Source organism: Lysobacter defluvii IMMIB APB-9 = DSM 18482, assembly GCF_000423325.1.
In the GTDB taxonomy this organism is placed as follows: Bacteria; Pseudomonadota; Gammaproteobacteria; order Xanthomonadales; family Xanthomonadaceae; genus Novilysobacter; species Novilysobacter defluvii.
In genome coordinates this window covers 57,672-462,283 of the sequence record NZ_AUHT01000004.1, presented here as the reverse complement: position 1 = coordinate 462,283, position 404,612 = coordinate 57,672, and the positions used below count along the sequence as shown (strand labels likewise).

The following is a 404,612-nucleotide window of genomic DNA, read 5'->3' as shown; positions in this document are numbered from 1 at the left end:
TCAGGTGTTAGGTACCACAGGGGGTTTCATGCAGGTGAAGTTGTTTTGGGTAGAAGCGCCGATGCGAGACAAGGGATTTCTTCCTCGCGACAACGGTGGCAATGCGAGCGCTTTCGAGAGTCGCATCAATGAGTGGCTTTCTGATAACCCCGGCGTGGAGATCCATCACATCAAGCAATCAGCATCTGGCGGCAGCTTTGGTCCCGCACTTTGGCTAGTGTCGGTTTGGTACCGCAGTGTTAGTACACAGACTCGCATTGCCTAACGATGCGTTCAAGCCGAAGCCGCTTCGTTCCACCAACCGCATGGCAGGTAAAGCTTGCCATGTGGTTGGCTCCACTACGCGGCTCGGCTTAACTTAGATGTTAGGCGCCAAATGGAGATCACACGGATATTGATTTCTCAATCGGAAGCATCCCTGCAAAGCTGACCCGAGGCTGGTTCTGGGGCGGCATGAAGATCGAGACGCCTGATGAGTCTCGTTGGGTGCAGCATCCGTTACATCCACTGACGCACTTCAGCTTCCGGCTCAAGGACAAGTGGACCGGGACGGTGGCGGGGCAGACTGTGACTGTGGAGAAGCGGCGGGCCTTGTGGGTCGCGGGGGCTAGACCACAGAGCATCAAGGTCTTCGTCGGGGAAGCGCTGGCCGCGGAGAAGCATGGCTACTAGCTTGGCGCCTAACAATGCGTTTAAGCCGAAGCCGCTTCGTTACGCGGCCCAGGCGGCAGGTAAAGCTTGCCACCTGGCCCGCTCCACTGCGCGGGTCGGCTTAACTTAGGTGTTAGAACTCAGGGGGAGTTTTCGCAATGCTGACCTTCAAAACGCAGTTTCCAATCGCATCATCTACAACAATGGAGGAGCTTCTGGAGTGCTGTCGCACTTGGATCAAGAAGAGCCCCCACACAAAGCTTTCGAACTCCATTCCTGAAGATGCTACTAACGGAAAGTTTGGAGACGATGAGGAGTCTGCAAACTTCGCAAGCTACATTTCCGAGTCGAACTCCACCGGCGGCGTTCGATATGAAAAAACAGATAACGAGGACGTTCGTTGGGTAACGGACGTAGTTGGACATAAGACTGAAGACGCTTTCTGGGTGAGCATTCAGCTGAACGTGGACTCTGAGCTGCCAGTAGAGCGCCTTGAGCAAGGGAAGCGACCGTATATCGTGAAGCTCCTCATGGAGCGCTTCTCAGGAGGGCATGACGGCAGCCTTCCTGTAACCGATCAGCCAACTTATCTTGCGGAGACCGACACAGATCTTGCTGAGCAGATCATCTGTGCCAGCACCGGAAGCGTAATGCCGGTGGTCTATGCAAGCAGAGACTCCGAAGAAGAGTTGCTGATTGACCCATCTCGGCTGTCAAAGTGGATATCTGGCATGGCTCACGTGATTGTAGAGCCTAGCCGGAGGTTTTCATCGCAGATCATGCGGCACGTGTACGGTGAGAATGTCTACGGAGGTGCTGTTGCCATCTATTGGCCGGACGGGATCGGAAAGTGGACTTACCTTCCAGGAAAGTGGAGCAGCTCTGAGGCATTGCACGCCGCAATTTCTAGGAAAGTAAGAATGTCTCTTCTTTACCAACGTGCTCGACGCGAATGCACGTGGTCGTACCTGCAAGAAATGGTGTCTCGGCAGAAGCTTGACGAGCTAAGAGCGTCTGGCTCCGGAAATATCGATGAGTACATCGAACATTTCGATAGAGAGATTGCTGCGAAGGACGAAGAGATCCTGAGGTTGGAGGCAGAGATTATTAGAGTTCGCTATAGCAAGAGAGGAGAGCGATCCTCCTCTGGCAGCGGGGAAAGCTCAATAATTCTTCAAACGAATGAGACTGACCTTTACCAAGGCGAGCAACTTGGGTTGATTACAGATGCGCTTCAAGCAGCAGCGGAATCATCAGAGCAACACTCACGCAGGCGTCAGGTCTTCGATTCGTTGATCGATAACAACGAGAACCCCGGAGATCGAGAGGACATATTGGAACGGCTTAAAGAGGCGCTGCGGAACTACACATCGTTAACCTCTTCGGTGCGTTCTGAGTTAGAGGATATCGGCTTCGTGATCTATGAAGAAGGCAAGCACTACAAGCTTCTATTTCAAGACGACTCGCGCTATCCCTTCACACTACCTAAAACGGGAAGCGACTGGCGAGGCGGCCTAAACGCCTTCTCAGACTTAAAGAGGAAGGTCTTCTAGGCCTGATTTCTAACAATTCATTCAAGCCGATGCCGCTTCGCGGCACGGCTTAATTCTGGCGTTAGGCTTCACGAGGAAGGATTACGGTGTTGCAAGAAGATCGCGTTCTGGCTTACTTGAGAGTCAATGATGACGGCCGACTACACCACCGCGAAGGCCAAGAGCTGGAGTTCAAGGAGCAATTCAACCTTGCGGCATTGGCGGACTACTTCAAGGACTTCGCGGCTTTCGCCAATAACCGGGGCGGCTATCTAATATTTGGTGTAAAGGACAAGCCGCGGATTCTCACTGGCATGTCAGATAAATCGATAGATCAATTCGATAGGATTGATCCGCAGATAATCTCTGGCCACTTGCTCCAGTTGTTCTCCTGCAACATCTGTTGGCACCAAGCATGCCTGGAGATAGAGGGCAAGAAGTTTGGTGTGTTCTACATTGAGCCAGCCGTCGAGAAACCGGTTATCGCAACCAAGGATGAGGGAAAGGACAATCTAATCAAGAGCGGTGAAATTTACTATCGCTATGGCGGGCGGACTCAGAAGATTCAGGGTGCCGAACTGCGGGCAATTATCAATCACCGCCTTGAGCGGAACAACGAGCAATGGTTGGATCTACTCGGCAAGATAGGTCGGGCCGGCCCCCAGAACGCAGCGATATTAGACACCGAGAGCGGCGTAATTGCTAAGGACAAGGCTCAGATTCTGGTCCTTGATCAGTCGCTTGCGTCAAAGCTCAAGTTCGTAAAAGAAGGCCAGTTTGTTGAAAAGGGCGGGGCGCCTGCGCTGAAGCTGATTGGTGACGTGAGTCCCGTGGATCAGGTAGAAGTCATACAGCACATCAAGGAGAACCTGACAAAGACATACCCGCTCTCCGCCACGCAGCTAGCAGACTTGGTCAAGGCAAAGGTCCCTGGCATCGGGCGCAATGAAGTCTGGAAGTGCCTGACGGAAAACGGCGTTAAGGGTAATCTCGATTACGCTGCATACAACTTCCGCAACAAGCAGCAAGAAGACCAGTACAAAGACACGGGAAAGGTTCCCGTAGCTACACCGATTATCTACAAGCGATCTACCGTTGACTATTTGGCTAACATCCTCAAGAACAAACGGAAGAAGGGCGAAGCCTAACAATGGGTTCAAGCCGACACCGCTTCGTTCCACAAACCACGTGGCAGATGCAGCTTGCCATGTGGTTTTCTCCACTACGCGGCGCGGCTTAACTTGGGTGTTAGGGCGCACAGCAGGAGTGCCAAGCTTGACCGAAATCTCTCTTACTCTCGCCCTTCAGCATCTCAGTTCGGATGTCGCCAACCTGCTCAACGTCACACCTGTTCCACTCGGGATAGCTGATCCGCCTAACAGCACCGGCGTTTACATGCTTTTGGTGGATGATGTGGTCGTCTACATAGGAGAGGCGAAAGGTTCAAAAGGTCTCAGGGGCAGGCTGCTCAGCAAGCACCTATCCGGTGACGACAACCATGCAATCCAGCGCGCATTCAAGGAGCAGTTCCCCGATCGCTTCCTCAGGCGCGAGCACATGAAAGTTCATGTCTGCGCTAGATGGCTAGTGGTTCCAGACCCTGCTCGCACCTCCGCCTTGGAACGCTTGCTGATCTGGCTGTACAAGCCCGAGTGGAACAGGACATAGTCTGCACCGTTCCTGCATGTCCATGTACAATCCAGAAACGTCACGCATTCAGGGGGCTATGTGGCTGCAGTACAAGAACGTCGATCACTCATGCTTGATGCCGTCGAGTACGAGGCAATCACTGCACTGGCTAAAAAAGCCGGGGTTGTAAGGCCATATATCGTTCAGGCCCTTCTCGCTGTGGCGGATGAGGCCGAAGTCGTTGTTAAGGCTCGGCAAATCAAAGCTGAGAAGCGGGCTGACAGCGAGGAAGCCAGAAAGAAGCGCGACGCTCTAGCAAAACTCGCATCCAACCTAGACATCGCGGATCTAGAAGCACTCATCAAGCAAGTGCAAGGTAGCGCGCCGCCTGAGAGAGCGCCCTAACGATTCGTTCAAGCCGAACTTGCTTCGCTACACCAACAACATGGCAGATAAAGCTTGCCATGTTGTTGGCTCCGCTACGCGAGTCGGCTTAACTCTGGTGTTAGGCCCCTCAGGAGAGATTCGATGATGGAAGCAGTGTTATTTCTCGCACTAGCGTTGTCTGGCCCAGTTGACGTGGCCGACCCAGTCGTTTGCATCAAAACAACCATTGATGCATCCGGCCGCACGTCCAACAACAAGGTCATTTCTAGCTCAGGTGACAGATCAAATGACCGAGGCGCACTCCAATTTCTTCGAGCGCTTGATTTCTCACGCGTCGCTATTGGCGTGGAGTTAGGCCAGACGGGACACATCCTGGTTCGGGCTACAGGCTCTGATACATACACCGTTGACGTGACGGAGGCTCGACTACTCGACTCCTGCCCAACTGCGGGACCGGATGGTGCCTAACCATGCGTTCAAGCCGAAGCCGCTTAGCGGCTCGGCTCAACTCTGGTGTTAGGTGCCTATGGAACCCTGCGTCGTCACTAAGCTAAAGAAGCAGCGGAGACGACTGCTACACAGCTGCGTGATCCACGTGGCTTGGTTCACGGCCATGATCGTCACTGCTTCTACGCAGGCATCCAAGACCGCAATCGCCTTCGCAATCTTGCTGGCGCTGGTCACCGTGCCACCGGTGATCGCTTACGCAACAGTCGTTCACCGTACTTGCCGATCCATCGATCCCCGCGCCAAGACCATAGGGCTGGTACCGATGCTCATCATGACCGTGCTGTTTACGCCCTTCGAGTCCGGCTTGGTGGTTCCGGCCAAGAACCTTTGGGTTTCAGGCAAACTGCTTCGGGAGGCGCGGCTCGCGGGCCAGGCGCCTAACAGTTCGTTCAAGCCGAGACCGCTTCGCGGTTCGGCTTAACTCAAGGTGTTAGGCCCCACATGAAAGTCTGCGGCGGTTTTTTGCTTGCATTGTTGGCTTGCTCGTCCGTAGTCGGCTGTGCTTCGGTACCAAGCCGAAGCTGCTCCGCCTTCGCCCAGGCCGACGGCTGGCACGCCATCCCCGCCCCACCCAATGCATCTGAGCTGCTCCCTTCTTCCGGTTCGGTCGTAGACAATGCTACGTGGTACAAAGATTCGGCTGGGGCGCTGCGAGCATGCACTTATGACGGTTGCGGAGGCGCAGTCTATGAGTTCGTGCAGCAAGACCAGCAGTGGTCAGGAGGGCCCATAAAGCTGATGCATTGCCATCCCCGCAGTGGGCCCTAACAATTCGTTCAAGCCGAACTTGCTTCGCTACACCAACAACGTGGCAGGTAAAGCTTGCCACGTTGTCGGCTACGCTACTCAGGCGTTAGACCTAGAAGGGGGTTTTATGGCGATCTTTAAGATCAAAAGCGGCGATGTAAAGGATTATCTTGACTGGATAAAGGTCCTGGTGACCATCAGCTCTGCAGCGGTCGCCGCTCTCCTATACAAGTATGACACCACGTCCGGTGGAGCAGTGAAGGCGGCAGCCACCTGCTTCTGCATATCGCTCTTGTTCTTCGTCATTACTTTTGCAGGTCTCATAGAACACAAAGGTTCCACGTCAGACGATGTCGCGGGCTACGCGGCATGGCCCCTGGTCCTCGGTTACGTCTTCTTCTTGGCCGGCTTCGGCGCACTTGTTATTCGCATGTTTTAGGTCTAACAATTCATTCAAGCCGAACCTGCTTCGCGGGTCGGCTTAATTCTGGTGTTAGGCCTCACAGGGCAGCTTTCGGCGATTTGGGAGTTGGCAATGTTCTCATTCACTGACGATGAGCGAGCATATCTGGCGGAGATGCGAGCTATAACGACCGACGCTCAAGGGTGCGAAATCCTTGTGGGGCTTACGCTCGAGGAAACAGAGTTCTACGTGACGCACTCACGCGATCTTCTCGAGGGACGGCGGAATCACGCTGAAAGCGAACGCTATCTAGCGCTTCATGACAAGCATGAGGCTGCTCGTCTGGGTGTGCTGGCTGCGGAAAATCAGCGGCGCGTCGACAACCCGCCGCTTCACTAAGCACGGCCAAGTGAGGCCTAACAAGTCCGTAAGGAGCTTCCCGTCGACCCCGAGTGCCTTATTCTCGCGCCTTTAGTTTCAGGCGTTTTGCGGTAGTCCCTGTTTCGCCAGCATACTGCGGTACCACTCGCCAGAGTGACTCGGTGATCAAAGCGTTGCCAGACTGCATTTCCGTAACCGGTCTTGTTGGATCAACGTTGCTGATCCGGACCATAGTAAAAACCGCACCCGAAGGCCTCTCTCATTCACCGGATTCGCCCATGCGCGGGGATCAGCCGTGTCATGTGCTGGCGCCACCTTGTTAGTCAGGCTCTCTCCGGGGCGGTCTGACCGCTTGCTACCTGGTCGCTCTGGCGTTGAACGTCGTATGCCGGGCCGCCGGATCAAGCGGCCACGGCCAATCGGTTCTTGTTCGCCGGCCGCTGCACCATCGGGTGCCGCAGCCAGGCCTCGGGGTCATAGTCTTCGCCGCGGGCCAGCATCGCCCATAGCTGCCGCGCATGTTTGTTGGCGATCGCCACCAGTACCTTGCCGAAGGGCAGGCGCTGCGCCAGGTCGCGGATCCAGACTTGCTCGGCCGAGGCTTTCTCTGGTGCTATCGCCTTCGCCCGCTGCAAACTGCTTCTAGCACCCTGGATCAGCAAAGTGCGCAGGTAGCCGTCGCCACGGCTGTAATGACCCAGGCGCTGCTTGCCGCCGCTGGAGTGTTGGGTCGGGGTGAGCCCCAGCCACGCGGACATCTGCCGGCCGTGCTTGAAGTCCCGGCCATCCCCGACCGTGGCCACCAGCGCGTCGGCGGTCAGCGGTCCGACGCCAAGAATCTGTTGGGCACGCTGGCTCCGAACGTCGGCTTTCGCGTGCGCGGCGATACCAGCGTCGCATGCGGCGATGCGCTCTCGGACCTCTTGCCAATGCTGCTGGAGATCATCGAGCAGCCTGTGCAGCATGGCCGGCAGCTGCTGGCGTACCGCTTCATCGCCGAGTGCACGCCGCAGCGCATGGTCGCTGCGTGCCACTAACAAGCCGAACTCGGCGAGCAGACCACGCAGCCGGTTGCTGATAGCCAGGCCTTCGGCCTTGTAGCCTTCGCGTACCCGGTGCCAGGCCAAACGCGCCTGCTGGTCCATCGCCTTCACCGCCACGAAGCGCATGTTGCCCTGCCGCGCGGCCGTGGCGATCGCCTCGGCATCGTTGCGATCGTTCTTGTTGCCTTGGGATTGGCGAAACGGCTTGACGAACTGCGCTGCCATCAGCCGCGGCACCAGGCCATGCTCGAGGCAGCGACGCGCCCAATGGTGGGCGCCGCTGCACGCTTCCATCGCCACCACGGTGCCGGGCGGCAACTGCACCAGCCAAGCAGCAAAGGCGTCGCGCTTCAGGTCCCGACGCTGGCGAACCCGCCCGCCACCGTCGAGCTCGCTGACCGAGAACATCTGCTTTGCCAGGTCCACACCCATGGTTATAGTGCCCATTGGAGACTTCCCCTTCGTTTGATTGTTCGTCGAAACACAATCATGGCACTCGATGCCGAGCGGCTTGCCGCTGAAGTGGGAAGTCTCCTTTTTACTCGTCCAAGCCGACGCCGCTTCGCGGCGCGACTCAATTCTGGTGCTAGGGGCCTACCGTGACATGGCTTGAGGTGATCGATTCCGCAGTGAAGATCGGGCTCGGTGCGTTGATCGCCGGGTTATCCGCACTAGCTCTAGCGAAGGCGCAGCACCGAAACTTGCTAGACAAAGTGCGCTCGGAGCGAGAGTTCCAGCTGCTTGCAGAGGTCGCTGAGAAGGTAGAACGCTTCACACATTCCGCCCTCAAGTACTGGGCGTTAGCTGCAGACTGGCACCGGGCCTTACGGAAGGATCCAAAGGCGGCCAAACCTGAGGCACTGCGTGTGGCGCAGGAAGAGTTGTTCGACCGCTTCAACGACGTCACGGCTGCGGAAGCTACCCTTCTGCTTATAGGCCAAGAGAATGCTCAGGCGCAGCTGAGGACATACGGTGAGTACGTTGCTGGCTACAGGAAGAATGCCGCAAATCTTGCGGACCCTATGGCAGAAGAGACCATCAGTGACTACCGTACATATTTTCTACGTGCCCGCGCATCGCTCTTCAGAGAGCTGCATGCCATCTATCGCGGCCTTGGCCCCTGACAGCTCATTCAAGCCGAAGCGACCTCGTGGCTCGGCCTAATTCCGGTGTTAGGACGCTTTAGCGGTCTTTCCGCAACCGAGACTTTTTTGACAATATGGGAGGGTGTCCGAAGCCGTGACGTCGTTCCTTCGCACATTGATGCTGCTGTCGGTGCTTCTGGTGTCGGCATGCGCGCAGCAGACCCGCACCACGCTGGAGGTGGACGGCGACCGCCTCTTCCTCCTCGGCACGTTTGACCATGGGACGTACAAGGCCGTACTGGACACGCTCGACGCGCATCCGGAGGTCGACACGCTCGTGTTCACAGCCAACGGCGGGTCCGTTGATGACGAGTGCACGCTCGACCTCGGCCGTGAAGTCCGGCGTCGGGGGATCAATACCCACTTGATCGAGGGCGGCGTACTTGCCTCTGGTGGTGTCAGCCTCTTCCTGGCGGGAGCTGAACGCACGGTGGAGGCAACACCCCTGTTCGGCGTTCATTCCTGGCAACACTGCTCGCAGTCCGGCGAACAACCTGCGACCTGTAGAGATGCAACTGACTACCCTGCAGGCGATGAGCAGCATCTTCTCCACAAGAGCTATATTTCCGAGATGCTTGGCAGCGACGCGTTCTACTGGCATTCCATTCGTGCTGCCCCGTCGGGCTCAATTCACTGGCTGACTGACGCAGATCTTGAGGAGTTCGGCCTATCTCGCCCATCTGATCATGCCGTCGCCTTGCCAACGAGCCTGCGCGCCCCCTTCCTGAAAGAGCTCAAGGCTGTCTGTGGTGAGTGTGAGCGCGACGGCACCGGATCGACGTCAAAGGCGCGAGGGGGGAAGGATGCGTCAGGGAGTGCTGGTCATCTTGGTTGCGCTTCTATGCGGGTGCGCGACCGGTCCTTCCGTAAGCTTCCCCGTCAAGCAGACACTTCAAAAGTAGAGTTTCCGGCGAATCGCTGTCGGTACTCCGCGGGCGTCAGTTCGTCCAAGGAGTCGTGGGAGCGCTCTTCGTTGTACTCGAGCATCCACCAGTAGGCCGCCTCGCGGACATCGTCGAGGCGGGCGAACAGGTGCTGGTCCAGGACCTCGTCGCGGAAGGTCCGGTTGAAGCGTTCGATGTCGGCGTTCTGGTTGGGCTTGCCGGGCTGGATGTACTGGATCGCCATGCCGTTGGCCTTGGCCCATTGGATGAAGGTCTCGCCCAGGAACTCGGGACCGTTGTCGGTGCGCAGCACCTGCGGCAGGCCATGGTCGCGTTTGAGCTGCTCGAAAATGCGCACCAGGCGGGCCGAGTTGATCGACGCATCGACCTCGATATGCAGCACCTCGCGGTTGAAGTCGTCGACCACGTTGAAGGTCCGGAACCGTCGCCCGCACGCCAGCGCGTCGGACATGAAATCCGCCGACCAGACGGTATCGGGAAGCCGCGGCACATAATAGAGCGACACCCGTTCGCGCTTGGGCAGCCGGCGCCGGGCAGCGCGGCGAAGGTTGAGCTTCATCGCCTTGTACACCCGGTAGATCCGCTTGTGGTTCCACTCCGGCCGCGTCCGTCGCAGCAGCTTGCGGCACTTCCAGAAGCCCCGGGCCGGCCGGTCCTCGACCAGCTTGGCCAGTGCCGCAATCACCTCAGCGTCGCGCACCGTCCAGTCCAGCGGCGGCCGGTACCACGCTGCCCGTGACAAACCTACGCACTCACAGGACCGGCGCAGCGGCCGCGCGTGCACCTCGACAAGGTACCGCACCGCCTCGCGCTTCTGCTCCGGCCCTAGAGTTTTTTTGCGATCAGATCCTTCATGGCCGCGTTGTCCAGCGCCAGCTCGGCGTACATGCGCTTGAGCCGGCTGTTCTCGGCCTCCAGATCCTTGACCCGTCGCAGCTCGGACGCCTCCAGGCCACCGTACTTGGACTTCCACTTGTAGTAGGTCGGCGTGCTGATACCGGCCTGCCGGCAGATGTCCTTGACCGGAACGCCGGCGTCGGCCTGCTTGAGGATGGAGACGATCTGGGTCTCGGTGAAACGGGACTTTTTCATGGAACCTCCTGGCTACGGGGAACATGCCAGAAAGCTCTACTTATGGGGTGTCTACCGACCGGGGAAGCTTACGAGCGCATCAGACGCCGGATCTACGCCACCCGCGACGAGGCCGAGGCCGACGTCTTCCACTACATCGAGATGTTCTACGACACCCGCAGGCAGCACGGGCACAACGATGGCCTGCCTCCGGTAGAGTTCGAAAAGCGGCAATCAACTTGAGGCTTCGGGGTGTCTACGAAACACGGGGCGATTCAACCTGAAGACGGGCGAGACCGTGTACCGGCGCGTCAATGGCACGGTGCGCGACACGGCGCCGGTCCCGTTGCCGTTCAAGACGGGCGTGCCCCGGATCGGCGGCCCGATCGTGACCGCCGGCGGCGTGGCTTTCCTTTCGGCCACGGTCGACTACTAGGTGCGCGGGTACGACCTGCGCAACGGGAAGGAGCTGTGGCGGGCGCGCGTTCCCGCGGGCGGCCAGTCCACGCCGGGCAGTCGCCGGGGGCGAGGGGCGCATGAACCGCCTCGTCCTGGTGTGGGAGAAGCTGCGCTCCAGCCTGTGGTTCACCCCCGCGCTCATGGTCGCCGCGGCGGTGGCGTTGGCCGTCGGGCTCATCCAGGTCGAGAGTCCCGAAGGGGCAGGGCGGCTGGCGGCGCGCTGGCCGCGGGTGTTCGGGGCGGGCGCGGAAGGTTCCCGCGGGCTGCTGTCGGCCATCGCCTCGTCGATGATCACCGTGGCTGGCGTGGTGTTCTCGATCACCGTGGTGGCGCTGACCCTGGCGTCGAACCAGTACACGCCGCGGATCCTGCGCAACTTCATGCGCGACCGGCCCAACCAGCTGGTGATCGGTGTCCTCATGGGCGTGTTCGCCTATTGCCTGGTGGTGCTGCGCACGATCCGGGGCGGCGAGGACGGGGTGTTCGTGCCGGGGCTGGCGGTGCTGGGGGCCGTGCTGCTGGCTTTCGTGGCCATCGGGTTCTTGGTGTTCTTCATCCACCACGTCGCCGAGTCGCTGCAGGCTACCCGGATTGTCGAGTCGGTCGCCGACGAGACCCTGGAAGCGGTGGACCGACTGTTTCCCGACCCGGCGGGAGACGAGCCGGAGCAGGCGCTGAGCGGCGACGGTAGGGACCTGTCCGGAGCCGCCGCGTGGGTCAGCCTGCCGGCGCACCGGAGCGGTTACCTGCAGGCGTTCGACACCGCGGCGCTGCTGGAACTGGCCCGCGAGGAGGGCGTGGTGGTGCGGATGGAGAAGCAGATCGGCGAGTTCGTCATCCAGGGCTGCCCGCTTGCGTCGATCTCCAATCGACCGCTGCACGAGCGGCTGGTCCAACGGCTCAATGCCGTCTGTTCGCTGGGGCGCTACCGCACCGTGGAGCAGGACGCCGGCTACGGCATCCGGCAGATCGTGGACATCGCGCTGAAGGCCCTCTCGCCGGGGATCAACGACACCACCACGGCCATCAACTGCGTGGACTACCTCGCCACCATCCTGGCGCGGCTCGTGGACCGCTCGATCGCTGCGCCGCTGCACCGGGAGGACGGACACCTGCTGCTCATCACCCGCGATCCGACGTTCGCCGGCCTTGTGGCCGTCGCCTTCGACCAGATCCGCCAGAACGCCGCGGGGAATACCGCGGTGCTGGGGCGGCAGCTGGAGGTGTTGGCGACCCTGCGGGCGCTGGCGCCCAATGGCGAACGCGTCGAGGTGCTGCGAGGACACGAGCGCCTGATCGTGGAAACCGTCGACCGGACCGTTCCCTCGGCACACGATCGCGCCCGGCTGCGCGAACGCGCAGGCGTGTCCGGTCTTTCCGGCACGGCGGGGTAAGGCAGCTCGCCGCCGGGACCTACGGATCGTTCGCACCTGAAGTGTTTCTCTACGCCTTCATGTCGGTATTTCGGGAGCAACCAATGCGCCAATACGGCAATTTCGTTCTGATGATCGCGGTGGCGTCGGTGTTGATGTTCGGCTTGATGTACCTCAACACCTATCGGCTCGAGCATGTCTGGTTCAGCCAGACGCGGTTGTTCATGACGTTCCTGATGGCCGGCTCCATGACGCTGGTCATGCTGTTCTTCATGCGCGGCATGTATCGCAACCGCACGGCCAACATTGCCCTGTGTCTGGTTGCAGCCGCGCTCGTTGCTGGTGGCACTTGGCTTGTGCGCAGCCAGGCGACCGTGCGCGACGTGGCGTGGATGAAAGCGATGATCCCGCACCATTCCATCGCCATCCTCACCAGCGAGCGGGCGGACATCTCCGAGCCGCGGGTGCGGGACCTGGCCGACCGCATCATTGACACGCAGCGGCGCGAGATCGCCGAGATGGAGGCGCTCATCGCCGAGCTGGAGCGCCGGCCTGGGACGGATGCGGAATGACTGAGCGGGGCCGAGGACAGGTCCCGTGATGCGCTGGCGAGGGACTGACGCGCCCGTCCATCCCGCCGCACTATTCTGTGCCGCCCGCCTGCAAGCGCGCCGACATGCACACGAGCGACGCCGGCTTCGACCCGGACGACAACTTCGCTGATCCCGACCACGGTCCCGTCATCGACGAGGACGCCGACACCGAGACGCTGGTCTGGCAATTGCTGCTGCTGATCAACCCGGACGACGAGGAAACCGCGTTGCAGCAGTTCGACGCCTGGCGCGAGGCCACGGCCGACGCCGGGGAGGACGAGTTCGAGCCGGCCTGGGTGCTCAAGGACATCATCGACTGGAAGTCGGGCTTCCAGCTCCACGATCAGGACGCCGGGGCGTTCATCGAGAGCATTACGGAACTCGTGGCGCGCTGGAACCTCGATCTGGACTGGGGTGTCGAGGACCCCACGGACGACGAGTTCCTGGACGCGGCCGACGTCGGCGAGCTGCTGCAGGTGGCCTACGACGCACTGCGGACGTATGGGTACACCCTGTGGCTGTGGGAGACCGGCACCGACACGATCGCTGGGTGGATCACCCTGAACCGGGACAACGAGGGCATGCGTGCGATCGCGCCGGCGCTCGGCATCGAGGTACGGCCCGCCGGTCGGGCGTGAGCGTGGCCCGCAACAGCGTCTTCGCCTGGATCGCGCTGGGCACGGGCCTACTTCTGCTGATTCCGCTGGTCGCGATGCAGTTCACGCCGGAAGTGGTGTGGACCGCGTCGGACTTCCTGGTCATGGGCGTGCTGATCTTCGGCATGGCCAGCGTCTTCGTGCTGCTGGCAAGGAAGGTCAGCCGCCGGCACCGGGTGCTGATCTTCGGCATGGCCAGCGTCTTCGTGCTGCTGGCAAGGAAGGTCAGCCGCCGGCACCGGGTGCTGGTCGCGCTGGCCTGCGCCGCGGTATTCCTGTGGATCTGGGCCGAGCTGGCGGTCGGGATCTTCACCGACTGGGGGAGCTGATCCCGAAAAGATGCGACCGCGCCACCCGGCTCCAGGTCAGGGCGACGCGGTCGCATCCTTTTACTCCTGCGCGTTGTCAGCTGGCTTTCCCGAACCCGGCAGGTCGGGCTGGCGCCACTCGCCCGCTCACCCGTTGAGGAACTCGACGGCCATCATGGACAGCGCCCGGGCTCCGGTCTCCAGCGCCGCCTCGTCAACGAAGAAGTTCGGGTTGTGGTTTGGCGCTGCGGTGGCGGGGTCCTGGCCTTCGGGGGTCACGCCCAGGAATACATACAGCCCCGGGGCCTGCTGGGAGAAGTAGGAGAAGTCCTCCGCCGCGCCGGGCAACTCCGCCTTGGCAACCTTCCCGTCGGCGGCCCGCTCCAGGACGGGCGCCATCTGTGTCGCGAGTTCGGCGTTGTTGAAGATCGAGCTGTACATCGGTTCGATCGACACGTCCGCGGTGGCGCCGGCGCTCTCGGCGATCTTCTGCGCGCTGCGCTTGAGATCCTCGGCGACCTGGGCGCGCACGCCGTCGTCGTACGTGCGTATGGTCCCGGACATCGTGACCGTCTCGGGCACGATGTTGGGGCCGCTGCCGCCCTCGATGGTGCCGATGGTGACCACGGCGGGCGAGCGGGCGAGGTTCGCCTTGCGGCTGACCACCGTCTGCACGCCCCCGATCACCTGCGCGGAGGCAACCACCGGATCCACCGTGTTCCAGGGCATGCCCCCGTGGCCCTGGCTGCCATCGACGCTGATGTGGAGCATGTCGCTCGCCGCGGTGGTCGCACCGCTACGCCAGCTCAGCTGGCCGGAGGGACCGGGCATCACGTGGAGTGCGAAGACCGCATCCGGCTTGAGCCTGTCGAACAGGCCGTCCTCGAGCATGGCCTTCGCACCCCAGCTTTCGCCATCGCCGGGCTGGACCAGGCTGGAACCTTCCTCAGCCGGCTGGAAGACGAACATCACCGTGCCTTCCAGCTGGTCGCGGATGCCCGTCAGCACTTCGGCCGCGACCATCAACATGGCGGTATGGGCGTCGTGGCCACAGGCGTGCATCACGTCGACCTCGGTGCCGTGGTAAATGCCGCGTGCCTGCGAGGCAAAGGGGAGGCCCGCGGGCTCCTTGACGGGCAGGGCATCCATGTCGGCGCGCAAGGCCACCACCCGACCGGGCTTGCCGCCCTCGAGAATGCCGACCACGCCGGTCTTTCCGATGCCGGTGGCGACCTTGAGTCCAAGGTCTTCGAGATGGCGTGCCACCAGGGCAGCGGTGCGGGTCTCCTGCTCGCCCAGCTCCGGATGCTGGTGGATGTCCCGCCGCCATTCGACGAGCCGGTCCTGGATCGCGGCGGTCTCCTGCCGGATCTGCTGCTCGAGCTTCGAGCCGGGAGCCTGGGCGGCCGCATCCAGGCTGAGCAGAAGGGCGGCGGAGAGCAGCGCGGGCTGCAGGGTCTTGCGCAAGGACAACATCAGCGGTTCCTGTCGTGTGGGGGACCAGATTCGACACGACGGGGCCATGAGAGTTCGGGAGCCGGGGCCGCAGGGGCTCGAACAAACTGTTCCACTCGGGTGGGGAACCGGCTTGGTTGGGCGCCGGGTAAAAAGAATCGACCGCGCCGACCGGCTTCAAGCCGGTAGCGACGCGGCCGCGTCCTTCCTACTGCTGCACTTCGTCAGGTGACTTTCTTGAACACCGTTACGCCAAGCAGGAACAGCACCACGGCAATAATGACCGCGGCCCAGAACAGGAACTTGGCGATGCCGAAGGCGCCGCCTGCGATGCCGCTGAAGCCGAGGATGCCGGCAATTACGCCGATCACGGCAAAGATGATGGCCCACTTGATCATTTTGTTTTTCCTCCCTGTGGTTATTGGCTCCGGACGCTAGCGGGGCGTGGATCGCGGTCGCGTGAGCGCCGCGCGCGTGGTAGGTAATGCGGAGGACTGGATCAGGGGAGTACGCCATTGGGCACGGAGTGCATCTTCTGCCGCATTGCCGCGGGAACCGCGCCGGCGAGCGTCGTACGGGACGAACCCTTGGCCATGGCATTCGTGGATCTTCGCCAGTTCCATGCCGGGCACGTGCTCGTGATCCCGAAGCTCCATGTTCCCGATGTTCGCTCGATGGACCGGGAGACCGGCGCCGCAGTGATGGAGATGGTCTCTGATGTAGCGCGGGCGGTCAGCGATGAATTCCCCGGCGAGGGGCAGAGCATCTGGCACTCCGTCGGTGAGGCTGGCGGCCAGGAGGTTCCGCACCTGCACTTCCACGTGCATCCACGCTTCGCCGGTGACGGGATGTTCCGCGTGTATCCGGACGCGCCGCGGCTTCCGGATCGTGCGACCCTGGACCATTACGCGGCGCGGCTGCGGGAACGCGGCCGCGCCGACGGCGGCTCAGTGGAGCCGGTCCAGTGAACCTCAACCAGGTGACGCTTCCGGCGGTGGACGTCGAGGCATCCGTCGCGTTCTACCAAGGCATGGGCTTGAAGCTGATCGTGAGCTCGCCCCATTACGCCCGGTTCGAGTGTCCGGATGGCGACTCGACCTTCTCCGTCCACCATGTGGAAGGGCCGATCGCGGCCACGGCCGCCGTGGTGTATTTCGAGTGCCCCGACCTGGACGGCAAGGTTGCATCACTGCGGGCCCGGGCGTATTCCTTCAGCCAGATGCCCACCGACCAGCCATGGCTCTGGCGGGAGGCGCGGCTGAAGGATCCCGTCGGCAACGAGATTTGCCTCTACTGGGCGGGGGAGAACCGGAAGAACCCGCCTTGGCGGGTTCGGGACAGCGAAGGTGCGCCCGCCGCGCGGCCGGATCCGGAGGGCTGAAGCCCGTAGCACCGACCACCGGGAGGTGATCCATGGCATTCAAACCGGAAGGCTACAACTCAGCCTCGCCCTACCTGCTGGTCGAGGGCGCGCAGGCAACAGTCGATTTCCTCAAGGCCGTCTTCGACGCGCAGCCGTTGCGGATGGTGCCCGGGGAACACGGGCGACTTCGGCACGCCGAGGTCCGCATCGACGACACGGTGGTCATGCTCGCGGACGCGATCGATGGCTGGCCGGCGGTGGACGCGCATGTACACGTCTACGTCGCCGACGTGGATGCCGCCTGGTCGCGCGCGATGCAGGCCGGCGGCACGGTGGTGCAGGCGCCCGCGCAGAAGGATGACGGCGACAAGCGTGGCGGCGTGCGTGACCCGGGTGGCACGACCTGGTGGATCAGCCAGCAGGTGGGCGGCGACTGAGAGGAGGCGGCCATGGCCAAGGCGACGAAAAAGCCGGTGCTGCTGTCAGGCGGTAACCCGCAGATCCCCAAGGGCGACGGTGACGAGCCGGTGCAGGCCTACATCGAGGCGATGCCCGAATGGAAGCGGGAGGTCGGCCGCAAGCTCGACGCGCTGATCGAGCGCACGGTGCCCGGCGTGTGCAAGGCGGTGCGCTGGAACTCGCCCTTCTATGGGGTGGAAGGGCAGGGCTGGTTTCTCAGCTACCACTGCTTTACCCGGTACGTGAAAGTCACCTTCCTCCGCGGGGCGTCGCTGGACCCGCCACCGCCGGAGAAGTCCAAGCACGAGGATGTGCGCTACTTCCACATCCACGAGGACGATGAAGTGAACGAGGAGCTGCTGTCCGACTGGATCCGGCAGGCGTCGGAACAGCCGGGCGAGAAACTGTTCTAGCCCGCTTGGGATATCGTTGCCTCCATGAACGACGCCATCGACTTCCTCGCCCGCCCGCTCCTGGCCGCCGCACGGGGGGTCATGTGGGTCATCTCCGAGTTCTTCTTCCATATCGTCCTGTGGTGCATCGGCTGGCCGCTGTGGCGCCTGCTCAGCCTCGGCCGCTATCCGGAAACCGGGTTCGCGGACGGCGAGGAGGCGGGGACGATCGAGACGATCCTGGTGTCCGGCCTGGGCCTGGCGGTGCTTGCGGGACTCGGCTGGCTGCTGCTCGGCTAGGGCGGTGGAGGACGCCATCACCCTGCTGGAGGCCTGCACGCGGCCGGTGGTCTTCACCGGCGCCGGCATGTCGGCCGAAAGCGGCATCGCGACTTTCCGTGGTTCCAGTGACAGCCTCTGGTCGCGCTTTCGACCGGAAGAGCTGGCCACCCCGGCCGCTTTCCACCGGGATCCGGCGCTGGTCTGGGGCTGGTACGTGTACCGCATGGCGCAGCTGCAATCCGTGCAGCCGCACGACGGTCACCTGGCGCTTGCCCGGGCCGAGGAGCGCTGGCCGGGGCTGGCCGTCGTAACCCAGAACGTCGACGACCTGCACGAGAAGGCGGGCTCCTCGCGGGTGCTGCACCTGCACGGCGAGTTGATGGAACTGCGGTGCTCCAGGTGCGAGCGCCCGTTCGGTGGCTTCGAGTTGCCGGACATCGCGGACATGGACGCGGGGCAGCGCCTGGATCCGCCGCATTGCGATCATTGCGGTGGCCTGATCCGGCCCGAGGTGGTCTGGTTCGGCGAGTCCCTGCCGACGGACGTCTGGGCACAGGCGCAGGAAGCAATCGCCGGGTGCGACCTGCTGCTGGTGGTAGGGACATCAGGGCAGGTGGAGCCGGCCGCGTCGCTGGTCTCACTGGCGCGAGCGGGCGGGGCACGCGTGGTGCTCATCGATCCAGGGACTACCGGACACGCTGCGGTCGCGGACGTCCACTTGCGCGGTGCCGCGGGCAAGGAATTGCCACGGCTGCTGGCAAACGAGGGAGAGAAGAATGGGTAACTTCGGCCTGACCAATCCGTACCTGAAGTTCGGGGTCGTCTTGCTACTGCTCGGAGCCGCGGTTCTTGCCGTACCGTTCGTGTTCGAGACACGTGAGTCGCTGACGGTTTACTCGGGCCTCGGGTTGACCCTGTTCCTGGCAGGTGCCGTTATCTACACAGGCGGCCGGATCGCCAAGGCCGTACGGGGACTCTCCGGGAGAGTGCCGGGCGACAGCAAGGGCTAGAATGCAGCGCCCGATCCGCCGAGTACCCGAATGTCCGCGTTGCCCGATTGCCCCTCCTGCGGTTCCTCGTACACCTACGAGGACCGGTCGCTTTTCGTCTGCCCCGAGTGCGGCAACGAGTGGTCCGGTAGCGAGCCCGCGGGCGCCGCGGAGGACGCCGTCGTCCATCGCGACGCAGGCGGCAACGTGCTGGCCGACGGTGACTCCGTCACGGTCATCAAGGACCTGAAGGTCAAGGGCGCCAGTTCGGCGCTGAAGGCGGGCACCAAGGTGCGTCAGATCCGCCTGGTCGACGAGGACCACAACATCGACTGCAAGATCGATGGTTTTGGCCCGATGAAGCTCAAGTCCGAGTTCGTCAAGAAGGCCTGAGGCCAGCCGCACTGCTGGCGCCGGACGCCGCGGCGGTGCCGGGCTCCGGCGCCAGCAGGGCCCTATCCGATCTCTGCTTCCTCCCGCAGTGCTGCAGCCAGCCACTGGCGCACGGTAGCGTCATGCCGCTTCTCGGCCGCCAGGGCGTTGGTGAAGCGCTCGGCCAACTCGTCCTGGCCGAACTGCCGGGCCAGGTCGATCAGCAGCTCCCATGAGGCGTTGTCGATCACCTCGGCCGCAAGTAGCGTGGACAGCGCCTGGGCGATGGTCAGGCGGGGCTCGCCCATGGCCTGCACCAGCCCGAGGCCCTGCACTCCGGTGACATCCGCGCAGGGCGTCATTGCGGTCGGGTCGGCGCCGAGCTCCTCGATGGTGCTGGCCAGCAGCTGGAAGTGCCCGTGCTCCTCGTCGCGGATCTGCCGGACGCCTTCGATGGTCATGCCCGAGGGCAGGCTCGGCGCCGCGGCGACCTTCTGCAGCATCATGTCGTACAGGCGGGTGCCGGTGCGTTCGAAGGCGGCGCGCTCGGCGAGCTTGTCCAGCAGGACGTGCATCTTGCGGCCGGTGAGCGCCTGCATGGCGGTGCCGGCCATCCCGCGCAGCGTGGGCGGCGGGGGCATGGAACCGACCGGTTCGGCCTCGGCCAGGTAGGACGTGCGCAGTGCGACGTGGTCGATCTCCGGGTCGGGCACGGTCTTCTGCAGTTCCCGTACCTCCAGCAGCTCGCGCGAGTGCACCGGCGAGGTCTTCATGCCGGTGCGGTTGGTGCCGGTGCTGATCTCGTTCTCCATGACGTTCTCCAGTTCGTGCGCTTACTTCTGCTGTTCGGCGGGCATGGCGAGCTCGGTGCCGGGATTCCACACGTACCCGGCCGGCGCGGCCTCGGTGGGCGAGCCCTCGGAGTTGAGGTGCTGGCGGTACTTCTGCGAGCGTTCCGGGTCCTGCTCCAGCGGCACGAAGTCCGCGCCGCTGGCGCGCAGGTCGACCTCCTGCAGCAGTACCTTGCGGACGAACTCGCGCTGGCTGGCGAAGGGGATCGGTTCGGGCAGCGTGTCAGGGATGAGCTCGCGCGGGTCGCGGCGCTCGACCTCCTTGAACAGCTCCATGACGTACTGCAGGTGGCCCAGCTCGTAATCCAGGAAGCGCTCCCAGATCGCCTTGATGCGCGGATTCGGCTCCTGCTGCACGGCGCTGTAGTAGTTGTAGACCTCGTTGAGCTCGTGCATCAGCCACTGCTCCATCCAGGTCTGGTCCGGGTCGATGATCGACTCGTACTGGGTACGTCGGTCCCTACAGCATGGGCGGCGAGATCGACGAGGTACGCGAGGTGTACCACCGCCTGTCGCCCATCGAGTTCTGCCAGGAGGTGGAAACCCCCACGCTCCTGCTGCAGCGGTGCCGTGCCGGGAACGCCCGGCACCCCCTACGGAGATCGCACCATGCCCACCAAGAGCAACCAGAGTCAGCAGAACAAGAACAAGCAGGGCCAGGAGAGCCAGGGCAGCCAGGGACAGAAGCAGGCCAAGTCCGCTTCGGGCAAGGACGACAAGGGCAGCAGCGGCAGCAGCAAGAAGGGACGTTGATCCCCCGCCAGGACGCAGAAAGGGGCGCCCCCGGAAGGGGGCGCTTTTTCGTTGGGGGCGGGTGCCTCAGACCCAGCCGAACGCGTAGAACAGCCCGATAATCACGAACACCGCCAGCGTCTTGATGATCGTGATGGCGAAGATGTCCTTGTAGGCCTGCCGGTGGGTCAGGCCGGTCACCGCCAGCAGGGTGATGACCGCGCCGTTGTGGGGCAGGGTGTCCATGCCGCCCGACGCCATAGAGGCCACCCGGTGCAGCACTTCCATCGGGATGCCGGTGGCGTTGGCGGCGGCGATGAAGGTGTCGCTCATTGCCGCCAGGGCGATCGACATGCCGCCCGAAGCCGAGCCGGTGATGCCGGCCAGTGCCGTGACGGTCACCGCCTCGTTGACCAGCGGGTTGGGAATCGAGCCCAGCGCGTTGGCGACCACGAGGAAGCCGGGCAGGGCGGCGATCACCGCACCGAAGCCGTACTCCGAGGCGGTGTTCATGCCGGCCAGCAGCGCGCCGCCGACGGCGGCCCTGGAGCCTTCGGCGAAGGTGCCGATCACCGTCTTCCAGGCGGTGGCGACGACGGCCAGGATCCCGACCAGCAGCGCGCCCAGCACCGCCCAGATCGCGGCGATCCGCGGCACTTCCTGCACGATCGGATCGGGGTCGCCAATCACAGCCGGGACGAAGCTGTGGGTAGCCCCGTACCACTGCGGGATCAACCAGGTCAGCACCAGGTTGGACACGCCGACCAGCACCAGCGGCAGGATCGCGACGGCCGGGTGCGCCAGCCTGCCACCGGTAAACGGAGCCGGCTCGTTGACCAGTTCCTCCGGCCTTCCATAACCCTCGCCCCGGCGCTCGGCGACGCGCCGGCGCCATTCCAGGTAGCTGAGCCCGACGATCAGGATGAAGACGCCGCCCACCGTGCCCAGCACCGGCGCGGCCCAGGAGTCGGTGCCGAAGAACGCCGTCGGGATGATGTTCTGAATCTGCGGTGTTCCCGGCAGTGCGTCCATGGTGAAGGTGAACGCCCCCAGCGCGATGGTGCCCGGGATCAGCCGCTTGGGGATGTCGCTCTGGCGGAACAGCTCGGCGGCGAACGGGTAGACCGCGAACACCACGACGAACAGTGAGACCCCACCATAAGTGAGCAGCGCGCAGACGATCACGATCGACAGGATCGCCCGCTTGGCGCCGACCACGCGGATCGTCGCCGCGACGATGGACTTGGAGTAGCCGGAGATCTCGATCAGCTTGCCGAATACCGCGCCAAGCAGGAACACCGGGAAGTACAGCTTGAGGAAACCGACCATGCGGTCCATGAACAGGCCGGTGAACATGGGCGCGACCAGCGACGGGTCGGTCAGCAGCACCGCGCCCAGCGCGGCTACCGGCGCGAACAGGATCACGCTGTAGCCGCGGTAGGCCACGAACATCAGGAAGCTCAGTGCGGCAAGCACGATCAGGAACGACATCGGATCCCCCGGTCAGGAACGGTCGCGCAGCGCACGACGCCGGGGGACAGTGTCGGTACCAGCCGTGGGGCGGGCACATTGTCCGAAGGTACGATGCCGTCCCGCGGAAGCGCCCCCTAGTCTGCGATCACGGCGGCAGGTGCCGCACCGACCAGACGTTCTCCAGGGGATCTGCATGAAGCGCGCGAACACCCGTTACACGACCCTCAGCCTCGCCATCGTCCTCGCCCTGGGCGCGCCCGCGGTTGCCGCGCAGCAGTCCGGAACGCCGGATACCGCTTCCCCGCAGGCCCGTTCGGCCACGGACCTGGACGCGGTCACCGTGACCGCCCGCCGCCGCACCGAGTCCATCCAGGACGTGCCGGTCGCGGTCAGCGCCTTCAGCGAGGACGACCTGGACACGCTGCAGGCCGCCGACGTGACCGGCCTGCAGGGCGCGGTGCCGAACCTCAACATCGTGCAGGGCCGCGGCTCGGCCAACAGCACCAACGTCTTCATCCGCGGCATCGGCCAGCCGGACGCGCTGCAGACCTTCGATCCCGGCGTGGGCATGTACGTGGACGACGTGTACTACTCGCGCATCAACGGCTCGATGTTCTCGCTGTTCGACGTCGCCCAGGTCGAGGTGCTGCGTGGTCCCCAGGGCACGCTGTACGGCAAGAACTCCACTGGCGGCGCGATCAAGGTGACCACCAAGGATCCGTTCAACTACCAGGGCGGCGCGGTGGAGGCCACCGTGGGCAGCGACGGCCGGCGCGAGGGGCGCTTCTACGCCAGCACCCAGCTCAGCGACACCGTGGCCGGCAGCATCGCCGGCGCGATCATCAACTACGACGGCCACGTCAGCGACCTGGACGGCAACCACGATTTCAACGACGACGAGACCCGCGCGGTCCGCGCCAAGCTGTCGTTCCGGCCCAGCGACACCTTCCGCGCCACCTTCTCCGTGGACCACACCGAGCAGGACGCGAGCCTGACCATGGGCCGTCCGATGGCCCCGCTGATCCAGACCGACCTGGCGCTCGGCCCTGTGGTGCTGCGCCCGGCGGACACCGGCGAGTGGGACTTCACCGCCCGCAGCTCCTTCGGGCCCGGCCAGGGCCAGGAGCTGGAGCACACCGGCGCCTCGCTGGCGATGGAGTGGGACCTGTCGCCGCAGTGGATGTTCAAGTCCATCACCGCGCACCGCCAGCTGGAGACGCACTCCTTCATCGACATCGACGCCTCCGAGTACGAGCTTGGCGACGTGCTGGTGGCGATCGACCAGGACCAGACCAGCCAGGAATTCCAGCTGCTGTATGACAACGGGTCCAACCTGCAGGCGACCTTCGGCGCGTACTACATGCAGGAGAACGTGCCGTCCTACCAGGAGGCCTACGCGGACGACCTGTTCGCGCTGGCCGGCGCGCCGATCGACTTCCTGCGCACGATCGAGGACGACCTGCAGACGACCTCGGTCGCGGCCTTCGCCCACGTCAACTGGGAGTTCGTGCCGACCTGGGTGCTCGCCGCCGGCGTGCGCTGGACCAGGGACGAGAAGGAGTACGACCGCAGCACCAGCACGTTCTGGGGCGCGCCCTTCGAGGCGCTCAACGAGACGGTCGCGTTCTCCGACAAGGCCGACTGGACCGCGGTCACCCCGTCGGTCAGCCTGCAGAAGCACTTCAGCGACAACGTAATGGGCTACGTGTCGGCGAACCGCGGCTTCAAGTCGGGCGGCTTCAACGGGCGTGCCAACACGGTCTACGACACCCAGAACGCCGAGTTCGACCCGGAGTACGTGTGGACCTACGAGCTGGGCCTGAAGGCCAGCTCGGCCGACAACCGCCTGCGCGGCAGCGTCGCCGCGTTCAAGAGCGACTACGAGGACTTCCAGGCGCGCGTCTCGCAGGACGTGGGCACCTTCCCGGTGCTCAACGCCGCCGAGCTGGACATCGTGGGCGTCGAGTTCGAGGGCATCGCCATGCTGGGCGAGGCGACCACGCTCAGTGGGCAGCTGGGCCTGATGGACGCCGAGTACGACCGCTTCGACGACTTCCGCCTGGATCCGTCCTACCCCGGCTACGACCCCAACGTGAACCACGACCACGTGCCGTTCTCGCCCGAGGTCACCGCGCGGATCGCGCTGCAGCACCAGTTCGACCTGGCCTCCGGCGGGCTGCTGACCCTGGGCGGCGACGTGTCCCACCGCAGCGAGACCTGGCTGTCGGTCGACAACCGCGACGTGCTGCGCCAGGACGACTACACCGTGGCCGGCCTGTTCGGCATCTGGGACTCGCCGCAGTACAGCTGGCAGGTGCGCGCCGGCGTGCGCAACGTCACCGACGAGGTCTACATGACCGAAGGCCAGGAGTTCGCGAGCGTCGGCAACATCCAGACCGCGTACTACGGCCTGCCGCGCAACTGGTACGTGTCGGTGCGCTACAACTTCTGATCGCCACACCGGTCATTCCCGCGTACGCGGGAATCCATGGGTCCGGCGACGTCCCCGGGTTCCCGCGTGCGCGGGAACGACGGGGCGCCGAAATGATGCTACAGGGCGCTATCCTCCCGGCATGGGGAGGGGATCATTGACGCCGGAGCGACGCCGATGCTGGGCACCGGCGTCGTAGTCGCGGCCGCGGTGGCGTGGCTCGCGGTGCTGTTCGGCACCGCGATCTATGCCGAGCGCCACCCGGGCGTGCTGGCCCGGCACTGGCGGCACGTGTACTCGCTGTCGCTGGCGGTGCACTGCACCTCCTGGACCTTCTACGGGACGGTGACCCAGGCCGCGCGCTACGGCTGGCCGCTGCCGCCCACCTTCCTCGGGGCGATCGTGTTCTACGTGCTGGCCTTCGCCTTCATGGCGAAGCTGGTGCGCCTGGCGCGGCAGGGCAACGCCACCTCCATCGCCGACCTGATCGCCACCCGGCTGGGGAAGGACCCGTGGCTGGCGGCGGTGGTGACGCTGGTGGCGGTGCTTGGGCTGGTCCCGTACATCGCCCTGCAGCTGAAGGCTGTGACGATGAGCTTCGGCACCATCACCGGCGGACCGATCGCCGGCGGGGTACCGGCGCTGCAGGACGGGGCGCTGTACGTGGCCCTGGCGATGGCGGCGTTCGCGGTCGCCTTCGGCACCCGGCGTGCCAGCGCCGCCGAGCACAACCGCGGACTGGTGCTGGCGATGGCCTTCGAGTCGGTCTTCAAGCTGGTGGCCATGCTGGCCCTGGGCGTGTTCGTGTGGCTGGGCCTGCAGGCGGTGCCGGCGCAGGCGCCGGTCGCACCCGAGCCGGTCGGCGGCTTCGTTCCGCTGGTGCTGCTGGGCGCGCTGGCGATGTTCATCCTGCCGCACCAGTTCCACGTCGGCGTGGTCGAGTGCCGGGACGAGGCGGACATCCGCACCGCGCGTTGGCAGTTCCCGCTGTATTTGGTGCTGATCGCGCTACCGACGCTGCCGCTGGCGCATGCGGGCGTGGCGCTGCTGGGCGATACCGTGCCTTCGGACATGTACGCGCTGGCGCTGCCGGCGGCGATGGGGCACGACGGGCTGGCGCTGTTCGCGTTCCTGGGCGGGCTGAGTGCCGCCACCGGGATGGTGGTGGTCAGCACGCTGGCGCTGAGCCTGATGATCGGCAACCACTGGTTCGCGCCCGGGCTGCTGCGCGGGGCGTGGGCGCTGCGCCCCGGCGAGGACGACCACCGGGGGGCGCTGCTGACGCTGCGCCGGACCGGCATCGTGGCGATCATGCTGCTGGCGTGGGCGTACAGCCGCCTCGCCGGCGGCAGCGAGGCACTGGCGGACATGGGGGCGCTGTCGTTCTCGGCACTGGCGACGCTCGCACCGGCGCTGGCGTTCGCGGTGTGGCGCCCGTCGACGCCGCCCGCCGCGGCCGCCGTGGGGGTGCTCGCGGGCTTCGCGGCGTGGGCCTGGGTGATGCTGCCGCCGTTGGCCCACGGTGGCACTGAGGTGCCGGCGTGGGTCGTGGCCGGCCCGTTCGGTCTGCAGTGGCTGGCCCCCGACGCGCTGTTCGGGCTGACCGGATGGAGCCGCCTGGGCCGGGCGGTCGGGGTCAGCCTGACCGCCGGGTTGGTAGTGACGCTGGTGCTGGCCGCGTGGTGGCCGGACCGCGCGCGTACCACGACGCGCGGCTCGGACCGGCGCACGCTGCGCAATGCCGGACGACGCTTCCTGCCGGCGCGGGTGGTGGACGGCGTGCTGCGCGGGGCCCCGGCCGATGGCCCGGTGCCGATGGAGATCGAGGCGCGCCTCGAGCACGAGTTGGCGGCGGTGCTGGGCAGTTCCTCCGCGCGCCTGCTGCTCGACGCCGCCCGCCGTCAGGCCGGGCCGGACCTGGACACCGTCGTCGCGATCATCGACGAGGCGTCGCAGGACCTGCGTTTCAACCAGCGCCTGCTGGAGGCCGCGCTGGAGAACATGAGCCAGGGCATCAGCGTGGTCGATCGCGAGCTGCGGCTGGTCGCCTGGAACAGCCGCTACCGCGAGCTGTTCGGCTATCCGGACGGCCTGCTGCGCGTCGGGGTGCCCGTTGCCGACCTGGTGCGCCACAACCTGGGCACCGGCTTGGCCGGGCAGGTGGACGTGGAGTTCGAGGTCGACAAGCGCCTGCACCACATGCGCGCCGGCACGCCGTACGTGAGCGAGCGGCGCTTCCCCGACGGCAGCATCATCGAGATCCGCGGCAACCCGATGCCGGGCGGCGGCTTCGTGGCGTCCTTCACCGATGTCACCGCCTTCCGCCGCGCCGAGGCCGAGCTCACCCGTGCCAACGAGACCCTGGAGCAGCGGGTGCGCGAGCGCACGGCCTCGGCCGAGCAGGCCCGCCGCGAGGCCGAGCGCGCCAACGAGGCGAAGAGCCGGTTCCTGACCGCGGTCGGCCACGACCTGCTTCAGCCGCTGCACGCCGCCCAACTGTTCACCGAATCCCTGGCCGCGCAGCTGGAGCCGCGTAAGCGCCACTCGCTCGACCCGATCCGCGGCGCGCTGGATTCCACCACCGACCTGCTGACGGGGCTGTTCGACATGGCGCGGCTGGAGGCCGGCGGACTGGTACCGCAGCCGCGGCCCTTCCCGCTGGCCGATGTGCTGGAGCCGCTGGCGTCCGAGTTCCGGGCGCTGGCCCGGGCGCGCGGGCTGGAGTTCGACTTCGTCCCGGTGCGTGCCTGGACGCATAGCGATCCCCAGCTGTTGCGGCGGGTGCTGCAGAACTTCCTGGCCAACGCCGTGCGGTATGCGGGCGAGGGACGGATCCTGCTGGGCGTGCGGCGCTCGGGCGTGCAGCTGCGCATCGAGGTGCACGACACCGGGCCCGGCATCGAGCCGGCGCAGCAGGCGCTGATCTTCGAGGAGTTCCGCCGCGGCGAGGGCGTGGCCGGGCAGGGGCTGGGCCTGGGGCTGTCGATCGCCGAGCGCATCGCCGGCCTGCTCGGCAGCCGCGTGGGGCTGCGCAGCCGGATGGGGCGGGGCACCGCGTTCTGGGTCACCGTGCCCTGCGCCGAGGCGCCGGCGGTGCCGGAGCCACCCCGGCGCACCGCGCTGGCCGGCCTGGACGTGCTGGTGGTCGACAATGATCCGGCGGCCCTGCAGGCGCTGGCGGGGGTGCTTCGTGGCTGGGGCTGCAGCGTCCAGACCGCGCCCGGGGGAGAGGCGGCGTTGCGTGCGCATGCATCCCGTCCCGCGGCGCTGTGGCTGCTGGACTACCACCTGGACGACGGGGAGACCGGTATCGCGGTGTACCGCCGCCTGGCGGAGCGCTTCGGCAGCGTGCCGGCGCTGGTGCTCAGTGGGGATGCCACCGACGCGGTGCGGCGCGAGGTGGCCGAGGAGGGACTCGGGCTGCTGCCCAAGCCGGTACGTCCACTGGCCCTGAAGTCGATGCTGAGCCGCCTGCTGGCGGTGCGCGGGGCGTAGGGCGCGCTCAGGCCTCGAGCTGGGTCGAGGGGTCGCTGAGTTCCAGTGAGCGCAGGATCACCCCGGCCTGGGTGCGGTTGCGCGCGCCGAGCTTCTCGAAGATCGCGGTCAGGTGCGCCTTGACCGTGCGCTCCTGGACCTCCAGCCGGTCGGCGATCTGCTTGTTGAGCAGGCCGTCGGCGACCAGGGTGAGTACGCGGAACTGCTGTGGCGTCAGGCTCGCCAGGCGGGCAGCCAGGTCGGCGTCCCCGGGCTCCGAACGCGCCCGGGCCACCGCCTGCCGCAGGGCCGGCGGCAGCCATTCCTCGCAGTCGAGGACGCTGCGGATCGCATCGCGCATGTCCTCCAGGCCGGAGCTCTTGGGGATGTAGCCCGCGGCACCGTGGTCGAGTGCGCGGCGCACCACCTGCGGGTCCTCGTTGGCCGACACCAGCACCACCGCCACCGCCGGGAACTGCGCGCGGATGGCCGCCAGCCCGGCCAGCCCGTGGTTGCCGGGCATGTGCAGGTCCAGCAGTACCAGGTCGACCTCGGCGTTGGACTCGAGCACCGCGAGGGCCTGGTCGAGCGTGCCTGCCTCCAGGGTATGGATGTCGCTGGCGGCGTCCTGCGCCGCGCCACGCAGTGCGGCGCGGAACAGCGGGTGGTCGTCGGCGATGAGCAGGGTGGGCATGGTCGAAGGATGCCCGCTGGCGGCGGGCGGGGCCATCCGGTGGGTGGTTACTGCGCGGTCCAGCCGCCGTCGACCGGCAGGCTGGCACCGGTGAGGTTGTGGGCCTCGCGGCGGCACAGCCAGGTGGCGAGCGCGCCGATCTCCTCGGGCAGGGTCATTCGAAGGCTCGGCTGCTTCTCCGACAGCAGCGCGCGCACCCCGTCGTCGCGGCTTCCGCCGTCGCGGCGCGCCTCGATCTGCGGCTCGATCAGCGGGGTTTCCACCCAGCCCGGGCAGATGCAGTTGACGGTCACGCCACCGCTCTCGCGGCTGCCGGCGCTGGCGTACTCCAGCGCGGCGACCTTGCTCAGCCCGACCAGGCCGAACTTGCTGGCCACGTACGGCGCCTTGTCGACCGAGGCCACCAGCCCATGCACGGAGGCCACGTTGATGACCCGACCGAAGCCCCGCTCCGCCATGCCGGGCAGCACCAGGCGCATGGTGTGGAAGGCGGCGCTCAGGTTGAGGGCGAGGATGTCGTCCCACTTGCCCGGGGGCATCCGCTCCAGCGGGGCGGCGTGCTGCATGCCGGCGTTGTTGACCAGCACGTCGATCGAGCCCCAGGCCCGCACGACCCCCACCAGCGCGGTGATCGCCGCCGGGTCACGGAGGTCGGCGGGGAAATACCGCGCCTCGGGGGCGCCGGCGTCGCGGACCGCCGAGACCGCGGCCTCGATCTCGCCGGAGTCGCCCAGGCCGGTTACCGCGACCCGGGCACCGGCGGCCGCCAGGGATCGGGCGATGCCCAATCCGATGCCGGAGGTGCTGCCGGTGACGAGGGCGGTGCGGCCGCGCAGGAAGGTGTCGGTCATGGAGGTGTCGCGTGCGGAGGGATGGGAGGACCGTAGCAAAGGCCCGCGTCCCTGCCTCGCGTACGAAAGTACGATGCCGGCCGCACCCGCCGCTGCTAGCTTGGGCCACCGACCACAAGGGGAGCCGCGCCCGTGCGAATGCCATCCAGGACCTCCGTTTCCACGACACGCCTGCCGGCGCTCGCCACGCTCGCCGTGGCGATCGCCCTGGCGGGCTGCGCGAGCGCACCCGTTGGCCCGGCGGCCCAGGGTACGGCGGCGCCCGCGGTCGCTTCCAGCCACGCCCACGAGCGCGTGTCGGTGCACCGCGATGGCGACGACCTGCTCACTGCTGGCCTCGGGCTGGCGGGCCTGCAGTCGATGCAGGCACCGGCGTTCGCCGACCCGGAGGCGCCGACCGCCTCCGAGCTGCGCCGCCGTGCCATCTGGGCGGCCTGGCGGGGCATCGCCGACCTGTCCCCGGTCGGCGGATACGGTACGTCCTACGGGAGTGTCGAGGCGGTTCCGGGACGGGAGTTCTCGGCGTACGCAGCCGTCCCCGGCGCCACGCACCCGCATCGGGTCCTGGTGCAGGTGCCCGACGCGTTCGATGCGGAGCGCCGCTGCCTGGTGGTCGCGCCGGCCTCCGGCTCGCGCGGGATCCACGGCGCGATCGCGGTCGCCGCGCCCTGGGCGCTGCCGCGCGGGTGTGCGGTGGCCTACACCGACAAGGGCGCCGGGAGCGACTACTTCGACCTCGATGCCGGGGTGGGCTTCCGCGTCGACGGCACCGCCGCGGCAGCGGACGCCGCCGACGACCTCGCCTTCGTGCCGGAAGCGCCGGCGGGGGCAACCGGCATCGCCTTCAAGCATGCGCACTCCGGTGACAACCCGGAGGCGGACTGGGGCCGGCACGTGCGCCAGGCGGCGGAGTACGGCCTCGACGTGCTGGCCCGGGCCTTCCCGGACCAGGCGCCGTTCCACTGGGACGACACCCGGGTGATCGCGGTCGGCATCTCCAACGGCGGTGGCGCGGTGCTGCAGGCGGCCGGCCTGGAGGGTGGCTGGCTGGACGCGGTGGTCGCCGGCGAACCGAACGTGCTGGTCGATGGCCATGGCAGCCGGGCGCTGTACGACTACACGACCGAAGCCGCGCTGGTGATGCCGTGCGCGCTGCTGGACATGGAAGGCCTGCCGCAGCCGCCTGCCCTGGACCAGGTCCGCCCGTCCTGGGAACAGCGCTGCGCCTCCCTGGCCGAGGCCGGCGTGGTGGAGGGCGATGACACCGCCAGCCGTGCCCGTTCGGCCCGCGAGCTGCTGTCGTCCGCGGGCTGGACGGAAGAGGCGCTGCGCGCCGGGGCCCTGTCGACGGGCTTCGATCTCTGGCGTGCCGTCGCGGCGACCTATGCCTCCGCCTACACCGGCGCAGGCGTGGGCGAACACCCCTGCGGCATGTCCTGGGCGGTGGTGGGCGAGGGCGGGCCGCGGCCGGCGACCGCCGCCGAGCGCGCGGCGTGGTGGTCCGATGCGAGCGGCATCCCTCCGGGCAACGGGATCATGCTGCTCGATGCCAGCGTCATGGCCCTGGATCCGGGCCTGGGCGGGTTGCAATGCCTGCGCGCGCTATGGACGGGCGACGATGCCCGGGGCGAAGCGCTTCGCGCCGGAGTGGCGGAGACGAAGGCGGCCATGCCGGACGCCGGCCTGCCGGTGCTCGTGGTCCACGGCACCGACGATGGCCTCATCCCGATGGCGTTCAGCAGCAAGCCGTACGTGGACGCGGCACGTGCCGCGGGCGGCACCGTGTCGTACTGGCAGGTCGGGGACGTCCAGCACTTCGACGGCTTCCTCGTGCTGCCGGACTATGCCGCCCGCTACAAGCCGCTGTTGCCGCACCTATACGAGGCACTGGAGCAGGTCGACCGGCACCTCGACGGCGCCGCGTTCCCGGGCGACGCCCGGCTCTGATCCGGGCCGGGCCGGTTCGGCAGTGCGCGCCCGCTCAGTAGGGCGCGCACTGGAGGAAGCGGACGCGGCCCTCGCCTTCGGGTGGCTGCAGCTGGATGCGCTGGTCGCGCACGTCGGGGTGGGGCAGCAGGATGTCGCACACCGACTCGACGAGCGCGTCGTCTGCGGCGCGCTCCAGGCGCACCACCAGGGTGGAGCGGGTGGCCCAGCCAGCGTGCTGCACGTCCGGGAGTTCCGCCAGCTCGTCCAGGACCCGGCCGCGCTGCTCCTCCTCGCTCAGCTCGACCGGGCGCAGCAGGTCCGGCGCCATGGGCGGTGGGGCCGTGCCCGGGGCTTCGGTATCGCGGCGGGTATCCGGTGTCGCGCCGGTCGGCGGCGCGACGGACGGGGCCGGGTCGGAAGCCAGGTGCGGTGTCAGCAGCCACGCCAGGCCCATTCCGAGCAGCACGGCGACCAGCCAGGCCAGCACCCCGCGGCTGCGGATCTCCTTCCGGGCGGTGGCGCGCACGTCCTCGAGCAGGCTGGCCGGGAGCACCGGCTGGACCAGCTTCCACACCGCGGGCCCGTCCAGCAGCTCGATACCGGGATCGACCTTGCGCGCCGCCGGGGCAAAGCACCCGAGCGTGGCGATGACGCCGCCGCGGGCCTCGGACATGTGGATCGCCCTGGACATGCGCTCGACCAGCTCGGGGCCGGTCTGCGAGTCGAGCCCCTGCCGGCAGGCAAGCAGCCAGGTGTGCCCGCCGCGAAGGAGCAGCAGGTGCGCGTCCTGGCCGCGGGACAGGTCCGGCTGTTCGCGGCTGCGGCGGAAGCCTCTTTCTTCCAGGCCCTCGACGATGAAGCGCGAGTACTCGCGCCAGCGCATGGCCGCCAGCCCGGCCAGTCCCGCCTGGCACTCGAACTTGCGCCGCTGGTGCCGCCGGATCAGGAAACTGCTGATGCCACCGACGACGACCGTGACCAGCAGGGTGATGGCGATGAAGCTCAGCGTCGGCATGGATTGCGTGGACCTGCGGCGGGGGCGTCAGGGTATCGCGCGCGTGCGTGCACTACGTGAGCGCCCTGTTCAGCCGAAGCGCTCGCCCAGTACCCGCCGGACTTCCTGCTCGATCGGGCCCCGCATGGGCGCAAGCAGGAATCCCAGCTGGGCGCTGAAGTGCAGTTCGGCCGGCAGCAGCGCCAGGTGCCCCTCCACCCCCGGGCCGGTGAATCGCAGGATGTCGCCGTCCCACGTGCTGTGGATGGCATAGCGCTCGGCGAGGATGGTGGCGACGTCGTGCACGCAGTCGCGCGCGTGCGCCGGCGGCAGGGAGTGGGGGTGGCGGATGTCGATGCTGGCCATTCGCGATACCGTGGTCTGGCAGCACATTGTGCCGGGGGTGGTGCGACGTTCAAGCATGCACGGACGGCGTGTCGCGCCGCGGGGGGCGTGCTAGATTGCGGCCGCGTGGAAACCCTCCGATTCCGATTCGCCGACCGCAGCAACGAGGACATCGTGCTCGGTCCCGGCGTGCATGCCGTGGGCAAGGGCCCGCACGGCCCCCGCCTGGTCGACCGCGGCGAGGACGCGCGCCTGCAGGTCAGCATCGATGGCCGCGGTGCGTGGCTGCAGCTGCGCGAGGGTGCCAGCCGGGTCCACGTCAACGGCCGGCCGGTGCGCCGGATGGCGCTGCTGCGCCCCGGGGATTCGATCCACATCGACGGCGTCGAGCTGGGCCTGGCCGGTGCGCCGCCGCGGCCGGTGCCGACGGCCGCGGAAGGCGCGGCCAATCCGTCGCGCCAGGTGCTTCGCGGCCTCGGCGGTCCGCATCATGGCCGCTGCTTCACGCTGGACCAGCCGCGGACCCTGGGCAGCGGATCCGACTGCGACATCCGCCTCGAGGAGCCCGGCATCCACGACCGGCACCTGATGCTGTGGCCGCAGGGCGCGGGCGTCGCCCTGCAGGTGGCCGAAGACGGGGCCGGCTGCATGGTCAATGGCCACCCGGTGCGCGAGGCCCTGCTGGGGCCGGGCGACCAGGTCGTGGTGGGCCGCGGCCAGCGGTTCGTGGTGGAATCGCCGCTGGTGCGGGTACCGGCGCGACCGGTTGCCCGCGAGTATCCGGTCGAGCCGGCACCGGGCGACTCCGATGCACCCGCCGGCGGATCGTGGCGGCACCTGCCCTGGGTGCTGCTGGCCGCGGCGATGATCGCCGGGATCCTGGCGCTGCTGCTGACCTGGGGAGGATGAGCGATGACCCGTGCATTCAATTTCAGCGCCGGCCCGGCGGCCCTGCCGGAGCCGGTATTGCGGCAGGCGCAGGAAGAACTGCTGGAGTGGCGTGGCACCGGCGCCTCGGTGATGGAACTCAGCCACCGGGGCGGGGAGTTCATGGAGGTCGCCGCGCGTGCCGAGGCGGACCTGCGCAGCCTGCTCACGGTCCCGGATGAGTACCGGGTCCTGTTCCTGGCCGGCGGCGCGACCACCCAGCAGGCGCTGATCCCCCTCAACTTCGCCGCGCCCGGGCAGGCCGCCGACTACGTGGTGACCGGGCACTGGGGCCGCCTCGCGGTCCAGCAGGCCGAGGCTACGGTCGCGGTGAACCTCGCCGCGGATACCGGTCCGGAGCGCTACGTCGACGTTCCCCCGGTCGCGCAGTGGCGGCTGTCGGAGGACGCGGCGTACCTGCACTACACCGACAACGAGACGATCCACGGGGTCGAGTTCGAGGGGGTGCCGGACGCCGGCGACGTGCCGCTGGTGGCGGACTTCAGCTCCAGCATCGCCTCCCGTCCGCTGGATTTCAGCCGCCTCGCCATGGTGTACGCGGGCGCCCAGAAGAACCTGGGGCCGTCCGGGATCGCCGTCGCGGTGATCCGGCCCGACCTGCTGGAGCGGACCGGACAGCCACGGGCGCCGATCCTGGACTACCGCGAGCATGCGCGCGCGGGCTCGATGCTCAACACGCCGGCCACCTTCAACTGGTACCTGGCCGGCCTGGTGTTCCGGTGGATGCTGGACGAGGGCGGGGTCGAGGAGTTCGCCCGCCGCAACGCGGAGAAGGCGGCGCTGCTGTACGCGGCGATCGACGGCTCCGGCGGGTTCTACCGCAACGACGTCGCGCCGCGGGTGCGCTCGCGCATGAACGTGCCGTTCCACCTGCACGATCGGGGGCTGGACCCGCTGTTCCTGCGCGAGGCCACCGAAGCCGGACTGATCGGCCTGAAGGGGCACCGGGCGCTTGGCGGCATGCGGGCCTCGATCTACAACGCCATGCCGGTCGAGGGCGTGCGTGCGCTGGCCGGCTTCATGGACGACTTCCGGAAGCGGCACGGCTGATGGACCGGCAGGACTGGGTGGCCCGGCCCGGGCGGCCGCTGCGCGGGCGGGTGCGGGTGCCCGGGGACAAGTCGGTCTCGCACCGGGCGCTGATGCTGGGCGCGCTGGCCGAAGGCGAGACCCGCATCCACGGCTTCCTGGAAGGCGCCGACACGGTCGCGACCGCACGCATCCTGGAGCAGATGGGGGTCCGCATCGAGGCACCCACGCCGGGCGTGCGGCACGTGCACGGCGTCGGGCTGCACGGGTTGCGCGCCCCGGAAGGCCCGCTGGACTGCGGCAACTCCGGCACCGGGATGCGGCTGCTGGCGGGACTGCTCGCCGGCCAGGCGTTCGACAGCGAACTGGTGGGCGACCGCTCGCTGTCCACGCGGCCGATGCGGCGCGTGGTGGATCCCCTTGGCGCGATGGGGGCGCGGATCGGCACGGCCGATGGCGGCGTGCCACCGCTGCGCATCCAGGGCGGCCAGCCGCTCCTGGGCACGGACCACGTGCTGGCGGTCGCAAGCGCGCAGGTGAAATCCGCACTCCTGCTCGCCGGCCTGTATGCCGACGGCCGCACCAGCGTCGTCGAGCCGCGTCCGACCCGCGACTACACCGAGCGCATGCTCGCCGCCTTCGGCTGGCCGGTGGAATGGAGCCCCGGGCGTGCCGCCCTCGGCGGGGGGCACCGGCTGGTTGCCACGGACGTGGAGGTGCCGGGCGACTTCTCCTCGGCGGCGTTCTTCCTGGTTGCCGCCACGGTCGTGCCCGGTTCGGACCTGCTGCTCACCGGTGTCGGGCTCGACCCGCGCCGCACCGGCCTGCTCGAGGCGCTGCGCAGGATGGGGGCGGACATCGAGGTCCTGGCCGCGCGGAGCCGGGCCGGGACCGAGACCGCCGACCTGCGGGTCCGGCACGCGCCCCTGTCGGGGATCGAGGTGCCCGAAGCGCTGGTGCCCGACATGATCGACGAGTTCCCCGCGCTGTTCGTCGCCGCCGCCTGTGCCCGCGGCGAGACGGTAGTGCGCGGCGCGGCCGAGCTGCGGGTGAAGGAGTCGGACCGGATCGCCGCGATGGCCGTGGGCCTGCGCGAGCTGGGCGCGACGGTCGACGAGGCGCCCGATGGCGCGGTCATCCGGGGGCCGCTGTCGCGCGGCGGCACGGTCGAAGCACTGGGTGACCACCGGATCGCGATGGCCCTGGCGGTCGCCGCGCAGTGCACGCCTGCCCCGGTGCGGGTGCGCGACGTGGCCAACGTGGCGACCTCGTTCCCGGGTTTTGCGTCGCTCGCGGCGGGCGCCGGGATGGGGCTCGCGGAGGAACCCGCGCCGGAGTGACTCAGCGGGCGGGAGTGAACTCGATCGGCACCCGCACCGTGCCGCCCGCGGGTTGCCCGTCCAGCAGCGCCGGTTCGAACCGCCAGCCGCGGACGGCCTCGATCGCCGCCCGGTCCAGGGCCCGCGACCGGCTGCTTTCGGCCACGGTGACGGCGGTGGGCACCCCGTCCGGACCGACCTCGACGCGCAGCATCACCGTGCCGCCCCGGCCCCTGCGCAACTCGGCAGGCGGGTACCGCGGGCTCGGCGTCATGCCGGCGATGGGGCGGGGCGGCCGGCTCTCGCCGGTGGCCCGCGGCGCGGGCGGGGGCGGGGCGGCCTCCGCCGGCTGCGGCGCTGCCTCGGCCTGCTCCGCGGCCACGCTCTCCTCCTCTTCGGCTTCGGAGCGTTCCGGCAGTGCCAGGTCCTGGCCACGCTCGGAAGCGGGCGCCGGCAGTGGCTGGTAGATCGGTTGGGAAGCGGTCGGCGGGGCGCCTTCGCTGCGGTAGAAGTCGTGGTCGTCCCGGTCGCTGTACCACAGCAGTGCAAAGGCGCCGATCCCCAGCGCGACCGCGAGCGCGATCAACAACAGCGCACCCGGTGCGGGTAGCAGGGGATTGCGGCGGCGGGGTGTCGCGTCCTGGTCGGGCATGGGCGATCGCGAAGTGGTCTCGGCCCCATTTTGCATATTCGCGGCGTTGCTGCCCGGACCGGGGGTAGGGCGGGCCGGGTGCGTCTCGGGCGATAATCCCCGCAACCGCTTCCACAAGGTGCCTTCCATGCTCGACCCCGCCCTGCTGCGCCAGCAGCCCGACGACCTTGCCCGACGCCTGCGCGAGACCCGCGGCCACGAGCTGGATGCTGCCTCGCTGTCCGCGCTGGAGGCCGAGCGCAAGCAGATCCAGGCGCGCACACAGGAGCTGCAGGCCCTGCGCAACTCCAGGTCGAAGGAGATCGGCGGACTGATGGGGCGGCTCAGGAAGGCGCAGGGCAGCGACGAGGCGGCGTCGCTCGAAGAGCAGGTCGAGCGGATCAAGGCCGAGGTCGCCGGGTTCGGCGACGAGCTGAAGGAGAGCGAGGAGCGCCTCGACGCGATCCGCGGCGAGCTGGAGGCGATCGCCCTCGGGATCCCGAACCTGCCGGACGACTCGGTGCCAGTCGGCGAGGACGAGGCCGGCAACGTCGAGCAGCACCGCTGGGGCGAGCCGCGCCACTTCGGGTTCGAGGTGAAGGACCATGTCGCCCTGGGCGCACCGCACGGCTGGCTCGATGGCGAGTCCGCGGCGAAGCTGAGCGGGGCGCGTTTCACCGTGCTGCGCGGACCGGTCGCGCGCCTGCACCGGGCGCTGGCGCAGTTCATGCTCGACCTGCACACCGGCGAGCACGGCTACGAGGAGACCAACGTCCCGGTGCTGGTCAACCCCGATGCGATGCAGGGCACGGGCCAGCTGCCGAAGTTCGAGGACGACCTGTTCGCCACCGAGATCGGGGAAGCCGGCGAGCCCAACAGCCGCCGCTACCTGGTTCCGACCGCCGAGGTGCCGTTGACCAACCTGGTCCGCGACGCGATCACCGACGCCGCCGTGCTGCCGCTGCGCATGACCGCGCACTCGATGTGCTTCCGCGCCGAGGCCGGCAGCCACGGCCGCGACACCCGCGGGATGATCCGCCAGCACCAGTTCGAGAAGGTGGAGCTGGTCAGCATCACCCGCCCGGAGCAGAGCGCGGACGAGCACGAGCGCATGACCCGCAACGCCGAGGCCGTACTCGAGCGGCTGGGCCTGCCGTACCGGCGGATGCTGCTGTGCAGCGGCGACATGGGCTTCTCGGCCACCAAGACCTACGACCTGGAGGTCTGGCTGCCGAGCCAGCAGACCTACCGCGAGATCTCCTCGGTGTCCAACTGCGGCGCCTTCCAGGCCCGGCGCATGCAGGCGCGCTGGCGCAACCCGGAAACCGGCAAGCCCGAGCTGGTGCATACCCTCAACGGTTCCGGCGTCGCGGTCGGCCGTGCGCTGATCGCGGTGATGGAGAACGGACAGCAGGAGGACGGGTCGATCACCGTCCCCGAGGTGCTGCGCCCGTACATGGGCGGGGTGGAGTCGATCCGGCCCTGAACTGCTGACGGATTGCCGGCAAAGCTGCTCAAATAGCCCCATTCGTTCCACCGAGGGAACACCGGATGCACGACCTGAACGACCTGTACTACTTCGCCGTGGTGGTGGAGCACGCCGGGTTCGCCGCCGCCGAGCGGGCACTGGGGATCCCCAAGTCCCGCCTCAGCCGGCGGATCAGCCAGCTGGAGGCCGAGCTGGGCGTGCGCCTGCTGCAGCGCTCCACGCGCCGTTTCGCGGTGACCGACGTGGGCCAAGCCGTGTACCGCCATGCCCAGACCATGCTCAGCGAGGCCCAGGCGGCGCGCGAGGTGGTCGATCGCCTGAGCGCCGAGCCGCGCGGCGTGGTCCGGGTCAGCGTGCCGGTCAGCATGGCGCAGCAGAACATGCCGCGGCTGCTGCCCGAGTTCCTGGCGCGCTACCCGGAGGTGCGCGTGCACCTGACGGTCAGCAACCGGCGCGTGGACATCATCAACGAGGGCATCGACGTCGCGCTGCGCGTGCGCACGCGGCTGGACGACGACGGCAGCCTGGTCATGCGCAGCTTCGGCATGATCCAGGAGCTGCTGGTCGCCAGCCCGGACTACCTGCGGCGCATGGGGGAGCCGGCCAGCCCCGACGAGCTGGCCGAGCACGTCACCCTGGCGATGAGCGACGACGACGCCCCGCAGCGCTGGGAACTCCACGGGCCCGGGGGCGAGGTCAAGCGCGTCGACCTCAAGCCGCGGGTCAGCGGCTTCGATTTCCCCATGCTGATGGCGCTGGCCGAGCGCGGCGTCGGCATCACCCTGCTGCCGGAAACCATCTGCTCCGACGCCGTGCGCAACGGCACCCTCAAGGTGGTGCTGCCGCAGTGGCGCCTGCCGCAGGGGATCTCGCACGCGGTGTTCGCCTCGCGCCGCGGCATGCTCCCGGCGGTGCGGGTGTTCATCGACTTCCTGGCCGAGAAGCTGCCGCCGATGATCGAAACCGCGCGGCTGGGCTGCGGCGAGATCAACGGCAAGCCCTGCTCCGCGGAAGAGGAAGCCGCGTTCCGCCGCCAGGCGGGCGTCCCGTGACAGAATAGCCCCGCCGCAGGACGCGGCAGGGAACCAGGGGGACCCAGTGGAAGCGTGGCCGAGTGGTTGAAGGCACCGGTCTTGAAAACCGGCAACGGGCAACCGTTCGTGGGTTCGAATCCCACCGCTTCCGCCACTCACCCATCAAGGAGGAAGAAGGGTATGGCGATCAGGATCTTCATCGTTGACGACCACGCGCTGGTGCGCAGCGGCATCCGCTTGATCGTGTCCGGGCAGCCTGACATGGAGGTGGTCGGCGAGGCATCGACCGGCGAGGCGGCGTTGCCGCAGGTACGCGCGCTCAAGCCCGACGTGGTGCTGTGCGACCTGCACCTGCCGGGGATGAGCGGACTCGAGGTCACCGAGCGCATCGTGCGCGGGCAGCCCGACACGCGGGTGGTGATGGTGTCCGTGCTCGAGGACGGACCGATGCCGCGCCGGCTGCTGGAGGCCGGTGCCTCGGGCTACGTGGGCAAGGGCGGCGATGCGGAAGAACTGCTGGACGCGATCCGCGAGGTGTCGCGGGGCCGGCGCTTCCTGGCCGGCAACGTGGCCCGGCACATGGCGCTGTCGGGCATCGATGGCGCGGGCAACCCCTTCGACGCGTTGAGCGACCGGGAGCTGGAGGTTGCGCTGATGCTCGCCCAGGGCCTGCGGCAGGGCCAGATCGCCGAACGGCTCAGCCTGAGTCCCAAGACGGTCAACACCCACAAGAGCCGGCTGTTCGACAAGCTCGGGATCGGAGACACCGTGGCGCTGGCCCGGCTGATGGGGCAGTACGGGCTGGTCGAGGAAACCTCGGTCCCCGGCTGAAAAAGAAAACGGGCCGCATCAGCGGCCCGTTTCCGTGTTCCCGGCTGGCGCGTCAGCTTGCGTCGCGCTTGCTGTCGTCTTCCGTTGCCGGCTGCCCTTCGACGCCCGCCTGTTCCGCACCCTCGGTCGCCGCGTCGGCAGGGGCCGGCGCGGGAGCGGGGGAGGGGGCCGGCGCCTCGTTGGTGTCGAACAGGTTGCCGGTCCGGGGCTCCACCGCGGTCTCGGCGCCGCCGCCGCCCAGTGCGTCCGGCGCGGGTTCGGCCGCGTCTTCGTCCCCGGCGCCGAGCGCATCGGGTGCGGTCTCGGCAGCATTCCCGCCGCCGCCGCCCAGGGCGTCGGGTGCGGGCGGCGCAGCCGGGGCTTCATCGGCGACCGGATCCTGCGCCTGCGCGACGAGCGCCGGCGTGGCCGGCTCCGGTTCGCTGACCGGGGCAGGTGCGGGGACGACCTCCGGCACGCTGTCCGCGCGGGTCTCCTCGACCACGGCGGCAGGCGCAGGCGCCGGTGCCTCGGCCTCGGAGGCGACCGTGGTCCCCGGGTCACCGTCTGCTACGCCCCCGGTGGCGCCGGGGGCAGCGTCCGGGCTGGCGGCCGCGGCTGCGGCGCGCTTGGCAGCGGACTTGCGTGGACGGCGGCTGCGGCTGGCCGGCCTGGGCTGAGCCTCGGCTCCGGCCGCGGCATCGGCATCGGCATCGGAACTGGCGCCGGCGTTGGCCGTTTCCCCGTGGCTGGCCACCGGATCGGCACTCTTCGCCGGCTCCTCGTCCGCGACCCTGTCGGCCGCTTCACTGGCCGGATCGGCATTCGCCTGTACCGGCTCGGAAGCGGCCTCCCGGGCGGGAGCGGGCGCCGGGGCGGGAGCCGGTGCAGCGGCGGGGGCCGTTGCGGGAGCTTCCGCTACAGCGGGAGGCGCCGACGGCGCGGGAGCCGGGGACGGAGCGGAACCCGGAGCTGCGTTCTTCTTCGCGGCGCCGTCCTTGCCCTCGTCGGTGCCCGGCAGGTTGCTGGCGGCCTCCTCGGCGAAGTCGAACTCGGGGTGGGAGCCGCCGCTGGGTACCGGCGGCACGTCATCGACGCTCTCCGCGTCGGACGCGGCGTCGATGTCGGCGGTGTCCGGACGGTCGGCGCCGGCGTTTTCGCCACTGCGGCGACGGCGGCGGCCACCGCGACGGCCACGACGGCGACGGCTGCTGCCTTCCCCTTCGGTGGCTTCGGCATCCGGGTCGGTGCCCTTGATGTAGCCAGAGTCCTTCACCGGCTGCAGGTTGCGCTCGTCCGGCGCCTCGGCGCTGGCGACCCCCGGTGCCGCTGCGGCGACACGGCGCTCTTCCACAGCCTCGGGTGCCTCGCTGGTGCGGCCCTTGCGGGTCCCGGGTGCGTCCTGCGCAGCCTGGGCCGCGGCGCGGGGCTGCTCGTCCCGGTCCTGGCGCTCGCGCTTGCCATTTCCGCTGGCGGAGGCGTTGCCGTTGGCGCCGGAACGGGCCTTGTCCTGGCGGTCGGCGCGCTCGCCCCGGCCCTTGCCGCGCTGGCGGCGCTCCTGGCTGCGCTCCTCGCCCGCGGCCTCGCGGCCGGGCTGCTTGCCGTTGCCGTTGGCGTTGCCGTTGGCGCGTGCCTCGTCGCGGCGGGTACCGTTGTCGCGGCCGCCCTTGCCGCGCCGGCGGCCGTTGCCGCGGTCTGCGTCACGGCCGGACTCGCGCGAGGCGTCCGCGGCGGACTTCGCGGCGTCGGCGACCGGGGCGCCGCGGAAGAAGCGCATGATCCGCTCCACCATGCCGATGGAGTGGGTCGGGGCCACCACCGGGGCCGGGGCCGGCGCGGGTGCCGGTGCTTCCGGCTCGCGGAGCTCGCGCACCGGGGCGGGGCGCTCGTGGCGGACGTTGGTGACCGCCGGCTTCGGGATGTTGAGGTTGGCCTTGCTCAGTGCGTGCACCGGCAGCTTGCGCTGCGTGCCACGGTGGTAGCTCGGCTTGCTGCTCTCCTCGCCCAGCTCGTTCTCGCGCAGGCGGGTGACCTCGTAGTGCGGGGTGTGCAGGTGCTCGTCGGCGACGATCACGACCGGCGCATCGTGGCGCGTCTCGATCTCGCTCAGGGCGCGGCGCTTCTCGTTGAGCAGGTAGTTGGCGATCTCCACCGGGGCCTGTACCAGCACCTGTCCGGTGTTGTCCTTCATCGCGTGCTCCTCGGCCACCCGCAGGATGGCCAGCGACAGCGACTCGACCGAGCGCATCCGGCCCTGGCCCTCGCAGCGCGGGCAAACGATCTGGCTCGACTCGCCCAGCGACGGGCGCAGGCGCTGGCGGCTCATCTCCAGCAGGCCGAAGCGTGAGATCCGGCCCACCTGCACCCGGGCGCGATCCTGGCGCAGCGACTGCTGCAGCCGGTTCTCGACCTCGCGCTGGTGCCTGGACGAGGACATGTCGATGAAGTCGATCACCACCAGGCCGCCCAGGTCGCGCAGGCGCATCTGGCGGGCGACCTCCTCGGCCGCCTCCAGGTTGGTATTGAGCGCGGTCTCCTCGATGTCGCCGCCCTTGGTGGCGCGCGCGGAGTTGACGTCCACCGCGGTCAGCGCCTCGGTCTGGTCGATGACCAGCGCGCCGCCGGACGGCAGGCGCACCTCGCGCTCGTAGGCGCTCTCGATCTGGGACTCGATCTGGTAGCGGTTGAACAGCGGGACGTCGTCGGTGTAGTGCTTGAGCTTGCGCAGGTTGTGCGGCATCACCTGCTCGATGAACTCGCGCGCCTCGGCGTACATCTCCTCGGTGTCGACCAGGATCTCGCCGATGTCCGGCCGCATGTAGTCACGCAGCGCGCGGATGATCAGCCGGCTTTCCTGGTAGATCAGGAACGGGGCGGGCTTGGCCAGGGCCGCGTCGCAGACCGACTTCCAGACCTGGAGCAGGTAGTCGAGGTCCCACTGCAGCTCCTCGGCGTCGCGGCCGACGCCGGCGGTGCGGATGATCACGCCCATCTCGTCGGGGATGGTCATCGCCTCCATCGCCCGCTTGAGCTCGGCGCGGTCCTCGCCCTCGATCCGGCGCGAGACGCCGCCGGCGGTGGGCGAGTTGGGCATCAGCACCATGTAGCGGCCGGCCAGCGAGATGAAGGTGGTCAGGGCGGCGCCCTTGTTCCCGCGCTCCTCCTTGTCGACCTGGACCACGACTTCCTGGCCCTCGCGCAGCAATTCCTTGAGGCCGGCCTTGTTCGGGTCGACGCCGGACTGGAAGTAGTCGCGGGAGATTTCCTTCAGCGGCAGGAAGCCGTGGCGGTTGCCGCCGTACTCGACGAAGGCCGCCTCGAGCGACGGCTCCAGCCGCGTGATGCGGCCCTTGTAGATGTTGGACTTCTTCTGTTCCTGGGACGGCTGCTCGATGTCGATGTCGTACAGGTTCTGGCCGTCCACGATCGCGACGCGCAGTTCTTCTGCCTGCGTCGCATTGATCAGCATGCGTTTCATTGTCGCGTTCCTCGCGCGCAACTCCGCGCCGAACGCCTTGGCGTAGCCCCTGGAACCTCCGCTACGCCTGCACGGCCCGCTGCTACCGGTACCCGGGCGCCGGTGCGCGTGCTGGCGTTGCCTTCCGATTTCCAGCGCTGCAACACCACGGCGGGCCGCGGGAGCGCTTGTCTGCTGCGTTGTTCTTTTCCGGGCCGGCGGCGCCAGGGCAGGGCCCCCTCGCCGCCGGGTCGTGTTCATTCCGATATCACCGGAGGTGTGACCCACCGGACGAGCCAAGGTTCCCGGCGCAGGCCGTTGCTAACATGGCGCTGGCGCACTCTGGACCCGGCATGCCGCGGTCCGGACCGGGTGCTTTCCCGGCACGGCCAGCCCGCAGCCATCGCGGCAGGGCAACCCCTGCCAAATCAAAACCTTATCTCGCGTCGCGAGTGTAGCAGAACAATCCGGCCCAATGACCCCCCCAGAAAACCCCGAAAACCGCGGCGGCGCCCGCCTGGTGACCGTCCCGGAGGACCGCGCCGGACAGCGCCTGGACAACTTCCTCCTGGGCCAGCTGAAGGGCACGCCGCGCTCGCTCGTCTACAAGATCGTGCGCTCCGGCCAGGTGCGGGTGAACGGCGGCCGGGTGAAGGTCGACCGGCGGCTGGAGGGCGGGGACGAGGTCCGCATTCCCCCGGTTCGCACCGGGGAGCCCGGCGCCACCGCCACGCCGCCGCGCGCCTACATGGACGCGCTGCAGGCCGCGGTGGTGTTCGAGGACGACCGCTTGCTGGCGCTGGACAAGCCCTCGGGGGTCGCCAGCCATGGCGGCAGCGGGATCAGCTTCGGCGCCATCGAGACCCTACGGGCCGCACGCCCGGGGCAGACCCTGGAGCTGGTGCACCGGCTGGACCGGGACACTTCCGGCCTGCTGATCGTCGCCAAGAAGCGCTCGGCCCTGGTCGAATTGCAGGCCCTGCTGCGCGAGGAGCACGGGATCGCGAAGCGCTACCTGGCGTTGCTGACCGGGCGGATGCCGGACGGGACCATGACGGTCGATGCGCCGCTGCACGTCGGGCTGCGCCAGGGCGGCGAGCGGCACGTGCAGGTGAATGCCGCCGGCAAGCCCTCGGTCAGCCACTTCCGGGTGATCGAGCGCATGGGGGGGCATTCCTATGGCGAGGTGAGGATCGAGACCGGCCGCACCCACCAGATCCGGGCCCACGCCCGGCACATCGGCCACCCGGTTGCCGGCGACGACAAGTACGGCGACCCGGAGGTCAACAAGCGCCTTCGCGAGAAGGCCGGCCTGCGCCGGCTGTTCCTCCACTCCTCGACCCTGGAGTTCGAGCTGGACGGCGGCAGGACGCCCTACCTGCTGAACGCGCCCCTGCCGGCGGAGCTCACCGCGGTGCTGGACCGCCTCGCCGGCGGCCGCTGAGCCGGGGCGCGGCTCAGCGCTGCTCGTCGACCAGGTTGCACATCTGCGGCCGCTCGGTGGGCGGCCGGAAGGTGACCGGGACCCGCAGGTCGGAGGCCACCGGCTGGCCGCCGCGCGTGCCGGGGGTGAACTCCCACTCGCGCACGGCCGCCAGCGCGGCCTCGTCCAGGGCCGGCTGGCCGCTGCTGCGCTCCACCCGCACCTGCTGGGGCTTTCCGTCCAGGCCGACCTCCATGATCAGCTCGACCGTGCCGCCGACGTCGTAGCAGGCCAGTTCCACCGGGTACTCGGGCGGCGGCGTGTGGCGCGCCATGGGCTGGGTAGGCGCGACCACTGCCTCGGAGTCGACGGGGCGATCGCAACCGGCAAGGGCCACGGCGGCAACGAGGCCGGCAAGTGGCAGCAGGAGCGGGGCACGGGCCGTATCGGTGCGGGACTGGGACATGGCCTTACTCCGTGAGGGCGTCGGCTTTGGCCGCGCAGATGAAGTCGTTCTCGCTCAGCCCGCCCACGTCGTGCGTGGAGTAGCGGACCACCACGCGGTCGTAATGGACCTGGAGGTCCGGATGGTGGTCCTCGCGGTGGGCGACGAAGGCCAGCGCGTTCACGAACGCCATGGTCCGGTAGTAGTCGTCGAAGCGGAAGGTCCTGGTGATCGCCTCGCCGTCCTCGACCACCTCCCAGCCCGGGACCTGGGGCAGGAGTTCGCGCAGGCGTGCGTCGCCGAGCCGGTGCGACGCGCCGCGGCGGGGCATGCAGTGGGCTTGGGCGAGCGGAATCAGGTCGTTCATCGGGGTCTCCGGTGGTGCGCAGGGCAACGCTGATCGTACGGCAACCGGCCGCTGGGCTGCGGGACAGCCGGGGGAGGCTAGAATGCCCGCATGATCCAGATCTCCGATACCGCCCAGCAGCACTTCCGCAAGCTGATCGAGCGCGAGGCCCTGCCGGGGCTTGGCGTGCGCCTGAGTGCCGTCGAGCCGGGCACCCCCCGCGCCGACGTCCGCCTGGAGTTCGCCGAGCCCGCCGACCTCAAGGGCGACGAGTGGGCGGTCGACTGCGACGGCTTCACCCTCTGGCTGGACGCCTCCAGCACCCGCTACCTCGACGGCGCGCAGATCGACTACGAGCAGCGCGGGACCGCGGGCCAGCTGCAGATCCGCGCCCCCGGCATCAAGGGCGCGCCGCCGCCCGAGTCCGCATCGCTGGTGGAGCGGGTCCGCTACGTCATCGACAACGAGATCAACCCGCAGCTCGCCTCCCACCGCGGCAGCGTCAGCCTGGAGGAAGTGACCGCCGAGGGCGTCGTCATCCTGCGCTTCGGCGGGGGCTGCCACGGCTGCGGCATGGCCGACGTCACCCTCAAGCAGGGGATCGAGAAGACCCTGCTGCAGAAGGTGCCGGGGGTGACCGCGGTCCGCGACGCGACCGACCACGACACCGGCGCGGCGCCGTACTTCGCCCGCGACCAGCGCGCCTGATCCTCCGGCGCGTCGTTGATGCCCACGGCCGACGCATACATCGAGGCACTCCAGCGGCGCATGCGCCTGCATGCGTACCGCACCCGTGGCAGCGACGGCATCCCGCGCGGTTGGGACGACTGGTTCGTCCCCGGCCCGCCCCCGGTGGACGCACGCGAGCATGTCGAGGCGATCGTGGCCGAACTCGCGGCGCGGCCGCCGCGCGCCCCTGAGCCGCCGGGCCCCGACCCGGGTCCCTGGCGGGCCTTCCTCGCGACATGGCGCCAGGGATGGGAGCCGCCCGACCCCGGAGACCGCCCGCTGCGCATTTTTGCCGGCGGGCTTTCCATTGCGTGGCACGTCGCGCTGTTCTTCGCGATGCTGTGGCTGCTGCTGACCGGGTTCGACCGGTCGGCGGCGTTGCCGCTGGGCGAAGAGGACGTAGTGCAGGTCGAGTTCATCGGCGATGGCGCGCCCGACGAGGCCGGGGGCGGCCCGGTCGACGTTCCGGAGGCATCGCCTGGTGCCGCGGACGCGACCGCCCCGGCAGCCGCGGCGGCGGCTCCCCAACGCGTGGTCGCCGGTGCCGCATCGCCCGAGCCGCCTGCGGCGCCCGAGCCGGCCGCCGCCGAGCCGCCGCTGCCTGCGCCCGCCTTCGAGGTGGCGCGCCCGACACCGGCCCCGGAACTGGCCGCCACGCCCAGCCCCCCGGTCGAGCGGGAGATCCCGATGCCCGCGCCGCGCGAGCAGCCACTGCAGGTCAGCGAGCCGGCCCCGGACACCACTACCGACTTCCTGTTGCCGCCGCCCACGCCGGCGCTCGAACCGTCGCTGGTGACGCCGGAACTGCAGGCCGTCGAACCCCGGCCGGTGGAGCGGGAGATCCCGGCGCCCCCGCGCCGGCTCGAGCCCGCCCCGGTGGCGGCGCCTGCCATCGCCGGCGCCGAACTGGAGCTGCCCGCCGGCGCCGTCGCCGAACGCGAGATCCCCATGCCCACCCCGGCCGCGCCGCTGCCACCGGCGCCGCAGCTGCGCGTCCGCCAGGCGCCAACACCGGAAGCCGGTCTCGAGCCCGGCCAGCAGCTCGTGCAGGAGCGCGGCATCCCCATGCCCGTGCGGACACCGGTGGCTCCCGACGCCAGTGCCGGGGAAGGGGACGCGGCCGACGCCGTGGCCGCCGCGGAGGAGGGCGCTGGGCCGGAAGCCACGGCCCCCGGCCAGCAAGCGGCAGCCGCGGACGGTCCGGCGGGTGCCGCGCAGGAAGCGAGCGGCGCCGCGGCGGTCGCAGGCGCCGGCCCGCGCCCGGTTCCCGCGCCGGGAGGCTGGACGGACCCCGTCCGCGGGGATGACTGGGGCGCGGCCGACCGCCAGCGCGACGGGGCGCAGGCAGGCGACCTCTCGGGCCTGTACGACAGCGCGGGCCGGGTACGCCTGGCCGAAACGCCGGGCAGCAGTGCCAGCGGGGATCCGCCTGGCACCATCACCGAAGAGATCGCCAACCTCGACCGCGCCGGCACCTGGCTGCGGCGCCCGCCGATCGGCTACGAGCCGACGTCGTTCGACCGGTTCTGGCGGCCCAACGAGACACTGCTGGAGGAGTGGGTCCGGCGCAGCGTGACCACCGTGCGCATCCCGATCCCCGGCACCAGCAAGACGCTGGTCTGCCAGACGGTGATGCTCGCCATGGGCGGCGGCTGCGGCATCGAGGACCCGAACATGGTGGAGCAGCCCGCGAGCGCGCGGCCTCCGCCGGACATCCCGTTCAAGCCCGAACTGCAGGAAGGCGGCGGGACCGGGCCCGCCGCCGGCTGAACGTCAGTGCTTGCCCTGGAGCGTGGTGATCTGCGCCGGGCGGGTGGCGAAGTACATGCTCAGGTCCGCGATCTGCTGGTCGGACAGCCCCTGCGCCTGCATCGCCATCAGCGCATGGTCGCGGTCGCCGTCGCGGTAGGCGCGCAGGGCGTAGGCGAGGTAGTCGCCGAACTGGCCGCCCAGCTTGGGGTAGGTCGGGTCGATCGGCGCGTTGCCGTCGGCGCCATGGCAGTCGATGCACGACTGGCCGGTGGCCGCGCCCTTGGCGTTGGCCAGCTGCTCGCCGGCGGCCGGGTCGCCCTTGGGCATCCCCGGCATCGCCGCGCCGGCGGAGGCGGGGGCCTCGGCGGTGCAGGCGGAAAGCGAGACCGCGGCGGCCAGGGCGAGCGGGGCAAGGAAGAAGCGGATATTGGTCATGTGCTGGCTACCTGTGCGCTCACTGCAGGCCGGAAAGGAAGGCGGCGATGTCGGCGATGTCCTGCTCGCTGAAGCCCTGCGCCTGCGCGTTCATGGTCGGGTGGTTGCGGGTACCGCGCTGGTACTCGGTGAGTGCGTTGACCAGGTACGTTTCCGACTGCCCGCCGATCTTGGGCACGTGGTAGTTGGGGTAGGCGTTCTTGTAGCCGGCGATGCCGTGGCAGCCCACGCAGGTGTAGCTGAGCTGGTGGCCGCGGGCGGGATCGCCGGCGCCGGCAGCCCCGTCCTGGGCCAGTGCGGGCGTGGCAACGAGGGAAAGCGCCAGGGCGGCGGCGGTGATCAGCGGTCGCATCATATTATCCGCGTTCTCTTTCTGCAGGCGGGTGGCATGGCCGGGAGGAACGCAACCCCCTCCCTTGGCCGCATTCGGCCGAGTATAGCTTTCGTTCACGTTCGTACGCATCCACCAATGCAAGCTGCGCGCGCCCCCCACCGTGACCTTTGGCGGATTGGGGCGTTTCCGGACTGGTGATATACCTATCTACAACACCGGCACAAGCCGGGTTCCGACCTTCCCGATTCCTTTTCTGACGGACCGTCCAATGCGCCAGCCCGCCCTCCGCAGCCCGAACCGCCGCGCCTTCCATGTTGCCGCCCTGGGGGCGAGCCTGATCCTCCTGGTCGCCTGCGGAGGCCCCGGCCAGGCCCCGGCGCAGGGCGCGGCGGCGGAAGCCGATGCCGCCCCGGTGCCGGTGGAGGTCGCCGCCGCCGAGCACCGCCCGATGGCCGCGAGCTATACCGGCACCGCGGCGCTGGAAGCGCCGGGCGAGGCGCAGGTGGTCGCCAAGACCTCGGGCGTGGCCCTGGAGGTGCTCGTCGCCGAGGGCGACCAGGTGCGGGCGGGCCAGGTGCTGGTGCGGCTCGACGCCGACCGCGCCCGCCTGCAGGAGGCGCAGAGCGCGGCGCAGATGCGCAAGCTGGAGGCCGAGTTCGAGCGTTCGAAGGCGCTGGTCGACCAGCAGCTGTTGTCGGCCGCGGACTTCGACCGGATCCGCTACGACCTGGAGAATGCCCGCGCCGTGAACCGGCTGGCGCGGCTGGAGCTGTCCTACGCCAACGTGACCTCGCCGATCTGCGGCGTCGTCGCGCAGGTCACTCCCAAGCCCGGCAACTTCGTGCAGATCAACACGCCGATCGTGCGCGTGGTGGACGCCTCGGTGCTGGAGGCGACCTTGAACGTGCCCGAGCGCGAGCTCGCCACGCTGCGCGCCGGCCAGCCGGTGTCGCTGCAGGTCGACGCACTGCCGGGCCAGCGTTTCACCGGCCGCATCGACCGCGTCGCCCCGGTGGTGGAGGCCGGCAGCGGCACCTTCCGCGTGATTGCCGCGTTCGAGTCCGGGGGCGTGCTCAAGCCCGGCATGTTCGGCCGCCTGCGGATCGACTACGACGAGCGTGCCAATGCGCTCGTGGTCCCGCGCTCGGCGCTGCTGGACGCGCAGGGCGAGAACGCCGAGGTGCTGGTGGTCGAGGACGGCGTCGCGGTGCGCAGGCCGGTGGAGCTGGGCTATGTGGACGGCGGCTGGATCGAGGTGCGCGACGGGCTGGCCCCGGGCGCGCAGGTGGTGGTCGCCGGCAAGGCCGCCGTGCGTGACGGCGGCAAGGTCACCGTGATCGACCCGGACGCGCCGGCGGTCGCCGACGGCGGCGAGCCGGACGGCGCCGCGGCGGTGGCCGGGGAACCCGCCGGCCAGGCCGGCGAGGGCGGCACCGCCAATTCCGCCCAGGACTGACCGGGAGCGCCGACGATGACCGACATGCGCCAGGACCCCACCCCGGCCGTACCGCCGCGCGCGGAAGGCGGCTTCGACCTGGTCGAGTTCTCGACCCGCCGCCGGGTGACGGTGGCGATGCTGATGATCACCCTGGTGCTGTTCGGGCTGATCGCGCTGGGCAACCTCAAGGTCAACCTGCTGCCGGACCTGAGCTACCCGACGCTCACCGTGCGCACCGAGTACACCGGCGCCGCGCCGGCCGAGATCGAAACCCTGGTCACCGAGCCCGTCGAGGAGGCCGTCGGCGTGGTCAAGGGGCTGCGCCGGCTGAAGTCGGTGTCCCGGACCGGGCAGAGCGACGTGGTGCTGGAGTTCGCCTGGGGCACCGACATGGACCAGGCCAGCCTGGAGGTGCGCGACAAGATGGAGGCGCTGCAGCTGCCCATGGATGTGGATCCGCCGGTGCTGCTGCGCTTCAACCCGTCCACCGAGCCGGTCCTCCGCCTCGCCCTGGCCGGTAGCGCGGGCGGGAGCGAGGGCGCGCTCACCGGGCTGCGGCGCTATGCCGACGAAGACCTCAAGAAGAAGCTGGAGCCGGTCGCGGGCGTGGCCGCGGTCAAGGTCGCCGGTGGCTACGAGGACGAGGTGCAGGTGCTGATCGACCAGCAGAAGCTGGCCCAGCTCAACCTGCCGCTGTCGACGGTGGTCCAGCGGCTTGCGCAGGAGAACATCAACCTGTCCGGCGGCAGCCTGGAAGAGGGGTCGCAGCGCTACCTGGTGCGGACCGTCAACCAGTTCGCCAGCGTCGAGGAGATCGGCGAGATGCTGGTGACCGTGCGCGCGGCCGGTGACAGCGCCGCCGAGGCCGCGGCGGCGGAGATGGCCCGCGTGGCCGCCGCGACCGGCTCCTCGGCCGCGATGGCGGCCGCCGCCTCCGTGCAGAGTGCCTCCGGGGGCTCCGGCGCGGTTGCGGGCGGCGTCCCGGTCCGTCTCAAGGACGTGGCCGAGGTCCGCCAGGGGCACAAGGAGCGCGACGCGATCATCCGCCTCGACGGCAGCGAGGCGGTCGAACTGGCCATCTACAAGGAAGGCGACGCCAACACCGTCTCCACCGCCGACGCCGTGCATGCGCGGCTGGAGCAGATCCGCGAGCAGGTGCCCGAAGGCATCCAGCTGACCGTGATCGAGGATCAGTCCACCTTCATCCGCCAGGCCATCGACGACCTGAAGAAGGACGCGGTGCTGGGCGGCGCGCTGGCGATCCTGGTGATCTTCCTGTTCCTGCGCGACGGCTGGAGCACCTTCGTGGTCAGCCTGTCGCTGCCGGTCTCGATCATTACCACCTTCTTCCTGATGGACCAGCTGGACCTCAGCCTTAACGTCATGAGCCTGGGCGGTCTGGCACTGGCCACCGGCCTGGTGGTGGACGACTCGATCGTGGTGCTGGAATCGATCGCCAAGGCACGCGAGCGGGGCCTCGGGATCCTTGAGGCTGCGGTCGCGGGAACGCGTGAGGTCAGCATGGCGGTGATCGCCTCGACGCTCACCACCATCGCGGTGTTCCTGCCGCTGGTGTTCGTGGAAGGCATCGCCGGGCAGCTGTTCAAGGACCAGGCGCTCACCGTCGCGATCGCGATCGCGATCTCGCTGCTGGTCTCGCTGACGCTGATCCCGATGCTGAGCGCGCTCAAGGGGCGCGCCCCGCTGGCCTTCCCGGAGGAGCCGCCGCGCGATCCGTGGCAACCGCGCTCGCGACTTGGTAAGCCGGCCGCGCTGGCGCGCCGCGGGGTCTTCGGGTTCGTGCGACGGGTGGTGTTCGGCATCGCGTGGGTGTTCGTGCGGGCCTGGCGCCTCGCCGTGCGGCTGGTATCGCCGGTGATGGGCAAGGCCAGCGACCTGGCCATGGCCCCGTACTCGCGCGCCGAACGCGGCTACCTGCGCCTGCTGCCGGTCGCGCTTGCACGCCCGGCGCTGGTGGTGGGCATCGCCACCGCCGTGTTCGCCGCCGCGATGGCCATCGTGCCGCTGCTGGGAACCGACCTGATCCCGCAGCTGGCCCAGGACCGCTTCACCATGACCGCCAAGCTGCCACCGGGCACGCCGCTGCAGGAGACCGATGCACTGGTCGCCCGCGTCCAGTCCCGCCACACCGGCGAGGAGGGCGTGCACGCGCTGTACGGCGTCAGCGGCAGCGGTACCCGGCTCGACGCCAGCCCGACGGAGAGCGGCGAGAACATCGGCAAGCTGACCGTGGTGATGGCCGGCGGCGGCAGCGCGGACGTGGAGGCGCGGGTTACCGAGCGCCTGCGCGAGACCATGCGGGACTTCCCCGAGGCGCAGGTCGACTTCGCGCGGCCCGAGCTGCTGAGCCTGTCCACCCCGCTGGAGATCGAACTGACCGGCCACGACCTGGACGAGCTGCAGGCCGCGGGGCGCAAGCTCGCCGCGATGCTGCGCGCCAGCGACCACTACGCCGACGTGAGCTCGACGGTGGAGCAGGGCTACCCGGAGATCCAGATCATCTTCGACCAGGAGCGGGCGGCGGCGTACGGCCTGACCACGCGTGACATCGCCGACGTGGTGGTGACCAAGGTCCGCGGCGAGGTCGCCACGCGCTACAGCTTCCAGGACCGCAAGATCGACGTGCTGGTCCGGGCGCGCGAGGATGACCGCGCCACCATCGCCTCCATCGGCGACCTGCTGGTGCCCGCCCCGGGCGGCGGGGCGGTGCGCCTGTCCAGCGTGGCCGACGTGGTGCCGACGATCGGCCCCAGCGAGATCCACCGCGCCGACCAGGTGCGGGTGGCGGTGGTCTCGGCCAACCTGCGCGGCATCGACCTGGGCACCGCGATCGAGGAAGTGCGCGCCATGGTCGCCGCCGATCCGCTGGGCGGGGTCGGCATGCACATCGGCGGCCAGGGCCAGGAACTGGGCGAGTCGGTGCGCTCGCTGCTGTTCGCCTTCGCGCTGGCGGTGTTCCTGGTCTACCTGGTCATGGCCTCGCAGTTCGAGTCGCTGCTGCACCCGTTCGTGATCCTGTTCACCATCCCGCTGGCGCTGGTCGGCGCGGTGCTGGCGCTGATGCTCACGGGCAACACCATCTCGGTGGTGGTGTTCATCGGGCTGATCCTGCTGGTCGGGCTGGTGACCAAGAACGCGATCATCCTGGTCGACAAGGTCAACCAGCTGCGCGAGGCCGGGGTGGCCAAGCGCGAGGCGCTGGTCGAGGGCGCGCGCTCGCGCCTGCGCCCGATCATCATGACCACCCTGAGCACGCTGTTCGGCTTCCTGCCGCTGGCCCTGGCCAGTGGCGCCGGGGCCGAGGTGCGCGCGCCGATGGCGATCGCGGTCATCGGCGGCCTGCTGGTGTCGACGCTGCTGACCCTGGTGGTGATCCCGGTGGTCTACGACCTGCTGGACCGCCGCTCCGACGCGCACTACCGCGAGCGCGCACGGCGGATCCGCATCACGCGCGGCCTGGAGGATGGCACCGGCACCGACGGCGTGGAGCAGCCCGCATGAGCATCGCCCAGCTGAGCCTGCGCCGTCCGGTCACCACCATCATGCTGTTCGTCTCGATGGTGGTGATCGGGCTGATCGCGGCCACCCGGCTGCCGCTGGAGGCGCTGCCGGACGTGTCGGCGCCGTTCCTGTACGTGCAGCTGCCGTACGAGGGTTCCACGCCGGAGGAGGTCGAGCGCACGGTGCTGCGCCCGGCCGAGGAGGCGCTGGCGACGATGACCGGCGTCAAGCGCATGCAGGGCAACGCCACCGCCAGCGGCGCCGGCGTGTTCATGGAGTTCTCCGACTGGGACCGCGACGTCGCGATCGCCGCCTCGGAGGCCCGCGAGCGCATCGATGCGATCCGGCAGGAACTGCCGGACGACTTCCGCCGCTACTTCGTGCACAAGTGGTCGACCAGCGACCAGCCGGTGCTGCAGGTGCGGCTGGCCGGCGACCAGGACCTGCGCTGGCAGTACGACCTGATCGACCGCGAGTTCCGCAGCCGGCTCGAGCGCGTGCCCGGGGTGGCACGGGTGGAGATCGGCGGCGCGGCCGCGAACGAGGTCGAGGTCGCGATCGACCCCAGCCGGCTGCTCGCCCATGGCATCAACCTCGACCAGCTGACCACCCGGCTGCAGCAGGCGAACTTCTCGGTGTCGGCGGGCGAGATCGAGGACGCCGGCCGCCGCCTGCGGGTGCAGCCCCGGGGCGAGCTGGAGGACATCGAGCAGCTGCGTTCGATGGTGCTGGACGAGCGGGGCACCCGCCTGTCCGACATCGCCGAGGTCAACTACCAGCCATCGCGCCTCAACATGGGCCGGCGCCTGGAGGGACGGCCCGCGGTCGGCCTGGACATCTACAAGGAGCGTGGCGCCAACCTGGTCGAGGTCTCGGGCCGGGTCAAGGAGGAGGTCGAGCGGATCCGCGACCGCCCCGGGATGGGCGGGATCGAGGTCAAGGTCATCAACGACATGGGCAAGGAGGTCACCGACTCGCTCATCGAGCTGGCCGAGGCCGGCCTGGTCGGCCTGCTGCTCTCGATCGTGGTGCTGTTCTTCTTCCTGCGCCACTGGCCGTCGACGCTGATGGTGACCCTGGCGATCCCGATCTGCTTCGTGATGACGCTGGGCTTCATGCACTTCGCCGGCGTCACGCTCAACGTGCTCAGCCTGATGGGCCTGCTGCTGGCGGTGGGCATGCTGGTCGACAACGCCGTGGTGGTGGTCGAGAGCATCTACCAGGAGCGCGAGCGCATGCCCGACCAGCCGATGCGCGCCTCGATCATCGGCACCCGGCACGTGGCCATCGCGCTGTCGGCCGGCACGCTGTCGCACGTGATCGTGTTCGTGCCCAACCTGCTCAGCGACACCAACCAGATCACCATCTTCATGGCGCAGATCGCGATCACCATCTCGGTGTCGCTGCTGGCCTCGTGGCTGGTGGCCGTCAGCCTGATCCCGATGCTTTCGGCTCGGATGAAGACCCCGCCCGCGGTGCACAACCCCGACGGGCTGATCGCCCGGCTGCAGCGCCGCTATGCCCGGCTGCTGCGCTGGACCCTGGAGCACCGCGGCTGGAGCGTGGCCGGCATCGCCTTGATCCTGCTGGTCAGCATCGTCCCGATGACCCAGACCAAGTTCAACATGTTCAGCGATGGCAGCACCGACCAGGTCGTGATCGGCTATCGCTGGCACGGCAACTATCCGCTGGAGGAGATCTCCGCCGAGGTGCTGCGGATCGAGGACTACCTCAACGCCCACCGCGAGGAACTCCGGATCCGGCAGGTGTACTCGTGGTTCTCCGAGGGCGGCGGCGCCGGGACCCAGGTCGACTTCGACGAGGGCACCGGGCAGGTGACCGAGTTGATCGACCGGATCCGCGAGGGCCTGCCCAAGTCGGCCCGCGCCGAGCTGCGGGTCGGCGAGCAGGGCGGGCAGGGCGGCGGCCCCGGCGGTGGCGGCCTGCGGGTGGAACTGGTCGGCGACTCGACCTCGGTACTGCACGGGATCGCCACCGACATCCTGCCGATCCTGCAGGCGGAGGAGTCGCTGCGTGACGTGCGCATCGACCAGGGCGACACGGGCAACGAGCTGCGCATCCGCGTGGACCGCGAGCGGGCGGCGGCATTCGGCTTCAGTGCCGAGCAGGTCTCCCGCTTCGTCGGGCTGGCGCTGCGCGGCGCCCAGCTGCGCGAGTTCCGCCGCGGCCAGGAAGAGGTCCCGGTCTGGGTGCGCTTCCAGGGTGCCCAGGACTACGGGATGGAGGACCTGGCGACCTTCACCGTCACTGCCCCGGATGGGCGCAGCGTGCCGCTGATGGCCATGGTCGAGGTGAGCTCCAGTCCGGTCGCGTCGCAGATCCAGCGCAGCAACCGCCAGACCTCGCTCCGGGTGGTCGCCAGCCTCGCGCCCGGGGCCACCATGCAGCAGGCGCGGCAGGCGATCGAGGCCGCGCTCGACCGGGTCGCGTTCCCGGCCGGCTACGGCTATAGCTTCGGCGGCAGTGGCTTCGAGGAAGAGGCCCAGGCCATGAACCAGATGCTGTTCAACACCCTGTTGGCGCTGGTGATGATCTACGTCGTGATGGCCGCGGTCTTCGAGTCGCTGCTGTTCCCCTCGGCGATCATGAGCTGCGTGGTGTTCTCGATCCTGGGCGTGTTCTGGCTGTTCTGGATCACCGGCACCACGTTCTCGGTGATGGCGTTCATCGGGATCCTGGTGCTGATGGGCGTGGTGGTGAACAACGGCATCGTGATGGTCGAGCACATCAACAACCGGCGCCGCGGCGGGATGAACCGCATGGACGCACTGGTGGAGGGCAGCCGCGAGCGCTTGCGCCCGATCCTGATGACCATGGGCACGGCGATCCTGGCGATGATCCCCATCTCGCTCAGCGACACGGTGGTGCTCGGCGGGCTGACCTACTCGCCGATGGCCCGCGCGGTGGCGGGGGGCCTGGCGTTCTCGACCGTCGTGAGCCTGCTGTTCCTGCCGACCATCTACGCGATCCTGGACGACCTGAGCATCGCCACCCGGCGGGTGCTGCGCAGCGCACGAGGGCTTCCGTCCGCCGCCACCGAGGCCCCGGCCACCAACGCGTAGGAGCGGCTTCAGCCGCGATCCGGCAACCACCGGATCGCGGCTGGGCTTGCCTCACCCGAACAGCCGGCCCAGCATCCGCAACCCGCCCGTCCACACCCCGATGGCGGTGCCCAGGCTGGTCAGGAAGAAGTTCAGCAGCACCCGGGCCACGCGGTTGCGCCACCAGCCCCGGACCGTCTGCACGTCGTCGCGCAGGGCCAGGAAGTCGGCGTAGGTCGGCTTACGGATCCAGGCCTCGGTCAGGGCGCTGAGTGTCCCCGAAGCCAGCGCCGGGTGCAGCGGTGTGATGGGTGATGCGAGGAAGGCCACCAGGATGCTCAGCGGATGGCCGCCGGCGATGGCGCAGCCGATCGCGCCCAGGATCCCGGTGGCCAGCACCCACTGCAGCAGCAGGTCCGTGCCCACGTCCAGGCCGCCCTGCCAGAAGCCCCAGGCGAAGCCGCCCAGCACGAACGCGGCCAGGCCGATCGTGAACCACGGGATGGAGCTCTTCTGCGGCACCGACTCCAGTTCGGCCCGGATGTCCGCGGCCGGGGCGGTGTCGGTCCGCAGGTGCGCGGCCAGGCCGCGCAGGTGCCCGGCGCCGACCACGGCAAGCACCCGGACCTGGCCGTCCAGGTTCGTGTCCTCGCGCAGCTGGCGCAGGCGGGCTGCCATGTAGTGGTCGCGCTCGGCGATCACCGTCTCGTAGATGTCCGGGCTGTCGCTGGCGAACTCCTCGAAGCTGGCCTCGAGCATGTCGCCCTGCTTGAGCTTCTCGATCTGCTCGTCGCTGACCTCCTCGCTGACGAACAGCGAGGTCAACAGGCCGCCGCCCAGCTTGGCGCGGCCCCACCAGCCCAGGCGGGCGGAGGCCCGGCGGAAGGTCAGCCCGACGTCGCGGTCGATGAGGTGCACCGGCAGCTCGCGCGCGCGTGCCTCCAGCACGGCGCGCTTGAGCTCCGCCCCGGGCTCGATGCCCAGCTGCTCGGCCAGGCGCCGCTGGTAGCCGGCCAGCGCCAGGTTGGCGGCGAACATCGCGGTCCTGCCGGAGCGGATGACCTCGACCAGGTCCAGCCTGGCCAGCGATTCGGTGTCCGTCAGCGCCTGCAGCCGCTGTTCGTCCAGCTCGACCGCGACCGCGTCGAAGCCGCCGCTGCCGATCGCGTCGCGCACCGCCTCCACGCTCTCGCGCGAGACGTGCGCGGTGCCGAGCAGCAGGTACTCGACGCCGTCACGCTCGACCCACTCGTGTGGCTGCCCGTGCAGCCAGGCGGGCGCCTCAGTCACGGTACCGCCGCAGCAGGTCCTGGTAGGCGTCGATGCGGCGGTCGCGCAGGAACGGCCAGATCCGGCGCACGTCCTCGCTGCGGCGCAGGTCGACCTCGGCCATCAGCACCTGCTCGGTGGTGTCCGCCAGGGCCAGGAACTCGCCCTGCGGACCCAGCACGTGGCTGTGGCCCCAGAAGTCCACGCCCGAGGCGCCCAGCGGGGAGGGCTCGTGCCCGACCCGGTTGCACGACAGCACCGGCAGCCCGTTGGCCACGGCGTGGCCGCGGTGGCTGAGGATCCAGGCGTCGCGCTGGCGGTCCTTTTCGGCCTGGTCGTCGACCGGGTCCCAGCCGATCGCGGTCGGGTAGAGCAGGATCTCGGCGCCGGCCAGCGCCATCAGGCGCGCGCCCTCCGGGTACCACTGGTCCCAGCACACCAGCACGCCGAGGCGGCCGACCGAGGTGTCGATCGGCTCGAAGCCCAGGTCCCCCGGCGTGAAGTAGAACTTCTCGTAGAAGCCCGGGTCATCGGGGATGTGCATCTTGCGGTACTTGCCGGCCAGCGAGCCGTCGGTTTCCAGCACCACCGCGGTGTTGTGGTACAGGCCGGCGGCGCGGCGCTCGAACAGCGAGGCGACGATCACCACCCCGTGCTGCGCCGCCAGGCGCCCGAGGCGCTCGGTGCTCGGACCGGGGATCGGCTCGGCCAGGTCGAACTCCGTGACGCACTCGTGCTGGCAGAAATAGGCGCCGTTGTGCAGCTCCTGCAGCAGCACCAGGCGGGCACCCTTGGCGGCGGCTTCCGCCACCCGCTGCTCGATGACCGCGAGGTTGGCCTCGGCATCGCCGTGGTTGCGCTCCTGGATGAGGGCGACCGGGAGGATGTCGTGCTTCATGGGGGAACTCCGTGGAATCAGGCGAGGACGCCGGCGGGCAGCTGCATGGTGATGCAGTGCAGGCTGCCGTTCTGCCAGATGAGGGGGCGGCAGGGCACCTGGAGGATCTCGCGGCCGGGGAAGGCGCTTGCCAGCACCGCGGCCGCCTGCGCGTCGGCAGGGTCATCGTAGGCCGGCATCAGTACCGCGCCGTTGATGACCAGGAAATTGGCATAGCTGGCGGCCAGCCGGCGGTCCTCGTCGAGCACCGGCCGTGGCCAGGGCAGCTCGAACAGCCGGTATGGCTCGCCTTCGGCGGTGCGCAGGGCGGCCAGCTCGGCCGACATCGCGCGCAGCTCGTCGTAGTGGCTGTCCGCGGGATCGTCGCAGCCCTGGTACACGATCGCATCCGGCGCGGCGAAGCGGGCGAGGGTGTCGACGTGGGCGTCGGTGTCGTCACCCTCCAGGTAGCCGTGCTCCAGCCACAGCACGCGGTCCTGGGCGAGGCTGCCGGCCAGCACCGCGTCCACCTCCGCGCGGTCCCGGTCGGGATGCCGCTCGGCCAGGCAGCGCCAGGTGCTCAGCAGGGTGCCGGCGCCGTCGGTCTCGATGGCGCCGCCCTCGAGCGCGAAATCGACCTCTTCGCGCCGGGCCGACCGGAACAGCCCCCGTGCGGCCAGGCCCTCGACCAAGCGGTCGTCGCGCTCGGCGCCGAACTTCCCGCCCCAGCCGGTGAAGCGGAAGTCCATCAGCCGGAAGCCCTCGCCGTCGCGCAGCGTCACCGGCCCGGTGTCGCGCAGCCAGGTGTCGTCGTACTCGATCTCCACGAAACGCACGCGCTCCATGTCCACCCGTGCCGAGGACAGGCGCGCGCGGGCGTAGGCTTCCACGTCCTCGTCGGCCACGCAGACGATCACCGGCTGGAAACGGGTGATCGCCGCGACCAGCGCGATGTAGGTCTCCTCGACCTCGCCGAGGCGGTCGGCCCAGTCGGTGCCGGCGTGCGGCCAGGCAAGCAGGATCGCGGACTGGGGTTCCCACTCGGCGGGGAAGCGTACGGCTTGGGTCATGGATGCTCCGTCGGGGCTACAGCACCGGCGGCTTGGGGCCGATCTCGCCGGGGTGCGCGCGGTTGACGACCACGTCGATGACGCGGTCCTTCTCGAAGTAGATGGTGAACTGCGGATAGACCCAGCGATGGATCACGGGCCATTGGGATTTCTGGCCGCCGCGCGGGTCCAGCCGCTCGGCCGGTTCGCCGTAGCGGGCCTGCACCTCGGCCATGGTCTGGCCGCGCACCGGCACCACGGCCGCTTCCTTGCTGTTGGCGCGGTCCACGAGCAGCGTGTCGGCCCGCGCGTCGCCCTGGGCGAGTGCGCCTGTCGCGAGCACGGCGGCAAGCAGCGTCGTTCGGATCATGGTCCTGGTCATCCTCGTTCCCCATGTTGGTCTGGTGCACGTGCCGCCGGCGGCGGCATCCCCCGGGCGTGTCCCGCCGGCCGGCGGAATTCCCCGGCCGGGATTGTACGCAGGGGCGTGCGGCGGGGCGCCGCCGGGGTTCGCAGAACGAAGAAAGCCGCCCGGGGGCGGCTTTCCGTTACAGGCCGTGGCCCGCGGGTTCCGGAGTGCGGTGCACTCAGCGCTGGCGCGCCTTGAAACGCGGGTTCGACTTGCAGATCACGAAGACCTTGCCGCGACGACGAACGACCTTGCAGTCGCGGTGACGGGTCTTCGCCGACTTCAGGGAGGACAGGACCTTCATGACAGACCTCGAAAACGGTGGTGGATCGGCAAGCCGGCAATTCTAGCCGGGCGTGCCCGCGCCATGCAAGGGCCGGGGTGATGGCCGCGGACGGGGAAGCGCCGGATAATGCCGCCATGGACAACGAAAACGGAAACCACGCACCGCCGGGCCCCGGCCAGACGGCCCCGGTCATCACCATCGACGGCCCCTCCGGGTCGGGCAAGGGCACCATCAGCCGGCTGGTCGCCGAGCGGATGGGCTGGCACTACCTGGACTCCGGCGCGCTGTACCGCGCGGTCGGCGTCGCCGCCGGCTGGGGCGACATCGACCTGGCCGACCCCGCGGCGCTGGTGCGCTGCACCTTCGATACCGTGGTGGAGTTCCGCGACGACGGCGGCGAACTGAGGGTGCTGGTGAACGGCACCGATGCCACCGGAGAGCTGCGGACCGAGACCGCCGGCGCGGCCGCCTCGGCCATCGCCGCCATCCCGGAGGTGCGCGAGGCGCTGAAGGAACGCCAGCGCGCATTCAGGCAGGCGCCCGGGCTGGTCGCCGACGGGCGCGACATGGGCACCGTGATCTTCCCGGACGCCCGGGCGAAGGTGTTCCTCACCGCCAGTGCCGAGGAGCGGGCCGGCCGCCGCTATAAGCAGTTGAGCGACAAGGGGGTTTCCGTTAACCTGAGCGGTCTGCTACGGGAGATCCTCGCCCGTGATGCGCGCGATGCCAATCGCGCGGTGGCGCCGCTGCGGCCGGCCGCTGACGCGGTCACCGTGGATACCACCGGGCTTGGCATCGACGAGGTCGTCGGGCGCGTGCTCGCGGTCGTGGCGCAGGCGGGGCTCGTCCCGGAGCAGCAGTAGAAGTACGCAGCACCAGCAAGACGCAAGACGCAACACCAGCAAAGCCCCGCCGCACGACGCGGCGGATCCACCAACCAGACCGGTGTGGCTCGTCCGCACCATATCAAACGGGTGGGCCCGGCAGGGCCGCCGCACGGCACGTCCAGTGCCAGCGGGTTCCACGGCAGCCGAGGCCCGTTTGTCCAACCGGATTATTTTCCAATGACCGAATCATTTGCCGAACTGTTCGAACAGAGCGAGGCCCGCCTCGCCAAGCTGAAGCCGGGTGCCATCGTCACCGGCACCGTCGTGGAGATCCGCGGCGATGTCGTGGTGATCAACGCCGGCCTGAAGTCTGAAGGCATCGTGCCGATCGAGCAGTTCCGGAACGAGGAAGGCGAGATCGAGGTGGAGAAGGGCGACGAGGTCAAGGTCGCACTGGACGCCATCGAGAACGGCTTCGGCGAGACCATCCTCTCGCGCGAGAAGGCCAAGCGCGCCATGGTGTGGGACGAGCTCGAGGAAGCCCTCGAGAACAACGAGACCATCACCGGCCGCATCAGCGGCAAGGTCAAGGGCGGCTTCACCGTCGACATCAAGGACGTGCGCGGCTTCCTGCCGGGCTCCCTGGTCGACGTGCGCCCCGTGCGCGACTCGACCTACCTCGAGGGCAAGGAGCTGGAGTTCAAGCTCATCAAGCTCGACCGCAAGCGCAACAACATCGTCGTCTCCCGCCGTGCCGTCGTCGAGAGCGAGCACTCCGAGGAGCGCGAGGCGCTGCTGGAGAAGCTGGTCGAGGGTGCCGTGCTCCCGGGCGTGGTCAAGAACCTCACCGACTACGGTGCGTTCGTCGACCTGGGCGGCATCGACGGCCTGCTGCACATCACCGACATGGCCTGGAAGCGCGTCCGCCATCCGTCCGAGGTGGTGGAAGTCGGCCAGGAGCTGGACGTCCGCGTGCTCAAGTACGACCGCGAGCGCAACCGCGTCAGCCTGGGCCTGAAGCAGCTGGGCGAGGATCCGTGGGACAACATCTCCCGCCGCTACCCGTCGCAGACCCGCGTGTTCGGCAAGGTCTCCAACGTCACCGACTACGGTGCGTTCGTCGAGATCGAGCCGGGCGTCGAGGGCCTGGTGCACGTGTCCGAGATGGACTGGACCAACAAGAACGTGAACCCGTCGAAGATCGTGCAGGTCGGCGACGAGGTGCAGGTCATGGTCCTGGACGTCGACGAGGAGCGCCGCCGCATCTCGCTGGGCATGAAGCAGGTCACCTCCAACCCGTGGGAGACCTTCGCCGTCCTGCACAAGAAGGGCGACAAGGTCGAGGGCCAGGTCAAGTCGATCACCGACTTCGGCATCTTCATCGGCCTGGAAGGCGGTATCGACGGCCTGGTGCACCTGTCCGACATCAGCTGGAACACCACCGGCGAAGACGTCATCCGCGAGTTCAAGAAGGGTGACACCGTCGAGGCCGTGGTGCTGGCGGTGGACCCGGAGCGCGAGCGCATCAGCCTGGGCATCAAGCAGATGGAGCAGGATCCGTTCGGCCAGTACATGGCGTCGAACTCCCGCGGTTCCATCGTCACCGGCACCATCAAGGAAGTGGACGCCAAGGGTGCGCTGGTCGAGCTGGCCGACGGCATCGAGGGCTACATCGCCGCGCGCGACATCTCGCGCGAGCGCGTCGACGACGCCTCCAAGGTGCTGAAGGTGGGCGAGGAGGTCGAGGCACGCTTCATCGGCATGGACCGCAAGGGCCGTCAGATGCAGCTGTCGATCAAGGCGAAGGACGAGGCGGAGATGCAGGAGGCCGTGGCCGACTACAACCGCTCCAGCGCCGACGCCGCCAGCGGCACCACCAAGCTGGGCGCGCTGCTGCGCGAACAGCTGGGCAACAAGTCCGAGTAATCTGCGGACGGCGGCGGCACCCGCATCGCGTGGGTGCCGCCTTCCGATGGCGGCCCGGCCCCGGCCGGGCCGTCGTCGTGTCAGGGCTTCCTGAAACCGAGCATGACCAAATCCGAACTCATCGAGATTCTTTCCCGCCGCCAGCCGCACCTGAAGGCCGAGGACGTGGACCTGGCAGTCAAGACGCTGCTGGAGACCATGGCCGCGACCCTGGCCGATGGCGAGCGGATCGAGATCCGCGGGTTCGGCAGTTTCTCGCTGCATTACCGCCCGCCGCGCATGGGCCGCAACCCGAAGACGGGTGAGCCGGTCGCGCTGGCAGGCAAGCACGTCCCGCACTTCAAGCCCGGCAAGGAGCTGCGCGAGCGCGTAAGCGACGTAATGCCGGTCGACGAGGACGACTGATCCCCCTTCCTGTGGCTGCAGATGGGCCCGGGCGGCTAAGCTTGTCGCCCGTACGCCGCTGTCCTGGAGCCGCCATGCGACTTGTCCGACTGCTGATCGCGGTTGCCTGCATCCTGCTGGGCGCGCTGGTCGGCGCCCTCAACGTGCAGCCCGTGGTCGTGAACCTCGGCTTCGCCGGGATCCCCGCCAACCTCGGCATCGCGCTGATCGTCGCGCTGCTGCTCGGCGCCCTGCTGGGTGGCCTGGCGGTCGCCGCAGGCCGCCCGCGCACGGCTGCCGGCCACGGCGCCGCCACCACGGGGAGCCGCTGAGCGGATGGCCTTCATCAACGAGTGGTTCTGGTTCTTCCTGTTGCTGCCGATCGCCGCGGTCAGCGGCTGGGTGATCGGCCGGCGCGGCGGCGAGCGCCACAGCGACACCCAGGTCAGCCGCCTTTCGACGACCTACTTCCGCGGCCTGAACTACCTGCTCAACGAGCAGCCGGACAAGGCGATCGAGCTGTTCCTGCACATCGCCGAGCTCGACAAGGACACCTTCGAGACGCAGGTCGCGCTGGGCCACCTGTTCCGCCGCCGCGGCGAGGTCGACCGCGCCATCCGCCTGCACCAGGCGCTGGTGCAGCGCCCGGGGCTGAGCGATGCGCAGAAGGTCCAGGCGCTGCTGGCGCTGGGCGAGGACTACATGCGCGCCGGCCTGCTGGACCGGGCCGAGACGGTGTTCAGCGACCTGGTGGCGCTCGACATGCGCGCGCCGCTGGCGCTGCGGCACCTCATCAACATCTACCAGGCCGAGCGCGATTGGCCGAAGGCGATCGAGAACGCGCGTCGCTACGAGGACGCCACCGGCGAGCCGATGGGCAAGCTGATCGCGCAGTTCGAGTGCGAGCTGGCCGACCGCCACCGGGCCAACGGCGACGAGGCGGCGGCACGCGAGGCGGTTGCGCGCGCCTACCAGGCCGACGCCAACTCCGTGCGCGCAGGCATGCTGGAGGGCCGGATCGAGGTCGGGGCCGGCAACGAACTGGCGGCGATCCGCGCCTTCGAGCGGGTCGCGCGACATGACCCCGATTACCTCCCCGAGGTGATGCCGCAACTGCTGGCCTGCTACGAGCGGGTGGGGGACCCGACCGGCGCCCGTGCTTTCCTGGCCGAGATGAGCGAGCACTACCGTGGCATCGCCCCGGTGCTGGCCCTGACCCGGATGGTGGAGGCGCAGGAAGGCGTCCCGGCCGCGCGGGCGTTCCTGGCCAAGGAGCTCAAGGACCGGCCCTCGGTGCGGGGCGAGGCGGCGCTGATCGAGCTGAGCCTGGCCGAAGGCGCCGACCCGGTCGCCACCCTCAAGGACCTGGGCAACATCACCGACCAGCTGCTGGTGCGCAACCCGAGCTACCGCTGCAACCGGTGCGGCTTCGGGGCGCGCAGCCACCACTGGCAGTGCCCCAGCTGCAAGGAGTGGGGTTCGATCAAGCCGCTGCTGAACTACGCCGTGGTCTGAGTCCGTGGCCATGGCATGGATGCTGCCCGCCCTGGTGGGCCTGTCGGCGCTGGGCACCTGGCTTGCCCGGGCCTACGCGCTGCGCCGGCAGCTGGTGGACCAGCCCGGCGAGCGCCGCAGTCATTCCGTTGCCACGCCGCGCGGGGGCGGCATCGCGATCGTGGTGGTGGTGCTGCTTGCCGCCGGCGGCGTCGCGGCCTCCGGTGGCAGCGATCCGGCCAGCGTGGGCCTGTTGGCGGCGTTCGCGGGCGGACTGGCGATGGTCGCGCTGGCCGGGCTCGTGGACGATCACCGTCCGCTGTCTCCGTGGCTGCGCCTGGGCGTGCATGCGCTCGCCGCCGGCTGGTTCGCCATCGTGCTGTGGCTGGAGGGGGCGGCCCCTGCGGCCGCGGTCACCACCTTCCTGGCCATCGTCGTCCTGGTGAACGTGTGGAACTTCATGGACGGCATCGACGGCATCGCCGCGACCCAGGCGGTGCTGGTCGGGGCCGGGCTGGCCGTAGGGCTCGACGGGGCGTGGTCCCTGCTGGCGGCGGCGCTGACGGCGGCGGCGCTTGGCTTCCTGCCGTACAATCTGCCCCGCGCCCGGATTTTCATGGGCGATGTTGGAAGCGGTGCCATCGGGTTTGCGCTGGCGGCGCTGGGTGGTGTCTTCACCGCCGGGGCCGGCCCCAGGGGGGGATTGCTGCTGCTGGTGCCGCTTTCCGCGTTCCTCGTGGATGCCGGGCTCACCCTGCTGCGGCGGGTGGTCCGGGGGGAGCGCTGGTGGACGCCGCACGTCCAGCATGCCTACCAGGGGTGGGCGCGCCGCGTCGGCCACGTGCGGGTCACGGCCGCGTATGCGGGCTGGACCGCGGCGGGGCTGCTGCTGGCTTTCGCCTGCCGGGATGTTGACCTCGTCTTCATCCTGCTCGGCGGCCTGGGGTGGTATACCAGCGCCGCCGTCGCCTGGTGGTGGTTGCAGCGCCGCGACCGGTCGCGTGGAGAACCGAAGACCGAATGAGAAAGGACATCACATGACGGCTTGGCGCGACCGCTGGGCAGGGACGCTACCGAGGCTGGCCGTGGTGCTCCACGACCTGGCGATGGTCTGGCTGGTGTGGCAGGGCCTGCACTGGCTGCGCTTCGGCGTGATGGAGAACCCGCCGCCGATGCCCTGGTGGTCGACCGAGGTGCTGCTGGTGCTGGCGGCGCAGGGCCTGGTGTTCTGGCGTGTCGGCCTGTACCGCGGGTTGTGGCGCTTCGCCAGCGTCCCCGACCTGTGGAACATCTTCAAGGCGTGTGCGCTGGGCCTGGTCGCGATCGTCCTGGCCCTGTTCCTCTACAACCGCATGGACCTGGTGTCGCGCACGGTCATCGTGCTGTACCCGCTGGTCCTGATGGGCATGCTGGGCGCGCCACGGCTGCTGTACCGGGCCTGGAAGGACAGCGGCATGGAGCGGGGCGGGGAGGGCGCGACGCGCATCCTGATCCTCGGCGCCGGCCATTCCGGAGAGGCGCTGGTCCGCGACCTGCGCCGCCTGGGCCACTACCATCCGGTCGGGTTCCTGGATGATGCGAGCCGGCTTCGCGGCACCAAGGTGCAGGGCGTGCCGGTGCTGGGCAAGGTCGAGGACGTGGCGGAGATCGCCCGCGAGACCGCGGCCCGGCTCCTGGTGATCGCCATGCCCGGCGCCGACGCCGCCGCGATGCGCCGGGTGGTGGGGGCCTGCGAGCACTCCGGGCTGCCATTCCGCATGGTCCCGCGCCTGCGCGACGTGCTCGACGGCCGTTCGCAGCCCGGCGAGTTGAAGGAGGTCGCGATCGAGGACCTGCTCGGCCGCCAGCCGGTGCTGCCCGACTGGAAGTCGATCCGCTCCTGGCTGGGCGCACGCTCGGTCCTGGTCACCGGCGCCGGCGGTTCGATCGGCTCGGAACTGTGCCGCCAGTGCGCCCGCCACGGCGCCAGGCGGATCACCCTGGTCGAGGTCAACGAACTGGCGCTGATCCGGGCCGAGGCCGCGCTGCGCCGCGACTTCCCGGACCTGGAATTCGCCAGCGTGCTGGGCGACTGCGGGGACCCGGCCGTGGTTGCCCACGCGCTCGCGCTGGCCGAGCCGGAGGCGGTCTTCCACGCCGCCGCCTACAAACAGGTGCCGCTGCTGGAGGGCCAGCTGCGCGAGGCCGTGCGCAACAACGTGCTGGCGACCGAGACCCTGGCCCGCGCCTGCCGCGAGGCCCGCGTCGGCACCTTCGTGCTGATCTCCACCGACAAGGCGGTGGACCCGGGCAACATCCTCGGCGCCACCAAGCGCATGGCCGAGATGGTCTGCCAGGCCCTGGCCGACCAGCGCCATACCCGCTTCGTCACCGTCCGGTTCGGCAACGTGCTCGACTCGGCCGGGAGCGTGGTGCCGCTGTTCCGCGAGCAGATCCGCCGCGGCGGCCCGGTCACGGTCACCGACCCGGAGGTCACCCGTTACTTCATGACCATCCCGGAGGCCTGCCAGCTGATCCTGCAGGCCGCCGCGATCGGCAGCCACGAAGCCATCTACACGCTGGACATGGGCGAGCCGGTGCCGATCCGGCTCCTGGCCGAGCAGATGATCCGGCTCGCCGGCAAGCAGTTGGGACGCGACGTCTCGATCGTCTACACCGGCCTGCGCCCGGGCGAGAAGCTGCACGAGACGCTGTTCCACGCCGACGAGCACTACCGCGCCACCAGCCATCCCAAGATCCTCCAGGCCGAGCCGCGTGGCGTGGCCTCGGCCGAGATCCACCAGGCCGTTGCGCAGATGCGCGAGGCGGTGGGTTGCTACGACGTGGAACGCCTGCGCCTGCAACTCGCCGGCGCGGTGCCCGAGTTCGCGCCCGTCGGCCAGCCCGCCCGTACCGCGCCGCCGGCGCCGCCGCCCACCGTGGTCGCCTTTCCCTCACGTACTGCCAGGAACGTATAGATGTCCCAACGCATCAGAACCGCCGTGTTCCCGGTCGCCGGACTGGGGACGCGATTCCTCCCCGCGACCAAGACCGTGCCCAAGGAGATGCTGCCGATCATCGACCGGCCGCTCATCCAGTACGCCGTGGACGAGGCCGTCGAGGCCGGGTGCGAGACCCTGGTGTTCGTCACCAACCGCTACAAGCACGCGGTCGCCGATTACTTCGACAAGGCCTACGAGCTGGAGCAGAAGCTCGAGCGCGCGGGCAAGTCCGAGCAGCTGGAGCTCATCCGCAGCACCATCCCCGAGGGCGTGCGCGCGGTGTTCGTGACCCAGGCCGAGGCGCTCGGGCTGGGCCATGCGGTGCTGTGCGCGAAGCCCGTCGTCGGCGACGAACCGTTCGCGGTGCTGCTGCCCGACGACCTGATCTGGAACCGCGGTCCGGGCGCCCTGAGCCAGATGGCGGATGCCGCCCAGGCCAGCGGCGGCAGCGTGGTCGCGGTGCAGGACGTTCCGCGGGAGAAGACCGCCAGCTACGGCATCGTGGCCACGGAGGACTTCCACGAGCGCCAGGGGCGCATCACCGGGATCGTCGAGAAGCCGCAGCCCGACGATGCGCCCAGCACGCTGGCCGTGGTCGGCCGCTACGTGCTCACGCCGCGCATCTTCGAGCTGCTGGAGTCGACCGGGGCGGGCGCCGGCGGCGAGATCCAGCTGACCGATGCGATTGCCCGGCTGCTGCAGGAACAGCAGGTGGATGCCTACCGCTTCCGCGGCACGCGCTTCGACTGCGGCACCCACATCGGCCTGGTGGAGGCGACGATCCGCTACGCCCTGGACCACGAGAAGCTGAGCGAAGCGGCCAAGCAGCTGATGCAGGATGCGCTGAAGGAACTCGGCGTCAGGGAGCTCGAGTAGCGCCCGGCACGAACGGGCGGGGCGCCGGGGACGCCGCTGCGCAGCCGCCTCTCCCCCCGCGCGGGAGGAGAGGACGGCCCTGGCGCGCTACAGGGCCTCGAAGATCCCCGCCGCGCCCATCCCGGTGCCGATGCACATCGTCACCATGCCGTACTTCTGCTGGCGGCGGCGCAGGCCGTGGACGAGGGTCGCGGTACGTACGGCGCCGGTGGCGCCGAGCGGGTGGCCCAGGGCGATCGCGCCGCCCAGCGGGTTGACCTTGTCCGGGTCCAGGCCGACGTCGCGGATCACCGCGAGCGCCTGGGCGGCGAAGGCCTCGTTGAGCTCGATCCAGTCCAGCTGGTCCTGGCGCAATCCGGCCTGCTCGAGCGCCTTCGGGATCGCCGCGACCGGGCCGATGCCCATCACTTCCGGCCGGACGCCGGCCACCGAGAAGCTGACGAAGCGCGCCAGCGGCGTGAGGCCGTACTCCTTCACCGCCTTCTCCGATGCCAGCAGCACCGCGCCGGCGCCGTCGGACATCTGCGAGCTGTTGCCCGCGGTTACGGTGCCACCGAACTGGCCGTTGCGGAACACCGGACGCAGCTTCGCCAGGCCCTCCGCGCTCGTGTCCGGGCGCGGACCCTCGTCGGTGTCCACGACGGTCTTCTTCTCGCGGACGCTGCCGGCGCCCAGGTCGGGCATCCGGGACACGACCTCGTACGGGCTGATCTCGTCGCGGAACTCGCCGGCCTCGATCGCCTTCAGCGCCTTCTGGTGCGAGGCGAGGGCGAAGGCGTCCTGGTCCTCGCGCGAGACCTTCCACTCCTCCGAGACCTTCTCGGCGGTGATGCCCATGCCGTAGGCGATGGCGACGTTCTCGTCCTTCGCGAACACCTGCGGGCTCATCGCGATCTTGTGGCCCATCATCGGGACCATGCTCATGCTCTCGGTGCCGCCGGCGAGCATCAGGTCGGCGTGTCCCAGGCGGACCTGGTCGGCGGCGAGCGCCACTGCCTGCAGGCCGGAGGAGCAGAAGCGGTTGATGGTCTGGGCCGCGACGGTGTCCGGCAGCCCGGCCAGCAGCGCGCCGATGCGCGCCACGTTCATGCCCTGCTCGGCCTCGGGCATCGCGCAGCCGATGATCACGTCACCAATGCGCGCCGGGTCCACGCCGGGGGCCTGGGCCATCACCGAGCGCAGCACGTGGGCGAGCATCTCGTCGGGGCGGGTGTTGCGGAATACGCCGCGCGGCGCCTTGCCGACCGGGGTCCGGGTGGCGGCGACGATGTAGGCGTCCTGGATCTGGGTCATTGGAGAACCTCTAAAGGCGGGAACGGGGAACAGGGAACAGGGAACGGGAGATCGCGGGAGTGGGAAGGGCGCGGGGAACTTTCGTTCCCGGTTCCCCGTTCCCGGTTCCCGCTCTTGCCTTCAGTTCCGCAACGGCTTCCCCGTCTTCAGCATGTGGGCGATCCGCTCCTGGGTCTTAGGCATCTGCGCCAGGGCGACGAAGTGCTCGCGCTCCAGGCGCAGCAGCCATTCCTCGTCGACCACGGCGCCGCGATCGACTTCGCCGCCGCACAGGACGGTGGCGATGCGGGTGGCGATCTCGTGGTCGTGTTCCGAGATGAAACGGCCCTCGAGCATGTTCACCAGCATCATCCTGAAGGTGGCGATGCCGACGTCGCCGGCCACGCGGATGGCGCGGGCGGGCAGGGGCGGGCGGTAGCCCGACTCGGCCAGTGCGCGGGCCTGTGCCTTCGCCACGTGCAGCAGTTCGAAGGCGTTGAACACGACCACGTCTTCCGGTCGGGCCAGGCCCAGCGACTTCGCCTCCAGTGCCGAGGTCGAGACCTTGGCCATGGCGACGGTTTCGAACACGTTCTTGAGTTCGGCGAAGACATCCCCGCCGGTGCCCGCGCGCTCGGAGGCACGCACGGCGAGCTCCTTCAGCCCGCCGCCCGCGGGGAGCAGGCCGACGCCGGCCTCGACCAGGCCGATGTAGCTCTCCAGGCCCAGCACGGTGCGCGCGGCGTGCATCTGGAACTCGCAGCCACCGCCCAGCGCCAAGCCGCGCACCGCCACGACCACCGGCACCTGCGAGTACTTGATCGCCATGCTGGTGCGCTGGAAGTTGGCGACCATCGCGTCGAAGCCCTCGACGTCGCCCGCCTGCAGCAGGCCCAGCGCGCCGGCCAGGTCGGCCCCGGCCGAGAAGGGCTCCTTCGGTTGCCAGACCACGAGCCCGCGGAAGTCGCGTTCGGCGATGCGGATCGCTTCCTGCAGCCCGTCGAGCACGTGGTCGTTGACGGTGTGCATCTTGGTCTTGAAGCCCACCACGGCGATGTCGTCGCCCTCGTCGGCCCACATGCGCACGCCGTCGTTCTCGAACACCGTCCGGCCCTGGGAGGCCTTCTCGCCGAGCAACGCATCGGGGAAACGCTGGCGCGCGTACACCGGGTTGGACGAGCGCGGCACCATCGCGTCGCGCGCCGGGCTGTAGCTGCCGGCACCGGAGTGCACGCCTTCGCGGCCGTCGAACACCCAGTCGGGCAGCTCGGCATTGCTCATTGCCTCGCCGGCGACGATGTCCTCGGCGATCCAGTCGGCGACCTGCTTCCAGCCGGCGGCCTGCCAGGTCTCGAACGGGCCGACCGACCAGCCGTAGCCCCAGCGCATGGCCAGGTCGACGTCGCGCGCGGTCTCGGCGATGTCCTTCAGGTGGTAGGCGCTGTAGTGGAAGGTGTCGCGGAAGCACGCCCACAGGAACTTCGCCTGCGGATGGCCACTGGCGCGCAGGGCGGCGAACTTCTTCGCCGGTTCACGCTCCTTGAGCAGCGCCGCGACCTCCGGGTCCAGGCTCTGGTCGGACGCGCGGTAGTCCTGCGCCTCCAGGTCCAGCACCAGGATGTCCTTGCCCTTCTTGGTGTAGAACCCGGCCCCGGACTTGGAACCCAGCGCGCCCTTCTCCACCAGGCCCGAAAGCCACTTCGGCGCCTTGAAGTACTTGTGCCACGGGTCCTCGGGCAGCGTGTCGGCCATGGTCTTGATGACGTGCGCCATGGTGTCCAGCCCGACCACGTCGGCCGTGCGGTAGGTCGCCGACTTCGGCCGGCCGATCGCCGGGCCGGTCAGCGCATCGACGGTGTCGAAGCCCAGGCCGAACTGCGTGGTGTGGTGCATCGCCGCCAGCATCGAGAACACGCCGATGCGGTTGCCGATGAAGTTGGGGGTGTCGCGGGCATAGACCACGCCCTTGCCCAGGGTGGTGGTCAGGAAGGCCTCCAGTCCCTGCATCACCGCGTCGTCGGTGCTGCGCGCCGGGATCAGCTCGGCCAGGTGCATGTAGCGCGGCGGGTTGAAGAAGTGCACGCCGCAGAAGCGCGGGCGCATTTCCCCGGGCAGCACCTCGGCCAGCTTGTTGATGCCCAGGCCGGAGGTGTTGCTGGCCAGGACCGCGTGCGCCGGCACGTGCGGGGCGATCTTCCGGTACAGGTCCTGCTTCCAGTCCATGCGCTCGGCGATGGCCTCGATCACCAGGTCGCAGCCTTCCAGCAGTTCCAGGCCGGTTTCGTAGTTGGCCGGGGTGATGCGCGCGGCCAGCGACTTCTCGGCCAGTGGCGCCGGCTTGAGCTTGCCGAGCCGTGCGATCGCCTGCTCGACGACGCCGTTCGGCTTGCCTTCCTTTGCCGGGAGGTCGAACAGCACGGTATCGACGCCTGCGTTGACCAGGTGCGCGGCGATCTGCGCCCCCATGACGCCGGCGCCCAGGACCGCGGCACGGCGTACAAGCAGTTTCTCGGACATCTTGTTGCTCCTTGTAGGAGGGATCTCAAAGGCTTGCGTGATTCAGCTCTGGAAGCCGGCGGCCGCGAAGCGGATCAGCTCGCGCGCGGCGCGCTGGCGGTGTTCGTGCTCGCCGACCCCTTGGGGACGCTTGATCAGGCCGAAGTCGGCCATGGCGTAGGTAAGCGCTCCGGCGAGGAAGTCCAGCCGCCAGTACAGCTGCTCCTTGCCCAGGTGCGGCAGGCAGGGGGCCATGGCGCGGGCGAACTCGCGCAGCACGTGGCCGTACTTCTCGGACAGGAAGCGGCGCAGGTTGTCGTTCTGCTCGGCGTAGGCGCGGGCGACCACGCGCACGAAGGCACCGCCGCCGCGCCGGTCGGCGGCGACCGCAAGGGCAGGCTCGACGAACGCGGCCAGGATCGGCTCCAGCTCGCCCGGGTGTTCCGCCAGCGCCGCCCGCAGCATCTCCAGGCGGTGCGAGCTCATCTCGTCCATGCGCCGGCGGAATACCTCGTTGACGAGGTTCTCCTTGCTCCCGAAGTGGTAGTTGACCGCGGCGATGTTGACCTCGGCGCGGCTGGTCACCTGGCGCAGCGAGGTGCCGCTGAAGCCGTGCTGGGCGAACAGCTCCTCGGCGGCGCCGAGGATCCGGTCCTTGGTGGAGAACGGGGCCGTGTGCATGCGGAACGAGGGTCCGGGCGTTCGAATCAAACGATTGTTTGATGCTAGACCGGCCCTGAAGATGCGTCAAACCGGGAAAACCCGTGCAGCCAAGCCCCGGGCGATTCCGTTAGAATTCCGGCAGTTGCCGAACCGGACCCGCGTCGATCCGCGGGTTTTTTCTGTATCTTCGGGCCCCTGGACATCCCCGGCGGGCCCAACCACCCCGGAGAACCCGCATGGCGCTGGAGCGCACCCTGTCCATCATCAAGCCCGATGCCGTCGCCAAGAACGTCATCGGCGAGATCTACACCCGCTTCGAGAAGGCCGGCCTGAAGGTCGTCGCCGCGAAGATGAAGCACCTGTCGAAGGCCGAGGCCGAAGGCTTCTACGCCGTGCACCGCGAGCGCCCGTTCTTCGGCGCGCTGGTCGAGTTCATGGTGTCCGGCCCGGTGATGGTGCAGGTGCTGGAGGGCGAGGGCGCGGTGGCGAAGAACCGCGAGCTGATGGGTGCGACCAACCCGAAGGAAGCCGAGGCCGGGACCATCCGCGCCGACTTCGCCGACAGCATCGACGCCAACGCCGTGCACGGTTCCGACAGCCTGGAGAACGCCGCGATCGAGATCGCCTACTTCTTCCCGGCCACCGAGGTGTACGCCCGCTGAGGCCCGGCATGACCGCTTCCCGCGACAACGCCATCGAGATCGCGCTGCTGGACGCCGAACGCGCCCGGCCCGCGGCCGTGGGCGCGGGAGCGGTCCCCGCCGGTGGTGCGGCCGATGGCCGCACCAACATCTTCGACCTGGACCGCACCGGGCTCGAGGATTTCTTCGAGAACAGGCTGGGCGAGAAGCGCTACCGCGCCCACCAGGTGATGAAGTGGATCCACCACCGCTACGTCACCGACTTCGACCAGATGACCGACCTGGGCAAGGCCCTGCGCGCCAAGCTGCACGAGCACGCGGTGGTGCGCGCGCCCGAGGTCCTGCTGGAGAAGCCCTCCGCCGACGGCACGATCAAGTGGCTGATCGGCATGGACCCGAAGAACGCCATCGAGGCGGTCTACATCCCCGACAAGGGCCGCGGCACGCTGTGCGTGTCCAGCCAGGTAGGCTGCGCGCTCAACTGCAGCTTCTGCTCCACCGCCACCCAGGGCTTCAACCGCAACCTGACCACCTCCGAGGTGATCGGGCAGGTGTGGGTCGCCGCACGGCAGCTGGGCAACCTGCCGCACCAGCGCCGCAAGCTGACCAACGTGGTGATGATGGGCATGGGCGAGCCGCTCATGAACTTCGATGCCGTGGTCCGGGCGATGAACATCATGCGCGACGACCTGGGCTACGGCCTGGCGAACAAGCGCGTGACCCTGTCGACCTCCGGGCTGGTCCCGCAGATCGACCGCCTGGGCGAGGCCTGCGACGTCTCGCTGGCGGTGTCGCTGCACGCTCCCAACGACGCGCTGCGCACCGAGCTGGTGCCGCTCAACAGGAAATATCCGATCGCGCAGCTGATGGACGCCTGCGTCCGCTACGCGCTGCGCAAGAAGGGCACCTCGGTGACCTTCGAATACACCCTGATGAAGGGGGTCAACGACCAGCCGCAGCACGCGCGCGAACTGGCGCGCCTGATGCGCGGCTTCGACAACGCGGTGCAGATGAAGGACGCGGCGAAGGTCAACCTGATCCCGTTCAACCCGTTCCCGGGTACGCGCTACGAGCGCTCGGAGGAGGCCGACATCCGCGCCTTCCAGAAGCTGCTGCAGGAAGCCCGGGTGCTGACCACCGTGCGCCGCACCCGCGGCGACGACATCGACGCTGCCTGCGGGCAGCTCAAGGGCCAGGTGATGGACCGCACCCGGCGCCAGGCCGAGTTCCGCAAGCGGCTTGCCGCGGGGGGAACCGCCTGAGATGCGGACCGGTGCGGGCATGTCGCGGGGATTGCTGGTGGTGCTCGCCCTGTGCGTGCTCGCCGGTTGCAGCAAACTGAGCTTCGTCCGCCAGGACACCTCGCGCGGGGAATTCACGCGCACCTCGCCCGAGGTGGAGCTGCGCGGCAGCGACCGGGAGGGCGCGCTCGCGCTGCAGCTGGCATTGCGCGAGGGCCAGGACGCGCTGCGGGCGGGCGACCTGGACGCGGCGGCGAAGGCCGCTCGCGAGGCGCTGCGCCACGGCGAGCGCTCGCCGGGTGCGCACACCCTGGCGGCCCTGGTCGCCGACCGCCGTGGCGATTCCCGCACCGCGGGCAGCCACTACCGCCGGGCGGTCGAGCTGGCGCCCACCCAGGGCGGCATGCACAACAACTTCGGCACCTGGCTGTGCACCAACGGCCGCGAGGCGGAGTCGCTGCAGTGGTTCGAGTCCGCCGCCTCGATCCCGGGCTACGGCAACGCCGCCGGTGCATTGGCCAATGCCGGCGAGTGCGCGCAGCGCGCCGGGATGGACGAGGAGGCGGTCCGCTACCTGGAGGCGGCGCTGGAGCGCGATCCGGCCACGCCCGGGGCGCTGGCCGCCCTCGCCGAGCGCGAGTACCGGGCGGGGAACCACATGCGGGCGCGGGCCTTCGTGCAGCGCAGGCTTGACGCGGCCCCCGCCGATGCCTCTACGCTGTTGCTTGCGTCACAGATCGAGACATCGCTGGGCGACAGCCGCGCCGCGGCGGGGTACGTTCGGCGAATGCGGGAGGAGTTCCCGGGCGCAGTCCCGGACTCCATCAAGGGGAACGAAGACCAACCATGAACCAACCCACGAGGGAGGATGTCGGGGCCGTGGGTGAGAGCTTTGGCGCCCGGTTACGCGAGGCACGCGAAGGCGCCGGACTGGCCCTGGAAGAAGCGGCGGCCCGGTTGCACATGCCGGTGGCGTCCCTGCGGGCGCTGGAGGAGGACGACTGGGACCGCGCGGGCGCGCCGATCTTCGTGCGCGGCCAGTTGCGCCGCTACGCCGGCTTCCTCGGGGTGGAGCTGGACATGGAACAGGTCGAGCGGCAGCTCGACGCGCTTGCGCCGCCCCCGCTGGTCAGCCATTCCCACGTGCCGCGCTACCAGCGCCTGTTCGAGCAGGCCACCCGGCGCGCGATGTACATCGCGATCACCGCCTTCATCGTGGTCCCGGTCTGGCTGACCACGCAGCCGCATCTTTCCAACGACGTCGAGGTGCGCAGCCTCGAGGTCGAACCGGCGGCCGGCGAGTCCCTCGCTGGCGAACAGCCCGCTGGCCGCACGACGCCCGCGGTGCCCGGGCGCACTCCCGTCCTGGCTTCCATCGGCGGCCTCCGCACGACGCCCGAGTCCCGGCCGGCGATCCCGCCGCCGGTGGTGGAGGGCGGCCTGGAGCTTACGTTTTCGGGCGAAAGCTGGATGGAAGTGAGTGCGCCGGACGGCTCCGTGGTGGAACAGGCGCTGCTCGGCGAGGGCGATACCCGGCGTTACGCGCCGGGCGAGGTGGGCGAGGTCGTGCTGGGCAATGTCGCGGCGGTGGAGGTCCGCAGCGAGGGCGAGCCCGTCGACCTCGCGGCGTTTGCGCGCGCGAACGTGGCCCGCTTTGCGCTATCCTCTGACGGCTCGCTCCAGGCGCGCGCCGACTGAGCCGGCTGCGCCCGCCGGGAGTCCCGAAGGCCCGCCCGCGGGCCCCTGAAACCCAAGGCTCCCGGCCACCCTGCGAAGCGGCGGCCGCGAGCGACAGCATGGCGTGCGCGCATGGCGATTGACGACCTCCTCGATGAACATGAACAGGGCGAACGCGTCCGTGCCTGGCTGCGCCAGAACGGCGCGGCACTGGTAGGCGGCATCGCCATAGGACTGGCCGCGATCGGCGGATGGAAATGGTGGGGCGCCCAGCAGGAGCAACAGGCGCTGGCCGCCGCCGACCAGTACCACGCCACGGTCGCCGCCATCGAGGCGGGCGCGGAGGATGCGCCGGCGCGCATCGATGCCCTGGCCGAGGGTCCGTACCGGCAGCTCGCGCGGCTCGAACTGGCCGCCTCCCAGGTCGAAGCCGGTGACGCCGAGGGCGCCATCGCCACGCTGCGCGCCATCGAATCCGGCGACCCGCTGCTGGACGAGGTCATCGCGCAGCGCCTGGCGCGGCTGCTGATCGAAACCGGGAAGGCCGACGAAGCCCTGCAGCTGGTTCCGGCCACGGCCGGTGCCGGCGCCGCGGAGATCCGTGGCGATGCCCATTTCGCGCTGGAACAGGTCGACCAGGCACGCGACGCATACCAGGCCGCGCTGCAGGAGCTGGACGCGGCCTCTCCGCGTCGCGGCATCCTCGAACTCAAGCTCACCCAGGTCGGCGGCGTGCCGGCCCCCACGGAACCGGAGGCCAGCTCCTGATGAATGCCGCTCCCGCACCCGCCCCCCGCGGCCCCGTCCGTCCCGGGTACCGCCTCGTGCGTGCCGCACTCGTCGCCTGCTGCGTGCTCGCGGTCGCCGGGTGCAGCACCGTGCGCGGCTGGTTCTCCGACGACGAGGACGATGCCACCGCCCCGGCCGCGCTGGTCGACTTCGCCCCGACCGCCGAGGTCCAGCGGCTGTGGACGGCCAATGCCGGCAAGGGCGAGGGACGCCTGGGCGTCGGACAGGCGCCGGCGGTGGCGGACGGGCGGGTGTTCACCGCCGCCGTGCACGGCGGCGTGCGCGCCTTCGACCTGCGCAGTGGCGAACAGGCCTGGCACTACCCGAGCGAGCTGCGCCTGAGTGGCGGCCCGGGCGTGGGCGAGGGGCTGGTCGTCGCAGGTGACCTGGACGGGAACGTGGTGGCCCTCGATGCCGCGACCGGCGAAGAGCGCTGGACCGCCAAGGTCGGCAACGAGGTGATCGCGGCACCGGTGGTCGGCTTCGGGATCGTCTTCGTCCGCTCCAACGACGGCCGCCTGACGGCGTTCGATGCACGCAACGGCGAGCGCCGCTGGTTCTGGGTGCACGATGTCCCCTCGCTGTCGGTGCGCGGCAACGGCAGCCCGGTGCTCGGCCCGGGCTACGTGTTCGTCGGCAACGACGACGGCACGCTGGTCGCGCTGTCCGCCGCGGACGGGCGTCCGCTGTGGGAGATCCCGGTGGGCCAGCAGGAGGGCCGCACCGAGCTCGACCGCATGGCCGACGTCGATGGCCAGCCGGTGCTGGACGGGACCACGATCTATGCCAGCAGCTTCAAGGGCACCACCGTCGCCATCGACGCGCCCTCCGGGCAGCCGATGTGGGGAAGCCCGAACGGCGGCGCCGGTGGCGTCGCGGCCGGCTACAGCGTGCTCGCGGTCACCGGCACCGACGGCACGGTCTTCGGCCTGGACAAGAACACCGGCGGCGCCCTGTGGCAGCAGCCGGGCCTGCTGCGGCGCGGCGTGAGCCCGCCGTCGGTGCAGGGCGACCACGCGGTGGTCGGGGACCAGGAGGGCTACCTGCACTGGCTGCAGCTGTACAACGGCGAGTTCGCGGCCCGCACGAAGCACGGCGGCGATCCGATCCGCGGCAAGCCGGTCGTGGCCGACGGCATCCTGGTGGTGCAGGACACCAACGGCCGCGTCGCCGCCTACCAGCTCGGCCAGTAGCCCGGACCATGATGCCCGTCGTTGCCCTGGTCGGCCGGCCGAATGTCGGCAAGTCGACCCTGTTCAATGCCCTGACGCGCAGCCGCGACGCCCTGGTCCACGACCAGCCCGGCGTCACCCGCGACCGTCACTACGGCATCTGCCGGCCGGAAGGCGGGCGGGCGTTCTCGGTGGTCGACACGGGCGGCATCGCGGGCGACGAGGAGGGCCTGTCGGGCGCGACGTCCCGGCAGGCGCGCCAGGCCGCTGCCGAGGCCGACCTGGTCCTGTTCATCACCGATGCCCGCGAGGGCGCCTCGGCGCTGGACGCGGAGATCCTCGCCTGGCTGCGCCGCAGCGCGCGCCCGGTACTCCTGGTGGTCAACAAGTCCGAGGGGCTCAACGTCCAGACGGTGCTGGCGGAGTTCGCCCATTTCGGCCTCGCCGACGCGGTCGCCGTGTCCTCCGCGCACCGGCAGGGCATCGACGACCTGATCGACGAGGTGCTCGAGCGGCTCCCCGAAGAGCTGCCCGGGCCGGAGGTCGAGGATGATCCGGGACGCCTGCGCATCGCCTTCATCGGCCGCCCCAACGTGGGCAAGTCGACCCTGGTGAACCGGCTGCTGGGCGAGGAGCGGATGATCGCCTCCGACGTGCCCGGCACCACCCGCGACTCGGTCGCCATCGACATGGAGCGTGACGGGCGCAGCTACCGGCTCATCGACACCGCCGGCCTGCGGCGCCGGGCGCGGGTCGAGGAAGCGGTCGAGAAGTTCTCCGTGGTCAAGACCCTGCAGGCGATCGAGCGCTGCCAGGTGGCGGTGGTGATGGTCGATGCCAGCGAGGGCGTCACCGACCAGGACGTCAGCGTGCTCGGCTATGCGCTCGACGCCGGCCGGGCGCTGGTGGTGGCGGTCAACAAGTGGGACGGCCTGGACGACTACCAGCGCAGCCAGGCCCAGGCCATGCTCGAGCGCAAGCTGGCCTTCGTGGAATGGGCGGAGAAGGTGCGCATCAGCGCGCTGCACGGCTCCGGCCTGCGCGAGCTGTTTGCCGCCATCCACCGCGCGCACGCGTCGGCGACGCGCGAGTTCGGCACCGCCGAGGTCACGCGCGCTATGGAGGTCGCGGTGCAATCCACGGCGCCGCCTTCGGTGGGCGGCCACGCCTCCAAGCTGCGTTTCGCCCACCCGGCGGGCACCAATCCGCCGACCTTCGTGATCCATGGCAACCGCCTGCGGGTGCTGCCCGACAGCTACCGGCGCTACCTGGAGAACTTCTTCCGCAAGCGCTTCAAGCTGGTCGGCACGCCTGTCCGCTTCATCTTCAAGGAAGGCGACAACCCCTACGAGGGCAAGCGCAACCCGCTCACCGAGCGCCAGGTCGCGCGCAAGCGGCGCCTGCTGCGCCACGTCAAGCGCCGGCGTTGAGCCTTGCCGTCGCCGGTGGCGGATAATCCGGCCATGGCAGTGGAACCCATCAGTCCCGAGGAGGCCCGCCGCAGGCAGCAACGCGGCGCGGTCCTGGTCGACGTGCGCGAGCCGCACGAGCGCGCCGCCGGCATGGCCGAGGGCGCGCTCGGCGTGTCCCTCGCCGAGCTGGTCCAGTCGCCCGCGCAGCATCTGCCGGAGCCCGGCGCCGAGGTGCTCCTGATCTGCGAAGGCGGCGCACGGTCGCACCGATGCGGCGAGCAGTTGCTGCAGGCGGGCTACCGCCGCGTCGCCTCGGTGGAGGGCGGAACCCGGGCCTGGGCCGCCGGTGCGCTGCCACTGGTGCATCCGGCGGACGATCCCGACTTTTACGACCGATACTCGCGCCACCTGCGCCTGCCCGAGGTCGGCGAGGCCGGCCAGCGGCGCCTGCTGCAGTCCCGGGTGGCGGTGGTCGGGGCAGGGGGGCTGGGTTCCCCGCTGGCGTACTACCTCGCGGCGGCCGGGGTCGGCACGCTGGCGATCGCCGACGACGACGTGGTCGAGCGCAGCAACCTGCAGCGGCAGATCCTGCACGCCGAGGGCCGCATCGGCATGCCGAAGGTCGAGTCGGCGCGCCAGGCGCTGCTGGCGCTCAATCCCGGGCTGCGGGTCGAGGCGGTGCAGGAACGCATCACGTCGGCGAACGTCGAGCGCTTCCTGCACGGCGCGGACGTGGTGGTGGACGGAGGCGACAACCTGCCGATGCGCTACCTGCTCAACGACGCCTGCGTGAAGCTGCGCAAGCCGCTGGTGTACGGCGCCATCGACCGCTTCAACGGCCAGGCCTCGGTGTTCGATGCCGGGCGGCACCGCGGCGAACTTCCCTGCTACCGCTGCCTGTTCCCGGAACCGCCGCCGCCGGAGTTCGCGCCAAGCTGCAGCGACAACGGGGTGCTGGGCGTGCTGCCGGGTGTCATCGGCGTGTTGCAGGCGACCGAGGTGGTCAAGCTGCTGCTGGACCTTGGCGAGCCGCTGTCGGGGCGCCTGCTGCGCTTCGACGCACTGGCGATGCGGTTCCGCGAAACCCGCGTTCCCGCGGACCCCGACTGCGTGGTCTGCGCGCCCGGGCGGGAGTTCCCGGGCTATATCGACTACGCGCGCTTCTGCGCCGGCTGACCGTGCCGGGGGCGTTGCGCGGCGGGGATGCGATAATCCGCCGCCCATCCGCACCCGGTTCCAGCATGAGCGACCACAAGGCCCGCATCCTCGATGGCAAGCACATCGCCGAACAGCTGCTGGAGCAGTTGCGCGGCCGGGTGGAGGAGCGCGTGGCGCGCGGGCTGCCGCGGCCCGGTCTGGCGGTGGTGCTGGTGGGCGAGGATCCGGCCTCGGCGGTTTACGTGCGCAACAAGCGCCGGGCCGCGGAGAAGGTTGGCATCCGGGCGCTGGACTACAACCTTCCGGCCGACACCGGCGACGCCGAGCTGCTGGCACTGGTGGACTCGCTCAATGCCGATCCGGCGGTGCACGGGATCCTGGTCCAACTTCCGCTGCCCGATCGCCGCGATGCCAGCGCATTGATCCACCGCATCGACCCGCGCAAGGACGTCGACGGCTTCCACCCGCAGAACGTCGGCCACCTGGCGCTGCGCCAGTTCGGCCTGCGCCCCTGCACCCCACGGGGGATCACCACGCTGCTGGCCTGGACCGACCGGCCGGTGCGGGGCGCGAGGGCGACCATCGTCGGCGTGTCCAACCATGTCGGGCGCCCGATGGCGCTGGAACTGCTCATCGCCGGCTGCACCGTGACCTGCTGCCACCGGTTCACCCGCCGGGAGGACCTCGAGGCGGCGGTGCGCAATGCCGAGATCCTGGTCGTCGCCGCCGGCGTGCCGGGGCTGGTGCCGGGCGAGTGGATCCGCGAGGGCGCGGTGGTGATCGACGTGGGCATCAACCGGATCGACGATGGCCGGCTGGTGGGGGATGTGGACTTCGACGAGGCGGCGCGCCGGGCCAGCTGGATCACCCCGGTGCCCGGCGGGGTGGGGCCGATGACGGTGGCCACCCTCATGCAGAACACGCTCGAGGCGGCCGAGGCCGCGGAGGCGGCGGCGGACTGAATCGCCGCGCGTGCGCTGTCCGGAAGATGCCGCCGGGTGCCCGCTGACGCGATACAATGAGCGGCTTCCTCCCCCGGGCACGCCACCATGCTGCGCATCCAGGCCGAAGCGCTCACCTTCGACGACGTTTCCCTAATCCCGGCGCATTCCACCGTCCTGCCCAAGGACGTCTCGCTGGAAACCCGCGTCACCCGTGACCTGAAGGTCCGCCTGCCGTTCCTGTCGGCGGCGATGGATACCGTGAGCGAGGCGCGCCTGGCCATCGCCATGGCGCAGCTGGGCGGCCTGAGCGTCATCCACAAGAGCATGTCGGTGGAGGCGCAGGCGGCGCAGGTGGCGCAGGTCAAGGGGTTCGAGGCCGGCGTAATCAAGTCGCCCTTCACGGTGGGTCCGGGCGCGACCATCGGCGAGGTGCTCAAGCTCACCCGCGAGCGCAACATCTCCGGCGTGCCGGTGGTCGAGGGGGACCAGCTGGTCGGCATCGTGACCAGCCGCGACATGCGCTTCGAGAAGAAGCTCGACGACCCCGTCCGCAACGTGATGACCCGCAAGGACCGACTCGTCACGGTGAAGGAGGGCGCCTCCGACGACGAGGTGATGGCGCTGCTGCACAGGCACCGCATCGAGAAGGTGCTGGTGGTCAACGACGATTTCCAGCTCAAGGGCCTGATCACCGTCAAGGACATCCAGAAGAAGACCGACAATCCCAACGCCGCCTACGACAGCAGCGAACGGCTGCTGGTGGGCGCCGCGGTGGGCGTGGGCGGCGACACCGAGGCCCGGGTCGAGGCGCTGGTCGCCGCCGGGGTCGACGTGGTGGTGGTCGACACCGCCCACGGCCATTCGCAGGGCGTGATCGACCGCGTGGCCTGGGTCAAGAAGAACTTCCCGCAGGTGCAGGTGGTCGGCGGCAACATCGTCACCGGCGAGGCCGCGCTGGCGCTGATGGACGCCGGCGCCGACGCGGTCAAGGTCGGCATCGGCCCGGGCTCGATCTGCACCACCCGCATCGTGGCCGGCGTGGGCGTGCCGCAGATCACCGCCGTCGACATGGTCGCCGAGGCCCTGCAGGACCGCATCCCGCTGATTGCCGACGGCGGCATCCGCTACTCGGGCGACATCGGCAAGGCGCTGGCCGCGGGCGCGTCCACGGTGATGATCGGTGGCCTGTTCGCCGGCACCGAGGAATCGCCGGGCGAGAGCGAGCTGTTCCAGGGCCGCCACTACAAGAGCTACCGCGGCATGGGCAGCCTGGCGGCAATGGAAAAGGGTTCCAAGGACCGGTACTTCCAGGATTCGGCAGACGCCGACAAGCTGGTGCCGGAAGGCATCGAGGGCCGGGTCCCGTATCGCGGTCCGCTGCGCAACATCGTCCACCAGCTCGCGGGCGGCCTGCGCTCGACCATGGGCTACGTCGGCTGCGCGACCATCGAGGAGATGCGCCGCAAGCCGGTCATGGTCCGCGTCACCAGCGCCGGCTCGCGCGAGAGCCACGTGCACGACGTGCAGATCACCCGCGAGCCGCCGAACTACCAGGTCCGCTGACCCATGCCAGACTCCAAGCGCGATGCCGTCCGTGACATCCACGGCGACCGGATCCTCATCCTCGACTTCGGGGCCCAGTACACCCAGCTGATCGCCCGCCGCATCCGCGAGCTGGGCGTGTTCTGCGAGGTCTGGGCCTGGGACCACGACCCCGACGAGATCGCCGCCTACGGCGCGAAGGGCATCATCCTGTCCGGCGGCCCGGAATCGACCACGGTCGAAGGCTGCCCGGCGGCACCGCAGGTGGTGTTCGACTCGGGCCTGCCGCTGCTGGGCATCTGCTACGGCATGCAGACCATGGCCAAGCAGCTGGGCGGCACGACCGAATCCGCCGACCAGCGCGAGTACGGGCACGCCCAGGTCTCGCTGGTGGCCGAGGACCGCCTGTTCGAGGGGCTCAAGGACCACCCGGGCTCGCCGCCGCGCCTGGACGTGTGGATGAGCCACGGCGACCACGTCGCCACCGCGCCCCCGGGCTTCGTCGTCACCGCGCGCACCGACCGGGTCCCGGTGGCCGCGTTCGCCAACGACGAGAAGCGCTGGTACGGCGTGCAGTTCCACCCCGAGGTGACCCACACCAAGCAGGGCAATGCGCTGCTGGAGCGCTTCGTGACCGGGATCTGCGGCTGCCGCCAGCTGTGGACGCCGGCCAACATCATCGAGGACCAGGTCGCCCGCGTGCGCTCGGCGGTCGGCGACGACCACGTGGTGCTGGCGCTGTCCGGCGGCGTGGACTCGTCGGTGGTCGCCGCGCTGCTGCACAAGGCGATCGGCGACCAGCTGACCTGCGTTTTCGTCGATACCGGCCTGATGCGCTGGCAGGAGGGCGACCAGGTGATGGCGACCTTCGCCGAGCACCTGGGCGTGAACGTGATCCGGGTGAACGCCGCGGACCGCTACTTCGAGGCCCTGGAAGGCATCAGCGATCCGGAAGCCAAGCGCAAGGTCATCGGCAACCTGTTCATCGAGATCTTCGACGAGGAGGCCGGCCGGCTGACCAATGCCCGCTGGCTGGCGCAGGGCACCATCTATCCGGACGTCATCGAGTCGGCGGGCGCCGGCACCGGCAAGTCGCACGTCATCAAGAGCCACCACAACGTGGGCGGCCTGCCGGAGAAGATGAACCTCAAGCTGGTCGAACCGCTGCGCGAGCTGTTCAAGGACGAGGTCCGGCGCCTGGGCGTCGAGCTCGGCCTGCCGCCGGCCATGGTCTACCGCCACCCGTTCCCCGGACCGGGGCTGGGCGTGCGAATCGTCGGCGAGGTGAAGCGCGAGTACGCCGAGCTGCTGGCGCGCGCGGACCACATCTTCATCGAGGAACTGCGCAAGGCCGACCTGTACGACAAGACCAGCCAGGCCTTCGCGGTGTTCCTGCCGGTGAAGTCGGTCGGGGTGGTGGGCGACGCGCGCGCCTACGAGTGGGTCATCGCCCTGCGCGCCGTGGAGACCGTCGACTTCATGACCGCGCACTGGGCGCACCTGCCGTACGACTTCCTGGGCCGCGTCTCGAACAGGATTATCAACGAGTTGCGCGGGGTTTCTCGCGTGGTGTATGACATCAGTGGGAAGCCGCCGGCGACGATCGAGTGGGAGTAAGGGGGTAAAGCGGGAACAGGGAACCGGGAACAGGGAACGAGTTGTCGGGCCCTGTGAGCTTCCGGTCCCTTCCAGATGGCTTCTCAGGCGGACGAAGCAGTTCTCGTGGGGTCGGTACGATGCCCTCCCGCTTTCCGTTCCCCGCTTCCGACAACGCGGTCCCGACGACCGTTCGTTCCCTGTTCCCGGTTCCCCGTTCCCGCTTCTGCCCGCGCCACTCCCGCTACCCGGGCCAGTAGTGGCTATCCGGCGTTGCGCGCGGCCCGAAGATCGCCTGTCCCACCCGGACCGTCGTCGCGCCTTCCGTGATCGCCAGCTCGAAGTCCCCCGACATGCCCATCGACAGCTCGTCCATGGCGACGCCGTCGGGCGCGTCCTGGCGCAGGCGGTCGCGTAGCTCGCGCAGGCGGACGAAGCAGGGGCGCACCCGGTCCGGATCGGCGGAGAACGCCGCCAGCGTCATCAGGCCACGCACCCGCAGCGAGCTGAAGGCCGGCAGCTGGCGCACGAAGGCTTCCACCTCCTCCGGGGGCAGGCCGAACTTGCTGGCCTCGCCGGAGGTGTTCACCTGCACCAGCACGTCCAGGCCGCGGCCCTCGGCCTGCAGCCGGCGATCGAGCACCTCGGCGACGCGCAGGCGGTCGAGGGCCTGGAACTCGTCGGCGAAGCGCGCCACGACCTTCGCCTTGTTGGTCTGCAGGTGGCCGATGACGGACCAGCGCAGGCCCGGCAGGTCGGCCAGGGCCTCGGCCTTGTGGGCCGCCTCCTGGACCTTGTTCTCGCCAAGCTGGCGGCAGCCGGCCTCGTAGGCCAGGCGCAGCCGCGCCTCGTCGACGGTCTTGCTGACCGGGAGCAGGCGGACGCTGGACGGGTCACGTCCCACGCTCTTGCAGGCGGCGGCGATGCGTTCCTGCACGGAGGCGAGGTTGTGGCGGAAATCTTCGACGGTCGCGGCGCGCTCGGCCGCGGTGCCGGCGCCGTGCAGGGTGGGGGAGTCCTGGGTATCCATGCAGGAATGGTAAGGGATGCCGGGTGGCGCGGTATCCTGCGCGGATGGCTGTGGAAGACGATGAGCGGTGGATGCGGCACGCGTTGGCGCTGGCGGCGCGCGGCGCGCGCGAGGACGACGAGATCCCCGTCGGGGCTGTGCTGGTGTCGTCCGCCGGGCAGGTGCTCGGCGAGGGCTGGAACCGCAACATCACCGAGCACGACCCGACGGCCCACGCCGAGATCGTCGCCATGCGGCAGGCCGGTTTCCGGCTCGGCAATCATCGGCTCACCGGCTGCGTGCTGTACGTGACGCTCGAGCCCTGCGTGATGTGCGCGATGGCGATGGTGCACGCGCGGATCGCACGGGTGGTGTTCGGGGCGCATGACCCCAAGACCGGGGCGGCGGGGAGCGTGTTCGACCTGCTCGCCGACCCGCGCCACAACCACCGCGTCGAGGTCGCCGGGGGCGTGCTCGGGACCGAGGCGGGCGAGCGTCTGCGCAGCTGGTTCCGCGCCCGCCGCGCGCGTCCCGCCGCGGGCTGACGGTGCCGTCCACGGGTTGGCACCGCCGCCCGCGTATCATGCGTCCACCCTCCACGGACACAGACGCATGACCGACCCCGCGAACCGCGCAAGCCCCGACCACCTGATCTGGATCGACCTGGAGATGACCGGGCTCGACACCACGGCCGACGAGATCATCGAGATCGCCACGGTCGTGACCGACAGGGACCTGCGGGTACTTGCCGAGGGGCCGGAACTGGCGATCTCCCAGCCGCTCGCCCGGCTGGAGGCGATGGACGAGTGGAACCGCAACCAGCACCGGATGTCCGGGCTGTGGATGCGGGTGCTCGAGTCCACCGTGACGCTGGAGGAGGCGCAGGAGCGCACGCTGGAGTTCCTGCGCCAGTGGGTGCCCGCCGGCGTGTCGCCCATGTGCGGCAACTCGATCTGCCAGGACCGCCGTTTCCTGCACCGCCTGATGCCCGAGCTGGAGCGGTATTTCCACTACCGCAACCTGGACGTGAGCACGATCAAGGAGCTGGCCCGCCGCTGGGCGCCGGACATCCTTGCCGGGGTGGGCAAGAAGGCGGCGCACACCGCCCTGAGTGACGTCCACGACTCGATCGACGAGTTGCGCCACTACCGCTTCTTCATGGGCCGCCTGGGCGGGATCGACGAGACCGCCCGGTAGTCCGCCTCAGGGCCGCTGGCGCTCCAGGGCGAGCTCGTTCTCCAGCTCGCGGTGCAGGGTCCGGACGCCCAGCCGGGCCTCGTGGCCAAGGCATAGCGAGGCCGCGAACACCAGCAGCACGCCGATCACCGTCAGCGCGGTGGGCAGCCAGATCATGCGGTTGTCCAGGACGGCCGCGTCGACCGCAATCGCGATGCTGGTCCCCACGAACGCGCTCAGCGAGCCGTACAGCAACCGCAGCGCCCCCAGCACCAGGTAGGAACGCCGCCGGTGGATCAGGATCCGCGCCTTCAGCTCGGGCCGGGCGTCGCCGTGCGTCTCGTGCAGCCGCTGGATCTCGATCCGCATCCGGTCGACCACCCGGGCAAGCCGGTTGTTTGAGGAGATCAGCAGCGAGCCGACCGCCGCCAGGAAGAACGCGGGCGTGATCATCGCCGCGATGACGGCGTAGGAGGCGGGGATGGTGGAGGTGTCCATGGGGCCACTTTACTGCCCCCTCTCCCGCTTGCGGGAGAGGGTTGGGGTGAGGGCCGCCTCTTGGGAGTTACCCTCATCCGCCCCTTCGGGGCACCTTCTCCCGCAAGCGGGAGAAGGGGGAAAGCCGCTTACGACGCGGACTTCGCCTTCGCCAGCCGCAGCCAGGTATCGACCACCGTGTCGGGGTTCAGCGACACCGACTCGATGCCCTGTTCCATCAGCCACTGCGCCAGGTCGGGGTGGTCGCTGGGGCCCTGGCCGCAGATGCCGACGTACTTGCCCTTCTCGCGGGCGGTGCGGATGGCCATCGACAGCAGCTTCTTGACCGCCGGGTCGCGCTCGTCGAACAGCTGGGCGACGATGCCCGAATCGCGGTCCAGGCCCAGGGTGAGCTGGGTCAGGTCGTTGGAGCCGATCGAGAAGCCATCGAAGATCTCCAGGAACTCCTCGGCCAGCAGGGCGTTGGAGGGGACCTCGCACATCATGATGATCTTCAGGCCGTCCTTGCCCTGCTCGAGGCCGTTGGCGCGCAGCACCTCGACGACCTTGCGGCCCTCATCGAGCGTACGCACGAACGGGATCATCACCCAGACGTTGTCCAGGCCCATCTCGCCGCGCACGCGGCGCACCGCCTGGCACTCCAACGCGAAGGCCTCGGCGAAGCTCGGGTCGACGTAGCGGCTGGCGCCGCGGAACCCGATCATCGGGTTCTCCTCGTGCGGCTCGTAGCGGCTGCCGCCGATGAGGTTGGCGTACTCGTTGGACTTGAAGTCCGACATGCGCACGATCACCGGGTTCGGGTTCACCGAGGCGGCGATGGTGGCAATGCCCTCGGCCAGGCGGCCGACGTAGAACTCCACCGGGTCGGCGTAGCCGGCGATCTTGCGCTTGATCTGGAGCTGGACTTCCGGATCCTGCCGGTCGTACTCCAGCAGCGCCTTGGGGTGCACGCCGATGTGGCTGGCGATGATCATCTCCAGCCGCGCCAGGCCGACGCCGGCGTTGGGCAGCATGGCGAAGTCGAAGGCGCGCTCCGGGTTGGCGACGTTCATCATCACCTTCAGCGGCGCCGGCGGCATGTGCTCCAGGTCGGCGGTGGTGCGCTCGAAGGGCAGGGCGCCCTCGTAGATAAAGCCGGTGTCGCCTTCGGAGCAGCTGACGGTGACCGTCTGGCCGTCCTGGATGGCGTCCAGGGCGTTGCCGGTGCCGACCACCGCCGGCACGCCCAGCTCGCGGGCGATGATCGCCGCGTGGCAGGTGCGCCCGCCGCGGTTGGTGACGATGGCGGCGGCGCGCTTCATCACCGGCTCCCAGTCCGGGTCGGTCATGTCGGCGACCAGCACGTCGCCCGGCTGCACGCGCTCCATGTCGGCCAGCGAGCGGACCACGCGGGCCACGCCGCTGCCGATCTTCTGGCCGATCGCGCGGCCCTCGCAGACCACCGGGCCGCGCTCGCCCAGGTGGAAGCGCTCGATCTGGGTCGCCTTGGCGCGGGACTTCACCGTCTCGGGGCGCGCCTGGACGATGAACAGCTTGCCGCTGACCCCGTCCTTGGCCCACTCGATGTCCATCGGTCGGCCGTAGTGCTCCTCGATGACCAGCGCCTGCTTCGCCAGCTCCTGCACGTCCTCGTCGGAGATCGAGAACCGCGAGCGCAACTCGGCCGGGGTGTCCTCGGTCCGCACGCGCTCGCCGGGCTGGTCGGAATAGACCATCCGCAGCTGCTTGGCGCCGATCGAACGACGCAGGATCGCCTTCTTCCCATCGCGCAGGGTGGGCTTGTAGACGTAGAACTCGTCCGGATTGACCGCGCCCTGGACCACCATCTCGCCCAGGCCGTAGCTGGAGGTGATGAACACCACGTCGCGGAAGCCGGACTCGGTGTCCAGGGTGAACAGCACGCCCGAGGCGCCCACGTCCGAGCGCACCATCAGCTGCACGCCGGCGGACAGGAACACGTCCTCGTGCTTGAAGCCGTGGTGCACGCGGTAGGCGATCGCGCGGTCGTTGTAGAGGCTGGCGAAGACCTCCTTGACCTTCAGGACCACGTCGTCCTCGCCGGTGACGTTGAGGAAGGTCTCCTGCTGCCCGGCGAAGGAGGCATCCGGCAGGTCTTCGGCGGTCGCGGAGGAACGCACGGCCACCGCGATGTCGCCGCCGCCGTTCTGCGCGGCCAGCTTGCGGTAGGCCTCGCGGATTTCGCGGTCCAACTCCGGCTGCAGCGGGGCGTCGATCACCCAGCCACGGATCTCGCCGCCGGCCTGCGTCAGCGCGTTGACATCCTCGACGTCGAGGCTGGCCAGGCGATCGAAGATGCGCTGGTGCAGGTCGTTGTGGGCGATGAAGTCCTGGAACGCCTCGGCGGTGGTCGCGAAGCCGCCCGGCACCGAAACCCCGAGTCCCGCCAGGTTGCCGATCATCTCGCCGAGCGAGGAATTCTTGCCGCCGACGCGGGCAAGGTCGTTCAGGCGCAGCTCGTGCAGCCAGAGGATGTTCTGCTTCAAGACGGTGTCTCCGGGGAGTGCCAGGTGCCGGGCAGGTCGGCGAAACCGCTATGATCGCCGCTGCGCCGGGGGCACACAAGCTTGATCCGGCAGGGGTTTTCCTTTTCCAACGCAAGCACGGGGTGCCCGGGGATGAGCCAGACGCGGCCGGTTTTCTATGTGTCCGACGGTACCGGCATCACGGCCGAGACCATCGGGCACAGCCTGCTGACCCAGTTCAGCGACACCACCTTCATCGGCGAGCGGATCGCGTTCGTCGACGACGTGGAGCGCGCGGCCGCCGCCGCAAAGCGGATCCGGGACGCCGGCGAGCTGCACGGCACGCGCCCGCTGGTGATCAATTCCTGCATGGACAGCCGGATCACCGATGCGCTGGCCGAGAGCGGCGCCCTGGTACTGGACGTGTTCGCGCCCTTCATCGAGCCGCTCGAGCGCGAGCTGGGGGAGGCCCGGCAGCGCCATGTCGGGCGCGCCCATGCGATCGTCGATTTCGACACCTACCACCGCCGCATCAACGCGATGAACTACGCGCTGACCCACGACGACGGCATGGCGGTGGACTACACGGACGCCGACGTGGTCCTGGTCGCGGTCTCGCGCGCCGGCAAGACGCCCACCTGCGTGTTCATGGCGCTGCATTATGGCGTGCGCGCCGCCAACTACCCGCTGACCGAGGAGGACCTGGAGCACGACCGGCTCCCGGCCCACCTGCGCCCGCACCGGCACAAGCTGTTCGGCCTGACCATCGACCCGGTCCGGCTGGCGGAGATCCGCGAGGAGCGGCGCCCGGGTTCGCGCTATGCCGAACTGGAGACCTGCAAGCGCGAGGTCGCTGCCGCCGAGGCCCTGTTCCGCGCCGAACGCATCCCCACGCTGAGCACGACCCATACCTCGATCGAGGAGATTTCCAGCAAGGTGATGTCGACGCTGGGAATCCGTCGGGAGATGTTCTAGCCGTGTAGCATCACGGCAATGACAGTTCCTGCAGTTCATCCGAATCCCCGGCCGCCGCGCCCCCGCCGCCTCCCGGCCCTGAGCCGCTTCGGCTGGCTGATGGCGCTCTATGCCGAGAACCACGGCCGCATGGCGCGGCTGTTCGCGCCGGCCGGCCTGGGGCCCGGAAGCTATGTCTCCAGCGTCGGCGACGGCCTGGACGTGTGCCTGGAGGTCATCGAGCAGCACCGCTACACCACCGAGCTGCGCCTGACCTACGCCATGACCGACCCGGTCACCGGGGAACCCGATCCGTCGGCCTGGCTGCGGCAGTACCACGATGCCCGGCAGCTGGAGGCGACCCACTGCTACGTGGGGCGCCGCTGGCAGGACGTGCTTGGCATGTACCCGCCCCCGGCCGAGGTGGTCGGGCACCGCATGAAGATGAACACTTTTCTCGGGAAGTGGCTACAATACCTGGCCGAACGCGGGCACGGCGTCGCCACCCTCAGGCGCGACTCCGGGCCGGATCGGGAAGCTTCAAAAAAGTTGCAAAAGACGGCTTGACGGACCGCAAACTCGTCCTTAAGCTTGTCGACTTTCCAGCACGTGGGGCCATAGCTCAGCTGGGAGAGCGCTACAATGGCATTGTAGAGGTCGGCGGTTCGATCCCGCCTGGCTCCACCACTTCAAGGACCTTCGATTCGCGGCTGAGTGAAAGCAGCCGGGCAACGAGCGGAAGTCCACTGCGTCCCCATCGTCTAGAGGCCTAGGACACAACCCTTTCACGGTTGCGACCGGGGTTCGAATCCCCGTGGGGACGCCACTCCATACACGCAAGAGGCCGCCGGAAGGCGGCCTCTTGCGTTGCTGCCGCGCGGGCGGCTACACCGTCCACTCGTTGCTACGGACGCGCGTCACCGGGCAACGCGTACGCAATCACGTAGTCCCCGGTTTTCGTGCCGGTGGAGCCGTGTCCGCCGGCAATCACCAGCAGGTACTGGCGCCCGTCCGCGCCTTGATAGGTCATTGGCGTGGCTTGGCCTCCGGCCGGCAGCCGGTCCTGCCACAGTTCCTCGCCGGTGGCCACGTCGTAGCCGCGGATGTAGTAGTCCATCGCGCCGGAATAGAACGCGACTCCCCCGGCCGTCATCATCGGGCCGCCGATGCCCGGCACACCCATGCGGAAGGGCAGGGGAATCGGCGCGAGGTCGCGCACGGTTCCGTTGCGGTGCTGCCAGACCACCTCGCCGGTGGTGAGGTCGGCGACGGCGACATAGCCCCACGGTGGCTCGTGGCAGGGCAGGGCGAGCGGCGAGAGGAAGGGGCCCATCTGCACCGCGAACGGCGCGCCGAAGTTCTCGTTGAGGTCGGGCAGGGGACTGTGCGGCGGGGCATCGCCGGTCTGCACGTACAGGGTTTCGTCGTCCTCGCGCGGGATCAGCTTCGAGGTGAACGCCAGGTAGGCCGGGGTGGCGAAGGCCACCTGCCGCACCGGGTCCACGGCCACGCCTCCCCAGTTGAACACGCCGAAATTGCCGGGGTGGATGAGTGAACCCTGTTCGGAGGGCGGGGTGTAGCGTCCCTCGTAGCGCAGTTTGTGCAGCTGGATCCGGCAGAACATCTGGTCGATCAGGGTGGCGCCCCACATGTCTGCGCCAGTCAGGTCGGGCGGTCCGAACGACAGCGCCGAAACCGGCTGGGTCGGTGCCGTGTGGTCACCCGCAGCGGCGCCCTGCGGCACCGGGACCTCCTCGACGGGGAGCACCGGCTCCCCGGTGCGGCGGTCCAGCACGAAGATCTCGCCTTGCTTGGTCGGCTGCACGAGGGCCGGCACCGTCTCGCCGCCGATATCCAGGTCGATCAGCGACGGCTGTGCAGGCACGTCGTAGTCCCACAGGTCATGGTGGACGGTCTGGAATACCCAGCGCAGTTGCCCGGTCGCGATGTCCAGCGCCACCACGCTACTGGAGTAGCGCGCGCCCTCCGGATCGCGGTTGCCGCCCCACTGGTCCGGTGGCTGGTTGCCCATGGGGATGTACACCAGCCCGAGCGCCTCGTCGACGCTGGAGATCGACCAGCTGTTCGGCGTGCTGATGGAGTAGGTCTCGCCGGGCGCGATCGGGAGGGTGTCCTCCGGATCGCCGGGATCCCAGTTCCAGACCAGTTCGCCGGTCCGGGCGTCGAAGGCACGGATCACGCCGGAGGGCTCGGTGGTGCTGACGTTGTCGAGCACGGTGCCGCCAATGATCACCAGCCCGCCGGCCACCACCGGCGGGGAGGTCGAGTAGTACGAGCCTGGGTTGACCTCGGGCATGTTGCGCCACAGGTCGACCTGGCCGGTCCCGTTGCCGAAATCCTCGCAGACCCGCCCGTCGTTGGGGTTGATGGCGATCAGGCGCCCGTCCGCGGTGGGCATGAACAAGCGCGCGGTGCAACTCCCGGTGGGCAGCCCGGCGGCGGCGACCGGCGCCCCGGAAGGGGTGCGTGCGTCCAACGCGGGGGTCGTGGCATCCGCGCGTGCCGTCCCGGCAGCCGGAGCCGGGGCATCGGGCCCGGGACCCGCCGTGGTGGCGTCCGCTGACTCGCTGGCCCTCGTGTCCGTGTTGGCCGCAACGGCCTCGCTCGTGTCCCTCTCCTCGCGCGCGGGAGTCCCCGGATACCAGGACAGGCCGCGGCAGGTCAGGTGCTGCAGCGCCAGGTCTTCCTGGATCCGCGGGTCCAGCCGCCAGACCTCCTCGCCCGTCGTCGCATCCACGGCAATCACCGACTGGTGCGGCGTGCACAGGAACAGCCGGTTATCGATCTTCAGCGGAGTGACCTCGAAGGTGGTTTCCTCCGGATCTCCCGGCCGGCCACGCACATCGCCGGTGCGGTAGGTCCAGGCAACCTCGAGCTGGTCGAGGTTGGCGGGCGTGATCTGCCGCAGTGGCGAGTAGCGCTGCCCGTAGCCGGTGCGGCCGTAGGCGTGCCATTCGCCGGGCGGCACATCGCCGGCTGCGGGCGGTGGCGCCGCGGCGGTGGGGGCGGGCAGCCGGCCGTCGATCCGGTGCGCATCACGGGTCCAGGAAACGACCGAGGCCAGTAGCACCAGCGCCGTCACCGCTGCCAACGGAATCCAGCCCTTCCTCGCACGTGGGGGGCTGGCGGCCGCCTTGGTCCCTTCGCTGTGTCGGGCGACGAGTCCACGGCGTACCCACGGCAGCAGCAGCCAGATCGCGAGCAGGAACAACAGCCCAAGCCGTGTTGCCAGGGGCCACCAGTCCAGTCCGGCCTCCCACAACGACCAGGCAAGCGTGGCGAGCAACAGTGCGGCGTATACCAGCAGGGCAGCCGGCCGGCGCATCCACAGCAGCGCTGCGGTGGTGATGAACCCCAGCCCCGCAAGCAGGTAGAACCAGGACCCGCCAAGCGACGCGAGCCATAGGCCGCCGCCGGCAAGCACCAGCCCAATGAGCAAGAACACGAGGCCGGTGATCACCGGCGCACGCGAAGCGGCGCGGTTGTCCATGAGGTGCTCCCGGGAAGGCGAATTTCATGGCGACCATCGAACAGCGCCCGTGGTCATTACGTGCACACGATTCGTTCAGAAGGCGATGCTGCTCTTCAGCACCTGCCTGCTCCCGCGGCGCCGCGACCGTACGACGGCAGTGCCCGGCCTACTCGCCGTGGCGGGCGAACACCGAGGTTGAACCGTCGTCGGCGACCAGCTCCACGGCGTAAGGCTGCACCCGCCCATCGGGCATTTCCATCCCCGGCGAGCCGGCCGGCATCCCGGGGACGGTCAGGCCCCTTGCCTGCGGCTTCTCCGCCAACAGGCGCTTGACGTCCGCGGCCGGGACATGCCCTTCGACGAAGTAGCCGCCTACCTGGGCCGTGTGGCACGACCCCTTGCCGTAGGGGACTCCGGCGCCCTGCTTCACCGGCAGCATGTCGTCGGTGTCGTGCACTTCCACCGGGAAGCCGGCTTCGCGCATGTGCTCGATCCACTTCACGCAGCAGCCGCAGCTGGGGCTCTTGTGTACGGTCAGCAGGGGCAGGGCGGTGGCGGTGCCCGGCGCGTCGGGCGTGGAGCGGTCCTGGCCGGACCAGACCAGCCCCCCCGCCAGCAGTCCGGCGGCGGCGACGAGCGCGGCAATGGCGGTCCGGGTCGTGGTGGCTTTCATGGGATGTCCTCGGGGGCGTGGCAGGCCCGCCCATATTGCCCGCATGGCGGCGGCCATGTCTTGAGCTGCGTCAGCTCCGCGCGGCGCGGAGGCGACTGGTTTTGCGGGCCGCTGACACGCCCGCACCTATGTTGCGGGCATGGATCCCGCCCACGACCTGGTCGTCCAGCGCCGCGAAGGCCTCTACTGTCCCCAGGGCGACTTCTTCATCGACCCCTGGCGGCCCGTCGAACGGGCGGTGATCACCCACGGGCACGGGGACCATGCACGCCCTGGCATGGGCGAGTACCACGTCGCCGCGCCGGGGTTGCCGATCCTGGAATGGCGCCTGGGCGAGCAGCGCTACCACGCCCATGACTACGGAGAGCCGTTCGAACTCGGGGCCGCGCGGGTCAGCCTGCACCCGGCCGGCCACGTGCTCGGGTCGGCGCAGGTGAGGATCGAGGTCGACGGCCGGGTGTGGGTGGCGTCGGGCGACTACAAGCGCCAGCACGACCCGACCTGCGCGCCGTTCGAGGTCGTGCCCTGCGACGTATTCATCACCGAGGCGACGTTCGGTCTGCCGATCTACCGCTGGCCCGACACCTCTGCGGTGGCGCGCGAGATCGTCGCCTGGCGGGACCAATGCGCGTCACGAGGGGAGGCCGCGGTGCTGCTGTGCTACGCGCTGGGCAAGGCGCAGCGGCTGTTGGCGGAGCTGGCACGGCACACCGACCGGCCGGCACTGTTGCATGGCGCGATCGCGGCGGGGGTCGAGGTGTACCGGCAGGCGGGCATCGACATGCTGCCGACCGTGCCGCTGCGGGAGGCGGACACCGGGGACGGGTTCGCCGGCGAGCTGGTGCTCGCTCCGCCTTCCGCGGCCGGAAGTCCGTGGATGAGGCGGTTCCGCAAGGCGCAGACCGGCTTCGCCTCGGGCTGGATGCGGGTGCGCGGCAACCGCCGGCGGCGGAACCATGACCGCGGGTTCGTCGTGTCCGACCACGCCGACTGGCCGGACCTGATGCGTACCGTCCGCGAGACCGGCGCGCGCCGCGTCATCGCGACCCACGGGAACACCGACGCCATCATCCGCGCCCTCAACGAGTCCGGCATCCACGCCGAGGCATTCCGCACCGAGTACGGCGCGGACGCGGACGAGGAGGGCTGATGCAGCGCTTCGCCCGGCTGTTCTGCGAACTCGACCGCAGTACCGCGACGCTCGACAAGCGGGCCGCGCTGGTCGACTACTTCCGCGAGGCCCCGGCCGGGGATGCGGTCTGGGCACTGTGGCTGCTGTCAGGCGGCAAGCTGGGCCGCATCGCCAGCACCCGCGAGCTGCGCGAGTGGATCTCCGAAGAGAGCGGCCTGCCGGACTGGCTGGTGGAGGACAGCTACGACCAGGTAGGTGACCTGGGCGAGACGCTGGCCCTGCTGCTGGACGATCCACCCGATACCGCGCCGGACGTCCCGCTGCATGCCTGGATCGAGCAGCGCCTGCTGCCGGTCGCCGGGCGCGAGCCGCACCTGCGCCGCGCCGTGGTGGTCGACGCGTGGCGCACGCTGCCCTTCGACCAGCGCCTGCTGTTCAACAAGATGCTGACCGGCGCGCTGCGCGTGGGTGTTTCGCAGCGCACCGTGCAACAGGCCCTGGCGGCAATGTCCGGCGTGGACATCGCGCGCATCGCGCAGCGCATGCTCGGGGCCTGGACTCCCACCGCCGGCTTCCTGCGCGACCTGCTGTCGCACGAGGAACTGCCCAGCGACCGCCGGCAGCCATACCCGTTCTTCCTGGCCTCGCCGCTGGAGACCGCGCCGGAGGTACTCGGCCCGCCAGGGGACTGGCTGCTGGAATGGAAATGGGACGGCATCCGCCTGCAGCTGATCCGGCGCGGCGGCGAGGTGGCGTTGTGGTCGCGGGGCGAGGAGCGGCTGGACGGCCGCTTCCCGGAGATCGAAGCCGCGGCGGCGAGCCTGCCGCGCGACTGCGTCATCGACGGCGAGTTGCTGGGTTGGCGCGAGGGCGAGGAACAGCCCCTGCCGTTCACCGCCCTGCAGACGCGGATCCAGCGCCGCAAGCCGGGGCCGAAGACCCTCGCCGCGACGCCCGCGCGGGTGCTCGCGTACGACCTGCTTGAGCTCGACGGCGCGGACCTGCGGGAACGCCCCCAGCACGAGCGGCGCCAGGCCCTGGACGAACTGCTGCAGGCCCACGGCGATCCCCGCGTGCAGCTCTCTCCCGCGGTGCAGGTCGCGGACTGGGGGGCGGCGTCGCGGCTGCGCGACGAGGCGCGGGAACGGGGCGTGGAGGGACTGATGCTCAAACGGCTGGGCGCTCCGTACCAGAGCGGCCGGCGGCGAGGGGACTGGTGGAAGTGGAAGGTCGATCCGCTCACCATCGATGCGGTGCTGATCTACGCCCAGTCCGGGCACGGGCGCCGCAGCACGCTGTTCACCGACTACACCTTCGCGCTGTGGGAAGGCGAGGTCCTGTTGCCGGTCGCCAAGGCGTACTCCGGCCTGGACGACAAGGAGATCCTGGCGCTGGACCGCTGGATACGCGCCCACACGGTCGACCGCTTCGGCCCGGTGCGCGCCGTGGAGCCGGTGCAGGTGTTCGAGCTGGCGTTCGAGGCGGTAAACCTGTCCGCGCGCCACAAGTCGGGCGTCGCGGTCCGGTTTCCGCGGATCCTGCGCTGGCGCCACGACAAGCCGGCAGCGGAGGCCGACCGCCTGGATACGCTCCGGAGCCTGGCGCGGTGACCGGCGGCGCACGGGCGCGCAGGCGCGAGGCCATGCAGCGGCTCGATGAATGGTTCGCCGGGCGCGGGTGGCGCCCGCTGCGCTTCCAGAAGGCACTCTGGCGCCGCTACCTGGCAGGCGAGTCCGGTCTCCTGAACACCCCGACCGGTAGTGGCAAGACGCTCGCCGCGTTCGGAGGACCGTTGCTGGAAGTGCTTGGGGCGGCGGCGGCGTCCGCAGAGCCTGGTAGCCGCGCAAAGCCCCGCCGCACCCCCAGCCGGCCACTCGCCGTGCTGTGGGTCACGCCACTTCGGGCGCTGGCAAACGACACGGTGAGGGCGCTGCGCGAGCCAATCGGGGAACTCGGGCTGGACCTTGCCGTGGGGATGCGCACCGGCGACGCCTCGGCCCGCGACCGGCGGCTCGCCCGCGCCGGCAAGCTCGATGTCCTGGTCACTACCCCCGAGTCGCTCTCGCTGCTGTTGTCCTACCCGGACAGCGCGGGTCATTTTTCCGGGCTGCGCTGCGTGGTCGTCGACGAGTGGCACGAACTGCTGGGCAACAAGCGCGGCGTACTGCTGCAACTCACCCTGGCGCGCCTGCGGCGGTTGTCGCCGGACCTGCGGCTTTGGGGCCTGTCGGCGACCCTCGGGAACCTCGACGAGGCGCGCGACGTATTGCTTCCCCATCGGCCGGACGCGCCAATCGTGACCGCGGCACGCGCGCGCAGGGTCACGGTGACGACGCTGCTGCCCGAAGAGGGCGAGCGCTTCCCGTGGGCTGGCCACCTGGGCCTGTCGCAGCTCGCGCGGGTCGTGGCGGCGGTGCAGGGCGCGCGAACCAGCCTGGTGTTCACCAATACCCGTTCCCAGGCGGAGTTGTGGCACCAGGCGCTCTCGGCGGTGTGGCCGGGGCGGCCCGGGGACATCGCGCTGCACCACGGTTCGCTGGACCCGAAGCTGCGGGCCGCGACCGAGGCGGGGCTGCGCGACGGCTCGCTGCGATGCGTGGTCGCCACCTCCAGCCTGGACCTCGGGGTCGACTTTCCCGAGGTCGATCGCGTGTTCCAGGTCGGGAGCCCGAAGGGCGTTGCGCGGTTGCTGCAGCGGGCAGGCCGCTCGCGCCATCGCCCGGGAGAGGCGGGCCAGGTCACCTGCGTGCCAACCCATGCACTCGAGCTCGCCGAGTACGCGGCGGCCCGGGTCGCGCTCGCGGAGGGCAGGATCGAGGCACGAAGACCGCCGGTACTGAGCGTGGACGTGCTCGCGCAGCATTGCGTGACGCTGGCGCTGGGCGGCGGCTTCGACGCTGCCGGTCTTTACCGCGAGGTGCGCGGCACGCACGCCTTCGCCGCTCTCGAGCCGGCTGCGTGGCAGGCGGTGCTGGACTTCATCGTGCAGGGCGGCAGGGCACTGGAGAACTACCCGGATTACCGCCGCGTGGTGCGCGGCGAGGACGGGATCTACAAGGTGGAGGATCGCCGCATCGCATTCCGCCACCGGCTGTCCATCGGCACGATCACCAGCGATGGCGCGGTCTCGGTGAAGTTCCTGCGCGGCGGCGGACTTGGCTCGGTGGAGGAGGGCTTCATTGCCCGGCTGCGTCCCGGGGATCATTTCCAGTTCGCCGGGCGGACGCTGGTGCTGGTGCGGCTGGAGTCGATGACCGCCTACGTGCGGCTGGCCCGCAATGCATCCGGGCAGGTGCCGAAGTGGCAGGGCGGGCGGATGCCGCTCTCCTCGGAGCTCGCCCACGAGGTCGAGCGCCAGCTGGCCTCGCCCGGGGACGTTCCCGAGATGCGGGCGATGGCGCCTTTGCTGCGGCTGCAGGAGCGCCTGTCCGGGCTGCCTGGCCCCGGCAAGCTGCTGGTGGAGTCGGTGAAGCGCCGCGACGGGCGCCACATGTTCGTCTATCCGTTTGCCGGCCGCCAGACGCACGAAGGACTGGCGGCGCTGCTGGCGCTGCGCTGGGGCCGCCGGACGCCCAACACCTTCCGCTACGCGGCGAATGATTACGGCCTGGTGCTCACGCCGGCGCAGGACCTGGAACCCGACGCGGATCTCCTGCGCGAGCTCATGTCGCCGGAGGGGCTACGGCAGGACCTGGAGGAAAGCCTCAACCTGGCCGAGCTGGCGCGCCGCCAGTTCCGCGAGGTTGCGCGGATCGCCGGACTGCTGCCGCCCTCGCTGCCGGGAAGGGCCGTGCGTTCGATGCGGCAACTGCAGGCCTCGAGCAGCCTCCTGTTCGACGTGCTGCAACGCTACGACCCCGACCACCTGCTGCTCCGCCTGGCCACAGAGGAGGTCTGGTCCACCCAGCTCGATGTGCAGCGCCTGCAGGAGGCGCTGGCGGACTGCGCGCGCCGCAGGATCGAGCTGCACGCGCCACGCAGCCTGACCCCGCTCGCCTTTCCGCTGTGGGCGGAGAACCTCCGCAGCGGCGAACTCAGCACCGAATCCTGGAAGGCCCGCGTGCAGCGCGCCGCCGCCGAGCTGGAAAGACGCCATGGCGGCTAGCGTCCACGCCCGGTTGGCAGGGGAGGAGGTCGAACTGTTCGCCGACCGCGGCCTGTACTGGCCGGCCCGCCGACGAATGCTGGTGGCCGACCTGCACCTGGGCAAGGCCGATGTGTTCCGGCGCGCCGGGATCGGGGTGCCGCGCGGAGGCACGAGCCACGACCTGGCGCGCCTGTCCAGGCTGCTGGACGCCAGCGGCGCCAGCGAGCTGTGGGTGCTGGGGGACGTGGTGCATGGAGCGGTGAACGACACCAGCTGGCAGGAGTCGTGGCGGCAGTGGAGGGCGCGCCATCCGCAGGTGTCGATTGGGGCGATCGTGGGCAACCATGACCGTGCGCTGGCGAACGCCGGCCTGGGGTTCGAACTGCTCGGCGAGGAGGTGGACGACGGCCCGTTCGCCCTGCGCCACCACCCTGGCGCCCACGCTTCGCGCCACGTGCTCGCGGGCCACCTGCACCCCGCGGTCCGGCTGCCCGGAATGCAGGGGCGCCGCTGGCCGGTGTTCTGGCTGCGCGGGAGCCACACGGTGCTGCCGGCGTTCTCGGAATTCACCGGCAGCTTCGTGGTGGAGCCGGCGGGCTCGGAGCGGGTCGCCATCTGCGTGGAGGGTGAGGTGGTGTGGCTGGCTGCAGCCGGAAAACCGGCGGGGCAAGCGGGGCTGCGGTAGGATCAGCGGCTGCCGCGGGGGCGGCGGGGGAGGGGAGAACCACATGGAGTCGCGGCTCAGGGCGTTCGCGCACCGCCACCGGCTGCCGGCCAAGCGGCTGGTGACCGGGCTTGTGCGGGTGTTGCCCGGTTCGGCGGGCAGGAGGCTGAGGGCCCTGGCGGAACAGGTCGCCTTCCGCGTGAGGCCGGAGTACCAGGGCGACACGCTGCCGCCGATCTTCCACTTCTGGTCGGGCCGCTTCCTGCACCCGGTCCTGCAAGACCACGGGATCGGGTCCCCGGAGTCGTTCTACCTGCAGAAGATCCTTGGGACGCAAGCCGCCGGGCCGATCCTCCGCGTGGTGAGTTACGGCGCGGGCTCGTGTGCGCTCGAGCTCGACATCGCCGAGGCATTACGGGACCGGGGCGTCGCATTCGAGATGACCTGCGTCGACTTCAACGAGGCCCAGCTGCAGCGGGCCTCGGCCGGCGCGGCCTCGCGAGGACTGCTTCCGGCCGTCCGGTTCCTCGCGGCCGACTGCAATGCCATCGCCGACCCGCCGGCGGCCGACGTCATCCTCGTCAACCAGTTCTTCCATCACGTGGAAGACCTGGAGTCGTTCACTGCCGCGCTGCGCGGCTCGCTGGCGACGGAGGGCCGGATCCTGTCCTGCGACGTGGTCGGCCGGAACGGCCACGTGCCATGGCCCTCCGTCGCCCGCGAGGTGGATCGCGCGTGGAGCCGGCTGCCACCCGCCAAGCGGTTCGACCGGTACCACGGCAGGGCCACCGACCGCTACATCCCGGTCGACCACTCGTCATATTCGAACGAGGGGGTCAGGGCGCAGGACGTGGTGGAGCGCTTGCTGGAGCACTTCGACTTCGAGGTGTTCCTCACCTTCGGCGCAGCGGTGATGCCCTTCATCGAGCGACGGATCGGGTTCAATTTCGATCCGGAGTGCGATGAGGACCGGGACTTCATCCGGGAGGTCCAGCAGGCGGACGCGGAGGCTCTGGCGTCGCACCGGTACCCGGCATCGAACATGATCGCGTCGATCCGCCACAAGGGCATGGCGCCGGAGCCGGTGTTCTTCCCCGTATCCCCGGAAGCGCACTCGGCACTCACGAAGAGGGAGGCGGGGATGCTGGGGCATGGCAGGCGAGGGGACAGGAGGATCCGGGCGGCCTGACCGGGGATCCGGGGGGGGGCGTCGCTTCACGGCACTTCTACGTCCTCCAACGTCCACTGAAGGCGAGTGACGGCGGCGACGCAAAGGCCGCTATATTCCGGACACCCCCCAGAGAAGGAGATCGCCATGAACCTGACCAAGCAACATCGCGGTATGGCCCGCGCGCTCGCCGTGGCGGTCGTCGCCTCGGTGGGCCTCGCCGGCTGCGCGACCTACGCAGACGAGTTTGCAGGGGTCAACTCGCGGCTTGATCGGCTCGACACCCAGGTGCAGAACGCGGCGCAGAATGCCGAGTCGGCCAACCAGTCCGCGCAGCAGGCGAACCGGCGGCTCGACCAGATCGAAGGCCGCGTCCAGCAGCTCGAGTCGTCCCGCGGCCGCGTGCCGCGCGGGTAAGCGTTTCCGCGCAATCCGCGACTCCATGCACTGAAGCCGGACCCGGCGGCCCATGCGAGCCGCCGGTCCGGCGATTTCGTACTCCCGGCATTTCGAAGGAAGTTTTCCCATCCGTACTACCGCAACCCGCACTGTTCTTTGCGCGCTCGCGTTGGCGCTGGCAACGGCGAATCCCGGCTTCGCCAGCGCCGAAGAGTCCCCCGCAGACGCGGCCTCCACACGGCCGGCTTCCAGCTTTGACCAGCTCCCGGCGGACCAGGATGTGTCCGATACGGTCATCGAGCTCGCCGGCTGGGTCGTCGCATCCAACGACAGCGAGGGCTATCCGTTCGCCATCATGGACAAGGCCGCCGCACAGGTCTTCGTGTTCGATGGCGACGGCCGGCTCCGCGGCGCGGCGCCCGGGCTGTTCGGCTCGGCGGTGGGAGACCACACGGCTCCCGGAATCGCCGGACTGGCCCTGGCCGAGATTCCTGGCCGCGACCGCACGACACCCGCCGGTCGCTTCGTCGGTGGTTATGGCCCGTCACTTGACGCCGGTCGCGTGCTATGGGTGGACTACGACTCCGCAGTCTCCATCCATCCGACCGCCACCGGTGTCCCCGCGGAACGGCGTCCGGAGCGCCTGGCTTCACCCACGCCGGAAGACAACCGCGTGACCCACGGCTGCATCAACGTGGCACCGTCGTTCTACGAGCAGGTCGTCGGCCCGGCTTTCGAGCGGGGCGGGGTGTTCTACATCCTGCCGGACGAGTCGTCGATCGAGGATGTCTTTCCGGAGTTCGCGCAGAGTCGTGGTTCCGCCGGCGGTAATGGGTGAGCGGCCGGAACTGATGAGCAGCTGGCAAGCCATCCCGTAGTGCTCATAACATAATATGCATTATGCGAAGTAGCGCAGGGGTGTCGCTGTAGGTCGCTCCTGAGCTTGCTCCGCTACTTGCACGCCTTCCGCACCCGTTCCCCCCACCTCTGCTGTCTGCCTCCGAGCAATCGCCCCTGACACAGCCAACAAACCCCCTCTCACGCTCCGACACACGCCCCGAAGTCATCGCGTGACCGACAAGTTGCCGCGAACCCGGCGAAACAGCCAACAAACCGCCTCCATTTCCTGGCGACCTCCGGCGAGCGATCCTGTGGACGGATGCTGGTCACTCCCTCGCGCACGACCCGGAGATCCCAAAATGACAACAAGACGGCCCAAGCTCGACTGTCTGCCGCGGACATTTTTGGGCCGCATCCGCGGATCGTTTTAGCCGCTACCGCGGACAAACTTAGGCCAAGGCGGGTATCCGCAGACAAGTCGCTACCAAACCCGCCACATCAGCGCAAAAGTTTGAGCAGCCCCCGCCACGTAGGACGTGCCGTCGGACTTCCTTCCGAAGGCAATGTTTGCTGCTGTAAGACCGATGTCCCGATCCCCAGGGCTGGCCTCTGTGGTCCGCACAGACGGGACCGTTCTGGCCCGAGCGCTTTACCGCCACTCGGGCGGCGTGAGATCTTGCGCGGCCAAGTACAGCGGAAGCTTCCGATTGTGGAAGAGTCGCGCCAGCCGGCTCCGATCCTGCCCCATGAACAGCCAGACGTGTCGCTCGTCGAACTGGAACTCCGATCTGAATGGATAGATCGGCGCATCCCTGTCGTGCCCCTCAAGCAAATCGAAGCCCAGGAGCACCAATAGGGTGCGCTGCGTCACCGGCTCCGCCCGTCGTCGGTTCGACGCGGTGATGCGGGCGGTGACTTCATCTAACGCCTCTGCGGGCGCAGGTCGAAGGTCTACGACCTCGACCTCGACTCCCCGCTGGCTCACCGCCCTATCGAGCGACGTCAGGAAGGCGCCCCAGCATTCCGACGGACATCCCAGGAACCCGGGCTCAACAAAACTCGGGAAGAGTCGATGGACGAACTTGCCAATGACTTGCTCAATTAGCTTCTCAGCGTTCGGGTCAGCCACACGCCACTCCTCCTGGCAACGCACGAGTAGGCACGTTCGCACTCCTCTCCCGCGGTAAACCGTTGGCGCGAGGGCGGACGCAAAGTGGCAGGGGACATCCTGCGACCCGAGCCATGAGCATTAGCCGTCCCACCCGGTGGCGATCGCATCCAAGTAGCGCAAGGCCTTCTCCGCGTCGCCGGCCAAGACAGCTTCTTCCAAGGTTCGGTTGTCGAGCTCAGGGACGCGCGTGTCTTTCATCCTACGGGCGATCTGATGGTCATCAGGATTCAGCTCGCGCAGCGCGTCCAGTACCCGGCGGTACGCGGCGCTAGGCGGAGACGCCGTCGAGGAGGTACTGAGCGCGTCCGCCATGTCATCGTTCTTCAGGCGCACGGACCCTTCAACGCGCCACTTGGGCGCTGCAGCCGTGCGGGACACTGTTGCGCGCCCCCGTGCCGCCCGACGTGAGAATTGCACAACCCCAATGCGCTTCAGCCCCGCTGGATAGGTGCTCAGCGCACTGAAGTGGGTACTGACTCTGCACATTTCGGGTACAAAACGACCACTCAAGTGGGTACAGCGATGGCGTTCCTGCAGTCAGGTGGGTACAGCCAAGTCGCTTCTGCACTCATGACGGTACAGGGATGAGGGATCTGCCTTTGAGGCTGCCGGCGATAGACCCTTACTGACTGCATACAGGCCGTCCACCGTGCCCCTCCCGCGGTAGCTGCGCCCGTCATCGCCACTCTTGTGGCGTGAGGTCTTGCGCTGCCCTATACAGCGGCAGCTTCCGATTGTGGAACAGCCGGCCGAGTCGGCGGCGATCACGGCCCACGAAGAGCCAGAGGTGCTGCTTGTCGAACTGGAACTCCGAGCGGAACGGATACGTCGGCTCCTCGTGGTCGTGGCCTTCCAACAAATCGAACCCCACAAGCACCAACAGGCGCGGCGGCGATGTGGGGTCGAGCGGCTGCCGGTTGGACACGTAAATCCGCTCGGTAACCTCATCCAAGCGTTCCGCGGGTGCGGGGCGCAGGTCGATGACCTCCGTGACAACGCCACGCGCCATGGCAGCGCGGGTCATCGCGGCCGCGAATGCAGGGAAATGCTCGTCCGGGCAGGCCACGAACCCAGGTTCAACAAAGCTGGGGAACAAGCGATGGACGAACTTGTCGACGATCTGCTCTATGAAGGCGTCGGTCTCGGGGACTTCCATGGGCAGCTCCTCAAGGGCGATGACTCGCTGCTGCATGTCTGCCACAGTGAATCCGACGCCGCAAACGTGAAACACTGGCCAGAGCCGCCGCAGGCTCGGACAATTCTGATCCGCGGCCACGGACGAAGAGAAAACTGGTCCGCCCTCGTCCACGTCCGGCCAGGACGTTATATGGGCCGCATGCGCGGATCGTCTTAGCCACACTGTCGCGGACCCAGGGCAAGCCCGTGATCCGCGGGCAAGTTGCTACCAAGCCCGTCAGATCAGCGGAAATGTTCAAGCAGCGTCCGCTGCGCTGGCTGACGTGAACTGGGTCGCTTGGCTCCCGGATCAGCGATACCGAATGATGAGGGATCTTTAGGCGGCGAGCTCTGGACGGATTCGTAGATATCTCGACGCAACGGCTCCTGAGCCAGCATGCGTGTCCGCCTGGCGAGGCCCCTGGAGTCAGCCGAGGCCTTCACCGCCACCAGCAACGATCGCTCGATCGGCAATTACAGCTGCTTTGGCAGGTTCTTGTAAATTACAGGAAGCTCACAATCTCCGTCGCTTGTACGTCGCATGTCATTGAATACATGGCGATGCGTCCACTCGCCGCTCTACGACACGGTCAAACGAGCGTCATAGAGGCGCTCGTCTCCGAGGGGACGACACCTTCGACCTCCTCCGTAACGGAGCCCTCAGGCGCGGCCTGGCCCAGGCTGCAGTCCGCGTTCGCTTCGCCTCTGCGTCTGACGGCTTCTCGGTCAAGGCTGCGCGCAGTGCGTTCTGCAGTTCGGCACTCTGCCGTTCGATCGCCTCGCACCGAACCTGCTCCACCGCAAGCGCTTTCGCCGCACCGGCGAGCTCACGCTGCAGCCTAGAGACCTCCGACTCGAGGGCGGCCTCGCGCCGTCGATGCTGCTCGCGCCCCGTTCTCAGCTCCGCTCGCACGGACTTCAGCTCCTGACGGGCGCGGTCGACTTCGGCATACGCACGGTTTTCCACCGTGCGCAGGTGGGCGGCGTGCGCTTCGCGCTCTTGGCGCATGGCGTCTTCGGCCTGCGTCACCCGGCTACGCAGGCTGGCGGCATCTGCCTCCGCGTCCGATGCGCGACGGCCAGCGGCGTCCCGCTGCTCCTTGCAGTCCACAAGTTGTGCCTGCAGCTGGTCAACCAGCTGTTGAACGCCCTGGAGCTGGGCCTCCGCGCGGCGCTGCAGCGTCTGGGCTTCCGCCGTGGCGCGGGCCGCCGTGGCCACCTGCTGGCGAAGTTCCGCACCGTGCTGGTCCAGCGCCGTGCGCTCCGCCGCCAGCTCCTGCCGGACATCCTCCAACGCCTGTTCCGCCTCGGCTCGCCCGGCACGCAAGGCCTGCTCCCACAACTTCGACGCCAGCGCGGCGACGGCTGCGGGCGCCTCCGGGAGTGCGAGCTTGTGCTCTCGTGCCTGCAGCCGCTCGCTCAAGCCTTTCCACCATACATCCAGCAACCGCGTGACGGTGTTCGGAGAGCCGGTCCCCAAGGCCTGTCGAACCCGCTCGATGGTCGGTCGCTCGCCACCCTGGAGCAGCGCATCGGCAGCCGCGTCGACCTGCGCCTGTGTGATCCCGCGTGCCATGTTGCGCCTCCTCTTCGGCCGCCCTACCCTGCAGTTCCCGTACCCGCGATAAGTGATGATTATCGTGGGTACCTGCCTCGTGCTGTAAGAAATGGTACATCATATGAAGCGCTCTTTATCCACTTCGACATTGGCGCAAGCCGGCTCCGCGCTCGCGCTACCGGCGCAGTTGGCGCAGCAAGCCGCCGACGCGGTACGCGAGCTGCTGGCCGAGGCCGCGGCCGAGAACACCACCCGCAGCTATGCGACGGCCCTGCGCTACTGGGCCGGTTGGTTCGCCGCGCGCTATGGCCGTGAGCTGACGCTGCCTGTGCCGGAAGCGGCCGTGCTGCAGTTCGTGGTGGACCACCTGGAACGCCGTTCGGCGGACGGGACGTTGACCTGGGAGCTGCCGCCGGACGTCGACCGGGCACTGGTGGCCGCGGGGCTCAAGGCCAAGCCCGGGCCTTGGGCTTTGTCGACGGTCAAGCACCGGGTGGCGGTCCTCTCGACCGCCCATCGGCTGCGCCAGGCGGTGAACCCCTGCGAGCAGCCGGCGGTCCGCACCGTGTTGAGCCGGGCTGCCCGTGCCGCGGTCAAACGCGGTGTCCGGCCCCGCAAGAAGACCGCCATTACGCTTACCGAACTGGAAGCCATGCTGGCGACGTGCGACGACAGCCTGGAAGGGCTGCGTGACCGCGCCCTGCTCTGCTTCGCGTTCGCCAGTGGCGGGCGCCGCCGCAGCGAAGTCGCCGCGGCCGACCTGCGCGACCTGCGCCGGATCGGCGCCGAGGGCTACATCTACCGTTTGGAACACAGCAAGACGCAGCAGGCGGGCGTGACCGCCGCCTCGACGCCGGACAAGCCGGTGCTGGATCGCGCGGCGCTGGCACTGGAAGACTGGCTGGAGGCTGCCGGCATCACCGAAGGCGCGATTTTCCGGCGGCTGTGGAAGACACGCGTCGGCCCTGCCCTCTCCCCAGCTGCCGTCGGCGAGATCGTGCAACGGCGGGCGCGCTTGGCCGGGCTGGACGGGGATTTTGGCGGACACAGCCTGCGCTCGGGGTTCGTGACTGAGGCGAGTCGCCAAGGGGTGTCGTTGCCAGCGATCATGCAGCTCACCGAGCACCGGTCGGTGTCCAGCGTGATTGGGTATTTCCAGACGGGCGGCGCCACAGTGAATCCTGCCGCTCGGTTGCTGGAAGACTGAGTGCGGTGATCAGCCGTGAGATCGGGTGCATCTGCGCTCCCATAGACGTTCCCCGCTAATCCCCCTTCTTTCAGCGTTAGCCAGAAGTCGAGCCAAGCGTTCTCGCCGGTTTTATTGCCGGTGCCTTGCACCCCATATCGACCTCACGCGCCGACTTCCGAGCGAACGCGGGCAGTACCCACGACGCCTTGACCTGAACCGGTGGCTTGTCGTGCAGCACGGGATGATTACTGAGCGGCGAGGTCCTTCTTCCAGGCCTTTTCGAACTCGCAAGGAACATCCAGCGTGGCGTCCTCGTTGAACGTCACGGACGGCGGCAGCTCGCGCCAGAATGACTCGATGGCCGTGGAGAACTCTTCGACGCGGTCATCTGTTACTTCCATGTCCGTATCGTCGTAAACGTTTGATCGGTGCGCGCTTTCACGCAGGAACTCAGGAAAGCGCTCGCGAAGGTCGTCTAGGGACTTCCCCTCACCGTGCTTGAACACGTTGACGGCCAGTCGCATGGCTTCAATGTGTGGATAACAGGCCAAACTGGACAGGTCCAGTCCAACTGCGGCAAGCAGCTTTTCTAGCTTGGCGCTGTCTAGCTTCCAGAGCGCACGCCGGGTGTGGTCGCCGATCACCAGCCTAGGCCAGCGAAATTCGCGGATTAGGAAGCGACGGAAGGTCTTGTCCCAATGGTGATACATGCCCGCCACCACGCTCAGACGCGTCCGGTCATGCATGTCGCTCAGCAGCTGGTAGAATTCCACGCCGTAGTCGCGAGCGGCCTCCGCAAGGTCGCCTGGATCATGCCAGTCCGGATCGAACGACTGCCCGCTTCGCTCCCAGTGCTCAGCTTCAGCTTGGTCTGCCTCCGTCTCAATGTTGGCGAATTGGGACAGGAGCCTATTCTTGGCCTGCTCCACGTAGAACCGATGCTCCGAGATCCGCAGCTCGCGCTCGGAGTCCATAAGCTGATATGCACTGCACTTTCGGCCACTCACGCCAACTGAGCCACAGCAGGAGCAGCGCCCATCCATTCGACCAGGGAACGAATACCTTCGGCATCCGCGCAAAGATCTTCCAGTGACTCGCTCTCCAGGCGGATCTGGAAGGACAGCCAGGCATGCTCTGACTTTTCCGATAGGCCGAGGTGGGGCTCGATAGCCCCTGCGCTCCAAAGCCAAAGGTTCTGATCCCGCAATTTTCGCACCAGTTCCGCGATGTGTGGCTTTGCCTCGTCATCGGCCGCAAGCAGCTCGAACGCCTTCGAAGCCGGACCCTGGATACCCCTGCAAGGCAGCGCACCTGCCAGCGACACGAGTCCCGCGCCAGCCAGCCTGGCGAGAATGGCCTTGCACGCGATGATGTCGGGATCATCCGCTTGCAGGAAGCCATGCTTAGTGGCTTGGCGGAAAGCAAAATCCAGATCCACGATGGCACACGCAGGCAAGCCAAGGGCAGACAAGACGTCCATGGATCTGCGGGTATCCGAGACCCCACTCATCGCAACGAGCGCCAACGATGATTGCCCGATGGTCTTGCCCGCGACCGCCTGGAAGATGGACGGCAACAGGCGAAGTTCCGACTTGCCTTCCGTGAGCACAACCTTGTCGGCAAACAATAGCTGGGAGGAGTTTGTGAGGCTGAAGAGTTGGTGCAGCTGATGGGTTGGATTGTCCACCAACTGCTCCACTACCGATTGCATGCGAGGACGCGCCCTGGTGCCCTCCGTGTGGTGTTTCGTCATAAGAAGAGCGTTCTTGGCGTCCTTGGCGAGAATCATCTGCGCAGAGTGGGTTGAGAACACGACTTGATACCCTGCCTCCGACAGTGAACGAAGCGCTTCACGCACCTGCTCCACAGCGAAGGGGTGCATGAACAATTCCGGCTCATCAACCAAGAGCAAGCTGGCGCCGCCTGCCGCCGTGTCTCCCCGCTTCAGGTCGGCCAGGTGCCGCACCATGGCCATCTGGATGGCGCGCTGCGCGCCATGCCCGTATGACCCGAAGGGACGCCCTCGCCCTTCCCCTTCGTAAACCTTGACCGTGCCGGCCTTAATCAGGTCGTTGAACACAGGCACTGGGAAGTCCAGTTTGATGCGAATGCCGGGAAACAGGTCCAAAATCTTGCTGTTGATTGATTCATCTATGCGACCCAACTCTTCGAAACGCTCGCCACCTTCTGCGGAAATCATCCCGAGGATGGCCGCCAAGTGAGGGGCCAAAGCCTGTTCATGCTGCTCCTGAATGGCCGCAAGCATTGAGGCCAACAGCTTACCGATCGTGGTAGTCGTCTTGGCCTTGCTGGCGTCCTCTTCCGCGTTCTCCATGGCCCCAATTCGGATCGGGTCTGGGAAAAGCGCTGAAATGGCGTTGTCGATCCCGGTGGGGTTAGGCTCCCAGTCGCCGGTGTCGGGGTTCATCACGGTCAATTCAGTATCGCCGCCCGGTAGCTGCTGTTCGCGGCGAACCACGAGCACCCCGTCACGTACATGCCCTTCGATCTTCTTGCGGTGCTTCTGCTCCAAGACATCCAGATCCGCTTCCGTGATACCGCGCAAGGTCCCCATTACCTCCACGGGCTGATCTGCGTTGTGAAAGTCTTCCACGCCCAGCTTCGCCTTGCGAACCAGCCACTGGAGAGCGGTGAGGCAATTGCTCTTCCCGCAGTTGTTCAAACCAACCATTGGGGTAAAAAGTGTCAGCTGCAGGCTCGCGGCCACGCACGACCGGAAGTTCCTAATGTCCAAGTCAGAGATGTAGACAGCCACTACTTTGCCTCCTTTCGGGGCCCATAGACTATTTGGCAATCGCCGCCATCAACTGCTCGTGACCCCCAGTATCGTTCAGCCAAGGGATGCACGGCCAGCTACGCAAGACCTGAGACGACTCAACCCTTTGTTTTCCAGCAGTTGGCCGATCACCGACAGGTCACGCCTGCTTGTGGTCGGGTACTTCCCTTCCCCAGCCCCGATAAATCTTCCTACTCCACTTCCGATCTATAGGCTACTGCGGCCTATTACTCTTCGGGCCAGGGCTGAACTTAGAATTCAGCCCCTGGCGTACACCAGCCACGTCAGGACTAATTTCTACCATCTTGTCGGTGGCCGCTTCCAGTATCCCTGTACATATCAGCATCGCGGTTGTCAGGTAGCTTCGATCTGTATCGTTATCCAGCCCCGAACCACGGCCATTGGCTTCCATTCGGTAGAACGACATAGGGTGGATGTGGGAGTGCTGCGACCACAGGTCCCAGAGTATGTCGAATTGCGCCTTCTCCATCCCCACCATCTCCACCAACTGGGCCCGGTCCAAGAACCAAGCCTTCTTGCCAGACAGACATTGTGCCTGCACGGGCTGCGCCAATTGTTGAAAGAACGGAATTGCTTTCAAGCGTGCAACTAGCTCATCTCGCTGCCCCTCAAATCCCTGTCGCTGCTCCTGATTGTCCGTGAACATCTTCAAGCGAGTACAGCAGTCGTTAAGCTGAAGCAGTGTGATTCTAGCTCTGCCCTCCTCTAGATCCTCGTCTGTCGGAGATACGAGGTAGTGGAAGTACAGATTGCCTTCCAATAGCGCCCGTGCATGGCATGCCAGTACATGGAACCCCCATTCCTCATAGTCGTTTTCAGCCCATCGGGACAGGGGTACGGCACGAATGGCAGCCGTAGCGTGGCCACACATGCGGGCGAAGACGTACGTTGCGTATCCCACACAAGGACTCGCCATCCGCCCAGCTTGGGCTTGTCCGACGGCTATGGCTTCGCATACGGCCTCGTCCAGACAACCCAGAGCTGCCTGGTAGTCCTCCCGCGTGGGCTGTCCCCGTTCAGCCAATCTCTTAGCAAGCGCTTCAGCGGTACACATTCAGGGCCTCTCGCCGGAAGGCTTGGTCAGATTAGTAGGCTTCATATTATTCGTGGACTTCATCGTCTATCCCCGGGTCCCAAGAAATCGCGCTGGCGTGTTGGGCGAAAGTGTGGGGCCCGCCGGGCTTCAACCACGGGCGGAGGTCATTAAACGAGAGATCGGCGCCAAAGGCGCCGGCCGCATGTCCGAACAACTCACCTTGCGGGTACAGAAAAGTGACCCCTATAGGGGTAATGATGAAGTTCCTGAAGATCGTCCCATCGCTGGGTAACGCTTCACGTACTCTAATTAGATCGTCGGAACTAAGCTCCCCATCGAATCGACCCGCATACTCCTTCGCCACTCGCTCTCGAACCAACGCAGTTATCGAGGTGTAAGCCGAATGGGGTTCGGAGAGAAAGTCATCGAAACTGATCTTGATTAGCTGATCATCAATGATCATGAAGTTATGTGTTTCGACCCACATGAATCCATGAGCCGCGCCCGCAAACATGCCATCCTCATGAACGCTAAAGCTCAAGATGAATTGGTTCGCCAAGTTGGGTGAGATGAAAACATGGAATGAATTCGCCGGCTTCCAGTCCGGGTCGCCGGCCCAGCTTGAGAAGTGTTCCTCCTCCTGATTGATCCTGGCCTTTCTGGCATTGAGCAAGGAATTCAGCCGCAGGGACGCGAAGAATTCGTTGAGCTCGACGGCGGTGTTGGGCACTCGCGATGACTCGACATGCGGATATCTCATCGACACTTCGTAGCCAGGAAGGCCTTCCCACCGATGCTTCTCTTCGCGAAGGAACATCCGAAAGGGGTCCATCTCCACGCCGGTGTGGATGGCGATACTCCGTTGCTGTGCGGCCAGTTCCAGCGACTCAACCAACTCTTGCCACCCCTCAGGCAAACGGATGTACTGGTGCGATCTTAAAATTTTTACCGGTACTTCGCAGTCCTCGAGCAGGATTGGGATCAGCCCGATGTCTCCGGGCAAGTTGTATCGCTGCTTGTCCAATGCGTCACTGATTTCTCTTTGGACATAGCCGCGCTTGCTGACGCTACGCGGGGTCATGAAGATCAGATAGACGTCGGCAGCATTGAAGGCGTGCTGGATCACTTCATCCCAGTCCTGTCCGGGAAGAATCCTCTTGTCGATCCATGGCTCAAAACCGAGCGCCTTAAGCTTGTTGAAGTACGGCGTGACTAGCGCCTTGTCTTCCGCACAATGGTTCAGAAAAACCTTAAGCACCAAGATCCGCCCCTTATCTATCTACGGACACCAGAAGCAACCCCGTTCCAAGCAACTAGCTGCCCTGCCCCACCCCCGATAAACATCCCAAATCGGCGTGGAGTACCTACGGGCTGAGCGTTCAACGATGTGCCCGCAGTCCCTCCCCCTGTGCGCGAAGCGCTTCGTAAAGCTGCGCCGGGCCCAGAAGAATGTCCTTCAGCCCCTCCCGGACACGCTCGGACCCCAACGCTTGGCTGCTCATTATCGAGTTCGCTTCCAGCGAATCCATGATCGCGTGGATCAACGCCTCCTTCAGATCCGGCGAGTTGGCGAACTGCTGTTTGCTGTTGTTCGCTGCCTGCTGGATGAGCGTTTGGTTCTCCAGCAGCTTGCCCTTGATCACGCCATTCACGTAGACGAGTTGGTCGCCGTCCGTGAGCTGGCCTTCGAACAGTCCGTTGACCTTCTCGATGATCTCATCCAAGTACGCCTGCTGCTTGTCCTGCACCTGCCCGCTGCCGACTGCTTCCATCGGCGGCAGCTTGTAGGTGCCGTCGGCATTGAGGCTGAGCGCCTGCTTGCCGCCGCTGCGCAGCGTGTGATGCGTCAGCACCACCTTGGAGAGGTCGACGGTGTCGCGCTCGCGGCCGAACTCCAGCAGTGGCAACAGGCGCTTGTAGAATAGGAAGCGCTTCTCGATGTCGGTGTTGCCGTAGTCGAACATCTGCGACAGGAAGGCATACAGCCGGTTGAACGACGCCATGTCGCCCTTGAACAGGGTCAGTGCGTCCAGTTCGTCCTTGGCCGACTTCTCCGCTTCGCTATCATCCGCCTCGACCGCCGCCGTACGCGCCTGCTGTAATGCCTTGTAGCGCTTCAACAGCCGGTCGGCGATCGGGTGGATGGCAGCCACCAGCTGTGCCTGCGTGGCGCGCGGATCCATCTCGACCTTCGCCAGCCGCTCCACCTCGAAGTCGTCGTAGTGTCCGGCGGCATCCAGCTTGGCGCGCAGGTCGAAGATCAGGTCGGGGTCGGTCGTCGCCTCCAGCTCGGCGGTCTCGTAGTACGTCTTGAACGCCTTGAGCACCTCGCCGGCCTCGTTGACGAAGTCCAGCACGTACGTGGTGTCCTTGCCGGGGTATGCGCGATTGAGGCGGGACAGCGTCTGGACCGCCTGGATGCCGCCGAGCTTCTTGTCCACGTACATGCCGCACAGTAACGGCTGGTCGAAGCCTGTCTGGAACTTGTTGGCGACCAGCAGCAGATGGAACTCCGGCTGCGCGAACGCTTCGCGGATGTCCCGATTCTTCAAGCCGGGGTTGAGCAGCTTGCTGGTCTCGGTGACCGGGTCCGGGTAGCTCTCCGGATCGTTGACTTCGCCCGAGAACGCCACCAGCACGTCCAGCGGGTAATCGCGGCTTTCGATGTAGGCGCGGATGGCCTTCTGCCAGCGCACTGCTTCCTGGCGGGACGACACCACCACCATCGCCTTGGCCTTGCCATCCAGCAGCGGCTGCACGTTTTCGCGGTAGTGCTCCACCACGATCTGCACCTTGGCGGCGATGTTGTACGGGTGCAGGCGGACCCACTGCATGATCCCCTTCATTGCCGTGCTGCGCTCGACCTGGGTGTGGTCGATCTCCTTGCCGTCGTGGGCCAGGCGGAACGCCAGGTCGTAGGGTGTGTAGTTGCGCAGCACATCGAGGATGAAACCCTCCTCGATCGCCTGCCGCATCGAGTACACGTGGAACGGCTGCGGCAGCCCGTCCGGCCCCGGCTGCCCGAACAGCTCCAGCGTCTTGCCCTTTGGCGTGGCAGTGAAGGCGATATACGTCAGGCCGGACTCGGCGCTGCGTGCTCCCATCTGCGCGGCCAACAGCGCCTCGGTGTCGATCTCGCCGCCGTCTTGCAGCTCGGCCCATTCCTGAGGGCTCAGCAACTGCTTGAGCTTGGCCGCGGCCTGACCGGTCTGCGAGCTGTGCGCCTCGTCGGCAATCACCGCAAAGCGCTTGCCCTCGGTCGCGGCCAGCTCCTGCACTGCCTGCAACGCGAACGGGAAGGTCTGGATGGTGCAGACGATGATCTTCTTGCCGTCCTTCAGCGCCTGCCCGAGCTGCGCACTCTTGCTGCCGCTCTCGCTGGTGATGGTGGCCACCACGCCGGTGGTGCGCTCGAAGTCGAAGATCGCCTCCTGCAACTGGCTGTCCAGCACGTTGCGGTCGGACACCACCAGCACGCTGTCGAACACCTTCTTGTCGTCGCGGTGCAGGTCGGCGAGGAAGTGCGCAGTCCAGGCGATCGAGTTGGTTTTGCCCGACCCTGCCGAGTGCTGGATCAGGTAACGCTGGCCGGCACCGTGCTCGTGCACGTCGGCGACCAGCTTCCGCGTGGCGTCCAGCTGGTGGTAGCGCGGGAAGATCACGGCCTGCAGTTGCTTCTTGTCATCGCGCTTGCCGATCAGGTAGCGGCCCAGGATATCCAGCCAGCTGTCGCGCGCCCACACGTCCTCCCACAGGTAACGGGTGGCGAACCCGTCGGGATCGGGGGCGTTGCCGGCACCTCCCGCATTGCCGCGGTTGAACGGCAGGAAGCGGGTCTGCTCCCCTGCCAGCCGCGTGGTCATCATCACCTCGGCCTGGCTGACAGCGAAGTGCACCAGCGCGCCGCCGGGGAACGCCAGCAGCGGCTCGCGCAGACCGCCCTTGGGATGCGGGTGCCGGTCCAGGCGGTACTGATCCACGGCATCGCCTACGCTCTGGGTGAAGTCCGACTTCAGCTCCGCCGTCGCTACCGCGATGCCGTTGACGAACAGCACCAGGTCCAGGCAGTCGTTGGGCCGGTTGGGCGAGTGCTTGACCTGCCGCACCACCCGCAGCCGGTTGGCCGCGTAGTGCTGCTGGGTCACCGGGTTCATTGCCAGCGCCGGCTTGAACTGCACCAGCGACAGCGGCTGCTTGAGCCCCAGCATCTCCACGCCGCGGCGCAGCACGTCCAGGGTGCCGCGCTCGCCCAGGTTCTTGCGGATGCGCCCGGCAAGGCGCTCGCCCAGCTGCGGGCCGTGGGTCTTCAGCAGCCGCTGCCAGCTGTCGGGCTGAGTGGCTTCGATCCACGCCAGCAGGTCCGGCAGGAACAACCCGTGCTGGCGGTCGTATTGGCTGGCGTCACCTTCGGCGTAGAGCCAGCCGTTGGCCGCCAGGTGCGCGCAGATCTCGCGCTCGAAGTGGTGTTCCTGGTGCAGGTTCATCCTTCCCCCGACTGCTGCTTTTCCGCGGCAGCAAAGTGAATGCTAGGCGTAATGCTCGCGCCGGTGGCAGTTTGGGCACAGCGCGATTGCATTGGCGACGGTGTCTTCGCCCCCGTCCGCCAGTCTCACCTTGTGGTGAACCTCTAGATAGGGGCTGTGATCCTTCCTGCGGACGAAGGGAGCAGGTGCTAGACAGCTCTCGCATCTTCCAGCGGCACGGAGCAGGACTTCTGCAATCACATCTGCATTTCGGACGAAAGCAGAGGTAGTGACGGTCACCACGCGGGGTAGTTTCGGTGCAAGCGCAAGGCGCTGCCTGCGCTGCTCGGGCGTATCAGCCAAAGCAGCCTGCAGTCGCTCATTGAGCTGCTGCTGGAGAGTGCCGGAATCCTTCGGATCAGCCCGCGGAGCAACCGCAATCTCCAGGAAGAAGGAGCCATCGGATCGTTGGACGGCAGTCCTGCTCCGACCCTCCCATCCGTGCACTGGCAGGTCGACGTAGGCGGTGTGCATTGGCTGCATTGAGAAGCGCTTTGCCGGTCGCGGGGGCTTTCCTCGCACCTTGTCAAACCGCTGATGCGCCTCAGACGTAAGGGAATACGTCGTGCCTTCGCGTTCGACGCCCAGAACCTTGAAAACCCCGTAGACATGATCCCGGACGATCACCACCACAAGCTCGACGGGGGTCTTGTGCGGATGGAGGTAGTCGTACGCGGATTCCGTCGGCTGTGTGTACGTGTAGTCCTCCACGGTGCCACCCGCCGCCAACAGCTTCTTGATGCTCTCAGCGGAGTGTCGGAGCAGCATGATGTTGTCCAGCGGGACGCCGAACTCTTCAGCCACTAGTTGCGCCAGCGGCATGAGGCGGGTCCGCTTCATGCCTCTGACACCCCCGCATTGCTCTCACCCAGCGCGCACCGGAACGAACCACCGGCGTAGAGCCCAGCGCCGGCCGAAGGGTACGTGCAGTTCTCGTGCTTGACGTGGTGATCCAGATGCCGATTCATGAGTCCCCCTCTTCAACCGTGACCCTTTCCAGCTCCTGCAGCGTCCGGCCATCGGGCCGTTTCCACTCCAGCCACCCGTTGGTGTTGCCGCCGGTCAGGCAGTCGCTGGCACCGCTGGGCGTCTTGAACAGGTGGTCGCGCTCGAACCGAACCCGGTCGCCATCCAGCACCAGCACGCCCTGCTTGAGCAGGCGCTCGCGAGCCCGCGACATGAAAGAGGGCGTCACGTCCGCGCGCCCGCTGGAACCCTTCAGCACCACGAAACCTTCCTCCGTGTACTGGCCCCGCCCTTCCGCGTTGCGTGCCCGGCAGTAGTACAGCTCGCCATCGTCACTCTGCCCGCCGGTGGCGACAGGCTTGCTGAGCGGATCGAACACCGGGTGGCCGAGCGTGGCCAGCAACATCCGCATGGTGGCGTGAATCTCGCTGCAGTCCGCCTGCATCGGCGCCGGCGTGTGCGGGCGCGCACCCGCATTGCCGTTGTCCATCACATAGCGCCCGGCGGACTGCGCCTGCTGGATGGACAGCCACTCAAGGTAGCTCGCGTGGGTGTTGGTCAGGCTGTGGGTCAGCGACACCGCGATGAGGGCGCGGTTCCAGAAGTCCTTGGCCGCGTTGTGCTGCGACAGGCGGGTCTTGAGGGAGCCGGTCTGGCCGATGTAGCAGCGCGGAGCACCGCCGTCCTCGTCCTCGCCGAACAGGAAGTACACGCCGACCTGCTCTGCCTCTGGCATCTTGAGGAAGTCGCCTAGCAGGCTGCGCGGCACCTCGATGACGCGCACGATGCGGGTGGTGATCTCGGCGATGCGGATGCCCTGCGGGTCGCCGGTTGGGAGGAAGATCTGGATGGTCTGCGGATGGGGCATGGGCGTTCCCTGCAGTCAGTCGAGCACGTCGTGGCCGCGCATGTGGATGGCGTGCCTGCCGGTGAACCAGCGGCCGGTGCCGCGGCTTCGGCGGTATTCGCCTAGATAACCGGTGCGGCGATCAAACACCTCGACGCGCCATGAGCGGTCGCCGAGGGGTGGCAGCCGGGTTTCGAGCGCCTGCAGGTCGGCCAACCAGTGATCCAGCCCCTCCGTGACCAGTACGACGCGGCGCTGCTCCGGGATCAGATGAACCAGCGGGTGTTCCGACGGCTCGGTCGTGGGCGGACCGTGATGGATGGACAGGTGCAGCGGGTCGCTTCCGCCGTAGAACGGATCGTGGTGGTGGACCTGCCCGCGACGGACGAAGCTCCGCCACCAGTCCTCGTCCGGCCAGCGCGAATGCCGCGCGAGCCACATGGGCGACGGGCCGCCGTCGATCACGACGGACTGTGGCAACTCGTAGCCGACACCCGGCGGCAACCACGACCACGCGGCGTAGTAGTCGATGTGGTCATCGGCGCCCCACACCCGCCGCACCAACGCCAGCACGGGTGACTCGTCCACCGGCTGGCCGGCGGCGTACCACCACGCCAGGCCACGGCCGACATCGACCCAGCCCAGCAGGCTGGACAGCGTGTAGTGCAGCGCGCCCCAGTGGGCGCAGGCCTGTTCGAATGGTCCGGTTACCGGCCGCGGGATCGCGCTTTCCAGCCGGAAGTCGGCCAGTGCGCGAAATACCGCGGGGACATCGCGGAGCCAGGGGTCGGTCAAGCAGCCTCCATCTCCACTGCGCCGCGCACGTCTATCTGGCCGGTGACGGCGGCCGCTATCAGTGCGCTGCGGCGTTCTTGAAGCAGACCTACTGCTTGCCTACCAGCAGCCCGCAATGCGTCAATCCTCGCGGACTCGTCTTGGATGAAATCAAGGATCTCGACCTGCTCTACATGCGGAGGAAGAAGAACTGGAAGCTCCATGACATTGGTGGAAGAGATAGACGCCAGATTTGTACTTTGCTTGGAGCGACCCATGAAAAAGAACTGCGCGTAGCTTGACCCGGTGATTTGGTTCAGCCACTGCGGACTGATGCCACGGGGTCTCACCGCAAAGACATGGTTCTGGTGAATGCAATTTTCGATCTCGCCATTCCACAAGGCACCGCGACCGAGCTTGTCGAAGTCACCACCCTCGTTCATCAGCACATCGCCTGGCCGAAGACGGTAGCGATCCAGCTGCTCGGGCTCTATTTCGATGGTCGCGATGTGATCCAAAGCAAGATGTCCATCCTGCACATTGGCGACTCGTAGATAAGGAACGGTGATGGTGTCCTTGCCACTGGTGTCCTTGCCTTTGGCAATTCCCGTCTGCACCATGGCGACGAACTTCAAGCGCGCGATTTCCCAGTGCACCGGCACGGGGCCCAGCCACGGGATGCCGGAGTCCTTCATCGGGGCGTTGGGGTCTAGGCCGCGGGTGACGGCGTGGGAGATGGTGGCCTGGCGCTTTTCGGCCAGCAGTGCCAGCAGCTTCTCCTGCTCGGCGATCAGCGCGTCGATCTTGCCGGTTTCGCGGTCGAGAAACCGAGAGATTTGCTCAAGCTCAGCGTCATCGGGGAGAGCAAGTCGGATGCTCTTAACCTGAAAGGACGATAGATGCTTGACCGTCGTCGAGTATGTAACGTCGTTGATCGACTTGAGCGGAGCAGGAAGCGCGTGGCGTAGAAAAGTTGCCAAGGCGGGCCGGGAGGGGCGCACGCAGCACATCCTCTGATTCAAAAGAGCCTGCTCGCTTCCTAGCCATCGTCCTACATTGAACTCACCATCCATCCCGATAAGAACATCACCAGTTTCCACGGCGGCAGCTGGAACGAAGTCACCGGCGTAGCGAGTAGCGGTCTCTTCCGCGTCGAGGTCGCGGATACGAATAAGCGGATGGCCTCCCTCCTCACAGAAGAGCTTCGAGTCAAAAGGGTAACCATTGATGACCTGCGCGATGTCTTGGAGGCGACAAACACTCCAATGGCAAGGAATCTCCCCTAGCCACTCAACCCCACTGTCCTTGTACTCCGGATACCTCGGCAGCCTCATTCCGCCAGCTCCCCCAGCATCCGCATGATGTTCCCCGCCACCTCCTTCAGCTCGGCGTCGATCTCCTGCAGCGGGCGCGGCGGCTCGAACACGTAGAAGTGGCGGTTGAACGGGATCTCGTAACCGACCTTGGTCTTGCCCTCATCGATCCACGCATCCGGTGCGTGCGGCAGCACCTCGCGCTCGAAGTACGCCTGGATGTCCTCGCCAAGCGGCACGTTCTCGGTATCGCGAAGGCTGCTGTCCGGCTGGGGCTGGCCCTTCTGCCTGCCCTTCTCGAACTTGACGACGTTGCCGGCCTCGTCGCGCAGCGGTCGCTCGACCGTGATGGTGGTGTACCCGAAGGCCTCGTTGTCGAAGATGCGGGAGATCGGCACGCGCTTGAGCTTTCCGCCCTCCGGGACCACCGGTGGGTTGTCGGTGCCGGTGACGATGCGCTGCTCAACCTCGCGGCCCTCGGCATCCAGCACGGTGACGCGCTCGGCCTCGGTGAAGTCGCCGAACAGGCGGGTGACGGTGGCGATGTCGTCCTCGCCCATCTCCTTGCGCTTGCTGCCCAGGCTCTTTCGCATCTTGCGCCAGAACCCGCTGGCGTCGATCAGCTGCACCTGCCCGCGGCGGTCTTCGGGCTTCTTGTTGCTGACGATCCACACATACGTGGCGATGCCGGTGTTGTAGAACATGTCGGTCGGCAGGCCGATGATGGCCTCGACCAGGTCGTTCTCCAGCAGGTAGCGGCGGATCTCGCTCTCGCCGCTCCCGGCACCACCGGTGAACAGCGGCGAGCCGTTGAGCACGATGCCGAAGCGGCTGCCACCCTCGCCGTTGACCACCGGCGACATCTTCGACACCAGATGCAGCAGGAACAGCATCGAACCGTCTGACACGCGCGGCAGGCCGGGGCCGAAGCGGCCCTCGAAGCCCTTCTGCTCGTGCTCGTCGCGCACGGCCTTCTGCACCTTCTTCCACTCCACGCCGAACGGCGGGTTCGACAGCATGTAGTCGAACTTGCGGTGGGTGAAGCCGTCCTCGCTGAGCGTGTTGCCCGGCACGATGTTGTCCACGTCCTGCCCGCGGATCAGCATGTCGGCCTTGCAGATGGCGTAGGACTCGTCGTTGAGCTCCTGCCCGTACAGGGTGAGGCGCGCGGCCGGGTTGTGCTCCATCAGGTGCTCGGCGGCGACCGACAGCATGCCGCCGGTGCCAGCCGTCGGGTCGTAGATGGTCCGCACCACCGGGTTGCCGGGCGTCAGCACGTCGTCATCCTCGATGAAGATCAGGTTGACCATCAGCCGGATGACTTCACGCGGGGTGAAGTGCTCGCCGGCGGTCTCGTTGGACAGCTCGGCGAACTTGCGGATCAGCTCCTCGAACACGTGCCCCATCTGTGCGTTGTCCACGCGGTCCGGGTGCAGGTCGATGTTGGCAAACTTCTCGGTGACCAGGTACAGCAGCTTGTCCTTGGCCAGCCGCTCGACCTGGGTGTAGAAGTCGAACCGCTCGAAGATGTCGCGCGCTTCCGGCGAGAAGCCCTGCACGTAGGCGTAGAGGTTCTGGCGGATGTGGTCCTGGTCGCCGAGCAGCTTGGGCAGATCCATCGGCGAGGTGTTGTAGAAGCGCGCCTCCCCGACGAGGCGGCGCAGGAACGGGTCGGGGTTGATCCCGGCGTCGGTCTTCTTCCTGTGCTCGGCGAGCACCTTGTCCTTGGTCGGCGCCAGCACGCAGTCGAGGCGGCGCAGCACGGTGAAGGGCAGGATGAAGCGCCCGTACTCGTGCGGCTTGTAGTTGCCGCGCAGCAGGTCGGCGACCGACCAAATGAAGGACGACAAGGCAGATTGATTCATGCGACGACGGGTCCCCAGCCCAGTGCGACCTCGAATTGTAGTCGAGGCGGTCGCTCAGCCTGAGACTCTGAGGCTTGCCCGACGGCGCCCTGCCACGTGCCCAGGCCAACCGCGCTGCCGTCGCCATGGACGTGGCGTCGAACCAGGCAACTCCAGCCTTAAACTCGGCGGTAAGGAGGGAGATCCGATGGCGGGAGAAGCCAAGCGCGTTGCCAGCGCGGCCGGACTGAGAGTGCCCTTCGGGGAGCGCGACGGTGTCCTGTACTCGCCCGCAGCGGTCGACGGCGGACTGGCCTGTGGCTGTCGCTGCCCCGGCTGCGGTCGAGCGTTGTTGGCAAAGAAAGGCTCAAGCCAGCGCTGGCATTTCGCCCACTTCCAAGGCGGTGGCGACGACCACTGCTACGAGACCGCTGTGCACCAAATGGCCAAGCAGGTCCTGCTCGCCGCTCGTCAGCTTGAGCTGCCCACCTGGGCGCGCATCGCCAACTTGTCCGATCTGGATCACCAGCTGCACCAGGAAGCACTGGAGCGCCCGGCTCGCCGTTGGCACTACACCCAAGCGAGGGAAGAGGAGTGGATGCTCGACATGCGCCCGGACGTGGTGCTCGAAGATGAGCATCCCACCACCGTTCCGCTGCTCGTGGAGGTCAAGGTTTCCCACGCTGTCGGCCGCGAGAAGGCCGGCTTGGTACGCCAGCGCGGCTGGGCAATGATCGAGATCGACCTGTCCAAGCTAGACGCAGACGCGGTGCTGGACGACACGTTTGAGCGAGTCGTCCTTTGCGAAGCTCCTCGGTTCTGGATCCACTCGCCGACGGCGGAGCGGATGTTTGCGCAGGTCCAGGCGAAAGTTGAGCGCCAAGTCGCTGAGCGCAACGCCGAGATTCTCGCCGAGCGCGCCCAGCGCGACGCGGAGCGGCGCAGCGCGGAAGCCAAGCGGGACGCTGATCGAGAGCGCAAGGAACGGTTCCGCCAGAAGCTGCGCGGGCCACACTTGTGTGACCTGGAGGCACTCACCGAGCTGTCTTCGCCGGTGGCCGCGCGTGAGCAGCTGGCCCGGCTGGCCGAACGCGATGCTCCGGCGATCGATCTGGCCCGTCGACGCTACCTGGACGGAGCCCCCCTGCCCCCGTTCCTCACGCACGTCCCAACCGGATGGCAGCTCATTGATGCCCACCCTCACCTCTGGCAGCTGATGCTATGGGGCCAGTTCGTACGTGGCCAGCCCGTGGGCACCCGATTGAAGCCCGCGAAGTGGGTGCCCCACCTTGGGCGGATGGTGGGCTTCAACGCGTCTTTGAAGCGGCTGTTCGACGCGCAGCAGCAAGATTGGCAGCAGGCTCGCGCGAGGGGGTTTCGGCGGCCGTATCCGTATTCGGCATGGTTCTTCGAGGACTGGGAGAACGAGCTGATTCCCTCCCCCTTCGACTTGATTGGCGAGCTCGCGGAAAATCTATGGGCGGCTTCGTTGATGGAGTTGCAGGATAGGGGCGTCTACGAGGTGGTCGGCACCGAGCCAAACCTGGCAGCCTTCGAAACCGAACGCCGCGTCCAAACCACACCGCCCCCGCTGCCCATGCCGCCCGAGCCTACCAGCCAGCGCCACGAGCGCTTGCTCGGCGAGGAGCGCGTCAGACTTGAGGCACGAGGCGAGCCCTACCACGTGTGCGTGATCTGCGAGATGCCGTTCCCTGCCGGCAACCGGTGTGGGTGCGGGACTAGCCTGCAGCCGCAAATCGTCCGGCCGCCGTCCTACCCCCGCTAACCTCCGCATCCCAATCTAGGGCCCGCGTACTGCTGCGAGCACCGGCAAATTTCCCGCGCAGACTGTTTTACCAGTCGCCGGGATAATTCGTGGTAATGCGAGCTAACTGACTGATTTGACTTGCTCGGGCAAGACCCTAGCCTCCAAACTTGCCTGCCTCACCTGACCGGCGCTGGCGAACCGGCCACCCGCCCTTCCTACCCCCGATAACCAGCCCTAACCGCCCGCCAATCCGTTCGTTGGAGCGTTCGCTGTGCCGTCGAATGCAAGCGCACCGGCGGCTTCACAAGCGAGACAATGACCAGTCGCTCACCGGCCGAACGATCGAATGCTCTTCGGACTCCACATCGAGGTCGCGCATACGCTTGTAGGCAGGTCGCCTGCGGAGTTCTTCGAGCATTCCACCGGCATCAGCCGCATGACGTATCAGCGCGGCCGCGCCTATGCAGTGTGGATGCAGCGCAGGGAGCGAGAACAGGCGCACGCGGATTCGTTGCTGTTGCGGATGATGGAGAGGCGCAGCACCACCGAAGCGGCCAGGCACGTCCTTCGTGAAGCGATGCCCAAGGGGATCTCCGCACTGATGGTCTACGCGATGGGGCTGCTCGATGGCGCTGCACCGGCCACACGTGATCTGGTGCGGATGCTCGATGCGTCCGATCGCAAGCTCAGCCAGCTTGCAGACGACGACGATGGAGAGAGCTTTGCTGCGGAAATCGGCCCAGAGTCGGAACTGGGTCCTAAACTACTGTGTGCCCCTGTACGTGTCCGGGTTGACACGGTTCGATCTGGAAATGGATGACCAGTCCAGGTTCTTCCTGATCAAGGTACTCACGCGTCGTGCCCACATGGCGTTGTCGTTCCTGGCTGCGGTCGACCACGAGATCTCCCGGTGGGACAGTCGCTCCGTATGTATCGATGCCTTCAACGGCCTGCCTCGCTTTGCAGCGTTGCTGCTCGACCCAGAGATGAGCCGCCAACGCACGCGCTTTCGGCCGGATGATCCGATTGCGAGGCTTGTCGATTTCGTCGGCGCGATGGGTCACCGTTCACGCACTGGCAGCTGGCCGGTGAAGCCCCTCTCGATTGAAGCCATGGGTGCACAGGCGGAGCTGTCGGGTGTAGTTGCCGGTAGCGGTGCGCGGTTCGTTCGAGGCCTCCGCGGCGGCAAGCACCCGATGACACGCGCTGCGTTCCATCTCTTGGTGAGATCGCAGTTGACCACGGGTCGCATCGACATGGTGGCGCTCCAGGCGATGGAGGATTCTCTGGAACCCTATGTCGTTGCCGCGCACCTTCTGGAACTGCTCATGGCGCCGCATAAGCGCGCTCGCGGGCACTTGGATCGCTTCGGCTGGCGCGCTGCCTATCTCAATTGGTGGGAGCGTGCTGCTGTCGACTACCCGCCCACGCAGCAACTCGACGGCGATCCGCCGCCGAGTTGGCTTTGCTGACATCTTTAAGGAAGGTCTGATCAAAGCGCCCTGAAGCTTGGATTTCAGCGTCGAGCGCTCGATCGACCTCGATTTGATCAAAATTGCGCCATTTCTGGCGGCTTTCGACGGGTTTCCCCGTCCACCAGACGGATTTACCCCGACGGCTGCAGCAAACGTCGCCGCGCCATCCACAGGTTCGACAGCGCGAACAACGTCAGCACCTGCGCCGTGTTCTTCGCCAGGCCGCGGTAACGCACCTTGGTGTAGCCGAACTGACGCTTCACCACCCAGAACGGGTGCTCCACCTTCGCCCGAATGCTGGCCTTGAAGTGCTCCCAGCGTTCGGCGTACTTGCGCTCGCGCGTGTTCTTCATCGAACGGAGCTTCGACGGCTTCTCGGCAATCCAGAACGCAGCCTCCACGCCTTGCAACTCCTCGCGCTTGTCCGCACCGGTGTAGCCGCTGTCGCCTGTAATCGTGTCTTCCTTGCCGTGCAGCAGCTTGTGCACCTGCGTCACGTCGTTCACGTTCGCCGCCGTGCATTCCACGTGGTGCACCAGGCCCGACTCTTCGTCCACGCCAATGTGCGCCTTCATCCCGAAGTGCCACTGGTTGCCCTTCTTCGTCTGGTGCATCTCCGGGTCACGCTCGCCGTCCTTGTTCTTCGTCGAGCTGGGCGCCGCGATGATCGTGGCATCCACGATCGTCCCTGCTTTCAGGCTCTGGCCCTTGCGTGCCAGGTGCCCGTTCACCCGCTCCAGGATCTGCGGCGCCAGATCATGCGTTTCCAGCAGCCGTCGGAAATTGAGGATCGTGGTCTCGTCGGGAATGTTGTCCAGTCCACCCAGGCGGGCGAAGCGGCGCATCACCGGCATCTCGTACAGCGCCTCTTCCATGCCCGGGTCGCTCAGCGCGTACCACTGCTGCAGGAAGTGAATGCGCAGCATCGTCGCCAGCGGATACGGCTGTCGGCCACGCTGGCCCATCTTCGGGTAGTGCGGAACGATCAACGCCAACAGCGCGTTCCAGGGCACCACCTGCTCCATCTCCGCCAGGAAGACCTCGCGCCGCGTCTTCTTGCGCTTGCCCGTGTGTTCCGCGTCCCCGAAGCTCAGCTGCATCGTCGTCATCCGTCGAACCTTGCGCTATTGTCGCCGAAGGATTTGTTCAGAGCATCCTTAAGGGCTACCGGAAAGCGCGCGGGCGACCGGTAGCCCAACCTGCAGGTCCTCCGCACCTACGGCTTGCGCGGTGGAGCGACACTGCGGTTTTTGCCTGAGGCGGCGCCGGGGATTCCCGAGGGCCATCCACCGGCGTTACCCTGCCCGCGGCCACTTCCTTTGCTGTAGTTGCCGGTCCGTGCAGATACGCCGTTGCTGTTGTTGCCGCGGAACCCGGCGTTACCACTTGCCTTCGTCATCGTCTTGCCTCGTTGTCGCCCTGATTGGGCAAGGCCAATGTCGATCATCGAAGACGGGGCATAAGCCCCAATTTCGCACAGCGCTAGCTGCGGAGTGCTCTGCCTGATGTCCGGAGCTGCGTCGAGAACACGCGCTGTACGCCGTTGGCACGGTCTTACGACTGCGTTAGATCAACCCGGGCAGCTCCTTCGCCTCCCTACTCCCGATAGCTGCTTAGGCGGGTTCTCACTGGGTGAGGCATGGCTCGCTAGGCCTCTCCACCATGTCCGACGTATCGCGTGGAGCATGCCCGGGATCCCAAGTACCTGGAATTATCCTACGCGGGCATAAAGTACCAACTACTGGAATAATTCCGGATAATTCTTCGTAAGTCATTGAATTCTTGGGTCGTGAGGAATGGTTCGATGTCCCACGCCTGCTCACCTTCCGCAATCGATCGATTGATCGGAAGGCAACCAGTCGGGAAGGCCTCTCGCCTGCTGTAGAGGTAGGCGGCGGTGACGCCGATCCCGATCAGGGTCCACATGTTGGGACTGCGGTTGCGGATCGACTGCACGCACCGCACCAGGAACGGCCAGCCCGCCCACAGCACGACCGGCGTGGTCAGCACCAGCTCCGCCCAGGTCCGCGCGTCCACCGACAGCCAGGCCTGGAAGTACTGACCGAACATGGCCAGCACCACCACCACGAGGGTCAGCGGCAACGTCCACCAGAACCGGCGGGAGAAATCCACGAGTTCCGGGTTCTCCTCGTCATCGAGGCCCGGCATCTCCGGTTCCAGGGCCATGCCGCAGATGGGGCAATTGCCCGGGTGGTCCTGGCGTACCTCCGGATGCATCGGGCAGATATAGATGGCACCCGCCGGCGCGGGCGCTGACTCCGCTGCCGGAGCGGGCGACAAGTGCCTTTCGGGGCCTGCAATGAACTTCTCGCGGCAACGCGCCGAGCAGAAGTGGTAGGTGGTCCCCTGATGGTCCGCGTGATGCGGCGTCTGCTCGGGGTCGACGTTCATTCCACAGACCGGATCCGTCGCCTGCTTGCCCACTTCGGTACTCCTTTCGTGTCCGGCACGGAGCCGGAGCCCTGACGTATCCTCGGCGCGCACGAAGGAAACCGCAATGCAACCATCGCCGTTTCCGTCTCCCCGCTGGCGTCGCAGCATCAGCGCATGCCGCCGAAGATGAACAAGCGGCCGGCCCCTGATCCAGATCAGTGCCTGCAAATGATCCCCTGCCTATCGTGGACATGTTCCCGAGAAACAGGAGTACGCATCATGAGCACGGCTACCCGTACCACCCTGCGCGCCGAGGGTTTTTCCTGCCCCTCCTGCGTGGAAAAGATCGAGAAGCAGGTCGGACGCATCGACGGCGTCGACAAGGTGAAGGTGCACTTCGCCTCGGCGCGGATCGAGGTCGACCACGACACCTCGAAGGTATCGGTCGACGACCTCGTCGCCGCGGTCGACAAGGCCGGTTACAAAGCGGCTCCCTCGGCTTTTTGATGACGTGAGCCGCCGCCAGTGGGTCACCGGAAAGTGGGCTGTCCCCGCACTTTCCGGGATCCTGATCGTTGCCTCGTTCCTGCTGGAGCGGGCCATCGGGGGCACCGCGAATCCCACCCTCGCGCCGCAGTGGTGGTTTGACGCCGGGGTCCATGCGACCCACACCGCAGGATCGTTCCTGCTCTCCGACCTGCTGATGCTGGCCGCTGCCGTCGTGGCCGGCCATGGCATCCTGGCCAAGGCGCTGCGCGCCCTGGGTGCCAGGGTCGTCGGCATCGACCTTCTGGTGTCCATCGCCGCCATTGGTGCGGTGCTGATCGGCAACTTCTGGGAAGCCGCGGCGGTCACCTTCCTGTTCTCGGTTGGTCACGCGCTGGAAGCGGCCACCCTCAACAAGACGCGCTCGGCGCTCGCCGAACTGGTCGCGGTCGCGCCGGACACCGCGATCGTCATGCGCGATGGCGAGCAGCAGGAGATCCCCGCCGGCCAGGTGCGTATGGGCGAGATCGTGCTGGTCAAGAACGGCGCCAAGGTGCCGGTCGACGGCCCGGTCGTGTCCGGGACCGGCGCCATCGACGAGGCCTCCATCACCGGCGAGTCGATCCCGGTGGAGAAATCGAAGTCCGACCAGGTCTTCGCCGGAACCGTCTCGCGCGGCGGATTCCTGCAGGTACTGGCCACGGGCATCGGCGCCGATACCACGCTGGCGCGCATCATCCACCGGGTCGAGGAGGCGCAGGACGCAAAGGCGGCCACGCAGTCGTTCATCGACCGGTTCTCGCGCTGGTACACGCCCGCGGTGATGATCCTGGCACTGGTTGCGGGGCTGGTCACGGGCGACGTGGTGCTGGCGCTGACCCTGCTGGTGATCGCCTGTCCGGGCGCACTGGTGATCTCGATCCCGGTGGCGATCGTGGCCGGCATCGGCCGCGCGGCGCGAAACGGCATCCTGATCAAGGGCGGCGAGTTCCTGGAGACCTCGGCGAAGATCTCGGCCGTCGCCGTGGACAAGACCGGCACCCTGACCGAGGGTCGCCCGCAGCTCACCGACGTGGTGGTGCTCGATGCGACCATGGACCGCGCCGACGTGCTGCGCTGGGCTGCAGCCGCCGAAGCCGGCTCCGAACATCCGCTGGCGCGCCCGATCCTGGAGACCGCACGCGAGGAAGGCGTCGGCCCGGACGGCGTTCCCGGTGACGTCACCCCGGTGCCGGGCAAGGGCATCGTGTCCGATATCGAAGGGCGGCGGGTGCTGATCGGCAACGGTCCACTACTGGAGCAGTACGGCGTCCTCGACGATGTCGGCGCCGCAGATACGGCGCGCGCATTGGCCGCAGCCGGGCGGACCCCGATGATCGTGGCCGTCGATCAGCAAGTGATCGGCGTGATCGCGGTGGCCGACCGGATGCGCGAGGACGCGAGCGAGATGGTGGCCCGCCTGCACGCGGCCGGTGTCAGGAAGGTTGTCATGCTGACCGGCGACACCCGGCTGGTTGCCGAGGCAGTCGGCAAGGCCACCGGCATCGACGAAATCCACGCCTCACTGCTGCCGGAAGACAAACTGGACGCAGTGGCCAAGCTGCAGCGCGAAGGCCACGTCGTCGCCATGGTCGGCGACGGCGTCAACGATGCCCCGGCGCTGGCGACGGCCAACATCGGCGTGGCCATGGGCGCTGCCGGTTCGGCCGTGGCGGTGGAAACCGCGGACATCGCACTGATGGGCGACAACCTGCTCAAGCTGCCGCAGGCGATCGGCCTGGCCAAGCGCACGGTGTCGGTGATGCGGCAGAACATATTGCTCGCCTTGGCCACCGTGGTCGTCCTGCTTGCCGGCGTGTTTGCCGGCGGCGTGACGATGTCCCTCGGCATGCTGGTCCATGAAGCCTCGGTGCTGGTGGTCATCCTCAATGCGATGCGGCTGTTGCGCTGACTCACGGCCAACGACTCAACCGGTCAATCAAGTTACCCAAGGAGAATTTCCATGCAGAAACAGACTAGAGCCCCCCGAATCAGGACCCTCGTGCTCGCAGGTGCGCTCGCCTTTGCTCTGGCTGGCCCCGCCATGGCCCACTGCGACAGCCTGGATGGCCCGGTAATCGCGGATGCGCGGACGGCGCTTGCGCAGCGTGATGTGACCCCGGTGCTGAAGTGGATCCCGGCGGCCGACGAGGCCGAAGTGCGCAGCGCGTTCGACATGGCGCTGGCGGTCCGTGGCGAGAGCACGAACGCAAAGACCGTGGCCGACAACTATTTCTACGAGACCCTGGTCCGGGTGCACCGCGCCAGCGAGGGCGCCGGGTTCACCGGCATCAAGCCGCTGGGCAGCACCGATCCTTCGATTGCGGCGGCGGACCGCGCACTCGACTCGGGCGACGTGGACACTCTGGCCGACCAGCTTGCCGCGGGGATCCGCGACCAGCTCAGTGGGCGCTTCGCGACCGCCTACGAACGGCGGCAGGTTGCCGACCAGTCGGTCGAACAGGGCCGCGCGTACGTGGACTCGTACGTGCAGTTCACGCATTTCGTTGAAGCGGTGGACAAGCTGCTTGCCGACGGGATCAGCCACACGCATGGCGAAAGCGCCGAGGGACACTGAGACCAGCTTCAGAACTTCGCTTCAGAACTTCCAGGTCGCCCGAACGTACAGATCGTCATCACGTCGGGCGCCTGCGGCGGCGGCGGGCAGATCGATCTCCTCGCGCCGTCGCACGCGGGCGTCGAACTGCCAGTCCGGCGAGGCCTGCCAGACCCACCGCGCTTCGAGTGCGGTGTCGTTCGGACGGAAGTCACTCGACACCAGCCAGCCGTCGGCAACGCGACCGTAGACGATGCCGAAGTCGTGGTCGGGCAGGACATCCATGAAGTTGAACGAGGTCTGCCACGACAGCGCGTCGGAATTGCCGGTGCCGGAATTCATCGCTTCCCGGCGCGGCGTGTTGGCGGCGTAGCCGATCTCTCCGCCCAGCCGGAACTTTGTCCCGCCCGTGCCGAGCGGCCATTCGGCGGTGGCCTTCGCGGTAGCGGACAGGTAGTCCTCCACCGCCGGATCCGCCAGGCCGTTGGGCCGCAGCGCGGATGGCAGCCAGGTCAAGGTGACCATGCGCTGCACCAACGGGCCGACGTTGGTCCTCGACTCGGCCGCCAGGAACAGGCCGGCGCGCGAGCCGCTGTCGGCGAAATCCAGTGGCCTGCGCAACGTGCCAGTGGGGCCCTTGCGGTCGTTGTGGCGCACGATCGCGTGCGTGGTCCATTCGTCGCCGCGCCATTGCCACCAGGCACCATCAACCCAGGTGATGTCGAAGTTGGTGCTGTCATTCTGGTCCAGCGACTTCTTCATGATGTCGGCCAGGCCGAATACGGCCTGGAAGCGGCCCAGGCGCAGGCTCCAAGGGGACTCCGCGGCGCGGTACTCGAGGTAGGCCTCATCAATGGTGGCCTGCCCGACCTCAAGGCCAGCCGGGCTGGGTGCATAGTCACGCAGCCAGAACTGCTCGTCGGACTGGTCGGTGTCCAGCCGCGCGGCCACGCGGCCGCTGGCATGCCAGCCGCCGCCCAGCTCGCCGCTTGCGCGCAGGCGCGCGCGGGCGCGGAAGCTGTCGGCGTCCGAGGTCGCACCGGTGCGGGCCCGGGTTTCGGAACTGACGTAGCCAAAACGGAGGTCGCCGCTGGTTTTCCAGCCATCGCCGGCTTGAGCGCCGCCCGTCGCAAGGAGCAGCGCGAGGACCAGCATGGTGCGTGCGTGCATTTGGATCTCCAGGCAGCGTTGGTGCCGGGAACCGTCGTGGCCCCGGGTGCTTGGGAACGCGCCAGCATTGTGCGTCGCGGTCCGGACCCGGAACCTGATCTGAATCAAGTGGCTGTATCGGCGGGGCGCCAGGCGCCCGAAGTACCGCGAGCCAAGGCGCGAACCATCAGGCACATCTAGTGGGCTCTTCCCCGGCGAGTTGCTTGAGCCAAGGTAAAGGACTTGAAGGGGCCGCGTGGAATGTTCGCGCCGCAGCGCCAGAAACTATTGTCGCAGCGTCTGAACTGTCATCGTTCCTGCCACAGTCATCACGAACGATCCCAGCGTATTCGCGGCAACCGTCGCCAAGGCCCACGTGAACTGCTGCCGGCCCAACAGCTGGACGACCTCGGCCGAGAACGTGGAGAAGGTCGTCAGCCCGCCGAGCAGCCCGGTAATCACGAACAGTCGCCATTCCGTCGAAACACCCGGATGCATGGCGAACCACCCGATTGCCAGGCCGACGCCATAGCCGCCGATCAGATTGGAGCCCAGCGTGCCAAGTGGCAGCTGTGTGTCGAGCGGACTGAGCCAGGCGGTCAGGCCCCAGCGGATCCACGCGCCGAGTGCAGCGCCCAGCCCGACGGCAATGAAGGACGGCAGCAAAAGTATCTCCCGCACGAACAATGCGAACACGATACATCGCAAGCCCGGCGGCAAGTGTCCGGTAGGACTACTCCGGAACGCGGTTCTCAACCCTGCGACGATGCCGGATATCCAGCTGCAGGCTGTAGGCGGCGGTGAAGGCCGGGAACAGGTTCTGTATGACGCCGACCGAATCCTGATTGTGCGAGAAAATGAAGTACGACAGCGTCATCCCACTGCCCAGCAGGCTCATGTACCAGAACACCCGCGGAATCACCGGCCGGCCGGCGCGCCGGGACGCCATGAACTGGACCAGCCAACGCCCCCCGAACATGAGGGCGCCGGTCCAGCCGATGAGCTTCCAGATGGACAGGTGCAGCCCGGTCCAGGCCAGGAAGGGAAGCGGAGTATCCATGAAGTTCATTGCGCACCCTTTTGAGTGGCCGGGCGTGTGCCCGGGGCGCCGGTCGCCGGCTCTGTCCTGAAGATGATGCGCTCCTCGAAGGGGGCGCCCAGCGGAATGGCGATGTAGCCATGTGCCCTGATCCGCTCGCTGATCTCGGGCCACCTTGCCTGCTTGCAGACCCAGATTGCCCCGGGTTCCTCGGCCGCTTCAGCCAGCTCGGTTTCCAGGTCCTCGTCGCTGTCCGGATTGAAACGCGCCTGCAGGTGTAGCGGGATCGGGTCCAGGCTGATCTTCTCGATCTCGGCGTCCAGGTGGAGCCGAAGCCCGTAGCGCGTCATGTCCTCGACGAAGATCACCTCATGCACCGGCAGGATCGCGCGCTCATTGATCGCGCTTGCCCACTGCGAGGCGTCCTTGTGGGTGGGCCACAGCGTGGTCCCGAACTTCAGCCCCAACAAGACCGCGACCCAGACCACCAACCAGCGCGCCCGCGGCAATGCCAGGTGTTCCTTGCGGCGCTGGATGGCGACGAGGATCGCGAGCGGCGTGAACAGCGGAAGCACGTACAGGGGCAGCCTTGAGCGCGACAGACAGAAGACGAGCAGCGGCAGGAGGACCCACACGGCCAGGAACAGCAGGGACTTTTCCGCACGCCGGGTCTCCGGATCGCTCCAGCGCCTGATGTCGCCGGGAAGGCCACGTGCCCAGCGCCAGAGCGCCCCTGTCCAGGGCAGGGTCCCGAGTGCCAGCGTGGGGATATAGACCTGCGCCCAGCCGTACCACTCACCATGGCGCCCGAACTTGTCGGTCGTGACCCGGTTGATGACCTCATCGCCGACGAAGTACTCGAACAGTCCCGGGTTGTTGACGATGACCGCCACGTACCAGGGAAGCGCCAGCGCCGCGAAGAGCACGACGCCCGACAGCTGGAACCCAAGATGCTGCCGCCATATCTGCCGGTCGAACACCAACAGGACCGGCAGCGGCAACAACCCCGGAGGGCCCTTGGTCAGGAACGCCAGCGCGAACCCGACCCACATCAATATCAGCCACGCGCGGGGGTGCCGCGCGCCGAGCCTGGCCTCGACGAAGGCCCACACCGCCAGGGTCTCGAACGCCGCCAGCAGGTAGTCGGTAGTGACCAGTTGCGAGGCGCCGAATGGCAACAGCATCGTCGCGTAGACCAGCGCGGCAGTCCGTTCCGTCCCTGGTGCCAGTCGCCTGGCGAGTCGCCAGGTCAGCCAGATGCACAACAGGTAGGACAGCGCGACGGGAACCCGCGCGGCGGCAGGATTCTTCCCGAACACGCCGATGCTGGAGGCGATCGCCCAGTACGTCAGCGGTGGCTTGGTCCAGTGACCCACATCGCCGCTGCGCCGCGGATTGAGCCAGTCGCCGCTGTCGAGCATGTTGACCGCAACGTTGACGTACCGGCCTTCGTCGGGGTCCCACAGGCCACGGCTGCCCAGGAAAGCGAAGGCCAACAGCAGGCAGGTGAGCGCAAGCCACAAGCCTCCCCGGGCCCGTTCTGGAGCCAGGTTCATGGACTGGCTCCGTCCGTCATCGGAACGACGCAGCCTGGCACGTAGGCAGTACCGGGGACGAGGACCCAGTCACGGCGGCTGGAGCGGTCCAGCGCGATCAGTTGCGCTGGATCCACGCAGTCGACTGCAACCTCTTCCAGGGCAAACAACCAACGCCGGTCCGGTGCGCCCGCCATCCAGGCCACGCCGTCGCGCCATTGCGCCTGGAAGTCCCGCTCAAAGCCGAACTCGCGCACCGGGCCTTCCGCCTGCAACAGGTGCTGCTCCCGCCAGGCGACCAGTCCCAATTCCGCCTCGCTCCCGATCCGACCGCGGACATCGTGCATGAGTTGCCGCGCGGAGCTGCTGGCATCCAGCGCCGGTGCAAGCGCGGCGCCGTACACGGTCCAGACCAGCAGGTTTGCGCAGACCGCAGCGGCGGCGGCCTTCGAGGGCCGCGTCCAAACGGCCAGCACCAGGAGCGCGGTACCCAGAGCCAGCAACCAGGCCAGGAGCGTCTGCATCGTCGCTGCATCAAGGCTGCGATCGAGCGCAATGCGCGCGCTCCACTGCGCGTCCAGCGCTCCACTCACCCCAATCCCCGTCAACACGACACCCAGCACCGCCACGTAGCCCAGCAGCACGCGCCGGACGCCTGCGCGTCGCAGGAGGCCCGATAGCAGGGGCGCGGCGGCAATGCACACCGCCGGCAGCGCCGGGAATAGGTAGACCTCGCGCTTGCCAGGACTTGCGCTGAAAAACACCAGCACCACCAGCGCCCAACCGACCAGGCTGAGGATCTTGGTGTCGCCACGCCTGATCCGGCGCCACCAGGCCGGCACGAGCCACGGCAGAAGCAGCGCACCGGGCAGCCAGAGGGTCGCGATCACCTGCAGGTAGTACCAGGCCGGACGCACGTGATGCCAAGCGTCAACGTAACGCGTCCCGGTCTGCTTGAAGAGGATCTCCGAGGCGTAGCGGTGCAACGCCGGATCGTCACTGCCGAGCACAGCGACCAGCATCGGCAACAGCCAGACCGCGACACCCGCCAGGAACGCGGCGGGCAGCCAGACCCATGTGCGCCGAGTCGAGGCGGACGCGTCACTTGTGATACCAGCCCCGCCCGCCCGCTGGCTGTACCACCATGGCAGCAGGATCAGTAACGGCAGAAAACCCACACCTTTGGTCACGGTCCCGATACCGGCAGCGAACGCGCCGACCAGCAACGCCCTTCTGTCCCTGTCGGACAGCAGGTAGCGCCCGATGCCCCACAGCGACAGGGTGGTCCAGAACACCAGAACCATGTCGATCTGCCCGCGCTTGGCTTGCAAACCGAACTGCAGGGTCGCCAGCAGCGCGAAGCCGGCGTAGCCGGCAACGCGCTGGCTCCACAGTCGGCGGGCCAGATCCCACGTCAACCAGAGCGTCCCGAGCGCGGCGAGCAGCGATGGCAGCAGGAAGGCGACGCGCCAGTTCCCGACCAGGCTGTACGCAGCCGCCTGCAGCCACATGAACATTGGTGGTTTGTGCGCGTAGAGCTCACTTCCCCGTTGCGGCAGCAGCCACTGCCCGCTTTCCACCATCTGCTTGGCCGCCAGCGCAAAGCGCGGCTCGTCCGGCGGGGACGGATCCCTCAATCCCAACCCGGCGCCCAGCGCTATCGTGGCAAGGATGAGGAGGCCCCACGGAACGGGGGCACGGCGGAAACGGGTGAAGTCCATGTATCGGCGCCGCATCGGGGAGCCGGCATCATGAACAGGCAGGTATCGGAAATTTGTCGCAATTGTTCCGACGGTGTTCCGACGAACCGGGTTGGAGGCTGTTGCGCACCAGAAATCGGATGGAAGACGTAATGCGCGTGCTTGTGATCGAAGACAACCAGGACCTGGTGGCGAACCTGTTCGATTACCTGGAGCCGCGCGGGCATACCGTCGATGCAGCGCCCGATGGCCGCACCGGCCTGCACCTTGCCACCACGCAGTCGTATGACGTGATCGTCCTCGACTGGATGCTGCCGCGGCTGGAGGGTCCGGAGGTGCTGGCGGCGTTGCGCGACGAGTTCGACTGCGACGTCCCGGTGATCATGCTGACGGCGCGTGACGAGCTGCCGGACAAGATCGCCGGGTTCCGGGCCGGCGCGGACGATTACCTGACCAAGCCGTTCGCCCTGCCCGAGTTGGAAGTGCGCATGGAGGCATTGCTGACACGGGCGAAAGGCAAGGGCCGCAGCAAGGTGCTGGAAATCGCGGACCTGCGGTATGACCAATCCACCTTGGAGGTGAGCCGAGCGGGTCGCCCGCTACACCTGTATCCCGCGTGTCGCCGGCTGCTGCAGGAGCTGATGCAGGCCAGCCCGGGTGCGGTGACCCGCGAGCGCCTGGAGTACGCACTGTGGGGCGACAATCCGCCCGATGGTGACATGCTGCGCTCCCATATCTACGAGCTTCGGCGCAGCATCGACGCCGGGTTCCCGGTGAAGCTGATCCATACACTGCCGCGGATCGGCTATCGGCTGGCGGCGCCAGAGGCGGAGGAATCCAGGGATGCAGGACAGGAAATCTAGGCCCGGGCTGCAGCGTGCCCTTACCACTGGCTTGCTGGCCTACGTGGTGCTGCTGAGCGCCGCCGTCGTGACCCAGGGCTGGCTGGTAAACGAACGTGCCGAAGAGCTGGTGTGGGAAGCGTTGCTGTCTACCGAAATGGACTACTTCCTGGATCATGCCGATGAGCCAGGCTGGACACCACGCGAGCCCGCGGCCCTGAGGGTCTTCGCCGAAGGCACCGGCGCGCCGCCGCCGGCTGCCCTGGCCAACCTGGAGGCGGGGCTGCATGACGAGTTGGCGGTGAACGGGCGGGTGGTGGTCGCAATGGTGCGTGTCGTTGATGGCCGCCGCGTGCTGCTGGCGCTCGACATCACCGAGTTCGAGCAGACCGAACGCGAGCAGCTGCTGGTCCTGGTGTTGTCGAGCCTGGCCGTGGTGGTGGTGCTGGGGCTGGCCGGCGCCTGGGGGGTGTCGCGGATGATGGCGCCGCTGCGCGAGCTCGCGCAGCGGATCAGCCAGTTGCGCCCCGACATTCCCGGCCAGAGCGTGGCGGTGGGCGATCGCGCCAGCGCGGAACTGGCGGTGATCGCGAACGCACTGAACCTGTACCTGGACCGCCACGATCAGTTCGTCGAACGCGAACGCGCCTTTATCCACAGCGCCAGCCATGAGCTGCGCACCCCGATGGCCGTTATCGCCGGCGCGAGCGAACTGGCCCTCGGCGCCGACATGTCACCTGCGGCGCGCACGCAGGTGCAGCGCATCCAGCGAACCGCACTGAACATCGAGGAGCTGATCTCCACCCTGCTCGTGCTCGCCAAGGATCCCGAGAACCTGGCGCGCAGCAGTGACCGGATCGCACTGGAGGAACTGCTTCCTGAAATCGTCGACGCCCACCGGCACCTGTGCGAGGACAAGCAACTGAGACTGAAGGTGGACTTGCAGGGCAAGTGCGACGTCATCGCACCCATCACCATCGTCCAGGTCGCGGTGGGGAACCTGCTGCGCAATGCCATCGAGAACAGCGACAGCGGCATCATCACGCTGGAACTGCGCCCCGGCGCGATCGTGGCGATCGAGGATCCAGGCCACGGGATGTCGCCCGAGCAGATCGCCGCGGTGTTCGGCCGCGGCGCACGTGCAAGGGGGCGCAGTGGGGGCGGCATCGGGCTCGACCTGGTGGCGAGGCTTTGTGACCACCTGGGCTGGAGGCTGGAGATCGGCCCGCGGCCGGAGGGCCGCGGGACACGCGCGATCCTGGACCTGGGCGCCTCCATGGGCAGCACCGGCTGAGGCGGCGGAGCCGGTAAGCGGGGGCTGGAGCGAAGATCCTCCAACGGTTCTCCGACACCCCCGAACCGAGCATGGCGACAGTCCTCCAGGGTCTGTCCCATGCACGCCTCCCCAGCCATCCACCCGGCCACCCAACGCGCGGCCACGTGGCACAACGCACCCCCGGATCTATCGGTCGTCATTCCGGTCCACAACGAGTGCGACAACATCGCACCGTTGCTCGAAGAGGTGGTGGACAGCCTGCAGGGCCTGACCCGCTTCGAGCTGATCTGCGTTGACGACGCCAGCAGTGACGCAAGCCTGGCGGTACTGACCTCGCTGGCAACCCGGTTTCCGCAACTGCGGGTGCTGGCGCACCTGCAGCAGGCCGGGCAAAGCACGGCGGTACGTAACGGGGTCAAGGCTGCCCGGGGCGCGTGGATTGCAACCCTGGACGGCGATGGTCAGAACGATCCGGCCGACCTGCCGCGCATGCTCGAGGCCCGCGACGCGGCTGCCGCCAACGTCAAGTTGGTGGGTGGCTGGCGGGTGGATCGCCGCGACACCCGCAGCAAGCGCCTGGCATCAGTAGTCGCCAACGCGCTTCGCCGGCGGCTGTTGCGTGACGGCACGCCCGACACGGGCTGCGGCATCAAGCTGTTCGAGCGCGAGGCCTTCCTCGAACTGCCGTATTTCGACCATATGCATCGCTACCTGCCCGCGCTCATGCAGCGTTCGGGCTGGAAGACGCTGAGCGTGCCGGTGGGGCACCGGGAGCGTCGCAGCGGCTTGTCCAAGTACAACAATCTCGGGCGCGCGTGGGTCGGCCTGTCTGACCTGTGCGGCGTTGCGTGGCTGATGCGGCGCAGCCGTGCGGTGGAGGTGCGGAGCATGCAGGCGCCCATCTCCGCGGGTGCGGATGCCCGGGCGATCAGGCCATGAAGGTCCTGGTGACCGGCGCGGCAGGGTTCATCGGCCACCACGTCGCGGCCGCCTTGCTGGAGCGCGGGCACGAGGTCGTCGGGGTGGACAACCACAACGACTACTACGACACGCAGCTCAAGGAAGCCCGCGTCGCCCGTGTCGCCACCCACCCCGGCTACTGTCACGAGCGGGTGGATATCGCCGACCGCGACGTCATCGAACAGGTGTTCCAGCGCCACCGGCCGCGACGCGTGGTGCACCTGGCCGCCCAGGCCGGGGTCCGCTACGGGTCGGTGAACCCGCATGCCTACGCAAGCAGCAACCTGGTTGGATTCCTGCACGTGCTCGAAGGCTGTCGTAGCCACGGTGTCGAGCACCTGGTCTTTGCCTCGTCCAGCTCGGTCTACGGTGCCAACCGGCAACTTCCGTTCTCCGAGCACCAGGGCACGGACCACCCGTTGAGCCTGTATGCGGCCACCAAGAAGGCCAATGAGCAGATGGCGCATGCCTATGCGCACCTGTACGGGCTGCCGGCAACCGGGCTGCGGTTCTTCACCGTCTACGGCCCCTGGGGGCGGCCCGACATGTCGCCCATGCTGTTCGCCCGGGCGATCATGGCTGGCGAACCGATCAACGTGTTCAACCACGGCAAGCACACCCGCAGCTTCACCTACATCGATGACATCGTCGAAGGCGTGCTGCGCGTGCTCGACACGCTTCCGTTTCCTGAGCCGCAGCGGGCCGGCCGCCTACCCGACCCCGCCAGCAGCCCGACCGCGCCGTATCGGCTGTACAACATCGGCAACGGGCGATCGGTCGAGCTGCTGAGGTTCATCCAGTTGCTGGAATCGCGGCTCGGCAAGGAAGCCACTATGCGGTTCCTGCCCATGCAGCCGGGCGACATGCCCGATACGGAGTCGGATGAGTCGCGGCTGGCCAACGTGGTGGGCTATTCCCCGGCGGTCAGCATCGAGGAGGGGGTCGCGCGCTTTGCGCAGTGGTACCTCGACTACGAGGGCTACAGCGAGAAATCACTGCACCAGCCAGCAGAGCACTCCGCGCATCGTGAAGCCATGCTGGCCTGAGCACGTTCCGCTCGACAGCTGCCTCCATGCGCCCCCGAACGGTCTCGGAAGGCGCGCCAGCCGCCCTGCCCCACCCCCGATAACGGCCCCAAATCGCTTCGGGCGACAGCGGACGAGGCCATCACGTATGGACGAGCGCTCCCAGGGCGCTTGACGTTCTACACGCTGAGGGTGAGCGTCGAGTGCCCGAGGTGGCACCAAAACCCATGAAGCAGTCATTGCGCCATGCCGTTGATCACGTTGCTAGAAGACGCACAGGATCAGGGGTTCACAGCAATGGTGGTGAACATATCGGCCGCATAGAACCGGTAACCCCCTGTGGGAGACCGGGTCGCGCAAGCTACACCTCTACCGATTGCGCGTGACCGCCAGTGTTCGGCATGTCCGATTCGCTGATCAAAGGGTGCCTGTCCTGAATCCCGGCAACGACATGTATACCCAATTATCCTACACCGGTATACAGTATCCCTTCGTCGGATAATTTCAGATAATTGCTGGCAACCCATTGAGAAAGAACGATTTTCGTTCGTAACAACCGGCTGATGCTCTCGGTCACGGGGGCGGCGGCCAGCGACTGATACCGTGTTCTGGGGGGAGGCTTTACGGCGCAGGAGTCCTCTTGTTGCATCCGGCAAGATGGCACTCTCCTGTTGCCCCAGCGCCAGCGGCAATTCTGCTGTCGCTCGTTGGGTGGGAAGCACCGTGCCTTGAGTATGATGGCCACCCAGGAAGGGGCGAAGATGCTGTCTTGTTCGAAGGCGATGTGAACCGGTCGACGACCGGATCGAACTCATCCGCAGCGCGTCCATGCCGTCGTCGCCCGCCGCGCTGTCGGACAGAAACACGGATTCGTCTTCGCCTTCGAGCCAGCCGCGGCGCGACAGGTGCCGGCACACGCGATGCGCGATGGTGTTGGCGAGCTGCGTCAGTTGCGCAGAGGTGGGGGCACGGGCGCGGCGCAGGCGCGGCTTGCGCCGCGGGGGCTCGACGTTCGCGTCGTACACGCCGTCGAGCCACAGCATGTGGAAGTGAACATTCAGGTTCAGCGCGCTGCCGAAGCGCTGGATCAGGGTCACCGCACCGCATTGCGCCGTATCCCGCGGCACGCCGGCCTGATCGGCAAGCCAACCGGCGATCACACGATGCACGATCACCAGCACCGGGCCGATGGCCTCCGGCTTGCTGGCGAACAGGAAGCGCAGCGGGTACGGAAAACTCAGCACCCATTGCCGCACCGGCCGCGGGCCAAACACCTCCTCCACCAGGTGCCGCGCGCTCTCGGCCATGCGCCGCGCCCCGCAGCTGGGGCAGAAGCCGCGCTTCTTGCAGGAGAAGGCCACCAGCCTCTCGGCCCGGCACTGCTCGCACACCACGCGCAGGAAACCGTGCTCGAGCACGCCGCAGCGCAGGTAGGTCTCGAACTCCTCGCGCACATACTCGGGCAGCGGGCGGTCTTCTACCTCACGGCGCGCGAGAAAGTCCGGCCAATGCGCCTGCACCGCGAAACGATCGTCTAGCGAAACTCGAAATATTCGTGACGCAGGTTCGACTCCGGGATGCCATTTTCACGCATTTGCCCTTGCACCTTGCCAAGCAAGCCCTTGGGCCCGCAAAAACTGACTTCGACTTCTTCCGGCCGGGCCTCGCTCACAATCTCGGCGAGCCGTTGACGGAAAACCGGACTTTCCGGACCATCCGGGACCGGCACCAACTCAGCACCCCTTTGCTCAGCCATTTCACGCATCAGCTCCACCGCCGGAAAATCACGCCCCGGTGTGTAGAAGTAGAACAGGGTCACCCGATCGAAATGATTCGCTTCATCCTTGAGCCAGGCAACGAATGGCGATATCCCCACCCCGCCACCGATCCAGACTTCGCGCTTTGCCGCCCGTGAGCGATTGAAACGTCCATACGGCGCATAAATGTCGGCGTGCATGCCGATTTGAGTGTTGGCGATCAACCTCCCGGTATAGTCGCCGAGGCTACGGATGAGGAAATCCACCCGCCCATCGGCACTTTTTGCGCTGGCAATCGTGAACGGATGCGGTTCGCGCAGTCCGTCTACCTTCATGCGCAGGAAACCGAACTGACCCGGTTCGAAATCCACGACCTTGCCGACCGGCGTGAACTGCATGTGTGCCGCACCGGCACCCGGTTCGATGCCGGTCAGCTCATATTCCGCATGGCTTGAAATGAATCGGTAGAGCAACAGCTTGTAGGCCGCTGCCATTACGCCAAGAATCGAAACAAAAGCAAGCCAGAGCCCTGCCGGACTGCTGAGGGCGATCGGTGTTTTAAAACTCAGCCAATGCACGATGACAATCAGAAATAGCGGGCCAGACAGCTTGTGCCACCAACGCCAGACGTTATAGGGAATGTTGCGATTGAGCGCCAGCATGACAATGAACATCAAAGCGACATAACTCAGCTGCCGTGCCAAACGGGTGATGTCCGGCGCCAGCGTGATGATGGACACCACCTCCCATTCCTTGATTCCGGCCTTGAACAGAAAATGCACGGTGGCGAAGACCAGCGCCCAGATACCCAACCACTTGTGCGCCTGATAAACACGGTCGAGGCCGCCGAAGCATGTTTCAACAAAGCCCCAGCGCGCTCCCAGCAACGCCGATGCAGCCATCAGGCTCAATGCCGCAACCCCTGCAGACAGGCTGATCGCAGCCGTCGTGAAACGGTCGGTAGCGGGAACTTCCGCAAGTGCCAGCATGAAGCTGATCGCTACGGCTGCGAGAACTAGCTGCCATGACTTGAGTTGCATGATTCGGCTCCTTTTTCTGACCTCAAGCCCGGTTGAATCTGACAGGTTCCGGACGAGTCTGGCGAATGACAACGGTACCCGCGAGTTTGTCATGCCAGCCCTGCTTTCTCTTGTCGAAGGCGACCCACAGAATGCCGAGACCGAGCGGGATGCCGGCAAGAAAATAGCCAAGATATCGCCCGACCAACTGCCCTGTGCTTGCTGCCTCGCCGGTTTCCGCGTCCACGAGCCGAGGCGGGCGAGCAGCAACGAACGGGGATCCTGCGGCGCGTTCATCCGAACCTGATCGAATCAGACCGCGACGTTGAACAGCCTGCCCACCAGCGCCGCCGCGGCCATCGCCACCGCGCCCCAGAAGCCGACCCGCCATGCGCCGCGCAGGATCGAGGCACCGCCGATCCGCGCGGCGATGCCGCCGGAAATCAGCAAGCCGACCAGGGTGACCGCGGTGGTCACCGCGGCAACCCGGTCCGCCGGCGCGAACACCGACGCCGCGATTGGCAGCGCCGCGCCGACGGTGAAGGCGGCGGCCGAAGCCAACGCCGCCTGCAAGGGACGCGCACGCAGTTCCTCGGTGAGACCGAGTTCGTCGCGCGCGTGCGCGGCGAGGGCATCATGGGCGGTGAGCTGTTCGGCGACCTGGCGCGCCAGGGCGGGCTCGAGTCCGCGCTGCACGTAGATCTGGGTGAGTTCGGCGAGCTCCAGGCCCGGCTCGGCGCGCAGTTCGCGTTTCTCGATCGCCAGATCGGCCGCTTCGGTATCGGCTTGTGACTGGACCGATACATATTCGCCCGCGGCCATCGACATCGCACCGGCGACCACGCCGGCCACTCCGGTCATCAGGATGGTTTCGGAACTCGCGCCGCTGGCGGCCACGCCGACGACGATGCCGGCCACCGAGACGATGCCGTCGTTGGCGCCCAGCACCGCCGCGCGCAGCCAGCCGACCCGGTTGGTGCGGTGGAGTTCGGGATGGCGGCTGGTGGGAAGCGGGCGATGGCGCGGCATGGTGGCAGGGTAGCGTCCGCGCCACGCGGGGTCGAGTCGGGAACGGCCAGTACAGGCGCGGAACACTGCGATGTGGGCGGTGGCGATGATGCCTGGAGGGTATAGGAAGTTCAACCGCCTTTTTGGCGAGTCTGGCGGGTAGGAAGCGGCCGCGCAAGCGCCGCTTTGGGCACAGATCGGGCACAGATCGGGGGTTCATGCGTGGGTTTTCGACATCGCGGGGCCACGCAGCGGCTCAGTGCGTAGCCATTTCTCACCGAATCCCGGCACAGGGCCGAGCGCAGCCCTGCGGGGTCGTGGCCGCATCGGATCGGACTCTGGCTTGGCTGCCGGCTGTGTGGCCGGCGCCTCATCACGCGGCGGGCGGCGGGGCGCGCGCTGCGGGCCGGTAGTGCGCTTGCTCCAGCGCGCGGTGTTTCTCGAAGTGGGCGAGGATGGCGCGAATGGCCTTGGGGTCTTCGATGCTGGCGACGATCCGCACCGCGCCGCCGCAGTGGGCGCAGGTGGTGACGTCGATGGAAAAGACCCGCTTGAGCCGTTGCGCCCAGCTCATCGCACGGCGCTTCTGCTCGGGGCTGCGCGGCTCGTCGTGGGCGCTGACGTCCACTGGCACCGCATCGCCCGCAGGCCGCTTGCCGCGCCCCGAGGGCGTCAGCTGCGCGCGCAGATTCGCGTTCGGGGCGAATACGCCGTGGAAGCGGGTGAGATGCGCGCGTGGCGGCGGGACCAGTGCCGCCAGCTTGGCGATGAAGTCCACCGCATCCCATTCGACATGCGTGGTGCCATTGCGCCACGGCGTCTTGAGCTGGTAACGCACCCTGCCCTGTGGCGAGATCGATAGCCGCTGCTCGCTGATCGCCGGGCGCGTGATGTAGCGGCACAGCTTTTCGAGCTTGTGGCTCTCGTGTGCTTCCGCGGCCACGCCGGCATGCAGCGAGAAGCCGCCGACCTTGCCGGCGTCGCCGTCCAGAGAACCCGCATCACCGGGTAGCGTTTTCAGGGTGACGACCTTGCGGCCAGCGTCGCGACCGGTGGCGATGCGGTAGGTGATCGAACTCATCCGCAGCGCGTCCATGCCGTCGTCGCCCGCCGCGCTGTCGGACAGAAACACGGATTCGTCCTCGCCTTCCAGCCAGCCTTTGCGCGTCAGGTGCCGGCACACGCGATGCGCGATGGTGTTGGCCAGTTCCGTCAGTTGCGCCGATGTGGGCGCACGGGTGCGGTGCAGGCGCGGCTTGCGCTGCGGACGCTCGGTGGTGTCCTCGTACACGCCGTCGAGCCACAGCATGTGGAAGTGGATGTTGAGATTCAGCGCGCTGCCGAAGCGCTGGATCAGGGTCACCACGCCGCATTGCGCCGTATCCCGCGGCACGCCGGCCTGATCGGCAAGCCAACCGGCGATCACACGATGCACGATGCCCAGCACCGGGCCGATCGCCTCAGGCTTGCTGGCGAACAGGAAGCGCAACGGGTACGGGAAACTCAGCACCCATTGCCGCACCGGCCGCGGGCCGAACACCTCGTCCACCAGATGCCGCGCCGACTCGGCCATGCGCCGTGCGCCGCAGCTCGGGCACAGCCCGCGCTTCTTGCAGGAATACGCCACCAGCCTCTCGGCACGACAGTGCTCGCAGACCACGCGCAGGAAGCCGTGCTCGAGCACGCCGCAGCGCAGGTAGGTCTCGAACTCCTCGCGCACATACTCGGGCAGCGGGCGGTCTTCGGCCTCAAGACGCGCGATGAAGTCCGGGTAGTGCGCCTGCACTAGGGCCTGTTAACACTATCGCAACGATTCGACGATCAGTGCGAAGTGGATGAAGGCCGCGAACATGACGTCGAGCTTGTCGAAGCGGCTGAAGATGCGGCGGAACCCTTTCAGACGGCGGAACAGGCGCTCGATTTCGTTGCGGCGCTTGTAGATCTCGGTGTTGTACGCCCATGGCTGGGCCCGCAGCGGATGCGGGGGCACGACCGGATCCAGGCCCAGATCCAGCGCGAGCTGCCGGGTTTCATTGCCCTCGTAGGCGCGATCCATGACCAGATGGCAGCGCGCGGGCAGGGGTGGCAGGGCATGCAGCAGGGCGCGACCGGCTGGGGCATCGCCCGCCTGGCCCGGCGAAAGCGAGAAGGCTAACGCGCAGCGGGAATCCGCGGCAGCCATTTGAATTTTGGTGGTCCAGCCTCCGCGGGAGCGGCCGATGGCCTGCGGGCCGTTTTTTTTCGTGCGCCGGTGCCGTCCGGGTGGACCTTGACGATCGTACTGTCCAGGCTGACCGCCTCCAGCCGCACCCGGACCAGCTGTTCGGCCTGCATGCGCTCGAAGACCCGATCCAGGACCCCGGCCTTGGCCCACCGGTTCATCCGCGTGTAGATCGTGTGCCAGTTGCCGAACCGCTTGGGCAGGGCCCGCCACTTGCAGCCATTTTCGGCCACGAACAGGATCGCGTTGAGCACTTGAAGGTTGTCCAGCGACACATTGCCCCGCTGCCGCGGCAGGCAATCCTCGATACGCGCGAATTGCGCAGGCGTAAGTTCCATGCGCAGTATGTTAGCACGTAGTGTTAACAGGCCCTAGGAAGGTCGAGGAGCGGCCAGGAGCGGACCCAATGCCTCACTCTGAGGAGGCTTGCGTTTTACTGCGAGGGCTCCATTTCTTATCCACTCGGCCGTGGTATGCGCGGCGGATGCTGGAGGAGCGGATGGCCAAGGTAGGTCGCAATGCCCCCTGCCCGTGCGGCAACGGGAAGAAGTTCAAGAAATGCCACGGCGCGCCGAAGGAGGCCTCGGTGAAACGTCCGCCCGGGCCGCCCCAAGAAGTGTTCGAGGCCTTGATGCGCCGAGCCCAGGCAAAGCAGGCGCAGACCGTTCGCCAGCAGGGTCACGGCCGCCCCATCGTCTCCAACGAGTTCAAGGGCACCCGGTTCGTTGTCGTAGGCAAGGAAGTCGCCTACGGACCCTGGAAGATTTTCCCTGACTTCCTCCTCCACTACGTGCGAGCGCGCCTGGGGTTTGAGTGGGGCGAAGCCGAGAAGGGTAAGCCCGAGCTGGAGCGCCACCCGTTCGTCCGCTGGTGGGAAGTGTTCGGTGCCCAACGCGAGCGCCACACCACGTCGGCCGATGGCATCAACACTATGCCAATGTATGGCGCGGCCAGCGCCGTGCTCGGGCTCGCTTACGACCTCTACACCATCGAACACAATGCCGAAGACGAGCAGGCCACCGCCTCGTTTCAGCGGATGCTGGCCCGGCTGCGCATCGCCGACCAGTTCATGGGCGCCAGGCACGAAGCCCGGGCTGCTGGGATGCTGCTGCGCGCCGGGTTCAAGTTGGCCTGGGAAGACGAGCACGTGCGCCAGGATGGTGGGCATGGGGAGTTCGTGGCTACGTTCCCCGAGACGGGCCGCTCGTTCTGGGTCGAGTGCAAGATGCGCCAGCCCGAACGGGAAGACGCCCGCTTCCGCTACACGCACCTAGTCAGCGAAGCCCTACAGAAAGCCACCGACCTGGAACGTTTGGTCTTCGTAGAGCTGGCCTACAACGGCGCCCCGTTGAACGAGGAAACGGGCGGCTGGGCAGGCATCGCCGTGAACCAATTGCGCACGCTCGAGCAACAGCCTACGTCTCTTCCCGCAGCCTTGGTGGTGCTCACCAACTTCCCTGAGCACTGGCAGCTTGATCAGCCCATGGCGGGCACAGGCGTGGTGATGGAAGGATTCGGGACGGATCGGTACCGCATGGGTCAGGAAGAAGAATTGCTGGCCGCCATCGAAGTCAAGGAGCGCAACCGAGAAATCGAGTTCCTGTGGACCTCGCTGCAGAAGCACTTACGCACTCCCATCACTTTCGACGGCTCGTTGCCCGGCGTCGATCCCGATAGACAACTGGTGCTTGGGCGTTCCTACCCTCTGCCGGACGGCCAGCTGGGCGTTCTGGAAGAAGCCACGGTGGTCGAGCAGTGGAAGCAAGCCGCCTGCTTCATGCGCCGCGCCGACGGCACGCGCATCATGGTCAACATCGATTTGAGCGAGGACGAACTGGACGCCTGGAAGCGCCATCCCGATACGTTCTTCGGCGAGCTTCGACCCCACCACCCGCCGGCCAAGAACGCGATGGATCTCTACGAGTTCTTCCACTCCAGCTATGTGAATACCCCGAAGGAAAGGCTGCTGGAGTTTATGGCGCACCACCACAACCTCGCTGAGCTGCGTGGACTTCCCCAGCCCGAGTTGGCCAAGCGCTACGCCTACGCACTGACCGCTGCCGTCGTTAAGGACGCGCCCGCGCCGGCTCCGCCCATCTGGCAGAAGCGGCTGCGGAAACCTCTCACAAGGGAGTAGACCAGCCGGTCCAGACACGTTGCCATCCACAATCCGCGCTCGGTGCGCGCCCTAGCCTTGCAAATTAGGGTCGCCGGATGTCCGCTTTGGGTCGCAAGCTGCCCTTCTTTCCTACCCCCGATAACGCTCCCTAATCCTCTAAACTGCCCGACCAGGTCTTGTTCGGCGCGCTAGCCCGCTCCTAGAAACATTCCACCCCTCGTGAATTCTTCTGGAAACCGAAGGGGACTGAGCCGGCGTTACACATGGGAACGCTAGAACGCAGCGCCAGCCGCTGCGCCGATTAGCTGCTTGATTGCTTCCTGCATTGCAGTGGCGCTTCCCGATCGAACCGCGCCCAAAATGAGATCCCGCATTGGCCTTTGTTCTTGTAGTACGCCCGGCACTGCATTCAAAATCGCGAGCGCGCGTCCGGTTAGCGAGACGTCACCGGCGCTGATGAGCCCGTAACTGATGCTATCTTCGACGTGGCCAACGTAGATGTAACCTTCTCGCTCCAGCCATCTAAACGTGCTTCTGGCCACCTCTGTAGCTCTATCCTGGAGTTCGCCATCTTCATTTCTCGGCGTGGCTTCATATGCGAGCGCGTGGAACTCAAAATCAACTCCTATCGGGTGCGCCTCAAGGCATTTTGCAAACATCCGCGCTGCGATTATTTCGAAGAGCTCATTGTTCGTCATGAGTCAGTCCCGAAGGTGAAAGCAAGTTGGCGCTCGGCCCTCGGCGTGGAAGCGGGCCACGCAGGGCCGCATCACCGCCCTCCTTGGAAGTCAACGAGGCGGGCAACGCGGGCAACGCCGACCAGCCCCTCGCTGAGCATTACATCCAAGGGCGTTCGGCCATCTAAGCTTTGGTTGCGCATCTTTACCCACCCGAAGCGGATGGCCTCATCCTCCGGGAACAGCAAGCGAAGGCCGGCGTGGATCCCGAGTAGGTAGCCCACGCGATCCAGCGTCTCGGGCTCGTCCGGCAGTGCTTGCTGCCCAGCCCGGTACTCAGCACACGCCTCGGGGCCATTGCCAGGCATGCCAAGCAGCTGCGCTTGCTGCTCCCCCTCCAACCCCCACTTGTCAAACAGGGAGGTCACTGTGCGCGCGAGATCCTTCCGGGTTTGCTCGGCGTGGAGAGAGGCTTCCATCAGATCGCCCGGCTACTCGTCAGGTTCACCGCAGTTGTACGGGACCGCCTCCGCTCCGGCAAGGCCGGCCGGTCCTGCGCTCGCCGCGCAACGCCGCGCGGTTCGCCTCGGGATCCTGTACCGCTGCAACGTACACGCATCTGCGGTCCACCCCGGCCGCCCTTTCGTCGAAGGACTTACGAGCGCCTTTGCACCGTCCTCGCGGTTCGATGGTGAGGTCCTTGGCTGAAAATTACAGAAGTGGTGCAAAGGGGCTGTAACTCGCGCTTTCGCCCGGATGGCTGCTGCACCCTAGAGCTCTTCGCCATGCCGCTGGACACGCTCGGAGCGGGGATGGCGCTTTGATGTTGAGAGTCCCGCCGCTGTCCTGAGGACGGCGTTGCTTCCCGGTAGGCACGACAGAGATGTAAGGCCTAGTGCTCCGGTCCGCGCTGCACGGCGGGAGTCCAGCATGGACGAGCAGTCCTCCCCTGACAGTCAGCCAAAGCCTTGCCGGCTGGTAGGGCTACCACCCGCGAACGATCGGCTGTGCCACCTCTTTCCTGAGTCGCACTTCCAATTTCCTCGCCCAGGCTGCGCAGTAGCGCTGTGCACTCTCGAGGTTGTCGAAGAATTCGCTCCTTCGGCGCAAGACGAAGTCCACCCGGTAGCCAGTAGGGAGTGCACTGGCAATCGCGAGCTGCCGGCCTGCCAGATACAGTGCGGGTCCGGTTACAAACGGCCGCCATTCGAAGCCTTCGGGAAGCATGGCGCTACAGTACGCAAGGGCGTCACAGGGCGTGAGGTGGCTTGCGCTATCTTCGACTCCCCCACCCGCTCGTCACCGTCATGTGCTACTCCGCCCGCGTCCAAGCCGAGTTCAGCAAGTTTCGTCGGGAAACCGGGGCGGACATGGACATCGAGAGCTACGTCCAAGCGTACTGGTGGCCGGAGGGAAAGGCGACTAAGCGCCCAAAAGCGCCCCGAGCCTTGGAGCGCGACATCCTCGAACGTGGCCCCACCGAAGTCGCGGAACTCATCCGTGTGTGGGACGCTTGGGAACAAGACACACTAACGCGGGAGCTGTTCGCCCAGCGGCGGCGTGTGATTGAAGCGCAGCGCGCTCTGCAGGCGCGCGACACGAAGAAGGCACGCGAAGACGTGCGTATCGGCACCAACAAGGTCGCTATAGCCCAGCGTCGCTTGGATGTGCTGAAAGGCTTGCCAAGCGACCAGGACCACCGCATCTACCCCGGCGTGTATTGCCCAGTGCTCGTATCAGAATGCGGCCGCCCGGTCGTGAAGCTGATGCGGTACCAGTGCAGACCTGCTGGCAAGCCCACCTTCTATGATCGAAAGTTCCCTGGGACATACAACGCCCGGAGGGACAATCTCGAGGGGTTCTGGGGCGAGCTGTTCGGCCGCAATCACGCGGTCATGATCGCCCACCGCTTCTACGAGCACGTCGAGATGGACGGCCAGAGCAAGATCCTTGAGTTCATTCCTCGCACCGGCGAGCCGATGCTCGTGGCCTGCCTGTGGTCAAGGTGGACGGACCCCAAGGGTGTCGAACCTGATCTTCTGTCATTCGCCGCGGTGACGGATGATCCGGAGCCCGAGGTCGCAGCGGCAGGGCACGACCGCACGATCATCAACCTCAAGCCGGAACACGTTGACCGATGGCTCGATCCGGAGCCGGTAGGGCGAGCGGGGCTACAAGCGATCCTTGATGACAAGCAGCATCCCTATTACGAGCATCGCGAAGCCGCGTAGCCCCGCGCGCCGCCCCGATGTCGGCGCGCGGGGCCATGGCGGCGCGACGATGCTCACCGTGACCGTGGACCGATCCCGCGCAATTATGGTGAAGGGCCCGAATTTTCATAATTATGAAAGCCTGGCCGGGAGGCCATAACCGGTTGCGCTGAACCTACGCGGCTCCACAGCGGTAATGCAGCCGAGACCTTCCGCGTTAAGGAGCTGGCGGTGCTGGCGAGCGAGCAGCGAACCCCATTCGAGGGGTCTGCGAAGATGTGTGGTCGACTTGTGCACGTGGTTAGCTACCCGTACCGGGCAGTTCGGTGGTCGGTCGGCTACCTTCTAGTCGCGCAGCACACTCCGGTCGCTCACGGCGGCGGCCGTGTGTCGCCTGCCCTAACAACCTGATCGGCAGCGGCAATCAAGACTGCGCGTTGCTCCGGCGTCATCGCCTGCCAGTTCAGGATCAACGTTGCCAAGCCTTCGTCTTCTGCCATCAGGTACGAAACGGGGACGCCTAGTACAGATGCCAACCGGCTTAACACCTCTGCACGGGGAAGATGCTGGCCTGACTCGTACTGGGTCATCCTGGGGCTCGCAACTGAAGGATCCAATCCCGCTTGGCGCCCGAGCTCGGCCTGGGTGAGACCACGGCGCAACCTTGCCTCTCTCAAGCGCAGACCAACGACCCTTCTCAGGTCTCGACGAGACATCCCCAGCCCTCTGATAACGGAAGGCTATAGGGTGCGTCAGTGTTGGCAGCTTGGATACTAAGTTAAACTTAGTGTCCCCGCAACGTGACCTAGGCGATGCAGACAGGGCCAGACACAATCGACGATCTTGGGATCCCAGGGAGCCTGCAGTTGGCGGCGCTGCTTACGACCAGGGAGCAGCGGGTGCCGCTTGCACCAACCTCAGCCGCATCTTGGCAAGTGATCGAACGCCTAAGCAACCTGGGACTCATCGATTCGCCGGGTCCAGATCCACACGCGGGACCTGCGTACCACTACACACCGATAGAGGCGTATCCGTGGCGCTTCACCTGGAGCGCATACATGGAAGGAGCGGTTCTGCCTGCACTACTAGAATTTTTACGGCAGCTGGACCGGGACGAGCCAACACTAGATCTACGCGTCTCAGTCTGGCGAGAGCTTGCGCTCTGGGAGGCGCAGAGCTTTCTCGAAGTCCAACTCCAGCGCCACCACTTCGACCCGCTATGGGCGCGTGATCTAGGGTTCATCTACCACAGCTCGCAGCCTGAGCTCTCAATCGGCCAGTGGCGCTATGTCGCCTGGGCAGCCGTTCGGCACGGCGCATCGGTAGCACAACGGCTGGGAACGAGCGCCTCGGAGCGGATCCGAGAAGGCATCTTCGCGCAACTCCAATCCCGCACATCCTATGCGCGAGGTAGCGCTTGGGCTGCGGCTTTTGGAGGGCCGCCGGGCCTTCCCAGAAGCAGCATTTCTCGCGTTTTCGTCCGCGACCTGTGCTCGCTAGACCAGCACTTCTGGTCCGCACCACCGGGACCAGAGCACCTCTTTTTAGGCGCGTCGCAGCACACCATCTAGTCGCCCCATCTCACCGACTATGCCGTACGGGATAAGCTTCGTGGCGATGCCCAGCAACCCGGCGACGTCCGGTAGCCGAACGGAGGGCTCTTCCTCGATCAGCTTCTTGATTGGTTCGGCCAATTCCGGCCGCACCTGCGGTGGCGCCTTGGTCGGCGGGTAATACACCGTCCGACGCGGCACCCAGAACCAGGGGCACAGCTTGGCAACCGACACGTAAAACCCGTCGTCCTTCAGCCCCTGCTGGATCTAGCTGATCAACTCTCGTCCTCGCCCAGCAGGGACTGCAATTCTTTGCGCGCGCGCAGCTCCAGCATGGCCTCGCCATAGGCCTCTTGCAGGTCCTTGAGCTGGCGCTCGTACTGCTCACGCACGTCCTCGGGCTTTGGCCCGCAGCGCGTTCTCCATTCCCACCTTGGCGTGGTCCCTCCACTCCTCGATCTCGGACGGCGCCAGGTCGAACTGCCGGCTCGCCTCCGAGATCGTGGTCTTACCCTGGATGATCCCCAGCACCAGCGCCGACTTCCGTCGGGCGGTCCAACGCTTGATTTCCTCTTCCATCATCACGCTCATGGGTTGCTCCTTCGCAACGTACCACCTGAGCAGGAAATCACTGGGTCATCACATAGTCGCGCCGCGGCTGCCCGTGCACGGTCGCCGTCCGGCCGGGCCGCAGGAGCTGTCCAGCAACTGCCACAGCCGCTGCCGGTAGATCAGCACCGCCGCCAGGATCGCGCCGGCCAGGATGGCGATGTTGAACAGCGCGCTGCGCGGCCCTAGCCAGTGCTCGCAGCTGAGATATGCGCTCGACTTAGCGGCGCGATATGGGGCTGGACGTTCCGCCGGAGGACCTACGGCGATGCTCGGCAACGGGGATGCTCCTGTCTACGCATACGGCCGCGATCGGTTCGGTGCGACCGTAACCACCTCGGCTCAGCAGCTTCCGCGGAAGCTGAGTGACCTTCTAGGTCTACTGATCATCCACTAGTCGTCGATGATCTCTATCCTGATCAGGTCATAGGGGCTTTGGTCGCCGAATAGTTCCCAGCCTCGCTCACCATAATCCGGACGCCGCCGGCGGCGTGCGAGGTTGCGCGGCATGCGGAGAGGAGGACGGCTCGGTCCCTCGTCGTCGACTCCGATCGCCAACATGTGAGCCAGCGAGACATGTTCCTCGATCTCGTGGCAGTTGCGTACCAGCCACCCAAACATCGAGCATCTGTCGCGATACGGAAATAGCTGTCCGCGACGCTCCTGGTCGCGGCGACGCACGGCACGAATCCACGCGCAATGCACGTCCAGTGACCCCATCGATCGCTCAGTATCCATGGGCATAGCCCTATCGCAGCGTAGCTCGTCGGCCGCGTTCTTGATCTCCTGCAGTGACACGCGGTCTGGCCATTGCGGGCCTTGGAGACTCTTCTCGACCAGGAAGAGCCATTCCTCACGATCACCCGTGCTCAGCTGGTAGTCGGCGCTCAGATCATTCGCCACGCACGACATCACTTTGTCGACATGAGCAGCCTGCGAGGTCATCCCCAGTCGATGCGCGCAGCGCGACAGCACCGCAAGCAGCATCAACCCATCCAGAGACTTCAGCGTCGATGGGTCCAGTTCGAGCTGGATATCTTCCCAGTACGCATCTTCTGCCGACAGCAAGCCGAGTTCATCGCCGTTCCGCACATCGCGGGGGGTTATCTCTATGAGGCCGAAGGTGGACAGGTGCTGCCGCGTCCATTTCTGGACGTCTTCGTCCGAAACCCTCTTGCCAATGAGCCGCCAGATCAGGTGCTCCCACACATCGACAGTGTGCCCATACCCACGGCGACCCCTGATGTGCAGATAGAGCGACTCCGCTCCATTGACCATGAGGCGCGCTGGATCCGAGCCAGCAACGGCACGTGCCAGAACATCCTTCCTACCGACGCCGCGTAGCAGCACATGATCTTTCGGGAGCTTGGCAAGCGCCGCCACATCATCCAGACCGGCGGCTTGGGTCACGGCGCCCAGCCAGAAACGACCTCGCACGCGTGCGCACGAGGTAACCCTTGAGTATGCACCAGAAGGACGCCCGCGGGGCATGGGTGAAATTCGATTCTGCTCTTCTTGCCGGCTGTCCATCCTGTGCTGAAATCGGTGCCTCCGTCCAGCAGCAAAAACGACCGAAAATGGACGTCCTGGATCCTTCCCGTCCAAAGCTGGCCGACCCAGAGGTCGGCAGCGAGAGGCTTCACATGCTGCTGGCGCGGCATGGCGAGCTGATGGCCGGTGGCGATTTGATTCAGCTATTCAAGTTCGGCAGCGATCGTGCCTTCCGCAGAGCTGCTGCGGCCGGGCGCCTGCCTGTAGCGGTGGTCCGTGTTCCGGGCCGACCGGGCTGGTTCGCTCGTACGCGTGATGTTGCGACCTGGCTTGACTCCCTCGGCACGTCCTGAATTCAGAACGTGCGCCCGTTCCGGGCGGCACCCCGTCCGGCCCGGCTTCCCTTACACCCAATCCAGGAGGCTATAACCCAGCTTGAAACGACCAATAAAAAACCCCCCGCAGCAACGGGGGGGGTGCGGTTTCGCCAGTGGGCCTCGCAATCCGAAGGCTACCGCTCTTGGTCGCGCTATGCAACTCCCCTAGTGGGACCTCACTAACAGACCGAGAGACACCTATGACGACTTTTCCGCACGAGCCGGTCGACGCCGGCTCGAGGCACCTGCTTTCTTCCAATTTCTGCCCGAAACACACTTGTGACGACGAGCCTTGCGAGCGACCGATGAGGTTCGAGGGGCTTGATGTCGACCACGTGCGGATCGTGCTTGAGCACGCCCCAATCGGTCACCGGCAATTCATGCTCGAGTGGCGAATCGACCGCCACAGCCGCGCGATCCTGAGCTTCTCCATTCGCCCGATCGACATCGCCAGCTGACAAGCAGCCGGCGAAACGCGCGTCCTAGCTGCGCACGTTGCGGGCCAAGGATGCTGGTCTTCCCAGTGCTGGTGCGCCGGTGCGACCGGCTATGCCATGACGTCAGGAGCCTGAAATGAGGATCTCAAACGATGTCTGGGGCCGCAGCGCCCCGGCAGTACGACCGGCTGTGCTCACATGTCCATGCCGTACGGAGGTGTCGTGATGAGCGCCGGCACTGCCGCTACTTTCGCCCACCCGGCGATCACTTCCCATTATGTCGACAAGTCCCTCCCCTACCAGCCGCGGCGGCTTTCGCGGTCCGAACGCACCCGTCGCGAGGTGCTGATCTACCACTCGCCGCGCAACGGCCGGATCGTGACCCTGGCCGATGCCGTCAGTATCGCGTTGGGTCTTCGGCTGGAGTTCGATCCGACGGTCGCGCGCTTCGTCGAACGGCCTCGCCGCATTGCGCTCACTGTCAAACAGCAGATCGACGTGACCTTCTGGGCCCGCGGGCACGATGGGCACGAACGCTACTATCTGGCGATCCCGGCTAGCGGCACCACTGGGAGCACCAGCGGCACCGTGTCGATACGCAATCGGGATCTGCTCGATGCAGCGGCTCATCGCCACGGAATTGAGTTGCAGTATGTCACTGAACGCGAACTGCTCTGTTCCTCCGCCGAACGCGGTGCCTATTGGCAGCTGCTTCCCCACGTCCAGCATCACTGCCGCTTGATCAACCGTGTGCTGGTGCGTGCCGGCATTGATGCGGCTTTGGCACTGACTCCCCGCTCGACCCTCCGAGCTCTGACGCAGCAATTCACCGAACGCTTCACCGCTGACCAGGTCGCTGCGGTCGTGGCTGCAATGATCCACCAAGGCGCACTTCGAATTATCGAGCCGGCTGGGTTCTGCGAAGACTCACTGCTGGAGGTGAATCATGCCACGTAATTCTCTGCAGGTTTTTGATCCGGACGAACTCGAAGATTGGTTTCGACCCTCGGTGAATCATTTGAAAGATGAGCTGAGGGTGCGCTATCAAAATGCAGTAGCGGCGCTGACTGCGGTTCTCACCGGCACGTCGACACTGACCGGGGCTGCCGACGCCAACCATTTGTGCCGAAAGCGTCTCAAGGCCATGGCGATTCGGGCCCCCAAGATCGCGCCGGACGGGCGGCCATTCGGGTATCGCGTTTGTGTGCCCTGGGGCACGTATTGCGCCGCCGAGCCGCAGCACACCCCGACTATGCCCCGTCGAGCAGGGCCACATGCGATGTCCGTGATGCTGCGGTGTCAACCGAAAATCGCGGAGTGGGTGGAGGCGTATCGGCATCCCCTGCCACCAGGACCGCCACCAAAGAGTTTCGGGCGCCTGCACGACAAGGTCGTAGCTGAGCTCAAGCGTTTGGATCTGTCGCAGTACTATCCTCTCAACACCGATGACCAAGGGCGACGCGCCCTCCTGCGCTACCTCCGTCGGCAACGGATTGAAGTCGAAGGGTATGACGTAACCGATGTGTTGAGTGATGAGCCGACTGCACCCTCATCGCTTTGGGACGCATTTCGCGGACACATTTTTGACCGCACCGAGTTCGACGAGCACCGCATCGACGTCGAAGCGGTCATGGGCGTGGCGCTGCCCAATGGCGGCATTGCTAAGAAAAAGATAACGATGCTGTGGCTCTTGGCCGAGGCCGAGGTTGAGTCGCGAGCGATTGTGTCGTGGCTCTTACGGGTAGGCCGTGCCTCCAACAATCATGACGTTGCCGACTGCCTCGCGCGCGGTCTCCAACCGTGGCAGCGGCGTGAGTTGACGATTCCAGGACTCGAGTACGCGCCAGGCGCAGGCATGCCTGCGGGATTGCCGGGGATCGCCGGCGCATTGCGCTCACGCTGTGTGGCCATGGACAACGCCAAATCGCACCATGCCCTCGATTTGGAACAGGCATTCTGCCGCGCCCATGACGGTGTGTTGCTGCTGGGCCGACCACATCAGCCGCGTTCGCGTCCCGTCGTCGAGCAGTTGTTCTCGAGACTTGAACAGGGCGCCTTGCGCATGATCGCCGGCGGATTCGAGCCGGCTACGAGACTGGGAGATGACAAAGTCAGCATCAGTGGCTTCTCCCCGGAGGACCACCCGGTTCAGTTGCACCTTCTGGAGGAACTCGTTGACGTGATTGTGGCGAACTACAACGCCACGCCTCATCCCGCACTGGGGTCCTTGAGCCCGCTGCAATACTTGCAGATGCGCAGCCAGAAGCTTGGGTGGTCTTACACGCCAGCGGATCGCGAACTCGGGGCCCGCGAGATGGGCAGTGTCTTGATACCCGTGACCATCAAGGGCAACTACAAAGACAAAGTGATGCCTCACGTCAATTACCTATACGTGAAGTATCGCAGTGCAGAACTCGACAACCGTTGGGAGCTGGTCGGAAAGCCCCTTTACGCCCGCATCTACCGCAACGACCTGCGCACGATGGTGCTCTACCAGACTGCCACGAAGCCCGTCGGTGTGCTCCGGGCGGCGGCGCCATGGGCGCACACCCGCCACGACGAAACCACACGCAAGCTTGTGCATCAGTGGTCGAAGCAGCCAGGTGGCTTGAAGCTCGTCGGGGTGGAATGTGCCATTCAGGCGTACATGGCATTCCTCCGCGCTAACGCGACGAGCTCTCAGCAGGCAGTGGATCAGCTCGCACGTCTCCAGCAGCAGCATCCAACGCTGCAGGTGCCACCCCAGAAACCAATGGCGTTGATGGACACCGAGATCCGAGCGCCTCGCCGGGGCTGGGTCTCATTGGACCGTAAGCGCTTCCGATAATAGATCATTACGAGTTCTAGGCGCCTGCCGTCGCGGATATCGACTGACGCGACTGGTACGCGTACGCGCGCTCTCAATCGAGGACACCCTTTTGAACAGCGACAGACATCTGATTTTCACGCCCAATGGCTATCAATTCTCGACCAAGCCCATAGAAACGGCCGCCAACTTCATATTGCAAGGTGTTGAGAATGATCTTCACGGCTGCTCCCTCTATGGTGGCGGCGGGCTCGGCAAGAGCAGTGCCGTGCTGTACCTCACCGATCATTGTGCGCAATGGTTGGTCGACGAAGATGAGGAACCGATTGGCGTGGCATCCCGGTTCATCATGCCCAGCGGCGTTCGCCGCAGCGATGGCGCCTTCTTCACCGCCGTATGCAATGGATTGAAGATCAGCAACACCGATCGGCTGTCACCGAAGCGAGGCAAAGAGCGCTTCGTCAACTTCGTGAAGACGCGATGTGGACAAGCGCGGCAGTCGCTGATGGTCATGTTCATCGACTGCGCCCAACGAATCACCCGCGCAGAGTACGAGTTCCTTGCGGACGTCGACGAACAGCTTACCGATGCACAGCTGCGCTTGTTTCTGGTGTTTGTTCGTCAGAGCGACGCGACCGGCATCGAAGTGAGTGACGATTGGTCCGACTATCCGTCACACATGGTACGGCGGTGGTTCATGGCTACGCATGCCTTCCAGCCACTGATGGGCACGGCAGAGGTCATGCATGCGTTATCGCGGTACGACACCGAGGCATGCTGGCCGACATCGGACATGCCGTTCTCGCGTTACTTTGCCCGTAATGCGTTCGATGGTGGTTGGACCCTTGCGCAGCAAGCGCAGCTGCTCATGGATGGCGTGAACGCTTTGCGATTGGAGGCTGGGATGAATGCCACCGAAGGGTGGCCCATGCAGACCTTCACGCATACGGTGCGCTACCTGTTGACGAACATCGCAGGCCGCGACCCTAATTTTGAGCAATTTACCAAAGAGCATGTGCGCGAAGCGTTGGTCGCCACTGGTTACCTTCGTCTGGAGTACGTTCGAGCCAATCTGATTCTTCCGAGGGAGGTTGCCTGATGTCCTGGCAAACCATTCTCGGAAACCGGTCATGCGAGTGCGACTTGCCGGGCGCAGAGCTCGAACCGTTCCCTTATCTGTCGGGGTACGGGCTCGTGCTTCGCGTTACCCGACTGACGTCCATCGAACCCCGGCAGATCTTCTCGACGCTGGGCATCCGAATGCACCAGACATTGGACGTGCTGACCGTAACGCGGCGCGAGACCGCAAGTCGCGCCCGATTGGAAACAGCGCTGGATCTTCAAGGGACGCCATTGCTGCACTTCTGGAGCGAAGAAGCCTGGAGCCCCCTGCGTACGCAGAGGGTGTTCACACGCCAGGAATATCCCGTGCGGAACTGTCCGCTCTGTGCCCGATTTGGCTATCACTGCATGTTGTTCCAGCTGCCATCGATTGATCACTGCCCATGGCATGGGTGTTCGTTGAGCGCCAAATGCACAAAGTGCCGTCAGCCGACGTATGGCCGGTTTGACGCAGGTGGCTATCTGGGACGATGCGAGTGTGGGCACGATTCCATGGATGACAGGGCTTCGGTTCGGATGTGGGATTTCCCGACGGATACGGCCAATGCTTGGCTAACCAGCTATTTGACTTGGGCCAACACGGAGCGCGAATCACGCCATCTGGTTGTGCCGATGGGAGTGCCGTGCGGCGAGTGGGATGCCGGTTTTGCCGCGTTGGCACAGCCGCCCCGTCAGATGATGAACCGACGGTCCAAGATAGATATCGAGGTCCAGGTGTTTGAGGATGACGATGCGGAGCCTCCTGAACGCGCTTTTTGGGGATGGTGTTTGTTGGGGACCGGCTCCCGCCCGGTCACCTACACTTCTTTGCCAAGGACCGTTCTGAAGCCGCTGACGGACACCACGCGTGTAACCGTCGCCTCCCTCCTGCCGCAAGATGCCTCCGACGCGGTGTCCGGTGCTGCCATTCCCGGCCTGGCGAGCGACCGCACGGACTTCTTCCTGGAGCCCTACTGTGAGGGCATGGAGGGTTCGATCTGGCTCAACCTGGCAGCGGTCGACTCTCGAATCTTGCAGATTTGCGGCTCCCTCGTTGACGTCGTAGCAAGCCACATCGCTGACATCAGCTCTTCGGAATCAGATCGGTCGTGGCAAGCCAAACAGTCAGCTGCAATCGATACGATCTCGGGACGTACTCGACTAGGTGCTGCCCTGGAAGCGCTGCTTATTCGAGGGTACGCCCAAGGCTTAGAAGCGGTGCTCCGCCGGCTATTGAGCCAGCCTTGGCCGGCCAATCACAAATGGTCGCGGCCGGTGATCGAGGTAAGCGGCGGTGCAGGTCAACTTCGTGCGATTCGCGTAGCTTGGCAGTCGAGTGATCCTCCACGGGTCCGTCCACTTCCGACAGCCCCTGAGCCGCAGACGCCGCCATCGCCACGAAGAGAGCGGCGATTGCGTCGCAACACTAAACCGCCGAGAAAAGCCCGGTAGTCGGTGGTCAGAGGACTCGGCGGCATCTTGTCGGCGGATTCGCCGAAAACAGGGCAAAGTGTTGGAAGTATGTCGACTTGGGGGCGCTTTGTTGGCGCGTACATCGGCCTACATATCACCCCGGTGACCAGCTATTTCCCTGCAATATCAATGACATATGATCGCGGCGGTTCCTTGTCGTCAGACATCTGCCGCTCGCGGTACCCCATCTTGAAGTCCGTCCGGTACGCCTTGTCCCGCGCGGCGCGCTCGCGCTTGCACTTGGCGCTGCTGCCGATCACCGCGGCAACCGCGCGTGACCTGGGCCTGCTGGTCCTGCTGCCGCGTCCCGCGCCTCGCGGCACCGACGCTGGCGAACTGCGCGACTCCCGGTCCGCATGCGGCTTGGCCGAGACTTCGTCCGGCGTCGCATCGTAGGTGGCTTCCTGCACCTGGCCGCGGCCGCACGGCTGCGACTGGAAGCTGAGATGGCCGCTCGCGGCGTCCTTGCATCGGTAGACGAGCCTCTCTCCGGCTGCCGTGGTGCCGGCCAGGCCCAGCATGGCGATGATGGCGAGCGTCCTTGCGCGCATTCGCGATCCCTCCTTGTCGGAATCGCTACACGCTACGGCCGCCGGAGGACCAAGCCTGTAGGAAATTGCCGCCTCGACGGAGGCTTCCTGGATCCGCTGCTACAAGAAGTGGCATGGACCTTCCTGCCGCGGTCCCGCTGCCGCGGGATTTCTACCAGGCGCCGGCCGACCTGCTCGCGCCCTTGCTGCTCAACAAATTGCTGGCCGGTCCGGACGGACGTGCCGGGCGGATCGTGGAGGTCGAGGCATACGCGGGCGACGATCCGGCCTCCCACGCGTTCCGTGGCAGGACGGCCCGCAACGCGACAATGTTCGGGCCTGCCGGACACCTCTATGTGTACTTCACCTACGGCATGCACTGGTGCGCGAACGCAGTGTGCGGGGAAAGCGGGGACGGGACGGCCGTGCTGCTGCGCGCGCTCGAGCCGGTCGCCGGACTGGAACGCATGCGCCTGGCGCGTCCAGCGGCTCGTAGTGACCGGGACCTGTGCCGCGGTCCGGCGCGGCTGGCCCAGGCGCTGGGCATCGACGGCGCGGCCGACGGTACCGACCTCGTCGCCGGGCCGTTCCGCATCCTCGATGACGGGACCCCGCCCCCTGCCCGCCCCGTGGCCACGACCCGGATCGGGATCAGCCGCGCGGTGGAAGTTCCGTGGCGCTGGTACGTGGCCGACAGCCCGTACGTGTCCAGGCGCTAGCCAGGACCGGGGCGCCCCGGCAACGCCGCCCCGGGAGCTGCTTTGTTGCTTGCGGATCCGGTCCTGACTGTCGTCATGTGTTGGCAGCAACGGTGTAATCCGCCCGTAGCACACCCATGCGTATGCCCCGGTTGTTATAACCGCAGTGGCCCCTGGCGCATCCGCGTGGGGCTGGCTGTACGACTGCAATTGCTTGTGGCGCCCGGTACACCGGCGCCTGTTTTCTCCCCCAAGAACAGGATCCACATGTCCCCCAACAACACCCGCCGGCTGCAGCGCAGCCGTCTGAGTGCCGCGTTGCTGTCGGTGCTCATCACCCCCGTCGCCGGCCTCGCCTTCGCGCAGGACGCCGCCGCCCCCGCCGACCAGGCGGATGCGAAGAACCTGGACACCGTGACGGTCACCGGCTCGCTGATCCCGGTCACCGAGGTCGAGACCTTCACCCCGGTCACCGTGGTGTCGGCCGAAGACATCCAGATGCGTGGCTTCCAGAGCGTCGCCGACGTCCTGCAGCAGTCCACCTTCTCCACCGGTGGCGTGCAGGGCGGCCAGACCTCGGCCTCGTTCACGCAGGGCGCCGAGGCGTCGAACATGTTCGGCCTCGACCCGGGCTACACCAAGTACCTGATCAACGGCCGCCCGATGGCGAACTACCCCGCGCTGTACAACGGCTCGGACGTGTTCAACAACATCAGCGGCATCCCGGTCGCGCTGGTCGACCGCATCGAGATCCTGCCGGGCGGCCAGTCCTCCCTGTACGGTTCGGACGCGATCGCCGGCGTGGTGAACGTGATCCTCAAGAAGAACCTCGACCAGGCCGAGCTGTCGATCCGCGGCGGCTGGTTCAGCGAGGGCGGCGGTGACAGCGTCCGCTTCACCTTCGCCGACAGCATCTCCAGCGCCGACGGGCGCCTGAACACCCTGTTCGGCATCCAGTACGACGAGCGCGACCCGATCTGGGGGCACCAGCGCGACCTCACCGATTCGTACAACAACGACGGCTACAGCGCGGCGCACCCGAGCCGTGACTTCGTCGTCATCGACGCGCTCGACAGCTCGTACTACTTCACCGATCCGGCCAACTGCTCCAACGTGACCGGCAACTTCGGCGGCACCACCCAGCGCTGGAACCGCCCGGGCTACGGCGAGTACTGCGGCTCGTTCGAGTCGCCGGGCTACCGCACCCTGCGCAACGGCAAGTCGAGCACCCAGCTGTACTCGTACACGACCTTCGACCTCAACGACAGCGTGCAGCTGTACGCCGAGTTGATGGGCAACTACGAGGACGTGGAGTACGCCACCGGCTCCAACTACACCTGGTGGGGCACCAGCTCCAACTACGGTGCCTACTACGATCCGGACCTCGGCGCCCTGGTGAACCTGCAGCGCTCCTTCGCTCCCGAGGACATCGGCGGGCTGGGCTACCAGGACATCATGAACACCGACCGCAACAAGTCCTACACGGTCACCTTCGGTGCCAACGGCTACCTGGGCGACTGGGACTACAACGTGTTCGCCTCGCGCAACGAGTACAAGCTGAACGAGCGCGGCTGGCAGCGCTGGGCCGATCCGATCGAGCAGTACTTCAGCGAGAACGTGCTCGGTCCGGAGCTGGGCCTGGATCCGATCTACAACGCCTACCCGGTCTTCCGCCCGGACTACGCGGCCTTCTACCAGCCGATCTCGCCGGCGGACTTCGCCGCCTTCACCGGCTACACCACGTCCGAGGCGCGGACCTGGGACAACCTGCTGCGCGCGCAGTTCACCAACGGGGCGCTGTTCTCGCTGCCGGGCGGTGATGCGGGCTTCGCGGTGGTGGCCGAAGTCGGCAACGAGGGCTGGGAGTACAACCCGGACCAGCGCCTGCTCGACGGCGGCGTCTGGGGCACCACCTCGGTCAACGGCGACGGACACCGCAGCCGCTACGCGGTGACCAGCGAGCTGCGCATGCCGCTGCTGGAGCAGCTGACCGTGACGGCCTCGGCGCGCTACGACGCGTTCGACCTGGACGGCAACACCACTGACAGCCCGACCTACAGCCTGGGCGTCGAGTACCGCCCGACCGACACCCTGCTGCTGCGGGGCAAGTACGGCACCGCCTTCCGCGCGCCGACGCTGGCCGACACCAACCAGGGCGTGAGCGGCTACTACTCGCGCAACACCGACTACTACCGCTGCTCGCTGGAAGGCTTCGATCCGGCCGACACCGAGGGCTGCACCTGGGACAGCGCGCAGTACCAGGGTTCGCAGGCCGGCAACCCGGACCTGGAGCCGATCGACGCGGACGTGTGGAGCGCCGGCTTCGTCTGGGCCCCGACCCAGAACTTCTCGCTGACCGCCGACTACTTCAACTGGAAGATCGAGAACGAAGTCGACCAGATCAGTGCCGACCAGCTGCTGCTGACCGAGTACTTCTGCCGCACGGGTGCCTCGGGCTCGCCGATCACCAGCTGCGACAACGCCCTGGACTGGATCCAGCGTGACGCGAACGGTGGCCTGGTGTCGATCTTCACCCCCAAGGTGAACGTCGCCAAGCAGGACCTGGAAGTGGTGACCGTCGGCGCGAACTACCTGCTCGACATCGGCCGTTTCGGCAGCCTGGCGTTCGCGGCCAACTACACCAACAACCTCGAGCACACCGTCACCCCGACCCCGGGCGACGAGGCGATCGACCTGCTGCGTGATCCGTACTACATGTGGATCTACGACGCCTACGCCAAGACCCGCACCGACGTGTCGGTGTCCTGGGCGAAGGACGCGTGGACCACCACCGTGTACGCCAACCGCATCGGCGAGACGCCGAACTACCTGGCCTACGCCGGCGGCGGCTACGACTACGTGCACGAGTCCGGTGCCAGTGCCGGGAAGTGGGATGCCTACACGACCTACAACCTGAGCCTGAACTACCGCGCCACCGACGACCTACAGCTGTCGATGATGGTCAACAACGTCCTCAACGAGATGCCGGACGACCAGGCCTCGAACTACCCGGGCACCTCGAGCACCCCGTACAACAACTACCTGTACGACGTGTTCGGCCGGGCGATGTACCTGGAGGCGAAGTACACCTTCTGATCCAGCGGTACCCGCGACACGGAAAAGCCCCGCCACCAGGCGGGGCTTTTTCTTTGTTCTTCGCCGGAGTCCCGGGCCTTTCCGGGGCGGCTGCCGCTCAGTCCCGTTGGCCGCCCCGGCGCGCGCGGGCGCGCGCTTCGCGCAGGGCGTCGAGCTTCTGCTTGAGCTTGATCTCCATGCCCCGCTCCACCGGCTCGTAGTAGACCCGTTCGCCCATCGCGTCGGGGAAGCCGGTCTGGTCCAGGGCCACCCCGCCCTCGCGGTCGTGGTCGTACTGGTAGCCCTTCGAGTAGCCGAGCTGCTTCATGAGCTTCGTCGGGGCGTTCCGCAGGTGCATCGGGACTTCCTGGGTACCGTGCTCGCGCACGTCGCGGCGGGCGGCATTCCAGGCGGCGTAGGCGGCGTTCGACTTGGCCGTGCTCGCCAGGTAGAGCACCAGCTGCGCCAGCGCCAGCTCGCCCTCCGGGCTCCCCAGCCGCTCGAACGTGTCCCAGGCCTCGAGTGCCATCGTCTGCGCCCGCGGATCGGCCAGGCCGATGTCCTCGGTCGCCATGCGGGTCAGGCGGCGCGCCAGGTAGGACGGGTCGCAGCCGCCGTCCATCATCCGGGCGAACCAGTACAGGGCGGCATCGGGGTTGGAGCTGCGCACGCTCTTGTGCAGGGCCGAGATCTGGTCGTAGAACTGTTCGCCGCCCTTGTCGAAGCGCCGGGTACGGTCGGCGAGCACCTGCACCAGGGTGTCGGCGGTGACCACCCCGCCCTCCTCCGCGGCCAGCTCGGCAGCGATCTCGAGCAGGGTCAGGGCGCGGCGTACGTCGCCGTCGGCCGCGCCGGCGATCTCCCGCAGCAGGCCCTCCTCCACCTGCAATCCCATCCCGCCCAGGCCGCGCTCGGGGTCGTCCAGTGCCCGGCGCAGCGCGGTAGCGATGTCGTCGGTGGATACCGCCTCCATCACGTGTACACGGCAGCGCGAGAGCAGCGCGGAGTTGAGTTCGAAGGACGGGTTCTCCGTGGTGGCGCCGACGAACACGATCGTCCCACGCTCGATGTGCGGCAGGAACGCATCCTGCTGCACCTTGTTGAAGCGGTGGACCTCGTCGACGAACAGGACCGTGCGCCGGCCTGCCGCAAAGCGCTGGGCCGCCTCGTCCAGCACGGCACGGACCTGCGGCAGTCCCGACAGCACCGCGGAGATCGCCTGGAACTCCGCGTCTGCGTAGCCGGCGAGAAGCAGGGCGAGGGTCGTCTTCCCGCAACCTGGCGGGCCCCAGAGGATCATCGAGTGGATGCGGCCGGACTCCACTGCCCGGCGCAGCGCCGAGTCGGGTGCCAGCAGGCGCTGTTGCCCGACCATCGCGTCCAGGGTGCGCGGGCGCATCCGTTCGGCGAGCGGCTTGAGCGCCTCGTCCTCGCGATCAAGCAGGCCGGGGGTCCCGGGGGGCGTACGGTTGCGGCTCAAGTCAGGTGGACCACGGTGCGGCGGGGGCCCGCCACGATACCAAGGCCGCGCCCGGCGTTCAGCGCGTCGCCACCGCCTCCGGCACCGGGGTCTCCTCCACCAGATTGGCGGAGGCGCCGAGTTCGTACTCGAGGCTGATCCACTCCCCCGTAGCGCGATCGTAGAGTGCGTCGACGCGGGCGTCCGTCAGGCCTTCGGCGTCGAAATCCGCGGTCCCGCGCGCCTGCACGCGCACCAGCGAGTCACCGAGCGGTGCCACGCGGACGTGGTCGGTATTCCACTTCACCGGCTGGGCGGGGAACTCCGCGCCGAGCGCCTGCCCGACCCGCGTGTCGAGCGCACGGGCGACGTCGGAATCATCGGCCACCGCCTCGAAGTCGGTCCGGTCGGGGCCCAGCTCCAGCAGCGGGGAAAGCACCTGGGTGGTCTGTGTGTCGTACAGGGCGTGGAAACGGAACGGGATCCACTCCTTCCGGTCGCCGATGCGGACCCTGCCCTGCCCGGTGACGGTGCGGTCACGGATGCTGGCCGGCTCCAGTGCGATCCGGTCCAGCTTCACGCCGACGTCCTGCTCGCCGAAGTGCGCGGCGATGGCGCCGATCAGCGAAGCCGCCACCGCGCCATCCACGGCCTGCGCCGCCTCGGCACGCGCTTCCGGACCGGCGGTCGCGGCTGCCGCGACCTCGGCCTTCACGGGGGCCGTGGCGTGTGCGGGCTCGTCGGCGTTGCTGCCGGCCGCCCATCCACCGGCCATCGCGAGCGCGGCGAGGAGCGGAATGGCCTGGAGTCGCTGGTGCATCGGATCACCCCTGTTGGTGGCCGTGGGGGCCGCCGGGTGATCAGTCTGGCCGTGGGGGCGTGGAAGCCCCGTGAGCCCAAGTCACTGAAACTGAACGGTTTTGCTGCCGCGGCGTGTTCAGGGTTCGCCCAGCACGTCGACGCCGGCTGGCGGGGTGTAGGTAAAGGTGCCGGCGGCGAAGCCGGGATTCCGGGTCCAGTCCGTGAACGTGATCACCGTCCGCTGCCCGATGGAGTCCACCAGCTCCATGCGCGCCAGTTGCGCGCCGCGGAAGCCCAGGCGGGCGCTGCTGAAACTGCCATCCTCCACCTTCGGGGTCAGCCGCAGCCATTCCAGCCCTTCGCCTTCGCCCTGCTCGACCACTTCGTAGCGGCGGTCGAGCTGCTGGGGGTCGACCAGCGCGGCCAGGGGGCTGTTGGCCTCCTCGGCGCCCTGGGGACGGACGGTGACCTGCTCCAGGTCGGGCTCGTAGATCCACACGTTCTTGCCGTCGGCGACGATCAGCTGCGGGTACGGCTCGGTGTACTCCCAGCGGAACAGGCTCGGGACCGACAGCTGCACGCTGCCCGAGGAGGTCTCGCGCAGCTGGCCCCTTGCGTCGTAGACCTGCTGGCTGAAGTCCCCGTCCAGGCCCTTGAGGCCGGAGGTGAAGCTTTCCAGGCTGTCGCGCGCTCCGGCAAAGGCGGAGCCGGCAACGGCGGTGGCCAGCAGCAGGCCGGTGCCCCAGCGCAGGGCATTGGACTTGGTGGATGTCATGCGATCGGGTCTCCGGTAGGTCTGCCCGGGGCGCGCCGGGCGATGTGCCGAGTCTGTCGTGGTCGCCCTGAACAGGCGCACATACCCTGCCCGCGGGCATGTCAACCGATTGCGAGCGTTCAATCCCGCGGCGGCGGCGGTGCCAGCACGGTGCGGTCCCCGTTGTGCTCCGGCGCGGATACCACGCCCGCCGCCTCCATCGCCTCGACCAGCCGGGCGGCGCGGTTGTAGCCGATCTTGAGCCTGCGCTGCACGCCGGAGATCGAGGCCCTGCGGGTCTCGGTGACCACCCTCACCGCCTCGTCGTACAGCGGGTCGGATTCGTCGCCGTCGCTGCTGCTCTCGGGCAGGCCGTTGGCGCCGACCACCACGCCGTCGCCCATGCTCTGCACTTCCTCCAGCACGCCCTCGATGTAGTCGGGCTTGCCGCTGACTTCCTTGAGGTGCTCGACCACCCGGTGCACTTCCTCGTCGGACACGAAGGCGCCATGCACGCGCTCGGGCATGGCGGTGCCGGGCGGCAGGTACAGCATGTCGCCGTGGCCCAGCAGCGTCTCGGCCCCCGACTGGTCGAGGATGGTGCGCGAGTCGATCTTGCTGGAGACCTGGAACGCGATCCGGGTGGGGATGTTGGCCTTGATCAGGCCGGTGATCACGTCCACCGACGGGCGCTGGGTGGCCAGGATCAGGTGGATGCCGGCGGCGCGGGCCTTCTGCGCAAGGCGGGCGATCAGCTCCTCCACCTTCTTGCCGACGATCATCATCATGTCGGCGAACTCGTCGATGATCACGACGATGTGCGGCAGCGGCTCCAGCGTCGGCGGGGCCTCCTCCACCTCGGGGTTGGGCTTGAACAGCGGGTCGGTGAGCGGCTGGCCGCCGTCGATCGCCTCCTTCACCTTCTTGTTGAAGCCCGACAGGTTGCGGACCCCGACCGCGCTCATCAGCTTGTAGCGGCGCTCCATCTCCGCCACGCACCAGCGCAGGCCGTTGGCCGCCTCCTTCATGTCGGTGACCACCGGAGCCAGCAGGTGCGGGATGCCCTCGTAGACGCTCAGCTCGAGCATCTTCGGGTCGATCATCAGCATCCGCACGTCCTTGGCGGACGCCTTGTACAGCAGGCTCAGGACCATGGCGTTGACCGCCACCGACTTGCCCGAGCCGGTGGTGCCGGCCACCAGCAGGTGCGGCATCCGTGCCAGGTCGGCCACGGTCGGGCGCCCGCCGATGTCCTTGCCCAGCGCCAGCGTGAGCGGGCTGGCGGCCTTGTCGTACTCGCGCGAGCGCAGCAGCTCGGACAGGTAGATCATCTCGCGCTGGGTATTGGGGATCTCCAGGCCGATCACCGACTTGCCCGGGATCACGTCGACCACGCGCACCGATTTCACGCTCAGGCCGCGGGCGATGTCCTTGTCCAGCGAGCTGATCTGGCTGACCTTCACGCCGGGCGCGGGTTCGATCTCGAACCGGGTGATCACCGGGCCCGGGTAGGCGCCGACGACGTTCGCCTCGATGCGGAAGTCGCGCAGCTTGAACTCGATCTGCCGCGACAGCGTCTCCAGCGTTTCCTGGCTGTAGCCCTGGGGCTGCGCCTTGGGCTCGTCCAGCATGGCCAGCGGTGGAATGCCGCTGCCGTCGCCGACGTTGAACAGGGGGATCTGCTGCTCGCGCTTCGCCCGGTCGCTCTTCTCGACCGTGGGCGCGGCCGGCGGCTCGATGCGGACCGGCGCGCGCGTGGCGCGCAGCTCGCTGTCGACCTTGCGCACTTCCTCGCGCTGCTCGCGCATGGCGCGGGTCTGCTTCCACTGGCTCGCCTCGCGGCTGCCACGCCGCAGTAGCTTCTCCAGCACCGGGCCAAGCGAGAGCACCCACTGGCCGATCCGGTCCATCACCGTGAACCAGGAGATGCCTGTGGCCAGGGTGACCGAGGCGAGCAGCAGGGCGAGAAGGAAGAGGTTGCCGCCCACGGGGCCGAAAGCTCCGTGCAGTGCGTTCCCCACCTGGTACCCGAGAACGCCGCCGCCGCCGCCGCGCAGGCCTTCTACCGCTCCAATCCGCAGCTGCAGCAAGCCCGTCGACGAAACCACAAAGCCGACAAGCCCCACCAGGCGCAGCGCAGGACCGAATTGTCCTTCCTCTCCCCCGCGCTCCGGATCCATGCGGAACAGCGCAATCCAGGCAATTGCCCCCAGCACCAGTGGCAACACGAACGCGACGAAGCCGAAAAGATGCAGCAACACGTCCGCCAGCCAGGCGCCGACCGGACCTCCCCGGTTCTGCAGCGGCGTGGCCACGCTCCCCGATTGCGACCAGCCCGGATCCGCCGGCGAATAGGTCGCCAGGCTCACCAGCAGGTAGAGCAGGAAGGGGGCGATCAGGATCAGCGCGATGTCGCGCAGCAGCCGCTGCCGACGGGGCGTGGTGCCCCCGCCGGTGCCTGCGGTCTTCTTCCTGCGGGAGGCGGTCGGGGCTTGCGCCACTTGATGTACTGCCTTAGCCGATGAGCGTTAGCTGTTGAATATACGGAGAATCCCGCGCCTGCGCACGCGCAGCGCCCGCATCCGGCAAACGCGCGCGTGGGGTGCAACGGAACTCAGCGTCCGCCGCCCCGTCCTTGTGCCTGTCCGGTACGGACCCCAAGCTATGGCGCATCCGAAGGTCGCCGCGGCGACCCCTGCCGCCGGTGGCGGCGCTCCACGAGTCCGAATCATAGCAATGACCCCGAACAAGCACTCCCGCGTGATCATCCTCGGTTCCGGCCCCGCCGGCTGGACCTCGGCCGTCTACGCCGCCCGCGCCAACCTCAAGCCACTGGTCATCACCGGCCTGCAGATGGGCGGCCAGCTGATGACCACCACCGAGGTCGACAACTGGCCCGGCGACGCCCACGGCCTGATGGGCCCGGACCTGATGGCGCGGATGCAGGCGCACGCGGAGCGCTTCGACACCGAGGTGGTCTTCGACCACATCCACACCGCCGACCTGTCCAAGCGCCCGTTCCGCCTCACCGGTGACAGCGGCGAGTACACCTGCGACGCGCTGATCATCGCCACCGGCGCCAGCGCCAAGTACCTGGGGCTGGAGTCGGAGCAGAAGTTCATGGGCAAGGGCGTGTCCGCCTGCGCCACCTGCGACGGCTTCTTCTACAAGGACCAGGAGGTCGCGGTGATCGGCGGCGGCAATACCGCCGTCGAGGAGGCGCTCTACCTCTCCAACCTCGCCCGCAAGGTCTACCTGGTCCACCGCCGCGACACCCTGCGCGCGGAGAAGATCCTGCAGGACAAGCTGTTCGCCAAGGTCGAGGCCGGGACGATCGAGCCGGTCTGGAACCACGTGGTCGACGAGGTGCTGGGCGACGACGACGGCGTAAACGGCATGCGCCTGCGCTCCACGCAGGACGGCAGCAGCCGCGACATCGCGGTCAACGGCTTCTTCGTGGCCATCGGCCACACGCCCAACACCTCGCTGTTCGAGGGCCAGCTGGAGATGAACGGCGGGTACATCCAGATCCGCTCCGGGCTGGAGGGCGGTGCGACCCAGACCTCGGTGCCGGGCGTGTTCGCGGCCGGCGACGTGGCCGACCAGGTCTACCGCCAGGCGATCACTTCGGCCGGCTTCGGCTGCATGGCGGCGCTGGATGCGGAGAAGTTCCTCGACCTCGAGAGCTGAGCCGCGGATCGTCCACGACCTGCGGACGATCGATCCGGCGGACTGGGACCGGCTGCACGACGGGGGCAACCCCTTCGTCGGCCATGCCTTCCTGTCCGGCCTGGAGGCAAGCGGCAGCCTCCGCCCCGAATGGGGCTGGCGTCCGTGGCACGTGACCCTGTGGGAAGGCGCGCGGCTCGTCGCGGCGGCGCCCGGCTACCTCAAGCACAACTCGCACGGCGAGTTCGTGTTCGACCACGCCTGGGCGCACGCCTACGCCCGCGCGGGCGTGGAGTACTTCCCGAAGTGGCTCGGTGCGGTGCCCTACTCTCCCGTCACCGGACCGCGGCTGCTCGCGGCGGATCCCCAGGCGCGTGTTGCCCTCGTACGGGCGATCGAGGACCTGTGCGAAACCGGAGGCCTGTCCTCGGGCCACGTGAACTTCCACGGGGACGATGAGTCCGGCGCGTTCGGCGAGGGCTGGCACCACCGCCTGGACCTGCAGTACCACTGGCGCAACGCCGATGGATGGACGAGCTTCGAGGAGTTCCTCGGCGCGCTGGGCAACCGGGCGCGCAAGAACATCCGCCAGGAGCGCGCGAAGGTCGAGCGGGCCGGCATCCGGTTCCGGGTGGTGCACGGCGACGAGGCCAGCCGGGAGGACCTCTCCGCCATGCACGGCTTCTACCTGCAGACCTTCGCCGAGTACGGCAACCATCCGGCGCTGACGCTGGCGTTCCTCCGGCACCTCGCCAGCGAGGCCCCGCGCTCGCTGGTGCTGATCCTGGCCGAGCACGGGGGCGAGCCGGTCGCCGGAGCCCTGTGCCTGCGCGGCAGCGATGCCCTGTACGGGCGCTACTGGGGCAGCGCCGTCGACCTGCCCGGGTTGCACTTCGAGACCTGCTACTACCAGGGCATCGAGTATTGCCTGCGGCACGGGCTGGCGCGGTTCGAGCCCGGGGCGCAGGGCGAGCACAAGATCGCCCGCGGCTTCCTGCCCGAGCGCGTGCACAGCCACCACTGGATCGCGGCACCGCCCTTCGACGGCGCGATCGGCCAGTGGTGCAGGCGCGAGGCCGCCGGGGTGGAGGAACTGGAGCGGGTCCTGCTCGCGCGATCCCCCTACCGGCACGGCAGCCTGGCGCGCCACGGGGACGACGCATGAACTTCCGGCTGCCGCGCCTCGGGGCCGATCCGTCCGCCCCGTTCCCGGACCCGGGCCTCGCGCTCCGGGAGCCCGATGGGCTGCTCGCCTTCGGCGGCTGCCTGGAGCCGGCACGGCTGCTCAATGCGTACGCGAACGGCATCTTTCCCTGGTACTCGGAGGGCCAGCCGCTGCTGTGGTGGGCGCCGGACCCGAGGACCGTGTTCCGGACCGGCGCGGTCCGGCTGTCTTCGCGTTTCCGCCGGCGATTGCGGCGCTCCGGCTGGACCGCAACGGCGGACACCGCCTTCGACGAGGTGATCGAGGCCTGCGCCACCGCGCCGCGCCCCGGGCAGGACGGCACCTGGATCACGGAAGAGATGCTGGCCGCCTACCGCCGCCTGCACCGGCTCGGCCACGCGCACTCGGTCGAGGTCCGCGACCCGTCGGGCGCGCTGGTGGGCGGCATCTACGGTGTCGCCCTGGGCCGGATGTTCTTCGGCGAGAGCATGGTGAGCCTGGCGTCGGGTGGCTCCAAGGCCGCGCTGGGCGCGCTGGCACTGCAACTCCAGCGCTGGGGCTGGCCACTGATTGACGCCCAGGTCCCCAACGCGCACCTGGACAGCCTCGGCGCCGTTTCGATGCCCCGGGATCGGTTCCTGTCGATGGTGCGGGAACTGGTGGCGGTGCCGGAAGAGCGCGGCCGCTGGACCGAGCGCTTCGGGCAGGTCCCGGCGCAGGCACTGGCCTCCGCGACCGGCTGAACGGCCCGGGGGCGCGGGCTTTGCCTGTTACCGCCGGACGTGGCACACTTGGCCGCTTTCCCGGCGGCGTTTCCCGTCGCCACAGAGAACCAGGGTACACATGGCAAAAGACGACGTGATCGAATTCGAGGGCACGGTTTCGGAAACCCTTCCGAACACCATGTTCCGCGTGCGCCTCGAGAACGGGCACGAGATCATCGCCCATATTTCCGGGCGCATGCGCAAGCACTACATCCGCATCCTCACCGGGGACCGGGTCAAGGTAGAGATGACTCCCTACGACCTGACCAAGGGGCGGATCACCTACCGGATGAAGTGATTCCGGCAAGTAGTTGAAAAGAAAGGCAGCCATTGGCTGCCTTTCTTCGTTTCCGGGCCTGCTGCGCGGGCTACCCGACGGTCGCGGTCTCCGGTTCGCGGGTCGTGCCCTCGGTCTCGATGACCAGCTCGTCGTCGCGCACGTCCACGGTGACCCGGCCGCCGTCCATCAGCTTGCCGAACAGCACTTCGTCCGCCAGCGGGCGCTTGATCTTCTCCTGGATCACGCGGGCCATCGGGCGGGCGCCCATCTGCGGGTCGAAGCCGTTGCGCGCCAGCCATTCGCGCGCCTCGGCGGTCGCCGACAGCACCACCTCCTTGTCCTGCAGCTGCGTTTCCAGCTCGATCAGGAACTTGTCGACGACGCGCAGGATGTGGTCGAAGCCCAGCGGCTGGAACTGCACCACCGCGTCCAGGCGGTTGCGGAACTCCGGGGTGAAGCCCTTGCGGATCGCCTCCATGGCGTCCGTGCTGTGGTCCTGCTTCGTGAACCCGATCGACCGGCGCGAGGCGAGCGTCGCCCCGGCGTTGGTGGTCATCACCAGGATCACGTTGCGGAAGTTCGCTTCCCGGCCGTTGGTGTCGGTCAGCGTGCCGCGGTCCATCACCTGCAGCAGGATGTTGAAGATGTCCGGGTGCGCCTTCTCGACCTCGTCCAGCAGCAGCACGCAGTGCGGGGTCTTGACGATCTTCTCGGTCAGCAGGCCGCCCTGGTCGAAGCCGACGTAGCCCGGGGGCGCACCGATCAGGCGCGACACCGAGTGCGGCTCCATGTACTCGGACATGTCGAAGCGCACCAGCTCGATGCCCAGCTGCAGCGCGAGCTGGCGGGTGACCTCGGTCTTGCCGACGCCGGTGGGGCCGGCGAACAGGAAGTTGCCGATCGGCTTGTCCGGGTTTCCCAGGCCCGAGCGCGAGAGCTTGATGGCCGAAGCCAGCTGCTCGATCGCCGGGTCCTGCCCGAAGATGACCATCTTGAGGTTGCGCTCCAGGTTGCGCAGCACGTCCTTGTCGCTGGCCGAGACCTGCTTGGCCGGGATCCGCGCCATGCGGGCGACGACCTGCTCGATTTCCTCCACGTCGATCCGCTCCTTGCGCTGCCCCTCCGGCAGCAGGCGCTGGCGGGCGCCGGCCTCGTCGATCACGTCGATGGCCTTGTCCGGCAGCAGCCGCTCGGCGATGTGCTTGACCGACAGGTCCACGGCGGCCCGCAGGGCCTCGTCGTCGTACTGGACGTTGTGGTGGGACTCGTACTTGCCCTTCAGTCCGCGCAGGATGTCCACCGCCTCGGAGACGGTCGGCTCGACGATGTCGATCTTCTGGAAGCGGCGCGCCAGCGCGCGGTCCTTCTCGAAGATGCCGCGGTATTCCTGGAACGTGGTCGAGCCGATGCAGCGCAGCTCGCCGGAGGACAGCGCCGGCTTGAGCAGGTTGGAGGCGTCCATGGTGCCGCCCGACGCCGAGCCCGCACCGATGATGGTGTGGATCTCGTCGATGAACAGCACCGCGCCCTCGACCTTCTTGAGCTGGGCGAGCACGCCCTTCAGGCGCTTCTCGAAGTCGCCGCGGTACTTGGTCCCGGCCACCAGCGCGCCCAGGTCGAGCGCATAGATGGTGGTGTCCGCCAAGACCTCGGGCACCTCGCCGTCGACGATACGCTTGGCCAGGCCCTCGGCGATCGCGGTCTTGCCCACGCCGGCGTCGCCGACGTAGAGCGGGTTGTTCTTGCGCCGGCGGCAGAGCACCTGGATGGTGCGCTCGACCTCGTCGCCGCGCCCGACCAGGGGGTCGATCTTCCCCTCCTTCGCACGCTCGTTGAGGTTGACCGAGAACTCGGTCAGCGGGTCGGACTTGCCCTCCGCCCCGCCCTCGCTGGCCTGGGCCTCGCCTTCCGCAGGCGGGTCGCCCGACTCGCCGTGGCGGGCGATGCCGTGCGACAGGTAGTTGACGACGTCCAGCCGGGCGATGTCCTGCTGGTTGAGGAAGTACACCGCGTGCGAGTCCTTCTCGCCGAAGATCGCCACCAGCACGTTGGCGCCGGTGACCTCCTTCTTGCCGGAGGACTGCACGTGGTAGACGGCGCGCTGGAGCACGCGCTGGAAGCCCAGGGTGGGCTGGGTGTCGCGGTCGACCTCGTCGGGCAGGACCGAGACCGAGGTGGCCACTGCCTGCTCCAGGTCGCCACGCAGGCGCGGGAAGTCGGCGCCGCATGCCTTGAGTACCCCCTCGGCGGAGGGGTTCTCCAGCAGCGCCAGCAACAGGTGCTCGACCGTCATGTACTCATGGCGCGCCTCGCGGGCCCGCTTGTAGCACTGGCCGATGCTGAATTCGAGATCCTTGCTGAACATGGAGTTGGATGCCTCCGAAAAACTACTTTCCCCGATGTGGGGGTGCCGGGTGCGCTTCTCCATCCCTGGCATCCCGGACCCCGGGCCCGTTGGGGTCCGGTTCAAGGTCCTGACACAGGGGGCGGCTTCCGGTCCGGGGTCAGGCCCTCTCCATGGTGCACAGCAATGGATGCTGGTTGATGCGGGAAAACTCGTTCACCTGCGCTACCTTCGATTCGGCCACTTCACGCGTGAATACCCCGCAAACGGCGCGGCCGCGGGTATGCACGTGGAGCATGATCTGGGTCGCCTTCTCCGCGGTCATGGGGAAGAAGCGCATCAGCACCTCGACCACGAAGTCCATCGGGGTGTAGTCGTCGTTGAGCAGGATCACCGAGTACATCGGCGGAGGCTGCAGCTTCGGCCGGGTGACCTCGACCGCGACGCCATGGCCGTGGTCGTGGTCGTGCTGGGGATCGTGCGGCTGGTTCGGCATGGGTCCGATTATAGGCGCCGCGCCCCGGGGGCGCCGCCCCGCGGATGGACGGCGGAGCCCCCGGGGCGGCAAAATGCCCGTTTGCCGATCGTGCCGGCGAGGAATCCCAGACGTGAGCTACCGCCAGGGCCGGTTCTGGCAGCCGGACGTGACCGTGGCCACCGTGGTGGAGCGCGACGGCCGCCTGCTGATGGTCGAAGAGAAGGCGCACGGAAGGCTGGTGCTCAACCAGCCGGCCGGCCACCTCGAGCCCGATGAAAGCCTGTTCCAGGCCGCCGTTCGCGAGGCGCTGGAAGAGTCCGGCTGGGACATCCGCCTGACCGCGTTCCTCGGCGCCTACCAGTGGACCTCGGAGGCGACCGCCGCACGCCCTGCCCGCCACTACCTGCGCTTCGCCTTCGCCGGCGAGCCGGTCGCCCACCACCCCGGCCGCCCGCTTGACGAAGGCATCGTGCGGGCGCTGTGGCTCGCCCCGGAGGAACTGCAGGCGCGCGCGTCGCAGCACCGCAGCCCGCTGGTGTGGGAAACGGTCGCCGATTACCTCGCCGGACGCAGGCAGCCGCTGGACCTGCTGCGGCAGGTGCCGTGAGCACGCCGGCGCCCTCCATCGTCGTCGGGGTCTCCGGCGGCGTGGACTCTTCCGTGGCCGCCCTGCTGCTCAAGCAGGCCGGCGAGCCGGTCGACGGGCTGTTCATGCAGAACTGGGCCGACGACGGCAGCGGCGACTGCCGCGCCGAGGACGACCGGCGCGACGCCGTCGCGGTCTGCGGCATGCTCGGCCTGCGCCTGCACTTCCGCGATTTCTCGCGCGAGTACTGGGACGGCGTGTTCGAGCATTTCCTGGCGGAGTACGCATCGGGCCGCACGCCCAACCCCGACGTGCTCTGCAACCGCGAGATCAAGTTCCGCCACTTCCTGCATGCGGCGCGGGCGCTGGGCGCCGGCGCAATCGCAACCGGGCATTACGCGCGGGTGGAGCACGCAGGCGGGCGCCACCGCCTGCTGCGCGCCGTGGACCGGTCCAAGGACCAGAGCTACTTCCTGCACCAGCTCGGGCAGGAGCAACTGTCGGTGACCCGGTTCCCGCTCGGCGGGCTGCGCAAGGACGAGGTGCGCGCCATTGCCCGCGAGGCCGGGTTGCCCACGGCGGCCAAGAAGGATTCCACCGGGATCTGCTTCATCGGCGAGCGTGACTTCCGCGACTTCCTCGGCCGCTACCTGCCCGCCCGTCCCGGCGAAATCCGTACCCCCGGCGGCGCAGCCCTGGGCGAGCACCCCGGCGTGTTCCACTTCACCCTCGGCCAGCGCGGCGGACTCGACATCGGTGGCCGCCGCGGCTTCGGGCCGGAACCCTGGTACGTGGTTGGCAAGGACGTGCGCGACAACGTGCTCTACGTGGACCAGGGCCACGACTCGCCATGGCTCCAGTCGACCACCCTGGCCTCGGAGCCGGCGCACTGGGTGGCCGGAGCGCCGCCCGCGCGCGAGTTCCGCTGCACCGCGCAGACCCGCTATCGGCAGCCGGACCAGGCATGTTCGGTCCGGATCGACGATGATGGCGGGCTGCGGGTACGGTTCGATGCACCGCAGCGCGCCGTCACCCCAGGACAGTCGGTGGTGCTCTACGACGGCGAGGAATGCCTTGGCGGCGCGGTGATCGCCACCACCGACGCCCCGCTCGAACGACGCCTGGACACGAGTACCGAATGAGCCCTGCAGAAACCCCCTCCGACGATCCCATCACCGCGCGCGCCCTGGCCCTGGCCGGGCTGGTGCAGGCGCTGGCGCAGGTCCGCCGGGTCGCCGATACCGGCCAGGCCGAGGAGTCCGTGCTGGCGACGGCGATGGACTCGGTGTTCCGGATCGATGCCGAGTCCGCCGCTGCGGTGTACGGCGGAGTGCAGGCGCTCCGCCCGGGGCTCCGCCTGCTGCGCGACTACTTCGGCGGCGGCAATGCACGCGACGAGCAGCTGCCGAAGCTGGCCCTGTCGGTGATGCAGCTGGAGCGGCGCTTCAGCGGCGAGCCGCAGGTCGTCGCCAGGGTCCAGGCCGGCATCCGCGGCTGTGCCGCGGCGGCCGAGCGCGATGGCAGCTCGCACCCCGACGTGCTCGCGGCGATGGGCGCGCTGTACTCCGACACCCTCAGCAGCCTGCGCCCGCGCATCCTGGTCCAGGGCAACCCGCACTACCTGGCGCAGCCGGCGGTGGTCGCGGAGGTGCGCGCCGTGCTGCTGGCGGCGGTCCGCTCGGCGACCCTGTGGCGCCAGATGGGCGGCACCATGCTGGACTTCTTCCTTCGCAGGAAGCAGATGGCCGCGGCGATCGAGGCCCTGCTCTAGGCCGGGGCCCCGCTTGCGTCCTCTGCGCCGGCGATGAACCCGCCGGACTGGTGCCGCCACAGGCGCGCATAGATCCCGCCGGCGGCGACCAGTTCCGCGTGCGTGCCCTGCTCCACGATCCGCCCCTGGTCCATGACCACCAGCCGGTCCATCGCCGCGATCGTGGAGAGGCGATGGGCGATCGCGATCACCGTCTTGCCCTCCATCAGGCGGGCGAGGTTCTCCTGGATGACGGCCTCGACCTCCGAGTCCAGCGCCGACGTGGCCTCGTCCAGCACCAGGATCGGGGCGTCCTTGAGCAGCACCCGGGCGATGGCGATGCGCTGGCGCTGCCCGCCGGAGAGCTTGACCCCGCGTTCGCCGACGTGGGTGTCGTAGCCGTGCCGGCCATGTGCGTCGTCCAGGCCGGCGATGAAGCCGTCCGCCCTCGCCTGCGCCGCGGCCTCCAGCATCTGCGCCTCGTCCGCATCGGGGCGGCCGTACAGCAGGTTCTCGCGCACCGAGCGGTGCAGCAGCGAGGTGTCCTGTGTGACCATGCCGATCTGTGCCCGCAGTGAATCCTGCTGCACGCTGGCGATGTCGATGCCGTCGATGGTGATCCGGCCGTTCTCCACGTCGTGGAAGCGCAGCAGCAGGTTCACCAGCGTCGACTTGCCGGCGCCGGACGGTCCCACCAGGCCGATCTTCTCGCCCGGCCGGATGTGCAGGTCGAGGCCGTCGATGACTCCGCTGCCGCGGCCGTAATGGAAGCTCACGCCCTCGAACCGGATCTCCCCGCGCACCCGCGGCAGTTCCGGCGCGCCGGGCGCATCGTCGACGGTGGGCGGCAGCGAGATCGAGTTGATGCCGTCCTGCACCGTGCCGACGTTCTCGAACAGGGTGGCCAGCTCCCACATGATCCATTGCGACATGCCCAGCAGGCGCAGCGCGAAGGCGAGCGCCACGGCGACCGCGCCGGTGCTGGCCAGGCCGTCCAACCACAGCCACAGGCCGAGCGCCGCCAGCCCGGCCAGCAGCAGCATGTTGAGCGCGTAGTTGAGGACATTGACCCAGGTCACCAGCCGCATCTGCCGGTGCACCGTGCCGAGGAACCCCTCCATCGCTTCGCGGGCGTAGGCCTGCTCGCGGCTGGAGTGGGAGAACAGCTTGACCGTGGCGATGTTGGTGTAGCTGTCGACGATCCGCCCGGTCATGGTCGAGCGCGCGTCGGCCTGTTCCTGGGCGACGCGCTGCAGGCGCGGGATGAAGTGCCACATCAGCAGCGAGTAGCCCGCCAGCCACCCCAGGAACGGCAACATCAGCCGCCAGTCGGCGGACGCGGCGACCACCACCACCGCGCCGAAGAAGTACACCAGCACGTAGTTGCCGACGTCGAGCAGCTTGATGACGGTCTCGCGCACCGCCAACGAGGTCTGCATCAGCTTGGTCGCGATGCGGCCGGCGAACTCGTCCTGGAAGTAGCCCATCGACTGCCGCAGCAGGTAGCGGTGGACGTTCCAGCGGATCCGCATCGGGTAGTTGCCGAGCAGGGTCTGGTGCATCAGCAGCGAGTTGAACAGCACCAGGGCGGGCAGCACCAGCAGGACCAGCACCGCCATCCAGGCCAGCTGCGTGCCCTCGGCGGCGAGGAAGGACGCCGGGTGCGCCTCGCCCAGGCGATCGACCAGCGCGCCCACGTAGGCGTACAGGGAAACCTCGGCCACCGCGATCGCCGTGGTGAGCAGCGCCATCCAGCCCAGCCACTTCCAGCTGCCGCGGGTGTAGTGGCGGCAGAACGCCCACAACCCGCGCGGAGGCTGCCGGGGCGGCTCCGGCGGAAAGGGGTCGAGGCGGCGTTCGAACCAGCGAAACATGGGTCCGGGTATCCAGGCGGGAGCGGCCGGCCATTGTGCCAGCGCCGTCCGCGGTCCAGTGGGCCGAAAAAAGGCGAAGCCCCGGACGGTGCCGGGGCTTCGCGCTGCTTCGGCGAGGGTGGATCAGACCGCCTCGGCGGCCTCCTCGACCCGGTACTCCTCGATCCGGTCGAAGTTCATGTAGCGGTAGATCTGCTGCCCGTCGGCATCGACCACCCCCATGTCGGCCAGGTACTCCTCGCGGGTCGGGATGCGGCCCAGGCGCGAGCAGATCGCCGCCAGTTCCGCCGAGCCCAGGTACACGTTGGAGTTGCGGCCCAGGCGGTTCGGGAAGTTGCGGGTGGAGGTGGACATGACCGTCGCGCCCTCGCGCACCTGGGCCTGGTTGCCCATGCACAGCGAGCAGCCCGGCATCTCCAGCCGCGCCCCGGCGGTCCCGAAGGTGCCGTAATGGCCCTCCTTGGTCAGCTCGGCGGCATCCATCCTGGTCGGTGGCGCGACCCACAGGCGCGTGGGGATGTCGCGCTTGCCTTCCAGCAGCCTGGCGGCGGCGCGGAAGTGGCCGATGTTGGTCATGCACGAGCCGATGAACACCTCGTCGATGGTGTCGCCGGCCACGTCGGACAGGGTCTTCGCGTCGTCCGGGTCGTTGGGGCAGCACACGATCGGCTCGACGATCTCGTCCAGGTCGATCTCGATCACAGCCGCGTACTCGGCATCGGCGTCGGGCTCCAGCAGCTGCGGGTCGGCCAGCCACTGCTCCATCTTGTCGATGCGGCGCTGCAGGGTGCGGGCATCGGAGTAGCCCTGCGCGATCATCCACTTCAGCAGCGTGATGTTGCTGGTGAGGTATTCGATGATCGGCTCCTTGTCCAGGCGCACCGTGCAGGCGGCGGCGGAGCGCTCGGCCGAGGCGTCGGCCAGCTCGAAGGCCTGCTCGATCTTCAGGTCCGGCAGCCCCTCGATCTCCAGGATCCGGCCGGAGAAGATGTTCTTCTTGCCCTTCTTGGCCACGGTCAGCAGGCCCTGGCGGATCGCGTACAGCGGGATCGCGTGGACCAGGTCGCGCAGGGTCACGCCGGGCTGCAGCTTCCCCTTGAAGCGCACCAGCACCGACTCGGGCATGTCCAGCGGCATGACGCCGGTGGCGGCGGCGAAGGCCACCAGGCCGGAGCCGGCCGGGAACGAGATGCCGATCGGGAAGCGGGTGTGGCTGTCGCCGCCGGTGCCGACGGTGTCGGGCAGCAGCATGCGGTTGAGCCAGCTGTGGATGATGCCGTCGCCCGGGCGCAGCGAGACGCCGCCGCGGGTGGAGATGAACTCCGGCAGCGTGTGGTGGGTCTTCACGTCCACCGGCTTCGGGTAGGCGGCGGTGTGGCAGAACGACTGCATCACCAGGTCCGCGCTGAAGCCCAGGCAGGCCAGGTCCTTGAGCTCGTCGCGGGTCATCGGGCCGGTGGTGTCCTGCGAGCCCACGGTGGTCATCTTCGGCTCGCAGTAGGTGCCCGGGCGCACGCCCTGCCCTTCCGGCAGGCCGCAGGCGCGGCCGACCATCTTCTGCGCCAGCGTGAAGCCCTTGCCGGTGTCCGCCGGCGTGGCCGCCTGGCGGAACAGGCGGGTGGCGGGAAGGCCCAGCGCCTCGCGCGCACGCGCGGTCAGGCCGCGGCCGATAATCAGCGGGATGCGGCCGCCGGCGCGCACCTCGTCGAACAGCACGTCGCTCTTGAGCGCGAACTCGGCGATCACCTGGCCGTCCTTGAGCGCCTTGCCCTCGTAGGGGCGCAGCTCGACCACGTCGCCGTGCTCCATGTTCGACACGTCCAGCTCGATCGGCAGCGCGCCCGCGTCTTCCATGGTGTTGTAGAAGATCGGCGCGATCTTGCCGCCCAGGCACACGCCGCCGGCGCGCTTGTTGGGCACGTGCGGGATGTCGTCGCCGGTCCACCACAGCACGCTGTTGGTGGCCGACTTGCGGCTGGAGCCGGTGCCGACCACGTCGCCGACGTAGGCGACCAGGTGGCCCTTCTCCTTGAGCCGGAGGATCTCGCCGATCGGGCCGCGCTTGCCGTCCTCCTCGGGCACGAACGGGGCGTCCGGCCGCTGGTTCTTCAGCATGGCCAGCGCGTGCATGGGGATGTCCGGGCGGGTGGTGGCATCCGGCGCCGGGGACAGGTCGTCGGTGTTGGTCTCGCCGGGCACCTTGAACACGGTGATGGTCATCGACTCCGGCACTTCCGGCCTGGAGGTGAACCACTCGGCCTCGGCCCAGCTGCGCAGCACCGCGGCGGCGTTGGCGCTGCCGGCGTCAGCGCGTGCCTTGACGTCGTGGAAGGCGTCGAAGACAAGCAGGGTGTGCTTGAGCGCGTCGGCGGCGATGGCGCCGACCTCCGCGTCGTCCAGCAGCTCCACCAGCGGCTGCACGTTGTAGCCGCCGAGCATGGTGCCCAGCAGCTCGGTGGCGCGGGCGCGGCTGACCAGCGCGTTGGCCTCGTCGCCGCGGGCCACCGCGGCAAGCCAGGACGCCTTGACCCGGGCCGCGTCGTCCACGCCGGCAGGCACTCGCTCGGCGAGCAGTTCCAGCAGGAAGGCCTCCTCCCCCGCGGGGGGCGACTTCAGCAGTTCGACCAGCGAGGCGGTCTGCTCGGGGGAAAGGGGCAGCGGCGGGATGCCCAGCGCGGCGCGCTCGGCAACGTGTTGGCGGTAGCTGGAAAGCATTGGAGGTCCCGTGATGAGTGTGGCGGCGCCACGAGGGCGGGCCGCGGGCGGCGTCGCGCCGGGCGGCTTGCCGGATGGCGGGGGGATGAACCGGCCCGGCGCCACCGGCGCAGGCGTGATCCACGGCCCGCAATTTTGCCCTGAACAGGCAGTGCGGGCAATGTTGCGCTTGCGCCAAATGCTCGCCACCGAAGGGAAATTGGCGGAACGCAGCGTCCGGACTTCCTGCTTGATTCCACGCGCCGTGAACCCCAACTGTCCATAATCGACCCATTCCGGCGTCCGCGCGGCCGCCCCGCCCTGCCGCCCGACATCCCAGCTACAGGAGCCCCACATGACCGACTCCTTCTCCACGCGCCGCCAGCTCGACGTCAACGGCCGCCAGTACACATACTTCAGCCTGCCCGCGCTGGGCGAGCGCTTCGACATTTCGAAGCTGCCCTACTCGATGAAGATCCTGCTCGAGAACCTGCTGCGGCACGAGGACGGCGGGATGAGCGTCGACCGGTCGCACATCGAGGCGGTCGCCAAGTGGGATTCCAAGGCGCAGCCCTCCACCGAGATCGCCTTCATGCCGGCCCGCGTGGTCCTGCAGGACTTCACCGGCGTGCCCTGCGTGGTGGACCTCGCGGCGATGCGCGACGCGGTCACCCGGCTGGGCGGCAAGCCCGGGCAGATCAACCCGCAGATCCCGTCCGAGCTGGTGATCGACCACTCGGTGCAGGTCGACGTGTTCGGCCGGCCCGACGCGCTGGACCTCAACGGCAAAATCGAGTTCGAGCGCAACGCCGAGCGCTACAGCTTCCTGCGCTGGGGCCAGAGCGCGCTGCAGAACTTCAAGGTGGTCCCGCCCAACACCGGCATCGTCCACCAGGTGAACCTGGAGAACCTGGCCCGGGTGGTCATGGAGCAGGAAGTCGACGGCCAACTGATGGCCTACCCCGACACCGTGTTCGGGACCGACAGCCACACCACCATGATCAACGGCATCGGCGTGCTGGGCTGGGGCGTGGGCGGCATCGAGGCCGAGGCCGCGATGCTCGGCGAGCCCTCGTCGATGCTGATCCCGCAGGTGGTCGGCTTCAAGCTGACCGGCAAGCTCCCGGAGGGCGCAACCGCCACCGACCTGGTGCTGACGGTCACCCAGATGCTGCGCGAGCACGGGGTGGTCGGCAAGTTCGTGGAGTTCTTCGGCGACGGCCTGCAGCACCTGCCGCTGGCCGACCGCGCCACCATCGGCAACATGTCGCCCGAGTACGGTGCGACCTGCGGCATCTTCCCGATCGACTCCGAGGCGCTGCGCTACCTGCGCCTGTCCGGCCGCAGCGAGGAGCAGATCGCGCTGGTCGAGGCCTACGCCAAGGCCCAGGGACTGTGGCACGAACCCGGGCAGCCGGAAGCCGAGTACTCGGCCACCCTGCACCTGGACATGGCGACGGTGAAGCCCTCGCTCGCTGGCCCCAAGCGTCCGCAGGACCGCGTGCTGCTGGAGGACGTCCAGGAGAACTTCCGCACCAACGTCGAGCCGCTGGTTGCCCACCGCCGCACGCCCGAGGCGGAGCGCGCCCTGCAGCGCTTCGAGAAGGAAGGTGGCGGGCAGCCGCAGGCGGACCGTCTGGCCGCCAAGCCGGCGGTCTGCTCGCGCATCCACATCAACGACCAGGACGTGGAGATCCGGGACGGTTCGGTGGTCATCGCCGCGATCACCTCCTGCACCAACACCTCCAACCCGGCGGTGATGCTCGGCGCCGGCCTGCTGGCGCGCAACGCGGCGGCGCGCGGCCTGAAGCCGGCTCCGTGGGTGAAGACCTCCCTCGGCCCGGGCTCGCGCGTCGTCACCGACTACCTGCAGAAGGCGGGCGTCATGGACGACCTGGAGAAGCTGGGCTTCTTCGTGGTCGGCTACGGCTGCACCACCTGCATCGGCAATTCCGGCCCGCTGCCCGAGGCGGTGTCCAAGGGCATCGCCGAGAACGACCTGGCGGTCGCCTCGGTGCTGTCGGGCAACCGCAACTTCGAGGGCCGCATCCACGCCGAGGTCAAGATGAACTACCTGGCCTCCCCGCCGCTGGTGGTGGCCTACGCGATCGCCGGCACCGTGGACATCGACCTGACCCGCGAGCCCCTCGGCAAGGACCGCGACGGGAACGACGTCTACCTGCGCGACATCTGGCCGACCAACAAGGAGATCGGCGACACCATCGCCGCCACCGTCGGCCCCGAGCTGTTCGCGCAGAACTACGCCGACGTGTTCAAGGGCGACACCCGCTGGAACAGCATCGATTCGCCCTCCGGCGAGTCCTTCGCCTGGGACGAGGCCTCGACCTACATCAAGAACCCGCCCTACTTCGACGGCATGACCATGGAGGTGGGCACGATCGACGACGTCGTCGGTGCCCGCGTGCTGGCGCTGCTCGGCGACTCGATCACCACCGACCACATCTCCCCTGCCGGCGCGATCAAGAAGGACTCCCCGGCTGGCCGGTACCTGCAGGAGCGCGGCGTGCAGCCGGCGGACTTCAACAGCTACGGCAGCCGGCGCGGCAACGACGACGTGATGGTCCGTGGCACGTTCGCCAACATCCGCATCCGTAACCGGATGCTGGACGGGGTCGAGGGCGGCTACACCAAGTACTTCGGCCGCGACGGTGGCGAAGGCGAGCAGATGGCGATCTACGACGCCGCGATGAAGTACAAGGCCGACGGCATCCCTCTGGTGGTGGTCGCCGGCCAGGAGTACGGCACCGGCTCCTCGCGCGACTGGGCGGCCAAGGGCACCAACCTGCTGGGCGTCAAGGCGGTGATCGCGGAGAGCTTCGAGCGCATCCACCGTTCCAACCTGGTCGGCATGGGCGTGCTGCCGCTGCAGTTCATGGACGGCGAGAGCGCCGACAGCCACGGCCTGGACGGCACCGAGACCTTCGACATCACCGGGCTGGACGACGGCAGCTCCAAGACCGCGCGCGTGGTGGCGCGCCGTCCGGACGGAAGCGAGAAGAGCTTCCAGGTCCACGTGATGCTGCTGACGCCCAAGGAAGTCGAGTACTTCCGCAACGGCGGCATCCTGCACTACGTGCTGCGGAAGCTGGCGCGCAAGGCGGCCTGAGCGCCGCGGCCCGGGCGGCCAGGGTGCTGATGGGGGAGCGGCTTCGGCCGCTCCCCTTGTTTGTGACGCCTGTTTGTCACGCCGCGGGGGTGCGTCGTCCTTCGACGCCCCGCGCAGTCAGTCCAGGAAGCGCCCGGCGATCCGCAACGCCAGCGGGTATGGCTGCGGGTGGTTGCGGTTGGTCAGCACCACGACGGTCAGCTGCCGCTCCGGCCAGCGCACCAGCACGTTGCGGAACCCCATGGTCTCGCCGGAATGCCACAGCCGGTCGCCGGTGATGCGCCAGCCGAAGCCGTACTGCACGTCCGGGTCGTCGGTCGGCGTGGCCGGAGTGACGGCCAGGGTCCGCAGCCGATCCGGCAGCAACCGGTCGTCGTACAGCGCGGCGTCCCAGCGGGCCAGGTCGTCGATGGAGGAGTACACCCCGCCATCGCCCAGCACCGCGCTGGTGGAGCTCTGGTCGGTACGCACCCAGCCCCCGTCCACGAGGGTGTGGCCGTACGCCCGCTCCCGCACGGCCGGGCCCTCGCGGGTGTAGGCCAGCGTGCCCTCCATCCCCAGCGGCTCGAAGATCCGCGCCTGCAGGAAATCCGGGTAGTCCATCCCGGAGGCGCGCTCGACCAGCAGGGCCAGCAGCGCGTAGCCGCTGTTGCTGTAGCGGTAGTCGCTGCCCGGCGGGAAGTAGGCACGGTCCACGCCAGCGAGGATCGCCAGCACGTCGGCGTCGCGGAGCTGCTCCGGCGGGTCGGGCTCCATCACCTCCTCGTAGTCCACCAGCCCGGAGGTGTGGGTGAGCAGGTGTCGCACCGTGACCCCGTCGGCGATCGGGGGAAGCTCGGGCAGCCACTGCCGCACCGGGCCGTCCAGGTCCACCACGCCGTCGTCGACCAGCAGCAGGACCGCGGCGGCGGTGAACTGCTTGCTGACCGAGGCCAGCCGGTAGTTGGTGGCCGGGGTGGCGGCGATGCCGGCATCCACGTCGGCCAGGCCGTAGCTGCGGCGCACCACCGGCTCGCCCTCGTGCAACACCAGCACCGAGGCGCCGGGGACCTCGCCGGTGTAGTCGGCCATCAGGGCGTCGATTGCGTCCAGGTCGGGGCCCGCGGCCTCCGTCGCCTCCACGGCCGGCGCCGTGGGCAGCGAGGCGCAGCCCGCCAGCAGGATCGAAAGCACCATCGTTGCAGCGCGCATCAACGCCCCCCGACCGGGCACTCCCCGGTCCGCGTGAACTCCAGGTCCTCGTAGTCATAGCTGAAGTCGGCGTCCGGATCGACCTTCGCCATACGCAGCACCGGGCCCTCGCTGCCCTGCTCCAGCCGCAGCCAGGCCTCGGCGTCCACGCTGTCGGCGTGCCAGTCGACCAGGCGCCCCAGGCGGGTGTCCATCACCACCCCGGACAGGCGCGGGGAGCGTGCCGACGCGAACTCGACGCGGCCCCCGGCCTCGCAGACGGTCACTTCGCCGAACCAGGGATCCCGCCAGGTGCCCAGCCACCCGGCCATGTCCGCCGCGGTGGCCGGCTCGCGCACGGACACGTCGGGCGCACGGCCGCTGGCGGTGCGATCGGCCGCGGATGCGGCCAGGGCATCGGCGTAGTGCATCGCGTCGCGGTCGCCCCCCTCGCCCAGCAGGTACTCGACCAGCACCTGGTCCAGGACGGTGCGCGCTGCATCGCCGCTGCCGTTGATCATCACCATGAAGCCGGAGTCGCGGTCGGGCAGCAGGTGCAGCACCGAGTACATGCCGCCCACGGTGCCGGTGTGGGACACGCTCCACTGGCCATGGACGTCGGCCAGGCGCCAGCCGTAGCCGTACGCACGCAGGCGGGTGCGGCTCCAGTCGTGCTGGCGGGCGGGGACCGGCAGCGGGGTGTGCGCGGTCCACATCGCCTTCCGCTGCTGCGCGGAGAGCCAGTCCGGCGCCCGATCCGGGTCCAGCCAGGCCCGTGCCCACGCGAGCATGTCCTCCAGGCCGCAGCGGATGCCGCCCGCGGCCGCGGAGGTGATCTCCGGCACCCTTGGCGGGTCCAGCGCGTACGCCACGTGGACGCCGTCCAGGCGCATGTGCGGCTGGGCGATGTCGCCGACCGCGTCGCGGTCGAAGGCGCCCACCTGGCAGCGCTCCAGCCCCAGCGGCTCGAACACCTCGCGGCGGACCAGTTCCTCGTAGCTGGCGCCCCCCGCGGCCGCGGCCACCTCGCCGGCGACCACGTAGAGCAGGTTGTCGTAGGCGTACCCGGAACGGAAGCTGCGCTCGGGCTTCAGGTGCGCCAGCCCGTTGATGATGTCCTCGCGGGTGAAGTCGTTCGGCCCCGGCCACAGCATCAGGTCGCCGGCGCCCTGCGGCAGGCCGCTGTTGTGGATCAGCAGGTCGCGCACCTGCATGTTCTCCGTCACCCACGGGTCATGCATGCGGAACTGCGGAAGGTGCCGGATGACGGGATCGTCCCAGGCGAGCCTGCCGGCATCCACCAGCCGCGCCAGCACGGCGGCGGTCATCGCCTTGCTGTTGGAAGCGATCTTGAACAGGCTGCGCGGGGTGACCGGATCGCCGGAGCCGAGTACCAGCTCGCCGGAGGTGTGCACCAGGGTGGCCTCGCCGTCCTCGACCAGGCCGACCGCGATCCCGGGCAGGTCGTAGCGTTCGACGACCGCGTCGACCTGCTCGCGCACCCAGGCGTGGTCGCGCCCGGGTGCGGACGCGACCGCCGGCTCCGCCGCGCTGGCGGCGGGTGCCTGCCCGATGGCGGCGGCGAGCGCGAGGCCGAACACCGCACCGGGCGCAAGGCCGCTGCGCCGGGGCCTCATCGGGTGACCCCGCCCGCGCGGGCGAGGACCTCGTCCCACACGCGCAGGAAGTTGCCGCTCCAGAGCTTCTCGATCTGCGCGTCGGTGAAACCGCGCTCGCGCAGCGCTGCGGTCACGTTCGGCGTCTGCGAGGCGTCCTCCCAGCCGATGATCCCGCCACCCCCGTCGAAGTCGGAAGCCAGGCCGACGTGGTCGATCCCGGCCACGCGGACGACGTGCTCGACATGGTCCATGTAGTCGTCCATGTCCGCGGGCGGATGCTCCACCTCGATCCGGGCAAGGCCCTCCTGGAAGGCGGGATGGTCCTCGTGCAACCGGTAGTCGAACTCCGGGTCCCCGGCCAGCCGGGCGACCTCCTGCTTCAGCGCCTCCTCGGCGGCCTCGCGGCCCGGGTTGGCGCGCAGGAAGTGCGTGTAGGCCACCACCTGCACCACCCCGCCGGTGGCGGCGACCGCGCGCAGCAGCTCGTCGTTGAGGTTGCGCGGGTGCGGCACCAGGGCGTGCGCGGAGGAATGGCTGGCGATCACCGGCGCCCGCGACCACTCGACCACGTCGCGGACGCACTGGTCGGAGGCGTGCGAGATGTCGACCATCATCCCGAGCTGGTTGGCCCGCAGGACCACCGAGCGCCCGAATCCGGTCAGTCCGGCGCCCGGGGGCGCCTCACCGGTCGCCTCGTGCGGCGAGGAGCTCGTGCACAGCGCGTTGTGCCCCACGTGGGTCAGCCCCAGATAGCGCACGCCGCGCTCCCAGGCGCGGTCCACCGCGTCCAGGCTGCGGCCCAGTGAATAGCCGTTCTCGATGCCGATCATCGCCGACAGCACGCCGTCGGCGTGGTTGCGCCGGACCTCCGCCGGGGAGCCGGCGAAGCGGATCCGCTCCGGGTACCGCGCCAGCAGCGCCTCGATTCCCGCGTAGCGGCCCTCCGCGGTGGCGATCGCCTCCGCGTAGCCTTCTGGCGTGAGCGGCCCCTGTTCGACGTAGATGATGAAGAACGCGGCATCCAGCCCGCCCCGCTCCATCTTGCCCAGGTCCACCCTGAGTTCGGTGTCGGTGCCGGCGTCGTAGCGCGCCTCCTGCATGTAGGTGCGCGGGATGTCGACGTGCGAGTCGAGCGTGAGCGGCTCGGCCGCCCAGCCGGCCACCGGCAGTGCGAGCGCAAGCGCGATGGCGAGTGTCCTGGTCATTGTGTTCCCCGATTCATGGCCCCGGGCCATTGAAGCAGAACCCGCGACCCGGCAGTAGGCGGCAACGCACCGACGGGCCGGACAGGCCACAATGGGCATGCACCGCCCCTGGAGACCCGATGATGCGTTCGACCCTGCTCGCCCTTTTCCTGGCAGCCGCCCTGCTGCCCGGCGCCCGCGGCCTGGCCGCCGATGCACCGCAACCGGCGATGGTGGTGCTGCCCGAGCTGGGCGTCACCCGGGCGCAGCTGGATCCCGGCTACTGGACCGCGCAGCTGCCGGAGGGCGCGGGCGAACTCGCGGCGCGCGAGGACATCGAGGCACAGAACGCGCGCCTGTTCGAGCTGGACCGCTCCATGTACCGCCTCGACCAGCTGGGAGACTCCGTGGAGGGGGACCAGGTGCGTGGCTGGGTCGAGCGGCTGGCCTCCTTCCCGCCCGCGGTCGAGCGCTGGGACGTGCACGGCGATCCGGTCCCGCAGGCGACCTTCGATGCGCTGCGGACGGAGCTGGCGCTCGATGCCATCGCGGACACGGTCCCGGTGCGGTTCGGCCTGGTGGTCGAGCGCGCCGACCTGCGCGCCATGCCCACGGCGGAGCGGATGTTCAGCCGGCCCGGCGACACGGACATCGACCGCCTGCAGGAGAGCGCACTGTTCCCGGGCACGCCCGTCGCGGTCGTGCACGCCAGTGCCAGCGGCGACTGGCTGTTCGTGGTGAGCCCACGCTACGCGGCGTGGATCGGGGCCGACGCCGTGGCGACCGGTCCGCGCGGGGAGGTCCTCGGCTACGCCGATGCACGCCCGTACCGGATCATCACCGGCGGCGTGGAGCACACCGTGTTCACCCGCGAGGAGCCGCGCGTGTCGGGGCTGCAGCTGGACATGGGCATCCGCCTGCCGCTGGCCGGCGACCTGCCCGCGGGGCCGGTCAACGGGCAGGCGGCCTACACCGCCCACGTGCTCCGCATGCCCGTGCGCGAGGAGGACGGCAGCCTGGCCTTCTCCCCGGCCCTGCTGCCGCTGCGCGCCGACAGCAGCCCGGACTACCTGCCCCTGACCGCCGCCAACATCATCGGCCAGTCCTTCAAGTTCCTCGGCGAGCGCTACGGCTGGGGTCACGCCTACGGCACCCGCGACTGCAGCGGCTTCGTATCCGAGGTCTACCGCAGCATGGGGCTGCAGCTGCCGCGCAACACCAGCGCCCAGGCGGTCAGCCCGGCGCTCTCGCACTGGCGCTTCGGGAAGGAGCACGGCCGTGCCGAGCGGATGGCCGCGGTCGAGCGGCTGCAGGTGGGCGACCTGGTGTACATCCCGGGCCACGTGCTGATGGTGATCGGCGAGGTGGACGGCGAGCCGTGGGTGATCCACGACATCCACGGCGGCGGCTACGTGGACGACGCCGGCGAACACCACTCGCTGATGCTCAACGGCGTGTCGGTCACCCCGCTGGCCCTGATGTCGGATGCGGAGACGGACTACATCGACCGGATGACCAGCATCGTCCGGCCGGGCGGGAGCCTGGGCGAGCGGCCGTGAACTTATTGCCAGCCCCCGGGCCCTGTGCTCCAATCGATTGAATCACCGTGTGGATGCGTACGGTCCTACGCCGGCACCGCAAGGCCATGATCCAGAAGGGGAAAAGAACATGAGCATTGACCGTCCCTGGCTTGCCCAGTACCCGGCCGGCGTGCCGGAGCAGATCGACGTCGACGAGTTTTCCTCGGTGGTGGCGGTGCTCGAGACCGCCATCTCGCAGTACCGCGACCGCCCGGCGTTCTCCAGCTTCGGCAAGGTCCTGACCTACGGCGACATCGACGAGCTCAGCCGGCAGTTCGCCGCCTACCTGCTGTGCGAGCTCAAGCTCAAGCGTGGTGATCGCGTCGCGATCATGATGCCGAACTGCCTGCAGAACCCGGTGGCGATCTTCGGCACGCTGCGCGCCGGCCTGACGGTGGTCAACACCAACCCGATGTACACCGCGCGCGAGCTGCGCCACCAGCTGGTCGACTCGGGCGCGAAGGTGCTGGTGGTGGTCGACAACTTCGGCCACACCGCCGAGAAGGTCCTGGCCGACACCCAGGTCGAGAAGGTCATCACCACCGGGCTGGGCGACATGCTCCCGCCGGTCAAGGGCGCGATCATCAACTTCGTGCTGCGGCACGTGAAGAAGATGGTGCCGGACTACCGCATCGGTGGCTCGATCCGCTTCCGCGACGCACTCAAGGCCGGTGCAGCGCACGAGATGCCGCAGGTCGGCATCAGCCACGAGGACATCGCCTTCCTGCAATACACCGGCGGCACCACCGGCGTGGCCAAGGGCGCCATGCTCAGCCACCGCAACATGGTCGCCAACATGCAGCAGGCCTCGGCCTGGGTGTCGGCCAACCTGCAGCCGGGCAAGGAGGTGATCATCACCGCCCTGCCGCTGTACCACATCTTCGCGCTGACGGCGAACTGCCTGGTCTTCATGAAGTTCGGCGGCCTCAACCACCTGATCACCAACCCGCGCGACATGCCGGGCTTCGTCAAGGAGCTCAACGGCGTGCGCTTCACCGCTATCACCGGGGTGAACACCCTGTTCAACGGGCTGCTCAACACCCCCGGCTTCGAGGACCTGGACTTCTCCGGCCTGCGGCTGACCCTCGGCGGCGGCATGGCGGTGCAGCGCTCCGTGGCCGAACGCTGGAAGAAGGTCACCGGCTGCACGCTGGTGGAGGCCTACGGCCTGACGGAGACCGCGCCTGCCGCCTGCATCAACCCCATCGACCTGGCCGAGTACAACGGCTCGATCGGCCTGCCGATCCCCTCGACCGATGCCGCGATCCGCGACGAGGCCGGCACCTTCGTCGCCCCGGGCGAGGTCGGCGAGCTGTGCATCCGCGGCCCGCAGGTGATGGAGGGCTACTGGCAGCGCCCGCAGGAGACCGCCGAGGTGCTGGACGCCGGCGGCTGGCTGCGCACCGGCGACATGGCGAAGATGGACGAGAAGGGCTTCTTCTACATCGTCGACCGCAAGAAGGACATGATCCTGGTGTCCGGCTTCAACGTGTACCCGAACGAGGTCGAGGACGTGATCGCCTCGATGCCGGGCGTGCTCGAGGTCGCCGCGATCGGCGCTCCCGACGAGGCCTCCGGCGAGGTGGTCAAGCTGGTGGTGGTGCGGAAGGACGCCGACCTGACCGCCGAGCAGATCAAGGCCTACGCCCGGGAGAACCTGACCGGCTACAAGCGGCCCAAGATCATCGAGTTCCGCGACGAGCTGCCCAAGACCAACGTGGGCAAGATCCTGCGCCGCGAACTGCGGGACGAGCCTGCGAAAGCCTGAGTGCGGACAGTAAGTCCCAGACCGGCGTGCGCGACGCGGAGCATCGCGCACGGGTAGCGATGGGCCGGCCGCGTGTGCGACCGGCCCGTACGCTGTCAGGGCGCGTCCAATCCGCCGTCGCCCTCCCGTCCCGGGCCCTCCGAAAGCGAGGCCGACAGGGTGAACACGCCACCATTGCGTCCGTAGGATCCGGCGTGCAGCGTGTACTCGCCCGGCGCAAGCACGGTGCTGATCCGCGCGTTGAGTGCATTGCCCGAGTCGTCGTCCTCGAGCCGTACCCCCTCGCCCTCCAGCACCAGCACGGAGTCGATTTCCCCGCTGTCCATGGTGATCACGGCACTTGCCGGGGAGGGAACCAGTAGCCGGTACTCCACCGGAACGCCCTGGTGGAGGGCAGTGACCGGGGTGCCCGGCACCAGCGTCCCCGCCGTGGCCACCTCAACGCCACGGGGGAGTTCACGGCTGGAGACCCGCAACCGGTATTCACCGCCCATCCGGCCCATGAACCCGTCGGTCGTGAGTTTGTACGTCCCCGGGACCAATGCCGCCGTGATCATCGAATCGGTGCCGCCCGCGGAGTCATCGCTGGACAGCGAGACCCCGCCACCTTCGAGGCTCAGCGTGGTATCGAAGGCCTCCGAGTCCATCCGGATGGCGTACACGCCTTCGCGTTCGATGTGCAGCGGGATGGATCGCGAAGAGTCGGCCCAGTCGACGAGCGACTCGCCTGCGCGGATTTCGCCACCGTCGTACACCTGCTGCGCGCCGGCCTCCAGGGTGAAGGGCCCGAAAGAGGAGGCTTCCCGGCCGCTGACCGAGATCACGTACTGCCCGTCGCGTGGCGCACGGACCACGAGGTCCGCACTCCCTCGTGCGGTGGGGCCGGCCAGCAACTCGCCCTCAAGGAAGAAGGAGAGTGACGCGCTGAGCGGGCCCGTGGTGGCGAACCGCACTGCCTGCCCCTCGGCCAGGGTAATCGAGTAACGCTCACTGCGGGTGCCGTCACTCCAATTGAGGTGGTCGGAGCTGGTGATCTCCCCGCGTATCGGCTGTCCCAGGGACAGCGTCTTGAACTCCCCTGCGTCCTGCGCGCACGCGTTGCCGCCCACCACCATGCCCACGCCAAGCGCGAGCGCCACTCCCTTCCTACGCATGGTTTCCCCCTGTTGGCCGACCACCATGGCCGGGCACCGGGAGATTATCCCGCGGTCGGTCGCATGTAGGGAAACAGCAGCACGTCCCGGATCGACGACGAGCCGGTCAGCATCATCACCAGCCGGTCGATGCCCACGCCCAGTCCGCCGGTGGGCGGAAGCCCGACCTCGAGCGCGCGGATGTAGTCGGCGTCGAAGTGCATGGCCTCGTCGTCGCCGCCCTCCTTGGCCTCGACCTGTGCCCGGAATCGGGCGGCCTGCTCCTCGGGGTCGTTGAGTTCGGAGAAGCCGTTGGCCATCTCCTTGCCGCCGATGAACAGCTCGAAGCGGTCGGTGATCTCCGGATCGGCGTCGCTGGAGCGCGACAGCGGGCTGACTTCGGCGGGATGCCCGGTGATGAAGGTGGGCTGCACCAGCGTGTGCTCGACGGTCTTTTCGAACACCTCCAGCAGCAGCGCACCCCAGCCCAGGCCTTCCCGGACCGGGATGCCCAGCCTGCGGCAATGCGCGCGCATCCGCTCCAGGTCGCGCAGGTCGGAGGCATCGATCTCCGGGTTGTGCTCCAGCACGGCGTCGGTCATGGACCAGCGGCGGAACGCCGGCGCCAGGTCGATGCGCTCGCCGTCCCACTCCACCTCCGTCGTGCCCAGCACCTGCATCGCCACGTCGCGGATCATGGACTCGGTGAGGTCCATGATCTCGTCGTAGGACACGTAGGCCTCGTAGAGCTCGAGCATGGTGAACTCGGGGTTGTGCCGGGTGGACACGCCCTCGTTGCGGAAGTTGCGGTTGATCTCGTAGACCCGCTCCAGCCCGCCGACCACCAGCCGCTTGAGGTAGAGCTCCGGGGCGACGCGCAGGTACAGCTCCAGGTCGAGCGCGTTGTGGTGGGTCTCGAAGGGCTTGGCCGTGGCGCCGCCGGGGATGTAATGCATCATCGGCGTCTCGACCTCGAGGAAGTCGCGACTGTCCAGCCAGGCCCGCATCGCGCGCACGATGCGGCTGCGCTTGACGAACACCTCGCGCGCCTCCGGGTTGACGATCAGGTCGACGTAGCGCTGCCGGTAGCGCTGCTCCACGTCGGCCAGCCCGTGGAACTTGTCCGGCAGCGGGCGCAGGGACTTGGTCAGCAGGCGCAGCTCGCCCACCCGCACCGACAGCTCGCCGGTGCGGGTGCGGGTCAGCACGCCGCGCGCGCCGACGATGTCGCCCACATCCCAGCCCTTGAAGGCGGTGTAGATCTCGCCCAGCGCGCCGGCCTGCAGGAACAGCTGGATGCGCCCGGACTGGTCCTGGACCTGCACGAAGCTGGCCTTGCCCATCACCCGCTTGAGCATGATCCGCCCGGCGATGCTGACCTCGCGCGGCTCCGCCTCCAACGCCTCGGCGGTCCACTGCGCCGCGTCCGCGTACTGGTCCTGCAGGGCGCCCGCCAGGTCGACGCGGCGGAAGTCGTTCGGGAACGCGATGCCCTGCCCGCGCAGCTCGCCCAGTTTCGCCCGCCGCTCGGCGATGAGCCGGCTCTCGTCGGGCTTCTTCTCGTCCTGGGGCGTCGGGGTCTGGTCGGTCATGTCGGGATCGCCATGGGGCGGCGCGGGGCCGCGGTTAATCGGGATGGGTGCAGGGTTCCCGCGGGCGGCCGGCATGGCGGCCCGCGGGAATGGGTCAGCTTGCGTCCGCGCGCTTGGCGCCGACCTGCAGGCCGGCCTTGAGGCTGGCGGACACGAACTCGTCGAGATCGCCATCGAGCACGTTCTGCGTGTCGGAACGCTCGATGCCGGTGCGCAGGTCCTTGATCCGGCTCTGGTCGAGCACGTAGTTGCGGATCTGGTTGCCCCAGCCGATGTCGGACTTGCCGGCCTCGACCGCGCTCTTCTCGGCGTTGCGCTTCTGCAGCTCCAGCTCGTAGAGCTTGGCGGCGAGCATCTTCATCGCACGGTCGCGGTTGGCGTGCTGGCTGCGCTCGGTCTGGCACGCGGCGACGATCCCGGTGGGCACGTGGGTGATGCGCACCGCGGACTCGGTCTTGTTGACGTGCTGGCCGCCGGCGCCGGAGGAGCGGTACACGTCGGTCTTCAGGTCCGCCGGGTTGATCTGGATGTCGATGTCGTCGTCGACCTCCGGGCTGACGAACACCGAGGTGAAGCTGGTATGGCGCCGGTTGTCGGAGTCGAACGGCGACTTGCGCACCAGCCGGTGCACGCCGGTCTCGGTCTTCAGCCAGCCGTAGGCGAAATCGCCCTCGACCCGGAACGTCGCGGACTTCACGCCGGCCACCTCGCCGCCGGAGACCTCCATCAGCTCGGCCTTCCACCCGCGCGACTCGGCCCAGCGCAGGTACATGCGCAGCAGCATCTCCGCCCAGTCCTGGGCCTCGGTCCCACCGGCACCGGCCTGGATGTCGACGAAGGCCGCCGCGTCGTCCATCTCGCCGGAGAACATGCGCTGGAACTCAAGCTCCTCGACCTGCCGTTCGCAGCCGGCGACGTCCTCGGCCACCGCGCGGGCGGTGTCCTCGTCGTCCTCCATCTCGGCCAGCTCGAGCAACTCGCCGGCGCCTCCGAGGCTGTCGGTCAGCGCACGGATGCCATTGACCACCTTGTCCAGCGAGGACCGCTCGCGTCCGAGGGCCTGGGCGCGCTCGGGGTTGTCCCACACGTCGGGGCTTTCCAGCTCCCGCTCTACTTCCTCCAGGCGTTCGCGCTTGGAGTCGTAGTCAAAGATACCCCCTCAGCGCTTCCAGCCGGCCCTGCAGGTCGGCGATGCGCTGGCGGACGGGATTGAGTTCGATCATGTCCGTGGTTCGTGGCTGGAAAAATGACCGGCCATTCTAGCAGCGTGGCCCGGCGCGGCGGGTGGCCCGCGGGGTCTGCTCAGGCGGGCTCGCGGTGCACGACCACCAGCTGGATCGCCTCGCCGCCGCGGTAGTCGTCGGGCTCAAGCCGGTAGGCGATGCGAACCCGCGGCGGCGGCTCGCGCCCGTCCCATCCTCCGAAGTGGATCGCCGGCACGCGTGCCCTGCCCGCGGCGAGCTCCAGGCGCACGTGCCGCTCGCCGACCTGGCGCCACCCCAGCACCTCGAACTCCCCGTCGAACTGCGGCTCCGGGAAGCCCTGCCCCCACGGCCCACCGTCGCGCAGCGCCAGCGCGCTGGCGTGGCAGAGCTCGTCGGACGACAGCTCGCCGTCGCTCATCAGCTCGGCCTGCAGGATCGCCGGGTCGACCAGTTCCTCGACGCAGGCTCGGAACGCGTCGCGGAAGGCCTCCAGATGCGTGCCGGGCAGCGACAGCCCCGCCGCCATCGCATGGCCGCCGAAGCGCCCGAGCAGCCCCGGATTGCGTGCGTCCACGGTGGCCAGCACGTCGCGGATGTGGAGGCCGGGGATCGAGCGTGCCGACCCGCGCAGTTCGTTGCCGCCCGGCGCGGCCGGGGCGAAGGCGACGACGGGCCGGTGCAGGCGGTCCTTCATCTTCGAGGCGACCAGCCCGACCACGCCGGCGTGCCAGGACGCATCGAAGAAGCAGGCCGCGACCGGCGGTGGCCCCTCCAGCCGCAGGGTGGACAATGCCGCCTCGGCCTGGTCGGTCATGACCTGCTGCATCGCGCGGCGCTCGCGGTTGATGCGGTCCAGCCCCGAGGCCAGCTCCCGCGCATGCCGGAGGTCGTCGCTCAGCAGGCACTCGATGCCCAGCGCCATGTCCTCCAGCCGCCCCGCCGCGTTGAGGCGCGGGGCGATCGCGAACCCGATGTCGGCCGCGGTGAGCCGGTGCAGCTCGCGCCCGGCGGCCTCCGCCAGCGCCACCAGGCCGGGGTTGCCCGAGCCGCTGCGCAGCCGGCGCAGCCCGGCGGCGACCAGCGCCCGGTTGTTCACATCCAGCGGCACCAGGTCGGCGACGGTGCCCACCGCCACCAGGTCCAGGAGTTGGCCCAGGTCTGGTTCGGGCTCGGACAGGCGCCCCGCCTCGCGCAGGTGCCGGCGCAGCGCGAGCAGCACGTAGAACATCACACCGACCCCCGCCAGGGACTTGCCGGGGAAACTGCAGCCGGGCTGGTTCGGGTTCACGATGACGTCCGCCGCGGGCAGCGTCGGCCCGGGCAGGTGGTGGTCGGTCACCAGCACCTGCCAGCCCCGTTCCCGTGCCGCGGCGACACCGGCATGGCAGGCGATCCCGTGGTCGACGGTGACCAGCAGGTCCGGCTCCAGCCCGGCGAGCTCGTCCACCAGCGTGGGGGAAAGGCCGTAGCCGTGGACCTGGCGGTTCGGCACCGCGTGGGAGACGCGGCGCGCACCGAGCATGCGCAGCCCGCGCACGGCGGCGGCGCAGGCCGTGGCGCCGTCACAGTCGAAGTCGCCAACCACGAGGACGTGGCGATCCTGCCCGATGGCGTCCGCCAGCAGCCGCGCCGCGGCATCGAGGCCGAGCAGCGTCGGCGGGAGCATCTGGGCCAGCCGCGGCCGCGCCTCGGACAGGCTGGCCGCCCCCCGCGCCCGGTAGATCCGGCGCAGCAGCGCGGGCATGGCCTCGGGCCAGTCGCCGCCGGTGTCCGCCGGACGGCGCCGCAACTTCACGCTGGCGTTCATTCCGTGCCTTCGGGATCGCCCGGCAGACCGGCGATGAAGGAATGCATCGGCCTGCGCCACAGCCGCAGTGCATGGCGCCGCCGCAGGTCCAGCTCCAGCCCGTCGGCAAAGGCTACCCGGACCCGGCCCACGTGCCCATGTTCCAGCGCGGACAGGACAGGCGCGAACCAGTCGCGTTCGAGCGGGGCGAGGTCGCGCGCGTGGCGGAGGTCGGCCAGCGCGCTCCCGCTGCCCGGCCAGGCCTCTGGCAGCGGTTCGGCGGCGACACCGGCGAGCGAGGCCATCGCCCGCAGCCCGTCGTCGTCGCTCAGCACCCGCGCGGCGTCGAGGGAGGCGCGTTCCGGCAGCGAGCCACCGCCCCAGAACCAAAGCGAGTTGACCGGTGCCAACCCGGCCGCCGCACGGGCGGTGTTGTGGGGATGGTTGTGCAGGACCACCTGCGCCTCCGTCAGCAGGGCGCGCCAGCGCCGGCCCTCGGGGCCCGCCGGAAGGTTGTCGAACAGGTCCTCGCCCAGGGCGTCCTCGACCGGCGCCATCGGCGGCAGCGGCGTGCCCGCCGGCAGGCGCACGTACCACCGGGTGGGCACGGGGGCGTCGATTTCCATGCCGCCGTCGGAGAACAGCGGGCGCAGGGCGTCGAGGAACTCACCCGCCTCCGCCGGTTCGAGCAGCAGCGCGTCGCCGTGGGACAGCAGGCGTACGCCATTGATGTCCGGGCGGACATGGACCGGGTCGGCGCGCAGCCACACGTGCGATCCGGCATCGCCGGCATCGCGCTGCCGGGTGGCGGCGGCCACCGGCCAGGCGCCGCCCTCGACCTCGAACAGCCGCCGGGGCAGCGCCCCTTCCGGCTGCCGGCGGTCACCCCGCGCGAACCAGCGCGAGGAACTCGCCCCGAGCCGCTGCCCTCCAAAGCGCGAGCGCGCCGGCAGCAGCAGCGTGATGGTGCCGCCCGCCATCGGTCAGCCGATATAGCGGACCGAGGCGATCTCGTACTCGCGGGTGCCGCCGGGTGCGTCGATGCTCACCTCGTCCCCGGCGTGCTTGCCGATCAGTGCGCGTGCCACGGGCGAGGAAATCGCGATCAGCCCCAGCTTGATGTCGGCTTCCAGGTCGCCGACGATCTGCCAGGTCTTCTCCTCGTCGGTGTCCAGGTCAACCAGGTCCACGGTAGCCCCGAAGACCACCTTGTCGCCGACGTCGAGCTTGGTCACGTCGATGACCTGGGCGTTGGACAGCTCGGACTCGAGCTGCTTGATGCGCCCTTCGATGAACCCCTGCTGCTCTCGGGCGGCGTGGTACTCGGCGTTTTCCTTCAGGTCGCCGTGCTCGCGCGCCTCAGCGATCGCGGCGATGACTTCCGGCCGCTTGACCGACTTGAGCTCTTCCAGCTCCGCGCGCAGGCGCTGGGCGCCCTTGTTGGTGATCGGTGACTGCATCTGATCGGTCCTGTCTCGACTAGGAAAAACGGGGCCCCGCCTGGGGCCCCGCCTGGTTTCCTTGCTGCAACGACGATTGTGCCCGCCGTGGCGGGAATCGCAAGCGCTCCCCCGTTCAGGAGAGCCGGGCGTGCAGTTCCTGCAGCGACCAGACCGGTCCCGCGTCGCGGTAGTCCAGCGACTGCACCAGCGCCCGTGCACCGGCCACGGTCGTCGAATAGGTCACCCGCTGCTGCAGCGCCTCGCGGCGGATCGAGAACGAGTCGCTGATCGCCTGGCGCCCTTCGGTGGTGTTGATGATGTAGGCGACCTCGCCGTTCTTGATCAGGTCGACGATGTGCGGCCGGCCCTCGGCCACCTTGTTCACGCTCGCGCAGTCCAGCCCGTTCTCGCGCAGATAGGCTGCGGTCCCGCCCGTGGCGACCAGCCCGTAGCCGCGCCGCACCAGCTCGGCGGCGACGTCCAGCACGCGCGCCTTGTCCGGATCTCGCACCGAGACGAACACCCTGCCCCGCGCCGGCACGGCCTTGATGCCGCCGGCCTCGTGCGCGCGCGCCATCGCCGCGCCGAAGCTGGTGCCCACGCCCATCACCTCGCCGGTGGAGCGCATCTCCGGCCCGAGGATCGGGTCCACGCCCTGGAACTTGGCGAACGGGAAGATCGCCTCCTTGACCGAGTAGTAGTCCGGGATGACCTCCTTCGTGGCGCCCTGGTCGGCCAGGGTCCGGCCGGCCATGCAGCGCGCCGCGATCTTGGCCAGCGGCATCCCGGTCGCCTTGGACACGAAGGGCACCGTGCGCGAGGCGCGCGGGTTCACCTCCAGCAGGAAGATGTCGTCGTCCCCGCCCTCGGCGTTGACCACCACCGCGAACTGGGTGTTCATCAGCCCGACCACGTCGAGCGCGCGCGCCAGCGCAGTGACCTGCTCGCGCAGCCGCGCCTGCGTGGCGGGCTTGAGCGAGTACGGCGGCAGCGAGCAGGAGGAATCACCGGAATGCACGCCGGCCTCCTCGATGTGCTCCATCACCCCGCCGATGAGTACGTCGCCCTCGACGTCGGCGATGATGTCGACGTCCACCTCGACCGCGTTGTCGAGGAAGCGGTCCAGCAGCACCGGCGACTTCTCGGACACCTTCACCGCGTCGCGGATGTAGCGCTCCAGGTCGGCGTCGGAGTGCACCACCTCCATGGCCCGCCCGCCCAGCACGTAGCTCGGGCGCACCACCAGCGGGTAGCCGATCTGGCGCGCCAGCGTGACCGCCTCGTCGGCGTGGCGGGCGATGCGGTTCGGCGGCTGCAGCAGGCCCAAGCGGTCGACCAGCTGCTGGAAGCGCTCGCGGTCCTCGGCCAGGTCGATGCTGTCCGGGCTGGTGCCGATGATCGGCACCCCGGCGGCCTCCAGGTCGCGTGCCAGCTTCAGCGGGGTCTGCCCGCCGAACTGCACGATCACGCCCTTCGGCTTCTCCAGCTCGACGATCTCCAGCACGTCCTCAAGCGTGAGCGGCTCGAAGTACAGGCGGTCGGAGGTGTCGTAGTCGGTGGAGACGGTCTCCGGGTTGCAGTTGACCATGATGGTCTCGTACCCGTCCTCGCGCAGGGCCAGCGATGCGTGCACGCAGCAGTAGTCGAACTCGATGCCCTGCCCGATCCGGTTCGGCCCGCCGCCGAGCACGATGATCTTCTCGCGATCGGTGGGCTCGGCCTCGCACTCGTCCTCGTAGGTCGAGTACATGTAGGCGGTGGTGGTCGGGAACTCGCCGGCGCAGGAGTCCACCCGCTTGTACACCGGGCGCACGCCGAAGGCGTGGCGCAGGGCGCGCACGGCCGCCTCGTCGGTGCCGGTCACCCGGGCCAGCGTGGCATCGGAGAAGCCCATGCGCTTGAGCCGGCGCATCCGGGCCGGGTCCAGCGCGGCCAGGCCGTCGGCCCCGAGCTGGCGTTCGGCTTCGATGACCTCGGCGATCCGGTCCAGGAACCACGGGTCGACGAAGGACAGCGCGTGCACCTCCTCCACGGTCATCCCGGCGCGGAAGGCGTCGCCGATGTGGAACATGCGCTCCGGGCCGGGCTCCCTGAGCTCGCGGCGCAGCGTGGCCAGGTCGGCGGGGTCGGACAGGTCCAGCCCGGTCGGGTCCAGGCCGGCCTTGCCGGTCTCCAGCCCGCGCAGGGCCTTCTGCAGCGACTCGGCGAAGGTGCGGCCCATCGCCATCACCTCCCCCACCGACTTCATCTGGGTGGTCAGCCGCGCGTCGGCCTGCGGGAACTTCTCGAAGGCGAAGCGCGGGATCTTGGTCACCACGTAGTCGATCGCCGGCTCGAACGAGGCCGGGGTGGCGCCGCCGGTGATCTCATTGCGCAGCTCGTCGAGCGTGTAGCCGACGGCCAGCTTGGCCGCGACCTTGGCGATCGGGAAGCCGGTGGCCTTGGAGGCCAGCGCCGAGGAGCGCGAGACGCGCGGGTTCATCTCGATCACCACCACGCGCCCGTTCTCGGCGTTGATGCCGAACTGCACGTTGGAACCGCCGGTGTCCACGCCGATCTTGCGCAGCACCGCGAGCGAGGCGTCGCGCAGGCGCTGGTACTCCCGGTCGGTCAGGGTCTGGGCGGGGGCGACGGTGATCGAGTCACCGGTGTGCACGCCCATGGCATCGAAGTTCTCGATCGAGCACACGATGATGCAGTTGTCCGCGCGGTCGCGGACCACCTCCATCTCGAACTCCTTCCAGCCCAGCACGGACTCCTCGATCAGCACCTCGCTGGTCGGCGAGAGCTCGAGCCCGCGCTTCACGATCTCCTCGAACTCCTCGACGTTGTAGGCGATGCCGCCGCCGCTGCCGCCGAGGGTGAAGCTGGGCCGGATGATGGTCGGGAAGCCGACCGTGGCCTGGATCTCCACCGCCTGCTCGTAGCTCTTGGCCACCGCGGCCTTCGGGCACTCCAGGCCGATCTCCTCCATCGCCACCCGGAACAGCTCGCGGTCCTCGGCCATCCGGATGGCCTCGCGCGAGGCGCCGATCAGCTCGACGCCGTGCTTCTCCAGCACCCCGTGGTCGGCCAGGTCCAGCGCGCAGTTCAGCGCGGTCTGCCCCCCCATCGTCGGCAGCAGCGCGTCGGGCTTTTCCTTGGCGATGATCTTCTCGACCGTCTGCCAGGTGATCGGCTCGATGTAGACCGCGTCGGCCATCTCCGGGTCGGTCATGATCGTGGCCGGATTGGAGTTGACCAGCACGACCCGGTAGCCCTCCTCGCGCAGGGCCTTGCAGGCCTGGGCGCCGGAGTAGTCGAACTCGCAGGCCTGGCCGATGACGATCGGGCCAGCGCCGATGATCAGGACGGTCTTGATGTCGGTGCGCCTGGGCATGTCAACGCGCCTCCATCAGCGCAACGAAACGTCGGAACAGTGGTGCGACATCCTGCGGGCCCGGACCGGCTTCGGGGTGTCCCTGGAAGCCGAACGCCGGGGCATCGGTGAACTCGATGCCCTGGTTGCTGCCGTCGAACAGCGAGCGATGGGTCGGGCGGACGTTGCCGGGCAGGCTGCCCTCATCGACCGCGAAGCCGTGGTTCTGGCTGGTGATCATCACCTTGCCGGTGGCCAGTTCCTGGACCGGGTGGTTCGCGCCGTGGTGCCCGGTCTTCATCTTGACCGTACGCCCACCCGCGGCGAGTCCGAGGATCTGGTGGCCCAGGCAGATGCCGAAGGTGGGCACCCTGCGCGCCAGCAACTCGCGCGCGGCCGCGATCGCGTAGTCGCAGGCGGCCGGGTCGCCCGGGCCATTGGCGAGCATCACGCCGTCGGGGCGATGCGCCAGCGCCTCCTCGACGCTGGTGCGCGGGGGCACCACGGTGACGCGGCAGCCGGCCTGCACCAGCAGGCGCAGGATGTTGCGCTTGACCCCGAAGTCCCACAGCACGACGTGGTGGCGGCCCTCGCCGGTGGCTACGCCGCCCCCGTCCAGGTCCGGCAGCCCTTCGTTCCACTCGTATGCCTGTGTGGTGCCCACCTCTCGCGCCAGGTCCATGCCCTGCAGGCCCGGGAACTTGCGGGCGGTCTCGACCGCCCTGGCAGGGTCCACCTCACCGGCCATCAACGCGCCGTTCTGCGCGCCATTGCGCACGAGCAGGCGGGTCAGGCGGCGGGTGTCGATGCCGGCGATGGCCACGGTCCCGCTGTCGGCCAGCCAGTCCGGGAGGTCCCGGGTGCTGCGCCAGCTGCTCGGGCGCGAAGGCACGTCGCGGGCGATCAGTCCGGCCGCCTGGATGCGATCGGACTCATGGTCGGCCGGGTTGATGCCGGTGTTGCCGACGTGCGGGGAAGTCAGCGTGACCAGCTGCCGGGCGTAGGAAGGATCGGTGAGGATCTCCTGGTAACCGGTCATGGCGGTGTTGAACACCACCTCGCCCACGGAAAGGCCGGGCGCGCCTACGGAAATGCCCTCGAAGATGGAGCCGTCTTCGAGGGCGAGGATTGCGGGCTGGGTCACGGGATTCGCCTTGGATGCGGGAAAAGCCGGCCCCGGTCCGGCAGCGCCGCCCTGCCGGGGGCTGCAGCAAGCCGCGGACGCGGTGGACCGGTCCGGGAAACAGGGGCTCAGGCGAGCGGGAATTCTAGCGGCGAGCTGCCGCGGAAGCCAGCGCCGGCCGCCACCGCACGGCCGCGATTCAGCCCAGCAGGTCGGCCAGGCGAAGCCTTCCCGGTGGCCTGCCGGCGATGCGCCGGGCCGCATGCAGGGCCCCGCGGGCGAAGACGTCGCGGTCGGTCGCGCGGTGGACCAGCTCGAGCCGCTCGCCCAGGCCGGTGAACTGGACGGTGTGCTCGCCGACCACATCCCCCGCGCGCAGGGAGGCATAGCGCGCCTGCGCCCCGCCGCGTGCCGCGCTCTCGCCCAGCACGAGTGCGGTGCCCGACGGCGCATCCTTCTTGTGCACGTGGTGGGTCTCGACGATGTCGCAGTCCCACCCGTGCAGCGCCCGCGCCGCCCGCTCGACCAGCTGCGACAGCACCGCGGTGCCGAGGCTGAAATTGGCGGCGACGAGCACCGGTACCTTCCCCGCTGCCTCGTCGATGGCCTGCTGCTGGCCTTCCGAAAGTCCGGTCGTGCCGGAGACCAGCGCCGCTCCACGTGCCACGCACAGGCCCAGCACGCGATCGAAGCCCTCGGGGAGGCTGAAGTCGATGGCGACGTCGAAGGCCGGCACCCCGCCGATCTCGCTGGCGCTGAACTGCGGCACCCCGTCGACCACCCGCTGCGGCGGGCGGCTGCCCGACACCGCCCCCACCACCGACAGTCCGGGCGTGTCGGCGGCCAGGCGCAGGACCGCGCGGCCCATGCGGCCGGTGGCACCGTGGACGAGCAGGCGTGCGTGGTCGGGCGTGTTCATGCCCGCAAGGTAAGCGCCCGCCCCGGTCCCGACAAGCAGCGACGGGGCGCGGTGCCGGTCAGTAGCCCGAAGGCGGCGGCGTATCGACTCCGCGCAGCGGCAGGACCGGGTACTCCATCCGCGGCTGGTCGCCGGTCAGGGTGCCGAGGAAGGCGACGATGTCATCCACCTCCCCTGCGGTCAGCTCGGTCCCGAGCTGTGCGGTTCCCATCACCTCCACGGCCTCGTGCAGGCTCCACACCTGCCCGGTGTGGAAGTACGGCGCGGTCAGGGCGACGTTGCGCAGCGGCGCGGCGCGGAACACGTATTCGTCGGTGGCGGTGCGGGTCACCTCGAAACGGCCCTTGTCGCCCTCGGGCAGCAGGTCGGCGCCGGGGCGCGAAACCAGCCCGAACGGGAAGTAGGCGGTCCCGCCCAGGTTCACCCCGCTGTGGCAGGCGATGCAGCCGCGATCCATGAAGGCGGCCAGGCCGCGGCGCTCCTTCTCGTCCAGCGCCTCGCCGTCGCCGCGCAGGTAGTCGTCGAACGGGGCGTTGGGAGTGACCAGGGTGACCTCGAAGGCCTCGATCGCGCGGGCGATGTTGTCGTAGGACAGCGGCTCGGCCTCGCCGGGGAAGGCGCGCTCGAACTGCTCGACGTAGCCGGGCATGCTGGAGAGCGTCGCCACCACCTCCTCGGGGCGGGCATTCATTTCCACCGCGGCCTCGATCGGGCCCTTGGCCTGTTCCATCAGGTCGGCGGCACGGCCGTCCCAGAACTGGGCGACGTTGAACACCGAGTTGAACACGGTCGGCGCGTTCCGCGGCCCCTTCTGGAAGCCGTGCCCGATCGAGGTGGGCACGCCATCGACGCCGCCCATGCCGATGTTGTGGCAGCTGTTGCAGCTGATCACGCCGCTGGAGGACAGCCGGCCGTCGAACCACAGCTGTCGCCCGAGATCGACCTTGGCCGGGGTGACCGGATTGCCCTCCGGGTCGGGGGCACGGTCGGGAATCGGCTTGAAGATCGCCTGGGCCCGCGCCATCAGGTCGTCGACCGGCGGACCAAGCGGCTGCTCGGGGACATCGGTCACTGCCCGCCCCGCGGCAGGCTCGACCCCGTCCGCCGCCTGGCTCGTCGCGCCGGCGCCGATCGCGGCGCGCGCGGAGTCTCCGCCTTCCACGCCCGCGGACGGCGGGGCCGACGGCGCTGCGTGCGCGGTTTCGCCCGGCTCACCCACGGACGCCGCTTCATCGCCGCGATCGGCACCGCAGGCGGCGAGCCCGAGGCAGAGCGCGGTGGCAAGCAGCGCGGTCCTGGTGGATCGCGCCGGGCCGGGTGCGGGTTGCGCGCGTCGGGACATCGCAGGTACTCCTTCGTCCAATGCCGGGATGGGTCCAGAAAAACACACTGGCCCGGATTGAAACCTGCGGGATGTCAAATTCGCGCGGTCAGGACGTCATCCGGTCCCAGAAACCCTTGACCCCGTCCACGAAGGTGGAGGAACGCGGCGAGTGCCGGCGCCCGCCCTCGCCGACGAAGGTCTCCTCGAACTTCTCCAGCAGCTCGCGCTGCTCGGCCGTCAGGTTGACCGGCGTCTCCACGACCACGCGGCAGTAGAGGTCGCCCTCGCTGCGGCTGCGCACGGAGCGCACGCCCTTGCCGCGCAGGCGGAACAACTTGCCCGACTGGGTCTCGGCGGGAATGCGAAGCTCGGCCTCGCCCCCCAGGGTCGGCACCCGGATGGTGTCGCCGAGCGCGGCCTGGGAGATCCGCACCGGGACCTCGCAATGCAGATCGTCCCCATCGCGCTGGAAGATCGGGTGCTCGCGCACGCGGACGTCGACGTAGAGGTCACCGGCAGGCGCGCCGGCCGGACCGCTCTCGCCCTCCCCCGCCAGGCGGATGCGGTCGCCGTTGTCGACGCCGGCCGGCACCTTCACCTCCAGCCGCTTGGTGCGCTCCACGCGCCCCTGGCCGTGGCAGTCGGCGCACGGGCTGCTGACCACCTGGCCGCGCCCGCCGCAGTGGGGGCAGCCCTGCTGCATGGAGAAGATGCCGCGCTGGAACCGGACCTGGCCGCGGCCGCCACAGGTGCCGCAGGTCTCGAGCTTGCCGTCCGCGGAGCCGCTGCCGTCGCAGGTGTCGCACTCGTCCAGGGTCGGGATCTCGATCTCGCGGGTGACGCCGCCCACCGCCTCCTCGAGGTTGAGCTCCAGCACGTAGCCGATGTCGGCGCCGCGCCGGGGGCCGCGCGGCCCGGCGCCGCCGCCGAAGATGTTCCCGAAGATGTCGCCGAAGATGTCGTTCATGTCGGCGAAGCCGGGCCCGCCGGCACCGCCGCCCATGCCGTGCTCGAAGGCGGCGTGGCCGTGCTGGTCGTACATCCGGCGCCGTTCGGGATCGGAGAGGACCTCGTACGCTTCCTTGCACTCCTTGAACGCGGCTTCCGCGGCGGCGTTGCCCGGGTTGCGGTCCGGGTGGTGCTTCATCGCGCAGCGGCGATAGGCCTTCTTGAGTTCATCGGCCCCGGCGCTGCGTGAAACGCCCAGCACCTCGTAGTAGTCGCGCTTGTCCATCGAATGCCTTGCCTGTCTGGTGTGGTGCCGGCCCGGATGCCGCCCCCGGACACGAAGGAACCGGGGACTCCTCGCCCCCGGTTCCCGGGCATCCGCAGCGGGGTCGGGCTACCGGGCCCTACTGCTTGTCCTGGCCGTCCTTGACCTCGGTGAACTCGGCGTCCACCACGTCGTCGGCCGCCTGCCCGGTGCCGCCGTCGCCACCCGGGGCGGCGCCCGGCTGCTGCGGCTGGGCCGCGGCCGCGAGGGCCTGCAGCGCCTGCTCCAGCGCCGTGCTCTTGGCCTCGATCTGGGCCTTGTCGTCGCCCTTCATGGCCGTTTCCAGCTCGGAGATGGCCGCCTCGGCGTTGCCGATGGCGTCGGCCGGAAGCTTCTCGCCCTGCTCCTTGATGGTGCTGCGCGCGGCGTGGATCAGGCCGTCGGCCTGGTTGCGGGCCTGCACCAGCTGCTGGAACTTCTGGTCCTCCTCGCGGTTGGCCTCGGCGTCGGCGACCATCTTCTGGATCTCCTCCTCCGACAGGCCCGAGCCGGCCTTGATCTCGACCTTCTGCTCCTTGCCGGTCTTCTTGTCCTTGGCGGTCACGTGGACGATGCCGTTGGCGTCGATGTCGAAGGAGACCTCGATCTGCGGCATGCCGCGCGGCGCCGGCTCGATGCCGGTCAGGTCGAAGCGCGCCAGCGACTTGTTGAAGCGGGCCTGCTCGCGCTCGCCCTGCAGCACGTGCACGGTGACCGCGGACTGGTTGTCGTCGGCGGTCGAGAACACCTGCGAGGCCTTGGTCGGCACCGTGGTGTTCTTCTCGATGATCTTGGTGAACACGCCGCCCAGGGTCTCGATGCCCAGGCTCAGCGGGGTCACGTCGAGCAGCAGCACGTCCTTGACGTCGCCCGCCAGCACGCCGCCCTGGATCGCGGCGCCGATGGCGACCGCCTCGTCCGGGTTGACGTCCTTGCGCGGCTCCTTGCCGAAGAACTCGCTGACCGCCTGCTGCACCTTGGGCATGCGGGTCTGGCCACCGACCAGGATCACCTCGTCGATGTCGGAGGCACGCAGGCCGGCGTCGTCCAGCGCGGTGCGGCACGGGTCGATCGAGCGGCGCACCAGGTCCTCCACCAGCGACTCCAGCTTGGCGCGGGTCAGCTTGATGTTGAGGTGCTTCGGGCCGCTGGCGTCGGCGGTCACGTACGGCAGGTTGACCTCGGTCTGCTGCGCGCTGGACAGCTCGATCTTGGCGCGCTCGGCGGCGTCCTTCAGGCGCTGCAGGGCGAGCGGGTCCTTGCGCAGGTCGATGCCCTGGTCCTTCTGGAACTCCTCGACCAGGTAGCCGATGACGCGGTTGTCGAAGTCCTCGCCGCCCAGGAAGGTGTCGCCGTTGGTGGCCAGCACCTCGACCTGCATCTCGCCGTCGACCGACGCGATCTCGATGATCGACACGTCGAAGGTACCGCCACCCAGGTCGTACACGGCCACCTTGCGGTCGCCGCCCTTCTTGTCCATGCCGTAGGCCAGCGCGGCCGCGGTCGGCTCGTTGATGATGCGCTTGACGTCCAGGCCGGCGATCTTGCCGGCGTCCTTGGTGGCCTGTCGCTGGCTGTCGTTGAAGTAGGCCGGGACGGTGATGACCGCCTCGGTGACGGTCTCGCCCAGGTAGGCCTCGGCGGTCTTCTTCATCTTGGCCAGCACCTCGGCCGAGATCTGCTGCGGCGCCATCTTGCGGCCGTCGGCGGTCTGCACCCAGGCATCGCCGTTGTCGTGCTCGATGATCGAGTAGCCGACGTGGTCGATGTCCTTCTGGACCTCGGCGTCGGAGAACTTGCGCCCGATCAGGCGCTTGACCGCGTAGAAGGTGTTCTTCGGGTTGGTGACGGCCTGGCGCTTGGCCGGCGCGCCGACCAGGATCTCGCCGTCCTTCGTGTAGGCCACGACCGACGGGGTGGTGCGGTCGCCCTCGGCGTTCTCGATGACACGGGCGTTGCCACCCTCCATCACCGCCACGCACGAGTTGGTCGTGCCCAGGTCGATACCGATGATCTTGCCCATGTTCGTTTCCTCTCGGGAGCTTTCTGATGCTTGGGGCGGCCGCCCGGGCCGCCGATGTCCGCTATCTGGGGACGTGGCCGGTCACTTCAAGCGCCGGCCCGTCACTCGTGCTTGTTGACCACCACCAGCGCCGGGCGCAGCAGGCGCCCGTTCAGTACCCAGCCCTTCTGGTAGACCTGCACCACCTGGTCGGCGGGCTTGCCGGCATCGACGGAGGTGCTCATGGCCTGGTGGAGCTCCGGGTCGAACGGCGCGTCGACCGGGTTCACCTCGCTCAGGCCGTGGTCGCCGGCGACCTTGAGCAGCATGCGCAGCGTCAGCTCGACGCCCTCGCGCACGCCGGCGGACTCGCCCTGCCCCGACTGCAGCGCCGCCTCCAGGCTGTCGATCACCGGCAGCAGCTCGCCCAGCAGGCGCTCGTTGGCGAAGCGCCGCGCGGTCTCCAGCTCGCGGGCCATGCGCTTGCGCTGGTTCTCCAGGTCCGCGCGTTCGCGCAGGAACTCCTCGCGCAGGCGGGCGCCTTCCTCGCGGGCGGTTTCGAGCTCCTGCTCCAGTGCCGCGACGGCATCGTCCTGCCGGGTACCGGGCTCGGCGTTTTCGGCGGCGGCCTGCTCGGCCGCGTCCTTCATCGGTTCGGTGGTCATGTGGCTACCTGTGATCGAATTCCGGGCCGCTCGGGCCGCGTCCGGCAACGCAATGGGGGCCGCCGGCGCGGTTTCAACCCGTCATGTCCAACCGATTGGCGCGCGAGGGGCCGGAATCCGCCGCGGCGGCGGGCCGGAAAAGGCACCCCCGGCCATCCGGGCGCTGACACCCGGGCCGGCCGCCCTCTACACTTGCGCGCCGATGCTCACCCACCTCTCCATCCAGCAGTTCGCCGTGGTCAGCGGGGCCGAGCTGGCGTTCGGGCCCGGGATGACCGTGGTCTCCGGCGAGACCGGCGCCGGCAAGTCCCTGCTGGTCGACGCGCTCTCACTGCTCTCCGGGCAGCGCGCCGACAGCAGCGTGGTCCGGCACGGGGCCGCGCGCGCGGAACTGCACGGGGAATTCGACCTGCACGACGCACCCGCTGCCGCGGAATGGCTGTCGGCGCAGGAGCTGGACAATCCCGATGCCCCCGGCACCTGCCTGCTGCGGCGGGTGATCCACGCCGACGGCGGGTCGCGGGCCTGGATCAACGGGCGCCCCGCCACGCTCGCGCAGTTGTCCAGCCTGGCGGCGCTGCTGGTCGAGATCCATGGCCAGCATGACCAGCAGGCGCTGCTGTCGCGGCCCAGCCAGCTGGCGCTGGTGGACGCGTTCGGCCGCACCGGCCCGGAGCTGGCGGAGGTCGGCCAGGCCGCGCGGCGCTGGAGCGCGCTGCTGGACGAGCGGCAGGCGCTGCTCGAACGCGGCGATGTCAGTGAGCGGATCGAGTGGCTGCAACACCAGTACGATGAACTGGAAGCCGAGGACCTCGCCGCGGACTCGATCGCGCGACTGCTGGCCGACCACACCCGGCAGGCGCACGCCGGCGACCTCGCCGCGGCCTGCCAGGCGGCGCTGGCGGAGCTGACCGACCGCGACGGGGCGGCGCTCAGCGACGGCATCCACCAGGTCCGGTCCATGCTGCATAAGGTCAGCGACCACGAACCGCGCCTCGGTGAAGTGGCCTCGATGCTGGACGCCGCGGCAATCCAGCTCGACGAGGCCGCCGGGCTGCTGGAGCGCATCGGCAGCGACCTCGAGCTGGATCCCGAGCGGCTGCGGGAGCTGGAGGAGCGCCTGTCCCGGGTTCACGAGCTGGCCCGCAAGCACCGGGTATCGCCCGACGCCCTGCACGAACAGCAGGCGTCACTCGCCGCCGAGCTTGAGGCCCTGCGGGGCGCCGACGAGCGCCTCCGCGTGCTGGACCAGGAGATCGAGTCCGCGCGCACTGTCTGGCGCGAGGCCGCGGAGGTCCTGGGGCGCAAGCGCCGCAAGGCCGCGTCCGAGCTGTCGCGGGCGGCCAGTGCACTGATCGGCGAACTGGGCATGGAGGGTGGCCGGTTCGAGGTCCAGGTGGAGGAACAGGAAGGGGACCGCCCCGACCCGCAGGGCACCGAACGGGTCGAGTTCCTGGTCGCCGCCAATCCGGGGCAGCCCGCGCGCCCGTTGCGCAAGGTCGCCTCCGGCGGCGAGCTGTCCCGGGTCTCGCTGGCGATCGAGGTCGCCGCGCAGGGGCTGGATTCGGTGCCGACGATGGTGTTCGACGAGGTCGACTCGGGCATCGGCGGCGCGGTGGCCGACATCGTCGGGCGCCGCCTGCGCGCGCTCGCCGGCAACCGCCAGGTGCTGTGCGTCACGCACCTGGCGCAGGTCGCCGCGCAGGGGCACGGCCATTACCGGGTGAGCAAGGCCGCCCGTGACGGGATCACCCGCAGCCAGGTACAGCAGCTGGACGACGCGCAGCGCGCCGAGGAGCTGGCGCGGATGGTGGGAGGCGCGGAACTTACCGAGGAGGCGCTGGCCGCGGCGAAGCGCCTGCTGGCGGACGTGGACGCCTGAGGGGCCCGCGGGCGGTCCGCCCTACCCCTGGTCCTTCTTCTTGCGGACGTAGAGGACCAGTGAGTGGTCCTGGATTTCGTAGCCGTGTTCGGCCGCGATGACGTGCTGGAGGCGCTCGATCTCCTCGCTCTCGAACTCGATGATCTTGCCCGTGTCCACGTCCACCATGTGGTCGTGGTGGGCGCCGCGGTCGAGTTCGTAGACGGACTGGCCGGCCTCGAAGTTGTGCTTGAGCACCAGGCCCGCGGCCTCGAACTGGGTCAGCACCCGGTAGACCGTTGCCAGGCCGATGTCCTCGCCCTGCTCCAGCAACAGGCGGTAGATGTCCTCGGCGGTGACGTGCCTTGGCTTGGCGTGTTCGAGCAGCTGAAGGATGCGCAGGCGCGGCTGGGTGACCTTCAGGCCGGCATTGCGGAGTTCCTCGGTGGGCATCGTCGCTCCTGTGGCTGGCTGGCGGGCGGCGGTCCGGGTGCCGTGAGTGTATCATTGGCCGGGTTTCCCGCCTGCCCGAAACCGGTCTTCCCGAATGCCCAAGCACCCCGTGCGCACCCTGCTGATCGCCGCCTCCGCCGTCGTTTTCCTGGCCGGCTGCGGCATCGTCTACCGCCAGCCCATCTACCAGGGCAACCTGCTCGAGGAAAGCAACATCCAGCAACTGCAGGAAGGCATGCACAAGCAGCAGGTGCTGGTGCTGCTGGGCACCCCGTCCATCCAGGACCCCTTCAACGCCGATCGCTGGGACTACACCTCCACGCAGCGCCTCGACCGGCTCGGGCGGACCGAGATCCGCAACCTGACCCTGTGGTTCGAGGGCGACGAGCTCGCCCGCTGGGAGGGGGACTGGTTCCCGGAGCAGGACGCGGAGATCGCCGAGAAGGCGCGCAAGCAGTTCGGCCCGAACCTCGCCCGCGACCGCAAGTAACCCGCGCGCCGGAACCCTCCGGCGCGCCACCTCAGCGCATGCGCCCGCTGGCCCGGCGCCGCCGGGCCTCCTTGGGGTCGACCAGCAGCGGCCGCAGCAGCTCCACGCGGTCCCCGTCCTGCAACGCGGTGTCCGGCGTGGCCGCGACCCCGAATACCGCGGCCCCGACGCTTTCCGCGTCGTCCTGGAATCCCGCGGCGCGCACCGCGTCGGCCACCGTCGCGCCCGCGGCAAGCTCCACGACGCGCAGCTCGTGCCGCCGTGGCCATGCGCGCACCACCTCGACGCGCATCACTCGCCCCTGTCGGCAACCCGCACGAAGTCGTCCACCATCCGGTCCGCCAGGCCCTGGAAGCCGACCGCGAGCGCAGGCGCGAGCATCCGGACCGTCGGCTCGAAGTCCAGCGTCAGCGTGACCCGGCAGGCCGACTCGTCCAGGGGATGGAACTCCCAGAGCCCGGACAGGCGCCGGAAGGGCCCGTCCACCAGGCGCATGTCGATGCTGCGCGGCGGGGTGAGGACGTTCTCCGTGGTGAACCAGGTCCGCAGGCCGCCCAGGCCGAGGTCCAGCCGGGCGACCATCCGGTCGGGGCCCTCCTCCAGCACCCGCGCCCCCTCGCACCAGCGGAACCGCCGCGGATAGGCGGGGATGTCGTTCACGAGCGCGAACATGCGCTCGACGGAGTGGTCGACCAGGGCGGAACGGCTGATTCTTGGCACAATAGGCGGATGGCGAAGAACAAGACCGGCAAGGATAAGGGAAAGGCCGCGGGCGGGACCATCGCGCTCAACAAGCGTGCCCGCCACGACTACCACCTCGAGGAGCGGATCGAGGCGGGCATGTCCCTGCAGGGCTGGGAGTTGAAGTCCATCCGCGCCGGCCGGGCGAACATCGCCGAGAGCTACGCGGTGGTGCGCGACGGCGAGATCTTCCTGTTCGGCGCCCGCATCAGCCCTCTCACCCAGGCCTCCACCCACGTGGTCGCCGACGAGGGCCGCACCCGCAAGCTGCTGTTGCACCGGCGCGAGATCGACAACCTGATCGGGCGCATCCAGCGCGAGGGCTACACCGTCGTGCCGACCGCGATGTACTGGAAGGGCAACAAGGTCAAGCTCGAGATCGCGGTCGCCAAGGGCAAGCAGTCGCACGACAAGCGCGCCGCCTCGCGCGACCGCGACTGGGCGCGTGAGAAGGCCCGTGTAATGCGCCGCCACAACCGCGACGCGTAGCCGCGCGGGCCCTACCCGGCGGCGGTCTCCTGGGGCGGGACGTCCGGCTCGTCCCCCGGCAGGGTGAACCGGAACATCGCGCCGCCGTCGACCTTGCCCTCGGCGCTGATGGTGCCGCCGTGGCGCTGCACGACGCGCTTGACCGAGGCAAGGCCGATACCGTGCCCGCTGAAGCTCTTCTGGTCATGCAGGCGCTGGAACGGGCGGAACAGCTTGCCGACGTACTCCTGGTCGAAGCCGGCACCGTTGTCGCGGATGTAGAAGGCGCCGTCCTCCTGCTGCCCGAACTCGACCCGCGGCGACTCGCGCCCGTGGGTGAACTTCCAGGCGTTGCCGAGCAGGTTCTGCAGCAGGTTGCGCAGCAGGGTGGCGTCGCCCTGCGCCTCCATGCCGGGCTGGATGTGCAGGTCGACCGGGTGGCCGGGGTCGGCGGCATGCAGTTCCTCGGCCACGTCCGCCGCCATCCGGCTCAGGTCGATGCGCTCGCGCTGGAGCGGGCTGCGTCCGACCCGCGACATCAGCAGCATCGCGTCGATCAGCTCGCCCATCCGGTGCGCCGCGCCGCGGACCCGCTGCAGGTACCCGCGGCCGGCCTCGTCGAGGCTGTCGGCGTAGCGCTCCATCAGCACCTTGCTGAAGCCGTCGATCGCCCGCAGCGGCGCGCGCAGGTCGTGCGAGACGCTGTAGGCGAAGGCCTCCAGCTCCTGGTTGGCCTCGCTCAGCTCGCGGGTACGCAGGGCCACGCGATGCTCCAGCGTCCGGTTGAGCTTCTGCACCCGCTCCTGCGCGCGCAGCCGCTCGGTCACGTCCTCGGCCTGCACGAGGCCGGCGATGTCCTCGCCGACACTGCCGGGCACCGGCGCGTAGGTGAGCTGCACGTGCCGCGTGTAGCCGCCCTTGCGGTGCAGCATCCGGGTCTGCCGCCGCACCTGCCCGCCGCCCCCGTCGGTCAGCGGCGCCGACGAGCCATGCCGGTCCTCGAACAGGTCCTCGAAGTGCACCCCGACCAGGGACTGCTGCGGCAGTCCCACCAGCCGGGCGAAGGCCGGGTTCGCCTCCACCACGTCGCCCTGGCTGTCCAGCAGGACCTTGCCGATCGCCGAGTACTGCATCGCGGCGCGGAAGCGCTGCTCGCTGCGTCGGTAGTCCTCGGTCATCCGCATGGCCAGCGCATGGGCGCGGGACTGGGTGCGGGCCAGGGTCCAGGCAACCAGGTACATCAGCAGCGAGGCGAACAGCCCCAGCGCGAGCGTCTGCTGGAGGTGGTGCAGCCGCGGCATGGCCGCGGCCAGCGGCGGCGAGCGGAAGTCGATCCGCCACGTGCGGCCGGCCAGCTCCAGCAGCGTGGAATGGGTGAAGGCGGGTTCGCCGGCCCAGTCCGCGGACCCGTACACAGGCACCGGCTCGGCCCCGGTGATGTCGTGGATCACGAAATCGGTCGCGCCGGAGTGTCCCGCCAGCGCGTGTTCCACCATCACGTCGACGCTGATCGGCACGAAGACCCAGCCGAGCATGACGTCGCGCCGGGCGGCCGGGGTGAGCGGGCGGCCTTCCCGGAACACGGGGACGAACAGCACCAGGCCGCGCGAATCCTGACCCGGCTCGAGCAGCAGCTGTACAGGGCCGCTGAGCGAGGGCTCGCCGGTGTCCAGGGCGCGCTGCATGGCCTCCCGGCGGACCGGCTCGGAGTACAGGTCGAAGCCGATCGCCCTGAGGTTCTGCGGGGTGTGCGGCTCCAGGTACATCACCGGGCCGTACGTGGGCCGCTGGCCGGCGGGCCGCAGGTCGAGCGTGCCGTAGCCCGCTTCCTCCCATTCCCGGGCAAGTTCCTCCAGCGGGCGCCGCAGGTAGCCGGCGAAACCGAGGCCGCGCACGCTGGGAACCCGCTCGGGCAGGTTCATCCCCTCGACGTAGCCGTACCATTGTTGCGGCGTGGGCCGGCTCACCGACGAGAACAGCGACAGCCCGCCCCCGGCGAGCAGTTCGTAGTGTCCCAGGCGCTGCTCGATGCGGTTGGCCACGTCCGCCGTCTGCGCCACGAAGCGGGATTCGGCGGTGCGGACCTCGCGGACATAGGTCGAGCGCCAGAGCGCCAGCACGGTGACCACCGACGCCAGCAGCACCAGCAGTGCCAGCAGGTGCGCGCGCCGGGGGTTGGCCATGGTGGCCGCGACCGGCCGGGTGCGTCCCTGGCGTCCGTCGCGGCGTGTCGTTTCGCGTCCTTCCATCGCACGGGAGCATACCCGGCCCGGGCCACCGGCGCCCGGTGCTTAACGGGCGCTGCGCGCGGCTTCCGCGCCCCCTTGCGGTGGCCCCCGCGGCCCCTATACTGGATCCGTCAGCGAAACAACGACTTCCCGGGGGTGCACTGGCTTCGACGGGGGTTGCAAAATCGCCTGGCGCATGCCGAGGGGGTAGCTTTCCTCGTAAATCCAGCTGCAAATCATTAGTTGCCAACGACGACAACTACGCTCTGGCCGCTTAAGGCCTAAGCCCCGAAATCGCTTGTGTCCGTGCTCGCGACGTAGGGTCATCATCACGGAATCGCCGGGAGTGGCCGCCTGCCAGCACCCGGTTAACACACAGCAGGCTGGTCTCCTGATGCGCTTTGCGCGCCGTGCTGTCAGGAGGCGAGACCCAACGGAGCGCTAAGCATGTAGTGCCGGGGATGGAGTGCCTTCGGACGCGGGTTCAATTCCCGCCACCTCCACCAGATCTGGAACCCGACCGCGAGGTCGGGTTTTTCTTCGCCTGCCGTCCGGCTCACGGATGCGTTACGCCGGCGCTGGTATCCAGCACCGATGGCAAGCACCGCAGGCATCCGCAACGGCGACCACCAGCGCACCGCGCTGCTGGTCGTGGACATGATCAACCCGCTGGACTTCGAGGGCGGCGAAGCGCTCATGCCGCACGCGGAGGCCGCCGCCCGGGCGATCGCCGCCCTCGCCCGCCGCGCGCGCGGGCGCGGCGAGCCGGTGGTCTACGTCAACGACAACTTCATGCGCTGGCAGGCGGACTTCCGCGAGATCGTCGCCACCGTACGCGACGGCACCCGCGGCAGTGGGCTTGCCGGGGAGCTGGCTCCCGTGGAGGGCGACTATTTCGTTCTCAAGCCCAAGCACTCCGGCTTCCTGGCGACGCCACTGGAGATCCTGCTCGAGAAGCTGGACGTCGGCCGGCTGGTGGTCACCGGCGTCGCGACCGACGGGTGCATCCTTGCCACCGCCACCGACGCGCACATGCGCGAGTACGCCGTGCAGGTGCCACCGGACTGCGTGGCGGCGCAGTCCGAAGCGCGCAGCCGGCGCGCGGTCGAGCTGATGCGCGACTCCATGGGAATCGACGTGCGGCCTTCCCGCGAGGCGTTCGCGGAGGGCTGAGCCCGATCGCTCACGCCGCGTTGGCGGGGGACGGGTAACGTGGATTGCAGGCGCCGGATCAACGGCGGGACTCCCAGGAGCCATCCATGAATACAGGTACGCAAGACACCCAGGCCGACCGCCGGACCAGCGGCGGCGACAAACCGCAACGCGACGACGAGGGCCGCAGGCACGTCGACGAGGCGCAGGACGAGGCACTGGAGGAAACCTTCCCCGCCAGCGACCCCGTGTCCCCGTTCGTACCCGCGCAGCCGCCGCAGGAAAAGGGCGCCTAGTCCGCCCGCCCGAGGGGAAGCACGACCGCGAACCCCGCGTTCCCGCTCCCCGGCTTGCCCGTGTCCACGCTTCCGCCGTGGGCGCGGGCAATCTCCCTGGAGATCAGCAGGCCCATCCCCAGCCCGCCGTCGTGCGGCGACGGGTGCGGCCCCGAGAACACGAGCTCCCGCTCCCCCTGCTCCCACGGTCCGCCCGCCTCCAGGTCGAGTGCCAGCGCCTCCCCGCCCGCCTTCGCGCTCCAGCGCACGAGGCCGCCGCGGGCGTCGAGGAAACCGGCCAGTGTCGACAGCATCTGTACCAGGCGCTGCACGTCCCCACACAGGGTGGCGTCCTGTAGCCCGGGCCCCTGCTCCCAATCCGGCGCCCCATCGGTCGTTGCCGTGACCAGGTCCAGGAACAAGGGGACCGGAACGGTTTCGCGCCGGGTGAGCAGGCGCCCGTCACGGGCGCGTACCCAGTCCGAGATCTCCTGCACCATGCCGCTGAGGCGGTCGGACTGGCGGTCCAGGATATCCAGCAGTTCGCCGTGCCTGTCAGGTGACAGGCCGCCCTTTCGCAACAGCCAGGTCGCCGTCTGCATGGGGGAGAGCGGACCGCGCAGGTCGTGCGCGAGCCGCTCGAGCAAGGCGCTGGAAGGGTCCGTGCGCTGCCGGTCAACCATCGGCGGACCCCCTGCCCTGCGTCCCGGCGGTGCCGTTCCCGCCTCGTGCTGCATCCCCCAGCATGCCCAGGGCACCGTGCATCGTCGTGGCCACGCCTTGTCGGCTCCCCCCGGGCTGAAAGACTGTCTGCATGAAGTGCGGCACCCTACCGCGGCCGGCCCGGGGCCGCGTTCACGCGCCGTCCACTGACCGGCCATTCACCAGCGACCACGACAATCCCGGGATGGACTGGACACATCAACTGGACACCATCGTCGCGACCGGCATCGCGATGCTCCTCAGCGGGGTCATCGGTTTCGAGCGCGAGTTGCGCGACCGTCCCGCTGGCTTCCGGACCCACATGCTGGTGGGTGGCGCCGCCGCGCTGCTGGTGGGCGTGGGGGTGCTGGCCCTGGGCGAGCACCAGGCGCTCGTGGCGGGCGACGGCGACAGGCTGCGCACCGATCCGTTGCGCCTCGTCGAGGCGGTCATCGCCGGCGTCGCGTTCATCGGTGCCGGCAGCATCTTCGCCCGCCGCGGAAGTGGCGTGGCGGGCATCACCACCGCGGCGTCGCTGCTCATGGTGGCGGTGATCGGGATCGCCTGCGGTCTCGGCTATTACCTGCTCGCCTCGCTGGCGACGATCCTGACCCTGGTCGTGCTGGTCCTGCTCGGCTTCGTCGAGCGCATCCTGGCGCGCCGCCGGAAGAAGGACGGCGCCTAGCCGTCGAAAAAGAAGCGGGCCCCGACCGGGGCCCGCTGTCATGCGTACTACGTGCCCGCCTGTCAGGCGCGGACGGGGACCAGCGTGATCTCCACGCGGCGGTTCTGCGCGCGGCCGGCCTCGGTGTCGTTGCTCGCGACGGGGCGGCTTTCGCCGGCACCGGTGATGATGAAGCGCTCGCGCATCACGCCGCGGCCCATCAGGTAGTTGCCGACGGACTCGGCGCGGCGCACCGACAGCTGCTGGTTGTAGGAATCGCTGCCGACCGAGTCGGTGTGGCCGGCCACCTCGATGATGGTCTGGTCGTATTCGCGCAGGGTCGCGACCAGGTTGTCCAGGACCGGGTAGAACTGCGATTTCAGCGTCGAGCTGTCGAAGTCGAAGGTGATGCTGTCGGGCATGTTCAGGGTGATGTTGTCGCCCTGGCGCACCACGTCCACGCCGGTGCCGGCCATCTGCTCGCGCAGGGCGCGCTCCTGCCGGTCCTGGTAGTTGCCGATGGCGCCACCGGCCAGGCCGCCGACGCCGGCGCCGACCAAGGCGCGCTGGCGGCGCTCGGTCGCGTCGCTGCCGCTGAGCAGGCCGGCCACCGTACCGACGGCCGCGCCGATCAGGGCGCCACGGGTGGTCTGCGACATGCCCTGCTGCTGGCCCTGCGGGTACTGCTGCTGTTGCGGGTACTGCTGGCCGTAATAGCTGCCGGAGGTGGCGCAGCCGGCCAGCATGGCCGAAGCCAAGGCGCCTGTGAGTGCGAGTCGGAGCTGGGTCTTCATGGGCGGGATCCTCGTTGGCTGAACAGGGCGGAAGCTAACCACGGACCCGTATGAAACGGGTGACGGGGGAAGCGGGTCGTTCAGCTTCCGGCGCGCTACCGCCGCGGAGCCGCAGGCTACTCGAAGCTGCCGATCGCGTCGTGTGAGAGGTTGTCGAAGCGGGTGTACTCGCCGAAGAAGCGCAGCTTGATCGAGCCGGTCGGGCCGTTTCGCTGCTTGCCGATGATCACCTCGGCCAGTCCCTTGTCGGGCGAGTTTTCCTTGTTGTAGTAGTCGTCGCGGTAGATGAAGACGATCACGTCCGCGTCCTGCTCGATCGCGCCGGACTCCCGCAGGTCGGCCATCACCGGCCGCTTGTCGGCGCGGGTCTCCAGCGAGCGGTTGAGCTGGGACAGCGCGATCACCGGCACGTTGAGCTCCTTGGCCAGGTGCTTGAGCGAGCGGGAGATCTCGGAGATCTCGGTGGCCCGGTTCTCGCTGTTCCCGGGCACCGACATCAGCTGCAGGTAGTCGACCACCACCAGGCCCAGGTCGTGCTCGCGCTTGAGCCGCCTGGCCTTGGAGCGCAGCTGGTCGGGCGACAGGCCCGGCGTGTCGTCGATGAAGATCTTCGCTTCCTTCAGCATCCGGATCGCGCTGGTGACCCGGCTCCAGTCCTCGTCCTCGAGCTGGCCGCTGCGCAGGCGCTGGGCGTTGACCCGGCCGTTGGAGGAAATCAGGCGCAGCGCGAGCTGGCTCGCCGACATTTCCATCGAGAACACCGCCACCGCCTTCTTGGTGCGGATGGCGGCGTGCTCGGCCATGTTGAGCGCCAGCGTGGTCTTCCCCATCGCCGGGCGCGCGGCCAGGATCAGCAGGTCGGTGGGCTGCAGCCCGGCGGTCATCTCGTCGAACTCGGTGTAGCCGGTCGGCAGGCCGGTGACCGAGCCACCCGCCTCGTACCGCTTCTGCAGCACGTCGAAGGCTTCCGACAGCGCGGTGTTCATCGCGGTGAAGTCGGTGCGACCCTGCGAGCCGGCCTCGGCGATCGCGAACACCTCCTGCTCGGCCTTGGCGAGGATCTCGCTGCTGTCGCGGCCATCGGGCTGGAAGCCGTCGTTGACGATCTCCGTGCCCACCTCGATCAGCTGCCGCAGGATCGACTTGTCGCGCACGATCTCGGCATAGGCCTTGATGTTGGCCGCCGAGGGCGTGGTGCTGGCCAGCTCGATCAGGTAGCTGCCGCCGGCCACCAGCTCGGCGTGGCCGTTGGACTCGAACCACTCGCCCAGGGTCACCGCGTCGAAGGGCCGGCTCTTCTCGGCCAGCTCGCGGATGGCGCGGAAGATGAGCTGGTGGTCGCGGCGGTAGAAGTCGCGCTCGTTCAGGCCGTCGGCGACGGTGTCATAGGCCTCCGGCGCGAGCATCAGCCCGCCCAGTACGGCCTGCTCGGCCTCCACCGACTGCGGCGGTACCCGCAGCTGGTCCACGCGCTGCTCGGCGCGGGTTTCGAAACGTGGTGCGGTGTCCCGGAAGCCTGGGCGTGCGCTCATCGAAGTCCTGTCCTGGAGGCCCGCGCGGATGCCGCGGGCAGGCGGTGATGCTAGGCGGCCGGCGCCGCGGGCGGTACGGAAAAGTCTGTGGACAAGTGGTGGAGAAGCTGGGCATGCCAGTCCTGCCACGCCCGTGTCGCAAGGGCTGCGACGCTGCCGGCGCCAGACGCCCGAAGGGCGCCCTGGGGCGCCCTTCGGGGGTACTGCCGGTGGGCGTGGATCAGGCCAGTTCGCCTTCCACGATCACCTTAACGGTGGTCTCGATGTCGCCGTGCAGCTGCACGAGGATCTCGTACTCGCCGGCCTGGCGGATCGGGCCCTCGCCCATTACGACCTCGGACTTGCTGACCTGGTGGCCGGCCCGGGTGAGGGCCTCGGCCACGTCACGGGTGGTGATCGAGCCGTACAGCTTGCCCTCGGTGGAGGCGTTGGCGCGGATGGTCACCTCGACGCCCTCCAGGGCGGCGCGGCGCGACTCGGCCTCGTCGTTGAGCGCCTTGGCGCGGGCTTCGTACTCGGCGCGCTTGGCCTCGAACTCGGCCAGGTTGGCCTCGGTGGCCGGCACGGCCTTGCCCTGGGGAACCAGGAAGTTGCGGCCGTAGCCCGGCTTGACGGTGACCTTGTCACCGAGCTGGCCGAGGTTCTGCACGTTCTGCAGGAGGATGAGTTGCATGGTGGTGCTCCTAGGTCGTTAGCAGGGGGTGGCCCTGCAGCGAGGGGGTCGCTGTCCGAATGGGGGTGTGCCTGGGGAGGGCGGTGGGACGTGGGGGCTGCCCTCGTCCTGGGGTTTGGCGGGCCCTCTCCAATGCCCTCTCCCGCAAGCGGGAGAGGGGGAAACGGTGTCGCCCGTTGGGCGACGCGTTCCTCAGGCGTTGTGGTTGTCGGTGTACGGGATCAGGGCCAGGAAACGCGCGCGCTTGACGGCGGTGGCGAGCTGGCGCTGGTACTTCGACTTGGTGCCGGTCACGCGCGACGGGACGATCTTGCCGGTCTCGGTGATGTACTGGCGCAGGGTGTTGAGATCCTTGTAGTCGATCTCCTTGACGCCCTCGGCGGTGAACTTGCAGAACTTGCGGCGGCGGAAGAACTTGGACATGTGGCTGCTCCTGGAGGTCGTGATCAGGCGGCGTCGTCGTCGGAGGACTTCTCGTCCTTGCCGTCGTCATCGCCATCGGACTTGGCGTCGGAACGGCCTTCGCCGTCGTCGTCGCGGCGGCGGCGCTCGCCGCGCTCGGGCTTGTCGCCCTTCTCGTCCTTGAACTTCATGATCAGCGACTGCTCGGTCTCCGGACCGTCGCGCTTGATCACCAGGTGGCGCAGGATCGCGTCGTTGAAGCGGAAGGTATCGACCAGCTCGTTGAGCACTTCCTGGCTGGCTTCGATGTTGAGCAGCACGTAATGGGCCTTGACCAGGTTCTGGATCGGGTAGGCCAGCTGGCGGCGGCCCCAGTCCTCGAGGCGGTGGACCTTGCCCTCGCCGGCCTCGATCGTGCCCTTGTAGCGCTCGATCATGCCCGGAACCTGCTCGCTCTGGTCCGGATGGACCAGGAAGACGATCTCGTAGTGACGCATCGTGTTTTTCCTTGTGGATGACGGCCGTGCGGCCGGTTCAGCCCCCCGACGCCGGGGCGCGGTGGGGCAAGGTTCCCGCGCGCGGGGCGCGGGAAGCCGACAATTATGGCGGAACGGCGCGGCCGGCGCCAGTGGCTGCCCGGGGCAGCCGGGCAGCCGGGCAGCCGGCGCGAAGCGCGCCGCGCGGCTGGCTCAGGCCAGGTCGGCGTCGGTGGTGAAGCTCTCGCCGCAGCCGCACTCGGCACTGGCGTTGGGATTGCGGAACAGGAACTGGTCGCCCAGCTTTCGCTGCTCGACGTCGATGACGGTGCCATCGACCTGCGGCAGGCTGAGCATGTCGACATAGATCCGCACCCCGCGGTCTTCGAACACGGTGTCGCCCGGCTGCTCGCCGTGCGCCAGGTCCGCCACGTACTGCCAGCCGGAGCAGCCGGTGCGCTTCACCCCGAAGCGCAGGCCCAGCGCCCCGGGTTCCTTCTCCAGGAAGCGGTTGACGCGGTCGGCGGCGGCGGGGGTGAGGGTGACGGACATGGACTGCTCTCCTGCGGTGTAGCGATTGTACCGGGGGCGTGCGGCGGCTGCCCCGCCCTCGGGTAAACTCCGGCCTTTCCCATATCGGGCCCGGAAGGGCGAGGTTCAAGGCATGACGGTGGTCAGCGTGCAGCACGCGCTTGCCGGCAGGTTGCCGGTCGGCGGCGAGGTGACGGTCAGGGGCTGGGTCCGCACCCGGCGGGATTCCAAGGCCGGCCTGAGCTTCGTCAATGTCAGCGACGGTTCCTGCTTCGCCCCGATCCAGGTCGTCGCGCCCGCCAGCCTTTCCAACTACGAGTCCGAGGTGAAGCACCTCACCGCCGGCTGCGCGGTGGTCGCCACCGGCGAGCTGGTCGAGTCGCAGGGCAAGGGCCAGGGTTTCGAGATCCAGGCCAGCCGCATCGAGGTAGTCGGCTGGGTCGAGGACCCCGAGACCTACCCGATCCAGCCCAAGGCGCACTCGCTGGAGTTCCTGCGCGAGGTCGCGCACCTGCGCCCGCGCACCAACCTGTTCGGCGCCGTGACCCGCATCCGCCACACCCTGGCGATGGCGGTGCACCGCTACTTCCACCGCAACGGCTACTACTGGATCAGCACGCCGATCGTCACCACGTCCGACGCCGAGGGCGCAGGGCAGATGTTCCGGGTCTCCACGCTGGACCTGGCCAACCTTCCGCGCCGCGACGACGGCGGCATCGACTTCCGCCAGGACTTCTTCGGCCGCGAGGCGTTCCTGACCGTCTCCGGCCAGCTCAACGTCGAGGGATACGCACTGGCGCTGAGCAGGGTCTACACCTTCGGCCCGACCTTCCGCGCGGAGCACTCGCACACCACGCGGCACCTGGCCGAGTTCTGGATGGTCGAGCCGGAGATCGCCTTCGCCGACCTGCTGCAGACCGCCGAGGTGGCCGAGGACTTCCTCAAGTACCTGTTCCGCGCGGTGCTGGAGGAGCGCGCCGATGACATGGCGTTCATCGCCGAGCGGGTGCAGAAGGACGCCGTCACCCGGCTGGAGAAGTTCATCAACGCCCCGTTCGAGCGCATCGACTACACCGACGCGGTGAAGCTGCTGCAGGACTCGGGGCACAAATTCGAGTTCCCGGTGGAATGGGGGCTGGACCTGCAGACCGAGCACGAGCGCTGGCTGACCGAGCAGCACGTCGGCCGCCCGGTGGTGGTGACCAACTACCCCGAGCACATCAAGGCCTTCTACATGCGCCTCAACGACGACGGCAAGACGGTCGCGGCGATGGACGTGCTGGCGCCCGGCATCGGCGAGATCATCGGCGGTTCCCAGCGCGAGGAGCGCCTGGACGTGCTCGACGCGCGCATGGCGCAGTTCGGCCTGGATCCGGAAGAGTACGAGTGGTACCGGGACTTCCGCCGCTACGGCTCGGTGCCGCACTCGGGCTTCGGGCTCGGCTTCGAGCGGCTGGTCGTCTATGTTTGCGGCCTGGCCAACATCCGCGATGCGATCGCCTACCCGCGCGCGCCCGGCAGCGCCGAATTCTGAGGTCCCCGCCCCGCCGTGATCCTGTTCCTCGCCCTGCTCGCCCTCGCCCTGGCCATCGCCGGGTTCACCGCCTTCGTGATCTTCTGGCCGCTGATGCTGGTCCACGTGCGCGATCGCCACCCCGGCCTGCTGGACCGGTACGGCACCAGCGCGTTCGCCAACCCGGCCGCCTGGGGCTGGCTGCTCCGCGGGGACTACCGCAGCGCGGGCGACCGCAACCTGGACGGACTGGCCACCCCGGCCCGCATCGCGCTCTCGACCATCCTGGCCGGGCTGCTGATGTCGGGCGTGCTGTACGCGATCTCGCTGGTGGCGGCATGAGCGACGCGCAGTGGTGGCTGGCGACGCTGGGGCGCACGGTGGTGTGGGCGCGGCTGCGGGTGCTGGAGGCGGGCACTGCCGAGGTCTTCGACAGCGACGGCAACACCTTGCCCTACGACAGCGAGGACACCGCGCGCGCGGCGCTGATGGACGCCGAGTTCGTGGCCCTCGACGGCATGGACGAGGACGACGCGGCCGCACGAGGCTTCTCCCTGGCCGAGCTGGAGCCGCCCCGCGGCGAAGGCGACGAGGCATTGCGGCCGCAGATGGTGCGGAAGCTGCCGCGCCCCCACTGACGACCCGGAGGCACCATGGATCTTCGCCTGGACAACCGCCACGCCCTGGTCTGCGGCGCCAGCCAGGGGATCGGCCTGGCCACCGCGCGCGAGCTCGCCGGCCTGGGCGCCCGCGTGACCGTACTGGCCCGCCGCGCCGACCGGCTCGCCGAGGTGGCGGCCGGACTGCCGGGCGAGGGCCACGGCTGGATCGCCGCCGACACCTCCGATACCGCTGCGCTGGCCGCGGCCGCTGCCGAGGTCGCGGCGCGACGGCCGGTTGACATCCTGGTCAACAATAGCGGCGGTCCGCCCCCCGGCCCGCTGCACGAGGCGGACCCGCCCGCGCTGGAGGCCGCCATGCGCCAGCACGTCGTCGCCTGCCAGGTGCTGGTGCAGGCGCTGCTGCCCGGCATGCGCGAAGGTGGCCACGGCCGCATCGTCAACATCATCTCCACCTCGGTGAAGGAGCCCATCGCCGGGCTTGGCGTCTCCAACACGGCGCGCTGGGCCGTCGCCGCCTGGGCCAAGACCCTCGCCGGCGAGCTTGGGCCGCACGGCATCACGGTCAACAACGTGCTCCCCGGCTTCACGGACACTCCCCGCATCGAGCAGATCATCCGCAGCGGCGCCGAACGGAGCGGCCGAAGCGAGCAGGCGGTGTTCGAGGAGATGGTCGCCAACGTCCCGCTGCGGCGCTTCGCGCGGCCGGAGGAGACCGCCGCCGCGGTCGCCTTCCTGTGCTCGCCGGCGGCCGCCTACATCACCGGCGTCAACCTGCCCGTCGACGGCGGGCGGACCCGCTCGCTCTGACCCGCGCCCGGCGCGGGCGCTGCCCAGGAACCCCAGCCCGATGCCCACCCTCTCCGAGCTGCTCGACAACAACCGCAAGTGGTCCGACCGCGTCAGCGCCGAGGACCCGGGCTTCTTCGAGCGGCTCTCGCGCCTGCAGGCGCCCGAATACCTGTGGATCGGCTGCTCCGACTCGCGCGTCCCGGCCAACCAGATCATCGACGTCGCGCCGGGCGAGGTCTTCGTCCACCGCAACATCGCCAACGTGGTGGTGCACACCGACCTGAACTGCCTGTCGGTGATCCAGTTCGCCGTCGACGTGCTGAAGGTCAAGCACATCCTGGTGGTCGGCCACTACGGCTGCGGCGGCGTGCATGCGGCGCTGCACGGAACCCGCCTGGGCCTGTCCGACAACTGGGTCCGGCACGTCGCCGACGTCGCCGAGATGCACGAGCAGGCGCTGTGCGAGTACGGTGACGACGAGATCCGCCATGACCGGCTGTGCGAGCTGAACGTGCTGGAGCAGGTGGTCAACGTATGCCACGCGACCGTCGTGCGGGATGCCTGGGCCCGCGGCCAGGAACTCGTCGTCCACGGCTGGGTCTATACCCTCAAGGACGGGCGCGTGCATGACCTGGGCATCGACGTGGAATCCGCCGACCGCCTGCAGGAAAAATACGACGAGGCCCTGGCGCGGATCAGGGTGGACCGGGAGGACCGCTGATGGCATTGCCCGAACCGATCAACCTGCAGGCCTGGATCGACGAGCACCGGCACCTGCTCAGGCCACCGGTGGGCAACAAGTGCATGACCGACGGCGACTTCATCGTGATGATCGTCGGCGGTCCGAACACGCGCACCGACTACCACTGGGAGGAAGGCCCGGAGTTCTTCCACCAGCTGGAGGGCGAGATGGTGCTGCGCATCCAGGAGGACGGGAAGCCGCGCGACATCCGGATCCGCGCAGGCGAGACCTTCTACCTGCCGCCGCGGGTCCCGCACAGCCCGCAGCGCATGCCCGGCTCGGTCGGGCTGGTGATCGAGCGCAGGCGGCTGGCGCACGAGGACGACGCGCTGATGTGGTTCTGCATCGACTGCAACCACAAGCTGTACGAGGAGCACTTCCACCTGGTCGACATCGAGCAGGACTTCTTCCGCGTGTTCGAGAAGTTCTACCGCGACGACCGGCTGCGCACCTGCAGCCAGTGCGGCACCCTCAATCCGCGGCCGGACCGGTATGACATGGCGGCCGACTCGCAGGCGGACATCACCTGACCGGCGACGCGCCGGGCTAGGCGGTCATCCCGGCGGCATTCATGAACCGCCGGATCAGCCAGGCGACCACGCCCAGCGTGGCGACGCTGCCCGCCCACAGCAGTACCAGCCAGCCCACCCGCCGCAGCCAGTGGCGGCCCGCGCTGCCCCGCATCAGTGGTAGCCCTCGCCCGCCCTGACCTTGCCGCGGAACACCCAGTAGCTGAAGGCCGTGTAGGCCAGGATGACCGGGATGATGAAGAGCGTCCCCACCAGGGTGAAGCCCAGGCTCTGCGGCGGCGCGGCGGCCTCGTGGATGCTGGTGTCGGGCGGGATCACGTTCGGCCAGATGCTGATCCCCAGCCCGCTGTAGCCCAGGAACACCAGCGCCAGCGTCAGCAGGAACGGGGCCACGTGGTGCCCACGCTGCAGCGACCGCAGCAGCAGGCCGGCGACCAGCACGACCAGCAGCGGCACCGGCAGGAAGAAGTACAGGTTGGGGACGCTGAACCAACGCTCGGCGATTTGCGGCTGCGCCAGCGCGGTCCACAGGCTGATGCCGGCGATCACCGCCAACAGCGCCCACAGCCAGGTGCGGGTCCGCCGCCGCATCTCCTCGTGCAGCGGCCCCTCGGTCTTGATCAGCAGCCAGGTGCTGCCCAGCAGCATGTACGCGACCACCAGGCCGACCCCGGTGAACAGCGGGAACGGCGCCAGCCAGTCCAGCGGTCCGCCGGCGAAGCGGCCGTCCGCCATCTCGAGGCCATCGATGAAGCTGCCCAGCACCACGCCCTGGAAGAACGCCGCCGCGTAGGAGCCGGCCATGAAGGTGAAGTCCCAGGTCTTCCGCCTGCCGGGCGCCGCCACCACCCGGTACTCGAACGACACCCCCCGCAGGATCAGTCCCAGCAGCATCAGCACCAGCGGCAGGTACAGCGCGCTGAGCACGACCGCATAGGCCAGCGGGAATGCTGCCAGCAGCCCCGCCCCGCCCAGCACCAGCCAGGTCTCGTTGCCGTCCCAGATCGGCGCGATGGTGTTCATCATCACGTCGCGGTCCTCGCGTCCCGGGAAGAACGGGAACAGCATCCCGATGCCCAGGTCGAAGCCGTCCATCACCACGTACATCCCGATGGCGAACAGGATCACCACCGCCCAGATCACCGGCAGGTCGACACCCATCAGCCGCTCCTCCGCATGGCGTCTTCGTCGGCGGTGCGCGATTCGTCGGCCGCGGCGGACATCGGGCGCATCGGCGTGCGGGCCTGTCCCGGCCCGCCGTCGGGGTCGTCCCCGGGGCCGTCCGCCGCCGTCGTGGCCGGCCGTCCCATGAGGCGCAGCATGTAGACCGACCCGGCCCCGAAGATCACCACGTAGCAGGCCACGAAGGCGGCCAGGGCGAACCCGACCTCGGACGCGGAGTGCGCCGACACGCCCTCCGCGGTCCGCATCACCCCGTAGATGATCCACGGCTGCCGCCCGACCTCGGTGGTGAACCACCCGGCGAGGATCGCCACCAGTCCCGCCGGCCCCATCAGTACCGCGAACTGATGCAGCGCGGGGGAATCGAGGAAGCGGCCGCGCGAGCGCGCCAGCGCTCCCCAGGCCCCCAGCGCGATCATCAGCAGCCCCAGCCCGACCATGATCCGGAAGGTCCAGAACACCACCGGGACCGGCGCGCGCTCGTCGGCCGGGAAGTCCTTCAGCACCGGGGTCATCCCGTCCCAGCTGTGGGTCAGGATCAGGCTCGACAGGTGCGGGACCTCCAGCGCCATGCGGGTGGTCTCCGCCTCCATGTCGGGCAGCCCGAAGAGGATCAGCGGCATGCCCTCGGACGGGTCCTCGGGGCGCTCCCAGTGGCCCTCGATCGCGGCGAGCTTGGCCGGCTGGTGCTCCAGGGTGTTCAGCCCGTGGAAGTCGCCGATTACCGCCTGCACCGGCGCGGTGAACAGCACCATCCACATCGCCATCGACCACATGGTGCGGACCGCGGGATCGCGGCGCCCGCGCAGCAGGTGCCAGGCCGCGGTGCCGGCGACCAGCAGGCCGGTAGCGAGGAAGGCGGCGGTCACCATGTGGGCGAGCCGGTACGGGAAGGACGGGTTGAAGATCACCGCCAGCCAGTCCACCGGCACCACCACCCCGTCGACGATCTCGTGTCCCTGGGGGGTCTGCATCCAGCTGTTCGACGCCAGGATCCACGTAGCCGAGATCAGCGTCCCGACCGAGACCGCGATGGTCGAGAAGAAGTGCAGCCCCGGGCCGACCCGCTTCATGCCGAACAGCATGACGCCGAGGAAACCGGCCTCCAGGAAGAACGCGGTCAGCACCTCGTAGGTCAGCAGCGGGCCGGTGATCGACCCCGCGAAGCGCGAGAACTCGCTCCAGTTGGTGCCGAACTGGTAGGCCATCACGATGCCCGACACCACCCCCATGCCGAAGGCCACCGCGAAGGGCTTGAGCCAGAACCGGTAGAGGTCCAGGTAGACCTGCCGCTTGCGTGCGAGCCAGAGGCCCTCCAGCACGGCCAGGTACGCGGCCAGGCCGATCGTGATCGCCGGGAAGATGATGTGGAACGAGATGGTGAAGGCGAACTGGATTCGCGCCAGCATCAGGGCGTCGAGACCGAACATGGCGGGCTCCGGGGGACCGCCCGCAGCGTAGCGCCGCCTCGGGTCAGCGTGGTCAAGGACGCATGAAGGCCGCTGGCCGGGGCTGCCGTGGAAGGCGTGCTCGGTTATCGTGGTGCGCGGCCCGGCCGGGCCACCGGGGGGAAGAAGGAACGACCGTGCTGAAGATCGACATCCACGCCCACTACCTGCCGCGTGACTGGCCCGACCTGGCGCGCAAGTACGGCGAACCGCGCTTCCCCGTCATCCACCACACCGAGGACGGCCGCCACCGCATCTACAAGGATGGCCGCTTCTTCCGCGAGGTCTGGTCCAACACCTGGGATCCGGAGCAGCGCATCGAGGACTACGCGCGCCACGGCGTGCAGGTACAGGTGCTGAGCACGGTGCCGGTGATGTTCTCCTACTGGGCACGGCCCCACCACGCGCTGGAGCTGCACCAGGCGCTCAACGACCACATGGCCGGGACGGTTCGGGACTACCCGCGCCACTACGCCGGCATCGGCACCGTGCCGCTGCAGTCGCCGCGCCTGGCCGTGCAGGAGCTGGAGCGCTGCATGGAGCAGCTGCACCTGCAGGGCGTGCAGATCGGCAGCCACGTCACCCGCGAGGACGGCCGGCACTGGAACCTCGACGCCCCCGAGCTGTTCGAGTTCTTCCAGGCCAGCGCCGAGCTGGGCGCGGCGATCCTGGTGCACCCGTGGGACATGATGGGCACCGACACCATGCCCAAGTACTGGCTGCCATGGCTGGTGGGCATGCCCGCCGAGCAGTCGCGGGCGGCGTGCTCGCTGGTGTTCGGCGGCGTGCTGGAGCGGCTGCCGGCGCTCAAGGTCTGCCTTGCCCATGGCGGCGGCAGCTTCCCCTACACGATCGGGCGCATCGAGCACGGCTTCAACATGCGCCCCGACCTGGTCGCGACCGACAACCCGCGCAACCCGCGCGAGTACCTCAGGCGCCTGTACTTCGACTCCTGGGTCGCCGACGACGCCGCCCTGCGCTACCTGCTCGACACCTGCGGCGTGGACCGGGTGATGCTCGGCACGGACTACCCGTTCCCCCTGGGCGAACAGGAGCCGGGTGCCGGCATCGCCGCGCTCGGCCTCGACGAGGCCGCCCAGGCACGCCTTTACCACGGCACCGCGCTGGAGTGGCTTGGCCTTCCGCGATCCCGTTTCGAGTGAGCCCCATGCACGACGCCTTCGACGAATCCCACGCCCGGGCGCTGGACGAGCGCGACCCGCTTCCCACCCTGCGCGACGAGTTCCACGTGCCCCGCTTCGGCGATGGCGAGCAGGCCTACTTCGTCGGCAACTCGCTGGGCCTGCAGCCGCGCAACGTCCGCGGCCATGTGCTGGAAGTGCTCGACACCTGGGCCGAGGTCGCCGTCGAGGGGCACTTCCGCGGCCACGCCGCCTGGATGCCCTACCACGAGCTGGTCCGCGATGGCCTGGCGCGGGTGGTGGGCGCCCGGCCCGGCGAGGTGGTGGCGATGAACTCGCTGACCACCAACCTGCACCTGATGATGGTCAGCTTCTACCGTCCCACCGCCGAGCGGCCGGCGATCCTGGTCGAGGCGGGGGCATTCCCCACCGACCGCTACGCGGTGGAGTCGCAGATCCGCTTCCACGGCTTCGACCCGTCCACCGACCTGGTCGAGGTGCAGCCGGACGAGCCGGGCGGCACCGTCTCCATGGAAGCGATCGAGCGCGCAATCACCGAGCACGGTCCGCGCCTGGCGCTGGTGCTGTGGCCCGGCGTGCAGTACCGCACGGGGCAGGCCTTCGACCTGGCGGAGATCGCCCGCCTGGCGCATGCGCAGGGTGCGTGCTGCGGTTTCGACCTGGCGCACTCCGCCGGCAACATCGACCTGGCCCTTCACGACAGCGGCGCCGACTTCGCCGTGTGGTGCCACTACAAGTACATGAACAGCGGGCCCGGGGCGGTGGCGGGCTGCTTCGTGCACGAGCGCCACGCCCGGACCGACCGCCCGCGCTTCGCGGGCTGGTGGGGCCACCAGGCCGAGTCGCGTTTCCGCATGGGGCCGGAGTTCATCCCGACACCCGGCGCCGAGGGCTGGCAGCAGAGCAATCCGCCGATCCTGGCGATGGCGCCGCTGCGTGCCTCGCTGGAGTTGTTCGACAGGGCCGGAATGGCCGCCCTGCGCGCCAAGTCCCTGCGCCTGACCGGCTACCTGCGGGAGCTGGTCGAACAGCGCCTCGGGGAGGTGCTGGAGATCCTCACCCCCGCCGCGACGGAGGGCCACGGGAGCCAGCTGTCGCTGCGGGTCGCCGGCGGGCGCGAGCGCGGCCGCGCCCTGTTCGAGTACCTGGAGGCGAATGGAGTGCTGGGCGACTGGCGCGAGCCGGACGTGATCCGCATCTCCCCCGCCCCGCTCTACAACACCCACCACGACGTGCTGCGCTTCGCACGCACCGTGGATGCCTGGCGCCAGGGCGCCGGCTGATGCCCGGAGGCCACGTGCACGACCACCAGGACCCTACGCGCGATCCCGCCCGGCACCTGACCGTGGTCGGCGCAGGACTGGCCGGCGCCGTGCTGGCCGCCCTGCTCGCCCGGCGCGGATGGCGGGTCGACGTCCACGAGATGCGCGGCGACCCGCGCCGCAAGGGATACGAGCGGGGCCGCTCGATCAACCTGGCCCTCGCCGAGCGCGGTCGCGCGGCATTGCGCGCGGCCGGCGCGGACGAGGCGGTGATGGCGCAGGCAATCATGATGCGCGGGCGCATGGTGCACTTCGCCGACGGCCGGGTCGACCTGCAACGCTACGGCATGGACGACAGCGAGGTGATCTGGTCGGTGCACCGCGGCCGCCTCAACCAGGCGCTGCTGGACGTCGCCGAGCAGGCCGGCGCGCGGCTGCACTTCGACGAGGCGCTGGAGTCGGTGGACTTCGGCGGGCGCATCGCGCGCTTCCGCACCCCCGGCGGCATCCGCGAGGTCGCCTTCACCAGCCTCGTCGGCACCGATGGCGCCGGCTCGGCCGTGCGCAAGGCGATGGAGGCGGTCGAGGACCTGGGCGCACGCACCGAGATGCTCGGGCATTCCTACAAGGAACTGGAGATCCCGCCGGCCGCGGGCGGGGGTTTCCGGATCGAGCAGAACGCGCTGCACATCTGGCCCCGCGGGCGCTTCATGTGCATCGCCCTGCCCAATACCGAGGGCACCTTCACCGTCACCCTGTTCATGCCCAACGAAGGGGACCCGGATGGCGCGGTTCCCGGCTTCGACCAGGTGCGCACGGGCGCGGAGGCCAGGGCCCTGTTCGAGCGCTTCTTCCCGGACGCCTCGCCGCTGATCCCGCGGCTGGAGCACCTCTTCGAGAACAACCCGACCAGCAGCCTCGGCACCCTGTACCTGGACCGCTGGCACCTGGATGGACGCGCGGTGCTGGTCGGCGATGCCGCCCACGCCATGGTCCCGTTCCACGGGCAGGGCATGAACTGCGCCTTTGAGGACTGCGCCGCGCTGGCGCGCCACCTGTCAGCGCCGGGCGTGGAGCTGCCGGCGGCCTTCGCGGCCTACCAGGCCGAGCGGCTGCCCAACGCCCGCGCGATCCAGCACATGGCGCTGGAGAACTACCTGGAGATGCGCGACCGGGTCGACGACGACGACTACCTGCTCCAGCGTGCCCTCGAGGTCCGCCTCGCGCACCGCCACCCGGAGCGCTTCGTGCCGCGCTACTCGATGGTCACCTTCCGCCACATGCCCTACGCCCGCGCCCTGATGCGCGGCAACCTGCAGCGCGAACTGCTGGTCGAGCTCACCCGCGGCCGCGACAGCCTGGAACAACTCGACTGGGCACACGCCGACCGGCTGGTACGCGAGCGCCTGGCGCCGCTGCCGCCCGACCACGAACCGCACCCCGGGACCGGCGGGGATCCCGCCGCCTGATGGCCGCCAGCTTCCTCTTCTACGACCTGGAGACCTTCGGCACCGACCCGCGCCGCAACCGGATCGCCCAGTTCGCGGCGATACGCACCGACAGCGAGCTGCGCCAGGTCGAGGAGCCCGTCAGCCTGTTCGTCCGCCCCGCCGACGACCTGCTGCCTTCGCCGGGCGCCACCCTGGTCACCGGGATCACGCCGCAGCGCGCCCTGGCCGAGGGCATGCCGGAAGCGGAGGCGTTCGCCGTGATCTGCGAGGAGATGGCACGGCCGGAGACCTGCACGCTCGGCTACAACTCGCTGCGCTTCGACGACGAGTTCATCCGGCACGGGCTGTTCCGCAACTTCCACGATGCCTACGAGCGCGAGTGGCGCGGCGGCAACTCGCGCTGGGACCTGCTGGACGTGTTCCGGCTCGCGCATGCGCTGCGCCCTGACGGCATCACCTGGCCAAGGCGCGAGGACGGGCACGCCTCCTTCCGGCTCGAGCACCTCGCCCAGGCCAATGGCGTGCGCGAGGGCGACGCCCACGAGGCCCTGTCCGACGTGCGGGCGCTGATCTCGATGGCGCGGCTGCTCCGCCGGGCGCAGCCCAGGCTGTGGGACTACGCGCTGCGGATGCGGGACAAGCGGCACGTCGCCGGGTTGCTGGACCCGGTGCAGGGCGGGCCGGTGCTGCACGTGTCCCAGCGCTTCCCCGCCAGCCGCCTATGCGCCGCCCCGGTGCTGCCGCTGGCGGCGCACCCCTCGATCTCCAACCGGGTGCTGGTGTTCGACCTCGGCCAGGACCCGTCGCCGCTGCTGGAGCTGGACGCCCAGGCGATCGCGGCGCGCCTGTACGTGCGCAGCGCGGACCTGCCGGAAGGCGTAGAGCGCGTCGCGCTCAAGGAAGTGCACCTCAACCGGAGCCCGGCCCTGGTGCCCTGGCGCCACCTGCGCGGGGAGGAGCTGGACCGGCTCGGGATCGATGCCGGCGAAGTGGAGAGCCGCGCCGCAACGCTGCGCACCGCCGGCCCCGCGCTGGCCGAAAAGGTCCGGCAGGTGTTCGCCCTGCGCGCCGATCCCACGCCGGGCGACGTCGACGGCGGGCTCTACGACGGGTTCCTGGGCGACGCCGACCGCCGGCTGTGCGCGGAAGTGCGCGCGACCACGCCGGCGGCACTGGGCGAGCGCCAGTTCGGATTCCGGGACCCGCGGCTGCACGAGCTGCTGTTCCGCTACCGCGCCCGCAACTGGCCGGGGACCCTGGATGCCGATGAACGCGCACGCTGGGACCGGTACCGGCACGAGCGCCTGCGCGGTGGCGGTGGACTGGCCGAGCACGACTTCGCCCGCTTCGACGAGGAGCTGGCGCAGCTGCGTGCTGTCCACGCAGGAGATCCGGCCCGACTGGCCCTGCTCGACGCCCTGGCCGACTGGCGGCACCGGCTGGACGCCGGGCTGCCGTTCCCCGCGGAGGCGCCCCCTGGCACCGGCCCCCTGCCCGCCGGGGCTTAGCCTTCCTACAGCGTCGCGGCCGTAGGATCCCGCTCCATGCCCGCCTACTTCAGCGATGCGACCTGGCGCTTCTTCCGTGCGCTGGCCCGCAACAACAACCGCACCTGGTTCCACGCCCACAAGGCCGACTACGAGCGCCACGTGCGCGAGCCCTACCAGCGCCTGCTGCACGACCTGCAGCCGGCCGTGGCCGCGATCAGCGAACACTTCCACGCCAATCCGGCGCGCGCGGGCGGCTCGCTGTTCCGGATCAACCGCGACACCCGCTTCGCCAACGACAAGAGCCCGTACAAGACCTGGCAGGGCGCGAAGATCTACCACACGCGCCACCGCCAGGTGGAAGCGCCCTCCTTCCACCTCCAGCTGCGCCCCGGCCAGAGCTTCCTGGGTGCCGGATTCTGGCGGCCGCACAACGACACCGTGCGCACGCTGCGCCAGTTCATCCTCGACAACCCGGCCAGCTGGAAGGCCGCCGCGCACGACCCCGGGGTCCGCGAACGCTTCGGTCTGGCTTCGCACAACCGGCTGGTGCGCATGCCGCACGGCTTCCCCGCGGATTTCGAGTTCGCCGACGACCTGCGGCTGAAGAGCTTCATACTGAGCCGGCCGCTGGCGGACGAGGTGGTCACCGGGCCGGACCTGCTGCAGGTGCTGGAGCGCGACCTGGCGGCGCTTGCACCCTTCAACGATTACCTGTGCGCGGCCGTCGACCTGGAGTTCTGATGATGCGCAAAGCCGCCGTTCTCGCGATCGTCGCACTGCTGTTGCTGGCGGCCTGGACCGCCGCCGGGCCGTGGCTGGCGATCGACGGCATCCGGCGGGCGGTGGCGGACAACAACGCCGCGGCACTGGAGCGCCACGTCGACTTCCCGGCGTTGCGGGCGAACCTCAAGGCCCGCGCGGACGACGCCCTCGCCCGGCGCGCCGGACCGGGCTTTGCTTCGACCGCACTCGGCGGACTCGTGCTGCGTGGCGCCAGCGGCCTCGCCTCGGGCGCGATCGACACAATGGCCACGCCCGCGGGCGTCGCCGCCCTGCTGGAGGGCCGCAGCTTCTGGCACCGGGCCAGTGGTGGCGGCATCCGGGCCGACGACGCCCTCGCCCACGAGCCGCCCGCCGACCCGCTGGCCGAGCCGGAATGGCGCTACGAGTCGCCGTCGCGCTTCACCGCCATCGTCGAACCGGCCACGGGCACGCCGGTGACCCTGGTATTCACGCGCCAGGGCCTGCGCTGGCGCCTGACCGACATCGCCCCGGCCGGCGAAGGCCGGCGCGGGGCGGGATAGCCGCGGGCGCTCCGTAGCCCGCGGCGGCCCTCAGGCCGACTTGCGTGCCGGCTCGGGCTCGGCCAGGAAGGCTTCCATGGAGTCGTCCAGCGCCTCCATCCACGGCGTGTGGTGCGGCGGCGCCAGGGTGCCGGTCATGGTCGAGCGGTAACTGCGGTCGCGGTAGCCGAGGATGCTCTCCTTCTTGTGCTGCTTCCACTGCTTGAACAGCGCGGCCATGCCCTCGATGTCGAACTCGGGGTAGTCCGTCGGCCCGACCAGGTCGCGGGTGTAGGCGGCCTGGAAGTCGATCTCCTCGTCGGCGGTGGCGCAGGCCTCTTCGCGCGCGACCCAGGCCTCGCTGTCGGCGCGCATCTCCTCCGTCGACGGCAGCGCCAGCCGGCCCAGGATCACGTCGCGCGCGTACCAGGCCTGCGCGTCGAACATGTTGAAGGTGTAGTACTGGTCCTGCATCCCGAGGTAGACCAGCTTCGGGTTGTCGATCCAGAACACGCCCTTGTACAGGTCGGGCGGGTACAGCCGGTTGCGGGTGCGCAGGGTCAGCTCGTCGGGCAGGAACGGGAAGTGGTGCTGGTAGCCGGTGCACAGGATGATCGCGTCCACCTCGCGCGAGGTGCCGTCCTTGAAGTGCGCGGTGTTGCCCTCCACCCGCAACAGCAGCGGGCGCTCCTCGAAGCTCTCCGGCCAGTCGTAGCCCATCGGCGCGCTGCGGTAGCTGAAGGTCACCGACTTCGCGCCGTACTTGTGGCACTGGGTGCCGATGTCCTCGGCCGAATAGCTGGACCCCACCAGCAGCAGGTCCTTGCCGGCGAACTCGCAGGCGTCGCGGAAGTCATGGGCGTGCAGGACGCGTCCGGGGAAGTGCTCGAGCCCCTCGAAGTACGGCGTGTTCGGGGTCGAGAAGTGGCCGGTCGCGACCACCACGTGGTCGAACTCCTCGGTCGACAGCACGTCCTTCTTCACGTCGCGCACGGTCACGCTGAACCGGCCGGTCTCCTCCGAGTACTCGACCCACTGCACCGCGGTGTTGAAGCGGATCTGCTCGCGCAGGCGCCACTTCTCGATGCGGCCCATGATGTAGTCGCGCAGGACCTCGCGCGGCGGGTAGGACGGGATGGGGCGGCCGAAGTGTTCCTCGAAGCTGTAGTCGGCGAACTCCAGGCATTCCTTCGGGCCGTTCGACCACAGGTAGCGGTACATGCTCCCGTGCACCGGCTCGCCGTAGGCGTCCAGGCCCGTGCGCCAGGTGTAGTTCCACATCCCGCCCAGGTCGGACTGCTTCTCGTAGCAGACGATCTCGGGCACGGTGGCGCCCGCGCGGCGGGCGGACTCGAAGGCCCGCAGCTGGGCCAGCCCGCTGGGACCGGCACCAAGGATGGCGATGCGTTGCGTCATCGGCGTTGTTGCTCCTGTTCTGTCGCCGCGCCCGGGGGCAGCGGCCTCGCGCAAGGCGCGGAAGGTGCCCGCGGGGGACCAGGGGTGGTCGAACCCCGGCGGGCGCACGAAGCCCGGCAGCCGCCCAGGGGCGGCGCGGCAAGGATCGGGCGGGAGGGCCGCCGGCCAGGACACCCCGGTCCTGCCCCCTGCATGCCGGGCACGCGTCGGGGATGACCAGTCGCAAAAACGCGACGATCGGATCACATGCCAGTGCAATCCCCGACGATGCGCGGAATTCTAGCACGCCTGCCCCTTGCGGAGTCCGGCGTGAGCCATGCGGAACCGCTAGCGCGTTGCGGGCAGGTCGTTGGCCACGCCGTGGGGCACGTGCCCCGCGGTCACCAGCCCGCGCGCGGACTCGATGTTGTGCTCGGAGTCGTCGAAGAAGATGTCCGCCCCGAATGCCTCCAGGAACGGCCCCTTCGGCCTGCCGCCCAGGAACAGCGCCTCGTCGATGCGGATCCCCCATCCGCGCAGGGTGCGGATCACCCGCTCGTGCGCCGGCACCGACCGTGCCGTGACCAGCGCGGTGCGGATCGGCGCGTCCTGCCCGGTCGGGAACGCCGCCTGGAGCCGGTGCAACGCGTCCAGGAAGCCGCGGAACGGCCCTCCGCTGAGCGCTTCCGCCGCCCGGCTGCGCTCGTGCTCGGCGAAGGCCTCCAGGCCGCCTGCGCGGCTGATGCGCTCGCCCTCGTCGTCGAAGATCACCGCGTCGCCATCGAAGGCGATCCGCAGCTGGTCGGAGCGCTGCTGCGGGGCGCCGCTGGGCAGCAGCGTGGCCGCCGCGACACCGGCAGCGAGCGCGTTGCGCACGTCCTCGGCATTGGTGGACAGGAACAGGTCGGCACCGAACGGGCGGATATAGGGATACGGCGGCGCGCCATTGCTGAAGGCGGCGCGGCGGATCGCCAGGCCGTGGTGGGCGATGGAGTTGAAGATCCGCAGGCCGGTGTCGGCGGAATTGCGCGAGATCAGGATCACCTCCACCCGCGGCGCCTCCGGCGGCGAGCCCTCGTTGAGGGCCAGCAGCTTGCGCACCAGCGGGAAGGCCACGCCCGGCTCCAGCAGCCGGTCCTCGTGGCTGCGCTGGTACTCGGCGTAGGCATCCAGGCCTTCGCGCTCGAACAGCACGTGGCCCTCCTCCAGGTCGAACAGCGTCCGCGAGGAGATGGCGACGATCAGCGGGTCGACGGCTTCACTCATGGCGGCATTGTGCCCGTGCCGCGTCGCACCGGGCGAGAACACTCAGCCGGTGGTGAACTGCTCGGCGAGCATGCGCTCCTCGAGCCGGTGGTCGGGATCGAACATGAGGGTGACGCTGCGGTCGCGCGACTCGCGCACGGTCACCTCCACCACGTCGCGGACCTCGTGCGAGTCCGCGGTCGCGCTCACCGGGCGCTTGTACGGGTCGAGCACCCGGAACTTCACCTCGGTGTCCGCCAGCAGCACCGCCCCGCGCCAGCGCCGCGGGCGGAAGGCGGCGATCGGCGTCAGCGCGACCACGCCCGCGCCCAGCGGCAGGATCGGCCCCTGGGCGGAGAAGTTGTAGGCGGTGGAACCGGCGGCCGTGGCCACCAGCACCCCGTCGCAGATCAGCTCCTCCAGCCGGACCTGGCCGTTGAGCTCGATGGACACGTGGGCGGCCTGGCGGGTCTGCCGCAGCAGCGAGACCTCGTTGTAGGCCAGAGAGCCCACGCTGGCGCCCGACTCGGACTCGGCCAACATCTCCAGCGGGTGCAACACCGCCGGTTCGGCCGCGTGCAGCCGCTCGACCAGGCCTTCCGGGTCGTGGTGGTTCATCAGGAACCCGACCGTGCCCAGCTTCATCCCGTAGAACGGCTTGCCCAGGCTCGCGTAGCGGTGGAGCGTCTGGAGCATGAAGCCGTCACCGCCCAGCGGCACCAGGACGTCGGCGTCCTCCGGACTGTGGTCGCCGTGGGCGCGCACCAGGGCCGCGCAGGCCGCGCGCGCGTCGGGGGACGGGCTGGACAGGAAGCAGATCCGCGGATCCTGGGCGGTCAGGGGGGTCGGACTGGGCATGCGCCGAGGATAGCGCGGACCGATGAAGGCGATGGCGAGCCGGCAAACGAAACGGGCGGGGATCAGCTGATCCCCGCCCGTCCGGTACCGCGCGAAGGTGGCGCCGCGGCCACCCGGCGCCGGCTCAGCTGCCCGCCGCGACCACCTGCGCCAGGCGGCGAACCGCCACCGAGGCGGTCGGGTAGTCGAGCTCCTTCTGGGTCGACAGGTCCTCCAGCATCGCCAGTGCGAACCGCAGGGTCGGGTCGTCGCGCTGCAGCCAGCTGGCGACCTTGTCCTGCACCGGCTTGCGCCCGCCACCGGCCAGCACCTGGCCGACCACCGCCCGCTGCTGCGCGGCCAGCTCGTCGCGGAGCGAGCCACGGGCCAGGGCATGCCAGCGTCCGTCCACCGGCAACCGGCTGATCTGGTCGTACACCCACGGCAGCTGCAGCGCGGCGCCGACGGCGAAGAACGCCTGCGATACGTCGGCCGGCGGGACCTTGCGCTCCAGCGCGATCTCGATGATGTCCGGAGCGAACTCCAGCATCGGCATCGAGGCCAGCTGGGCGGCAAGCGACGAAGGCACGCCCTTCTGCTTCCACTCGGCCAGCGCCGCCTCGTACTGCGCCTGGCGGACCGGCGACATGGTGCGCGGCAGCGCCTCGCGGACCGCCTTCAGGCCATCGCCGAAGCGCGCCATGGAGGTGGTGATCTCCGGCATCTCGCCCGGGCGCAGCAGCAGCCAGCGCGAGAACGAGCGCAGCACGTTCCAGATCACCAGCAGCGCGTCGATCTGCACCGACTCCAGCACCTTGCCGTCGAGCGCGTCGATCTGCGTCCACAGCGCCCGCGCGTCCAGCGCCTCGCGGGCAATGGTGTAGGCCTCGGCGATCTCGCCGGGGCTGCGGCCGGTGTCCTCGGCCATGCGCAGGGCGAAGGTCGCGCCCATGCGGTTGACCATGGAGTTGGTGACCGCGGTGGCGATGATCTCGCGCTTGAGGCGGTGCCCGTCCATGAACTTCGCGTACTTCTTCTGCAGCGGCTCCGGGAAGTAGCGCACCAGTTCCTTCGAAAGGTACGGATCCTCCGGCACGTCCGAGTCGACCAGCTGCTGGAACAGCACCAGCTTGGCGTACGACAGCAGCACCGCCAGCTCCGGCCGGGTCAGGCCCTGCCCACGCGCCCTGCGCTCCGACAGCTCCGCGTCGGACGGCAGGAACTCGATCTGCCGGTCCAGCAGGCCCTGCGCCTCCAGCACCTGGATGAAATGCTGCTTGGCGCCCAGGCGCGGCACGCTCATCCGCTCCATCAGGCTGATCGCCTGGTTCTGGCGGTAGTTGTCGTTGAGCACCAGCCCGGCGACCTCGTCGGTCATGTCGGCCAGCAGCGTGTTGCGCGCCTTCTGGCCGAGCTTGCCCGACTTGACCACGTCGTTGAGCAGGATCTTGATGTTGACCTCGCGGTCGGAGGTACCCACGCCGGCGGAGTTGTCGATGAAGTCGGTGTTGAGGATCACGCCGGCCTCGGCGGCCTCGATGCGGCCCAGCTGGGTCATGCCCAGGTTGCCACCCTCGCCGATGATCTTCGCCCGCACCTCCCCGCCGTTGATGCGGACCGGGTTGTTGGCGCGGTCACCGACGTCGGCATGGCTCTCGCTCGCCGCCTTGATGTAGGTGCCGATGCCGCCGTTCCACAGCAGGTCGACCGGCGCGCGCAGGATCGCGCTGACCAGCTCGTTGGGGCTGAGCGAGTCGACGGAGGCGTCGATGCCCAGCGCCTGCTTCGCCTCGGCGCTGAGCTTCACCGACTTGGCGCTGCGCGGGTACACCCCGCCACCGGCGCTGATCAGCTCGGCCTTGTAGTCCTCCCAGCTCGAGCCGGCCAGCTTGAACAGGCGCTGGCGCTCCTTGTACGAGCGCGCGGCGTCCGGGTTGGGGTCGACGAAGATGTGCCGGTGGTCGAAGGCCGCGACCAGGCGGATGTGCTTGCTGAGCAGCATGCCGTTGCCGAACACGTCGCCGGACATGTCGCCGATGCCGACCGCGGTGAAGTCCTCCTTCTGGCTGTCCACGCCCAGCGAACGGAAGTGGCGCTTGACCGACTCCCACGCGCCGCGCGCGGTGATGCCCATGCCCTTGTGGTCGTAGCCCACCGACCCGCCGGAGGCGAACGCATCGCCCATCCAGAAGCCGTGGTCGGCCGAGATCTGGTTGGCGATGTCGGAGAAGCGCGCCGTGCCCTTGTCGGCCGCCACCACCATGTACGGGTCGTCGCCGTCATGGCGCACCACGTCCTGCGGATGCACGATCTCCCCGTCCACCAGGTTGTCGGTGATGTCGAGCAGGCCGTTGATGAACATCCGGTAGCAGGCGACGCCCTCGGCCTGCAGCTCCTCGCGGCCGGCCGGCGGGCGCTTGACGATGAAGCCGCCCTTGGCGCCGACCGGCACGATGATGGTGTTCTTGACCATCTGCGCCTTGACCAGCCCCAGTACCTCGGTGCGGAAGTCCTCGCGGCGGTCCGACCAGCGCAGGCCGCCGCGGGCCACCGGCCCGAAGCGCAGGTGGATGCCCTCCACGCGCGGGCCGTACACGAAGATCTCGCGGTACGGGACCGGCTTGGGCGCATCCGGCACCAGCGCGGTGTCGAACTTGTAGGCCACGTAGCCGCGCTGCGCGCCGCCCACGCCGGCCTGGTAGTAGCTGGTGCGCAGGGTCGCGCCGATCACGCCGATGAAGCTGCGCAGGATGCGGTCCTCGTCCAGGCTCGAGACCCGGTCCAGCAGTGCCGTCATCGCCTCGTGCGCGGCCTCCATGCGCGCCTTTCGCTTGCCCTTGCGGGCGGCGAGCAGCGGCTCCAGCACGGCGAGCACGGACTCGTCGCCGCCGGCCAGCCCTTGCACCTGCGCCGCGAACTGCGCCAGTTCGTCCTTGCGCTCGCGGGCGCCGGCGTCCGCGGCGGGGTCGAAGCGCGCCTCGAACATCTCCACCAGCAGGCGCGCCAGCAGCGGGTAGCGGGTGAAGGTCTGCTCGACGTAGGCCTGCGAGAACGGCACGCCGACCTGCAGCAGGTACTTGCAGTAGGCGCGCAGCATCGAGACCTGGCGCCAGGTCAGGCCCGCCGCCAGGACCAGCCGGTTCAGGCCGTCGTTCTCGGCATCGCCACGCCAGACACGGGCGAACGCGTCCTCGAAGCGGGCATGCAGCCCGTCGACGTCGGCGCCTTCCTCCAGCGCCTCGACCTCGAAGTCCTGGATGTAGTACAGGCTCTCGCCGGCGTACAGGCGGTAGGGGTGCTCGGTGATCACCCGCAGCCCCATGTTCTCCATCAGCGGCAGCGCGTCCGACAGCGGGATGTCCCCGTCCTGGCGGTAGAACTTGAAGCGCAGCCCGCCGCGGCCCGGCCGCAGGCGGCACAGGCTCAGCCGCAGGTCCTCCGGACCCTCCAGCGCGGCCAGGTTCTCGACGTCGTCGGCGGCCACGGCGACCGTGACCTCCTCGATGTAGCCGGCCGGCAGCGCCTTGCCGAACTTCGCGCCCATCGCCAGCCCGGCCTGCTCGCCGTGGCGTTCGACCAGCACGTCGCGCAGCTCGTCGCGCCAGTCGCGGACGATCTCGACCAGCTCGGCCTCGATCGCCGCCGCGTCGACCTGCACGGTCTCACCGCTGCGCGGCCGCACCAGCAGGTGCACCTGCGCCAGCGGGGATTCGCCGAACGACACCGAGCTGTCCACGTGCTCGCCATTGAGCGCACGCCGGAACATGGCCTCAATGCGCAGCCGCACGTCGGTGTTGAAGCGCTCGCGCGGGATGTAGACCAGCGCGGAGAAGAACCGGCCGTAGCGGTCGCGGCGCAGGAACATGCGCGGGCGCACCCGCTCCTGCAGCGCCAGGATGCCGGTCGTGGTGCGCAGCAGCTCCTCGCCGGTGGACTGGAACAGCTCGTCGCGCGGCAGGGTCTCCAGGATGTGGCGCAGCGCCTTGCCGCTGTGGCTGTCGGGGCGCAGGCCGGAGTTCTCCATCACGTAGGCATGGCGCTGGCGCACCAGCGGAATCTCCCACGGGCGGCGGTTGTAGGCCGAGGAGGTGTACAGGCCCAGGAAGCGCTCTTCCTTGACCGGCTTGCCGTCCTCGCCGTAGGTCAGCACGCCGACGTAATCCATGTAGCCGGGGCGGTGCAGCGTGGTGCGGGCGTTGGTCTTGGTCAGGATCAGCGCGTCGATCGCGCCCGAGTGCGGCATGTAGGTGGCCGCCAGCGAGCTGATCAGCCGCGGCGCGCTGCGCTCGCCGCCGCGCATCAGGCCCAGGCCGCTGCCCTTGACCGCGCGCAGTACCGAATCGCCCCCCTCCTCCACCACTTCGTACTCGCGGAAGCCGAAGAAGATGAAGTGGTCGTCCGCGGCCCAGCGCAGGAACTCCTGCGCCTCCTTGCGGCCCTCCTCGTCCACCGGCAGCCAGCGGCCATCGAGCTCGTCGGCCACCTTGCGCATGCGCTCGCGCATCGGCTCCCAGTCGCGCACGATCGCGCGCACGTCGGCCAGCACCGCGCGTACCGCCTCCTCGATGCGCGGCATGGCCTCCGGCGCCTGGCGGTCGATCTCCAGGTGCATCAGCGACTCCGCCTCGCCGCTGCCGATCCCCTGCAGCCTGCCGCCCTTGTCACGCGAAACACGCAGGACCGGATGCCCGAGCACGTGCACGCCGATGCCGAGTTCGGACAGCGCCATGGTGACCGAGTCGACCAGGAACGGCATGTCGTCGTTGGCCACCTGCAAGACGGTGTGCGGCGATTCCCAGCCGTGCGTCTTGCGGGTTGGATTGAACAGCCGCACCAGGCCGGTGCCGGGCTCGCGGCTGCCGATGAAGTCCAGGAAGTCCGCGGCCAGCGCGGCCCAGCCTTCGGGGGTGTGCTCGGGGAGCTCGTCCTCGCCCATGCGCTCGTAGAACGCATTGAGGAACGCCTCGGCCTGGGCGTGGCGGGCCTTGGGCAGCTCGGCACGCATCGCCTTCAGGATCGGCTGGAGCGAGACCGGCTTCTCCTGGCCCGGCGGGCGCGCCTGGCCGGCGGAAGCGGCCGGCGCCTTCTTCTTGCTGGACTTGGGAGACGTGCCCGCGGTCTGGGCGGGGGACTTGCGCTGCTTGTTCATGGAAACCGGATGTCCAATTACGTTGAAGCCCGCGCTCGCGCACGGGCCGGGGCTCGTTGAGTCAACGGTGGGGGCAACGCCGGCCCGGGCCGGCGGCGATCGGGATGTCGCGGCGATCGCGTCCGCGTATCACATGCAAGGCGGGGTACCCGGCGCGGCAGGCCTGCACGTCAGCGCAGCCCGGTCTCGTTGCGGGCGATCACCAGGCGCTGGATCTCGCTGGTGCCCTCGTAGATCTCGGTGATCTTGGCGTCGCGGAAGTAGCGCTCGATCGGCATTTCCTTGGAGTAGCCCATGCCACCGTGGATCTGCAGCGCCTGGTGGGTGATCCACATGGCGGCCTCCGAGGCGGTGAGCTTGGCGATGGCGGCCTCGTTGGAGAAGCGGGCCCCGCCCTGGTCGAAGCGTCCCTTCTGCCAGGCCGCGCGCAGGGTCAGCAGCAGCGCCGCGTCCAGCCTGCACTTCATGTCGGCGATCTTGGCCTGGGTCATCTGGAAGGCGCCGATCGGCTGGCCGAAGGCCTTGCGCTCCTTGACGTACTCCACGGTCGCCTCGTAGGCGGCGCGCGCGATGCCGATCGCCTGGCTGGCGATGCCGATGCGCCCGGCGTCGAGCACGGTCATGGCGATCTTGAAGCCCTCGCCCTCCGCGCCCAGCACCTCGTCGGCCCGGACGACATAGTCGTTGAACTCGATCTCGCAGGTGGCCGAGGCGCGGATGCCCAGCTTGGGCTCGGTCTTGCCGCGGCCGAAACCCTCGCGGTCGGTGTCGATCAGGAAGGCGGTGATGCCGCGCGCGCCCTTGTCCTGGTCGGTCATGGCGAACAGCACGATGTACTTCGCCACGGGGCCCGAGGTGATCCAGCTCTTCTTGCCGTTGACCACGTAGCTGCCGTCGGCCTGCCTGACCGCCTTGCAACGCATCGCGGTGGCGTCGGAACCGGACTGCGGCTCGGTCAGCGCGAAGGCGCCGATCTCCCGGCCCTCGGCGATCGCCCGCACGTACTTCTGCTTCTGCTCCTCGGTGCCGTACTTGAGGATGCCGTTGCAGAACAGCGAGTTGTTGACCGACATGATCGTGGAGTGGGCGGCGTCGGCCGCGGCGACCTCGATCATCGCCAGCACGTAGCTGACCGGGTCCATGCCGGCGCCGCCGTACTCGGCGGGCACCTCGATGCCCATCAGGCCGTTCTCGCCGAGGGTCCGGATGTTCTCAAGCGGGAATTCACCGGTCTGGTCGTGGTGCTCGGCGCTTGGCGCGATCTTCTCCTGCGCGATGCGGCGGGCCACGTCCTGGATCATCAGTTGCTCTTCGGTGAAGCTGAAATCCACTTTCGACACCTCGGTTCGATGGAATCCGCCGATTGTAGCGCCCGGGCGGGGGTTACCGAAGGGGCACCCGGCGGCGCGGCTTGACCGCAATCGGCGGCACGCGCAGACTTCATCGCTGTATCGCGATACATGCATGAAGGTGCATCGATGGATCTGGAAGCCTGGTCGGCACGACTGAAGGTGTTCGCCGACGCCACCCGCGTCCGGCTGCTGGCCCTGCTGGAGGACGAGGAACTGACCGTGGCGGAACTGTCCGCCATCACCCGCCTGGCGCAGCCGCGCGTGTCCACCCACCTGGCCCGGCTGCGCGAGGCCGGCCTGGTGCGCGACCGCAGGGCCGGGGTCTCGGCCTACTACCGCTTCGACGAGGACGGGCTCGACGAGGCGCAGCGGCAATTGTGGGCCACCCTGCGCTCGGGCAGCGACGACCCGCTGCTGAAGCAGGATGCCTCGCGCGTCCCCGAGGTGCTCGCCGCGCGCGCCGCCGGGCAGAACTGGGCCGATGCGGTCGCCGGCGACATGGAGCGCCATTACTCGCCCGGCCGGACCTGGGAGGCGATGGCGCGCTCGGCCCTGCCCCTGCTGGAGCCCGGCGACGTGCTCGACGTGGCCTCCGGCGACGGGGTGCTGGCCGAGCTGCTGGCGCCGCACTCGCACCGCTACGTGTGCCTGGATTCCAGCACCAAGGTCGTGCTGGCCGCCTCCGAACGCCTGCGCCGGCTGGAGAACGTGGAGGTCACCGAGGGCGACATGCACGCGCTGCCCTTCGAGGCAGGCAGCTTCGACCTGGTGGTGCTGATGCACGCGCTGACCTGGTCCGAGCAGCCCGCCAGGGCGGTGGCGGAGGCGGTCCGCGTGCTCCGGCCCGGGGGGCGCCTGCTGCTGACCAGCCTGGCCCGGCACGGCCACCAGGCCGCCGCGGAGTCCTACGGCCACGTCAACCTGGGCTTCACCGCCAGGGAGCTGGAGCGCTTCACCACCCGCGCCGGGCTGCAGGTCACCAGTTGCGGCATCGCCACGCGCGAGCGGCGCCCGCCGCACTTCGAGGTGATCGCGCTGATCGGACGCAAGCCGGCGGGCGGCCGCGGCAAGGCGGAACGGGCGCAATGAACACGCTGCCGTGGCTGGAACCGGCCCGCGCCGAAGCGCTCCTCGCCGCGCTGGAGGAGCGGATCCTGGTACTCGACGGCGCGATGGGCACGATGATCCAGCAGCACCGCCTGCAGGAGGCCGACTACCGCGGAACGCGCTTCGCCGACGCGGCCCGCGACCAGCGCGGCAACAACGACCTGCTCAGCCTGACCCGGCCGGACCTCATCGCCGGCATCCACCGTGCCTACCTCGAGGCCGGTGCCGACCTGGTCGAGACCAACACCTTCAACTCCACGTCGATCTCGCTCGCCGACTACGGGCTGGCGGAACTGGCGCGCGAGCTCAACGCCGCCGGCGCCCGGCTGGCGCGCGAGGCCTGCGATACGGCCAGCGCGGCCACGCCGGACCGGCCCCGCTTTGCCATCGGCGTGCTCGGCCCGACGAGCCGCACCGCCTCGCTCAGCCCCGACGTGAACCGCCCCGGTTTCCGCGCGGTCGACTTCGACCAGCTGCGCGAGGCCTACCGCGAAGCGGCCGAGGGCCTGGTCGAGGGCGGCGCCGACGTGCTGATGGTCGAGACCGTGTTCGACACGCTCAACGCCAAGGCCGCGCTGTTCGCGATCGCGGAGGTGTTCGACGACCGCGGCGGCCGGCTGCCGGTGATCGTCTCCGGCACGATCACCGACGCGTCCGGACGCACCCTGTCCGGGCAGACCGCCGAAGCCTTCTGGTACTCGGTCCGGCACGCGGAGCCGCTCGCCATCGGGCTCAACTGCGCGCTTGGGGCCCGGGAGCTGCGGCAGCACGTCGACGTACTGTCCCGGGTGGCCGACACCCGCGTGTGCACCCACCCCAACGCCGGGCTCCCCAACGCCCTGGGCGGCTACGACGAGAGCCCCGGGGACATGGCACGCGACCTGGGCGGCTTCGCCCGCGACGGGCTGCTGAACCTGGTCGGCGGCTGCTGCGGGACCACTCCGGACCACATCCGCGCGATCAGCGCGGCGGTGGCCGGCGTCCCGCCCAGGAAGGTCCCGCGCATCGGGGAGGCGGCGTGAGCCCCCTCGCCCGCCATACCCGGCTCAGCGGCCTGGAACCGCTGGTGATCACGCCGCAATCGAACTTCATCAACATCGGCGAGCGCACCAACGTCACCGGCAGCGCCCGGTTCCGCAAGCTGATCCGCGAAGACCGCCTGGACGAGGCGGTGGCGGTCGCCCGGCAGCAGGTCGAGAACGGCGCCCAGGTACTCGACGTCAACATGGACGAGGGCCTGCTCGACTCGCGCAAGGCCATGGTCACCTTCCTCAACCTGATCGCCGCCGAGCCGGACATCGCCCGCGTGCCGGTGATGATCGACAGCTCGAAGTGGGAGGTGATCGAGGCCGGGCTGAAGTGCCTGCAGGGCAAGGGGATCGTCAACTCGATCTCGCTCAAGGAGGGCGAGGCCGGGTTCCTGCGCCAGGCCCGCCTGGTGCGCCGCTACGGTGCGGCGGTGGTGGTCATGGCCTTCGACGAGGAGGGCCAGGCCGACACCGCCGAGCGCAAGGTCGCGATCTGCAGCCGCGCGCACGCCCTGCTCACCCGGGAGGCGGGCTTCCCTCCCGAGGACATCATCTTCGACCCCAACGTGTTCGCGATCGCGACCGGGATCGGGGAGCACGACGACTACGCGGTGGCGTTCATCGAGGCGACGCGCGAACTGAAGCGGCGCTTCCCGCACGGGCATGTCTCCGGCGGCATCTCCAACGTCAGCTTTTCCTTCCGCGGCAACGAGACCGTCCGCCAGGCGATCCACGCCGTGTTCCTGTACCACGCCATCCACGCCGGGCTGGACATGGGCATCGTCAACGCCGGCGCACTGCCGGTGCTGGACGACATCGACCCGGTGCTGCGCGAAGCGGTCGAGGACGTGGTGCTGAACCGGCGGTCGGATGCGACCGAGCGGCTGCTGGAGATCGCGGAGGGGTACCGGGGGAAGAAGCGGGAAGCGGGAAACGGGAACCGGGAACCGGGGGAGTGGCGCGGCGGGACGGTTGCCGAGCGGCTTTCGTATTCGCTGGTGCACGGGATCGACCGGTACGTGGTCGAGGATACGGAGGAGGCGCGGCTGCAGGCGGCGCGGCCGCTGGACGTCATCGAGGGGCCGCTGATGGACGGCATGAACGTGGTCGGCGACCTGTTCGGTGCCGGGCGGATGTTCCTGCCGCAGGTGGTCAAGTCCGCGCGGGTGATGAAGAAGGCAGTGGCGCACCTGCTGCCGTTCATCGAGGCCGAGAAGGCGCGCACCGGCGACGGTGGCCGCCCGAATGGCCGGATCGTGATGGCGACGGTCAAGGGCGACGTGCACGACATCGGCAAGAACATCGTCGGCGTGGTGCTGGCCTGCAACAACTTCGAGGTCATCGACCTGGGGGTGATGGTGCCGGCGCAGAAGATCCTGGACACCGCGAAGGCAGAGGGCGCCGACATGATCGGCCTGTCCGGCCTGATCACCCCGTCGCTGGAGGAGATGGCCCACGTGGCCGCGGAGATGGACCGCCAGGGTTTCACGATGCCGCTGCTGATCGGGGGCGCGACGACCTCGCGTGCCCACACCGCGCTGCGGATCGACACCCATTACCGGCCCGCCGTGTGGGTGAAGGACGCCTCGCGCGCGGTGGGCGTGGCGCAGTCGCTGGTCAGCCCGGAGCTGCGCGATGCCTTCGTCGCCGCCAACGCCGCCGACTACGCCCGGGTCCGGGAGCGGCACCGCAACCGCGACGGGGGCAAGCGCCTGGTCAGCCTCGGCCACGCGCGCGGACAGCGCTTCGATGGCGGCTGGGACGATGGCTACCGCCCGCCGGCGCCACTGCAGCCGGGCCTGCAGGTGTTCGACGACTACCCGCTGCGGGAGCTGGTCGGGCTCATCGACTGGACTCCGTTCTTCCAGGCCTGGGAGCTGCACGGGCGCCATCCGGCCATCCTCGATGACGAGGTGGTGGGCGCGCAGGCGACGGAGCTGTACCGGGACGCCCGGGCGATGCTCGACCGGATCGTCGGGGAGAAGTGGCTCACCGCCCGCGCGGTGATGGGCCTGTGGCCGGCGAATGCGGCTGGCGACGACGTCGAGGTTTCCCTGCCGGGCGGCGCCAGCGCGACCCTGCACTTCCTGCGCCAGCAGGTCGACAAGCCGGCCGAGCGCCCCGACTTCTGCCTGGCGGACTTCATCGCCCCGAAGGACAGCGGGATCCAGGACTGGATCGGCGCCTTCGCGGTGACCGCGGGCATCGGGATCGATGCCCATGTCGCCCGCTTCGAGGCCGAACACGACGACTACAGCGCGATCCTGCTCAAGTCGCTTGCCGACCGGCTCGCCGAAACCCTGGCCGAGCGCCTGCACCAGCGGGTGCGGACCGAGTTCTGGGGCTACGCGCCGCGGGAGTCACTGGACACGGACGAACTGATCGCCGAGAAGTACCGTGGCATCCGCCCCGCCCCGGGCTATCCCGCCTGTCCCGACCATAGCGAGAAGGCGACGATCTTCCGGCTGCTGGACGCAGGGGCGAACGCGGGCATCACGCTTACGGAGCACTTCGCCATGTCGCCGGCCGCGGCCGTCTCCGGCTACTACTTCAGCCATCCGGGAAGCCAGTACTTCGTCGTCGGGCGCATCTCGCGCGAACAGGTCGCCGACTATGCACGGCGCAAGGGCGTATCGCTGCAGCAGGCGGAGCGCTGGCTGGCGCCGAACCTGGACTACGACCCCGAGTAGCCGCCTGCGCCGCCTTCCGGGGCCCCGGGGCTACCAGACCAGGTCGTCGGGCACCTGGTACTTCGGATCGCTGTACGGGTCGTCGGCGGCCGGCGCATCCGGGTCGACCTTCAACGCCACCGCTTCCGGGAACACCTGCTCCGCCCCGGCCAGCACCCCGGCGTCCACCAGCAGGTAGCGCCCGTTGAGCTGCAGCACCCCGAGCGCGCCGGCATTGAGCTCCCTGAGCTGTGCCTCCGTCACGTAGATGCGCTTGATCTTGCCGCCGTATTCGAAGTGGCGGGCGATCTCCGCGTCCGGGTCGTTGAGCACCTTGCCCTCGACCATGGCGGCGAGCTTCGCGCGCGCCTCGCGGCGGCGGCGTGCCTGCTCCTGCTTCTCCTTTTCGGCGGCGATGCGCTCGTCCTTCTCCTTCTGCGCGCGGATCGCGTAGGCCTTGGCGAGGTCGATCTCGCCACGGCCGGTGCCACCCCGCCGGGCCTGGGCCGGCGGCTTGCCACCCTTTCGCCCGGGGTCGCCCGCGGCCGGCCGCGCACCGCCCCCGCGGGACTGCTTGCCGGGGCGGTCGTCGCGCCCTTTCGCCGGCTTGCCGGCACCCGCGCGCCCGCCCCGCCGCTCGTCGGCCCTGGGCCGCGGTGCTTCCTTGAAGCCCAGCCCAAGCAGTTGTTGGCGCAGCGTATCGCTCATGTCGTGACGTCGTACCGCAGTGGATCAGTAGTGGGGAGGCGGCGGCTCGGCGGCCGGGTCGGCCGACGGCGGGTTGGCCGACAGCGAGAGCCGCAGCTGGCGCAACTCCTCGGTGACCTGCATCAGCTTCAGGTTGTTCCGCGCCTCTTCGTCGCGGGCGGCGGCCAGTGCGTCGCTGAGCTCGCCCAGCGCGCGCTCCTGGAACGAGAGCCGGGTCTCCAGCTCGACCAGCCGCTGCTCGAGGCGGTCGTCGCCGGTGGTCACGCGCCTGCCCCGTCCGGGCGGCGCAGCGAACGCCCGCGCCCGATCGCGTAGTAGGCCAGGCCGGCCTCCTCGACCTGCGCCGGCTCGTACAGGTTGCGCCCGTCGAACACCACGCGGTCGGCCAGCGCCGCATGCATGCGGCGGAAGTCGGGGCTGCGGAACTGCTTCCATTCCGTCACCACCACCAGCGCGTCGGCGCCCTCGAGTGCCTCGTACTCCGAGCCGCACAGCACCAGGTCGTCGCGTTCGCCGTAGATGCGGGCGGCCTCGCGCATCGCCTCCGGGTCGAAGGCCCGGACCCTGGCCCCGGCCTCCCAGAGCTGCTCCATCAGGCGCCGGCTGGAGGCCTCGCGCATGTCGTCGGTGTTGGGCTTGAAAGCCAGGCCCCAGACCGCGAACGTGCGCCCGGCCACGCCGCCGCCGTAGTGGCGGCGGATCAGTTCGAACAGGTGCCCCTTCTGCCGCAGGTTGACCGCCTCGACCGCGTGCAGCAGCCGGGGTTCGTGCCCGGCCTGTTCGGCGGTGCGCACCAGCGCCTGGACGTCCTTGGGGAAGCACGAGCCGCCGTACCCGGTGCCGGGATAGATGAAGTGCCAGCCGATGCGCGAGTCCGAGCCGATCCCCTGCCGGACCATCTCGACGTCCGCCCCCACCTGCTCGGCGATGTTGGCGATCTCGTTCATGAAGCTGATCTTGGTCGCCAGCATCGCGTTGGCGGCGTACTTGGTCAGCTCGGCCGAGCGCAGGTCCATCGCGATGATGCGGTCGCGGTTGCGGATGAAGGGTGCATACAGCCGGCGCAGCGGTTCCAGCGCCGCGGGGTCTTCCGCGCCGAGCACCACGCGGTCGGGACGCATGAAGTCCTGGACCGCCGCCCCCTCCTTCAGGAACTCGGGATTGGAGACGACATGGAAGTCGACCTCGACCCCGCGCGCCTGCAGCTCGCCCGCGACCGCGGCGCGCACCTTCTCCGCGGTGCCCACCGGCACCGTGGACTTGTCGACCACCACGGCCGGCCGTTCCAGGTGCCGGCCGATGGTGCGGGCGACCTCCAGCACGTAGCGCAGGTCGGCGCTGCCGTCCTCGTCCGGCGGCGTGCCCACGGCGATGAAGACCACCTCGCCATGCGCGATCCCCTCGGCCGCGTCGGTGGTGAAATGCAGCCGCCCGGCTTCGTGGTTGCTGCGCACCAGCGGCTCCAGCCCCGGCTCGTAGATCGGGATCTCCCCGCGGTTCAGGGCCTCGACGCGGCCGGCGTCCACGTCGACGCAGACGACCTCGTTGCCGGCCTCCGCCAGGCAGGTGCCGGTGACCAGGCCGACGTAGCCGATTCCAAACACGGTGATGCGCATGAAGACCTTCCTTGTTGCCCGCCGCGGAGGAGCGCGGGTACTACCGGGTTATTCGACGATCGCCTGCAGTTCGACGTCGAACACCAGCGTGGCGTTGGGGCCGATCGGACCACCCGGCGTGCCGTTGCGGCCGTAGCCGAGCTCGCCCGGGATCCAGAAGCGGTACTTCGCGCCCACCGGCATCAGCTGCAGGCCCTCGGTCCAGCCCGGGATGACCTGCTGCAGGCCGAACTCGGCCGGCTGTCCGCGCTCGTAGGAGCTGTCGAAGACGGTGCCGTCCAGCAGCGAGCCTTCGTAATTCACGCGCACCCTCGAACCGGCGGTCGGGCGCTGGCCGGCCCCCTGGCGCAGCACGCGGTACTGCAGCCCGGACCCGGTGGTGAACACGCCCTTCTGCGTGCGGTTCTCCGCCAGGAATGCCTCGCCCTCGGCGCGGTTCTCCTCGGCCACGGCCTGCATCTGCTCGGCGGCGATCGCCTGCATGCGCGCGCCGAAGGCGCTGCGGGTGCTGTCCAGCGCCGCCTCGTCCATCGCCGGCTGCTGCCCGGCGAAGGTCGCGCGCATCGCCCGCATCGCGATGTCGAGGTCCACGTCGCCCGCCAGCGGCTCCAGCGAACGGCCGATGTCGGCGCCGAACAGCAGGCCGGCCTTCTCCGGGTCGATCGCGGGCACTTCCAGGTCCGCCGGCGCCTGTCCGGCCGCCTGCGCCATCTTCATCAGCAGTCCCTGCCCGACCTGCTCGGCGTCCTCCGGCGAGATCAGGGGCTCGCCCCCGGCCACGGCGTGCCGCACGGCACGCTCGAAGGCGTCCAGGTCGATGTCGGACGCGGCGGGACGCAGGCTGCGCCCGATGTCATGGCCAACCATGTAGCTGACCCTGTCGCGCTCGCTGTCCAGCACGACCTCCTGCTGGGCAAGGGCGTGGGGTACGGACACGCCGCCGAACAGCACGACGCTGGCCACGATCGCGGCGGCGCCGCGCACGAAAAGCTTCATCCGGGGGACTCCTGTGTGCCGGTGACCGGCTGTGTCGACCGGCTATTGTCGCGGGCCTTCGGCGCCGGGGCAACGACCGCTGAAGGGCGGCCATCCGCCGGGTGTTGACGGCTCGGAAGTTGGTGTTATAGTTCGCTACAACACCTATCCACGAGGGCACCCCGGATGGACCGCAGGCTGCACAACAACCTCACCGCGCTGGCCATGGCCGGCGCCGTACTGGTGGTGGCGCTGGTGTCGGCGTCGCCCCTCGAGACCCCGGGGCACGCCCAGGCACCGGCGACGGACGCCACCGGCCCCGCGTCCACGCTCCTGGCCGCGCTGGAGCGCGCCGGCGCTCCGGTCGAGGCCGCGATCGATGGCGGCCCCGACGACCCATCCACCGCTGGACGCTCGGGTACCACCGGCGTCCGCCATGTCCATCGAAGGATCGCAATGCCCTACTTCACCTTCCTCCCGCGGGGTTGACCCATGACCGCAGTCCAATGGAGCGATGGCGCTCCCATCTACCGGCAGCTGAAGGAGCGGGTCATCGAAATGATGCTCGACGGCGTGCTCAAGCCCGGCGATGCCCTGCCCTCCGTCCGCCAGGTCGCCGCCGAGTACCAGCTCAATCCCATCACCGTCTCGCGCGCCTACCAGGAACTGGCGGACGAGGCACTCGTCGAAAAACGCAGGGGTCTAGGCATGTATGTCACTGAAGAAGCCTCCCGCAAGCTGCTCGAGAACGAGCGCAACCGCTTCCTGACCGAGGAGTGGCCCGCGGTCCTGGAACGGATCGCCCGCCTCGGCCTGGACGCCGAGAAGCTGCTCGCACCGCTGAAGGGGGACGCGTGATGGACGCCGTAGTCAATGCCAACGGCCTGCGCAAGGCCTACAAGAACACCGTCGCGCTGGACTCGGCCTCGTTCCGGATCCCCGCCGGCCGCATCGTCGGCCTGATCGGCCCCAACGGCGCCGGCAAGACCACCGCGCTCAAGGCGATGCTGGGCCTGATCCCCTTCGACGGCAGCCTCTCGGTACTGGGCAAGGACCCGCGCACCGAACGCGACGAACTGATGCGGGACGTGTGCTTCATCGCCGACGTGGCGGTGCTGCCGCGCTGGATCCGGGTCCGCGAGGCGATCGAGTTCGTCGCCGGGGTCCACCCGCGCTTCGACCGCGCCCGCTGCGAGCGCTTCCTGGCCGGCACCAAGCTCTCCCCGCAGATGCGGGTGCGCGAGCTGTCCAAGGGCATGATCGTCCAGCTCCACCTGGCGCTGGTGATGGCGATCGACGCCCGGCTGCTGGTGCTCGACGAGCCGACCCTGGGCCTGGACATCCTCTACCGCAAGCAGTTCTACCAGCGCCTGCTGGAGGACTACTTCGACGAACAGAAGACCATCCTCATCACCACCCACCAGGTCGAGGAGGTCGAGCACATCCTCACCGACGTGATGTTCATCCGCGACGGCAGGATCGTCCTCGACAGCGGGATGGAGGAAGTCAGCGAGCGCTTCACCGAGGTCCTGGTCGCCGAAGGCCAGGCCACCGCCGCGCGCGAGCTGAAGCCGGTCGACGAGCGCGCCCTGCCCTTCGGCAAGACCGTGATGCTCTTCGACGGCGTGCCGCGCGAGCGGCTCACGCCCCTGGGCGAGGCCCGGACGCCGGGCCTGGCCGACCTTTTCGTCGCCACCATGAAGGGGACCTACGAATGAACGCCGTGGACACCAGCACCGTGCCCGCCCCCGCCGGCGGGACGCATTCCACCCACCCCACCAACCGTTTCCGCCTGCTGCTCCGGCGCGAGTACTGGGAACACAAGGGCGGGTTCCTCTGGGCGCCGCTGATCGCCGGCGGGATCTCCCTGGCGCTGGCCGTGATGGCGGCCATCGTCGGCGTGGTGATGCTCAACCGCGCCGCCGCTGCAGGCGACATCCAGATCAACGGCGTCGACCTGGGCATGCTGACCCGGGAGATGTCCCCCTCCGACGCCGAGCAGCTGGCGCTGGGCCTGGACTGGTCGCTGATCATGAGCTCGGCCTGGCCGTTCATCGTGCTCACCTTCGTGGTGTTCTTCTACTGCCTGGGAGCGCTGTACGACGACCGCAAGGACCGCAGCGTGCTGTTCTGGAAGTCGCTGCCGATCTCCGACGCGCAGACCGTCCTGTCCAAGGTCGCCAGCGCGGTCGTGGTTGCCCCCGTGCTGGCGGTGCTCGCGGCCGTGGTCACCATGTTCGGCTTCCTGGTCCTCATGAGCGTCATGGTGATGATGTTCGGCGGGAACCCGTTCACCCTGCTTTGGGCGCAGTCGCACCCGCTGCGGATCGCCTTCGGCCTGCTGGCCTGGGTGCCGGTCTACGCGGTCTGGGCGCTGCCGACCGTCGGCTGGCTGCTGCTGTGCTCGGCCTGGGCGCGCAGCAAGCCGTTCCTGTGGGCGACGGCGGTGCCGGTGATCACCGGCCTGCTGGTGACCTGGTTCGACATCATGGAGCTGTTCCAGCTCGACGGCAGCTGGTTCTGGCGCAACGTGGTCGGCCGCCTGCTGCTTGGCACCGTACCCGGCAGCGACGTGCTCTACCGCACGGCGGAGTTCGGCGGCAACGACATCGAGCGTGCCGAGCAGCTGCTGTCGCTGCAGTGGATGTACGGCATCTTCCTGCAGCCCGGCACCTGGATCGGTGCCGTTGCCGGCGCCGTGATGATCTACATCGCCATCCGCCTGCGCCGCTGGCGCGACGAAGGCTGACCTGCCGGATTGCCGAGGAGACGCACATGGACATTCGCCACGCCACCCTTGCCCTGTGCCTGCTGCTGCCGCTGGCGGCGCAGGCAGGGGACCCATCCCCCGCCGGCATCAACGCCGAGATCCGCCAGGAGATGCGCGATGCGCGCGAGGAAGTCCGCGCCGAGCTGGCCGAGGCCAGGCGCAAACTGGCCACCGAAAACCTGCGGATCGACAACAGCCTCCGGTTCTCCCGCCACGACGGCGAGGAAGCCGGCGAACTGCCCCGCGCCGAGATCACGCCGCAGGGCGACTTCCTGATCGAAGGCGAGGCGCAGGAGATCGACGCGGAGCAGCGCCGCCAGCTCCTGGCCTACCGCGGGCAGGTACTGGACATCGCGACCCGGGGCATCGATATCGGACAGCGCACCGCCGAGGCGACGCTGGCCGAGATCGGCGATTCCTCGTGGGTCGGCCTGCTGTTCAGCGCCATGACCGGGCGCATGGAACGCCGCATCGAGCGCATGGTGAGGCAGCAGGTCGAGCCGGCCGTGCTGGAGATCTGCAACGAGCTGCCCGCGGTGCGGGTCGCGCAGCAGCAGCTCGCTTCCAGCCTGCCGCAGTTCCAGCCCTACGCGACGCTCGGCCCGGACGGGGTGGACGACTGCGCGCAGGTGGTCCGCCAGGAATTTGCTTCCCTCTGAACGCGAGGACCCGACCATGACCCTTACCCACCGTTTCGCCCTCGTGGCCTGCCTCGTGACTGCACCGTGGATGGTGGCCTGCAGTGGCGACCCGCCCGGCACGGGCTCCCCGTCCACCGGCACCGAAGCCAGCACCGCGCTGGGCCGCACCATCGACAAGGCCCTGGGCGAGGCGCGCGAAAAGATGGCCACCGAGAACATCGGCATCGGTGGTGACACCAACCTTTACATCGGGGGGGCGAAGGTGCGCGGCCGCACGCCGGTCGACGCCGATGGCAACCCCTTGCCGGAAGCCGAAATCAGCCCCGATGGCGACCTGCTGGTCGGGGGCAGTGAGGTCGCGACCACGCCGGAGCAGCGCGAACTCCTGCTCGAGTACCGCGGCCACGTGGTGGCGCTGGTCGAAGCCGGCATGGCGATGGGGGTCAAGGGGGCCGACCTGGGCATCCAGGCCGCCCGTGATGCGCTGGGCAGCGTGTTCCGCGGCGAGACCGAGGAGTTCGGCCGGCGCATCGAGGCCGAGGCCGCCAAGCTGGAAGCCGAGGCCATGCGCCTGTGCGAGCGGCTCCCGGCAATGCTCGACACGCAGCAGCGGCTGGCCGGGAGCCTGCCGGAGTTCCGTCCCTACGCGACCATGACCGCCGAGGACCTCGAGGACTGCGGCAGTGGCTCGGCCGCCGGGGAGGGCCGCGGCGACGACCCCGCCGCGGCGGCGACCGCTCCGTAAGCCGGCGCAGGAACGCTAGCCAACGATCCCGCCACGCGCGAGCACGGCGGGATCCAGCAGCCGGCGCAGCTCCTGCTCCGGCATCCCGGTCGCCTCCACCGCCACCTCCAGCACGGGCCTGCCCTCGCGGTAGGCCTGCTTGGCGATGCCCGCCGCCTTCTCGTAGCCGATCACCGGGTTGAGCGCGGTGACCAGGATCGGATTCCGGTCCAGCGCCCGCGCCACCACGTCCTTCCGCACCTTCATCCCGGCGATGTTGGTATCGGCCAGCAGGCGCATCGTATTCGACAGCAGGCCGATGCCGTCCAGCAGGTTGCTGGCGATGAGCGGCAGCATCACGTTGAGCTGGAAGTTGCCGCTCTGCCCGGCCACGGTGATCGCCGCGTGGTGGCCCATCACCTGGGCGCAGACCATGCAGGCCGCCTCCGGCATCACCGGGTTGACCTTGCCGGGCATGATCGAGCTGCCCGGCTGCAGCGCAGGCAGCTCGACCTCGCCCAAGCCGGCCAGCGGCCCGGAGTTCATCCAGCGCAGGTCGTTGGCGATCTTCATCAGGGCCACGGCCAAGGCATTGAGCTGGCCGGAAAGCTCGACCGCGTCGTCCTGGCTGGCCAGGCCCTCGAACTTGTTCCCCGCCGACTCGAAGCGGGTCCCGGCGAGTTTCGACAGCGCTTTGGCCACCTGTTCGCCGAAACGCGGGTCGGCGTTGATGCCCGTGCCGATGGCAGTGCCGCCCAGCGGGAGCCGGCGCAGGCGCTTGAGGCTGTCCTCGATCCGCGCCTGCGCCGATTCCAGCTGCGCCGACCAGGTCGAGAGCTCCTGCCCGAAGGTCAGCGGCATCGCGTCCATCAGGTGCGTCCTGCCGGTCTTGGTCACCTTCGACAGCGAACGCGCGCGGCGGTCGATGACCTTCCTCAGGTGCCGCAGGGAGGGCACCAGGTCCTCGACCACGGCCAGCTGCGCGGAGACCCGCAGCGCGGTGGGAACCACGTCGTTGGAACTCTGGCCATGGTTGACGTCGTCGTTGGGGTGGATCGGCTTGCCACGCACCGAGCGCGAGGCCAGCGCCGCGATCACCTCGTTGGCATTCATGTTGCTGGAGGTGCCGGAACCGGTCTGGTAGATGTCGACCGGGAACTGGCCGTCGTGGCGGCCGTCCGCGACCTCGAGCGCCGCCTTGCGGATCGCCGCCGCCCGTCCCTTCGGCAGCAGCCCCAGCGCGCCGTTGACCTCCGCCGCCGCGGCCTTGACCAGGCCCAGCCCGCGGATGAATCCGCGCGGCATCGGCCGGCCGGAAATGGGGAAGTTCTGCACCGCGCGCTGGGTCTGGGCGCCCCACAGCGCGTCGGCCGGCACCTCCAGCTCGCCCATGCTGTCGTGTTCGATGCGGTGGTCCTTGCGGGCCATGGCTTCTCTCCTGGGAAGGGGACCGGCCGAGCATACCCGCCGCACGGGCGGCGGCCCGTGGGCGTGCCCGCGGATGCGCACGGTAGAATGCGCGCCCCGCCCGAACCGCAGATGCCATGTCCAGCCCCGACGTCCACAACCGCCTGCTCGCCCTGTCCCCGCTCGATGGCCGGTACGCCGGGAAGGTGGATGCGCTGCGGCCGGTGTTCTCCGAATACGGGCTGATCCGGGCCCGGGTACGGGTCGAGGTCGAGTGGCTGCTGGCGCTGGCCGCCGAACCGGGCATCACCGAACTGGAGCCGTTCTCCGGCGAGGCGGTGGCGCGGCTGCGGGCGCTGGCCGACGGGCTCACCGTCGAGGACGCGGCGCGGGTCAAGGAGATCGAGCGCACCACCAACCACGACGTCAAGGCGGTCGAGTACCTGGTCAAGGAGCGCCTGCGCGACGACGCGGAACTGGCGCCGGCGCTGGAGTTCGTGCACTTCGCCTGCACCAGCGAGGACATCAATAACCTGTCGTACGCGCTGATGCTGCGCCAGGCACGCGACGAGGTGATGCTGCCGGCGCTGGACGCCGTGCTCGCCACCCTGCGCTCGATGGCCCACGAGCTGGCGGAGCTCCCGATGCTCTCGCGCACCCATGGGCAGACCGCCTCGCCGACCACGGTCGGCAAGGAACTGGCCAACGTGGTCGCGCGCCTGCGCCGCCAGCGCGAGGTCCTGGCCTCGGTCCCGATGCCGGGCAAGATCAACGGCGCGGTCGGCAACTACAACGCCCACGTAGCCGCCTACCCCGAGGTGGACTGGCCGGCGTTCTCCGAGCGCTTCGTCACCGGCCTGGGGCTGGACTGGCAGGCCTACACCACCCAGATCGAGCCGCACGACGGCGTGGCCGAGCTGTGCGACGCGCAGGCGCGGATCGACACCATCGCCATCGACCTGTGCCGCGACATCTGGGGCTACATCTCGCTGGGCTACTTCAAGCAGGCGCTGAAGGCGGGCGAGGTCGGCAGCTCGACCATGCCCCACAAGGTCAACCCGATCGACTTCGAGAACGCCGAGGGCAACTTCGGCATCGCCAACGCGCTGCTGGGCCACTTCGCGTCCAAGCTGCCGGTCAGCCGCTGGCAGCGCGACCTCACCGACTCCACCACCCTGCGCGCGCTGGGCACCGCCTTCGGGCACGCCCTGGTCGGCTACGACGCACTTGCCCGCGGGCTGGGCAAGCTTTCCGCCAACCCGGAGCGCCTGGCCGCCGACCTGGACGCGTCCTGGGAAGTCCTGGCCGAAGCGGTGCAGACAGTGATGCGCCGGCACGGCCTGCCCAACCCCTACGAGCAGCTCAAGGAGCTGACCCGCGGCCAGGGCATCACCCCGGAGTCCATGCGGCGCTTCATCGAGGGACTCGAGCTGCCGGCCGACGCCCGGCAGCGCCTGCTAGAGATGACCCCGGGCAGCTACACCGGCCTTGCCGCACGGCTGGCGCGGGAGATCTGAGGTGCCCTCCCGGCCGGCCGCCGACGGCGCGCACCCGATCGAGGTCGACGCGGCCGGGCAGCACCCGCTGGGCATGCCGCCCGCGGTGTTCCTGCGCGACTACTGGCAGAAGCGGCCATTGCTGGTTCGTGGTGCGTTCCCGGACTACCGCTCGCCGATCGAACCGGAGGACCTCGCCGGGCTGGCCTGCGAGGACGGGGTACTTGCCCGGATCGTCCAGCACGACCGCCAGCGTGATGCCTGGACCGTCGAGACCGGGCCGTTCCCCGAATCCCGTTTTCCCGGCCTGCCCGGCCACGACTGGACGCTGCTGGTGCAGGACGTGGACAAGTGGGACCCGGACATCGCGGCCCTGCTGGAGCATTTCCGCTTCCTGCCGCGCTGGCGGCTGGACGACATCATGGTGTCCTTCGCCGCGCCCGGCGGCTCGGTCGGCGCGCACGTCGACCAGTACGACGTCTTCCTGCTCCAGGCGCAGGGCCACCGCCGCTGGCAGGTCGACGCCGGCCCGAATCCGCCGACCGGCTTCCGCGACGACGTGGAGCTCCGGCTGTTGCGCGAATTCAGCCCCACGCACGACTGGGTACTCGCGCCTGGCGACATGCTCTACCTGCCACCCGGGGTGCCCCACCACGGCGTCGCCGAGGACGCCTGCCTGACCTTCTCGGTCGGCATGCGGGCCCCCTCCGCCGCCGAACTGCTGGGCGACTACGCCGACCACCTGCTCGCCACGGCCGACGAGGCGGTCCGCTACTCCGACCCCGACCTGGCGGTGCCGGACGATCCGGCCCGGATCGACGCTTCCGCGCTGGACCGGGTCGGCCGCGCGCTGGAAGCCCTGAGGGCGGAGCCGGACGCGCTGGCCGAGTGGTTCGGCCGCTTCATCACCACGTACCGCAGCGCGGTCGAGGTCGCGCCCGCCCCTGGCCTGCCGCCGCCGGACCAGGTGGAGCAGGCGCTCGCGGCCGGCGTCCCCCTGCAGCGCCATCCCTGGTCGCGGCTGGCCTGGCACGGCGACGGCGAAGACGCGACGCTGTTCGCCAATGGCGAGGCGTGGCCGGTCCCCGCCGCCGACGCACGCCTGCTGGCCAATGCGCACGAATTCGACCTGGATGCGTTCGAGGCGCTTTCCCCGGCCGGGCGCCAGTGCCTGCACCAGCTGGTCCAGGCCGGCCATTTCCTGCTCCCCATCGATGAGGACTGACCCATGGCCGATGCCGGCTTCCGCATCGAGCATGTCGACTACGAGGCCGCGGCGCCCCTCCTGCGGCGGGTGCGCGAGCCGGTGTTCGTGCAGGAACAGAAGGTCCCGCTGGAGCTGGAGTGGGACGACCTCGACCCCGCCAGCCAGCACGTGCTCGCCCTGGACGGGGCCGGGAACCCGATCGGCACCGGACGGCTGACCCCGAAGCACAGCATCGGCCGCATGGCCGTGCTGCCGCAGTGGCGGGGGCGCGGCGTCGGCGAGGCGATCCTGGCTGCGCTGGTGGATCGCGCCCGCGAGTCCGGATGGCCCGACGTCACGCTTGCCGCGCAGGTGCATGCGATCGGGTTCTACGCGCGCGCCGGCTTCCTGCCCGAGGGCGACCACTTCGACGACGCCGGCATCGACCACCTGCTGATGCGGCGCAACCTGCGCGCTCCCGGCACGATCGGCGACCGGCGGGCACTGGTCGCCGCCACCCTGGGGGTGGTCGCCGGCGCGCGCCGGGCGCTCGTCGTCTACAGCCGCGACCTGGACCCGGGCGTGTTCGACCGGCCGGAAGTGGTCGAGGCGGTGCGGCGCCTGGCGATCCGCCGCGGCAGCATCCGCATCCTGCTGCAGGAGCCGCTTGCGGCGCGGCAGGCGCTTTCGCCGCTGATCGAACTCGGGCAGCGCCTGCCGACCGCGATTTCGTTCCGGGCGGTGGAGGAGCAGGTCGACCGCGCGTATCCGTCGGCGTTCGTGGCGAGCGACACCGGGGGCTGGCTGTTCCGGCCGCTGGGCAACCGGCCCGAGGGCGAGACCTCCCCCGACCGGCCCGCCCGTGCCCGCCAGCTCACGGCGGTGTTCGACCCGTTCTGGGAGCGGGCGCGGCCCTGCTCCGAGTTCCGTGCGCTCGGCATCTGACGCGCCGGGCTGAACCTGAACGAACCGGAAGCCCCCATCCGCGGAACAATCCTTCCGTTTCGCCACTTTTTGCCGCCGCCGGCACGGCCACGAGGGCTATAATCGGCGGTCTTGAGTACCTGAACAGGCACCAAGAGTGCCTCGGGTGCCCACCCACCCCACTCGAGTCGCCCCCACATCGTGACCAGCCTCCTGAAGCAGTTCGCCCAGACCTCCCAGCTCGGCGCCAACGCCGCCTATCTCGAAGACCTGTACGAGCAGTACCTCGTCGCCCCCGAAAGCCTCGACGACGGGTGGCGCAGGTACTTCGACGGCCTCAAGGGCCGCGAGGCCGGCGACGTCCCGCACTCCGCGGTCCGCGCTGCGATCCAGGAAGCCGCGCGCGGTGCCGGCCGCGCAGCGGCGACCACCAGCGACGAGCGCGAGCGCCACGTCGGCCGCCTCATCACCGCCTACCGCTCGCGCGGCCACCTGGGCGCCAACCTCGATCCGCTGGGCCTGGCCAAGCGGGTCGAGGCACCGGACCTGGAGCTGGGCTTCCACGGCCTGTCGGGCAGCGACCTGGGCGACGAATTCAGCACCGGCGGCGTCGCGGGCAACGACCGGATGAAGCTGGGCGACCTGTTCAAGCTGCTCCGGTCCACCTACACCGGCTCGATCGGCGCGGAGTTCATGCACATCGCCGAGGCCGACCAGCGCCGCTGGATCTACCGTCGCCTGGAGGCGGCGGGCGGCAACTACGGCCGGACCCCCGAGCAGAAGAAGCGCATCCTCGAGCGCCTGGTCGCGGCCGACGGCCTGGAGCGCTACCTGGGCACCAAGTACGTGGGCCAGAAGCGCTTCTCGCTGGAAGGCGGCGACGCGCTGATCCCGCTGATGGACACCACCATCCGCCGCGCCGGCGAGCAGGGCGGCCAGGAAGTGGTGATCGGCATGGCCCACCGCGGCCGGCTCAACGTACTGGTCAACACCCTGGGCAAGCCGCCGCGCAAGCTGTTCGACGAGTTCGAGGGCAAGTTCGAGCACAACGAGCTGGCCTCGGCGGGCGACGTGAAGTACCACATGGGCTACAGCGCCGACGTCGCGACCCCGGGTGGCCCGGTCCACCTGGCGCTGGCCTTCAATCCCTCGCACCTGGAGATCGTCGACCCGGTGGTCGCCGGCTCGGTGCGCTCGCGCCAGACCCGCCGCGGCGGCGATGCCGCGCGCAAGCAGGTGCTGCCGGTGCTGATCCATGGTGACGCCGCGTTCGCCGGCCAGGGCGTGGTGATGGAGCTGTTCCAGATGTCGCAGGCCCGCGGCTTCCGCGTCGGCGGCACGGTCCACATCGTCATCAACAACCAGGTCGGCTTCACCACCAGCGAGACCGAGGACGCCCGCTCCACGCTGTACTGCACCGACGTGGCCAAGATGGTCGGCGCGCCGATCCTGCACGTGAACGGCGACGACCCGGAGGCGGTGGTCTTCTGCGCCGAGCTGGCGCTGGACTTCCGCAACACCTTCGGCAAGGACGTGGTCATCGACCTGGTCTGCTACCGCCGCAACGGCCACAACGAGGCCGACGAGCCGGCCGCCACCCAGCCGCTGATGTACCAGGTGATCCGCAAGCACCCGGTGCCGCGCGAGCTGTACGCCCGCAAGCTGATCGACGAGGGCGTGATCGACGGCGACGAGGCGAAGGCACTCGTCGACGCCTACCGCGACAAGCTCGACGCCGGCGAGGTCACCACCGACGTGGTCACGGTCAAGCCGGACGAGTTCACCGTGGACTGGAGCCGCTTCATGCGCGGCAAGCTCGCCGACCCGGTCGATACCCGGTTCGACCGCGACCACCTGGGCCAGCTCGCGCAGCGCATCACCACGATCCCCGAGTCGATCAAGCTGCACGCGCGCGTGGACAAGATCTACGCCGACCGCCGCAAGATGGCCGCCGGCGAGCTGCCGGGTGACTGGGGCTTCGCCGAGAACCTCGCCTACGCCACCCTGCTCAGCGAGGGCTACAAGCTGCGCCTGGTAGGCCAGGACAGCGGCCGCGGCACCTTCTTCCACCGCCACGCGATCCTGCACGAGCAGACCACCGACGACTACTACCTGCCCCTGCGCGAGCTGGTCCAGGAGCCGTCGGACGTGACCATCATCGACTCGCTGCTCAGCGAGGAAGCGGTGATGGCGTTCGAGTACGGCTACGCGACCGCCGACCCGAACACCCTGGACATCTGGGAGGCCCAGTTCGGCGACTTCGCCAACGGCGCGCAGGTGGTCATCGACCAGTTCCTGTCCTCCGGCGAGGCCAAGTGGGGCCGCCTGTGCGGGCTGGCGCTGTTCCTGCCCCACGGCTACGAGGGCCAGGGCCCGGAGCACAGCTCGGCGCGCCTGGAGCGCTTCCTGCAGCTGTGCGCGCTGGACAACATGGTGGTCTGCACCCCGACCACCCCGGCCCAGGCCTTCCACATGATCCGCCGCCAGATGCACATGCAGGTGCGCAAGCCGCTGGTGGTGATGACCCCCAAGTCGCTGCTGCGCCACAAGCTGGCGGTCTCGTCGCTGGCCGAGCTGTCCGACGGCGGGTTCCAGAAGCTGATCCCGGACGCCTCCGCCGACCCGAAGAAGGTCAAGCGGGTGGTGGTGTGCGGCGGCAAGGTCTACTACGACCTGCTCGAGGAGGCGCAGAAGCGCGGCGTCGAGGACGTCGCACTGGTCCGCGTCGAACAGCTCTACCCGTTCCCGCGCGAGGAACTGGCCGCCGAGCTGGCGCGGTTCCCGCAGGCCGACGTGGTCTGGTGCCAGGAAGAACCGCAGAACCAGGGCGCGTGGTACCAGATCCGCCACCACCTGACGCACTGCCTGGCCGAGGGCCAGGGCCTGAACTACGCCGGCCGTTCCCGCTCCCCCTCGCCCGCCGTCGGCCACTTCGCCGACCACGTGGTCGAGCAGGAGCGGCTGGTCGCCGATGCCCTGGTCAACCCGCTCCGCGGCGAGAACCCCACCGACTGATCCTGCCGGCCGCGGCACCGCCGCGGCACCCGCCACCCACGCCCCATTCCAAGACTTCAGGATGCAAAGCCCATGAGCACCGAGATCAAAGTTCCGGTACTGCCCGAATCCGTCTCCGACGCCACCATCGCCACCTGGCACAAGAAGCCCGGCGACGCCGTCAGCCGTGACGAGAACCTGGTCGACCTCGAGACCGACAAGGTCGTGCTGGAGGTCCCCTCCCCCGTCGACGGCGTGCTCAAGGAGATCAAGTACGAGTCCGGCGACACCGTGACCAGCGAACAGGTGCTGGCGATCGTCGAGGCAGGCGCGGTCGCCGAGGGCGGCGACAAGGGCGGCAAGGACGAGGCGAAGGCGAAGGACGACAAGCCGGAAGCCGGCGGCAAGGAAGAGAAGAAGGCCGCACCGGCCCCGGCGGCGGCGCCGCAGTCCGGTGGCAAGACCGGCGACCTGCCCCCGGGCGCGCGCTTCACCGCCGTCAGCGAGGGCATCGACCCGGCGAACGTCGAGGGCACCGGCCGCCGTGGCGCGGTGACCAAGGAAGACCTGCTCAACTACGCCCGCAACGCAGGCGCCGGGAAGGCCGGCGGCAACCGCCCGGAAGAGCGCGTGCCGATGACCCGCATGCGCGCCCGCATCGCCGAGCGCCTGATGCACTCCAAGGACTCGATCGCCATGCTGACCTCGTTCAACGAGATCAACATGAAGGCGGTCATGGACATGCGCAAGCAGCATGGCGAGGCCTTCCAGAAGGCCCACGGCATCAAGCTCGGCTTCATGAGCTTCTTCGTCAAGGCCGTGGCCAACGCCCTGCAGCGCTACCCGATCGTCAATGCCTCGGTGGACGAGAACGACATCATCTACCACGGCTACGCCGACATCTCGATCGCCGTGTCGACCGAGAAGGGCCTGGTCACGCCGGTCCTGCGCAACGCCGAGTCGATGGGCTTCGCCGAGATCGAGAAGCAGATCGCCGACTACGCCACCCGCGCCCGCGACGGCAAGCTGACCCTGGACGACCTGCAGGGCGGCACCTTCACCATCACCAACGGCGGCACCTTCGGCTCGCTGTTCTCGACCCCGATCGTCAATCCGCCGCAGAGCGCGATCCTCGGCATGCACGCGATCAAGGAGCAGGCCATCGTCGAGAACGGCCAGGTCACCGCCGCCCCGATGATGTACGTGGCCATCAGCTACGACCACCGCATCATCGACGGCAAGGACGCGGTGCTGTTCCTGGTCGACATCAAGAACCAGCTCGAGAACCCGCAGCGCATGCTGCTGGATCTCTGAACCCGCCGAATTGAAGGAACCGAAGATGTCTGAGAACTACGACGTTGTTGTCATCGGCGGGGGCCCCGCGGGCTACCACGCCGCCATCCGCGCCGCCCAGCTGGGCCTGAAGACCGCGTGCATCGACGCCGGCCAGGGCAAGGACGGCAAGCCGGCGCTGGGCGGCACCTGCCTGCGCGTGGGCTGCATCCCGTCCAAGGCGCTGCTCGACAGCTCGCGCCAGTTTTGGAACCTCGGCCACATCTTCGACCAGCACGGCATCAGCACGAAGGACGCCTCGATCGACGTGCCGACGATGATCGGCCGCAAGGACAAGATCGTCACCCAGTTCACCGGTGGCATCGCGCAGCTGTTCAAGGCCAACAAGGTCACGCCGTACTACGGCTTCGGCACCCTCCACAAGGGCAACGTGGTCAAGGTCCGCCAGCACGACGGCAGCGAGGTGGAGCTCAAGGGCACCAACGTCATCCTGGCCGCCGGATCGGAGTCGATCGAGCTGCCGTTCGCGAAGTTCGATGGCGAGACCATCGTCGACAACGTCGGCGCGCTGGACTTCCAGTCCACCCCGAAGCGCCTGGGCGTGATCGGCGCCGGCGTGATCGGCCTCGAGCTGGGCAGCGTGTGGAACCGCCTGGGTTCCGAGGTCGTCGTGCTCGAGGCCGTCGACAGCTTCCTGGCCGCGGCCGACGCCGAGGTCTCGAAGGTCGCCGCGCGCGAGTTCAAGAAGCAGGGCCTGGACATCCGGGTCGGTGCCAAGGTCAGCAAGGCCGAGGTCCGCGACGGCGCCGAGGGCAAGGAGGTCCATGTCACCTACACCGGCAAGAAGGGCGAGGAGACGCTGGTGTTCGACAAGCTGCTGGTCGCCGTGGGCCGCAAGGCCGCGTCGAAGGGCCTGCTGTCCGACGACTGCGGCGTGAAGCTGGACGACCGCGGCCGGATCGAGGTCGACGAGCACTGCCACACCGGCGTCGACGGCGTCTGGGCGGTCGGTGACTGCGTGCGCGGCCCGATGCTCGCCCACAAGGGCTTCGAGGAAGGCATCGCGGTGGCCGAGCTGATCGCCGGCCTGCCCGGCCACGTCAACCTGGACACCATCCCCTGGGTCATCTACACCGAGCCGGAGCTGGCCTGGGTGGGCAAGACCGAGCAACAGCTCAAGGACGAGGGGATCCCGTACAAGTCCGGCAGCTTCCCGTTCGCGGCCAATGGCCGTGCGGTCGCCATGGCGGAGCCGGCCGGCTTCGTGAAGGTGCTGGCGCACGCGGAGACCGACCGGGTGCTGGGCATGCACCTGGTGGGCGCGAACGTGTCGGAGCTGGTGCACGAGGGCGTGCTGACGATGGAGTTCAAGGGGTCGGCCGACGACCTGGCGCGGATCTGCCATGCGCATCCGAGCCTGGCGGAGGTGATCCACGATGCGGCCATGGCTGTGGACAAGCGGGCGATCCACAAGGCGAACTGACTCGCGGGGAGCGTTGGCACCACAAGCCCCGTCCGCGACACGCTGCGAGTACGTCCATGTAAGCTCTTCGGCCGCGTCCATGCGGCCGAAGGTCGCGGACGGGGCTTGTGGCACCAACGCCCTCTCACTCTCTGCCGGTGATCCCGTGAGGACGCCGGCAGTTTCGTTTTGGAGTCAGCGAATGCGTTCCATCTGTGTGTATTGCGGGTCCAATGCGGGTGCCGATCCACGGTTCGCGGAGGCGGCGGCGCTGGTCGGAAGGCGGCTGGCGGAGGAAGGGCTGGGGCTGGTGTACGGCGGGGGCAACGTGGGGTTGATGGGGATCGTCGCCGATGCGGTGCTCGAGGCGGGTGGCGAGGTCACGGGGGTGATCCCGGAGCAGTTGGTGAACCTGGAGATGGCGCACCGCGGGGCGACGCGGTTGGAGGTGGTCGCCAACATGCACCAGCGCAAGCAGCGGATGTTCGACCTGGCCGACGGGTTCGTGGCGCTGCCGGGCGGGTTCGGGACGCTGGAGGAGATGTTCGAGATGCTCACCTGGCGGCAGCTGGGCATCGGTGACCGGCCCTGCGCGTTCCTGGATGTCGCGGGCTTCTACCAGCCGCTGGCGGCGATGATGGACCGGATGGTGGGCGAGCGCTTCGTCCATCCGGAGCAGCGCCAGGACCTGTGGCTGGGCGACGACGTCGACGCCATGCTGGCGTGGATGCGCGCGTACCGGCCGCTGCCCAGCGCCAAGTGGCTCGAGGGCAAGAAGCGCACTGCCCTGCGCTGAGGGTCCCTTCCCGCGGGCGATGTCGCACAATGGCCTTCCCCCACCCGGAGTGCCTTGCACCGTGAGCATCCCCGCCCGCTTCGACGCCTTCCGCATCCACAACGACGACGCCGGCTACCGCAGCGGCATCGAGCAGGTCTCGCTGGACGACCTCGCGCCGGGCGAGGTGGTGATCGAGGCGGTGCACTCGTCGGTCAACTTCAAGGACGCCCTGGCGGGCACCGGCAAGGGGAAGATCCTGCGCCGCTTCCCGCTCGTGGGCGGCATCGACGTCGCCGGGCACGTGGTGCGTTCCAGTGACCCCGCCTTCCGCGAGGGCGACGCGGTGCTGGTCACGGGATGCGGCCTCAGCGAAACCCGCGACGGCGGCTACAGCCGCTACGTCCGGCTGGAGGCGAAGTGGGCGATCCCGCTGCCGGCGGGGCTGGCGCTGCGCGAGAGCATGATCCTCGGCACCGCGGGCTTCACCGCCGCGCTGGCCCTGTTCCGCATGGTCGAGAACCGCCAGCGCCCGGAGATGGGCCCGCTGGTGGTCACCGGCGCGACCGGCGGCGTCGGCTCGCTGGCGGTGGCGATCTTCCGCAAGGCGGGCTTCGAGGTGCACGCGGTCAGCGGCAAGGCCGACCAGCACGACTACCTGCACGGGCTCGGCGCAAGCGAGGTGCTCGGGCGCGACGCGCTGGCCACCACCCGCCCGATGGAGTCGGCGCGGTTCGGAGGCGGCCTCGACAACGTCGGTGGGCCGATGCTGTCGAGCCTGCTTGCGCAGACCGTGCCCTACGGCAACGTCGCCAGCGCGGGGCTGGCCGCGTCCCACGCACTGGACGCCACCGTGATGCCCTTCATCATCCGCGGGGTGTCCCTGCTGGGCGTCGCCTCCGCGGGCACCGCCCGCGACATCCGCGAAGCGGTCTGGCAGCACCTGGCCAGTGACTGGAAGCCGGACCACCTGGAGCGCATCTGCACCCGCGAGGTCGGGCTGGAGGGGCTGCCCGGGGTGTTCGAAACGATGCTCGCGGGCGGCTCGCTTGGGCGCACACTCGTCACCTTGTGACACGCCTTGCCACGCAACGTCGCGCAGCTACAATCGACGCGTCACGCAACGGAGCAACCATGGCCCGCATCCTCATCGTCGACGACTCCCCATCCCAGCTGATGGGCATCCGTCGCATCGTCGAGAAACTCGGCCATGAGGCGCTGACCGCGGAAGATGGCGCCGAAGGCGTGGAGATCACCCGGCGCGAGCTGCCCGACCTGGTCCTGATGGACGTGGTCATGCCCAACCTCAACGGCTTCCAGGCCACCCGTTCGATCTGCCGGGACGAGGCCACGCGCCATATCCCGGTCGTGCTGGTCACCACCAAGGACCAGGACACCGACCGGGTCTGGGGCATGCGCCAGGGCGCGCGCGCCTACATCACCAAGCCCTTCAACGAGGCCGACCTGGGGGAAGTGATCTCCCAGCTGCTTCCGGGCTGAGGCCTCAGGCGCGGCGCCAGGAGTCCCCGAACGCGTCGCGCATCTGTTCGTAGGCCCGGGTCTGGGCCTCGCCGCGCGGGACCGGCGCCAGTACTTCGAGCTCCACTACCTGGTCGCCGTCGGCCTCGCCGGGCCGCCCCGGCAGTCCCCGGCCGCGCAGGCGCAGCTTGCGCCCGGCTTCCGAGCCCGGCGGTATCCGCAGCTCGACGTCGCCGCCCAGCGTAGGCACGGTGATGGTGGCGCCCAGCGCCGCTTCCCACGGCGCGACGGGCAGCACGTGGATGATGTTGCGCCCGTCCACCTCGAAGCGCGGATGGGCCGCGTACTCGATCTCCAGCAGCAGGTCGCCGCCGCCACTGCCCTGCCCCGCCAGCCGGATCGACTTGCCCTCGTGGATGCCCCTCGGGATCTTCAGGTCGAAGGCCTTCCCGCCGACGTTGATGCGCACCGGGCCGCCCGAATAGACGTTCTCCAGCGGGACCGACAGCTTGGCGCGGGTATCGCGCGCGGCCCGCGCGCCGGGCTGCTGGTAGCCGCCACCGAAACCCGCGCCGCGGCCCCGGCCGAACAGCTCCTCGAAGAAGTCGCTGAAGCCGCCGCCGGCACCGCCGCCGGCGAAGATCTCCTCGAAGTCCATGCCGTCGAAGCCACCGCCCCCGAACCCGCCCGGGGGCGGACGGACCTCGTCGCCGGGCCGGTAGCCGCGCGAGCGCAACTGGTCGTAGGCGGCCCGCTTCTGCGGATCGCGCAGCGCCTCGTAGGCCTCGTTCACCGCCTTGAAGCGCTCCTCGGCATCGGCCTCCTTGCTGACGTCGGGGTGGTACTTGCGCGCGAGCCTGCGGTAAGCGGTCTTGATCTCCGCCTCGCCCGCGCTGGGCTCCACGCCGAGGATCCCGTAGTAGTCCTTGAACTGCATCGATCACTCCGAACTGCAAGGTACCGGCCCAACATGGTCACGCCGGGCACCGGCTTCAAGGTGCCGCGGGCCTAGCGGATACACTGCCGGCTTTCGCAACGGAGAAACCACCATGAGCATCCAGCCCGGCGACGCCCTTCCCGAGGTCCCCCTCCAGCGCATCGCCAACGGGGGCGTTGAAACCGTGGACACCCGGGCCCTGTTCGGCGAGGGCCGGACCGTGCTGTTCGCGGTCCCGGGCGCGTTCACCCCCACCTGCTCGGAGCAGCACCTGCCCGGCTTCGTCCAGAATTTCCAGCAGTTCCGCGACCGCGGTGTCGATGTGGCCTGCCTGTCGGTCAACGATCCCTTCGTGATGCAGGCCTGGGGCGAGAGCCAGGGCGTGCCGGACGGGCTGACGATGCTCGCCGACGGCAATGCCGAGTTCACCCGGGCGCTGGGGCTGGAGCTCGATGCCAGCGGCTACGGGATGGGCACGCGCGCCAAGCGCTTCGCCATGCTGATCGAGGACGGGGTGGTGCGCGAGCTGTTCGTGGAAGCGCCGGGCGAGTACCGCGTCTCCTCCGCGGAGCACATGCTGCAGCAGCTGGGCTGAGCGCCTCCCCGGAATGCGGAAGGGGCCGGCAATGCCGGCCCCTTCACGTCCACCCGGATCCCGGCCGCCGTCAGGCGCCGGCGTCGGGCTGGTCGGTGGCGGTGCCGCCGGGCTGCTCCGGCGTGGCCGCCGGGACGTCGCCCTCTTCCCCGGCGCCGGCCAGCTCGTCCTCGTCGAGGGAGGCATCCAGGCGCTCGATCGCCTGCAGGGTCTCGCCCTCGCCCACCCGCATCAGGGTCACGCCCTGGGTGTTGCGGCTGACCTGGGAGATCTCCGCGGCACGGGTCCGCACCAGGGTCCCGGCGTCGGAGATCAGCAGCACCTCGTGCTCCTCGGTGAGCTGGATCGCGCCGACCAGCCGGCCGTTGCGCTCGGTGGTCCGGATCGCCGTCACGCCCTGGATGCCGCGGCCCTTGCGGGCGTACTCCTCCAGCGGCGTGCGCTTGCCGAAGCCGCGCGCGGTCGCCGTCAGGATGTCGCCGTCGCCGTCGACCACGACCAGGCTCACCACGTGCTCGCCCTCTGGCAGGCGCATGCCGCGTACGCCGGTGGCCGTCCGCCCCATCGGACGGACCTCGGACTCGGCGAAGCGCACCGCCTTGCCCTGGCTGGAGAACAGCATGATGTCGTGGCTGCCATCGGTCAGCTCGACGTTGACCAGCTCGTCGCCCTCGTCGAGGTTGATGGCGATCTTGCCGCGCTGCAGGCGGTAGGCGTACTCGGTCAGCGGGGTCTTCTTGACCGTGCCGTTGCGGGTGGCGAAGAACACGTAGCAGTCCTCGCGGTACTCGCGCACCGGCAGGACCGCCTGCACCAGCTCGCCCTCCTCCAGCGGGATCCAGTTGATGATCGGCCGCCCGCGGGCGTTCGGCCCCGCGTCCGGCAGCTGGTGCACCGGCAGCCAGAACACCCGGCCGGCGCTGGTGAAGGTCAGCAGGGTGTCATGGGTGTTGACCAGCCACAGGCGCTCGATGAAGTCCTCGTCCTTCATCGACGCCGCGTTGCGGCCCCGGCCGCCGCGCTTCTGCGCGCGGTAGCTGGTCACCGGCTGGCGCTTGGCATAGCCGGTGTGCGAGAGCGTAACCACCACGTCCTCGGGGGCGATGAGGTCGAGGATGTCCAGGTCCTCCTCGCTCTCGCGGATCTCGCTGCGGCGCTCGTCGCCGAATTCCTCGCGCAGCTCGCGCAGCTCGGTGCGGATCACCTCCAGCAGGACCTCGGGGTCCTCCAGGATCTCGATCAGCCCGCGGATGGTGTCCAGCAGCTGGCGGTACTCGTCGGTGAGCTTCTCCTGCTCCAGCCCGGTCAGGCGGTGCAGGCGCATCTCCAGGATCTGCTGGGCCTGGGTCTCGGTCAGGCGGTACTGGCCGTCGATCAGGCCCACGCCCCTGGGCAGGTCCTCCGGGCGCGAGGCATCGGCGCCGGCCGACTGCAGCAGGGCGGCGACCAGGCCGGGTTCCCAGGTGCGGGCGAGCATGCGCTCGCGCGCCTCCACCGGCGTCGGCGAGGTCTTGATCAGCTCGATCATCTCGTCGATGTTCGCCAGCGCGACGGTCAGGCCCTCGAGCACGTGGGCACGGGCACGGGCCTTGCGCAGCTCGAAGATGGTGCGGCGGGTGACCACCTCGCGGCGGTGGCGCACGAACGCCTCCAGCACCTCCTTCAGGTTCACCAGCCTGGGCCGGCCGTCCACCAGGGCGACCATGTTGATGCCGAAGACCGACTCCAGCTGGGTCTGCTGGTAGAGGTTGTTGAGCACGACGTCGGCCGATTCGCCGCGCTTGACCTCGATGTAGATGCGCATGCCGTCCTTGTCGGACTCGTCGCGCAGCTCGCTGATGCCTTCCAGGCGCTTCTCCTTGACCAGCTCGGCGATCTTCTCGATCAGCCGGGCCTTGTTCACCTGGTACGGGATCTCGTTGACGATGATCGACTCGCGGCCGTTGTCGGCCACCTCGATCTCCGCACGGGCGCGCATGCGCACCCGGCCGCGGCCGGTGCGGTAGGCGGCAACGATCCCCGAGGTGCCGTTGATGATGCCGGCGGTCGGGAAGTCGGGACCCGGCAGGTGCTCCATCAGCCCGTCGACGTCGATCTCCGGGTTGTCGATCAGCGCGATGGTCGCGTCCACCACCTCGCACAGGTTGTGCGGGGGGATGTTGGTCGCCATGCCCACCGCGATGCCCGCCGAGCCATTGACCAGCAGGTTCGGTACCCGGGTCGGCATGACCGAGGGCTCGAGTTCCTTCTCGTCGTAGTTGGGCTGGAAGTCGACGGTTTCCTTGTCGATGTCCGCCATCAGCTGGTGGCTGAGGCGCGACATCCGCGCCTCGGTGTAACGCATCGCCGCGGCCGAGTCGCCGTCGATCGAACCGAAGTTGCCCTGCCCGTCCACCAGCATGTAGCGCAGCGAGAACGGCTGGGCCATGCGCACCAGCGTGTCGTAGACCGCCGAGTCGCCGTGCGGGTGGTATTTACCGATCACGTCGCCGACGATTCGCGCCGACTTGTAGTACGGCTTGTTGCTGTGGGCGCCGAGCTCGTTCATGGCGTACAGCACCCGGCGATGCACCGGCTTGAGCCCGTCGCGGATGTCCGGGAGCGCGCGCCCCACGATCACGCTCATCGCGTAATCGAGGTAGCTGCGGCGCATCTCGTCCTCGAGGTTTACCGGGATGATTTCCTTGGCGGATTCGACCATCGGGTTTCCGTTTCAGGCCCTTTTCGGGCAGCGTGCAAAAGACGTGAAATGATAGCACAGCGGGGCTTCCGGAGCCCCGCTGTCACGTCGCGAAAACAAGGACTTGCAACGGAGGAGAGCAGGATGTCCGCCCTGAAAACCGCACTTCGCGCCACGCTTCTGCTGCTTGCCGCCTGGGTGGCCTGGACGTTCGCCTTCCGGGTGGGCGGAATGCCTGAACCGGGCCCCTTGCAGCGCCTCCTGACCGGCCTGCTCGTCACCCTCACGACGCTCGCGGTGCTGGCGTTGCTGCTGCGGGTGGACCGCCTGCGCTGGAGCGACCTGCGCATGGCCGCCGGGCGGGCGGCCATGCGGGAATTCGCACTCGGTGCGCTGGTCTGGCTGGTCCCCGCCGCCCTCGCCGTCATGGCACTGGCAGTGGCTGGCCTGGTCCGGATCGAGCCACTTTCCGGCGCCGGCCCGGTCCTGGCCACCCTTGCCTGGCTGCTGCCCGCGGTGCTGCTCGGCGAGGCGATCCCGGAGGAGCTGGCCTTCCGCGGCTACCTGCAGGGCATGCTCGGCCGCCGCCTGGCGCCCTGGCTGGCCGTCCTGCTGCAGGCACTGGCCTTCACCGCGTTCGCCTGGCTGATCGGGGCGCTGTCCTCGCCGCAGGCGTGGATGTTCATTCCCGGCCTCGGCGTGATCCTCGGCGTGGTGAGGGCACTGTCGGGCTCGCCGTGGATGTCGATGGGCATGCACGCCGCCTGGATGACCACCACGCAGTTGCTGGTCGCGCAGGGCCATTTCCAGGTGGTGAACCAGCCCTTGCTGCTGTTCGCTGCCTTCACCCTGGCACCGGCGGTCGTCGCGGGCGTGCTGTTCGACCGGCTGCGCGGCGGCTTCGACTGGCTGCGGCCCGCGCCGCTGCCCCGGGCCGGCTGAGGCGGTCAGCCGAACGCGACGCGCATCGCCTCTTCGTCGGGGCGCTCGATCACCCCGCGCTCGGTCACGATCGCATCGATCAGCCCATGCGGGGTGACGTCGAAGACCGGGTTCCAGGCCCGGATGTCCGCCGCCGCCGTGCGCACGCCGCCCAGCCCGAACAGCTCGCCCGGGTCGCGCTCCTCGATGTCGATCGCGTCGCCCGAGGGCGTCGCCATGTCCACCGTCGACGAAGGCGCGGCCACCATGAACCGCACGCCGTGGTGCCGCGCCGAGATGGCGAGCTGGTAGGTCCCGATCTTGTTGGCGGTATCGCCGTTGGCGCAGATCCGGTCCGCGCCGACGACCACCCACTGCACCCGGCCGGTCCGCATCAGGTGGGCCGCCGCGGCATCGGCCACGAGGGTCGGCGCGATGCCGTCCTGCTGCAGCTCCCAGGCGGTCAGGCGCGCGCCCTGCAGCCACGGCCGGGTCTCGCCCGCATACACCTGCCCGATCCGACCCTGCGCCACGCCTGCACGGATCACCCCCAACGCGGTACCAAAACCGGCCGTGGCGAGCGAGCCGGTGTTGCAGTGGGTCAGCACGTTGCTGCCGGGCTCGATCAGCGCGGCACCCAGTGCGCCCATGCGACGGTTGGCCGCCAGGTCGTCCGCGGCGATCGCATGTGCCTGTGCTTCCAGCGCGGCGCGCCAGTCCTGGCCGGCGGTGAGCAGCGCCGCGCGCATGCGCGCCAGTGCCCAGCCCAGGTTCACCGCGGTCGGGCGGGCGGCATTGAGCTCCTCGATCGCCGGCTGCAGCTTCACCGCTGCCTCCCCGCCATCGAGCGCCTCCACGGCCCGCGACGCCAGCACGACGCCCCAGGCCGCGGCGATGCCGATCGCCGGCGCACCACGCACGGTCAGCGCATGGATCGCCGCGGCGACCTCGGAGCTGGTGAGGCAGCGCACGTAGTCGACCTCGAAGGGCAGCCTGCGCTGGTCCAGCAGTTCCAGCGCCTCCCCGGTCCAGCGGATCGGCCGGATCCGGTCGTAGCGGTCGAAGTCGATGTCATCCATCCCGCAATTCTAGTCAGGAGGCGGCGAAGTCGTAGGCCAGCACGTCCGCGATCCGGCCGGTGCCCAGCATCGCCATCAGCAGCCGGTCGATGCCCATCGCCACGCCACTGCACGCGGGCATGCCCGCCTCCAGGGCGGCCAGCAGTGCCTCGTCGATCGGGGGGAGCACGTCCCCGCGGCCGGCGCGCACCGAGTGGTCGCGCTCGAAGCGCCGGCGCTGTTCGCCCGCATCCAGCAGCTCGTGGTAGCCGTTGGCCAGCTCCAGCGGCCCCAGGTAGAGCTCGAAGCGCTCGGCGACCTCGACGTCGCCACGCCGCACGACCTTCGCCAGTGCGCACTGGCTTGCCGGGTAGTCGTCGACCGCCAGCAGTTGCCCGGGGTCGAAGCCGGGCTGGATCTGGTGGGTCATCAGCAGGTCCAGCCAGTCGTCGCGGCCCAGGCCTTCGGGATCGATGTTGCCGGTGAACGCGGCCTGCAGCTCGGACAGGGAGGCGGTCATCGGGTCCAGGCCGAGCGAGGCGCGGAACAGGTCGCGGTAGCTGGTGCGCACCAGCGTCGCGTCGCGGCCGACCAGGGCCAGCGCCTCGCGCACCAGGGCGGCGGTCTCCGCGACCAGGTCCGGCAGCGGCATCCCGACCCGGTACCACTCGAGCATGGTGAACTCGGGATTGTGGCGTCCGCCGGCCTCGCCGTCGCGGAACACCCGGCCCAGCTCGTAGCAGTCGCCCAGGCCCTCCGCCAGCAGCCGCTTCATCGGGTACTCGGCCGAAGTGCGCAGCCACCGCGTGCGCGGCCCACCCCCAGTGCGCCCGGAGAACTCCACCCGGAACGACGCGATGTTCGGATCGGTATTGCCGGCCCGGGACATCACCGGGGTCTCGACCTCGAGCACGCCCCGGGCCTCGAAGAAGCCCCGCACCAGGCCGTTGAGCCGGGCGCGGAGCCGGATCGCGTCGTGCCTCATGCCTGCTCGTCGAGGAACGCGAGCAGGCGGGGCTCGTCCCAGACCTCGATGCCCAGCTGTTCGGCCTTGGCCAGCTTGGAGCCCGCGGCCTCGCCGGCGACGACGAACGCGGTCTTCTTCGAAACGCTCCCGGTGACCTTCGCACCCAGCGCCTCGAGCTTTTCCTTCGCCTCGTCGCGGGTCATGGACGCCAGCGTGCCGGTCAGCACCACGTTCTGCCCGTCCAGCGGTCCGGCCGCGATGGTGGCGCCCTCCGGCACGCGCTCCAGGATGCACTCCATCGCCTCGGCCGACCTCTTGAGCAAGGCGGCGTTCGCCGGCACCCGCAGCCACGAGGCAAGCGCCGCCGCGGTCTCCGCCGGCAGGCCCGAGGTCACCAGGTTGTGCTCCGCGGCCCCGAGCAACGCGCCGGCGGTCGGGAACGCCTTCGCCAGCTGCGAGGCACGCAGCGGGGTGATCTTCGGGATCTCCAGGTCGACCAGCAGGTTGCCCAGGCCGAGCTCGCCGCGCAGCCGCGGGTCCGGCGGATGGCCATCGGTGATCGTCACGCCGTGTTCGAGCAGCTCGTCGATCACCTTCTGGTTGCCCGGCTGGTCGAGGAAGTGGCCGATCGAACGGGCCACCTCGCCACCGATGTCGGGCACGCGCTTGAACAGGGGCCACGGGAGCCGGCGGACCAGCTCCAGGTCGCCGAACCAGGCCGCCAGCGCCTTGGCCGTGCTCTCGCCCACGTGCTGGATGCCCAGCGCGAACAGGAAGCGCTCCAGGGTGGTCCGGCGGCTGCGGTCGATGGCCTCGATGAGGTTCTCCGCCCAGCGCGTGGCGACCTTGCCCGACTTCACCGTCTCCGGCGTGCTGCCGGCGTCCTCGTCCGCCCGGCGCTTCATCTCCAGCAGGTCTTCCAGGCGGAGCCGGTACAGGTCGGCGATCGATTCGACGTAGCCGTGGTCGGACAGCGCGGCGATGAAGCGTTCCCCCAGCCCCTCGATGTCCATGGCGCGGCGCGAGGCGAAATGGCCCAGGGCCTCCTTGCGCTGCGAGGCGCAGGTCAGCTCCCCGGAGCAGCGCCAGACCACGGCGCCCTCCTCGCGGACGATCTCCGAGCCGCACACCGGGCAGTGCACCGGCATGGTCCACGGCTTGGTGCCCGGCGGCCGGCGCTCCGGAAGCACCCGCACGACCTCGGGGATGACGTCGCCGGCGCGGCGCACGATGACCGTATCGCCGTTGCGCACGTCCAGCCGGGCGACCTGGTCGGCGTTGTGCAGCGTGGCGCGCGTGACGGTGACACCGCCCACGTGCACCGGCTGCATCAGCACCCAGGGCGTCACCGCGCCGGTACGGCCGACGTTGACCTCGATCGACTCGACCACGGTGGCCTGCTCCTGGGCCGGGAACTTGTGCGCGAGCGCCCAGCGGGGGGCGCGCGAGACGTAGCCCAGCTCCTCCTGCTCGGCGTAGTCGTCGACCTTGTAGACCACCCCGTCGATCTCGAACGGGAGCGAACCGCGGCGCTCGCCCACCCGCGCGTAGTAGGCCAGCAGGCCGTCCAGCCCCCGCACCACTTCGGTTTCGCCGCTCACCGGGAAGCCCCACTCACGCAGCTGCGCGAGCGTCTTCGAATGGCATTCCGGAAGCTCGCCGCCACGGACCACGCCGGTGGCGTAGGCGAAGAAGGCCAGTGGCCGCTGGGCGGTGACGCGGGGATCGAGCTGTCGCAGCGAGCCGGCGGCGCCGTTGCGGGGATTGGCCAGGACCTTGCCCCCCTCCTCCACCGCGCGCTGGTTCCAGGCGGCGAAGCCCGCCAGGGGCATGTAGACCTCCCCGCGGACCTCCAGCACCCGCGGCCAGCCCTCGCCGCGGAGCGCCAGCGGGATCGCGCGGATGGTGCGCAGGTTCGCGGTGACGTCCTCGCCGGTCGCACCGTCGCCCCGGGTGGCGCCTCGCACGAACCGGCCGTCCTCGTAGAGCAGGCTGACCGCGAGTCCGTCCAGCTTGGGCTCGGCGGAGAAGACCGGTTCGTCCTCGCCGAGCACCTGCTGCACGCGGCGGACGAAGTCGGCGACCTCGCCGGCTTCGAATGCGTTGCCGAGCGACAGCATCGGCACTTCATGGGTGACCTGGCCGAACGCGCCCGACGGCGCGGCACCCACCCGCATGGTCGGCGAATCGGGCGTGGCGAGCGCCGGGTGCGCCTGCTCCAGCGCCTCCAGCTCGCGCAGCAGCGCGTCGTACTCGGCGTCGGTCAGGTCCGGGTCGTCGAGCACGTAGTAGCGGTAATTGGCGTCCTCCAGCCGGGCACGCAGGTCCGCCGCGCGCTGTTCGTGGCCGCTCACCGGTGCCCCCTACCAGCGCGACGGACGGGTCAGCGGCGGGGCCTCGCGCTGCCGGTCGTAGGCGCGCAGTTCCTCGCGGATGTGGCCGATGCGCTGGCGGCCCAGGGCATTGCGCTGCTCGTCGAGCAGCAGTCCGCCCAGCAGCTCGGCCATGCGCTCGGCGGTTGGCAGCATCGCGTCCCAGGCGTCCATCGCGCTCACCGGCGCCGGGAGGGTGAGGAAGAAGGCGATCGCCGGGGTCTCGACATCCTGGATCGCGGCCATGTCGAAGCTGTTCGGCTTGACGATGTTGGCAACCGAGAACAGCGGCCCGCGCTCGGGCTGGCGCTCGATGAGGCGATGGAACACCCCCATGTAGCCGTACACCAGTCCCACCTTCTCGGCGGCGACCACGATGTCGGGCCCGCGCAGCTTCTCGCCGGCGCGCGCGGCGACGTACAGGGTCACGATCTTGTCGAAGTCCTCCGAGGGACGCTTGCCCAGCTCCTCGATCGCCTGCTCCCCGGCGCCGAAGAGCTCCTCCTGGGCCACTGCGCCCTCTCCCGCCTCCGCGGCGGCAAGCTCGCCCTCCAGCTGCTCGCCCAGGGTCGGCTCGACCCGCTCCGGCACGGCAGCGGCCTCGCCCTCGCGCGGGGCGCGGCGGCGGCCTTGGCCGGGCTTGCGCGGACGGCCGAAGAACAGGATCGCCAGGATCAGGATCACGCCGGCGATCAGGATCCAGATCCGCTCCGGGGTCAGCTCGAACATCTGCAATTCCTCGAATCAGGCGGCACCGGCCAGGCGGGTGGCCTCGGCCAGGTCGACCGAGACCAGCCGGCTCACGCCCGGCTCGCGCATGGTCACGCCCGACAGCTGCTCGGCCACTTCCATGGTCGCCTTGTTGTGGGTGACGAACAGGAACTGTACCTGCTCGCTCATTTCCTTGACCATCGATGCCAGCCGGCCGACGTTGGCCTCGTCCAGCGGCGCGTCGACCTCGTCGAGCAGGCAGAAGGGCGCAGGGTTGAGCTGGAAGATCGCGAACACCAGCGCGACGGCCGTCATCGCCTTCTCGCCGCCCGAAAGCAGCGAGATGTTGGACACGCGCTTGCCCGGTGGGCGGGCCATGATCGCCACCCCGGTGTCGAGCAGGTCGTCGCCGGTGAGCTCCAGGTAGGCGTGGCCGCCGCCGAACAGGCGCGGATACAGCTGCTGCACGCCGGAGTTGACCCGGTCGAAGGTGTCCTTGAAGCGGCCGCGGGTCTCGCGGTCGATCCTGCGGATCGCGTCCTCCAGGGTCTCCAGCGCCGCGGTCAGGTCCTCGTTCTGCGAGTCCAGGTACTCCTTGCGCTGCGCCGCCTCGGCGTGCTCGGCGATCGCGGCCAGGTTCACCGGCTCCAGCCGGCGCAGCTTCGCGTCCAGCTCGGCGACGGTGCGGCCCCACTCCGCCGCGTCCATGTCTTCGGTCAGCGTGTCCGCGACCTCCTGCAGTACGAAGCCCGCCTCGGCCACCGCCTCGGCCAGGCCTTCGGCCTTCAGCACCAGCGCCTGCTGGTCGAGCCGCCGCTGGCCGATCGCCTCGCGCTGGGCCAGCGCCTGCTCGTCGCGCTGGTGGCGGACCTGCTCGTGCCGGCGCAGGTCGTTGTCGATCCCCTCCAGCACGCTGCGTGCCTCGTTGAGCTTCTGCTCGCTCAGCACGCGCTGCTCGAGGGCGACCTGGCGCTGCTCCTCGAGTTCGGCCACCGGGTCGCTGCCGCTGGCCAGCTGCTGGCTCAGCTCGCCGAGGCGGCTGTCGAGCTGGCCGCGCTGTCCCCCCATGCGCTGCAATGCCTGGGTGAGCGAGGCGACCTGGGCGCGCTGGGACTCCAGGGTCAGCGCGAGCGCGTGGACGGAATCGCGCGAGGCGCGGGCCAGGTTGCGGGCCTGGTCGCGTGCCTCGGCGAGCCGGGCGCGTTCGCTCTCCAGCTGGCGGCGGCCGTCCTCCAGCTCCGCCATCCGGGCGACGGCCTCCTCCTGCCGTGCGCGCGCCTCCTTCGCCTGCGCCGCGGCGGCGGAGAGCGCTTCGGCCAGCTGCGCGAGCTCGGACTCGATGCGTTCGATGCGGCCGCGGGCGCTGTCCAGGCGCCCCTGCTGTCCCTGCAGCTGCCCGCCCAGCTCCGAGACGCCCCGGTGCGCGGCGTAGAGGCTGCGCTGGGCCTCCTCGCGCTCCTGCTCGGCGGCGCGGAGCCGGTCGCGCAGCGCGGAAAGCGCGGACTCCAGTTCCTGCTCGCGCTCCTGGAGCTGCGCGATGCCTGCACGCAGTTCCTGGATTTCGCGCTCGCGCAGCAGGGCGCCCTGGCTGGCGTCGCGCTCACGCAGCACCTGGACCCAGCCGGGACCGACGCGCTCGCCGGTGCGGGTCACCACCATCTCGTCCGCGGCGAGGCCAGGCAGCAGCGACGCGGCCTCGTCGAGGTCACCGGCGGTGCGCATGCGGGCAAGCAGCCTGCGGACCGCCACCGGCCCCTCCACGCGGGCCGCCAGCGATCCGGCGGGTGCCTCGAAGTCGCCGGTGGCCTCCTCGACCAGCGCCACGTTCGCATCGGACAGGTCGGCCAGCGCCCGCGCCAGGTTCCCGGGCGCGCCCACCAGCACGCCTTCGATCAGCTGCCCGAGCGCGGCCTCGACTGCGGTTTCCCAGCCGGGCTCGACCTGGAGCGACTCGCCGACGCGGCGCGCGGAGTCCAGCCCGTTGGCCTTCAGCCACCCGAGCGCGGCGCCCTGCTCCTGACCCAGGGCCGCGTGCTGCAGCGCCTCCAGGGACGCCAGGCGCCCGCGCGAGGACTGGGCCTGCTTGCGGACCTCGGCCAGGTCGGACTGCAACGTGCGTTGCTGATCCACCAGCGCCGCGACCGCGTCCTTGCGCGACTCCAGCGCGCCGGTGAGGCCTTCCAGCGCGAGCTTGCGCTCCTCGTGCTGCTCGACCAGCGACTCCAGCGCCGCGGCCAGCGCTTCCATGTCCAGCCCGGACCGCTCCGCCTGCAGCGCCTCGCGGCGCCGCTCGGCATCCAGCGACTGGCGGTCGAGGTGCTCGATCCGGGTGCGCTCGACGTCCGCGGCGCGCGCGGCCTCCGACTGGGCTCGCGCGTGGGCGTCCCAGCGCTGCTGCCAGTCGGCCAGCGCGGCCTCCGCCTCGTGCAGCGCGTCCTGCCGGGCCGCGTCCTGCTCGCGCAGCTCCTCCAGCCGGGGCTCCTCGTGCTCCAGCGACGCGGTCAGCACCTCCAGCCGCGACTGGTCGGAGGCGATGTGCTCGGCGATCTCGGCCAGCTGGGTCTCGGTCTCCTCGCGGGCGCGGTGCAGGCGGCTGGAGAGCTCGTGCTGGTGCTGGATCTGCTGTTCCAGCCGCGCCAGCGTGCCCCCGACCTCGTAGCTTTCGGCCTGCGCACGGGCCAGTGCCTGCGCGGCCTCCTCGCGGCGCGCGCGCCCGGATTCGATCTCGCGCTCGGCCTCGCGCTGCTCGGCGACCAGCTGCTCCAGCCGGGTCTCCTGCTGGGCCAGGCTCTCGCGCTGCGCCTGCAGGCGGCGCTCCAGTGCGCGGTGCTCCAGCGCCTTCCATTCCGCGTCGCGCAGGCGCCGCTCCTCCTGCAGGGCCTGGTACTGCTCCGCCTGCCGCGCCTGCCGCGCCAGGTGCTGCAACTGCTTGCCCACTTCCTCGCGCAGGTCGTTGAGGCGGTCGAGGTTCTCGCGGGTATGGCGGATCCGGTTCTCGGTCTCGCGGCGGCGCTCCTTGTACTTGGAGATGCCCGCGGCCTCCTCCAGGTACACCCGCAGGTCCTCGGGCCGGGCCTCGATGATCTGGCTGATCATGCCCTGCTCGATGATCGAGTAGCTGCGCGGCCCCAGGCCGGTGCCCAGGAACAGGTCGGTGATGTCGCGCCGCCGGCAGCGGGCGCCGTTGAGGTAGTACTGGCTGGCACCGTCACGGCTGACGACGCGCTTGACCGAGACCTCGTTGAAGGAGGCGTACTCGCCGGAGATGGCGTGGTCCGAATTGTCGAACACCAGCTCCACCATCGCCTGCGAGACCGGCTTGCGGGCCGAGGAGCCGGCGAAGATCACGTCGGTCAGCGATTCGCCGCGCAGCCGGCTGGCCGAGCTTTCGCCCATCACCCAGCGCACCGCGTCGATGATATTGGACTTGCCGCAGCCATTGGGCCCGACGACGCCGGTCATGTTGGTGGGCAGGTGCAGCGTGGTCGGGTCCACGAACGACTTGAATCCCGACAGCTTGATGGTGGAAAGACGCATGCGTGGCGGGTGCCCCGGGCGCCATGGGCGGGCGCCGATGGATTTGGAAAGATCGAAGCGAGTATAGCGAGGGCGGGCCGCCGCCCGGACTCAGTTGCTGCCAGCTTCCGCGGGAGTTCTGGCGACGATTGACAGGGCGTGGATGTCGGTTTCCATCAGCGTGCCCACCGCGGCGTACACCGCCCGGTGCCGGGCAAGCGGCCCCAGTCCCTCGAATGCGCTGCTGACCACGGTGACGTTGAAATGGCCCCGGCCGTCACGCGCGCCGGCATGGCCGGCGTGGCGGGCGCTGTCGTCCTCGACCTCCAGCAGCTGCGGCCGAAGCGCCTGCTCCAGCGCGGCGCGGATCGCATCCACCCGCGCCTCGCGTGGCAGCGGGCCGCTCATGGCAGCACCCGGTCGAACGGCCGGACCTCGACATCGGACCACACGCCGCAATGTACGTACGGATCGGCCTCGGCCCACTCGCGCGCCGACTGCAGCGAGTCGAACTCCGCCACGACGAGGCTGCCGCTGTATCCCGCCGGTCCCGGGTCCGCGGCGTCGATCGCGGGGCAGGGACCGGCGAGCAGCAGCCGGCCCTCGTCACGCAGCGTCTCGATGCGCGCCAGGTGCCCCGCGCGTTCGCTGCGGCGGCGTTCCAGCGAACCCGGGGCGTCGCGCCCCTCGATCACGTACCACATGCACCGACCTCCAAGGCAGGACCGGGCATTGTAGTGCTGGACAACGGTCCGGGCAGCCCCGTACCCTAGCCGGAAGTCAAGAGGCCGCCCTGGCGCGCCGCGACGCAACCGCGTCCCGGCACCCGGTTTCCCACGCCCGGCAATCGCCCGGTGGCCCTTCCACGGAACCGTGGCCGGACTCCCGGCACGCGGCCCATCCGGGGCAAACAGCAGGATCCCGCCAGGCCGGCCGGTGCATGGAGCACCGCCGCCACCCGGCACCGCATCGCTTCGGCCCGCCGTCCGGCCGCCATCGACCAATCCGGAAACACGCAGTCCCCACGGCCCGAGGGCCGTCGACGCATGACCAACGACCTCGCGCTCCCCGCGGCCGACAGCCCCGTGCACGCCCCGCAGCAGCAGGAAATGCCGCTGGCGGTCGTGCATGGCCAGCCGGTGCTGCAGATCCCGCAGGACCTGTACATCCCGCCGGATGCGCTGGAGGTGATCCTCGACGCCTTCGAAGGGCCGCTCGACCTGCTCCTGTACCTGATCCGCCGCCAGAACCTGGACATCCTCGACATCCCGGTGGCGGAGATCACGCGCCAGTACGTCGACTACATCCAGGCAATGCAGCAGATGCGCTTCGAGCTGGCCGCCGAGTACCTGGTGATGGCGGCGATCCTGGCCGAGGTGAAGTCGCGGATGCTGCTGCCGCGGCCACCGGCCGACGACGGCGAAGAGGAGGACCCGCGCGCCGAGCTGGTCCGCAGGCTGCAGGAGTACGAGCGCTTCAAGCAGGCCGCCGAGGACATCGACGCCCTGCCCCGGCTGGACCGCGACACCGTCATCGCCACCGCCTTCGTGCCCGACCGAGCGGCGGTGCGGCTTCCGCCCGAGGTGGACCTGCGCGAGATGCTGCTGGCGCTGCACGACGTGTTCAAGCGCGCCGAGCTGTACACCCGGCACGCGATCAAGCGCGATGCGCTCAGCGTCCGCCAGCGCATGGGCGAGCTGCTGCAGCGGCTCGATGACGGCGCCTTCCACCCGTTCGAGGCACTGTTCGATCCCACCGAGGGGCGGCTGGGCGTGGTGGTCACCTTCCTCGGCGTGTTGACCCTGGCCAAGGAGCAGCTGGTCGAGATCGTGCAGGAGGCGCAGGGCACGCGCGATGCCGGCGGTCGGCTGCTGCCGGCTCCGATCTACGTCAAGTCGCTGGCCACCGGCGTGGTGCCGGAGGCGATCGCGCTGCCGGACGAATTCGACGATGAACCCGCCAACGCCCCCGGCACCGGCAACTGAGCCGCCACCGCCAGGAACCGAACGAGCATGGACCAGAACCTGATTACACGGATCGTCGAGGCGGCGCTGCTTGCCTCCAGCCAGCCGATGAAGCCGGCGCAGCTGGCCGCGCTGTTCACCGAGGAGGAGGCCCTGCCGGCGGGCGCCATCTCGCAGGCAATCGAAACGCTGCAGGCGGCCTGCGCCGGCCGCGGCGTGGAACTGGTGGAGGTCGCGTCCGGCTTCCGCTACCAGGTCGCCGCCGACGTCCACCCCTGGGTCGCCCGGATGTGGACCGAGCGCCAGACCCGCTACACCCGCGCGACACTGGAAACCCTGGCGCTGATCGCCTACCGCCAGCCGATCACCCGTGGCGAGATCGAGCAGGTCCGCGGCGTGTCGGTCAGCAGCAACATCATCAAATCGCTGGAAGAGCGCGAGTGGATCCGGGTCATCGGCCACCGCGACGTGCCCGGCAAGCCGGCACTGTTCGGCACGACCAAGGCCTTCCTCGACTACTTCGGCCTCCGCAGCCTGGACGAGCTCCCGCCGCTGTCCGAGCTCAAGGAGATCGGCGAACTCGAACCGCAACTCGCCTTCGACGACGAAGGCGGCCTATCCCCCCTGGGGCCGCGGCCCGCCACCGATGGCGGCGCCCAAGGCACCGACGCAATGGATGACGACGCCGAAACGGCCTCGTCGGAGCAGGAACCACAATGACCGAACAATCCCGCAGCAAACTGACCCTCAAGCGCGGCGAGTCCGCCCCCACCCGCAAGCTGGAGGAGCGCCTGCACAAGGTCCTCGCCCAGGCCGGCCTCGGCTCGCGCCGTGCGCTGGAGCAGCGGATCGCCGACGGCCTGGTCAAGGTCAACGGCGAGGTCGCGCAGGTCGGCATGAGCGTCGGCAGCGGCGACAAGGTCGAGATCGACGGCCGGCAGTTCGTCGCCAGCGCGCTGACCGAACCCTCCCGCGTGCTGATGTACAACAAGCCCGAGGGCGAGGTGACCACCCGCGAGGACCCGGAGGGTCGCCCGACCATCTTCGACTCGCTGCCGGCGCTGAAGGGCTCGCGCTGGATCGCCATCGGACGCCTGGACATCAACACCACCGGCCTGCTGCTGCTGACCACCGACGGCGAGCTGGCCAACGCGCTGATGCATCCCTCCCACGAGGTGGAGCGCGAGTACGTGTGCCGCGTCCGTGCCCCGGAGGGCGAGGAGGACGTGTCCGATGCGCTCATCGAGCGGCTGCGCCGCGGCGTGGAGCTGGAGGACGGCCCGGCGAAGTTCGACGAAGTCGAGCGCGTCGGCGGCAGCGAGTCGCATGACTGGTTCCGGGTCGTGGTGAAGGAGGGCCGCAACCGCGAGGTGCGCCGCCTGTGGGAGTCCCAGGGCTGCCAGGTCAGCCGCCTCAAGCGCGTCCGCTATGGCCGCGTGGGGCTGCCGCGCGAACTGCTGCGCGGCCAGTCGATGGAACTGGCCACGGACCGGGTCGAGGCGCTGCGCCGCGAGCTCGGGCTCGAGGACGGGACCCCTTCGGCGCTGACGCTGCAGCCGGTGATTGGCCAGCGCCGCGCCCGGGCCACCATCGACCTGGGTGGCCGCGGCCGCCCGGCGCCGGGCTACGTGGACGGCCACGTCACCACCGCCGACGAGGGTCGCGAGCTGCGGCGCTTCGACAATCCGCGCGAGGACCGCGGCCGGCGCGGCCGTGGCAGGCCGCAGGGCGGGCTGACCGTGAGCGGCGAGGCCGCCGCGCGCCAGTCGCAGAAGCCGTTCAAGCAGCGCAAGGACAAGCACAACCGCGCCCTGCCCGAGGGCAACCCGGCGGCCTTCCGCACCTGGTACGTGCCGGACGGCGTCGAAACCGGCCCTTCGGGGCACCGCAACGCCGACGGGCGCGGCCCGCGCAAGCCGCGTGGTGCACGGCCTGGCCAGGGAGCCAAGCCGCGGGCCGGCGGCCCCGGGCGTTCCGCCCCGTCCTTCCCCTCCGACCACGGCAGCCCCTACGGCGAGCGCCCGCGCGGCCCCGGCCCCCGCACCGGCAAGCCGGGTGGCGGGCGGCCCGGTGGCGGGAAGCCGGGCGGAAGGCCGGCCGGCGCGCGGCCCTCGAAGCCGCGCCCGCCGGGTCCCCGCGGACCCCGCGGCGGAAACTGACCGGACCCGCGCGGCCCGGCGTCAGCCAGCCGGGTCGCGGTCCGGCGAGCCACCCGGCTCGTCGGGCATGGGGCCAACCTTTTCGCCCACCGCGGTGCCCTGCGGGGTGACCAGGTACCACGTGCCCCAGGCATCCTCGACCATGTGCCCGGTGGTGTCGCCCACCCGCTGGTCGCCCACGTAGTGGTAGAGCGGGTGGCCGTTGTAGGTCATCTGCTCGGTGCCGTCGGGACGGCGGACGATGTCCACCAGGACCGGGGCGAGCTCGCCATCGGTGGTCGGCGTGCCCGTGGGCGGCATCACCGGCGCCCAGTCGCGCAGGCAGGCATCCTGGCAGCCGCGGCCCTCCACGTCCCCCTCCAGCAGGTAGACCGCGCGCCGGTTGCTGTCGACGACGTACGCCGGCGCGGCCTCGCCGGCCGTGTACACGCCCAGTGTCTGGTTGACGTCGGCGGCGTCGGTGACGAGGGTGCCCTCCTCCCCGACCGTGGAAGGCGTGCTCGTGGAGTCGGCCAGCCCCGGTGCCGTCTCGGCCCGGCCGTCCGGCGCGGGTGCCTGGTCCCCGCTGCAGCCGGCCGCCAGCACGGTGGCGGCCAACCCCATCATCAAGTACTTGACCATCTCGGCTCCTCCGGCCGCCCAGGGACGGCGGCCCGCATGCAGGTTTGCACGCGTGGCGTGAGCGCCGCGCCGAGCGCGGCCCTCAGCCGCGGGGATCGATCGACCGCAGGGCCTCGCGCACCGGAGCGGCGGAAGTCGGCCTGACCAGCCGCGCCTGCTCCTCGCCGTCGCGCAGGAAAACCAGCGTGGGCCAAAGCTTCACCCCGAAGCTCCGGCCCAGTGGCCGCCCGCGCCCGTCCTCCACCTTGATGTGCCGCACGTCGGGGTGCGCCCCAAGCACTTCCCGGATCGCCGGCTGCGCCGCCTGGCAGTGCCCGCACCAGTTGGTGCCGAACTCCAGCACCACGGGACCGGGCATGGCGTCCACGCCGGCACGCTCGGGTGCATCGGCGCCGTACTGGCTCTCGTAGGCCATCGCTCAGCTCCCCGTCGTCCTTGGCGGCTCCGCCCGCGGCGCATCGCCCGCACCCGTTCCCCGCGCCTCGTCCGCCAGCGTCACCCCACTCGCCATCTTGCGCGAGAGGGTCTCCAGCAGGTCCATGGGCATCGGGAAGACGATCGTCTGGCTGCGGTCGTTGGCGATCTCGACCAGGGTCTGCATGTAGCGCAGCTGGATGGCGCGGGGGTCGGCACCCATCATCGTCGCCGCCTCCACCAGCTTCTCCGCCGCCTGCAACTCGCCCTCGGCGTGGATCACCTTGGCGCGGCGCTGGCGCTCGGCCTCGGCCTGGCGGGCGATCGCACGCACCATCGACTCGTTGATGTCGACGTGCTTGATCTCGACGTTGGCGACCTTGATGCCCCAGGCGTCGGTCTGCTCGTCCAGGATCACGCGGATCTCGTCGTTGAGCTTGTCGCGCTCGGCGAGGATCTCGTCGAGGTCGTGCTGTCCGAGCACCGAGCGCAGGGTGGTCTGCGCCAGCTGGCTGGTGGCCTCGTAGTAGTGCTCGACGTTGATGATCGCCTTCTGCGGGTCGACCACGCGGAAGTACACCACCGCGTTGACCTGCACCGAGACGTTGTCGCGCGAGATCAGGTCCTGCGAGGGCACGTCCATGACGATCGTGCGCATGTCCACGCGCACCATCTGCTGCAGGACCGGGATCAGCAGGATCAGGCCGGGCCCCTTGACGCTCCAGAAGCGGCCGAGCTGGAACACGACGGCGCGCTCGTACTCGCGCAGCACCTTGATGGCGCTGAACACCACCATCGCCAGAACGATCAGGACCGGGAACAACGCGATCAGGTTCATGCGGGATCTCCTGCGGGTATCGAATTCGGGTTGGCGGGCTCGACGTGCAGCACCAGGCCGTTGATGGCCACCACGCGCAGGTCCTGGCCGCGGGTGACCGGATTGCTGGACTCGGCCTGCCACACCTCCCCGCGCACCCGGACCCGGCCGTGGCGCTCGAAGTCGGCCAGCGCGACCGCGGGTTCGTGCAGCAGTTCCTCCATGCCGCTGACCACCGGCCGCCGGCGCGCGCGCGCCATGCCCCAGATGGCCAGCATGAACACCAGCGCCGAGGCCAGGCCGATGCCGGCCAGCAGCTGGCCGGGCACGCCGAAGCCCGGCACGTCGGTGTCATAGAGCATTAGCGATCCCACCATCAGCGCGACCAGTCCCCCGATCCCGAGCGCGCCGAAGCTGGGCACGGCGAATTCAAGCCCCATCAGGAGTACGCCCAGGGCGATCAGGGCGACGCCCGCGTAATTCACCGGCAGCACCTGCAGCGCATACAACGCCAACAGCAGGCAGATCGCTCCGAACACGCCCGGGACCACCGCGCCCGGGCTGTAGCCTTCCAGCAGCAGCCCGTACATGCCCGCCAGCAGCAGCATGTAGGCGACGCTGGGATCGGTGAGGATCGACAGCAGGCGGGCGCGCCAGTCCGGCTCCACCTCGGTCACCGGCGCCCCGGCCGTGCGCAGCCGCACCTCGCCGTCCGGGAGTTGCACGGCACGCCCATCGGCGGCCTGCAGCAGCGACGGCACGTCCGGAGCGACCAGTTCGATCACCCCGGCCTCGAGTGCCTCGCCCGCGGTCATCGTGGCCGCCTCGCGCACCGCCCGCTCGGCGAAATCGACGTCCCGCCCGCGCAAGGTGGCGAGGCCCCGCAGGTAGGCGACGGAATCATTCACCGCCTTGCGGGTCATGGGGTCCCCCGCGGGTGCCGCGGCCCCTTCCCCGCCGGCCTCCCCCGACGCCCCGTCCTCCCGCGCTTCCCCGCCGGACCCGCCGGGATCCGGTGCAGCCCCGCCGCCCATCGACACCGGCGTGGCCGCGCCGAGCGAGGTGGCCGGGGCCATCGCGGCCAGGTGGGTGGCGTACAGGATGTAGGTGCCGGCACTGGCCGCGCGGGCGCCCTGCGGCCCCACCCAGGCGATCACCGGCACCGGGGAGGCAAGGATGTCGCGGTTGATGTCGCGGGTGGCGGCGTCGAGGCCGCCCGGCGTGTCGATGCGCAGCACGACCGCGGCCGCACCCTCCTCTTGCGCCCGCGCCAGGCCACTGCGCAGGTACTCGCGCGTGGCCGGGCCGATCCCGCCCTCGATCTCCAGCACCAGCACCGGCGCGGGAGAGGGCTCCTGCGAGCCCACGGGCAGGGCCGCGACCAGCCAGCCGGCCATCGCCAGCAGCATGCCCAGCACAACCAGGCGGGGGTTCGCGGCCATCCCTCGTCCTCGCGGCGTCGACTCCCGTCCGAAGGTACCACCGCGGCGGTGCGCCATGGATCAGCGCAACTCGAAACGGTCCGCGTCCAGCATCGCCGGGAACCGCTGCCGGTGCCCGGCCAGCCCGGACGCCAGCAGCGTGCTGGTGGCGACCACCTCCATGTCGCGGTACTCGCTCACCGGATCGCCGACGTAGTCGATGATCGCGCTGTCGCCGCTGTAGTCGATGCCATTGCCGTCGGTACCGACGCGGTTGAGCCCGGCGACGAAGCACAGGTTCTCGATCGCCCGCGCCCGCAATAGGGTCTTCCAGGCATGCGCGCGCGCCGCCGGCCAGTTGGCGACGAACAGCGCCAGGTCGTAGTCGAGCCCGCCCGGACGCTCCACGTCGAAACGGTTGCGGGCGAACACGGGGAAGCGCAGGTCGTAGCAGACCATCGGGCAGATCCGCCAGCCGCGCCACTCGACGGTGAGCCGGTCGCAGCCCGGCGAATAGCGCTCGTGCTCGCGGGCGTAGCGGAACAGGTGCCGCTTGTCGTAGTGCGCCACCGCGCCGTCCGGGGTCACGAACAGCATGCGGTTGAAGACGTCGTCGCCCACCCGGACCTGCACGCTCCCGGTGATCGCAGCGTCGGCCTCGCTGGCCTGCTCCCGCATCCACTCCAGGGTGGGCCCGTCCATTTCCTCGGCATCGTCCCCGGCCTCGTTGGAAAAGCCGCTGGTGAAGGTTTCCGGCAGCACGACCAGGTCGGTCATGCCGCGGACCGAGGCCACCAGTTCGCCGTAGTAGCGGCGGTTGCCGTCGGGGTCGTGCCACAGCGTCGCGCCCTGGACCAGGGAGACCCTCAGGTTGGTGGTGGGACTGGCGGCGTGGTCGGCCACGGTGTCGGTCATAGTTTCTCGAGCCTCTCGATGGCGGCATCCATGGTGGACTGGTTCTTGGCGAAGCAGAGCCGGACCAGGCGCTGCCCCGCGGGCGGATTGCGGTAGAACGGCGACAGCGGGATCGCGGCCACACCATGCTCGACGGCCAGCTCGCGGCAGAACGCCGCGTCGTCCAGGTCGCTGACCGCGGAGTAATCCGCAAGCTGGAAGTACCCGCCGTGCACCGGCAGCGGCCGGAAGCGGGTGCCCTCCAGCTGCGCGCGGAAGCGGTCGCGCATCGGCTGGTAGAACGCGCCAAGGCCGCGGTAATGGCCGGGCTCGTCGCGGATCATCGCGGCGAACGCGAGCTGGGCCGGGGTGAAGGTGCAGAAGGTGTTGTACTGGTGGACCTTGCGCAGCTCGGCGGTCAGCGCGGGGGGTGCCACGCAGTAGCCGACCTTCCAGCCGGTGCAGTGATAGGTCTTGCCGAAGCTGGAGACCACGAACGCGCGCTCGCGCAGCGCCGGGTGGCGCAGCACCGACTCGTGGCGCCGGCCGTCGTAGGTGATGTGCTCGTAGACCTCGTCCGACAGCAGCAGGATCCCGGTGTCCGCCAGCAGCGACTCCAGCTGCCTGATGTCGTCGGCATCGAGCACCGCCCCGGAGGGGTTGTGCGGGCTGTTGATGACGAGCATTCGGGTCCTGGGAGTGACCGCGGCGCGGACCTTTTCCCAGTCCGGGGCGAAGGTTTCCGGATCCAGCGGCACATGGACCGCGGTGCCGCCGGCCATCTCCACGGCGGGCTCGTAGCAGTCATAGCAGGGGTCAAGGAGGATGACCTCCTCGCCCGGGTGCACCACCGCCATCACCGCGTCGAGGATCGCCTCGCTGCCGCCGGAGGTGACGGTGACCTCGGTGTCCGGGTCCGGGCGATGGCCGTAGCAGTCCAGCGTCTTGTCGGCGATCGCCTCGCGCAGCACTGGCAGCCCGTGCGCCGGCGCGTACTGGTTGTGGCCGTCGCGCATGGCCCGGGCAAGCGCGTCCACCAGCGGCCGCGGGGTGTCGAAGTCGGGGAAGCCCTGGCCCATGTTGACCGCGCCGTGCTCGGTGGCCAGCTGGGACATCACGGTGAAGATGTTGGTGCCCACCCGGGGCAACCGGGACTGGAGACCGGGTGGAGGGGTCCGGGGGTCGGATTGTGGTGGCATCTGGCAGCGGTCCGCGGGATGGGGGTGGTCCCCGAGTCTACGAAATCCCCGCGGTTGCGGGCCGCGCGCCTTGCGCGCCGCGCGGCGGCGAAGGAAACTGCCGGCATGCGCGAACTACAGGTCGTCGACGCCATGGAACTGGCCCAGGCCTACGCCGCGGCCGAGTACCGCGTCGTGCACGGGGGGGAGGAGCTGCGCCTGCAGGTCGGCCAACCCGCCGCGCGACTGGAGGCGCTGTCCGCCGCCTCGCACCATGCGTTCGTCACCGCGTGGAACCCGGCCTCGGACCCGCGCCCGGAGGATGCCAACGTCGCCGCGGATGACCGGCTGGTCGCGCGCATCGACTCGATGGGCCTGGAGCGCCACGCTGCCTGGGCGCAAGCCCCGGATGGCCGCTGGCGCGAGCCGGGCTGGGTCCTGTGCGATGCCGGGACCGAGGCGGCGATCGCCCTCGGCCGGGAGCACGGCCAGGCGGGCGTGCTGGCCTGGAAGCGCGGCGAGCCCGTCCAGCTGCACATGCTCACGCCCCGGCCGCAGCGGGCGGCGCCCGCCACCGCGTCCTCCACCTGCTGGGTCGGAGAAGCCGCGAACGCGTAAACTGGCGGTTTGCCAGCCGGTACCCGTCCCGAGCATGGACCCTGTCGATTCCCGGCCCACCCCGCTGCTGGAGGTGCGCGCCCTGGCGTTCTCGCGCAATGAGGAGCCGGTCTTCGGACCGCTGGAGTTCGCCGTGGATGCCGGCGAGGCGCTGCTGGTCCAGGGCGGCAACGGCTCGGGCAAGACCACCCTGCTGCGCGTGCTGGCCGGGCTGCTGCGGGCCGACTCCGGGGAGGTCGCGATCGACGGCAACCCCGCCGACCACCACCTGCGGTCGCGGGCGATCGCCTACCTGGGGCACCTCCCGGGACTGAAGGGCGACCTGACGGCGCTGGAGAACCTGGAGTTCCTGTGCGGCCTGCAGGGCCGCCGCCGGGCCCAGCTCCCGGGCCCCGCCATGGCCATGGTCGGGCTGGGCGGGTACGAGGACGCGCTGGCGCGCCAGCTGTCCGCCGGGCAGAAGAAGCGGCTGTCACTGGCCCGGCTGTGGCTCTCGCCCGCGCCCCTGTGGCTGCTCGACGAGCCCTACGCCAACCTCGACCTGCAGGGCATCGAACTGGTCAACCGCATGGTGCAGGCGCACCTGCGCGGCGGCGGCGCGGCACTGGTGACCACCCACGGTGCCTACGCCGCCCCGCCGGTACGCACGAAACTGCTCGAGATGGAGGCGCGCCGATGACCCCGGGGCTTGCCAGCGCCGCGCGGGCGCTCCTGGTACGCGACTTCCGGCTGTTGTGGCGCCGGCGTGGCGACGCGCTGCAGCCGGCCCTGTTCGCGGTGCTGGTGGTGGTCCTGTTCGCGCTGGCGCTGGGCGGCGATGCGGAGCAGCTGGGTGGCTCGGCAGCCGCGGTGCTGTGGGTCGCAGTGCTGCTGGCCGGCCTGCTGGGCCTGGACACGCTGTTCCGCGGCGACGCCGAGGACGGCTCGCTCGAGCAATGGATGCTCGCTCCCGTGCCGCTGGCATGGCTGGTCGCGGTCCGCACGTTCAGCCACTGGTTGGCGACCGTGGCCCCGCTGGTGCTCGCAACGCCCCTGCTGGGCGAGCTGCTCCACCTGCCAAGGGCCCAGCTGCCGGTGCTCCTGGCCTCGCTGGCGCTGGGCACTCCGCTGCTGAGCCTGCTCGGGGCGGTGGTCGCGGCGCTGACCGTCGGGATGAGGCGCTCGGGTATACTTCTGGGCCTGCTTGCCCTTCCCCTCTACGTCCCGGTGCTGGTGTTCGGGGCGGGCAGCGTCGCGGCCCAGGCCCAGGGACTGGATCCGGCCGGCGCGCTGCTCCTGCTGGCCGCCGGCCTGGTGGTGGCGCTGGTGCTGGCGCCCCTGGCGGCCGCGGCCGCGATCCGCATTGCACTGAGCTGATCCTTGATGAATCCCCTGGTCCTCTGGTTCCACAAGCTCGGCTCCCCGCCCTGGTTCGACCGCTTCGCCGCCCGCTGGGCGCCGTGGGCGCTGCTCGCCGGTGCGCTGGTGATGGCCCCGGGGGTGTGGGGTGCGCTGTTCGACGTGCCACCCGACTACCAGCAGGGCGACAGCTTCCGGATCCTCTACATCCACGTGCCCGCCGCCTGGATGAGCATGCTGGTGTTCGGGATCATGGCCATCCAGGCCACCATCGCCCTGGTCTGGCGGATCAAGCTGTGCGAGGTGCTGGCGATGGCCTGCGCGCCGATCGGCGCCGCCTTCACCCTGATCACCCTGCTGACCGGGTCGATCTGGGGCAAGCCGATGTGGGGCACCTGGTGGGACTGGGACCCACGGATGACCACCGAGCTGATCCTGCTTTTCCTGTACCTGGGCGTGATCGGGCTCTACAACGCGATCGACGACCGCCGCGCCGCCGCGCGCGCCGCCGGACTGCTGGCCATCGTCGGCGTGGTGCTGCTGCCGATCATCCGCTACTCGGTCGAATGGTGGGATTCGCTGCACCAGGGCCAGACGATCAAGGTGTTCGGTGAATCCTCGCTGGACCCGAGCATGGCCTGGCCGTTGTGGTGGATGGTGATCGGCACCAAATTCTGGTTCGCCGGCTCGCTGCTGCTGCGGGCCCGCGCCGACAACCTGCGCCGCGAATCCGGGAAGGCCTGGGTCACGCGCACCGCCACCGGCACCGATGATGCCGGCGGCCGCATGCCTGGCGAGGCAGCCCGATGAGCTACCTGGGCTACGTCGTCGCCGCCTACGCCGTCTTCGTGGTCGTGCTTGCATGGGACGTGCTCGCCGGCTACTTCCAGGTGCGCCGCGAACTCCGCGCCGCGCGCCGCCGGGCGGCCCGCCAGGCCGCCAGCCCGCCTCCGGGAGAACTTCACCGATGAATCCGACCCGCCGCCGCCGCCTGCTCTGGGTGCTGGCGCTCGTCGCCGCCGCCGGCCTCGCCGCCACGCTCGTCGCGATGGCGCTGTCGCGCAACGTCGCCTACCTGTACACGCCCGCCGAGGTCCTGTCCGGCGAGGCGGGCCCGCGGGTCGCCTCGGGCGAGGCCCGCTTCCGGCTCGGCGGCATGGTCGCCGAGGGCACCGTGCACCGGCAGGAAGGTTCGCTGGAGTCGACCTTCGGCGTGAGCGATGGTGATGCACTCATGCAGGTCAGCTACACCGGGATCCTCCCCGACCTGTTCCGGGAGAACCAGGCGGTGGTCGCCACCGGGCGCATGGACGGGGACCGCTTCGTCGCCGAGGAAGTGCTGGCCAAGCACGACGAGACCTACATGCCGAAGGAAGTCGCCGACAAGATGGCGCAGGCACACGCGAAGCACGACGCCGACGCCCCCGGCGCGGGGCAGTAGCCGATGCTGCCCGAACTCGGCCAGGTCGCCCTGGTCCTCGCCCTGCTGGTCGCGGCCCTGCAGGCGGCACTGCCGCTGGTGGGGGCGCACCGTTCGATCGGCTCCTGGATGGCGGTGGCGCGTCCGGCCGCGCACGCCCAGTTCGTCCTGGTCGGCGTGGCCTTCGTGGTCCTGACCGCCGCGTTCGTGACCCAGGACTTCTCGGTCAGCTACGTCGCCCTGAATTCCAACTCCCTGCTGCCGCTGGGCTACCGCTTCACCGCGGTGTGGGGCTCGCACGAGGGCTCCCTGCTGTTGTGGGCCCTGGTACTGGCGCTGTGGACCTCGGCCGTCGCCGCGTTCTCGCGCGGGCTGCCCGCGCCGGTGATGGCGCGGGTGCTCGGCGTCATGGGCCTGGTCTCGGTGGGCTTCCTGGCCTTCCTGATCTTCACCAGCAACCCGTTCGAGCGCCTGCTGCCGGCCGCCGTGGAAGGCAACGACCTCAACCCGTTGCTGCAGGACCCGGGGATGATCATCCACCCGCCGATGCTGTACTTCGGCTACGTGGGCTTCGTGGTGCCGTTCGCCTTCGCGATCGCCGCCATGCTCGACCGGTCCACCGAGGGCGAAGGTCCCTGGCGCCAGTGGCTGCGCTGGACCCGGCCGTGGACCAACATCGCCTGGGCATTCCTGACCCTGGGCATCGCGCTGGGCAGCTGGTGGGCGTACTACGAGCTGGGCTGGGGCGGCTGGTGGTTCTGGGACCCGGTCGAGAACGCGAGCTTCATGCCCTGGCTGTCCGGCGCGGCGCTGATCCACTCCCAGGCGGTGACCGAGAAGCGCGGCGCGTTCCGCGGCTGGACGCTGCTGCTGGCGATCGCGACCTTCTCGTTGTCGCTGCTGGGCACCTTCCTGGTGCGCTCGGGCGTGCTGACCAGCGTGCATGCCTTCGCCGCGGACCCGAGCCGCGGCATGTTCATCCTGGTCTTCCTGGGCATCGTGGTGGGCGGCTCGCTGCTGCTCTACGCGATGCGCGCACCCGGCGGCGAGGACGGCAAGCCGTTCACCGCGGCGTCCCGGGAGACCCTGCTGCTGGTCAACAACCTGTTGCTGTCGACCGCCTGCGCGATGGTCCTGCTCGGCACGCTCTACCCGCTGCTGGCCGACGCGCTGGAGCTGGGCAAGATCTCGGTCGGCCCGCCCTACTTCTCGCTCCTGTTCATCCTGCTGATGGCGCCGTTGGTGGCACTGGTGCCCTTCGGTCCGCTGACGCGCTGGCAGCGCGACCAGCCCTCGCGGGTGGCCGCGATGCTGCTGCCGTGGCTGGTGGCGGGACTGGTCGGCGGGGTCATCGCCTTCTTCCTCGCACCGCAGGGTCCGTGGAAGGTCGCGGCCGGGATCGCCGGCGCGCTGTGGGTGGGCCTGGGGACGCTGCGCTTCGCCTGGTCGCGGCTGCGCCCGGCCAATGGCGGCCGCGGGCGGCTGACCCCCGAGATGTGGGGCATGGTGCTGGCGCACCTGGGAATCGCGGTGTTCCTGGTGGGCGCACTGCTGGTCGAAGGCATGCAGGTCCAGCGGGAGGTCGCGGTCCGCCCCGGGGAACTGGTGGACCTGGGGGCCTACGAGTTCCGGCTGGTCCAGGTGGAGCAACATCCTGGCCCCAACTACGTGGCCGACCGTGGCACGGTGGAGGTGTTCCGCGACGGCACGCCGTACACCACCCTGTACCCGGAGAAGCGGGCCTACGTCGCCGGCGGCCAGGTGATGACCGAAGCGGCGCTGGACCGTGGCGTGACCCGCGACCTGTTCGTCGCCCTGGGCGAACCGCTGGGTGACAACGCCTGGGCGCTGCGGATGCAGATCAAGCCGTTCGTCCGCTGGATCTGGGCCGGGGCGTTGCTGATGGTGCTGGGCGGCTTCGTCACCGCCGCCGACCGGCGCTTCCGCGTCCCGCGCGGCGGCTCCGGTGGCGCGGCCCGCCGGCAGGCATCGCCCCCGTCCGATCCGGAGAGCACGACATGAGCCCGCCTCCCGTCCCTGTACGCCCGTCGCTCGCCCGCTGGCTGCCGCTGGTCGCCTTCGCGCTGCTGGGGGCGCTGCTGTTCGCAGGCGTGTTGCTCAGTGGCAAGGACAACCGCGAGGCCCTGCCCTCGCCGCTGATCGGAAGGCCGGCCCCGGACTTCGAGTTGCCGGTCCTGCACGAGCCCGGCCGCCTCGTGTCCTCGGAGGAGCTGCGCGGGCAACCGTACCTGCTCAACGTCTGGGGCAGCTGGTGCCCGGAGTGCCGGATCGAGCACCCGGTGCTGACGCGCTTCGCCGAGACCCGCCGGATGCGGGTGATCGGCTACAACCTGAAGGATGAGCACGACGACGCGCTGCGCTGGCTGGAGCAGTTCGGCAACCCCTACTGGCTGGTGCTGGTGGACTACAGCGGCGACCGGGCGATCGACTGGGGCATCTACGGGGCCCCGGAAACCTTCCTGGTCGATGGCGAAGGCACCATCCGCTGGAAGCACGTCGGCCCGGTTACCGAGCAGGTGATGGAGCAGGACCTGCTGCCGGCCGTGGCACTCCTGGAGGCGGAACGATGAGGCGCCCGGTCGTGCTGTTACTCGGCATCCTGCTGGCCGCGCTTGCGTTGGTCCCCGCGCCCGCGGCCGCGCAGGTGGTGAACGTCGCGCCGCTCGAGTTCCGCGACGCCGACGAGGCCGAGCGCTTCCAGTCACTGGCGCTGGAGCTGCGCTGCGTGAAGTGCCAGAACCAGTCACTGGCGGACTCGGACGCGGCGATCGCGCACGACCTGCGCAACGAAGTGCTGGGCCTCATGCGCCGTGGCATGAGCGACCAGGAGATCAAGGATCACCTGGTCGCACGGTATGGCGAGTTCGTGCTGTACCGGCCCGCCGTGCGCGCCGACACCTGGCTGCTGTGGTTCGGCCCGGCGGTGCTGCTGCTGGCCGGGGGAGCGTCGGTTGCGTGGATCGTCCGCCGGCGGGCGCGTGCCCTGCCCGACCGCCCGGTGACGGCGGACGAGGACGAGCAGGAGTGGTGATGGCGATCTTCGTGCTGGCCGGCGTGTTGCTGGCGGTCCTGGTGCTGGCCTGGGTGCTCCGCCCGCTGTGGCGGCAGCGCCCGGTCGCGGGTTCGGCCGCGATCTCCCTGCTGGTGGTGGCCAGCGGCCTGCTCTACCTGGCCGTCGGCACGCCCGCGGCGCTGGACCCCGCCTCGCACCAGGTGCCGGAGACCCTTGGCGAGGCGATCGCCCAGCTGGAGTCCGAGCTGGAGCGCGACCCGTCGCAGGTCGAGGGCTGGCGGCTGCTGGGGCGTGCCTACCTGGCCGAAGACCGTGCCGGGGACGCAATGGACGCCTATGCCAAGGCGCTGCAGCTGGCTCCCAACGAGCCGGTGCTGTTGACCGAGGCCGCCGAACTGCGCGCCCGCAGCGCAGGCGACCGGCGATTCGACGCCGAGGCCGTCGTGATGCTGGAGCGGGCCCTGCAGCTGGACCCGTCGCAGCAGCGCGCCCGCTGGTTCCTGGGCATCGCACGCCGCCAGGCAGGCGACGCCGCCGGTGCCGCCGAGACCTGGGAGCCGCTGCTCGCGCAGGTCGATGCGCAGACCGTCCCCAACCTGCGGATCCAGATCGACCAGGCCCGCGCCGAGGCCGGCCTGGACCCGCTGCCGCCGCCGGAGCAGGCGCGCGATGCGCAGGCCGCGGTCCGCGTCAGCATCTCCGTCGATCCGGGGCTGGCCCTGCAGATGCCCCCGGACGCAAGCCTCTTCATCATCGCGCGCCAGCCCGGCGGCCCGCCGATGCCCGTGGCAGTGCAGAAGCGGCCGCTCGAGGTCTTCCCGATCCAGGCGACCCTGACCGACGCCGACAGCCTGATGCCCACCGCCACGCTCTCCTCGCTCGAGCAGGTGGAGCTGGTGGCGCGGATCTCGGCCAGCGGCGATGCGATCCCGCAGCCGGGTGACCTGGAGTCCGAGCCGGTCGTGGTCGCGACTGGCCCCGACGCCGTCGCCGCCCTGCTGGTCGACAAGGTGGTGCGCTGATACGCAAGGAGGCATGCATGGCAGAGTTCATCCCGCCGGGGACCCGCTGGATCGACCTACCGGAGCGCTTCCCCATGCACCGGGGCGGCGTGCTGGAGCACGGCCGGATGGCCTACGAGACCTGGGGGACGCTGGCACCGGACGGGAGCAACGCGGTGCTCGTGCTCACCGGCATGTCGCCGAACGCCCATGCGGCCGCGAACGAGGGCAATCCGGACCGTGGCTGGTGGGAACCGATGCTGGGCCCGGGCGGGCCGATCGACACCGACCGCTGGTTCGTCGTGTCGGTCAACACCCTGGGCAGCTGCAAGGGCTCGACCGGGCCCGCCTCGCCCCACCCCGTGACGGGTGAACCGTACCGGCTGGACTTCCCCGAGCTCTCCATCGAGGACTGCGCCGACGCCGCCGCGCACGTGGTCCGGGCGCTCGGCATCGAGCGGCTCGCCTGCGTGGTCGGGAACTCGATGGGCGGCATGGTGGCCCTGTCGCTGCTGGCGCGGCACCCGGGCATCGCCCGCACCCACCTCAACATCTCCGGCGCGGCGCGTGCCCTGTCGTGGACCATCGCGATCCGCTCGCTGCAGCGCGAGGCGATCCGGCTCGACCCCCACTTCAACAACGGCCACTACGACGACGCCGACTACCCGGAATCCGGGATGCGCATGGCCCGCAAGCTGGGCGTCATCACCTACCGCTCGGCGCTGGAGTGGCACGGGCGCTTCGGGCGCGTGCGCCTGGACGCGGAGCACATGGAAGGCGAGCCGTTCGGGCTGGAGTTCCAGGTCGAGAGCTACCTGGAGGCGCATGCCCGCCGCTTCGTGCGCAGCTTCGATCCCAACTGCTACCTGTACCTGAGCCGGGCCATGGACTGGTTCGACCTGGGCGACCACTGCGCCGAACGGCCCGGTGCCGCCAGCGACGCCCACACGCGCGCCGGGCTGGAATCGATCCGGGTGGAGAAGGCGCTGGCGATCGGCGCGGAGACCGACATCCTGTTCCCGGTCGAGCAGCAGCGGGCGATCGCCGAAGGCCTTGCGGCCGGAGGCGCGCAGTCGGACTTCGTGTCGATGCCCTCGCCGCAGGGGCACGACGCGTTCCTGGTCGACTACGACCGGTTCGGCCCGGCGGTTCGTGGGTTCCTCGACGGGATCTGAGCCGCTCCGTTGCGGCCCCGGCAGGGGGCCCAACGAAAAAGGCCCTCCACCTGGGCGGGCCTTCTCGATGCTGGTGCCGGAGAAGGGACTCGAACCCTTAAGGTGTTGCCACCGGCGGATTTTGAGTCCGCTGCGTCTACCAGTTCCGCCACTCCGGCGCGGGCCGGGATTATAGCTCCGGATCGAACGCGCGCGAGTACGAGATCGACGTGGGCGCCGGCTGCGCGGCCCCATCGGGCGCTGCCACGCTGGCATGCAGGGTGAGCCGGTCGGAGCGGTCGTAGATGCGGATCCCGACGCTTGTGCGATGGATGCGCGCGAGCCGCAGCGCGGCGATGCGCGCCGCCGAGGACGCCCGCATGAAGGTCGGGTACCGCCGTTCACTGGCCGCGTCCGCCAGGTTGCGGCCGGCGACGCACGCCGCATCGTGGAGCTCGATCCGGTATTTCATCTCGACTCTCGCTGCAAGTTGGGCGCGCGAAGCTGCGCCGGAAAAAGGCGCCCCGGTGCCGGCGCCTGGCTCCATGCGTTCGTGGCAGCCGCAAATCCAGTGCGGCGCGAATCGGCCTGGGCAACCGGGGCATCCGCATTCTCGTCGGGCGGGTGCAGCCAGCACAGTCGGCCACCGCCCCGGCTTCGGGTAGGAAATTTCCTACGGCAACCGCGGTGCCGGCCATGGCCACCACCCGCGCCCGGTCGCCGCGTAGCGGTCGGCGGCACGCTCGAAGCGATTGCGTACCCCGATCCCCCCGCACAGCAGGTAGAGCGGCAGGAACAGCGGGCCGAGCACCAGGTACTGCAACACGTGCGCGTACTCGTGGTCGGCCAGCAGCACCGGCGGCTCCGTGCCGAGGCCCGCCCGGCAGGCGTAGGTGCGGCAGGGCACCTCGAGCGAAGCGCCGGTGTTGAGGATCACGTTTCCCAGCGTCATGGCACCACCGGGTCCCCATGGATAGCGGTGGAACACCAGCGCCAGTTCCCCCGGCTGCCAGCGTGTCCGCGCGCCGCGGGCCAGCCCCGCCACTCCCAGCAGCAGGCCCAGCAGGGTATTGGGGAGCGTCCAGGCCATGCCCAGCAGGAGCAGCGCGGCGCGCCCGCCCCTGCCGCGGCTCAGGCGCGGCCCTCGTCCGGCATCAGCAGCCACAGGATCAGGTAGACGATGATCCCCGGGAACGCAGCGGACAGGATCGACACCAGGACGAACACCACCCGCAGCACGTTCGAGCTCCAGCCGAAGCGGCGCGCGATGCCGCCCATGACGCCGGCGATCATCCGGTCGCTGCGGGATCGGGAGAAGGGTCGTGCACTGCTCATTCAACGGCTTCCGGGACGTGGACCGCCGCCAGTCTCGCCGCCGCGCCGTGACGGCCGCGTGGCCCGTTCAGGGCTTGGGGATGCGCAGGGTCTTGCTGATCATCAGGGTCCCCGACAGCGCGTACATCAGCACCAGCGGGTGGAACTGCCAGGGGCCGAGCTTCCACATGCCCAGCCACAGGTCCTGGCCGATCGCGCCCTGCGCCGCGGCGATCCACAGCACCACCACCAGCACCAGGCTGGTGGGAATCGGGGTGCCCTCGAAGTACTTCACCTTGTCCCCGTCGCCGGAAAGCTGTTCAGCGGTGACGTTGTAACGCGCCAGCCTGCTCACGCCGCAACCGACGAAGTAGCTCAGCACCACCCAGTCCCAGCCGCCCTGCAGCCCGCAGGCGTAGCCGAGCGCGGCCGGAGCGACCCCGAAGGAGATCACGTCCGCCAGTGAATCCAACTCGCGCCCGAGCGTGGAGGCGGACTTGCGCCAGCGCGCCACCCGCCCGTCCACGGCATCGAATATGAAGGCCAGCGGGATCAGCGCCATCCCCACCATCAGGTCGGCCACCCCGCCCTCCTGCAGGAAGCGCATCGCGGCGAAGATCGCGCCGGTGCCGCAGAACGCGTTGGCGAGCGTGAACCAGTCGGCGAGATGGAACTCGCGGAACATCGAAAAGTGGCGGCGCGGCATCGCATGGCCCCTGGGTCCGGACCGCCAGACTGCCAGAGCACGCGGGGAAGCAAAAGCGCCGCGCCCGGGCGAAAATGGCGGCATGGCCACGCCGCGCAAGATCATCCACGTCGACATGGACGCGTTCTACGCCTCCGTCGAGCAGCGCGACGACCCCGCCCTGCGGGGGCGCCCGGTGGTGGTCGCCTGGCGCGGGGCGCGCTCGGTGGTGGTCGCGGCCAGCTACGAGGCGCGGCCGTTCGGCGTGCGCTCGGCGATGCCGGCGGCGCGGGCCGAGCGGCTGTGCCCGCAGGCGGTATTCGTGCCGCCGGACTTTCCCCGCTACAAGGCCGTCTCCAGGCAGGTGCGCGCCATCTTCCACCGCCACACCCGCCTGGTGGAGCCGCTGTCGCTGGACGAGGCCTACCTGGACGTGAGCGAGCCGCTGAGCGGGCTGGGCTCCGCCACCGGAATCGCCGAATCGATCCGCGCCGACATCCGTGCCGAGACCGGGCTGACCGCCTCGGCGGGCGTTGCGCCCAACAAATTCGTGGCCAAGATCGCGTCCGACCAGAACAAGCCCGACGGCCTGTGCGTGGTCCCGCCGCGGAAGGTCGTGGCGTTCCTGGCGCCCCTGCCGGTGGGCCGCCTGCCGGGAGTGGGCAAGGTCATGCAGGCCAGGCTGGAGGCGCTCGGCGTCCGGACCGTCGCGGACCTGCGCGCGCTCCCCGTTGCCGGGCTGGAGCAGCGCTTCGGGCGCTGGGGGCGCCGGCTGCACGAGCTCTCGATGGGCGTGGACGAGCGCCCGGTCTGCCCCTCGCGGCCGGCGCTGCAGATTTCCTCCGAGGACACCTTCGAGGAGGACCTGCTGCTCGACGACCTGGAGCCGCACGTCCGGCGCATGGCGGAGAGCACCTGGAAGGGCTACCAGCGGGAAGAGCGCCGGGTCGCCAGGACGGTCGTGCTCAAGCTCAAGACGCGCGAGTTCCGGATCCTGACCCGCAGCCTGACGCAGGCGCTGCCGCCGGCCAGCGCGGACGAGCTGGCCTCCATCGCCTGGGGGCTGCGCGCGCGCGTGGGGCTGCCGGACGACACCCGCTACCGGCTGGTCGGAGTGGGACTGTCGGGGTTCGTCGAGCGCGAGCTGGCCATGGCACAGCGGGGCCTGTTCGACGCCGCCACCGCGGATGCGGCTCCGTGACCGGGACCTCCGCGTCCTCCCCTCCCCCGCCGGGATCGGGCCTGCCCGGCCTGGTGGTCGTCGGCGGCGGGCCGGCCGGCCTGATGGCCGCCGAGCGTGCGCGCCAGGCCGGGGTGGAGGTCGACCTCTTCGAAGCGAAGGGATCGGTTGGCCGCAAGTTCCTGATCGCCGGGAAGGGCGGCCTCAACCTCACCCACTCGGAGCCTCGCCCGGCCTTCGACGCCCGTTACCGGGAGCGCCAGGCGGAGGTCGCCGCCTGGCTCGACGACTTCGGTCCCGACGCGCTCCGCGAGTGGGCGGCGGGACTGGGGGTGGACACCTACGTGGGGAGCTCCGGGCGGGTGTTCCCGCTCGACCGCAAGGCGGCGCCGCTGCTGCGCGGCTGGGTGCGTCGCCTGCGCGACCAGGGGGTCCGGTTCCACGTCCAGCACCGCTGGACCGGGTGGAGCGCGGACGGGAGCCTGCGCTTCGACACGCCAGCCGGCACGGTGGACGTGCGCGCCAGCGCCGTGGTGCTGGCCCTGGGGGGCGGAAGCTGGCCGCAACTTGGATCGGATGGTGCGTGGGTGCCGGTCCTCCGCGACACGGGAGTCGACGTCGCGGGGCTGCGTCCATCCAACTGCGGGTTCGATGTCGAATGGAGTCCGCACTTCCGGGAACGCCATGCCGGCGCACCCCTGAAGCCGGTCGTGGCGCACCTCCCGCCGCATACCGGTGCGGAAGGACTCCAGGGCGAGTGCGTCGTGAGCGACTACGGGATCGAGGGCAGCCTGGTCTATGCGCTTTCCGCATCCCTGCGCGACGCGATCGACCGGGAGGGTGGCGTCCGACTGGAGCTCGACCTGGTCCCGGGGCGGAGCCTGGAGCGCCTCGCGCGCGACCTCGCCCGCCCCCGCGGGAAGCGCAGCATCGGCGAGCACCTGCGCCGTCACGCCGGCTTGGACGCGGTCCGGGTCGGACTGCTGCACGAGCTTCCCGGTCCGCTGCGGCTCGACGACCCGCGGGCGGTCGCCCGGCTGCTCAAGCGCTACCCGCTCGACCTGCTGCGGCCCCGTCCGCTCCAGGAGGTGATCAGCAGCGCGGGCGGAGTGCGGCTGGAGGCGCTGCACGCCGACACCCTGATGTTGCGTTCACGCCCCGGGGTATTCGCCGCCGGCGAGATGCTCGACTGGGACGCGCCGACGGGGGGCTACCTGCTGACCGCCGCGTTCGCCAGCGGGGCCCGTGCCGGCCTGGGCGGGGTCCGCTGGCTCGCTGCCAGCGCGGGACGCCGGCAAGCGGGCTGAAGCCCGGCAGTCGCGCGCCCGGCTTCGCGCTCAGCCGCCGCCCAGCACGTCCAGGGGATCGGGCGCCTTCTCCTGCTGGTCGCGGCGGATGTCCGGCGGCGCGGTCGGCAGGTTGCGGCGGTAGCGCTCGACGGCCTCGCTGCCGTAGCGCGCACGGTCCGTTGCCGGGACCACCGTGTCGCCGAACAGCGAAATCGCCTCGGCGACCAGCCCCTGTGCGCGGGCGAGGTAACCCTCGCGCTGCTCCGGCGCCAGCGCCCGCATGCGGGCAACCGCATCGGCGGTCAGCTGCAGGACGACGTCCAGGTACAGCATGCTCGCATCGGCATCGGCGGGGTCCCTGCGCAGCACCTCCTGGGCCGCCGCGAGCGCCTCGACCGGCCTACGCTGCTCCAGCTCGATCCGGGCGATCTCCCGCCACGGTTCCTTTCGCGCCGGGTCGGCCTCGACCGCCGCCCGGTAGGCCTCCACCGCGCGGCGTGGCGAGCCTTCCGCCTCCGACGCCCGTGCGGTTGCCATGTGGTCGCCGTACTGCGCGGGATCGGGCGCTCCGATCGTGGCGCACCCGGCCACGGCCGTCCCCATCCCGGCTGCCAGAATCCAGCGTATCGCCCGTGCCTTGATCACGATTCCACCCCGGTCTCGGTTTCGCCGCGGCCTGGATTGCGCTCCCGCCAGGCCTGCAGGGCCTTGCGGTACCAGTCCAGCTCCTCGGCATAGGTGTCGTACACGCAGGGATCGCAGCCGCTCTCGCAGCACTCGGAGGGCAACGGCGCTTCGGGCTTCCGCGGTGGCGGGTCTTCGACCACCGGTGGCGGCTGGATTCGATCGTCCTGCATCGCCCGCAAGCATACCGCCACAGGGCCGCCCGCGGCCCGGGTATCATCGGGCGAATCCCCGAAGGACGGACGCGAGATGGTGCACGACTCCCCCGAACGCTATGGCGTGGTCACCCGGCTGCTGCACTGGTCGATGGCGGTGCTGGTCCTGCTGCAGTTCGCCAAGTTCCTGGAGCGCCTGGAGGGCGAAGGCGGCCCGGTGGTCGCCGCGATTGCCGGCTGGCACACCAGCATCGGGACCCTGTTGCTGGTGCTGGTGGTTGTGCGGATCGCGTGGGCGTTCATGCAGCGCCGCCGGCGTCCGGTGAACGTGCCGGAGCTGGCGATCTTCGTCGCGGCCGGGCACGTGGCGCTGTACGTGGCGCTGCTGGCGCTCCCCATCCTGGGCCTGCTGATCATGTTCGGGGGCGGCTACGGGCACGAGGCGTTCGGGATCGGCCTGTTCCCGCCGGGCGAGGAGGTCCGCTGGGCGCAGGTCTGGGGCAGCCTGCACTCCCCGCTGGCCTGGCTGCTGCTGGTCGCCGTGGTGGTGCACGTCCTGATCGCCCTGTACCACCACCTGGTGCGCAAGGACGGGGTCCTGCGGCGGATGCTCTGAGGCGGGGCGGCTTCACGCCGCCTGACGGGGCCGGTGCTAGCGTCCGGAGGCGTTCCCGCCTGCGGAGCCACCGACATGAAAACCCTTCCGCGACTCCTCCTGCGGCTGCTGCCGGTGCTGGCACTGGCCGTCCTCGCCGCGTGTGCCACCGGACCGCGCATCACCAGTGACGCGGACCCGGCCGCGGACTTCTCCCGGTACGGCTCCTACGCCTTCTACGAACCGATCGCGATGGAGCAGTCCGGGTACTCGACCTATCTCACCAACACGGTGAAGACGGCCATCCGGGCCGAGATGGACGCGCGCGGCTACCGCTACGACGAGTCCTCCCCGGACCTGCGGGTGAACTTCCAGGGGTTCATCCGCGAGCGCACCGACGTCTACACCACGCCGCGCAGCGACGTGCACTACTACTACGACTACTGGGCGCGTTCCTACGTGGCGATCCCGGTCTGGTACGACCAGACGCGGGTCCGCGACTACAGCGAGGGCACCCTGAGCGTCGACATCGTCGACGCCGAACGCAACCACCTGCTGTGGACGGGCGCCGCGGTCGGCCGCGTCACGCAGCAGACGGCGGCCGAACGCGCCGCGGCCGCGGACAGCGCGGTCCACCAGATCTTCACCCGCTTCCCCGGGGTCGCCGCGCGGCGCTGACCCAACAGGCCGGCGCCGCCGGCCGCGCCAGAGCAGGAGGAAACACATGGCCAACCGAACCATCGCCCTCGTCATCGGCAGCCTCCGCAAGGAGTCCTTCAACCGCAAGCTCGCCGAGGCGATGATCCGGCTCGCCCCGGACGGCTGGGACTTCGACGAGGTCCGCATCGGCGACCTGCCCCTGTACGACCAGGACGACGACGGCAACGAGGCGGAGCCGGTGCGGCGCCTCAAGCAACAGGTCCGCGCCAGCGACGGCGTGCTGCTCTTCACCCCGGAGTACAACCGCTCGATCCCGGGGGTCCTGAAGAATGCCCTCGACTGCGGCTCTCGCCCGTATGGCGACAGCGCCTGGCAGGGCAAGCCGGCCGGCATCGTCAGCGTCTCCATCGGCGCCCCCGGCGGGGCCATGGCCCAGCAGCACCTGCGCAACGTGCTCGCCTACCTGGACATGCCGACGCTCAACCAGCCCGAGGCCTACATCCAGCACAAGGATGGCCTGTACGACGCGGACGGCAACATCGGCGAGGCCAGCCGCGACTTCCTGCAGGGCTGGATGGACGCCTACGTCGCCTGGGTCGAGCGACACGCCGGGTGAGCCCCGCCGGAGGTGCACTCCGGGTGCGGTCGCGCCCCGTCCCATGCATCATGCCCTCCGGATTCCGGAGGGCATGGCATGCACGGTGAGTACAAGATCCCCGGCGGCAAACTGGTGGTGGTCGACCTGGATCAGGTGGACGGCCGATTGCGCGACGTGCGGGTGAGCGGGGACTTCTTCCTCGAGCCCGACACGGCGCTTGGCGAGATCAATGCGGCACTCGAGGGCATGCCCGCCGACGGCGGCGAGGCCGACTTCGCACGGGCCATCCGCGACCGCTTGGACCACGGCGTGCACATGTACGGCATCACCCCCGAGGGCGTGGCCGTGGCGGTGCACAGGGCGCTGCAGGAGGACCCGGCATGAGCACGGCGTCCTGGCGCGACCACGACTGGCAGCTCGTGCACACCGGGCCTCAGTCCCCGTCCCTGCACATGGCACTGGACGAGGTGCTGACCGCCGAAGTCTCCGCGGGCCGCCGCCCGCCGACGCTCCGGGTCTGGGAGTGGGCCTCCCCGGCGGTGGTGATCGGCCGCTTCCAGTCCCTGCGCAACGAGGTAGACGCCGACGAGGCCGTCCGACACGGCATCGAGGTGGTCCGCCGGATCAGCGGTGGCGGCGCGATGTTCATCGAGCCGGGCAACACCATCACCTACTCCGTCTACGCGCCGCTGGCCCTTGTGGAGGGCATGTCGTTCCAGGACTCGTACGAACTCATGGACCGCTGGGTCATCGCCGCCCTTCGCGGGCTGGGCGTGGAGGCCAGCTACCAGCCGCTCAACGACATCACCTCCCCCGCCGGCAAGATCGCGGGCGCCGCCCAGGCACGCCGCGGCAACGCGGTACTGCACCACGTCACCATGGCCTACGACATCGACGCGGCCAAGATGCTGCAGGTGCTGCGGATCGGCCGCGAGAAGCTCTCCGACAAGGCGACCCAGAGTGCGAACAAGCGCGTGGACCCGCTGCGCAGCCAGACCGGCCTGCCGCGCGCCACGGTGATCGAACGCATGGTCGACAGCTTCCGCGACATGCATGGCCTGGCCGACGGGCAACTCACCGCGGACGAGCTGGGCCGGGCAACGGAACTGGCGCGCAGCAAGTTCGCCAGCCCGGAGTGGACCGGGATCGTCCCCTAGACGACGTGCGCCAGCACCGCCAGGAAGTGCGAGACGCTCCCGGCGAGCACGAACAGGTGCCACACCGCGTGCGAATAGCGCATCGAGGGACGGTGGTAGAACACCGTCCCCGCGGTATAGAAGATGCCGCCGGCGAGCAGCCAGCCCAGCTCCCAGGTACTGAGCGCACCGACCAGCGGCTTGATGGCCAGCAGCACCAGCCAGCCCATGCCGATGTAGATCGACGTCGAGAGCACCCGGAAGCGCCCGGCGGAGAACAGCTTGAACACCACGCCGGCCAAGGCAAGCCCCCAGATCGCCGCGAACAGGCCCCAGCCCCACGGCCCGCGCAGGCCGACCAGGGTGAAGGGGGTATAGGTGCCCGCGATCAGCAGGTAGATCGCGCAGTGGTCCAGGACCTTCAGCCGCGCCTTCGCGACCGGCGTGGGCGCGGCGTGGTACAGCGTAGAGGCGACATAGAGCGCCAGCAGGCACACGCCGAAGGTGATCGCGCCCGCCAGCTGCCAGGCATCGCCGTGGAGGGCTGCCAGCAGGACCATCACCGCCCCGCCGGCGAGCGCCGCGACCGCGCCGAGGCCATGGGTCAGGACGTTGGCCAGCTCCTCGGCCCTCGAGTACTCCGGGGCGGGGTGTGGGGGTGCGGCCGGGCGGGTCTCCATGGCCACCATGCTAGCGGGTATGGAGCCGCACCGGGGGTAGCCTCGCCCCCCTGGACGTGGTCGCATCCACCCGACGTACAGCGTGCGAGAATCGGCCGCGCCAAGGAAGCCGGACCCACATGTCGACCACACGCACCGCCACCCGCACCCGCGACACCCGCGGCCCTCGCCACCGCATGGCCCACTGGGCCGTGCGGCGCGTCTACGGGCACCGAAACGACATCTCCGACCAGCCCGTTCCCGACCGTGGCATCCACCGCATCCTGGTGGTCAAGATCAGCCATACCCTCGGCAACACGCTGCTGCTGACGCCGCTGCTGCAGGAACTGGAGGCACGCTTTCCCGGGGCCGAGATCGACATCGTGACCCGCAATCCCGTGGCCCCGTCGCTCCTTTCCGGCTACCCCGGCATCGGGCGCATCCACCTGGTCCCGCGGCACGGGCTCCGCCATCCCGCCGCAGTGGCCGGGCTGCTGCGCACGGTCCGCACCACGGGATACGACCTGGCCATCGACGCCGACAAACGCTCCCACAGCGGCCGCCTGCTCACCAACCACTCCCGCGCGCGGCACACCGTCGGTTTCGTCAGCAGCAAGCAACGCGGCCACGTCACCCACCCGATCCCGCTGCCCGACAACCGGCCGCGCGAGTGCCTGCTGCCGGTGTACCTGCTCCGCCAGGCCATGGGGGATCCCAACACCGTCCACTGGCCGGCGCCCGACCTTCGCGTCACCCGCGAGGAACGCCAGGCCGGCCACCGGCAACTGGAGCGCCTGCTTGATCCCTCGCCGGTTGCCGGTGCCGAACCGCCGCCGCTGCGCCGCCCGGTCATCGGCATCTTCGCCAACGCGACCGGCGACAAGCTGCTTGGCGCGGACTGGTGGGCACGCTTCCTGGCCGAGCTGGCGCCGGCCTGCCGCACCCACGACATCATCGAGCTCGTCCCCGCGTTCGGCCGCTCGATGCTGGGCGACCGCTACCCGGCCTACTTCACCACCGACCTGCACAAGCTGGCGGGCGTGCTGTCCGCACTTTCGGCGTACGTCAGCGCGGACTGCGGGGTGATGCACCTGGCCAATGGCGCCTGCCCGCGCACCGTGGGCCTGTTCGACACGACCGACCCGGCCGAATGGGGCGTCTTCGGCCCGAACCACCACAACGTCCGCCTCACCAGCCGCGACCCCGAGGACGTCGCCCGCGAAGTCGCGTCCCTGCTGGCGCGGTAACGTGTTCGCGCGCACGCGGGGATGGCGTCAACGACCGCCGCCGCTGCGCCAGATGGAGAGGATGAGCCAGGCGCCCGCGATCGCCGCGCCGACGAACCCGAGCAGGCCGAATACCGGCAGCCCCAGGAGCGTCGGGCCGCCCCCGACCGTCAGCACGATGGACGAGCCCACGATCAGCGCCGCCAGCACCACGCCGACGGTCAACCGGTTGGCGGAGTGCTCGATCTGCTCGCCGAAGCGCTGCAGGTGGTCGATGTCGACGTGTAGCTTGAGGCTGCCGGCACGCGCCGAACGCAGCAGGCGCTTGAGGTCGCGCGGGAAAGTCGACAGCAGCTGCCCGGCGTCGACGAGCACGCGCAGGCCCTCGTTGGCCAGGCGCACCGGGGAATAACGGTCGGCCATCGCGCTGCGCAGGAAGGGCTCGGCTTCGGTGGCCATGTCGAAGTCCGGGTCCAGCTGCCGGCCCAGGCCCTCCAGGGTGATGAACACCTTGATGAGCAGGGCGAGCTCGGCCGGCAGCACCAGGTGGTTGGCGCGCAGCAGCGCGGTCACGTCCACCAGCATGCCGGCCAGGTCCAGCTGCCCGAGCGGCACGCCGTGGAAGCGGTCGAGCAGGTCGTCGACCTCCAGCAGCAACTGGTCCTCGCCCTCCCCCGGCTTGCGGCTCCAGTCCAGCAGCAGGTCGGCGACGCGGCTGCTGTCCCGGCGCACCATCGCGTCCAGCAGCGCGACCACCTCCAGCCGGCGCTGTTCGCCCAGCCGGCCGACCATGCCGAAGTCGATCAGACCGATGCGGTCGCCCGGGAGCACCATGACGTTCCCGGGGTGCGGGTCCGCGTGGAAGAAGCCCTTGCGGAACATCATCTCCAGCACCATCCGGGCACCCCGCCGGGCGACCAGGCCGCGGTCGACCCCGGCTGCCTCCAGCGCGGCCACCTGCCCGACGCTGGTGCCGTCCAGGAAGTCCTGCACGTTGAGCTCCTCGCAGGTGTATTCCCAGTGCACCCGGGGGACCACCAGGAACTCCGAACCCGCCAGGTCCGCCGCGATCCGCTCGGCGTGGCGGCACTCGGCGGCCAGGTCGAGCTCGCGCGCGAGCGAGGCGCGGAACTGGCGGACCATGGCCAGCGGCTGGAACTGGCGCAGGTCGGGCAAATGGTCCTCCACCGCCTGGGCAGCGCGGCGCAGCAGGCGCATGTCCGCCTCGACCACGCGGCGGATGCCGGGGCGGCGCACCTTCACCACCACCTCGGTGCCATCGTGCAGGCGCGCCCGATGGACCTGGGCGATCGAGGCGGCGGCGAGCGGGACGCGGTCGAAGTGCGCGAACACCTCCTCCGGCTCGTTTCCGAGCGCTGCGACCAGGTGCGCGTGGACCTGCTCCCACGGCACCGCCGGGGCCTGGTTCTGCAGCTTGCCGAACTCGGCGATCCACTCCGGCGGGAACAGGTCGACGCGGGTCGCGAGCACCTGGCCGAGCTTCACGAAGGTCGGCCCCATCTCCTCGAGCGCCCGCCGCACCCGCACCGCGGCGGGAAGCTCCACGCGCGCTTCCAGGTCCTGCGTCGGCAGCACCCTTCCAGCCCGGTGCAGAAGCCTGCCCACGCCCAGGCGACGGACGAAATCGCCGAAGCCGTGGCGGATCAGGATCCCCGCAATCTCCTGCAGGCGGCCCAGGTCGCGCGTCGCACTGAGGCTTTCCACCAGCATGTCGATCTCCCTTGCTGCCGGTACCCTAGCACCAGCAAACGACATGGATGCAGAGCCGATGAGCCAAGCGCGCACTCTCCGGATCGGCCTGGCCCTTGGTGGCGGAGCGGCCCGGGGCTGGGCCCATATCGGGGTGATCCGCGCCCTGGAGGAAGCCGGGATCCGGCCTGCCGTGGTCACCGGCACCTCGATCGGCGCGCTGGTCGGCGGGGTCTACGCCGCGGGACGGCTGGACTGGTTCGAGGAATGGGTGCTGGCGCTCGCGCGGCGCGAGGTGTTTTCGCTGCTGGACTTCCGGCTGGGCAACGGGATGATCCGCGGCGAGAAGCTCATGGCCTTCCTGGCCGAAGAGCTCGGGGACTTCCGGATCGAGGACCTCGACGTCGAGTACGGCGCCACGGCCACCGTGCTGCAGACCGGGGCCGAGGTCTGGCTGCGCTCCGGCCCGCTGCTCGACGCGGTCCGCGCCTCCATCGCCCTGCCGGCGCTGCTGCCGCCGGTCGCCCGCGGCGAGCAGCTGCTGGCCGACGGCGGACTGGTCAACCCGGTCCCGATCTCGGTGGCGCGCGCGATGGAGGCGGACGTGGTGATCTCCGTCGACCTGGCCAGCGACATCCTCGGCCGCACCCTGCAACCGCCGGAGCCCAGGACCGGTGGCGACTTCCTGCAGTGGCTGGGCCACCTGCTCCCGGGTTCCAGCGAAAGCGCCTGGGCGCCCTCCATGCTCAGCGTGGTGACCGCCAGCATCGACATCATGCAGGTACGCATCACCCGCAGCCGCATGGCGGGCGACCCGCCGGACATCGCGATCTCCCCGCGCCTGGGGCACCTGGCGCTGATGGACTTCCACCGCGCCGCCGAGGCGATCCAGGCCGGCCGCGACGCCGTCGCACTCGCGATGCCGGCGCTGCGGGCAAGCGGGCTGGCGACCCTTCCGGGGCACGAACCAGGCGCGGCGCCCGTACAGGTCCAGCCGCCCCTGCCGGAGCCCTGACGGTCACGGCCAGCCGACACGGGCGTGCCTAGATTGGCGTCGAACCGTTAGCGAGGACGCCATGCAGATCCAGATCAACACCGACAACCACATCGACGGCCACGAGGCGCTGCAGTCGCGCGTGGAAGGCATGATCGAGCAGTTCCTGGGCCATCACTACCAGAACCTCACGCGCATCGAGGCCTACCTGTCTGATGCCAACGCTGCCAAGCCTGGCGAGATGGACAAGCAGTGTGCGCTGGAAGCCCGCCCGAGGGGCGCCGATGCCCTGGCGGCGAGCCACCAGGACGAAACCATGGAGGCGGCGATCCGCGGCGCCTGCCAGAAGCTGCGCAAGCAGCTGGACGAACTGGCCGAGCGGCGCCGCGGCTACTGAGTCACTCCCCCGCCACTGGCGCCCCGTCGGGTCCGATGAGGCGCCACTGGCCCCACTGGTCCTGCACCCCGTTGCCGGTGGTGGCACCCGCGCCGGTGTCGCCCGCATACCGGTACAGCGGGTGGCCGTTGTAGCTGACCTGGCGGCCGCCGTCCCCGCGGGGGATGGTGCCGATCATGCCGGCCTGCAATCCCGCGCTGGCGGAGGGCATGGTGTCCTCCACCAGCATCGGCGGCCAGGCCCGCGTGCAGTCGCCGGTGCAGGTGCTGCCGTCGGTGTCGCCTTCCACGTAATACAGTGCCGAGCCGGCGCTCGTGGCCAGGTATTCGCCCCCCGCCTCCGTGGTCGCCACGGCCAGCGAGGAGGAGGCCATCCCTGCCGGGCGGTGCGCGTCGCCCGCGGGCTCGCCGGCGATCCGCGCGACGGTGCTCCCGGGGGCGGCATCGGGACGGCGGCCATCCGCGCTCGCGCCCAGGGGGTCGCCCTCGCTGGCCACGTTGGCTCCGTCGGGGTAGCGGTTGGCCTCGGCGCCGGGCGCCAGGTCGTCCTCGGGATCCGGCCCGCAGGCCGCGAGCGAGGCCGCGGCCAGCGCTGCGCACAACACGGTGATGGTGGTTCGCATCCTGCCTCTCCTCTTGCACGTGGGTCCCCGATCGTCCGGCGCGCCCCGTCAAGGCCATGGCAAGCGCCAGCGCTCCGACTAGACTGGCGCATTCCCCCGCCACCCCCGCCTGCATGAAAGAACACCTGCCGCCTTGGCTCCACGACTGGCTCGGCATCGCCGCCCCCGCCGGACAGGTCCTGCTGATCCTGCTCGCGGCCTGGCTGCTGGCGCGGATCTCGAGCCGCCTGATCCGCGAGACCACCGCGCGCTACGAGCTGCCGCCGCAGCTGGCCGTGGGCTCGCGCCGCCTGCTGCGCTTCGTGATCTACGCGGCCGCGTTCCTGCTGATCCTCGAGCGCCTGGGCGTGTCCGCGACGGTGCTGTGGACGGCCTTCACCGGCTTCGCGGCGGTGGGCGCGGTCGCGTTCTTCGCCGCCTGGAGCGTGCTGTCCAACATCTTCTGCACGATCCTGATCCTGGTCACCCGCCCGTTCCGCCTGCACGACTACGTCGAGCTACTGGAGAACGGCGAAAAGCCCGGCCTGCGCGGGCGCATCGTCGACATCCGGCTGGTCTACACGATCCTGCAGGAGACCGGCGGCGAGCGCGAAGGCACCACGCTGCAGGTGCCCAACAACCTGTTCTTCCAGCGCGTGGTGCGGCGCTGGCACGGCGTGCCGGTCCCGCGGGCGGCGCCGAACCTGGAAGGCCCGGAGCCGCCGAAGCCCACGCTGCTGGAGCTCCCCGAGGCCTAGCGCAGCTGGCTGTCCTTGCTGCCGCGGCGGTTGTAGCCGGTCGCCTCCCGCTCTTCGCGGTCGGCCGCCTCCTGGCAGTGGACGCACAGCCGTACGCCGGGCACGGCATCGCGGCGCGCCTGCGGGATCTCCGCATCGCATTCCTCGCAATGCTCCAGCCCCGGACCCTGCCGGAGCCGGGCGCGCGCGCGCTTGATCGCGTCCGACACGGTGGCGTCGATCTGGTCCTGCACCGCGCCGTCGCCAGCCCAGCCCGTAGCCATGGCCAACCTCCAAGAACCTGCCAAGTACGGGTACAAGGATAGCCCCGGCGCCGTGAACCGGTGCCGCGGGGTGCTAGGCTGCGGCACCGCCGCCGGCCACGGCGGAGCAGTACCGGACGGCCCATGAAGGGGAAAGCGGACAGGTGACGCGCGCATTGCGCTGGATGTGGCTGGGACTGCTGGCACCGGTGCTGCTGGTCGGCAGCGGCCTGCTGCTGGCGGACCACCTCACCCCGCCCGCGACCGGGGCGCCCTCCCACGCCCTGCCCGTGGAGGACGCGGGCACCACGCTGGACCGCGAAGTGGCGCCCCTCGTACGGCGCGAACAGGGCCGGACCGGCGTGCTGCTGCTGTCCGACGGCCTGGACGCCTTTGCCGCCCGGGCGACGTCCGCCAGGAAGGCCGGGCGCAGCCTCGACCTGCAGTACTACATCTGGAACGACGACCTGACCGGCGGGTTGCTGGCGCGCGAGCTGTACGCCGCCGCCGAGCGCGGGGTGCGCGTGCGGCTCCTGCTGGACGACCTCAATACCCGCGGCCTGGACCCCAAGTGGGTGGCGCTGGACGCGCATCCCGGCATCGAGATCCGCCTCTACAACCCCTTCCGCAACCGCGAAGGCGTGTGGCGGCTGGTCGAGATGGTGCAACGGGTCTTCAGCATCAACCACCGCATGCACAACAAGGCCTGGATCGCCGACGGGCGCCTTGCGATCGTGGGCGGGCGCAACATCGGCGAGGAGTACTTCGCGGCGGATCCGGACGTGAACTTCCGCGACCTCGACCTGCTGCTGTTCGGCCCGGCGGTCGAGCAGGCGTCCTCGATCTTCGACCGGTTCTGGAACAGCGACGCGGTCGTGCCGATCGCCGCCCTGCACGCCAGCACCGGGCGGGAGCTTCAACGCGCCGTGGAAGGGCTGGAGCGCGAGGCGCGCAGCGAACGGGCGGTGCCGTACCTGCAGCGCGTGGTCACCTCGCGCGGCGTGATCGGGTACCACGCCCGGTCGCTGGAGCCGTTCTGGACCGCGAGGATCGGGGTCCTCTCCGACCCGCCGCGCAAGACGTCCACCAACCGCGACCAGTGGCTGCTGCCGGCGTTGCTGTCGATGCTCCGCAATGCACGGGAATCGGTACAGCTGACCTCGCCGTACTTCGTCCCCGGCGAGGCCGGTACCGAGGGCCTGCTCGGCCTGGTCGCCCGCGGCGTGGAGGTGGGCATCGCCACCAACTCGCTGGCGGCCAACGATGTACCGGCGGTGCACAGCGGCTACATGAAGTACCGCGAGCCGTTGCTGCGCGGCGGGGTGGACCTGTACGAACTGCGCGCCGAGGCCACCCACGAGGGTGCCGGCCTCATCGGCAGCCGGGGGGCCAGCCTGCACACCAAGGCGCTGGTGGTCGACGACCGCTCTGGCTTCGTGGGGTCCTTCAACTTCGACCCGCGCTCGGCCAACCTCAACACCGAGATGGGCGTGCTGTTCGACGACCCGGCCCTGGCGGCTGCCCTGCGGCGGGAGTACGAGCGGCTGACCGCGCCAGCCCAGAGCTACCGCGTGTACCTGGCGGAGGACGGCGGGTTGCGCTGGCACGACGGGGTGGCCACTCCGCCGCGCGAGCTCGACTCCGAACCCGGCGCCTCGCCCTGGCTGCGGGCGGCGACGCGCGTGCTCGGCTGGCTCCCCCTGGAGTCGCAGCTCTAGCCGGTTTCAGCCGCTGCAGCCGCCGCAGCAGACCGACGGCTGGCGCACCACGTCGAGCGGATCCACCGGGTGTCCCGCCTCCGACAGCACGCGGGCGATCTCGTGTTCGTCGACCGAGGTAGCCAGGCGCAGGACCCCGCCTGCGCCCAGATCGGCGACGGCGGCCGGATCCACCTCCAGAAGGCGGTCGGCGATGGGGGCGACATCAGCGCCCTGAAGGCGGACGTGGAACTCCATGGGCTTCTCCCGTTGTTGGACCGCCATGGTCGTCCAGCCCCGCCCCGCGCGCCCTGACCCGGGTCAAGTCACGCGCGGCCCGCCGGGTCACGCCGCCTTGCCGGCGCCGCCCGCAGACTCATCGACCCCATTTCCGGAGTGCCTGCAGGATGAACCAGGAAATCGAGCCCGGCTACATGGTGTTCGTCGCGGACGGCGAGATGGGCGTCGCGGCCGTACGCGAGGTGCGCGACGACGGGCTGGTGATCAACGTCCAGAACGGCGGTGACTTCCGCATCCCCCGCTCCGCGGTGCGGGACGTGCACGAGAAGAAGGTCGTGCTCGACCTGCAGGAACTGCCGGCGGAGGTGTGCGAGGCGCTCAACCACGCCCATGACGCGGAGTACCGCCGCTACCGCACCGACCCCGAGGCGGGCACCCCGAAGGCTGTCGACTGATGTCCCCTGCCGCGGACACGGCGCCCCGCCCGGAGGGCGGCTTCCCCGAGGCGCCGGAGCGGGACAGCACGCTGGCACTGCTCGGCGAGGGCTACCAGTTCGGGCGCAACCGCTTCCAGTCGCTCGGCACCGACGCGTTCCGCTGCAGGCTCGGCCTGGCGCCCGTCCTGTACACCCACGGCGCCGATGCGGCGCGCATGTTCTACCACCCGGGCCGCTTCACCCGCCGTGGCGCGCTGCCGCCCACGGCCGTGGCGCTGCTGCAGGGCCGGGGGAGCGTGCAGCAACTCGACGGGGGCACCCACGAGCGGCGCAAGGCCCTGTTCCTGGAGCTGCTGGACCCGGCGGCCGCCACCCGCCTCGTGGAACTGTTCAACCGGGAATGGGAGCGCGCGCGCGCTGACTGGCACCGGCGCGGGCGCATCACCCTGCACACCGAAGTGGAACGGGTACTGACGCGGGCGGCCGCCTGCTGGGCCGGGGTGCCGCTGGGCGACGACCGCGGGGCCGACCTGCGCGCCCGGGAGATCGGCGCGATGATCGACGGGGCCGGCGCGTACGGTCCACGCTGGCTGCGCGGCTGGTGGAGGCGAGGAGGCACGGAACACTGGCTGCGCAGCCATGTCCGCCAACTGCGCAGCGGGCCGCCGCTGCCGCAATCCGACGACGCGGGATCGCCTGCGGCGCGCGTGGCGAGCTACCGCGAGGAGGGCCGGCTGCTGCCAGTCCAGGTGGCCGCGACCGAGCTGCTCAACCTCCTCCGCCCGACCGTGGCCGTGGGCCGCTGGGTGACGTTCGCCGCCCTCGCCCTGCACCGCCACCCGCACTACCTGCCCCGCCTGCGGGCCCGCGAACCGGGGATGCTGCAGTCGTTTGCCCAGGAAGTGAGGCGCTTCCATCCGTTCTTCCCGGCAATCGCGGGCCGGGTACGCGAGCCGTTCGACTGGCGGGGCCATCGCTTCGCCCAGGGCGACCGCGTCATGCTGGACCTGTACGCCACCAACCACGACCCGCGGCTGTGGGAGCATCCGGACCGGTTCGACGCGGACCGGTTCCTCGCGCGCACGCCCTCCCCATACGACCTGGTGCCCCAGGGCGCGGGTGAGTACCCGCGCACCCACCGCTGCCCGGGCGAGAACCCGTCGATCGCGCTGCTGATGAGCGCGATCGACCAGCTCGCCACCCGGATGGAGTACCACGTGCCGGAGCAGGACCTGCACTACCGCCTGGACCGCTTTCCTGCGATCCCCGGGAGCCGGTTCGTGATCGAGGACGTCCGGCCCGGCTCCCACTGACGGCCGGCCGGGTCGGCCTTCCGGCAGCGCAGCGCGGAATCACCCGTGGCTGCCGTCCTCGAGGCTGCGCCGCAGGCGCTTCCACACCGCCGACACCAGCTCGCGGTCCGGTTCGACCGTCGCGAGCCTGTCGAGGACCTCGGCTTCCTCCAGCCCCGTGTCGCGCCAGAGCAGCGCGAGCGAGGCGGCGATGCTGCCGAAGCGCAGCGAGCCCACCGGGCCCGCCGTGGAGCCGTCCTCGCCCAGGGCCTCCAGCGTCGGGCCGATCTGGCGCGTCAGTTCCCAGGGCGCGGCGATGCGTCCCGCGGTGGGGACCGACCAGCCGTGCAGCAGGGCGGCGACGACCTCCCCGTCGGGCGAGAGCGAGGGGCGGCGGAGGTACTGCTCGCGCACCGTGCGGACCACCACCGCCGTTCCCAGGCCGAGCATGAGCGCCGTCAGCTGGGCCACGAAGGCCTGGCCGTTGGACCGCCGCCGCGCGTGCTCGGCCGCGGCGGCCGAAGCCAGCCCGGTGTGCTCCCAGACCAGGCTGGCCAGGTGACCGAAGACGCCCTCGCCGGGCGCGCCCATCACCGGCTGCACCAGCGCGGTAGCCACCAGTCTTCGGATGCCATCGGTACCAACCGACGCCACGGCGCGCTCCAGGCTTTCGACCGGACGGGTCTGGACCCGGTACAGCGCACTGTTGGCGATCCGCAGCAGGCTCCCGGCCAGCACCGGGTCCTGGGCAACGATACGGGCGATGCGGGCACCCGAGGAGTCGGGGTCGCTGACCTCGCGCATCAGCAGCGGGAGCAGCCCCGGCCGACGTGGGGTGTGCCGGACATCCTGGCCGACTTCCTGCAACTGCTTGACCGATTGGGAGACGACTGCCGCATGCGCCGGTCCGGACACTCCGGGTGGTTGGCCCTCCACGCCCGTGAACGGAAGCTTGTGGAGCGCGGCGAGCAGGTCCTTCTGCAGCGTCGCGGCGATCGCCGCCCCCGGATCGGGCGGAAAGCCCGACGCCCGCCAGCTGCCCGCCCCGGGGGCGCGTGCGGCCCGGCCGGCGGGGCGGGCGTGCGCCCGCCGCCGCATCCGCCAGGCCACGACGCCGGCGGCAGCGGCCACTGCCGCAGCCGCAATCAAGAGCCAAGCCGTCTCCATGCCCCTCCCCAAGGGTCGTGTATGCCGCTCATTCTATCGGCCGCCCCCGGCGGGCGGACGCTGTCGGCTCGTTAGCGGCCGATTTGCAAAACCCTTGAGCCCTGTCAACCGCCCCAACAGCACCCGTTCAGCCGCGATTCGTATAATGGCTGCGTTGCCCCGAAGCAACACGCCCCGCACCTCCGGTGCAGGCCCGACGGCCCCGCCGTCCCGCGCCCAGCGCGCCCCGCTCCCGAGGGAGTGAATGCCCGGCTACGACGTACGCCTGATCGAGCTGCAAGCGGGCAGCGAACGCTTCCGCCTGCGCGTCCTCAGCGACCTGCAACAATTCTCCGACCCCGACGGCCACGGCGCCCGGCTCGGGATCTCCAGCTCGCAGTGGAGCCTGTTCGGCCAGCTCTGGCCCGCCGGCGAGCTGCTCGCCGAGGTCATGAGCGGGTTCGACATCGAGGGCAAGCGCTTCCTCGAGATCGGCTGTGGCATCGCCGCGCCCAGCCTGGTCCTGCAGCGCCGTGGCGCGGACGTGGTCGCCACCGACATCCACCCGCTGGCGGAACCGTTCCTGGCCTACAACTCCGCGCTCAACGGCCTCCCCGCGGTGGCGTACCGGCAGCTGCACTGGCTGGAGCCGCTGCCTTCGCTGGGCCGTTTCGACGTGGTGATCGCCAGCGACGTCATGTACGAGCGCGACCACGCAAGGCTCCTGGCCGGCGTGGTCGAGCGCCACGCCGACGGCGTGTCCGAGGTGGTGGTGACCGACTCCGGCCGCGGCGGCCGGGGCCTGTTCACTCGCCTGTTGGAGGAACAGGGCTTCGTGCTCGAGCCGTGGACCGCCACCGCCCCCGCGGGCGACACCCGCAGCAAGCTGCGGGTCCTGCACTTCCGCCGCCATTCCCGCCCCGCGCGCCGGCGTCCCGCCGATGCGCGGCCCATCCGTCCCGACTGGAGGACCCATGTCCCAGAGCAGTAACCAGAAGACCACCAAGACCACCACCAGCGCCCCGCACCGCCGCGGCTCCGGCCGCTCCCGCGCGGCCAACGCCACGCACCTGACCAGCCAGGCCATCGCCAGCGACATCGCCGAGTTCAAGAAGCGCGGCGGACGCATCGAGGTCCTCGGCAATACGCCGCTGCGCCCCTACGCCAGCAAGAGCGCCAGCCGCAAGGCCACGGCCAGCAAGGCCGCCAAGACCCCGTCGCGCACGGCCGGCAAGGCCAAGAAGACCGGCACCGCCGGCTGAGCCCGCCTCAGAAGACCGACAGCCCGGTGATCTCGGTGAACCGGTGCAGGGCATGGCCCCCCAGCAGCGAGTTCCCCCTCGTGTCCAGCCCGGGCGACCACACGCACAGGCTCATCACCTTCGGCACCACGGCGACGATGCCGCCGCCCACCCCGCTCTTGGCGGGAAGACCGACATGGAAGGCGAAATCGCCGGCCGCGTCGTAGGTGCCGCAGGTCAGCATGACCGCGTTGATGCGCTTGGCGCGGTCGGCGCGGGTGACCTGCGTGTCCGAAACCGGGCAGAAGCCGCCATCGGCCAGGTACAGCATGCTCCGGGCCAGGTCCACGCAGTCCATCCGCAGCGAGCACTGGGAGTAGTAGAAGTCCAGCACCGCCTCGATGTCGTTGTGGATGTTGCCGAAGCTGCGCAGGAAGTTGGCCAGCGCGGCGTTGCGGAAGCCGGTCTCCTTCTCGGACGCGAACACCTCGGGGTCGAACCCGACCCCGGGGTTCCCGGAACGTGCCCGCATGAACTCCAGCAGCACTTCGCGCGGGCGCTCGTAGTGGGACAGGATGATGTCGGCGACCACCAGCGCCCCGGCGTTGATCATCGGGTTGCGCGGGATGCCCTGCTCGAACTCCAGCTGCACCAGGGAGTTGTACGAGACGCCGGAGGGCTCCCGGCCTACGCGGTCGAACAGCTCCGCCCCGGCGACGTCGAGGGCCAGCGTGAGGCCATGGACCTTGGCGATGCTCTGGATCGAGAACGGCTCGCGCGCATCCCCAGCGCAGTGCACCTGCCCATCCAGCGTCACCAGCGCCATGCCGAAGCGGTCGATCGGGACCGAGGCCAGCTTGGGTATGTAGTCCGCGACCTCGCCTTCCCCGAAGCGTTCCCTCACCTCCCGGTTGATGGTCTCGAGGATGGCGGAGAAGTCGTGCCGTTCAAGCGCAGGGTGCAGGGAGGTCAGCGGCGGCATCAGGCCTCTCGCGGGTCGGGCGGCGTGTGGGCTGCATTGTAACGGCCGCGTCCCCGGGCGGCCGCAGGGACAGCAGCCATTCCATCCCTTCGCGGAACTCCCGGGATTGCGTCGCCCCGTCGTGCCCCTTACCGGGCACCACCACCAGTCGCTTGCAGCGCTCCGGCAGCCGTGCCCCGGCGTACAGCTCCCGGGTGAACCGCGCGGGCGTCAGTGCATCTTCGTCGCCGACCAGGAACAGCACCGGCTCGTCCAGCCGGTCCATCAGCCCGGCGTTGCCCCGGCCGCGGAGCGCCGGCGCCGGCTCCACGCCACGAATCGCAAGCCGCATCCACCACGGCTGCATGGACTGGAAGTGCCCGCCCCAGTCCTCAATGGTGGTAACCGAACTTTCCAGGACGAGCCCATCGAGCCGGTGCGCGGCCGCGACGTGTCCGGCAAGGAAGCTGCCCAGCGAATGGCCATGGACCACGAGCGGCAGGCCGCGGTCACGCGCGCGCTCGGCGGCATGGCGGTGCACGACCAGCGCGTCGTCGAGCAGCGCCTCCACGCCGGCACGTCCCCCGCTGCCGCCGTAGCCGCGGTGGTCGACCAGTACCAGGTCGACCGGCAGCCCGCGGTAGGCCTCCGCCGTCGCGGCGGCGAAGTTGCCGATCGTGTACCCGTTGCCGCCGAAGTACAGCACGGCCGCCACCGCGTCCGGACGCTCGAAGCGCAGCGCCTGCAGGCGGGTGCCGTCGGGTGCCGTGATCCACTCGCGGCGCACCTCGTGCGAGGGGAACTGCCCCGCCAGCGCCCCCACGTCCACCGCCACGCCCCGATGCGGATACAGCAGCATCGACTCGTCGATCTCGTGGGTGCAGGCACCCAGCGCGAGCACCACCAGCAGCAGTGCCGCGCGGATCACCTACCCGCGCCGGGCACTTCGGCCGCCGGCGCCTCGCTCCGCCGGCCGCGGACGGGCCCCTGCACCGGCGCGGTGATCCCCATCGAGAGGTAGACGCTGGTCAGGGTGTCCACCCCGATGGCCGCCGGTGCGACCGACTCCACCGGCACGTACAACAGCCCGCCACCGACGGGAATGGGCGCCGTGGGCACCAGGACCGCCAGGTGCCTGCGTCCCAGGATCTCCACCGGCTCGGGGTTCGGCAGCAGTCCGAGGACCTTGACCCCCGATTCGCCGAAGCTGCACCACACCGGACTCATCGCGGCGATGTCCGCCGCGTTCCCGCGGTCGCCGATCACGCCCACGAAGCGCTGCGCGACCTCGTACACGCGACCGACCAGCGGGATGCGGCGCATCGAGGCGTCCATCGCCGCCATCACCGGTCCCTTGAGCCTGGACTGGACCAGCAGCCCCAGCAGGTAGATGGCCGCCAGCACCAGCGCGGTCCCCACCAACCAGGCCAGGGCCGGGTTGCCCGCGAGCATGCCCAGCACGGACAGCGAGCGCCCCAGGGTGCTCTCCGGGCCCACGAAGCGGTTCAGGAGACCCACGACCCATGCCACCAGTCCGATCGTCAGCAGCAGGGGAAGGATGGCGAGCAGCCCGGTGAGCCAGGTGGCGAGGAAGGGGCGGAGGAGGCGCATGGAGGGAGGGGAATGGGGAATGGGGAACCGGGAACCGGAGTGTAGCGGCGGGATGTGGGGGGCGGTCCGCGGGGACCGGCATCGTCGGAGGCGCCTCGAGTACCGTGCCTGCACCGTCGGCGCACGCTCATGGACCCGTTCACGATCGGGAAGCAGGCGCCCTGACGGCCCGGATGATCTCCGCCATGAGCCGGTGGAGATCATCCCGGTGCCCGGTGCGTGCCGAGGCCTCGGTCTCGTCCGACGTCATCGCCACCGTGAGCTGCAGCGACGGCACCACGTACAGCATCTGCCCGCCGTAGCCCCAGGCGTAGCGCACCGGCTCCCCCGCCAGGTCGCGCAGGAACCAGCCATAGCCGTAGCCGTCCCCGGTAAATCTCGAGTTGGTGCGCGGCGTCCATGAGGCCTCGATCCACTCGCGCGACAGCAGCCTCTCGCCATCCGGGGTGACCCCGCCGTTGCGGTACAGCTCGCCGAAGGCCAGCAGCGAGCGCGTGCTCATCGCCATGTTGTTGCCACCCAGGTGGATGCCCTGCGGGTCGCGGTCCCAGGCGGTGATTTCGAAGCCGTCCAGTGGGCCCAGCCACTCGCGGGCCAGTTCGAGGGTGGAGCGCCCCGATTCCCGGGTCAGGATCGCCGACAGCAGGTGGGTTGACCCGGTGGAGTACAGCATCGCCCCGCCCGGCTCGTCGACGAACGGACGGCGGAGCGCGTCGCGCACCCAGTCCCGGCTGGCCACCCAGGCGCCGTAGTTGCGCCCCGAGGTTCGCTCCAGCCCGGCCTGCATGCTGAGCAGGTGGCCGATGGTGATCCGCTGCAGCCGCGGATCCGGATCTTCGGGCAGCCGGTCGCGCAACAGCGGCGCGATTGGCTGGTCCGCGCCTTCCAGCACCCCCTTGTCGATGGCGATGCCGACCAGCGCGGACATCACGGTCTTGGACGCCGACTTGATGTTGGCCGGGGAGTCCGGCGTCGCGCCCCGGTAGCCGCGGGCAGCGATGACCTCGCCTTCGTGGGCGACCACCACGGCCTTGAGCGGCTCGATCGCGCCGGCTTCCTCCAGCAGCTGCCGGACCGCCGGTCCTGGATCCGGACGCGCGTCGGCCGGTGGCGCGGCCGGCCCGGCCTCGGCGGCGGCCGGCGGATCGACGGCGGTCGGGGCGGGCGGCTGCGGTTGGCTGCAAGCGGGTGGGACCGTAAGCGCGAGGAGCAGGACCAAAAGCGGCGACTTGTTCATCCGCCCGAGACTATCGACCGCACCGCGAGGTCGACGTGGTTATACGCGACCAGCCCGCCACTTGCCGGACGCAGGGACGATCGCCCGCTGAAGATCCGGGTGACGCCGCTACCTCGCCGGCGCCCCCGCCGCCCCCGCCAGGATCCCACCATCGATGTTGAACTCCGCCCCGGTGATGTAGCCCGACTCGTCCGACGCCAGCAGGACCGCGACGGCCGCCACCTCCCCTGGCGTGCCGAACCGCGCCAGCGGCGTGTCGGCCACGAACATCTTCATGTTCGCCTCCCGCTCCTCACCGGTGCCGAGCATGGGCTCCCACATCGGCGTGAGGATCGCGGCCGGGTGGATCGAGTTGCATCGCACCTTCATGCCCTGCTGCGCGCAGTACAGCGCCACGCTCTTGGTGTGGTTGCGCACCGCGGCCTTGCTCGACGCATACGCCGCGGCGGCCGGGATGCCCACCAGCCCCGAGCGCGAGGACAGGTTGATGATCGAACCGGTGCCGGTCGCGCGCATCGCCCGGATGGCGTACTTGCACCCCAGGAACACGCCGTCGAGGTTGGTCTCGTGGACCGCACGCCAGGCCTCCAGCGTGGCGTTCTCGGGGTCGTGCGGGACCGGATCGCCCTCGAAGCCGGTAATGCCGGCGTTGTTCACGACCACGTCCAGCCGCCCGTGCTGCCGCAGGAGCGCGCCGGTGGTGTCATGCCATCCGGCTTCGTCGCGCACGTCCAAGCGGAGGAAGGCACCGGACGACCCGAGGGACGCCGCCACCCGCTCGCCACCCTCCACGTCGATGTCGGTGACGCAGACCCACGCGCCCTCCGCCGCGAAGGCCCGGGCGATCGCCTCGCCGATTCCGCGGGCCGCGCCCGTCACCAGTGTGACCTTGTCCTTGAGGCGCATGAGGGTCTCCGTTGGGCTTTCGTGCCCGGCAACCAGACGCGATCCTAACGCCTGCCCCACTAGAACCGGAGGCCTCCCCCAAACGAGGACCCTCCATGGCCACCCAACAGGAAATCGCCGGAAAGCTCTGGGACGCGCTGCAGCAGGACCGCTTCGTGATGCTCGGCCTCGACGGCGCCGACGCCGCCGTCCAGCCGCAGCCGATGACCCTGCTGATGGACGGCAACCACTCGCCGTTCTGGTTCTTCACTTCCAGCGAGACGGACCTGGCGCGGGCCGTGTCCACGGAGCAGCGCGCCATCGCCACCTTCACCAAGAAGGGCCTGGACCTGTTCGCGTCGATGCGCGGCACCCTGGTGGTCGACAACGACCAGGCGGTCATGGACCGGCTGTGGAGCCCGATGGTCGAGGCCTGGTTCGAGGGCCGAAACGACCCCCGGATCACCCTGCTGCGCCTGGACGTATCCGAGGCGCAGGTGTGGTTGAACGAAGGCCAGCTGCTGGCGGGCGTGAAGCTGATGCTGGGCATCAAGCCCACCGACCAGGACGGGCAGGACCGCGACACCGTCGACCTGGACTGACCCCGGTTCCCGGTTCCCCGTTCCCGTTTCCCGCTCTTCCCAAACAGAAGCGCCGCACCCCCAACCGGCGGTGCGGCGCTTCTTACCGGCGGACTCCGCGCCTTACCAGATCCGGACGCGATCCTCCGGCGTGATGTACAGCGGGTCGGCCTCGGTCACGTTGAACGCCTCGTACCACGCATCCATGTTGCGCAGCGGCGCGAAGGCGCGGATGTGGCCGGGCGAGTGGGTGCCGTTGACCAGCTGCTGGCGCAGGGCGTCGTCGCGCCACAGGGTGCGCCAGACCTGCGCCCAGCCCATGAACAGGCGCTGCTCGCCGCTGAAGCCGTCGATCACCGGGGCTTCCCGGCCGTCCAGCGAGCGGCGGTAGGCTTCCAGCGCGATGGTCAGGCCACCCAGGTCGCCGATGTTCTCGCCCATCGCGACGCGGCCGTTGATGTGCATGCCCGGCAGCTGCGGGAACTCGTAGGCCTCGTACTGGGCACCGAGCTTGGCCGCCTGCTCCTCGAACTTGGCCGCGTCCTCGGCGGTCCACCAGTCACGCAGCAGCCCGGCACCGTCGGACTTGCGACCCTGGTCGTCGAAGCCATGGATGATCTCGTGGCCGATCACGCCGCCGATGGCGCCGTAGTTGACCGCCGGGTCGGCATCCGGATCGAAGAACGGCGGCTGCAGGATGGCGGCCGGGAACACGATCTCATTCTTGACCGAGTTGTAGTAGGCGTTGACGGTCTGCGGGGTCATGCCCCACTCGCCCTTGTCCACCGGCTGGCCGATGCGGCCCTTGCGGTAGTCCCACTCGAACGCCATCGCACGCTCGGCGTTGCCGAACACGTCGCCGTTGGCCAGCTTCAGGGCACTGTAGTCGCGCCACTCGTCCGGGTGGCCGATCTTCAGGCCGAAGCCCTTGAGCTTGGCGTGGGCCTCGGCCTTGGTCGCCGGGCTCATCCACTCCAGGGTGTCCAGGCGCGCGCCCATGGCCGCCTTCACGTTGGCGACCAGGTCGTCCATCTTGGCCTTGGCGTCGGCCGGGAAGTACAGCTCGACGTAGTCCTCGCCGATTGCCTCGCCCATGGCCGAGGAGGCGTAGGCAACGGCGCGCTTCCAGCGCTCGCGCTGCTCCGGCTGCCCCGACAGGAACTTGCTGCGGAACTCGAACTCGGCGTTGACGAAGTCACTCGACAGCAGCGGCGCGGCGTTGTCGGTGGTGTGGAAGGCTTGCCAGGCCTTCAGGGTGTCCAGGTCGGCGTTGGCGAAGATCTTTGCGATCTTCGGCAGCGCGGTGTCCTGGCGGATCACGCCGGCGTCGGCGTAATCCACGCCCGCCGCGGCCAGGTAGGTCTGCCACGGGAAGCCCGGCGCGACGGTGTCGAGCTGGGCGAACTTCACCGGGTTGTAGGTCTTGTCGCGGTCGCGGCTCTCGGCGCGGGTCCAGTGGGCTTCGGCGATCTCCGTCTCCATCGCCATGATCTTCTGCGCGTTGCCCTGCGGATCGTCCCAGCCCGCCAGTTCGAGCATCTGCGCGATGTACTCGACGTAGCGCTCGCGCTGCGGGGCGAACTTCTCGTCCAGGTACATCTGGCGGTCGCCCAGGCCCAGGCCGGACTGGCTCAGGTACAGGGTGTAGACGTCCGGGTTGCGCTGGTCGTCGCCCACGTAGTGGCCGAAGAAGCTGCTGCCGAAGCTGGCGTTGCGCTGGCCCATCAGGCGGGCCATGTCGTCCTTGCTGGCGACGGCGCGGATGGCCTCCAGGTGCGGCTGCAGCGGCTGGGCGCCCAGCGCCTCGACCGCCTGCTCGTCCATGAAGCCCTGGTACAGGGCCGCAAGCTTGGCGGCGTTGTCCGTGCCGGCCGGATCGCCCAGCTGGTAGCCCTCCAGCAGCTGGCGCACGCGGGCCTCGGACAGGTCGCGCAGCACCAGGAACGAGCCGTACATCGACTTGTCCGACGGGATCTCGGTGTTCTCTGCCCAGGTGCCGCTGACGTAGGCGAAGAAGTCCTCGCCCGGGCGCACGCTGGGGTCCATGCCGGCGGTGTCGATGCCCCATTCACCAAAACGCTGCGCCTCGATCGGCGCGGACGCGCCACCCGCCGCGTGGTCACCGGCGTCGATCAGCGACAGGGTGTGGCAGGCCTCGTCGAGGCAGGCATCGTGGGCGAATGCCGCGGGCGCGGCGACAAGGCTGAGCGCGACGGCGGTCGCGGCGGAAAGCAGGGTCTTCTTCAAGGTGGGTCTCTCGGAGATCGGGGTGGGACTGATCCGTCCCTTCTACCCCATGGGCCCGGGCGGGGGGAGTGCCAAGGGTTGGGTCGGGCGAAGTCCCTTCTCCCGCGTCCCCTCCCTTCTCCCGCTTGCGGGAGAAGGTGCCCGAAGGGCGGATGAGGGGCTTTTGCTCTTGAGTCCCAGATCAACAGCAAAATCAGAAGCCCCTCACCCCAACCCTCTCCCGCAAGCGGGAGAGGGGGTCTGGTGCGCGGAGGCGGCTATCTACGCGGCACGTACGCCACCGCCTTCATCTCCACGAGCAGCAACGGATGCGGCAGCTGGTGCACCGCGACGGTCGTCCGCGTCGGCCCGCTCTCGTCGAAGTACTCCCCCCAGACCTCGTTGAAGCCGCCGAAGTCGTTCATGTTCACCAGGAAGCAGCCGACCTCGACCAGGTCCTCCAGCCCTGCCCCGCTGCTGGCCAGCAGGTCGCGCAGGTTCTCGATCACGGCGCGGGTCTGTTCGCGGATGTCCAGGCGGGTGACGCCCATTTCGTCGACCTCGGCGCCGGCGAAGCTGTTGTCGGGGCGGCGCGAGCTGGTGCCGGAGACGTAGAGGAAGTCGCCGGCGCGCTTGACGTGGGGGAAGCGGCCGCGCGGGCGGGCCTTGCCCGCCACTACCTGGGCTTGCGTGTCCATCGGTCCTGGGTGCTCCTGTTGCTCAGCCATCGCCGAGCTTGATGCAGACGTTGCGGGTCTGGGAATAGAAGTCGAGCGAGTGCCGGCCACCCTCGCGGCCGATGCCGGACAGGCGGGTGCCGCCGAAGGGGGTGCGCAGGTCGCGCAGGTACCAGGTGTTGATCCACAGCAGCCCCACGTCGACGCGGCCCGCTACCCGGTGTGCGCGCTCCAGGCTGCCGGTCCAGACCGAGGCGGCGAGTCCGTAGGCGCTGTCGTTGGCGAGCGCGACCGCCTCGTCCTCGGTGTCGAAAGGCATGACGTGGCAGATCGGTCCGAACACCTCCTCGTGCAGGCAGCGCGCGGACTGCGGCAGGCCGGTCCAGATGGTGGGCTCGACGAAGAAGCCGCCCGCGGCGGCGCCCTCCAGTTCCGGCACCCCGCCGCCGGTCACGACCTGCGCACCCTCCTCCCGCGCCAGGTCGAAGTACGACAGCACCTTGCGCCGGTGCACGGCCGAGATCAGCGGGCCCAGCGTGGTCTGCGCATCGTGGGGGTCGCCCGGCCGCAGTGCGCGCGCCTTCCCCGCCAGCGCCTCGACGAAGCGGTCGAAGATGCCTCGCTGCACGTAGACACGCTCGGTGCACAGGCACACCTGCCCCGTGTTCATGAAGCTGGCCCGGGCGATCCCGTCGACGGCCTTGTCGAAGTCGCAGTCGTCGAACACCAGCGCGGCGTTCTTGCCGCCCAGCTCGAAGGACACCGGGCGCACGCCCTCGGCGGCCTGGCGCATGATCGTGGCCCCGGTGCGCGACTCGCCGGTGAAGGTGATGCCATTGATGTCCGGATGGGTGACGATCGCCTCGCCCGCGGATCCCGGCCCGAAGCCGTGGACCAGGTTGAAGACCCCCGCCGGCACGCCCGCCTCGTCCATCACCTCGGCCAGCAGCGTCGCAGTGGCCGGGGTCTCCTCCGACGGCTTGGCCACCACGGCGTTTCCGCAGGCCAGCGCCGGCGCCAGCTTCCAGGTCAGCAGCAGCAGGGGCAGGTTCCACGGCGCGATGACCCCGACCACGCCCAGCGGCCGGCGGATCGAGTAGTTGAGCGCCCCGGTGCCGTCCGCCGTCGCGCTCTCGTACATCTCGCCCCCGTGTACCCGGATCATGCCGGCGAAGGCACGGAAGTTCGCCGCGCCGCGAGGGATGTCGACGCTGGACGCGAGCGCCACCGGCTTGCCGGTGTCCTCGACCTCCGCGGCGATGAAGTCATCGGCGCGGAGGTCGATCAGCGCCGCGATGCGGTCCAGCACCGCGGCGCGGTCCTCCGCGGTGGTACGGCCCCATTCGCCGGCCAGCGCCGCGTGGCCCGCGCGCACCGCCTCGTCGACCAGCGCGGCATCGGCCTCGTGCACCTGCGCGGCCACCTCGCCGGTCGCCGGATTGACGTCATCGAAGGTGTTGCCGGTGGCCACGAAGCGGCCACCGACGTAATTCCTGTACTGCCTGGCTGTCATCCCGCTGTTCCGTGCCGCCCCGGGGGCGCTGCCGCTACCTTATCGGCCGCGGCCGGGAGCGTCATTCCCCGGGGGCCTCCCGGCTCCGCAGCCAGTTGTGCGCCCGGGTGGCGGCCAGCGCGCCATGCCCCATCGCCACGCTGATCTGGTCGAGCCCCTCGGCGATGTCGCCCGCGCAGTAGAGCCCCGGCACCGGCGTACCCAGTGGCGAATCGGCGGCGGTCGTACCGTCCCCGCCCAGTTCCAGCCCCAGCATCACCGCAAGTTCGGTGCGCTGGCGTACGCCCAGCGCCGGGTATACGACGTCGAAGCGGAGCGGCTGATCGTCCCCGTCCAGCTGCACGCGGTACCCGTCCTCACCCGGGGCGTGGTGCGCCACCGGACGGTCCACCACGCGGATGCCGGCCTGCTGCAGGCGCGTGCGGTCCTTCGCGGTGACCTCGCTGTTGTGGAGCGGCACCAGGGTGATGTCGGCGGAGAACCGCCGCAGGAACAGGGCCTCCCTGGCCCCGTGCCCGTCCGCGCCGATGACGCCGATGCAGCGGTCGATCTGCTCGTGTCCGTCGCAGATCGGGCAGTAGCGCAACACGCCGGCACGCAGCGCCGCCTCGTGCACCCCTTCTTCGAGCGGGGGCTGCTGCAGGTACAGGCCGGTGGCCAGGATGAGGCTCGCCGCATGCAGCTGCTCGCGGGTGTCGGCCAGGGTCAGCACGAAGCCCTCGTCCCCGCGGCGCGCCTGCACGACCTCCGCCTCCCGCATTCCGGCGCCGTACTCCACGGCGTGGCGCCGCATCCGGTCGACCAGCCCCGGGCCCTCGACGCCGTCCGGGAACCCCGGCACGTTGCGCGTCACCGGGATGCGCAGCGCACGCGAACGCCCGTCATGGACGACCAGCACGCGCCGACGGAAGCGGGCCATGTACAGGGCCGCCGACAGCCCGGCCGGCCCGGCGCCGACGATCACGCACTCCCACTGTTCCGCCATGCCCGCGCTCCCACGAAGGAAGCCGGCAGCCTAGGGCCGGCGGCGTGTACGCCTGCTCAGCGCGCGTGCGCCCGCCGCCGGGCGGCGTAGGATGGAGTCGCCGATCCACAGCCCCGGGAGCGCCCCACCATGAATGCCCTGAAATCCACCCTGCTTGGCCTGGCCTTCCTGCTCGCCACCGCCTGCTCGCAGCCTGCCCTCGCCACGCTGCAGCCCGGCGACGCCGCCCCGGACTTCTCCGCCGATGGCTGGCTTGCCGGCGAGCCGTTCGAGTTCAACCTCGCCCGGGCGCTGGAGGACGGCCCAGTGGTGCTGTACTTCTTCCCCGCCGCCAACACGCCCGGCTGCAACCTGGAGGCCTCGCTGTTCTCCCAGGCGATCGACCGCTTCAGGGAGCACGGCGCCACCGTCATCGGCGTGACCGCCGGCAACACCGACCAGCTGCGCGAGTTCTCCAGCGACACCGCGACCTGCGCCGGCAAGTTCCCCGTCGCCGCCGACGAGGACGCCCGCATCGCCGCCGACTACGACGCGGTGATGGAGGGGCGCGACATGTCCAGCCGCACCTCCTACGTGATCGGCCGCGATGGCCGCATCGTCGCGGTGCACTCGGACGGCAACCCCGCCGGGCACGTCAAGGCGATGCTCGACGCGCTGGCGCCCTGACGCCGCGACCCCGGCAGGCTCAGCCGGGGGAGCGCAGCACCATGCGGTGGATCTCGCCGGGGTGCCACAGCCGCATCCGCGGTCCCCAGCTGCCGGCGCCGTGGCTGATGAGCAGGGTCATGCCGCCGACCTGGTGCTCCCCGACCACCGGCGGGAACTGCCGCGCCACCAGATGGCCGAAGGGCCAGATCTGCCCGCCGTGGGTGTGCCCGGCGAGCATCAGGTCCACGCCCTTCTCCGCGGCACGCTCCACCAGCCCGGGGGCGGGTGTGTGCGAGAGCAGGATCGAGGCCCCCGGCGGGCGGCGGTCGAGCACTTCGCCCAGTCCCGCCGCGTAGTCGCCGCCCTGCCGCATCCAGCGACCGATGTCGTCGATGCCGCTGAGCACCAATCCAGGTGCCAGCTCGACGCTGCCGTCCCGCAACCAGCGCACCCCGCCGGCCTCGAACTCCGCCAGCGTCGCCGCCAGGTCGCCATGGAAGTCATGGTTGCCGGTCACCGCCCAGGTCCCGAGCGGCGCCCGGATGCCGCCCAGCGCGGCGGGCAGCCGGTCCTCCCCGGTCGGCCGGCCCTCAACCTGGTCGCCCACCATCACCACCACGTCCGGCGACAGCGCATTCACCTGCTCCACCCGCCCGGCCATCCAGCGCGCGCCCCGCTGCGCACCCAGGTGCAGGTCGGTCATCGCCACCAGCACGGTGCCGTCCAGCTCCGCAGGCAACGCCTCCAGCACCACCTCGTGCGTGCTCACCACCGGTGCGCGCGCCGCCTGGAAGATGGCGAAGGCGCACAGCAGGACCCCGCCGACCGCGGCGATCCCCAGTGCAGTGGAAGCCACCCTGCGGCGCACCCACCAGCCGAAGCCCGTCAGCAGGTCGGCCAGCAGCAGGCACATCGTCATCAGGAAGGTGATGCCCAGCCACATCATGGCGAACTGGCCGGGCCACCAGCGCCAGTCCAGCTCCTCGTCGCCGATCCGTACACCCGCCAGGTACAGCACCCAGAGCACGATCACGCCCACCCACCACGCACGTGCACCCACGCGCCGCCGCAGCGGCTCCACCCGGCGCAGGCGGGCGGCGACGTAGAAGTGGAACAGGGAACCGACGACGTTGAGGATGAGCGAGAACATCACGGCTTCCGCACAGGAGTCGGCGCGCACCGTACCGCGACTTCGTGTTACACAGGTTGCCGGTAACCGGAACCGACACATGCGAGAACCGGGGGGGCGACTCCACGCCGACGGAAAACCGCGGCTTCGGCCCTGGGTGATGGCGCCCTGCAAGACCGGGTGGGCGCTCGCCCTGCTGGTGCTGCTGCACGCGTTGCCGGCACTGCACGCCAGTCCCGCGCCGAGGGACACGCTGGTGGTGGGCGGCGACGCCGGGTACGCGCCGTTCCAGATGCTCGACGACGATGGCCAGGCCAGCGGCTTCGACGTCGAGCTCCTCCGCCTGCTGGCCCGCGACCTGGGCATGGATGTCCGCTTCGAGCTGGGCGGCTGGGACGAGGCACTGGCCCGCCTGGAGCGCCACGAAGTGGATGTCGTCCCGATGTTCACCTCGGACCGGCGTGGCAGCCGGTTCCTGTTCACCCGCCCCTACCTGCTGCGCTACCACGGCGTGTTCGGCCGCGAGGGCAGGCCCGAAGTCGCGCGGCTCGATGCGCTGCACCCGTACACGGTCGCCGTGCAGGACCACGGCCGCGCGTGGGAGGCGCTGGAACAGCTCGAGCCGGGGCCCGGCCTGGTGCTGGTGCGGACCGAGCCGCAGGCGCTGCGCGCAGTCGCCCAAGGCAAGGCGGACTACGCCCTCGTGCCCACCGGGGTGGGCCTGCACACGATCAATCGCGAACGCCTTCGTGGCCTGGTCCCGCTGGGCCCGCCACTGCTGGAGCAGACCTACGCGCTCGCGGTGCGCAGCGACCGGCCGGAACTGGCGCAGGCACTGGACGAAGCGCTGGTGCGCGTGCGCGACTCCGGGGCGCAGGACCGGCTCTACAGGCACTGGCTCGGCCAGATCGGCGCAGCGCGCGAACCGGGCAACCGGCTGGCGTGGGCCTGGTGGCTCCTGCCGGTGGCGCTGCTGGGCGCGGGGTTTGCCTGGATGCGCCACAGGCGGCGGCCGCCGGACCCGTCAAGCGCCTCGCGCCTGCTCGTGGACCTGCGCCTCGCGATCGCCAACGGCTCGCTGGGGTACGCGGTGCAGCCCAAGCAGGACCTGAGGACGGGACTGTGGACCGGCGGCGAGATGCTGGTGCGCTGGAACCACCCCGAGCGCGGGCCGCTGGCCCCGGGCGACTTCCTTCCGCTGGCCGAGTTCCATGGCGAGATGGGCGCCCTGGACCTGTACATGATCCGGCGCGCCATGGAGCAGTTGCAGGCCTGGCCGGCAATGGACCCGCAGCCGACGCTGTCGGTGAACATCGGCGCCAACGACCTCGCCGACCGGGCGCTGGTCGACCGGATCATCGAGCTGACGGGCGACCGCGGCCACGCCCTGATCCTCGAGGTCACGGAGACCGACATCATGCACGCGCCCGACCTGGTCGCCGACGCCCTGCCGCGGCTGCGCCGGCACGGGATCCGCATCTCGCTGGATGACTTCGGGACCGGGCACTCCTCATTGACCCACCTGCGCCGGCTCGCCCCCGAGGAAATCAAGATCGACCGCAGCTTCGTCACCACGGCGCTGGAGTCCTCCTCGGACCGGGCGATCCTGCGCGCGACCATCCACCTTGCCCACGAGGTGGGCGCGGTGGTCACCGCCGAGGGAATCGAGGACGAGGAGACGTTGCGCTGGCTGCGCGAGGCAGGCTGCGACATCGCCCAGGGCTTTGGTGTCTGCCGCCCCATCCCGCCGGAGGAGTTCGCGTCGATGCTCCGCGCCCAGGGGAGCGCCCCCCCGGACGCGTAGCGGGTGGGTCAGGCGCCTTCCTGCGCCAGCGCGTAGTCGAGGGCGGCGCGCACCGCGGCCACCTGCGCGTCGTTGCACTGTCGTGGCGTGGCCTTCGGGCTGTCCGGGTAGACCTCGGTGGTGGTCACGTAGGGCGCATCGGTGACGCTCGCGCACAGGCCCAGCTTGCGCAGCGGGTAGTTGATGACCCCCGGCTGGGCGGGGACCTCGCCGATGATCCGGCCGGCGGAGTCCGGCGGCGCGATGTGGGTGACCTTCGCGACCGCGTCGATGATGGCCTTCTGGAACCCGGGCTGCGGCTTCTCCGAATCCCCCACCAAGTAGAACCCGTCGGGGATCGTGCCCGGCTCGAAAGCCTTGCCGTCCCGCGCCGCCAGCGCCGGCCGGAACTCCGATTCATCGGTATCGGTGGTCTCGTGCAGGTCGATGTGCACCAGGATCCGGCCGCGCAGCGATGCGACCAGCTCCATCAGCGCCGCCGACTCGCCGGCCGGGCTGCCGGGCACGAAGGACCGGTTGGGATCGACTGCATGCGCGTTCCACCGGTGGATCCGCTCGTAGCCCCACGGGCTGACCGCCGGCACGACCACCAGGTTCACCCTGCCCTCGTAGTCGGCCGCGTCGTCGCGGGCGAACTGCAGTGCGCCGTGCACGCCGCTGGTTTCGTACCCGTGGACGCCGCCCGTCACAAGCGCAGCGGGCAGCTCGGGGCGCCACTCGCGGCTGCGCAGCGCATACAGAGGGAATGACTCGCCGTGGTACTCGAGCTGGCCGTACTGGTGCACATCGAAACGGTCGCGGAGCGCGTCGACGGCCTTCACCACGTCCTCGAGGTAGCTGCGCCGGCGCGACTGCTGCGCCAGCCATTCGGCTTTCTCCGCGTCGCCCCAGGGGGTGCCGGGGGTGCCGATGGGGTGGAAGCGTTCGGAAATCATGTAGCGGCCCTGCGTTGGATCGCCCCTGATGATGCCCCACCCGCCCCGCCGGCGGCCTGCCGTCTTCACGCTGCGCACGGGTCGGGGGACGAATCATGTGCCCCGGATGTCCAAACGGAGTAGCCATGAACATCAAGATCACCCTGCTTACCGCGTCCTGCGCGCTGGCCCTCGCCGCCTGTGGCGGAAACGACGCGCCACCCCCGCAGGACACCACCGCGACCCCGGCCACGGCGCCCGCGACCACGCCGGGCACGGCGCCGGGCACCGCCGCGGGTGGCATGGACACCGGTACGGACGCGGCCACGGCGGGCACCACCACGCCGGGCACGACTCCCGCCGGCACCACGGACGCGGGCGCCACTGGCGCGGCCTCCGGAGCCGCCACCACGACCGCCGGCGATGCGGCCGAGGTCACGGGCTGCGAGACCACGATCGAGGGCAACGACGCGATGCAGTTCAACGTCAACTCGATCACGATCCCCGCTTCGTGCAACGAGTTCACCATCAACCTTGAGCACACCGGCCAGCTGCCGGAGGCCGCGATGGGCCACAACGTGGTGATCACCTCCGAGTCCGACATGCAGGCGGTCGCCGCCGACGGCCTGTCCGCTGGCGCGGACAACGAGTACGTTCCGCAGGACGACGACCGGGTCCTCGCCTTTACCGACATCATCGGCGGCGGCGAGAGCACCTCGGTCACCTTCTCCACCAGCGCCATGCAGGACGGGGGCAATTACATGTTCTTCTGCAGCTTCCCGGGCCACTCTGCGCTCATGAAGGGCACCATCTCGGTCGGGTGATTCCCGCCCCTGGCGCGCCTCCGGGCGCGTCCGCTTCCGGCGCGCCCTGGCGGAACCCCGTCAGGGCGCGCGCGGGTTGAGCTTGCGCCGGCCGATCCGCCCGCCCAGCGTGATCACCGCCACGCCCGACAGGATCACCACCATGCCGGTGATGTCGAAGGGTCCCACGGACTCGCCCGCGAGCAGCACCCCGAACAGCACCGCCACCGGCGGGTTCACGTACGCGTAGCTCGTGGCCACCGCGGGCCGCGCATGCTTGAGCACGTACAGATAGGCGCTGAAGGCAAGGATGGAGCCGAACAGGGCCAGGTAGGCCAGCGACAGGGTCGCCTTGAGCGTGGGTTCGGCCGGCAGCCGCTCGCCGCTGGCCAGGCCCACCAGCAGCAGTGCCACCGAGGCGCAAAGCATCTGCGCGGCGGTGTTCATCGGCCCCGCGGGCATTTCCTGGCGCCGGCTCCATACCGAACCGAACGCCCAGGCCGCCGCGGCGACGAGCAGCGCGATCGCGCCGATCCGTTCCCCGGACAGGCCGCTGCCGAGGTTGAGCACGACCACCCCGGCAAAGCCGACCATCAGGCCGATCGCTTCGCGTCCCGACGGCCAGTTTCCGTAGAGCCCGCCGAACGCCGCCGCGAACAGCGGCATGCTTGAGACCGCGACCGCCGCGATCCCGGAACTCACCCGCTCCTCGGCGAAGCACACCAGCCCGTTGCCCATGCCCAGCAGCAGCAATCCGGTAATCGCGGCATTGCGCCACTGCAGCCGCGTCGGCGGCGCGATCCCCCGCCAGCACAGGAAGCCATACATCAGCACCCCGGCCGCCGAGAACCGCAACCCCGCCAGCAGGAACGGCGGATAGCTCTCAAGCGCGAACGCGATCCCGAGGTAGGTCGACCCCCACACCAGGTACAACACGAGCATGCACAGCGGGATCAGCACCCGTGGATCGAGCTGCGGCGCGGCGGGCGCCAGTGAGGGTGAGGGCTGCATCAGGGGAGGCTGCGGGACGGTGTCGCATTATCCGCCCCGCGCTCCCCGCCGTCTCCCCTCAGTGCCGCGTAGCCACCTGCTCCCGCCCCATCCCCCGCTGCATCTCCGCCCGCGCCGCCGCGACCGCCTTCATGCCCTCGTCCGACGCCTTCCAGGCCTCGTACTGCTCGTCGAGCTCGGCGCGCTCCTCGGCGGTGAACAGCTCGCGCGCCATCTTGAACATGGTCTTTTCCTCTTCCTTGGCGTGGTGCTCGATCATCTCCCCGAAGACCTTCACCCGGCCGGCGAACTCCGGCGTCTCCACGTCGGCGGCCTTCACCTCGGGGATCACCGTGTGCTCCACCGCGTGGTGCTCCGTCACCGCCTCGGCGTGGGTCTTCAGCCCGTCGCGGTCGGCACGCTTCTTGAACTCGGGATAGAAGACCTGCTCTTCCCACTTCGCGTGCGGCATCAGGTTGGCCTCGATGCGCTCCAGCAGGTCGGTGCGGGTCTTGCGCGCCCGGTCCGTCGTGCCGTTGATCTCCTCGAACAGCTTGCGCAGGGCGTCGTGTTCTTCCTTCAGGGTCTTGAGAATGTCGCGGGCCATGGGATAAAGCCTCTGGTGCAAAGGGGGAGACGGCACTATCGCCCGCCCCGCGTGAGCGGCCCGTGGCGCCGCGTTGGCAGTTCCCGCCCGTTTCCTGCGTGTACTGGAGCGTCCGAAGGAGAGACCACCGATGAGAGCAATGCTGATCCCCGCCCTCCTGCTCGCCGCGCTCACCGCCTGCGGGGACGAGCCCGGGCAGGACGCGGCCGCCGCGCCGGCCGGTGCGGCTGTGGCGCCCGCGGGGCCATCCGCCGGCACTGCCAGCCGCTACGAGGCGATCGAACTCACCGACGAGCTCCTGGAGGCCTGGGCGCGCGGCCTGCGCAAGGAGGCCGAAATCGTGCGCCGTCCCGGACGGGGCGCGCACTACGGCGTCATGGTCTCCGAGCATGGCGACGAAGGCCCCGAGGTGCTGGAGGCCGCCGGCATCCCGGCCGCGGACTACAACGCCGTCGCCCGCACCGTTGGCCCGGTGTTCCACATCCTCAACTCGCAGGGAAAGCTGGGGCGCCAGTTCGTGTCCATGGACCTGGAGCGCCTCGACGACGAGCAGCGGCGCAGGTACACGGGCGACCCCTTCGAGGACCTCAGCCCCCGCTCGGCCGAGGTCCTGCGCCGGCACATGGACCGGCTCGCGCCGCTGTGGCACGAGGCGGTCGCGATCACCGCGCAGCACGGCTGACGCCTCGCGCCGGCACGCCGGAGCGGCCTTCGCGCCGCATCCGGCAAACCCGCCCGCATTACCAACGGCCGGCGCTCCCCCGCCCCCCGCCCGCTACATTCGTCCTGATACGACCGCGCCCTCCCGGCGCGACGGGGACGGTGATGTTCAAGCGTTGTGCTTTGGTGTTGTGCCTGGCTTCCAGTGGCGTGGTGATGGCCCAGGAGCCGGTGGACCTGGACATGGTCAGCAAGATCCGGCAGGAGGCGTTCCACCGCTCGCAGGTGATGGACACCTTCAGCCACCTGACGGAGAACATCGGCGCGCGCCTGACCAACTCCCCGCAGATGGCGGAGGCGAACGCCTGGACCCGCGGCAAGTTCAACGAGTGGGGCCTGGCCAACGTCCACGACGATGCTTTCGAGGACTTCGGCCGCGGCTGGGAGTTCAGCACCGCCAGCGTGGAAATGCTCAGCGAGCGCGTGCAGCCCCTGCATGCGCTCCCGAAGGCCTGGACACCCGGCACCAGCGGCCCGGTCGAGGGCGAGCTGGTGCACGTGGAGATCAAGAAGCTCGAGGACATCGAGAAGTACCGCGGCAAGCTCGGCGGCAAGATCCTGCTGCTGGGCGAGGCGCGCGAGTACAAGCGCGGCGAGGAGCCGGACTCGCACCGCCACGACGCCACCTCGCTGGAGGGCCTGCAGCAGTTCACGATCCCCGGCTCCGCCGCCGCGGACCGGGCCAAGCGGGTCAAGGACTACAGCGAACGGCAGGAGCTCGCGCGTGCCGTCAACACCTTCTTCGCCGAGGAAGGCGCACTGGCCTCGATCAGCATCAGCAGCTGGGACAATGGGATCATCCGCGTCGCCGGCGGCGGCTCGCGCAAGGCCGGCGAGCCGGTCGGCATCCCCGAGCTGGCGATGATCGCCGAGCACTTCAATCCGCTGGTGCGTGCCCTGGAGCGCGAGGACACCGTGCGCCTGCGCGTCAACGTGGACGCGCGCTTCCTGCACGAGGAGAACCAGCCCGGCTACAACACCATCGCCGAGATCCCGGGCCGCGGCCGCAAGGCCAACGAGATCGTCATGCTCGGCGCGCACATGGACTCCTGGCACACCGGGACCGGCGCGGCCGACAACGCCGCTGGCGTGGCGGTGATGATGGAGGCCATGCGCATCCTCAAGGCCGTTGGCGCCCAGCCCGACCGCACGATCCGCGTCGCGCTGTGGAGCGGCGAGGAGCAGGGACTCATCGGCTCGCAGGACTACGTGGCGCGCCACTTCGCCGCCTACCCCGAGCCGACCGACCCGGCGCAGAAGGCACTGCCCGCCTCGCTGCGCGAGCCGACCGGGCCGCTGCAGAAGAAGCCGGACTACGACCGCTTCTCGGTCTACTTCAACATGGACAACGGCTCCGGCCGCTTCCGGGGCATCTACGCCCAGGAGAACCTGGCGGCGATGCCGGTCTTCGAGGCCTGGCTCAAGCCGTTCCATGACGTGGGCGCGACCACCGTGGCCACCCGCAACACCGGCAGCACCGACCACATCGCCTTCGACCGCGTCGGCCTTCCCGGCTTCCAGTTCATCCAGGACCGGCTGGACTACTTCACCAACGTCCACCACACCCACCTGGACACCTGGGACCACATCGAGCCCGAGGACCTGAAGCAGGCCGCGGCGATCGTCGCCTCGTTCGCCTGGCACGCCGCTACGCGCGAGGAGAAGATGCCCCGCAAGCGCCTGCTGGAACAGGACTGAGGGTCCGCCCGCTGCAGAAGCGGCGGCGGCGCCCGTCCAGCGGATCGTCGAACTCCAGCGCGCGGGCAAGCAGCTGCAGCGGACGGGCATGGTCGTCCGGGCCCGGGTCGCGCAGGTCGGGATACAGGGGGTCGCCCTCGATGGGCGCCCCCAGCGTGGCCATGTGCACCCGCAGCTGGTGCTTGCGCCCGGTGACCGGTTCGAGCCGGTAGCACCACGGCCCGGGTCCGCGCGCGACGACCTCGATCCGGGTTTCGCTGTTGGGCTCGCCCGCCGCCTCGCGCATGCGGAAGAAAGGCTCGCCGCGCTCCAGCCTGCTGCGGTAGACGCGCGGAAATTCCAGCGCCGGCAGCGGCGGGGCCAACGCCAGGTATTCCTTTCCGATGCGACGCTCGCGGAACAGCGCCTGGTACGCCCCGCGGCTCTCGCGGCTGGCCGAGAACAGCACCAGGCCCGCCGTCAGCCGGTCGATGCGGTGCAGCGGCACCAGGTCGGGATTGCCGAGCCTGCGCACCAGCCGCCCCAGCAGCGTCTCGCGCACGAAGGCACCGGTCGGCGCGACCGGCAGGAAGTGCGGCTTGTCGGCGACGACGAGGTGCCGGTCGACGTGGAGCACCCGCTCCTCGAACGGGATCCGCGGCTCGTCCGCAACCTCTCGAAAGTACTGGATCTCCGCTCCCGCGCGGTACGGCGCGTCGGCGTCGAGCGGCTTTCCCCCGGCGTCCAGCACCCGTCCGCGTGCGAAGCGCTCCCGCCACGTGGCGCGGTCCACCCGCGGAAAGCGCTCGCACAGCGCATCAAGCACCGTGGGCCAGTCACCCGGCGGCAGCTGCAGCCGGCTGGCGGCCACACCGTCGCGGGTCGGGCGTGGTTCGTTCACGCGGGCAGCTTAGCGGGTCGTGCCCCTCGCGCAGGTACCTCCCCGCGGTCGGCTAGACTCTGCCCGTCCCAAGGACCAGGGCTCGACATGACACGGATGTGGATCGTGGTGGGAGACCCCACCAGCAGCGGCGGCAAGGTGATCACCGGCTCGCCCTTCACCGCCATCGACGGCAAGCCCGTCGCGCGCATCACCGACAGCGCCAGCTGCCCGACGCACCAGGGCAGCTTCCCGATCGTCGACGGCGATCCGACCTGCATCGTGGACGGCCAACCCGTCGCCCTGCACGGCAGCAAGCTGTCGTGCGGATGCTCGGTGCTGGGCGTGGAGCAGATACGCGTACACGGCTAGCAGCCCCCCTCGGGGCGACCCCAGCACCGGGTTTGCCCCAGATTGCCAGCGCCCCGCAAAACCGGGAAAACAGTCCACACGCCATCGTATGGACCCCCGGCCATGACCGTATCCGCAATCTCCACCGCCGCCGTCGACGCCGCCCGCGGCATCGAGGCCCTCCAGCCGCTCCGCGACAACCCGCGCTACGAGGCGCTGGTCGACCGCTTCACGGCGCCCAACGCCACTGCCGAACAGCGCGCCGTCGCCTATGACCTGGTCGCCGGGCTGGAGTCGCGTGGGACCCTCACGGACGAGGCACTGGCCCAGCAGGGCGCGCAGGCCATCGCCGACAACCGGACCGTGCCGGTCAACGTCTCCGAGGTGGCGCCGCTGGTGCCGCCGGGCACCGCGCTCGGGCCGTTCGAGTCCAATGACGCCGCGGCCATCGCGATGATGAACTACTCCAACCCGCTGTCCATCCAGGCCAACCTGGAGAACGGCGGGCTGGTCTTCAGCAACGACGCCGGCGAGTTCTTCGTCACCACGCCGATGCCGGGCACCCTCGCCGGCTTCGATCCCAGCCAGGTGCCGCAGCCCGAGGGCATGACCCTGGAGGCCTGCTACCACGGCCACGCCGACTACTCGAAGGCGGACGGCACCCGCACCGACAAGCAGGGTGACGAGTTCAACAGCGACCACTTCTCCTCGCAGGACAAGCGCGTCGCCGATGGCGGGTACTGGGGCCCGGTGATCTACGTCTCCACGCCGAGCGGGGACTTCCGCAAGTACGATTCGGCGACCCGCCAGGACACGGTGATCCAGGAAGGCACCCGCGGGCGCGACACCCAGGAGCGTCCCGGGGTCCTGCCGCCGCCCGGTATCATGATTCCGGTCTGACCAACCCGGCCCTGCCGGTCCCTCCTGCTGAACGGACCGCCGCCTTGAAGAACCTACTGCCCACGGGATTGCTGATCATGACCACCTTCGCCAACGCCGCCTTCGCCACCGGCATCCAGCCCATGGAAAAGCCCGCGCTCGAACTGGACGGCACCGCCGTCCGCGCCCTCGCCGCCGCCCTGCCCGCCTTCGCCGGCAAGGCCCCCGGCTCGAAGCTCGACGACTACATCGTCCACGTGAACCCGGCCGAGGACGGCCTCGTCCAGGTGGTGTTCGAGCCCCGCCTGCCGGAAGGCCAGCCCCCCACCCTCGGCGGCAGCACCCCCGCCGGCCCCGAGGTCAACGTCTGGGTCCGCACCGAGGACTACGAGGTCGAGAAGACTTCCCTCGCCCGCTAACCCCCTCCCTCTCCTCTTCCTTCCCCAAGCTTTTCCCTTCCCCCGCCTGCGGGGGAAGGTGCCCGAAGGGCGGATGGGGGCCACCCCCGCGCCCCCCAAAATGCCCGACCTCGACCTCCGCGCCACAACCCACCTCCTCCTCCACGCCGCAGTCCCGCTCGCCATCGCCCGCGCCTTCTGGCCGGACCAATGGCGCCGCGCCGCCCTGTGGATGCTGGCCGGCTGGCTGATCGACGTGGACCACCTGCTGGCTGACCCGATCTATGCACCGGGCCGCTGCAGCATCGGCTTCCATCCCCTGCACACCTGGCCGGCCGTGCTGGCCTACGTGCTGCTCCTGCTGCCGCGCCGCACCCGCTGGCTGGGCATCGGACTGCTGGTCCACATCGCGCTGGACGCGATCGACTGCTGGCTGATGCACGGCGACGCGTGAGGCGCGCGCGTCGCGTCCAAGACCCGACCCGTCACGAACCTGGAAGCCAGCCGCGCGCCGCCCGGCCAACGGGTCGAAGGCGGTATCGTCAAGTCCGTCGCCTGATCCAGGAGGAATCCCCCAATGCAGAAACGTCCCCTTGGCCGCTCCGGCCTCGACATCGCACCGCTGGTCTTCGGCGGCAACGTGTTCGGCTGGACCGCCGACGAGGCGCGCTCCTTCGAGTTGCTCGACCGCTTCACCGCCGCCGGCTTCAACGCGATCGACACCGCCGATTCCTACTCCGCGTGGGGGCCCGGCCTGTCGGGCGGCGAGTCGGAGACCGTGATCGGCAAGTGGCTTGCGCGCCGCGGCCGGCGCGACGACGTGGTGCTGATGACCAAGGTGGGCATGTGGGAGCCGCGCAAGGGGCTGTCGGCGGCGAACATCGAAGCCGCCGCCAACGACTCGCTGCGTCGCCTGGGCACCGATTACCTGGACGTGTACTTCGCACACATCGACGACGGCACGGTGCCGCTGGAGGAGACGCTGGGCGCGTTCGCGAAGCTGGTCCAAGCCGGCAAGGTTCGGGCGATCGGCGCCTCCAACTACAGCGCCGCGCGGCTGCGCGAGGCCCTCGGGATCTCGGAAGCGCAGGGCCTTCCGCGCTACGAAGTCATGCAGCCGCGCTACAACCTGTACGACCGCGCGGACTTCGAGAACGAGCTGGCCGGCGTCGCACGCGAGCACGAACTGGGCGTGGTGAGCTATTTCTCCCTGGCCAGCGGCTTCCTCACCGGCAAGTACGGATCGGTCGAGGACCTGCAGGGCGCCGCCCGCGCCGGCATGCTGGAGGGCTATTTCGACGAGCGCGGAATGCGGGTGCTTTCGGCGGTGCGCGAGGTGGCGCGGGAGCTGTCCGCGACGCCGGCGCAGGTCGCGCTGGCCTGGCTGATGGCGCGCCCGGGCGTAACCGCACCGATTGCCAGCGCCACTTCGCTGGAGCAGCTCGACGACCTCACCAGGGCAGCCGGGCTGCGGCTGGATGAAGCGGCGATGGACAAGCTGGAGTCCGCCAGCGCCTGAGTCCGGCTCAGGTCTTTCCCGCCGACCTCGGGCGGGGCCTTGCCGCCGCCCGGTCGCCCAGGATCTCCTGCAACCGGGCGGCATCGGCAACCGCATGGCCGCCGGCCGTGTTGTCGAAGATGCACCAGGCCGGGGCACCGGACCCGGCCGCTTCGATCGCGTCCGCCAGCGCCTGAAGTGCCGCTTCGTCGTACTGGCTGTAGTAGGTCCGCGGTGAGCCGTGCCAGCGCCAGTACCGCCAGTGCGCAGCGGAGCCACCCGGCCATGCCGCCTCCGGTACGCGCGCGGGGTCGGCGGCGATCCGCGCCACTTCGAAGCGTTCCAGCACCGCCTCCGCCTTTGGCTCGAACCAGCTCGCCTGCCGCGGCTCGCAAGCCACCGGAAGCGGCGTGCGCCGCCGCAGCATCGCGAAGAAGGTGCCCGCCACCCGGGCGTCGTACGCCAGGCTAGGCGGCAACTGCACCAGCAGCCCGCCCAGCTTCGGTCCCAGGCCCGCCACCGAGTCCAGGAACCTGGACAGCTCGTCGCCCACGCCCCCCAGCCGCGCCTCGTGGGTGATGGCGCGCGGCAGCTTCACCGAGAACCGGAAGCCCGCCGGCACCGTGGCCGCCCAACGCTCGAAGGTTCGCGGCAGGTGCGGTCGGTAGAACGTCGAGTTGATCTCGGCGACCGGGAAGCGCGTGGCAAAGCGCGCCAGGTGGCTCCCGCCCTCGCCAAACAGCGCGGCATGGCGGGTGGGGATCGACCAGCCCGCGCAGCCGATGCACGCAAGCGGCGCCCGATGCCTGCTCACGAGATGCAACTGCGCAGCAGCAGGTTGAGGACGACCGTCAGCACGATCGAGGCGAGGATGCTGACGAGGCAACCGGAGGTTCGGATGCGGCGGGTTCCCATGGCGGTTCAGATGCCCAGCACGGTCCTCATGCGACCGAGTCTAGGCCCGCCGTGTCATGACGGCGTCCTCCCGCCACTACCGAACAGGTCTAGCATGGCCGGCATCGACACCAACGACACCAGCACGCCCGAGCCCCACTGCGCCGCCTGCGACGCCGTCTGCTGCCGCATGACCGTGGTCCTGCAGGAGGGCGACGATGTCGCCGAGCACCTCACCGATTACAGCGCGGCAGGCCAGCAGGTGATGGCCCGCGACGAGTTCGGCTGGTGCGTAGCGGTGGATCCCGCCGGCGGCGGCTGCTCGATCTACAGCTCGCGGCCCGACGTGTGCCGCCGCTTCCGCATGGGCGGGCCGTACTGCATCGCGATCCGCGAGGACTACTCGTGCCGGAACGCCAGGGGGATCCCGCTGGAAATGCTCTGAAGAGGAGCCTGGCCGCAATGCCGCTACCATCCGGGCATGAACCGACTCCTCCTTCTCGCCCTGCTGTTCATTGCCACGCCGCTGGCGCAGGCCTCCGAACCCGTCGCGACCGTCCGCGTGGCCTTCGACCGCGACGGCATCACCGCCACGCATGCCGAAGGCCTCGCCGACAAGGCCGCGGGCCGCGCGGTGACCGTGGATGACCCCGTCCGGGTGGCGTCCATCTCCAAGCTGGTCACGGCGATCGGGGTCATGCGGCTGGTGGAGGCCGGCATGCTGGACCTGGACGCGGATGTCAGCGACGCGCTGGGCTGGACGCTGCGCAACCCGGCCTTCCCGGATACCCCCATCACCCTGCGCCTGCTGCTGTCGCACCGCTCCAGCCTCACCGACGCCGCGGGCTACTGGCAGACCCCGCTCGGCGACGAGCTGCGCGCGATCGTCAACGACCCGCGGGCCTGGGACGAGGCGCACCCGCCAGGGACCTACTTCCGCTACGCGAACCTGAACTTCCCGCTGGTGGCGCAGGTGATGGAGCGGGCGACCGGCGAGCGCTTCGACCGCCTGATGGAGAGGCTGGTGCTGCGGCCGCTCGCACTGGAGGCCTGCTTCGGCTGGGCCGGCTGTTCCGACGAAGCCATCGCACGCGCCGTGGTGCTCTACGACGCGGAAGGCGAACCGATCAACGACAACCTGCAGGGAGCGCGGCCGGAATGCCCCACGGTGCGCGCGGCGGACGGCAGCTGCGACCTCTCGCAGTGGCGCGCCGGGGAGAACGGCGCGCTGTTCTCCCCGCAGGGCGGCCTGCGGATCTCCGCCCGGGGACTGGCCCGGATCGGCAGGCTGCTACTGGGCGATGGCGAAGTCGACGGCGTGCGCCTGCTCAGCCCCGCGTCGGTCGACGAGCTCACCGCTCCGGTTTGGCAGTACGCACCCGGCGGCGGCATGAGCGCGGAGGAGGAGACCGGCGACGGCGACGGGTTCTTCTGCCGCTACGGCCTGGCCACGCACACGCTGGCCACGCCGGTGGAAGGCTGCCGGGACGATCCGTTCGGCGATGGCATCGAGCGGGTCGGCCACTCGGGATCGGCCTACGGGCTGCAGTCGGGCCTGTGGGTGGACCGGGAAGGCGGCACCGGCGTGGTCTGGTACGCCACGGGCATGCCGGGTGAGCGGACCGGCGGGCGCTCGGCCTTCAGCGCGGTGGAGGAAGCCTTGGCATCGGGCAGTACCCCGGCGCCAGCGCGCAAGAGCGTGCGCGAATACGGCATCACCCCGGGCGTGCTGCCGCCCGGGCCGCTCAACGCCATCACCGACGTCCCGGGCGTGGCGGTCGGCCACACCACTCTTGTCCGCGGCGCGGACGTGCGCACCGGCGTCACCGCGATCCTTCCGCACACCGGCAACGTGTTCCAGGACAAGGTCCCGGCCGCGGTGCACGTGGGCAACGGCTTCGGCAAGCTGGCCGGCAGCACGCAGGTCGAGGAGCTCGGCACGCTCGAGACGCCCATCGTGCTGACCAACACCCTCAGCGTGGCGGCGGCCGTGGATGCGCTGGTAGACCACGCGTTCTCGTTCGAGGACAACGCCGGCGTGCACTCGGTCAACGCCGTCGTGGGCGAGACCAACGACGGCCACCTCAACGACATCCGTGGGCGGCACGTCACCCGGGCGGACGTGCTGGAGGCGATCGAATCGGCGCGCGGCGGGCCGGTCGCGCAGGGCAACGTGGGCGCGGGCACCGGCACGGTGGCCTTCGGGTTCAAGGGCGGGATCGGCACCTCCTCGCGGGTGCTGCCGGCCTCCCTGGGTGGCTACACCGTCGGGGTCCTGGTGCAGGCCAACTTCGGCGGGGTGCTTACCGTCGACGGCGTGCCGGTCGGCGAGGCGCTCGGCCAGCACTACCTCAGCGACGTGCTCAACGATCCCGCCGACGGCTCGTGCATGATCGTCGTCGCCACCGACGCGCCGCTGGACGCGCGCAACCTGGAGCGCGTGGCCAGGCGCGCGATGCTGGGCCTGGCCCGCACCGGCGGCATCGCGTCCAACGGCAGCGGCGACTACGTGATCGCCTTCTCCTCCGATCCGTCCGTGCGCATCCCGCACGAGTCCGGCAATCCGCTGCGGCAGGCGGCGGTACTGCGCAACGACGCCATGTCCCCCCTGTTCGGTGCGACCATCGAGGCCACCGAGGAAGCCATCCTCAACGCGCTCTTCCATGCCGAGACCATGACCGGCCGCGCCGGCAACACGGTCCAGGCACTGCCGATCGAGCAGGTCCTCGGCCTGCTCGACTGACGACCCGGAGGCCCCCATGCGATTCCACGCCCCGATCCTTCCCGCCCTGCTCGCCGTCGCGCTGGCCAGCGCCTGCAGCCCGGCCGATGACAGCGCACCACGCGCCACGGCGCCGGTTCCCGAGCCGGTTCCGGCGCCGCCACCCCCGCCGCTGCCCGAACCGGACACCGGACCCGAGCCCGCGGCGGCGACGCCCGCCAGCATCACCATCCCGGTGCGCTACCACGGCACCTGGGCGGCCGACGCCGAGGCCTGCGCGGACGGGGGCGACCTCACCCACCTGGTCATCCGCGCCTCGACCGTGGAGTTCTACGAGAGCACCGGCGAGGTGCTCGAGGTCGACGCCGGGGACGGCCAGATCGACGCCACCCTCCAGCTGTCCGGCGAGGGCGAGACCTGGGAGGACCGCTACGGGTTCCGGCTCTCGGACGACGGGCAGACCCTGACCGATACCGGCAGCGGACTGGTCCGCGTGCGCTGCGGCTGAGTCACCCGCGCCAGTTGGCGTGGGTGCGCCAGAACTCCACGCTGCGCCGGTACGCCTCGCGGTCGATCGGCACGCCCGACCCGCCCTCCTCCACCCCCAGCGCATTGCGCAGGATGGTGATCGGCGCCATCGGCGTTTCCTCGGGTTCGGCGGTGTACATGCAGCCGACCACGCCCCAGTCCGCGTCGATGGCCGTGCCCTCCTTCGCCAGCTGTTCGCGGCTGTAGAGGATGGCGATCAGGTAGTCGGCGACCGGCGGGTCCAGGCCCTCGAACCAGCGCACCAGCACCGGCAGTTCCTCCGGCGTGCGTGCTTCGTAGTCCGAGCGCAGCAGGTGCCGGTTGTCGTCGGTGATCGGCACCGCCAGGCAGCGGGTGGACGTCCAGTTGCGGTGCACGTGCAGCTTGCAGAACGGCGCGTAGCCGTCGAGCACCTTCACGGGCGAGGACTCGTTGAGGTGCCGCTCGAACTCTTCGGGCGTGATGTCCTGGATGGTGTTGCGGCGGTGCGCGCGGAACAGGCGCTTGCGGGCGAATTCGGTCAGGACGATGGAGGTCCCGGGTACAGTCGTGTTCATGCCCCCGATGGTACCTGCCCGTCGCGGCCACGCCGGAGCAGACGCCCGGCCCGCGCGGCCGGCTCGCCGTCCTCCAGCGCCGGCTGGCCGTTCACCAGCACCAGGTCGAAGCCCTCCGCCATCGCGGTCGGGTTGACGTAGTCGGCGTGCGCGCGCACCCGTGACGGGTCGAACAGCACCAGGTCGGCCTTCGCACCGGGGCGGACCACGCCACGGTCCGACAGCCCGAGGATCGACGCAGGGAACGAGCTCGCCTTGCGCACGGCCTCCTCCAGCGTGACCCGCGGCTCCCGGACGGCGAAGTCCTCGATCCAGCGGGCGAAGGTGCCGGCGCCGCGAGGATGGCTGCCGCCGGGCGAGCCATCGGAGGCGACCGCCACCCGCGGATCGAGCAGCAGCCGGTCCTGCAGTGCCTTGTCCATCACGAAGTGGGCGGCCTGGCCGCCACCGGGGCCGATCTCGAGCAGTGCGTCGGCGAACGGCACGCCCTTGGCCGCGGCGACCTGCGCCAGCGTGCTGCCCGCATGCGGGCCCGTCCCGAACAGCAGGGCTTCCGGTCCGCCGCGCTGTTCCATCCTGCGCTGCAGGTAATCGCGCAGTTCGTCACGGCGCGCGGCACCCACCGCGGCGTAGTCGTTCGGGGGCAGCGCCCACTCCGGGAACAGGATCGCCACCCCGGTGTAGCTCGCCTCGTAGGGGTAGGCATCGGCGGTCAGCGGCTGTCCCGGCCTGCGCAGGGAGTCGATGAACTCCAGCAGCGCCACGGCCTCGGACTCGTCCCTGCCGTAGACCATCTTCAGGTGGGAAATGTGTGCCCGCGCGGGGCCACTGGCCTCGACCAGCTCGCGGATCGAGGCGCGCACGTCGCTGGCATCCTCCGAGCGCATGTGGCTCATCGCGACGCCGCCGAAGCGCGCGACCACCGGCCCCAGGCTCGCCAGCTCGCGCTTGCCCGCATAGCGGCCGGGCACGTACTCCAGCCCGGTCGACAGCCCGTAGGCACCGGCGCGCAGGTCCGCCTCGAGGACGGCCTGCAGGCGCTCCAGTTCGACATCCGAGGGCTCGCGCGTGCCGTCGCCGATCCCGGCGCGGCGGCGCAGCGCGCCGTGGCCGGACAGCGTGGCGACATTGATGTCAGGCGAGGCGGCATTCACCGCGTCCATCCACGCCGGCAGGCTGCCGGGCTCCCGCCCCGCGTTCTCCAGCGAGGGACTGCCGCCGTCCTGACCGAGCACCACCGTGGTCACGCCCATCGCCAGGAAGGGGGTGAACGCCGAGCGCAGCGGGTTACCGTGGGTGTGCAGGTCGATGAAACCCGGCGCGAGCACCCGGCCCCCGCCCTCGACTACCCGGAGTCCGCGCGCACGTGCGTCCGGCACCCGGCCGATGTGCTCGATCCTGTCGCCACGCACCAGCACGTCGGTACGCCGCCCGGGTGCACCGGTGCCGTCGACCAGCAGCACGTCGCGCAGCAGCCAGCCGGGGACACGCGCTTGGCCCGGCACCACTGAGCCTGCGATGCGCGGCAGCAGCGCGTACGCGCCACCGGCCAGCATCGCTCCGAGGAACACCCTCCTGGACCACCCCTTGTTCATCCCGTCTCCCCATCCGCTGCCGATCACCCCATGGTAGATCGGGACCCGCCTGGCAGGCCCGCATGAGACACTGGCCGCCCGTTTTCACAGGAGACTTCGTGGCCAAGCCCAATTATTCATTTGAGAAGCGCCAGCGCGAGCTGGCCAAGAAGAAGAAGAAAGAGGAAAAGGAAGCAAAGAAGCGCGCGGGACGCGATTCCGCCGCCGCGGGTGAGCCGGACGACGACGCCGGGTCCGCGGATCCGCACCGCTGAGCCCGCCGGCCCGTTCCTTGACGCACCCTTGACAGCCGCATTCATACCGTCGCCCGGCTGACAGGGGAGCAGCAGATGCAGTATCCAATCGCGGAGAGATACGGACCGGGGCTTGGTGACACCTCGCGCCAGTTCGAGCTGCTGGTCAACTCCGTCACCGACTACGCCATCTACATGCTCGATGCGGAGGGCTACGTCCGCAGCTGGAACCCGGGCGGCGAGCGCATCAAGGGCTACATTGCGGACGAGGTCATCGGCACGAGCTTCTCGCGCTTCTATGACGCCGCGGACGCCGAGGCCGGGCTGCCGTGGACGAACCTGGAGACCGCCCGCAACGAGGGCCGCTACAGCGGCGAGGGCTGGCGGCTGCGCAAGGACGGATCACGCTTCATGGCCAGCGTGGTGATCGATCCGATCTGGGAGGGCGGCCAGCTGATCGGCTTCGCCAAGATCACGCGCGACGTGACTGCGCGGTACGAGGCCGAGCAGCGCCTGGAACAGGCACGCCAGTCGCTGTTGCAGGCGCAGAAGATGGAAGCCATCGGCGAGCTCACGCTCGGCATGGCGCACGACTTCAACAACCTGCTGACCATCATCCTCAACAGCCTGGATGCGATCGGCAGCGCCAGCGCCGACCAGCGCATCGGGCGGATGGTGGAGACCGCCACCCGCGCCTCCGAGCGCGGCATCGTGCTCACGCGGCAGCTGCTCGCCTTCGGGCGCGGCCAGAACCTGGCGCCGGAAGCGGTGGACGCCAACGCCCTGGTCGAGGCCGACCGGGACCTGTTCCGCCGCTGCGCCGGCGACCAGGTGACCGTGCGCCACGAGCTCACCCCTGGGCTGCCGGCCATCCACGTGGACCGCGCGCAGCTGGAGGCCGCCCTGCTGAACCTGATCAGCAACAGCCGCGACGCGATGCCGTCCGGTGGCACCATCACCCTGTCCACCGCGCCGGCGGTCGGCCCCGCCCCCGCGGAGCACCCCGTCGAACCGGACGCGCTGCGGTTCGTCGCGATCACCGTCGCCGATGACGGCACCGGCATTCCGGAGGAGCTGCAGGAGCGGGTGTTCGAACCGTTCTTCACCACCAAGGACGTGGGCCGCGGCAGCGGCCTCGGGCTCAGCCAGGTCTTCGGCTTCGCCTCCCAGTCCGGCGGGCACGCCCACCTGGACAGCGCGCCCGGCCGCGGCACCCGCGTGACCCTCGTCCTGCCCGTGACCCCGGATCCCCGATGACGCCGCTCCACGTCCTGCTGGTGGAAGACGAACCGGACCTGCGGCTCCTCGTCGAGGATGCCCTCTCCCACCGCGGGATCGAGGTCACGGTGGCGAGGAACGGCGCGGAGGCACTGGAGCGACTGCGCGGGTCCGGCGGCTATTCCCACGTGGTGACCGACGTGTGCATGCCGGAGGGCGTGTCGGGACTCCAGGTGGCGAACGAAGCGCTGGAGCGCCATCCGTCGGTGCAGGTCATCGTGGTGTCGGGCTACCAGCGCTCGCAGCTGCCGCCGATCCCGGACGCGATGACCTTCCTGCCCAAGCCGTACCGGATGCACCAGCTGTTCGCCGCACTCGGGGCCTAGCGCGGGTCGGCCCGCTTGCCGGCGGGAATGGTGAGCATGATCGACGCGATCGCCGCCACGACCATCAGCACGTTGAAGCCCAGCGCGACCATCGCGGCCTCGCGCACCGCCAGGTTGTCGGTGCGCCCGGCGAAGGTGATCACCCCTTCCAGCCAGCGCACGCCCTCGCCGGTCCCCAAGGCGGTGAAGATCGCCCCGGAAATCGCCACCCCCAGCGCCGCGCCCAGTGACGAGGCCATCTTGTAGATGCCCGCGCCGGAACCGGACTGCTCCATCGGAAGGTTGGCCAGTGCCGCGTCGGTGGACGGCGTGGCGTAGAACGCCAGGCCCAGGCCAAACAGCGTGTAGCCGATGATGGCGACCAGCCGGTAGGAGTCGAGCATCACGTTGGTGGGCATCAGCAGCACGATCGCCAGGCCGGTGATCGCGCAGCCCCACACCATCGGCTTGCGGGGGCCGAATCGCTGCAGCAGCTTCTCGCCGACCCGGATGAAGGCGATGATCGCGATCGCATAGCCCAGCGTGAGCATCCCCGCCTGCTGCGCGCTCATGCCGCCGCCCATCTGAACCAGCTGCAGGGACACCAGCTGCATGCCGACGGTCGCGTTGATCAGGAAGTTGGACAGCGTCGCGCCGGTGTAGGTGCGGTTGCGGAACAGCCCCAGGTCGACGAAGCCGTCGCTCTTGCTTGACTCGATGCGGTAGAACGCCACCGCGGCGACCACCGTCACGGCCGCAAGGCCCAACGCCAGCGGGCTCGCCCAGCCGAGCGTGGCCCCCTGCAGGACCAGCACCTGCAGCGCGATCATCGCCACCATGAAGGTCAGCACGCCGGCGAAGTCGAAGCGGTACGGGCCGCTGCTGTCCGCCTTGCTCTCGGGCGTGCCGCGGATCATCCACAGTCCCACCAGCGACACCGCGATCGACAGGAAGAAGATCCAGCGCCAGCCCAGCGACTGCGCCACCAGTCCCCCGAACAGCGCGGCCAGGCCACCGCCGCCCCAGGAGCCGATCGACCACAGGCTCACCGCGCGCTGGCGCGCCGCGCCGTCCCAGTACGCCTTCACCAGTGACAGGCTGGCCGGCATGATGCAGGCGGCCGAAAGCCCCTGCAGCGCGCGGCCGAGCAACAGCATGCCCGTCCCCAGCCCCCCTGCCGGCGCCAGCCCGACCAGCAGCGACCCGGCGATGCCGAGCATGAAGCCGGTCCGCAGGACGCGCATGCGGCCGAAACGGTCCGCCAGTCCGCCGGCGACCACGATGAAGATCCCGGAGAACAACGCCGCGGCGGCCACGGCGCCGGTCATGGTGCCCGCCCCGATGCCGAGGTCGCGCTGCATGTCGGGGGCGATGTTGAGGGTGCTCTGGGCGAACAGCCAGAACGTCAGCACCCCGAGGATCATGCCCACCAGCAGGCGGTCGTTGCCGACGAAGCCCGCCGGCTCCTGGCGCGCGCGAGGTGGGACGGGAATCGAACCGGCGACGGTGCTCATGGCGTGCCTCCTCCAGGGTTGCCGGTTCGCGCCGGCGCGCAGAGCCAGGCCGAAGCCGCGCCCAGCATGGCTTCCAGTCCGGTCCTCAGGGTCGGGTCCAGCACCGGCGCGAAGCGTGGCGAGTGGTTGCTCGGGATGTCCTTGAGGCGTCCCTCGCGCCGGTGCTGTTCATAGGTGTCCGGATCGGTACCGCCCACGAACCAGAACACGTACGGCACGCCCCAGGCGCGCCCGAACTCGCTGAAGTCCTCGCTCGCCGCGGCCGGCTTCGTCTCGTACACCCGGCTCTCGCCGAACTGGCTCCGGAACGCCTCCACCACCCGCGCGGTCGCCTCCGGATCGTTGTCGGTGAGCGGATAGCGGCTGAGGGTGGTGAACTCCGGCGGCTTCGGCGCGGCGGAGGCATCGGCCTCGGCACAGCAGATGCGCTTCACCGCGCCCAGCATGTGCTCGCGCACGCCCTCGTCGTAGGTGCGCATGTTGAGCTTGATGGTGGCCTCTTCCGGGATGATGTTCTCCTTGGTCCCGGCCTGCAGCGAACCGATGGTCAGCACCGCGCTGTCCAGCGGCGAGACCTCGCGCGAGACCACCGTCTGTAGCCGCAGCACCGTCGACGCCGCCATGACCACCGGGTCGACCGAGTTCTGGGGTTGCGAGCCGTGCGCGCCCCGCCCGTGGAGCGTCACCTGCAGGCTATCGCCTGCCGATAGGATGACGCCCGGCCGGTAGCTGACCGTCCCCGCCGGGCCCACCATCACGTGCTGGCCTAGGACCACGTCGGCCTGCGGCAGGCCCGCCTGGTCCCAGTCGGCCACCATGGCCGCGGCGCCCTGGGCCACCTCCTCGCCAGGCTGGAAGACCACCAGCACGGTGCCGCTCCAGGCATCCCGCGCCTCGGCAAGCACCCGCGCCGCCCCCATCAGCCAGGCCATGTGCAGGTCGTGCCCGCAGGAATGCGCGACGCCCGGAACCCGGCTGGAGTACGGCAGCCCGGTGTCCTCCGGCATCGGCAGCGCGTCCATGTCGCCGCGCAGCATGACCGTCGGCCCCTCGCCGTTGCGCAGCACGCCGACCACGCCGGTGATGCCGACCCCGCGGGTCACCTCGTACCCGAGCCCTTCGATGTAGTCGGCGGCGATTCCCGCGCTGCGATGCTCCTCCATCGACAGCTCCGGGTTGCGGTGCAGGTCCTTGTAGATCTCCAGCAGCCCGGGGGCGATTTCTTCGAATCGGGCTGCGAGCGCTTCGGTGAGCGGGTTCATCAGGCCTCCTCGTCACGGTCCATGCCGCGGGGTACCGGTCAGGCGAGCATGTGCCAGTCCGGGCGGCAACCGCGTGAAGCCCGATTGCCGGTGCAACCGCGGACCGCAAGGTCCATGGCTTCTGGCGCAGGTCCCTGGCGCCCGTTATCGTTCCCCCGCCAGCACGGCACCGGGGACCCGACGTGAGCGAAGACACCATCACCGATCCGGGCGGGGAGCCGATTCCCCCGCCCGCGCCGCGCTGCGAGAACTGCGCCGCCCCGCTCCAGGGCCCGTACTGCCATGACTGCGGCCAGTCGGTGCACAACCCGGTGCGCCACCTCGGCCATGCCGTGGAGGAGTTCTTCGAGGCCTTCTGGCACCTCGACGGGCGCGTGTTCCGCACCCTGCGCGACCTGTGGGTTCCTGGGCTGGTGGCGATCAACTACCTCGCCGGTCACCGCGCCCGCTATATCGCGCCGCTGCGGCTGTTCGTGATCCTGAGCGTCCTGACCTTCTTCATCGGCACCCTGGCGGTGCACGTGGACGGCGACGTGGTCCAGGTCAGCGGCGTGGAGGAGATCGCCGCGGCCGGCAGCGTCGAAGAGGTGGAGGCGATCCGCGACCGCATGCTCGGGGAACTGGCGCAGGCACGCTCGGGGCCGGACAAGGACACTCCGGCGCTGGACGCCGTGCTCGCCACCGCCGAGGGGCGCCTGCGCGAGGCGGCCGCCCGGCGCGCCCGGGAGCTCGGGACTTCTCCGGATGGCGCGGAGCCGGTCCCGACCGGGTCGCGCCTTCGCGTGGACCTGTTCGGGCACCGGGGCGACTGGGATGCCGAGACCAACCCGATGCGCATCGGCTGGCTGCCCGGCTTCGCCAACGACTGGCTCAACCGGCGCATCGGCAACCTGCAGGCCAACATGCAGTCCGGCGAGGGCTTCGGCGCGGACACCTGGCTGCGCGCGATCATGTCGGGCGCGCCCACCGCGCTGTTCCTCCTGGTGCCGGTGCTGGCCCTCATGCTGAAGGTGGCGTACCTCAATACCCCGCGGCTGTACCTGGAGCACCTGGTGGTGGCGCTGTACAGCCACGTGTTCCTGCTGCTGATGCTGTTGCTGGCGTTCCTGCTGCTGGCCGTCGGCGAATGGATCGCGTGGCCGCCGCTGCACGTCGTCCTCAACCTGCTGCTCGCGGCGGCCTTCCTGTGGATGCCGGCGTACCTGCTGCTGATGCAGAAGGCGGTGTATGGGGAATCGTGGTGGCTGACCGCCCTCAAGTACCTGGTCGTGGGCGGCATCTACCTGCTGATGCTGATCGTGGCCACCCTGCTGCTGTTCCTCGGCCAACTGACGTCCGGTTGAGGACCGGGCGGCGCGCGTTGGCGGGTGCGACAATGGCCGCCCGCCCACCAGGACGCACCCGCATGCCCAACCCGAAGCATGGCCGCTGAGGACCCCCTGCACATCGACGTGCTGTCGATCATGTCGCAGGTCGTCTACGGCAGCGTCGGCAACACCATCACCGTGCCGCTGCTGCAGCGCCTGGGGCTGGCCGTGGCCGCGGTGCCGACCGTGGTGCTCAGCAACACCCCGCACTACCCCACCGTGCACGGCGGCGCGCTGCCGGTGGACTGGTTCGCGGGCTACTTGGACGACCTGGTCGCGCGCGACGCCCTGCAGCACCTGCAGGCGGTGGTGGTCGGCTACCTGGGCAGCCGCGGGCAGTTCGAGGCGCTGCTGGACTGGTGGGACCGCGGACAGGGCCGGCCGGCGGACGCGATGCTGGTCATCGACCCGGTCATGGGCGACCACGACCACGGCGTATATGTCGATCCCACGCTGGTCCGCACCTTCCGCGAGCGGTTGGCCGGCCATGCAACCGGCCTGACCCCCAATGGCTTCGAGATCGCCCAGCTGACCGGGATGCCGGTAGGCACCGTCGACGAGGTGATCGCCGCCGCGCGCACGCTGCTGGTCGGCCGCACCCAGTGGCTGGCCGTGACCAGCGCCGCGCCGGACACCTGCGCCGATGACGAGATGAAGATCGCCGTGGTCACCCGCACCGGTACCGAGGTGCTGGTGCATCCGCGGCTGCCGATCACGCCCAAGGGCACCGGCGACCTGTTCACCGCGACCGTCGCCGCGAGCCTGCTGCAGGGCCACGGCATCGTCGACGCGGCCACCCGCGCCTACGAAGCGGTGCTTGCCGCCCTCCGCCATACCAACGAGGCCGGCTGCAGCGAGCTGCTGCTGCCGCCCGGGACCCTGACCCAGTGAGAACCCCTGCAAGCCTGCTGACGCTGATCGAGGAAGGCGTCATCGACGAAGTGCTGCGCCCGCTCAAGAGCGGGAAGGAGGCGGCGGTGTACGTCGTCCGCTCCGGCGACGAGGTGCGCTGTGCCAAGGTCTACAAGGACATGGCCCAGCGCAGCTTCCAGAAGCGCGTGCAGTACCAGGAAGGCCGCAAGTCGCGCGGCAGCCGCGAGGCGCGCGCCGTGGCCAGCGGCAGCCGCTACGGCCGGCGCCAGCAGGAAGAGGAGTGGAAGAACACCGAGGTCGACGCGCTGTACCAGCTGCGCGCGGCCGGCGTCCGCGTGCCGGAGCCGCACGGCTTCTTCCACGGCGTGCTGGTGATGGAACTGGTCACCGGCCCGGATGGCTTTTCCGCCCCGCGCCTGGGCGAGGTCGAGCTCAGCGCCGAGCAGGCACGCGAGTTCCACCGGGTGCTGGTGCGCGACGTGGTGCGGATGCTGTGCTGCGGCCTGATCCACGGTGACCTGTCGGCGTACAACGTGCTGGTCGGCCCCGACGGCCCGGTGATCATCGACTTCCCGCAGGTGGTCAACGCCGCCGGCAACAACGCCGCGCGCACGATGCTGCTGCGCGACGTCAACAACCTCACCGCGGCCCTGGGCCGCTGGGCGCCGGAATTGCTCGACACCTGGTACGGCGAGGAGATGTGGGCGCTGTTCGAGGCCGGCCGCCTGCAGCCGGACACCCCGCTGACCGGGAAGTACACCTTCGACGAGCGCGAGGTGGACCTGGACAGCGTGCGCGAGGCGATCAACGACGCCCGCGAGGTCGCCCTGATCCGCCAGCAGGGCCGCGAAGCGCGCGACGAGGACGAATACTAGCCATGGGTGCCACTCGCACTGAACCCGCCACCATCCTCCTGCACAAGCCGGAGGGATACGACGCCATCCGCGGCCCGCGTCCCGCCGCGGACCTGGTGAGGCCGGACACGCACTGGGACGGGGATGCCTCGGGCGTGGTCCAGGTGCCGGAGCACTTCAAGTACCTGACCCCGCTGGTGCCGCTGGAAACCGACGCCAGCGGCCTCGTGGTGCTTACGCAGGACCGCCGCGCCCGGCGCCGGCTGACCGAGGACGTCGCCCAGATCGAACAGGAGTTCGTGGTCGAGACCCGCGGCGAGATCGCGCCCTACGGGCTGGCCCGGCTCAACCACGGCCTGCAGTTCAACGGACGCGCCCTGCCCCCGTGCAAGGTGAGCTGGCAGAACGAGTTCCGCCTGCGCTTCGCCCTCAAGGATGTGCAGCCGGGCCAGCTGCGCGACGTCTGCGCGCAGGTCGGCCTGGAGGTGGTCGCGATCCGGCGCATCCGCATCGGCCGGATACCGCTGGCGAAGATGCCGGTGGGCAGCTGGCGCTACCTGCCGCCCGGCGAGAAGTTCTGAGCGACAACTACCCGTAGCGTGCGCGGTGCTGCTCAAGGGTGCGCTCCACCCGTGCAACGGCGGCCTCGACCTCCTGCGCGAAGCCGCCTTCGGGCAACCGGCGCACCGCGGAGTGCGCCGCGCAGACGATGCGGGTGTCGGCCCAGCTTCGCGCCAGCCCCCGTGCCCAGGCGGCGTAGTCATCGGCGGCGCCGGGCTCGGGCCGAAGTGCCTTCGGCAGCATCGGGTGCATGCGAAGCGACGACTGGGGCAGGACCCGGCCCAACGCGCCCGGCGCGGCCATGACGTTGAAGGTGTCGTCCACGTGGACGATGCCGCTCGCGCGGTGCCGCACCAGCACCGAGGCGACGTGGACGCGCTCGTCCGGGCAATGGAAGTCCACCCCCTCCGGCACGGAAAGGTCGAACACATCCGCCAGCGGGTGGTCCTCGCCCCACGCCTCCACCGGCGCTCCGGCCCAGGGGAGTGACGGGAAGAGCCGCCGGTGGCGCGCGGTCCCGTACAGCGTCGCCGTCGGGAACAGCCGGTGCGTGTCCTCCACGTGCAGGGTGTGGAAGGGATGCACGTGGACCACCGCGTCGACCTGCTGCCCGTTGCCGGTCAGCGCCAGCAGCGCGTCCCGGTCCGCGCCCTCGGGCCCGCAGCCGTCGACCACCACGAAGCGGCTGTCGGCGCGCTGCACCACGGACATGTGGGTGCCGATGTCGAGCACGCCGGCGATGCGCTGCACGCCCCGCAGGTTCCAGAAGTCCGCGGCCAGTTTCTGCATGCGGCCAGCATAGTCGGGTAACGTGAACGATCCGGCTTCCCCTATGAAGCCGGCACTACTGCAAGGAGCACCTTCGATGAACCCCAAGCCTGTCTTCGCCTCGATCCTCCTCGCCACGCTTGCTGCCGCCGCCCCGGCCGGTGCCGCGGAGCAGATACACGATCCGGTGGGCTTCGGGGCCGGCCAGCGGATCCCGGCGACGTTGACGCTGAACTTCTCCGAGGACGGGCGGGACGCCCGCATTACCCCCATCTACAGCAACTACCGCCCCAAGGTCGTCTTCAACGGCCGCGAGGTGATTTGCATGATCCGCTTCGCACCGGAGATCGGCACCATCGCGCCCGGGGAGTCGGGCGAGGTGAACCTCGACTGCAAGGATCCGGTATCGGTGGCTCGTGCCGGCACGCGCATGATCGTCCGCGAGGGCCGCAAGGATGTGGGCTACGTGGACATCCATCTGCCGCCCGCACCGGACGGGGACACGCCGGACGGGGAACAGGCACGGTAGTGGGACTCCCCGTAAAGGTGGCCGCCGGCGCGCTGCTCGTGCTGGCGGCCAACCTGCACGCGCAGGACATCGGCAGCGACTGGCCCGAGGGCAGTTCGATGCACACGCTGCACATGGAGTCGAAGCGCTTGGACAGCGCCCACGCGGCGCTGTCCGACGCCCACGCCGGCCTGCTCGCCCGGCTGGAGCGGATGGGCGGCGGCGCACCGGTCCTTGCCGGTGAGGTCGCACTGCATCACGAGCGGTGGGTGGCGTACAGAAAGGCGGACTGCGAACTGTCCGGCACGCTCACCGGTGCCGGTGGCGCATGGCCCGCGGTCCACGGACTGACCTGTGAACGCACCCAGGTCGAAAACCGGGCCCGCGCCGTGGATACCGTCCGCCGCTGCCTGGAGGGTCTCCCGCCGGATCACGCCCGGTTCGAGCAGCTGGAGTGCCTCGAGGGGCTCGTGGACGGATTCGACCACGGGTACTGAGTTCGTCACGCCGCGTAGCCGAAACTACCCGGCATGACCTGGATCCTCGAAAACCACCAGTTGATCGCCGCCCTGACCAGCATGGGGATGCTGGTCGTGTGGATCACCTACCTGCAGCTGTTCCTGGCGAGCTACCGGCGCCAGCGCAAGGCCACCATCCTGATCCGGCTCGGGCAGGGCCGCGGCCTGGACGCGCACTGCCTGGTGACCAACATGAGCGCGGAGCCGATCTACCTGCACACCCTCGTCGCACGCCTGGACGGGCCCGGCGGGACCATGGCCTGCCCCATCACCGAGCTCGACGGCGAGGACTTGATCGCGGACGCCGATCCGCGGCTGCGGACCCGGCAGGGCCCGCTGGGCAGTGGCGAGATCCGTGACATCGGCACCGTCCGGGCCATCCTCGAGCATGTCCGCCGGACGCAGGCGGACGGATCAGGCGACGTGCCTTCCGGGTCGGGGACGCACACGCTGCAGATCCGCATCATCGCCATCTACGGGTCGGAGGACCTGCCGGTCGCCGCCGAACGCAGTTTCGACATACTCGACGGCGAGGCCGGCCCGCGCCTGCGGCCGCGCAGCTACGGCGCGGTGCAGGTCCGGTCGCGGCGCGAGCGCAAGGCACTGGCACGCGACCTCGCCGAGGAGACCCAGCCACTCGTGTAAAAACACGCACCACCCCTTCCGCGCAGGAAAGCACCTGATGTTCGTGATCGACCAGCTCCTACTCCTGGCCGCCGTGCTCATCCTGCTCGGGGTGGTCTCCAGCCGGGCCTCCGCGCGGCTGGGGCTTCCGGTGCTGGTGCTGTTCCTGATCGTCGGCATGCTGGCCGGCGAGCGCGGCATCGGCGGCATTCCGTTCGACAGCCCGGCCACGGCCCACGCGCTGGGCACGATGGCGCTGGCGCTGATCCTGTTCGACGGTGGACTGCAGACGCCATTGGCCGCGATCCGGTCGGTATGGAAACCCGCCACCGCGCTGGCCACCGTGGGCGTGCTGGTTACTGCGATCGTCACCGGCGTGGCGGCGGCCTGGATCCTCGACTGGCCGTTGCTGGGCGGGCTGATGATCGGCGCGATCGTCGGCTCCACCGATGCCGCGGCCGTGTTCGCGCAGCTGCGCAACGCGGGCATCCACCTGCGCAAGCGGCTGAAGTCGGTGCTGGAGGTGGAAAGCGCCTCCAACGACCCGATGGCGATCTTCCTGACCATCGGGCTGATCGAGGTACTCGCCAACGAGGTGCCACTGGGGTTCGGCCTGGTCAAGCTGTTCCTGATGCAGATGGGCGTGGGCGCGCTGGTGGGCGTGGGCGTCGGGCGCGGCACGGTCGCGCTGCTCAAGCGCATCCGCCTGCAGGCCTCGGGCATGTACCCGGTGCTTGTGACCGCGTGCGGCCTGCTCGCCTTCGGGCTGGCGGCCAACCTGGGGGGCAGCGGATTCCTGGCGATCTTCATCGCCGGCACCCTGGTGGGCAACAGCCACTTCGCATTCAAGCGCATGGTGATCCTGTTCCACGACGGCCTGGCGTGGCTGGCGCAGATCACCATGTTCGTGGTGCTCGGCCTGCTGATCGACCCGCTGGCGCTGACCGCGGTCTGGGTCGAGGGGCTGCTGATCGCGCTGGCGCTGATGCTCGTGGCGCGCCCGCTGGCGGTGTGGCCGCTGCTGCCGCTGTTCGGCTTCAACGCGCGCGAGACGGCGCTGGTGTCGTGGGTCGGGCTGCGCGGCTCGGTGCCGATCGTGCTGGCGATCTTCCCGCTGCTGTTCGAGCTCCCCGGCGCGGCGGTGATCTTCAACGTCGTGTTCTTCGTCGTGCTGATCTCGGCAATCGTCCAGGGCTCCACGATCGCCTTTGCCGCGCGGCGGCTGGGGCTGGCCGAGGGCCAGCCGCCGCGCCCCGCCGCCACTCTGGAGATCACCTCGCTGGGTGACGTCAACGCCGACATCGTCGAGTACACCCTCTCCCCTGACTCGCGCGCGGTCGGCCGGCGCCTGTCGCGCATGGCGCTGCCGGAGGACACGGTGATCGCGATGATCACCCGCGGCGAGGAGGTGATCCCGCCGCGTGGCTCCACCCCGCTGCACGCCAACGACCACCTGTTCGCGGTCCTGCGCCCCGTCACCCGCCCATTCGTGGACCGCGCCTTCTCGCAGGCGGCCGACACCGCCGAGCCGCTGCCGCAGGTGGAGATCCGGCTCAAGGGCGGGACCACGGTGGAGGACGTGCGCAACTCCTACGGCGTCAACCTGCCCGGTGGCGACCACGACACCCTGGAGCGCCTGGTGCGTCGCCACTTGGACGAAGCGGATCCCGAGGTCGGCACCACGGTCGCGCTGGACGGCACGCGCCTCCAGGTGTGCGCGATGGACGGCACCCGGGTCACGGCCGTGGGGATGCTGGCGGCGGAGGCCGAGGCGCCGCTGGCCGATGCCGGCCTGGAGCCTGGCAGCGCCACCTAGGTCGCAGGCGCGCTCAGCTCTCGAATACTGGCTGGAAGCCGCCCCAGATCATCCGCTTGCCGTCGAAGGGCATGTCCATGTCCGCCATGGCGGGATCGTTCTGCATCTTCTCCCAGGCGGCGTCGGCGGTGGCCTTGTCCGGCCAGATGAGCCAGGAGAAGACCACCTGCTCGCCGTCTTCCAGCTTCACCGCGCGCTTGAAGTCGGTGGTCTTGCCGTCCTCGATCTGCTCGCCCCAGGCCTCCACCTGCTGCAGCGCGCCGTAGCGCTTGAACAGGGGCCAGGCGTCCTGGGCGGACTTGATGTAGCGGTCCTTGTTGGCGGTGGGCACGGGGGTGAGGAAGCCGACTACGTAGGTCATGGGAGTGCTCCATGGGTGGGAGACGGGGCCGTTGAGACCCGGGGTACATCGAGGTGCAATGGGGTGCACCGGGGGAGAACGGCGGCCATCGGTGGCGGCGGCCGGGCCCCACCGGTGACCTCAGCGCGCAAGCAGGCGCCGGGTCCAGTCCAGCAGCACGGCCGGAAGGCGCTCCGGCGTCGACAGCAGCGCGTAATGGGCGGGCCCGAACACCTGCGGCAGGTAGCCCGGTGCCTGCAGGTCCACGGTCAGGCAGAACGGGAACAGGCCCTGCAGCCGGGCCTCGGTGACCGCCTGGCGCATGTCCTCCACGCCGTACACGCCGTCGTAGCGGTCGGCGTCATTGGGCTTGCCGTCCGACAGCATCAGCAACAGGCGGTGCTCGGCCGCCTGCCGCATCAGCAGGGATGTCGCGTGGCGGATGGCGGCGCCGGCGCGGGTGTAGTTCTCCGGCTCGAGGCCGGCGATGCGCAAGGCCACTTCGTGCCCGTAGGCCTCGTCGAAGTCCTTCAGCATCCGCATCGTCACCCCGTGCGGCCCCTCGCCGGAGAATGCCACCACCGAGAACGGCTCGCCGAGACCCTGCAGTGCCATGCACACCAGCAGCAGGGCCTCGCGCTCGACGTCGATCACCCGCCGGCCGCTGCCGATGAACCCGTCGGTGGAGCCGCTGGCGTCCACCAGCAGGGTCACCGCGATGCTGCGGCGGCCGGGCCGGCGCGACTCGTACAGGCCCTCGGGCAGCACGCCGCCGGCGCGCAGGTCGGCGCGGCCCTCCACGCAGGCGTCGATGTCGATGTCCTCGCCCTCGCCCTGCCGGCGCAGGCGCACCCGCTCCGGGCGCAGGGCCTCGAACTGCCGGCGGATGCCGTCCAGGTGCGAGCGGTGGCGCGCCAGCGTGGCCTCGACCCAGGCGGGCGAACCGTGCACCGGCGGCAGCATGCGCACGGTGGCGCCGTGCTCGAGGTAGGACGCGCTGGCGTGGTCCCACTCCGGGTACCGGAAGCGGGTGCCGCCCTCATCCCGGTCATCGAACGTGATCTGCGCGCGGCTGGCCGGCGGATCATCCGACAGCAGCACTTCCCGCGGCGGATCGGGCGCGGCCACCATGCGCGTGGAGGCGAGTTCGGACAGCATGTCGCCGTACTCGTCGGCACTGGTCTCGTCATCGCGGTCCACCGGCCGCTGCAGGCCGAACGGATCCTCGGCCACCTCGTGCGGCGCGTCCTGCTGGATCATCCACACGCCCGGGTCGCCGGGCTTGTCCTCGTCCTCGGTTGCCTCGCGCTCGTCGGGACGGCGTTCCATGCGGGCGGTGCGCACCTTCCCCTCGTTGTCGTCCTTCGTGCCTTGGGCGGAAGGGGTGCCGTCGACCAGGTGGGCGGCCCCGCCGCCCTCGCGCAGTTCGCCGGTCCACCAGTCGCGGTAGAGCGGCATCGGGCCGAGGCGGCGTACCTCGGCCGGGTCGAGCGCCCACTCCGCGAGCAGCTGCCGCGCGCGAGTCAGTGAGTCCTCAACCGTGCCCGCCTCCACGGTCGGCGCGCTGGCGTCGATGCCGCCCCCCAGGATGCCGCGCACCAGCCTTTCCAGCGGCTGCCGCGCCGGCGCCAGGGACTCGACCGGTGGCCGCCCTGCGAGCGCCAGCTTGCGCAGCCGCTGCAGGTCCGGCACCACGCCCGGAAACCCGCGCGCCACGGCCCGTTCGGCAGCCTGCGCCTCCAGCACCAAGGCGGTATCGCGCAGCAGGGCGTCCGGCTTGGCCAGTAGCGCCGGGGCCGTGCCGCGCATGGCGCGAAAAGCCTGCTGCATCGCGATCGCGCGGTAGAGCCCGGACGCTTCCGCCAGGTCGCACGTCTCCAGGTGCGCCGGCAGCCATAGCGTGTCGCCGTTGGTCGCCGGCACCGCCTTCCGGTGGCGGGGATACATGCGCGGATTGAACAGCCGGTGCAGCACCGTCGGGCGCGCCGGCGGGAGCGCCACGCGCATCGGCAGGCTGGTTCCGCACGCGGCCGAGACCAGCAGGTCCAGCCGCCGCGCCAGCGACGCAAGCGCTACCGGCGCGTCGGGCTCGCTCGCGTAGTGCCGCCGCCAGGTGTCGCGGATGAAAACGGTCGCGTGGCGCGCAACGTCGACGACCAGGTCTTCGGCTTCGGCCACATCCGCACCTGCCTACGGGAACATCGCGTCGACCAGTTCGCGCATCGCGCCGAGCAGGGTCGCGTCGTCGCTCAGCGGCGAGACCACCGCGGCGTTGCAAGCATCGCGCACGCCGATGCCGCTGGCGACCAGCCGCCCCGCGGCGATCAACAACCGGGTGCTGGGCACCTCCGCCAGCCCGCGGTCACGCAGCGAGCGCAGCCGCCCGCCCAGTTCCACCAGCGCCACCGCGGTGCCCTGCTCCACCCCGCTCTCACGGGCGACGATCGCCGCCTCCGCCGCCGGCTCCGGAAAGTCCAGCTCGATGGCCACGAAGCGCTGGCGCGTACTCGGCTTCAGGTCCTTGAGCATGCGCTGGTAGCCGGGGTTGTACGAGATCACCAGCTGGAAGCCCGGAGCGGCCTCCACCGTCTCGCCGGTGCGGTCGATGGGCAGGATCCGCCGGTAGTCGGTCAGCGGGTGCAGCACCACGATCGTGTCCTGGCGCGCCTCCACCACCTCGTCCAGGTAGCAGATCGCGCCCTCGCGCACCGCCCGGGTGAGCGGCCCGTCCTGCCACACCGTCTCGTCGTGGCGGATCAGGAAGCGCCCGACCAGGTCGCTGGCGGTGAGGTCGTCGTGGCAGGAAACGGTGATCAGCGGCCGTCCAAGCCGCCAGGCCATGTGCTCGACGAAGCGCGTCTTGCCGCAGCCGGTCGGCCCCTTGAGCATCACCGCCAGCCCGCCGGCATGGCACTGCTCGACGACCTCCACCTCGTTGCCGGTCGGCAGGTAGTACGGCCCGGCCTCGGCCGGGCCCGTGCGCGCATCCACCAATCAGCGCCCCGTCGTGGTCCGCAGGTGCGCGTCGTCCTCGGCGACCACGCCGTCGTCGACCACCTGGAACTGCGGCCGATGGCGGAAGAAGTCGTAGATGAACAAGGCAACGCCGGTGGCGAAGATCGTGGCCGCGAGGATCAGCATCAGGAAATGGACCTGGATCTTCAGCTGCGCGTCCAGGTAGCCCATGCCCATGATGCGCTCCAGGTACACCTGGGCGATGCCGGCGGTGCCGAACGACAGCGTCATGCCGAACATGCCCGACACCTGCAGCCAGAACGCCCAGAAGCCCAGCGGCGAGTACCGGTTGTGCGGCCGGTTGGTCAACCCCGGCAGCGCGTAGGTGACCATCGCCAGGACGATCATCGCGTAGGCGCCGTAGAACGCCGAGTGCGCATGCATCGCGGTGATCAGCGTGCCGTGCGTCCACTTGTTCACGCTCGGCCAGGTGTGGGCCAGGCCCAGCAGGCCGGCGCCGAACAGGGCGAAGATCGCGCTGCCGATGGTCCAGTGCAGCGCCAGCGTGTTGGGATGCCTGACCCCGCCCCGGCGCATCGCCGCGTAGGCGTAGATCGCCATCGCCGCCAACGCCAGCGGCTCCAGCGCGCTGAAGAAGCCGCCGACCGGCAGCCAGTACTGCGGGACGCCGACCCAGTAGTAGTGGTGCGCGGTGCCCAGGATGCCGGCGAAGAACACCAGGCCGACGATCACGTACAGCCACTTCTCCATGACCTCCCGGTCGATGCCGGACAGGCGGATCAGCAGGTAGGCCAGGAAGCCGCCCATGATCATCATCCACACGCCTTCCACCCACAGGTGGATGGTCCACCAGCGGTAGAAGATCGAGACAGTGTAGTTCTCGTAGTGCAGCAGCGCCGGGACGTACAGCACCGCCGACAGCGCCAGGCCGAGCAGCAACACGCCCTCGGTGGTGGTCAGCCGCCCCGAGCGCTTGATCGTCATGCCAATGTTGTAGAGGAAGATCAGCATGCACACGACGATCACGATCTTGTGCGGCAGAGGCTGCTCCAGCAGCTTGTTGCCGGTGCCGTAGCGGAACAGGTAGCCGATCACCGCCGTCACGCCCATCAGCGTCCACAGGATCAGCTGGATGTAGGCCAGCTTCGTACTGTGCAGCTCGGTGCGCGACTCCTCCGGCACCAGCCAGTAGGTCGCGCCCATGAAGCCGGTCAGGACCCACACGATCAGCAGGTTGGTGTGGATCGTCTTGGTGACGTCGAACGGCAGGATGTACAGCAGCGGATCCGGCCCCAGGTACTTGGCGGCCGACAGCAGCCCGAACACGATCTGCAGTCCGAACAGCACCATGGCCACGGCGAAGTACCAGTAGGCCACCGATTGCGACTTGTAACGCATGGATGATCTCCCCGTGCCGGCGCAGCGCGCCCGCCTGCTTACTTCAACGTTTCAAGGAAGGCCACGAGCTGGTCGATCTGCTCGTCGGTCAGGCTCTCGCTGTAGGTGTTGGGCATGAACGACGTGCCTTCGGCGGAGAACATCGCGCCCGGCACCAGGTGCGCGCTGGGGTCGACGATGGACTCGCGGATGTAGCCGGGCACGTCGGTGGCCGAACCGGTGTACTCCGGCGAGACGATCGTCTGCGCGGCACGCTCGGCCATGCCCGCCATCGAAGGCCCGGCAAGCGTCACCCCCGGCTGCAGCGAGTGGCATGCGGTGCACACCGGCACCGCGGTACGGAACAGGTGCTCGCCCAGCGCGCGCGGATCGTTGCCCGCGGCCACCGGCCGGACGTCCTGCCCGCGGGCCGCACCGCCCCCGGCGCCATGCGCGCCCACGTTGAGCGAGCCGCCGGCCACCAGGATCGGCCGCGGCGGCCAGCCCTGGTTGTCGACCTTCGACACCCAGTCCAGGAACTTGACCAGGTTGTCGATCTCGACCTCGCTCAGGTCCTGCGTCGGCATCAGGCGCCGATGGCGCTGCTCGTCGTAGAACTGCGACGGGTCGCGCATGTAGGCCTTCAGGTAGGCCTCTCCGCGCAGCTGGGCGATCTTGGTCAGGTCCGGCGCGTAGTACGCCCCCTCGCCGAACAGCGTGTGGCAGTTGATGCAGTTGTACTTGTGCCAGACATCCTTGCCGTGGGTGATCTCCGGCGTGATGTTCTCCGCGTTCGTCAGGTCGTCGAAGCGCGTATGGCTGTGCAGGGTCATGCCGACGAAGGCAAGCGCGGCCACGCCGGTGGCGACGATGGCGAAGATTCGTGACTGCCGTTTGTTCATGGGTATCGGTCCTCAGACAGCGATGTCGGGCCAGTACTTGATTGCCGTGTAACCGGCGTACGCCACGGCCACTGCCATGAGAAGCAACACTACGATCCCCAGCCAGCGCAGGGGTGAGATCAGACTGCTCGCCTTCATTCGACTGCTCCCCGGACGGGTCGAGTAGGACAACGCGGGTGACCGATTTCGTCGTTTACCCTGCCTTCATACATGGCGGGATGCAAACGATTTGTGGATGCGCCCGCGTCAGCGTCCGCCCATGCGCTCGATGATGATCCGCTCGGCGAGCCACTCGTTGCCGCCCAGCGCGCGCCCCTGGATTCGCACCAGATCCCCACGCTGCAGGTCCTCCGGCCGGACCAGGCGGCGCTCGACCTCGGCCGTCGTCCGATTGTCGTACCGCACCTGGATGCCGCCGCCGTACCCGCTGCCTTCCAGCTGGATCACCCGCGCCCGCGGATCAACGAACGCGACCTGCCCGCGGAGGTCCTGGCCATGCCCGCGGTCGTACGGCTCGCCGTAGGGATCACCCCCGTAAGGATTGCCGTAGGGATCTCCGTACCGGCCGTCGTAACCGCGATCGTAGCCCCCGCCATAGCCGCGGTCGCGGATGTTGTGCACCACCTCGATCGTTCCCGCCCACAGGTCACGGCCGGACTGTGCCAGGTCGACGCGGATGATGTCGCCGCGCTCCAGCCCCTCCACGGGGTACTGGCGGCCCTGGTAGAACAGGCGCGTGCGGCGGTCGTAGCGGACCTCCCGGCGCTCCGACCGACCGGTATACCGATCCTCGACCCGCAGGAGGATTCGGCCGTACCGGGCGTCCACATCTTCGACAGTGCCTTCGAGCTGGCTCGCGTATTGGGAGGGGTAGCCCGTGCCCGTCTGGCCGTAGCTGCCGCCCGGCTGGCCGTATCCGCCGGTGTTGCCGACATAGCCACCGGGGCTCACGCAGCCGGCAAGCAGGACAACCAGGCCGGCCGCCAATACGGAACCGATTCGTCGAGTCAGGGTGTTCATGCGCTGCTCCGAAGGTCCGGGACCCGGACTATGTTCGCCCGGGTCGTGAACGCGCGGTCGGGAGCCCTGCGTCTCGCACCCTGGCGGTTCAGGCGCGGGGCGGGTGCCGCCCTTCGGCGAACTCCTCGACGATCTTGCGGCAGAAGGCCGGCAGGTCATCGGGCTTGCGGCTGGACACCAGGCCCTTGTCGGTGACAACCTCCTCGTCGACCACCTCGGCGCCGGCATTGCGAAGGTCGGTGCGCACGCTGGGCCAGGAGGTCATGCGGCGGCCGCGCACCACGTCGGCCTCGATCATCACCCAGGGGCCATGGCAGATGACGCCGATCGGCTTGCCGCTGCGGGCGAAGTCGCGGACGAAGGCCACCGCCTTCTCGTCCATGCGCAGGGTGTCAGGGTTCTGCACGCCGCCGGGCAGGATCAGCGCGTCGTACTCCTCCACGCTGGCGTCGGCCACCAGGCCATCGACCTTGAGCTTGTCACCGGGCTTGTCGTGGTTCATGCCCTGGATCTCGCCCTCCTTGATCGACAGCAGGCGCACGGTGGCGCCAGCCTCCTCCACCGCCTTGCGCGGCTCGATCAGCTCCACCTGCTCCACGCCATCGGTGGCGAGGATGGCGACGGTCTTGTCCTGGAGTTTGTTGCTCATTCCGGCTCTCCTGTTGAAGCGCGGCACGGAAGGCCGCCGGGCCGGACAGGATGCGGGAAGGCGGATGGGCGGTTCGTGAGTCCGTGGGCCGCGGGTTCGTGGCTCAAGCGGCCAGGCGCAGGTCATCGACCAGCCCGCGGTAGGCCGCTCCCTGCGCGGCGGCGGGCTGCCGCAGCACCCAGGCCGGATGCACGGTGGCCAGCACGCGCACGCCGTTGCCCAGCTGATGCCAGGTGCCCCGCTCCTCCAACAGGCTGAAGCCTGCGCCGAGAACCGCCGCCGCGGCGGTCGCGCCCAGGCACACGATCACCTCGGGCCGCACGGTCGCCAGCTCCCGCCGCAACCATGCATGGCAGGCGTTGACGTGGCCGGTGGTGGGCCGCTGGTGCAGGCGGGCCTTGCCGCGCTGCTGGAACCGGAAGTGCTTGACGGCATTGGTCAGGTACGCCGCGGAGCGGTCGATGCCCGCGTCCGCGAAGGCGCGGTCCAGCAGCGCGCCTGCCGGGCCCACGAACGGCCGGCCGGTCAGGTCCTCGGCGTCGCCGGGCTGCTCGCCCACGAACATCAGCCGCGCATCCTCCGGGCCCTCGCCCCAGACCGTCTGCGTCGCCGGCTCCCACAGAGGGCATCGCTGGCATCCGGCCGCCAGTACCCGTGCGGCCGCCAGGCTCCCGTCGTCCGTCGGCGGCGCCTCCGCGGGCCTGGCGGGGATCCGCCGACGCGGGGCCTGCGCCTCGCGCTCGGCCATGTCGCGCACGCGGCGGCCGGCGTCGCGCAACAGCGACGGCAGCAGCTCCGCTTCCGGCAGGCCCTTCCAGTACTTCTGCGGCATCTCCTGCCGCATCATCGTCGGGTTGAGCCGCGCCGGATTGAAGATGCTGGCGTAGTAGGTCCGCCACAGGTCCTCCTGGGCGTCCTCCGCCGGCGCGTCGGCCCGCACCGCGCCGGGCCCGAAGGCCAGCGCCCCGCCTTCCCATCGCACGCTGCGGTACGGCGTCAGGATGGCCCAGCGCATGCCGGCGAAGCGCTTCGCGAAGAAGGGCGCGACGCGGTCAACGATCCAGTGGTCCGGCTCGAACCACGCGACGTACGCGCCCTCCCCTCCGCCGCCCTCGCGGAACCGCACGAACGCCTTCATCTTGTGGCAGTCGCGCCGCACCGCGGCCGCGAGCGCCGCGGCGGCGACCACGTCCGGATCGGTGGCGCGCTCCAGCAGGCGGCGTTCCCCCCGTGCGATGCGCCACAGCAACCGGTACAGCAGCGCATGGCGCCCCGGGTCGCGATGGCACACGACCGCCCCGGCCAGCTCGAGCAGTGCGGCGGGAACGGTGACGCGGCCCTGCGCCTCCGGTGCCTCGGGCAATGGCGAGGCCAGCGCAAGGCCCTGCTGGGCATCGCCGTCCCATTGCAGGTGCTCGGGCGCGACGCCAGCCAGGAGCGCCGCACGGGCGCGCTCCCGCCAAGCCTCCAGGCTCCAGCCCGGTTCGACGACGGCCAGGTGCATGCCCGCGGCCTTCAGCCGAACAGCCCGGCCTGCCGCGGCGGCGGCGCCAGGCGCGCGCGCAGGCGCACCGGGTCGTCCAGGTGGCGGCCAGGGTGGTGATCCAGCAACTGCACGAACGGCAGCACCTTGGCCATCGGGGCGCGCAGCCGGGCCAGGTCCGCGACCCGCAGGCCGCCGCTCCGGCGCGACTGCACGATCCGGGCGACGTTGCGCGTGCCCAGCCCCGGCACCCGCAGCAGCATCTCGCGCGGCGCGTGGTTCACGTCCACCGGGAACTGCTCCGGATGCCGCAGCGCCCAAGCAAGCTTGGGGTCGATGTCCAGGTCCAGCATCCCGCCCCCGGTACCCGCCGGCGCGATCTCGTCCACCCCGAACCCGTAGAAGCGCAGCAGCCAGTCGGCCTGGTACAGGCGGTGCTCGCGGGCCAGCGGCGGCGCCACCAGCGGCAGCCGCGAGGAGGCGTCCGGAATGGGGCTGAAAGCCGAGTAGTACACCCGCCGCAACTGGTAATTGCCGTACAGGTTGGCGCTGGACTGCAGCACGCTGCGGTCGTCGGTCGCGTCGGCGCCGATGATCATCTGCGTGCTCTGCCCGGCAGGCGCGAACCGCGGGAGCTTCGCGGTCCCGCGACGCGCCGCCTTGCGTGCCGTCTTGCCCTCCTCGATGCGCCAGCGGACCTCGCCCATGGCACCGCGGATCTTGCCCAGGTCCTTCTCCGGCGCCAGCGCGTCCAGCCCGGCCTGGGTCGGCAGCTCGACGTTGATGCTGAGCCGGTCTGCGTACTTTCCTGCCGCCGCCAGCAGTTCCGGCGCGGCATCGGGGATGGTCTTGAGGTGGATGTACCCGCCGAACCGGTGGTCCTCGCGCAGGCTGCGCGCGACCTCCACCAGCTGCTCCATGGTGTAGTCGCCGTTGCGGATGATGCCGCTGGAGAGGAACAGCCCCTCGATGTAGTTGCGTCGGTAGAAGTCGAGCGTCAGCCGGACCACCTCGTCGGTGCTGAAGCGCGCGCGCCGCACGTTGCTGGACACCCGGTTGACGCAGTAGACGCAGTCGAAGATGCAGAAGTTGGTCAGCAGGATCTTCAGCAGCGACACGCAGCGCCCGTCCGGCGTGTAGGAATGGCAGATGCCCATGCCGCCGGTGCTGCCGATGCCGCCGGTCTTCGAGGAATCCCGCTTGGCCGCGCCGCTGGACGCGCACGAGGCGTCGTACTTGGCGGCGTCGGCCAGGATCGCCAGCTTCTCGGTGACGTTCATCGCGCGAGGGTGGCGGCCGCCGGTCTCACGTGGTGAGACGGCGGATGAACCATTCATCCACTGCGTCAGAGACTGCAGGGAGCGAGACTGCCAAATCGTGAGCCCGTGAGGCGGCCTGCCCTGGCTCAAGCCGCGAGACGCTGGATCCGCGAAGCTGTGTCGCCCAGCGCCTTTCGCGCCTCTTCCAGATCGTAGTCAGCCTGTAACCCCAGCCAGAAATGCTCGCTGGTCCCGAATACAGCCGCCAGGCGAAGCGCCGTGTCGGCACTGATGCCCCGCTTGCCGAGCACGATCTCGTTGATCCGGCGCGGGGGCACGCCAGCCGCGCGCGCGAGCGCGTTCTGGCTGATCCCCATCGGGTCGAGGAACTCCTCCTTGAGCACTTCGCCAGGGTGGATATTGGGCAGTGTTTTTTTCATTTGGGCGTCCCGCGCCAGACCTTTTCAGCTTCCCTGTCGACAAAGTCCCGGATCACGGGGAGACCATAACGGCTCCCGTCATATAACGCAATCCGTTATGGCTGCGTCCCCCAGGTCCCCTTCAGGGACCGCACTCCCACCGGCCAGAAAACGCCCGTTCCGCCCCGTCGGCACGCTGGTAGGTCAGCGTCGCCGGATGGGACGGCGACTCGCCGCCCCCGATGGCAGGACCGGTGAGCTCTACCCGGATCACCTTGCCGGCGCCGGAGAAGCGCGTGCCGCGCAGCATCGCGTCGAAGCCCCCAGGAGCCGCGACCGGCTCGACGTACCCCGCGACGTTGACGACTCCACGGCTGGGTTCGTTCGAGGCGACGTTCCCCTTCGCCAACAGGAGCGTCCCGCCGCCATCGACGGAGAAGGCGCAGGCCAGCTCGCCTTCCAGCATGGCGCCTTCGATAGCCGCGTCGCTGAGGGGCAGGAGCTCGATGGCGGAACCGTCGCCGCCAACGGTGCTGCCCGTGGCATTCGTCGGCGGCGAGGCAGGCTCCACCGGAACCAGGCGGTGCGACGGTTCCTCGCAAACCACCACCGCGCCCTCGCCTGCCGGCGCGCCCACCACCTCCACCTGCACGCCGATCTCCAGTGCCTCCACATCAACGGGCGCTGCCTGGCACAGGTTCCAGCGCGCGGGGAGCTGCACTTCGATACGGCCGCGGTCGGCGGTGTCGACCTGCACGATCGCGTTGCCGTCGTAGGTCCAGGGCTGGGTATCGATGGAGGCGACGGTCCCCGTGGTGCGAACAGCGTCGCCCGCCGTGTCCGTGGTGACCGCGGCATCTCCCGCCGTCGTACAGGCCGTGGCGAGCAGCGCCGCTGCAATGAGCGACCAGCCGGCACCCGGGACTGGGGAGCGACTTGAAGCGAGTGGAGCGCGACTTTTCATGTATTCGTCCTTCCCGGTCAGGAACCACGCTTCTGCAGCCGCGCCTTCAAATCCGCAAACGGACTCGATGTCGCCGCGCTACGCGCATCCTCCGCATCCCTCGCACTCACACCCGTGTGGTCGAGCTGCCGCGAGTGCTCGTTGTCATGGCAGTACACGCACAGCAGCTCCCAGTTGCTGCCGTCGGGCGGGTTGTCGTCGTGGTTGTGGTTGCGGTGGTGGACCGTCAGTTCCTGCACGTTGGCGCGGGTGAACTCGCGCGCGCAGCGGCCGCAGATCCACGGGTACATCTTGAGCGCCCGCTCGCGGTAGCCCTTCTCGCGCTCGGCGGCCGCGCGGCGCGCTTCTGCGACGACGCGGTCGAGGCGGGCGTTGTCGGGCGTGGGCATCAGGGCGTACCGGCCACCCGCACGCCGTCGGCCACGATCCGGTATTCCACCGGCTCGGCCGGGATGCCCTTGCCGCTGTCACTGCTGAGGTGCTCGACCTGCTCGGGCGTGAGCTCCTTGCGCTCGAGCACGCCATGCACCACAGCGGTTCCACGGGCGTCCTTCGGCAGGAAGAAGGCGTGGTCGCCGAACATCACCCGCGCCGCCTGTCCGCTGTCCTCGAGCATCATCCAGCAGCCCTTGGCCTGGCAGACCTCAGTGATGCGGCCGCTGAAGCGTCGGGGTTCGCCGGCGTGGTCGTCGAACGATGCCACCGCCTCGGATACCGGAACAGCCGGGCCGTCGGCGAAGGCCTCGCCGTATGAGGTGGAGGCGGCGGGTTCACCGGCATAGGCGAACAGCGCGGCAGCGGTCAGCAAGGCAGCGGCGAACAGGCGCATGGCGACTCCGGGGTACGGCCGGACATCCGGCCTGCCGGAACGATACTCCGCCGCGGCTCCAGCGGTCACTCCGCGCGCATCAGGCTGGATACGGCGCTAGAGCAGCACGGCATGGCGCCCGCGCTCCCCTTCCTCCAGGCCGTTGAACACCACTGCGCCACTGGCGGGATCCCACTCGAACGGCGCGTTGTTGTATGGGTTTCGCAGCGAGGATTCCTTCACGGCGCTTTCGGCTCCCTCCGCCCCGATGCCGGCGCTGCGCAGGGTGGCTGCGAGCAGTGTTGCGCGGCGCCGCCCCTCCAAGTCGCTGGTGCGGGTGACATAGCCGGCATAGGCGACGTCAGAGACTGCGGAAAACACTAAGGTACCCGCCGGGTTGTACAGCGGGAACCGTAGGGACGGCCCCGGGGCCTCCACTTGGCGCGCCAGGGCCGCATCGAGCTCCTCGTAGGGAAGCTCGGACAACTCGCCCACCCGCACCATCCGCGACGCGACGAGGTTCAGCGTCGCCTGCTGCTGGAACAAGGGGCGCATCAGGCGGTCGGCTGCGTCCCCCTCCGTGCCCGCTCCCGGCACGCCGGGCACGTACGCCTGCCGAAGCGTGCCAGCGACCCAGTGCCATTCACCGCCCAGCGGGCGCGCGTACGAACGCTCGGCCACCGTGAGCGGCACGCGCCAGGAGGGCGGCACGGCGGCATCCACCAGCTCCGGCGCGAGCTTGCGCAGTGCGAGGTTGCCGAACGCCAGGTTCCGTCCGACGGCGACCGTGGCGATCGTCTTGGTGATCAGCAGGTCCGACGAGGCCAGCACCTGCCGCCAGAACACCAGGTCACGCTCGAGCAGGTCGTGCACGGTGGCAGCATCACCCGCGAGTGCGTGGCGCTCCATGTCGACCAGGTGGAGCTTCTGGCCCTCCATCACGTGCTGGTACGGGGTCAACGGCGCATGCGCGTCCTCCAGGAGCGGCTCCCGCCAGCCCCGGGTGGCCAGCATGCGGCGATAGCGCTCGATCAGCCACTGCTCCGACTCGAGCCATTCCGCGGCGACGCCGGGTTGGGCGTCCAGCGCCTCTTCGCAGGCCGGCGCCTCGCTGCATGCACTCGCCAGCTCCCCCACCTGCGGGCTGCGGGCCTCCCTGTATTCCGGATCACCACCAGGAGCAGCCGCGAGGTCGCGCGCGTGGATGTACCCGTTGGCGAAATCGGCGAGAGGTGGACGGTCGCGCAGGAGTGCAAGGAGCCTTTCCGCCTCCGCCGAGGGCGCCTCGTCATTCCAGTTGATCGCCACCAGCCCCGCGTACGCGAGCACCGGAAGCCCGACCACCATCGCCAACACCCAGGCGGCCATGCGCCCCATCGTTCCCCGGCCCATGGCCTCCCCTCCGTATCGTCCCTTGGTTCGGCCAACCTCCCCGCCGGCCTGCCGCGAGTATAGCGGCGTCGCCGGACCAGCCCCGCGCGGCGGCTTCCCGGTCACCCGGCCCGTTCCAGCTCCCGGCGCTGCTCGCGGCTGATCACCTCCGGCTCGCGCAACAGCGTCCCGTCGTCATTGAAGAACGGCGACCCACGCTCACCGCGCACGCGCGCAGCAAGCATGCCGACGAGGATCCCCAGCCCGCCTCCGACGAACGCCATCGGCGTTGCACGCACCGGCGTCGTGGCCGATCCGGTGTTGATCACGCAGCGCCGCGCGGGTCCGAAGGTCGCCGCAAGCTCCTGCGGCGTCGCATCCAGGCACGCCGTGACCAGCCCCAGGTACGGAAGCCGGGTATTGCGCGAGGTGTTGCCCAGCGGCGTGCGACAGCAGCCGGCATACCAGCGCAGCGCGCCCTTCGGGCTGAGCGACATGCAGGCGACGTGCTCGACACCCGCGGTGAGCCTGACGGTGGCCGGTGCCGTGGGCACCACGTCGGTGCCGCCGGCCTCGTCCAGGACGCCCGGGTCCCCGAGGAATCGTGCGTACGCGCGGCAATCCTTGCAGTAGCAGGTAGCCCGGGTGTACGCGCGACGGGGCTGCATCTCCCCGCGGACCGCGCCGCAGCGGCACTTGAGTGGCAGGGTCATGGTCATCGCCTCAAGGTTTCCGAAGATACGGCCACCAGCATCGCCCCACTCACCCGTCCGCCGCGACGGGAGCCGACAGCCCCTTGCTGTACATCCCCGACCGGTCGAAGCAGCACGCGCGGCGCTTGCCCGAGGCGAGCATCTCGCAGGTAGTGGCGATGCGGCGCGCCCGGGTTTCCGGCTTCTTCGCCGAGGTGATCCAGAAGATCCAGTCGCGCCGTGCGGCCGGAGTCAGGCTTTGCCACGGCTCACGGGCCTGGTGACTGCCCGCGAGCGCCTTGCGCAGGTCCACCGGCACGCTGGGCTCCGGCTCCTGCTCGACCGGAGCGATGTCGACCGTAACGGTGTCGCCCACGGTCGCGCCCGCCGCCTCGCGCAGGCTCCGCGGCACCTTCAACCAATGACTGCCCTGCCCGTCCGGCTCCAGCGTGGCCTGGAAGGGGTGGCCGTTGAGGGTCCCGTCGACACTGACCAGTCCGCGGGCGGGAAGCTGGGCGCTGGCGTCCGGCGGCACGAGCAGGAACGACCAGGTGGCGCGGTGCGGCGTGGCCGGCCGCAACAGGCGAGCCTGGAACACCGTCGGTTTGCTTGCCATGTCACCGCTCCGCGCTGAGGGGTCCCCGAGGCAAACATAACCCCGAGTGCCCCCAAGCGGCGTTCGGCGTACAACTGGATACGCCCACCCCAGCGGAGGACGACGATGATCCCGAAGAACACCATCTGCCTCTGGTACGACGGCACCGCGCTTGAGGCGGCGACCTTCTACGCCGAGACCTTCCCCGACAGCGAGGTCCGCGCCGTCCACCGCGCACCGGGCGACTACCCCTCGGGCCAGAAGGGTGACGTGCTGACGGTCGAGTTCACCGTGATGGGCATCCCGTGCCTGGGGCTCAACGGCGGGCCTGGCGTGCAGCACACCCACGCATTCTCGTTCCAGGTGGCGACCGACGACCAGGCCGAGACCGACCGTCTGTGGGACGCGATCGTCAACAACGGCGGCGAGAAGAACGACTGCGGCTGGTGCAGGGACAAGTGGGGCGTGAACTGGCAGATCACCCCGCGCGTGCTCACCGAGGCCTACACCGACCCGGACCCGGCGGTGGCCAAGCGGGCGTTCGAGGCGATGATGACCATGCGCAAGATCGACGTCGCCGCCATCGAGGCAGCACGGCGGGGCTGACCTCAGCCCGCCTGGACCTCGTCCAGTCCGTGGGCCGCGCGGATCGCCAGCGCCGCCATGACCGCGAACAGGACCAGCACCGCGCCCAGGCCAAGCCACTGCGCGATGACCCCGAAGACGCCGCCGGCGAGCAGGATCAGACCCACCACCGAATTGCTGAGCGCGGTGTACGCCGCACGGTCATCGCGGTCGGCCATGTCGACCACGTGCACGGAACGCCCCAGCCGCACGCCCTGGTGGGCGATCATCAGCACGAACAGCAACGCCGGCAGCAACCACGCCTGCCCCAGCACGCCGGGCATTGCCAGCGCGAGGAATGCGGTCGCCGCGTTGGCCAGCATCGCGAGCATGGCCGCGACCATCAGGACGCACCGGCTCGACCGGTCGGCCAGGCGGCCCCAGACGAAGGTGCTCGCCAGGCTCGCCGCGGCCGAGGCGACCAGGAACGGACCTAGCGTGCCAAGTCCACCGGCCGTGCTGTCGCCGCTGAGCGCCATGTAGAACGGCGGCGCCAGCGCCGTCGACAGCAGCAGCGCACGGGTCACGATCAGGCGCCGAAGGTCCGCGTCGCGGCGCAGCAGGCCGAATTGCCGCAGCACCGCGGCCAGACCGTCGATCCCGCCCTCGGTGGCCCCGGGTTCTTCCCGGATCGATCCGAAAACCAGCGCCGCCACCAGCCAGCACAGGCCGCCCAGCACCACCATCCCGGACACCACCGGCACCGTCAGCGGGATCCAGCCCACTGAATAGCCCACCGCCAACAGCAGCGTCGCCACCGCGGCGATGGTCCCCGCGGTACCGCTGACCGCGCCGCGCTGGCCGACGTCCACGGTCTTGCCGAGCACGTCCTTGAAGCTGATCGAGCACAGGCTCCGCCCCAGCGCGAACACGGCGACCAGCGCCACTGCCACCAGCCCGACCAGGGTGTCCGGGATCTCCCGCCCCAGCCACGCCAGCAAGCCAAAACCGATGACCGCCACGCCTTGGACGACGCAGCCGAGCACGTACACGGTCTTGCGGATGGGCAGCCGCCGGATGCGCGCTGAGATCACCAGCTGCGGCAGCATTGCCAGCGATTCGCGCACCGGCACCAGCAGGCCGAGCGCCCAGGTGGGCGCGGCGATCGCATCCAGAAGCCAGGCAAGCACCAGCTTGGGGTCGGCCAGCCCGTCGCCACCTTGGTCAGGCTCAGCGACGCCACGTGCACGCCATGGTTGCGCGGCTGCGCGCGGCAGGCGGACTCGGGCAGGTCGCGGCATACCTGCGCCATCGGGTCGTCGTCGACGAGCGCTCCGCGCAGGCCAGCGGACTTCATGCGCGGCCCTTACTCGCCCAGGATCTGCAGGATCAGCCCGGTCGCCGCCTGGACCATGTAGTAGGTGTCGTCGTCCTCGTAGGGGCGGACCCAGTGGTACCCGGCCTGCGGCGGCGGCAGGTCGTAGGCGCGGTAGTCGCGGATGTAGTAGCGGTCGTACAGGTAGTCGCGGGGGATGTACTCGCCGCGCGCCCAGCGCCGGTACTCGCGCTCGGCCTTCCGGCGATCCTTGTGGTACTCGCGTTCGGCCTTGCGCCGTTCCTTCTCGTACTCGCGTAGGTCCTTGGCGTACTCGCGCCGGGCTTCACGGCGGTCCTTTTCGTACTCGCGCTGCGCCTCGCGGCGGTCCTTGAGGTACTCGCGCTGGGCTTCGCGGTGTTCCTTGTTCCGTGCATGGCCCGGCGGATCGGCCCAAGCGGTGCCGGATGCGACCAGGCTGGCCAGCGCGGTGGCGACGATGAGGCGTTTCATGGCGATCTCCTCTTGCGATAGAGGGGGTCGATGTTGCGACGGGTTGGATGAATCACCTCTCCACGACGGACCTCGTTAAAGCAGAACCTCCAGCCCCTTCCGATCAATCCGATCCAGCAGCTTCAGCGACGGGCCGCTGTCCGGCAACTGCGCCAGCGGCCGCCCGCCGCCACGTCGCGACGCCTGGAGTAAGCTGCGACCCCGCACCGGGAAGACAGCATGAGCAACGACACGGGAGATCCCTTGCCCCCGCCGAGGTCGGCCTTCTCACCGTTCCGGTACCGCATTTTCCGCTCGGTGTGGATCGCCACCCTGGCGTCCAGCTTCGGCGGCATGATCCAGGGCGTCGGCGCGGCCTGGATGATGGTCGACCTGGGTGCATCGCCGCAGATGGTGACCCTGGTGCAGGCGTCGATCACGTTGCCGATCGTGTTGCTGGCGCTGGTGGCGGGTGCATGGGCGGATGCGTTCGACCGGCGCGTGCTCATGCTCGTGGCGCAGGTCTTCATGCTGGTCGTATCCGCGGCGCTCGCCGTGTCCGCGTACCTGGGTCTGGTGACGCCGTGGCTTCTGTTGTTCTTCACCTTCCTGATCGGATGCGGCGCGGCGATCAATGCGCCGGCCTGGCAGGCTTCCGTTGGCGCAATGGTCCCGCGCACCGAGGTGCCGACCGCGGTGGCGCTCAACAGCATGGGCTTCAACCTCGCGCGCAGCCTCGGGCCAGCGCTGGGCGGGGCGATCGTGGCCGTCGCCGGCGCGGCCCTGGCCTTCACGATCAACGCGTTCAGCTATCTAGCCCTGGTCGGCGTCCTGGGGCGCTGGCGGCCGGCGCAGGAGCCCCGCCTGCTTCCGCGTGAGTCGCTGGGCCGCGCCATGGCCGCCGGCGTCCGGTACTCCGCGATGAACCCCAACCTGAACTCGGCCATGCTCCGCGGTTGCGTGACCGGGCTCGGTGCCAGCGCGGTGCCGGCGCTGACGCCCCTGATCGCGCGTGACCTGATCGGCGGTGGCCCTGCCGTCTATGGCCTGCTGCTGGGCGCGTTCGGTGTTGGCGCGGTCGGCGGCGCCTTCTGGTCACACCGCCTGCGCAGCGCCTATTCCAGCGAGCTGATCGTGCGCTTCGCGCTACTCGCCTCCGCGCTGGGTATCTCGATCTCGGCGCTCAGTACGTCTTTGGCGGCCACGATGACGGCGATGGCCCTGTGCGGCCTGGGCTGGGTGCTGGTCGTGTCGCTCCTGAACGCAACGGTGCAGATGTCTGCCCCGCGCTGGGTCGTGGCACGCGCCTTGTCGCTGTACCAGATGGCGACCTTCGCAGGCTTGGCCGTGGGCGCCTGGCTTTGGGGACGCGTCACGGAAGGCCCCGGGCTTGGCACTGCGCTGATGGCGGCGGCGTCGATCCAGGTCGGCTGCGCCCTCCTCGGTGTCTGGATCCGCCTGCCGGAGACCAAGGACATGGACCTCGCGCTGGCCGGATTCCAGGAGCCGGATGTTGCCGTCCCGGTCACCGGACGGACCGGCCCCGTGGTCATCACCATCGAATACCGCATCGCCGAGTCCGACGTGGTTGCGTTCCTCGCCGCGATGGCGGACCGGAAGCGGATACGCCGCCGCAACGGGGCGGTGCGCTGGTCGCTGCTACGCGACCTGGCGGATCCCGAACTCTGGATCGAGCGCTACCACAGCCCGACGTGGACCGAGTACCTCCGACACAACCAGCGATTCACCCGCGACGAGGCGGCCATTGGCGAATGCATCCGGGCGCTGCACCGCGGGCCGGAGGCCCCGATCGTGAGGCGCATGATCGAGCGGCAGACCGGACGCCTGCCCGATGCGACCGCGCCTGACCCGGGTGAGTTGGCCGTGCCGCTTACCGACCACTCGCGACAGGCGTGACGCGCCTACTCCACCGCCACGAACGGCGGCGACGTGCACGTCCGGCACCAGAAGAACCGCTCCGCGCCGTCGTCGAACAGGACCGAGCCTGTTCCGTACTGGCGAACCGTCCAGATGCCCTGCCTGCCGTCCTGCAGTTCCAGCCGCCCGCGTGCGAGGCACGGGGACCACGGCAACTGGTGCAGGTACGCGTCGCGACCAATCGGCTCGCCGTCCTCCAGTGCTCGGCGCACCACGGGTTCGTCCAGGACGAAGGTGCGGCACTCCCCGGAGTTCACATCGGGCGAGGCCGCGCCGTTCTCGGCGATCTGGAGCGACACCACGTCCAGCCAATTGGCGGACGGCGAACCACCCGCTACATGCGTGTGCGAAAGCGCGCACCCGGAGAACAGCAGCGCGGCGGCCACCAGCAAGAGCCGATATCCAGTCACCATGACGCCGTCGCCGCCTCCGTCGGAGTCTTGTACGACACCTGCGGGTGCCGATACACCTCTTCCGCCGCGACGCTGAGCAGGCGGCGAAGCTCCCCCACCAGCCAGCGCAGTGCCGCGTTCTGCTCATCGGTCACCGGGACATACAGGTACTCGTCGGCACCGCGCACCGTGCCGAACTCCGGATTGCGGTTGTACTCGCCGACCAGCTCGACGCCGATGCTGTCGCGGTTGGACGGAAAGCGGTCCGGGAATGCCTTGCCGTGCTCCATCGTGCTGCGCTGGCGCAGCGTGGCCGCCTGCAAGCGCTTGAGTTCGGCCGGTTGGCAGTTGTGCCGCTCCAGGCATCGCGAGCGCAACAGCCCGACATGGTTCGCCCGCTTGTAGAGCGACGCGGTCTGGTAGATCGCCCCGTCCTTGTCGATCAGGAAGTGGGCACCGACCGTGCTGTTGGCGTAGCTGTTGAAGGTCGACTGGGCGGTGGACCCGCCGGTCTGGTGGACGACGATGCCGTTCACCACCGGCATGTCACCACGCTCCAGGGATGTATACCGGCGCGCCTCGATCAGCGCGCTGCGCACCATCCCGTCCTCGTCGATACGGAACATGCATCCTCCTTGATGTGTCCTCGCCGCGATCCTACGGCCTCATGGACCGTATATCGTGACCCCGCCAGCCGCAAGGCGACGGAAGTGGAATCCCCCATGGCGGACCAGGCGCCGGGCGGCGACGGCAGCAAGATCATGCACGCCACGCTGCGGTTCCCCGACGGCTCGCTGCTGATGGGCGCGGACTGCCCGCCGGAGTACGGCACGCCCTTCGGCGGCTTCTCGCTGTCGGTAAACACGAAGGACGCCGACGAGGCGGAGCGGCTGTTCGCCGGGATCTCCGAGCGCGGCAAGGTGACAATGCCGCTGGAGAAGACGTTCTGGGCCGAGCGGTTCGGGATGTGTACGGACCGGTTCGGGGTGGCTTGGATGGTGAATTACGAGGGGCGGGAGAAGTAGTAGGTGCCCGTCCTCAGCAATACACGGTGCCTGCGTCCGTCGTCGGCTGGCTGCCCCGATAGCGTTGTAGCCGCAGTCTTTCGCCGTGTAGCGGGCGGCCGAGGAATCGGCGTGCCTGTTGGCAGATCTGCGCCGTGGATTCACCGACGCCGGCCTGTCCGAGGTTCACCACGACGACCGGCCCCGCGGTGCCTTCGCTTGCACCCATGACCCGCACGGCAGCGACGTGGTCGCGGGCAGTGGTTTCGCGGCGTGCTCGCTCCTGCTGTGACCTCGCTACTCGCATTTGCTCATCCTGAGCGGCGACCTCCGCCTTCAGCCCATCCACAGCCAGGTTCAACTCGTATCCCAGCAACCGGGACTGCACCCAGTACGAATACCAGGGGTACGCAATCGCGACTGCCAGGAAGACCACCAGGCCGGTCACGAACCGGGATTGCGCGTCGTCCTCACTGTGCGTCTGCACCCCACGCTCGCGCCGGGCCCGGAACTTCACGTTCCCCCATTCACGCCCCTCATTCCCCTGCTCCATGTGCCGCCCTCCCCGGCTGCGGTGGGCTAGTGCCCGGGAGGCAGCGTCGCATACGGGAGCGACGGGCGATAGCGGGAGTGGAGTCCACTTTGGCCGGTCTCACCGGAGCCGCCAGCCGGTAGATCGCAGCTGCTGAGACGGTGCCTCTGCAGATTGCTATGGCGCACCACGCGCGAACCGGAGAAGAGACGTGCCCCGATATCTCGTCAACCGCCCCCCCCCGGCCGAACGGCGATCATGAAGTCCACGCGGACACCTGCTACTGGTTGAGTCTCGCCCAGAGCACAGCCGACCTCGGATATCACGCCACATGCGTGACAGCTGTAAGTGCAGCACGCGCTATCTACCCGACCGCGAACGGCTGCAAGCACTGCGCTTCTTCCTGCCACACAAGCTGAGTCACATTCCGGCCTGGGGGGTCACCGCGAGTACACGCGGTGGCCTCCGGTCTGACCTTCCCCCACGGGACGAATTCGGACAGAATGCCCGCATTGATTCCCGGAGCAGAAATGGACACCTACGACCTCATCGACCTCGCTCTCCAGCGTTTCACTGCCAAGGAGGTCGCCATGGCGCTCGGCGTGGACGTGCGGACTGTACGCCGTTGGCACACCCGGGAAACGGAACCCAAGCCCTACATTGCGGACGCCATCCGGCAGAGGCTGCTGCCGCTCGGGGATCCGCCAACCGGACCTGCAACTTTCCGCTTCATCGACCTGTTCGCGGGCATCGGAGGGATCCGCATTCCCTTCGAAAAGTTGGGCGGCCGCTGTGTGTTCACCAGCGAATGGGATCCGTACGCCTGCAAGACCTACGCGGCCAACTTCCATGACGGCCCGGACCATATGTTCGCCGGAGACATCACCAAGGTGTACGAGGAAGACGTGCCGGACCACGACGTCCTGCTCGCCGGCTTCCCCTGTCAGCCCTTCTCGATCGCTGGCGTCTCCAAGAAGAATGCTCTTGGCAGGCCGCACGGCTTCGCCGATAAGACCCAGGGAACTCTGTTCTTCGATGTCGCACGGATCATCGCCGCGAAGCGCCCGAAGGCATTTCTCCTGGAGAACGTGAAGAACCTGGTGGGCCATGACAAGGGCCGCACCTTCTCCACCATCATCGATGTGCTGCAGAACGAACTCGGCTACAAAGTCCACACAAAGGTCATCAACGGCAAGCACTTCGTCCCGCAGCACCGCGAGCGCATCATCATCGTCGGCTTCCGCGAAGAGGTGCCGTTTGACTGGGATGACCTGGACTTGCCGCCTGTCGAGGACGGTCCGAAGCTGCGTACGATTCTCCACAGCGAGGATGGAAGCGAACCCGCCGAATGGCAGTGTCTGGAAGGCCCCAAGGGCCGGGTCAGCAGCAAGTACACACTGTCGGACAAGCTCTGGGCGTATCTGCAGAACTACGCCATGAAGCACCGGGAGAAGGGCAACGGGTTCGGGTTCGGACTGGTGACTGGGAACGACGTCGCCCGTACGCTTTCCGCGCGCTACTACAAGGACGGATCCGAGATTCTCGTCTCCCGCGGGCCTCGGCGGAACCCGCGCCGCCTTACTCCGAGAGAATGCGCGCGGCTCATGGGCTATGACGACACGTTCCGAATTCCGGTATCCGATACCCGTGCCTACAAGCAGTTCGGCAACTCGGTGGTCGTGCCCGTCATCGCCGCAGTGGCCGACCTCATGTACCCGTTGCTGGACCGGATCGGTGAACCGGTCCCGGCGGAGAAGAAGGTAGCCTGATTCGATGGATATCATCAGTCCGGAGCAGCGCTCCGCGCTGATGTCACGCATCAGGGGGAAAGACACGAAGATCGAGCTGGAGGTCCGGCGCGGGCTGCACGCGCTGGGCTTCCGGTACCGGCTGGGTGGCGCCGGCCTGCCGGGGCGGCCTGACATCGTGCTGCCGAAGTACCGCACCGTAGTCTTCGTGCACGGGTGTTTCTGGCATCGCCATGACTGCCATCTTTTCCGCCTCCCAAAGACGCGCCCCGAGTTCTGGAGGACAAAGATCGATGCCAATGCGGAACGTGACAGACGAAAGGAAGCCGAACTGATAGCGACGGGCTGGCGCGTTGAGACGATATGGGAGTGCCAGTTGCGCGGACTCTCGACGGACGCGCGCAGCGCCGTCATCATTGAGTTGGCAGAACGCATTCGGAAGGGGGGTTCGAATGGGGAAGCAGGGGTTGCTTGAGTTGGGGGAAGCAGGTCGCGTCGCTGAGGAAGCTGCAGACGGCTCTCCGCTCTGGTGGAAGATCCAGGCGCTGGTAAACGACAGCGATCAACTTCTGGTCAAGAAGCTCTCCCGTAACGACACGTCCTGGGCCGATGACCAGGGAAAGCACCAAGCGGGGTTGTACATTCCCGTCGAACTCCGGGACTCAGGTTTCTTCCCCCAGTTCGAGGCAACGAATCCCGCCAAGCCGCATATTTTTGTCGCGAGCCTGGATGTGCTGTGGCCACAGACCGGCGAAGTGACCCGCTCGAACCTGCGCCACTACAGCAACAAGGGGCAGGAGACCCACCTCACACGGCTTCCCAAAGATTTTTTCCGCGAGCTGACGCCGGCTTCGCTCTTCCTTGCAGGAAGGTTGACCCGCCCGACGGAATCCTTCAGCTCTTGGGCCGTGGTTCTGGACGCGGCGGGCGACGAGGCGGAGCTGCTGGAGACCCTGCTGGACCTTCCGGTGGACTTCCATCATGGACTCTTCCACGCTGACGCCTTCGCTGCTTCGCGCCGCGCGGACCAGGATGAACTCGAGGAGCTGATCGAGCAGTTCCGCTCCGCAATCCGGAATGGCACCCTCCATGAGCTGGCGGCGGCCTACTCGGTAATCCCCGACCCGGCTACGATTGCGACCGACGCTCGGAACGCTTGGCTACGGAACAACAACCGGGGTGACTTGGACCCGTGGCAAATCAGCAACCCCGGAGACGCCATCATGACGATCAGCCGGGAGATCGAGTATCGGCTCTACAGAGCGCATGAGCTGAAACGCCGCGCTTCGGAGTTGCTCGCGATTCTGGTTGGCGGGGACGACCTCGCCTCGACCGTCGTTCGCCGATACCCGGACATCGATGCTGTACTGCTGAGCGCGAGCCAACAGCGCAAAACGAGGGCCGGCCGCTCATTCGAGCACCACATTGCCGCTGCCCTCAAAGCTGGCGATGTGCGGTTCCAGGAGCAGGCCGTCACTGGAGGGCGTCGACCCGATTTCGTTCTCCCTGATCTCCCCACGCTGCGAAAGAAGACGCGGCAGCGGTCAGACGCTCTTGTGTTGGCCGCAAAAACCACGCTGCGCGAACGATGGAAGCAGGTGTCAAGCGAGCAGCTCAACTGCGATGTCTACCTGGCGACAGTCGACGATCGCGTTCCGCCGACTGCCATCCACGAAATGGCGGGACTCGGGATTCGCCTGGTGGTGCCCGAGTCACTCAAGACCAGCGACGAGGCGTTCTATAAGGGGCAGAACAACGTGCTCTCCTTCCGGGAGTTCTTTGATCGATCAATTCGCGACGAACGTCCCGCGCTCGTGGGGCAACTAACACGCTGACAGCACATGTGACCGAAAAGGGTTCCCCAACAACGGGGCTGACCACCATCGTTAGCAGTTTAGGCGTGGGCCTGTGCCGACGCCCGAGAGGTTGACCGCGCACTTGTCAGGAATCTGTCGAACTCTTTCGGCAACAGAGCAAGCAGCTCGTCACTCGGCATTGCGTATAAGTCATACGTCAGATCGAACTGATTGAGAACGTCCACCAGTCGACGCGCCGAGCCCGGGCCTTTTCCACCAGCGCCGCGCTTGAGGCTTCCTTTGCTATCGACGTACAGCTTCGTTGCGACACCCATGGCAGCCGCATTCGAGACCAACTCCTGGCGCGAAGCCAACTGTTCGACGAGGTCGCCCGGGGCGTTCACCGGGGTGGCAAGCACCGCACCAGCGACGGACGGGTCATCCTTGTGAGCACGGTAGACAAAGTAAGGACCTAACAAAAGGTGTCTGTAGAACCGCTGAAAAGCGTTTGGTGCCGGAATGTAGCGCGCACGCTCTCCAACCTTCCGCCCGCCGTCTTTTCCTGTCGGACAGACCTGGTCGAAGTACAGTAACGATAGCCACGCCCACATGCCGACATTCCGCTCCATCTCCGGCGGCGCCTCCGCCAAAGCATCATGTAAATACGCAGCACAATCAAAGCGGCTACGGAAAGAGTATCCCGCATCAACCATGATGTCGTCGGAAAGGACAGTGCTGTAATTCGGGTCCGACAGCAGGTGGCGCGGGACGCTGACCGCCTCACCCAGTCTCGCCCGCACCAGATAATCAGAGAAAAATTCCAAGCCTGCTTCAGTCAGCTGCCCCAGGTTCATGCGCTCCCCCCTGCTTCAAACGAAGACCTCGCTCTGATCCTCTTGGCGAAACCTTCCACTGCAAGATTGATCCAGTCTTCTATAGCCCCGCTGTCGTCTCCAGCCGCTGCGTGATCGGAACCCGCAAGCCGCGCTGCAAAGCGCAGCCAACGTTGCCGCCAATCTTCGTCGTCGTGCTCGTCACCTGTGAACCTGTCGATCAGAAGAATCCAAGTCAGAATCTGACGCATAACTGCAGGGGCGAACACAGCCCGGTACCGCGGTTCCATCAGGAACTGGTCGACCCCGACTGCGATCCGGCTGTTGATCTTCAGAAGCGGCATCTCGCCCGTAAAGTCCAATCGCCACACTTCGTCACCAATGTCGTCAGCAGGCATGTGCTGGATCAGCGGCTGTACTGCTTGCGCATCATCGCCAGGCAGCTGCGGACGCACCCCATCCGCTTCCGCCACGAGTCGCCCCACCCCTTCACTGTCGGTAGCCGTCACGCGCACTCTGAAGAGGATGCCCTCCGGTACCCTGAATTCATCCAGCGAACGGTCCGAGGGAGGACTGATCGCATCGACGCTTCCGAAGTCGAACCGCTTCCAGCTCGCGGTCGCGCCCCGATAGGCTTCAACAAAGATACGCGCTTGCGGGTGCTTCTTCGAAATCCCATAGCCGGAGAGATCGATCGCGCCTTCGAACGAAAGGCCCCCACCCTGCTCCTGCACGACACGGATGCTCACGTGTTCTCTAAGGATGCGCTGGCGATCGGTGTAGTTGAACCTGCGCGGCATCAGGCGGCCTCCTTTCTGACTGCAGGAACATCTTCAGTCACGCGCACGTCCACATGAAGATCGCGATGTCTGATGTCGAACCCGCTTATCCCGAACTCGAAGTCTTCTCCGAGCACACGAACGACAGCCCAGTTGGACCCTGATCGCGTGACCTCACAACCTGAAGTGTGGAAATCCACACCACCCTTGCCGAGTTCGAAGTCGGCCGGAACATACTTGTTGAACGGGTTCCCACGGCGAACGTCATAAGCAACCCTCACTGAAAAGATCGCCGGAGGCACCGCATCGTCATCGCCGCGACGTACCACGAAGCCAGTACCCCTTCGACTGATGGAGTACCTGCGCGGCCTCCTCTCGATCGCGATCTTGTCCCTCCATGTATCGGCGCCGGGCTTCGGCTTGGCAATATCGGGGCGAGGACGCTCGATTCCCTGCTCTGCGGGTAACGCGAAAAGATCAAGCAACAGGGAAGCGTCGGGCTTCTTCTGCTGCTGACTCACCTCCGCAAGAAGGCAAGGAACGCACTGGACAACGTATTCGAGCAGTGCCGGAGCGTACGTGTACTTTTCCTTCAATACGTCCTTCTGCCATTGCGTGTGTGACGGGTTCTCGGAGTCGCCGAGGAACTCACCCAAGGCACCCTTCTCCACCACCACAAGTGCCCGGATGCCGGATGTTCTCCTCGGACGGACATCGCTGACAATGATGCCTTCGCGGACGAACTGAATCAGACTGTCGGCGATCGTCGGATCACGCTCAAGAAGGATCCGGAACTCCGACTCCACGCCCGCACCATTCTTCCGGCGAACTTCGACGGGGACGCGTATGAAGATCCGCTCTCCCTCCTCCATCTTCCTGTGGATAGCTTCGGCGTGACTCTCGCTGACTACACCTTTGCTCCACTTTGGCGCCCCGCCTGCCGGCAATGGCAGCTCCAGCCAGTCTTGGTCTTCAAGCCCCGCTCGCGCGAGTTCAAGGAGGGGGTGGAAGCGGTCGGTGAAGTGGAGTGGCTGCGCCGCCACTGCTTCATCCAATGTTCCTCGGTCGACGAGGGTGGCTGACTTGCCGGAGGCGACCTCAACTGTCAGTTTTCCGGCAAGAATCGGGTAGTAGTACTCGGCCAGAACAGCTTGGACGGTCGATTCCAGCGTCACATCTTCGGCCAACCATGGAACGACGACTGACAACCCGTTTCGATTATCCCGTGTGACCATGAAGTCGCGCTTGAATCGATCAATGAACGACTTCTCCGTGATCGGAAGGGTAAGTCCGCGCACCGCGGGATCCTCCACCCCAAACCATCCATCCGGCAGATACGGGATGGAGTTCACGCGATGGTTCCGAAGCACCGAGGTACCCATCAGGAGCTCCTCCGGACCGTTCGCCCCATCGCGCCTGGTCAATCCATACATCGTGCGGGTACGACTGGCAAACATGAAGACCAGGCGGCCCACACCGTGACGCCCGCGCGCGCCGTCGGCCTTTCCCGACATGCCTTCGGCGCGGAAGTACTTGAAGAAGGCGCCGGAGTCACCGTGCTCGTCGGGCCACCATTCCGCTGGGTCCCCCTTTAGTCCAGAGGTGCCGAAGTCTTCGAACACCATGAAGCGAAACGGGTCGCCGGCGCCCGGAAGGGTAGCAATCTTCGACCGCACTCCTTCTGCGGTGGAGTGCTCCACGAAGCCCCTCTCATAGACGGGCAGCCGCTCGCGCGCCTCAGCCGCACTCCACTCATCCAGCGTGATCCGTACATGGATCGCCTCACCTTCCGACGCCGCGTCCAGCGAATTCTGAATGCCCTCTCGCACCACCGCGTTCGCTTTGTTGCGAACGGCATCCGAACTGAAGAACTTCTCTACCTGAGACTCGCGGGCACGATCCCCCGGCGTCGCCTCTTTGAAAGACCATGAAAAGGCCATTGCTTCCCCCTGTCTAGGCGAATCAACCCCTCTGCGCCATTGGCTCAGCAGGCGTTGATCAGATTACGGCATCAAATCGAAGTGGGCACCCCTGGCGCATCAACGAAAACAGCGTTCCCTTGCGACCCGAACTCTGCCCCCCGCACGCCGCTCGACGGAGCCGGAGCCGGAGCCGGAGCCGGAGCAGGGCGAAGGTTCACGGTAACCTGCTGACCGCCCCTCAACAAAGAAGACCTCGACGTCATCCGGCTCCACCTGCAACAGCAGCGCACCTACTGCCGTCCGACTCTAGGCGATTGGTGGGGCCAAAACACTCAGCGCTTCACCGGGTGCGTCCGGCGCTTCGGCCGGCCTGCGGTAGACTGGCTGCCGGTGAACCTAGCCCGGTGTCCTTGTTGGGTTGACTCCTAGCCGACGCGCCTCACCCAAACTCCATGCGTCCGCCCCGTCCAGCCCCGCCCGTGAGACGGCCTACGTGGCGACCCTCCTTACCGCTGGACCCGAAGACGCCTAGATGGGCGGCACCGGCTTAGTGCTCGGCATCGTTTGCATCTGATTCGGGCATCACCCCGCTGAGGAAATAGTCGAAAATGTAACACTCGAACCCCTCCAGTATCTCCCGGACCAAGCTCCTCTGGTCAACAATCTCTTGGATCGCTGAGCTGAGCCGGCAATCGGCCGCCTCAAAATCTACCACGCCTGCGTCTTGGAGCTTCCGCGAGATCATTCGAGGCAACCCGTACTCCTCGAGCTCAAACACCGTAGGCGGCAAGAAGGCATGAGCAGCGCGCACGACGAACGCAGAAACATCCACATGACGGCCCGGGTTCACAGCTTGCTGCAACGTATTTACGTCCCCGACGAGCGCTGCCAACTTGTAAGACACGTTCCTTTCAAGTTTGAAAAATAGGTCCAGGTCTATATCCAAACCCGCAAGCTCTTCGAGTAACTCTGGAATGGTGCTAACCCAGTTCTTTGCAATTACCTGAGTGAATGCGACGAACTTGGTGTATGTGGTATCCCATGCACCAGGATCAAGATAAAGTACCCTGAAGAGCGTAAATCTCCACTCCTTCGGATCCTCAGAGTTCAAATACGAGAGCCCGCTCCAGCTGCGCGGGTTCTGGCGAAGGTCGGTCAATATACGCTTGATGACGGAAGCGTCACTGGTCTGAACGTTGTGATCGCGCAAAACTTCGTCCGCATCGCGCCCTCCGAGCAGTTGGGACACCTCTCGCCTGAAATCGTCGGCGCGCCCTTTCTGAGCCACATTAAGACTGTAGTCTTCTTCAACGTCGGGTAGGCCTAGCAGCTCTTCAGGCAGCTCCAGAACCAGCTGATTCACTTGTTCGGCGGGCGGCGCCTCCAAGATAAAGACGTGACCGACGAAGTGCCGGAACATTCGACCACTTCTCCCGATAATGTTCCGGTACTCAAAATCGGTAAGTCGTGAGGCACCATTCCTATTCTTCCAGAGCACCACGTTCTGGGCCGACGTGTTAACCCCCTCGATGATTGACGACGTCGAGAGAAGGACTTGGATTCCGTCAGGATCTTCATACAGCTTGATCTGTATCTGGCCGATTGACCTGTGTAGCTGCCCGTTGTGCACGCCAACACCCCGCCGCATTAGACGGGGTAACAGCCAGTTTGGCCCATAGCTTTCAACCAGCCACTGATGGAATTCCTCCAATAGCTCGGATCCCTGTCCTTCAAACTGATCAAGCAGCGCCGTGGCAACCTCTTTGATCGCGGCATATGTCCCTGCATAGACAAGTGTTTTCCCGCCGGCGTTCTGGAGAATTTCCATTAGCGCACTTGTTTTCGCCTGCGCCCCCTGGATCGCGTGATATACTTCGTGCTTTCGTAGAAATACCGTATTAAAGTCCACGCGGTGAAAAACCATCCCCTCCGTAAATGGACTCTCTCTGAGAGACGCAATGTTCGGGGCCAAGTAGTAACGCTGCTTGGACTTTGCTCCAAACTTGAGAATTGCCCGTATAAGCGGTGCGGATCGATCCCTGTCGAACTCTCGGCTTGCTTTGTAAAATTCATCAACAATTAGCAAGTCCAGGTCTGGCATCTTCGCCGAGTAACTTATAGCTCGCTCTTGAGGGAAGATGAATATGTTTCCGGCCTCGCAAGGCTCTTCCTCGGTCGCTGTAATCACTTTAAGTCTGCGCCCGAACTTGACGTGGAGTCGTCGGCGGGTCTCATCCGCCAGGGCGAGAGTGGGCACTATTATCAGAACATTGCGTGGCCGCTTAATAGAGATGAAAGCATCGACGATGAATGATTTTCCAAAACTCGTCGGTGCGCTCAGCGCAAGGTTGGCTCCATCGAGCAACATTCTAAGGACAGTTGCTTGCTCTCTGTGCAGGACAACTTCGCCGCTCCCGGCGTCTGCACTGAATGCAGACAGCAGGTAGCGCTCGTCCCATGAAAGGCCAGTCCGTAGGTACGGATAGAGCCCGACCATCCTCGTCAATGCATTCAAAACAGGGGGCGGAGCAATATCCTGCGATTGACAGTAGTCGAGCAGTTGAATGACCCCGTCGCGTGCCTCCTGCTCGTCACCGAGTTCGAGGTGTCGATTAATCAACGCGCAACGGGCGAATAGAAGATCGTCCACACTCAAGCCCCCTTCAGCAATGCGGCCTCAGTCAAGAAGCGGTCAACCACCTTCTTCTTGCAGGGAACGGGCAGCAGGATTAGGTGGAACGTAATCTCGCCGTAACGCGCGACGCTAGGAGCAAGTGCGGCAACCTGCCGCTCAAAGTACGACTGCGCCCGCTCTTGATGCACATCGGTGATCGCATCGAGATAAGCCTGATCCTTGAGGGTTGCTGCCGCCGTCACGGAACATTCGTGCAGCAGCAGAATTGGAACGTGGATCAGGGGTTTAATGTCATCTATGGACGCTCTGTTTGAGAGCGCGGCGCGAATCCTCTCGGCCATGCCACCCGGGAGATCCAAGGTATCCAGCTCCCGCAAACTCGTGACTATCGCGTTCTCTTTTTTTAGCTTATCGGTCTCTAAGGACTTCCTTACGGAATCGACGACCGAGTCCAAGCGTGCATTCTCAATGGACGAGTAAAACTTGGCCTCTCCGAAGTACAGGAGAAATGCATCACCATCGATTGAGATGTGAACACTATCGGCTCCTTTTGCGAAGTCGTTTACATTCTGCTTGTAGAAAATTTTGGGTACTACAGGCAGCGCGCCGAAATGGAGACGCATTAAGCCGTACAGAATTATCTCCGCAATTTCGCTTCCTTTGGAGGATTCGGGCTCCTTGTCGATCAAGCGAAGATTCTTCGCCGCTTCACGTAGCCGAGAGCGATCCCCGAGCATCGCGTTCTCTCTCTCAGCTTGCGTGAGTGCAGTTTGAGCGACGTTGTCCCATAGGAAGTCATCGAACGCGGAATCTCTCCACTTCCCGTCCTCGAAATCATTAAGAAACGAGAGCAGAAATTTCCGATCGATTGGCGTCAGCCCCGACTTCGTGTTGAAGTCTAGAAAGCACCTGTCCACCACGACACTTATTGCCAAGCCCCCTCCTTTGAACCGGCGTGGTAGTCGCGGACGGCGACGCGGTTCACAGCCCCAACGATGCCGGGAAGTTGGCTGGTCCGGCGCACCCAGACCGGCCACTCACCGCCGAGCGTCACATATTCCGTCGATACTCCCCACCCACCTCATACAACGCATGGCTGATCTGCCCCAGGCTATGCGTCTTCACCGCCTCCACCAGGCTCTCGAACACGTTGCGGCGCTCGCGGGCGGTCGCCTGCAGCTCGCGGAGCGCGTCCTCCCCGATCGGGTTCCGGTTCCCCTGGAACCCGCGCACGTTCTCGATCTGCTGCCCCTTCTCCTCCGGGGTCGAGCGTATCAGCTCGATCTCGGTGGCGACCTCGCTGTCCTTGCCCTTGAAGGTGTTCACGCCCACCAGCGGCAGGCTGCCGTCGTGCTTGCGGTGTTCGTAGTAGAGCGATTCTTCCTGGATCTTGCCGCGCTGGTACATGGTGTCCATGGCGCCGAGCACGCCGCCGCGCTCGCTGATCGCCTCGAACTCCTGGTACACGGCCTCTTCCACCATGTCGGTCAGCTTGTCGACGATGAAGCTGCCCTGCCAGGGGTTCTCGTTGTAGTTCAGCCCCAGCTCCTTGGTGATGATCATCTGGATCGCCACGGCGCGGCGCACGCTTTCCTCGGTGGGGGTGGTGATGGCCTCGTCGTAGGCGTTGGTGTGCAGGCTGTTGCAGTTGTCGAACAGGGCGTACAGGGCCTGCAGGGTGGTGCGGATGTCGTTGAACTGGATCTCCTGCGCGTGCAGGGACCGGCCGCTGGTCTGGATGTGGTACTTCATCATCTGGCTGCGGGCGCTGGCGCCGTAGCGCTCGCGCATGGCGCGGGCCCAGATGCGGCGGGCCACGCGGCCGATGACGGTGTACTCCGGGTCCATGCCGTTGCTGAAGAAGAACGACAGGTTCGGCGCGAAGTCGTCGATCTTCATGCCGCGCGCCAGGTAGTACTCGACGATGGTGAAGCCGTTGCTCAGGGTGAAGGCGAGCTGGCTGATCGGGTTCGCCCCGGCCTCGGCGATGTGGTAGCCGGAGATCGACACCGAGTAGAAGTTGCGCACGCCGTGGTCGACGAAGTACTGCTGG

Annotated in this window: 381 protein-coding genes, 4 tRNA genes, 1 other RNA gene and 8 pseudogenes (1 of these 394 only partly in view); 205 read left to right on the top strand and 189 right to left on the bottom strand. The window is 69.0% G+C overall.

Features of this window, described 5'->3' with window-relative positions:
- The 9 genes from G545_RS15815 to G545_RS0102235 form a co-directional block, all read left to right on the top strand.
- Positions 1 to 265 (top strand): hypothetical protein (locus tag G545_RS15815; protein ID WP_211220253.1); only part of this gene is annotated, 265 nt, incomplete at its 5' end.
- Positions 266 to 453: 188 nt separating this feature from the next.
- Positions 454 to 672: a hypothetical protein gene (locus G545_RS0102250; RefSeq protein ID WP_231553221.1), complete on the top strand. Its 219-nt coding sequence runs from the start codon at positions 454 to 456 to the stop codon at positions 670 to 672.
- A gap of 137 nt (positions 673 to 809) precedes the next feature.
- Positions 810 to 2,204: a hypothetical protein gene (locus tag G545_RS15580; RefSeq protein WP_154656495.1), complete on the top strand. Its 1,395-nt coding sequence runs from the start codon at positions 810 to 812 to the stop codon at positions 2,202 to 2,204.
- A gap of 89 nt (positions 2,205 to 2,293) precedes the next feature.
- Positions 2,294 to 3,331: an ATP-binding protein gene (locus G545_RS0102245; RefSeq protein ID WP_161625762.1), complete on the top strand. Its 1,038-nt coding sequence runs from the start codon at positions 2,294 to 2,296 to the stop codon at positions 3,329 to 3,331.
- 127 nt (positions 3,332 to 3,458) lie between these two features.
- Complete coding sequence (locus G545_RS15575) at positions 3,459 to 3,851, top strand: GIY-YIG nuclease family protein (RefSeq protein ID WP_154656494.1); 393 nt, start codon at positions 3,459 to 3,461, stop codon at positions 3,849 to 3,851.
- A gap of 90 nt (positions 3,852 to 3,941) precedes the next feature.
- Positions 3,942 to 4,217 (top strand): hypothetical protein, encoded by a 276-nt coding sequence (locus G545_RS15570; RefSeq protein ID WP_154656493.1) that lies wholly within the window; start codon positions 3,942 to 3,944, stop codon positions 4,215 to 4,217.
- Between the two features lie 123 nt (positions 4,218 to 4,340).
- Entirely contained in the window at positions 4,341 to 4,667 is a 327-nt protein-coding gene (locus G545_RS16100; protein ID WP_154656492.1) for an energy transducer TonB family protein, read from the top strand.
- Between the two features lie 145 nt (positions 4,668 to 4,812).
- A complete protein-coding gene (locus tag G545_RS0102240) occupies positions 4,813 to 5,130 on the top strand; it encodes a hypothetical protein (RefSeq protein ID WP_154656491.1) in 318 nt (105 codons plus the stop codon).
- 366 nt (positions 5,131 to 5,496) lie between these two features.
- Positions 5,497 to 5,895 carry a hypothetical protein gene (locus tag G545_RS0102235; protein WP_154656490.1) on the top strand — a complete coding sequence of 133 codons (399 nt, stop codon included), beginning with the start codon at positions 5,497 to 5,499 and terminating at the stop codon, positions 5,893 to 5,895.
- A 746-nt stretch (positions 5,896 to 6,641) separates the two neighbouring features.
- Here G545_RS0102235 and G545_RS0102230 read toward each other — a convergent pair.
- Positions 6,642 to 7,730 carry an IS110 family RNA-guided transposase gene (locus G545_RS0102230; RefSeq protein WP_027068967.1) on the bottom strand — a complete coding sequence of 363 codons (1,089 nt, stop codon included), beginning with the start codon at positions 7,728 to 7,730 and terminating at the stop codon, positions 6,642 to 6,644.
- A 167-nt stretch (positions 7,731 to 7,897) separates the two neighbouring features.
- Here G545_RS0102230 and G545_RS15560 point away from each other — a divergent pair, with 167 nt between their 5' ends.
- Together G545_RS15560 and G545_RS15555 are read left to right on the top strand one after the other, a co-directional pair.
- On the top strand, positions 7,898 to 8,407 hold the full coding sequence (locus G545_RS15560; RefSeq protein ID WP_154656489.1) for a hypothetical protein: 510 nt from the start codon (positions 7,898 to 7,900) through the stop codon (positions 8,405 to 8,407).
- A 103-nt stretch (positions 8,408 to 8,510) separates the two neighbouring features.
- Complete coding sequence (locus tag G545_RS15555; RefSeq protein ID WP_154656488.1) at positions 8,511 to 9,425, top strand: hypothetical protein; 915 nt, start codon at positions 8,511 to 8,513, stop codon at positions 9,423 to 9,425.
- On the opposite strand, the gene G545_RS15190 is transcribed toward G545_RS15555, so the two are convergent.
- A protein-coding gene (locus G545_RS15190; RefSeq protein WP_169449565.1) for an IS3 family transposase occupies positions 9,308 to 10,425 on the bottom strand; the annotation gives its coding sequence in 2 pieces (ribosomal slippage) (positions 9,308 to 10,173 and positions 10,173 to 10,425; 1,119 coding nt in all). The genes G545_RS15555 and G545_RS15190 overlap by 118 nt on opposite strands.
- 72 nt (positions 10,426 to 10,497) lie before the next feature.
- On the opposite strand from G545_RS15190, the pseudogene G545_RS13245 reads away from it, so the two are divergent.
- The 6 genes and pseudogenes from G545_RS13245 to G545_RS13235 all read left to right on the top strand — a co-directional run.
- Positions 10,498 to 10,647 (top strand): annotated as a pseudogene (locus tag G545_RS13245) (IS3 family transposase); the annotation flags it as partial.
- Positions 10,648 to 10,684: 37 nt separating this feature from the next.
- Complete coding sequence (locus G545_RS16140) at positions 10,685 to 10,840, top strand: hypothetical protein (RefSeq protein ID WP_455429471.1); 156 nt, start codon at positions 10,685 to 10,687, stop codon at positions 10,838 to 10,840.
- A 100-nt stretch (positions 10,841 to 10,940) separates the two neighbouring features.
- On the top strand, positions 10,941 to 12,257 hold the full coding sequence (locus tag G545_RS13240; RefSeq protein ID WP_052106593.1) for a DUF2254 domain-containing protein: 1,317 nt from the start codon (positions 10,941 to 10,943) through the stop codon (positions 12,255 to 12,257).
- Between the two features lie 83 nt (positions 12,258 to 12,340).
- The gene (locus G545_RS0102200) at positions 12,341 to 12,808 is read left to right on the top strand and encodes a DUF305 domain-containing protein (RefSeq protein WP_027068964.1); all 468 of its coding nucleotides are present in this window, start codon (positions 12,341 to 12,343) and stop codon (positions 12,806 to 12,808) included.
- 104 nt (positions 12,809 to 12,912) lie between these two features.
- Entirely contained in the window at positions 12,913 to 13,467 is a 555-nt protein-coding gene (locus G545_RS0102195) for a DUF6630 family protein (RefSeq protein WP_027068963.1), read from the top strand.
- A 2-nt stretch (positions 13,468 to 13,469) separates the two neighbouring features.
- Entirely contained in the window at positions 13,470 to 13,814 is a 345-nt protein-coding gene (locus G545_RS13235; RefSeq protein ID WP_052106594.1) for a hypothetical protein, read from the top strand.
- 126 nt (positions 13,815 to 13,940) lie between these two features.
- On the opposite strand, the gene G545_RS0102185 is transcribed toward G545_RS13235, so the two are convergent.
- Positions 13,941 to 15,248 (bottom strand): amidohydrolase, encoded by a 1,308-nt coding sequence (locus G545_RS0102185; protein WP_197050195.1) that lies wholly within the window; start codon positions 15,246 to 15,248, stop codon positions 13,941 to 13,943.
- Between the two features lie 224 nt (positions 15,249 to 15,472).
- The gene (locus tag G545_RS15180) at positions 15,473 to 15,646 is read right to left on the bottom strand and encodes a DUF1328 domain-containing protein (protein WP_027068961.1); all 174 of its coding nucleotides are present in this window, start codon (positions 15,644 to 15,646) and stop codon (positions 15,473 to 15,475) included.
- Between the two features lie 117 nt (positions 15,647 to 15,763).
- On the opposite strand from G545_RS15180, the gene G545_RS0102175 reads away from it, so the two are divergent.
- From G545_RS0102175 to G545_RS0102140, 8 genes are read left to right on the top strand one after another with little or no spacing between them, the layout of a single operon-like run.
- Positions 15,764 to 16,216 (top strand): HIT family protein, encoded by a 453-nt coding sequence (locus tag G545_RS0102175; RefSeq protein WP_036136381.1) that lies wholly within the window; start codon positions 15,764 to 15,766, stop codon positions 16,214 to 16,216.
- On the top strand, positions 16,213 to 16,629 hold the full coding sequence (locus tag G545_RS13230; RefSeq protein WP_052106595.1) for a VOC family protein: 417 nt from the start codon (positions 16,213 to 16,215) through the stop codon (positions 16,627 to 16,629). Before G545_RS0102175 ends, G545_RS13230 begins: the two co-directional genes overlap by 4 nt.
- 32 nt (positions 16,630 to 16,661) lie before the next feature.
- Positions 16,662 to 17,048: a VOC family protein gene (locus G545_RS0102165; protein ID WP_027068959.1), complete on the top strand. Its 387-nt coding sequence runs from the start codon at positions 16,662 to 16,664 to the stop codon at positions 17,046 to 17,048.
- A 12-nt stretch (positions 17,049 to 17,060) separates the two neighbouring features.
- Positions 17,061 to 17,483 carry a DUF1801 domain-containing protein gene (locus tag G545_RS0102160; protein WP_027068958.1) on the top strand — a complete coding sequence of 141 codons (423 nt, stop codon included), beginning with the start codon at positions 17,061 to 17,063 and terminating at the stop codon, positions 17,481 to 17,483.
- 24 nt (positions 17,484 to 17,507) lie between these two features.
- On the top strand, positions 17,508 to 17,762 hold the full coding sequence (locus G545_RS13225) for a hypothetical protein (RefSeq protein ID WP_036136383.1): 255 nt from the start codon (positions 17,508 to 17,510) through the stop codon (positions 17,760 to 17,762).
- Between the two features lie 4 nt (positions 17,763 to 17,766).
- Positions 17,767 to 18,528 (top strand): SIR2 family NAD-dependent protein deacylase, encoded by a 762-nt coding sequence (locus G545_RS13220; protein WP_052106596.1) that lies wholly within the window; start codon positions 17,767 to 17,769, stop codon positions 18,526 to 18,528.
- Positions 18,521 to 18,754, top strand: coding sequence for a hypothetical protein (locus G545_RS0102145; RefSeq protein ID WP_027068957.1), 234 nt, complete (start codon positions 18,521 to 18,523; stop codon positions 18,752 to 18,754). Before G545_RS13220 ends, G545_RS0102145 begins: the two co-directional genes overlap by 8 nt.
- 30 nt (positions 18,755 to 18,784) lie before the next feature.
- Entirely contained in the window at positions 18,785 to 19,126 is a 342-nt protein-coding gene (locus tag G545_RS0102140) for a zinc ribbon domain-containing protein YjdM (protein ID WP_027068956.1), read from the top strand.
- Between the two features lie 62 nt (positions 19,127 to 19,188).
- Here G545_RS0102140 and G545_RS0102135 read toward each other — a convergent pair whose 3' ends face one another.
- Together G545_RS0102135 and G545_RS0102130 are read right to left on the bottom strand one after the other, a co-directional pair.
- A complete protein-coding gene (locus tag G545_RS0102135; protein ID WP_027068955.1) occupies positions 19,189 to 19,917 on the bottom strand; it encodes a ferritin-like domain-containing protein in 729 nt (242 codons plus the stop codon).
- 21 nt (positions 19,918 to 19,938) lie between these two features.
- Positions 19,939 to 20,367, bottom strand: a complete 429-nt coding sequence (locus G545_RS0102130) for a hypothetical protein (RefSeq protein ID WP_027068954.1) — start codon at positions 20,365 to 20,367, stop codon at positions 19,939 to 19,941.
- A gap of 198 nt (positions 20,368 to 20,565) precedes the next feature.
- On the opposite strand from G545_RS0102130, the gene G545_RS15550 reads away from it, so the two are divergent.
- Positions 20,566 to 20,709: a hypothetical protein gene (locus G545_RS15550; protein ID WP_154656487.1), complete on the top strand. Its 144-nt coding sequence runs from the start codon at positions 20,566 to 20,568 to the stop codon at positions 20,707 to 20,709.
- A 66-nt stretch (positions 20,710 to 20,775) separates the two neighbouring features.
- Here the strand turns inward: G545_RS15550 and G545_RS0102120 are convergent, their stop codons facing one another.
- Entirely contained in the window at positions 20,776 to 22,179 is a 1,404-nt protein-coding gene (locus G545_RS0102120; RefSeq protein ID WP_027068953.1) for a GntP family permease, read from the bottom strand.
- 175 nt (positions 22,180 to 22,354) lie between these two features.
- Between G545_RS0102120 and G545_RS0102115 the strand changes: the two genes are divergently transcribed.
- Positions 22,355 to 24,613 carry a TonB-dependent receptor gene (locus G545_RS0102115; protein ID WP_027068952.1) on the top strand — a complete coding sequence of 753 codons (2,259 nt, stop codon included), beginning with the start codon at positions 22,355 to 22,357 and terminating at the stop codon, positions 24,611 to 24,613.
- Positions 24,614 to 24,769: 156 nt separating this feature from the next.
- Complete coding sequence (locus G545_RS0102110; protein WP_027068951.1) at positions 24,770 to 28,087, top strand: hybrid sensor histidine kinase/response regulator; 3,318 nt, start codon at positions 24,770 to 24,772, stop codon at positions 28,085 to 28,087.
- Between the two features lie 7 nt (positions 28,088 to 28,094).
- On the opposite strand, the gene G545_RS0102105 is transcribed toward G545_RS0102110, so the two are convergent.
- Together G545_RS0102105 and G545_RS0102100 are read right to left on the bottom strand one after the other, a co-directional pair.
- On the bottom strand, positions 28,095 to 28,760 hold the full coding sequence (locus G545_RS0102105) for a response regulator transcription factor (RefSeq protein WP_027068950.1): 666 nt from the start codon (positions 28,758 to 28,760) through the stop codon (positions 28,095 to 28,097).
- Between the two features lie 47 nt (positions 28,761 to 28,807).
- Positions 28,808 to 29,611: a 3-hydroxybutyrate dehydrogenase gene (locus G545_RS0102100; RefSeq protein WP_027068949.1), complete on the bottom strand. Its 804-nt coding sequence runs from the start codon at positions 29,609 to 29,611 to the stop codon at positions 28,808 to 28,810.
- Between the two features lie 138 nt (positions 29,612 to 29,749).
- Here G545_RS0102100 and G545_RS13215 point away from each other — a divergent pair, with 138 nt between their 5' ends.
- Positions 29,750 to 31,558 (top strand): 3-hydroxybutyrate oligomer hydrolase family protein, encoded by a 1,809-nt coding sequence (locus G545_RS13215; RefSeq protein WP_081677672.1) that lies wholly within the window; start codon positions 29,750 to 29,752, stop codon positions 31,556 to 31,558.
- Between the two features lie 34 nt (positions 31,559 to 31,592).
- Here G545_RS13215 and G545_RS0102090 read toward each other — a convergent pair whose 3' ends face one another.
- Both G545_RS0102090 and G545_RS0102085 read right to left on the bottom strand, forming a co-directional pair.
- Entirely contained in the window at positions 31,593 to 32,555 is a 963-nt protein-coding gene (locus tag G545_RS0102090) for a restriction endonuclease (RefSeq protein WP_027068948.1), read from the bottom strand.
- Positions 32,556 to 32,624: 69 nt separating this feature from the next.
- Positions 32,625 to 32,900: a polyhydroxyalkanoic acid system family protein gene (locus G545_RS0102085; protein WP_027068947.1), complete on the bottom strand. Its 276-nt coding sequence runs from the start codon at positions 32,898 to 32,900 to the stop codon at positions 32,625 to 32,627.
- A gap of 105 nt (positions 32,901 to 33,005) precedes the next feature.
- Between G545_RS0102085 and G545_RS0102080 the strand changes: the two genes are divergently transcribed.
- Genes G545_RS0102080 through aroA form a run of 3 tightly spaced genes read left to right on the top strand, consistent with a single transcriptional unit; the run spans position 33,006 to position 36,196 of the window.
- Positions 33,006 to 33,788: an FHA domain-containing protein gene (locus G545_RS0102080; RefSeq protein ID WP_027068946.1), complete on the top strand. Its 783-nt coding sequence runs from the start codon at positions 33,006 to 33,008 to the stop codon at positions 33,786 to 33,788.
- A gap of 3 nt (positions 33,789 to 33,791) precedes the next feature.
- The gene (gene serC / locus G545_RS0102075) at positions 33,792 to 34,877 is read left to right on the top strand and encodes a 3-phosphoserine/phosphohydroxythreonine transaminase (protein WP_027068945.1); all 1,086 of its coding nucleotides are present in this window, start codon (positions 33,792 to 33,794) and stop codon (positions 34,875 to 34,877) included.
- On the top strand, positions 34,877 to 36,196 hold the full coding sequence (aroA, locus tag G545_RS0102070; protein ID WP_027068944.1) for a 3-phosphoshikimate 1-carboxyvinyltransferase: 1,320 nt from the start codon (positions 34,877 to 34,879) through the stop codon (positions 36,194 to 36,196). Before serC ends, aroA begins: the two co-directional genes overlap by 1 nt.
- A 1-nt stretch (position 36,197) precedes the next feature.
- Here aroA and G545_RS0102065 read toward each other — a convergent pair whose 3' ends face one another.
- Positions 36,198 to 36,827, bottom strand: a complete 630-nt coding sequence (locus G545_RS0102065; protein WP_027068943.1) for an energy transducer TonB — start codon at positions 36,825 to 36,827, stop codon at positions 36,198 to 36,200.
- A 127-nt stretch (positions 36,828 to 36,954) separates the two neighbouring features.
- Between G545_RS0102065 and serS the strand changes: the two genes are divergently transcribed.
- The 4 genes and pseudogenes from serS to G545_RS0102045 all read left to right on the top strand — a co-directional run bounded on the left by serS (position 36,955) and on the right by G545_RS0102045 (position 40,160).
- Positions 36,955 to 38,292, top strand: a complete 1,338-nt coding sequence (gene serS, locus G545_RS0102060; RefSeq protein WP_027068942.1) for a serine--tRNA ligase — start codon at positions 36,955 to 36,957, stop codon at positions 38,290 to 38,292.
- Positions 38,293 to 38,357: 65 nt separating this feature from the next.
- Positions 38,358 to 39,278: pseudogene (locus G545_RS13210) on the top strand (LysR substrate-binding domain-containing protein); the annotation flags it as partial.
- A gap of 117 nt (positions 39,279 to 39,395) precedes the next feature.
- Positions 39,396 to 39,483: transfer RNA gene (locus G545_RS0102050), tRNA-Ser, on the top strand.
- Between the two features lie 26 nt (positions 39,484 to 39,509).
- Positions 39,510 to 40,160 carry a response regulator gene (locus tag G545_RS0102045; protein WP_027068941.1) on the top strand — a complete coding sequence of 217 codons (651 nt, stop codon included), beginning with the start codon at positions 39,510 to 39,512 and terminating at the stop codon, positions 40,158 to 40,160.
- 52 nt (positions 40,161 to 40,212) lie between these two features.
- Here G545_RS0102045 and G545_RS13205 read toward each other — a convergent pair whose 3' ends face one another.
- Complete coding sequence (locus G545_RS13205) at positions 40,213 to 43,617, bottom strand: Rne/Rng family ribonuclease (protein ID WP_081677669.1); 3,405 nt, start codon at positions 43,615 to 43,617, stop codon at positions 40,213 to 40,215.
- A gap of 454 nt (positions 43,618 to 44,071) precedes the next feature.
- Between G545_RS13205 and G545_RS0102035 the strand changes: the two genes are divergently transcribed.
- Positions 44,072 to 45,040 (top strand): RluA family pseudouridine synthase, encoded by a 969-nt coding sequence (locus tag G545_RS0102035; RefSeq protein WP_027068940.1) that lies wholly within the window; start codon positions 44,072 to 44,074, stop codon positions 45,038 to 45,040.
- Positions 45,041 to 45,053: 13 nt separating this feature from the next.
- On the opposite strand, the gene G545_RS0102030 is transcribed toward G545_RS0102035, so the two are convergent.
- Both G545_RS0102030 and G545_RS0102025 read right to left on the bottom strand, forming a co-directional pair.
- Positions 45,054 to 45,485, bottom strand: a complete 432-nt coding sequence (locus G545_RS0102030) for an energy transducer TonB (protein WP_052106859.1) — start codon at positions 45,483 to 45,485, stop codon at positions 45,054 to 45,056.
- 4 nt (positions 45,486 to 45,489) lie between these two features.
- On the bottom strand, positions 45,490 to 45,831 hold the full coding sequence (locus G545_RS0102025) for a 4a-hydroxytetrahydrobiopterin dehydratase (RefSeq protein WP_027068938.1): 342 nt from the start codon (positions 45,829 to 45,831) through the stop codon (positions 45,490 to 45,492).
- Between the two features lie 90 nt (positions 45,832 to 45,921).
- Here G545_RS0102025 and G545_RS0102020 point away from each other — a divergent pair, with 90 nt between their 5' ends.
- Together G545_RS0102020 and G545_RS0102015 are read left to right on the top strand one after the other, a co-directional pair.
- A complete protein-coding gene (locus tag G545_RS0102020; RefSeq protein WP_027068937.1) occupies positions 45,922 to 46,518 on the top strand; it encodes an NfuA family Fe-S biogenesis protein in 597 nt (198 codons plus the stop codon).
- Positions 46,519 to 46,536: 18 nt separating this feature from the next.
- The gene (locus G545_RS0102015) at positions 46,537 to 48,309 is read left to right on the top strand and encodes a hypothetical protein (protein ID WP_027068936.1); all 1,773 of its coding nucleotides are present in this window, start codon (positions 46,537 to 46,539) and stop codon (positions 48,307 to 48,309) included.
- A 3-nt stretch (positions 48,310 to 48,312) separates the two neighbouring features.
- Here G545_RS0102015 and G545_RS0102010 read toward each other — a convergent pair whose 3' ends face one another.
- Together G545_RS0102010 and G545_RS0102005 are read right to left on the bottom strand one after the other, a co-directional pair.
- Complete coding sequence (locus G545_RS0102010; RefSeq protein ID WP_027068935.1) at positions 48,313 to 48,726, bottom strand: c-type cytochrome; 414 nt, start codon at positions 48,724 to 48,726, stop codon at positions 48,313 to 48,315.
- Between the two features lie 19 nt (positions 48,727 to 48,745).
- The gene (locus tag G545_RS0102005; protein WP_036139209.1) at positions 48,746 to 49,078 is read right to left on the bottom strand and encodes a c-type cytochrome; all 333 of its coding nucleotides are present in this window, start codon (positions 49,076 to 49,078) and stop codon (positions 48,746 to 48,748) included.
- A gap of 250 nt (positions 49,079 to 49,328) precedes the next feature.
- Between G545_RS0102005 and G545_RS13200 the strand changes: the two genes are divergently transcribed.
- From G545_RS13200 to G545_RS0101990, 3 genes are read left to right on the top strand one after another with little or no spacing between them, the layout of a single operon-like run.
- Positions 49,329 to 50,516: an efflux RND transporter periplasmic adaptor subunit gene (locus tag G545_RS13200; RefSeq protein WP_052347243.1), complete on the top strand. Its 1,188-nt coding sequence runs from the start codon at positions 49,329 to 49,331 to the stop codon at positions 50,514 to 50,516.
- Positions 50,517 to 50,540: 24 nt separating this feature from the next.
- A complete protein-coding gene (locus G545_RS0101995) occupies positions 50,541 to 54,020 on the top strand; it encodes an efflux RND transporter permease subunit (protein WP_231553163.1) in 3,480 nt (1,159 codons plus the stop codon).
- On the top strand, positions 54,017 to 57,103 hold the full coding sequence (locus tag G545_RS0101990; RefSeq protein WP_027068932.1) for an efflux RND transporter permease subunit: 3,087 nt from the start codon (positions 54,017 to 54,019) through the stop codon (positions 57,101 to 57,103). Before G545_RS0101995 ends, G545_RS0101990 begins: the two co-directional genes overlap by 4 nt.
- A 51-nt stretch (positions 57,104 to 57,154) precedes the next feature.
- Here the strand turns inward: G545_RS0101990 and G545_RS0101985 are convergent, their stop codons facing one another.
- The 5 genes from G545_RS0101985 to ykgO all read right to left on the bottom strand — a co-directional run bounded on the left by G545_RS0101985 (position 57,155) and on the right by ykgO (position 60,990).
- Positions 57,155 to 58,372: a TraB/GumN family protein gene (locus G545_RS0101985; RefSeq protein ID WP_027068931.1), complete on the bottom strand. Its 1,218-nt coding sequence runs from the start codon at positions 58,370 to 58,372 to the stop codon at positions 57,155 to 57,157.
- Positions 58,365 to 59,249: a carbon-nitrogen hydrolase gene (locus tag G545_RS0101980; RefSeq protein ID WP_027068930.1), complete on the bottom strand. Its 885-nt coding sequence runs from the start codon at positions 59,247 to 59,249 to the stop codon at positions 58,365 to 58,367. Before G545_RS0101980 ends, G545_RS0101985 begins: the two co-directional genes overlap by 8 nt.
- A gap of 17 nt (positions 59,250 to 59,266) precedes the next feature.
- A complete protein-coding gene (locus G545_RS0101975; RefSeq protein ID WP_027068929.1) occupies positions 59,267 to 60,298 on the bottom strand; it encodes an agmatine deiminase family protein in 1,032 nt (343 codons plus the stop codon).
- A gap of 16 nt (positions 60,299 to 60,314) precedes the next feature.
- On the bottom strand, positions 60,315 to 60,647 hold the full coding sequence (locus tag G545_RS0101970) for a hypothetical protein (RefSeq protein WP_027068928.1): 333 nt from the start codon (positions 60,645 to 60,647) through the stop codon (positions 60,315 to 60,317).
- Between the two features lie 217 nt (positions 60,648 to 60,864).
- Positions 60,865 to 60,990, bottom strand: coding sequence for a type B 50S ribosomal protein L36 (gene ykgO / locus G545_RS0101965; protein WP_005913193.1), 126 nt, complete (start codon positions 60,988 to 60,990; stop codon positions 60,865 to 60,867).
- Positions 60,991 to 61,106: 116 nt separating this feature from the next.
- On the opposite strand from ykgO, the gene cmk reads away from it, so the two are divergent.
- From cmk to galU, 8 genes are all read left to right on the top strand, one after another.
- On the top strand, positions 61,107 to 61,835 hold the full coding sequence (cmk, locus tag G545_RS0101960) for a (d)CMP kinase (RefSeq protein WP_052106566.1): 729 nt from the start codon (positions 61,107 to 61,109) through the stop codon (positions 61,833 to 61,835).
- A 201-nt stretch (positions 61,836 to 62,036) separates the two neighbouring features.
- On the top strand, positions 62,037 to 63,725 hold the full coding sequence (rpsA, locus tag G545_RS0101955; protein ID WP_027068926.1) for a 30S ribosomal protein S1: 1,689 nt from the start codon (positions 62,037 to 62,039) through the stop codon (positions 63,723 to 63,725).
- A 102-nt stretch (positions 63,726 to 63,827) separates the two neighbouring features.
- Complete coding sequence (locus G545_RS0101950) at positions 63,828 to 64,130, top strand: integration host factor subunit beta (protein ID WP_027068925.1); 303 nt, start codon at positions 63,828 to 63,830, stop codon at positions 64,128 to 64,130.
- Positions 64,131 to 64,204: 74 nt separating this feature from the next.
- Positions 64,205 to 64,441 carry a lipopolysaccharide assembly protein LapA domain-containing protein gene (locus G545_RS13195; RefSeq protein WP_052106565.1) on the top strand — a complete coding sequence of 79 codons (237 nt, stop codon included), beginning with the start codon at positions 64,205 to 64,207 and terminating at the stop codon, positions 64,439 to 64,441.
- Positions 64,442 to 64,445: 4 nt separating this feature from the next.
- Positions 64,446 to 65,624, top strand: coding sequence for a lipopolysaccharide assembly protein LapB (lapB, locus tag G545_RS0101940; RefSeq protein WP_027068924.1), 1,179 nt, complete (start codon positions 64,446 to 64,448; stop codon positions 65,622 to 65,624).
- A 10-nt stretch (positions 65,625 to 65,634) separates the two neighbouring features.
- Positions 65,635 to 66,627: an MraY family glycosyltransferase gene (locus G545_RS0101935; protein ID WP_036136191.1), complete on the top strand. Its 993-nt coding sequence runs from the start codon at positions 65,635 to 65,637 to the stop codon at positions 66,625 to 66,627.
- Between the two features lie 13 nt (positions 66,628 to 66,640).
- Positions 66,641 to 68,560, top strand: coding sequence for a polysaccharide biosynthesis protein (locus tag G545_RS0101930; protein ID WP_027068922.1), 1,920 nt, complete (start codon positions 66,641 to 66,643; stop codon positions 68,558 to 68,560).
- Positions 68,561 to 69,460 (top strand): UTP--glucose-1-phosphate uridylyltransferase GalU, encoded by a 900-nt coding sequence (galU, locus tag G545_RS0101925; protein ID WP_027068921.1) that lies wholly within the window; start codon positions 68,561 to 68,563, stop codon positions 69,458 to 69,460.
- An 87-nt stretch (positions 69,461 to 69,547) separates the two neighbouring features.
- Here galU and G545_RS0101920 read toward each other — a convergent pair whose 3' ends face one another.
- The 3 genes from G545_RS0101920 to G545_RS0101910 form a co-directional block, all read right to left on the bottom strand.
- A complete protein-coding gene (locus G545_RS0101920; RefSeq protein WP_027068920.1) occupies positions 69,548 to 70,753 on the bottom strand; it encodes an acetyl-CoA C-acyltransferase in 1,206 nt (401 codons plus the stop codon).
- 120 nt (positions 70,754 to 70,873) lie between these two features.
- The gene (locus tag G545_RS0101915; protein WP_027068919.1) at positions 70,874 to 73,249 is read right to left on the bottom strand and encodes a 3-hydroxyacyl-CoA dehydrogenase/enoyl-CoA hydratase family protein; all 2,376 of its coding nucleotides are present in this window, start codon (positions 73,247 to 73,249) and stop codon (positions 70,874 to 70,876) included.
- A gap of 42 nt (positions 73,250 to 73,291) precedes the next feature.
- Positions 73,292 to 73,909: a TetR/AcrR family transcriptional regulator gene (locus G545_RS0101910; protein ID WP_027068918.1), complete on the bottom strand. Its 618-nt coding sequence runs from the start codon at positions 73,907 to 73,909 to the stop codon at positions 73,292 to 73,294.
- 218 nt (positions 73,910 to 74,127) lie between these two features.
- Between G545_RS0101910 and ndk the strand changes: the two genes are divergently transcribed.
- From ndk to guaA, 11 genes are all read left to right on the top strand, one after another.
- Positions 74,128 to 74,553: a nucleoside-diphosphate kinase gene (gene ndk, locus G545_RS0101905; protein WP_027068917.1), complete on the top strand. Its 426-nt coding sequence runs from the start codon at positions 74,128 to 74,130 to the stop codon at positions 74,551 to 74,553.
- A gap of 8 nt (positions 74,554 to 74,561) precedes the next feature.
- Positions 74,562 to 75,794, top strand: coding sequence for a 23S rRNA (adenine(2503)-C(2))-methyltransferase RlmN (gene rlmN, locus G545_RS0101900; RefSeq protein ID WP_081677668.1), 1,233 nt, complete (start codon positions 74,562 to 74,564; stop codon positions 75,792 to 75,794).
- A 19-nt stretch (positions 75,795 to 75,813) separates the two neighbouring features.
- Positions 75,814 to 76,623 (top strand): tetratricopeptide repeat protein, encoded by an 810-nt coding sequence (locus G545_RS0101895; RefSeq protein ID WP_161625761.1) that lies wholly within the window; start codon positions 75,814 to 75,816, stop codon positions 76,621 to 76,623.
- Positions 76,620 to 77,471, top strand: a complete 852-nt coding sequence (locus tag G545_RS0101890; RefSeq protein ID WP_027068914.1) for a helix-turn-helix domain-containing protein — start codon at positions 76,620 to 76,622, stop codon at positions 77,469 to 77,471. The genes G545_RS0101895 and G545_RS0101890 overlap by 4 nt, the downstream gene beginning before the upstream one ends.
- 111 nt (positions 77,472 to 77,582) lie before the next feature.
- Positions 77,583 to 78,218, top strand: a complete 636-nt coding sequence (locus G545_RS0101885; RefSeq protein ID WP_027068913.1) for a YfgM family protein — start codon at positions 77,583 to 77,585, stop codon at positions 78,216 to 78,218.
- Positions 78,218 to 79,432, top strand: coding sequence for an outer membrane protein assembly factor BamB (bamB, locus tag G545_RS0101880; protein ID WP_052106477.1), 1,215 nt, complete (start codon positions 78,218 to 78,220; stop codon positions 79,430 to 79,432). Before G545_RS0101885 ends, bamB begins: the two co-directional genes overlap by 1 nt.
- Before the next feature lie 8 nt (positions 79,433 to 79,440).
- Positions 79,441 to 80,841, top strand: coding sequence for a ribosome biogenesis GTPase Der (der, locus tag G545_RS0101875; protein ID WP_027068911.1), 1,401 nt, complete (start codon positions 79,441 to 79,443; stop codon positions 80,839 to 80,841).
- A gap of 33 nt (positions 80,842 to 80,874) precedes the next feature.
- On the top strand, positions 80,875 to 81,999 hold the full coding sequence (moeB, locus tag G545_RS0101870; RefSeq protein WP_027068910.1) for a molybdopterin-synthase adenylyltransferase MoeB: 1,125 nt from the start codon (positions 80,875 to 80,877) through the stop codon (positions 81,997 to 81,999).
- Between the two features lie 65 nt (positions 82,000 to 82,064).
- The gene (gene folD, locus G545_RS0101865) at positions 82,065 to 82,943 is read left to right on the top strand and encodes a bifunctional methylenetetrahydrofolate dehydrogenase/methenyltetrahydrofolate cyclohydrolase FolD (protein WP_027068909.1); all 879 of its coding nucleotides are present in this window, start codon (positions 82,065 to 82,067) and stop codon (positions 82,941 to 82,943) included.
- An 87-nt stretch (positions 82,944 to 83,030) separates the two neighbouring features.
- Positions 83,031 to 84,488, top strand: coding sequence for an IMP dehydrogenase (guaB, locus tag G545_RS0101860; protein WP_027068908.1), 1,458 nt, complete (start codon positions 83,031 to 83,033; stop codon positions 84,486 to 84,488).
- A gap of 3 nt (positions 84,489 to 84,491) precedes the next feature.
- A complete protein-coding gene (guaA, locus tag G545_RS0101855) occupies positions 84,492 to 86,084 on the top strand; it encodes a glutamine-hydrolyzing GMP synthase (protein ID WP_027068907.1) in 1,593 nt (530 codons plus the stop codon).
- 223 nt (positions 86,085 to 86,307) lie between these two features.
- Here guaA and G545_RS0101850 read toward each other — a convergent pair whose 3' ends face one another.
- Positions 86,308 to 87,093, bottom strand: coding sequence for a YggS family pyridoxal phosphate-dependent enzyme (locus G545_RS0101850; RefSeq protein WP_081677667.1), 786 nt, complete (start codon positions 87,091 to 87,093; stop codon positions 86,308 to 86,310).
- Between the two features lie 44 nt (positions 87,094 to 87,137).
- On the opposite strand from G545_RS0101850, the gene tadA reads away from it, so the two are divergent.
- Both tadA and orn read left to right on the top strand, forming a co-directional pair.
- On the top strand, positions 87,138 to 87,617 hold the full coding sequence (gene tadA, locus G545_RS0101845; protein ID WP_027068905.1) for a tRNA adenosine(34) deaminase TadA: 480 nt from the start codon (positions 87,138 to 87,140) through the stop codon (positions 87,615 to 87,617).
- Between the two features lie 67 nt (positions 87,618 to 87,684).
- Complete coding sequence (gene orn / locus G545_RS0101840) at positions 87,685 to 88,269, top strand: oligoribonuclease (RefSeq protein WP_027068904.1); 585 nt, start codon at positions 87,685 to 87,687, stop codon at positions 88,267 to 88,269.
- Between the two features lie 6 nt (positions 88,270 to 88,275).
- On the opposite strand, the gene G545_RS0101835 is transcribed toward orn, so the two are convergent.
- Entirely contained in the window at positions 88,276 to 88,746 is a 471-nt protein-coding gene (locus G545_RS0101835) for a DUF2721 domain-containing protein (protein WP_027068903.1), read from the bottom strand.
- Between the two features lie 128 nt (positions 88,747 to 88,874).
- The gene (gene ppsA, locus G545_RS0101830; RefSeq protein WP_027068902.1) at positions 88,875 to 91,250 is read right to left on the bottom strand and encodes a phosphoenolpyruvate synthase; all 2,376 of its coding nucleotides are present in this window, start codon (positions 91,248 to 91,250) and stop codon (positions 88,875 to 88,877) included.
- 132 nt (positions 91,251 to 91,382) lie between these two features.
- Here ppsA and ppsR point away from each other — a divergent pair, with 132 nt between their 5' ends.
- The 4 genes from ppsR (at position 91,383) to G545_RS0101810 (ending at position 93,009) form a co-directional block, all read left to right on the top strand.
- On the top strand, positions 91,383 to 92,204 hold the full coding sequence (gene ppsR / locus G545_RS0101825) for a posphoenolpyruvate synthetase regulatory kinase/phosphorylase PpsR (protein ID WP_027068901.1): 822 nt from the start codon (positions 91,383 to 91,385) through the stop codon (positions 92,202 to 92,204).
- 18 nt (positions 92,205 to 92,222) lie between these two features.
- Positions 92,223 to 92,750 (top strand): DUF1249 domain-containing protein, encoded by a 528-nt coding sequence (locus tag G545_RS0101820; RefSeq protein WP_081677666.1) that lies wholly within the window; start codon positions 92,223 to 92,225, stop codon positions 92,748 to 92,750.
- A gap of 44 nt (positions 92,751 to 92,794) precedes the next feature.
- Positions 92,795 to 92,870, top strand: a tRNA-Ala gene (locus tag G545_RS0101815).
- Positions 92,871 to 92,933: 63 nt separating this feature from the next.
- Positions 92,934 to 93,009: transfer RNA gene (locus tag G545_RS0101810), tRNA-Glu, on the top strand.
- 78 nt (positions 93,010 to 93,087) lie between these two features.
- On the opposite strand, the gene G545_RS0101805 is transcribed toward G545_RS0101810, so the two are convergent.
- Together G545_RS0101805 and G545_RS0101800 are read right to left on the bottom strand one after the other, a co-directional pair.
- Complete coding sequence (locus G545_RS0101805) at positions 93,088 to 95,694, bottom strand: PQQ-binding-like beta-propeller repeat protein (RefSeq protein ID WP_036135692.1); 2,607 nt, start codon at positions 95,692 to 95,694, stop codon at positions 93,088 to 93,090.
- 148 nt (positions 95,695 to 95,842) lie between these two features.
- Positions 95,843 to 96,349, bottom strand: coding sequence for a DUF411 domain-containing protein (locus G545_RS0101800; RefSeq protein WP_197050165.1), 507 nt, complete (start codon positions 96,347 to 96,349; stop codon positions 95,843 to 95,845).
- A 139-nt stretch (positions 96,350 to 96,488) separates the two neighbouring features.
- Here G545_RS0101800 and G545_RS0101795 point away from each other — a divergent pair, with 139 nt between their 5' ends.
- From G545_RS0101795 to G545_RS0101765, 7 genes are all read left to right on the top strand, one after another.
- Positions 96,489 to 97,499 (top strand): ligase-associated DNA damage response exonuclease, encoded by a 1,011-nt coding sequence (locus G545_RS0101795; protein WP_027068897.1) that lies wholly within the window; start codon positions 96,489 to 96,491, stop codon positions 97,497 to 97,499.
- Positions 97,499 to 99,091, top strand: coding sequence for an ATP-dependent DNA ligase (locus G545_RS0101790; protein WP_027068896.1), 1,593 nt, complete (start codon positions 97,499 to 97,501; stop codon positions 99,089 to 99,091). Before G545_RS0101795 ends, G545_RS0101790 begins: the two co-directional genes overlap by 1 nt.
- 32 nt (positions 99,092 to 99,123) lie before the next feature.
- On the top strand, positions 99,124 to 101,586 hold the full coding sequence (locus G545_RS0101785; RefSeq protein ID WP_027068895.1) for a ligase-associated DNA damage response DEXH box helicase: 2,463 nt from the start codon (positions 99,124 to 99,126) through the stop codon (positions 101,584 to 101,586).
- The gene (pdeM, locus tag G545_RS0101780; protein ID WP_027068894.1) at positions 101,576 to 102,253 is read left to right on the top strand and encodes a ligase-associated DNA damage response endonuclease PdeM; all 678 of its coding nucleotides are present in this window, start codon (positions 101,576 to 101,578) and stop codon (positions 102,251 to 102,253) included. Before G545_RS0101785 ends, pdeM begins: the two co-directional genes overlap by 11 nt.
- Before the next feature lie 43 nt (positions 102,254 to 102,296).
- Positions 102,297 to 103,421: a class I SAM-dependent methyltransferase gene (locus tag G545_RS0101775; protein ID WP_027068893.1), complete on the top strand. Its 1,125-nt coding sequence runs from the start codon at positions 102,297 to 102,299 to the stop codon at positions 103,419 to 103,421.
- A gap of 126 nt (positions 103,422 to 103,547) precedes the next feature.
- Positions 103,548 to 103,817 (top strand): membrane protein, encoded by a 270-nt coding sequence (locus G545_RS0101770; protein WP_027068892.1) that lies wholly within the window; start codon positions 103,548 to 103,550, stop codon positions 103,815 to 103,817.
- A gap of 151 nt (positions 103,818 to 103,968) precedes the next feature.
- Entirely contained in the window at positions 103,969 to 104,637 is a 669-nt protein-coding gene (locus tag G545_RS0101765; protein WP_027068891.1) for a L,D-transpeptidase, read from the top strand.
- Positions 104,638 to 105,288: 651 nt separating this feature from the next.
- Here the strand turns inward: G545_RS0101765 and G545_RS0101760 are convergent.
- The 4 genes from G545_RS0101760 to G545_RS13190 all read right to left on the bottom strand — a co-directional run bounded on the left by G545_RS0101760 (position 105,289) and on the right by G545_RS13190 (position 108,562).
- Positions 105,289 to 105,768, bottom strand: a complete 480-nt coding sequence (locus G545_RS0101760) for a hypothetical protein (RefSeq protein WP_027068890.1) — start codon at positions 105,766 to 105,768, stop codon at positions 105,289 to 105,291.
- Positions 105,769 to 105,888: 120 nt separating this feature from the next.
- Positions 105,889 to 106,143, bottom strand: coding sequence for a hypothetical protein (locus G545_RS0101755; RefSeq protein WP_154656486.1), 255 nt, complete (start codon positions 106,141 to 106,143; stop codon positions 105,889 to 105,891).
- Between the two features lie 343 nt (positions 106,144 to 106,486).
- On the bottom strand, positions 106,487 to 107,002 hold the full coding sequence (locus G545_RS0101750; protein WP_027068888.1) for a hypothetical protein: 516 nt from the start codon (positions 107,000 to 107,002) through the stop codon (positions 106,487 to 106,489).
- 585 nt (positions 107,003 to 107,587) lie between these two features.
- Complete coding sequence (locus G545_RS13190) at positions 107,588 to 108,562, bottom strand: DNA-binding protein (RefSeq protein WP_052106478.1); 975 nt, start codon at positions 108,560 to 108,562, stop codon at positions 107,588 to 107,590.
- Positions 108,563 to 108,665: 103 nt separating this feature from the next.
- Between G545_RS13190 and G545_RS0101740 the strand changes: the two genes are divergently transcribed.
- Positions 108,666 to 109,751, top strand: coding sequence for a site-specific integrase (locus tag G545_RS0101740; RefSeq protein ID WP_027068887.1), 1,086 nt, complete (start codon positions 108,666 to 108,668; stop codon positions 109,749 to 109,751).
- Between the two features lie 227 nt (positions 109,752 to 109,978).
- On the opposite strand, the gene G545_RS0101735 is transcribed toward G545_RS0101740, so the two are convergent.
- From G545_RS0101735 to G545_RS0101690, 10 genes are all read right to left on the bottom strand, one after another.
- On the bottom strand, positions 109,979 to 110,707 hold the full coding sequence (locus tag G545_RS0101735; protein WP_027068886.1) for a hypothetical protein: 729 nt from the start codon (positions 110,705 to 110,707) through the stop codon (positions 109,979 to 109,981).
- A gap of 29 nt (positions 110,708 to 110,736) precedes the next feature.
- Positions 110,737 to 112,461: an ATP-dependent nuclease gene (locus tag G545_RS0101730; protein ID WP_197050166.1), complete on the bottom strand. Its 1,725-nt coding sequence runs from the start codon at positions 112,459 to 112,461 to the stop codon at positions 110,737 to 110,739.
- Positions 112,462 to 112,744: 283 nt separating this feature from the next.
- On the bottom strand, positions 112,745 to 113,197 hold the full coding sequence (locus tag G545_RS14885; protein WP_154656485.1) for a hypothetical protein: 453 nt from the start codon (positions 113,195 to 113,197) through the stop codon (positions 112,745 to 112,747).
- A gap of 454 nt (positions 113,198 to 113,651) precedes the next feature.
- Entirely contained in the window at positions 113,652 to 114,845 is a 1,194-nt protein-coding gene (locus G545_RS0101720; RefSeq protein WP_161625760.1) for a TIR domain-containing protein, read from the bottom strand.
- Positions 114,846 to 114,966: 121 nt separating this feature from the next.
- Positions 114,967 to 118,071 (bottom strand): type I restriction endonuclease subunit R, encoded by a 3,105-nt coding sequence (locus G545_RS0101715; RefSeq protein WP_027068882.1) that lies wholly within the window; start codon positions 118,069 to 118,071, stop codon positions 114,967 to 114,969.
- Between the two features lie 42 nt (positions 118,072 to 118,113).
- On the bottom strand, positions 118,114 to 118,950 hold the full coding sequence (locus tag G545_RS14880) for an HNH endonuclease (RefSeq protein WP_052106481.1): 837 nt from the start codon (positions 118,948 to 118,950) through the stop codon (positions 118,114 to 118,116).
- A 124-nt stretch (positions 118,951 to 119,074) separates the two neighbouring features.
- On the bottom strand, positions 119,075 to 119,944 hold the full coding sequence (locus G545_RS0101705; RefSeq protein ID WP_027068881.1) for a GIY-YIG nuclease family protein: 870 nt from the start codon (positions 119,942 to 119,944) through the stop codon (positions 119,075 to 119,077).
- Positions 119,945 to 119,959: 15 nt separating this feature from the next.
- Positions 119,960 to 120,718 (bottom strand): hypothetical protein, encoded by a 759-nt coding sequence (locus G545_RS0101700; protein ID WP_027068880.1) that lies wholly within the window; start codon positions 120,716 to 120,718, stop codon positions 119,960 to 119,962.
- On the bottom strand, positions 120,715 to 122,031 hold the full coding sequence (locus tag G545_RS0101695) for a restriction endonuclease subunit S (RefSeq protein ID WP_027068879.1): 1,317 nt from the start codon (positions 122,029 to 122,031) through the stop codon (positions 120,715 to 120,717). The genes G545_RS0101700 and G545_RS0101695 overlap by 4 nt, the downstream gene beginning before the upstream one ends.
- A complete protein-coding gene (locus G545_RS0101690; protein WP_407059613.1) occupies positions 122,028 to 123,860 on the bottom strand; it encodes a type I restriction-modification system subunit M in 1,833 nt (610 codons plus the stop codon). Before G545_RS0101690 ends, G545_RS0101695 begins: the two co-directional genes overlap by 4 nt.
- 202 nt (positions 123,861 to 124,062) lie before the next feature.
- Here G545_RS0101690 and G545_RS0101685 point away from each other — a divergent pair, with 202 nt between their 5' ends.
- From G545_RS0101685 to G545_RS0101675, 3 genes are all read left to right on the top strand, one after another.
- The gene (locus tag G545_RS0101685; RefSeq protein ID WP_154656484.1) at positions 124,063 to 125,640 is read left to right on the top strand and encodes a competence protein CoiA family protein; all 1,578 of its coding nucleotides are present in this window, start codon (positions 124,063 to 124,065) and stop codon (positions 125,638 to 125,640) included.
- Positions 125,641 to 125,968: 328 nt separating this feature from the next.
- Entirely contained in the window at positions 125,969 to 126,442 is a 474-nt protein-coding gene (locus G545_RS0101680; RefSeq protein ID WP_027068876.1) for a hypothetical protein, read from the top strand.
- Complete coding sequence (locus tag G545_RS0101675; RefSeq protein WP_027068875.1) at positions 126,435 to 127,094, top strand: hypothetical protein; 660 nt, start codon at positions 126,435 to 126,437, stop codon at positions 127,092 to 127,094. Before G545_RS0101680 ends, G545_RS0101675 begins: the two co-directional genes overlap by 8 nt.
- Positions 127,095 to 127,228: 134 nt before the next feature.
- Here the strand turns inward: G545_RS0101675 and G545_RS0101670 are convergent, their stop codons facing one another.
- Both G545_RS0101670 and G545_RS0101665 read right to left on the bottom strand, forming a co-directional pair.
- Entirely contained in the window at positions 127,229 to 128,197 is a 969-nt protein-coding gene (locus tag G545_RS0101670; RefSeq protein WP_027068874.1) for an IS5 family transposase, read from the bottom strand.
- A 778-nt stretch (positions 128,198 to 128,975) separates the two neighbouring features.
- Positions 128,976 to 129,542, bottom strand: a pseudogene (locus tag G545_RS0101665) (heavy metal-binding domain-containing protein); the annotation flags it as partial.
- A 228-nt stretch (positions 129,543 to 129,770) separates the two neighbouring features.
- Between G545_RS0101665 and G545_RS0101660 the strand changes: the two are divergent.
- The 3 genes from G545_RS0101660 (at position 129,771) to G545_RS0101650 (ending at position 132,594) form a co-directional block, all read left to right on the top strand.
- Positions 129,771 to 129,998, top strand: a complete 228-nt coding sequence (locus G545_RS0101660; protein WP_027068872.1) for a heavy-metal-associated domain-containing protein — start codon at positions 129,771 to 129,773, stop codon at positions 129,996 to 129,998.
- Between the two features lie 4 nt (positions 129,999 to 130,002).
- Positions 130,003 to 131,928 (top strand): heavy metal translocating P-type ATPase, encoded by a 1,926-nt coding sequence (locus G545_RS13180; protein ID WP_036135791.1) that lies wholly within the window; start codon positions 130,003 to 130,005, stop codon positions 131,926 to 131,928.
- A 132-nt stretch (positions 131,929 to 132,060) separates the two neighbouring features.
- Positions 132,061 to 132,594: a DUF6448 family protein gene (locus tag G545_RS0101650; protein ID WP_197050172.1), complete on the top strand. Its 534-nt coding sequence runs from the start codon at positions 132,061 to 132,063 to the stop codon at positions 132,592 to 132,594.
- Between the two features lie 21 nt (positions 132,595 to 132,615).
- Here the strand turns inward: G545_RS0101650 and G545_RS0101645 are convergent, their stop codons facing one another.
- The 5 genes from G545_RS0101645 to G545_RS0101625 form a co-directional block, all read right to left on the bottom strand.
- Entirely contained in the window at positions 132,616 to 133,743 is a 1,128-nt protein-coding gene (locus tag G545_RS0101645; RefSeq protein WP_027068870.1) for a porin, read from the bottom strand.
- Between the two features lie 264 nt (positions 133,744 to 134,007).
- Positions 134,008 to 134,418 carry a fluoride efflux transporter CrcB gene (crcB, locus tag G545_RS0101640; protein ID WP_231553149.1) on the bottom strand — a complete coding sequence of 137 codons (411 nt, stop codon included), beginning with the start codon at positions 134,416 to 134,418 and terminating at the stop codon, positions 134,008 to 134,010.
- Positions 134,419 to 134,455: 37 nt separating this feature from the next.
- Complete coding sequence (locus G545_RS0101635) at positions 134,456 to 134,791, bottom strand: lipid-A-disaccharide synthase N-terminal domain-containing protein (protein ID WP_027068868.1); 336 nt, start codon at positions 134,789 to 134,791, stop codon at positions 134,456 to 134,458.
- Positions 134,788 to 136,317, bottom strand: coding sequence for an ArnT family glycosyltransferase (locus G545_RS13175; RefSeq protein ID WP_052106492.1), 1,530 nt, complete (start codon positions 136,315 to 136,317; stop codon positions 134,788 to 134,790). The genes G545_RS0101635 and G545_RS13175 overlap by 4 nt, the downstream gene beginning before the upstream one ends.
- Positions 136,314 to 138,017: an ArnT family glycosyltransferase gene (locus G545_RS0101625; protein ID WP_052106494.1), complete on the bottom strand. Its 1,704-nt coding sequence runs from the start codon at positions 138,015 to 138,017 to the stop codon at positions 136,314 to 136,316. The genes G545_RS13175 and G545_RS0101625 overlap by 4 nt, the downstream gene beginning before the upstream one ends.
- Positions 138,018 to 138,148: 131 nt before the next feature.
- On the opposite strand from G545_RS0101625, the gene G545_RS0101620 reads away from it, so the two are divergent.
- The 4 genes from G545_RS0101620 to G545_RS13165 all read left to right on the top strand — a co-directional run bounded on the left by G545_RS0101620 (position 138,149) and on the right by G545_RS13165 (position 142,120).
- The gene (locus G545_RS0101620; protein ID WP_027068866.1) at positions 138,149 to 138,859 is read left to right on the top strand and encodes a response regulator transcription factor; all 711 of its coding nucleotides are present in this window, start codon (positions 138,149 to 138,151) and stop codon (positions 138,857 to 138,859) included.
- Complete coding sequence (locus tag G545_RS0101615; RefSeq protein WP_027068865.1) at positions 138,840 to 140,132, top strand: sensor histidine kinase; 1,293 nt, start codon at positions 138,840 to 138,842, stop codon at positions 140,130 to 140,132. Before G545_RS0101620 ends, G545_RS0101615 begins: the two co-directional genes overlap by 20 nt.
- A 99-nt stretch (positions 140,133 to 140,231) precedes the next feature.
- Positions 140,232 to 141,053 (top strand): glycosyltransferase family 2 protein, encoded by an 822-nt coding sequence (locus tag G545_RS13170; protein ID WP_081677663.1) that lies wholly within the window; start codon positions 140,232 to 140,234, stop codon positions 141,051 to 141,053.
- The gene (locus G545_RS13165; RefSeq protein WP_081677662.1) at positions 141,050 to 142,120 is read left to right on the top strand and encodes an NAD-dependent epimerase; all 1,071 of its coding nucleotides are present in this window, start codon (positions 141,050 to 141,052) and stop codon (positions 142,118 to 142,120) included. Before G545_RS13170 ends, G545_RS13165 begins: the two co-directional genes overlap by 4 nt.
- A 767-nt stretch (positions 142,121 to 142,887) precedes the next feature.
- On the opposite strand, the pseudogene G545_RS15175 reads toward G545_RS13165, so the two are convergent.
- From G545_RS15175 to G545_RS15545, 6 genes and pseudogenes are all read right to left on the bottom strand, one after another.
- Positions 142,888 to 143,619 (bottom strand): annotated as a pseudogene (locus G545_RS15175) (transposase zinc-binding domain-containing protein); the annotation flags it as partial.
- A gap of 14 nt (positions 143,620 to 143,633) precedes the next feature.
- The gene (locus G545_RS0101595) at positions 143,634 to 144,896 is read right to left on the bottom strand and encodes a ferredoxin reductase family protein (protein WP_027068864.1); all 1,263 of its coding nucleotides are present in this window, start codon (positions 144,894 to 144,896) and stop codon (positions 143,634 to 143,636) included.
- Between the two features lie 22 nt (positions 144,897 to 144,918).
- Positions 144,919 to 145,122 (bottom strand): RDD family protein, encoded by a 204-nt coding sequence (locus G545_RS15810; RefSeq protein ID WP_197050171.1) that lies wholly within the window; start codon positions 145,120 to 145,122, stop codon positions 144,919 to 144,921.
- Between the two features lie 65 nt (positions 145,123 to 145,187).
- Positions 145,188 to 145,904, bottom strand: a complete 717-nt coding sequence (locus G545_RS0101590) for a VIT1/CCC1 transporter family protein (protein WP_027068863.1) — start codon at positions 145,902 to 145,904, stop codon at positions 145,188 to 145,190.
- 352 nt (positions 145,905 to 146,256) lie between these two features.
- A pseudogene (locus tag G545_RS0101585) lies at positions 146,257 to 147,675 on the bottom strand (ISCR element clade Ia family transposase); the annotation flags it as partial.
- A 9-nt stretch (positions 147,676 to 147,684) separates the two neighbouring features.
- Positions 147,685 to 148,442, bottom strand: a protein-coding gene (locus G545_RS15545) for an IS5 family transposase (protein ID WP_154656483.1) whose coding sequence is annotated in 2 segments (ribosomal slippage) — positions 147,685 to 148,127 and positions 148,127 to 148,442 — 759 coding nt in all. Because the reading frame shifts where the segments join, the coding sequence is not laid out codon by codon here.
- Between the two features lie 161 nt (positions 148,443 to 148,603).
- Here G545_RS15545 and G545_RS15805 point away from each other — a divergent pair.
- Positions 148,604 to 150,241, top strand: coding sequence for a YecA family protein (locus G545_RS15805; protein WP_197050170.1), 1,638 nt, complete (start codon positions 148,604 to 148,606; stop codon positions 150,239 to 150,241).
- 254 nt (positions 150,242 to 150,495) lie between these two features.
- Here the strand turns inward: G545_RS15805 and G545_RS15540 are convergent, their stop codons facing one another.
- Both G545_RS15540 and G545_RS0101560 read right to left on the bottom strand, forming a co-directional pair.
- Entirely contained in the window at positions 150,496 to 150,921 is a 426-nt protein-coding gene (locus G545_RS15540; RefSeq protein WP_154656482.1) for a hypothetical protein, read from the bottom strand.
- 71 nt (positions 150,922 to 150,992) lie between these two features.
- The gene (locus G545_RS0101560; protein WP_036135786.1) at positions 150,993 to 151,379 is read right to left on the bottom strand and encodes an MbcA/ParS/Xre antitoxin family protein; all 387 of its coding nucleotides are present in this window, start codon (positions 151,377 to 151,379) and stop codon (positions 150,993 to 150,995) included.
- Positions 151,380 to 152,207: 828 nt separating this feature from the next.
- Between G545_RS0101560 and G545_RS0101555 the strand changes: the two genes are divergently transcribed.
- Entirely contained in the window at positions 152,208 to 153,131 is a 924-nt protein-coding gene (locus G545_RS0101555) for an SOS response-associated peptidase family protein (RefSeq protein ID WP_027068858.1), read from the top strand.
- Between the two features lie 350 nt (positions 153,132 to 153,481).
- On the opposite strand, the gene G545_RS16015 is transcribed toward G545_RS0101555, so the two are convergent.
- The 6 genes and pseudogenes from G545_RS16015 to G545_RS0101540 all read right to left on the bottom strand — a co-directional run bounded on the left by G545_RS16015 (position 153,482) and on the right by G545_RS0101540 (position 156,682).
- Positions 153,482 to 153,610, bottom strand: coding sequence for a hypothetical protein (locus tag G545_RS16015; protein WP_280513373.1), 129 nt, complete (start codon positions 153,608 to 153,610; stop codon positions 153,482 to 153,484).
- A gap of 6 nt (positions 153,611 to 153,616) precedes the next feature.
- Positions 153,617 to 153,826, bottom strand: a pseudogene (locus tag G545_RS15885) (helix-turn-helix domain-containing protein); the annotation flags it as partial.
- An 828-nt stretch (positions 153,827 to 154,654) separates the two neighbouring features.
- Positions 154,655 to 154,897, bottom strand: a complete 243-nt coding sequence (locus G545_RS15710) for a hypothetical protein (RefSeq protein WP_156112227.1) — start codon at positions 154,895 to 154,897, stop codon at positions 154,655 to 154,657.
- 150 nt (positions 154,898 to 155,047) lie between these two features.
- Positions 155,048 to 155,254 carry a DUF1153 domain-containing protein gene (locus G545_RS13155; RefSeq protein WP_231553148.1) on the bottom strand — a complete coding sequence of 69 codons (207 nt, stop codon included), beginning with the start codon at positions 155,252 to 155,254 and terminating at the stop codon, positions 155,048 to 155,050.
- Between the two features lie 114 nt (positions 155,255 to 155,368).
- Positions 155,369 to 155,479: pseudogene (locus G545_RS16095) on the bottom strand (undecaprenyl-diphosphate phosphatase); the annotation flags it as partial.
- 186 nt (positions 155,480 to 155,665) lie between these two features.
- Positions 155,666 to 156,682 carry a hypothetical protein gene (locus G545_RS0101540; protein WP_154656481.1) on the bottom strand — a complete coding sequence of 339 codons (1,017 nt, stop codon included), beginning with the start codon at positions 156,680 to 156,682 and terminating at the stop codon, positions 155,666 to 155,668.
- A 53-nt stretch (positions 156,683 to 156,735) separates the two neighbouring features.
- On the opposite strand from G545_RS0101540, the gene G545_RS15535 reads away from it, so the two are divergent.
- From G545_RS15535 to G545_RS15525, 6 genes are all read left to right on the top strand, one after another.
- Positions 156,736 to 157,116, top strand: coding sequence for a hypothetical protein (locus G545_RS15535; RefSeq protein WP_154656480.1), 381 nt, complete (start codon positions 156,736 to 156,738; stop codon positions 157,114 to 157,116).
- A gap of 329 nt (positions 157,117 to 157,445) precedes the next feature.
- Positions 157,446 to 157,598, top strand: coding sequence for a hypothetical protein (locus tag G545_RS15530; protein ID WP_154656479.1), 153 nt, complete (start codon positions 157,446 to 157,448; stop codon positions 157,596 to 157,598).
- Between the two features lie 204 nt (positions 157,599 to 157,802).
- Positions 157,803 to 158,534, top strand: a complete 732-nt coding sequence (locus G545_RS0101530) for a hypothetical protein (protein ID WP_027068855.1) — start codon at positions 157,803 to 157,805, stop codon at positions 158,532 to 158,534.
- Positions 158,524 to 160,404, top strand: coding sequence for a hypothetical protein (locus tag G545_RS0101525; protein WP_036135782.1), 1,881 nt, complete (start codon positions 158,524 to 158,526; stop codon positions 160,402 to 160,404). Before G545_RS0101530 ends, G545_RS0101525 begins: the two co-directional genes overlap by 11 nt.
- A 91-nt stretch (positions 160,405 to 160,495) precedes the next feature.
- A complete protein-coding gene (locus tag G545_RS0101520; RefSeq protein WP_231553147.1) occupies positions 160,496 to 161,482 on the top strand; it encodes an ATP-binding protein in 987 nt (328 codons plus the stop codon).
- Complete coding sequence (locus G545_RS15525) at positions 161,482 to 162,936, top strand: TniQ family protein (protein ID WP_154656478.1); 1,455 nt, start codon at positions 161,482 to 161,484, stop codon at positions 162,934 to 162,936. The genes G545_RS0101520 and G545_RS15525 overlap by 1 nt, the downstream gene beginning before the upstream one ends.
- A 131-nt stretch (positions 162,937 to 163,067) precedes the next feature.
- On the opposite strand, the gene G545_RS0101515 is transcribed toward G545_RS15525, so the two are convergent.
- Complete coding sequence (locus tag G545_RS0101515; protein WP_027068852.1) at positions 163,068 to 163,508, bottom strand: DUF4124 domain-containing protein; 441 nt, start codon at positions 163,506 to 163,508, stop codon at positions 163,068 to 163,070.
- Positions 163,509 to 163,621: 113 nt separating this feature from the next.
- On the opposite strand from G545_RS0101515, the gene G545_RS0101510 reads away from it, so the two are divergent.
- Both G545_RS0101510 and G545_RS0101505 read left to right on the top strand, forming a co-directional pair.
- The gene (locus tag G545_RS0101510) at positions 163,622 to 164,206 is read left to right on the top strand and encodes a DNA-3-methyladenine glycosylase (RefSeq protein WP_027068851.1); all 585 of its coding nucleotides are present in this window, start codon (positions 163,622 to 163,624) and stop codon (positions 164,204 to 164,206) included.
- A gap of 246 nt (positions 164,207 to 164,452) precedes the next feature.
- Positions 164,453 to 167,281: a TonB-dependent receptor plug domain-containing protein gene (locus G545_RS0101505; RefSeq protein ID WP_027068850.1), complete on the top strand. Its 2,829-nt coding sequence runs from the start codon at positions 164,453 to 164,455 to the stop codon at positions 167,279 to 167,281.
- Positions 167,282 to 167,378: 97 nt separating this feature from the next.
- On the opposite strand, the gene G545_RS0101500 is transcribed toward G545_RS0101505, so the two are convergent.
- The 4 genes from G545_RS0101500 to G545_RS0101485 form a co-directional block, all read right to left on the bottom strand.
- On the bottom strand, positions 167,379 to 168,659 hold the full coding sequence (locus G545_RS0101500) for a replication-associated recombination protein A (protein WP_407059615.1): 1,281 nt from the start codon (positions 168,657 to 168,659) through the stop codon (positions 167,379 to 167,381).
- 139 nt (positions 168,660 to 168,798) lie between these two features.
- Positions 168,799 to 169,539 carry a hypothetical protein gene (locus tag G545_RS0101495; RefSeq protein WP_027068848.1) on the bottom strand — a complete coding sequence of 247 codons (741 nt, stop codon included), beginning with the start codon at positions 169,537 to 169,539 and terminating at the stop codon, positions 168,799 to 168,801.
- A gap of 117 nt (positions 169,540 to 169,656) precedes the next feature.
- Positions 169,657 to 170,295: an outer membrane lipoprotein chaperone LolA gene (lolA, locus tag G545_RS0101490; RefSeq protein ID WP_052106518.1), complete on the bottom strand. Its 639-nt coding sequence runs from the start codon at positions 170,293 to 170,295 to the stop codon at positions 169,657 to 169,659.
- A gap of 119 nt (positions 170,296 to 170,414) precedes the next feature.
- Positions 170,415 to 172,775, bottom strand: coding sequence for a DNA translocase FtsK (locus tag G545_RS0101485; RefSeq protein WP_027068846.1), 2,361 nt, complete (start codon positions 172,773 to 172,775; stop codon positions 170,415 to 170,417).
- Positions 172,776 to 173,010: 235 nt separating this feature from the next.
- On the opposite strand from G545_RS0101485, the gene trxB reads away from it, so the two are divergent.
- From trxB to infA, 4 genes are all read left to right on the top strand, one after another.
- Positions 173,011 to 173,964 (top strand): thioredoxin-disulfide reductase, encoded by a 954-nt coding sequence (gene trxB, locus G545_RS0101480; RefSeq protein ID WP_027068845.1) that lies wholly within the window; start codon positions 173,011 to 173,013, stop codon positions 173,962 to 173,964.
- Positions 173,933 to 175,108: a GNAT family N-acetyltransferase gene (locus G545_RS0101475; RefSeq protein ID WP_052106517.1), complete on the top strand. Its 1,176-nt coding sequence runs from the start codon at positions 173,933 to 173,935 to the stop codon at positions 175,106 to 175,108. The genes trxB and G545_RS0101475 overlap by 32 nt, the downstream gene beginning before the upstream one ends.
- Complete coding sequence (gene aat / locus G545_RS0101470) at positions 175,105 to 175,851, top strand: leucyl/phenylalanyl-tRNA--protein transferase (RefSeq protein ID WP_027068843.1); 747 nt, start codon at positions 175,105 to 175,107, stop codon at positions 175,849 to 175,851. Before G545_RS0101475 ends, aat begins: the two co-directional genes overlap by 4 nt.
- Before the next feature lie 100 nt (positions 175,852 to 175,951).
- Positions 175,952 to 176,170, top strand: a complete 219-nt coding sequence (gene infA, locus G545_RS0101465; RefSeq protein ID WP_027068842.1) for a translation initiation factor IF-1 — start codon at positions 175,952 to 175,954, stop codon at positions 176,168 to 176,170.
- Positions 176,171 to 176,240: 70 nt separating this feature from the next.
- Here the strand turns inward: infA and clpA are convergent, their stop codons facing one another.
- Both clpA and clpS read right to left on the bottom strand, forming a co-directional pair.
- Positions 176,241 to 178,517: an ATP-dependent Clp protease ATP-binding subunit ClpA gene (gene clpA / locus G545_RS0101460; protein WP_027068841.1), complete on the bottom strand. Its 2,277-nt coding sequence runs from the start codon at positions 178,515 to 178,517 to the stop codon at positions 176,241 to 176,243.
- 139 nt (positions 178,518 to 178,656) lie between these two features.
- Positions 178,657 to 178,992 carry an ATP-dependent Clp protease adapter ClpS gene (clpS, locus tag G545_RS0101455; protein WP_036135931.1) on the bottom strand — a complete coding sequence of 112 codons (336 nt, stop codon included), beginning with the start codon at positions 178,990 to 178,992 and terminating at the stop codon, positions 178,657 to 178,659.
- A gap of 112 nt (positions 178,993 to 179,104) precedes the next feature.
- On the opposite strand from clpS, the gene G545_RS0101450 reads away from it, so the two are divergent.
- The 3 genes from G545_RS0101450 to hflD are packed head-to-tail and all read left to right on the top strand — an operon-like array spanning position 179,105 to position 181,331.
- On the top strand, positions 179,105 to 179,581 hold the full coding sequence (locus G545_RS0101450; protein WP_027068839.1) for an NUDIX hydrolase: 477 nt from the start codon (positions 179,105 to 179,107) through the stop codon (positions 179,579 to 179,581).
- Positions 179,578 to 180,702 carry a tRNA 2-thiouridine(34) synthase MnmA gene (gene mnmA, locus G545_RS0101445; protein ID WP_027068838.1) on the top strand — a complete coding sequence of 375 codons (1,125 nt, stop codon included), beginning with the start codon at positions 179,578 to 179,580 and terminating at the stop codon, positions 180,700 to 180,702. The genes G545_RS0101450 and mnmA overlap by 4 nt, the downstream gene beginning before the upstream one ends.
- Positions 180,699 to 181,331: a high frequency lysogenization protein HflD gene (gene hflD, locus G545_RS0101440; protein ID WP_052106516.1), complete on the top strand. Its 633-nt coding sequence runs from the start codon at positions 180,699 to 180,701 to the stop codon at positions 181,329 to 181,331. Before mnmA ends, hflD begins: the two co-directional genes overlap by 4 nt.
- On the opposite strand, the gene G545_RS0101435 is transcribed toward hflD, so the two are convergent.
- Both G545_RS0101435 and acnB read right to left on the bottom strand, forming a co-directional pair.
- The gene (locus G545_RS0101435) at positions 181,328 to 183,184 is read right to left on the bottom strand and encodes an ABC transporter ATP-binding protein (protein ID WP_027068836.1); all 1,857 of its coding nucleotides are present in this window, start codon (positions 183,182 to 183,184) and stop codon (positions 181,328 to 181,330) included. The two genes, hflD and G545_RS0101435, sit on opposite strands and share 4 nt — an antisense overlap.
- A 123-nt stretch (positions 183,185 to 183,307) precedes the next feature.
- Entirely contained in the window at positions 183,308 to 185,899 is a 2,592-nt protein-coding gene (gene acnB / locus G545_RS0101430; protein ID WP_027068835.1) for a bifunctional aconitate hydratase 2/2-methylisocitrate dehydratase, read from the bottom strand.
- Positions 185,900 to 186,233: 334 nt separating this feature from the next.
- Between acnB and acnA the strand changes: the two genes are divergently transcribed.
- Entirely contained in the window at positions 186,234 to 189,005 is a 2,772-nt protein-coding gene (gene acnA / locus G545_RS0101425; RefSeq protein ID WP_027068834.1) for an aconitate hydratase AcnA, read from the top strand.
- A gap of 117 nt (positions 189,006 to 189,122) precedes the next feature.
- On the opposite strand, the gene G545_RS0101420 is transcribed toward acnA, so the two are convergent.
- From G545_RS0101420 to G545_RS0101410, 3 genes are read right to left on the bottom strand one after another with little or no spacing between them, the layout of a single operon-like run.
- Positions 189,123 to 190,196: a serine hydrolase domain-containing protein gene (locus G545_RS0101420; RefSeq protein WP_027068833.1), complete on the bottom strand. Its 1,074-nt coding sequence runs from the start codon at positions 190,194 to 190,196 to the stop codon at positions 189,123 to 189,125.
- Complete coding sequence (locus tag G545_RS0101415) at positions 190,196 to 191,812, bottom strand: serine hydrolase domain-containing protein (RefSeq protein ID WP_027068832.1); 1,617 nt, start codon at positions 191,810 to 191,812, stop codon at positions 190,196 to 190,198. The genes G545_RS0101420 and G545_RS0101415 overlap by 1 nt, the downstream gene beginning before the upstream one ends.
- The gene (locus G545_RS0101410) at positions 191,809 to 192,999 is read right to left on the bottom strand and encodes a dipeptidase (protein ID WP_027068831.1); all 1,191 of its coding nucleotides are present in this window, start codon (positions 192,997 to 192,999) and stop codon (positions 191,809 to 191,811) included. The genes G545_RS0101415 and G545_RS0101410 overlap by 4 nt, the downstream gene beginning before the upstream one ends.
- 119 nt (positions 193,000 to 193,118) lie before the next feature.
- Here G545_RS0101410 and G545_RS0101405 point away from each other — a divergent pair, with 119 nt between their 5' ends.
- Entirely contained in the window at positions 193,119 to 194,537 is a 1,419-nt protein-coding gene (locus G545_RS0101405; protein WP_154656477.1) for a C40 family peptidase, read from the top strand.
- A 109-nt stretch (positions 194,538 to 194,646) separates the two neighbouring features.
- A complete protein-coding gene (locus G545_RS0101400; RefSeq protein ID WP_027068829.1) occupies positions 194,647 to 196,326 on the top strand; it encodes a long-chain fatty acid--CoA ligase in 1,680 nt (559 codons plus the stop codon).
- 95 nt (positions 196,327 to 196,421) lie between these two features.
- On the opposite strand, the gene G545_RS0101395 is transcribed toward G545_RS0101400, so the two are convergent.
- The 13 genes from G545_RS0101395 to grpE all read right to left on the bottom strand — a co-directional run bounded on the left by G545_RS0101395 (position 196,422) and on the right by grpE (position 214,112).
- On the bottom strand, positions 196,422 to 197,480 hold the full coding sequence (locus G545_RS0101395) for a hypothetical protein (RefSeq protein WP_154656476.1): 1,059 nt from the start codon (positions 197,478 to 197,480) through the stop codon (positions 196,422 to 196,424).
- Positions 197,481 to 197,524: 44 nt separating this feature from the next.
- Positions 197,525 to 199,051 carry a lysine--tRNA ligase gene (lysS, locus tag G545_RS0101390; protein ID WP_027068827.1) on the bottom strand — a complete coding sequence of 509 codons (1,527 nt, stop codon included), beginning with the start codon at positions 199,049 to 199,051 and terminating at the stop codon, positions 197,525 to 197,527.
- 94 nt (positions 199,052 to 199,145) lie between these two features.
- Positions 199,146 to 200,274, bottom strand: a protein-coding gene (gene prfB / locus G545_RS0101385; RefSeq protein WP_154656475.1) for a peptide chain release factor 2 whose coding sequence is annotated in 2 segments (ribosomal slippage) — positions 199,146 to 200,198 and positions 200,200 to 200,274 — 1,128 coding nt in all. Because the reading frame shifts where the segments join, the coding sequence is not laid out codon by codon here.
- Positions 200,275 to 200,353: 79 nt separating this feature from the next.
- Positions 200,354 to 202,063, bottom strand: a complete 1,710-nt coding sequence (gene recJ / locus G545_RS0101380; RefSeq protein WP_027068825.1) for a single-stranded-DNA-specific exonuclease RecJ — start codon at positions 202,061 to 202,063, stop codon at positions 200,354 to 200,356.
- Positions 202,060 to 203,022: a hypothetical protein gene (locus tag G545_RS13150; RefSeq protein WP_052347241.1), complete on the bottom strand. Its 963-nt coding sequence runs from the start codon at positions 203,020 to 203,022 to the stop codon at positions 202,060 to 202,062. The genes recJ and G545_RS13150 overlap by 4 nt, the downstream gene beginning before the upstream one ends.
- A gap of 3 nt (positions 203,023 to 203,025) precedes the next feature.
- On the bottom strand, positions 203,026 to 203,502 hold the full coding sequence (greA, locus tag G545_RS0101370) for a transcription elongation factor GreA (RefSeq protein ID WP_027068824.1): 477 nt from the start codon (positions 203,500 to 203,502) through the stop codon (positions 203,026 to 203,028).
- 115 nt (positions 203,503 to 203,617) lie between these two features.
- Entirely contained in the window at positions 203,618 to 206,863 is a 3,246-nt protein-coding gene (carB, locus tag G545_RS0101365; RefSeq protein WP_027068823.1) for a carbamoyl-phosphate synthase large subunit, read from the bottom strand.
- 1 nt (position 206,864) lies between these two features.
- Positions 206,865 to 207,986 (bottom strand): glutamine-hydrolyzing carbamoyl-phosphate synthase small subunit, encoded by a 1,122-nt coding sequence (gene carA, locus G545_RS0101360; RefSeq protein ID WP_027068822.1) that lies wholly within the window; start codon positions 207,984 to 207,986, stop codon positions 206,865 to 206,867.
- A gap of 178 nt (positions 207,987 to 208,164) precedes the next feature.
- A complete protein-coding gene (gene dapB / locus G545_RS0101355; protein ID WP_027068821.1) occupies positions 208,165 to 208,884 on the bottom strand; it encodes a 4-hydroxy-tetrahydrodipicolinate reductase in 720 nt (239 codons plus the stop codon).
- 58 nt (positions 208,885 to 208,942) lie between these two features.
- A complete protein-coding gene (locus tag G545_RS0101350) occupies positions 208,943 to 210,226 on the bottom strand; it encodes a cytochrome-c peroxidase (RefSeq protein WP_280513372.1) in 1,284 nt (427 codons plus the stop codon).
- 88 nt (positions 210,227 to 210,314) lie between these two features.
- A complete protein-coding gene (dnaJ, locus tag G545_RS0101345; RefSeq protein ID WP_027068819.1) occupies positions 210,315 to 211,442 on the bottom strand; it encodes a molecular chaperone DnaJ in 1,128 nt (375 codons plus the stop codon).
- A 118-nt stretch (positions 211,443 to 211,560) separates the two neighbouring features.
- The gene (gene dnaK, locus G545_RS0101340) at positions 211,561 to 213,483 is read right to left on the bottom strand and encodes a molecular chaperone DnaK (RefSeq protein ID WP_027068818.1); all 1,923 of its coding nucleotides are present in this window, start codon (positions 213,481 to 213,483) and stop codon (positions 211,561 to 211,563) included.
- Between the two features lie 101 nt (positions 213,484 to 213,584).
- Entirely contained in the window at positions 213,585 to 214,112 is a 528-nt protein-coding gene (gene grpE / locus G545_RS0101335) for a nucleotide exchange factor GrpE (RefSeq protein ID WP_036136431.1), read from the bottom strand.
- Positions 214,113 to 214,329: 217 nt separating this feature from the next.
- Here grpE and recN point away from each other — a divergent pair, with 217 nt between their 5' ends.
- Positions 214,330 to 216,009, top strand: a complete 1,680-nt coding sequence (gene recN / locus G545_RS0101330) for a DNA repair protein RecN (protein ID WP_027068816.1) — start codon at positions 214,330 to 214,332, stop codon at positions 216,007 to 216,009.
- A gap of 21 nt (positions 216,010 to 216,030) precedes the next feature.
- Here the strand turns inward: recN and fur are convergent, their stop codons facing one another.
- Entirely contained in the window at positions 216,031 to 216,441 is a 411-nt protein-coding gene (gene fur, locus G545_RS0101325) for a ferric iron uptake transcriptional regulator (RefSeq protein ID WP_027068815.1), read from the bottom strand.
- Between the two features lie 109 nt (positions 216,442 to 216,550).
- Between fur and G545_RS0101320 the strand changes: the two genes are divergently transcribed.
- Positions 216,551 to 216,931 (top strand): outer membrane protein assembly factor BamE, encoded by a 381-nt coding sequence (locus G545_RS0101320; protein ID WP_027068814.1) that lies wholly within the window; start codon positions 216,551 to 216,553, stop codon positions 216,929 to 216,931.
- A gap of 31 nt (positions 216,932 to 216,962) precedes the next feature.
- Here G545_RS0101320 and G545_RS0101315 read toward each other — a convergent pair whose 3' ends face one another.
- Together G545_RS0101315 and G545_RS0101310 are read right to left on the bottom strand one after the other, a co-directional pair.
- A complete protein-coding gene (locus tag G545_RS0101315) occupies positions 216,963 to 217,223 on the bottom strand; it encodes an RnfH family protein (RefSeq protein ID WP_027068813.1) in 261 nt (86 codons plus the stop codon).
- Entirely contained in the window at positions 217,223 to 217,651 is a 429-nt protein-coding gene (locus G545_RS0101310; RefSeq protein ID WP_027068812.1) for a type II toxin-antitoxin system RatA family toxin, read from the bottom strand. Before G545_RS0101310 ends, G545_RS0101315 begins: the two co-directional genes overlap by 1 nt.
- Before the next feature lie 9 nt (positions 217,652 to 217,660).
- On the opposite strand from G545_RS0101310, the gene smpB reads away from it, so the two are divergent.
- Positions 217,661 to 218,161 (top strand): SsrA-binding protein SmpB, encoded by a 501-nt coding sequence (smpB, locus tag G545_RS0101305; protein WP_027068811.1) that lies wholly within the window; start codon positions 217,661 to 217,663, stop codon positions 218,159 to 218,161.
- Positions 218,162 to 218,172: 11 nt separating this feature from the next.
- Here the strand turns inward: smpB and G545_RS14875 are convergent, their stop codons facing one another.
- Complete coding sequence (locus G545_RS14875; protein WP_052106602.1) at positions 218,173 to 220,389, bottom strand: CHASE domain-containing protein; 2,217 nt, start codon at positions 220,387 to 220,389, stop codon at positions 218,173 to 218,175.
- A gap of 131 nt (positions 220,390 to 220,520) precedes the next feature.
- On the opposite strand from G545_RS14875, the gene ssrA reads away from it, so the two are divergent.
- The 3 genes from ssrA to G545_RS15765 all read left to right on the top strand — a co-directional run bounded on the left by ssrA (position 220,521) and on the right by G545_RS15765 (position 221,816).
- Positions 220,521 to 220,874, top strand: a transfer-messenger RNA (tmRNA) gene (ssrA, locus tag G545_RS15145).
- Positions 220,875 to 220,962: 88 nt separating this feature from the next.
- A complete protein-coding gene (locus tag G545_RS13140) occupies positions 220,963 to 221,541 on the top strand; it encodes a cysteine hydrolase family protein (protein ID WP_036136425.1) in 579 nt (192 codons plus the stop codon).
- A gap of 86 nt (positions 221,542 to 221,627) precedes the next feature.
- Complete coding sequence (locus tag G545_RS15765) at positions 221,628 to 221,816, top strand: hypothetical protein (protein WP_036136422.1); 189 nt, start codon at positions 221,628 to 221,630, stop codon at positions 221,814 to 221,816.
- Here G545_RS15765 and G545_RS0101285 read toward each other — a convergent pair.
- Complete coding sequence (locus G545_RS0101285; RefSeq protein ID WP_027068810.1) at positions 221,813 to 222,478, bottom strand: sensor histidine kinase; 666 nt, start codon at positions 222,476 to 222,478, stop codon at positions 221,813 to 221,815. The genes G545_RS15765 and G545_RS0101285 overlap by 4 nt on opposite strands.
- A 224-nt stretch (positions 222,479 to 222,702) precedes the next feature.
- On the opposite strand from G545_RS0101285, the gene G545_RS0101280 reads away from it, so the two are divergent.
- Positions 222,703 to 223,182, top strand: a complete 480-nt coding sequence (locus tag G545_RS0101280; protein ID WP_027068809.1) for an MgtC/SapB family protein — start codon at positions 222,703 to 222,705, stop codon at positions 223,180 to 223,182.
- A gap of 62 nt (positions 223,183 to 223,244) precedes the next feature.
- Here the strand turns inward: G545_RS0101280 and G545_RS0101275 are convergent, their stop codons facing one another.
- The 6 genes from G545_RS0101275 to G545_RS0101250 form a co-directional block, all read right to left on the bottom strand.
- Positions 223,245 to 223,955, bottom strand: coding sequence for an OmpA family protein (locus tag G545_RS0101275; protein ID WP_027068808.1), 711 nt, complete (start codon positions 223,953 to 223,955; stop codon positions 223,245 to 223,247).
- 116 nt (positions 223,956 to 224,071) lie between these two features.
- Positions 224,072 to 225,487 carry a replicative DNA helicase gene (locus G545_RS0101270; protein WP_027068807.1) on the bottom strand — a complete coding sequence of 472 codons (1,416 nt, stop codon included), beginning with the start codon at positions 225,485 to 225,487 and terminating at the stop codon, positions 224,072 to 224,074.
- Between the two features lie 220 nt (positions 225,488 to 225,707).
- Positions 225,708 to 226,160, bottom strand: a complete 453-nt coding sequence (gene rplI, locus G545_RS0101265; RefSeq protein WP_027068806.1) for a 50S ribosomal protein L9 — start codon at positions 226,158 to 226,160, stop codon at positions 225,708 to 225,710.
- 192 nt (positions 226,161 to 226,352) lie between these two features.
- On the bottom strand, positions 226,353 to 226,583 hold the full coding sequence (rpsR, locus tag G545_RS0101260; protein WP_027068805.1) for a 30S ribosomal protein S18: 231 nt from the start codon (positions 226,581 to 226,583) through the stop codon (positions 226,353 to 226,355).
- Between the two features lie 23 nt (positions 226,584 to 226,606).
- Positions 226,607 to 227,059, bottom strand: coding sequence for a 30S ribosomal protein S6 (gene rpsF / locus G545_RS0101255; protein ID WP_027068804.1), 453 nt, complete (start codon positions 227,057 to 227,059; stop codon positions 226,607 to 226,609).
- A 192-nt stretch (positions 227,060 to 227,251) separates the two neighbouring features.
- Positions 227,252 to 227,590, bottom strand: a complete 339-nt coding sequence (locus G545_RS0101250; RefSeq protein WP_027068803.1) for a HesB/IscA family protein — start codon at positions 227,588 to 227,590, stop codon at positions 227,252 to 227,254.
- A 112-nt stretch (positions 227,591 to 227,702) separates the two neighbouring features.
- Between G545_RS0101250 and asnS the strand changes: the two genes are divergently transcribed.
- From asnS to G545_RS13130, 6 genes are read left to right on the top strand one after another with little or no spacing between them, the layout of a single operon-like run.
- Positions 227,703 to 229,103 (top strand): asparagine--tRNA ligase, encoded by a 1,401-nt coding sequence (gene asnS, locus G545_RS0101245; RefSeq protein WP_027068802.1) that lies wholly within the window; start codon positions 227,703 to 227,705, stop codon positions 229,101 to 229,103.
- 15 nt (positions 229,104 to 229,118) lie between these two features.
- Positions 229,119 to 229,424 carry a hypothetical protein gene (locus G545_RS0101240; protein WP_027068801.1) on the top strand — a complete coding sequence of 102 codons (306 nt, stop codon included), beginning with the start codon at positions 229,119 to 229,121 and terminating at the stop codon, positions 229,422 to 229,424.
- Positions 229,421 to 229,720 (top strand): hypothetical protein, encoded by a 300-nt coding sequence (locus tag G545_RS0101235; protein ID WP_027068800.1) that lies wholly within the window; start codon positions 229,421 to 229,423, stop codon positions 229,718 to 229,720. Before G545_RS0101240 ends, G545_RS0101235 begins: the two co-directional genes overlap by 4 nt.
- Positions 229,721 to 229,735: 15 nt before the next feature.
- Positions 229,736 to 230,512, top strand: coding sequence for an SDR family oxidoreductase (locus G545_RS0101230; RefSeq protein ID WP_027068799.1), 777 nt, complete (start codon positions 229,736 to 229,738; stop codon positions 230,510 to 230,512).
- 40 nt (positions 230,513 to 230,552) lie between these two features.
- Complete coding sequence (gene can, locus G545_RS0101225) at positions 230,553 to 231,215, top strand: carbonate dehydratase (RefSeq protein WP_027068798.1); 663 nt, start codon at positions 230,553 to 230,555, stop codon at positions 231,213 to 231,215.
- The gene (locus G545_RS13130; RefSeq protein ID WP_052106880.1) at positions 231,215 to 231,766 is read left to right on the top strand and encodes a 3-hydroxyanthranilate 3,4-dioxygenase; all 552 of its coding nucleotides are present in this window, start codon (positions 231,215 to 231,217) and stop codon (positions 231,764 to 231,766) included. Before can ends, G545_RS13130 begins: the two co-directional genes overlap by 1 nt.
- A gap of 16 nt (positions 231,767 to 231,782) precedes the next feature.
- On the opposite strand, the gene G545_RS15140 is transcribed toward G545_RS13130, so the two are convergent.
- From G545_RS15140 to G545_RS0101205, 3 genes are read right to left on the bottom strand one after another with little or no spacing between them, the layout of a single operon-like run.
- Entirely contained in the window at positions 231,783 to 231,920 is a 138-nt protein-coding gene (locus G545_RS15140) for a DUF2474 domain-containing protein (RefSeq protein ID WP_081677656.1), read from the bottom strand.
- Positions 231,920 to 232,927 (bottom strand): cytochrome d ubiquinol oxidase subunit II, encoded by a 1,008-nt coding sequence (cydB, locus tag G545_RS0101210; protein WP_027068797.1) that lies wholly within the window; start codon positions 232,925 to 232,927, stop codon positions 231,920 to 231,922. Before cydB ends, G545_RS15140 begins: the two co-directional genes overlap by 1 nt.
- Positions 232,927 to 234,378, bottom strand: a complete 1,452-nt coding sequence (locus G545_RS0101205; RefSeq protein WP_027068796.1) for a cytochrome ubiquinol oxidase subunit I — start codon at positions 234,376 to 234,378, stop codon at positions 232,927 to 232,929. The genes cydB and G545_RS0101205 overlap by 1 nt, the downstream gene beginning before the upstream one ends.
- 155 nt (positions 234,379 to 234,533) lie before the next feature.
- On the opposite strand from G545_RS0101205, the gene G545_RS0101200 reads away from it, so the two are divergent.
- From G545_RS0101200 to G545_RS0101175, 6 genes are read left to right on the top strand one after another with little or no spacing between them, the layout of a single operon-like run.
- Positions 234,534 to 235,559: an amidohydrolase family protein gene (locus tag G545_RS0101200; RefSeq protein WP_027068795.1), complete on the top strand. Its 1,026-nt coding sequence runs from the start codon at positions 234,534 to 234,536 to the stop codon at positions 235,557 to 235,559.
- A 5-nt stretch (positions 235,560 to 235,564) separates the two neighbouring features.
- Positions 235,565 to 236,842 carry a kynureninase gene (kynU, locus tag G545_RS0101195; protein WP_027068794.1) on the top strand — a complete coding sequence of 426 codons (1,278 nt, stop codon included), beginning with the start codon at positions 235,565 to 235,567 and terminating at the stop codon, positions 236,840 to 236,842.
- A 14-nt stretch (positions 236,843 to 236,856) separates the two neighbouring features.
- The gene (locus G545_RS13125) at positions 236,857 to 238,290 is read left to right on the top strand and encodes an FAD-dependent oxidoreductase (protein ID WP_231553208.1); all 1,434 of its coding nucleotides are present in this window, start codon (positions 236,857 to 236,859) and stop codon (positions 238,288 to 238,290) included.
- Entirely contained in the window at positions 238,290 to 239,780 is a 1,491-nt protein-coding gene (gene sbcB / locus G545_RS13120) for an exodeoxyribonuclease I (RefSeq protein ID WP_052106821.1), read from the top strand. Before G545_RS13125 ends, sbcB begins: the two co-directional genes overlap by 1 nt.
- Before the next feature lie 36 nt (positions 239,781 to 239,816).
- Complete coding sequence (locus G545_RS0101180; RefSeq protein ID WP_027068793.1) at positions 239,817 to 240,503, top strand: DUF2461 domain-containing protein; 687 nt, start codon at positions 239,817 to 239,819, stop codon at positions 240,501 to 240,503.
- A complete protein-coding gene (locus G545_RS0101175) occupies positions 240,503 to 241,066 on the top strand; it encodes a DUF2939 domain-containing protein (protein WP_027068792.1) in 564 nt (187 codons plus the stop codon). Before G545_RS0101180 ends, G545_RS0101175 begins: the two co-directional genes overlap by 1 nt.
- Positions 241,067 to 241,096: 30 nt before the next feature.
- Here G545_RS0101175 and G545_RS0101170 read toward each other — a convergent pair whose 3' ends face one another.
- The 5 genes from G545_RS0101170 to G545_RS0101150 form a co-directional block, all read right to left on the bottom strand.
- On the bottom strand, positions 241,097 to 242,461 hold the full coding sequence (locus tag G545_RS0101170; RefSeq protein WP_027068791.1) for an NAD(P)-binding domain-containing protein: 1,365 nt from the start codon (positions 242,459 to 242,461) through the stop codon (positions 241,097 to 241,099).
- A 327-nt stretch (positions 242,462 to 242,788) separates the two neighbouring features.
- A complete protein-coding gene (locus G545_RS0101165; protein WP_027068790.1) occupies positions 242,789 to 243,706 on the bottom strand; it encodes a 5'-nucleotidase in 918 nt (305 codons plus the stop codon).
- 42 nt (positions 243,707 to 243,748) lie between these two features.
- Positions 243,749 to 244,543, bottom strand: a complete 795-nt coding sequence (locus tag G545_RS0101160) for an NAD kinase (RefSeq protein WP_154656474.1) — start codon at positions 244,541 to 244,543, stop codon at positions 243,749 to 243,751.
- A gap of 124 nt (positions 244,544 to 244,667) precedes the next feature.
- The gene (locus tag G545_RS0101155; protein WP_081677655.1) at positions 244,668 to 249,671 is read right to left on the bottom strand and encodes an NAD-glutamate dehydrogenase; all 5,004 of its coding nucleotides are present in this window, start codon (positions 249,669 to 249,671) and stop codon (positions 244,668 to 244,670) included.
- A 170-nt stretch (positions 249,672 to 249,841) separates the two neighbouring features.
- Positions 249,842 to 251,035, bottom strand: a complete 1,194-nt coding sequence (locus G545_RS0101150; protein ID WP_407059614.1) for an acyl-CoA dehydrogenase family protein — start codon at positions 251,033 to 251,035, stop codon at positions 249,842 to 249,844.
- Positions 251,036 to 251,149: 114 nt separating this feature from the next.
- On the opposite strand from G545_RS0101150, the gene G545_RS0101145 reads away from it, so the two are divergent.
- The 3 genes from G545_RS0101145 to metH are packed head-to-tail and all read left to right on the top strand — an operon-like array spanning position 251,150 to position 255,848.
- Positions 251,150 to 252,112 carry an ArsR/SmtB family transcription factor gene (locus G545_RS0101145; protein WP_027068786.1) on the top strand — a complete coding sequence of 321 codons (963 nt, stop codon included), beginning with the start codon at positions 251,150 to 251,152 and terminating at the stop codon, positions 252,110 to 252,112.
- Entirely contained in the window at positions 252,109 to 253,152 is a 1,044-nt protein-coding gene (locus tag G545_RS0101140; RefSeq protein WP_027068785.1) for a homocysteine S-methyltransferase family protein, read from the top strand. The genes G545_RS0101145 and G545_RS0101140 overlap by 4 nt, the downstream gene beginning before the upstream one ends.
- Positions 253,149 to 255,848 carry a methionine synthase gene (metH, locus tag G545_RS0101135; RefSeq protein WP_027068784.1) on the top strand — a complete coding sequence of 900 codons (2,700 nt, stop codon included), beginning with the start codon at positions 253,149 to 253,151 and terminating at the stop codon, positions 255,846 to 255,848. The genes G545_RS0101140 and metH overlap by 4 nt, the downstream gene beginning before the upstream one ends.
- 30 nt (positions 255,849 to 255,878) lie before the next feature.
- On the opposite strand, the gene G545_RS0101130 is transcribed toward metH, so the two are convergent.
- The 4 genes from G545_RS0101130 to G545_RS0101115 are packed head-to-tail and all read right to left on the bottom strand — an operon-like array spanning position 255,879 to position 259,147.
- A complete protein-coding gene (locus tag G545_RS0101130) occupies positions 255,879 to 256,535 on the bottom strand; it encodes a DUF2058 family protein (RefSeq protein WP_027068783.1) in 657 nt (218 codons plus the stop codon).
- 24 nt (positions 256,536 to 256,559) lie between these two features.
- Entirely contained in the window at positions 256,560 to 256,799 is a 240-nt protein-coding gene (locus tag G545_RS0101125; RefSeq protein ID WP_027068782.1) for a SlyX family protein, read from the bottom strand.
- Positions 256,796 to 258,151: a UDP-glucose dehydrogenase family protein gene (locus G545_RS0101120; RefSeq protein WP_027068781.1), complete on the bottom strand. Its 1,356-nt coding sequence runs from the start codon at positions 258,149 to 258,151 to the stop codon at positions 256,796 to 256,798. Before G545_RS0101120 ends, G545_RS0101125 begins: the two co-directional genes overlap by 4 nt.
- A 48-nt stretch (positions 258,152 to 258,199) precedes the next feature.
- Complete coding sequence (locus G545_RS0101115) at positions 258,200 to 259,147, bottom strand: FKBP-type peptidyl-prolyl cis-trans isomerase (RefSeq protein ID WP_027068780.1); 948 nt, start codon at positions 259,145 to 259,147, stop codon at positions 258,200 to 258,202.
- Positions 259,148 to 259,312: 165 nt separating this feature from the next.
- Between G545_RS0101115 and G545_RS0101110 the strand changes: the two genes are divergently transcribed.
- From G545_RS0101110 to G545_RS13115, 6 genes are read left to right on the top strand one after another with little or no spacing between them, the layout of a single operon-like run.
- Positions 259,313 to 259,615, top strand: coding sequence for a hypothetical protein (locus tag G545_RS0101110; protein WP_027068779.1), 303 nt, complete (start codon positions 259,313 to 259,315; stop codon positions 259,613 to 259,615).
- 3 nt (positions 259,616 to 259,618) lie between these two features.
- Positions 259,619 to 259,984 carry a GntR family transcriptional regulator gene (locus G545_RS0101105; protein WP_027068778.1) on the top strand — a complete coding sequence of 122 codons (366 nt, stop codon included), beginning with the start codon at positions 259,619 to 259,621 and terminating at the stop codon, positions 259,982 to 259,984.
- Positions 259,984 to 260,844, top strand: coding sequence for an ABC transporter ATP-binding protein (locus G545_RS0101100; RefSeq protein WP_027068777.1), 861 nt, complete (start codon positions 259,984 to 259,986; stop codon positions 260,842 to 260,844). Before G545_RS0101105 ends, G545_RS0101100 begins: the two co-directional genes overlap by 1 nt.
- On the top strand, positions 260,841 to 261,875 hold the full coding sequence (locus G545_RS0101095; protein ID WP_231553152.1) for a hypothetical protein: 1,035 nt from the start codon (positions 260,841 to 260,843) through the stop codon (positions 261,873 to 261,875). The genes G545_RS0101100 and G545_RS0101095 overlap by 4 nt, the downstream gene beginning before the upstream one ends.
- A gap of 26 nt (positions 261,876 to 261,901) precedes the next feature.
- The gene (locus G545_RS0101090) at positions 261,902 to 262,555 is read left to right on the top strand and encodes a hypothetical protein (protein WP_027068775.1); all 654 of its coding nucleotides are present in this window, start codon (positions 261,902 to 261,904) and stop codon (positions 262,553 to 262,555) included.
- A gap of 16 nt (positions 262,556 to 262,571) precedes the next feature.
- On the top strand, positions 262,572 to 263,282 hold the full coding sequence (locus tag G545_RS13115; RefSeq protein WP_197050177.1) for a YggN family protein: 711 nt from the start codon (positions 262,572 to 262,574) through the stop codon (positions 263,280 to 263,282).
- A gap of 15 nt (positions 263,283 to 263,297) precedes the next feature.
- Here G545_RS13115 and G545_RS0101080 read toward each other — a convergent pair whose 3' ends face one another.
- Positions 263,298 to 264,689, bottom strand: coding sequence for a class II fumarate hydratase (locus G545_RS0101080; RefSeq protein ID WP_027068774.1), 1,392 nt, complete (start codon positions 264,687 to 264,689; stop codon positions 263,298 to 263,300).
- Positions 264,690 to 264,805: 116 nt separating this feature from the next.
- Between G545_RS0101080 and purB the strand changes: the two genes are divergently transcribed.
- The 9 genes from purB (at position 264,806) to pilH (ending at position 276,298) form a co-directional block, all read left to right on the top strand.
- Complete coding sequence (gene purB, locus G545_RS0101075; RefSeq protein WP_027068773.1) at positions 264,806 to 266,185, top strand: adenylosuccinate lyase; 1,380 nt, start codon at positions 264,806 to 264,808, stop codon at positions 266,183 to 266,185.
- A gap of 73 nt (positions 266,186 to 266,258) precedes the next feature.
- A complete protein-coding gene (locus tag G545_RS0101070) occupies positions 266,259 to 267,389 on the top strand; it encodes a ribosomal protein uL16 3-hydroxylase (RefSeq protein WP_081677678.1) in 1,131 nt (376 codons plus the stop codon).
- A gap of 3 nt (positions 267,390 to 267,392) precedes the next feature.
- On the top strand, positions 267,393 to 268,295 hold the full coding sequence (locus tag G545_RS0101065; protein WP_027068771.1) for a GNAT family N-acetyltransferase: 903 nt from the start codon (positions 267,393 to 267,395) through the stop codon (positions 268,293 to 268,295).
- A gap of 180 nt (positions 268,296 to 268,475) precedes the next feature.
- Positions 268,476 to 271,289: a 2-oxoglutarate dehydrogenase E1 component gene (locus tag G545_RS0101060; RefSeq protein ID WP_027068770.1), complete on the top strand. Its 2,814-nt coding sequence runs from the start codon at positions 268,476 to 268,478 to the stop codon at positions 271,287 to 271,289.
- A gap of 72 nt (positions 271,290 to 271,361) precedes the next feature.
- The gene (sucB, locus tag G545_RS0101055; RefSeq protein ID WP_027068769.1) at positions 271,362 to 272,582 is read left to right on the top strand and encodes a dihydrolipoyllysine-residue succinyltransferase; all 1,221 of its coding nucleotides are present in this window, start codon (positions 271,362 to 271,364) and stop codon (positions 272,580 to 272,582) included.
- Positions 272,583 to 272,607: 25 nt separating this feature from the next.
- Positions 272,608 to 274,044: a dihydrolipoyl dehydrogenase gene (gene lpdA / locus G545_RS0101050; protein ID WP_027068768.1), complete on the top strand. Its 1,437-nt coding sequence runs from the start codon at positions 272,608 to 272,610 to the stop codon at positions 274,042 to 274,044.
- Between the two features lie 181 nt (positions 274,045 to 274,225).
- Positions 274,226 to 274,819 (top strand): LOG family protein, encoded by a 594-nt coding sequence (locus G545_RS0101045; RefSeq protein WP_027068767.1) that lies wholly within the window; start codon positions 274,226 to 274,228, stop codon positions 274,817 to 274,819.
- A 19-nt stretch (positions 274,820 to 274,838) separates the two neighbouring features.
- Entirely contained in the window at positions 274,839 to 275,873 is a 1,035-nt protein-coding gene (locus tag G545_RS0101040; protein WP_197050176.1) for a YhdH/YhfP family quinone oxidoreductase, read from the top strand.
- Between the two features lie 59 nt (positions 275,874 to 275,932).
- Entirely contained in the window at positions 275,933 to 276,298 is a 366-nt protein-coding gene (gene pilH, locus G545_RS0101035; RefSeq protein WP_027068765.1) for a twitching motility response regulator PilH, read from the top strand.
- Positions 276,299 to 276,302: 4 nt separating this feature from the next.
- Here pilH and G545_RS0101030 read toward each other — a convergent pair whose 3' ends face one another.
- Complete coding sequence (locus tag G545_RS0101030) at positions 276,303 to 277,214, bottom strand: DnaJ C-terminal domain-containing protein (RefSeq protein WP_027068764.1); 912 nt, start codon at positions 277,212 to 277,214, stop codon at positions 276,303 to 276,305.
- Between the two features lie 112 nt (positions 277,215 to 277,326).
- On the opposite strand from G545_RS0101030, the gene G545_RS0101025 reads away from it, so the two are divergent.
- Entirely contained in the window at positions 277,327 to 277,809 is a 483-nt protein-coding gene (locus G545_RS0101025) for a peroxiredoxin (protein WP_027068763.1), read from the top strand.
- Positions 277,810 to 277,879: 70 nt separating this feature from the next.
- Here the strand turns inward: G545_RS0101025 and gyrA are convergent, their stop codons facing one another.
- Entirely contained in the window at positions 277,880 to 280,510 is a 2,631-nt protein-coding gene (gene gyrA, locus G545_RS13110) for a DNA gyrase subunit A (protein ID WP_052106525.1), read from the bottom strand.
- Positions 280,511 to 280,633: 123 nt separating this feature from the next.
- On the opposite strand from gyrA, the gene G545_RS14870 reads away from it, so the two are divergent.
- Complete coding sequence (locus G545_RS14870; protein ID WP_052106524.1) at positions 280,634 to 281,431, top strand: CPBP family intramembrane glutamic endopeptidase; 798 nt, start codon at positions 280,634 to 280,636, stop codon at positions 281,429 to 281,431.
- 5 nt (positions 281,432 to 281,436) lie between these two features.
- Here G545_RS14870 and mtnA read toward each other — a convergent pair whose 3' ends face one another.
- The 7 genes from mtnA to G545_RS0100980 all read right to left on the bottom strand — a co-directional run bounded on the left by mtnA (position 281,437) and on the right by G545_RS0100980 (position 290,738).
- Positions 281,437 to 282,489, bottom strand: coding sequence for an S-methyl-5-thioribose-1-phosphate isomerase (gene mtnA, locus G545_RS0101010; protein ID WP_027068762.1), 1,053 nt, complete (start codon positions 282,487 to 282,489; stop codon positions 281,437 to 281,439).
- Positions 282,490 to 282,502: 13 nt separating this feature from the next.
- Positions 282,503 to 283,453 (bottom strand): EF-P lysine aminoacylase EpmA, encoded by a 951-nt coding sequence (gene epmA, locus G545_RS0101005; protein ID WP_027068761.1) that lies wholly within the window; start codon positions 283,451 to 283,453, stop codon positions 282,503 to 282,505.
- Positions 283,450 to 285,789, bottom strand: a complete 2,340-nt coding sequence (gene ligA / locus G545_RS0101000; protein WP_027068760.1) for an NAD-dependent DNA ligase LigA — start codon at positions 285,787 to 285,789, stop codon at positions 283,450 to 283,452. Before ligA ends, epmA begins: the two co-directional genes overlap by 4 nt.
- Before the next feature lie 9 nt (positions 285,790 to 285,798).
- Positions 285,799 to 286,536, bottom strand: coding sequence for a cell division protein ZipA (zipA, locus tag G545_RS0100995; protein WP_027068759.1), 738 nt, complete (start codon positions 286,534 to 286,536; stop codon positions 285,799 to 285,801).
- A gap of 15 nt (positions 286,537 to 286,551) precedes the next feature.
- Positions 286,552 to 290,055, bottom strand: coding sequence for a chromosome segregation protein SMC (gene smc, locus G545_RS0100990; protein ID WP_027068758.1), 3,504 nt, complete (start codon positions 290,053 to 290,055; stop codon positions 286,552 to 286,554).
- 90 nt (positions 290,056 to 290,145) lie between these two features.
- Positions 290,146 to 290,442 (bottom strand): BolA family protein, encoded by a 297-nt coding sequence (locus G545_RS0100985; protein ID WP_036138615.1) that lies wholly within the window; start codon positions 290,440 to 290,442, stop codon positions 290,146 to 290,148.
- Entirely contained in the window at positions 290,439 to 290,738 is a 300-nt protein-coding gene (locus G545_RS0100980; protein ID WP_027068756.1) for a YciI family protein, read from the bottom strand. Before G545_RS0100980 ends, G545_RS0100985 begins: the two co-directional genes overlap by 4 nt.
- A gap of 342 nt (positions 290,739 to 291,080) precedes the next feature.
- Here G545_RS0100980 and G545_RS0100975 point away from each other — a divergent pair, with 342 nt between their 5' ends.
- From G545_RS0100975 to G545_RS0100965, 3 genes and pseudogenes are all read left to right on the top strand, one after another.
- A complete protein-coding gene (locus G545_RS0100975) occupies positions 291,081 to 292,019 on the top strand; it encodes a segregation and condensation protein A (protein WP_027068755.1) in 939 nt (312 codons plus the stop codon).
- 27 nt (positions 292,020 to 292,046) lie between these two features.
- A pseudogene (gene scpB / locus G545_RS13100) lies at positions 292,047 to 292,602 on the top strand (SMC-Scp complex subunit ScpB); the annotation flags it as partial.
- A gap of 112 nt (positions 292,603 to 292,714) precedes the next feature.
- Positions 292,715 to 294,157, top strand: coding sequence for a pseudouridine synthase (locus tag G545_RS0100965; RefSeq protein WP_027068754.1), 1,443 nt, complete (start codon positions 292,715 to 292,717; stop codon positions 294,155 to 294,157).
- Positions 294,158 to 294,178: 21 nt separating this feature from the next.
- Here the strand turns inward: G545_RS0100965 and G545_RS14865 are convergent, their stop codons facing one another.
- The 6 genes from G545_RS14865 to G545_RS0100935 form a co-directional block, all read right to left on the bottom strand.
- The gene (locus tag G545_RS14865; protein ID WP_052106808.1) at positions 294,179 to 294,778 is read right to left on the bottom strand and encodes a COG4315 family predicted lipoprotein; all 600 of its coding nucleotides are present in this window, start codon (positions 294,776 to 294,778) and stop codon (positions 294,179 to 294,181) included.
- Positions 294,779 to 294,860: 82 nt separating this feature from the next.
- Positions 294,861 to 295,193 (bottom strand): thioredoxin family protein, encoded by a 333-nt coding sequence (locus G545_RS0100955; protein ID WP_027068753.1) that lies wholly within the window; start codon positions 295,191 to 295,193, stop codon positions 294,861 to 294,863.
- Between the two features lie 3 nt (positions 295,194 to 295,196).
- A complete protein-coding gene (locus G545_RS13090; protein WP_081677652.1) occupies positions 295,197 to 296,030 on the bottom strand; it encodes a slipin family protein in 834 nt (277 codons plus the stop codon).
- On the bottom strand, positions 296,027 to 297,451 hold the full coding sequence (locus G545_RS0100945) for an NfeD family protein (protein ID WP_027068752.1): 1,425 nt from the start codon (positions 297,449 to 297,451) through the stop codon (positions 296,027 to 296,029). The genes G545_RS13090 and G545_RS0100945 overlap by 4 nt, the downstream gene beginning before the upstream one ends.
- Positions 297,452 to 297,511: 60 nt before the next feature.
- Complete coding sequence (locus G545_RS0100940; protein ID WP_052106807.1) at positions 297,512 to 298,345, bottom strand: amidohydrolase; 834 nt, start codon at positions 298,343 to 298,345, stop codon at positions 297,512 to 297,514.
- The gene (locus G545_RS0100935) at positions 298,342 to 299,523 is read right to left on the bottom strand and encodes a pyridoxal phosphate-dependent aminotransferase (protein ID WP_052106806.1); all 1,182 of its coding nucleotides are present in this window, start codon (positions 299,521 to 299,523) and stop codon (positions 298,342 to 298,344) included. The genes G545_RS0100940 and G545_RS0100935 overlap by 4 nt, the downstream gene beginning before the upstream one ends.
- A 105-nt stretch (positions 299,524 to 299,628) precedes the next feature.
- Here G545_RS0100935 and G545_RS14860 point away from each other — a divergent pair, with 105 nt between their 5' ends.
- From G545_RS14860 to metX, 11 genes are read left to right on the top strand one after another with little or no spacing between them, the layout of a single operon-like run.
- Positions 299,629 to 300,120, top strand: coding sequence for a DUF3293 domain-containing protein (locus G545_RS14860; RefSeq protein WP_052106805.1), 492 nt, complete (start codon positions 299,629 to 299,631; stop codon positions 300,118 to 300,120).
- Between the two features lie 34 nt (positions 300,121 to 300,154).
- Positions 300,155 to 300,799 carry a heme ABC exporter ATP-binding protein CcmA gene (gene ccmA, locus G545_RS0100925; RefSeq protein WP_036137504.1) on the top strand — a complete coding sequence of 215 codons (645 nt, stop codon included), beginning with the start codon at positions 300,155 to 300,157 and terminating at the stop codon, positions 300,797 to 300,799.
- Positions 300,796 to 301,476, top strand: coding sequence for a heme exporter protein CcmB (ccmB, locus tag G545_RS0100920; RefSeq protein ID WP_027068748.1), 681 nt, complete (start codon positions 300,796 to 300,798; stop codon positions 301,474 to 301,476). The genes ccmA and ccmB overlap by 4 nt, the downstream gene beginning before the upstream one ends.
- Before the next feature lie 6 nt (positions 301,477 to 301,482).
- On the top strand, positions 301,483 to 302,268 hold the full coding sequence (ccmC, locus tag G545_RS0100915; protein ID WP_027068747.1) for a heme ABC transporter permease CcmC: 786 nt from the start codon (positions 301,483 to 301,485) through the stop codon (positions 302,266 to 302,268).
- Positions 302,265 to 302,429, top strand: coding sequence for a heme exporter protein CcmD (ccmD, locus tag G545_RS0100910; RefSeq protein WP_027068746.1), 165 nt, complete (start codon positions 302,265 to 302,267; stop codon positions 302,427 to 302,429). Before ccmC ends, ccmD begins: the two co-directional genes overlap by 4 nt.
- Positions 302,426 to 302,899, top strand: a complete 474-nt coding sequence (ccmE, locus tag G545_RS0100905) for a cytochrome c maturation protein CcmE (RefSeq protein ID WP_027068745.1) — start codon at positions 302,426 to 302,428, stop codon at positions 302,897 to 302,899. The genes ccmD and ccmE overlap by 4 nt, the downstream gene beginning before the upstream one ends.
- Before the next feature lie 3 nt (positions 302,900 to 302,902).
- Positions 302,903 to 304,900, top strand: a complete 1,998-nt coding sequence (locus G545_RS13080) for a heme lyase CcmF/NrfE family subunit (protein ID WP_081677650.1) — start codon at positions 302,903 to 302,905, stop codon at positions 304,898 to 304,900.
- Positions 304,897 to 305,469 carry a DsbE family thiol:disulfide interchange protein gene (locus tag G545_RS0100895; RefSeq protein ID WP_027068744.1) on the top strand — a complete coding sequence of 191 codons (573 nt, stop codon included), beginning with the start codon at positions 304,897 to 304,899 and terminating at the stop codon, positions 305,467 to 305,469. The genes G545_RS13080 and G545_RS0100895 overlap by 4 nt, the downstream gene beginning before the upstream one ends.
- On the top strand, positions 305,466 to 305,930 hold the full coding sequence (locus G545_RS0100890; RefSeq protein WP_052106746.1) for a cytochrome c-type biogenesis protein: 465 nt from the start codon (positions 305,466 to 305,468) through the stop codon (positions 305,928 to 305,930). Before G545_RS0100895 ends, G545_RS0100890 begins: the two co-directional genes overlap by 4 nt.
- Positions 305,930 to 306,934: a tetratricopeptide repeat protein gene (locus G545_RS0100885; RefSeq protein ID WP_027068742.1), complete on the top strand. Its 1,005-nt coding sequence runs from the start codon at positions 305,930 to 305,932 to the stop codon at positions 306,932 to 306,934. Before G545_RS0100890 ends, G545_RS0100885 begins: the two co-directional genes overlap by 1 nt.
- 17 nt (positions 306,935 to 306,951) lie before the next feature.
- Positions 306,952 to 308,088, top strand: a complete 1,137-nt coding sequence (metX, locus tag G545_RS0100880; protein ID WP_027068741.1) for a homoserine O-acetyltransferase MetX — start codon at positions 306,952 to 306,954, stop codon at positions 308,086 to 308,088.
- Between the two features lie 71 nt (positions 308,089 to 308,159).
- Here metX and G545_RS0100875 read toward each other — a convergent pair.
- The 5 genes from G545_RS0100875 to G545_RS0100855 form a co-directional block, all read right to left on the bottom strand.
- Positions 308,160 to 308,246, bottom strand: a tRNA-Leu gene (locus G545_RS0100875).
- 11 nt (positions 308,247 to 308,257) lie between these two features.
- On the bottom strand, positions 308,258 to 308,539 hold the full coding sequence (locus G545_RS0100870) for a hypothetical protein (RefSeq protein ID WP_027068740.1): 282 nt from the start codon (positions 308,537 to 308,539) through the stop codon (positions 308,258 to 308,260).
- Positions 308,540 to 308,740: 201 nt separating this feature from the next.
- Entirely contained in the window at positions 308,741 to 309,157 is a 417-nt protein-coding gene (locus G545_RS0100865; protein ID WP_036137019.1) for a hypothetical protein, read from the bottom strand.
- Positions 309,158 to 309,198: 41 nt separating this feature from the next.
- Positions 309,199 to 309,402, bottom strand: coding sequence for a PspC domain-containing protein (locus G545_RS0100860; RefSeq protein ID WP_027068738.1), 204 nt, complete (start codon positions 309,400 to 309,402; stop codon positions 309,199 to 309,201).
- A gap of 67 nt (positions 309,403 to 309,469) precedes the next feature.
- Positions 309,470 to 310,087: a CDP-alcohol phosphatidyltransferase family protein gene (locus G545_RS0100855; protein ID WP_036137013.1), complete on the bottom strand. Its 618-nt coding sequence runs from the start codon at positions 310,085 to 310,087 to the stop codon at positions 309,470 to 309,472.
- Positions 310,088 to 310,169: 82 nt separating this feature from the next.
- Here G545_RS0100855 and dinB point away from each other — a divergent pair, with 82 nt between their 5' ends.
- On the top strand, positions 310,170 to 311,267 hold the full coding sequence (gene dinB, locus G545_RS15800) for a DNA polymerase IV (RefSeq protein ID WP_027068736.1): 1,098 nt from the start codon (positions 310,170 to 310,172) through the stop codon (positions 311,265 to 311,267).
- Positions 311,264 to 312,553 (top strand): TIGR03862 family flavoprotein, encoded by a 1,290-nt coding sequence (locus G545_RS15795; protein WP_269429831.1) that lies wholly within the window; start codon positions 311,264 to 311,266, stop codon positions 312,551 to 312,553. The genes dinB and G545_RS15795 overlap by 4 nt, the downstream gene beginning before the upstream one ends.
- Positions 312,554 to 312,583: 30 nt before the next feature.
- On the opposite strand, the gene G545_RS0100840 is transcribed toward G545_RS15795, so the two are convergent.
- Together G545_RS0100840 and G545_RS0100835 are read right to left on the bottom strand one after the other, a co-directional pair.
- Positions 312,584 to 313,072 (bottom strand): tetratricopeptide repeat protein, encoded by a 489-nt coding sequence (locus G545_RS0100840; RefSeq protein WP_154656472.1) that lies wholly within the window; start codon positions 313,070 to 313,072, stop codon positions 312,584 to 312,586.
- A 104-nt stretch (positions 313,073 to 313,176) separates the two neighbouring features.
- Entirely contained in the window at positions 313,177 to 313,392 is a 216-nt protein-coding gene (locus G545_RS0100835) for an oxidoreductase-like domain-containing protein (RefSeq protein ID WP_036137010.1), read from the bottom strand.
- A 76-nt stretch (positions 313,393 to 313,468) separates the two neighbouring features.
- Between G545_RS0100835 and G545_RS0100830 the strand changes: the two genes are divergently transcribed.
- The 5 genes from G545_RS0100830 (at position 313,469) to G545_RS0100810 (ending at position 316,384) form a co-directional block, all read left to right on the top strand.
- Complete coding sequence (locus G545_RS0100830; RefSeq protein ID WP_197050212.1) at positions 313,469 to 313,990, top strand: cytochrome b; 522 nt, start codon at positions 313,469 to 313,471, stop codon at positions 313,988 to 313,990.
- Positions 313,991 to 314,065: 75 nt separating this feature from the next.
- Positions 314,066 to 314,647, top strand: coding sequence for a DUF4136 domain-containing protein (locus tag G545_RS0100825; RefSeq protein WP_036137007.1), 582 nt, complete (start codon positions 314,066 to 314,068; stop codon positions 314,645 to 314,647).
- Positions 314,648 to 314,693: 46 nt separating this feature from the next.
- Positions 314,694 to 315,245 carry an NADPH-dependent FMN reductase gene (locus G545_RS0100820; RefSeq protein WP_027068730.1) on the top strand — a complete coding sequence of 184 codons (552 nt, stop codon included), beginning with the start codon at positions 314,694 to 314,696 and terminating at the stop codon, positions 315,243 to 315,245.
- A 78-nt stretch (positions 315,246 to 315,323) separates the two neighbouring features.
- Complete coding sequence (locus tag G545_RS0100815) at positions 315,324 to 315,611, top strand: hypothetical protein (protein ID WP_027068729.1); 288 nt, start codon at positions 315,324 to 315,326, stop codon at positions 315,609 to 315,611.
- On the top strand, positions 315,608 to 316,384 hold the full coding sequence (locus G545_RS0100810; protein WP_027068728.1) for a lipoate--protein ligase family protein: 777 nt from the start codon (positions 315,608 to 315,610) through the stop codon (positions 316,382 to 316,384). The genes G545_RS0100815 and G545_RS0100810 overlap by 4 nt, the downstream gene beginning before the upstream one ends.
- On the opposite strand, the gene trhA is transcribed toward G545_RS0100810, so the two are convergent.
- On the bottom strand, positions 316,381 to 317,043 hold the full coding sequence (trhA, locus tag G545_RS0100805) for a PAQR family membrane homeostasis protein TrhA (RefSeq protein ID WP_036137573.1): 663 nt from the start codon (positions 317,041 to 317,043) through the stop codon (positions 316,381 to 316,383). The two genes, G545_RS0100810 and trhA, sit on opposite strands and share 4 nt — an antisense overlap.
- Before the next feature lie 119 nt (positions 317,044 to 317,162).
- Here trhA and G545_RS13075 point away from each other — a divergent pair, with 119 nt between their 5' ends.
- Complete coding sequence (locus G545_RS13075) at positions 317,163 to 318,269, top strand: glycosyltransferase family 9 protein (RefSeq protein WP_052106817.1); 1,107 nt, start codon at positions 317,163 to 317,165, stop codon at positions 318,267 to 318,269.
- A gap of 27 nt (positions 318,270 to 318,296) precedes the next feature.
- Here the strand turns inward: G545_RS13075 and G545_RS0100795 are convergent, their stop codons facing one another.
- Positions 318,297 to 319,979 carry an ABC1 kinase family protein gene (locus G545_RS0100795; protein ID WP_027068726.1) on the bottom strand — a complete coding sequence of 561 codons (1,683 nt, stop codon included), beginning with the start codon at positions 319,977 to 319,979 and terminating at the stop codon, positions 318,297 to 318,299.
- A gap of 58 nt (positions 319,980 to 320,037) precedes the next feature.
- On the opposite strand from G545_RS0100795, the gene G545_RS13070 reads away from it, so the two are divergent.
- Both G545_RS13070 and G545_RS13065 read left to right on the top strand, forming a co-directional pair.
- Entirely contained in the window at positions 320,038 to 320,973 is a 936-nt protein-coding gene (locus tag G545_RS13070; protein WP_081677648.1) for a patatin-like phospholipase family protein, read from the top strand.
- A 61-nt stretch (positions 320,974 to 321,034) separates the two neighbouring features.
- Positions 321,035 to 321,349, top strand: coding sequence for an HPF/RaiA family ribosome-associated protein (locus G545_RS13065; protein ID WP_036137570.1), 315 nt, complete (start codon positions 321,035 to 321,037; stop codon positions 321,347 to 321,349).
- Between the two features lies 1 nt (position 321,350).
- Here the strand turns inward: G545_RS13065 and G545_RS14855 are convergent, their stop codons facing one another.
- Positions 321,351 to 321,971 carry a COG4315 family predicted lipoprotein gene (locus tag G545_RS14855; RefSeq protein ID WP_052347239.1) on the bottom strand — a complete coding sequence of 207 codons (621 nt, stop codon included), beginning with the start codon at positions 321,969 to 321,971 and terminating at the stop codon, positions 321,351 to 321,353.
- 113 nt (positions 321,972 to 322,084) lie between these two features.
- Between G545_RS14855 and G545_RS13055 the strand changes: the two genes are divergently transcribed.
- Positions 322,085 to 322,708, top strand: coding sequence for a mechanosensitive ion channel domain-containing protein (locus G545_RS13055; RefSeq protein ID WP_052106914.1), 624 nt, complete (start codon positions 322,085 to 322,087; stop codon positions 322,706 to 322,708).
- Here G545_RS13055 and G545_RS0100770 read toward each other — a convergent pair.
- Positions 322,705 to 322,971: a DksA/TraR family C4-type zinc finger protein gene (locus G545_RS0100770; RefSeq protein WP_027068725.1), complete on the bottom strand. Its 267-nt coding sequence runs from the start codon at positions 322,969 to 322,971 to the stop codon at positions 322,705 to 322,707. The two genes, G545_RS13055 and G545_RS0100770, sit on opposite strands and share 4 nt — an antisense overlap.
- 164 nt (positions 322,972 to 323,135) lie before the next feature.
- Here G545_RS0100770 and G545_RS0100765 point away from each other — a divergent pair, with 164 nt between their 5' ends.
- Positions 323,136 to 324,668, top strand: a complete 1,533-nt coding sequence (locus G545_RS0100765) for a phospholipase D family protein (RefSeq protein WP_043711202.1) — start codon at positions 323,136 to 323,138, stop codon at positions 324,666 to 324,668.
- A 6-nt stretch (positions 324,669 to 324,674) separates the two neighbouring features.
- On the opposite strand, the gene G545_RS0100760 is transcribed toward G545_RS0100765, so the two are convergent.
- A complete protein-coding gene (locus tag G545_RS0100760) occupies positions 324,675 to 324,905 on the bottom strand; it encodes a hypothetical protein (RefSeq protein WP_027068723.1) in 231 nt (76 codons plus the stop codon).
- 149 nt (positions 324,906 to 325,054) lie between these two features.
- Between G545_RS0100760 and G545_RS0100755 the strand changes: the two genes are divergently transcribed.
- Both G545_RS0100755 and G545_RS13050 read left to right on the top strand, forming a co-directional pair.
- Positions 325,055 to 325,342, top strand: coding sequence for a hypothetical protein (locus G545_RS0100755; RefSeq protein WP_197050238.1), 288 nt, complete (start codon positions 325,055 to 325,057; stop codon positions 325,340 to 325,342).
- Complete coding sequence (locus tag G545_RS13050) at positions 325,342 to 326,637, top strand: cytochrome P450 (protein ID WP_052106882.1); 1,296 nt, start codon at positions 325,342 to 325,344, stop codon at positions 326,635 to 326,637. Before G545_RS0100755 ends, G545_RS13050 begins: the two co-directional genes overlap by 1 nt.
- Positions 326,638 to 326,676: 39 nt before the next feature.
- Here the strand turns inward: G545_RS13050 and G545_RS13045 are convergent, their stop codons facing one another.
- Positions 326,677 to 327,747 carry an HDOD domain-containing protein gene (locus tag G545_RS13045; RefSeq protein WP_161625758.1) on the bottom strand — a complete coding sequence of 357 codons (1,071 nt, stop codon included), beginning with the start codon at positions 327,745 to 327,747 and terminating at the stop codon, positions 326,677 to 326,679.
- A 280-nt stretch (positions 327,748 to 328,027) separates the two neighbouring features.
- Between G545_RS13045 and G545_RS13040 the strand changes: the two genes are divergently transcribed.
- Both G545_RS13040 and G545_RS15755 read left to right on the top strand, forming a co-directional pair.
- Positions 328,028 to 328,753, top strand: coding sequence for a class I SAM-dependent methyltransferase (locus G545_RS13040; RefSeq protein ID WP_081677647.1), 726 nt, complete (start codon positions 328,028 to 328,030; stop codon positions 328,751 to 328,753).
- Entirely contained in the window at positions 328,737 to 329,024 is a 288-nt protein-coding gene (locus tag G545_RS15755; RefSeq protein ID WP_036138704.1) for a hypothetical protein, read from the top strand. Before G545_RS13040 ends, G545_RS15755 begins: the two co-directional genes overlap by 17 nt.
- A gap of 7 nt (positions 329,025 to 329,031) precedes the next feature.
- On the opposite strand, the gene G545_RS0100730 is transcribed toward G545_RS15755, so the two are convergent.
- The 5 genes from G545_RS0100730 to G545_RS0100710 all read right to left on the bottom strand — a co-directional run bounded on the left by G545_RS0100730 (position 329,032) and on the right by G545_RS0100710 (position 333,718).
- The gene (locus G545_RS0100730; protein WP_052106895.1) at positions 329,032 to 329,985 is read right to left on the bottom strand and encodes a glutaminase; all 954 of its coding nucleotides are present in this window, start codon (positions 329,983 to 329,985) and stop codon (positions 329,032 to 329,034) included.
- A complete protein-coding gene (locus G545_RS14850; protein WP_027068720.1) occupies positions 329,951 to 330,892 on the bottom strand; it encodes an alpha/beta hydrolase in 942 nt (313 codons plus the stop codon). The genes G545_RS0100730 and G545_RS14850 overlap by 35 nt, the downstream gene beginning before the upstream one ends.
- A complete protein-coding gene (locus tag G545_RS0100720; RefSeq protein WP_027068719.1) occupies positions 330,889 to 331,575 on the bottom strand; it encodes a DUF502 domain-containing protein in 687 nt (228 codons plus the stop codon). The genes G545_RS14850 and G545_RS0100720 overlap by 4 nt, the downstream gene beginning before the upstream one ends.
- Positions 331,576 to 331,714: 139 nt before the next feature.
- Complete coding sequence (locus tag G545_RS0100715; RefSeq protein WP_027068718.1) at positions 331,715 to 332,812, bottom strand: serine hydrolase domain-containing protein; 1,098 nt, start codon at positions 332,810 to 332,812, stop codon at positions 331,715 to 331,717.
- A 108-nt stretch (positions 332,813 to 332,920) separates the two neighbouring features.
- Entirely contained in the window at positions 332,921 to 333,718 is a 798-nt protein-coding gene (locus tag G545_RS0100710) for a glucose 1-dehydrogenase (RefSeq protein ID WP_036137049.1), read from the bottom strand.
- Between the two features lie 95 nt (positions 333,719 to 333,813).
- Here G545_RS0100710 and G545_RS0100705 point away from each other — a divergent pair, with 95 nt between their 5' ends.
- Positions 333,814 to 334,299: a pyridoxamine 5'-phosphate oxidase family protein gene (locus tag G545_RS0100705; RefSeq protein WP_027068716.1), complete on the top strand. Its 486-nt coding sequence runs from the start codon at positions 333,814 to 333,816 to the stop codon at positions 334,297 to 334,299.
- 102 nt (positions 334,300 to 334,401) lie between these two features.
- Here the strand turns inward: G545_RS0100705 and G545_RS0100700 are convergent, their stop codons facing one another.
- The 4 genes from G545_RS0100700 to G545_RS0100685 form a co-directional block, all read right to left on the bottom strand.
- Positions 334,402 to 336,525, bottom strand: a complete 2,124-nt coding sequence (locus G545_RS0100700; RefSeq protein WP_027068715.1) for a M13 family metallopeptidase — start codon at positions 336,523 to 336,525, stop codon at positions 334,402 to 334,404.
- A gap of 257 nt (positions 336,526 to 336,782) precedes the next feature.
- Positions 336,783 to 337,202 carry a RidA family protein gene (locus G545_RS0100695; protein WP_027068714.1) on the bottom strand — a complete coding sequence of 140 codons (420 nt, stop codon included), beginning with the start codon at positions 337,200 to 337,202 and terminating at the stop codon, positions 336,783 to 336,785.
- Positions 337,203 to 337,224: 22 nt separating this feature from the next.
- On the bottom strand, positions 337,225 to 338,694 hold the full coding sequence (locus tag G545_RS0100690) for a 2-hydroxymuconic semialdehyde dehydrogenase (RefSeq protein WP_027068713.1): 1,470 nt from the start codon (positions 338,692 to 338,694) through the stop codon (positions 337,225 to 337,227).
- A gap of 61 nt (positions 338,695 to 338,755) precedes the next feature.
- Positions 338,756 to 339,679 carry an NAD(P)/FAD-dependent oxidoreductase gene (locus G545_RS0100685; protein WP_027068712.1) on the bottom strand — a complete coding sequence of 308 codons (924 nt, stop codon included), beginning with the start codon at positions 339,677 to 339,679 and terminating at the stop codon, positions 338,756 to 338,758.
- Positions 339,680 to 339,808: 129 nt separating this feature from the next.
- Here G545_RS0100685 and G545_RS0100680 point away from each other — a divergent pair, with 129 nt between their 5' ends.
- A complete protein-coding gene (locus G545_RS0100680; protein WP_154656471.1) occupies positions 339,809 to 340,345 on the top strand; it encodes a peroxiredoxin in 537 nt (178 codons plus the stop codon).
- Positions 340,346 to 340,364: 19 nt separating this feature from the next.
- Here the strand turns inward: G545_RS0100680 and G545_RS0100675 are convergent, their stop codons facing one another.
- A complete protein-coding gene (locus G545_RS0100675; protein ID WP_027068710.1) occupies positions 340,365 to 341,477 on the bottom strand; it encodes a metallophosphoesterase in 1,113 nt (370 codons plus the stop codon).
- Positions 341,478 to 341,616: 139 nt separating this feature from the next.
- Here G545_RS0100675 and G545_RS14845 point away from each other — a divergent pair, with 139 nt between their 5' ends.
- A complete protein-coding gene (locus tag G545_RS14845) occupies positions 341,617 to 343,260 on the top strand; it encodes an EAL domain-containing protein (protein ID WP_052106750.1) in 1,644 nt (547 codons plus the stop codon).
- 8 nt (positions 343,261 to 343,268) lie between these two features.
- Here the strand turns inward: G545_RS14845 and G545_RS0100665 are convergent, their stop codons facing one another.
- Positions 343,269 to 344,195 (bottom strand): M14 family metallopeptidase, encoded by a 927-nt coding sequence (locus G545_RS0100665; RefSeq protein WP_027068709.1) that lies wholly within the window; start codon positions 344,193 to 344,195, stop codon positions 343,269 to 343,271.
- Positions 344,196 to 344,320: 125 nt separating this feature from the next.
- Between G545_RS0100665 and azu the strand changes: the two genes are divergently transcribed.
- Positions 344,321 to 344,998 carry an azurin gene (gene azu / locus G545_RS16010; protein WP_027068708.1) on the top strand — a complete coding sequence of 226 codons (678 nt, stop codon included), beginning with the start codon at positions 344,321 to 344,323 and terminating at the stop codon, positions 344,996 to 344,998.
- Between the two features lie 60 nt (positions 344,999 to 345,058).
- Here the strand turns inward: azu and yedA are convergent, their stop codons facing one another.
- Positions 345,059 to 345,988: a drug/metabolite exporter YedA gene (yedA, locus tag G545_RS13020; RefSeq protein ID WP_036135876.1), complete on the bottom strand. Its 930-nt coding sequence runs from the start codon at positions 345,986 to 345,988 to the stop codon at positions 345,059 to 345,061.
- A gap of 58 nt (positions 345,989 to 346,046) precedes the next feature.
- Positions 346,047 to 346,574, bottom strand: a complete 528-nt coding sequence (locus tag G545_RS0100650) for a hemerythrin domain-containing protein (protein ID WP_027068707.1) — start codon at positions 346,572 to 346,574, stop codon at positions 346,047 to 346,049.
- Between the two features lie 130 nt (positions 346,575 to 346,704).
- On the opposite strand from G545_RS0100650, the gene G545_RS15520 reads away from it, so the two are divergent.
- A complete protein-coding gene (locus tag G545_RS15520) occupies positions 346,705 to 347,256 on the top strand; it encodes a hypothetical protein (RefSeq protein WP_154656470.1) in 552 nt (183 codons plus the stop codon).
- Positions 347,257 to 347,399: 143 nt separating this feature from the next.
- A complete protein-coding gene (locus G545_RS0100640; RefSeq protein WP_052106506.1) occupies positions 347,400 to 348,992 on the top strand; it encodes a M28 family metallopeptidase in 1,593 nt (530 codons plus the stop codon).
- Here G545_RS0100640 and G545_RS13015 read toward each other — a convergent pair.
- Positions 348,943 to 349,872, bottom strand: a complete 930-nt coding sequence (locus G545_RS13015) for a pseudouridine synthase (protein ID WP_036135878.1) — start codon at positions 349,870 to 349,872, stop codon at positions 348,943 to 348,945. The genes G545_RS0100640 and G545_RS13015 overlap by 50 nt on opposite strands.
- Positions 349,873 to 349,959: 87 nt before the next feature.
- Here G545_RS13015 and G545_RS0100630 point away from each other — a divergent pair, with 87 nt between their 5' ends.
- From G545_RS0100630 to G545_RS0100610, 5 genes are all read left to right on the top strand, one after another.
- The gene (locus tag G545_RS0100630) at positions 349,960 to 350,223 is read left to right on the top strand and encodes a PAAR domain-containing protein (protein ID WP_052106507.1); all 264 of its coding nucleotides are present in this window, start codon (positions 349,960 to 349,962) and stop codon (positions 350,221 to 350,223) included.
- A gap of 102 nt (positions 350,224 to 350,325) precedes the next feature.
- The gene (locus tag G545_RS14835; RefSeq protein WP_052106508.1) at positions 350,326 to 351,102 is read left to right on the top strand and encodes a DUF4329 domain-containing protein; all 777 of its coding nucleotides are present in this window, start codon (positions 350,326 to 350,328) and stop codon (positions 351,100 to 351,102) included.
- Between the two features lie 44 nt (positions 351,103 to 351,146).
- Positions 351,147 to 351,500: a hypothetical protein gene (locus G545_RS0100620; protein ID WP_154656469.1), complete on the top strand. Its 354-nt coding sequence runs from the start codon at positions 351,147 to 351,149 to the stop codon at positions 351,498 to 351,500.
- 100 nt (positions 351,501 to 351,600) lie between these two features.
- On the top strand, positions 351,601 to 351,933 hold the full coding sequence (locus G545_RS0100615; RefSeq protein WP_027068702.1) for a DUF6122 family protein: 333 nt from the start codon (positions 351,601 to 351,603) through the stop codon (positions 351,931 to 351,933).
- Positions 351,934 to 352,056: 123 nt separating this feature from the next.
- Positions 352,057 to 352,998, top strand: coding sequence for an aldo/keto reductase (locus tag G545_RS0100610; RefSeq protein WP_027068701.1), 942 nt, complete (start codon positions 352,057 to 352,059; stop codon positions 352,996 to 352,998).
- 7 nt (positions 352,999 to 353,005) lie between these two features.
- Here G545_RS0100610 and G545_RS13005 read toward each other — a convergent pair whose 3' ends face one another.
- Positions 353,006 to 353,791, bottom strand: a complete 786-nt coding sequence (locus G545_RS13005; RefSeq protein WP_052106509.1) for a DUF72 domain-containing protein — start codon at positions 353,789 to 353,791, stop codon at positions 353,006 to 353,008.
- A 195-nt stretch (positions 353,792 to 353,986) separates the two neighbouring features.
- On the opposite strand from G545_RS13005, the gene G545_RS13000 reads away from it, so the two are divergent.
- Genes G545_RS13000 through G545_RS14830 form a run of 3 tightly spaced genes read left to right on the top strand, consistent with a single transcriptional unit; the run spans position 353,987 to position 357,101 of the window.
- A complete protein-coding gene (locus tag G545_RS13000) occupies positions 353,987 to 354,316 on the top strand; it encodes a YkgJ family cysteine cluster protein (RefSeq protein WP_052106510.1) in 330 nt (109 codons plus the stop codon).
- A 36-nt stretch (positions 354,317 to 354,352) separates the two neighbouring features.
- On the top strand, positions 354,353 to 356,614 hold the full coding sequence (locus tag G545_RS15135; protein ID WP_081677645.1) for a P1 family peptidase: 2,262 nt from the start codon (positions 354,353 to 354,355) through the stop codon (positions 356,612 to 356,614).
- A 16-nt stretch (positions 356,615 to 356,630) separates the two neighbouring features.
- Positions 356,631 to 357,101: a hypothetical protein gene (locus tag G545_RS14830; RefSeq protein ID WP_052106511.1), complete on the top strand. Its 471-nt coding sequence runs from the start codon at positions 356,631 to 356,633 to the stop codon at positions 357,099 to 357,101.
- 1 nt (position 357,102) lies between these two features.
- Here the strand turns inward: G545_RS14830 and G545_RS0100575 are convergent, their stop codons facing one another.
- On the bottom strand, positions 357,103 to 357,678 hold the full coding sequence (locus G545_RS0100575) for a DUF3228 family protein (protein ID WP_036135882.1): 576 nt from the start codon (positions 357,676 to 357,678) through the stop codon (positions 357,103 to 357,105).
- Positions 357,675 to 359,273 (bottom strand): N-acyl-D-amino-acid deacylase family protein, encoded by a 1,599-nt coding sequence (locus G545_RS0100570; protein WP_027068698.1) that lies wholly within the window; start codon positions 359,271 to 359,273, stop codon positions 357,675 to 357,677. Before G545_RS0100570 ends, G545_RS0100575 begins: the two co-directional genes overlap by 4 nt.
- 98 nt (positions 359,274 to 359,371) lie before the next feature.
- Here G545_RS0100570 and G545_RS15750 point away from each other — a divergent pair, with 98 nt between their 5' ends.
- The 3 genes from G545_RS15750 to G545_RS0100555 all read left to right on the top strand — a co-directional run bounded on the left by G545_RS15750 (position 359,372) and on the right by G545_RS0100555 (position 361,110).
- On the top strand, positions 359,372 to 359,527 hold the full coding sequence (locus tag G545_RS15750; RefSeq protein WP_169449564.1) for a hypothetical protein: 156 nt from the start codon (positions 359,372 to 359,374) through the stop codon (positions 359,525 to 359,527).
- Positions 359,528 to 359,602: 75 nt separating this feature from the next.
- Positions 359,603 to 360,763 (top strand): two-component system sensor histidine kinase NtrB, encoded by a 1,161-nt coding sequence (locus G545_RS0100560; RefSeq protein WP_027068697.1) that lies wholly within the window; start codon positions 359,603 to 359,605, stop codon positions 360,761 to 360,763.
- Positions 360,760 to 361,110 (top strand): response regulator, encoded by a 351-nt coding sequence (locus G545_RS0100555; protein WP_027068696.1) that lies wholly within the window; start codon positions 360,760 to 360,762, stop codon positions 361,108 to 361,110. The genes G545_RS0100560 and G545_RS0100555 overlap by 4 nt, the downstream gene beginning before the upstream one ends.
- Here G545_RS0100555 and G545_RS0100550 read toward each other — a convergent pair.
- Both G545_RS0100550 and G545_RS0100545 read right to left on the bottom strand, forming a co-directional pair.
- The gene (locus tag G545_RS0100550) at positions 361,107 to 362,603 is read right to left on the bottom strand and encodes an MFS transporter (protein ID WP_027068695.1); all 1,497 of its coding nucleotides are present in this window, start codon (positions 362,601 to 362,603) and stop codon (positions 361,107 to 361,109) included. The genes G545_RS0100555 and G545_RS0100550 overlap by 4 nt on opposite strands.
- A complete protein-coding gene (locus G545_RS0100545) occupies positions 362,600 to 363,865 on the bottom strand; it encodes an amidohydrolase (RefSeq protein WP_027068694.1) in 1,266 nt (421 codons plus the stop codon). Before G545_RS0100545 ends, G545_RS0100550 begins: the two co-directional genes overlap by 4 nt.
- Before the next feature lie 182 nt (positions 363,866 to 364,047).
- Here G545_RS0100545 and G545_RS0100540 point away from each other — a divergent pair, with 182 nt between their 5' ends.
- The 4 genes from G545_RS0100540 to G545_RS16070 all read left to right on the top strand — a co-directional run bounded on the left by G545_RS0100540 (position 364,048) and on the right by G545_RS16070 (position 367,540).
- Positions 364,048 to 365,208 carry a DUF3667 domain-containing protein gene (locus G545_RS0100540; protein WP_052106512.1) on the top strand — a complete coding sequence of 387 codons (1,161 nt, stop codon included), beginning with the start codon at positions 364,048 to 364,050 and terminating at the stop codon, positions 365,206 to 365,208.
- A 78-nt stretch (positions 365,209 to 365,286) separates the two neighbouring features.
- Positions 365,287 to 366,123 carry a pyridoxine/pyridoxal/pyridoxamine kinase gene (gene pdxK / locus G545_RS0100535; protein ID WP_027068692.1) on the top strand — a complete coding sequence of 279 codons (837 nt, stop codon included), beginning with the start codon at positions 365,287 to 365,289 and terminating at the stop codon, positions 366,121 to 366,123.
- Positions 366,120 to 366,980, top strand: coding sequence for a PA4780 family RIO1-like protein kinase (locus G545_RS0100530; protein ID WP_027068691.1), 861 nt, complete (start codon positions 366,120 to 366,122; stop codon positions 366,978 to 366,980). Before pdxK ends, G545_RS0100530 begins: the two co-directional genes overlap by 4 nt.
- A 2-nt stretch (positions 366,981 to 366,982) precedes the next feature.
- Positions 366,983 to 367,540 carry a pseudouridine synthase family protein gene (locus G545_RS16070; protein WP_036135886.1) on the top strand — a complete coding sequence of 186 codons (558 nt, stop codon included), beginning with the start codon at positions 366,983 to 366,985 and terminating at the stop codon, positions 367,538 to 367,540.
- Positions 367,541 to 367,547: 7 nt separating this feature from the next.
- On the opposite strand, the gene G545_RS0100520 is transcribed toward G545_RS16070, so the two are convergent.
- Positions 367,548 to 368,309, bottom strand: coding sequence for an MBL fold metallo-hydrolase (locus G545_RS0100520; RefSeq protein ID WP_027068690.1), 762 nt, complete (start codon positions 368,307 to 368,309; stop codon positions 367,548 to 367,550).
- A gap of 76 nt (positions 368,310 to 368,385) precedes the next feature.
- Here G545_RS0100520 and G545_RS14825 point away from each other — a divergent pair, with 76 nt between their 5' ends.
- The 4 genes from G545_RS14825 to G545_RS0100500 are packed head-to-tail and all read left to right on the top strand — an operon-like array spanning position 368,386 to position 371,754.
- Complete coding sequence (locus G545_RS14825; RefSeq protein WP_052106513.1) at positions 368,386 to 368,817, top strand: hypothetical protein; 432 nt, start codon at positions 368,386 to 368,388, stop codon at positions 368,815 to 368,817.
- Positions 368,817 to 369,293 carry a lysozyme inhibitor LprI family protein gene (locus tag G545_RS0100510; protein ID WP_154656468.1) on the top strand — a complete coding sequence of 159 codons (477 nt, stop codon included), beginning with the start codon at positions 368,817 to 368,819 and terminating at the stop codon, positions 369,291 to 369,293. Before G545_RS14825 ends, G545_RS0100510 begins: the two co-directional genes overlap by 1 nt.
- Positions 369,294 to 369,326: 33 nt before the next feature.
- Positions 369,327 to 369,959, top strand: coding sequence for a hypothetical protein (locus G545_RS0100505; RefSeq protein ID WP_027068688.1), 633 nt, complete (start codon positions 369,327 to 369,329; stop codon positions 369,957 to 369,959).
- 37 nt (positions 369,960 to 369,996) lie between these two features.
- A complete protein-coding gene (locus G545_RS0100500; protein ID WP_027068687.1) occupies positions 369,997 to 371,754 on the top strand; it encodes a potassium/proton antiporter in 1,758 nt (585 codons plus the stop codon).
- Between the two features lie 13 nt (positions 371,755 to 371,767).
- Here the strand turns inward: G545_RS0100500 and G545_RS0100495 are convergent, their stop codons facing one another.
- The 16 genes from G545_RS0100495 to G545_RS0100410 form a co-directional block, all read right to left on the bottom strand.
- Entirely contained in the window at positions 371,768 to 372,115 is a 348-nt protein-coding gene (locus tag G545_RS0100495) for a DUF1428 domain-containing protein (protein WP_027068686.1), read from the bottom strand.
- 120 nt (positions 372,116 to 372,235) lie between these two features.
- Positions 372,236 to 374,272 (bottom strand): nitric oxide reductase activation protein NorD, encoded by a 2,037-nt coding sequence (locus G545_RS0100490; protein WP_027068685.1) that lies wholly within the window; start codon positions 374,270 to 374,272, stop codon positions 372,236 to 372,238.
- Positions 374,273 to 374,284: 12 nt separating this feature from the next.
- Positions 374,285 to 375,085 (bottom strand): CbbQ/NirQ/NorQ/GpvN family protein, encoded by an 801-nt coding sequence (locus G545_RS0100485; protein ID WP_027068684.1) that lies wholly within the window; start codon positions 375,083 to 375,085, stop codon positions 374,285 to 374,287.
- A 3-nt stretch (positions 375,086 to 375,088) separates the two neighbouring features.
- Complete coding sequence (locus G545_RS0100480) at positions 375,089 to 376,468, bottom strand: cbb3-type cytochrome c oxidase subunit I (RefSeq protein WP_027068683.1); 1,380 nt, start codon at positions 376,466 to 376,468, stop codon at positions 375,089 to 375,091.
- A gap of 38 nt (positions 376,469 to 376,506) precedes the next feature.
- Positions 376,507 to 377,349 (bottom strand): c-type cytochrome, encoded by an 843-nt coding sequence (locus G545_RS0100475; RefSeq protein ID WP_027068682.1) that lies wholly within the window; start codon positions 377,347 to 377,349, stop codon positions 376,507 to 376,509.
- 246 nt (positions 377,350 to 377,595) lie between these two features.
- The gene (locus tag G545_RS0100465; protein ID WP_154656467.1) at positions 377,596 to 378,369 is read right to left on the bottom strand and encodes a DUF5666 domain-containing protein; all 774 of its coding nucleotides are present in this window, start codon (positions 378,367 to 378,369) and stop codon (positions 377,596 to 377,598) included.
- Between the two features lie 88 nt (positions 378,370 to 378,457).
- Positions 378,458 to 379,018 carry a type 1 glutamine amidotransferase domain-containing protein gene (locus tag G545_RS0100460; protein ID WP_027068680.1) on the bottom strand — a complete coding sequence of 187 codons (561 nt, stop codon included), beginning with the start codon at positions 379,016 to 379,018 and terminating at the stop codon, positions 378,458 to 378,460.
- 103 nt (positions 379,019 to 379,121) lie between these two features.
- On the bottom strand, positions 379,122 to 380,522 hold the full coding sequence (locus G545_RS0100455; RefSeq protein WP_027068679.1) for a UdgX family uracil-DNA binding protein: 1,401 nt from the start codon (positions 380,520 to 380,522) through the stop codon (positions 379,122 to 379,124).
- Between the two features lie 11 nt (positions 380,523 to 380,533).
- Entirely contained in the window at positions 380,534 to 381,781 is a 1,248-nt protein-coding gene (locus G545_RS0100450; RefSeq protein WP_027068678.1) for a putative DNA modification/repair radical SAM protein, read from the bottom strand.
- Between the two features lie 125 nt (positions 381,782 to 381,906).
- Positions 381,907 to 382,200 (bottom strand): HigA family addiction module antitoxin, encoded by a 294-nt coding sequence (locus G545_RS0100445; RefSeq protein WP_027068677.1) that lies wholly within the window; start codon positions 382,198 to 382,200, stop codon positions 381,907 to 381,909.
- Positions 382,201 to 382,321: 121 nt separating this feature from the next.
- On the bottom strand, positions 382,322 to 383,143 hold the full coding sequence (locus G545_RS15515; protein WP_154656466.1) for a hypothetical protein: 822 nt from the start codon (positions 383,141 to 383,143) through the stop codon (positions 382,322 to 382,324).
- 17 nt (positions 383,144 to 383,160) lie between these two features.
- On the bottom strand, positions 383,161 to 383,532 hold the full coding sequence (locus G545_RS0100430) for a YajD family HNH nuclease (RefSeq protein WP_027068676.1): 372 nt from the start codon (positions 383,530 to 383,532) through the stop codon (positions 383,161 to 383,163).
- Complete coding sequence (locus G545_RS14815) at positions 383,532 to 383,972, bottom strand: DUF4920 domain-containing protein (protein WP_052106547.1); 441 nt, start codon at positions 383,970 to 383,972, stop codon at positions 383,532 to 383,534. Before G545_RS14815 ends, G545_RS0100430 begins: the two co-directional genes overlap by 1 nt.
- Positions 383,973 to 384,068: 96 nt before the next feature.
- The gene (locus G545_RS0100420) at positions 384,069 to 385,343 is read right to left on the bottom strand and encodes a hypothetical protein (RefSeq protein WP_154656465.1); all 1,275 of its coding nucleotides are present in this window, start codon (positions 385,341 to 385,343) and stop codon (positions 384,069 to 384,071) included.
- 101 nt (positions 385,344 to 385,444) lie between these two features.
- Entirely contained in the window at positions 385,445 to 386,035 is a 591-nt protein-coding gene (locus G545_RS12960) for a DUF6151 family protein (RefSeq protein ID WP_036136094.1), read from the bottom strand.
- A gap of 49 nt (positions 386,036 to 386,084) precedes the next feature.
- Positions 386,085 to 386,630, bottom strand: coding sequence for a YdeI/OmpD-associated family protein (locus G545_RS0100410; RefSeq protein WP_027068674.1), 546 nt, complete (start codon positions 386,628 to 386,630; stop codon positions 386,085 to 386,087).
- A 105-nt stretch (positions 386,631 to 386,735) separates the two neighbouring features.
- Here G545_RS0100410 and G545_RS0100405 point away from each other — a divergent pair, with 105 nt between their 5' ends.
- Complete coding sequence (locus tag G545_RS0100405; RefSeq protein ID WP_027068673.1) at positions 386,736 to 387,215, top strand: VOC family protein; 480 nt, start codon at positions 386,736 to 386,738, stop codon at positions 387,213 to 387,215.
- 2 nt (positions 387,216 to 387,217) lie between these two features.
- On the opposite strand, the gene G545_RS12955 is transcribed toward G545_RS0100405, so the two are convergent.
- Together G545_RS12955 and G545_RS12950 are read right to left on the bottom strand one after the other, a co-directional pair.
- A complete protein-coding gene (locus tag G545_RS12955; RefSeq protein WP_197050182.1) occupies positions 387,218 to 388,363 on the bottom strand; it encodes a hypothetical protein in 1,146 nt (381 codons plus the stop codon).
- 176 nt (positions 388,364 to 388,539) lie between these two features.
- On the bottom strand, positions 388,540 to 389,001 hold the full coding sequence (locus tag G545_RS12950) for an RcnB family protein (RefSeq protein WP_036136082.1): 462 nt from the start codon (positions 388,999 to 389,001) through the stop codon (positions 388,540 to 388,542).
- A 219-nt stretch (positions 389,002 to 389,220) separates the two neighbouring features.
- Between G545_RS12950 and G545_RS0100390 the strand changes: the two genes are divergently transcribed.
- Positions 389,221 to 390,897, top strand: coding sequence for an MFS transporter (locus G545_RS0100390; RefSeq protein WP_052106545.1), 1,677 nt, complete (start codon positions 389,221 to 389,223; stop codon positions 390,895 to 390,897).
- Between the two features lie 5 nt (positions 390,898 to 390,902).
- Here the strand turns inward: G545_RS0100390 and G545_RS0100385 are convergent, their stop codons facing one another.
- Together G545_RS0100385 and G545_RS0100380 are read right to left on the bottom strand one after the other, a co-directional pair.
- Entirely contained in the window at positions 390,903 to 391,331 is a 429-nt protein-coding gene (locus tag G545_RS0100385; RefSeq protein ID WP_027068671.1) for a hypothetical protein, read from the bottom strand.
- Positions 391,325 to 391,936, bottom strand: coding sequence for a peptidoglycan recognition protein family protein (locus G545_RS0100380; protein ID WP_027068670.1), 612 nt, complete (start codon positions 391,934 to 391,936; stop codon positions 391,325 to 391,327). The genes G545_RS0100385 and G545_RS0100380 overlap by 7 nt, the downstream gene beginning before the upstream one ends.
- Positions 391,937 to 392,032: 96 nt before the next feature.
- Here G545_RS0100380 and G545_RS12945 point away from each other — a divergent pair, with 96 nt between their 5' ends.
- On the top strand, positions 392,033 to 392,335 hold the full coding sequence (locus tag G545_RS12945) for a VOC family protein (protein WP_052106544.1): 303 nt from the start codon (positions 392,033 to 392,035) through the stop codon (positions 392,333 to 392,335).
- A gap of 13 nt (positions 392,336 to 392,348) precedes the next feature.
- Here the strand turns inward: G545_RS12945 and G545_RS0100370 are convergent, their stop codons facing one another.
- Positions 392,349 to 392,867, bottom strand: coding sequence for a hypothetical protein (locus G545_RS0100370; protein WP_027068669.1), 519 nt, complete (start codon positions 392,865 to 392,867; stop codon positions 392,349 to 392,351).
- A 509-nt stretch (positions 392,868 to 393,376) separates the two neighbouring features.
- Between G545_RS0100370 and dcm the strand changes: the two genes are divergently transcribed.
- The 3 genes from dcm to G545_RS0100355 are packed head-to-tail and all read left to right on the top strand — an operon-like array spanning position 393,377 to position 396,429.
- Positions 393,377 to 394,615 (top strand): DNA (cytosine-5-)-methyltransferase, encoded by a 1,239-nt coding sequence (dcm, locus tag G545_RS0100365; RefSeq protein WP_027068668.1) that lies wholly within the window; start codon positions 393,377 to 393,379, stop codon positions 394,613 to 394,615.
- A gap of 4 nt (positions 394,616 to 394,619) precedes the next feature.
- Positions 394,620 to 395,069, top strand: a complete 450-nt coding sequence (locus tag G545_RS12940; protein ID WP_036136079.1) for a very short patch repair endonuclease — start codon at positions 394,620 to 394,622, stop codon at positions 395,067 to 395,069.
- Positions 395,047 to 396,429 carry a type II restriction endonuclease gene (locus G545_RS0100355; protein WP_052106543.1) on the top strand — a complete coding sequence of 461 codons (1,383 nt, stop codon included), beginning with the start codon at positions 395,047 to 395,049 and terminating at the stop codon, positions 396,427 to 396,429. The genes G545_RS12940 and G545_RS0100355 overlap by 23 nt, the downstream gene beginning before the upstream one ends.
- A gap of 59 nt (positions 396,430 to 396,488) precedes the next feature.
- Here the strand turns inward: G545_RS0100355 and G545_RS15510 are convergent, their stop codons facing one another.
- The 6 genes from G545_RS15510 to G545_RS0100330 form a co-directional block, all read right to left on the bottom strand.
- Positions 396,489 to 397,244 (bottom strand): hypothetical protein, encoded by a 756-nt coding sequence (locus G545_RS15510; RefSeq protein WP_154656464.1) that lies wholly within the window; start codon positions 397,242 to 397,244, stop codon positions 396,489 to 396,491.
- Complete coding sequence (locus G545_RS0100350; RefSeq protein WP_027068666.1) at positions 397,241 to 398,023, bottom strand: hypothetical protein; 783 nt, start codon at positions 398,021 to 398,023, stop codon at positions 397,241 to 397,243. The genes G545_RS15510 and G545_RS0100350 overlap by 4 nt, the downstream gene beginning before the upstream one ends.
- The gene (locus G545_RS0100345; protein ID WP_027068665.1) at positions 398,023 to 399,942 is read right to left on the bottom strand and encodes a hypothetical protein; all 1,920 of its coding nucleotides are present in this window, start codon (positions 399,940 to 399,942) and stop codon (positions 398,023 to 398,025) included. The genes G545_RS0100350 and G545_RS0100345 overlap by 1 nt, the downstream gene beginning before the upstream one ends.
- 529 nt (positions 399,943 to 400,471) lie before the next feature.
- The gene (locus tag G545_RS15125) at positions 400,472 to 402,574 is read right to left on the bottom strand and encodes a DEAD/DEAH box helicase (protein WP_331439584.1); all 2,103 of its coding nucleotides are present in this window, start codon (positions 402,572 to 402,574) and stop codon (positions 400,472 to 400,474) included.
- 2 nt (positions 402,575 to 402,576) lie between these two features.
- Positions 402,577 to 403,494: a HamA C-terminal domain-containing protein gene (locus G545_RS0100335; protein ID WP_027068664.1), complete on the bottom strand. Its 918-nt coding sequence runs from the start codon at positions 403,492 to 403,494 to the stop codon at positions 402,577 to 402,579.
- A gap of 115 nt (positions 403,495 to 403,609) precedes the next feature.
- A protein-coding gene (locus G545_RS0100330; protein ID WP_027068663.1) for a methylmalonyl-CoA mutase family protein crosses the window boundary here: on the bottom strand, positions 403,610 to 404,612 show its final stretch. The gene runs 2,648 nt beyond the window's last position; the window shows 1,003 of its 3,651 coding nt (coding positions 2,649–3,651); its start codon lies off the right edge, out of view; the stop codon is at positions 403,610 to 403,612.

What these genes read in the sequence shown, in the direction of transcription:
- G545_RS0102250 (WP_231553221.1), top strand. Translation starts at nt 454, where the DNA reads ATGAAGATCGAGACGCCTGATGAGTCTCGTTGGGTGCAGCATCCGTTA.
- G545_RS15580 (WP_154656495.1), top strand. Translation starts at nt 810, where the DNA reads ATGCTGACCTTCAAAACGCAGTTTCCAATCGCATCATCTACAACAATG.
- G545_RS15570 (WP_154656493.1), top strand. Translation starts at nt 3,942, where the DNA reads ATGCTTGATGCCGTCGAGTACGAGGCAATCACTGCACTGGCTAAAAAA.
- G545_RS16100 (WP_154656492.1), top strand. Translation starts at nt 4,341, where the DNA reads ATGATGGAAGCAGTGTTATTTCTCGCACTAGCGTTGTCTGGCCCAGTT.
- G545_RS0102240 (WP_154656491.1), top strand. Translation starts at nt 4,813, where the DNA reads ATGATCGTCACTGCTTCTACGCAGGCATCCAAGACCGCAATCGCCTTC.
- G545_RS0102230 (WP_027068967.1), bottom strand. Translation starts at nt 7,730, where the DNA reads ATGGGCACTATAACCATGGGTGTGGACCTGGCAAAGCAGATGTTCTCG.
- G545_RS13240 (WP_052106593.1), top strand. Translation starts at nt 10,941, where the DNA reads ATGAACCGCCTCGTCCTGGTGTGGGAGAAGCTGCGCTCCAGCCTGTGG.
- G545_RS0102200 (WP_027068964.1), top strand. Translation starts at nt 12,341, where the DNA reads ATGCGCCAATACGGCAATTTCGTTCTGATGATCGCGGTGGCGTCGGTG.
- G545_RS0102195 (WP_027068963.1), top strand. Translation starts at nt 12,913, where the DNA reads ATGCACACGAGCGACGCCGGCTTCGACCCGGACGACAACTTCGCTGAT.
- G545_RS15180 (WP_027068961.1), bottom strand. Translation starts at nt 15,646, where the DNA reads ATGATCAAGTGGGCCATCATCTTTGCCGTGATCGGCGTAATTGCCGGC.
- G545_RS0102165 (WP_027068959.1), top strand. Translation starts at nt 16,662, where the DNA reads ATGGCATTCAAACCGGAAGGCTACAACTCAGCCTCGCCCTACCTGCTG.
- G545_RS0102160 (WP_027068958.1), top strand. Translation starts at nt 17,061, where the DNA reads ATGGCCAAGGCGACGAAAAAGCCGGTGCTGCTGTCAGGCGGTAACCCG.
- G545_RS13225 (WP_036136383.1), top strand. Translation starts at nt 17,508, where the DNA reads ATGAACGACGCCATCGACTTCCTCGCCCGCCCGCTCCTGGCCGCCGCA.
- G545_RS0102145 (WP_027068957.1), top strand. Translation starts at nt 18,521, where the DNA reads ATGGGTAACTTCGGCCTGACCAATCCGTACCTGAAGTTCGGGGTCGTC.
- G545_RS0102140 (WP_027068956.1), top strand. Translation starts at nt 18,785, where the DNA reads ATGTCCGCGTTGCCCGATTGCCCCTCCTGCGGTTCCTCGTACACCTAC.
- G545_RS0102135 (WP_027068955.1), bottom strand. Translation starts at nt 19,917, where the DNA reads ATGGAGAACGAGATCAGCACCGGCACCAACCGCACCGGCATGAAGACC.
- G545_RS0102130 (WP_027068954.1), bottom strand. Translation starts at nt 20,367, where the DNA reads ATGGAGCAGTGGCTGATGCACGAGCTCAACGAGGTCTACAACTACTAC.
- G545_RS15550 (WP_154656487.1), top strand. Translation starts at nt 20,566, where the DNA reads ATGCCCACCAAGAGCAACCAGAGTCAGCAGAACAAGAACAAGCAGGGC.
- G545_RS0102120 (WP_027068953.1), bottom strand. Translation starts at nt 22,179, where the DNA reads ATGTCGTTCCTGATCGTGCTTGCCGCACTGAGCTTCCTGATGTTCGTG.
- G545_RS0102115 (WP_027068952.1), top strand. Translation starts at nt 22,355, where the DNA reads ATGAAGCGCGCGAACACCCGTTACACGACCCTCAGCCTCGCCATCGTC.
- G545_RS0102110 (WP_027068951.1), top strand. Translation starts at nt 24,770, where the DNA reads ATGCTGGGCACCGGCGTCGTAGTCGCGGCCGCGGTGGCGTGGCTCGCG.
- G545_RS0102105 (WP_027068950.1), bottom strand. Translation starts at nt 28,760, where the DNA reads ATGCCCACCCTGCTCATCGCCGACGACCACCCGCTGTTCCGCGCCGCA.
- G545_RS0102100 (WP_027068949.1), bottom strand. Translation starts at nt 29,611, where the DNA reads ATGACCGACACCTTCCTGCGCGGCCGCACCGCCCTCGTCACCGGCAGC.
- G545_RS13215 (WP_081677672.1), top strand. Translation starts at nt 29,750, where the DNA reads ATGCCATCCAGGACCTCCGTTTCCACGACACGCCTGCCGGCGCTCGCC.
- G545_RS0102090 (WP_027068948.1), bottom strand. Translation starts at nt 32,555, where the DNA reads ATGCCGACGCTGAGCTTCATCGCCATCACCCTGCTGGTCACGGTCGTC.
- G545_RS0102085 (WP_027068947.1), bottom strand. Translation starts at nt 32,900, where the DNA reads ATGGCCAGCATCGACATCCGCCACCCCCACTCCCTGCCGCCGGCGCAC.
- serC (WP_027068945.1), top strand. Translation starts at nt 33,792, where the DNA reads ATGACCCGTGCATTCAATTTCAGCGCCGGCCCGGCGGCCCTGCCGGAG.
- aroA (WP_027068944.1), top strand. Translation starts at nt 34,877, where the DNA reads ATGGACCGGCAGGACTGGGTGGCCCGGCCCGGGCGGCCGCTGCGCGGG.
- G545_RS0102065 (WP_027068943.1), bottom strand. Translation starts at nt 36,827, where the DNA reads ATGCCCGACCAGGACGCGACACCCCGCCGCCGCAATCCCCTGCTACCC.
- serS (WP_027068942.1), top strand. Translation starts at nt 36,955, where the DNA reads ATGCTCGACCCCGCCCTGCTGCGCCAGCAGCCCGACGACCTTGCCCGA.
- G545_RS0102045 (WP_027068941.1), top strand. Translation starts at nt 39,510, where the DNA reads ATGGCGATCAGGATCTTCATCGTTGACGACCACGCGCTGGTGCGCAGC.
- G545_RS13205 (WP_081677669.1), bottom strand. Translation starts at nt 43,617, where the DNA reads ATGAAACGCATGCTGATCAATGCGACGCAGGCAGAAGAACTGCGCGTC.
- G545_RS0102035 (WP_027068940.1), top strand. Translation starts at nt 44,072, where the DNA reads ATGACCCCCCCAGAAAACCCCGAAAACCGCGGCGGCGCCCGCCTGGTG.
- G545_RS0102030 (WP_052106859.1), bottom strand. Translation starts at nt 45,485, where the DNA reads ATGTCCCAGTCCCGCACCGATACGGCCCGTGCCCCGCTCCTGCTGCCA.
- G545_RS0102025 (WP_027068938.1), bottom strand. Translation starts at nt 45,831, where the DNA reads ATGAACGACCTGATTCCGCTCGCCCAAGCCCACTGCATGCCCCGCCGC.
- G545_RS0102020 (WP_027068937.1), top strand. Translation starts at nt 45,922, where the DNA reads ATGATCCAGATCTCCGATACCGCCCAGCAGCACTTCCGCAAGCTGATC.
- G545_RS0102015 (WP_027068936.1), top strand. Translation starts at nt 46,537, where the DNA reads ATGCCCACGGCCGACGCATACATCGAGGCACTCCAGCGGCGCATGCGC.
- G545_RS0102010 (WP_027068935.1), bottom strand. Translation starts at nt 48,726, where the DNA reads ATGACCAATATCCGCTTCTTCCTTGCCCCGCTCGCCCTGGCCGCCGCG.
- G545_RS0102005 (WP_036139209.1), bottom strand. Translation starts at nt 49,078, where the DNA reads ATGCGACCGCTGATCACCGCCGCCGCCCTGGCGCTTTCCCTCGTTGCC.
- G545_RS13200 (WP_052347243.1), top strand. Translation starts at nt 49,329, where the DNA reads ATGCGCCAGCCCGCCCTCCGCAGCCCGAACCGCCGCGCCTTCCATGTT.
- G545_RS0101995 (WP_231553163.1), top strand. Translation starts at nt 50,541, where the DNA reads ATGCGCCAGGACCCCACCCCGGCCGTACCGCCGCGCGCGGAAGGCGGC.
- G545_RS0101990 (WP_027068932.1), top strand. Translation starts at nt 54,017, where the DNA reads ATGAGCATCGCCCAGCTGAGCCTGCGCCGTCCGGTCACCACCATCATG.
- G545_RS0101980 (WP_027068930.1), bottom strand. Translation starts at nt 59,249, where the DNA reads ATGAAGCACGACATCCTCCCGGTCGCCCTCATCCAGGAGCGCAACCAC.
- G545_RS0101975 (WP_027068929.1), bottom strand. Translation starts at nt 60,298, where the DNA reads ATGACCCAAGCCGTACGCTTCCCCGCCGAGTGGGAACCCCAGTCCGCG.
- G545_RS0101970 (WP_027068928.1), bottom strand. Translation starts at nt 60,647, where the DNA reads ATGATCCGAACGACGCTGCTTGCCGCCGTGCTCGCGACAGGCGCACTC.
- ykgO (WP_005913193.1), bottom strand. Translation starts at nt 60,990, where the DNA reads ATGAAGGTCCTGTCCTCCCTGAAGTCGGCGAAGACCCGTCACCGCGAC.
- cmk (WP_052106566.1), top strand. Translation starts at nt 61,107, where the DNA reads ATGGACAACGAAAACGGAAACCACGCACCGCCGGGCCCCGGCCAGACG.
- rpsA (WP_027068926.1), top strand. Translation starts at nt 62,037, where the DNA reads ATGACCGAATCATTTGCCGAACTGTTCGAACAGAGCGAGGCCCGCCTC.
- G545_RS0101950 (WP_027068925.1), top strand. Translation starts at nt 63,828, where the DNA reads ATGACCAAATCCGAACTCATCGAGATTCTTTCCCGCCGCCAGCCGCAC.
- G545_RS13195 (WP_052106565.1), top strand. Translation starts at nt 64,205, where the DNA reads ATGCGACTTGTCCGACTGCTGATCGCGGTTGCCTGCATCCTGCTGGGC.
- lapB (WP_027068924.1), top strand. Translation starts at nt 64,446, where the DNA reads ATGGCCTTCATCAACGAGTGGTTCTGGTTCTTCCTGTTGCTGCCGATC.
- G545_RS0101935 (WP_036136191.1), top strand. Translation starts at nt 65,635, where the DNA reads ATGGCATGGATGCTGCCCGCCCTGGTGGGCCTGTCGGCGCTGGGCACC.
- G545_RS0101930 (WP_027068922.1), top strand. Translation starts at nt 66,641, where the DNA reads ATGACGGCTTGGCGCGACCGCTGGGCAGGGACGCTACCGAGGCTGGCC.
- galU (WP_027068921.1), top strand. Translation starts at nt 68,561, where the DNA reads ATGTCCCAACGCATCAGAACCGCCGTGTTCCCGGTCGCCGGACTGGGG.
- G545_RS0101920 (WP_027068920.1), bottom strand. Translation starts at nt 70,753, where the DNA reads ATGACCCAGATCCAGGACGCCTACATCGTCGCCGCCACCCGGACCCCG.
- G545_RS0101915 (WP_027068919.1), bottom strand. Translation starts at nt 73,249, where the DNA reads ATGTCCGAGAAACTGCTTGTACGCCGTGCCGCGGTCCTGGGCGCCGGC.
- G545_RS0101910 (WP_027068918.1), bottom strand. Translation starts at nt 73,909, where the DNA reads ATGCACACGGCCCCGTTCTCCACCAAGGACCGGATCCTCGGCGCCGCC.
- ndk (WP_027068917.1), top strand. Translation starts at nt 74,128, where the DNA reads ATGGCGCTGGAGCGCACCCTGTCCATCATCAAGCCCGATGCCGTCGCC.
- rlmN (WP_081677668.1), top strand. Translation starts at nt 74,562, where the DNA reads ATGACCGCTTCCCGCGACAACGCCATCGAGATCGCGCTGCTGGACGCC.
- G545_RS0101895 (WP_161625761.1), top strand. Translation starts at nt 75,814, where the DNA reads ATGTCGCGGGGATTGCTGGTGGTGCTCGCCCTGTGCGTGCTCGCCGGT.
- G545_RS0101890 (WP_027068914.1), top strand. Translation starts at nt 76,620, where the DNA reads ATGAACCAACCCACGAGGGAGGATGTCGGGGCCGTGGGTGAGAGCTTT.
- G545_RS0101885 (WP_027068913.1), top strand. Translation starts at nt 77,583, where the DNA reads ATGGCGATTGACGACCTCCTCGATGAACATGAACAGGGCGAACGCGTC.
- bamB (WP_052106477.1), top strand. Translation starts at nt 78,218, where the DNA reads ATGAATGCCGCTCCCGCACCCGCCCCCCGCGGCCCCGTCCGTCCCGGG.
- der (WP_027068911.1), top strand. Translation starts at nt 79,441, where the DNA reads ATGATGCCCGTCGTTGCCCTGGTCGGCCGGCCGAATGTCGGCAAGTCG.
- moeB (WP_027068910.1), top strand. Translation starts at nt 80,875, where the DNA reads ATGGCAGTGGAACCCATCAGTCCCGAGGAGGCCCGCCGCAGGCAGCAA.
- folD (WP_027068909.1), top strand. Translation starts at nt 82,065, where the DNA reads ATGAGCGACCACAAGGCCCGCATCCTCGATGGCAAGCACATCGCCGAA.
- guaB (WP_027068908.1), top strand. Translation starts at nt 83,031, where the DNA reads ATGCTGCGCATCCAGGCCGAAGCGCTCACCTTCGACGACGTTTCCCTA.
- guaA (WP_027068907.1), top strand. Translation starts at nt 84,492, where the DNA reads ATGCCAGACTCCAAGCGCGATGCCGTCCGTGACATCCACGGCGACCGG.
- G545_RS0101850 (WP_081677667.1), bottom strand. Translation starts at nt 87,093, where the DNA reads ATGGATACCCAGGACTCCCCCACCCTGCACGGCGCCGGCACCGCGGCC.
- tadA (WP_027068905.1), top strand. Translation starts at nt 87,138, where the DNA reads ATGGCTGTGGAAGACGATGAGCGGTGGATGCGGCACGCGTTGGCGCTG.
- orn (WP_027068904.1), top strand. Translation starts at nt 87,685, where the DNA reads ATGACCGACCCCGCGAACCGCGCAAGCCCCGACCACCTGATCTGGATC.
- G545_RS0101835 (WP_027068903.1), bottom strand. Translation starts at nt 88,746, where the DNA reads ATGGACACCTCCACCATCCCCGCCTCCTACGCCGTCATCGCGGCGATG.
- ppsR (WP_027068901.1), top strand. Translation starts at nt 91,383, where the DNA reads ATGAGCCAGACGCGGCCGGTTTTCTATGTGTCCGACGGTACCGGCATC.
- G545_RS0101820 (WP_081677666.1), top strand. Translation starts at nt 92,223, where the DNA reads ATGACAGTTCCTGCAGTTCATCCGAATCCCCGGCCGCCGCGCCCCCGC.
- G545_RS0101805 (WP_036135692.1), bottom strand. Translation starts at nt 95,694, where the DNA reads ATGGACAACCGCGCCGCTTCGCGTGCGCCGGTGATCACCGGCCTCGTG.
- G545_RS0101800 (WP_197050165.1), bottom strand. Translation starts at nt 96,349, where the DNA reads ATGAAAGCCACCACGACCCGGACCGCCATTGCCGCGCTCGTCGCCGCC.
- G545_RS0101795 (WP_027068897.1), top strand. Translation starts at nt 96,489, where the DNA reads ATGGATCCCGCCCACGACCTGGTCGTCCAGCGCCGCGAAGGCCTCTAC.
- G545_RS0101790 (WP_027068896.1), top strand. Translation starts at nt 97,499, where the DNA reads ATGCAGCGCTTCGCCCGGCTGTTCTGCGAACTCGACCGCAGTACCGCG.
- G545_RS0101785 (WP_027068895.1), top strand. Translation starts at nt 99,124, where the DNA reads ATGCAGCGGCTCGATGAATGGTTCGCCGGGCGCGGGTGGCGCCCGCTG.
- pdeM (WP_027068894.1), top strand. Translation starts at nt 101,576, where the DNA reads ATGGCGGCTAGCGTCCACGCCCGGTTGGCAGGGGAGGAGGTCGAACTG.
- G545_RS0101775 (WP_027068893.1), top strand. Translation starts at nt 102,297, where the DNA reads ATGGAGTCGCGGCTCAGGGCGTTCGCGCACCGCCACCGGCTGCCGGCC.
- G545_RS0101770 (WP_027068892.1), top strand. Translation starts at nt 103,548, where the DNA reads ATGAACCTGACCAAGCAACATCGCGGTATGGCCCGCGCGCTCGCCGTG.
- G545_RS0101750 (WP_027068888.1), bottom strand. Translation starts at nt 107,002, where the DNA reads ATGCAGCAGCGAGTCATCGCCCTTGAGGAGCTGCCCATGGAAGTCCCC.
- G545_RS13190 (WP_052106478.1), bottom strand. Translation starts at nt 108,562, where the DNA reads ATGGCACGCGGGATCACACAGGCGCAGGTCGACGCGGCTGCCGATGCG.
- G545_RS0101740 (WP_027068887.1), top strand. Translation starts at nt 108,666, where the DNA reads ATGAAGCGCTCTTTATCCACTTCGACATTGGCGCAAGCCGGCTCCGCG.
- G545_RS0101735 (WP_027068886.1), bottom strand. Translation starts at nt 110,707, where the DNA reads ATGGACTCCGAGCGCGAGCTGCGGATCTCGGAGCATCGGTTCTACGTG.
- G545_RS14885 (WP_154656485.1), bottom strand. Translation starts at nt 113,197, where the DNA reads ATGTTCACGGACAATCAGGAGCAGCGACAGGGATTTGAGGGGCAGCGA.
- G545_RS0101715 (WP_027068882.1), bottom strand. Translation starts at nt 118,071, where the DNA reads ATGAACCTGCACCAGGAACACCACTTCGAGCGCGAGATCTGCGCGCAC.
- G545_RS14880 (WP_052106481.1), bottom strand. Translation starts at nt 118,950, where the DNA reads ATGAAGCGGACCCGCCTCATGCCGCTGGCGCAACTAGTGGCTGAAGAG.
- G545_RS0101705 (WP_027068881.1), bottom strand. Translation starts at nt 119,944, where the DNA reads ATGCCCCATCCGCAGACCATCCAGATCTTCCTCCCAACCGGCGACCCG.
- G545_RS0101695 (WP_027068879.1), bottom strand. Translation starts at nt 122,031, where the DNA reads ATGAGGCTGCCGAGGTATCCGGAGTACAAGGACAGTGGGGTTGAGTGG.
- G545_RS0101685 (WP_154656484.1), top strand. Translation starts at nt 124,063, where the DNA reads ATGGCGGGAGAAGCCAAGCGCGTTGCCAGCGCGGCCGGACTGAGAGTG.
- G545_RS0101680 (WP_027068876.1), top strand. Translation starts at nt 125,969, where the DNA reads ATGCTCTTCGGACTCCACATCGAGGTCGCGCATACGCTTGTAGGCAGG.
- G545_RS0101675 (WP_027068875.1), top strand. Translation starts at nt 126,435, where the DNA reads ATGGATGACCAGTCCAGGTTCTTCCTGATCAAGGTACTCACGCGTCGT.
- G545_RS0101670 (WP_027068874.1), bottom strand. Translation starts at nt 128,197, where the DNA reads ATGCAGCTGAGCTTCGGGGACGCGGAACACACGGGCAAGCGCAAGAAG.
- G545_RS0101660 (WP_027068872.1), top strand. Translation starts at nt 129,771, where the DNA reads ATGAGCACGGCTACCCGTACCACCCTGCGCGCCGAGGGTTTTTCCTGC.
- G545_RS0101650 (WP_197050172.1), top strand. Translation starts at nt 132,061, where the DNA reads ATGGCCCACTGCGACAGCCTGGATGGCCCGGTAATCGCGGATGCGCGG.
- G545_RS0101645 (WP_027068870.1), bottom strand. Translation starts at nt 133,743, where the DNA reads ATGCACGCACGCACCATGCTGGTCCTCGCGCTGCTCCTTGCGACGGGC.
- G545_RS0101635 (WP_027068868.1), bottom strand. Translation starts at nt 134,791, where the DNA reads ATGAACTTCATGGATACTCCGCTTCCCTTCCTGGCCTGGACCGGGCTG.
- G545_RS13175 (WP_052106492.1), bottom strand. Translation starts at nt 136,317, where the DNA reads ATGAACCTGGCTCCAGAACGGGCCCGGGGAGGCTTGTGGCTTGCGCTC.
- G545_RS0101625 (WP_052106494.1), bottom strand. Translation starts at nt 138,017, where the DNA reads ATGGACTTCACCCGTTTCCGCCGTGCCCCCGTTCCGTGGGGCCTCCTC.
- G545_RS0101620 (WP_027068866.1), top strand. Translation starts at nt 138,149, where the DNA reads ATGCGCGTGCTTGTGATCGAAGACAACCAGGACCTGGTGGCGAACCTG.
- G545_RS0101615 (WP_027068865.1), top strand. Translation starts at nt 138,840, where the DNA reads ATGCAGGACAGGAAATCTAGGCCCGGGCTGCAGCGTGCCCTTACCACT.
- G545_RS13170 (WP_081677663.1), top strand. Translation starts at nt 140,232, where the DNA reads ATGCACGCCTCCCCAGCCATCCACCCGGCCACCCAACGCGCGGCCACG.
- G545_RS13165 (WP_081677662.1), top strand. Translation starts at nt 141,050, where the DNA reads ATGAAGGTCCTGGTGACCGGCGCGGCAGGGTTCATCGGCCACCACGTC.
- G545_RS0101595 (WP_027068864.1), bottom strand. Translation starts at nt 144,896, where the DNA reads ATGCAACTCAAGTCATGGCAGCTAGTTCTCGCAGCCGTAGCGATCAGC.
- G545_RS0101590 (WP_027068863.1), bottom strand. Translation starts at nt 145,904, where the DNA reads ATGCCGCGCCATCGCCCGCTTCCCACCAGCCGCCATCCCGAACTCCAC.
- G545_RS15805 (WP_197050170.1), top strand. Translation starts at nt 148,604, where the DNA reads ATGGCCAAGGTAGGTCGCAATGCCCCCTGCCCGTGCGGCAACGGGAAG.
- G545_RS15540 (WP_154656482.1), bottom strand. Translation starts at nt 150,921, where the DNA reads ATGACGAACAATGAGCTCTTCGAAATAATCGCAGCGCGGATGTTTGCA.
- G545_RS0101560 (WP_036135786.1), bottom strand. Translation starts at nt 151,379, where the DNA reads ATGGAAGCCTCTCTCCACGCCGAGCAAACCCGGAAGGATCTCGCGCGC.
- G545_RS0101555 (WP_027068858.1), top strand. Translation starts at nt 152,208, where the DNA reads ATGTGCTACTCCGCCCGCGTCCAAGCCGAGTTCAGCAAGTTTCGTCGG.
- G545_RS16015 (WP_280513373.1), bottom strand. Translation starts at nt 153,610, where the DNA reads ATGGCAGAAGACGAAGGCTTGGCAACGTTGATCCTGAACTGGCAGGCG.
- G545_RS13155 (WP_231553148.1), bottom strand. Translation starts at nt 155,254, where the DNA reads ATGAGCGTGATGATGGAAGAGGAAATCAAGCGTTGGACCGCCCGACGG.
- G545_RS15535 (WP_154656480.1), top strand. Translation starts at nt 156,736, where the DNA reads ATGCACCAGAAGGACGCCCGCGGGGCATGGGTGAAATTCGATTCTGCT.
- G545_RS15530 (WP_154656479.1), top strand. Translation starts at nt 157,446, where the DNA reads ATGAGGTTCGAGGGGCTTGATGTCGACCACGTGCGGATCGTGCTTGAG.
- G545_RS0101530 (WP_027068855.1), top strand. Translation starts at nt 157,803, where the DNA reads ATGAGCGCCGGCACTGCCGCTACTTTCGCCCACCCGGCGATCACTTCC.
- G545_RS0101525 (WP_036135782.1), top strand. Translation starts at nt 158,524, where the DNA reads ATGCCACGTAATTCTCTGCAGGTTTTTGATCCGGACGAACTCGAAGAT.
- G545_RS15525 (WP_154656478.1), top strand. Translation starts at nt 161,482, where the DNA reads ATGTCCTGGCAAACCATTCTCGGAAACCGGTCATGCGAGTGCGACTTG.
- G545_RS0101515 (WP_027068852.1), bottom strand. Translation starts at nt 163,508, where the DNA reads ATGCGCGCAAGGACGCTCGCCATCATCGCCATGCTGGGCCTGGCCGGC.
- G545_RS0101510 (WP_027068851.1), top strand. Translation starts at nt 163,622, where the DNA reads ATGGACCTTCCTGCCGCGGTCCCGCTGCCGCGGGATTTCTACCAGGCG.
- G545_RS0101505 (WP_027068850.1), top strand. Translation starts at nt 164,453, where the DNA reads ATGTCCCCCAACAACACCCGCCGGCTGCAGCGCAGCCGTCTGAGTGCC.
- G545_RS0101500 (WP_407059615.1), bottom strand. Translation starts at nt 168,659, where the DNA reads ATGCGCCCGCGCACCCTGGACGCGATGGTCGGGCAACAGCGCCTGCTG.
- G545_RS0101495 (WP_027068848.1), bottom strand. Translation starts at nt 169,539, where the DNA reads ATGCACCAGCGACTCCAGGCCATTCCGCTCCTCGCCGCGCTCGCGATG.
- lolA (WP_052106518.1), bottom strand. Translation starts at nt 170,295, where the DNA reads ATGACATCCACCAAGTCCAATGCCCTGCGCTGGGGCACCGGCCTGCTG.
- trxB (WP_027068845.1), top strand. Translation starts at nt 173,011, where the DNA reads ATGACCCCGAACAAGCACTCCCGCGTGATCATCCTCGGTTCCGGCCCC.
- G545_RS0101475 (WP_052106517.1), top strand. Translation starts at nt 173,933, where the DNA reads ATGCGGAGAAGTTCCTCGACCTCGAGAGCTGAGCCGCGGATCGTCCAC.
- aat (WP_027068843.1), top strand. Translation starts at nt 175,105, where the DNA reads ATGAACTTCCGGCTGCCGCGCCTCGGGGCCGATCCGTCCGCCCCGTTC.
- infA (WP_027068842.1), top strand. Translation starts at nt 175,952, where the DNA reads ATGGCAAAAGACGACGTGATCGAATTCGAGGGCACGGTTTCGGAAACC.
- clpA (WP_027068841.1), bottom strand. Translation starts at nt 178,517, where the DNA reads ATGTTCAGCAAGGATCTCGAATTCAGCATCGGCCAGTGCTACAAGCGG.
- clpS (WP_036135931.1), bottom strand. Translation starts at nt 178,992, where the DNA reads ATGCCGAACCAGCCGCACGATCCCCAGCACGACCACGACCACGGCCAT.
- hflD (WP_052106516.1), top strand. Translation starts at nt 180,699, where the DNA reads ATGAGCCCTGCAGAAACCCCCTCCGACGATCCCATCACCGCGCGCGCC.
- G545_RS0101435 (WP_027068836.1), bottom strand. Translation starts at nt 183,184, where the DNA reads ATGTTTCGCTGGTTCGAACGCCGCCTCGACCCCTTTCCGCCGGAGCCG.
- acnB (WP_027068835.1), bottom strand. Translation starts at nt 185,899, where the DNA reads ATGCTTTCCAGCTACCGCCAACACGTTGCCGAGCGCGCCGCGCTGGGC.
- acnA (WP_027068834.1), top strand. Translation starts at nt 186,234, where the DNA reads ATGACCGACTCCTTCTCCACGCGCCGCCAGCTCGACGTCAACGGCCGC.
- G545_RS0101420 (WP_027068833.1), bottom strand. Translation starts at nt 190,196, where the DNA reads ATGCGCGCTGCAACGATGGTGCTTTCGATCCTGCTGGCGGGCTGCGCC.
- G545_RS0101415 (WP_027068832.1), bottom strand. Translation starts at nt 191,812, where the DNA reads ATGAGGCCCCGGCGCAGCGGCCTTGCGCCCGGTGCGGTGTTCGGCCTC.
- G545_RS0101410 (WP_027068831.1), bottom strand. Translation starts at nt 192,999, where the DNA reads ATGACCAGGACACTCGCCATCGCGCTTGCGCTCGCACTGCCGGTGGCC.
- G545_RS0101405 (WP_154656477.1), top strand. Translation starts at nt 193,119, where the DNA reads ATGATGCGTTCGACCCTGCTCGCCCTTTTCCTGGCAGCCGCCCTGCTG.
- G545_RS0101400 (WP_027068829.1), top strand. Translation starts at nt 194,647, where the DNA reads ATGAGCATTGACCGTCCCTGGCTTGCCCAGTACCCGGCCGGCGTGCCG.
- G545_RS0101395 (WP_154656476.1), bottom strand. Translation starts at nt 197,480, where the DNA reads ATGCGTAGGAAGGGAGTGGCGCTCGCGCTTGGCGTGGGCATGGTGGTG.
- lysS (WP_027068827.1), bottom strand. Translation starts at nt 199,051, where the DNA reads ATGACCGACCAGACCCCGACGCCCCAGGACGAGAAGAAGCCCGACGAG.
- recJ (WP_027068825.1), bottom strand. Translation starts at nt 202,063, where the DNA reads ATGAACGCCAGCGTGAAGTTGCGGCGCCGTCCGGCGGACACCGGCGGC.
- G545_RS13150 (WP_052347241.1), bottom strand. Translation starts at nt 203,022, where the DNA reads ATGGCGGGCGGCACCATCACGCTGCTGCTGCCGGCGCGCTCGCGCTTT.
- greA (WP_027068824.1), bottom strand. Translation starts at nt 203,502, where the DNA reads ATGCAGTCACCGATCACCAACAAGGGCGCCCAGCGCCTGCGCGCGGAG.
- carB (WP_027068823.1), bottom strand. Translation starts at nt 206,863, where the DNA reads ATGCCCAGGCGCACCGACATCAAGACCGTCCTGATCATCGGCGCTGGC.
- dapB (WP_027068821.1), bottom strand. Translation starts at nt 208,884, where the DNA reads ATGAACACGCCCGACCACGCACGCCTGCTCGTCCACGGTGCCACCGGC.
- G545_RS0101350 (WP_280513372.1), bottom strand. Translation starts at nt 210,226, where the DNA reads ATGTCCCGACGCGCGCAACCCGCACCCGGCCCGGCGCGATCCACCAGG.
- dnaJ (WP_027068819.1), bottom strand. Translation starts at nt 211,442, where the DNA reads ATGGACAAGCGCGACTACTACGAGGTGCTGGGCGTTTCACGCAGCGCC.
- dnaK (WP_027068818.1), bottom strand. Translation starts at nt 213,483, where the DNA reads ATGGGCAAGATCATCGGTATCGACCTGGGCACGACCAACTCGTGCGTG.
- grpE (WP_036136431.1), bottom strand. Translation starts at nt 214,112, where the DNA reads ATGAAGGACGCGGCCGAGCAGGCCGCCGCCGAAAACGCCGAGCCCGGT.
- recN (WP_027068816.1), top strand. Translation starts at nt 214,330, where the DNA reads ATGCTCACCCACCTCTCCATCCAGCAGTTCGCCGTGGTCAGCGGGGCC.
- fur (WP_027068815.1), bottom strand. Translation starts at nt 216,441, where the DNA reads ATGCCCACCGAGGAACTCCGCAATGCCGGCCTGAAGGTCACCCAGCCG.
- G545_RS0101315 (WP_027068813.1), bottom strand. Translation starts at nt 217,223, where the DNA reads ATGCGCGTCGAGGTGGTGCGCGCATGGCCACGGCGGCACGAGCTGCGC.
- smpB (WP_027068811.1), top strand. Translation starts at nt 217,661, where the DNA reads ATGGCGAAGAACAAGACCGGCAAGGATAAGGGAAAGGCCGCGGGCGGG.
- G545_RS14875 (WP_052106602.1), bottom strand. Translation starts at nt 220,389, where the DNA reads ATGGAAGGACGCGAAACGACACGCCGCGACGGACGCCAGGGACGCACC.
- G545_RS13140 (WP_036136425.1), top strand. Translation starts at nt 220,963, where the DNA reads ATGGCAAGCACCGCAGGCATCCGCAACGGCGACCACCAGCGCACCGCG.
- G545_RS15765 (WP_036136422.1), top strand. Translation starts at nt 221,628, where the DNA reads ATGAATACAGGTACGCAAGACACCCAGGCCGACCGCCGGACCAGCGGC.
- G545_RS0101285 (WP_027068810.1), bottom strand. Translation starts at nt 222,478, where the DNA reads ATGGTTGACCGGCAGCGCACGGACCCTTCCAGCGCCTTGCTCGAGCGG.
- G545_RS0101280 (WP_027068809.1), top strand. Translation starts at nt 222,703, where the DNA reads ATGGACTGGACACATCAACTGGACACCATCGTCGCGACCGGCATCGCG.
- G545_RS0101275 (WP_027068808.1), bottom strand. Translation starts at nt 223,955, where the DNA reads ATGAAGACCCAGCTCCGACTCGCACTCACAGGCGCCTTGGCTTCGGCC.
- G545_RS0101270 (WP_027068807.1), bottom strand. Translation starts at nt 225,487, where the DNA reads ATGAGCGCACGCCCAGGCTTCCGGGACACCGCACCACGTTTCGAAACC.
- rplI (WP_027068806.1), bottom strand. Translation starts at nt 226,160, where the DNA reads ATGCAACTCATCCTCCTGCAGAACGTGCAGAACCTCGGCCAGCTCGGT.
- rpsR (WP_027068805.1), bottom strand. Translation starts at nt 226,583, where the DNA reads ATGTCCAAGTTCTTCCGCCGCCGCAAGTTCTGCAAGTTCACCGCCGAG.
- rpsF (WP_027068804.1), bottom strand. Translation starts at nt 227,059, where the DNA reads ATGCGTCACTACGAGATCGTCTTCCTGGTCCATCCGGACCAGAGCGAG.
- G545_RS0101250 (WP_027068803.1), bottom strand. Translation starts at nt 227,590, where the DNA reads ATGTCCGTCACCCTCACCCCCGCCGCCGCCGACCGCGTCAACCGCTTC.
- asnS (WP_027068802.1), top strand. Translation starts at nt 227,703, where the DNA reads ATGACGGTGGTCAGCGTGCAGCACGCGCTTGCCGGCAGGTTGCCGGTC.
- G545_RS0101235 (WP_027068800.1), top strand. Translation starts at nt 229,421, where the DNA reads ATGAGCGACGCGCAGTGGTGGCTGGCGACGCTGGGGCGCACGGTGGTG.
- G545_RS0101230 (WP_027068799.1), top strand. Translation starts at nt 229,736, where the DNA reads ATGGATCTTCGCCTGGACAACCGCCACGCCCTGGTCTGCGGCGCCAGC.
- can (WP_027068798.1), top strand. Translation starts at nt 230,553, where the DNA reads ATGCCCACCCTCTCCGAGCTGCTCGACAACAACCGCAAGTGGTCCGAC.
- G545_RS13130 (WP_052106880.1), top strand. Translation starts at nt 231,215, where the DNA reads ATGGCATTGCCCGAACCGATCAACCTGCAGGCCTGGATCGACGAGCAC.
- G545_RS15140 (WP_081677656.1), bottom strand. Translation starts at nt 231,920, where the DNA reads ATGCGGGGCAGCGCGGGCCGCCACTGGCTGCGGCGGGTGGGCTGGCTG.
- cydB (WP_027068797.1), bottom strand. Translation starts at nt 232,927, where the DNA reads ATGGGTGTCGACCTGCCGGTGATCTGGGCGGTGGTGATCCTGTTCGCC.
- G545_RS0101205 (WP_027068796.1), bottom strand. Translation starts at nt 234,378, where the DNA reads ATGTTCGGTCTCGACGCCCTGATGCTGGCGCGAATCCAGTTCGCCTTC.
- kynU (WP_027068794.1), top strand. Translation starts at nt 235,565, where the DNA reads ATGCACGACGCCTTCGACGAATCCCACGCCCGGGCGCTGGACGAGCGC.
- sbcB (WP_052106821.1), top strand. Translation starts at nt 238,290, where the DNA reads ATGGCCGCCAGCTTCCTCTTCTACGACCTGGAGACCTTCGGCACCGAC.
- G545_RS0101180 (WP_027068793.1), top strand. Translation starts at nt 239,817, where the DNA reads ATGCCCGCCTACTTCAGCGATGCGACCTGGCGCTTCTTCCGTGCGCTG.
- G545_RS0101175 (WP_027068792.1), top strand. Translation starts at nt 240,503, where the DNA reads ATGATGCGCAAAGCCGCCGTTCTCGCGATCGTCGCACTGCTGTTGCTG.
- G545_RS0101170 (WP_027068791.1), bottom strand. Translation starts at nt 242,461, where the DNA reads ATGACGCAACGCATCGCCATCCTTGGTGCCGGTCCCAGCGGGCTGGCC.
- G545_RS0101165 (WP_027068790.1), bottom strand. Translation starts at nt 243,706, where the DNA reads ATGAGTGAAGCCGTCGACCCGCTGATCGTCGCCATCTCCTCGCGGACG.
- G545_RS0101160 (WP_154656474.1), bottom strand. Translation starts at nt 244,543, where the DNA reads ATGCCCAGTCCGACCCCCCTGACCGCCCAGGATCCGCGGATCTGCTTC.
- G545_RS0101155 (WP_081677655.1), bottom strand. Translation starts at nt 249,671, where the DNA reads ATGAACAAGCAGCGCAAGTCCCCCGCCCAGACCGCGGGCACGTCTCCC.
- G545_RS0101145 (WP_027068786.1), top strand. Translation starts at nt 251,150, where the DNA reads ATGGATCTGGAAGCCTGGTCGGCACGACTGAAGGTGTTCGCCGACGCC.
- G545_RS0101140 (WP_027068785.1), top strand. Translation starts at nt 252,109, where the DNA reads ATGAACACGCTGCCGTGGCTGGAACCGGCCCGCGCCGAAGCGCTCCTC.
- G545_RS0101130 (WP_027068783.1), bottom strand. Translation starts at nt 256,535, where the DNA reads ATGAGCGATACGCTGCGCCAACAACTGCTTGGGCTGGGCTTCAAGGAA.
- G545_RS0101120 (WP_027068781.1), bottom strand. Translation starts at nt 258,151, where the DNA reads ATGCGCATCACCGTGTTTGGAATCGGCTACGTCGGCCTGGTCACCGGC.
- G545_RS0101115 (WP_027068780.1), bottom strand. Translation starts at nt 259,147, where the DNA reads ATGAAGCTTTTCGTGCGCGGCGCCGCCGCGATCGTGGCCAGCGTCGTG.
- G545_RS0101110 (WP_027068779.1), top strand. Translation starts at nt 259,313, where the DNA reads ATGGACCGCAGGCTGCACAACAACCTCACCGCGCTGGCCATGGCCGGC.
- G545_RS0101105 (WP_027068778.1), top strand. Translation starts at nt 259,619, where the DNA reads ATGACCGCAGTCCAATGGAGCGATGGCGCTCCCATCTACCGGCAGCTG.
- G545_RS0101100 (WP_027068777.1), top strand. Translation starts at nt 259,984, where the DNA reads ATGGACGCCGTAGTCAATGCCAACGGCCTGCGCAAGGCCTACAAGAAC.
- G545_RS0101095 (WP_231553152.1), top strand. Translation starts at nt 260,841, where the DNA reads ATGAACGCCGTGGACACCAGCACCGTGCCCGCCCCCGCCGGCGGGACG.
- G545_RS0101090 (WP_027068775.1), top strand. Translation starts at nt 261,902, where the DNA reads ATGGACATTCGCCACGCCACCCTTGCCCTGTGCCTGCTGCTGCCGCTG.
- G545_RS13115 (WP_197050177.1), top strand. Translation starts at nt 262,572, where the DNA reads ATGACCCTTACCCACCGTTTCGCCCTCGTGGCCTGCCTCGTGACTGCA.
- G545_RS0101080 (WP_027068774.1), bottom strand. Translation starts at nt 264,689, where the DNA reads ATGGCCCGCAAGGACCACCGCATCGAACACGACAGCATGGGCGAGCTG.
- purB (WP_027068773.1), top strand. Translation starts at nt 264,806, where the DNA reads ATGTCCAGCCCCGACGTCCACAACCGCCTGCTCGCCCTGTCCCCGCTC.
- G545_RS0101070 (WP_081677678.1), top strand. Translation starts at nt 266,259, where the DNA reads ATGCCGCCCGCGGTGTTCCTGCGCGACTACTGGCAGAAGCGGCCATTG.
- G545_RS0101065 (WP_027068771.1), top strand. Translation starts at nt 267,393, where the DNA reads ATGGCCGATGCCGGCTTCCGCATCGAGCATGTCGACTACGAGGCCGCG.
- sucB (WP_027068769.1), top strand. Translation starts at nt 271,362, where the DNA reads ATGAGCACCGAGATCAAAGTTCCGGTACTGCCCGAATCCGTCTCCGAC.
- lpdA (WP_027068768.1), top strand. Translation starts at nt 272,608, where the DNA reads ATGTCTGAGAACTACGACGTTGTTGTCATCGGCGGGGGCCCCGCGGGC.
- G545_RS0101045 (WP_027068767.1), top strand. Translation starts at nt 274,226, where the DNA reads ATGCGTTCCATCTGTGTGTATTGCGGGTCCAATGCGGGTGCCGATCCA.
- G545_RS0101040 (WP_197050176.1), top strand. Translation starts at nt 274,839, where the DNA reads ATGTCGCACAATGGCCTTCCCCCACCCGGAGTGCCTTGCACCGTGAGC.
- pilH (WP_027068765.1), top strand. Translation starts at nt 275,933, where the DNA reads ATGGCCCGCATCCTCATCGTCGACGACTCCCCATCCCAGCTGATGGGC.
- G545_RS0101030 (WP_027068764.1), bottom strand. Translation starts at nt 277,214, where the DNA reads ATGCAGTTCAAGGACTACTACGGGATCCTCGGCGTGGAGCCCAGCGCG.
- G545_RS0101025 (WP_027068763.1), top strand. Translation starts at nt 277,327, where the DNA reads ATGAGCATCCAGCCCGGCGACGCCCTTCCCGAGGTCCCCCTCCAGCGC.
- gyrA (WP_052106525.1), bottom strand. Translation starts at nt 280,510, where the DNA reads ATGGTCGAATCCGCCAAGGAAATCATCCCGGTAAACCTCGAGGACGAG.
- G545_RS14870 (WP_052106524.1), top strand. Translation starts at nt 280,634, where the DNA reads ATGTCCGCCCTGAAAACCGCACTTCGCGCCACGCTTCTGCTGCTTGCC.
- mtnA (WP_027068762.1), bottom strand. Translation starts at nt 282,489, where the DNA reads ATGGATGACATCGACTTCGACCGCTACGACCGGATCCGGCCGATCCGC.
- epmA (WP_027068761.1), bottom strand. Translation starts at nt 283,453, where the DNA reads ATGAGGCACGACGCGATCCGGCTCCGCGCCCGGCTCAACGGCCTGGTG.
- zipA (WP_027068759.1), bottom strand. Translation starts at nt 286,536, where the DNA reads ATGTTCGAGCTGACCCCGGAGCGGATCTGGATCCTGATCGCCGGCGTG.
- smc (WP_027068758.1), bottom strand. Translation starts at nt 290,055, where the DNA reads ATGCGTCTTTCCACCATCAAGCTGTCGGGATTCAAGTCGTTCGTGGAC.
- G545_RS0100985 (WP_036138615.1), bottom strand. Translation starts at nt 290,442, where the DNA reads ATGAGCGGCCCGCTGCCACGCGAGGCGCGGGTGGATGCGATCCGCGCC.
- G545_RS0100980 (WP_027068756.1), bottom strand. Translation starts at nt 290,738, where the DNA reads ATGTGGTACGTGATCGAGGGGCGCGACGCCCCGGGTTCGCTGGAACGC.
- G545_RS0100975 (WP_027068755.1), top strand. Translation starts at nt 291,081, where the DNA reads ATGACCAACGACCTCGCGCTCCCCGCGGCCGACAGCCCCGTGCACGCC.
- G545_RS0100965 (WP_027068754.1), top strand. Translation starts at nt 292,715, where the DNA reads ATGACCGAACAATCCCGCAGCAAACTGACCCTCAAGCGCGGCGAGTCC.
- G545_RS14865 (WP_052106808.1), bottom strand. Translation starts at nt 294,778, where the DNA reads ATGGTCAAGTACTTGATGATGGGGTTGGCCGCCACCGTGCTGGCGGCC.
- G545_RS0100955 (WP_027068753.1), bottom strand. Translation starts at nt 295,193, where the DNA reads ATGGCCTACGAGAGCCAGTACGGCGCCGATGCACCCGAGCGTGCCGGC.
- G545_RS13090 (WP_081677652.1), bottom strand. Translation starts at nt 296,030, where the DNA reads ATGAACCTGATCGCGTTGTTCCCGGTCCTGATCGTTCTGGCGATGGTG.
- G545_RS0100945 (WP_027068752.1), bottom strand. Translation starts at nt 297,451, where the DNA reads ATGGCCGCGAACCCCCGCCTGGTTGTGCTGGGCATGCTGCTGGCGATG.
- G545_RS0100940 (WP_052106807.1), bottom strand. Translation starts at nt 298,345, where the DNA reads ATGACCGACACCGTGGCCGACCACGCCGCCAGTCCCACCACCAACCTG.
- G545_RS0100935 (WP_052106806.1), bottom strand. Translation starts at nt 299,523, where the DNA reads ATGCCACCACAATCCGACCCCCGGACCCCTCCACCCGGTCTCCAGTCC.
- G545_RS14860 (WP_052106805.1), top strand. Translation starts at nt 299,629, where the DNA reads ATGCGCGAACTACAGGTCGTCGACGCCATGGAACTGGCCCAGGCCTAC.
- ccmA (WP_036137504.1), top strand. Translation starts at nt 300,155, where the DNA reads ATGGACCCTGTCGATTCCCGGCCCACCCCGCTGCTGGAGGTGCGCGCC.
- ccmB (WP_027068748.1), top strand. Translation starts at nt 300,796, where the DNA reads ATGACCCCGGGGCTTGCCAGCGCCGCGCGGGCGCTCCTGGTACGCGAC.
- ccmC (WP_027068747.1), top strand. Translation starts at nt 301,483, where the DNA reads ATGAATCCCCTGGTCCTCTGGTTCCACAAGCTCGGCTCCCCGCCCTGG.
- ccmD (WP_027068746.1), top strand. Translation starts at nt 302,265, where the DNA reads ATGAGCTACCTGGGCTACGTCGTCGCCGCCTACGCCGTCTTCGTGGTC.
- ccmE (WP_027068745.1), top strand. Translation starts at nt 302,426, where the DNA reads ATGAATCCGACCCGCCGCCGCCGCCTGCTCTGGGTGCTGGCGCTCGTC.
- G545_RS13080 (WP_081677650.1), top strand. Translation starts at nt 302,903, where the DNA reads ATGCTGCCCGAACTCGGCCAGGTCGCCCTGGTCCTCGCCCTGCTGGTC.
- G545_RS0100895 (WP_027068744.1), top strand. Translation starts at nt 304,897, where the DNA reads ATGAGCCCGCCTCCCGTCCCTGTACGCCCGTCGCTCGCCCGCTGGCTG.
- G545_RS0100890 (WP_052106746.1), top strand. Translation starts at nt 305,466, where the DNA reads ATGAGGCGCCCGGTCGTGCTGTTACTCGGCATCCTGCTGGCCGCGCTT.
- G545_RS0100885 (WP_027068742.1), top strand. Translation starts at nt 305,930, where the DNA reads ATGGCGATCTTCGTGCTGGCCGGCGTGTTGCTGGCGGTCCTGGTGCTG.
- metX (WP_027068741.1), top strand. Translation starts at nt 306,952, where the DNA reads ATGGCAGAGTTCATCCCGCCGGGGACCCGCTGGATCGACCTACCGGAG.
- G545_RS0100870 (WP_027068740.1), bottom strand. Translation starts at nt 308,539, where the DNA reads ATGAAATACCGGATCGAGCTCCACGATGCGGCGTGCGTCGCCGGCCGC.
- G545_RS0100865 (WP_036137019.1), bottom strand. Translation starts at nt 309,157, where the DNA reads ATGGCCTGGACGCTCCCCAATACCCTGCTGGGCCTGCTGCTGGGAGTG.
- G545_RS0100860 (WP_027068738.1), bottom strand. Translation starts at nt 309,402, where the DNA reads ATGAGCAGTGCACGACCCTTCTCCCGATCCCGCAGCGACCGGATGATC.
- G545_RS0100855 (WP_036137013.1), bottom strand. Translation starts at nt 310,087, where the DNA reads ATGCCGCGCCGCCACTTTTCGATGTTCCGCGAGTTCCATCTCGCCGAC.
- dinB (WP_027068736.1), top strand. Translation starts at nt 310,170, where the DNA reads ATGGCCACGCCGCGCAAGATCATCCACGTCGACATGGACGCGTTCTAC.
- G545_RS0100840 (WP_154656472.1), bottom strand. Translation starts at nt 313,072, where the DNA reads ATGGCAACCGCACGGGCGTCGGAGGCGGAAGGCTCGCCACGCCGCGCG.
- G545_RS0100835 (WP_036137010.1), bottom strand. Translation starts at nt 313,392, where the DNA reads ATGCAGGACGATCGAATCCAGCCGCCACCGGTGGTCGAAGACCCGCCA.
- G545_RS0100830 (WP_197050212.1), top strand. Translation starts at nt 313,469, where the DNA reads ATGGTGCACGACTCCCCCGAACGCTATGGCGTGGTCACCCGGCTGCTG.
- G545_RS0100825 (WP_036137007.1), top strand. Translation starts at nt 314,066, where the DNA reads ATGAAAACCCTTCCGCGACTCCTCCTGCGGCTGCTGCCGGTGCTGGCA.
- G545_RS0100820 (WP_027068730.1), top strand. Translation starts at nt 314,694, where the DNA reads ATGGCCAACCGAACCATCGCCCTCGTCATCGGCAGCCTCCGCAAGGAG.
- G545_RS0100815 (WP_027068729.1), top strand. Translation starts at nt 315,324, where the DNA reads ATGCACGGTGAGTACAAGATCCCCGGCGGCAAACTGGTGGTGGTCGAC.
- G545_RS0100810 (WP_027068728.1), top strand. Translation starts at nt 315,608, where the DNA reads ATGAGCACGGCGTCCTGGCGCGACCACGACTGGCAGCTCGTGCACACC.
- trhA (WP_036137573.1), bottom strand. Translation starts at nt 317,043, where the DNA reads ATGGAGACCCGCCCGGCCGCACCCCCACACCCCGCCCCGGAGTACTCG.
- G545_RS13075 (WP_052106817.1), top strand. Translation starts at nt 317,163, where the DNA reads ATGTCGACCACACGCACCGCCACCCGCACCCGCGACACCCGCGGCCCT.
- G545_RS0100795 (WP_027068726.1), bottom strand. Translation starts at nt 319,979, where the DNA reads ATGCTGGTGGAAAGCCTCAGTGCGACGCGCGACCTGGGCCGCCTGCAG.
- G545_RS13070 (WP_081677648.1), top strand. Translation starts at nt 320,038, where the DNA reads ATGAGCCAAGCGCGCACTCTCCGGATCGGCCTGGCCCTTGGTGGCGGA.
- G545_RS13065 (WP_036137570.1), top strand. Translation starts at nt 321,035, where the DNA reads ATGCAGATCCAGATCAACACCGACAACCACATCGACGGCCACGAGGCG.
- G545_RS14855 (WP_052347239.1), bottom strand. Translation starts at nt 321,971, where the DNA reads ATGCGAACCACCATCACCGTGTTGTGCGCAGCGCTGGCCGCGGCCTCG.
- G545_RS13055 (WP_052106914.1), top strand. Translation starts at nt 322,085, where the DNA reads ATGAAAGAACACCTGCCGCCTTGGCTCCACGACTGGCTCGGCATCGCC.
- G545_RS0100770 (WP_027068725.1), bottom strand. Translation starts at nt 322,971, where the DNA reads ATGGCTACGGGCTGGGCTGGCGACGGCGCGGTGCAGGACCAGATCGAC.
- G545_RS0100765 (WP_043711202.1), top strand. Translation starts at nt 323,136, where the DNA reads ATGTGGCTGGGACTGCTGGCACCGGTGCTGCTGGTCGGCAGCGGCCTG.
- G545_RS0100760 (WP_027068723.1), bottom strand. Translation starts at nt 324,905, where the DNA reads ATGGAGTTCCACGTCCGCCTTCAGGGCGCTGATGTCGCCCCCATCGCC.
- G545_RS0100755 (WP_197050238.1), top strand. Translation starts at nt 325,055, where the DNA reads ATGAACCAGGAAATCGAGCCCGGCTACATGGTGTTCGTCGCGGACGGC.
- G545_RS13050 (WP_052106882.1), top strand. Translation starts at nt 325,342, where the DNA reads ATGTCCCCTGCCGCGGACACGGCGCCCCGCCCGGAGGGCGGCTTCCCC.
- G545_RS13040 (WP_081677647.1), top strand. Translation starts at nt 328,028, where the DNA reads ATGCCCGGCTACGACGTACGCCTGATCGAGCTGCAAGCGGGCAGCGAA.
- G545_RS15755 (WP_036138704.1), top strand. Translation starts at nt 328,737, where the DNA reads ATGTCCCAGAGCAGTAACCAGAAGACCACCAAGACCACCACCAGCGCC.
- G545_RS0100730 (WP_052106895.1), bottom strand. Translation starts at nt 329,985, where the DNA reads ATGCCGCCGCTGACCTCCCTGCACCCTGCGCTTGAACGGCACGACTTC.
- G545_RS0100720 (WP_027068719.1), bottom strand. Translation starts at nt 331,575, where the DNA reads ATGCGCCTCCTCCGCCCCTTCCTCGCCACCTGGCTCACCGGGCTGCTC.
- G545_RS0100715 (WP_027068718.1), bottom strand. Translation starts at nt 332,812, where the DNA reads ATGAACAAGTCGCCGCTTTTGGTCCTGCTCCTCGCGCTTACGGTCCCA.
- G545_RS0100710 (WP_036137049.1), bottom strand. Translation starts at nt 333,718, where the DNA reads ATGCGCCTCAAGGACAAGGTCACACTGGTGACGGGCGCGGCCCGCGGA.
- G545_RS0100705 (WP_027068716.1), top strand. Translation starts at nt 333,814, where the DNA reads ATGGCCACCCAACAGGAAATCGCCGGAAAGCTCTGGGACGCGCTGCAG.
- G545_RS0100695 (WP_027068714.1), bottom strand. Translation starts at nt 337,202, where the DNA reads ATGGACACGCAAGCCCAGGTAGTGGCGGGCAAGGCCCGCCCGCGCGGC.
- G545_RS0100690 (WP_027068713.1), bottom strand. Translation starts at nt 338,694, where the DNA reads ATGACAGCCAGGCAGTACAGGAATTACGTCGGTGGCCGCTTCGTGGCC.
- G545_RS0100685 (WP_027068712.1), bottom strand. Translation starts at nt 339,679, where the DNA reads ATGGCGGAACAGTGGGAGTGCGTGATCGTCGGCGCCGGGCCGGCCGGG.
- G545_RS0100680 (WP_154656471.1), top strand. Translation starts at nt 339,809, where the DNA reads ATGAATGCCCTGAAATCCACCCTGCTTGGCCTGGCCTTCCTGCTCGCC.
- G545_RS0100675 (WP_027068710.1), bottom strand. Translation starts at nt 341,477, where the DNA reads ATGTTCTCGCTCATCCTCAACGTCGTCGGTTCCCTGTTCCACTTCTAC.
- G545_RS14845 (WP_052106750.1), top strand. Translation starts at nt 341,617, where the DNA reads ATGGCGCCCTGCAAGACCGGGTGGGCGCTCGCCCTGCTGGTGCTGCTG.
- G545_RS0100665 (WP_027068709.1), bottom strand. Translation starts at nt 344,195, where the DNA reads ATGATTTCCGAACGCTTCCACCCCATCGGCACCCCCGGCACCCCCTGG.
- azu (WP_027068708.1), top strand. Translation starts at nt 344,321, where the DNA reads ATGAACATCAAGATCACCCTGCTTACCGCGTCCTGCGCGCTGGCCCTC.
- yedA (WP_036135876.1), bottom strand. Translation starts at nt 345,988, where the DNA reads ATGCAGCCCTCACCCTCACTGGCGCCCGCCGCGCCGCAGCTCGATCCA.
- G545_RS0100650 (WP_027068707.1), bottom strand. Translation starts at nt 346,574, where the DNA reads ATGGCCCGCGACATTCTCAAGACCCTGAAGGAAGAACACGACGCCCTG.
- G545_RS15520 (WP_154656470.1), top strand. Translation starts at nt 346,705, where the DNA reads ATGAGAGCAATGCTGATCCCCGCCCTCCTGCTCGCCGCGCTCACCGCC.
- G545_RS0100640 (WP_052106506.1), top strand. Translation starts at nt 347,400, where the DNA reads ATGTTCAAGCGTTGTGCTTTGGTGTTGTGCCTGGCTTCCAGTGGCGTG.
- G545_RS0100630 (WP_052106507.1), top strand. Translation starts at nt 349,960, where the DNA reads ATGACACGGATGTGGATCGTGGTGGGAGACCCCACCAGCAGCGGCGGC.
- G545_RS14835 (WP_052106508.1), top strand. Translation starts at nt 350,326, where the DNA reads ATGACCGTATCCGCAATCTCCACCGCCGCCGTCGACGCCGCCCGCGGC.
- G545_RS0100615 (WP_027068702.1), top strand. Translation starts at nt 351,601, where the DNA reads ATGCCCGACCTCGACCTCCGCGCCACAACCCACCTCCTCCTCCACGCC.
- G545_RS0100610 (WP_027068701.1), top strand. Translation starts at nt 352,057, where the DNA reads ATGCAGAAACGTCCCCTTGGCCGCTCCGGCCTCGACATCGCACCGCTG.
- G545_RS13000 (WP_052106510.1), top strand. Translation starts at nt 353,987, where the DNA reads ATGGCCGGCATCGACACCAACGACACCAGCACGCCCGAGCCCCACTGC.
- G545_RS15135 (WP_081677645.1), top strand. Translation starts at nt 354,353, where the DNA reads ATGAACCGACTCCTCCTTCTCGCCCTGCTGTTCATTGCCACGCCGCTG.
- G545_RS14830 (WP_052106511.1), top strand. Translation starts at nt 356,631, where the DNA reads ATGCGATTCCACGCCCCGATCCTTCCCGCCCTGCTCGCCGTCGCGCTG.
- G545_RS0100575 (WP_036135882.1), bottom strand. Translation starts at nt 357,678, where the DNA reads ATGAACACGACTGTACCCGGGACCTCCATCGTCCTGACCGAATTCGCC.
- G545_RS0100570 (WP_027068698.1), bottom strand. Translation starts at nt 359,273, where the DNA reads ATGAACAAGGGGTGGTCCAGGAGGGTGTTCCTCGGAGCGATGCTGGCC.
- G545_RS0100560 (WP_027068697.1), top strand. Translation starts at nt 359,603, where the DNA reads ATGCAGTATCCAATCGCGGAGAGATACGGACCGGGGCTTGGTGACACC.
- G545_RS0100555 (WP_027068696.1), top strand. Translation starts at nt 360,760, where the DNA reads ATGACGCCGCTCCACGTCCTGCTGGTGGAAGACGAACCGGACCTGCGG.
- G545_RS0100550 (WP_027068695.1), bottom strand. Translation starts at nt 362,603, where the DNA reads ATGAGCACCGTCGCCGGTTCGATTCCCGTCCCACCTCGCGCGCGCCAG.
- G545_RS0100545 (WP_027068694.1), bottom strand. Translation starts at nt 363,865, where the DNA reads ATGAACCCGCTCACCGAAGCGCTCGCAGCCCGATTCGAAGAAATCGCC.
- pdxK (WP_027068692.1), top strand. Translation starts at nt 365,287, where the DNA reads ATGGCCGCTGAGGACCCCCTGCACATCGACGTGCTGTCGATCATGTCG.
- G545_RS16070 (WP_036135886.1), top strand. Translation starts at nt 366,983, where the DNA reads ATGGGTGCCACTCGCACTGAACCCGCCACCATCCTCCTGCACAAGCCG.
- G545_RS0100520 (WP_027068690.1), bottom strand. Translation starts at nt 368,309, where the DNA reads ATGCAGAAACTGGCCGCGGACTTCTGGAACCTGCGGGGCGTGCAGCGC.
- G545_RS14825 (WP_052106513.1), top strand. Translation starts at nt 368,386, where the DNA reads ATGAACCCCAAGCCTGTCTTCGCCTCGATCCTCCTCGCCACGCTTGCT.
- G545_RS0100505 (WP_027068688.1), top strand. Translation starts at nt 369,327, where the DNA reads ATGACCTGGATCCTCGAAAACCACCAGTTGATCGCCGCCCTGACCAGC.
- G545_RS0100500 (WP_027068687.1), top strand. Translation starts at nt 369,997, where the DNA reads ATGTTCGTGATCGACCAGCTCCTACTCCTGGCCGCCGTGCTCATCCTG.
- G545_RS0100495 (WP_027068686.1), bottom strand. Translation starts at nt 372,115, where the DNA reads ATGACCTACGTAGTCGGCTTCCTCACCCCCGTGCCCACCGCCAACAAG.
- G545_RS0100480 (WP_027068683.1), bottom strand. Translation starts at nt 376,468, where the DNA reads ATGCGTTACAAGTCGCAATCGGTGGCCTACTGGTACTTCGCCGTGGCC.
- G545_RS0100475 (WP_027068682.1), bottom strand. Translation starts at nt 377,349, where the DNA reads ATGAACAAACGGCAGTCACGAATCTTCGCCATCGTCGCCACCGGCGTG.
- G545_RS0100465 (WP_154656467.1), bottom strand. Translation starts at nt 378,369, where the DNA reads ATGAACACCCTGACTCGACGAATCGGTTCCGTATTGGCGGCCGGCCTG.
- G545_RS0100460 (WP_027068680.1), bottom strand. Translation starts at nt 379,018, where the DNA reads ATGAGCAACAAACTCCAGGACAAGACCGTCGCCATCCTCGCCACCGAT.
- G545_RS0100455 (WP_027068679.1), bottom strand. Translation starts at nt 380,522, where the DNA reads ATGCACCTGGCCGTCGTCGAACCGGGCTGGAGCCTGGAGGCTTGGCGG.
- G545_RS0100450 (WP_027068678.1), bottom strand. Translation starts at nt 381,781, where the DNA reads ATGAACGTCACCGAGAAGCTGGCGATCCTGGCCGACGCCGCCAAGTAC.
- G545_RS0100445 (WP_027068677.1), bottom strand. Translation starts at nt 382,200, where the DNA reads ATGAAAAAAACACTGCCCAATATCCACCCTGGCGAAGTGCTCAAGGAG.
- G545_RS15515 (WP_154656466.1), bottom strand. Translation starts at nt 383,143, where the DNA reads ATGAAAAGTCGCGCTCCACTCGCTTCAAGTCGCTCCCCAGTCCCGGGT.
- G545_RS0100430 (WP_027068676.1), bottom strand. Translation starts at nt 383,532, where the DNA reads ATGCCCACGCCCGACAACGCCCGCCTCGACCGCGTCGTCGCAGAAGCG.
- G545_RS14815 (WP_052106547.1), bottom strand. Translation starts at nt 383,972, where the DNA reads ATGCGCCTGTTCGCCGCTGCCTTGCTGACCGCTGCCGCGCTGTTCGCC.
- G545_RS0100420 (WP_154656465.1), bottom strand. Translation starts at nt 385,343, where the DNA reads ATGGGCCGGGGAACGATGGGGCGCATGGCCGCCTGGGTGTTGGCGATG.
- G545_RS12960 (WP_036136094.1), bottom strand. Translation starts at nt 386,035, where the DNA reads ATGACCCTGCCACTCAAGTGCCGCTGCGGCGCGGTCCGCGGGGAGATG.
- G545_RS0100410 (WP_027068674.1), bottom strand. Translation starts at nt 386,630, where the DNA reads ATGGCAAGCAAACCGACGGTGTTCCAGGCTCGCCTGTTGCGGCCGGCC.
- G545_RS0100405 (WP_027068673.1), top strand. Translation starts at nt 386,736, where the DNA reads ATGATCCCGAAGAACACCATCTGCCTCTGGTACGACGGCACCGCGCTT.
- G545_RS12950 (WP_036136082.1), bottom strand. Translation starts at nt 389,001, where the DNA reads ATGAAACGCCTCATCGTCGCCACCGCGCTGGCCAGCCTGGTCGCATCC.
- G545_RS0100390 (WP_052106545.1), top strand. Translation starts at nt 389,221, where the DNA reads ATGAGCAACGACACGGGAGATCCCTTGCCCCCGCCGAGGTCGGCCTTC.
- G545_RS0100385 (WP_027068671.1), bottom strand. Translation starts at nt 391,331, where the DNA reads ATGGTGACTGGATATCGGCTCTTGCTGGTGGCCGCCGCGCTGCTGTTC.
- G545_RS0100380 (WP_027068670.1), bottom strand. Translation starts at nt 391,936, where the DNA reads ATGTTCCGTATCGACGAGGACGGGATGGTGCGCAGCGCGCTGATCGAG.
- G545_RS12945 (WP_052106544.1), top strand. Translation starts at nt 392,033, where the DNA reads ATGGCGGACCAGGCGCCGGGCGGCGACGGCAGCAAGATCATGCACGCC.
- G545_RS0100370 (WP_027068669.1), bottom strand. Translation starts at nt 392,867, where the DNA reads ATGGAGCAGGGGAATGAGGGGCGTGAATGGGGGAACGTGAAGTTCCGG.
- dcm (WP_027068668.1), top strand. Translation starts at nt 393,377, where the DNA reads ATGGACACCTACGACCTCATCGACCTCGCTCTCCAGCGTTTCACTGCC.
- G545_RS12940 (WP_036136079.1), top strand. Translation starts at nt 394,620, where the DNA reads ATGGATATCATCAGTCCGGAGCAGCGCTCCGCGCTGATGTCACGCATC.
- G545_RS0100355 (WP_052106543.1), top strand. Translation starts at nt 395,047, where the DNA reads ATGGGGAAGCAGGGGTTGCTTGAGTTGGGGGAAGCAGGTCGCGTCGCT.
- G545_RS15510 (WP_154656464.1), bottom strand. Translation starts at nt 397,244, where the DNA reads ATGAACCTGGGGCAGCTGACTGAAGCAGGCTTGGAATTTTTCTCTGAT.
- G545_RS0100350 (WP_027068666.1), bottom strand. Translation starts at nt 398,023, where the DNA reads ATGCCGCGCAGGTTCAACTACACCGATCGCCAGCGCATCCTTAGAGAA.
- G545_RS0100345 (WP_027068665.1), bottom strand. Translation starts at nt 399,942, where the DNA reads ATGGCCTTTTCATGGTCTTTCAAAGAGGCGACGCCGGGGGATCGTGCC.